The sequence below is a fragment of the Paraglaciecola aestuariivivens genome, assembly GCF_052983255.1.
Window position 1 is genome coordinate 57,292 of sequence record NZ_JBRKBA010000001.1, and the last position, 461,373, is coordinate 518,664.

The window sequence follows — 461,373 nt, forward strand, 5'->3', positions numbered from 1 at the left end:
CAATTGCGCACCTTTTTGCAGCGATGCTTTGTCGGTTAAGTCGTATTCGGCTTTATCTAAAGGCACATTGCTGCCAGCGGCAAACACACCTAAAGGCAATAACAAGGATAATACAAAAACTATCTTTTTCATTCTGTGATCCTCGCTGGTACCGGTTTAGTTTGTTCGTTTTTGCTGTAAATAAACAATAAAGCAAAGAAGCCGAAGTACATAATAGTGGCAATTTGTGAAGCAACTATTTTCCAGTTTTCTTGTGGCGTACCACCTAAATAACCTAAGAAAATAAATACCATTGCAAACACTATTAGGTTCCATCTGTGTAAGCCACAACGATAACGCCAAGATTTCACTTTACCGCGGTCTATCCAAGGCAATAGAGCCAAGAAGATAATGGCCGCAAACATAGCAATAACCCCACCTAGTTTATGCGGTACAGCTTTCAAAATGGCATAAAAAGGCGTGAAGTACCAAACAGGGAAAATATGCTCTGGCGTTTTAAGCGGGTTAGCAATTTCAAAGTTTGGATGCTCTAAGAAGTATCCACCCATTTCTGGGTTAAAGAACATGATGTAGCAGAATGCCAATAAGAACACACTAAAGCCCACTAAGTCTTTTAACACTATGTGCGGGAAGAAAGGCACTATGTCATCAACAATGTCGTACTTGCTGGTGTAGTACTCATGGATCTTATATTTGGTTTTTTCGTCTTCGCTTAGCGAGCCTTTTTTACGTTTTACATCTGTGCCATCTGGGTTGTTTGAACCCACTTCGTGTAGTGCCACAATGTGTAAAAACACTAAAATAACAATGACTAAAGGCAAGGCAATAACGTGCAAAGCAAAGAAACGGTTAAGGGTGGCGCCAGAGATAACATAGTCACCTTGGATCCAAATCACTAAGTCTGGGCCAATCACAGGGATAGCACTAAACAAAGATACAATAACTTGTGCACCCCAATAAGACATTTGCCCCCAAGGTAGTACATAACCCATAAAGGCTTCAGCCATTAGCGCAAGATAAATGAACATACCAAACAACCACAGAAGTTCACGAGGTTTTTGATAAGAGCCATAAATCATGCCTCTAAACATGTGTAAATACACAACTATAAAGAAGGCTGACGCACCTGTACTGTGCATATAACGTAGAATATAGCCATATTCTACATCACGCATAATGTACTCTACCGAAGCAAAGGCCTCTTCTGCGCTAGGTGTGTAGCTCATGGTTAACCAAATACCAGTAACTATCTGATTAACTAAAACTATGGTGGCCAAAAATCCGAACATATACCAAAAGTTCATATTTCTGGGTGCGGGATATTGAATAGCATGCATGTTTGCAACACGCATTACGGGCAGACGATACTCCACCCAATCCATGAAATTTTTCCACATATTATGCTGCCCCTTCTTCGGAACCGATCAAAATAGTATTGTCATCAACAAATCTATAAGGCGGAACCACTAGGTTTAATCCAGCAGGTACGTTTTGGAACACGCGGCCCGCCATATCAAATTTAGAGCCATGACAAGGACAGAAGAAGCCTTCTTCTACACCTTCAACATACTCTGCAAAGGCGCCATCTTTTAAATGCTGTGGAGAACAGCCTAAGTGAGTACAAATACCCACTAGCACCAAAATTTCTTCTTTTAACGAACGATGAGGATTTTTAGCAAACTCTGGCTGCTGCTCTTCGTTTGAATCTGGATCTTTTAATTGATCGTTGTGGGCAGATAAAGTTGCCAATAATTCTGGCGTTCTGCGTGCAATCCACACTGGTTTGCTTCGCCAAATTACCCGGATCAGTTGACCTGGTTCGAGTTTACTGATGTCAGCTTCCACATCCGCACCTGCAGCTTTCGCTTTAATACTAGGGTTCCAGGATGCAATAAAGGGCACTGCTGCACCGACTACACCGACACCACCAACAACAGAAGTTGCCACCGTTAAAAAACGACGTCTATTACTATTATCTGGTTGGTTTTCGGCTTCAGACGAATCATGCGCATCTATAGATACATTGCTCATCCACTAATCTCCGAGGGTTAATTTGACCGACACTTTAATTTTATTGCCGCACTTCTTATTGGAAATAAATAAAGTTTTATTATTGACCGAAAATGATAAAAGAAAACCCATATAAAAGACAAGGAAATAGTCAATAAATTGAAGAATAACCGATACTTAACAAAAATTTTCTGAATTTTAACCTGTGAAATCGCAAATCGCTCAAAAAGCAGGCAATAAAAAACCCAGCAAAAGCTGGGTTTTTGAAAAGTTGTTGTCGTCTGACAATTAACGTTTTGAGAATTGAGGACGTTTACGTGCTTTATGAAGACCAACTTTCTTACGCTCAACTTTACGTGCATCACGAGTAACAAAGCCCGCTTTACGTAATGCTGGACGAAGGGTTTCGTCAAATTCCATCAAGGCACGTGTAATGCCGTGACGAATTGCACCAGCTTGACCACTGATACCACCACCAGCAACTGTGATGTAAAGGTCAAATTTTTCAGTCATTTCAACTAATTCTAATGGTTGACGCACGATCATACGTGCAGTCTCACGACCAAAGAATACGTCAAGAGGACGTTGATTTACTACAATGTTGCCACTACCTGCACGAAGAAAAACACGAGCGGTAGAGCTTTTGCGTCGGCCAGTGCCGTAATATTGATTATCTGCCATCTGTAATGCTCCTTAAAGGTCTAAGACTTGAGGCTGCTGAGCAGCATGTTTATGCTCAGGGCCAGCGAAGACTTTCATTTTGCGGAACATATCGCGTCCAAGAGGACCTTTAGGCAACATACCTTTAACCGCTTTTTCAATGATCATCTCTGGCTTGTGGGCTTGTAACTTTTCAAAGTTAGTCTCTTTAAGACCGCCTGGGTAACCAGTGTGTGAGTAGTACATCTTGCCCTTGGCTTTGTTGCCAGTAACAGTGACTTTCTCAGCGTTGATCACAACAATGTAATCACCAGTGTCCACGTGAGGTGTGTACTCTGGCTTATGCTTACCGCGTAAGCGGATAGCAATCTCAGTCGCTAAACGACCAAGTGTTTTGTCTGCGGCGTCAACCACATACCATTCACGTTTTACCGTTTCTGGCTTTGCAACAAAAGTTTTCATTTAAAAATACCCGAAATATATAAATAATCGTTACTTAGTTTTGTGTTCGGAGTTTAACCACCGACTGCTACACAAAACCGCTAAAAATCAATGCTTTGACCCCTTCGAGTCGATTGATTTATCCGCTTTCCCAAAGCGGGGGCAACTGGGCAGGGCGCGAATTATACAGAAGTTAAGGAAAAACGCGAGGGTAATTTTTGAGCATTTGGCTAAAAATCCGCAAATTACCCTGAATTTACCTTTTTGGTACTAACAGTTCGGGATCTAACCTTTCTTTAAACCAATTAATTCGCCAGTCTAAATGCGCTCCCGTTGCACGGCCAGTGGCGCCAATCTCTGCGACTAAATCCCCTTGTTTGACTTCTGTACCCACACTGACATGGGCTTTACTTAAATGTAAAAAAGTCGAGGTCACGCCATAACCATGATCAATGATCATAGTGCCGCCTGAATAATACATATTTGCTTCAAATAAACTCACTATACCATCTGCCGGTGCGTATACAGGCGTGCCAGTAGGTGCAGCCACATCTAAGCCATAATGGGGGCGCTTTGGCACACCGTTAAATATCCTTTGGCTACCATAAACTCCGCTAATTGGGCCTTGCGCAGGCCAGATGAAGTCTTGGTAAAAAAAGGTTTTTGCGGTGAAGGTTGCTCGAGCTTGGGCAATTTGTTGATTATCTTTGGCAATTCGCTTAGAAACACTTTCTGGTGGGCTAACATACTTGCTGGCTACCCCTTCAATTTTTTGAGTTGGGTAGTCTCTGGCGGTTAGCACTATAGATTGCTGATAATTATTACCCTTTGCATCTTGCCATTTAAGGCTATGCTCAAGTTTAGCATCTCGCCCAAACCCAAAAGCAAACAAACCTTCAGGTGACACCTTGACTGGGCTATCGTTTAACCACAATTGGGAGTTAGCGGGAAGCTGCCCGCGTACCAAGCTTCCTTGAGTCAATTCGCCCTTAAGTTCAATGTTAGCCGCCAGCAAAGTGCTGGAAACACCAAAGCTAATCAAAGCCGCCCAAAGTTTAAGCAAAAGCAATGGCTCCTTTACCTACGCCTTCATAGGCATACACAGTAAACTCGCTTTGAGCCTTCATGCGTTTGTGTTCATCGGCCATAAACTGGGCCAAACATTCTACTGTAGTATCGGTATCCACCATTTCAGTTTCGGCTTTTGGAATGGCCAGCTCAAACCTTCCTTGCGACGATTCATAAGCAAACAAGTAGTGCTGAGTATAATCAGCTAGAGATGGCTCAAAAGCGGTCTCAGTCAATTCTACTAAATCTTCATTAGAGCCAATATAAATATCACACCAACGATCTGCCCAATAAGCTTGCCATTCAAGACTTGGTTGTTGGTTTTCGTAGACCACCACTTTGGATCTGTGCCCATGGGCGATACGCTGACAATTGCCATCGTGCTTTTTAAGTCCGTGGGTGTAATGGTAATAAGGGGTGTCTATTACTTCTGCGCGTAAATTAAGCTCTATACCAGCTACATTTTCTGGCAAGTGTGTGGCAATCACGTCTTTTAAGTAATCACTCACCGATGGCATAGTGACATGCTCAGAATACACAAAGGCATAAGCTTCTGCCGGGCAATTCAAATGAATAGATTGCTGATTAGGACGCATAAAATCGACCTTAACCATTTCGGTTTTATCATCACGCTGCACTTGGCTGTAAGCATGTTCTACCGGCACTAATAATTTATGGTCAATGTACTCGTCTATTAGATATTTCAGTTGTTTTTTAACTTTACCAAAATCTAATACCATGCTTTCTTCGTTTAAATCACCCTTAAGGATCACGTCTACAATCCAGCTTTCGCCCACCATGCCTCGTTCTGGGCATAAATAAGAGAAGTCCATTACGGTTAAATCGTTAACAAATAATTGCATATAAATAAGTCGTTACCTTGGCTTAGGGTGGCCTTTTGCAGGCCTCTATTAATCTGTACTAGTATAAAGAATTGCTGGCAGATGTCAGCTTTGTGATTTCAATAATTGATCTTTTAGGTTAGGCGGAATGCCTCTAATCATTAAAGTATCAGAGCCTGCATCATAACTGACACGGTCACCTAAAAGTTTTCGTTCAAAGCTTAAAGAAATCCCCCCACCTTGCCCGCTAAATTTAGCTAAGGTTTTTAAAGCGCTTCTATCTGCTTGAAACTGCTCTTCCACTGGCACTTCTGCTTGCTGGTTAAACTGTTCAAAACTCACATGTTCGCTGGGTAACTTAGCTGCAAGTTCTTGAATTTGAATATCTTCGCCAGCTTCTAGTTTTTCTTTGTAATAGTCGGATACAGTAGAACGTGCTTGATGTTTTTCTACTGGGTCGAGTTGCTCAGCAGATAAAAACGCATCCACTGTATTCAGCAGTTGTTTGTTTTGTTGTTTAATATCAACTAACTCTTCGCAACCAATAAAGTGCATGAAGAAGTCGGAGACCTTACGCCCCATACGCCCTTTAATAAAACTAATATAACGCTGTTGTTCTGGGCTCACCGCCAGTTGAGTGAGATCAATTCTGACTGCCAACTGCATTTTTGCCAGATCTAAGTGATCACTGCTAGTGAGTTCTAAGTCGCGATTAATCTCAACGTGTTGCTTAGTGTTTAATATGGCAATCATTAAATAATCTGTTGCTAAAAACTGATAATGGCTAAATAACACAAAGCCGGTTTCTAAAGTGCCGGTATCAATCAGGGATTTTTTTAATAACTCGCTAGCTTGAATACTAAAATCCACAAAGTCGATAGACTCATTCTGCATTTCGGCCAAAATAGATTTAAAGGGCACTGAGTGCGGAGTGAGTACTTGCGCTTCTTCACCTTCTTCGGTTTCTCGGCTAACACTGACTATTTCTGCATTGTCTGCCACAAAGCCACCCACGCCTTTACCTGGTTTAGTGTTAAAGGCGTGATTAACTTGTTGAGCCAAATTTTCAATTTCAGGGCTAACATCAAAACAACTATTACGTGGCACTAGGCTGAGTTCTTGTTGTTGATTAACCACTAATTGATGAACTACAAAGTGATGAATTAAAGCACTCACATTTATTCCTTAACAAAAATCTATTTAAATTCGCTACAGCTTTATGGGTTTATTCGCATTTTATTCAGACCATTGGTACTATCGCATTTATACACTGACCATTAATTTTTGAGCCACGCTAGATGCCACAACAATCTAAATATTCTGATAGTCAATTTGATGCGATTTCCCAAGACATTTTTATTGCCCTAGAAAAGCACCAAGCTACCCGCGATTTGTCGCTTATGGTGCTAGGAAATACCATTACCAATATCTTTCAACAACAAGTGCCTGAAAGTCAGCGTCAACAAATGGCCGAACAGTTTACACAAGTGCTGCTTAAAAGTATCAATGGAAAATAAAAAAGGTCGATTAGTTAAATGATCCTAGGCGAAACTCCGCGCAGAAAATTAGTCACCCGATTAGTGACATGGGGGCATTGGTTTGCTCTATTAAATATTGTTATTGCGGCCACCATAGCTGCGATTTATATTTTAAACTCCCCTGCTCCTGGTACTTTGTTAGGGACCTTTTATTTATTTGTGACTTGGATAAGCCACATTGGTTTTTTAACTTTTTTTGCCTTTGTCATCTTAATTTTACCTTTATGTTATTTGCTGGCTAACGCCAAGTTGGTCAAAGCCATTAGTTCAATTTTAGCCGCCACTGGTTTAGCGCTATTGGCCTTTGATGCTTTGCTGTATAACAAATATGGCGTGCATCTGAGCCTTAATTCTGCCGAATTAATTCGCTCTGAAGCCCAAACCGCTATGGCACAATTTGGCTGGCAACAATGGGGCTTTTTATTATTGTTATTTGTGGTGTGGTTATCATTTCAATTAACCCTAGCTAATGCCCTGTGGAAACGCATTAATCGATTACAAAAACGTAAACTGGGCTTACCTATAACCAGCTTTTTTGTGAGTTGTTTTGTGCTAAGTCACGCTTTGCATGTGTGGGCAGATGCCAATTTGTATCAGCCCATAGTGCAACAAGATAATATGTTTCCTTTGTCTTACCCGGCCACCGCCAAAACCTTAATGTCGCGTTACAGCTTATTAGATTTAGAAGACTATCAACAACGTAAAGCTTTGCAGTTTGATCAAACTATTTCTGGCATTCGTTATCCTGCTGAACCCGTATATTGCTCGGTCAATAACACCCAAAAAGTCTTAGTCTTGGCTTTAGTTAATGGCAAATTACCTAGCAGCATAGATGGACTAACCCGCTTTAATCAGCACTACTTATTGCCAGATACAGTCTCTACCGCGGCTACGACTCTATTGTATGGGCTGCCAGAACTCTATCATTCTAGTCTTACTGGCTATGCACCTGTGTTACTTCAACTACCCGCCAGTTTAGGTTTAACCGTGTCTTTGTATAGCCAAGATGGAGCGCTATTGGGTGAAACAGCGCAATATCAACAAGACTGGGCAACCTTTAAAAATCAAGTTCTACAAGGGCAAAGTAACCTAGCCTTGGGCATGGTAGATAAGGCACAATTATTTGCCTTACTCACAGATGAGGTGCTTAGCCAATATCAAGTCATAGTGACATCCTTTACTTCTCAAGACAGTAAACATGACCTACTTATGACCAACTTTGCCGTTAAAAAAGAGTTTTCTAGCTTTGAAGATATCGCGCCAACTGCTTTATCTTTATTGGGTTGCAGTGCTAATGCGAGTGCCTACAGCACTGGCTCATCATTAACCCAAAAGAATAACAGTGGTTATTTAGTGAGTACTCAAGGCAGTAAAGTAGTATTGCTTACCCCAAGCCAAAGAATTGAAATTTTCAATAATGGCAATGTGCGAGTATTTGATTTAATGACAGGTGACGAAACCTTTAATCAAGTCGACACTAATATTCTTAGTCAAGGCATTAAACACCTTAGTCATTTTTCTGCTAAACGTTCGATACGTCCTATCTAGCGTTTAGCAAATACCGCTATATCAAAGTCAGCTGTTACTTCTTGCAACTCCGCCATTAAACGATGTTTTTTGGCTTCTGTGGCGGTCCAAAAATAAGGTGTCATCATCAGTAGGTTTTCGCGCTGTTGTGGCTCTGTTAATACAAAATCAAAACTTAATTGCTGTTGTAGGATTAACTCAAAGCCTTCAGGCTGCTTTGTCGCACTTTTGTGTTCAGTGGGATTATCGTATAAACATTGTTTTAATTGCTGTAAGTGATTGGCAGCAGGGTTAACAGTGATCCAAATACCTTGTGCTTTTAAAATGCGCAAAATTTCTGTTTCACTGCTAGGTGCAAAAATTTGTAATACAGCATCTTGTTGACCATCTGGCAAAGGGATCTGATAGGTACTAGCCACCGCAAAGTGTGCTTCAGGGTATTTTTTTGCAGCTTTTTGCACAGCAAACTTTGAGATATCAACGCCGCTATAATGTACATGCTGATTATCGATACTCTGGCGAATATCATTGATATAATAGCCTTCACCACACCCTGCATCAAAAAAGTGCTTGCCACTGGACGCCTGTTGTTTTGCCAAATAGTCGGCGAATATCCCCGCTAAACCATCTGCCAGAGGTTGATAATAACCTTGCTCTAAAAACGCTCTGCGGCCATTCACCATTTGTTTGTTGTCACCAGGCTGTTTACTGTTTTTGTGTTGAGCTAATAGCAAATTTACATAGCCTTCTTTCGCCATATCAAAGCGATGCCCCTGCGCACAAGCCAACAATTTTTGCTCTAGCGACAAAGGGAGAAAACAAGCGGGACAAATCCAATTAGACATACAAATAAAAACTCAGCAAATTTTGACTTTAAATATACAAGTGTGGAATGGTAGCACTTTGACATCTATATTGAGAGTTTTGTGGTTTTCTTTAGCCCATAATACCCATAGAAACTCACTGATTTGCTCGATAATTTATTTAACCCTAAATAAAGCATTAAAAGGAATTGCCTTATGCGCTCATTATTCTTGGCCTGTTTAATTTTGTTTGTTCAACAAACCTTTGCCTCCCAAGGTTATTATCGTTTTCCCGCCTTGCACAATAACACCTTAGTTTTTACTGCTGAGGGCGACCTGTGGAAAATGGCTTTATCTGATAAATATGCCCAGCGTCTTACCAGCCAAGTGGCAGAAGAAAGCCAAGCTAGCATTTCTCCTGATGGCAATTGGATTGCTTTTGTGGCGAATTATACTGGTGCACCAGAAGTCCATGTAATGCCAATAAATGGTGGTTTAGCCAAACAACTTAGCTTTGAAAATACCCGGATTAAGTTACACGGCTGGAGCCAAAACGGGCAGGTGTTATATAGCTACAATGGTCGAGTAGGGCCTGCAGGCAACTGGACCTTAAAATTAGTCGAGCCAAAGTCTCTCACTACTACTACCCTGCCCTTAGCCGATGCGGTGGATGGTAGCCTTGCGCCAGATAACACCCTGTTTTTTAGTCAGTTTGGCCTACAAGTGTCAACCGACAACGCTAAGCATTATCAAGGTGGTGCAAAAGGCGAAATTTGGAAATTCTCATTAAATGACGATAAAGAAGCCGAGCATCTCACAGCTAAGCATCAAGGTTCGGTGCGTTCACCTATGGTAGCTGGCCAGCGTGTGTATTTTATTAGTAATCAAAGTGGCAGCGATAATATATGGTCGATGAAACTCAATGGTCGCGATCAACAACAGCATACTCGCTATACCGATTGGGAAGTCAGAAGTGCCCGTTTATTTAAAGATAAAATTGCTTATCAACTGGGCGCAGATATCAAAATTTTAGATTTAACCACTGGTCAAAGTAACAAAGTCGAGATTGCGCTAACCTCTGACTTTGCTCAGCAAAGAAAACATTGGGTGAATAACCCTATTAACTATTTAACCTCAGCAAAACAAGCCAGTGACAGTAAAAAAGTCGTGATTACCGCCAGAGGCAGAGTGGCCATAGCTACAGCCGATGGCAGCCGACTGGTTGAAGTTGCCACACCTGCCAATTCTCGTACCCGTAAAGCCATACTTAGCCATGATAATCAGTTTGTGTATGCCATTAATGACAACAGCGGCGAATTAGAAATTTGGCAATATCCTGCCGATGGTTCAGAAGGAGCAGAGCAACTCACTTTTGATGGGCAAGTATTTCGTTTTAACTTATTTTTATCACCAGATGGAAAATTCATTGCACACAATGACAAGCAGGGCAATCTTTGGATGTTAGACATTCAATCTAAACAAAATAAAAAAGTGCTAGGGGATTTAGAAATAGGCGCAGACTTTGGCGAATTAGTTTGGTCATCAAATAGCCAACTGATTGCGCTCAATTATTTCCAGAACAGTACTGAGCTAAAGCGCAGCAAAATACTGTTGATCGATATTCAAAACAACAATAAAAAAGTATTAACCAGTGATAAGTATTTTTCTTATTCACCGGCTTTTTCGGCCGATAACCAATGGCTATATTTTTTGTCTGACCGTAACTTTGATGTTCATCCCAATTCGCCTTGGGGAGACAGAAATATGGGCGCCAACTTTGATCGAAAAGCACAAATCTTCGCTATTGCCTTAAACAAAGATGCCTCATTTCCTTTTGCGTCACCTACTGAATTAGACCAACTTGCCGCCGAAAAAGGTGACAAGCAAGAAAACTCTGCAGAGCCAGAAACAAACAAAAAAGCAACGCCCAACAAAGAACCCGCAACCATAGTCGTTGATTGGCAAGGGTTAGAAAAAAGATTGTGGCAAGTCCCAGTACCTGCAGGTAATTACAGTAATTTGTTGGCCAATCAAAAATACTTATATGTGTTAGACAAAATTACCGAACCAGGCAGTCAGCCTGCACTTAAATCTATAGAGATAAAGGCCAACACTAAAGTCGAAACCTTTGCCGAAAAAGTGCAAAACGCCAGTTTATCGGATGATGGGAAAACCCTTTTCATGCAGCAAACCGGCAACAAAAAGGCCATGTTCTTAGTAGATGCCAAAGCTAAATTTAATAGCAAAGCAGCTGATATAAAAATCAACACCAGTGATTGGAAGCTATTTATCGATCCACAACAAGAATGGCAACAGATATTCCACGATGCTTGGTTAATGCACCGCGATTCTTTATTTGATAAAAACATGCGTGGCCTTGACTGGGCAGCGGTTAAACAAAAATATCAGCCACTACTTAGCCGCTTAACCGATCGTCATGAATTAAACGATATTTTTAAACAAATGATGGGCGAACTAAACACCCTGCATTCTCAAGTCTATGGTGGCGACCTACCCACAGATAACAAGCAAGCTAAACCTGCCACTCTAGGCGCCCAATACAAACAAAACCAACAAGGGGTAGAAATTGAAAAGATTTATGCCAATGATCCAGAATTAATTAGCATGCAATCACCTCTAGCTAAACCAGGTGTTAATGCCCAAGTAGGAGATGTTATCCACGCCATAAACGGTCAGCCCATCAAAGTGCTTGCCGATATTGCCAAGGCCCTACAAAATCAGGTGGGCAAACAAGTATTACTCACTTTAAAAAGACAAGGTGAAGAAATTAAAACTGTGGTTAAGCCGGGCTCAACACGAGACGACTATTATCAACGTTATTACGATTGGGTGTATCACAATCAGCAAAAAGTATTCAAAACAGACGAACAGATTGGCTATTTACATCTTCGCGCCATGGGTGCAGGAGATGTTGAAAACTTTGCGAGAGAATTTTATGCACAGAATAACAAACAAGGCTTAATTATAGATGTAAGACGCAATAACGGCGGCAATATAGATAGCTGGATTATAGAAAAGTTATTAAAACGTGCATGGTCTTTCTGGAAAGCAAGAAGTGGCCCCGCTTATAGCAATATGCAACAAGCCTTTCGCGGCCACTTAGTGGTACTGGCCGATCAATTTACTTACTCAGACGGTGAAACCTTCACCGCTGGTGTTAAAGCCTTAAAACTTGGCACAGTGATAGGCAAACAAACAGCCGGCGCTGGGGTATGGCTGTCTGGCCGTAACCGCCAAGCAGACAATGGTCTGGCAAGGGTGGCAGAGTTTCCTGTGTATGCCATGGATGGACGCTGGATAACCGAAGGGCGCGGCATTAGCCCAGATATTGAAGTAACTAATTTACCTCATGCGACCTTTAAAGGTGAAGATGCTCAGCTACAGCAAGCCATTAAATTTCTGCAAAAGAAAATCAAAAAGCAACCAGTTAAGGCTATGAAAGTTAAAGACTTTCCGGCTGTGGAACATGCCGCTGATGATATTCTTAAATGATAGATTAAACACAAAGCGATGAATGAAACAGGACAAACTTGCCACTTGCCTTTAGTCTAGGGCAAGTAGCAGCTGATGCTATTTGCCATCGCAAGTTTGTCTTGATTATTTAATTTTATAAAGCTAGTACACTTTTTATTTAGGAGTCACAGCAAAAATTAAAACGGATTAAGACTATACCCCTGCTGCTGCAAAAGAGCATGGGCCGTCATAGCCGACAATTCTATTTCACTGCCAGTTATTAATTGCTCGAGGGCAATGTCGTAAGCAGCAGCCGATTGCCCACACAAAATAACCCGCACATTATTGGCTAATAAGCTTTGTATTAAAGCTTGGTTTTTATTATCAAGTTGGTGGGCTTGTTGATAATTGTGGTTATTTAACAAGTCAAAACTGGCTTTGCCATGCACCACTAAAGCCAAGTGAATATTTTCTTTTGGCACCCCGGCTGCCGCTTGCATATTAATAAAACGCGCTGAACTGTTGAATTGTCGATTTAATTCGCCGGGTTTTGCTGCTTTACCCACATCAAAGGCCACCTTAAATTCTCGCTTGGTTAGCGGGCTTTTTGAAGCTACTGGTGCGTGTTTTCCATAACCCACAATTACCGGGCCATCTTTAAAATCGCTCATCTTTGCCTGAATTATTTGGCTAGGAATCATCAGTAAAAAGGCCAGAATGAAGTTGAACTTGAGTAATTTAGCCGACATTTTTGGCTTCCTGTTTTTATTATCTAGCTCTGCAAGTTAAAGCTGTTGTTGATTCTAATCAAGATTTTTTCGGTTATCAGTTCTGGCACATAGCGGGGTTAGTTTTACATAAACTCGCCATCACTTGTTGAGTCTGGCGTTCAACTGTACTGCTAACGATGTTTTTAAAATGCTCGCGTAACCAAATCAAACCTTGATCTGAATCTTGCCTTTTGTGCCATATGGCTGAAACTTGTTGCGGCATTAATTCTAGTGGTGGCTTAGTGGCTGATATTTCTCCTGCGATGATTTCGTTGGCTACCGCAGGAATGGGAATAACACATATTAGGTTGCTGCGTTTAATTAACTTAGCCACTGAAGAAAAATGATTCACCGACATAGCGACTCGCCTAGACAAGCCGTGTTGGAGTAGTACTTGATCTGTATAGCCAGTTGTATCACCAGATAGCGACACTAACAGGTGATCCGCCTCGGCAAACTCTTGTAAACTTAAATCGGCTTTGGCTAATGGGTGAGCATGATCCATGATACAAACATAAGTAGGGGCAAATAAATATTCAGCTCTAAAGGTCGGCGAGATAACACCTGTCACCCCTATCACCATATCTACTTCAGCGTCTTCTAACACTTGTTCGGTATTAACTATGGTATAGGGAACAGCATGAATATTGATCCCTGGCGCGTGTTTTTCGATCTTCGCGCGTAACTTTGGCCATACCATATCCACCACTATGTCGTTAACCGCCACTCTGAACGTGCGTTTTGCAGTGGCTGGATCAAAACTCTGAGGATCAACCGCTTCGGTTAATGCACTCAATGGCGCACGTACTTGATTCCATAAATTTTGGGCATGTAAAGTGGGTTGAATATTACGCCCATCTTTAACAAATAATTCGTCTTTCCAAGCAATACGCATTCTACTCACCGCATTTGATACAGCAGGTTGTGTCATGGCAAGCCGATGAGCGGCTCGAGTAATGGAACGTTCAGTCATGATGGCATCAAATACCATTAACAAATTAAGTTCTTGGGGGCGCATGGCAAATTGCTCGAGAAGAATGATAGAAGCAGGATACATCACAAAATAAAATGTGTCACATATCATAATATAATTATTTTTATGTGAATTTCTTAGCCATAATCACATCATGAAAGTTTCAGCACAAAGTAACTAAGGTTTATGAAAACACAATATTCAGCACTTTTTATCAAATTCGTTCGGTCAAGCCTGCTGGTGTTGGCCACGCTATTGGCAAACGTCAGTTTTGCCCAGCAAGCCAACCCGCAGCAATTGCTTGAACAGGCTACAAAGACGACCTTTACTAGAATAGAAGTAGAGCAACACCAGATTAATGCCAACCCCAATCACCTTAGAGACATAATTGAGCAAGAGCTCATGCCTTATGTCGATCATAAATTTGCCGCTTTTAAGGTGTTGGGCAACCAATTTCGATCTGTACCCCAAGATAAAATTCCAGAATTTATCGAGCAATTTAGGCTTTACTTAATTTCAAATTTTGCCGTGGCATTGTCTAACTACGGTGGTCAACAACTGGTATTTGCACCAGTGGCAGACTACCAAAATCAAAAAAGCATGGATATAAGAGCTGTCATACAAACCGCGGGGCGCCCAGATATACGCATTAACTTTAAGATGCGTAAAAGCGCGTCAACACAAGAATGGAAAACCTATGATTTAGAGGCCGAAGGCATTAGCTTGTTATCGAGCAAACGAAATGAATTTGCTTCTACTATTCGTCAACAAGGCATACAAGCTGTGATTGATCTCATGCAGGCTAAAAATAACCAAGAGTTGAATATCACTGCTAAGCTTAACTAATCCAATTAAGTAATAGGGATGTCACTTCAACTGACTGAAGACTTTATTAAATAAGCTTTAACCCATTAAGCCGACTTAAAGTCGGCTTTTTTGTGCTTATGGTTTTGTATAAGTGCCTTCAATCTTTTGCTTAAGTTTGATAGTACTATATTGCATTCCAGTAGCACCCTTTACATTAGGCTAGCTGTCAGCATAATCATTCGTCTGTATAATGATCACCAGTTCATTTTTTATGGAAAAATTAGTGAAACACTTTTATCTCGCCATTCTTATCTGTGCTTTAGCCTTGTACAGCCTGTCATCTTTGGCCAAGGCAGAAATAGAAGTTATCTGGCAGCAGCCCGAAAACTTCACTGATGTAAAACATGCCAGTAGTTCCAGCGAACGTTTTGAGGAAAAAACCTTTAATACCTTAGGCAATTTTTTTGCAAAGTTAGCGGCCAAACTGCCAAAGGATCAAAAGCTGATCATAACTGTTAAAGATTTGGATTTAGCGGGTAGGGTTACCTCAGCATCTTATGCGGGTTTTGGCCGTAGTGGCTCGGATGTCAGGGTAATCAATCGGGTGAATATGCCTCGAATAGACTTTAGCTATCAGTTGCTCGATAACCAAGGCGTTGTGCTTAAAGAGGCGGAAATCAACTTAAAAGATCCTAACTTTAAGCACAGGTTTAACCCCTTTCGAGAAAGCAGTAAATTGCGATACGAAAAAAACATGTTGCGATTATGGTTTAAACAAGAGTTACCAACCTTGCTTGCCAAGAATTAACTGTTTGTTTGAGGTAGTTATTATTCGAATACCATGCTTGAAAAACACAGATAGAGCGCTAGCGAAAATTAATGTCTGATCTGGCTGTTGTATAAAGATTACTTCAGATAAAAATTGTCGCTGCGCTGGGTATTTCACTTCTGTAACTTTAGACGCGAGTTCCGCCATCTAGTTCTAGAGTACGGCCGGTAAAGTAATCATTTTCAAAGATAAACTTAGCCGCATGTGCCAATTCTTCTACTTCGGCTAATCGACGCAAAGGTACTGTGCTAATAAACATCTCACGCATTTCAGGGCGCATTTGTGCCGCCATAGCCGTTTCAACTAGCCCTGGTGCAATACAACCAGTACGAATACCAAAACGCGCTAACTCTTTGCCCCAAGAGACAGTCATAGTAGCCACTGCAGCTTTTGTAGCAGAGTAGTTGGTTTGGCCGATGTTGCCCGCACGAGATACCGACGAAATGTTGATGATCACGCCTTTGCTTTTACTATTTATCATTTGCGCTGCAGCTTCACGACTACATAAAAAAGTACCAGTAACATTAACGTCTAACACCGACTGGAATTGCTCTAGCGACATTTTTTTAACTACTTGGCCATCTTTGACTTTTAACAACATGCCATCGCGCATAATGCCCGCGCTGTTAATTAAGCCATTAAGTTGACCAAAATCCGCCACTATATCAGCAAAAGCCGTTTCAACTTGTTGCTCGTCAGTAACGTTAATGGCATAACCTTTCGCTTTTACACCGAGTTTTTCAATGTCGCTGGCTGCTGCATTAACCGCTTCTGCTTGCATATCGATTAAGGCAATATGGGCGCCTTGTTTAGCAAACTCTTCAGCCATGGCTTTACCTAAACCTTGCGCTGCACCTGTGATAGCAATCACTTGATTTTGTAAATTCATTAGGATTTCTCTTGCTTAGAAAATAAGTTAAAAATACTGGAGAAGTCTAGCTGACCATTGCCTTGCTGACTGTGGATAGTATACAAGCTTTGGGCTAATGCCCCCATGGGTGTAGATGAATGGCTTTTTAGCCCAGTGTCCATGGCTAAACCTAAATCTTTTTTCATTAAATCCACCATAAACCCACCTTGATAACCATTGGATGATGGCACGTTTTCCATTACGTTAGGGCAAGGATTATAAAGTTCTAAGGTCCAGTTACGGCCAGAGCTTTGTAACATAATATCCGACATCACTTTAGGATCTAAGCCATTGTCTATGGCCATTTGTAAGGCTTCTGAGGTTCCTAACATCAAGACCGACAGCAGCATATTATTACAGATTTTTGCTACCTGACCGGCACCCACTTCTCCGGCATGAAAGATATTTTTACCCATGGCCTGCAATATAGGCAAAGCAGTGGCGTAGTTTTGTTCAGAGCCACCTACGATAAAAGTTAGGGTACCAGCGGTTGCACCGCCCACTCCACCAGACACAGGTGCATCAATAAACTCAATACCTTGCTTAGCCAAGGCGGCTGCAACATGCTTGGCGGTAGCTGTATCTATAGTGCTTGAATCAATCACTAAAGCATTGGCTTTTAAATCTTTCGCTATGCCTGTGTCTGAGGTATATAAAGCGTCAACATGTTTGCCAGCTGGCAACATTGAAATTACCACATCTGCATTTTTTACCGCTTCATTGGCAGTGGCAGCTTGAGTGGCACCTGCAGCTTCTAGTTTGTCCATGGCCTCTTGCACTAAGTCAAATACACATACGGCGTATCCAGCTTTAACCAAGTTATGAGCCATTGGCCCGCCCATGTTGCCTAAGCCAATAAAGGCTATTTGGGTAGTGTGTTGTTGCATAATATCCTCTACTGAGATTTACCTAAGTGAGCCAAAGGGTGTGCATCTGCTGGCCAAAGGGTTGCAAAAAAACTGTCTAACGCGTCTTTTGACACCTCTTGCACTGTTTTAAAACGCCAGTTGGGTTGGTAGTCTTTGTCTATCAACAAAGCTCTTACCCCTTCTTGAAATTCACCAAACTCGCCGCATTGGCAAGACATACCCAATTCCATTCTAAAACACTCGGCTAAGCTTAAGTTTTTGCCTCGCTTTAGTTGTTCAAACAACAAATTAGCTGACAAAGGTGACCCTGCCTTTAAGGATTTTTGGGCTTTTGCTAGCCATTTGTCTTGCTCGCTATCTGCAGCTAAAACAAACTCAATGGCATCTTCAAGTTGTTGTTTTTGGGCTAGTTCATTGAACCATGGCTGTTTAGCCTGCATATTGCCTGGGGGCAATTCACTGGCATGTTCAGCATCTAGATTTTGACAAATCTGAGTTAGGGTTTGGGCAAAGTTTTTAGCTTGCCAATCAGCTTTTTGTAGCTGCTCAATTAAGCTAGATTTTTGCTCTTGTGGCACAAAATAATCGGCCAGTTTTACATATAAAGCGTCTGTGGCATTAATGCTGGCGCCTGTTAGGCCTAAAAACATGCCACATCCTGCTGGCATCTTATTTAAAAAGTAACTGCCACCCACATCTGGGTACAAACCTATGCTGATTTCTGGCATAGCTAAACGTGAGCTTTGAGTGACTATTCTATGACTAGCACCACTCATTAGGCCTAAACCACCGCCCATGACTATACCGTTGCCCCACACCATAAAAGGTTTTTCAAAGGTATGAATTAAATAGTCTAATTCATATTCCTTGCTGAAAAACTCTTCTAGGGCCATGGGCTCGCCTGCTTTAGCTGGGCTTTTTTGCGCATCTTGCATTGAGTGATACATAGTGACTATGTCACCACCGGCACAAAAGGCCTTGTCGCCTTCTGAGTCTAATAACACCATGGCTATTTTAGGATCGGCTTGCCACTTTTTAAGCTGCGGGGTTAGCAACTTAATCATCTGTAAATCAAGTGCATTTAACGCGGCCGGTTTTGCTAAAGTAGCGTGACCGATTTTAAATCCTGAGTAGGTTTGCCATTCTTCAAATACCACTACTGGTTTGTCAGTTGACATATAAATCCTTACTTAACCTAATGAGATTAAAGAATGTCACCAGCATTATCAGCTAGCAAACGTCTACCCACTATTAGGCGCATGATTTCATTAGTGCCTTCTAATATTTGATGTACCCGCACATCACGTACATAACGCTCTAGTGGATATTCTTTGATATAACCGTAACCACCGTGGATCTGCAGCGCTTGGTTACACACTTCAAACCCCACATCAGTTGCAAAACGCTTGGCCATGGCACAATAAGCACTGGCTTCTGAATTTTGGCTATCTAATTTAAACGCAGCTAAACGCACCATTTGCCTAGCAGCAACAAGTTCGGTAGCCATATCAGCTAATTTAAATTGTAAAGCCTGAAACGCCGCTAAAGGTTTGCCAAATTGCGTGCGCTCTTGCATGTAGTTTTTAGCCGTATCTAAAGCCATTTGTGCTGTACCTAGCGAACAAGTCGCAATATTTATACGCCCGCCATCTAAGCCTTTCATGGCAAAAGTAAAACCTTGCCCCTCTTCGCCTAATAAATAATCGGCAGGTATACGCACATTATCAAAGGTAATCAAACGTGTTGGCTGAGCGTTCCAGCCCATTTTTTCTTCGGCTTTACCGTAGATCACACCCTCAGCATCGGCTGGTACCACAAAAGCAGAAATGCCTTTTGGCCCTGCTTCACCTGTACGTGCCATAACCACTAAAACGTCAGTTTCACCGGCACCCGAGATAAACATTTTAGAGCCGTTTAACACATATTGGTTGCCGTCTTTTTTGGCTGTACTGCGCATTGCTGCCGCATCTGAACCAGAACCAGGCTCAGTTAAACAGTAAGACGCAAGCTTTTCGCCTGTTACTAAAGTTGGACACCATTGATCTTTAGCCGCCTGAGTACCCCAAGTAGCTATCATCCATGTGGCCATATTATGAATAGTCATCATGGCCGTTGTTGCCGTACAACCCATAGACAATTGTTCAAAAATAATCGATGAATCTAAACGGCTTAAGCCCATGCCGCCTGCTTCTTCAGGGGTATATAAGCTACAAAAACCTAACTCACCGGCTTTTTGGATCACCTCTTTAGGAAAAATATGCTCTTGATCCCACTTAGCTGCATTAGGCGCTAACTCTTGCTCTGCAAATTGTTTAGCCGCGTCGGCAAAGGCAATTTGGTCTTCAGTTAAATCAAAGTTCATAGCAACTTCCCTATTTTAAAGAAATGGTCATATTAGGGCCTGAAACCACTTCGTCATCAAACCAACGGGCAGTAACGGTTTTAGTTTCAGTGTAAAAACGCACGGCTTGTTTGCCGTAAGCATGCAAATCACCGTAGAAAGAGTTTTTCCATCCAGTGAATGAGAAAAACGGCAATGGCACTGGAATAGGCACATTAATACCCACTTGACCCACTTCGATTTCATGCTGATATTTACGTGCTGCTGCACCACTTGCAGTAAAGATAGAGGTACCGTTGCCGTATGGGTTGCGGTTAACTAAAGCAATGGCTTCTTCTAAGGTGTCTACTACCATACAACATAATACTGGACCAAAAATTTCTTGCTGGTAGATCACCATATCTTCAGTCACATCACTAAATACAGTTGGGCCAACCCAGTTTCCGTCTTGGTAGCCGTCTACATCCATTTCGAAGTTAGACCCGTCAACCAAACAAGTTGCACCTTCATCTTTTCCTTGTTGGATCAAAGACAAAACTTTGCTTTTAGCTTGTGGACTAATTAGCGGACCGTACCCGGCTGCTTCGTCGTTCCAAAGACCAGGTTTTACCGCTTTTAACAGCTCGGCTAATTCAGCAATCCATTCTTTGCTTTCACCAACAAATACAGCCACAGAAATCGCCATACAACGTTGACCTGCTGCACCAACAGAGGCACCCACTAAGTTGTTTAGTACTTGCTGTTTATTTGAATCTGGCATAATTACCGAATGGTTTTTAGCCCCAGCAAAACATTGAGCGCGCTTCATATTATCTGTCGCAGTTTTGTAGATATGTTGGCCTACAGGTACAGAGCCAACAAAAGATACCGCGCGAATTTCAGGATCATTTAATAGGTTGTTAACTTGGTCTTTGCCACCATGCACAACATTTAACACACCTTTAGGCGCACCGGCTTCAATAAATAATTCAGCCAAGCGCATTGGCGTTAGCGGATCTTGTTCAGAAGGCTTAAGAATAAAGGTATTGCCGCACGCCACAGCCATAGGGAACATCCACAAAGGGATCATAGCCGGAAAGTTAAAGGGCGTAATACCTAAACAAACACCTAATGGCTGTATATAGCTGTAGGTATCTATCCCTCGGGCCACGTTTTCTGCCGTTTCGCCCATCATCATTGATGGTATATTCATGGCTTGTTCAACTACTTCTATGCCACGCCATACATCACCTTTTGCATCTGCAAAAGTTTTACCTGTTTCACTACTTAAAATGGTAGCGATTTCATCGTGATGCTCTTTTAACAAAGCCTGATAACGCATCATCACACGTGCACGCTCTGAAGCAGGCACTTCTTTCCAAGTCTCAAAGGCCGTTTTGGCACTGGCTACAGCCGCTGCTAATTCGGCATCTGAATTACAAGGTAATTCTGCTATCACTTGATTGTTAGCAGGGTTAGTGACAGCAATAGTTTGCTCTGAAGACGAAACCGTCATTTCGCCGTTAATGAGTGAAGGAACACGTTGCATAAAAAGATCCAGTTAGTTCAATTAAAGGCAGATTAACAAAAATTTACCTTTACGTTAACGTTAACCACATAAATTTCACTCATAAGGAGTGTTGCGATAGCTATACATTTAGCTTTTTCTATTCTTTAAAAGCCCCAAGTAAAAGTTAATTATTTTTTATTATTTGGGTCTGCTATGCTCTTGATATGGTAGTAAAGTTCATCTTTTTATATGTCTCTTTCTGAAATTAAAGTTGCTGTTGTTGAAGATAATGGCATGGCCCGCGCAAACATACGCAACCACTTGCTAGATATGGGCTTCACTCAAATTAGTTGTTTTAGTAATGGCCGAGAACTAAAAGCCAATATGAAAGGCAAACAAATCAATCTTTTATTGATGGATTTTCACTTAGGTCAAAACAAAAATGGGGTGGAAGTTGTACAAGATCTAATTAAAGAAAAGTTTATTAGCTACACCACCTGCGTATTGTTTATCACCTCAGATAGAATGCCACTCATTATTGGCCAAATTGTAGACGTGCACCCCGAAGCCCTAGTAATTAAGCCCTATACCATTCGCAATTTGATGAAAAACATTAAAAACTGTTTGAATTTACAACGCTTTTTAATGCCTGTTTATGAGTTGATGGATGAAGAAAATTTTCCACAAGCTTTAGTCTTAGTAAATCATTTTTTAGAACAAGACCTAAGCCCTAAAAAGCGCACGGCACTACTTAAACTTCGCGCCAGATTGCTAACTAAACTAGGTCGATACTCTGAGTCTGCCGACCACTACCGCGATATCCTTAGCCGCTCAAACAAAGTAATTTGGGCTAAATGGGGGCTGATCCAAAATTTATTTTTAGACGATAAAATAGCGGAAAGCCAAGCTTTATTAGCTGAACTTACAGGCTCAGAATTAACCAACGACAAAGCTTGCGAATGGCTCGCGCGCATTAGTGTAGATAATAATCTGTACAGTAAAGCCGAAAAATACCTGCAACAAATTCGTGATGGACAATTGTCGATTTCTGCCGCTCGATTAAAAGCTTTTATTCTGCAAGCACAAAACCGTGATAAAGAAGCCATATCTTTACTGGAGAAAAAACGCGAGTCGAATCGCTCAATCCGGGAAAATTATGAGGAAATCTCCCTCGATTTGGCACGATGTTATATGCAAAAAGCGGAGTCTAGTAGCAATAAAACTCGCAACTCAGATCTACAAGTGGCCAAGTTTCTAATTGGCGCGGCTGGCCGCAAACATGGCGACCCTAGCTTAAATGTGAAAAAAGATTATATGAATGCTTTAGTGGCATTTTTAGAAGACAACCCTGAGAGAGCTCAAGAAATTTTATCTCGCCCTGGTATGAGCCAGTTACAAAATGCCGAAGTATCCACCATAGCAGACGCGGTGCAAGCATGGCGGATTGCAGGAGACATGGACAAGGCTCAAGCGTTTTTACAATTAAGTCAGCAAAAGATTAAAGAGGTTGAAGAAGGCAACGAAAAAACCATTGCCAATATAATGATCGCACAAAGCGAATGCGCCATGGGAGAACTTCGCCCACAAGCCCTAGCTTTCAACAAAACTGGCTTAGAGAAATTTTCACAAAAAGATTTCCTTGCCGCCACCCAAGATTTTTATCGTGCTTATTGTTTATTTCCTCGGGAGATTGCATTTAGCCTAAACTTATTACAAAGCATGGTGGATGGTGAGTTACTTGAATACAAAAAGGTGCAGACTCTAGAGTTTTTAAATGAACTGCAAAACCGAGAGCTTAATCCATCAAACCAAAAGCGCTTATCCGATATAGAAGCTCGTATCTCCAAGAAAAAAGAGGTATTTTCCATGTTGAGCAGCGAGCCTAACGAGGAGAGTATGAGTGAAAATGGCTAACTCAAGCATGATTGCTTTTCCCCAAGGCATTTTTTCTCAAATGAAAGCTTTGGCTGCTTGGCTGTGGGTTTACACATTCTTTGCATTTACCCCCATGTCGCAAGCTCAACCTCCCCCTACTCCTGAGCTCTATTACGACTTAGGCGAAGATGGCGGTTGGGTGCCCTATCGCAACAGTGCCAAAACCGGTGGTGAAAGTGTGTTTAGCGATTTAACCAAAGCCATTGGTGAATTAACCGAAATAAAATTTACTGCAGTGTATATGCCACAAAAACGTGCCGAGAAAGCCTTAATTGACGGCATAGTAGATTTTGATTTTGTCTGTTTAGAGTGGTTTACAAATCGCGATCCTGGCAAGGCTTTTGTGGTCACTCAACCCATGTTCGAAATCAATGAATACTTAATCACCTTAAAACACAACACTCACTTATTCCCCACCAGTGATGCCATGTATGGCAAAGTGGTGGGAACCATAGCTGGATATTTTTATTATGATGACAATAAATTTATCCGTGCCGACTTTTTAAACGAAAATTTACTGCTGCAAGGTTTAAAGCACGATCGCTTTCAAGTGATTATTTTAGAAAGAGAAACAGCCAAATATTGGGCCAAGTTAAACAACACTGAAATAGGCTTTGCTGCCCAACATACCTCTGGAAATATTTTGATGCGCTTACGTAAACCTAATCGAGCTTTATTGCCAGCAATAGATGCGGCTATCACAACCATTAAACAAAATGGTAGATTACAACAGATTTTAGACTTCCACGACGTGGAAGCCAAAATCTATCCAAGCCTAGTTACTGCGACTAAAGCAAAGAGTGGTTCGGTTAGCAAAGCACACTAGCGATAACAACACTGGCACTTCAACGCATACCCCAACAATAGTGGCCAAGGCACAATGCCGTAGGTCTGTATCAAAAGCGGGATAGCAATTAGCACTATGGCTTAGGTCGCTGCAGAGTCACATACAGTGACCATTACGTTAGATTTAAATCGGCAAAACCATAAAGAAAGTACAAGGGCACATACATAACACATTCTAAATAAAACCTATGTGAAGTTGTGCATGCGCCTTATTGATAGTCAAAAAATTATAAAAATTAAGCTTAATTGGTTTGCTAGTATTGATTTAAATCACAATCTGCCCCATGTTTTACCTTAACGCCTTAAGCCATTCATAGGAGCAACAAATGTATTCACCCATTCATACAATTAACGCTTTATTTGAACAATTAGGTCTAGACAGTTCCGATCAGGCGATCGAGGCTTTTATTGCCAAACACTCACCTTTACCCGCGCAAACAAAGTTATATCAGGCAGAATTCTGGAATAGTTCGCAGCAAAGTTTTTTACAACAAATGAAAGAAGAAGACGCCGACTGGGCAGAGATAGTTGATCAGTTAGACGCTATGTTACGCTAAACCTTAGACTAGCGGATAGTAAATCCCCCAAGTTTAAGGTTAATCTTAACCTTTAATTTGCTTAGCTTTTTTAGCTAATAGCTTGTTATTATTAATAAATTATTAGTTTTATTGATCCTTTTTATGCGTTGAATGTATAAACACATCAGTAACGAGCTTAAAGTAACCAAATAACCGCTAAGCTAACCACTTTTGGGTGTACGCTAAGCGCATAAAATAATAATAACTTTTCGTTAAATAAGGATATCCATTGTTAAACGTTCTGCTTGTAGATGATGACGCCGAATTTACCGAGGTAGCATCAAACATTATCGACTTTCTTGGCCATCATGTATCTGTAGCAGCCAACTTAGAAGAAGCCTACCAGTGGCTAGAAAGCCAACCATTTGAGCATATTCTATTAGACTTTATGTTGCCTGATGGAAGTGGATTACATTTAGTTGATCACCTCAAAAAAACCGGTAATGATTGTAAGGTGACTTTTATTACCGGCCATCCAGCGGTAAAAGGCATACTCGCCAGTATCAGTGGACCCAAAATAGATTATTTGGTTAAGCCATTACAACGTGAAGATATAGAAAGGGTTTTATCTAATCAGCCTAAAACCAGTCAGGCAGCCCCCAGTTCTTCAATCACACGGCATTTTGGTTGCTTAATTGGCGAATCTAAAGTGATGCAAGATTTGTATTTAATGATTGAGCGAGTAGCCCAAACCCCAGCCAACGTTATGTTGATGGGCGCCAGTGGAGTAGGCAAAGAAGTGGTAGCCACAGCCATTCATAAAGCCAGTCAAGCCACTGGGCCTTTAGTGGCAACCAATTGTGGTGCACTGTCTAAAGAATTAATTAGCAGCGAATTATTTGGCCATGAAAAAGGCGCCTTTACTGGCGCTATTGCGCGTAAAGATGGGGTATTTGAACGAGCAGAAAATGGCACCTTATTTTTAGATGAAGTAACAGAAATGCCACTAGATATGCAGCCCAATTTGTTGCGCGTATTAGAAAATAAAAAAGTCATCAAGGTAGGTGGCACCAAAGAAATCCCAGTTAATTGCCGAGTGGTGTCTGCCACCAACCGCACTATGGAGTCCATTGCACAAGACAAAGTGTTACGTGAAGACATTTATTTTCGCTTAGCTGTGTTTCCTATCACTGTTCCTAGCCTGGCAGAGCGCAAAGAAGATATTCCCCTGCTAGCTCGTGCGTTTCTTGAAGAATTAAATCAAGAAAATGCTTGTCACTACCAGTGGTCAGCCGAACAATTAGACAGGTTAGCTGACTTTGACTGGCCGGGTAATGTGCGTGAATTGCGCCATGCAGTGCATAGAGCTTTTATTATGAGTTCGCCAGACACCAACAAAATTGTGCTACCAGACAACTTTGCCTCTCCTTTTTCTCGTACCGCTAAACCTAGTAACAATGTGACTGCTGGGCAAACCATAGAAGATGTTGAAAAAGAACTCATAAGAATCACCTTAGAAAAAGTAGAAGGTAATAAAACCGCCGCCGCTGAAATGTTAGGCATAAGTACCAAGACCTTGTACAACCGTTTACATGCTTATGGCGATTTTTCTGAATAAAAGCCTTTTCTTAGGTAACGTTTTAACAGGATGTGGAGAACCCTATGTCATCTACTGAAAATCAATCAATTAATCAGTTAGTGCATGATGCAAGAGCCCCATTAAATAGAATGTCGATGAATGCTGAACTGATTAAAATGATTTTAGAAAACGATCTACCAAAAGAAAAAGGACTACAGGCCCTAGATAAAATCATTCTCGCCTGCCAAGAGTGCAGTGATATTTTGCAGTCTATAAGCCAACAACATGGTAAGTCTGCCAATGGTTGAGTTAATTAGACAAAAACGCTTATTAGACAACTCTCTGCCTACCTGGCTATTAATCGCATTGATTGTGCTGTGCTTAATTGGCGGCAATGCTTATTTGGCAATTCGTACTATAGGTGAGCTATCAACTACCCAAGAGCAACTTTATAAAACCTCAGAATCCTTGTTGGCACTTAACAATTTACATTTATCAATTCTCTCTGCTGAAACAGGCCAAAGAGGCTATTTATTAACTGAAATAGACGACTACTTAAAGCCCTATCGTAGCGCCTTAGAAGCAGTAGCCGATCATATGGATAAAGTAAAAGTCTCAACTTTTCATCATGCTCAATCAAGGGATAAAATCGCCCAATTACTGACGCTTAGTGCCGACAAAATTAATGAGTTAGAAACCACTGTAGGTTTGGCCTTAGTCAATAAAGAAAAGCGAGCCTTAGGTTTAGTTATGACCGGCAGAGGTAAAAACTTATATCAAGAGATGTTAGGGTTGATTCAAGAATTAAAACAAGCAGAAATATTGTTTCGCGACAGTCAATATGACGAATTACTGGCTATTCAAAAAGAGGCCAAAATTACCTTTATTATTTCAGGTATTACCAGCGCCTTATTATTATTAGGCATGTTGGTATTAGCCCGAATTAACATAGGCAATGAAGCCAAGCTGAGAGAATCATTAGAAAAACAAAACGATAAACTCACAGAACAAGTCGCCATACGCACCCAAGAACTTACCCAATATTCAGAAGAGTTAACTCGCAGCAATCGTGAGCTAGAAGACTTTGCTTTTGTCGCTTCGCACGATTTGCAAGAACCTCTGCGAAAAATTCGCGCCTTTGGCGATCGTTTAATGTCTACCTATGGTGAAGCATTAGACGGGAAAGGAGTTGATTATATTCAGCGTATGAAATCGGCTGCCGAGAGAATGTCAAATTTAATCAATGACTTACTTGAATTCTCACGCATAACTACACGTGGTAAAGAGTTTGCAGAGGTGAATTTACAAGAACTTCTAGAAGACATTCTAGGGGATTTAGAAATTGCCATTGAAGAAAGCCACAGCCAGATAAATATTGACCCTTTACCTGTTATACAGGGAGACAAGGGGCAGATGTATCAGCTTTTTCTGAATTTATTGTCTAACGCCATTAAATTTCGAAAACAAGATAAGGCGCCAAAAATCAGTATTGTTTACCGCCAAGACAGCACTCAAGATGAAATTAGTCATTTAGCCATTAATTGGCACGTAATTGAAATTGCAGATAACGGCATTGGTTTTGACCAAGAATTCGCCGACAAGATTTTTATCCCCTTTCAACGTTTACATGGTCGCACAGAATTTAAAGGCACAGGCATTGGTTTAGCTGTATGTCGCCGAATTGTGGAGCGGCATGGCGGCACAATTTTAGCCCAAAGTGTATTAGATCAAGGAACAACTTTTACCATCCGCATTCCAGTGGATGCCGAACTTTTTACTCATAATGGATAATGACATGAATGCATTAAAGAAAAAGCCCATCACTATTCTAATGGCAGACGACGACGAAGATGACAGGTTATTAACCCGCGAAGCCTTAACTGAGAGTAAAGTTCTTAACGATCTACATTGTGTAGAAGATGGGGTAGAACTCATTAGCTACCTTAAAAGGGAAGGCAAATACGCTGATACCCAAGCCTATCCTTGGCCGGGCTTAATTTTGTTAGATTTAAATATGCCACGCAAAGATGGGCGTGAAGCATTAAAAGAGCTCAAAGCCGATCCTAAACTAAAAGCCATACCTGTGGTGATCCTTACCACCTCAAAACAAGAAGAAGATATGGTTAAAGGTTATGGCCTAGGGGCGGCTTCATTTATTACTAAGCCAGTTAACTTTGAAGGCCTAGTGGATTTAATGAAAGCCTTAGGAAAATATTGGATAGAATTTGTTGAGTTGCCCAACCCAGCCTAAACAGTAGCAAGGATAGAGTAATAATGTTGCAAAAAACCGCGCGCATTTTATTAGTTGAAGATGACGAAGACGACTTTATTATTGCCCGAGACTGTTTAGAAGAGTTAGACGAATACCAATTCACCATAGATTGGAGTACCACACCAGATGCGGCCTTAGCTCAACTCAAGCTAAATCAACATGACATTTGTTTGTTGGATAATCAGTTAGGTGCGTTAACTGGCTTAAGTGTTTTAGAAAAAGCCAAAGAGATATACTCGCGGGTGCCCATCATAATGTTAACTGGGCAATCAGATAGGGTATTAGATAAGGCAGCGCTTGACGCTGGGGCAGTTGACTTTATTGTTAAAAGTGAGCTCGACAGCCCTAGATTCGCGCGCGCCATTCGATATGCCTTAGCCCGCCAGGAAGTAGAAAAAGAACGTCTAGAAAGAATCAATGTTGAAACTCAAAGTCGCTCTAAAGATAGGTTTTTAGCTCATTTAAGTCACGAACTGCGCACCCCCTTAACCTCTATTTTAGGTTACACCGAATTATTATTAGACAGCGAAAAAGCGAAACCCCTTAGCCGAGAGCTCAACATCATTTTAAATAATGGCAAACATCTACTTAGCTTGTTAAATGATGTGCTTGATCTGTCTAAAATAGCCGCCAATAAACTCGAATTAATTAACCAAAGAATTGAGCTAAATAGTTTTTTAGTCGATCTCTATACCTTAATGCAGGTTAAAGCAGACGACAAAGGCTTGGTACTTTCACTGCAATCTACCACCCCTTTACCTCAATACATAGATACCGATCCCACGCGCCTAAGGCAAATTCTGATCAATCTTATCTATAACGCATTAAAATTTACCGAAAAAGGTAAGGTATCAGTCTCTGTCAGTGCCCAAACCCAAGGGCAAACTTGCCGCTTGAGTTTTGCGGTTACTGATACTGGTCAGGGCATTCCAGCAGCAAAAGTAGCTAAAATTTTCCAACCCTTTGAACAAGTTGAAGAAATGATTTCACGTAAAGAAGAAGGGGCAGGTTTAGGCCTGGCTATTTCGTCAGAACTAGCCAAAAAACTGGGAGGTGAGATTAAAGTTGAGTCTAAAGTGGGTCAGGGAAGTTGCTTTACTTTGGGCATCACTTGCCAACAAATCAATACTCAAGCCCCTACTCATTTATCATTAACCCAAACAGCCATGCAAAATACTAAAACTGCGCTTAAGCCCTTAACTGGCAAAATTTTAGTGGTAGATGATTTAGCCGATATTCGATTATTAGTTGGGCACTTTTTACGCGGCTTTGGGTTAACCGTAGACTTTGCTGAAAATGGCAAACAAGCACTAGAAAAAGTAAAACAACAGCTAAATTTCGCCACTCAATACCATGCGTTAATTATGGACATTCACATGCCAGAAATGAATGGTAAGCAAGCAGTCGTAGCCTTGCGCGAATTGGGCTTTCATCAACCTATTCTGGCCCTAACAGCGGCCAATATGAAAGGTGTAAAAGAAGACTTGCAAGCCTTAGGTTTTGATCAGGTTATTGCAAAGCCGGTAGAAAAAAATCAACTCTATCAAAACCTTGCTAATGCGTTAAAACTGGACAAACAACAGCATTCTATACAAACCAATGCACAAATTCAGCGTCCAAACTTTTTATTGGTAGAAGACGACCAAGACGCAGCTGAGATCACTAAATTAATGTTAGAAAATCTAGGGGCAGAAGTAACCCTAGCCAACTCAGGAGCCGAGTGCAGAAATCAGATAAATAGCCAACAACAATGGCATAAAGTTTTATTAGACTTACACCTACCAGATGCAAATGGTTGGACCCTAGCTGAGTTCATTTCCACTCATAGTCCAAACACTCAAGTGCATATAGTTAGTGGTGAACAAGTCGCTCAAAGTGAGCTAGAAAAACATAGCTGCCAATCTGCCCTATTAAAACCCCTGAATAAAGAAAAGTTACTTAGCTTATTCAATTAATCTCTGTGCTCTGGGTTAAAGTAAAGGCCCAAAATTAAACAGCGAATTGATTGCGCCCCGCTTCTTTTGCTTTATATAGTTTCTTATCAGCTTGATTTAACAGCCATGCTGAATCAAATGTTTGGCTTTTAATTTTATGCGGCGTGCAAGTTGCAATTCCTATGCTTACCGATAAATACTCATGCTCAAGATGCGCACTTGCTAGCTTTAGTGCCTGCACTTTTGCTAACACAGACTCGGCTAATTTTTTTGCTCCAGCCAAGTCGGTACAAGGCAACAAAATAACAAACTCTTCGCCTCCGTATCTTGCAACAAAGTCAGCTTCGCGATTAGCAACACTTCTAAGCGCCTTGGCCACTTTCTTTAAAGCCTCGTCGCCTTGCAAATGACCAAACTTATCGTTAAATAATTTAAAATGATCCACATCAATCATTAAAACCGAGAAAGCTTGTTGGCAGCGCTGCATCCTAAACCATTCTTTGGTTATTGTAGTATCAAGTTGCATTCGATTCGCTAGGCCAGTTAGTCCATCAGTACAAGAGATTTGCTCTATTTCCTTTACGCTCTTAATTAAATTCATCAAGTTATTAATTTTGGCTAGCAATAAAGCCGGGTGAGTGGGCATTTTTAAACAATCTAAGGCGCCTAACTCTAAGGCAACCAATTGTTCATTTAACGCATGGCTTTGTGTTAGTACCAAGAGCGGAATAAAATTAAGTAAAGAATGGCTACGAATTTTAGCTAAATCTGCTATCCATGCATTTTGTTCACTGGCTGCGTTAAATAAGATCAACTCAACATTATTTTGATTGGCTAAAGAAAACAACTCAGTAACATTTTCTACCCTAAAAACCTCATAGTGTTCGCTGAGCGCTTTAGCTTGTAAGGCACTGGGTTGCCCTTTACCTACTATAACAATGCTTTGCTCTTGCTCTGTCAATACATTGCCAAGGTATTCTGTTTCAGCAGGTAATAAAAAAGCATTGGAGTTAGCAGACATTAGACATTTTCCTTTAAACACTTGGGGCGAACCAGCTTAGTGATAACAAAGCCTAATTCGAATTATTTGCAGTTTGGTAACGAGCAAACCAATTAAAATGGCTGATTGACTTGGGCGCTGATACCTTAAGTACATCAGGCTGATAGTCAGACTTTTTGTTTTTTAAAACAGTAAAATATTTTTTCATAAAATAACGCCTTCACTTGTTAAAAAATATGCCGCGCTCAAAAGCGCGGCATGTAGATCATGCATTTTTATTAGCTTTGTAATTCAAGGCGATTTACCACCTTAGTTACATCGTCAGTATTTTCGGCGATAGCTTGAGCTAACTGACGTTCAGAATCAGAAGCCACTTCACCTTTTAAGGTCACTACGCCTTTTTCTACTTCTACGTCAATGTCTAAACCACTAACTTCAGATTCAAACAACAAACGGGTTTTAACCACAGTCTCAACTTTTGAGTCTTTTAACTGTTGCATCATTTGATTGTCTTGCTTGGGCTTATCTGTAGCCACAACAGTTAAGTTATTTTCTACGTCTTTAACTCCTTCTAAACTGCGCACTAACTCTTCGGCTAAAGCACTGTCTACTGAGGTATCAACTTTACCGGTTAAAATTACCGTGCCGTTTTTCACATCAGTATTGATGTCGAACGAATTTAAATTACCGTTAAACAACAAGGTTGATTCGGCTTTGCCATCAATCCATGCATCTTTGGCAGTATCTTTCCAAGTGTTTTGAGCACTTGCGTTAAAGCTTGCGGTACTAATAGCAGCGGCGATAAAAATTGAAAGTGTTGTACGTTTCATACTTAATCTCCTGTTAAAAGTTCACTTTCTCTAATGCTAAATCGATGCCAATACGTAACACTTTGATTTTTATTGAAAAATTAAATTCCCGGAAAAGTTGGTTAACTGAAATTTATGTAAGCTTTGCTAGCCAAAATGTAAAAAATTCACACTAGTTGGCTGAATAAAAATCAGGACTAATCTTTTTACAGTGGTTTGACCTATGACTTTGTTCTAGTTGGTAAATTAGGTTAGGGCAGAGAATAAACTGAAAGTTTATGCATAAAATAATCGTTAATAATAACAATGGGTGCGTTAATTGCGCTCTTGCTAGCAATCAAATATCAAGCCTACTTTTGGACAAAGATGTGTTGTGGGTCACGCCTGTTTCTATGTTCCTTATTTTCTAAAATTAGGTGGCATAGATGGCATCAAACGATGCGACAAAAAATCCAAAGTTTATTGCGAACTTATGCCAGCGGTTTGAGCTTGGGGTTTATCAGCTCGATAAAAGCCAGGTTTACCCACGGCCTGTTGATGTAGCTCTACTAATAACAAACCTCTTTGGGCGTAATCTTTGGCTTTTGCCGACCATTTTGCCTGATGATATCTAAGCGCGTGTTGGTAATAAAATAATGCTCGCTCTAAGCGCAATTGACTATATTTGTCTTGCTGGCTTCGATCGGCATTTTGAATGGCTTGTTTGAGCTGTTGTATGACTTTAGGTAAATTAGACTCTGTTTGCGGCCACGTGGTCTGAGCATAACCCCAAGTTGAAAATAATATAGCTAGCAACAGCATACCTAAAACACTTATTAAGCTAGATTTCATCACATCACTCCTAAATGTAAATTTACCTTACTAGCGCCTAGCTAGCAGAAAAAAACCAATAATTAATCGACCCCAATTAACTTATTCTCCTAACTTGCTAGCCCTTATTATTAAAGGCCTTATGTGACATTAAGATGAACACCACTGGAATTATTCAGCTCAACTTAGTGCTTTTTTACATAGGGATAAAAGATGACTTAGGTAAAATTTTCAGAGCTATTTGGTATTTTCTACAGCGTAAAAATAACTACAAAACCCAACAACTAAATTATAACCAGGCAAAAAAAGCACCGTGGAAGTGCTTGGGACACTTTCCACAGTGCAAGACAAAAAAGCCGAGTCAGACTCGGCTGGGAGTGTGCCTAGAACAATTTAAACAGTTCTGGCAAGACGCGAAAAAATGCATGGCTAGATTGATTTGTTCCATTCAGGGCGCCTAATACAAAGGCACTAGCAATACCTTGAGGTGAGGCTAATAGCGCCTTACTTTGGTGAGTGGCTTGAGTTAATCGCCTTGTTGTGATTTTTTGGGCTAACTCAGCATGCACTTTAGCTTGCAAAAGTTGTTGTTTTTGACTGTGTAGAAAGTCGTACATAATTGACCTCTCAAACTTTGTTTGGCGATGAAAACAAGTGTTGCCAAGTGGTTTTAAATTCTATGGCTACCAGCGCTGATTTAAGCGTGATTAACATCAACCAAGCCACTAAAATGTTGATAAAAAATAGTCCGAGTAAAGCTAAAGCCCAATGTACACCCACTAACTGTAACCCTAAGAATATGGCGTAAAGTCCCATAGCCCAGCTGATGACTAACAATCCAGTGAGTCCTAACACACAAAAAAGCGCAACAACTACAGCTTTTAAACTTAACCTAAAATCTGCCACTAACAGCTCAAGCTGAGTGCGATACTTAACTTTTAAACTAGTGAAATATTGCTCCCATGCTGAGAGCACATCAGAAAAGGCGGGATCAGCTTGCGCTGGTCCCTGCTCTTCATCTGGGTGTAAATTTGATGCTTTCATGACTATCTATCTATTTCTTTTTCAACAGTGAAGTCACTAACATACCTGCTGCAAAAGCAATGCCTGCAGTAGCGACAGGATGCGCTTTGGTATATTTACCTACAGCTGAATTGTCCCAATACTTTTTGGCTTGGTTTTGTTTCTCACCTAGGGTTTTAGCTGATTCTGCAGCTGATTGACGCAACTTGCCCTCTGCCATAGAAGCATGTTGGGCTAAGTTATCCACGGATAAATGCAAGGTTTCTGATACTTTATCTGCAATAGGGGTGGCAGATTCATTGGCATGAGTTTGGCTATTGGTTGTAGCTTGTTTAGCGTTTGACATCTTTGCTCTCCTAATCATTAAAGCGGGGAATTCCGCATTACTCTTAGTTTGAAGCAACCCTTATGCCAGCTAAAGAGTTTCCTTAAAACTTACTATTTATCAATAAGATAGATTAATTGAAAGATTGTAATCACATTCTTCTGCTGACACTATCTGTGTAATTCTTGCAATACTGCTGCAATATTTACCTGCCAACCATCACAAGCACTCAGGCAGCCTTGATTAAACTCAAATTGTCAGATGAATTAGCCATGCAAAATGATAAGCTAAGCCTTAATTAAAAACTTCAGCAGCTAGCCAAGTTGACCGACTCATTTGGAGAAAGACGGCAATAATGATAAACCTCTGCTTATTATTCGCGACTAGCTTTTTGTTATGCATAACTTTAGCGCCTTTTTTACCTTCAAATCATTGGCTTTGCAGAGTGTGGGAATTTCCTCGAGTACAAATTGCCTGTTTAGCTTTTTTATGTGCCCTTTTGGTTTTAGTGTTTGGCTCTGGATACTTAAGTAATTACTTAGTTGGCATAAACTTGGCGGTCACTATGTACCAATTAATCTGGATTTGGCCATATACAGTGTTTTACCCAATTCAAGTACCTAAAGCCAAATCCACTGCCGCTACTCAATCCATTAAAATTTTAACTAGCAATGTATTAATGCCAAATCGCAGTGCCAACAAGCTGCTTGATTTAGTTAAGCAATACCAACCCGATATATTAGTCACTTTAGAAACCGACACTTGGTGGCAAAATGCTTTGGCCGACTTAGCTAAAGATTATCCACACCGAGTTAGTCGACCTTTAGATAATTTGTACGGCATGCATTTGTATAGCAAATTTCCTTTGTTAGACGTACAAGTAAAAGATCTTATTGAAGACCATGTGCCCTCTATTCATTGTTCACTGGTGCTAGCCAATCAGCAAAAAGTGCAGTGCCATTTTTTGCATCCTGCGCCACCTAGCCCAACCGAAAACGAGCGTGCCACCCCAAGAGATAAAGAGTTAATGTTAGTCGCCAAATCATTAAAAGATGTCACTCACCCTGTGATAGTAACGGGCGATTTAAATGACGTGGCTTGGTCTCCTACTACGCGAGCATTTAGACAAGTCAGTGGCCTACAAGATCCGCGCCTAGGCCGAGGCATGTACAATACCTTCCATGCCCAAATTCCATTTTTACGCTGGCCTTTAGATCATATTTTTCATAGTTCGCATTTTGAGTTAGCCCAACTAAAGAGGCTCAGTTCAATAGATTCAGACCACTTCCCGTTATTTAGTGAGTTGGTCTTTGTTGCTGCATCTAAAGATTCATCGAATAACAAACCGCCATCCTAGGACTGAACAAAATGCCAAAAGTTTTACGATTTTTACCTATCGCCATAGTGGCAATTATTAGTGAGCTTGCTGGCTTAGCTAAACTATTGCAGGCCCCTGACGAAGTCGCCTTTTTACAAACTTTTGGATTGTCCACTTCTATGATTGTGTTTTATGGACTATTTCAAATTTTAGCCGGCGCCTTAATTACCTTACCAAGATCAAGACGGATAGGCGCAGATATGGCAATTCTGGCATTTGCCTTAGCAACAGGATTTTTAGTGGCATCGGGCAACTATACTTTTGCAGTTGTTTCGCTTTTGCCTATAGGGTTATCAGGGTGGATCAGCTATCAAACACGCCAATAAAGCCGTTATAGGCAAGAAATTAACAACTAGGCTTAACCTTTAAGGGTTGGCCATTTTGACATGCAACAAATTGATTTAACTACCAATGACAAAAACCAAAGTTAGTATGAATAAAAAATCTTTTAAACCACTTTTTAGACTGATTTTATTAACCGGCACTGTAATTTCGTTATTTTACGTGCCATGGATTTTAGTTAAAGCCTGGATATTACCACTACCCAACACCATTCAAGCACAACTTGAGCAAGCCATAGATCATGGGTTTGATGGCATGATTGTGTACGTACAACAAGCAAACCAACCTGCGCAATTTTATGCCGCGGGATACAAAGATCGTAGTAAGCTAATTCCTGCCGATCCCCATGCATTATTTAAGATTGCCAGCATAAGCAAACTTTATGTGGCAGTCGCTATCACCAAATTAGTCAGTAGTAAGAAACTATCGTTAGACGATACCCTGGCTGAGCATTTTCCTGAATATGTTGGCAAAATCCCCCATGCTGAACAGGTAACTGTTCGCATGTTAGTACAACACCGAAGCGGCATTGCAAACTTCACTGACAATCCAGACTATTGGCAAAACGAACAACAAAAAGGCCCTAAAGCGCTAGATTTTGCTTTAGCATTACCCGTTAGCTTTGAACCCAATCAGGGTTATGAATATTCTAATACTAACTATTTATTACTGCGCCAGCTCATCGAAAAAGTTCAGGGTTATAGCCATCATCAATATATAAAAGAGCAAATTTTAACCCCATTGGGACTAAACAATACCTTTAGTTCCATAAAAGAAGTCGATTTAGATAAGGTAATGAGCGGTTATTATGTTGGCATAGATGCAGATTTTAAATCCAATGAAAATGGCATGTTAGCCACGGCCGAAGATGTGGGCAAATTCTTACGGGCGTTAGTAGACGGTTCGGTATTTAATCAAGGTGAGCAACAAATATATTCGTCGATTTATGTATACGAGCATGGAGGCTTAGTGCCTGGTTACCAGAGCCTAGTTGAATACCACCAAGACATAGACACAGTGGTAGTGCAATTTATAAATACCACTGACTTTGAGGGTTACCAGTGGAATTTATCTGAAATCGTAATAAATCGAATAGTGAAAATATTAAAAAACCAACACAAGGCTAAGCAACAAAGCTTAGACGGTTAACTAACAGCTCACTCACTTTAATTAACCGCTAACCTAAGGTATTAACTATGTCATTAAAAATTTCAGCTGGATTAGTGCATGCTTTGCCTAGTGCCTTAGCTCAAGCCTTAGAAACCCATCAAGTCATTAGCCTTTGGGAATCATTAACCGCTATTGGCCGCAACGAATTTATTTGTTGGATAGAAAGTGCCAAACAAGATAAGACCAAAGCCAAACGCATTTCTCGTACCATAGAGTCTTTGCAAACTGGCAAAAAGCGCCCTTGTTGTTGGCCAGGTTGTATTCATCGCACAGATAAACAACCCAGCCAATGGCAACAGCAAGTGTTAATGGGAAAAAAGTCTGCACCTAAATAACTAGTCTGACATTTCTGCTTAGGCACCAACCACCACCAAGCAAAGTTCACATATAAGTTTGTAAGTTTTACACACTTAAGCTTTACCCTCATCCCACAAGAACTACTTTTTACATTTAAATCAACAAGTTAGAACATGGAACGAATTGTGTTAGCTAACTGATAGCAAGCTCATCAATAGTGTCTTTGATGGCGGAATAATCTGAGGTAGTTCAAACATGGAATTAATAAGAATCGAAAAGTTTTGGGATTTAATTAATGAAAAGCTCGCCACTTGGTTAGAGTCAGGCATTAAGCATTTGCCCAATTTTGTGGTGGCTATTTTAATTGCAATTGTTTTTTCCATCATAGCCAGAATAGCCGGCAGAATGATGAAAAACTTGCTGCTTAAAACCATGGACTCTCAGCAAATTGCTAACCTGTTAGCCTCTATTTTTAAAGTATGTGTGTTAATTACAGGGATATTTATATCCCTAGATTTTTTAGGGCTAACTGGAGCGGTCACTTCTTTATTAGCGGGTGCCGGTATAGTGGGCTTAGCCATTGGTTTTGCTTTTCAAGATATGACCGAAAATTTAATTGCAGGTATAGCAATGGGGATCCGTAAACCCTTTCAGATAGGTGATGTGGTCGAAGCCGATCAGGTTTTTGGTACAGTTAAAACCATTAACCTGCGCAATACATTAATTGAAACTTTTTTTGGGCAACTAGAAGTCGTTCCCAACAAAATTTTATTTAGAAATGTCTTAACTAATTACTCCACAGTGGGCATTAGACGTTTAGAGATCCCTGTGGGTATTAGTTATGCCGATGATCCAGAAAAAGCCGCTGAGGTAATAGTAGATAAAATCAATGACTACGACTTTGTGATCAAAAAAGACGAAACCTCTGTATTTGCTAAAGAGTTTGCAGACAGCAGTGTGAATTTGCTGGTTTGGTTTTGGATTGACTACCCAGGAGAAACAGGCTTTATGCAAGCCAGACACAAGGCTGTGGTGGGAATTAAACAAGCGCTAGAACAGGCAGATATATTAATACCATTCCCAATTCGTACCCTAGATTTTGGGGCTAAAGGTGGTGAGAAACTTAACAGCATGTTAAGTCATAAAATCAGTGGCGCAGACTCAAACTCTCAAGCTACCACTGAAAATAAACAAGACTCAGGTAAAGCCGGGCAACAAGATCCTGCTGCACAATCTTAATCCTAGGCTATTGTTAATAAACAAATGAAAAATAAGGAAAATACTATGTGGTTATCCAAGATGAGTACTAAGTTAAAATGTGTTTTGATGAGTGTGTTTTTAATGTTAACGCTAGGGGCTTGCGCCACTATCGAAGGGGCGGGCAAAGATTTAGAAGCTGCAGGTGAAGCAGTACAAGATGCCGCCGATGGCTAACAGTCGCTGCTTTTAATTCTGTTTTAAATCCAGTCCCATATAAAGTTGTATGGGGCTGGGTAAAGGTTATTTGTCACCGTTAAGCTGTTTTTTATACGGCTCTAAAAACTGCAAGACCATAAATCCAATCAAACTTAACACTAAAGCAATTTCATATCGGCTATAAGCCACTGAGACTCCAATCGCACCTGTTATCCATATACCTGCGGCAGTTGCAGTGCCATGCACATTCTCATGGTTTTTAATAATTGAGCCACCGCCTATAAAACCAATGCCTGTGATCACCCCATACATAACCCTAGCTTGCGCTTCAGGCTCTGGAAACACATCCATGGCCACCAACATAAATGCTGCACAGGAAATGGCAACTAATGGAAAAGTTCTAAGCCCAGCTCCCCTAGCTTTTGATTCTCTATTTAATGCAATTGGCAAGGCCAGAACAAAAGCAAAGCCTAATTGGTAAGAATGAAACCAAATAAGTCCAAAATCTAACGGGATTTGATCCAACATGTTTAAACCTTAGTAAGAGTTTAATAAGCAATAACATTAAAAAACTTGAGACACTTATAGTAAGAGCAACCACTGACTTTATACAAGTTCTTGGCCTAGTGCGTAAAATTCACTTAGCTTAATGTAATATTTTCCCAAGATATTTAACAAAGCAGATTGTAAAAACAAAAAGTTGCTAAATTACAAAGACTTAGATGTTGGCCTGAAAATTGAAATGAACTTAATGTCAATCTGACAAAAGCGTTTTAACAGGAGTATATTATGCGATATCTATCAGCAACATTTATCACCTTTTGTGTATTTTTACTTGGCTGTGCATCATCTCAGCCCACTGCCTACCAACAAGCCATGGGAGATAACGAATTTGGTTATACCGAAACTCGTTTAACCGATTCTGTTTATCGAATTGACTTTGTAGGTAATCGTCACTCTGATGAAGCTCGAATTAAAGACTATGCTATGTTACGTGCAGCAGAGTTGACCCTACAAAAAGGCCATGATTGGTTTGTTATTTTAGACAGTGATACTAAAAGAGAGGTGAAATCTCGCCCCAGCACCACAGTACAAGCCAGCACTCAAGATAGAGTAGTTCAAAAATGTGGACTATTGGGTTGTTCAACTTATGTTTCGCCAGGTTACACAGGGGTAGCAATTGAGACCCAGAAAGTAGATGGTAAAGTATCAACCAGACTACAAATTTCTATGGGCAGCGGCGAGGCACAAAATCCAAGCACGGCTTTTGACGCTAAGCAATTGGCCGAAAATATGCGTAAAAACCTAGAATAAGGAAAACTGTATGAAGCCTAACGGGCTACATTGCTTCAAGGTAACTAGTCTTTGCACCCTAGTTTTACTAGTCGGCTGCGCTAAATCGCCCGTCACAAGTCAGGCTGAACCACCGCCAAGCGCGGTGGTGCAGTCAAATTCACCCACCCCACCAGCAAAACAACCCTTAAGCATAAATACCAAACAAGGTGTGGTAACTGTGGCTCCCACAGTTGTGAGTTATCCAGAAGTTGAGTTTGACGATCCATTAGAATCCCTTAACCGCGCAATCTTTTCTTTTAATCATATTTTGTATAGCTGGCTGCTCATTCCACTGGCCCAAGGCTACCAATTTATTATGCCAGATCCCGCAGAAGCTGCAGTCACGCGTATTTTTAGTAACCTGCGCGAACCTTTAAATGCATTAAACCATTTACTGCAAGCCAAGGGCGAGCCTGCCGGTGCAAATCTAGGTCGCTTTTTAATTAACAGTACTATTGGGGTGTTAGGTATTTTTGATCCTGCGCAAAACTGGTTTGACATACAGCCTCAAAAAGCCAGCCTAAACGATACTTTAGCTCAATGGAATGTGTCACATGGGGCATTTATTGTTTTGCCTGTACTAGGCCAAAGCGATATACGTAATGGCTTGTCTACTTTTACCGAAAATACTTTTGCACCTATTACTTTTATCACAGAGTCTCCTCAAACCCAGTATATTCAGGGCTATAACGGCTTTCATCAGTTTGCTCCAAGAGCACAGAGCTATCAAAGCCTGTATCTAGAAAGTGAAGACCCTTATTTATTTTTTAGAAATATGTACATGCAAGCTTTGTTTAGGGATGACGCTTACCCAGAAAAACCTGCTGAATCAGATGCTTCTAGTGTTGATGCTGCTGAAGGAAGCCTAAATGACTGAAGCACAACCTGTTTGGCTTACTCGCCACCCACTAATCACTAGCATAGCAGTACTGATCTTAACCTTAGGCTTAGCTTGGTATGTGCAGTATTTTAAGATTGATGCATCGGCAGACACCTTGCTTGTTAAAGACAATCAACTTTATATTCAAAGCCAAATAATGAACCAAAGGTTTGCCCCAGATGAGTTTATTTTGCTGGCCTACGAACCCAAAAAACATGCACTATTTAGCCAGCAAAGCTTTGATGATATTCAGGCTTTAAGCGAAAAAATTGGCCAGTTAACTCGGGTTAACTCTGTAACCCATATTTTAAACGTGCCTTTATTATCACAAATGGGTCAGCTCGACCCTAATATCGATCCACAACAATGGACCTGGCAAAACAAAGCATTTAGTTTTGAGCAAATGCGCGAGATTTTTCAGCAGCACCCTTTATTTACTGATTTGCTGGTTAATCAAAATGTATCAGCTACTGCCATTCAAATTGTATTTAAAGCCCATCCCAAGCTTAGCCAAATAGAATCTCAAATAATTGAATTAAATAAAAAACACCTTAGCGGAGAATTTACTGAGCAAGACGCGCAACAAGTTCAAAAATTAAAAGCGCAAGCCGATCCAATAAAACAACAATTAAACCAACAACGCCAACAAGAGATTGCCAAAATTTATCAAGTGGCAGATAGCGTAAGCGATCATGCTAACGTGTATCTAGGTGGCTCCTATGTATTAGGGCATCAATTAGTCAAAATTATCAGCACAGATCTAAAACTATTTGGCAGTGCCATTGGGCTGGCTATCTGTTTAATGCTGTTAGTACTATTTAGAAGTTGGCGCTGGGTGATTATTCCAGTGACTTGTTGCGCGGCCAGCGTGTTAATGACTATGGGCTTGTTTGGTATTTTTGATTTACGCACTACTGTCATTTCATCTAATTTTATTGCTTTGCAACTCATTCTTACTTTGGCAATTTGTGTGCACCTTATAGTGCAATATCGTCAACTAGCAGAAAAACAACAAGAGTTAAGTCAAAGCCAATTGGTCAGCGCCACCTTAAAAAGTAAGCTAAAACCTTGCTTTTATGCAGGCATAACCACCTCAGTAGGCTTTGGCTCGTTGATATTTAGTGGCATACAACCTGTGGTGAGTTTTGGCTGGATGATGATCATAGCCATGTTAGTGTCTATCACCCTATCTCTGGTGTTTTTTCCTGCCTTGTTATGTTTATTTAAGCATCAAACTCAAAGTGCTAACAATAAACTAAGCCATCGCATTATTTCGTGGATTTCCGCTGTCACCTTGCAAAGATCTAATATTACCATCAGTGTTTTTATAGGGGTGGCAATTATTGCAGTGCTGGGATTATTCAGATTAAGTGTAGAAAATAGTTTTTTAAATTATTTTGCTAAAGATACACAAGTACACCAAGAACTTAGTTTTATAGATCAACAATTTGGGGGCTCTACACCTTTTGATATTATTATTAATATACCCGCAGATGAACAACACCCAGAGCTTGCCATTACAGCTAAAAGTGTTCAACGATTGCAAATAGCACAGACTATTTTGCAGCAATATCCTGCTACAGGAAATACCACTTCAGTACTCAACTTTACACAATTGGCCCAACAGCTTAATCAGGGCAAACCATTAACAGAATACGAATTAACCGCTATTTATCATTTAGTTGACGATAATCTAAGAGAGTCGCTAATTGGCAGTTACTTCTCCAATCAACACCAGCAATTACGCTTGAGCAGCAGAGTTAAAGACAGCACTCCAGAGTTTAATCGCAAGCAATATTTAGCCGATATTCGCCAAGATTTAGCTGCTAACGGTTTTACTCCTGAAGATTATCAACTGACTAATTTGTTTGTGTTGTATCAAGATATTTTAGAGCGATTATTTAACTCACAAATTTTAACTTTGGGCATAGTTTATCTAGCTCTGTTAATAGTGATGTGGATCTTGTTTAAACGATTTACTGTGGCCCTCATTGCCCTTATCCCTAACATTATCTGCACTTTGCTGATTTTAGCGGTAATGGGTTACGCTAATATTCCGTTGGATTTAATGACTATTACCATTGCGGCAATCGCTATGGGTATAGCGGTGGATGATACTATTCATTTTGTGCACCATTATTTATACGGTCACCAACAACCACAAGAAGCGGTCAAAAAAGCCTATTTTAGTGTGGGTTATGCCATGTTATTTACTACTATTATCATTTGTGTAGGCTTTGCTCTCTTGGCGTTTTCAGACTTTGTACCCAGCATGCTGTTTGGACTGCTTACGGCTCTGGCCATGTTATTTGCACTTATTACTGACCTAACCCTGTTACCTGCCTTGTTAGTTAAGTTTGTCAAACCACATGGGGCACAATAGCGCCCCTTTTTATACCTAATGGTTTTTATTCGACTTACTGCCGCTAGCACTGCCACCGGTTAGAGAAATGCGCATTGCGGTTTCAACATCTATATCTAAGGGGGTAAGTTGGTCGCTGTCTATATACAAAGTATAACCACCAATTTGATAACTTAAGGGGATATATACCCCTAGTTTTTCTTCATTTTTAAACAGTTTTTTAGCGCCTTCGTGACTGGTAACAAAACCAATTAAGTGAATGTTCTCGGTGATCTTCACTGACACCACACTTTGCATTTTTTGTTTTTTACCAATGTTAATTAAATTAACCGCGTCTTGAATGGTTCCATAAATGGTTTTAATTAAGGGTATGCGTTCAAGTAACCGCCCGCCCCACCCAATAAAACTACTTACTATGTAGGCATTAACCGCTAATCCCACTAAAAGCAAAATCACTAAACCTAAAATTAGGCCTAGTCCTGGAAAGTAGATTTGACTCGGAATATAAGGGGTAAGACTTGTTTCAATGGTGGTGACTAACCACACTAAAAAGTACAAAGTTAGGGTAATAGGCAAGAGCGCTAATAAGCCTTGAGCCATAAGTAAAGAAAGTTTTTTAACCACTGTAGCATCCAATATATTTCAGAGTAGACAACTAATATTAAACCATTGCCTAAGCCAATTAGCTAAAGCTTATTAAGTAAATAACTGAGATAAAATTTAAGGTTTTTAGGCCTTGGTTTTATTTAACCAAGCATTGATACGTTTAAATGCATCGTAACAACTTTGCATTGACACTCTCACGCGTTGTAGATATTGCTTACACACATAAGGTTGCGGTAGGTTTATGGCTAAATCTATGACATTTAAGGTTTTACTTTCTAATTCAATTAATAAGGGCCAGAAAGATTCACCCTGACAAATTTTATTTTGCCCCACCACCTCTTGGTAAGTAGCAATTAATAAAGCCGCAATATGCTCACCCTTTAGAGGTTGTTTAGATTGAGCTTGAATAAAAGGTTTTAACTCATTTATGGCGGCTTTGCGGGCTCTGTACATCACTAATAACGCACGTCTTTGATCTTCATCTGGCATATTTTGAATAGCGAATTGGTAAAAGTCAGCGCCCGCACTTAACACCTCAATCACATCTGAGACTCGGTTTATCAATGGATTCTGTGTACTCACAAGCACATCCTTGTTGATCTCATATGGTTAATTGGTGCAATGCAACCGCAAAAATTACACTTTAGGGGTAAAAAGTGACAATTTAAGTCAAGCAGTTATACGGCATTTTACAAGTGCTAGAGGCCTATTTTTAAGTATTTAGCCTTAATTAATTGTGGCTTGAGTCGCGACTTTAAGTGATTTAGGCAATACCTCAATGTTTAGCGCTTCTGCCTGACGCTCTTCTCCGTCTAACATGTAACTAATCGGGCTTGAGCTACTGATCTGAATATTTTGTGCTTGTTTAAAACAAATGTCTGGGTTGGCGGCTTCGCCAGTTATGCCACTTATTGCTAAGTCTGCCAAGTTGAATACTTGCTTGGCAACATCATGCTCTGCAGGTAACCAGGTAATATCTAAACGCCCGTCCGTCATACTTGGGCCCCCTCCTCCTTGAGCTAAAACCGTTGAAAAAGGTGCGGCATTGGCTACCACTAAACTAGTAGTCTGCACCTCAAACTTAGCTTGATTATCTAAGCTTAAGGTTAGGCAGTAAATCTGACCATTTTGCACTGCCTTAAATAAGCCTTTTAAATAAGCCATTTGCCCACTTTGATCTTTTTCTGCACGGCCGGCCGAAGCTATCATTTGTTGACCAAAACCTATGCTCGCCATCAACAACATTAGCTGGTCATTACATTTTGCGGTATCAATACTTTGTACTTGTCCGTATAAAATCGCGTCGCAGCATAATGCCACTGGGTAAACTTTAGTGCCTGTGCCATAAATCGCATGACATAAAGCATTAGTAGTGCCCATGGCTATCATGCCAAACACCACTTGGGTATCTAACAATTGGGCGGCCACTTCTGCTAAGGTCCCATCACCGCCACAAGCCACTACCACTTTAGGCTTATGCTGCAATGCTTCAAGGGTTAAACTTTTGGCTGATTGGTGTTGTTGGGTTTCAAACACTAATACCGAGTACTTAACCGATAAGCGCTGCACAATTTCATCTTTGTTGACTTGCCATTTACCTCCACCCGAAATAGGGTTAGCAATAATGGCCAAAACCGCTTGTGGCTCTTGCACTAAGCCTTGATGAACTTTTTTTAAATTGCTGAGTTGTTTACGATTCAAGCGCGCGGTACGCCTCACCCCATGGATGGTTTCTAAGGCTTTGGCCACGTTCCACTGAGGATGTTTTTTTAGTAAATAGGCTGCCATAACAAATACTGAACGACCACGACCTAAAGCACAATGAATAACCACCGCATGCTTTTTAGTTTGATTATCTAACCAATTAATAGCTAGCCGGATTTGTTTCTCAGTTGGGCTTTGATGATCAAGTACAGGCACATTTAAATAATGTAGGTTTTCTTCATAAGCAGACCAATCTAAGCCATCAAATTCAGCGGTCACGTCTAAAATAGCACGCACACCAAGGCGTTTAAGCTCTTCTATATCAGCAGGAAAGAGTCGGCAAGCTAAATAAAGGTTGTGGTCAATTTTTTGAATAGCTGGCACAGAGTCCTGCTTGCGGGCCCAGGCATTGTAAACTTGTGCGCCCAATAAAAATGGCACAAATAACCAGCGAATATAAAAAGGAATAGAGCCATCATGTTTTTTTCTAAATATCTGTGGACGTTTAAATACATAGGCAAAAGCAACCGCGCCTACTGAGGCGCCTATCCAAAACAATATCAGACTTAGAAAAATGTTTGGCGTATACCAAGCTGCAATTAAAATTAACCCTGCGCTGATTAGGTAATAATAACTAAACCTCATTTTGCCTCTCTTTTAGCTAAGTTTATGTTTTATAATAAAAACCGAGCGAGTAATCTAAAACCTTTCTATTTCGAAATTGAAGGTACCTATGTCAATACAGTTATATTTTAATAGCGAAGATGCCAGTCAGATTGCCATTGGGGCTTTTGCCATGGCTATGCCTATTGCCTTTACCCAAGAAGCTTGGAAAATGGCCGAGACATTACCTATAGCCAATTTAATTTTGCTGGCACTATTATCCTTGTTTTTTCTTACCCACTATACCTATTTCAGTTTGTTTCAAAGCGATATTAAGCATCGAGTAACCAGCTATTGTGTGCGAATCTTCTTAGCTTATTTTATTACCCTAATAGTGGTGGGGTTAATTTTGCTCGCTCTGAATAAATTTCCTATTTATGACACGCCTCTAATTGCCATAAAGCGACTTATTATCATTGCCATGCCCGCTTCTTTGGGAGCCATAATAGTGGACAGTTTTGACAAAGAATAACTTCAAATTGGCACGGTTTATTACACTAAAGCTTTGCGCATCGATCAAAAAAAGGGCCTAAGCCCTTTTTTTAATTTTGACGATAATTAGCAGTCTGTATCTTCAGCATCTGCATTTTCTTTTACTTCTTCACATGCATCTTCTACTGCGTTACCTGCATCTGTCACGACTTCGTCTAGTTTCTCGCCGGCGTTTTCAGCTTCACCTTCACAAGCAGACAAAGCAAATACCGCAACCAAAGCCAATAATGTAGTAGTCATATGTTTAAAAAATTTCATAATAATCTCCGTATAGTTAAGGGTAAAATCTAATGTGTTTGTACCTAAGCTTTTAGGCCTTAGGCGCCTTTCCACGCAATGCATTTGAAATCAGTGATAACACCAACAACACCACAAACACAAAAAATAATATTTTAGCGATACCTGTTGCAGCACCGGCTATGCCACCAAATCCAAAAACAGCAGCAATAATAGCGATAATAAAAAATGTTAATGCCCAGCCCAACATAATAAAATCCTCTTAGTTTGTTAAACAATTACTTGCGTTCAAACTAATCAATGCGACTATTGTGCCAAACCCAAATAATCAACTATGCCATTGATATTATTAGCTTTTATGATTTACATAAAGATAAAAGGTAAATTCGGCCTATGCAATTTTGCAAATTTTACATGGCCAGTAGGTAGGAGTTTCACTACTAACTATAGCTGTAACCACAGATTTAAATCATTTTAATTAAATTAAAGTGTGTACAACCAGGTCATCACTAAAATATCGCCAAACCCCCAGACTAAAGTGCCGCTGATCAAAAGTGACATTTCCAAAACCCCAACTGACAAACGTAAGTCTTGCATGGCCACACTCAACCTCTGATCGTGACTAGTATTAATTTGATCTATGCCTAGGGCAATATCAGAATCATTTAGTTTTTTAGCCGTTAGCTGTCTAAGCTCTTTGTTACGCAACCAATTGGCTCGTCTAGTGATGAGCTTTTCATGCAGTACCACACCTATACTTGACCATACCCCTAGCACCACCACCAAACAGCCAGCCCGTGTAAACCACTCTAGCCCCATCCAAGCAATATGGCTCAAATACAAACCTAAGCTAAAAATCATTATGGCAAGCGACCAATAAATCAGATGACTTAAGCTACTTTTTTTACTTAGATTGATGGCCGACAAGGGGGTTTTCCTTTTGTTAGGGAATAATAATTTCCCTTTTTTATATCAGAGACAGAATTGGGATAGTACAATGCAAACTCATCAAGTTTCCAGCCTGGTTTAAAGGACGTGTTACATGTTTAGGTTAATCTCTCATATATTAATGATTTGGGCCTTAGTTTCTGCGCCTGTTTTTGCGCAATCTGATGATCCCTATGTGTTTGTAAAATCTGTTGCCACTGCAACTTTTGCTCAAATAAAGCAAGATCAGCAACTAATACAATCTCAACCTAGCCATATACAAACAATAGTTGAACAACAACTTATGCCGCACATAGATCATGTTTATGCTGCATTAAGCGTAATAGGTACCCCAGCAAGAGATATCCCAAAAGAAAAGCTGGACGCTTATTATGAGCAATTTAGGCTGTACCTAATCACAACCTATGCTTCGGCCCTACAGCAATACACCAACCAAATCGTCGAGTTTGAGCCATCTAAAGCCCTTGATGGGCGAAAAACTGTGGCGGTAAAAGCTTATATAAAAGAGCCAGGCAAGCCCACTATTGACCTTACTTTTCAGGTAAGACGCAACAAAGAGGGTCAGTGGAAAGCCTATGACCTAATTGCCGAAGGGATCAGTATGGTGCAGTCTAAACGTTCTGAATTTGCGCCAATTTTAAGGCAAAGAGGCATAGATGCGGTGATAACATTTATGCACGAGCAAAGCCAAAAAAGCTCGATTAAAACAAAAAGTTAAATTAGCCTAGCTGGCAAAGTGAGATTGTAAAGACTCAGTTTTAATGGGCTAAGCTAAGGTTAATCAAAGAGGTAAGCAGGCATGCAAAAATTTGTCGACTTTCTTAATATTCCGGTATTTACCCTAGCGGAACAAACTTACACTTTAGGCAAAGTCATAGCCGTGCCTATTGCTCTTATTGTTGCCTCTCTGTTAATCAAGTGGTTAGCCAAATTGGTGTTTAACAAACTAATCAATAGCGGGGTAAATGCTGATGTAGTGCATTTAGTCAAACGGGTATTTTACGTTTTGGCTATCGTTATTCTTACCGTCACCTTACTCGACTTTCTTAATGTTCCTATCACTGCCTTTGCATTTTTATCTGGTGCCGTAGCCATTGGATTTGGTTTTGGTGCCCAAAATATTATCAATAACTTTATTAGCGGCTGGATCCTTATGTGGGAGCGCCCCATAAAAATTGGAGATTTTTTAGAAGTAGAAGATGCCAGAGGACGGGTTGAATCAATCAATACTCGCTCCACCCGAATTAGGCGAGTAGATGGGGTTCACATGTTAATACCTAACAGTAAATTATTAGAAAATACCGTCATTAATTGGACCTTAATTGATAGCTTAACTCGTACCTCTGTAAAAGTTGGAGTTGCCTACGGTTCGCCATGTAAAAAAGTACAAAGCTTGTTGATGCAAGCCGTTGAAGAACAAAAAGACGTGTTAGACAACCCTGCGCCTGTAGTAATTTTTGATGATTTTGCCGACAACGCATTATTATTCGAAGCTTATTTTTGGACTAATGCCACAGTAGAACGCGACTTAAGAGTGGTAAGAAGCAACATTCGTTTTAGAATCGATGAGTTATTTGCCGAACATAATGTGGTGATTGCCTTTCCACAACGGGACATTCATGTGGATGGTCAATTGCAGTTGGTTAGGGCTAAAGACCCAGGTGCAAATTCTCAAGAGATGGAATGAGCTAAGCACTAGCATTGCATGTGAGCGCAACTATAAGCGCGTCATTGAGTAGTATTATTTGCAATTTATTGACAGCTTAGGTTTAAAGCTAGGCTAGGGAGTAATAAAAATGAACCTTAAATTGATCCTGCTAGGTGCTTTTTTGGCATTTCCTATGCCTCATGGCCTAGCTCAAGTCGACAAAGTAATCGAAATTGTTAAAGCTAAAAGCATCAACAAAACCTTAGCTAAACAGTTTCCTCAGGAAAAGTCTTTTCAAGGATACAGTGCAACATTTTCCGAACCCAAAATATTAATAGATGTGCTAGATCAATCTATTAAGCTGGCCCTAACAGCCAGTTCAACCGATCAACAACAAAGTTTGGTTGTAAATTTGATTTTTACTGGTGATATGCGTTTTTACGGATTTTCTGAATCCTATTTATTTGAAAATTTAAAACTTGATAGCTTTAAAATTGCAGAAGATTCCTATTCCGACTCCAGTCAAATTATTAAAGCCATTAAACAAAGCTTAATTAATGATTTTAGAGAGTTAGTGCTGTTTGATTTAGGCCCTGTTACCCAACTTGAACGTGCCCGAGCTGCTGATCAAATTGAAATCTCTAAACAACAATTACTTTTAATTTGGCATAAGTAGCAGAGTAAGGTTTTATCAATCAAAAATTATGCTAAGTTTAGCGATAAGGTCAATTAAACAGGCTTTTTTAAAGTATGTACAATTTAGCTAACAAGTTAAAAAACAACATAAATTTTGTCATTCATTGGGCAAATCAAAGTCTCTCGGCCGCACTTAACATATTATGTTTAAGTACTGCTTTAAGTCTGCTTTACAGCACCAGTTTACGAGCTGAAACTGTACAAATAGTCGACCAAAATGGCCAACCAATAGAAAATGTAGTCATTAGCTTTAAACAAGATGCACCAGCCTCAGCTTCTTCAGAAACAGCCACTATGGATCAAGTGAATATTCAGTTTTTGCCCCAAGTGTTGGTTATTCAAAAAAATCAAATGGTCAAATTTCCAAATAGCGACAACACTCGTCACCATATTTATAGTTTTTCAAAAGCCAAACCCTTTGAAATAAAAATGTTTAGAGGGGGAGAGTCTAAGCAACTGGCCTTTGAGCAGCCCGGCATAGTGGTGTTAGGTTGTAACATTCACGACCAAATGGTGGGTTACATTTATGTTGCCGAAAATAGCAACACAGCTATGACAGATGCTCAAGGTTTAGCTGAAGTACCTAGCGGGTTAGCTATCCAGCTTTGGCACCCTAAATTATCATCAGATAAAGTGACTCGAGTAGATGCGCTACTACCCCAAGATATGCCTAATCAGCCTTACAAAATTGAATTGGCCTTATTGCCAGAGGTTAAACAGCCAGTTAACAACACTTTTAAGTCAAAAAAATTCAGCCGAGGATTTAACTAATTGTCTAAACCTACCCTTAATCAAAGTATTTTTCGATTAGTTGTTGGCTTAGTCGTTTTAACTGCCATTGCCATTTTTGCCAATGTTTGGGTAGCCACAGACGAACAAACCCGCGAGCGACTAAATCGCGATTTAGTGGTTGCAGAAAACGTACTGAGACGAGTATTACAAGGCCGAGATGACTTATTGTATAACTCTGCTTATGTGCTTACTGCTGACTTTGGTTTTAAACAAGCGGTTGCATCAAAAGACCAAAGTACAATTAGTAGTGCCTTATCGAATCATGGACAAAGAATAGAAGCCGACCTTATGGCTTTAGTTTCGTTAGAAGGTAACACTATCACTAGCGTTCCGGCAGCTTTAGAAGTGGGGCAAGCCTTTCCCTATCCACAGGCCATGCAAAGCATTTTACAAAATGGCGGCTATTCTTCGCTGATGTTACTTAATCAACAGCTTTATCAGGTGATTATGTTAACTGTTGATGCTCCAACCCCTATTGCTATAGCCTTAGTAGGTTTTAAACTGGGCAACCCAACTTTAGAGCAACTTAAAGAAATCACCCAGCTAGAAACCACACTTCAGGTTTACCACGATCAGCAAGCCCTATTTACCATTAGTACATTGCCCAAAGAGCAGGTCAATCAAGCCTTAAATAATGTGACCTCATTGCCGTCTTGGTTATCTATTACAGTAACCAAAGACATCCCTTTTGTTTCGCAACAATTTGTACTTAGCGACAGCTTAGATCACCAAACTATTATTACTCTATCCGAAAACGCCGAGTTGCTGTTCGCCGACTTTACTTCTTTGCAATTTAATATAGTGGCCATTGGAGTGATAGTGATTATTTTGGCCACCTTTTTAGCCGCATTGTTCTCGGGGAAAATATCTAGACCCCTAGGTAAGTTAGCCTATATTACCGAGCGTATTGCAGTGGGTAACTACAGTAAAGAAATGTCGGTACCCACTAATACTAAAGAAGTCAGTGTATTATTTGAAGCCTTTGATACCATGCAGAATAATATTCAGGCTCGCGAAGCAGAAATCATCTACCAAGCTCGCCACGACATTCTTACTTCATTATTCAATAGGCAACATGTAAAAAGCATTCTTGAGAAAAAAATTGCCAACCAAGAGTCATTTTTAGCCATTGGTATTAATATTTTTGGCTTTAGAGGCATCAATGACATTTTTGGCTATCACAATGGTGATTTATGCCTACAAGAATTATCTAAAAGGTTAACTAAATTTGAAGGAATAGCGGCACGACTAACAGGTGGCGAGTTATTATGGATTCCGCTAGCCCCCCCTTCTGAAGAAAGCATTAAAATTATTAAGTCAGCCTTAGAAACCCCTATTGATACAGGAAACGTCAGTATCAACTTAAAAGTCGCTTTTGGCCTAATTCGTTGCCCAGAAGACGCGCAAAATGCTGAAGAGTTATTTAAACGTTTAAATATAGTGCTAGACGAAGCACAAATCACACGTCAATTTATTCTGCCTTATAGCAGCGAGTTAGAAGCCCGCTACTCAAAACGCTTAGCCATAATCACCGAGCTAAAAAACACTCTAAGCAATGCGAGTCATGAACTGAGCCTAAATTACCAACCTAAATTAGATTTACAAAAAGGCCAAGTCACCCATGTTGAAGCATTAATTAGGTGGACCAATGCCAAACTTGGGTTTGTATCACCAGAAGACTTTATTGCTATAGCCGAACAAGCCGGTTTTATTGAAAAAATCACTCATTGGGTAGTGAATCAAGCGATTAACGATGCAGCTAAATTTAAAGCCGCTGGCATAGAGGTCAATATAGCCATAAATTTATCAGCAAAAGATATTATGAACCCCTCTTTGTTACCTCTTATTTTGGGTTTACAAACTAAACAAGGTTTAGCAACTAACAGTTTATCCTTTGAAATTACCGAAGGTGATCTGGTTAGAGATCACAACAAAGCCATCACTCATCTGCAAGCCTATCAAGACGCAGGCTTTGAAATAGCCATTGATGACTTTGGTACAGGTTACTCGTCAATGGCCTATTTACAAAATCTGCCCATCAACACCCTTAAAGTCGATAAGAGCTTTGTGCTCAAACTCAATGAACAACAAGGTGATCAAAAGATTGTTAAAACCGTAATTCATTTAGCCCATAGTTTTGCTATGAATGTAGTGGCTGAAGGCGTTGAAAACCGAGAGTCTTTGCAGCTATTAGCCGATTGGGGCTGTGAACTAGCCCAAGGCTACTATATTTGCAAACCTGCACCAGCAGATACATTAATTGAATGGTTTAAAGACAGTCAAACCACCAGCTGGCTATAAGTGAGGAGATAAAATGAGCAAATTCGCTAAGCAACTGGCCTGCATTTTACTTAGCATAAGCACACTAAATGTTTGGGCCGGTGAAGGCAAATTAATTGGTACGGCGGGGTTAAATCAAGTAGAAGGCAGTGGCGGTGGCGGCATAGTACCTTGGGCCACCTTAGCCGGATACGATAGCCGCGAAGAAATATCTGTTAATGCCTTTACCACACAAGTTAATCTTGATGATTATCGGCTAAATGTCATTGGGGTTAGCGCTTCATTTTACGATCGCCTCGAACTAAGTGTGGCCGAGCATAGATTCGATTTAAAAACCTTAGGTGGAGATATAAAACAAACCGTTTACGGAGCAAAGTATCGCTTATATGGCGATGTGGTGTATTCAACCTGGCCACAAATTAGCCTAGGTGTACAACATAAAAAGCTTGACGATGGCAGCATTGCCGGAGCAGTAGGAGCAGCGAATAGCTCTAGTGGTACCGACATCTATTTAGCTGCCACTAAGGTGCATTTAGGTGCCATTGGTGGATTTAATGCTGTATGGAACCTCACGGCTCGCGCAACCAAAGCCAACCAATTGGGCCTGTTAGGGTTTGGCGGGGCCAATAACGATAGCTATGAAATTATGGCAGAAGCCTCAGCTGGCATACTCTTTAGCCGTCACTTTGCTATGGGGGTGGAATACCGCCAAAAGCCAGATAACTTAGGACTAGGTGAAGAAGATTGGTTTGATTTTTTTGCTACCTATATTCCCAGCAAAAGACTTAGCTTTACTTTAGCTTGGGCCAACCTGGGTAGTATTGCAGGAGCAAAAGATCAACAAGGCTTATATCTTTCTCTAAACGGACAATTGTGGTGAGCAAATGAAAAACATTCTAGTTATTTTAATTTTTGGTTTGTGCCTTAGCGCTTGTGCCAATACTCAACTAAGTACCTATCAACAGTTAGGCGGTGAGCCCAAAGTGGCTGAAATTGTGGATAATTTCATTACTGAAATTGAATATGATCCAATTATGTTTGAGTTTTTTAAAGACTCAAATATTAATCGATTTAGAGAAAAGCTCATTGAACACTTGTGTCACTTAACGGGCGGACCTTGTGAATACACGGGTGATAGCATGGAACAAGTGCATGCTGGTATGGATATTAGCGAGTCGGTATTTAACCATGGGGTAGATTTATTTATTAAGGCTATGGATAAAGCTGAGGTTCCCCATCAGGTGCAAAATCAAGTGTTAGCCACCATGATCCATACCAGAGAACAAATGTTATACAAATAAAAACTCAGGAAATTACAACCAGTTTGTTAGCTTTATACCAATTCCTAAACGCTGACTATGCTGGTTGTAATAAATCAGGCTTTCTCCGTATCCGTTAAAATATTCAATGTAACCTTGAATACGCTTATTAAGCGGAAAGGTCCATCCTAGTTGAATTGCGCCTTTATTGTCACTACGAAAATTGTTTCTAAGCATAAACTCAAGGGTTTGTTTATCACCTAAATTCCACAAGCCCCCTATCTCACCGTATCCCATGTACTTTTCTATATCAGGATTGTCATCGCCTTTAGGATCTAAGGGGTTGAGCTTTTGCTGCTCTGGCAGTCGATACCAAGTACGAAAACCCCATAAAATATTATCTGTAGGAGCAAAGGCAAAACCTAAAATTAGGCGATTCCAACTGCGCGAGAGCTCTCCAGTTTGACCATTAGATTGATGATTAAAAGACAAAGAGGTTTGCTCAACAGGTAAACCAAATAACGACCAAGAATGGTGATAATTTAAAATTACTTCTGGCTCGTAATTAGACTCACGAAAAGGCGCAGAGATGTCACCATTATAGGCCTGCCACCAGCTTGTTGCAGTAAAAGCAAACTGTAAATCTAAATCGTTAAAAATCAGATCTTGCATGGCTAAATACTTTAGCGATACCTGAAATTTCACTTCAATATTATCTAATTCAGAATCTAACGGCAGGGCCGAATAAGGCTCTCTGTTAGCCTTGGCTAAACTGATCGGCAGCACAAAGTTTGGTTTATGCGGTAAAATAGCAAAGCGATTTTTCGAGGCTTGTTTTTCTAACGCCACCCTTTGTTTGAATAAAGTGGGATTATCTGGTTTACACGCAAGTTTAAGTTGAGCAACGGTTTGCTCGGGTTGGGCTTGCTTAATTGCATCCAGTAAGCAGGCATCTTGGTTTACCGTATTTTGCTCAAGCTGCTCATCGGCCATAACCCATAAAGGGCTTATATAAATCACAGCAATTAACCAGAGTTTATTCATTTTTCCCCAATAGATTTACAAACTAATTAGAATTCACAAGACGGCTAACGCCTTAGGTATTAGAATACAGTTAATTAGTGTATAGGCGCTTGCATGTTACCCAGTTTACCTTATCTTGCTCATTATCCCGAACAAATACAGCAGCAAATTCAGCATTTGATCGCATCCAACCAGCTAGCTGCTTGGCTACAAAGCCGTTATCAAGGGGTGCATAATATTGTGAGTGATGCAGAACTGCGTAATTATGTTTTGCAGATTAAACAAAACTATATGAAAAAATCACAACCTCTTAGCAAAGTTATATTTGATAATAAATTACATATAGCTCACCAAGCTTTGGGATTACATACTTATGTTTCTCGGGTACAAGGCAACAAACTTAAAAATAAAAACGAATTACGCATTAGTACGTTATTTAAAGGTACCCCAGAAGCATTCTTAAACATGATAGTGGTACACGAGCTCGCACATTTAAAAGAAAAGCATCATAACAAAGCCTTTTACCAACTCTGCGAACACATGCTTCCCAATTACCAACAAATTGAGTTTGAAGTGCGGGTCTATTTAACTGCACTAGAATTACCTAATATTCAATTAAACTTTGGCAACCGCCAGTAACTAACGGCTAATAGGATTTCCCCATGGATTATCAGTTTTCTCGCAATCTATTAGGCCAAGCGATAGCCACCTGCGAGCTCGAGTGTGAAGCTTTTGGTGATTGGCTAACCAACGATTTAGGCAGTGATAAAACCCAAATCAAGGCTTTGATAGAGATCATTAATAAGTTACAAAACCAAGAGCTCAATCATTATCAACATGTAGGTAAAGACTATCACTTAGAGTTAGATACTGACGAAGTAGAATTATCACTGAATAATACACAAATTAGTGATCCTAACTTTAACCAAGAAGAGCATCTAGGCTCAGATAACACTACAGGTTGTGGGTTAACCGATCTTTTATACTTATTAAATGCCTGGCTTGATTACCTTAGTTAATATAACAATTCGCAATCAAAGCTCTCGCTCGTGCATCACAATCCAACCATTAATATAAATATTGTTTGGTCGAGCGGCGTTATAGATTACCTTTGACGCTAGCAATTTGGGTAAATCTCTCAACGGAATCTCTATCGTGTCTTTGCGATAAAAGTTTTTTTGCATGGCACGGTCGGATTTTAGATGTTCTCTGGGTGTAGCTTTAGTGGTGTGGGCAATATTTCCTACTTTTACTACCACTGAAGTTTCTGTTACAGCGACTACTCGCATGGGTATGTAGCGATACCTTGCGTCGGAAGAGTCATTTAAGGCGAAGTAATCGACAAAATAAAAGTCGTTGCGTTGAGGTGAATCGATGATCTGCTGGGTGCGATATTTATTGTGTATAGGTGAAAGTATTAGCCACACTAACAAGAGTGCAACCAAACTCCATTCAAAGTTGTCTCCGCTAAATTTAATTCCGCGTTTTATTAAATTAAAACTCGGTAAATGAAAATAGCCTGATTGGTAAAAACTCTCCATAGTCCTGCCTTTTGTCATCTATTTTTTAATCAGTCTATTGCTAATGATTAGCTAAATCAATGAGTTAAGGTTAGAACAAAAAGTCCATTGAAAAAAGCATGGGCTGATGATGCAGGTTAACTAAGTATTACAACACCTTGCTTATAACCATAAAAAAAAAGCCGATAACCTCAGCAGTTATCGGCTTTAAATATGCACTATAAGAATTAAGCGTTATAAGTTGAAGAAGAAGTATTGCCGCCTCTGCCTGTCCAATTGGTATGGAAAAACTCACCTCTTGGTTTATCCGTACGCTCGTAGGTATGGGCACCAAAATAGTCGCGCTGCGCCTGCAATAAATTGGCTGGCAAACGAGCAGTACGATAGCCGTCAAAATAATTTAGCGCTGCAGTTAAACAAGGTACAGGTACACCATTGGTAATTGCACTAACCGCCACTCGGCGCCAGCTTTCTTGGGCAGCTTCTACGGTATTTTTAAAATAATCATCTAACAATAAGTTATTGAGCTCTGGGTTATTATCGAAGGCTTCCTTAATTTTTCCTAAAAAAGCCGAACGTATAATACAACCACCACGCCACATTAACGCAATGCCACCATAATTTAGATTCCAATTAAACTCTTTGGCTGCTTCACGCATTAAGGTATAACCTTGAGCATAAGAAACAATTTTGGCTGCCAATACGGCTTGACGTAAGTCTTCTATAAAGGCGGCTTTATCACCATCAAAACCTTTAACCGGCCCAGATAATACATTTGATGCGGCAACCCTTTCTTCTTTTAACGCAGAAATACAGCGAGCAAACACAGACTCAGCAATTAAAGTAAGCGGCACACCTAAATCAAGGGCCACTACCCCAGTCCATTTACCTGTGCCTTTTTGTCCTGCAGTATCTAGTATATTTTCAACTAGTGGGCTGCCGTCTTCATCTTTAAAGGCCAAGATATCCCGCGTAATTTCAACTAAATAGCTATCCAGTTCAGTGGTGTTCCACTCTTTAAAGACCTGATGCATTTCGTCGGCCGACAAACCCAATACTTCTTTCATAATTTGGTAGGCTTCGCACAACAACTGCATATCGCCGTATTCAATGCCGTTATGCACCATTTTAACAAAGTGACCCGCACCATTTTCACCCACATAATCACAACAAGGCGAACCGTCTTCGACTTTAGCTGAGATGTCTTGAAAGATAGGCTTAACTGCTTGCCATGCTTCGGCTGAGCCACCAGGCATAATAGATGGACCTTTTAACGCACCTTCTTCACCACCAGACACCCCTGCTCCTACAAAATGAATGCCATGCTCAGCGCAGTATTTTTCGCGGCGAATGGTATCGGGGAAATGGGTATTTCCGCCATCAATAATAATGTCACCTTTGTCTAATAAGGGCAGCAGCTGTTCAATAGTGGCATCAACTGGCGCACCCGATTTAACCATGATCATAATCTTGCGTGGACTGGCTAAAGATTGCACTAATTCTTCAATGGAATATGCGCCTCGGATAGATTCTCCTTTAGCACGACCATTAATAAAACTTTCTACTTTATCAGTAGAGCGGTTATAAGCCGTTACCGTATATCCTTTACTGGCCATATTTAAAATCAGGTTTTCACCCATGACTGCCAGACCGATCAAGCCAATATCAGATAAAGTTTTCATAACATTCCAATTTTTATTTGGTTAAAAAAATACTACCTAATTAAAGGTGCGTGCTAGCTGCTTTAGTTAAACAACTAGCTTTAGAGTAAAGTGCAGTTTTTTATAACTTTACATGGCTGGGTATTTTAACGTTAATTGCCTAAGAAAGCAGCGCAAAGTCTCAAGTTTGTTATTAACTTTTGTTAGTCTTCATAACGAACTATTAGTTAGACGACTTTTTAAAGTTATAACTGCTTCTCAGCAAATTCTGCCAAGCGACTGCGCACTACTCCATCTAAATTAAGGGTGGCACTGCCCGAAAAGTTTTTAAATTTTTCCACTAAATAAGTCAGACCAGAAGTCAAAGCACTTAAATAGTTACTGTCGATTTGCGCTAGGTTGCCACTACAAATTAATTTTGTGCCTTCACCACAACGGGTAATAATGGTTTTTAATTGCGAAGCGGTTAAGTTTTGTGATTCATCTAATATCACTATGGCATTTTGAATGCTGCGACCACGCATAAAGTTAACCGACTTAAACTGAATATTGGCTTTTTCCATTATGTAACTCATGCTGCCTTTGACGTTTTCATCGTTTTTATGCAGTACTTCTAAACTATCGGTTATGGCTGCTAACCATGGCGCCATTTTTTCTTCTTCGGTACCAGGTAAAAATCCAATAGATTCGGCAATTTCTGGGGTGCTTCGTGTCACAATAATTTTATCGTACATATTGCGCTCAACTACCATTTCTAGGGCGGCTGCTAAAGCCAGCAAAGTTTTACCACTTCCAGCTGGGCCAGTTAAAATCACCAAATCTATATGCGGGTCGAGCAAGGCATGAAAGGCCATGGCCTGACCAATATTTTTAGGACTAATGCCCCAGGCCCTGCGCCCCATTAAACGTTCATAACCTAAGTCTAAAACCTCTAATTGTTCGTCACTCGCGGTTTCGACTATGCCAGCAAAGTGCTGACTATCGTCTAATAAAAATTCATTTACATAGGCTTCTGGTAAGACTTTACGATCTATCGTATGAATAGTGTCACGCCCCTCTACCCGACTATCCACAGATTTAACTTGATCCCAAAAATTTCCAGAAAATTTATGGTAACCCTTAGTTAAATACTTAATATCTGAAACAAGTTGGTCGGTTCGGTAATCTTCAACATGGGCTAAGCCTGCGCCTTTGGCTTTTAAGCGCATATTTATGTCTTTAGTCACTAATATTACGTGTCTGGGGTGCTGAGATTTTTGTAAAAACAATGCGCTGTTGATAATACGATTATCGTTTTCGTTACTGGTAAACACTTGTTGTGATACCGGCATGCTTTGATCAACAAAAATAGATAAGTGGCCACTTGGGGCAGATTCACCTGCACCTAAACCGAGCATAGACACACCTTGCATTAACTGTTCTGGGGTGGCGTCTCTTAATAGGTCTTCCATCGCTCGAATGGACACACGGGCATCGCGAGCTACATCTTTTTTACTGTCTTTTATATGATCTAATTCTTCGAGCACTGTCATGGGGACAACAACGTCGTTTTCTTTAAAGGATAAAAAGGCGAGAGGTTCGTGAAGCAGTATATTCGTATCTAAAACGTATATTTTTGGACTTGGTGCTTTTCTTCTGGGCATCCGGCGCTCCTATAGGCCACAAGTAATTAACCTGCCAGCTAAATCATGCCTTTGCCCTGTAAACGCCTGAGCTCAAATCATATTTAACTACAGGTCTACTTAGGTTAATCAATCAAAAAAATTGCTAACCTTAGACACAACAATAAAACACTTTCTTATGACAATCATCTACTTTTAAACAGTACTGAGTAAAAATTTTGCTACAATGCGCGCCGCATTTTAGCCAAGGGCGTAAAGTATGCGGCTTACCCCCTGAATCTTTGGGCTATTATTCATAACACTTATCTCGCAGGCGGAGAAAAATCATGGCAAAACAACAATTCTTTGCACTTGGGCAACGATGGCTAAGCGACACAGAATCTGACTTAGGGTTAGGCACAATAGTGTTAATCGAGTCTCGAACTGTAACAGTGCTTTTTCCAGCAACAGGCGAAAGTCGCGTCTATGCTAGCCAAACGGCCCCCTTAACCCGCATTGAATTTGCCGTGGGAGATACAGTAAAAAGCCATGAGGGCTGGGAGCTAGAGGTTGAGCAGGTACAAGAAAAAGACAATCAACTGATTTATCTTGGTTCACGCTTAGATAACGGCCAAGCAGTCAGTTTAAAAGAAACCTTTGTTGACCATCATTTTCAACTAAATCAACCAGAAAAACGTTTATTAAACGGTCAATTTGATCACCCCAAATGGTTTGATTTACGTGAGCAATGCTTAGTCCATCAATTTGCACATAATACCTCGCCTCTTTTAGGCTTTGTTGGCGCCAGAGTAGATTTAATTCCGCACCAATTACACATTGCTTCTCAGGTTGGCAGGCGTTATGCACCGCGCGTATTGCTTGCCGATGAAGTGGGGTTAGGCAAAACCATAGAAGCTGCCTTAATCATTCACCAACAACTGCTCACAGGTAGGGCGCAACGGGTACTGATAGTCGTGCCCTCTAGTTTAGTGCATCAGTGGTTAGTGGAAATGTTACGCCGGGTTAATTTAGCTTTTTCGGTTTTTGATGAAGAACGTTGCGAAGCTATGTCAGAAGATGCCAGTAACCCATTTGAAGCTGAGCAATTAATTATCTGTAGCTTAGATTTTTTAACCCACAACAGTCGTTATTATCAACAAGCACTTGAGGCGAGTTGGGATCTTATGGTGGTAGATGAAGCCCATCATTTAATTTGGTCCCAAGGTCAACCATCTCAAGAATATCAAGTGATTGAGTCTCTTGCTGATGTGACTAAAGGGGTGCTGTTACTTACCGCTACTCCCGACCAGCTAGGCCATGAGAGTCACTTTGCCCGTTTGCGCCTGTTAGATCCGGCGCGTTTTCATGATTACCATAGCTTTGTAGAAGAAGAAAAACGTTACAGTCAATTGGCCCAAGCCATTCACCCCTTATTAAGTGGCGAAGACTTAAGCCAAGAAGACATCCAAGCCATAGCAGAATTTGCCCAGTCAGATGAGTTAACTCAAATTAACCAAGCCAGTCAAGAAAGCAAAACTAAGCTATTGCATAGCCTTTTAGATCAGCATGGCACTGGGCGTTTATTGTTTAGAAATAGTCGTGCCGGTGTCAGCGGTTTTCCTACTCGAAAATTATTTAGTTATCCGCTAATTCAGCCACTTGAATACACTCTGTTACTTTCTGAAGACCCTAGTAATTTACAATTGCAATTAACCCCAGAGCGTCATCCAGATGTGGTTAATACCTGGGTCAATATCGACCCTAGAGTGGATTGGTTTATTGAGCAATTAAAAGCTCTGAAAGGTGAAAAAGTACTTACTATTTGTGCCAATGCTGGCACAGCACTACAGCTTTCTGAGGCCCTAAGGGTTAAAGCGGGTACCCGTTCCACTGTATTTCACGAAGGCATGAGCATAGTCGACCGAGATAGAGCCGCCAATTATTTTGCCCAAACAGAAGACGGCGCCCAAGTATTAATTTGTAGTGAAATTGGCAGCGAAGGTAGAAACTTTCAATTTGCTCATCACCTTATTTTGTTCGATTTACCTTTAGTGCCTGATTTGCTTGAACAACGCATTGGACGTTTAGATCGCATAGGGCAAAAACACGATGTTTGCATTCATGTTCCATATTTTGACATGAGTGCGCAACAAGTCTTGTTAGACTGGTACCACCTTGGATTAGGGGCATTTGAACACACTTGCCCAACAGGTATGACGGTATACGAAGAAACCATGGAAACCTTGCATGCTTGCATTCAAGATCCTGAAGATATTGAGTTTTGTGAACGCCTGATCAATCAAACAGCCAGTTTGCACAAAAGTCTAAAACAAAAATTAGAGCAAGGGCGCGATAAACTGCTGGAGTTAAATTCTTCTGGTCAAGGTCGTATAGATGGGTTTTTAGCACAAATGTTAGAAGCCGAACAATCACCAACCCTAGAATTATTTATGACTCGTCTTTTTGATGCCATAGGGGTATTACAAGAAGATAATGGTGAAAGTAGCTATCTGCTGCGTCCTACCGAAACTATGATCAGCCCCTTACCTGGTTTAGATGAAGAAGGTATGACAGTTACCTACGAGCGCGAAACTGCCACATTATTAGAACATGTAACCTTTTTAAGTTGGGATCACCCTATGATCCAACATGCCATGGACATGTTAACCACAGATATGGTGGGTAAAAGCTCTATTGCCTTTTGTAATGACAAAACCCAAGCGGCCGGTGCCTATTTATTAGAATGTTTATTTGTGCTGTCTGCAAAAGCAGAAAAACAACTGCAACTTGCACGCTTTTTACCCCCTACACCAGTGAAAGTCTGTCTTGACGCAAAAGCGCAGCTAACAGATAAACACTTTATTCAGTTAGATACAGTACGCCCTAAAATGGGCAATCAATTAATTAACGCGTTAAAAACACAATTAGTTAATTGTTTAACCCAAGCGCAAGAGCACGCAGAACGTTTGGCCCAAGAGGTTAAAGCCCAGCGCAAAGAGCAAATGCATAGCCTATTGGGTGACGAGCACAGCCGTTTAGTTAACTTACAAAAAGCTAACCCTGCTATTCGCGATGAAGAAATCACCCATATAGCCGAGCAAATTGAACAATTAGATCAGGTTATGGACGGGGCTAAATTAAGCCTAGAAGCAGTGCGTTTAATAGTGAATAACCCTAAATAAATTATGGCCATTTTAAATTATCAACCGCCCACCAATCCTTACTTAGAAATTGTCTATCAAGACGAAGATTTAGTGGTGTTAAATAAACCTAGTGGCTTATTAAGTGTGCCAGGCAAAGCCAAACAACATGCAGATTCGTTACAATCTCGAGTACAACGCGTATTTCCCAGCGCAACTGTAGTTCACAGATTAGATATGGCCACCTCAGGTTTAATGGTGATGGCCTTAAATAAAGCCGCGCATAGGCATATCTCTAAACAATTTGAATTACGCCAAACCAGTAAAACTTATCAGGCCATTGTCTATGGGTTAGTAGAACAATCAACAGGCCAAGTAGATCTGCCACTAATTTGTGACTGGCCTAACAGACCCAAACAAATGGTCGATCACCAGCGCGGTAAAAAAGCCTTAACTAAATGGCAAGTGCTGGCCAAATATACCAATAGCACTAGGGTAGAATTAAGTCCGGTTACTGGGCGTTCCCATCAGCTTAGGGTACATATGTTAAGTATTAACCATCCTATAATTGGCGATCGGCTGTATGCGCACTCCGAAGCTTTGGGCATGGCTAATAGACTGAATTTACATGCGCAAAGCTTAGGCTTTGCTCACCCAACAACAGAACAGCCAATGCAATTTACTGCAACTGTGCCTTTTTAGCTCTAAGGCGAGTCATATATAAGTATTGGGTTAAAGATCGACTTAGCTAGTACCGATAACAACTTATTCTTGTAAGCTTTATTAGGTGTAAACCATTAAGATTTTGTTCTGTACCTGCCTAGCCCTCTTGTTCACTAAAGCCTCTTTAGCGGCACCTGCTCGCCAAGTACTTGAGCAAATCGACTTACAACGTGAATTTTTCACTGAACAATATCAAAGCTTCGACATAGCAAATCAGAGCTATCTGTATTTACTAAGTGAAAATACTAACGCCATAACCCGAGGTGTAGCAGTATTGGTTCCCGACTCAGGGCAATCTGTGGCGGCACAGCATGGCTTACTGCCTTTAGCTAAAGAATTAAATAAACTTGGCTGGGTCACTTTAGTGATTCCAGCGCCTGATAGTGCCTTTACCCCGCTTATAGCCGAATCAGAGACTACAGCAGAGCAAGACAACCTCGAACCATCAAGCACAAATTCCGAAACTCAAGAAGCTGACAATCCAACTGATAGTCCAGCAGCAATGCGTCAAGATGACGATTTGAATCAAACCTTTGTAAGTAGTATCGATGATCAAAGTTTTATTCTGCATGAACAACTGATGATGGCATTATTACAAGCGGCAAAGCAAAAATCCGCCGCTTACCCGGGATTTTTTCTGGTTATAAGTCAAGGCACTAGCGCCGCATGGCTAACAAAACTATACGCGCAAGATGCTCTGGAGCCACCCGATGCCTTTGTAGCTATTAGCCCTTTTTGGCCAGACCGAAGGTTTAATCCAAAACTTGCCCAATGGTTAGCCACCACCCCTATGCCAGTGCTAGATTTATACAGCCAATGGGACAATGAGTGGTCGAAAACCACAATTGAGCAACGCGCAGTAGCGGCAGTGCGAGCATTAAAATTGCACTATCGTCAAAGGCAAATACTAGGGGTAGAGTTATCTCGTCAAAATAGTCAGTATTTAAGCAAAGAAATTTATGGCTGGTTAAGTTTTATGGGTTGGTAACGCCAAGTTTTCTAACCAATTTTTATAAAACTTTATCAACAATTTGCCACTGCCACTGAAATAACTTACTTTATTGACTATACTTCTGTCACATTAATGTAATAAATTTAGTTGAACTCTATCCGTGCCCACTGTCTCTAAATTCGTCCAACGTAAATCTAAGCAATTAGCTTTTTATGTGCGTGGTTTTTTAGAACACCAACTTCCTTACTCTGAATTAGATCTGTTTTTTTGGGATACCATGGAAGAATGGGCGCAAGTACCAGATGGCAAACAATCACCTTACGAAAAAACCGAACATGTGTTTTGGCATTTATTACATCAAATTCATTACTGGCCTAAAAACACCTTAAGAGAAGACCCTTACCTAAGAGGTGAATTAGAAATGTGTTTAGATTGCCTTGAAAGCGAAGGCTCGTATCCGCTTCCATTAGATTGTATTGGCATTAGACCCTAATTAACTACCCTGCTTAAGTTTATCATTGCTGGCATGCCAAGGAGCGATTTTGGCTAACATCAGCATGCCGGGTAAGGCACACACAAAACAAATAATAAAAAATTGGGTGTAGCCCACTGACTCAATTACGTAACCAGTAGTGGCGCTAACAAAAGTGCGCGGAATAGCGGCAATACTGGAAAATAAAGCTAATTGAGTGGCAGTAAAATGTCGACTCGTCGATCTTGCCATAAAGGCTAATAAGGCCACTGAGCCTAAACCAACACCAAAATATTCAAAACCGCTGGCCAATGCTAAAACTAAGTGGTTGTAACCAACAATAGACAACAACACATAGCCTAAAATTGATACCAATTGGAAAAACCCAAACACCCATAAACTACGATTAATTCCCAGTTTTATCATGGCAATACCGCCTAACACTGTGCCTAAAGTAGCTCCTATAGTTTTGGATATTTTTGCTATTGAGCCAATTTCCACAGTAGAGAAACCCATATCTAAAAAGAATGGGGTTTCTAACGCAGTCGCCATGCTGTCGCCCAATTTATACAGCACAATAAACAACAGCACCCAAAGTGCATTTTGCCAACCATTACGTTGGAAAAATTCTCTAAAGGGATCTATCACTGCACTTTTTAAGGTTTGAGGTTCGTCACCCGGTTTAGACGATTCTTTAATTAACAAAGTGGTCACTAAACCCACTAACATAAACACCGCAATACTGAGATGGGCAATAGACCAAGGGTAAAAACCCGCTAAAATCATGGCCAAAGAACCGGGTATAAAAGATGAAATTCGATAGGCCTGAGCATAAAATGCATTACCTGCCCCTAACTCTTCATCAGGTAGGATTTCGCGCCTATAAGCATCTATGACTATGTCTTGGCTAGCACTAAAAAACGAAATAGCCGATACAATAACTATAATTTGTGTGAGTTGAGTAGCGGGATCAAATAATGCCAAAATTCCCATCAAAAAGATTAAAGTTAACTGAGTTAGTAGCATCCAACCGCGACGTCGCCCAAAAAATGGAATAACAAAACGATCCATAATGGGTGACCACAAAAACTTCCAGGTATAGGGGAATAACACTAAATTGATCAGCCCTATGGTTGCCAAGTCTATGTCGGCCGAACGTAACCAAGCAGGAACAAATTGGATCAGTAAGTAGAGAGGTAAGCCAGAAGAAAAACCAGTGGTAATACAGATAAGCATGCGCTTATTTAATAGCGCTTCTTTAATACTTTTATTCGACATCTTAAATACGCCTACAGCTAATAAAGGCGGTAAAAGCCTTATGTGATTTTATTTTAATGGCTATTGGGCAACAATAACCCGATTTCTACCCGATTTTTTTGCTTGGTATAAGGCTTTATCTGCCGATTCTAACCACTGGGTACTGTCTAGAAAATCTTGATTAAATCCTGCTATTCCAATACTAATAGTAAAAGAGATTTCTATTTCATCATGCACCACAGTAAATTTTTCAACTAAGCGCCTGAGCCTTTCAGCCACAAATTCGACGTTTTCCACCGGCGTATCCGGCAAGAGTATGGCAAACTCTTCACCACCATAACGTCCAGGTACATCGGTTTCGCGAGTCCCTTTTTGAATAATACGCCCAAGGGCTTTAATTACATCATCGCCTGCAGGGTGCCCGTAGGTATCGTTAACCTTTTTAAAATGGTCTATGTCTAACATAATTAACGAAGTGGGCCCGTCGCTACGTTTATTTCGCTTAAATTCACGGACAAACTGCTCTTCCCAATAGCGCCTATTATACAAACCTGTTAAGCCATCTACCTGACTGATTTCTTGTAACTGCGCATTAAGTGATTGCATGCCTAAGCGGCTTACTGCTTCGTCTGTCACGTCGTAGATCACCAAACAAATTTGCTCTATTTCTCCAGTGAGTGACGCCAACGGGAAAATAGTGATGTTTTGGTACATAAAACTGGCTTGTGAAGTAATAGGCCGGTTTGAGTCAAAACGAAATAAGTAAGGGCGTTGCTCCCAAATAATAAAAACTGGGCTTTTTAATGAAAATGCGGGTGCAGCCTTACGGGAAAACCAGTCTTTATCTATTTCAGGAAAAAAATCGAATAGATTTTTATTTTGGATCATACCCGGCACTATACTGCTGTGGTTTTCCATAAACTGATTCCACACTTGTACACTAAAGTCTTTATTCAACACCACTATGCCAACTTCTATTGAGCCAAGAAGATCGTGTTTCCAATGCATTTCTGCCAAGCTTTCATCTTTTGTCATCAGCAACAGGCCTTATGATTGTGAAGCAATCAGTTTATCAAAGACTAAATCTATGGATTTGTTAGGGAAAAGTAATAACAAATCAAAGTTAATATTTTGGCTTTTGATGGAATAAGCAATTTCAATAGCTAACATGTCTTTCTGATCATTGTGGGTATTTTTTAAGATGTCATCTAAATCACAATGGCGTCCCAAAATAATAGGGTGATTATGACTAAATACTGAATGCAACTGCTCAGATAAAGCGCGTAGACAGGCTCCAATTAATATATTTGATACATCCATTAAAGCTTCTAATTCTGAGGATTCAGAATTTTTTGTATCAGAATACTTTAATAACTTAATCATGTTCTCAAAATTAGAATCATTAAAAATCACTAGAGCTTCACCATTAATACCAGCGCTGATAAATCCCTGAGAAACAGCCGAGACGCTATCGTTGCGTTGAATATCGGCTATGGCCATATGTAATTCAGTATTGGTGATAAGGTTGACGTTAGGAATAGGTAAATCAATAAATTCACCTAATAACTTAGCTAAACTCTCCCCCGCTTGCCCCATGGCAACATTGGCCATTTCTCTGTAAGCATCGAGCTTATCTGTGGTTGAGGACTTTTCGACTTTAGTGACGGCTTTCGCTCGATTTGAGGCTGTGGCTTCTCCCGAATACAATCCAAACTGCGAGAGTATTTCTACTAGCTTGGCGTTATCTGTAGGCTTTCGTATAAACTCTAATGCCCCCATAGCTAACATGCGTTCACGTGCTTCGGGTTGCACATCACCAGACACCACTATGACCAAAGTAGGCAGGTCTTCTTCTTTAATCACCTGCATGGTTTGATAACCATCCATTACAGGCATGTTTAAATCTAGAAACATAACATCAGCTTTGCCTGCTCGGATTTTTTCTAAAGCTTGTTGTCCATTTTCCGCAAAGCTAATGTCAACATCCCAACCATCAGGAATGGACCTTTGCATTTGTTTACGAGCAAAACTTGAATCATCGCAAATTAGAATTGGAGTTGTCATTTTAACAAAATCACCTTAATTAATTGCTTTGGCATAAAAGTTAAATTGCCACTGGTGCTTTGATATGTTCATGAGCTTGGTATCCAACTAATTCAAAGTCATCAATACCAAAACCAAAGATATCTTTAATACTAGGGTTGATCCGCATTTTCGGCAAGGGATAGGGTTTTCTGCTGAGTTGTAACTTGGCTTGTTCAATATGATTGACATACAAGTGAGCATCGCCAAATGTATGCACAAAATCTCCCAATTCTAAATCACACACCTGAGCCAACATCATAGTTAACAAAGCATAACTTGCAATGTTAAATGGCACACCTAAAAAGATATCGCCGCTACGTTGATATAGCTGACAAGATAGTTTGCCGTCTAACACATAAAACTGAAACATAGTGTGACAAGGTGGCAAAGCTTGCTTACCTAATTTAGCGTTTTCTTTTGGTGAAATAGATGAATCAGGCAAAACCGCTGGGTTCCAAGCACTAACAATCAAGCGGCGTGAGTCTGGATTCGTTTTTATTTGCTCAACCAATTCACTGATTTGATCGATCACTTGCCCATCTGCACCTTGCCAACTGCGCCACTGCTGGCCGTAAACTGGACCTAACTCTCCCTCTTCAGTGGCCCATTCATCCCAAATTTTAACGTTGTTTTCAGATAAATAGGCAATATTGGTTTGGCCTTTTAAAAACCATAACAACTCGTGAATAATAGAGCGCAGATGACATTTTTTAGTGGTCACTAAAGGGAAGCCAGCGCTTAAATCAAAACGCATTTGATAGCCAAATACGCTAAGTGTGCCTGTGCCAGTTCGATCTTCTTTTTTGGTGCCGGTTTCTAATACATGGCGCATTAGAGATAAATACTGTTGCATGTTTATTTCTCTTAAAATCTACATCTAATTCAGCCAAGCACGCTAGCCCTAGGCTTTTAGTTAATTTTTAAAGTGATTATATTAAGCAGCCTTGAACCTTATCAATTAATCCACAAAATAACATTAAGCAGGCCATCATTCAGCCTACTTTTATAGGTTAAATTCCCGCCCTAACCAAACCACCTAAGCCTACCGACTCTAGGTAACTATTGATTTCAGCTCGTACATCTTGTGGATTATTTAAGGTTAACACTTTGGCTAAAAGCTGCTCTGCACTGCCTTTATGGATATTTCGAATGATCCATTTTACTTTAAGCAAATTATGATTGTTCATACTGAGTTTACGATAGCCCATGGCCAATAATAAAATCACTCCGCCAGGCTCACCCGCTAATTCTCCACATACGGTAATAGGCACTTGCAGCATATTTGAATGCTTAGCTATGGTATGGAGTGCACTTAATACTGCTGGGTGATAACTATCGTATAGTTCAGCCACGCGCGCATTGTTACGATCAACGGCTAACAAATATTGGGTCAGATCGTTACTACCCACTGAAAAGAAATCAACTATTTTTGCCAATTGTGGCAATTGATAAATCACCGCAGGTACTTCTAACATCACCCCAATTTTGGGCATGTTAAGCTCTTCACCTATTTCGCTGGCTTCTTCTTCAACTTCATAAAATGCTTGCCTAATTAAGCGTTTAGCTTCACTCACTTCACTCACTGAAGTGATCATAGGTAACATAATTTGCAAATTATCAAAGCCAATACTGGCGCGTAGCATGGCGCGGATCTGGACCAAAAATATTTCAGGGTGATCTAAGGTCAATCGAATTCCACGCCAACCTAAAAACGGGTTTTCTTCAGTAATGGGGAAGTAAGGTAAGGGTTTGTCTCCCCCTACATCTAAGGTTCGCATAGTAAAAGGTTTATTCGGTTCAGCGGCTAACAAGCTGCGGTATAACTCCACTTGCTCTTGTTCAGTAGGAAACCTTTCACGCATCATAAAAGGAATTTCGGTACGAAATAGTGCCACCCCATCTGAATAGGGATTATCATTTTTTTCAACATCTAAAGACAAGCCGGCATTGGTAAACAATGCTACTTTACAATCGTCTGTGGTGATCGCTGGCAAGGTGTCTTGTGAATGAATTTTCTCAGACAGTAATTGCTCTTCTAATACTAACTGATCAAATTCGCGTCTGATGATTTGGTTAGGCGACACTATAACGTCACCGGTATAACCATCTAACAGAATCTCTTGCTCTTCCAAAAACGCAATAGGTACATTATCCACCCCCATTACGGCAGGCACCCCCATTGCTCTTGCCATAATAGCGGCATGAGAATTATGCGAGCCACGCATCGAAACTATGCCTTTGAGTTTTTCCACCGGAAACTCTGCCAACATCACAGCTGTGACTTCTTCGGCAATTAAAATGGTATGCTCTGGGGGATCTCGCTTTTCGGTTTTATTACTGGTAAGGCCTAGAATGTTTGCCAGTACCCTATTGCCCATATCTTCTACATCCACAGCACGCTCGCGCATGTAGGGGTCATTCATAGATTGAAATTGGCGAATATAGGTTTCTACTACCATTTTTAATGCAGTAGGGGCATCCCAACCGAGTTTGATTTTTTCTTCGACTTCTCTGCCTAAACTATTGGCATCTAACAGATGATGGTAAAGCTGAAAAATGGCACGCACATCTTCTGGTACTTCACCCTGAATGCGTTCAGATAAAACTGCCATATCTGCTTGGGTTTGCCTAACCGCGTGTCTGTAGGTTTGCACTTCTTGGGCTAAATTAGTGGCGCGTTTAGGTGCATGGTTATGAATATTAACCATGACATTTTGTAAATAACCCACACCACTGGCTAACCCCGAAGAGCCTGGAATGCCACGTAAAGATTTTTGCCAATCAGCAGGAAGGTTTTCTTGAAGTAGGGTAATCGCCCCTCTGGCTTTGGCATTTGCCAATTCAACGGCCATTTGCATGGCTAGGGTGACTAAAAAGGCTTCTTCGTCTTCACTAAAGCGCCTTTTGTCTTTTTGTTGTAAGGTTAATACCCCTAAGACTTTGCGCTGGTGAATAATGGGGGCACCTAAAAATGCATGGTAATTTTCTTCTTTAACTTCGGGATATAATTTAAAGCGCGGATGGCTAGGCGCATCACTAATGTTTAGCGGCTCTTCTCTTTGACCTATAAGTCCAACTAACCCTTCGGAAAATCCCACCGAAACCTGCCCCACTGCAGACTTGGCTAGGCCTTCTGTGGCAACCAACAAAAAATGTTGTTGTTGGTAATCAGCCAAATAGATACTACAAGAATCGACCTTTAGTGCTTCGATTAAACGAGTCGCCAAGCAAGCTAACGCATCGTCCAGAACTGGGATCTGGTTCACTTCTTGAACAATGCGTTTGAGCGTAGTTAACATTAGGTTTTAATACCTTTAAAATTTATCTACATCTAGCTAGATTAGGCTTTTCTTCGCCGCTTTGGTTTTTGAGAAGTATGTTGATTAGGTTGTTGATTACTCGGCATAGCTGTAGACGAAAATTCTTTCATCACACGACGATACACATCACGTTTAAAAGACACCACATTACGTACAGGATACCAAAAGCTCACCCACCGCCAATCATCAAATTCAGGATGACTTGATTGCAATACGTCTACATCTTCTTCTTTACAAACAAGTTGCAACAAAAACCATTTTTGTTTTTGCCCAATACACACAGGGTTGCTGCCCTGCCTTACCAAGCGTTTAGGTAATTTATACCGCAACCAATTTTTAGTGACAGCTAAGATTTTTACCTGTTCTGGCAACAATCCCACTTCTTCATGGAGTTCGCGATACATGGTTTGTTCGGCAGTTTCACCTTCATCGATTCCGCCTTGCGGAAACTGCCATGAATGTTGCCCATAGCGCCTTGCCCAAAAAACTTGTCCTAACTCGTTGCAAATCACTATGCCAACATTAGCGCGGAATCCTTCAGCATCAATCACTTAGACTCCAGATAACTCTATTCTGTTAATGTCATGCATTCTTCCATAAACTAGGGTGTATTCAAAGCAATATCACTATCTGTAGCGCTAAAAATGAAACAATTACGCATACCTAAAGACGAACCCAACTCAATTGCTGAGTTGATGGAGCGAGCTGAATCCTTAGCGGGATTAACCTTAGGTGAAATCGCCCAAATCGCCAAGGTAAAAGTACCGGCTAACTTTAAGCGCGAAAAAGGCTGGAGTGGACAACTCCTTGAACTATGTTTAGGTGCCACTGCCGGTGCCAAAACCCAACAAGATTTTGCCCATTTAGGGGTTGAATTAAAAACCATTCCCATTGACCAAAATGCGCGACCACTAGAAACCACTTATGTATGTTATGCGCCTTTAAAACACATAGCAGGAATAGAATGGCACACCAGCAGTGTTAGAAATAAATTACAAAAAGTGCTGTGGGTCCCATTAGATGGAAGGCGAGAGGTGCCACCTAAAGACAGATGCATAGCCACCCCATTTTTATGGTCGCCCACAATAGAACAAGATCAACAACTAAAAAACGATTGGGAAGAGTTAATGGAAATGATCAGTTTAGGTAAAATCGAACAAATTACCGCCAAACATGGTCAATATCTACAATTGCGCCCCAAAGCGGCAAATGGCAGTGCCTTAACCCAAGCCATAGGGCCAGATGGGCAAGTTATTCATTCACGCCCACGGGGATTTTATTTACGCAAAGAGTTTACCCAAAAAGTATTAGAGTCGATGTTTTAACACTGACCATAGCCCAACATACTGGGCTATGGCCATTTTCTTAACCGATACTTTAGCTTGGAGTTCTTAACACCATTAACCTAATTTCGGTCATATCTTCCATAGCAAAGGTAATGCCTTCACGGCCTAAGCCAGACTCTTTGACACCTCCATAGGGCATGTTATCAACTCGCCAACTGGGCACATCACCTATTACCACGCCTCCCACATCTAAGGTATCCCAGGCTTGGTGGGCTTTGTATATATCCCGTGTGAATATCCCAGCTTGTAAACCAAACTGGCTGTCATTTACCTCAGCTAAGGCTTGCTCATAATCACTGAATGAACTTAAGGTAGATACTGGACCAAAAGCTTCTTGGGTATTGATATCCGCGTCTTTAGGCACATTTTCCAGCAGGCTAGCTTGTAACATATTGCCATCACGCTTGCCGCCACATAACAAAGTAGCGCCGGCAGATACCGCTGCTTGTATCCAAGTTTCTAACCTTTTTGCTTCAGATTCAGAAATCATAGGGCCAATAAAGGTGTCTTCATTTAATGGATCGCCATGAACTAAATTAGCCACCTTTTCTGTGTACTTTTGCTTAAACTCTTGATAAATGGATTCATGTACTATGACGCGCTGCACACTAATACAGCTCTGCCCAGACTGGTAATAGGCACCAAATACAATACGCTCAACCGCATCATTAATGTCACTATCCTGATCCACCACACAAGCTGCATTGCCACCTAACTCCAAAATCACTGGTTTTTTACCGGCTTTGGCTTTTAGCTCCCAGCCCACTTGTGGAGAGCCAGTAAAGCTTAATAATTTAAACCTTGGGTCTGTGGTAAATAAATCTGCTCCGTCTCGACTACAGGGTAAAATGGAGAAAGCCCCTTTAGGCAAATCGGTTTCGGCCAATATTTCACCTATGATTAACGCCCCTAATGGGGTGCGACTAGCAGGTTTTAAAACAAAGGCACAACCACTGGCAATGGCTGGAGCCACTTTATGTGCGGCTAAATTAAGCGGAAAATTAAAAGGTGAAATAAAGGAACAAGGACCTATAGGAACCCTTTTATACATACCAGTGTAGCCTTTGGCTCTAGGGGTAATTTCTAGGTTTAACACTTCACCATGCATACGTACCGATTCTTCCGCTGCAATTTTAAATGTATCTATTAGGCGCGTGACTTCACCACGAGAGTCTTTAATTGGCTTACCCGCCTCTATACACAAGGCATGAGCCAATTCGTCAAACCTTTGCTCAAAACGTTTTACACAATGATTTAAAATGTTTTGCCGCTCATAAGCTGCCATTTTGTTTAACTTGGGCTGGCTAGCCTCGGCTGCCGCTATGGCCTGATCTATTACTGTGGCATCGGCTAATGCCACCCGCGTAGCCACTTGATTAGTAAACTTGTTGGTGACTTCTAAATCTTGGTTGGCAAACACAGCTTGGTTTGCCAGATAATAAGGATAAGATTTTTCTAACATAGAAGGTGTCCTGTTACTGTATGAGTTTAAAGCGCTTGGCTACGTTGGCGCAGGGTTTGATTTAATGTTTTATCGTTTAGCGAATAATCCACAGGTACGTCAATTAAATGCACCCCTGGCTCGGCTAAACATTTTTTCACTAGTGGCAATAACTCACCTGCCGATTGAATGCGCCAACCTTGTCCACCATAACTTTCAACGTATTTAACAAAGTCTGGATTACCATAATCTAAACCAAAGTTTTCAAATTCCATATTGGCTTGTTTCCATTTAATCATACCGTAGGCATCGTCACGCAGAATAATGACCACTATATGCAGCTTTAATCGTACTGCGGTTTCCAGTTCCTGACTATTCATCATAAATCCACCATCACCGCATACAGAAATCACCGGCTTATCTGGATTTACCATTTTGGCCGCCATAGCAGAAGGCAATCCTGCGCCCATAGTGGCTAATGCGTTATCTAACAATAAGGTGTTGGGTAATGCAGCTGGGTAGTTACGTGCAAACCAAATTTTATACACCCCGTTGTCTAAGGTGACTATGCCATCATCTGGCATGGCTGTGCGTATATCATTAACAAAGCGTTCAGGTAAAATAGGAAAACGGTCGTCGTTTTCACTTTCTGCTTTATGCGCTAAATAGGCATTATGTGCAGTAGTAAAGAAATCAAAATTCCAATCTGTAGTTTGACTAATTTGCTCTTTAATTTGCCAGATTGTGTTGGCGATATCGCCAATGACTTCTAGTTGCGGAAAATACACTGGGTCAACTGCGGCAGGTTCAAAATTAATATGGATCACCTCTCGTCCACCTTGGTGCATAAAAAACGGCGGCTTTTCTACAACATCATGGCCAACATTAATAATTAAATCTGCAGCCTCAATCACGCGATGCACAAAGTCCCCTGAAGATAAGGCAGTATTGCCCATAAATAATTTGTCGCTTTCATTTAGCACCCCTTTGCCCATTTGGGTGGTCACATAAGGAATACCAGTTTTATCTACTAAGGCCTTTAACATTTTAGAAGTGAGCTTACGGTTTGCCGCCGCCCCAATTAACAGCAAGGGTGATTTAGCGGTTTCTATCATTTGCACCGCTTTATTAATAGCTTTGTACTCAGCTATAGGGCGACGAGTAATACTGGGCGTTAATAAATGAGCTTGGGTCTGCTCAGCGGCAATATCTTCTGGTAGCTCAATATGAGTCGCCCCTGGACGTTCATCTGACGCTAGACGAAAAGCTTCTCTGACAGCCGAAGGGATACGATCACCGCTCACCAACTGAGTGGTGTATTTTGTAATAGGACGCATCATATCTACTGCATCTATCACCTGAAAGCGCCCTTGTTTACTGGTTTTAACTGGCTTTTGTCCAGTAATCATTAACATGGGCATTGCCCCTAATTGCGCGTAAGCAGCGGGGGTGACTAAATTGGTGGCACCTGGCCCCAAAGTTGATAAACAAACGCCAACTTTACCGGTTAAGCGCCCATAAGTCGCCGCCATAAAACCTGCACCTTGTTCATGACGAGTTAAAATCAGTTTTATTTTAGAGTGACGTAATGACTCTAATAGGTCGAGGTTTTCCTCACCAGGAATGCCAAAGATATATTCCACACCTTCAGCTTCTAGGGCTTTTACAAAAAGATCAGACGCTTTCATGGACGCTCCTTTACAATTAAGAATATCTAGTTACCCGTTACACTTTAGTATGAAATTACTAAAAAGAAACAATAACTTAGCCAATTACATTAGGTTAAAGATAGTCTCTGTATCGCACTTAAGGGTAAAGCGTAAAAAAGCGATTAGTTAAATCTGATTTTTATATTGGGCTAGTCAAGCCAAGGTTTTTCTAACAAGAGTTGCAACATCTCCAATTGCCAAATTGTGGCCTTGTGGCTGCTAACTAAATCCAATAAGTCATCAGGGTGTTGAGCCTTTAGGGTGAATTGATAAGCGTCTAAAAACTGTTCTAGTTGCCCCGTTAAATTTGAATATTCAGCACCATCAAACTGACCAGAGAATTGCTGCCAAAGCGCTACTAGTTGCTTTAATTTTTGTAGAGCATCTTGGGCTAAGTTTAAGTCAAACCCTTCTCTTAGATTAATTAAACAGCGCTGCCAGCTTTGCAAACAGACTTCTAGCGATTCACCATTGGCTGGTAAATCCTGAGCTTGATTTTGCCTATCAGACTTAGCTGCATTTACAGTTTGGCTTGCTTGTAAAAGTTTATAACCTCGGGCCGCTTTGCTGTCTATGCCAATATTAGTGGGCAATAATTGGACTAATTTTTTGGCTAGTTCAAATAAGCTTTTGGTGTGGCCTTTTTTAAGCTCTAGTTCTATCTCACAAATACCTTGGGTTTGCTTGCCCGAGCGTACTTCACCTAAGTCCCAAACTAGCTCTACATGCTCTTCTTCAGACAACTCAAGTAAAAAGCTTTCACGGGTAAAATGAGTAGTAAACAACAACTCAAGTTGCGACTGAGTGGCTTGAACATCTAATGTTTGTGGCCAAGCTGAGGCTGGAAATAAATTTAATCTGGGAACAAGTGCAGCTTGTTCAGCATGGGCTGAGCCTAGGTCAACATTATATTCTGGTCTTTGATGTAAGCCCGCTACAGATTTACCGGCAGTTTTAAGGGTTTGCTCAAAAGACTGATTATGCCCTCTGATCCTTAAACCTATATCGTGCTGCCTGAGCACTCTGTCAGGGGTATCAAAATAATGATTAGTTAACACTAATCTTTGATGATGTACCTGAGCCTTTAGTTGAGGTAATAGTTGATCAGTGATGACTTGGCCAGCCTGAGCATGAGTGAGCAACTTAAGCTCGATTTCGTATTCCATAAAATGTGCAAATGTTTAATCAATTAATGCAAGTATTTTGTCACAGGGTGACCTGCAATAATACTCACAAATAAGCTATTAGACTTAGACCCAAGATCACATTTAGCTAAATAGATACTTGCCTTTCCTTACACCAACCCATACCATTTGTAGCCAGTTTAAGGCAGTAAGTTTATTAATTATGCGCAAGCCATTTATTTCAATTTTATTTTGGGTTATCAGCAGTCTTTGTTGGTTTCCAGCTATAGCTCAAGAGCCAAACGATAGCGAAGGTGAAATTCGCTATATTTCTGACGATCTTTATACCTATTTACATGCAGGACCAGGTCGAAACTTTAGAATATTAGGTTCGGTGGTTGCCGGTACTCGCGTCACTTTATTACAAGAAAACCTTGAAAAAAACTTTGTTGAAATCATAGATGACAAACAACGAACGGGTTGGGTTGATGCAGATTTTATCAACGCCACTGGCAGTGTGCGGGAACTGGTGCCTGGCTTGCAGCAACAAGTTCAAGAATTTCAGCAAACTATTGAACAACAGCGTCGCAATAATGACTTACTCAATCAACAAATTGTCGACCTAAAATCACAAAATGCCAGTCATATACGCAAGCTGCAAGAATTAGAAAATACCAATGCCCAGTTAACACAAACGTTAGCTGACTACGATCAAACTGCGCAAATGGAATGGTTTACACGAGGCGGAATTGTGGCCTTGATCAGCTTAATTTTAGGCATCATTATTACTTACCTTCCAAAGAAAAGACGCAGAAACGACAACTGGATGTAAACCATTTATTCAGTTGAGCTTTACTTAACTCTGCATTTTATTAAGAGGGGCTTTACATGGGTATGTTAGCTAAATTATTTAAAGCGCTAAATTCTGAATCTTCTGCCTGGCAATTGGCCTTTGGCATTGCCTTAGGTGCCATTATGGGTTTAACCCCGTGGTTAGGCTTACACAGCCTAATATTGTTATTTGTGGTGTTGTTTTTTCGGATAAACCTGTCGACTTTTATCGTGGCTTGGGCAGGTTTTACTTTATTGGCCCTGCCCTTAAACGCTAGCTTTTCCGAACTAGGCCATTGGCTGTTAATGCTACCTTCATTGCAGGGTTTATGGACATTTTTATACAGCACTTACCTAGGGCAACTTAGTCAGTTTTATCACACTTTGACTTTAGGCAGTTTAGTGGCCAGTTTGTTGTTATTTCCTATATTACTGCTTGGCAGTAAAAAGCTCGTTGACCAGTATCGCCAGCGCCTTATGCTGTGGGTAAATCAATGGCGCATTGTGGAATTTTTAAAAGGCAGCAATTTTTATCAACTTTATCGTTCGTTAGGAGCCTAAACATGCGCTCACTGATCCGTCTCCCAGGTGTCTTGGCCTTTATTGGGATAGTCGCCTTAATCGCCGCTGTCACTTTATTATTTTTAGACTTTTGGATAAAAATTATTGCTGAAAAAAGCCTAGGCCAAGCCCATGGGGCCGAGGTGAATATTGCCAGAGTAGAACATAGTTTTTCACCTTTTGGGGTTGAGCTTTTTGATCTTCAGCTAACTGATCCCAGTCAGCCTACCCATAACAAAGTGGCGGCACAGTCTGTGTCAGCCAATATTCAGCTGGCGCCCTTGTTGCTCAGAAAAGTTATTATTGATGAACTTAAAATACAAGGCTTAGCCTTTGCCACACTACGCGAATCTGAAGGTGAAGTTTATCAGCCCATAGAGTTATCAAAATCTTTAAGCGCACCTTTTTTAGGTGAAGACGCTAAGATCCCTAGCGTAGACGAAATTTTAGCTAATTCACCGCTCAAAACCACCAAAGCCGTGCAAGACACTCAAGCTGTGTATGAAAAACATAGCGAAATATTAAAAAAGCAATATGCTGATTTACCTAGCAAAGAACAACTAGCAGCATTTCAAGCGCGCTTTAAAGCCTTAACCGAAACCGATTATCAAGATCCTGCAAAATTGCTTGCAGCCAAGCAGGAATTCGAAAAGTTAAAACAAGAAGTACAAGAGCAACAACAAAAACTCAAAGCCTTTCAACAAGCGGTTAAGCAAGCTAAAGCTGAGTTAGGCCCGCAAATTGCGCAACTTAAAGCCGCACCAAAGCAAGACTATCAAAACTTACAAGCGCTTATTGCCGGTGATGCACAAGCCATTGAGAATGTTACAAAATTAGTTTTTGGTGAACAAATAGCCCAATGGAGTCAATATGCCTTAGCAGCGTTTGACATAGTGGGCCCAATGTTGAAAAAGCAACAACAAGATGAGCAAAGTCAAAATGCTGAACAAGGTCAATGGATAGCCTTTGACGATAGTTCAAAACTGCCAGACCTTTGGATTAAACAGGCACAATTATCGATTAATTGGCAACAAGAACAAGTAGTAAGCCATTGGCAAAACATTACACATCAACATGACAAAATTGGACAAGCCACCACTTTTACCCTGCAATCACAACAAAGTGCACTTTGGCAATCACTACAATTAGCTGGCGATTTTTGGTTGGGTGAGGCTGGCATTCAAGCTCAACAAGATTGGCAGTTACTTGGCCTTAGACTTGCTGAACTCCCCTTAATTAAGCAAGACAAACTAGCCAGTGTTTTGCACCAAGGGCAGTTGTCTAGTCGGGGCCAGCTTGGCATTCAAAAAGCACAACTGCAAGGCAGCAGTAGCATAGATTTAAGCCAACTTAGCATTTCTGCCGAAGGTAAAAACAACTTAACCAAACTCATTGCTCAGAGCTTAAATAACCTTAAGCAACTGACTATTAACACTGATATTGGCGGCACATTAGGTGCAATTGATTTATCTTTAAGCTCAGACTTAAATAAACAACTAGGCCAAGCCCTATTAAATAATCTCAGTCCAGAACAACAAAGTAAACTAACTGAGTTACAACAAAAGTTAGCAGCCAAAAGCCAAGGTCTGTTAGGTGAACAACAAGCTAATTTAACCCAATGGAACAATTGGCAAGAGCTAGCAGAAGGTGATTTGAGCCAAGTAAATAAATTGATAGAGGCTAAGTTCACTAGCCTAGTTGATAAACAAAAAGACAAACTTAAAGATAAGTTATTAAACAACCTGTTTAACTAACTTATGCCCAAAGATGCAGCTTGTGGGTTACTTGATGATACCACTAGCCCTAGTGCTAAAACCTCGGCATAATGGGCTTTTTTAGGTCGAAGGAGCAAACAATATGAAATGGGCGGTAGTAGTCTTATTTACGCTATTGTGTTTGCTTCAATATCGACTTTGGTTTGGTAAAAATAGCGTACCAGACTACCTTAAACTAAAACAAGATGTGGCCTTGCAAACCCAGCAAAACGCCAACTTACGCCAACGTAATAGTCTATTAAAAGCCGATATCCAAGATCTAAAAATAGGCCTAGAAGCAGTAGAAGAGCGGGCTAGAAACGAGCTTGGCCTAATCAAACAAGGCGAAACTTTTTACCGTATTTTACCTAGTCGCCAATAATTAGTTATGGATTTTATGCGTCAATTTACAGTAGTTGTGCCTGCCGCAGGCATTGGTAGCCGCATGCAAGCAGAATGCCCTAAGCAGTACCTAAAGATTGCCGGTAAAACCATAATTGAACATACTTTGGAAAACCTTCTTAGTCATCCGCAGATCAAACAGGCCATAGTGGTATTAAACCCGCAAGATAGCAGATTTAAACAATTAGCGATTTCTCAGCAGTCCAAGGTGAAAACCGTAATAGGTGGCGAAGAGCGATGCGATTCTGTGTTAGCCGGTTTACACAGTGTTGAGCAGAATGAAGAGTGGGTATTAGTGCATGACGCAGCTAGACCATGTCTTAGTCAGTCTGATTTAACAGCCTTGCTTGCCTTAGCCGAAACTGGGCATGTAGGGGGCATATTAGCTGCACCTGTACGCGACACCATGAAAAGAAGTGTTAAGCCTAATAATCAAAGCGCCATAAGAGTTGAAAAAACAGAGCCTAGAGAAAACTTATGGCATGCATTAACCCCACAGTTTTTTAAACTGGCCAAATTAAAATTTGCCTTACAGCAGGCCCAAGCAACCTCTACCCAAGTGACCGATGAAGCTTCGGCGATGGAAGCCATAGGTGAAGAGGTGCGTTTGGTTTTGGGCCAATCTTCGAATATTAAAGTGACTCAGCCAGAAGACTTACTTTTAGCTGAATTTTATCTTACCCATTTAACTTAGGAATCAAGTAAAACCTTATGAGTATTCGCATTGGACAAGGATATGATGTACATAAATTTGGTGGGGCTGGCCCCATCATCATTGGCGGTGTCAGCATCCCCTACGAACAAGGGTTGTTAGCTCATTCTGACGGTGATGTTGCCTTGCATGCCTTATGTGACGCTTTATTAGGTGCCTTAGCTTTAGGCGACATTGGCAAACACTTTCCTGATACTGATGCCACTTTTGCTAATGTAGATAGCCGAAATTTATTAAGGCATGTGGCTAAATTAGTTTCACAACATCAATATGAATTAGGCAACCTAGACCTAACCATAGTGGCCCAAGCCCCTAAAATGGCACCGCATATCCAACAAATGCGCGAAAACATAGCGACTGATTTAAATGCTCATATTGACCAAGTTAATGTAAAAGCTACTACTACCGAAAAACTCGGTTTTGCGGGGCGCAAAGAAGGCATTGCCACTTATGCTGTTGTCTTGCTAAACAAAAAAACTGAATCTAATTAATGCAAACTTCTCATTGGTTACATTTGTATCCCAAATTAGGCATTAGTGCCCAGCTCAAATCAAGCCCACAAGACTTCAAGGTCACTGAACAACTAGGTTACCACCCTATAGGCGAAGGTGAACATATCTACCTTTGGGTACAAAAAATCGGGCTTAATACCGCCTATTTAGCCGAGCAAATTGCCAAGTTTACCCGCTTACCTTTAAGGTCTGTAACCTATGCAGGGCGTAAAGATAAGCATGCCCAAACTCAGCAATGGTTTAGTGTGCATTGTCCCGGCAAAAAAGACTTTGATTGGTCGGCATTTAATCTGCCAGGGGCTGAGATAATTAAAGCGGTTCGGCACAATAAAAAGTTACGAACAGGGGTGCTAAAAGGCAATCGTTTTGAGATCACCTTAAGAGATCTGCAAGGAAGCCCCAAACAATTAGCTGAATTAGACCAGAGATTACAACTTATTAAACAATTAGGAGTGCCTAATTATTATGGTCAACAGCGTTTTGGTGATACTAAGTACGACACCAGAGGGGGAAATTTAGTCTTAGCCGAAAAAATGCTTATGGGTGAAGAAATACGTAATAGAAATAAACGGTCAATGGCAATTTCTGCTTTACGTTCATGGTTTTTTAACCAATGTGTGCATAGTCGCATTCAAGCAGAGTGTTTCTCTACTCCCATGCTTGGTGAAGTGTTGCAACTCGCTGGCAGTCAAAGTTTTTTCTGTATGACTGAGCAACACCCAAGTATTATGCAGCGCCTAGCTGAGCGAGATATTTTTCTCACTGCGCCTCTTTGGGGACAAGGTCAATTAGCCTCCCAGTTAGATGCCTTAAATTTTGAAAACAACTTAGCCACAAGCCATGGTCAAATTACCCAAAGCTTAGTAAAATTGGGGCTAAAGCAAGAAAGACGCGCGATACAATTATTTGCAAATGAGCTTGAATGGACTCGTACAGATGATACATTAAATCTTTGTTTCTCACTGCCAGCTGGAACTTTTGCAACTTCGGTTATTCGTGAGCTAGTTGACGTTAATACTGACCAATAAAAAACAAAAATAAACTTTATTCCTAAACCCTAAAAATAAGAAAAATAGGCACAACATGAGAGCAGCATCTCGTAAAGGCGAAAGTCTTGCACACCTTTTGCACAAAGAAGGCATTAACAACACTCAAGTTTTAAGCGCAATTGCCAACACGCCTAGAGAATTGTTTTTACCAGACGCCTTAAAACATAAAGCCTACCAGAATACCGCTCTGCCTATTGGTCAAGGACAAACCATTTCTCAGCCTTATATAGTCGCACGCATGACAGAGTTATTGCTGGAGAATCAAAATCCTACCCTATCAGTATTAGAGATAGGTACAGGCTCGGGTTATCAAACCGCTATTCTTGCGCAAATTTTTACTCAGGTATTTTCTGTTGAACGAATAAAGACTCTGCAATTTCAGGCTAAGCGCCGTATGAATCAACTAGATTTACACAATGTAAAAATGAAACATGCTGATGGCTGGTTAGGTTGGAGCAGCAAAGGTCCTTACGACGCCATAATAGTCACTGCAGCGGCCAAATTTATGCCCGAGGAACTGCGCTTACAATTAAAAGAAGGTGGACGCTTAATTATTCCTGTTGGCCAAGAAACCCAAGAGTTACATTGCATTACACGACAAGGTGATGAATTCGAAGAAAAAATAATCGAGGCAGTACGTTTTGTTCCTTTAGTGGCCGGAGATATCATTTGAAGTCAATTAGAACCCGAAAAAGCCAATATCTTGGCTTAGCAGCTAAGGGCGCACTAATGGGGGCAGCCGATGCTGTGCCAGGTGTATCTGGCGGCACCATTGCATTTATCACCGGCATTTACCAAGAGCTAATTTTTTCACTCAAACAATGTGGGTTTAGTGCTTTAAAAATGTTATTTAGCCAGGGTATTAAGGCAACTTGGCAGCATATCAATGGCGCATTTTTACTCACATTATTTAGTGGTGTCATTCTCAGTATTTTAACCCTTGCGCGTGTGGTGCTGTATCTTATGGCCCATCACCCGATCTTATTATGGTCTTTCTTTTTTGGCTTAATCCTTGCCGCAGTGTGGTCGGTGATCAGACATATAGAAAACTGGAATGTACCGCTTATGATCACATTTTTAGTAGGCGTAGTAAGTGCCTACTACATAACTTTAATTAGCCCTACTCAAATAGAGTCAACTCCTCTTGTGGTATTTTTATCTGGCATGTTAGCGATTTGCGCTATGATTTTACCCGGTATTTCTGGCAGCTTTATTTTGTTATTGCTAGGTATGTACGCCCCAATGTTGAATGCCATAAAAGACTTTCAATTATTTACCATTGCTTTATTTGCTAGCGGTTGTGTGGCTGGCTTATTGAGCTTTTCGCATGTTTTAAGCTGGATGTTCGCCCATCACAAAACCAAAACTTTGGCTCTCCTAGGAGGTTTTATGTTGGGCTCGTTAAATAAAGTTTGGCCCTGGAAAGAAACCATAGAAGTGGTGATAGATAGACATGGAAAAACCATTCCTTTGGTGCAAGACAACATTTTGCCCAGCACCTTTTCCACACTCAACAATCAACCCTCTTTAGTGCTTTATGCTATAGGTTTAATGCTATTAGGCATGCTTTTAGTTTTGGGCTTAGAGAAAGTGGGTGAAAGGCATGCTGTTACTTCATGATTGAAGTATTTAAAAGACAAAAACACATCTGGCTATTAGTCAGTAGTTTTTTTGCGTTAATTTTATTTTCAGCATGTAGCCAACGTAGCCAACCTGCTCCGGTAACAGAGCTATATCAGGGAAAAACCTTTAGAGATTTTGATGCTCAAGGCTATTCAGGCGCAAGTTACCAAGTGCAAGAAGGTGACACTCTGTACTCAATAGCTTGGTATTCGGGCAATGATTATAGGGATCTGGCTAAAATAAATCGTATACCCGCGCCTTATCATATCTATCCTGGGCAGCTTTTACAGTTAGTTCAAACCGTTGAAAACAAAGATCAAAAATCTCAAAACAAAACTGGTCAGACTTCGAAAACAATTGTAAATCAATCTGTTGACCCAGCAAAAAAGCAGGAGTATGGTGAAAGCAGGTTAAAAATTAAACAAGACTCAGTTGGGTCTTCTATCGGTTATTTTCCTGACCGAGTTAAAAGTTGGGTTTGGCCAAGTTCAGGCGCGGTAATTCAAGGATTTTCAGCAGCTGAAGCGGGCAATAAAGGCTTAGATTTTTCAGGAAAATTAGGTTCGTCAATTTTGGCGGCGGCTGATGGAAAAGTAGTATACACGGGCAATGCATTACGTGGTTTTGGAAATTTAGTCATTATTAAACATTCAGAAGCCTATTTAACGGCCTATGCGCATAACGACAAAATTTTAGTCAAAGAACAGCAGTGGGTAACGGCAAACCAGAAAATTGCCACTATGGGTAGAAGCGGAACCGACAAGGTTAAGCTTCATTTTGAAGTAAGGTACAAAGGAAAATCCGTTGATCCTTTGCGATTTCTACCTAAAAGATAATAACAATAAAGAATAATAATGAATGAGGAGATGTTGAATAAATATTACCGTTAAGGAGTCATTATTATGGGTCAAGAAAAGTCAGTTGTGGTTGAAGTGGATCCTTTCAGCGACATTGAAAACGCTGTTGAGCGAGAACTTGCCAAAGCCGAAAAACAAGCCGAAGAACAATTAGAAGATATTCTAGCTAATCAAGAAGACACGCCTAAAAACCTCGATGCTACACAACTGTATCTTGGAGAAATCGGATTTTCCCCACTCTTATCTGCCGAAGAAGAAGTTTATTTTTCACGAAGAGCACTAAAAGGCCACGAAGCCTCACGCAAACGTATGATAGTCAGTAATCTGCGTTTAGTGGTAAAAATTGCTCGACGTTATAACAATCGAGGTCTGGCTCTACTTGATCTGATTGAAGAAGGTAATTTAGGACTCATTCGTGCAGTGGAAAAATTTGATCCTGAACGAGGCTTTAGATTTTCTACCTATGCAACTTGGTGGATTAGACAAACCATTGAACGGGCGATTATGAACCAAACCCGCACCATTCGTTTGCCTATTCATGTAGTAAAAGAATTAAATGTGTATTTGCGAGCCGCTAGAGAACTCGCTCAAAAACTCGATCACGAACCCACAGCCGAAGAAATTGCCGAGTCTCTGGATAAACCCGTACAAGACGTCACTAAAATGCTACGTCTGAACGAGCGGATCACCTCAGTTGACACGCCCATTGGCGGCGAAAATGACAAAGTATTACTTGATGTGATTGCCGATGACAAAGGCCATGGTCCAGAGGAAGATCTGCAAGACTCGGATATCAAACTAAACATAGTAAAATGGTTGGAAGACCTCAATCCTAAACAACGAGAAGTATTAGCCAGACGTTTTGGGTTACTTGGATATGAACCATCTACCTTAGAAGATGTAGGGGTAGAAATTGGCTTAACACGGGAACGTGTGCGTCAAATTCAAGTAGAAGCGCTAAGACGCTTGCGCGATATGCTTGGCCACAAAGGCTTAGATTTAGAGGCCTTATTTAATAAATTAGATTAATAAATTAGATTAATAAATTTACTTAAATAATAAAAACCATTTAAAAAGCCTGATTTTATAATCAGGCTTTTTTTTACCCTATTATAAAGCAGCTAAAGCAGCTGCATAATTAGGCTCATCAGTGGTTTCTGGCACTTGTTCTGTGTATACCACTTTTCCTTGCTCATTTATTACCACTACACTGCGTGACAATAATCCAGCCAAAGGACCGTCAGCAAATTCAACACCATAATCTTGACCAAATGTACTTCTAAAACTTGATCCTGTAGCCACGTTTTCAATACCTTCAGCACCACAAAAACGCGCTGCGGCAAAAGGTAAGTCGGCCGATACACATAAGATATGGGTGTTATCTAATTCGCTGGCCTCTTTATTAAAAGTGCGAATTGAAGTGGCACACACATCTGTATCCACAGAAGGGAAAATATTCAGTACTAACTTTTTACCACTGAAGTCTTGCAAACTTATACTCGACAAATCGACTTTTACTAAACTAAAGTCTGGCGCATTGTCACCCACTTTAGGCAAGGCTCCTAAAGTGTTAAATGCATTACCTTTTAAGGTTACTGTAGCCATGTTATTTCCTTTTGAGTTTATGGTGAAAATTACGCTTTTTGTTTTTCAAGCGTAACAAATTGATAATTGTAGGGATTAGCATCGTTAGCCAGATGACTTTCACTTTGGGTTGTAGTCCATCTATATGCCTTTTCATAGTCAGGAAAATAAGTATCTCCTGCAACCTCTAAATCAATATAAGTTAGATAAAGTTTGTGACACAGACTTAAAAAATATTGGTAAATACTGCCACCACCAATAATCATTACTTCTGGACATGCCAACTCATGCTGTTGGCAATATTGCTGCGCAACTTTGAGCGCTTCTTCACAACTATTTACTACAGTTGCATCTGGCAAAGTATAGGCAGGATCTGTGGTGATCACTATATTTAATCTTTTGGGTAAGGCTTTGCCAATTGATTTGTAGGTTTTTCTGCCCATAACCACAGGTTTACCCAGTGTTGTGGCTTTAAAATGTTTTAAATCTGCCGGCAAGTGCCAGGGCATGGCATTTTTTGCCCCTATAACCCTATTGTTTGCCATAGCAGCAATCATTGAAATTTGCATATTGTGTTATCTAAATCGCCAATTAAATAATGTTAATAGTACACAATTAGATATGAGTATCACATGTAAAGCTGTGTAAAAAAGGCAGACCTAAGCAGTAAAATTTTCACACTATTTAAGCCAATGCTAAGTTTGTTAAGTCTTATATTGGCCAGCGGGCCTTTTAGAAAAAGGAATTAGTGAACTTGGCCTAATTAGTGCTAAGTTATAGGCGTCACTTTAAACAATTTGTTAAAGTGACAAACTTAATCGACTCAATTCTTGGAGATCAAAATGAAATATTTAAAAACTGTCTGTGTTGCAGCATGTTTAACCTTAGGCTTTGGCCAAATTGCTTCAGCCGGTGTGTATAGTTCTGAGCAAGTCATCCAAGCACAACAATTTAAGCTCAGCAAACAGCAGGTATTAGGTTTACTAAGCGAAGGCCAAGTGCAAGAAAAATTAGTTGCTTTAGGAGTCAGCCAAGAACAAGCGGAAAAACGAATCAATGCCATGACCCCAAGTGAACTAGCCGAATTAAATCAACAATTAACCAATGCGCCAGCGGGTGGTATTGTGGGTACAGTGGTCACTGTATTAGTAGTGGTAGCCGTATTAGATTTAATGGGCCTAACTGATGTTTACCCCTTTATTCGCCCAATTGGTGGTTAATCTTTGAGTTGGTATAACAAGTGGTGCGGCCTAGTTTTGCTCGCATCACTTTTATTGCTGCAAGCCTGCCAAAGCTTACCGCAATCACAACAGCTTAAGCAGTCGCCTTTGACTGAGTTAAGCACCACTAAAACCATTCAAGATGTACCTTTTTATCCCCAGCAAGCTTTCTATTGCGGGCCAACTACTTTATCAGAAGTTCTAAATTTTAATGGCTTTGATACTGCCCCTGAACAGATCGCACCTCAGTTATTTATTCCAGGTCGAGAAGGCAGTTTACAGCTTGAAATGGTATCGGCGGCACGGACTTTTGGCATGCTCGCATATGCAAAACCTTCCAGCCTTACTGAGTTGTTTTACTTAGTTGAGCACAATGTGCCTGTCATTGTTTTTCAAAACCTTGGCACCACTTGGATCCCTATGTGGCATTACGCTGTGGTGATTGGATTTGACCAACAGCAGCAACAAGTTATTTTACACACTGGTGTAACTCGCCAGCATAGTATGTCTTATGATTTATTTGAGCGAGTCTGGCAAAGAGCAGGTTATTGGTCACTAGCCTTACTCCCCCCCGAGCAAGACTATGAATTTCTTGAGCCTTTTACCTATATAGGCGCAGCTTACGATTTATTAAGTTTAGGATACGAAAAGCAAGGACTTGCCCATTTAGAAAACGCCACTAAGCTTTGGCCAAATCAGTGGTTAAGTTATTTTTTATTAGGAAATTATTATTTAGATAAAAGCTCAGAAGCCATAACTTGGTTCGAGAGGGGTTTTAAACTAGCCAAAAACAATACAGAGTATTTGAACAACTATAGTTATGCTTTAGCTAATCAAGGTTGCTTGATTGAAGCCAACCAACTCATCACGCAGGCGCTTAATTTAGCTCCAGATAACAACAATTTACAAGATTCAGCAAAAGACATTAGGCAGATGCAAAACAATGAGCAAACCCCAAGGTCTGCTCATTGTCCATCTATTGTCTTTTAGGCTTTTTACCTTTTGGTATAAATAACCTCAAAGTCATCATCTTCATCGTCAAAGTCATCATCATGATCGTCGTCATCATAATGATCATTACTATCTTGCTTAGGGGTATCCCATTTAAAGCCAGACTCATCTTCGTTAAGTTGCTCAGGCTCTTCTTCAGGTAAGGCTTCAATAAAGTCCATAGCTTTTAAACATAAGTCTTGAGTGCCTAATTTTTGGAAAGCAGAAATTTTATGGTACTCGCCTTGCCATTCTAGCGCTTCGGCAATCTGAGCACATAACTCGTCTACTTCTTCTTCTAACATTAGGTCGACTTTATTAAAGACTAACCATCTTGGTTTAGCCGCTAACTTAGGGCTGTATTTTTCTAGCTCTGTGATAATAGCTTTGGCATTTTCAACTGGATCTGAGCCGTCTGCAGGCATTAAATCAACTAAGTGTAGCAATACTCGGCAACGCTCTAGATGTTTTAAAAACTGAATACCCAAACCTGCACCTTCAGCCGCGCCTTCAATTAATCCAGGAATATCGGCAATTACAAAGCTACGCATGGCGTCTAATCGTACTACGCCTAAATTTGGTACTAGGGTAGTAAAAGGATAATCGGCTACTTTAGGTTTAGCCGCAGAAACACTGCGAATAAAAGTCGATTTACCAGCATTAGGCATGCCTAATAAACCTACGTCGGCCAGCAACATAAGTTCTAAGCGTAAGTTTCTAATTTCACCAGGTGTACCATCGGTTTTTTGTCTTGGGGCTCTATTGGTACTGGTTTTAAAACGCGCATTACCAAGACCATGGTAGCCACCTTGTGCCACTTTCATGCGTTGTTTATGCTTGGTTAAGTCGCCTAACACTTCGCCTGTATCTATGTCTGTTGCGCGGGTACCAACTGGGACTTTAATTTCTAAATCTACCCCACCTCGACCCGTACAATTAGCACTTTGACCTTTTTTACCATGTTCGGCGCGATGAAAGCGTTCAAATCGGTAGTCGATCAGGGTGTTAAGGTTTTCATCAGCAACTAAAAAAACGCTACCGCCATCGCCGCCGTCACCACCATCAGGTCCACCATCAGGTACATATTTTTCGCGGCGAAAACCTACTACGCCATTGCCACCATTACCCGCTTCTACCCGGATATCAGCTTCATCTACAAATTTCATTACTTACTCACACCTTAAACGTTGCGCAATTGAATCCAGTATAGCCTGTTCAAAAATGAATAGGCAGTGCCGCTGCACTTTTTGGATATCAACAAAAAGCCCCGCTTAAAGCGGGGCTTTTTAAAAATCTATTCACTTGTGCTTATTCAGCAACAATGCTCACAAATTTACGATTTTTAGGACCTTTCACTTCAAATTGTACTTTGCCGTCAGACAATGCAAATAAAGTGTGGTCTTTACCGATACCCATGTTGTTACCAGCGTGGAATTTAGTACCACGTTGACGAACAATAATGTTACCAGCTAAAACTGACTCACCACCGTAACGCTTAACACCTAGGCGTTTACTTTCTGAATCACGGCCGTTGTTAGTACTACCACCAGCTTTTTTATGTGCCATTTGTAACTACTCCTATTAAGCGCTAATGCCAGTGATTTTCACTTCTGTGAACCACTGACGGTGACCCATTTGGGTACGTGAATGCTTACGACGACGGAACTTAACGATTTTTACTTTCTCGCCACGTCCATGAGTTACTACTTCAGCAGTAACCTTTCCACCACTTACAAAGGGTGTACCAATTTTAATATCGTCACCATTGCTCACCATTAAAATATCACCGAATTCTACTGACTCACCTGGAGCCACTTCGATCTTTTCAAGGCGAACGGTCTGGCCTTCAGCCACACGGTGTTGTTTACCACCACTTTGGAAAACCGCGTACATAATTAACTCCGCTCTACGTCTCTTGACGCTATATTCAAAAACAGGGCGCGAATTGTACGTGAACAGCTAACACCAAGCAAGCTTAAATATTAATTTATTTGGTTAAATATCGCACGCCTCAGTTTTACTGAGTATTTTTTGCAAAAAGCGCCTACAGCTTGACTGGATACCCGAGCAAAATTCTGTAAAATCCACCCTCAGATTGCGTCTCCTTATTTTTGTATCGATAAACCCGAAGGTAATACAGGCAGTATGAATTTAGATACCATCAACCAACTTGCTCACCCAGACATGCAAGCCGTTAATCAGCTTATTCAGCAGCAAGTTGAGTCAGATGTGTCACTCATTAATCAATTGGGATTTTATATAGTTAATAGTGGCGGAAAGCGTTTACGCCCACTATTAACAGTGCTGGCTGCCAGAGCGGTTGATATTCAATCTAATCAGCATCACACCTTGGCTGCTATTATAGAATTTATCCACACTGCTACTTTATTACATGACGATGTGGTTGATGAGTCCACTATGCGCAGAGGCAAAGAAACCGCCAATGCTGTGTTTGGCAATCAGGCCAGCGTGTTAGTAGGTGACTTTTTGTATACCCGTTCATTTCAAATGATGGTTAGTCTTGAGCGTATGCGCGTTATGAAGATTCTGTCTGACGCCACCAACGTGATCGCTGAAGGTGAAGTATTGCAACTAATGAACTGTAATGATCCGCAAACTAGCGAAGCAAGTTATATGCAGGTGATATACAGCAAAACCGCTCGGCTTTTTGAAGCCGCCACTTTACTTGCTGCTGTATTAACTGACCAACCTCAAGAAATTGAACAAGCCATGCAAGACTATGGCAAGTATCTAGGCACTGCCTTTCAATTAGTCGATGACATCTTAGACTACGCTGCTGATCCAAATGAAATGGGCAAAAATGTAGGCGACGACTTGGCCGAAGGCAAACCCACTTTACCTTTACTCTATGCAATGTGGCATGGCAATGCTGAGCAAACACATATGATTAAAGACGCAATAGAAAATGGTAATGGTTTAGCTCACTTCGACGAGATTATGCTAGCCATGCAACAAACCGGTGCCTTAGATTACACTAAAAACCAAGCGCAAAAAGCCGCACAAAAAGCTATTGAGGCGCTAAGTCCTGTGGCAGACTCAAAATACAAACAAGCCTTAATCAGCTTGGCACATTTATCAGTTGAACGAGCTATTTAACTGCTAAGAATTAAATACTGAACATTTATTTTTTTACCCTGTTGGCTTTTAGGGTAAAGATGCCATTCAGTATAAATTTAATGCAACTCCCCCCTTCTAGGGCAACTAAATACTCTAAGACTAAAGTATATAATTTGGCTAAGTACTTCATTTTCCAATTTTAATTCAGTTTATTCCCTAACTAAGCCACAAAACCTTCATTAAAACTGGGCTTTATAGTTTATGCGCTAAAAACCAGCAAAATGCTCAACAAGTAAACAAAAGCTTCCAAAAAATTAACATTTAACCCACTAAAGTAGTCGCAATTATAAGTTGAATGCTTTAGATTAGGGGCAACCTGTCGGATTTTTATCCGCTGGATTAATAAGTGGTCACTCCACAATAAAGCTAAGATTATTTTAATAATAACTATTAGATACCAGGAAATAACACATGTTTAATAACACTAAATTAGCTAAGTCTATTCGCTTAGCGATGCTCTTTGGAGCAACCGCCCTAGTTACTCCTTATTCTATGTCTCAAGAAGCTGAAGCAGAAACCGAAGTTGGTGCTGAAGCAGAGGCAATGGAAAAAATTGAAATCACCGGTTCTCGTATCAAAAAACTTGATCTAGAAACCACTCGTCCAGTTACTTTTGTTGATTCAGATTACATTGCAGAGCGTGGTATCACTAACGCTCAGTCTGCTGTTACTGATATCCCAGGTGTATTTGCAGCCGCATCTCCAACTGTTGGTGGTAACACTGGTGCAGCGAGTCAAGGTGTTGGTCAACGTACTATTAACATCTTTGGTTTAGGTTCACAGCGTACCCTTACTCTAGTTAACGGTAACCGTTTTGTATCAAGTAACTCTCCAGTTGGCGGTGCTTCTGCCGACGGTAACCAATTAGACGTAAGTAACATCCCTGTTTCACTTATCGACCGCGTTGAAGTGGTTAAAGTAGGTGGTGCAGCCACATACGGTGCCGATGCGGTAGCCGGTGTTGTTAACTACGTATTGAAAAAAGATTATGAAGGCGCTGAAGTATCAGTAGACAATAACTTTATTGGTACTGACATTGGTAACGACTTCTCAGTTCGTGGCCTTATTGGTGGTAACTTTGACTCTGGTAAAGGTAACGCTGTTGTAGCTGTAGAATACAACAAGTTAGACAACATTCTAGCTCGTGACGTACCTACCTTAGCTAAATCTTGGAGTTCATTCACTCCTACTGCTGCTGACGCAGTATTAGATGAAAATGGCGAGCGTTTTGTTGGTCAGGTTCGTTTATACGAAGATTCACGTGCTGGTATCTTATCATTCAGTGGTCTAATCACTCCTGGTGGTCTAGCCATCACAAACTTAGGTATAGGTGCATGGTCTGACGGTAACTTCTACCAAGTTGACCCTTCTGGTTCAGGTAACCTAGTACCTTACGATACTGGTGTACCTACTGGTAACGTAGTATGGTCTTCAGGCGGTGACGGCCTTGACTTAGGTGCAACTAACACTGCAACTGAAGGTTATGAGCGTTTTAACATGACATCTATGTCTACTTACGCTTTAACAGATAACATTAACCTTAACTTCTTAGCTTTTGCTAACCATCAAGAAGCGAAAAACCCTGGTTACCAATCTGCACAGTATAACTCTGGTGTATTTGGTGGTTTAAGTGGCGCCCTTAGATTTGATACAAGCTACCCTTACTTAAATGATCAAGCACGTACACAACTTGAAGGCCTAATGGGCGGTCAAGGTGCTTTCTACATGCATAAAGGTTGGGTTGATTTAGGTCAACGTGAAGTTATCAACGAATCTAACGTATTCAGCTACAAATTTGGCCTAGACGGTGAATTTGAAATGATGGACGAGTTCTGGACTTGGGAACTTAACTATCAAAAAGGTTGGAGTTCAGTTTATTCACAATCTTCACAGGTTAATGGTTTAAGACTATTAACTGCTATGGATGTGGGTGTTAACCCAGATACTGGCGAAATCGATTGTCGTTATAACTATGAAGCTGGCTACGGCGAGCAATACAGATCAACTGGTTTTGGTCTAACTGCTGACGATAACCCACTTGGCGCTGAATGTGCTCCATTAAACCCATTTGGTCCAATTTCTGACGCTGCTAAAGACTATGTGTTATACAACTCAATGGGTAAAACCCGTATTGAGCAAGAAGTCTTCAACGGTTACTTATCAGGTACTTTGATGAGCTTACCTGCTGGTGATTTAGGTATGGCTGTAGGTTTTGAGCACCGTAAAGAATTTGCATCTTTCGCAGATGACGCTGTAGGTTCTTTCACTGGTACTTCTAGTAACTCACTTGACGGTGATTACGATACTACTGATGCTTATGTTGAATTATATGCACCAGTTGTTTCTCCAGACATGGACATTCCTTTTGTTGATTCACTTTCTGTTGAAACTTCTTTCAGAACTATGGACAACAGCCGTTCAGGTGCAGATACTGCTTGGGCATTAGGTGTTAACTTCCGTCCTCTTGAAGACGTAATGGTTCGTGGTAACGTTCAACGTACAGTTCGTGCGCCAGCGGTATCAGAATTATTCTTACCTGTAGTTGACTCTAGCCAGTTTGCAACTGACCCTTGTGATGCACGTAACCGTGAATCAGGTCCTAACCCAGAAGTAAGACAACGCAACTGTGATGCCGAAGGTATCCCAGCTGATTTTGCAAGTATCGCGCAAAATGCTTCACGTCGTGGCTTTACTGGTGGTAACTCTGAACTTGGTAACGAAGAAGCGAAAAGTAAGAACCTTGGTATTATCTACAGCCCTAGCTGGTTCGAAGGATTCCAGGTTGCTGCTGATTACGTAGAAATTGATATCAACAATGCGATTGTTAGCTTCTCACTAACCTCTATCATGGAAGCATGTTACGACGGTACTGATTACCCGAATAAATTCTGTGATTCATTCACACGATTACCGAACGGTCAATTACCTACTAACAATGCCTTTACTTCTGGTTTCGTAAACGCGGCACTAAGAAGCTTCCGCGCTATCGAATATACTGCTAGCTACAGCACTGAAGTAAAAGATATCCCATTCGTTGGTGATATGTTTGGTGAAGCAGGTTCGTTCGATATGGCTGTTAGAGCATATAACCTGAAGAAAAATGCTACTTCAAACACTGGTTTCGATTTTACTGACACTACTGGTCAGCACAACAACCCAGATTGGAGAAGCGACATCCGTTTACGTCACTCAATTGGCGACCTAACTACTTTGGTTGACATTGAATACCACGGTGAAGGTGTACGTAACGTTAACCAAGCAAATGATCTACAATACATTGATCAATTTGGTAACCCGTACAAAACCATTGAAGCTCGTACTTTAGTACACTTATCAATGAATTACTCTCTAACTGAAACAACTAACGTTAGAGCACGTGTAACTAACTTATTAGATTGGGAGCCTTCTGCTAAAGAAAACTCTGTTGGTCGTTGGACTTACGGTCAATCAATCAATGTTGGTTTCACTACTAAGTTCTAAGAACTTGATAGTTAGCATGTAAGCATGCACAACTAATATTAAAAAGCTTGGATTGTTATCCAAGCTTTTTTTTTTGCCTTAAGATTATTAAGTGAAACGGGTTAATCAGTGATTCAGTCATGCTTTAAAACCCTTTGAGTCAATCAGCAAATTAACCCCATAAAAAAACCAGCGGCTATGGCGCTGGTTTTTATTTGCTTCTAGTTAAGCCGAAGATTATTTTTTATTAAGTTTCACGCTACCACTGACTGTTGAAACATTCACTTTAGCACTGCCATCCTTTAACGAGAATTTTAACCAACGGTTAGGCCCGTACTTAGCTCTTTGCACTTTATCAGACGAAAGGTTATTGACTATAGAGCCCCCTGCATGAGATTCAATATCAAACCTAGCAGATACATCACTTTGCAAGTACAAGCGCACTGAGCCACCCACAGAAGATGCGTCAATTTCACCGTTATCTTCAAGGTTTAACTTGGCGCGGATCGAGCCATTAACGGTTTCCATATTAAGTTTATTAACCTGACCTAAAGCTAATTCTATATCACCATTTACGGTTTCAACTCTCACCTCTGCGCTTTCGCTAAACACTTCTATACTGCCATTTACCGATTCGTAAACGTCTTCTTTACCTTTAGAGCTACGCGATTCTATGCCACCGTTAACGGTTTCAATTTTCACATCACCTTCTAAGTTTTTTGCCGATATTTGACCATTTACTGATGATAATCGAATACGCCCAGCTAAGGCTTTAACCTCAACTTCTCCGTTTACGGTTTCAACTCTGGCACCGCCTTTAACATTTTCAACTTCAACATTGGCATTCACTGCACTGTAAAAAAGCTTGCTTTGGCGAGGCACAAATATTTCTAAATTGTCGCCTTCATTAGCGCCCCAACTGTTCCAAACATTGTACTTTTTCACTTTTACTTTGATGATGACTTCGTTATCGTCTTGTTCAAATATAAACCTATCGGTTTTTTCACCTAAGGTGCCCATAACTTTTACTTGGGATTTATCCCATGCAGTGACTTTGGCCGAGCCATTCACATGTTCAATCACCACATAAGGGGTGGCCGAAACGTCCATGCTCTGGTCAACTTTTTCGTTGGCTAAACTTAGCCAACTTAAACACCCTAAGCCTATGGCTAATAATACTGACTTCATTTTATTTCTCCTCAACGCAAAGCGTTTAAATTTGTGACCACTTAGGTGAATGCACACGTTCAATTAAATTAATTTGTTGCTGATGTACGTTTTGTAGCATTTTTAACAGGGCCATATTATTTGGCTCATTGCTCAAGGCTTTTTTGATAGCATCTGCTGCCTCGTCTAATTCTTCCAATTGCCCTTGCCAGTTTTTTGTAAGCGCAGGTTGATCTTCAAACCTCACCAACAAAGCCTGCTTTTGTAACTGATGCTGCTCAGTTAAAGACGCAACTAAATCGTCGCCATTAAGCACTGTTGCTTGTTGACCAACACTCATCCAGCCAAGTACCCCAAACATAGCGACAGTGGCTGCAACCAAGTAATACTTCTTAGCACTTGTTAATAATGTATTTGCTTGCGCTTCACTTTCTTGACTAATGGCAAGCTCAATGCCCGCCCATAAATCTCGTTGTGGTTGTTTTTCAGGACTTAGCTGATTAATGTGGTTGGCTAAATCTTCTTCAAAATTGGGCTTATTCATATCCCATCCACTCCTTTAATAACTGCTTAGCACGATGAAATTGAGCTTTGCTAGAGCCCACTGCCATTTGCGTCATTTTTGCAATCTCTTCATGCCTATAACCTTCAATAGCGTGCAATACAAACACCACTCTGGCGCGCTCAGGTAATTTCACTATATAAGACTCCAGGTCAATTTCACTGCTAGACACTTCCGCTACCTCATGCATAGCTGTGCTTTGCTCTAGGTTAAACATTTTCTGCAACCAACCCTTTTGTTTACGCAAATAGGAAATCGTAATGTGGGTAGTCACAGTATGCAGCCAAGTTGAAAACTTACTGTCTCCTTTAAAGTTACCTATTTTTCGCCAAAGCTGAATAAACACTTCTTGCGCCGCGTCTTCAGCCAATCCACGCTCACCTGTTAAGCGGTAACACAATCCGTAGACCTGGCCAATATGCTGGTGATACAGTGTGTTATAAGCCTGTTTGTCTCCACTTTGCACCGCTTTAATTAAGTCCCACTGAGATTTAGTGGCAAACTTATGCTGAGCTTCTACGACATTGGTTGTTTTATTCAAACTAAGGTCTTATGTTGTTTGAGTTAAAAGGTATGTCGCAGGATAAAACACAAAGGTTTAAAGCACCAAAAAATAAACCCTAAGCTTGGAAATATTTAAATGAAAATCATTGGTTTATATGCAGCCGCTAGCCCCTGCAAACTTGGCGATAAAGGTCGGCCTACAGGCATAAATAAGCAACCTATAGACTCTGCCTATATAGATAAACTTGGTATCCAGGGGGATCTGCAAATAGACACTCGTGTGCACGGCGGACCTGAAAAAGCCCTACATCAATTTTCTCATTATGCTTATCAAAAAATTATTCAAGCCTATCCTCTGCTACACAAAAAAGCCCTGCCAGGTTCAATAGGCGAAAACCTGTCTGTTAATGACATGCATGAACTTAATGTGTGTATAGGTGATGAATATCAAATAGGCGAAGTAGTGTTGCAAGTAAGCGCACCACGTGTGCCTTGCTGGAAGATAGATGCCAAGTTTGTGCAGCCCAATTTACATAAATTGATTTCAGAGCGCCGCATATCGGGTTGGTATTATAGAGTATTAAAAGCAGGCAAAATTCAATTAACAGACACCATAGAGTTACAACAGCGCCCTAATCCTGAGCTCAATATGGATACTATACTTAAAGTTTTACAGGGCAAGACAGAGCCAGAGTTGGCCCGCCAAGCTGCTTATGCAGAGGGGCTAGATCCACAATGGCAGCAACGGCTAATAAACCAATATAAGTTGAACTAAAAAGGCATTTTTATGGAACAAAACTTACTAGAAAAAACCGGTAAAACATTAGACCAGTGGAAAGCAGTGTTAGCGGAGTTGCCTTATACTAAACACAGCGAATATATGGCATTCTTAAAACAAGAAATGGGTATTACCTATGGTTATGCCAACTTTATCACCCTAAAGTTTAGAGAAGGCAACTCAGGCTCAGCAAAGCCTAGCGATCTTATTAGTCAACAATATCAAGGTAAAGAAACCCTTAAACCTATTTTTGACAAATTACATCAGGAAATAGTCAAACTTGGTGATGATGTAGAAGTGGCGCCTAAAAAAGCCTCCGTTAGCATGCGAGTCAAAAGGCAGTTTGCTTTAATCCAACCCTCCACCAAAAAGCGTATTGATCTAGGTTTAAAGTTTAACCATAAAGCCCACGGCGATAGATTAGCTACCTCTGGCCCTTTTGGCACTATGTGCACGCACAGAGTACAAATTACTGAACTTGAACAAGTAGATGCAGAATTGCTGGCTTGGATTGCTGAAGCCTATCAAGAGGCAAGGTAACTAAAGTTTACCCATAAAAAAACACCGCATAATGCGGTGTTTTTATAAAAAGTTTAATTAACCTACGCTAAGCGCTGTTAAATTAAGCTTCTTGAATGATAACTAACTTGATAGTAGTAGTAACGTCTGAGTGAACTTGCAAATCAATTTCGAATTCGCCTGTTTCACGTAAAGTACCAGTAGGTAATTTAACTTCAGATTTAGCCACTTCAACACCAGCAGCAGTAATTGCTTCAGCAATGTCGCGAGTACCAACAGAACCAAACAATTTACCTTCGTCACCAGCAGGAGAAGCGATAGTCACTTCGCCTAAGGCAGCGATTTTATCTGCACGAGCTTGTGCTTCAGCAAGTTGCTCAGCAATTTTTGCTTCCAACTCAGCACGACGCTGTTCAAATTTTTCAACGTTAACTTTAGTAGCGGGAACTGCTTTACCTTGTGGGAACAAGAAGTTACGCGCGTAACCTGATTTTACAGTGACTTTGTCACCCAAGCCGCCTAGGTTTGCGATCTTGTCTAATAGTATGATTTCCATCTTTGCTACCTACGATTACTTGTGAGAATCAGTATATGGAAGCAACGCCAAGAAGCGCGCACGCTTGATAGCAGTTGACAACTGACGCTGATATTTCGCGCTAGTTCCAGTGATACGGCTAGGTACAATTTTACCACTTTCAGTGATGTAATTTTTCAACATAGCGATGTCTTTATAATCAATCTCAGCAACACCTTCTGCAGAAAAACGACAGAACTTACGACGTCTAAAAAAACGAGCCATTATGTGTCTCCCTTATTCTTCAGAAGCTGGCGCAGCTGTTTCTTCAGCAGCAGCGGCAGGCTTGTCATATGATTTTTCTTCACGCTTTTCACGACGCTCTTCTTTAGCCATAGGCGACTGTTCAGTTACAGCAGCTTTGGTACGCATAACTAGGTTACGCAGAACAACATCATTGAAACGGAAAGCAGTTTCTAGCTCTTCAACAGCTTCAGCAGTCGCTTCAGCATTGATTAAGACATAGTGTGCTTTGTGCAATTTGTCGATAGGGTAAGCCAACTGGCGACGGCCCCAATCTTCCAAGCGGTGAATTTGACCACCCTCTTGGGTAAGAATTCCGGTATAACGCTCGATCATACCAGGAACTTGTTCACTCTGGTCAGGGTGAACCATGAATACGATTTCGTAATGACGCATCATATTGCTCCTCACGGTTGTAGTCTCGATAGCACAGTCAAACTATATAGAGACAAGGAACTAAAGTTAGTGACTGTTTTAAGCGGCGCGGATTGTATATAAACTGGGCTTTTTGTACAAGGATTATTTGGCTTTAAGCCCTTAAAAGTGCTGTTTTTTAAGGATTTACTGCTAAATCACCACTAAACAGCCTGAAATCCTAAGTTTTGCTGTTTTCAAAAGTAAAATCCGCTATGACTAAGGTAGCGCAAACCAATGCATTATTTCGCTACTTTTAATCTTCATAATTCTCATATATTCCTTCAACAACCCTGCCTTCCCCCGGCCTGTCATTCCGGCATGCTTTTAGCCGGAATCTGTTTCGGTTTATCCTTTAAATCCAATTATATGAGAGTGTCACTAATAGCCTTTAAAAATTACAATATTTACCAAAGGGTTTCTGACTAATAAACTACCGGAATGTCTTTGCTAGAGTGAAATGGTTAACTCGCTAAACTTGCTCATCTCTTTCAAACACCAATTCATTGCCTTTACTTTTTGCTTCTGAAAAACGATATCCAGCGCTATCAAAATCTTTTAGCTGGTGCACTTCGGTTAACTGATTTTGAATAATATATCTGGCCATCATTCCTCGGGCTTTTTTGGCAAAAAAGCTAATCACTTTATATTGGCCATTTTTACAATCTTGAAATACTGGTGTATAAATTTGCGCGTTAAGGGCTTTAGGTTTGACCGCTTTAAAATATTCGTTTGAAGCTAGATTAACCACTACGTTATCTGCCTGCTGATCAATCGCCTTATTTAACCTTTGGGTGATACCTTCGTCCCAAAATTGATACAAGTTTTTGTGTTTGCCTGTGTCTAATTTGGTTCCCATTTCTAAACGATAAGCCTGCATTAAATCAAGTGGACGCAACACGCCATATAATCCAGACAATATACGTAAATGGTTTTGCGCAAACTCTAGGTCTTGCTCACTTAGGGTTGCCGCGTCTAGGCCCGCATAGACATCGCCATTAAAAGCTAACAAAGCTTGCTTAGCATTGTCTTGGGTAAATGGAGTATGCCAAGCTGCAAAGCGGTCAGCATTTAAACCGGCTAATTTGTCACTGATTTTCATTAATGACCCTATCTTTGCAGGACTAAGTTTTTGGCAGTGTTTAATTAGCTTACTGGCATCATCTAACATTTCAGGTTGGGTAAAAATTGGAGTGGTAGCGGGCGTATCAAAATCTAAATTTTTGGCGGGAGAAATAACAACTAACATGCAAACACAAACCTGTATGAATAACTTAACAAAGAGAACAACCTATATGGGGTATCGCTAAATAAAAGCAAGCTTTTGTCCTGCCTTTGAGGGTGTATGGTAATCAAATGACGGCTAAAAAGCGACTGACTCAAGCTCTGAACTTTGCTCTATTTACAAATTAGCTAGACTTCAACTCACCGCCAGTTTTTTAAACAAACACTTGGCTTTGCTGGACATTTGAACAACTCAGCCATTAAAAATGGTTAATTCTTACTCAGTTAAAGTCTTTTACTGGCGATTGCTTTTTAACGGTTATATCCTGTGTCTACTCAACTTTTCAGTTGCAATTGAATAAGCAGAAAAAACATAACTTAGTCAGCTTACTTCTTTGCATTTTAAAACTAATTTGCCAAGCTATTGGCATTGCACAGCAACAATCAATCTGGTTGCTTTTACCGAGGAAACTATGTCAAACCAATTACAAGCACTACGCGAAATCACTACTGTTGTAGCAGATACAGGCGATATTGAAGCGATCAAAAAGTATCAGCCAGTGGATGCAACTACTAATCCGTCTTTGTTATTAAAAGCCGCTGAAATGCCTCAGTATGAGTCGCATTTGAAAAACGCTGTGGCTTGGGCCAAACAACAATCTACTGACGAGCAACAACAAATTATTGATGCGGGCGATAAACTAGCGGTAAGTATTGGCACCGATATAGTCAACATAGTGCCAGGCCGAATTTCAACTGAAGTCGATGCGCGTTTATCTTTTGATACCCAAGGCAGCATAGATAAAGCCCACAAATTAATCGCCCTGTATAAAGAGGCTGGCATAGACAAGAGTCGTATTCTGATCAAATTAGCTTCGACTTGGGAAGGCATTCGCGCTGCCGAAGTGTTAGAAAAAGAAGGCATAAACTGTAATCTAACCTTGTTGTTTGGTTTTGCTCAGGCACAAGCTTGTGCTGAAGCAGGGGTGTATTTAATTTCACCTTTTGTTGGGCGAATTTTAGATTGGTACAAAAAGAGCACAGGTAAAACTGACTACAGCTCAGCTGAAGATCCTGGGGTAGTGTCAGTCACTAACATTTATAATTATTATAAAGAGCATGGTTATAAAACTGTAGTGATGGGCGCAAGCTTCCGTAACACCGGCGAAATCACTGAATTAGCGGGCTGTGACCGTTTAACCATTGGCCCAAGCTTATTAGAAGAGTTATCACAATCTAATGCCCCACTACCAATTAAACTAACTGACAAAGGTGCCACTAAAACACCTGGTGCCCCTTTAACTGAAGTCCAATTCCGCTGGGAAATGAACCAAGACGCCATGGCGACCGAAAAGCTGTCTGAAGGCATACGTAACTTTGCCGCCGACCAAGCTAAGCTAGAAGCTATGCTTAAAAGCTATTTGTAAATAAACAAACCATTAAAAGCGTCCTTGGTGGCGCTTTTTGTTTTTCTAATCAACATTATTTGAGAAAAGAATATGAGTGCACTGACCTCTTTACCTGCTTGGCAGACTTTAACTAATTTAGCGCAAACCATTAAAGGTCAACACTTGCGAGATTGGTTTGACGCAGATCCTAAGCGCGCAGAGTCTTTCACTCAATCGGCCTGCGGTATCGAAATCGATTTTTCAAAAAATTTAGTCACCCAAGAGGTCATGCAAGCCTTACATGCATTGGCTGAAGAGTGCCAAGTCGCAGCTAAAAAGCAAGCTATGTTTGCTGGTGAGATTATTAACCACACCGAAAAACGCGCAGTATTACATACCGCTTTACGTAACTTTTCTGGCCAAGCTGTTATGGTTGATGGCAAAGATGTGATGCCTGAGGTAATGGCCTGCCAACAAAAAATCGAAGCATTTGTCACTAGTATTCATAATGGCGAGCGCAAAGGCTATACAGGCAAACCTCTAAGAGAAATAGTCGCCATAGGCATAGGTGGTTCATTTTTAGGGCCCAAAATTATGTCTGAAGCCCTAAAACCCTACTGGTTTAAAGGGGTGAAAGTGCATTATGTGGCAAACGTTGATGGTTGCCATATAAAAGACGTATTAAGCACAGTTGACCACGAAGAAACCTTAGTAGTGATGTCGTCTAAATCTTTTACTACTCAAGAAACCTTGCAAAACACCCTTACCGCTAAAGACTGGTTTTTACAAGCAGGGGGCACCCAACAAGCCATTGCCAAACATTTTATTGCGGTGTCATCAAATATTAAAGCTGCCACAGAATTTGGTATGGACGAAGCCAATATATTCCCAATGTGGGATTGGGTTGGCGGGCGTTATTCACTATGGTCAGCCATAGGTTTACCCATTGCCCTAACTATAGGTTATGCAAATTACCGTGAGTTATTAGAAGGTGCCTATGCCATGGACCAACACTTTGTGCAGGCACCAGCAGAACAGAATTTACCTATGATATTGGCGCTATTAGGTGTGTGGTATGTCAACTTTTTTGGCGCTCAAAGCCATGTACTTTTACCTTATTACCACTACCTGCGTGGTTTTCCAGCTTATGTGCAACAATTAGATATGGAAAGCAATGGTAAGTGTATTGCAGGCGCAGATACCCCAGTTGATTATGCAACCGGCCCAGTTATCTGGGGAAGTGAAGGTACCAATGGCCAGCATTCATTCCACCAGCTTATACATCAAGGCAAGGTACTGATCCCAGCTGACTTTATGTTGCCCTTAAACGTACCAAACCAAGATGACACCCATCACGCTATGTTGGCCTCAAATTGCTTTGGTCAAACGCAAGCATTGATGCAAGGCAAAACCTTTGCAGAATGTGAAGCTGATTTAGCTAACAAAGGCTTAGATGCTGACGAACTAAAATCGCTGGCTACCCATAAAACCATGCCAGGCAACAAACCCAGCAATACTTTGTTGTTTGAACAACTTGATCCTAAAACCTTAGGCGCACTTGTTGCCATGTACGAACATAAAGTCTTTGTGCAAGGCGCCATTTGGGGAGTCAATTCTTTTGATCAATGGGGCGTAGAGCTAGGCAAAGAATTAGGCAATCAGGTTTTAGATAAACTAGTTAATAGCCAAGAAGCACTTAACTTTGACGCTTCTACCAACCAATTAATTAGCAAATTTAGACAGGCCAATAGCAAATAAAACTAGCTAGGCTTGTGAATACTTCAAACCAAAAAGCGCTAGGGTGAATCACTCTGGCGCTTTTGTTTTTTGCCCCTTTTTAACAAGAAATTTTACTTTCCCTCCCGAGTTTTGATTAACAAAAAATTAATATTTTTGTACTATTTTGGTCAGCTGTATGGTAAATAGACTATAAGTAGAATTTTTGTTCAACCAAGAATTCTTACTTGCATGACAATTATTGTAGTAAATGCGCTATAAAAAAAATAAAGGGGATACAAATGGATAAGTCCGATTTATTGTCTAACTTAGGTTCAGAAACCAAAACATCTAAAACCAAAAACAGCAAAAGAAAATGGCGAGAAATAGAAGCCATTCACGACAGATACCGGCTAAGGCAAGAATTACGCGAATTAGGTATGTCGCCAGAAGACGAATTAGAATTTTTATAATCACAAAAGGCCCTGTTTATTCAGGGCCTTTTTGATCTGAATTTATTCACTTAGGGTTATTAGTGTCGAAAGTACTCGACGGCTAGCTTTTGTTGAGAAACGCTCAAACGTCTTGGCTAAGGCGTATGACAAGTTTACTCAGAAAGCGGTCGTTGCCCCCTCCCGTTTATCCCCCGTCATTCCTTCGGAGGAAGGAATCTCCTGCAACATCTGTGAAGTCAAAAAAGTATGTTGTTTCCAGAGTTAAAATGGATTAAAGCTCACTCCTATCATACTGATTTACAGAACTTAAATTGCTTGTACGGTAACTATTAGTGGGTTCCCTCCTCCGAGGGAATGACGTGTAATATCTTCAATATCTGCGCCGTCGGCGAGATGTAATATCTTAGATATCCTCAAAGACCGCTTACTGCTAAAAGTTCCAGTACAAATTAATACTAACTAATCTCTGCAAAGAGCGAAAACCGGACAGTCGACCGGTAAACCTGATGGGGAAGTTTTTGCCAAAAGGAGACATTTCATCAGCTCTGACAACGGCTGACTTATAGTTAACTCACCGTTCAAACATTCATAATTTAGTGGGGCTTTGTATTGGCGGACTTTGAAAATAAAGGCGAATAAACTGCATCCAATTCTTTGAGTTAATCGTTACTTCTTTATCCGATAGCTGTTGTCCAATAATGGTGCCAATCGGTTTAACCAAAGAAAACGGAGAAATATGATGTTTTTTAATAAAGCAAAATACGGTTTATTGGTAACTTCAAGCTTAATAAGTTCACTGACCTTTGCTGGTCATACAAACAACTTGCTTGAAGCTGCGCTGGATGGCAGGCAAGAAGTAGCAAGTGATCAAAGCAATAAGCGTATTTCTGGTGATCCTAATGGTCGTGGTGAAGCTTATGTTTTTGGCATTGACAATGATCCCTTTACCTTATGCTACGTGCTGACTGTTGATAAAATTCAGCTTGTTCCTGTTGGCAGTGGTATGGCTGCTCACATTCACAAGGGTAATCGAGGTGAAAATGGTCCAGTAGTGGCGGTTTTGGCTGGGCCAGAAGACGGCAATGCAGCTGATTGTTTGACCGAAGGTGAAGCAGGTAAATTTCCTAGTGGAATTAGGGTAAGCGAAATTCTCGAAAATCCGCAAGAATACTACATCAATGTGCATAACCCAGATTATCCCGCCGGTGCGATTAGAGGGCAGTTGTTTTATCAATCTGACAACTAATCCAAATTAGTACTCATCAATAAAAAAGGGCCTCTAGGCCCTTTTTTATTGATATCGAAACTTCCATTGTCGATAAGCTGTGGTTTTCACATTATCTGGGAGATAAATTATAATTGTGACAACAGACTATAAACCTGCGGGGTCACAGCCGATGAAGCGTCTGTTTTTAGGCATAAAGCAGTTGTTTAAGATCGAGTCCTAGAGAGTCTTCAATTGGCACCAAGCAGAGATTCCCAATCAAGTTGAGAATGACGTTAGTAGGCATTAAGAAGCCCCTCGCCTTTTTGAATTTGACGTACCTACAATTGGCAAAAAACACACTATTAACTAAACGATTTAAGTTGCTCGCTTATTCAGCCTCAACTTTAGACAACCCTTGGTCACTTTCGGCTACATAGTCTTTAGGCATAAAACTATCTACACAAGACTCTTGCATTTCTTGTGCTAATAATTCAGGTCTGCAATCTTCATCTAACAAGCACCCAGCGGTTAGGTTAGGGTAAATTTGGTCAAAGCGTTTGACTTCAGTCTGGCTTACCCGCCTAAAAATATGAGAACGATTTAACTGATTTGGATTAGTTAAGCCAGCAGACGAGACTAAATCAAAAGTGGCATGCACAGTTTCCTGATGATAACGAGCAACACGAGTGGCTTTATCACCTACTACTAAACCTTTGGCCAAAGATGCCTTTTGTGTGGCCACACCTGTGGGGCACTCATTGGTATGACAAATTAACGATTGTACACACCCTAACGCCACCATCATGCCTCTGGCGCTATTACATAAATCGGCGCCAAGGGCTAAGTTTTTAACCAAATGAAATCCGGTAAAGGTTTTTCCACTGGCAATAACTTTAATGTCTTTTTTTAAATCAAAACCAACCAATACATCTACCACAAAAACTATGGCATCTCTTAATGGCATACCCACAGAATTTGAATATTCCAGCGGTGCGGCACCTGTGCCACCTTCGCCACCGTCTACTGTAATAAAGTCTGGTTTGATTTTGCTTTGCACCATGGCTTTGCATAAGGCTACAAATTCACTTTTGCGTCCTATGCAAAGTTTAAAGCCAACAGGTTTGCCTTGGCTTAGTTGCCTAAGCTGCTGAATGAAATCCATCATTTCTAAAGGCGTTGAAAAAGCCGAATGTACTGGCGGAGAGTCTACTCTAGTACCCGCCTCTACTTGCCTTATTTGGGCTATTTCTATGGTATTTTTATGTGCAGGTAAAATCCCCCCATGCCCAGGTTTTGCCCCTTGAGACAATTTTAATTCAATCATTTTTACGGCACTATGCTGGGCAGTTTTAGCAAAGCTATTGGGATCAAACTGACCTTTTGAATCGCGGCAGCCAAAATAGCCTGTACCAATTTGCCAGACTAAATCTCCGCCATGCTTTAAATGCGCGGGGCTAACACTGCCCTCCCCAGTATTGTGATAAAACCCGCCAAGTTTGGCCCCTTTATTTAAGGCTTCAATGGCATTGGCGCTTAATGAGCCATAACTCATGGCAGAAATATTAAACACACTGGCGTCATAGGGTTGTTGGCAATCTGGTCCACCAATTTTTACCCGTTGAGCTGGATTTTCATCATGACTCGTAATAGCTGCTAAAGAATGGCCTATCCATTCGTAACCTACGGCTTGGGTATCGTATTTAGTACCATAAGGTACCGCATCTTCAGCACCTTTAGCTCTTTGATAGATAACATTTCTAAACATGCGGCTAATGGGTACGCCGTCGGTTTCAGATTCAAAAAAATATTGGCGTAAAAATGGCCGAAAAAATTCCATCACCCAACGCCCCCGTCCAAAAAAAGGAAAGTTACGTCTTAGCGCATGCTTTTTCTGCAGCATATCGTATGCGCCTATCAGGGTAATAGGCACTAATACTAAACTTATCCACCAAACGGCAGGCCATAACACACTTATGGCCATCACCAGCAACCATAGTGCGCAAGTAAACAAAATAAATTGTGCTCTCATATATGCCCTTATTTAGTGATACTCACTCATACAAGAGTTTTAGATGAACATAGTGCAGAATAGCTTTCAAGCTAAAAGTTGAGGGCAGCGCCTCATTGCTTTGAGTTAAGCGGCAGCTTTATATTTGCCACTGAATAGGCTGTTTACCTTGCTGTTTAAGTAGTTGATTGGTTTTAGAAAAGTGCTGACAGCCTAAAAAGCCTCTATGCGCCGAAAGCGGAGAAGGATGGGGGGCACTCAAAATATGGTGAGTAGAACGGTCTATTGCTGCGCCTTTTTTTTGAGCGTGGCTACCCCACAACAAAAACACTACCCCTTGGCAATCTTGATTAATTTTAGCTATCACCGCATCAGTAAAGGTTTCCCAGCCAAGTTTGGCATGACTGTGCGCTTTTCCCTGCTCTACGGTTAACACAGTATTGAGCAAAAATACCCCTTGCTCAGCCCATTGAGTTAAACAACCATCTTGGGGTATGACAAAGCCTTCAATATCTTGAGCCAGTTCTTTATAGATATTTTTAAGTGAAGGGGGTGTTTTGACACCAGGCAATACCGAAAAACACAAACCATGGGCCTGATTTGGACCGTGATAAGGATCTTGCCCCAAAATCACCACTTTTACTTGTTCTAAGGGGGTAATATCAAAGGCATTAAACACATCTTGCTCAGCGGGAAAAATAGACTTTCCCGCTGCTCTTTCTTGCTCAACCCGCTCGGTTAACTGTTTAAAGTAGCTTTGTTGTTGTTCGTGGGCAATAAAGCTTTGCCACGAATTTTTACCTAGCATTACTTAAGCAAGCTAAACATATGCTGTTTTAAGGCTTGATAATCGTTTGGCAACTCATGAGATAAGCTTTCGTTGCCGGCGCAATCAGCCAATGGCTGCGGCAAACTTATAGGCTGCCCCAACACGTTTTCTACTGTTTCTCTAAACTTGGCCGGATGAGCTGTACCTAAAAATATGCCAGTTTGCCCTTCTTCGAGCTTTTTCACTAAACCTTTGTAGGCAATGGCAGCATGCGGCTCACTAACATAACCTAGCTGTGCCAATTGACGCATGGCTACTTGGGTATATTCTTCGTCTACTGTTGCCCCAGATATACTGGCTTTATCTACTAAACCTTGTTCAATCATGGCTTCAATTCTGGGCCAATTATTGGGCTGACTGACATCCATAGCATTAGATAAGGTTGCGACCGTATCTTTAGGCGCCCATTCTCCGGTTTTTAAATAACGCGGCACGGTATCGTTTAAATTAGTCGCGGCCACAAAGTGTGCAATAGGTAAGCCCATGATTTTTGCGATTAAACCTGCGGTTAGATTCCCAAAGTTACCACTAGGTACAGACACCACTACCTGGCTTCGTTCTTCTTCAGGTAATTGCGCTATGGCTTCAAAGTAATAACAAACCTGTGCCGCCAAGCGACTGATATTAATTGAATTAGCTGAGTTTAAATGCAACCCATCTCGTACTTCTGGGTCGTCAAAGGCGGTTTTCACTAATTGTTGGCAGGCATCAAAATCATCTTCAATTGCCACAGTGTGAATATTGCCACCTAAAGTGGTAAACATTTTTTCTTGAAGCTGACTGATTTTTCCTTTGGGATATAAAATCACCACATTAATGTTATCAATGCCATGGAAAGCGTGAGCTACTGCAGCACCCGTGTCGCCAGAAGTAGCGGTTAATATGGTAATAGGCTTTCCAGCAGAAATTTCTGTTAGGCACTGTGCCATAAAACGCCCACCAAAGTCTTTAAAGGCTAGTGTGGGGCCATGAAACAGCTCTAAGCTATAAATATTGTCACTGACTTTGGCTAAAGGGGCTTCAAAGGTAAAAGCGCGTTCAACTATGCCAGCAATAGTAGCCTGACTTAACTCATCACCAATTAAGCGACTTAAAATTTCGGTACTACGAGCCACAAAAGGCATAGCTAACAAAGCGTCAATATTATCGAATTTAGGTAGCTGTTTGGGAAAATACAGGCCTTGGTTTTTACCTAAACCTTTTTTTACTGCCTCGGCAAAGGTAGCGAGGTCAGAAGCATCTTTTAAATTTACAAGTTCCACTATTACGTCCTTTTAACGCTTAGTTAGACTTTGGAGCCTTAGGCGTAAATTCAACCTTTGCTCCTTGGGTGTCTAATTGACAAACAAAGCTAAAGCCGTTGTCATTTTGAATATAATTGTCTGTTAACCATTGATTAATACTAATTGCATTTGCCTGATTGTTACATACCGCAAATACCGTTGGTCCCGACCCCGATATGCCAAAAGCGAGCGCGCCATTTTGGCTGGCAAAAGCTCGCGACTCATCAAATTTAGGCAACAACGACTTGCGATAAGGTTCAGCTATCACATCTTGCATCATAGCCGCCGCTAATGCCTCATCTTGACTGTATAACGCATGGGTAAATACCGCTAATTGTCGACCAAAACTAATGGTGTCGGCCATAGAAATACTTGTAGGCAATATATCTCTGGCAGCCGCTGTTGATACGCTAATGCCAGAATAACACACTACCCAATACCAATTTTCAAATATAGGTAGGCTTAATGCAACTTGCTCACTATGCTCTGCCATTAAGGTCAATCCGCCTAAAAAGCATGGGGCCACATTATCGTAATGAATACTGCCACTAATTTGCCCTTCAAGCTCGCCCATCACCAAGAGCAACTCGTTGTCTGTGCAAATCTTTGTTTCAAAATACTGGCTATAAAACGCGTTTAAGCCATGCAAAGCCGCGACTATTGAGCTGGCACTTGAGCCTAAACCACTGCCTATAGGCAAGTGTTTATATAAGGTCATTTTAAGCGTTGGAATTGCTAGTTGTTGATAACCTTTTTCTATTAATAAGCTTAAAAAGTGTTGGTAACAACGAGTGACTATATTGCTATTTGCATCTGGGGGGAGCTTATTAGCAAAACGCCCCTTCACTTCTAAGCTAAATTGCTCTGCTATTTCCAACGAAACTTGATCGCCCAACGGGCTGCCATCAACAGGCTTTAACGCGGCGCCTAATAAATCGAATCCTAGGCTAACATTACCGATTGAAGCAGGTGCATAAGCGGTTACACATTGTTTTGACATATTAATTTCTGACATTAAAGGTGATTAGTCCATGGCATTGTACGCATGACATCGGCAAATACGCCAGCAGCCGTAACAGATGCTCCTGCGCCATAACCTCTAATCACATAAGGTATAGGCTGGTAATAATGACTGTGAATAGCCAAGGCATTCTCACCATCTTTTACCATATACAAGGGATGAAATTCATCCACGGCTTCTATGCTCACCACGCATTTTCCATGCTCTATAGAGCCAACATAGCGCAATACTTTACCTTCTTCTTTGGCTCTTGCCACTTTCTCTTGGTAATAGTTGTCTAATTCAGGTAAGCGTCGCATAAACTCTTCTATGCTGCCAGATGCATCAAAAGAGGCGGGCAAAATAGGCTCTATGGTGATGTCACTTAACTCTAAAGACAGACCAGACTCACGCGCCATAATTAATAATTTACGCGCCACATCCATGCCACTTAAATCATCCCTTGGATCTGGCTCAGTAAAACCATTGGTTTTAGCAATTTCTGTGGCTTGGGATAAGCTTAATCCTTCGTCTAATTTTCCAAAAACAAAAGACAAAGACCCAGATAATATGCCTTCAAAGCGTAAAAGCTCGTCACCCGCATAAAATAGATTCTGCAAGTTATCAATGACAGGTAAACCCGCACCTACTGTGGTTTCGTATAAAAACTGACGATTAGTTTTTTGTGCGGTATCGCGCAATAGTTGATAAAACTCAGCACTGGCGGTATTGGCTTTTTTATTGGGTGTGACCACATGAAAACCGTTAAGCATCATATCTGGATACTGCTCAGCCACGGCACTGCTACTGGTGCAGTCAATGATCACTGGATTCACCAAACTATTGTCATGCACAAAGTTTTGAACCCTTTCAATGCTGAAAGCTTGTTCACTTTGATTCAACTGCTCAAGCCAATTGGCATCTAAATCAATGCCGTTTTGTTGTAATAGCAACTTTTTGCTATTGGCTATGCCATACACTTTAAGGCTGATGTTTTTTTCTAATAAGGCCGCTTGTTGACGGGCTATTTGTGCTAATAATTCTTTACCAACACTGCCACACCCTACTAAAAACGCATCAATAGCATGTAAATTTGAGAAAAAGTTCTGATGCACTACTTTGACTGCCTTTTTGGCTTTACGCGCTTCGATTACGGTAGAAATGGAACGTTCGGACGACCCTTGGGCAATGGCCACATTATTCACTCGAGCTTGCGCCAGTGAACTAAAGAACTTGGCCGCTAGCCCTTGTGAATGACGCATACCGTCACCCACTAAAGTGACTATGGCCAATTCATGGCGTACTTCAATCGGATCGAGTAATTGATTGCTTAGCTCTAGGGCAAAACAGTCTTCTAATAAATCTTGAGCGCGCGTGGCATCTTTACTGTGAATACAAAAGCTAATGCTGTATTCAGACGAAGATTGGGTAATTAAACTAATTGAAATATTGGCATTCGACATCACTTCAAACACGCGACTCGCCATGCCCACCATGCCTTTCATACCAGGGCCAGCCACGTTAAACATAGTCATATTATCTAAGTGACTAATGCCTTTTACGCTGGTCCAAGTTTCACTGGCCTGATTGCTAATTAAGGTGCCAGGGGCGGCAGGATTTAAGGTGTTACGAATTAAACAAGGAATATGATGTTGGGCAATAGGGCCGATAGTTTTAGGATGTAACACTTTGGCCCCAAAATAAGACAGCTCCATGGCTTCTTGATAGGTAAGTTTGTCTAACAACACTGCCCCATCAACTTGATTGGGATCGGCGTTATACACCCCATCTACATCTGTCCAAATTTCACAACATTCGGCGTCGATACAAGCGGCTAAAATGGCCGCAGAATAATCAGAACCATTGCGTCCTAAGGTGACTTTTTCGCCTGCTTCGTTTACCGCCACAAAACCCGGCATGATCAAAAGTTGTTTGCCTGAAACATCCACTTCACTAAAACGTTCTTTGCTGGCGGTCACATCGGCTATGCTATCTAGGTAATCCCCTTCAGCCACTATGTAGTTAACTGGGTCAATGATCAGGTTGTCGTGCCCAAAGGAGCGAATAATTTCACTAAAAATATTAACACTTATATATTCACCTAAGCTTAATACCTTAGCCACCACTTGTTCTGGTGCACAACGCAACAAAGAAAAGCCTTCTAAGTGTTGATTAAGATCATTGAGGGTATGTTGAATAAAACCTGCTAGTTTTTCTTGAGAAAAGTTATCAAGCTGTTGCTCAAGATCATCTAAAATCCCAAAAAGCACCATATTTAACTTAGCAAACAATTCGCCGTAGTCTTTGCCTGCTGCGGCTTCTTCACATAAAAGTGATAATGCATTGGTCACCCCTTTAGGAGCAGACAGCACCACAGCCGCGCCTGTGTCTAGATGGCAATCTAAACAGATATCTTTGACTCTTAAATAGCGCTGTGCGTCTGCCAACGACGACCCACCAAACTTCAACACTTTCATTTTTTTGCTCCTCGCCCTGACCATCTATAATAATGTGTTGTTAGTTAACTTTCTGCTAGTCAATTAACAAAAAAGCCCGCTTAGGTGGCGGGCTTTTAATGTGTTATGCGTTTGCACTAGCCAGCGACCACCTCATCGAGGGTGGTAATCATCATGCTGGTGGTGTTGCTTGTGCGTCTTTTCATAAATCCAATTTGCCGTATAGACGTCTATAAGTCAACAAGGTGATTCAGATGTTTTGTTATTTGATATTCCGCTCTGTCACTTTGCTGTAATATTTGCTTCTGACTTGAATAAAATGACCGGTCCTGGCCCTTGCTCAGCCAAAGTGTCGTCTGGGTTGTATATAGGACAACTTTGCAAAGATAAACACCCACACCCAATACAAGCATCGAGTGAATCTCGTAGCTTAATTAACGCAGCAATCTGTTGATCCAGTTGGCTTTGCCAACTCGCCGAAAGCGCGGCCCAGTCTTGTTTGTCTGGGGTTCTTTGATTAGGTAATTGGGCTAAGGTTTGCTGAATATCAGTTAAGCTTATGCCTAAACGCTGAGCCGCTTTAATTACCGATATTCTACGCAAAACATCACGTTTGTAACGCCTTTGGTTACCTTGATTACGCCAGCTTCTAATTAACCCTTTTTGTTCGTAAAAATGTAAGGTTGAAACTTTTACCCCAGTGCGTTTTGCTACATACCCCACAGATAGGTTGGCATCTAACATAAGATTTTCCTTAAAAATTTTCACTATACGCAAAAACTTGTTTACCTCAAGTTAACCTGAGGTTTTATTCTGCCTTTGAATTTAACCTAAAGAGGAAAATAACCATGTTAAAATTTAAAAAGATTATGCTTTTTGCCCTAGTTGCCCACCATAACCAAAGCCATCTAGCTAATTTGAGTATTTATCATGGCACTATGTATTTTAAATAAAACAATAAAATAGGCGGCCTAAGCCGCCTATTAACCCAGTTTTCTTGAATTTAAATTTAGCGTTTAGCATCAAGCGCGGCTTGGATTTTATCTAGCTCAGCTTGTGAGAACTTCCCTTTTTTAATTAGTTTAGTTATAACATCACTGTGCCCTTCAAGCGCCATCTCTTTGCCATCAGCATGAATGATATGTTTACGAATAACCTTTTTACCGTCACCTTTAATCACTTCAATATCTAAGTCGTGATCTTCTTCACCCATAAACTCAACTCTGTGACCCTCACCTTTATTCAGCACAAAAACTTTTTCTACTTCAACTTGACCATTATGTTCACCTTTATTAAGACCTTGAAGTGCTTTTAGTACCGTTTTACGCGTTTCGGGATCTAAATCGGCTAGTTTAGCTGCTAATAATTCGCTATCTGCGAGTTCTTCGGCAGTCACTACTACCGAATGCTCAATATCATCATTTTGCACCCAAACATTAACGTCTTGACCTTTTTCAGCTTTTATTTCTATGGTTTTATGCTTGACGTCTTCCTTGGCGTAAACGCTACCCAAAGTAGCTAAACTGCTCAATATGCTGCAAAGCAATACTTGCTTGATTAATGTTTTCATTATCTTTCTCCGTTAAAAATTAAAGACCCATCATTATTTTTGTCACTCACACTAACTATCAAATCTTGTACCATTATTAATTTTTTATTGTTTATCAATAGGTTGAAATATTCTACGGTTTTGCGCGCTGCAATTTACCTAACAATTTTCTGCATATGAGGATATGATTTCCCCATATGGGGATATTTATGTGGTTAGATCTCCCTACGCAGAAGAATAAGTACATATTAATCAATAAGTTAAATTTACCTTTAGCTTGGCCTAAATATTGATGTTGAAATGAATATTAATTAAACCAAGGTTCTCCAACTTAACTGGATCACACATTTAATATGTCTTTAAAGCATTACGTTTTTATGTTGATGGCTTTGCTGGTTTTAATTCTGGCATCTACTCAATTACTCTTTATTCACTATATTCAACAACAAGTAAGTCAAGAAGTAGAAGACAAAAGCCGCGCGCTTTCCAAACAAGCTTTAAAGTTGTTAGTCGATACCTTACCAGATAAACAACGGGTAGTGGACCACCCACAATACTATGGAAATCCCACAAGTAATCGCGAAAAAGCACCAGCCCAACGCTTTAAAATTAGCCTAAAATCAACGCCCAATAAATCTATTGAATTAGGTGATGGCTATCGGTTTGTCAGCGGAGAACGAACTCAGACCTTGAAGGTTTCGCCCATTTATTATTCTGCTCCTATCGAATTAAAAGAACAATTAGTCGGGCAATTACAGTCATTTGAATTTCAACCTCTTAACGACAATTACGCCTTTTCGCTTAGTCAATCAAAAGGTGGGCACATTGCCCAACACATAGTGCAATTTGGTAAACAAGATTCAGCCATACATCATTATTTTAATGGTCTAATTTTTGGCACAATAATCTTCACTTTTTGTGTTTTATTATTAGCGTATTGGCTAGCTCGGCATATTAGTCGCCCCTTGCAGGCCCTGTCACAGGGCTTTCACCAGTTACAGCTTGGGTTACTTGGTCATCAAGTTACGCCTTCTGGCGTGCAAGAAATGCAAGAGACTATGGATAGTTTTAATGCCATGAGTAATAAGTTACTCGCCTTAAGCCAAATGGAAAAACGCTTTGCACAACAGCAGCAACTGGCTGAATTAGGTGAGGTGGCTAGAGGCGTTGCCCATACTTTACGCAATCCTATCAATACTTTAGGTTTAGCTGTGGAGCAAATAAGCCAGACCAACATGCCACAAAGTGAACGCCTTGAATTAGCAAAACAAGTGCGGGATAAAATTTCACGCTTAGATACCAGCATAAAAAGTTTACTGAGTTTAACTGCTCAAGACATCCAAAGAGACCAGCCGGTCGATCTAAATCAAGTGATTCAAGATATAGTGTTAGAAATGAGCATGAGCTATCAACACACAATTCACTTTTTCCCCAAACAAAGGATACAAATATTAGGTGCTGAGGTGGAAATAAGAGCGATGATCCATACCTTAGTGGTCAATGCCATAGAAGCCAGTGATAGTAAGCAAGCAGTGAGTATTGAGGTTTGCCAAAATACAGATTGGATCAATGTGCAGGTGACGGATTACGGTCCAGGAGTCGACCCTGCTATTCACACCAATTTATTTAAGCCCCATATCACCAATAAACCCGAAGGGGCTGGGATGGGTTTGTATATTGCCCAACGTATTTGCCAACTTCATTACCAAGGCAATATTGAACTAAAAAACCAATCACCTGTTGGCTGTGTTGCCAGCTTAACTTTGGCAAATGCTGGCTGGGAGGCAAAAAAGTGAATACCGCAGCAAATATTTTAGTGGTGGAAGATGATCCTCAACAACGGCAACTCATCCAAGGTATTTTACAATCAGAGGGACACAATGTATCAGCGGCCGCAAACGTTGAAGAAGCAATATTAGTACTAAAAAAACATTCCATTGATTGTGTATTTTCTGATTGGAAATTGGCCCAATTAAGTGGTTTAGATTTACTGAATTATGTCCGTAAAAATCAAGCAGAGCTTGGGTTTGCCATTGCCACGGCTTACGGCACCATAGCGCATGCAGTTAAGGCCATCAAGGCCGGGGCAGATGATTATTTAGCCAAACCTTTTCAGCGCCAAGAGTTATTATTGTGCATTGATAAAATTACCAAAGCCAAACTGTTAAGAAGTCAGAATAAACAACTAACCCAAGCTTTAGCCGAGCAACAACAATTAGTGGATTTAGTGGGCAATGCGCCATGCATGCAACGCCTTTACGAACGTATTAAACGAGTATCTAATACTGATGTCAGTGTGTTAATTAGTGGAGAAAGTGGCACTGGCAAAGAATTGGCCGCCCGAGCATTGCATCAATTGTCTAACCGAAATCAGCAGGCATTTATCACAGTCAATTGCGGAGCGATCCCCGAATCGTTAGCTGAAGCAGAATTTTTTGGGGCTTTGAAGGGTTCGTTTACGGGTGCCTATCAAGACAAAATGGGTAAACTACAAAGCGCTGATAAAGGCACTTTATTTTTGGATGAAATTGGTGAAATGCCAATGGCCATTCAAGCCAAAATGCTCAGATTTTTACAAGAAGGAACTGTCACCCCTTTAGGTAGCCATCAAGAAGTCAAAATCGACGTTCGAGTGATAGCAGCCACTCACAGAGATTTAGCTCAAATGGTGGCTAAAGGACAATTTAGAGAAGATTTATTTTACCGACTGAATATTGTGCCCTTACACATGCCAGCGCTAAGAGAACGTCAAGAAGACATAGGCCGATTAATCTCCTTCTTTTTGGCCAAAACGAGTCAACGTCATGGCGTTGCTTTGCCAGAGATAACCAAGTCCACGTTAAAGCAGTTAATTGACTACAGTTGGCCTGGCAACGTACGAGAATTAAGCAACCGTATTGAGCGTTTTGTCTTATTGGCAGACGAACAAGAATTGTTAGTTGACTCACATGCCCTCGCATTAAGCCACGATAAAGGGTTTAACTTACCTGAAGGTGGTCTGGATTGGGAAGCCTTTGAAAAACAATGCTTAAGCCAAGCGCTAATAAAACATCATGGTAACCGTACCCAAGCTGCCAAATTTTTAAACCTGAATTACAAAGCCTTTTTATACCGACTAGATAAATACGGGCTTACCCAGTGAATGAACTACAGTTGGCTCAACTATTAGGCATTAATCAACCTTCGCCTATTCACCCACTTTGTCCTAATTGGCAAGGTATAGAGAACATCAATTTACTGGTGAAACGCGATGATTTGTTGCACCCCATCATCTCAGGCAATAAATGGCGCAAGTTAAAATTTGCTTTATTGCAAGCCGTGCAACAACAGACTCAACATATAATCAGTTTTGGTGGTGGCTTTTCTAACCACTTACATGCCTTGGGATATTGCTGCCATAAGTTAAATATTCAATTTACCGCTATTGTCAGAGGGGATTACTCCAGCAACCTGTCGCCTATGCTGCAAGACCTAGTAAAATGGAAAACCAATATTCAGTATGTCGATAGGCAAACTTATCAAGAGCGCAATAGCCCTGCTTATTTGTCGCAGCTAATTAAACATTCACCTAAGGCCTGTATTATTCCAGAAGGTGGTTCGCAACAAGCTGCATTAAAAGGTGTTGGCGAAATACTTCAAGAAATTACCCAGCCCATAGACTATTTAATATTACCTGTTGGCAGCGGTGGAACCTTGGCGGGTTTAGTAGCCAACACTAACAATCCAATGTATCAATTAATTGGCATTGGGGTGTTAAAAGGTCAAGATTATTTAGAGTCGTTAGTCCAAGCGCTTTTGCCTAATCCACACACAACAACTGCGCAATGGCATATAGAGCACGACTACCACTTTGGCGGATACGGCAAAAGCCCAGAGCCGTTAAAGCAATTTTGTTCTGACTTTACCCAAAACACTCAGGTGCCTATTGAGCCTGTTTACAGCGGTAAAATGTTCTTTGCAATTCAGGCCCTAATCGCCAACCAAAACTTTGCCCCAGGCAGCACTGTTTTAGCTTTGCATACTGGTGGATTACAAGGCGCTAGGTAATCAATGGTTGATCCCATACAAAGTTTTACAGTAAATTCTGGGTTTAGCTCCTAAAAGGAATCCTCACTTTGTTTAGTCTTTCACCATATCGCGCATTAACTGTTGCCTTAAGTTTGTTAGTTTTTAGTACATTTAGCCACAGTTCAGCACCCTATACCCCTCCTCAATTGGTAAAAAAGCCATCCAGCATAAAACTTAATACTGCGCGCTTCGGTCATGTGGCAGTGAATGATTCAAAGCGTATTTTTGTTATGGGTGGACGCTCACTAGATGGTGCTTATTTAACCGATATAGAGGTAATAGATCCAGTTGCCAATACTGTCACTACTTTAGAAGACAAGTTAATTGGAAGGCGCTATGCAACAGCGGTATTTGATGGCGATCGCTCTATTTATTTATTTGGTGGTACTACCCGTATTAAACGAGCCATGACCCTAGAGCACAGGGTTGAAAAAATTGATACCCAAACTTTTGAGGTAAGCATAGTGACCGAAATGCCTTGGCCAAGAAAATCAGCTTCAGCCAATATGCTAGCCCATTATGTGGTCATCAGTGGCGGTAGCAAGTTTGACCGTAAGCGTTCTAAAAAGATGTTAGCAACTTCTACTGTGGGTATTTATGACAGCAAAAATAACCGCTGGTTAGAAGGGGCAGATATGCCTACTGAAAAAGAAACTAAAACGGTAATGGTGAATAACTTGATTTATGCCTTAGGCGGCTACAATATGCGCCAAACTTTGCCAGCTTTAGAGCGTTTTAATTTATCCACTAACCAATGGCAAAAACTGCCTGCTTTACCACGCGAAATGAGTGCACACTCAGTTGCTTCACTGGGCAATCATATTTTTACCTTTGGTGATTATCGTCAACTCAATGTGCATTATCATTTGGATTTAAACACTGGTACTTGGCAAGAATTAGACATAGGTTTTACTCCGTCAAGACACAGCGCGGCCACCACTTTGAATGATACTATCTATGTTATTGGTGGTACTACTGGTACAGCAGGGGCAACTTTAGACGAAATTCAGCAATTCAGTTTTCAAGCAACTAAGTCAGCTCAATAGATGAACTTGTCTGACTGGCTTCAAGGCTTTGCAGGGGCATCACCGCTAGAATGGCTAGCCACAGTGTGTGGCTTTATCTGCGTTTATTTAGTGATTAAACGTAATATTTGGTGCTTCGCTTTTGGCTTTGTTCAAGTCAGCATTTACACTTGGATTTTTTATGAAGTAAAGCTCTATTCTGATGTAATTTTGCATGTTTTTTATATGGGCTTTCAAGTATATGGTTGGCTACTTTGGCGTAGCGCCCGTGATGATCAAGGCCAAGTTATCATTAACAAAGGTAGCCTCAAAGAATACGCTTTTTGCTTTTTTGTGGTGCTAATTAGTACTTGGATACTAGGCAGTGTGATGTTTCATTATACTGATGCGAGTTTTGCCTACCCAGATGCTTTTACTACTAGCGCTAGTTTAATCGCACAATTGTTACTTTCGCATAAAAGATTGTTCAATTGGTCGTTTTGGATATTGGTAGACATAGTTGCCATAGGTATATATTGGCAAAAAGGTTTGTATCCTACTTCTGCGTTATACGCATGCTTTTTAATCATGGCCTCAATTGGTCAATGGCAGTGGTATAGAGATTATAAAAACCTAGAGGTATCAAACAGTCGTGATTAAAAAAATAGTATTTCTAGGGGCACCTTCTACCGGTAAAACCACTTTATGCCAAGCATTGGCAAAAACGTTAAATACTGTGACTGTGGCCGAATATGGGCGCGAATATTGGTTAAATCATCAAGTGAATAGACGTTTAACCGCCGAGCAACTATTACACATAGCTATCACCCAAAATCAATGGGAAGATCAAGCCGAAAGCCAAGCCAACCGCTATTTGTTGTGTGACACCAATGCCTTTACTACTTGGCATTTTGCTTTGCATTACCATGGTGATGCGTTACCCGAGCTCACACAGCTGGCCAAACAAAGCTGGCAAAGGTACGACCTAGTGGTGTTATGTGATGAAGATATTCCGTACGACAATACCTGGGAGCGTTCAGGCGATGCCAATCGTCAAGAGTTTCAAGCCTTTAATCGAGCTTACCTAAAACAACATGCTATTCCTTACATAGTAGCGTCTGGCGATGTAAGCCAAAGAGTAGAGCTAGTATTAGCGGCATTGGCGATAAAATCGCCAGACCTGTGTGGTTAATTGCCTTCTGTTAAGATTCAACTTGCACCCTAAGCAATTACTGCTAGCATTCGCACTTTAAATTTTAATTTCAAATTATTGGGGATAACCTATGTCTCGTGTTCTCATCATTGGTGCTGGCGGTGTTGCTGCAGTTACCATTAAAAAATGTGCCCGTTTACCTGAGCATTTTGACGAAATTTACCTTGCTAGTCGCACAGTATCTAAGTGCGAAGCCTTACAAAAAGAAGTGGGTATTGATCGGGTAAAAGGTGTGTTTGCGGTAGATGCTGATCATGCCAGTGAAGTTGTTAAGGTAATTAACCAAGTAAAGCCAGACTTAGTGATTAACCTAGCTTTACCTTATCAAGATTTGGCCATAATGGATGCTTGTTTAGAAACAGGTGTGCATTACATGGATACCGCCAATTACGAACCCAAAGACGTAGCCAAGTTTGAATACTCTTGGCAATGGGCTTATCAGGATAAATTCGAAAAAGCCGGGTTAATGGCGTTATTAGGCAGTGGTTTTGATCCAGGTGTCACTAATGTTTATACCGCTTATGCGGCAAAACACTATTTTGACGAAATTCATTACCTAGACATAGTAGATTGTAATGGTGGCGACCATGGTCAAGCCTTTGCCACTAACTTTAATCCAGAAATTAATATTCGTGAAATCACTCAGCGTGGGCGTTTCTTTGAAAATGGCGAATGGAAAGAAACCGACCCATTAAGTGTGCGTGAAGATCTTGATTACCAAAATATTGGGGTACGTGCTTCGTATTTAATGTTCCATGAAGAACTAGAGTCTTTGGTTAAACACTTCCCAACCCTTAAGCGTGCGCGTTTTTGGATGACCTTTGGTGACGCTTACCTTACACACCTAAAAGTGCTAGAAGGCATAGGCATGACCAGTATTGAGCCTATTAACTTCCAAGGTAAAGAAATTGTACCTTTAGAGTTTTTAAAAGCTGTGTTACCTGATCCTGGCTCATTAGCCGACGGTTACACTGGGCAAACTTGTATAGGTACCTACATTACCGGGATAAAAGATGGCCAAGAAAAAACCATCTTTATTTACAATAACTGTGACCATGCCAAATGCCACGAAGAAGTGGGTGCACAAGCGGTATCCTACACCACAGGCGTACCTGCCATGATTGGTGCCGCACTTATGCTTAATGGCACATGGAAAAAACCAGGGGTATGGAATATGGAGCAATTTGATCCAGATCCTTTCATGGACATGCTGAATATTCATGGCCTACCATGGCATGTAATAGAATGCGACCAGAGTCCATTTAAAAAATAATCCACTAAGCGCCTTTATGTAAGGCGCTTTTTTTTGCCTTTTTTAATATCCCAATTAGCCCCAAGAGCATTTAACAAATAATTAAGCCTGACAATTAGTTAACCACAGCCGCCAATGCTAGATTTTTTTATTAAAGCCACTTAATCTAGCTATACTGACTCACAGTAACTTAAATTGTGTTGACTTAAATAGGATATCGTTTGAATCCACAAGGCATAAAACTACAGCATCACCAAGACTCACAAGAACTACTAAGAACAGTGGCGTATTTTTTTGCAGCCTTATATTTAATGCTTAGCTTTGCGCACTTTTTTTTATTAGAAGATTCTTTTAAGTGGATCTTAATAGTTACAGCGGGTTCAACCACTATCATTTGTTTTTTGATAGGCAAACTTACCGCCATCATTTTTAAATCAAGCCAAAGTCTGTGTATTTTATTTATGTTGATACTGGCCAGTTCCAACAGTTTGCTGCACTTATGGTATTCAGCTGCACCTGAGCAATCCACCAATATTTTTGTCTGTGTTATAGCCTCTGGCATAGTGTTATCTAGCCGTAAACATTGGTTAATCGCTGTGTTAATTAATTGGCTAGGCTGGGGCTATATTACTTGGACTTTAGAGATAGCATTAGCCCAACACTTTTTCTTTGCCATGGCTATGAGTACATTATTAAGTTGGTTTGCCCACCTAACTCGTAAAAAACTGGTAGAAAAACAAGGCGCGCTAGAAGCTGAAAGAGACTTGGCAGTTCAACACGAACTACAAGCGCAAGCCGCTACTAAAGCCAAAAGCACCTTTTTAGCCACCATGAGCCACGAAATCCGCACCCCAATGAATGGGGTGATTGGCATGATCGAACTTGTTTCCCGGACTCAACTCAATGAAAAACAAGAAAAATTTATTGCATCAGCAAGACGCAGTGCTAAGGCTTTGATGAAAATCATTAATGATGTGTTAGATTTCTCCAAAATTGAAGATGGAGAGCTCAATATAGAGCAGATTAATTTTAACCTTCCTAATTTATTTAATGAATTTACTCAAGACATGCAATTACAGGCCATGCGCAAAGGGCTTAAGCTTGAATTAGTGCAACCACAAAATGTGCCAAACATAGTAGTGGGGGATCCCTACAGGCTAATTCAGATTCTCAACAACTTAGTCAACAATGCTCTTAAATTTACCGAATCTGGTGACATCATAATTAAATACGAAATTGTTGAGTTAAATAAGCAACTTAAGCTAAATGTAATGGTGGCCGACACTGGCATAGGTATAGCTCCTGAAGCGCAATCCACGTTATTTGATTCTTTTTCTCAAGCCGATATGTCTACTACCAGAAAATTTGGAGGAACAGGATTAGGCTTAGCTATTACCAAACAGTTATGCGAATTAATGGGTGGGCAAATCTCAGTTACGAGTCAATTAGGTCAAGGTTCACGCTTTCACTTTTCGGTGATGCTTGCTCCAGCCTCTGATGACTTACCTAAAAACGAGGCCGCGACAGACAAGTCAGACTTACCACATTTTTCTAATTTGCAGGTGTTATTGGTTGAAGACAACTTAATCAATCAAGAGGTGATGCTAGCTATATTGCAAGGCATGGACATAAAAGTTGCTATTACTAACGATGGTATCGAAGCCTTAGAATGGCTCTCAGATAAACAACAAAACCATTGTGATCTTATTTTTATGGATTGCCAAATGCCTAATTTAGATGGTTATGAAACCACTCAAAGGATCCGCGCCGGTGACGCAGGAGAAAACAGAAAAAAACTGCCTATAGTGGCATTAACGGCTAATGCCATAGACACAGAACGAGATAAGTGTTTTGAGGTCGGAATGGACGAATACCTAACAAAGCCGGTCAATCTAGATGAATTAAAGCTTATTCTGGCTAAATATGCCTGTGCCTAACGCATAAATTGCTCAATCTAGCTAAGTTTCGCTTTAACTCTAAATCAGCCAACGATATTCTTAGCGCCCTAATAATTGTTGCCATTAAAATTGCTTTCTTATGACAAATCCAATGTTAAATCCAGCTATTCCTAGCCCTTGTTACGTGTGTGACGAAGCAGCCCTCGAAGCTAACTTAAAGTTAATGCAATACGTTCAGCAACAAAGTGGCGTAGAAATCATCTTAGCCTTAAAAGGCTTCTCCATGTGGTCAACCTTTGAGTTGGTCAAACAATATTTGCAAGGCTCTACCGCTAGCGCTGTATGGGAAGCAAGACTTGGCAAAGAAGAAATAGGTAAACAGGTGCATGCGTTTTCGCCGGCATTTAAACCCAGCGACATAGATCAACTAGTCGATTTAGTCGATCATATTTCTTTTAATAGTCTAGGCCAGTGGCAACGTTATAAAAGCCAAATTTTAAACTCTTCAGTTTCGCCGGGCATTCGTCTGAACGCAGAACATAGAGAAGCGGAAACAGAGCTTTATGATCCAAGTGCGCCAGGCTCACGCTTTGGCATTCTTGCCAAAGATTTAGTCGATGCTGACTTAAGCGGCATTGAAGGTTTTCATATACATAATTTATGTGAATGTGACTCTTACGCCACCGAGCGCACTATCCTTGCCGTAGAAGAGAAATTCAGCCAGTACTTTTCACAGCTTAAGTGGATCAACTTTGGTGGCGGTCACCTTATGACTAAAAAAGGTTATGATCTAGAACATCTTATCGCCACCTTAAAAGCCTTTAAAGCTCGCTACCCTCACCTCAATGTAATTTTAGAGCCTGGCTCAGCAGTAGCATGGCAAACAGGCTCATTAGTGTGTGAAGTCATAGACATAGTCGAAAACCGCGACAAAATTGCCATAGTGGATATGTCGGCTACTGCTCACATGCCTGATGTATTAGAAATGCCCTATCGACCTGAAGTCACAGGTGCAGGCAAAGCGGGTGAAAAAGCTTACACCTATAGATTTGGTGGTAACTCCTGTTTAACCGGTGATGCTATTGATTTATATAGCTTTGATCATGAATTACAAATTGGTGAGCGCATCATTTTTGAAGATATGATCCACTACACTATGGTTAAAACCACCTTTTTTAATGGGGTGGAACACCCTTCTATTGGCATTATCCGTAAAAACGGTGAATTTGAATTAGTGCGCAAATTTACCTATGAAGATTTTAAAGACAAACTTTCTTAATAGTCATGTAAACCTTTCATTTTGTAAAATACACTTGACATTAAACTCAAGGGATTTATACTCACTCAAAAGTAAAGCTTATTTTACTTTATGACTTGAGGGTTTTACATATGACTAAAACTGAAGATAGCCAAACAATTTGTAGTCAACACAACAACCATTACTTATTACCCTTAGCTTTGTGGACTTTGGCATGGCTGGCAAGTACAGCATGTTTAAGATTTGGAGCTGAATACATTTGGAATTATCAACCAGCCTATTCTGTGATGGTATTACTCACCCATATAGCCTTTGGCTTAGCCATGATTAGAGTCAACATAAAACACTTAGCTAGCCTTGACGAGTTACAACGAAAAATCACTATGGATGCCATGGGTATCACTTTAGGTATAGGCTTAATTGCTGGCATAGCCTACGAACAACTTGAAGATATAAAACTCATCACTTTCGAGCCTGAAGTTAGTCACTTAATAATGCTTATGGCTGTGACTTACATCATTAGTATTATTATTGGCAATAGGAAGTATCAATGAAAAACCGCTTAAAAGTATTGCGTGCAGAAAGAGACTGGACCCAAGCCGATTTAGCCAATGCATTGGCGGTTTCCAGACAAACGGCTAACGCCATTGAAAAGGGCAAGTTTGACCCAAGTTTACCTTTGGCTTTTAAAATTGCCCGCTTATTTAATTTACGCGTTGAAGATATATTTATTGAAGATGAATGAACTTAAAAAAATATTCTGAAACATTAAAATGCTGTAAAGGCCACTGGTTTAACACTTAAACTAGTGGCGCTTTGGCTTATCTATAAGCTGCTGGCTACAATAATCGACACCAAAGGAGATACTTTGAAACTAATTAAATTGGCAGCCGCTGCTGCTTTTATATTTTCCTCACCCACTTTTGCCAATGACACCATTATTCCCGTCGCCAAAGAAACCCAAGACACTGCCAGCAGCTTGCGTGATATTGCCAGTAAAGATGATTCGGCCTATGAAATTTTAAAATCACTCACCACAGAAGTAGGTGCACGTCACCCAGGTACACCAGGTGAAAAAGCCGGTATTGAGTGGGGTGTAAAAAAATTCAAAGAGCTTGGCTTTGATAAAGTTTATACCGAAGATGTGCAAATGAATGGTTGGATACGTGAAGTAGAAACCGCAGAAATTATCTTGCCTTCATATCAAACAATGGTGGTGACTGCCCTAGGTCGCTCTAAATCCACCCCCGAAGGTGGCTTAGAAGCGCCCATAGTGCATTTTGAAAGTTATCAAGCTTTAGAAAACGCCGCTGATGGCAGTTTAAAAGGCAAAATTGCCTTTATAAACAAACGCATGGAAAGGTTTAAAAACGGCGCGGGTTATGGCCCGGCCAATATTTCTCGCTCAAAAGGTCATGCATTAGCCGCACAAAAAGGTGCCGAGGCGTTGCTTATTCGCTCTATTGGCACAGACGATCATCGTAATCCACATACAGGCGCGACCAATGTAGCTATGGGCTATACAGAAGTGCCTGCCGTTGCTTTATCTAACCCAGATGCTGATCAATTAATGCGTTTGATGGAATATGGTCACAGCCCTAAAATTAGGTTAAATATTCAAACCAAAGATTTAGGTCCAATAGTCACTAAAAACGTAATTGGTGAAATCACTGGCCGTGAATTACCTGACCAAGTTGTAGTGATAGGCGGTCATTTAGATAGCTGGGATTTGGGCACTGGTGCAGTAGATGATGGAGCTGGTGTGGCCATTGCCATGGCAACCGCAGCCTTAATTAAAGACCATACCCAAATCCGCCCACGTCGCACTATACGTGTAATTCTATGGGGAGCAGAAGAGTTAGGATTAATTGGCGCCAGAGCTTATGCCAAAGCACGCCAAGCTGATGGCACAATTGAAAAACATATCATTGGCTCAGAATCAGACTTTGGCGCTGGCCCAGTTTATGGCTTGCAGTCTTCAGACAACATCTCACCTAAGGCCATACATGTGGTGGATACTATGGCAGGACTTATGGGTGAATTAGGCGTAACTCGTCGCAGCGGTAACACCAGTGGTGGGCCAGATATGATCCCACTTGCCAAATTAGGTGTGCCTGCGATAAACCTAATGCAAGATGGAACAGACTACTTTGACCTACACCACACCCCAGACGACACCTTTGACAAGGTCAATCCTGAGCACATGCGTCAAAACGTCACGGCTTGGGCGGTATTTACTTATATCGCCGCAGAATGGCCAGGAAAGTTTAAATAACGCATAAAATTCTGCCCTTTAGCTAATTAGTTTTAGGGCCTTTTTCTTTTCCACGTCACTAGAAAAAAAACGTTAGCACATTGATTGCGTAATCAATAGGAAAAAGTATGACAGTCTTACATCCTACATCCACTCTCTCGCGGGGAAATAATCACCCACACTAAATAGGCAAACAACGAGTTTTGATTAATGGTTTGCCAACTAATTGGTTGGCCCATAACCTTTAATAAAAGTGTCGATTTTTTTTACAACGTTTACTAGAGCCTTTTAAAAAAAACAAATAATTCAATCACCTACAAACTGGTACACTTTATGCTTAGGAGGTGAAAATATATTATCGCGGTTTTTCACGCAGTTGTCGTATTAGGAATTGATAATGAAAAAAGCTACCTCAACATTGTCGCTGGTTGCCTCTGCAACCTTAAGTCTACCTGCCATATCTGGAATTATTCATAGCAATACAGTTCTGAATATAAACCAAACAAGTGATTTTACTATTGACGTAAATTTGGATGGTGTAGATGACCTACAAGTTTCTCATAATTTCTTATTATATACAGGGCGATTAGTAAGCTCATATTATTCACCTACTTATGAACGTACTATGTATTCCGAATCCAAGGAATACAGCACCCTTAATTTGCTTGGCTTAAATTCATCTTTAGTTTCTAACGGTCTGATTGACCAGAATGCTGTTATTGACTCTGCCCTTAGTGTGTCAAGCAGCACAGAATTAACCCGTTATGATGATTATTTCAGAGGCGAATATAATTGGCGTAATAAACCGCCAAAAACATGTAGGACTGGAGGTAAATTCAGTCTCCCTTACGATTGTAGTGAATGGAGCGCTTGGTCTACAACTTCAGCCGTGAACACTCTCAATATCGCGGGTTCTGCTAACCCATCAGGTATTGTCGGTCTATTCGAAGGCTACGTCGGATTTAGCCTTAATGAATCGGATGGCGAACATTTTGGTTGGTTAAATTTAAGTGTTAACGAGCGCGGGCTAGGTCAGATTAACAGCTATGCCTATAACACAGTGGCTGATGAACAAATTTTAGCCGGCCAAACCCAATCTCAGACATCAAACAAGCAACAACTGAATTCAGTACCATTACCTTCAACTTTGTCGCTCTTTATTTTAGGGGCAGCTGGTGTGGTTGCAGGACGTCGTAAATCTTGTTAGCTTTATAATTTGCCCAGTAAGTTCAAGGACCGAGTAATAACTCGGTTTTTTTATGTCACTAATACTATCAGCTATCGATATCACGCACTCTCACAGTCAACTATTAGGTAAGTTGTTTATGGGTACGCGTGATTGTTTATCACCACCGACTTTTATCGCAATATACACTCCAAAAGACCAAAAAATTGTAGCTTACTTAATGTTATGCCGGGTTCAATCGCATGGTGATGACAGCCACCAGTTTGATATAAAACTACAAGTAGATGATTCAGATAGCCAAGTGTTTGATTTTGCGATTCAAACTTTAGAGGATATTTGTAAAAAGCACCGAATTACGCGATTATTGAAACAAGAATCGATTGATTGTTTGACCACCTTAGAGAATTTTCAACGCAATGGTTATGAAGTGCGGCACCGGAGTCGAAAGCTTGTTGTTGAAACTCATCATGCTCTGTCTGTCTTTCAAAAGGCAATGACCAAGTTAACGATTTCAAGCAAAATTTTAGCTGGCATTAATATAACTTTATATTCAGAAAATAAGCAGGCGGTCAGTGCTCTTTGCCAAAGTAGATTAGGACAATTAACTCATGAGCATTTAGCTGCAATCGGTGAATATCCGTCAAAGTTTGACTATTCATTGTCTCAGGTGATGTGGCTAAACGACCAAATCGTTGCATCGTTAGGGATTGGTACAGATGGTACAGATGGCAATATTGCTCATTTAGACCCTTTTATAATCGCCAAAGAATTTACCAGTACTTGGGTATTTCCTTACTTTATCCACCACTGCCTGAAAATTTTACACAACCACAACATTGAAAAGCTTCAACTACATATATTAGAGTCAGATAACAAAATGATGCGGTTCATTTCGAAACTCAAAAGCAATGTCCTCTCTAGGCAAGCAGCCATAGTTAAGGAATTGACTAATGAAAATAGCTGAATGTGCATGGGTTCATCTTCCTTATTTTAATTGGCGTTGGCTAATGGATGATGACACAAACGGTGCTTTTCCTACCTTAATGAGCTTAATTAATTCTGGGATATCAGGGCAATTTCCTCGAGTCGGCAACATGACTTTAACAGAAGGAATTTTAGTCAGTGGTTTTGCTCCTGAACTGTCAGGCTTAATTACCTCACAGGCCGTAAGACCAGATGGCTATGGCACTTTTGATCACTGTAGGGCGAACATCTCACGACCTTTTGTGTGGGACACTCTAGACAAACTTGGTATTAGTTGTAGTGTAACTAATATGCTCGCTACCCACTATGGGCAATTAGATAATGGCGTGCTCGTTAGCGATAGATTTTGTAAAGTAACTGACCCAAACCCATCGCGGTGGCCAGTTCCGTTAGGTAGCGTGTCACTCCTTAGTGATATAGACACATTAATTAACTTGCGTTGGCATCCTTCGATTTTAAGTAATGCAGACTTGCTCCCTTACTTTAATAATGATCAACAGGACATGGACAGGTTTGGGGCAAAACACTTTTCACGAATGTTAACGGAAACCTCTATCGCACATAGCGTCGCCACACATTATGCCGAAAAGATTAATATGGGGCTTAATATTGTCCGCTACCCTTTATTGGATGAAATCGCAATGCATTTAAGTAAAAACCATCTTAACAATGATGGCGTACTTGTGACTGCAGCCACAATTATTGATCAAATGATTGGTCGGCTAATTAGCTTGGTTAACTCGAATGCTTACATAGTTGTAACTAGTGCCGGCCCCACTCCTTTTGCCATTGTTGTAGGCAATAGTTGTCCGAAGGATACCTTATTCGACCAAAAGATGACGGTTTATGACTTTCTACCTTCGGTGGCAAACTTATTAGGCTTTCTTGATAACCAATGGTTAGGACATGTTTTCCCTTTAGCAAATCAAGCTTCCCCAATTGTAAAACTTGACTCAAGAAAACAATGCTCAGCTTCAAATTCTATCGATAATATCAGCCTTACTACACAATTAAACACTCCGCCGAGTAAAACTCAGAATAAAGACATTGCACGGTTAAAACTACAAGAAAGTGCCGCTTTGGCAATGCATTATCATTTGTTAGGTAAGCAACAAAAAGCTTTAATCTATTTGAATGACCTTAAGGATTCAGACTTAGATCCAGTTTATGTTAAACAATTAGTTAGCATCATAGATCAGGGGATAGTCAGTTAAAGTAATTTATTGCCTACAATTTTTGTCATAGTCAGTTTGTTTTTAGTACTGCCCAGTCTATGGGCTGCAGTCATCAGACAACATCTCACCTAAGGCCATACATGTGGTGGATACTATGGCAGGACTTATGGGTGAATTAGGCGTAACTCGTCGCAGCGGCAACACCAGCGGTGGACCAGATATGATTCCACTTGCCAAATTAGGTGTGCCTGCGATAAACCTGATGCAGAACGGTACAGATTATAAATACTGATTGGGCTGTTAAATTCTTCGCTTTAAAACGCTAGAGTTACATAAATCTGTTTTGCCATTAGCAAACTAGTTAAGGCCAATAATTCACTCAAATTTATAAGGAAAACTATGCAAGCTAGGTTTGAAAACTCTATTCAAGTGCCAGGTACCTTAGTAAAAGGCCATCAGGTTGCATCTGGGAAAGCCAAAGATAGCCCATTTCCTGCAGGCACCATTGCCATGCAAAAGCCCTTTTTTAAAGCGCAGGGAATAAACTTAGATGATTTTTTTACCGGCACACTAAATATTAATATTGCGCCAAAACGTTTTGAGTTACATAACCCAAGCTTCACCATGAAAAATATAAAATGGTCTGAAGAACATGCTGCCGAAACCTTTTCTTTATCGCCTTGCCAAATAATAGTGAAGGATAAAAGCTTTGCCGCATACCTATATTACCCCCACCCAGAAACAAAAATTGGGCACTTTAAAGACGACAGTTTACTCGAGATTTTATCTCACAAAATTGATGGTATTGCTTATGGTGATGAGGTGTTATTAAGATTAAATCCCAATGAAATCAACCTAATTGAAGGCAAAGGTTAATTTTGTTGTAAGGCTATTCTGCCTGCTTTTACTGCGTTTTTTTGTACTCCAATATGCGGGGCTAAAGTAAAAAGATCGCCATTTTCCCCGGTTAAACTAATAGGTACGTGACAAGCTTTAGCAATCTGCGCATTGGCTTGCATATGGCTATGCTCGCCGTGGGTAGGAATAGCAACCTGAGGTCGAACCCAGTGGTACATTTGGCTCAATTCTTCACGGCAAGGATGCCCTGAGGCATGAATGGCAAGCTCAGTTTCTTCAGCTGATAAGGTACTAATGTTTCTAGCATGGAAGGCCTTAATCAAGTTTTGAATGGCTAGCTCATTGCCTGGGATCACTATCGAACTAAAAATCACTAAATCACCTTTATCTAAACTTAGGTCACGATATGTATCTTTAGCCATTTGATTTAACGCTGCGCGCGTTTCACCTTGGCTGCCTGTGGCTACCGCCAACACCTCTTCGGGTAACAAATAGCCAGCATGAAATGCATCTAAAATAGGTAAATCATCGGGCCAATGCCCAGTAGCTTTTGCCGCCCCAACTGTGTTGAGAAGCGAACGACCCAACAACACAAAATAACGGCCAGTTTGTTGAGCTATCTTAGCTAAGCTAATAAGCCTAGCAATATTGCTGCTAAAACAGCCCACTACAACCCGCCCTGATGCCGCCTCAATCGCTTGTTTAAGGCCTAAATAACACTGCTTTTCTGATACTGAGTGTCCGGGTCTATCGGCGTTTGTTGAGTCACAAACCATGGCCAAAATATTCTGTTTAGCCAGTTGTTTAAATAGTGAGGCGTTAAAAGCCTGATCAGTTACAGGCTGTAAATCGATTTTCCAATCAGCAGTATGAAAAACGTTACCCGCCGCGGTTCTGATCACAAAGGCATGGGGCTCGGGCAACGAATGGGTAATGGCTAACCATTCCACATTAAATTCGCCAATATCTATTCGCTCAGCACTTTGTACTTCTATGATAGGAATGGCGTCTGCTTGCCCATCTCTAGCCAATTTGCGCCTTAATATTTCAGCGGTATAGGCAGTGGTATAAACCGGGCATTTAAAACGTCGCCACAGAAATGGCAAGGCCCCTATATGATCTTCATGCGCATGAGTAATCACAATGCCAACTAATCGTTCTTTACGTTGACTAATAAAAGTTGGGTCGGCAGCCACTAATTCATGCTTAAACAAATCAGAGGTTTTGGCTTCTTCTTCAGAGCACAAAGGGGCATTAAAGGTTAAACCACAATCCATCATTAACCATTGTCCGGCATGCCCATACAAATTCATGTTCATGCCTATTTCGCCTGTGCCTCCTAAAGGTAAAAACCACAAGTCTTGTTCGGTAGGGGTCATGGAAACTATTGTTAACTCCTTATATCTTTAAGCATAAAGTAAGCACTTACTGCGAAGTGGTCGCATTTATAATGCGAGTTTCACCTGGTTTAGAAAAATAGTCAGCTTTTCCTTGAGTAAGCACTTTAGGGATCTTAACTGGCACATGTACACCTATACTTTTCTCAATATTCAGTATTTCAGCCAAAATATCTCGGCCTTCGGCAGAATAAAAAAACCAATAGGGAACAAAAGCGGTGTGGCTAAGACGTTTTTGCCAATGGGCTTTATGCTTTAAGTAATGGGAATCATCTACATCAGCATCACCAAGATGCATAACAGTTAGCTGCGACTCTGGCTTAGTTAGGGTCACTCTAAATACTAGGTTTTCAACCTCTGCCCTAGCTGGCCAGCCGGCGTGTGGAATACGTAAAGCTTCAAAGGTTAAGCCCCCTTGTTCTATAGATATTGGTTTTTGCTCGAAAGCTAAATCTACAGCGGTAATTTGGTTGGCTACACTATGGCCTGATTCTAAATTGAATAATTGATCAACTGCCTGTTGTGGAGCAATAAGCTTGGTTTTAGAAAACTTTTTTAAGTAGTTGAGCACTTCATCTGCAGCAAAATGGTCATCATGTGCATGGCTAATCACTATGGCGTCTATGTCATCAAAAGGAGGGGTGCCGGCCAATATAGCTTGCTTAATATGTTCAGGGACCAATTGGTAGGTACCAAAACTTTCATGAAAAAATGGGTCAAACAACACTTTTGTATCACCAAAAGTCGCCAAAACAGCTTCGTTAGCTAAATACTTTGCCTCGCCTTGATGGGCCAATCCCTGCGAGCTTACACAAAGTAACAACACCAGTAATAGACAGTTTATTTTCATGGTTTACCTATTTTGTTAATCAATAGAGTGGTAATTGCTAGCCATTAATTTACCAGCCAGACCATTATTTTGGTTTAGGTTCATCCTATTTTTTGTGTGGATTAGCAGAAAATCATGACATTGCCTTCTATGCTTTAAACACCCAAACAATTCTTAGGGACAAGCCAATGAACATTCTCGATTTACCTACTAATACCTCAAAATGGAGTTTAGTGTTTCACAAAGTTAGCCAAAGCTCAGTAGAAATTTGGGCAGGCACACTTTTTGGTACTTTACGTAAACCCAAATTAGCCAGACTAATTTTGACTCATCAAGAGCAAATAATCAGTCAGCAAGACATCAGTTTAGACCAATGGAAGCGCCCCTTTAATCGACTCAATCAACGCTTTTACGACACCCGTTTAATTTCTGGCTTAGCAGCTGGTAGCGAGTATAAAGTCGATTTTTATCAACGTCTTGAGGGAGAAGAACACCAAGGCAAAGACCAATGGCAACTATTACGTAGCGGCTGTTTTAGTACGTTACCCAATAGTTTACCCAAGACCAAAAGCCAAGCCTTTACTGTGTCATTGAGCAGTTGTTTTTACGAACATAGAGATTGTGGGCAGGCCGCTCGTGCCTTTAAAGCGCTGTATGACAGAGGCGAAAAGGCACTAAAACCAGACATAAAGTTTATGGTAGGCGACCAAGTGTATTTAGACATAGGTTTAGATTCTTTGTCTCCACTCACCAATGAAGTGCGCCAAAGGGTAGCTGAAGACTATGCAAAGCATTGGCAGGCTCTAGGCAGTATGTTAGTTAGAGGGGGCGCATGGATGCTGCCCGACGACCACGAATACTGGAATGATTACCCCTTTTACGACAGCTTGCTGCCTACTTTGTTTATGTTAAAAATCAATAAAATTCGCCATGCTTGGACAGCCGCATCTCGCGATGGGGTAATGAAGGTACAACAATCTAGTAAAGTAGATTTATTCGATATTGGTACAGATCTAAGTTTTTGTGTGGCTGATCTACGTTCCTATCGCAGCAAAACTCAATTTATTGACAAAGACGGATTTGAGAAAATTATCAATTGGGCACAAGGTTTAACTCAGCCTGGGGTGCTAGTTATTCCTCAGGTTTTGATCACCGAGAAAAACCCTTTAGAACGCAACTTATTAAGCTTTAAAAAGCAGTATGAACAACTAATAACAGCCATGGCCAGCACTGGCCACGATATAGTGGTGATGTCGGGCGATGTACATTTTGGGCGTATTGCCCAAGTTAAAATGGGTGAACAAGGCGGTCGATTAATAGAAGTGGTATCTTCACCTATGTCAAACTTAACTGGCCTAAATAGCTTGGCTTCAGATAAAGCTAAAACAACACCAAAACAATTTCCAGATCCTAAATCTCTACAAATTAATGGGTTCACTGCGCAAACGGTAAGCTACGATAAACGCTTTCATGTTGGCACTAAAAAAGGCTTCCCTCTTTCCGCCTATTGGAAAGAGCGCACCCGCGAACACTTTATGACCGTCAGCTTCCATAAAAACAGCAATTCTATTGGAATGTCAGTACAGGCCTGGCGTATTCGCCAACAAGACAAAGACCGCTTGCCAATCAAGGACTTTACACAAGCCTTTAACATTGATTTAAAATAAAAATAGCCGCTTACTGCGGCTATTTAATTAGGTTTTTGGTTTATTAGTTTTCTAGCGGTATAACTTGTAGCTCAACCCGCCTGTTTTGTTTTCGGCCTTCTTGCGTATCATTGCTTGCAATGGGCTGACTTTCACCCATTCCTAACGTTTGTAAACGAGCTGCATTTACCTTTGCGCCTTGTAAATAGTTAGCCACACTATTAGCCCGTTGCATTGACAATTGTTGATTATACATGGCATCACCAACAGAGTCAGTATGACCGGTAATGCTCAATTTGGTTTTATCATAACGATTTAACACTTTGGCCACATCTTCCAGCACTGGATAAAAACCACTGACTACAGACGCACTGCCGGTAGCAAAGGTAATGTTGCCGGGTATAGTTAAACGTATATTGTCTCCCTCTCTATGCACTTGCACGCCACTATCGGCCAACTCATCACGAAACTCCTGTTCTTGTTTGTCCATATAACTGCCTATAGCGCCTCCAGCCAAAGCACCTAAGGCAGCGCCCCACACGTAGCGACTTTTGTCATTGTCGCCCGTGCCTTTTCCGGCAAGCGCACCAATCACTGCGCCTATACCTGCTCCCTTTTGGGTGTTACTAGTATTAGAAGCACAACCCACTACTATCAAACTTGATAAACTAATGGCAATAAAGGTCTTTTTCATTTTGTAATCCTAACTCTGATAAAGGTGGTTAAGGTAAAGCAGTATTTATTCCATTTACTCAACAAAAAATATATTCATTAAAAATCATATGGTTACGGAAATTCCTTACACTAAGTAAGGTAAAATAATGGAGTAAAGTGAAATACTAATGGACAAAAAATTCAGGGTCTTTGTAACATTTACTTAGTCCTAAAAGACCTAAGAGTTAAGCTAAGGGTGTCTTAAATTCATGCATTTAAAGCACTGTATGACAGGGGCAAAAAGCCGTTAAAGCTAAACATTGACAAGCGTAGAAATATCCTTGCCAGCCTAGTGAATTCACCTACTAGATGGAAATCGTTTATCAGCAAAAGACTTTAAACAAGCTATTAGTGTAAATTTAAAATAACTTAGCCTGAGTAAATTCTGCCTACTTTAGGATTCGCATTGCATTCATTAGAATGTAACTCTATATTACTGTTATACAAAGGGTTTACTTAACAACTAATATGTAGTGCTAGCAGCAAGGAATTGTATTAATGGCTTCAAATTTGACCGATTCTGAATACACCCAATCAGTGCAATCGCTTGTCAATCAAATTCAACAAAATTCCTCTGGGCAAAATTCTTTATTCGAATTAGCCAATTTGTTTTTCACCTCACACGACAGTGATGCCAGAGTCATTAAATCTTGCGAAGAGAACCTTAAAACCGCCAAAGAATATCAACAAACGGTTGCCGAAAGTAAAAAGCAAGACGCTTACCAACAAATGAAAAAAATGGAAAAAGCGTTAAAAGACGAAAAAAACAAGCAATTTAAGGCTCAGCAAGTTCGTTATAAATGCATGTCTGCCATTTGCTTAAATATTTTGAAACTAAGCGAAGGGGTAAACCAACAACAAACCCATACAAAAAGCGCTAAATTGCTAGCCACTTTGTTTATGTTATCAAGCACTGAAACAGACAACCGCAAGCAAATGCACCAACTTTATAAACCCTTATATAAAGCTGTATTAGCCTTACGTTTATTGGATAAAATGTTAGTAGATAATAACCTAACCAATAAATACATAGTTGATAGATTTGATCCCAAAACTCGCTTTCCAAAAACCTTAGGGCGCTTTACCCAATTTCAATTAGATGTAGCTGTACCTGTGATTATTGCGGCAATTACCCAAGATATAGGCATGCAGCATCCCGAAATTCAACGTCTATTAAAAGGGGCAGATGGCTCACTGGATGAATTCAGGGTTTTAGATAAAGGTACACGTGTGCCCTTATTAATAATGAATCATGAACAAACCCAAGACTTTGTGGTTCATGGTATAGGAACATCTGAGTATGAAGGGGGCGATGAAGATAAAAAGCTGCGTTTTGAGAAAAAACAAAATAATCGCTTAAAATTTGTATTGGGCTTATTAACAGATGCAGTTAAACCCTCTCAAGGCAGTATTGGTAATATCATAAAAATCCCACAAATTTATACCTCTTTTATTTTATCGACTAAGCCTGATTACAATTTTAGAGACTTACCAAAAGTGGTTGCAGTATTAAACAATGCCGCCAAAAATAAAGCGATATGCTCAGAAGCAGCACAAAGCTTTATTAATTTAGTTGGGCATTTTCCTATGGGGTTTGGGGTGTTATATCTAAAACCACATAAACCAGAAGATAAAATTGAAGACTATTATTACGGCATAGTGACGCAACTTAATCCCTCGCGTCCTGACGCACCAACCTGTAGACGAATTACCGATCAAGGTGAAATTTGCCCCGACACTAAAAACTTTAGTTTGCTTCCAGAAAATAATTTGTTTTATCCCGAGGTACAAAAAAACCTGTCTAATCTCTCCATTGAAAAACGCAAAACCTTACGCGAAACCCATATGCGTGATCTTAAAGATTCTAAATTACCCGAATTAGAAGCTGGGTTTTGGAACACCTATAGGTACTTCAGCATAAACAAACACCAAAACCTTTGGGCTTAAAAGCTTAAAGGTATTCCGATTTTTCAATTTCGGCTAAACGCTTTGCTGTGGGGTCAAATAAATAGTTGTAAAGCAAACCTGTAAACAAAACTACAGCGAACCCAGTAGCAACCATAAAACCATACTTCGCATCGCCACCATAGGCATCACTCACCATGCCCATAATCAGTGGTCCTGCTGCTGCACCTGCCGCAGTAAAAAATAAAATGATCCCTGCCACACTGCCGTGTTCTGATTTAGGAAAACAGCTAATGCCTTTAGAATTAAAGGTGGGATAAATAACCGACATAAAAATTCCGGTAAGTGGGAACAAATATAACGCCACATCTTTACCGCCAACCAGTCCACCGATAAAACACAATAAAATTGCGCCGCTAAATAACATCAACACTAAGGCCCAATTAAAATGCTGCATCATCCAAATACCAACAAATCTGCCTGCCGCCCGTAACGAGAAAAATACCGATACCGCATACATAGCTAACATTTGTTTACCATCTGAGGTGTAACAAGCAAAGGTGTCTTTAACGCTAACGGCGTCGCATACTAAATAACTTGGCATCCACACATAAATAGCGCTTTCAGCGGCCACATATAAAAACGCGCCTATGGAAAACCCCATTGAATAAGGATTTTTTAATAATTTTAAACTACTAGCAAAATTACTGCTTTTTTTGTCGTTATTGGTGCTGGTCTTAAATTCTGGGTAATTCACTTTGTAAGCCATGGCAATTAGCAAGGTACACAAACCACCAGCAATTACATAAAGCCATTTCCAATCAACGCCTTGCCTTACTAACCAAGCCACTAACAATGGGCCGATGATAGCGCCTACACCAAAAAAGGCTTCGGCGCCGTTCATGGTGCCAGTATGCTCTTTGGTGGAAGTAGAAATATCTCCTATCAAGGCCAGTGCTGCGGTTTTAAAAATACCAACTGCAATGCCAGACAAGGTAATTAAGCCAAGAATAAAAGAAAAACTGGTGCCGACTAAAAATAAATAACAAGAAATAGCAAATAACGACAGGCCTAAAATAATGGTGTTTTTACGCCCAAATTTGTCGGCTAAAAATCCTAAAAACAAACCTGAAAAAGCAATGCCCACCATAAACAAGGTATGCATTAAGCTGGCTTCGGTATTGCTCACTTCAAATTCGCGTTTGACCTCTTTGATGATTTCCCCTACCGAATCGGACGTCATAGCAAACATCATAAACATGAGATAGGTTAACCATCTAACCAGCGCGAGGTTTCTTTCATTGGTTTGGGGAGTTGTCATCTGATCTTCGCCTTACTAATACTTGCACAATACGTCAGCCCACTTAGTGACTAAGTGGGCCTTGGATTTTTTTAGTCAAACATATATTTAACCGATAAAGAAGAGGTGCGACCGTTTAATGGTCTTGCGCGGATGATATCTCCGGCATTGGCGCTGGTCTCTTCTGATTCGGTGATAACAAACTCATCGGTTAAATTGTTTACATTTAACGACACCGAGAATGCCTCTGAAATATACCAAGTAGCAAACAAGTTAACTAAGTTGTAGCCGTCTTGTTTTAGCTGGTTAGTGTCACCCACATAAAATTCAGTTGAACCTTGGATTGATGCCCCTATCAAATACTCATCTGCTTGATATTGTGGTGTCACTGTATAGATAAAATCAGCTTGACGACGAGGAGTTTGACCAACTAAGGCTGGATTAAACTTATCTCCACTAATTTCAGCATCTGTCCAAGTTGCGTTACCCGATAGAGTAAAGCCTGAACCAAATTCATAGTTACCTTCAAGCTCTAAACCTAAAGCTTCATATTCACGAATAAAGGTTAACCCGCTAGTCAGTTCTGCTTGAGTATCTTCTGTGACAGTATCAAACAGGGTCGCATTTAGACGCAAATCACTAGTGGCATATTTAAAGCCAATTTCTAGTTGTTTTGTTTGGTCAAAACCCGAAGTTGTGCTGGTTAATGAACCGTCTGAGTTGAGGGTGCCACCGATTTGTAAAAGTCTATCCGCAATAGCACGACCGCCTTTACTGTAACGAGCAAATACTGTTTTAGATTTGTCCATTATGTATGAACCACCAAAAGAGTATGAAGTCATACTCGCTTCATAGTTAACAATTTGGCTAGCTGCACCAGCACGATTAAGGTTAATCACGCCGCCACCAAAACCAAAACCATTGCTTGCTGAGGCATCTTCAGAATTACCCGATATAACCCCATCACCATTAAGGTCAAAGTCAGTGTTACCGCCACAACAAGCATTAATTAATTCGCCGTTGGCCTGCACTGTGTCACGTCTTACACTGGCATCAAATAACCAGTTATCACCAGCTTCGTAGCCGATGTTAAAATAAGGGGCGGTAGTGGTGTAGCGCAAATCCCATTCCCAAGATAAAAACCCTGGCGCCCACAAACCATTATTCACTAATGCTTCACCATCGGCATCTTCAATATGTAAATACTGTGAATTTTCACCGTCTACTGTTTGAATAAAAGTATTCCAACTATTCCAACTAGTGGCGATATCCTGCATTGAGTAGTAATAACCGCCTGTGATAGACAAACCGTTGTCCCACTCTTTACGTAAGTTCATATCGTTGATTAGGTTACCCAAATCATTAATAGAGGTATCAAACAATAGATTCAAAAAGGCTAAGCCGTTGTAAGCACTACCTGCATTAGGGCCATTGGCCAAAGTCACATTTGTAGATGCGCAGTTAAAGGCATTACCTTCACCATCACGTGCTGAGTCACAAATGGCCGCAGCCATATTGTTGGCAGGTTGCGGGCCGTAAGCGCCAAATGTGTCAGTGAAAGGCGAAATAAACCCACCACTGATTTCTGAAGTTCTAAACTTGTTTAAAAAGACTAGATCCTCAGCAACTTCTAAATTAGCTTCAAAACCAAATGAGGTTACATTGGACTCAATGCCGTCAGTTAAGTCACGATTTACCGGATTACCAAATGAATCAAAAGTCGACACATTAGTAGTATAAGCCGAATGCATGGTTTGGCTGCTAGCATCAAAATTATCTACTGGTCCAAAATCACCATTGCTATTTACACGAACAGGTGCAGGTAAGTAAGTGGTAACTTTGTCGTTTAGTTGTTTAAAGTGAAAGCGTAAATAACCGTTATCTAAAACTTGAGTAATATTAAATTTAACTTGGCCACCTTGGTCACCGTTGTAGCCTGTATCGCGGGTACCTTCGCCACCACGGGCAAAACCACCTATATGGAAGTACAAGTCATTGTTGATTTCGCCACCGTAGGCAAAATCTAGTCTAAATTCATCGTAATCCAAACCCAAAGATGTACCTATTGCTCCACCACTAGTCTCACCAGTATTACTAATAAGGTTAATGACACCGCCTGGAGAATTACTTGCAAAAGTAGAAGCCGAACCACCGCGCACTGCTTCCACTAATCCTACTGACCAGTCGTAACGTAAAAAGTTGTCTGCATTACCAAAGTTGATATCACCATATTCTAAAACGGGTAAACCATCTTCATGTAATTGTAAAAACTTCGAGCCACCTGTGGCCAAAGGAATGCCACGAATAGTGATATTGGCATTACCTCCACCACCCGATGATTCTGCACGGATACCTGGTAAGGCTCTAAATACTTCAGCAGTTGAACGAGGGGCTAACTTAAAGATGGTTTCTTCATCAAAAGAACTCACTGAAACACTGGTTTCTTGTTGAGTTGCACCGGTTGGGCTTGCTGTAACAACAATTTGTTCCCACGACTGTTTTTCTTCGGCTTCTTGCTCTGCTTGTGCATAAGCCAAAGGTTGCGTAGCAATTGCCAAAGCAATTGATATAGCTGATTGAGTAAATATTTTTTTCATGCGTTTCTCCAGATATGTCATTTAAATTTTAGACGGTGCACAGAACTCATCAAATAATATTTAAACTACAGAGATCGTTAGCCGGCGTAATCAAATTTATTGTTTTCTTAGTAAAATTATTTAAGCGAATCACAAGCTTGCTTAAACGATTAAGTTAAAAGTTAGCAGATGATATTATTTTTGTAAAGTTTTTGTTTAAAACTTGTCAAATAGGCGGCCATATCCTATATTACCCAACATCGAACTTCTTAAACGTTTAACTTGGCGATTTATTTATGAATGTAAAAATGGAAGGTAAACGCACATTAGAAAGAGTGTTAGCCCACACAGATCTTTCTGAATTGAGCAAAAAAGACCAACAACTATTTATCCAACGCTTAGATACAAATTTTGCAGGGTTATTTGAGTTGCTCTACCAAGTCTATGGCCAACGATATGACTTTTATTATTTTGTACAACAGCTGGTTGTCAGTATGAAAAAAGCGTTTAAACAACGCGCCAGCAAACTTAAAGTGCAAGATAAAAAACGTATTGCTCAGCCTGATTGGTTTAAACAAGAGAACCTGCTTGGTATGTCTTGCTACGTTGATTTATTTGCCGGAGATTTAGCTGGCCTTGAACAAAAAATTCCTTATTTACGTTCGTTAGGTATTACTTATTTGCATCTTATGCCTTTATATAAATCGCCTAAAGGTGACAGTGATGGTGGCTATGCGGTATCAGACTATAGGCAAACAGATGAAAAACTTGGCAGTATAAAAGATCTTAAAAAACTCTCTGATGCATTATCAGAAGCCGGGATTAACCTAGTATTAGATTTTGTTTTTAACCATACTTCTGATGAACATCAATGGGCTAAAGAGGCACAAAAAGGTCACCCTGAATATCAAGAATATTATTGGATGTTTGATGATAAAACCGTCCCCGATTTGTACGAACAAAACCTCAGAGAAATATTTCCACAGGTGCGCAAAGGTAATTTTACTTGGTGCCCCAAGGCCAATAAATGGGTTTGGACAACCTTTAATAATTTCCAATGGGATCTGAATTATTCAAACCCGGCGGTATTTAATGCCATTGCAGATGAAATGTTTTTTCTAGCTAATTTAGGCTGTGATGCATTAAGACTAGATGCACTGGCGTTTATTTGGAAAGAAATGGGCACTAGCTGTGAAAATCAGCCCAAAGCGCATTTATTGATCCAAGCCTTTAACAGCTGCCTGAAAATAGTCGCGCCCAGCGTGGTATTTAAATCAGAAGCCATAGTGCATCCAGACGAAGTGATTAAATATATTGATAAAGACGAATGCCAGCTTTCCTACAATCCGCTTTTAATGGCGTTAATTTGGAATAGTTTAGCCACCCGCAAAACTAAATTATTAACTCAGTCAATGCGTAAAAGCTTCGAGATTTCACCAGATTGTGCCTGGGTTAACTACGCCCGCTGTCACGATGACATTGGCTGGACATTTGATGATGCCGTAGCCGCTGAGTTAGGTATTAATGGCAATGATCATCGGCATTTTTTAAACCAGTTTTATACTGGCCGATTTGAAGGTTCTTTTGCGACTGGTGTGGCATTTGGCGAAAACCAAGAAACCGGTGATTGTCGTGTTTGTGGATCTTTAGCGTCTTTAGCGGGTCTAGAAAAAGCCATAAAACAAAATGATCCCGAATTAATTGACTATGCCATTGCCCGAGTTTTAATGATCCATTCGATTATATTAAGTATAGGCGGCATACCTTTACTCTACTCAGGAGACGAATTAGGTTTATTAAATAACTACGATTATCAACACGACCCTAGCAAAGCCCATGACGGCAGATGGGTACATAGGTTAAGCATAAAAGACAGCGAGTTAAAACAGGCTCAGAAGAAAGCGACACCCAGTCATCGTATTGCCAAAGGCCTTGAGCATTTAATTCTTATCCGCAAACAAAATGCTGTTTTTGGCAAAGCTGATACTGACTTTATTGAAGTGAACAATCAGCATGTGTTCGCCTATACAAGGCGCAATGTGCAAGGCCAAACTTTGTTGGCGCTGGTGAACTTTAGTGAAGATCAACAACCACTTGATCCAAGAGTATTAACTCAACTACAAGCCGACAAAGTAAAGGATTTAATTAGTCACAAAGACATAAAGTGTTCAACCAATGAGCTGACACTTTTGCCATACCAAACCATGTGGTTAATGGCCGACGCTAACTAATTTATTGGCAATATTTACGGACAACTTTGGCGAATAACTAAGCGGGTATCTAAAACGATTTTTTGTGCTGTGTTGTCACCTTGCGGGGTATTCAATAATAATTTAGCGGCAACACGGCCTTTTTCGATACTTTGCTGACAAATGGTAGTTAGCGCTGGCATTGCCCTAGACGCTTCTGGGGTATCGTCAAAACCTGTAATTCGCACTTGTTCTGGAACCTTTACTCCTAACTCGCTAGCCACTCTAAGAGCGGCTAACGCAATCACATCACTCATACAAAGTATCACTTTAGGCAATTCAGATTGGCCTAATACCTCTCTCACTGCCACTTCTGCGGTTTCGGCATTATTAATAGGCACATGCCAAATCTGATTGGCCTGCACAGTTATATTGGCTGCATCTGCAGCGCGTAAATAACCTTTTAATCTGCTGTGTGCCACGTCTTGAGACTCAGTTAATAAATCTTGAGGAGTTAATCTACACACCCTATCTGACTCAACCAATCTTAAGCCCAATATCGCCACACTTTGTTTTTGTCTTTTAAAGGCATGCTCGGCAATTATAAAAGCCGCGGCTTCGTTATCTATATTAACCGAATGAGTAGTGTCTGATTGAAAGTCAACTTTAACTATAGGTTTACCTAAGCGCTTGATATGCTCGAAAGAATTGCCTTGTAACGCACCGTACAAAATAAACCCGTCAGGTAATGATTCTGCACTGCTCTGCTCGGCTGAATCTAATGCGCTAGATAACAACAACATTTGTTTGCGATTTTCTACTAATACTTCGGCTATGCCCTGCAATAGCTGGCTGGCCACAGGATCGGAAAAAGAATAGCTTAGAGAATCCACCATCATTACACCAATCACACCTGATTCGCCTTTGCGCAACAGACGAGCAGCTAGGTTAGGACCGTGATAGCCTAATTCTGCCGCTTCAGACAAAATACGATCTCTGAGTTTAGCCGACAATTGATCTGGGCGATTGAACGCATTAGAAACAGTCGCAGTAGAAACACCCAATTGTTTGGCTACTTGGGTTAAATTTAACTTCTTACTGATAATCTGGCACTCCTAACAATGTAATCATCCCGTATTAAAGCCACATGAGTTGCTCGCTAACAACAAGTAAGCTCAAGTATAAGAAGGTCTAAGCAACAATGCATGCGTTAAATTATTGCGATTCGTAAATGTATATAAATGCAAAAGAAATCAATGGTGTTGGCCCATAAAATAAGAAATTAGAGCGTATTTCTCAATAAAATTAATGTGAAGAATAATTAATTTATCATAGATTTAGCAACGACTTAATCAAAAGCAAAATAATATACCGCTTTCACAAATCAGAGCGGCCCCTGGACATAGAAGATGGTGAAACAAATAAAAATTACTTAACAAAGAAATGCATCAGGCAAAGTCAATTTTTGCGGGGTGTACAAACTAAACGAGGCACTTTGCTCTTTCCAACTCCTTAAAAAGGTAAACATATCGTCCATAGGTAAGTGATCAAAATCAGTAAATAAATAATCCCACCAACGAATTTTTAATAATTCTTTTTGCTGATATTCTGTAAATCTATACTTCAATATCTTAGCTGGGTTTCCTCCAACTACAGCAAAAGGCGGAAATGACTTAGTGACGGTAGAATTAGCCGCTACTACCGCACCGTCTCCAATTTTTATGCCCATAGATAAAGTCACATTTTGACCTATCCACACATCATTTCCGATGACAGGATAAGCTTTGCCACCTTTTATATGAAAAACTGGCTTGTCATAGAATTTTGCCCCCCGATCAGACCTTGCAGCTTCTACAAGCGCAGCCCCTGGCTTCCAAGTAAAATGTGCTGTTGAAACCCGCTCTAATGGGTGGTAACTATCTAAAATTGTTAAACCTTCACCAATACTACAATATCGACCAATTTGCATTTTTTCTGGTAAAGCAGAATTTGAGTAACTTTGCGAGCCCATTGAACATAGACCGTGCGATGGAACCGTTCCTTTACCTCCAACATATGGAGACTTATAAACCGCACAATAAGGCTCTAATTCAATTTTTGATTTAAAGGTAATTTCGCTGCCAACTTTTAACCAACCTGCTCCATTGTTACTCAAAAAATGTGCGAACGAAGGATGATATCGGGTGAAGATTCTAAACTCACGCAAAATGTCTAAATGAGCCTGTGTTAATTTTATGACTTTGCTCACATTAGCGTCCTTTTAAATTTTTGCTTATGCTTTAAAGTTTTCAATGTTAAAAGCGTTATACTTTACAGTACTAATATTTACAGTAGGAATTGTAATATTTTGAGCTCTCTTGCTTTGAAAAAGCGAAAAATTCAATTGGTTGTTAGAATAGTGGAGTTGGCCGATAAGCCGGGTTCTGTCGTGGACAATCATTCATCTAGGCCAGCAATCGCTCACTGGCTCTAGCAACACACCCGATCTCAAGATGGGCCATCTTATATGAGATCCTATTTGGTCTTGCTCCGGGTGGAGTTTACCTTGCCGTATACTGTTACCAGCAACGCGGTGCGCTCTTACCGCACCCTTTCACCCTTACCGGCGCTTACGCGCTTAGGCGGTTTACTCTCTGCTGCACTTGTCGTCGGCTCGCGCCGCCCAGGCATTACCTGGCACCCTGCCCTATGGAGCCCGGACTTTCCTCCCTTTAGAAATTCACAAGTGAAAACTAAACGGCGATTGCCTGGCCAACTCCGCGGCGGATCTTACACAGATTAGCGCTCAGTTACAATCTTTTCCAAAACACCACTTTATCATCGCCTTCAGCGTAATAATCTGGAATTCGAGCGACTTGTTTGTAACCACATTTAGGGTAAAAAGCGCGAGTTCGAGCGTATTCTGCTAAGCCAGAGGTTTCTACTAGCAATACTCTTGCATTTTGTTGAGCTATTACCTGTTCAGCATAGGCCATAAGTGTTGCGCCGATGTTTTGCCCTTGATATTCAGTGTCTATGGCAATTAACAGCATATTCCAGGTGCCTTCTGTCATCCTTTCGGGGGCGCAATAAGCGAGGCCAATGGGTTTATCGGCTTCGACCACAAACCAAAGTTCTTCTGATTGTTGATGTAAAAAGGGGGCAATCATAGGGTCCAGCATTTCGGCAGGAAACATCTGATTTTGTTCGATAATCTGTTTAATAAAAGGTATATCGCTAACCTTTGCTAACCGAATTGCAGTGAACATAAAAAAACCTAAAGTAAAAAATCAATTTAACCTAATTAGTTTTGCCTGTCTGAAAAACTTATGGCGTTGACGCTTGTTCACTAAGCAACTGTGTTATGGCTTGGTGATATTGTTTTTGTAAACTTGGTTTGTAGCCTTTAAAAATAAAACGTTGCTTACCTTCTTTGTCTAGCAAAATAGAAGTGGGCATAACCTGCACATTAAGCTTCTGGCTAACCTTAGATTGAGGGTCAAAAAGTATAGTAAAATCTACCTCAACCTCATTTAGCCAGCTTTTCGCATCTTCACTATTTTGGTCTAAATTTATCGCCAATACAGTCAAATCTTGTGCTGCATACTCTTGCTGTAATTGCTGTAAAAATGGAAATTCTTGTAAGCATGGCGCGCACCAAGACGCCCAAAAGTTAATTAACACCACTTTGCCTTTTTGCTGATGCAAACTCACTGACTCGCCAGACTCAGTGAATAAACTAAAATCCTTCAGTGCTTTACTTTCTAGTTGTTGAGGAGCTTCGCTACACCCAACCAATAGCAATGCAACTGCAAGCCATTTAAATAGTCCACAAGTAAGTTTAGGTAGCTTTGCTTGAAGTAAATAAGCCAACATTGTTTTCACTTTTTATAGATTTCTATATGCCTTTAGCCTACCAGAATGCTAGGTAAATGGTATGCTATTTCACTGTATAGGTGACTCTGCTCAAGTGACTTTAATGGTTGAATTTAAAGGTATTTATTTGAGTATGGTTTTTTTGGTATATCACAGCTTAGGCTAGCACTGATGAATTTAACTAACATGCAAATTAGACTCGCCACAGAACAAGACTGGCCACAAATTTGGGCGTTTTTTCAACCCATAGCTCAGGCCGGCGAAACCTATGCCTATGAGGCTAGTATTAATTCAGAACAAGCTAAGTTGTTATGGTTTTCTCAACCCTTAAAAACCTATGTGGTAGAACAACAAGGGCAAATTCTGGCAAGTTATTATTTAAAAACCAATCAAGCTGGCCCTGGCAAGCATGTGTGTAATTGCGGCTATATGGTGGCCGCCCAAGCCAGTGGTCAGGGATTGGCCACAGCCATGTGTAAACACTCCCAACAAGTAGCCATAGACCTAGGCTTTAAAGCCATGCAATTTAATTTTGTGGCTAAAAGTAATGAACATGCTGTACGACTATGGTTAAAACTTGGCTACCAAATTGTTGGTACCTTACCCAAAGCATTCAATCACCAGAGCTTGGGTTTTGTAGATGCATTAGTCATGTATAAGTGGCTAGCCTCTTCAAGCTAGTCGCAGCAGATTTTAGGTGCTAAAAAGCCTTGTTAATGCAAAGCAAGTTTCAGCCTATTGCCAGTGTGTTTTTCTGATTTAGATGGCAAAGCTTTGGCTTCTGCAACCATTATGGTCATAGAATCAAGCACATCTAAAAAATCTCTTAATTGTTCAGGTGACATTTGTGCAGACAAAGATTCTATCTTAGCAATTAAACTTTTTGTAGGGAGTTTCATAAGTGTCAATTTATTGTGTTTGATGAGTTTATTTCACTAAACAATCAATTATCTTGCCAACTTGCTGTTTTGTTTGGTTTTAGTAGATAGCGGTCGTTGGCTTATTGTTCTAAAAGCATTCGCTTACGCTCACTGGCGTCCTGCCAGTTTTGTCTTGAATCCCTTCTAGCCAGTTACTTTTTCTTCAGCAGCAAAGAAAAAAGTAACCAAAAAGATGCCGCCGCCGCTTAAAGTTCTTAACCGCAAAAAATGGCTTATTTTAAGGTCGCGAAATAATGAGTCCCTCCAGATTTCGCTCAAATGGCGTCCTGCCATTTGCCCCTAAAATAAGCCATTTTTTGCTGAAACTTTAAAGGCGGGAAAGCAGTGGCGGAGTCACCAAAGCTTAAAGCAGAGCTCGCGGAGCGACTTTGCTTTTGTCTTTTGATTTACCCTCGACTCGAGGCTCGCCACTTATTTGGTGCTTTTTGCAGGGCAATCGCCGGGATGGGCGATTGAGTAATAGTTCGCCTGGAGCGATTTATTACGACCTGCAAAAAGCAGCAAATAAGTGGATGAAGAGCATTGCGTAGAGCGGCCTTTTTTCCTTAGTTTTTGTGGCTGTAGACAAAAAGTAAGTCGCACAGAAGGGATTCTGTGTGAAAAACCGACACGGAAGTCGGTAAGCGATAGCGCATGCTTATTCAAACAATGAAAAGTCTGCTTTCTCAGTACTCCTGACAATTAGATGTATTTCCTTAAAAGCTGCTAATCAGTCCATGGAAACCATCACCTTCGCGGTGGTGACTGTCTAAAATTCGCTTTTAGTTACCTATCAAGTCTTATATCAATATTTAATGATAGTGATAGTTAACGTAAGACTTATTGCAGGTAAGACTTTAAAAGCTTTTCAAAACCTTAATCATCGCGAGTTAATACTTCTAACAACTCAATTTCAAATTGTAAATTTGAATTCGCTGGGATCATCTTGCCTATTTGGCGTTCGCCATAGGCCAAATGTGCTGGTACCCAAAGTTTACGTTTTCCCCCAACACGCATTCCTTGTAAACCTAAAATCCACCCTTGGATCACGCGCTTGTTGCTTAATACAGTTTGAAATGGAGCATTGTTTTTATATGAAGAATCAAATTCACTGCCATCTTCCAACCAACCTCGGTAATGTGCAGTGATTAACGCGCCACGCTCGGCGGCTTTGCCTGTGCCTATGAGCAAATCTTCAATTTTTAGTTCTTGAGTCATCAAAATGTAAGTAATGAATGAGTTTGCATAAAATTATACCTTGCCAAGCACCTGCGCGCTAAACTAAAGCTCAAGCATTTATCAGATTGAGAAAAACATGGCTCAAACAGCGTCTACCATGCTCGAACTCGGGCACAGTGCAGCAGCATTTACTTTGCCCGACACCCAAGGCAACAATGTGTCTTTGCAAGACTTTGCTCACAGCCAAGGCTTGGTCATTGCCTTTATTTGTAACCATTGCCCTTATGTTATTCATATTGCCGAACAATTAGCTAAAGTGGCAGCTGAATATCAATCAAAAGGCATCGCCTTTGTGGCCATTAACAGCAATGATACAGAGCAATACCCGCAAGATAATTTGGCCGCCATGGTGCAAGAAAAAAAGCGCCGCAATTATAGTTTTCCGTACTTATTAGACCAAAGCCAAGACGTAGCTAAGGCCTATGCAGCTGCCTGCACACCAGATTTTTACTTGTTTAATGAAGAACGAAAGTTGGTTTATCGTGGCCAATTTGATCACACTAGACCCCACCGAATTTCTTCGGGTAACTATGACTCTTCAGCACAAATGGCAACAGGGCAAGATTTAATAGCGGCTATGGATGCACTACTTAATGGGCAAAGTATTAGTCAAAACCAAGCGCCCTCTATTGGTTGTAATATTAAGTGGAAGCCAGGTAACGAGCCTAGGTATTAATTGATAGTCCTTGCCCAGTTTAAAGCTGGGCAAGGCTAAAAAAGCAGATTTTAGAAAGAGTAGTTGTACTGAACTGCTAATAAAAAGGCGTTGCCTTGGCTGTTAAAGCCCCAGTTTGCCCCAAGATTATCAGTTTCGGTAAATTCACGAGTTTGCCCTTCAATCACACTGATCCCTAAGTCTACACTTGAGCGCTTATCTAGTATTACACTTGCACCCGAGCTTAACCAAACACGATTAGAATCAGGGATAGAAATAGACAAATGTTGCGCGTCGGCTGGTGATTCGTCATAGGCAATACCTGCACGTAATTTTAATACCTTACTCCACTGGTAGCTGCCTCCCAACGCATATCTCATGCTGTTAGAGAAGTTTTCCTTTTTATAAAATACTGGCGTTTCGCTTACTGGAACAAAGGCTTGCAAAGCATCAAAACTCTGCCATTGGGTCCATACTAGGCTGTAGTTTAGTCCCCACTTTTTGTCTAACTGGTGCCAACCCGACAACTCTGCTGTAGCTGGTAAAGTTAACTCTAAAGCACCTGGTAAAGTAGCACCTGCTAATCCGCCAAATGCTTGTGGTAATTGATTGGTATATTCACCATCAAAGTTTAGAGTGGTTTTGCTACGGTAATGTAAGCCTAGGCGCGAATCTTTATTAAATGCGTAACTAGCACCTAAATTCCAGCCATATCCATGGTCGTCGCCCGTTAGGCTAGCGGCCACAGTTTCAGCAGACAGTCCCAAAGGGTTTGCCCCAAAGTGACGCTCAATGGCTGCATCGGCATAAATGTAATTGAGTCCCAAACCAAGGCTAAATTGCGAATTGAATTTGTAAGCTAAACTGACGTTAAAATTCACTGTAGTAATTTCAGAGGTACCAGCTAATTGTCCTGCTGCATAAGTATCAGAAAATTCTGTGGCTAAACCAAAATTAGAAAACACGCCCATACCTACAGACCAAGCTTTGTTGATAGGCGTAACAAAATAGGTGGCTGGGATTAACGCTTCAGGGGCAATACTATCGTCATCTAAAGCCGAGACATTTGAATAAGCTGGGGCACTAGTGCCAGTCATGGCTACGTCTGGCTTAATATAAGTGGCGACTATAGATAATTGTGACTGCTTAAAAGTGCTCATTAATGCAGGGTTACGTGCAACTACCGCGGCAGAGTCAGCTAGGGCGGCTTCGCCCGCAAAAGCGCGACCAAGACCAGAAGCGTTGTGTTCGGCTAATTGAAAAGCAGCAGCAAAGGTTTGCATTGGCAGTGCACAAACCAATATAGATAATAAAGAAGACTTAAATTTCATATTCAAACAACTCAAATTGAAAGGCAACTGTCGGCCTAGATAAAAAACAGAGCGGCATGATATAGAACTTGCGCTAATTTGGTAGGTAAAAAGCTAAATATTGCGGGGATAATCTAATAAACGTCTATTTAACGGCCAACAATTTAACAACAATTGAAGGCCGTTAACAACTTGCTAAAATCAATCGATTTTTATTAATAGATGATTTTACTCACCCTCTATTTACTCTTAACCAATAAACCAAATAAATAAAGCACGCAGCCAAAAATGTAGCCAGCACACTAATTTTATTGGCAATAAGCGAAAATAACGCCAATTGAGGTGCGCTGTTTGAGTGCAGATCTAAGGGCATGATATCTTGGGTGAAGCTAAAATACTGCACTAGAGTTGAGAGTATAAAAAGCTTATCTAAGGCAAAATATTCAACTAAATAGGCCTCTACTAGCAATACGCCAATGACAGGCAACACAGCCCACAAAAATGGCGCTTTATTGGCAAACATTGACGCCAACATTAACCATGCAAATACAGGCAACATCCAAATTGCATAAGGCAATAGGTTTAACCAATTTGAGGCTAAATTAGAGAGAATGTCGGCGTGGCCCCAAAATGCCCATACAGAGACATCAAAGCCAAAAGACAAAATCAGGCTAAAAATAAATAGCAGTATTAAAAACACTAACACCACAGCTGTGGCTCCCAGCATAAAAATAGCGGGTACTAAAATGGCACCAGTGACTAATTTCACCGCAATAGACAGGGCATCTGAAACTGGCATAGAGCGCCAAAAGTACACCGACATATCGCGTCTTTCATCAAACATGCAAGAGGTGAAATAATATAATTGAATAATCAAAGATACCGCCACAAAAGGCGCAAATATCGCCATCACAGCCGCCATAAAAATATGCGAAATTTTTTCATAATGAGTAAAACTATCAGAGCCTTGAAACGAGGTTATGGCCTCAAATAATCGTTCTATCTGATAACTCTCCATTAAGCTTAGCTTTAGAAGTGGAGTAGCAATAATCACCAAAGCAATGATTAACGGCATCCAAAATAAGGTTTTGTTGAATTCCCACAGCTCTTTTTTAACACCACTAGTTAGTTGCGAATAGATCATGATTGTGTCTCCTGCGTCATAACACCGACAAAAATATCGGCAAGAGTGGGGGTAGAAACTTTGCCTAGTTGCCCAAGGGTTTGTGAGTCAACATTGTCAAATAACATACTAGTGATGCCCATCATGCTATTGGCAGCGATAGGGTTTAAAGCCTTTGCTTGTTCGAGGTGCTCGTTATCTACTGCGAGTAATTTAAAACGTTCGCGCATGTCATCTACACTTTGGTGCAAGGCCACCTCTCCGGCTTTGATAAAAGCCACGTCAGTCAAAATATGCTCTATTTCTTCAATCTGATGAGTGGTGACTAAAATACATTTTTCTTCGGTATAAAACTCTTCTAGAAGGTGAGTATAAAACTGTCTTCGAGTTAGAATATCTAGACCTAAAGTGGGTTCGTCCAAAATTAAAACTTTGGCATCTATGGCTAAAATAATCGCAAGATGTAATTGGGTTACCATACCCTTAGACAAAGTTTTAACTTTGGCCGAATGCTTAATATTGGTTTTAGCCAAAAATGCTTCAGCTTTGCTACGGTCAAACTTTGTATGTACACCCTCTACATAGCTGAGCAATTGATTCACCTTAATCCATTTAGGTAGTACTGCCACATCGGTAATATAGGCTACCTGGTTAAGCATTTTGTCGCGGGCTTTATTTGGGTTGTAACCCAAAACGTTAATCTCGCCCTCGTAAGGTATCAACCCTAACAAAGACTGTAAGCAAGTGGTTTTACCAGCTCCGTTGGGGCCGACTAAACCTAATATCTGCCCTTGGTAAAGGGAAAAATTGATGTCGTTTAACACCTGTTTATTTTTAAATGACTTATTCAGTGCTGTCACATTTAACATCGCTGACATTATTGATTCTCCTTTAACGAGTGCGGCAACTGTTCGATAGAAAGCTTTAGACGTTCGATTTTTTGTAAAACGGCTGGCCATTCAGTAGATAAAAACACTGCCCTTTGATTGGCTAAAATTCGTAGTACAGCCCCTGCTTTAACAAACAAACCTTTGCCTCGCTGTTTTTCAACATAGTCTTCGTCTTGCAGCATTTGATAGGCCTTAGAAATAGTTAGGGGATTTAACTGATATTCAGCCGCCACCTTTCTTACTGAAGGCAGAGCTTCGCCCTCAAGAATATGCTGCTCGAGAATGCGAGTTAACACCTGTTGGTATAACTGCACATAAATAGGGATATCAACATCCCATTGCTTGGCCATAATCATATCTCAATCAATTAGCTTTATAGTGTTATACATCACCAACACACCATAGGCAAAAAATTGTACAATCGAATATGTAACTAAAGATGAATCAAACACCTAGTGAGAACATAACCCACTAGGTGAACAATATTAGCTACGCCAGCTAAGTAGCTTGCTTGAAAACTCTGAAAGGTATTTTTTTTGTAATTGATAACCAATGAGTAGCGCTAATATCAATGCGCTGATTTGATACAGGCTATTCACCATATCTGAATGGTCACCATGAGCTAATTGCAACTGCCAGTTAAATTGCGCAAATAGCCAATTTAGCAACAGCCCTGCAAACACTGCACTGCTAATAATAGCCAGCAAATACAAAGCAAGTTCACGTTTTCCTAATTCATTTTTTATCACAATTAAGGTGGCGATATTAGTAGCTGGTCCAGTTAACATAAAGACTAAGGCTGCACCAGGACTGATCCCCGACATTAATAACCCCACAGCTATAGGAGTGGAGGCAGTAGCACACACATACATAGGAATAGAAATTAGCACCACCAACACCATAGCTAAGATCCCATTGGTATATTGTTGTAAAAAGCCATCGGGTACAAAGGTAGTAATCAGCGCCGCAAAAAAGATCCCTATTAAAAACCACAGCATAAAATCTCGTAAAAGTTGACCAAAACCAAAAGTGAAGATCCCTCTAAGTTTTTCCCAACTATCTAATTTTTTCTGAGACTTTTGACAACAACTTGTGCTGCTTTGAGTGCTTGATTGTGATGTTTGGGCTAGCTCTTTCTGCCCCCAAATGGCTACAAACAGCCCAGTGATTATGGCCGAGAATATCGCGGCTATGGGTCGCGCAATAGCCATGATAGGCCCCATCAAGGCGTAAGTAATACCTATTGAATCTACCCCTGTTTCTGGGGTTGCCACTAAAAAACTGGCTGTGCTGGCTTTGCTTGCTCCACTGCGGCGAAGGCCCATAGCCACAGGGATCACCGAACAAGAGCATAAAGGTAAAGGTGCACCAATTAAGGCCGCTTTTATAATGGAATTTTTGCCGCCTAAGGTTTTTTCAACCCAGGCTTTAGGGACAGCTTGATGGATCACACCAGCGATAAACATGCCGAGTAACAAATAGGGTGCAGATTCAGTGAAAAGTAAAATAAATTGTTCAATAAATTGCATATTAATCACCTTGCTCCAATGCGCCTATGATGCTACAGAATTCGGCACTTTCATTGCCTCCGCAACAATATTGCTCTATTTTTTGTAAGGTTTTTTGCATGTTTTGTAAGTTGGATATTTGCTGGCTAATGTGAGCAATTTTATCACTGGTAATCAACTTGGCTTCTGCACACACATGCTGACCTTTATTGTGTTTAATGGCTAAAAGCGATTTGATTTCTGACAAGCTAAAACCGCATTCTTTACTGCGTTTAATAAACTTTACTGTGGTTAAATCGTCTTGATTGTAGGTTCTATAGTTATTTTCATTGCGACCAGAAGCGCTAAGTAAACCGACTTTTTCGTAATAACGTAAGGTGTGGGTACTAACACCAGACTGGTTAGATAATGCACTTATTTTCATCTTGCCTCCTAAAATCTAGTGTTAGGATAAACCTTAGAGCATAGTCTAAGGTCAAGGCTTTTATTCTGCTATCAAAATTTGTATTTAACTAGACTAACTTAACTCGCAAAATTCTATTTGTATCTTACACTTAAGTGAATAATATTATGGACGACTTAGTATGAAACACCTTTATTCACTTTTTATAATTTTAACTACTTTTGGCCTTTTAAGCTGCCAACCTCCCCCTCCTGAACCCACTAAAACGGTTAAGCCGCCACCCGTGTCATTTGTAGACCAACAGAATGTTTTTGCAGACAGTTGTGTATTTACCTTAGGCTTTGATGCTTGGGAGCCCTACCAATACCAAGATGTGGGAGATAAAGTTTCTGGACTAGATATTGAAATAGTAGAAGCAGTAGCAAACACCATGGGATGCACCCTAGAGTTTAAATTAGGTACTTGGGTTTCTCTGTTAAATGGCTTAAAAGAAGGCGAAGTAGACATTCTTCTAGGTGCTTCTAAAACTGAAGCAAGAGAAGAGTTTGCGTACTTTAGTGACGCTTATCGCCAAGAAACCTTTTCTTTATATATCCGTAAAAACGACGCCAACTTAGCCACTTACACCAGCTTTGATGAGTTTATTCAAAATGGACATAAGATTGGCATAATTGAAGATTTTTATTATGGCCCCGAAGTAGCCGAGCTGCTTGAGGATCCAGATAAATCAAAATATTTTGTCAATGCTATTATGGGCGAATTAAACGTTGCAAGATTGTTAGATGGCGATATTGATGTATACATTGAAGACAGTTTTGTTGGAGCCTCTATGATCAGGCGTAAAGGTTTATCCTACCTTATTACAGAACAGGGTATGACAATTACCACAGGCGATGCCTTTGTGATGTTTAGCAAAGCCAGTGTGACAGAACAACAGCTTGAATTATTTAACACAGAATTAGCTAAACTGATGCAACGTCCACATTACCAAGCCATTTTTGATAAATACGATTATTAACTCTGCTTAGTTTAGGTACTTTATTTGGCTAGCTTATCTAGTGAATGGTTAAGCTAGCCAATTAAACCTAAATTTTAAATTTTTTATCTATAAAGACGTTATACAATACCAGCCACCAACTTAGCATAACGGTATGTATGTCTATGCTAAATCATTTCAAGTTTCTTAAAGGTTACACTCTTGTCTAAATTTTTCTTCAAAGGCCGCATCGACCCACGCGAACAATATCAACGCTTTGGTTACAACCCTAATCGTCAGGTTAAGCTAGGTACAGCTGCCATGCCGCTATCCTTAGTGGTTAACTCAGTGCAACGCGAACAGGAAATTCAACGCTTGCTAGAACAACACTCACTAGTGGCAAAAATTGAAATAGACTCTGAACAACCAGAAGATATTGCACAGCTACAGGCCATATTAAATACTCCTACTACCCACAATAAAACCCAGCAGCCAAATAGAAACGCACCTTGCACTTGTGGCAGCGGCCTTAAGTTTAAAAAGTGTTGCGCTAAATAACCCTACTCTCAACTGAAGGTTTAACTAAAAATTATACTAAAGGTGAATATCCAAAAGGTGTTTAATATTTATACTTAGTTCTTATAGGGATAAAGGATTGTGTTACCCCTAAATGAGTAACTGAGGATTTACTTTATGCGTTTAGCTGTATTGCTCTACTTTTTAGTTTGTGTACATTCTGCATTTGCGACACCAACGCAAGAACTTAAGCTTGCGCTGTCTATTTCTAACAGTTCGCAAAGAACCGCCTATTACACCTTAATTGAAGATTTTGAAAACACTTACCCTAGCATCAAAGTTAACCTCACCTCTTATTCTAGCGAGATATATAAAAACAAGTTTCCTTACCTGTTAGACGCTCAGCAATTTGATGTTTTATATTGGCACTCTGGCCTTCGCTTAAAAGAATTTATACAACAAGGGAAAATAGCCCCTTTACAGTCTGTCGTTCCGCATAAAAGAGTTGAAAGGCTATTTGATGATAAGTTAATTGACTCGGTTAACTTTGCTAATCAAGCCTACGCCTTACCTTTGTCTTATTATCAAATTGGCTTTTACTACAACAAGTCTTTGTTTGCTAAGTTAGAACTCGAAGAACCCAATAATTGGCAAGACTTCTTAAACTTATGCAAATCCCTAAAAAACCAAGGAATTCCGCCTATTTATATAGGAACTAAAACGCACTGGAGCGCCACTGCATGGTTTGATTACTTGAACCTACGCATTAATGGCAAAAGCTTCCACTCTGAACTTATGCAAGGAAAGGCGTCATTTTTAGATGATAGAATGCGTCAGGTATTAGAAAAATTACAGCAGTTAAGTCAAGCAGGGTATTTTATTGCCAACCACCACCAATTAAATTGGAAACAGGGATTGCCGTTGTTATATAGAGGCTTAACTGGCATGACACTGGTAGGTAACTTTGTCACCCAAGACATACCCGAATCCATTAAAGATCAAATTGGCTTTTACAAATTCCCGCTATTTTCGCCTAATCAAGGTTATTACGAAACCACTCCGTTAGACGTATTAGTGGTTGCCAATTCTTCACCACAAAAAAAGCTAGCTGCCACCTTTTTAGAGTTTGTCGCCCAACCTAATAATCAACAAAAACTTAATGATGCCTTAGGCGTGTTATCACCGCATAAAGCAGTGCAACCAAGCAGCTCATCTTTAGTTCAAGAAGCCTATGAAACCATAGCGAATGCGCAAGAAGTCGCGCACTTTTTTGACCGAAATAGTCATTCAACTTATGCAGAAAGAGTTATGCCGCTTTTTGCTAAATTCTTTCATTCTCCCAATATTACAGAAACTCAATTGGCACTTGAAGACGTTAGAGTTAGTCTATTCTCTACAAAACTTGCTGCACAGCACAGTGAAAACAATGGAGAAAGATTGAATGAATAAGTTTATGCAGGCCGCCATACAAGAAGCTCAAAAAGGCTTAGCAGAAGGCGGCATCCCAATAGGCTCTGTCATAGTCCACAAGGGTGAAATTATAGGCCGGGGACACAACCGCAGAATTCAAAGTGGTAGCCCAATTTTACATGGCGAAATGGACGCCTTTGAAAATGCAGGTCGTCAACCTGCAAAGGTCTATCAAGAGGCAGAGATTTACACCACACTTTCGCCTTGCTCTATGTGTTCGGGGGCGATTATTTTATACGGAATAAAAAAAGTCATAGTAGGTGAAAACCAAAGTTTTATGGGAGAAGAGACCCTATTACGCGCTAAAGGCATTGAAGTTGAAGTATTACAAAACCCTACTTGCATTCAACTTATGCAAGACTTTATTCAAGCTAAACCAGATTTATGGAATGAAGATATAGGCGAATAAAAGTTAAGCCTGCATTCCTTAATGTAAGAAAAACCCAACTCAAAGTTAATCATACTTTACACCAAGATAAAAATAACTTACCTTACCAAAAGTCAATAATGCTTTTTGCTAAGGTAATTTTATTTTTGATTTTAGCGATTTGCAGTAGGGCTTTTTAAAGTAAGGCTCAGTCATTGGCCTATACAAATCAGATAAAAGCTTAATATTTAGCATGCATTCATTAGCTATGTAGCTGAGTTGAAAATCTAAGTTTGGTATCTGTGTAACCATAGACAAGTTAAAAGTAAGCATTGCGGTTCGACCTCTTGAAAAATGAAATAGGAAGCTAGGGTGAGTCACACACCAATTAAAAATAAAATAAGAGAACTGCGTTTTTTTGCAGATGAAATGACGCAAAAAGAGCTAGCCGAATTGGTGGGAGTAACTCGCCAAACTATTATGGCAATTGAAAAATGTAAGCATTCACCAACTTTAGATATTGCTTTTAAAATTGCAGAAATTTTTGGTCAATCCATTGAAGAAGTGTTTCAGTATAAAGGTTAACCTAGCCCACATTTTACCTTTCAAAACTCATTAAAAATTGGCGCCGGAAATTTCATCTAGAAAAAATAGCGCCAATAATACAATCAACTTCATAAGAAGTGACTACTTACTCACCAATCCATTCTACGCGATATAAATCACGTCTGCGATCTAAGTAGTTTCTTACCGACCCTTCATTTTGCAATTGGGTTAGCTTGTCAAAGTCTAGGTCAACAATTAAGGTCATTTCGGTATTTGGGGTGGTTTCAGAAACAATGGCGTCATGAGGAAAAGCAAAGTCTGATGGAGAAAATACCGCAGTTTGCCCATACTGAATATCGACATTATCCACCTTAGGCAAATTGCCCACACTACCAGCTATGGCAACATAACATTCGTTTTCTATGGCCCTAGCTTGAGCACAGCGCCTTACTCTTAAATACCCATTTTTCGTGTCTGTCCAAAATGGAATAAATAACACTTGGATTTCTTGCTCAGCCAAAAGTCGACCAAGTTCAGGAAACTCCACGTCATAACAAATTAATATGCCAATTTTGCCAAAGTCGGTATCAAAGGCTTGTAGTTTGTTACCACCACGCATAATCCAATCTTTCTTTTCATGGGGCGTAGGATGTAACTTATATTGGCTATCAATCTGTCCATCGCGGTGGCATAAATAACTAATGTTATACAACTCATCATCTTCTACTACAGGCATAGAGCCTACTATTACGTTAATGTTGTACGACACAGCTAAGCGCGACATTTCAGTTAAAATTTCTTCACTATAAGTGGCTAAATTCCAAATCGCATCAATAGAGGTTTCGGCGGGCTTAATGCCCATCAAAGGCGCGTTAAAAAACTCAGGGAATAACGCCACATCACACTTATAATCCGACAAGGCATCAATAAAATACTCGGCCTGTTGTAATAACTCAGCCACATCATTGAAATAACGCATTTGCCACTGCACACAACCTATTCGCGCAGTGTTTCTATGCCCACCAAATAGCTTAGGCGACTCAGGGTTATAATAAATATTGTGCCACTGTAATAAAGTCGCATAACCTTTTGAGGCTTTATCTTCTGGTAAATAGGCTTTTAAAATACGTTTGACTTCAAACCCATTAGAAATTTGAAAGGTTAAAATGGGATCATATAAATCTTTTGACTTCACCAACTCTATGTATTCGTAAGGGGTCATTTTGTCGGCATGTGCGGCATAGTTAGGAATGCGTCCCCCCGCCATAATCGACTTTAGATTTAAATTCTTACACAGCTCTTTTCGCGCTTCATAAAGTCTACGACCTAACCTTAAGCCGCGATACTCAGGAGAAACAAATACATCTACCCCGTATAACACATCACCATTAGGATCATGAGTTCCAAGGTAAGCGTCACCTGTGATTTCGTCATAAGTGTGTTTATCGCCAAATTTTTCGTAATCCACTATCACTGAGATAGCCGCAGCCACCACTTTACCTTTATCTTCAATGCAAATTTGCCCTTCAGGAAAGGTATTAAGTTGGGCCTGATAATTCTTTAATGGCCATGCGCCCCCTACTTGCGCATAAACAATATCCATTAACTCTTTAACATCAGCATAATCATCTAAGGTCAAATAACGCAATTCAAAAATATGTTCCGGATCGTCTATGGCCGGAGCGGGATTTGTTTCTCTGTCTTGCATAAAAGGCTCTCTTAAAAAGTTACAACGAAAATTCGTTAATCATTAGTTCCTTTTAAACCTATTTTGTCCTAAGTTGCAAACATTTAATGCACATCACCTAGGCAAATAATCTAGGCGTGAATGGGTTTTATCGCTACCATATAGGGTAAGTAGCAAGGGAGAGGTAAAATGGTCAGTCAAGAACAAAGAGAAAGTGCGTTTTTATGGTTATTAGACGGACTAAAAGAAGGCCAAATTGCCGTTCCAATTACCGCCCGAGACTTCACAGCTGAAGATTGGGCATTTGTATTTGAAGGCTTGCCTAAAGATCTAAGGTTTGAATTATGGCAAACCTTAGCCGAAGACAAAAAATCGCCTATTTTGGCGGCCATGCGCGATGACTCGCGCGAACAACTCATCTCCTTATTATCTAACCAAAATCTTGAAGACGTTGCCCTTTCAAGTAGCGCTGAACATTTAGTTGAAATCTTAGATGTACTGCCAAATAGGGTAGCCAAAGGCTTAATTAAAAAGCTTAATGCCCAAGACTCTGGGTTTATTGAAGAAGCCTTAACTTATTCAGACGACCAATTAGGTCGATACGTTAACCACGAGCTTTACACTGTGCATAAAAACGTCACAGTTGCAGCGCTATTAAATGAATTAAAAAATGAACCACTACCTGCCTACACAGATAGCATTTTAGTGGTAGATGAAACCGATCACTATCTAGGTCAAGTAGACATTAATCAGTTATTTAGTAGTTCTGGTGAGGTCACTGTTATTCAAATAGCCGAGTTTTCTGATCGAGTACTCACCGCAGATCTAGATCTATATGATGCATCCGAAGCCGTAAAAAGCAGTGGCCGCTCTATGTTGCCAGTAATTAGTAAAGAAGGACGCTTATTAGGGCGATTTTCGGTAAAAGATGCCATAGATGTGTATCAAGAGTACTACGAAGAACAACTCTCACACATGGGCCGGGTAAGCGACGAAGATTTATTTGCCCCAGTGTTTACCAGTTCGCGTCGTCGAGCAGTATGGCTAGGCATTAACCTATTAACCGCTTTTGCTGCATCTATTGTCATAGGTATTTTTGATCAAGTGGTTGCACAGGTAGTGGCCTTAGCTGTACTTATGCCCATAGTAGCAAGTATGGGTGGCATTACCGGTAGCCAAACCCTTACCTTAACCATCAGAGGCTTAGCCACAGGCCAATTGGCCGCCTCAAACTTACGGGCCTTAGGCAACAAAGAAGTGTTAGTGGCATTTTTTAACGGTTTATTGTGGGCATTGGTGGTGTCGGCTATTACCTCTTTGTGGTTCGATAACCCATGGTTGTCGGGGATCATAGCGGTTGCGCTAATTATCAATATGCTAATTGCCGCCCTATCGGGCATTATTATCCCAGTACTACTAGATAAAATGGGCATAGATCCGGCTTTAGCAGGCTCTGTAATACTCACCACAGTAACCGATGTTGTTGGATTTTTTGTATTTTTAGGATCTGCGTCATTATTACTGATTTAACCGATAATAATCACTATCCAGTGGGTCAGTTAGTCTTTATAATCCGCTGTTTTTATTCCTTTGAAAAGTTGTAAAAAGCCATGCCAAGAACCAAAAAGTGGACCATAGAAGATTCTGAAAACCTGTACCGCGTAAAACGCTGGGGTGCAGGCTATTTCGAAATAGGCCAAAACGGCAATCTTCATGTTACCCCCGATCCTGCTAATACCGAGATGCGGATTGATTTTAATGCGGTCATAGAAGAGATCAAACAAGAAGGGATCCAATTTCCTTTAGTTGTGCGTTTCCATGATATTTTGCGTTCGCAAGTGGCCATGCTGAATCAAACCTTCCGCGATACGGTAAAAGAAGCCGACTACCAAGCCAACTATATGGGTGTATATCCCATAAAAGTTAACCAAATGCGCGAAGTGGTTGAAGAAATTGTAGACGCAGGTGCGCCTTTTAATTACGGGCTAGAAGCCGGCTCTAAAGCCGAGTTATTAGCTGTAATGGCCATGAATACCAATACCGATTCATTGACCATTTTAAACGGCTACAAAGACCAAGAATTTATGCGCTTAGCTCTGTTAAGTCGCAAACTAGGGCGTAAAACCTTAGTGGTAATCGAAAAATTCTCTGAATTAATCTTGTTGGTCAAAATTGCCAAAGAGCTGGACATCAAGCCTTTAGTGGGCGTGCGCTCTAAAATGACAGTCAAAGGACGCGGCAAGTGGGAAAGCTCAGGAGGCGATAGAGCCAAATTTGGATTAACTATAAGTGAAATCATCAATGCCGCTCGCTACCTTGAAGAGCATGGAATGGCCGACAGCTTAAAGCTATTACATTTTCATATTGGCAGTCAGCTTACCGATATTCGCGCAGTAAAAGAATCTATTGCCGAAGGTGCCATGATTTACTCAGAACTTTACCGTATGGGCTTTAAGCTTGAGTATGTAGACGTAGGTGGTGGTTTAGGCATTGATTATGACGGAAGTCAGTCTACCAACGACTCATCACGTAACTACAGCATGCAAGAATATGTATCAGACATAGTCTACGGCATGAAACAAGTCTGTGATCTTGAGTCTGTTCCTCACCCCATTTTAGTCAGTGAAAGTGGCCGTGCCATTACTGCCCATCACAGCTGCGTAGTCACCCAAGTGGTAGGCGAAATTAAAGCCCATGGCAAAGGGGTAGCAACAGACCGCGAAGAAGATGAGCATGTTTTGGTTTCGGATATGCGTGAATTGTGCGACATAATTGACGAGCACAATAATATTCAAGAAATCTTTAACGATGCCTCACAATTTAAAGAGCAAGCTCTTAACGCCTTTAAATTACGCGTTATATCTCTTGAAGAATTAGCCAAAATTGAAACCATGTATTGGCAACTTATGGAAAAAGTACAACTGCGCTTAAAAGACGCCAGTTTTATTCCTGAAGAAATGCAAGAGCTAGACTTTGCATTATCCTCGCAGTATTTGTGTAATTTCTCGGTATTCCAATCGGCAGCCGATACTTGGGCAATAGATCAAGTATTACCCGTAATTCCACTTACTCGCATGGATGAAAAACCTTCAATCAATTGTTCTTTAGTTGATATCACCTGCGACAGCGATGGCAAATTAGATCAGTTTGTTAACGAGCATGGCTTGTCAGACATTATCCCTATGCACCAACTTAAACCAGGTGAAGACTATTATTTAGGCTTGTTTTTAACTGGTGCCTATCAAGATGTTATGGGCGATATGCACAATTTATTTGGTCGTCTTAACGAAGTGCATATTTTTAGCTACGATGACGATCCACAAGACTTTTATATAGAAGAAGTGGTCAACGGTTCTTCAGTAGAAGACGTGCTATCTATCATGCAATATCACCCAAGCTCTATGGCCTTGAGTGTCAAGAAAACCATAGACAACCACGTAGCCCAAGGACAAATGAAACCACGTGAAGGGGTTAAGTGGACAGACTTTTACGAAGACTGTTTAAAAGGCTATACCTACTTAAAAACCTAAGTTTTAGTGGAAGGTTGGCCAGCCTCAGCGCTGGCCTGTTTTAGCTGCTCAAAACACCTTGCCCAAAACTCTGGGGTAAATTCATTAATTAAGTTCGACTCAGCATTCATTAACATCACATAACCCACACCAAACTCTGGCGAAAAAGCCACATCAGAACGATAACCTTGTACCCAACCTCCATGGTAATTCAGAGTATGCCCTGCAAACTCATACACTCGCCAACCTAAACCATAATGGGCATCGGTTAAATATTGGCGCCATTGGCGGCGGTAGGTTTCTTTTTTACTTTTGGTTAAGGGCTGAGTCACTTGTTTAACTAACTCTGTTGGCACTACTTCTGGCATTTCACCCAATAAGGCGCGCATCCAAATCACCATATCCCGCATACTGGCATTCACTCCTGCAGCGGGCGCATACCGATAATAATCATCTCGTACTCGCACTGTACGCCAACGATTTTTTGAAATTGCCACATGGGGTTTAGCCCACTTTTTAGACCCCATCAGCGCTGCTTTGCCAACACTAGCATGTGGCATTTTTAGTGGTTCGATAATCGCTTGGTTTAAAGCTTGTGAATAAGACGAATGGTGCTGCTTAAAATAACTATCTACCACAGCAAATAACGCATTTTGATAAGTATAACACTGACCAGGCTGACAAAGCGGCTCAAGCTCAGACAGCATAGTAAGTACTCGCTCTACTGAATAATTGGCTTCAATGAGGTTGTCGTACGCATTGGGAATATAACCACTGCTTTGGCCAATTATATGACTTAAAACTAATTGATTACTCACGGGTTTAGCAGAAAATTCAGGCACTAATTGGCCAACAGGTACTTGCCAATCGAGCTGCTTTTGCGCCACATATTTGGCCATTAACATAGAGGTAAAAGTTTTAGATACTGACGCCAGTCTAAATACTGTATCTAGATCTATAGGCGCGCCCTTAGCGCTATCTTTGCCATACACCACAACTTGGGCAGGCTTACCTTTTTGAATATAAGCAAAGGCATAACCTGGTAAGTTTTTACGTTGGGCTTTTTGTTGTACATCTTTAGCAAACTCTTGTAACCAAGGATCGGCGGCTAAGCTCGGCCCCAAGACACAAACAAACAACAACACACTACTGGCAAAACTTAGCAATAGACGCAAACTAACCTACTTTTTCAAACAACAAAGTTACAAAATTCTGACTATTGTAGCATTGTCATAGCAGGCCATTCACACAAATGTTTTTGAAGCCTCAAAACGGGCTTTTAAGATTTATCTTTGACCGCCGTTTTTGTCGCACCTAAAGCACCATTATTGGTTAAACTAGCCACATCTAAATTTAATTGGCGTATTAAATGTCGATTCATTATCAACAAGCTAGGCTAAGCAAAGATCCGCGTTTTGATGGACGATTTTTTACTGCGGTAAAAACCACCCAAATCTTTTGCCGTTCAATTTGCCCGGCCAATCCGCCATTAGAAAAAAATGTAGAATATTTTGAATTAGCGCAACAGGCTATGGCCGCCGGGTATCGCCCCTGCTTACGCTGTCGTCCAGACAGTGCCCCCCACTCTTTTGCCTGGCAAGGTGTTGATACCACAGTGCAAAGAGGTATGCGTTTATTAAGTGAAAACAAAAGCAGCGCAGTTCAAGCAATAGCCGTTAAGTTAGGCATATCAGAAAGATACTTTAGGCAGTTATTCCAGCAAAAATTAGGCTTAAGCCCAAAACAATATCAATTGTTTGATAAAGTGCTTTTTGCTAAAAAACTATTGCATCAAAGTTCACTAAAAATTGAAGACATCGCCCAAGCCAGTGGCTTTGGCAGCGCCAGACGGTTACAACAAAATTTTAAAAAGGTAACAGGATTGACCCCCAATCAAATTCGCCAAGGTAAAGCCCAGCAACAAAATATGCAGTTTAAACTGGCCTTTAACCCGCCTTATCATTGGCAGCACTTACATAGCTTTTTTTCAGTTAGGGCAATAGCAGGCATTGAAGATGTGAGCGGCAATGCCTACGCACGCACTTTTCAGCTAAATAATGCCAAAGGCTGGTTTAAAATTGAGCCACAAAAAAATAAAGATTATTTGCTTCTTACTCTTAAATTAGACGAGATTGCTGTTCTAAACCAAGTCATAACCAATATCGAAAGGGTGTTTGATCTGAATGCCGATATACATGGCATTCAAACACAGTTAGGAAAGGCCGGCCTTGCAAGTGAGCATTTACTTCAAGGGTTACGTTTGCCCGGCGTATGGGATACTTTTGAAGCAGGTTGTCGAGCCATACTAGGTCAACAAATATCGGTTAAAGCTGCTATCAAGCTAGTTACTTTACTGGTCCATAACTTAGGCGAGAAACAAGCTGAAGCTTGGTATTTCCCTACCCATGAAGCCATTGCCAATAGTGATCTAAGCTTTTTATCTATTCCACAAAGCCGTAAACAATCGCTGATCAACTTTGCTCAAAGTCAGAGTGAACAGACAACTCCAGAACAATGGCTAAGCATAAAAGGCATTGGCCCATGGACAGTCGCCTATGCCAAAATGCGTGGGCAGTCAGACCCAGACATATGGTTAAATACCGATTTAGTCATTAAAAAACAATTAGCTAAGCATCAAATCGATAGCGACCTAGCTCGCCCTTGGCGGAGTTATCTTACTTTTCAACTATGGAGCATGGCATGACCACAATCAATCAGGCCATTGAGTATATGCAGTGCCAATTTGGCCAGTTAGAAATTTGCGCAGACAATCTAGGCATTTATGCCATTCGTTTTGTCAAACAAGCTACTCAACCAACTCTGCCTAATCAACATACCCAGTTAGCCAAAACTCAGCTAAAGGAATATTTTAGCGGTGATAGAAGCCAATTTGATTTAGCCTTAAATCCTCAAGGCACCAAATTTCAGCATCAAGTTTGGGAGCAATTATGTAATATCCCTTTTGCCCAAACCTGTAGTTATGCAGACATTGCCAAACAAATTAATAACCCTAAAGCAGTACGTGCAGTAGGCGCAGCAAATGGACGTAATCCTATTACCATAGTCGTGCCTTGCCACCGCGTGATTGGCAGCAATGGCAAGTTGACTGGCTATGCTTGGGGAACACAAATAAAAGCTGGGTTACTGGCATTAGAACAATCAAACACTAAGTGAATATATGCCAATTAAATACTTTTTCGAACTGGTCATTTTGTCCGCTCTTTGGGGCGCGTCATTTTTATTTATGCGCACCACCACAGGCGAATTTGGGCCTGTTATGCTCATTACTTTGCGCACAGGTATTGCAGCATTAGCCTTGTTACCCTTTTTTATCTACGCCAAATTAATGCCTCAAGTGTTAACTCATTGGCGAGCAATATTTTTTGTGGGCTTAACCAACACCGCTATTCCGTTTTGTTTACTTAGCTACAGTGCTTTTTCGTTAGGCGCCGGCTATGCCTCTATTTTAAATGCCACTGCCCCCATGTTTGGTGCCATAGTGGGATACTTTTGGCTAAAAGATAATCTGCCGCATATTGGTATTTTTGGTTTAATAATCGGCTTTATAGGGGTAGTGGTTTTAAGCCTAGCTAAAAACAGCGGCACCATAGAGGCGGTCAATGCTTGGCTGCCCATAGTGGCAGCTTTATGTGCCACCTTTTTGTATGGCTTAGCCGCCTGTTATACCAAAAAATATTTAAAAGGGGTCAACGCCTTGGCTATAGCTACAGGCAGCCAGGTATTTTCGGTGCTGAGTTTATTTCCATTAAGTTTATTCTTTTGGCCGCAATCTAACCCTAGTTTAGAAAGTTGGGGGCAAGTGCTAGTTTTAGGTTTATTGTGCACAGCTGTAGCCTACATTTTGTATTTTAGGCTAATTGCCAATATAGGCGCTGAAAAAGCCATCACTGTGGCTTATTTGATCCCAGTATTTGGGGTGTTATGGGGAATAGTGTTTTTACAAGAAAGTTTAACTGTATTGATGTGGCTTGGCGCCAGCTTTATTTTGCTAGGGGTAGCCTTAACCACTGGCCTGATTAAATCCAAAAGGTGGCAAAAGTCAGTGGTTTAAGGGCTATCAATCTGACTCAATTAATTGCATTTTAACTAAATTGCGACCATCGCGTTTGGCCGCAAATAAAGCGTCATCTGCGGCAGCCATAACCTCAGACATAGTGCGCGGGGTAGCAGTAAAAGACACCCCAAAACTTGCAGTAATTTGAATTGAAATAGTGCCTGTGGTGATAGTCATAGCCGACACTTTAGTGCACAACTCTTGGCATATCTCTACCGCTTCGTGGGGGCCTGTATTAGGCAATAACAATAAAAACTCTTCGCCTCCCCAGCGACCTAAAATATCATCTGGGCGAATATGGCTTTGCAACATGTTAGCCACTTGCCTAAGCACTATGTCACCGGCTTTGCGCCCATGGGTTTCGTTTATGGCTTTAAAGTTATCAAGGTCGATTAACACTAGGCTTACAGAGTGCTTTTCGTACATCAGCTCTTCAAATTTAAGCGAAATATTATTGCGGTTTGCTAACTCTGTGAGTATGTCTATTTCCTTCACTTTTTGAATGTCTTTTTTGAAGTAATACAACAAGTTATAAATCAATAAAAACAGCCCAAAAATCACCACTAACAAGGTGACTATACTAATGATAAAGGCACGGCTAATTTCGGTTTGGCGTAAGTGCAAGGGGGTAATGATGTATAGGGTCCAGTCAAATGGCTGAATATTCAATTCAGCGATCAGCGCTTCTTGACCATTTACCTGTAATAATAGGTTGTTTAACGAAGCCGCCTGTTGTTCTTCGCTTAAGGCTTGAAACCAAGCTAGGTCGGCTAAATTTTTAAAGGTCACACCTTGAATTAATAACTCAGGATCAGAGGTTAAGGTAATGTCTTTATTTTGATCAACAAAAATAAAATCGTAACCATAGGTCTTTTTATATTCGCTAAATACTTCAGTAAACTCTTGCAGACTTTTGCCTACCCCAAACACCCCTAAAAATTGGCCTTGTTGGTCGTAAATTTTTAAATCTATATAAAACTGAGGGTTTTGCCACTGTCCAATATCTGCCATGGCCGTTGTGTCTTGGGCTTTATACCTAAAATACCAATCAACCTTTCCTTCGATTAGTTCAAGACTTTTACCGGTTGAATCGTATTGAATTCGACTTAATTCGCTGGCGATAAAAAAATTGAGAGAAAACTCGCGGTTAAGCCGCTTTAACATGCTAAAGATTTGCGTTTCGTTATTGTGCGGCGCACGCATTAAATCGATTAATTCTTGAGATTTAGCTAGGGTTTGCGAAATATGCAAAGGTTGCATGAGTTGTTCAACCACCAACTTATGCGCAGGTGAATAAGATTCTTGTTGAGCTCGGCTTTGTTCGGCCACCATTTTAGACACACTGAAATGTACTAAAGTGACGATTGACACCACAACTACAGTAAACAGAATTAAAATACTTCTATGTAATGTACGAAAAATATTCACTGGCTGCCCTGCTCTTAATTTTGTTTATTTACTGAAAAATCACTAACTAACAAATATTTATCCCTCTTCATCATAACCAAGAATTCGTGAATCGCGTAATCTATGATAAGTTTATTTTTTATTCTAAGGGTAAAATACAGTAAATTTTCACTATTAGAACCGCTATTCTAGTATTTTATATAACAAACAATAGGCCAGTGATGCTGACGCTAGATCACAAAAAACCTAGAATATCGCAAACCTGTAAACTCATTTTTTAAGGACTCACTCCATGCCATTTTCCGTCGTCATTCTTGCTGCAGGCAAAGGAACTCGAATGAAATCAGCTTTGCCAAAAGTATTGCACCCCATAGGTGGCAAACCTATGGTGCAACACATAATTGACACAGTGAATACCTTAGGCGCTAACAATATTCACCTTGTTTATGGCCATGGACGCGAACAATTACAACAAAGCCTTAAACAAAACAGCTTGTCTTGGTGTCTACAAGATCAACAATTAGGTACTGGCCATGCAGTGCAACAAGCCGCCCCGCATATTCAAGACGATGAAGATGTATTAATTTTAGTGGGAGACGCCCCGCTTATTAAGCCTGCTACTTTGCAGCAATTAATTAGCGTAAAACAACAAGCCGATTTAGCTTTACTAACGGTTGAACTAGAAGACCCAACTGGCTTGGGCCGTATTATCCGCCAAGGCGAGCAAGTTGTGGCCATAGTTGAGCACAAAGATGCCAGCGAAGAACAAAGACGCATTAAAGAAATTAACACCGGCATGATGATGATGGGCGGCAAAGATTTAAAGCGCTGGTTATCAGCCCTGAATAACAACAATGCCCAAGGCGAATTTTATTTAACCGATGTAATCGAAATGGCCGCCAAAGAAGGTAAAACCATTCAAGCTGCCCAGCCTGCTACCCCCATTGAAGTAGAAGGCATAAATAATCGCATTCAGTTGGCGGCTATTGAACGCGCCTACCAATTAGAGCAAGCCCAAGAATTAATGACCCAAGGGGTAGCTTTGTTAGATCCCGCGCGCTTTGACCTAAGAGGCGAAGTAACAGTAGGTCAAGATACCAGCATAGATGTAAATGTGGTGATCCAAGGCAAGGTTAAAATTGGTTCGAATGTGAGCATAGGGGCAAATTGCATATTAATTGACTGTAGCATTGCTGATAATGCCACTATTCATGCTAACTCTATTATTGAGCAAGCCATAGTAGGCGAACATTGCAACGTAGGGCCTTTTGCTAGACTGCGCCCTGGCAGCGAATTAAAAGAACAAGCCAGAGTGGGCAACTTTGTAGAAATGAAAAAAACCACCTTAGGTAAAGGCTCTAAAGCTAACCACCTAACCTATTTAGGCGACACCGAAGTAGGCGAAGGGGCCAATATTGGTGCCGGCACTATTACCTGTAACTACGATGGGGTGAATAAGTTTAAAACTGTTATAGGCGATGGCGCCTTTATTGGCTCAAACAGTGCTTTAGTTGCCCCAGCTAAAATAGGGGTAAACGCCACTGTGGGTGCAGGCTCTGTGGTTACCAAAGATGTAGAAGATCACGAATTGGCCATAGCCCGCGGCAGACAAAAGAACCTAAGCAACTGGCAACGCCCAGAAAAAAAGTAATTTTTTAATGCTAAAGGGTGCATAGATTAGCTATGCACCCTACCACCAGCTCATATAAGTTTAGTTATTCATACACCTAAATTACATTTCATAACATAAAAACTTGAATTTCTTTCGTTTCGAAATTAATATCCAGCCATGCAAAAACGTAACACTCAACATCGGCGCCGTGCCATTATCGAAAGACTCAACCAAACAGGTGAAGTGTCGGTAGATGATTTGGCTAAACGCTTTGAAACCTCTGAAGTCACTATACGTAAAGACTTAGCAGAGTTAGAAAACAATGGTTTGCTGCTTAGAAAGTTTGGTGGCGCCATATTGTTGCCTGTGAGTGCGTCTGAATTATCTAGCGAAAAAGTTTCGATTCGAAAGAAATCTATTGCAGCTACCGCCTCTTCGTTAATAAAAGATCACAACCGCATCATAATAGACAGCGGCAGCACTACCTCAGCCTTGTTAGACGAATTAAAAAACAAAACCGGCTTATTGGTAATGACCAACTCATTGCAAGTGGCTAACTTTTTACTTGAACAAGAAAACCAGCATAGAGTGCTAATGACAGGCGGCGCTTGGGATACCCAATCTCATTCGTTTCAGGGCAAAATGGCCGAATTAGTGTTAAAAGAATACAACTTTGACCAAGCCTTTATTGGCGCAGCGGGCTTAGATCCGCAAAAAGGCACCACTACCTTTAACGAATTAACTCAATTAAGCCAAGTCATGGCCCAAGTGTCGAACCAAGTGGTGATTATGGCTGAGTCAGAAAAATTTCAACGAAAAATACCAAATGTAGAGTTGCCATGGAGCGCGATATCGGTTTTAGTAACAGACGATCAGATTCCAAACAACGTAAAACAACAAATTGAACAACAGGGTGTAGAGGTTCTCTGCGCGCCATTAGCATAAGTGAGAGCATAATATGTGTGGGATAGTTGGGGCAATTGCCGAACGTAATGTAGTAGAAATCTTATTAGAAGGACTTAAACGCCTAGAATATCGTGGATACGATTCAGCAGGCGTGGCATTAGTCGATAACCAAGGCAATCTCACCCGCACTCGCCGTATTGGCAAAGTTAAAGAACTTGCCGACGCTTTGCATGCCAACCCAGTTAAAGGTTCAACTGGTATTGCTCATACGCGCTGGGCAACCCATGGCGGCGTTACCGAAGCCAATGCGCACCCACATTTTTCAACCGAAAGAATTGCAGTTGTGCACAATGGCATAATTGAAAACTATCAAGCCTTACGCGAATCTCTTGCTCAAAAAGGTTACGGCTTTACCTCAGACACAGACACCGAAACCATAGCGCACCAAGTTCACTTAGAGCTCGACGCCTGTGGCGACTTATTACAAGCCGTTAAAAATGCCGTGGCTAAATTTCATGGCGCTTACGGCACTGTCATACTCGACAAAGAAGACCCAAATCGCATGATAGTGGCGCGCTCGGGCAGCCCACTGGTTATAGGTTTAGGCATAGGCGAAAACTTTATTGCCTCAGACCAAATGGCATTATTACCTGTTACCCGCCGCTTTATGTTTTTAGAAGAAGGGGATGTAGCCGAAATCACCCGCACCTCTATAACTATTTACGACCTTAACGGCAACAAAGTTGAGCGCGAAATAATAGACTCAGAAGTAGAGCACGATGCGGGCGACAAAGCTGGGTATCGCCACTACATGTTAAAAGAAATTCACGAGCAACCTGCGGTTATTCGCAATACCCTGCAAGGTCGCTTGGGCGAAACTGGCATCAGTGCCAATATTTTTGGGCAAGATGCCGACAAAATTCTAGCCGACATTAAGCATATTCAAATTATTGCCTGTGGTACCAGTTATCACTCAGGCATGACCGCACGTTACTGGTTAGAGCAATATGCCAATGTATCTTGTAATGTAGAAATTGCCTCTGAGTTTAGATACCGCAAGTCTTATGTTCACCCAAACAGCCTAATAGTCACTATTTCGCAATCTGGTGAAACCGCCGACACCTTAGCCGCCTTACGATTAGCCAAACAACAAGGTTATGCTGCCAGCTTAACCATTTGTAATGTGCCTGGCTCGTCTTTGGTACGCGAATCTGATCTAGCCTTTATGACCTTAGCTGGAGCCGAAATTGGGGTAGCCTCAACCAAAGCCTTTACTACTCAGCTAACCGGCTTTTTAATGCTGACCCTAGCCTTAGGTCAACATAACAACATGAGCCAAAGCGACCACGACGACATAGTTAGCGCGCTACACAGCTTACCTGCCAAGTTAGAAGAAACCCTTAACCTAACCGCAGGCATTAAAGACTTAGCCGAAGAGTTTGCCGATAAACAGCACAGCTTATTTTTAGGCCGAGGCGACCAATACCCCATAGCAATGGAAGGCGCCTTAAAACTAAAAGAAATCTCCTACATTCACGCCGAAGCCTACGCCTCGGGCGAACTTAAACACGGCCCACTAGCGCTAATCGACGACGAAATGCCAGTAATAGTAGTGGCACCAAACAACGAATTATTAGAAAAACTTAAATCAAACGTAGAAGAAGTACGCGCCCGTGGCGGCATTATGTACGTGTTTGCCGACAAACAAGCCAACTTTAAAGGCGACGACACTATGCGAGTGATCAACGTACCCCACTGCCAAGCACCAGTTGCCCCTATTGTTTACACCTTACCGCTGCAATTATTGTCATACTATGTGGCCGTAATAAAAGGCACAGATGTAGACCAGCCACGTAACTTGGCAAAAAGTGTAACTGTTGAATAAAGATAGTGATGGAAAGTGGTTAGGTGCCCCAGTAAATTAGGTTTACTGAGAAACCAACCACTAATCCTTTAGGTTTATACCCCGTTATCCGTCAGTCGCCATTCGTCATTCTCGCGAAGGCGAGAACCTACTGCAAACAGCTGAGAAATCACATTAGACAATGTCAATGCTGTTGTTTTTTAAAGCACGCTTCGCGCCATCGTCCCTGATGTTTTTCACACAGAATCCCGCGCGGCGGCCGCCTTCTGTGCGACTCACTTCTTTTCAACAGCCAAAAGAAGTAAGCAAGAAAGGCCGCTCGCCGCTTAAAGTTTTTAACCGCAAAAAATAGCTTATTTTAAGGTCGCGAAATATCGTTCCATTCGGATTTCGCTCAAATGGCGTCCTTGCCATTTGCCCTTAAAATAAGCTATTTTTTGCTGAAACTTTAAAGGCGGGAAAGAAGTGGCGGAGCCACTAAAAACAAGCGGATATCGGCAAAGCCGATGCTCTTTTTGACTACATTAAAGGTTTTGAATTAATCACCTTTCTACTGTAGAACCAAAAACAACTGCTCTTAAAAACTTTACACCAATCCAATTTTTTCTTTGCTGGACGAATACGGATATTAAATTACCCTTTCCAAATCATTAAGTTTATGAAATGCTGTAAAAAAAATTATCGGAATTTCGATCTGAGTATAAACGCACTGTTTGTATTTTACCCGACTTCCGCGTAATAAACTGTTAGCCAACCAAGGAGAATTCAGTGCCAGCCGAACTAGATGAAGCACATTTTCAACATGTAACAGAACACTTTGAAAAGTGTGGTGATTGGTCAAAAGAACGAAATCATTTTTTTGAATGGATGTGCGCTGCTGAGTTTCATTGGTTCTTCGTACAAGGCTTAGATGCAATTAAATCTGGTTTTTATGTTCCTGGAATATCTTCGTTATTAAATGGCTTTGAAGCCAGCTTAAGAGTAACTATTTCACAAGTAAGTACTGAGGGGACAGCACCGCCAGAGCTATCGCCATATAAAGTATTAAGTAATAACTTAATTAAACAAGCACATGAACTTGGTATTCCAGTTGGCTTTTTGGCTTTACCAAGTGAATCTGGCTTTATGGAAAAACTTGATAGTGTAAAACCCAATAGAGTTGATGTTGAATTAGTACGTTTACGCAATAATATTTGTCACGGCAATATTTTAGAGTTTATAAATACGGATCTTGGTCCTGAGAATTCTTTTTTCACACCAGAGTGCATGAGAGAGTTAGCCGAAAATTTATTAGTAGTTGCTTACGCTTGGGCGCAAGAACTTGGTAAATTTAGACGAAGTGATGGTCTATTACATCATGATAACCTAAAAACTCCGACGCAAATGGATGGCTAACAAGTCATTCCAAAGGACAAAAAACAGTTGGTTTTTGCTCCTTCGTCGCTAATTTTAACCAACTATTTTTTACCTCTGAATGAGGCGTTAGCTTACATGGAAAGATATGTACGAATTCGATCAAAAACCAGCAACACACTTTAGTGATGACGCTGAAAAATCTCTTAAAGCTATTCGAGAATCAGAGTACGCAGTGTTGGTTGGACGTAATAACTGTGGTAAGTCCTTCCTACTCAAAACGTTGACACAAAGATGGGGGAAAAATGCTTCTTATCTTGGGCCTGCTCGCTATCACAACTTCCATGTACTTGGTCACTACACTCCTAATAGGAATAAAAAGGATGACAAGTGGCGGAATTTCATAAATCAATGGAATCAACAACAACAGAATATTGATAACTCTCCGATCAATCTTCAGCAAGCAATCGCTGAACTAACAGATAAAAAACGTGAAACGCTTTCGGAGATTATAGAGTTACTTCTCGGTAGTAAATTAGAAATTAGATACACCGTTCCTGATAATGATATGTCCCAAAAATTTATATCAGTTGAAGGGCATAACATATCTTATACAAGCTCAGGGTTTCGACTGATAACTACATTAGTTACAAGTCTTTTAGACGATGACTATGATACCTATTTGATTGACGAACCCGAGCTAGGGATAAGTCCTGAGGCACAGGGTGTGTTAGCTGATTTTTTATTTGATAAAGAGCACAGAAAAAATTACTTTCCACATATCAAGACATTAGTTTTAGCCACGCATTCGACGGTATTTCTTGATAGAAAGCGTATAAGTAATAACTACACTATTGAAAAAGCAGGTGATGAAATTTCTGTTGGCAAGGTGGCTACGCAGCAAGAATTTAACAAAATTCATTTCTTTCTCCTCGGAAATAGATTCGAAACTCTCTATCTCCCTTCTCTAATTGTTTTGGTCGAAGGAAAATCAGATCATGCATTTATTAGAGAAATTCTCACAAAAAAATATCCTAATGTTCAATTTAGTGTAGTAAGTGCAAATTCTGATAGCAGAATCAAAGAGGTACTTAACACTGCCAAAAATCTATTGACGGATATTCAAAAAAGTCCATATCGAGATCGGATAGTCGTTGTACTTGATTCTGTGCATGGATCCGGACTTCGCGGGACTCTTGAAGCTATGGGTGTATTGCCACAAAATATCGTTATCTGGAGCAAAAACGGAATCGAGTATTTTTATCCAGAATCAATAATGGCTAAGATTTTTGGTGAAGGAGGAGAATTATTAATTTCTGGAGATGATATAGCCAGGAATGGTATCTCCTACAAAAAAGCTGAGTTAGCAGATAAGGTGTGTAAACTTATCACAGCAGATACTCCCATGGATGGTGAGTTTTCCGAGAAGTTTATGGCCATAGTTGATGGGCATGTCAGCTAACCAAAGCATTTTATTACCCATTGCAGGTTTTTCTGATATGTAAATACTTGAGTAGGTTACAACAAAACCCAAATAACAGGCTATTCAATACAAGACTGGTTAGCATAACTCGAACAATCCAATCATCAGCAAGTACTTACTCATATAAAATTACACTAACAAAAAGCGCAGTTGTGCTAGCAAACAGGTGTATATTTGTTGCAAATAAGCCGTGTGAGTTTAAGGGCCTGAGTTTATGAACATTCTGATTTTATCTAACAAGGATTTAGCCAGTAATTATGCGTTGAATTTATTGGTGCCCCAACTGGCAGAGCAACACCAGTTGCATCTTTGGTTATCGGCTAAGGTGGGGGGTAAAAAGGCTTTAGCTGCGCCTTTGTCGCGCTTGAAGTTTTTCGAACAAAATATGTTTAACCAATTACTTAGTCCTTTGTTGTCGAATACCCCACAAGCTAAGTTTACTGGCTTTGAAGGTTTACAGGGTTATTTAAGCTCAACACTGTTAGAAGAAAACGCCATTAATTCGCCCGAAGCCATGGCGCGTTTAGAAAACATCGCCCCAGATCTTATTATTTGTATTCGGTTTGGCGGCATTTTAAAACAGCCTTGTATTGATATTCCGCCACTTGGGGTACTTAATTTACATTCGGGCATTTTGCCTGATTACCGTGGGGTAATGGCAACATTTTGGGCCTTGTTAAATGGCGAAAAACAAATTGGCACCACTTTACATACTATTGATGATGCCAGTATAGATACGGGCAAAGTCGTAAAAATTTCGCGCATGAAGGTTAGCCCAAATCAGTCGTATTTATGCCATGTGTTAGCCTTGTATAACCAAGGAGTACAAGACTTAATAGATGCTGTTTGTACCCTTAATGCTAACCAAGCTCTACCATTAAACACCCAACCAAAAACCGACAAGTATTATAGTTTTCCTAACGAACAAGACTTAGCTAAGTTTGCACAAAACGGCCTAAGCTTAGTGGATGAGTCGGCCTATTTGGCCTTTTTAGTACAACATTATGGGTTAGTGGAGTCAGGCTAACCTAACTGCTTCTTTTAGTATTTGCGCAATAAGCGGCGGGTTATTCATCGGATTTAATCATCGACTTAACCCATACCCTAGATAAGTTTTACAAACCAATAGATACTGCTAAGTAACACCACCTCATAAGAGTAAAAATTATGCTTAAATGTTTTGTTGGTTTTACCCTAGTTTTATTATTGGTTTTGAATACGGCAGCGGCCAAAGAGCCAGCAGTAGCTTGGGATAAACTCTATGGTTTGGGGCAGGTAGAATATTTTACCCTTAGCAAAACCAAAGCTGATGATACTAAGCAGCTATACCATATGTTTGTGCGTGTACCAGTGCAGCATGCTAATAGCCCTAAGTCTTACCCTACTCTGTATTTACTCGACGGTGGCACCAACTTTCCACTTTTTTCGGCTTATTACCAATATTTAGCCTTTGCTCAAGATGTGCCCGAAATGATCATTGTGGGTATAAGTTATGGTAGTCAGGTGGTTTCTCATGGTAATAACCGCAGCACCGACTTTACCGCGCCCAGTGAGCTAAAACCTAGTTGGGGCGGTGCAAAAGCCTTTGATGAATTTTTTACTGATCAGATTATGCCAGCTGTTCAGTCTCGTTATGCGGTTGATCAATCTAAACAGGTTTTATTTGGGCAATCACTGGGCGGGCAATTTGCCTTATACACCAGCATGTATGGCAGCGCGCCGTTTTATGCGGTCATAGCCAGTAATCCTGCCATTCATCGTAACCTAGACTTTTTTAAACAGCCTTTAGCCCCTCGAACACAGCGCCCTCTTGCTTATATCAGCAGTGCTGAATTTGACGCCCCTATATTTCGCCAACCTACTTTAGATTGGCAAAGCTATTGGCAAGACAAAGCCCCCGAATGGCCAAGACAATTTGTGCACCTGGCTAAACATAATCATTTGTCGGCAAATCCAGAGGTGTTCAGAGATGGGTTAATTTGGGTGTTTAAACAAAACTAAGGTGCTTCATCTTGCCCTATACAACTTTAGTCTAAGTGTTGTTTTAGCTAAATTGCTGTAGCGTTGAGCTAACTTTATATTAAGTGCCTTTAGGTTAGGCCAAGCATACCAGGTAGCTGATTAGTTTAATGCTTTACTCTGTTAGTAAATTCATCACTGTATTAACTGTACTATTAACCAGTATGGCCGTGATATTTGTGCAAGCCCAAAATAGCAAAGCTTACTTATTTGCAGTCAATGCCCCGGGTTTTGTTCCTTATTTGTACTTTGATTATGCTAACCAAACTTACGTAGGCCTGATCCCCGACTTTTTTGCCGATAGTGCTCAACAATCTGAGTTTAAGGTCAATTTTGTTGACTCTAATCAATTGCGCAGCGAACAATTTGTGATAGATGGCAAATTAGATTTTTATCTGGCTCATAAGGGCTGGTTAATTAATCCAGATAAGCTCATTGCCACTCGCCCCTTAGTGCAACATTTAACTTATTTGTATAGCTTAAGCCCCTTTCCCGCAGATTTTTCGGTAGACAAGTTAAAAGATGCACGTATTTGCACCCAACAAAAGTTTGTTTATACCGGCTTAACGCAAGCCCTAGCAAGAGCTGATGTAAAACGTGTTGACTCAACCAGCATCCAAACTATTGGCTCAATGTTGGCTAAAGGCCGTTGTGATTATGCGGTTTTAAACAACTACAATGCCACTAAGGTGTTTTCAGATAACGAATTTTGCCACCTAGCTATTCATCAATCGCCACAAGCCACCAGCAAAATTGAGTTAGTGATAGTAATGCGCCCTGCCCTGGAAGAGGTTAAACAGCAATTAGACAAACACTTGTTAGCTTTTGAGCAAATTGGCGCAGCCCAGCAGTCGTTATTAGCTCACTCACCCAAACCTGAATTTCCTAAATTAGTGAGTTGTGACTAGCCTTTTTCGCCATAGAGGTTTGCGTTATTAAGGATTAAAAATAGCCACAAAAGGCGCGTGATCTGACTCGGGATATTTTACATCTGAGGCAAAGGGCAAACTTTCATCGTGTAAGCTTTCGTTAAATATCATGGCTTGAGTAAAGCTGTAATACATAGTTTGCGACACTAAAATATGATCTAACAAATTACCTTTACCATGGTGTAAATGACTAAAACGCATTGAGTCGGCTATGGCCAAACTGCAAGGCAATAATACTTGGCCGCGCAATTCTGGGTTGCCGGTATTTTCTACTCTGCCACATATTGCTTCTATGGGTACTTCGCCAGGGGCTGCATTAAAGTCGCCACATACTACTATTTTGGCCTGAGGATCTAGGGCAAATAGGCTATCAACTAACATTCTGGTTTCTAATGCTTGGCCAACCCGTTTTATCGAAGATAAAAAGTAACCTTCTGCCCAACCCGCTGCGCTTTTCCATGTGTAGTGGTTGTGTTTTTGGCCGTTAACATTTGAGGCAATGCGCGATTTTAAATGCACATTAATTAGGTGCACTAAACCTAAGTTAGGCACGTTAATCTCTACATGCAAAATGGGTCTTTCCCAACTAATGTCTTTGCTCTGTTCTTCGGGCTCTGCGGTTATTTTGCGGTACTCGGGCTTACCTAATAAATCGTGTTTTTTTTGATGAACAGCTTGAATGGGCCACTTAGATAACACCACTAGGTTACGTTTATCGTATGCTTCGCCATCAGATGTGACTGTATGGGCAACATGATAATGCGCATAAGGCGTGTCTATTATTAAGGTTTCGAGGGCACTTAACTCTCGTTTGGGATCACTAGACGTATGACCTTCTAACTCTTGGCCATGCACTTCTTGCAAACATAAAATATCGGCATTCATTCGGTTTATCATGCCTCTAAGCACCGGAATACGCTGAGCTAAAGAAGGGGTTGAGCGGCTACTTTTATCGTCGAGGTTTTCAACATTGTAGGTGGCTATGGTTAACATAACAGAAGCTCTTTAGTTAATAAGATAAATTAACCATAGAACAAATAAGCAAAATACAAATGAAATATCAGGCAGATAACACCAATTACGGCAATGCCTTGGATTTTATTGTTAACTAAAGCTGTGATGCCCTTAGCCTAAAAGTGCAAAGGGCATAAATTAATTAGTGAGCGCTTGCTTTGCCAGCGCCCGATGGATAACGTATATCTTCTACCATTTGTTGAATATCTTGTGGCGCATCTTGGGTAAACTTAAACACCAACATAGCCACCAAAAAGTTCACACACATGCCAAGCGTGCCTATACCCTCGGGCGAAATACCAAACCACCAATTTTCTGCCACATTCGCTTGTGGCTGAATAAATTTAAAATACAAAATATAACTGGCGGTAAAGCCTATTCCTGCCAACATGCCAGCTATGGCTCCTTGGCTATTCATGCGTTTATAAAATATGCCCATAATAATGGCGGGGAAAAACGACGAGGCAGCTAAGCCAAAGGCAAAAGCCACCACTTGCGCCACAAAACCGGGCGGATTAATCCCAAACCAACCCGCCACACAAATGGCCAGTGCCGCGGCTAATCGGGCGTAAAAAAGCTCAGCGCGATCGGTAATATTTGGGGCTAAATTACGTTTTAATAAATCGTGAGAAACCGAAGTCGAAATCACCAATAACAAACCCGCCGAAGTAGACAACGCCGCCGCTACTCCGCCCGCTGCCACTAAAGCAATTACCCAAGCTGGCAGTTGCGCAATTTCTGGATTAGCTAACACCATAATATCGCGGTCGATTTGCATTTCGTTACGCTCGTCGCCCGAATAAAACATTTTTCCATCACCATTGTGATCTTGCCAACTAATCAGGCCTGTTTGTTGCCAATTGGTAATCCAGCTGGGAGCCTCGGCATAAGCTGTACCTGTAGCGGGTTGGCTTTGTGTACTTGGGCCATTGATGGTTTCGATCATATTCACTCTGGCAAAAGCCGCGATTGAAGGGGCTGTGGTGTATAGAATGGCAATAAATAACAATGCCCACCCTGCACTTTTGCGAGCATCGCGCACCTTAGGCACAGTGAAAAATCGAACAATTACATGGGGTAAGCCAGCCGTACCCACCATTAGGGCCGCGGTTATACAAAATACATCCAATACACTTTTACTGCCCGAGGTGTATTGAGTAAAGCCTAATTCGGCAGACAAACCATCGAGCTTTTCCAACAAATACATGCCCGAGCCATCCACTAAGGTGCCACCAAATCCAGTTTGTGGCAGTACATGGCCAGTGACCATAATTGAAATAAATACAGCAGGCACTAGATAAGCAAAAATCAGCACACAGTATTGCGCCACTTGGGTATAGGTAATGCCTTTCATGCCACCTAATACCGTGTAGAAAAACACAACTGCCATACCAATTAACACGCCAGAGGTAATATCAACTTCTAAAAAGCGGCTAAATACCACCCCAACACCACGCATTTGCCCAGCTACGTAAGTAAAACAAATAAAGATGGCGCAGAGCACAGCCACAGTGCGTGCGGTTTGAGAATAATAACGGTCGCCGATAAAGTCGGGTACGGTGAACTTACCAAATTTACGTAAGTAAGGTGCCAAACATAAAGCTAATAACACATAGCCCCCTGTCCAACCTAATAAATACACGGCACCGTCGTAGCCCATAAAAGAAATAAGCCCAGCCATTGAAATAAAAGATGCGGCCGACATCCAATCTGCTGCTGTTGCCATGCCATTGGCAATAGGGTTTACCCCGCCACCCGCAATATAAAAGTCTTGAGTGGAGCCAGCTTTGGCCCAAATGGCTATGCCTAGGTATAAAACAAAAGACGCACCAACAATTAAAAAGGTTAAGGTTTTAATATCCATTTAGTTTTACTCCTCGTGCACGCCAAACTTTTTATCTAGTTGATTCATTTTGTGCATGTAAATAAAGATCAATAAAACAAACACATAGATGGCCCCTTGCTGGGCAAACCAAAAGCCTAATTTAAAACCAAAAAACTGAATAGTATTGAGTTGTTCAACCAGCAAAATGCCACATCCAAAAGACACTAAAAACCAAATGCTCAACAAAGTGAGTAATAAACGTAGGTTAGCTCGCCAATAGGCTTTTTTATCGGCTTCTGATGCAAATGCCATGCTCTACTCCTAGATTAGTTGTTGGCAGCTTTGCCCATAAAAGTGCTAGGCATGCTGAGTTTGAATCAATAAATTCGCTTTTGTTAACATAAAGTTAACTTATGCACTTTGCAATCATCAAACTCAGTTAGCATAAATAAATTAGCCAGCATCTAGCACTAGCCTCTTTTACGTATCACTAAGCGTCGGAATTTCTTTTTGGCGGGAGTAAAAATAGTGATGGGGTACTTAGGCGCGCGTTTTAATAGCTGAGTGTAGTCATCTTCATCAAAGCTTACTTCGCCGCCATGAGCCAAAATCACACTGGCCGGCTTTAGCTGCATAACCTTAGTTAAAGACTGTTTATATTGTTCAGGATAATTAACCGAAATAGGGGCAATAAAACGATTTTTTACCTTAACTAAAAGATCGCCAACATAAATCCTCATTGAAGCATTGTGTAACAAAGACAAATCTCTGTCGGTATGCCCAGGCGTAGTAAGCACTTGCCAATCTTCAAAATCTGGCAAATAACTTTGATCTTCTAACGCATAGTCAATACGTAAATAAGGTGAATACCAAAGGTTGCGCCTTGGTTTACCTAAACGACCGGCCACCCAAGCTGCCAATGTAATATCTAATAGATGTAAGGCTCTGCCTTTAAACCCCGTATACCATTGCTTGGGCTTATTGGCAGAGGCAATTTTACAGCCGGTAATGGTTCGTAACTTGTGCGCAGCACCCGCATGATCTGGATGCATATGAGTCACAACTATCAGTTTTAAATCACTTAGTGGGCGGTTTAAGCTGTGCTTAATAAATCGGGTGATTGTGCCTATATCAGCTCGGCAGCAGCCGTCTAATAATAAAAGTTTATCGGTATATTCAACTAAATAGATAGATTGAATATAACCGCCAATCTCATGAATTTTCATTTAGCTGCATAAAGCTTAAGCTTTATCATCTAAATCTACTTGTTTTTCAATATATTGAATGGCGTTTTGCAAACTACCAAAGGCGTTAATGAGGTTTTGACGGCCTTTGTTCATTAATTCTGGATCTTTGTTTTCTGACATCATCCATACCCAGGTACGGATCAATGATTCTGGCGGTGCATTTTTCATAGGACTATTAACACTCTTGTTCTAAACAGGGTACTTCTTTGGCTAGTATATCTTTCAGCATTTAATCGATCGAGTCTATTGTTAATTTAAGCAAAATCTTAGTCTTATAAATAAATGACTGGTAAAATCTGCTGAAGGCTCAAAAGTGGTGTTTATTAAAACAAATCAATGATTAAAATTGTGGTGGGTTCGCGTAATCCAGTAAAAATAAATGCAATTAAGCAGGCCTTTAGTCAGCTTTTTACTGATGAGCAGATTGAATGTGTTGGGGTAGACGCCCCTTCTGGGGTAGCAGATCAACCCATGACACAAACAGAAACACGCCAAGGTGCGCTAAATAGGGTTGATTATTGTAAAGCTCAAAATCAAGCTGATTATTATGCTGCCATAGAAGGTGGCGTTCACAATTTTACCGATGGTCCAGCAACTTTTGCCTACATTGCCATTGCCAATGAGCACAAAGTGTCGGTTGGGCGAAGTACGCAATTACCTTTACCCCAAAGGGTTTATCAGGCCTTAGTAAATGGCCAAGAATTGGGTAAGGTAATGGATGACTTATTTAACACCCAAAACGTTAAACAAAAACAAGGGGCAATTGGGTTATTAACTCAAGGCCAAGCAAGCAGAGAAAGTGTGTATACTCAAGCCGCAATATTAACCTTAGCGCCTTTTATTCATACTCAGCTTTATACATAATTTTTTATGTGCTGTTACAAAGACTAACTAAAACGGAGTGACAAAATGTCAGATCCCAAAGCCAATAAGCGCTTTTTTTTATTTAAATATTTAAGCAATGTCGAAGTGTTTGGCTGGGCATTGTGTATCTTTTCTATGCTAACTATTATTTTTAGCAAAGAAATAGCCCCACATGTATTACCTTTTGCTTGGATAGGCGCTATAGCAGGTGCAGCCATTTTAGGCTGGGGCATGGGGCGTAACCGTAAACCTAAATAGTCGCTTTAAACAATAAGGTGACAACTACCCCAGATTTATCTTTAAGATTATCTATTCTGATATCGCCATTGTGGTAAGTGGCAATGATTTTAGCTATGTACAAGCCCAGGCCTAAATGCGGCTGACTTGAGTGATGTTGCTTTCTAACAGACACCATAGAATCAAATAATTGGTTTTGCATGTTGTCGGGCAACACCTCGCCTTGATTCGCTACTGTAATTAAGAATCCTTGTTCACTGTTAACCATTTGAACCTGTATACAAGAGTCAACGGCGCTAAACTCCACTGCATTGGCAATGATTTTATCTAACATTTGCGCGAACAATTCTGGCGCGCCAAAAAACTTAGAATTAGATACCGCAATTTGCACCTCAAACTGCCGATTAGCATAAGCCATGCGATAGCCCGCAACGCATCCTAGTAATAACTCTTCTAGATCAAAACTTTCTCTTTCGTTGCTTTGCATAGCTTGCTCTAACCGCGTGGCTTCGCTCATGTTAGACAGTATTTTACTTAGGCGAGTAATACCTTGTTTGGCTCGGTCGACATAAGCTTGACTATCTGGCGTTTGATTTTCTAACAGTAAATTATCTAAAGACGAATTCACTATTGCCACTGGGGTTCGCAATTCATGAGACAAACGAGAAGCCATATTCTCAAGGTAGGCATTGTATTGGCTTAATTTGTTTAACACTTGAGTAAAGGTGCGAGATAAGTCGCCTATTTCATCATTAGTGCTAGAAGGGGTAATGCTGCCTATGATTTTACCTTGTTGATCTATCGCCCCTTCGGTTTCATCTCTTAATTTCCTGATACGCCATGAAATGCGGGTCGCTATTAAAAACAGCGCCAAAGTGCTTAACCCTATGACTAACAAAATATAATGAAATTGCTGCTCTAGGGCTTTGTTTCTTAAACTGCGAATGCCATGGGTTGTTTGCTCAACTACCACAGCACCCATGACTTTTTCATCAATATAAATAGGATGGGCTGCCGACATAATCACCGCTTTATTATCTGAACTTAAACGCCATAAAGAACTGGGGCTACCAGCCAATGCTTGTTGAATATCTTGTCCTTGTAGCGCATAGGCATCGCGTAGATCATCCACAAACTCGGCTGGGGGTTTAGTTAATACTTGATAATAAAGCGGCAATAGCCAATTTTTTTCAATATAGTCCCAACTTCCCTTAGTTTGCTGATTGTCTAAGTCGCTGCTAACTCCTGTAGCCCGCTGAATATCTCCAGAACGTGCTAAAACCCGCATATGTTTATCTACCACCCACACTCGTGCGTGAGAATATTGTAGGCCCTTTAGAATTTTTTCAATCTCTGGAGAAGGCACCAACACTGTGCCCAATGAATCTACTTTGGCCGGATTAGCTGTACCTATAATTTGTTCGACTTTGCGGCTTTGTGGATCATCTACATCAACAATAGCAAAGGCAATTTTGCTCGACAGCATAGCCAAAGGAAAACGCAATTCTAGTTGGTAACCTTGATTAGTATTACGCCAATGACCTTGAATTTTTGTGGCCAACACATCAGCTTGTAAGGACTCACTATCTGGCTTTAACTTATAAGCATTAACCCAGCCAGATTCGGTAGCCGCTACTATATAACGCTGAAACTCACCTTCGACGTTGGTCATAGCAATTTGCAAATGATCATTACGATCGATACGTAAACTGTTTTTTGGGCGCAGAACCACTGAGTCATCTACAACATCAAACATGGCATATAAGTAGTTATCAAACTGCCCCACCATATGCGAAAAGGTTAAACTCTCGGCCTGATAATTTTGCCTAGCATCGATCAGGTTTTGTTGGCCATAGGTAATAGCCAAGTGTTGATAATCTTGCCAATCGGCTAACTTTCCATCCAGCTGAATGGGATAGGCAATTTTATGTGCGTACAGGTCTGTACCTGGCCTCACATCAGTTAAATACGCAGACTGACTATCAAACAAAGCAGGACGTTCATGTAAGGCAGTCGCCACCGCCCTAGCTGTACCTACCATGGTTTGTTCTTGCCCAATTCGTAAATAGGTTTCCATTTCCCAAACGTATTGATAACCGAGCCAAGGAATGGCCAGTAAAAACGAAGAAAAGAACAGCAGTTTAAGGCGCAACCCTATACGCAAGCGGCTCATACCTTACCTTTATTAATCAACGGTTTTTCCACCTGTAGCCCATACCATAGACGGTTTCAATACAATCAAAGTTAGGGTCGATTTGCATAAACTTCTTACGTATTCGTTTAATATGAGAAGTAATAGTGGTGTCGTCTACCACCATTTTAGATTCATCCATTAGTTGTTGGCGGCTTTTAACATGCCCAGAAAATTTAGCAATGGCATGTAACATCCAAAACTCGGTCACGGTTAGCTCTATGCTTTGCTGCTGCCAGCTAACCGTCATACGGTTGCTGTCCATACTAAGCTCGCCGGTTTGAATTAAGTCAGATTGTTGCTGCGGCTGATTTAATAACTCTGTTCGTCTAAATAAAGCGGCAATACGCGCTAAGAGGTGCGGCAAGCTGATGTCTTTGGTTAAGTAATCGTCTGCCCCCATGCGTAATCCACATATAGTGTCGAAATCATTATCCCTTGCGGTAAAAAAGATAATAGGCAAGGTTTTAGACAAGCTGCGCAATAATTGGCAAACCGCAAAGCCCCCATCAATTTCGTCTTCTAAGCCAATATCTATTATGGCTAAGTCGGGTAATCTTTTTAAGAATGCTTGTTCACAACTATTTCTATTGCCATAGGCTTGCACTTCGTAACCTTGCTTAGTTAAGGCTGCGGTGTAGTTTTCTCTTAGAGCTGGGTCATCTTCTACCAGCGCGATGCGTTTTGACATAAGCCCTGCTTATTTTATTGGTTGATAACAACTAAACTTGGTCAAGCTGATCTAGCCTTTGATTGGCACTATATCTTAAATTTTGCCTAGGGTAAGGGCCTATCTTAGCTGAAACTTAAATTTCCATTTTTTCGCCACAATTCATCGGCAGATTGCCATTTTCTCTCCCTTTATCAGCCACATAGCCTGTGTTTAATAGAGTGGAATCACAAACACCCCTTAGGAGAGACTTATGAAATTAACAAAAACAAACCTTACCTTGGCCCTAACTTTTGCCGGTTTATTGTCTGGCAGCGCATTAGCCGATACACGCACTAAAGATGAGCAAACTAACGAAGTGATTGGTTTAAGTTCTGGCGTGATCATTGGCTCTGCTATTGCAGGTCCACTGGGCGGCGTGGTGGCCGGTATTTTTGGCGTTATGCTAGCCGACGACATTAATTCTGATAAACGTTTAGCCGACGCTAAAGTGTCGTTAAAGCAAAAAGAGCAAGACCTTTATGCTCTGCAGCAGAACTTCGAACAATCTAAACAACGAGCCATGCAACAAATTGCATCTATGAGCCAAGCATTAGAGCTAAATGTTGTAGACACCGAATCTAATATTCAATTTAAAACTGGCTCCTACAAATTGCAGGATCACTATAAGTCTCAGTTAGATTTAATTATTCAAAAGCTTAGAAAAAATCCCAGCCTGAGTGTTTCTTTGTCGGGTTTTGCAGACCAAAGAGGTGATAGTAGCTTTAACCAAGCCTTGTCTGAACAACGAGCTCTAAGCGTAAAAGCTTACTTGCTTAACCAAGGTGTTGAGGAGCAACAAATTTTGACCCAATCTTATGGTGAATCCAGCTTAGTAAGCGCAGGCAATGATTTTGAAGATGATTTCTTTGACCGCCGGGTATTATTAAAAGTGACTGAAGGCAATGCTGCTATGACCGCAGCGCGCTCACCTCAAACTAAATAAGCTTGGCAAAATTAGTCCTTTGTTATTTTGTAGACATAGGGCTAGTGAGTGTTTTTGTGGCGGCACCTAATTTAAGGTGCCGTTTTTTTATTGCCTAGCTTGTTAATGCGCCAACACTGCGAATAAATCAATCAAAAGCTAATTTACCTCACCCTTTACCGCCTTTTATAACATGATCAACTTGATAAATAACTAAATTGCCACATTTAAAAGGCATAATTTGGTACTATCTTGGAGCTAAATAATGCTTCGCTAAACACTGGCTAAAAGGATAGTTTTTATCATTTTTCTGTGTCTCTCAATTAATTCATCAATCTGGCAAATAAAACATAATGAAAGCACTGAGTATCAAAGGGTTAACTAAAACTTATCAAGGCGGCACTCAAGCCTTAAAAGGCATTGACCTAGAAGTCGAACAGGGTGACTTTTTTGCATTACTTGGACCTAACGGTGCGGGTAAATCTACCACTATTGGCATAGTCAGTTCCTTGGTTAATAAAACCGAGGGCGAGGTACGAGTATTTGATTATTCGTTAACCGAGCAACCGGTAGCAGCTAAATCTTGTATAGGCTTAGTGCCTCAAGAGTTTAACTTTAATATGTTCGAACCCTTGATGCAGATCATGCTGAATCAAGCGGGTTATTATGGGGTACCCAGAAGCGTAGCCAGACCCAGAGCCGAAAAATATTTAAAACAATTGGATTTATGGGAAAAGCGCCATTCACCTGCTAGGCAGTTATCTGGCGGTATGAAAAGACGCTTAATGATTGCCCGCGCCTTAATGCATGAACCCAGAATACTTATTCTTGACGAGCCCACCGCTGGTGTAGATATCGAAATTCGCCGTTCTATGTGGACTTTCTTACAAGAAATAAACCAACAAGGGGTGACCATTATATTAACCACTCATTACCTTGAAGAAGCCGAAATGTTATGTAGAAACATTGCCATTATTGATAAAGGCAAAATTGTACAAAACACTAGCATGAAAGCTTTATTAGCCACTTTGAATATCGAAACCTTTGTTTTAGATCTGTCTAAGAATATTGATTCTTTAAATTTAGATGGTTTTGAAAGCCGCTTATTAGACCCGCACACCCTAGAAGTAGATGTGCCTAAAGAATCAGGGCTAAACCCTGTATTTGAACAATTAACAACTAAGGGCATTCAAGTATTAAGCATGCGTAACAAGTCCAACCGATTAGAAGAGTTGTTTGTCAGAATGGTGGAGTCGGGTAAATCGAACGCAACTGCCACCGACAGCCAAAACAATACAGGAGACAAACAATGAACAACCTAAGCATGGTGGCTTTAACCACCATTTGGATAAAAGAGTGCAAACGTTTTTTACGCATTTGGATCCAAACTCTACTGCCACCTGCCATTACTATGTCTTTGTATTTTGTGATTTTTGGCAACCTTATTGGCAGCAGAATAGGCAATATGGGTGGCTTTAGTTACATGGAGTTTATTGTACCTGGCTTAATTATGATGGCGGTGATCACTAATGCTTATGCCAATGTGTCTAGTTCGTTTTATAGTGCTAAATACCAACGCAACCTAGAAGAACTGTTAGTGGCCCCAGTATCTACCTGGATTATTATTGGGGGGTACGTAGGAGGAGGTGTAGCAAGAGGCGTGTTAGTAGGCTTTATTGTTACCCTTGTTTCGTTATTTTTTGTGGATATTCAAATCTACAATTTGGCCATGATCCTTATCACTTTATTGTTAACCGCTATTTTGTTTGCCACAGCAGGCTTAATTAATGGCATTTTTGCCAACTCTTTTGATGATGTCAGCATAGTACCCACTTTTGTATTAACCCCATTAACCTATCTTGGCGGAGTGTTTTATTCACTGAGTTTGTTGCCAGAGTTTTGGCAGTGGGTAAGCAAAATCAACCCTATAGTGTATATGGTTAGCGGTTTTAGATATGGCTTTTTAGGTGTGTCAGAAATTAATTTTTGGTTGTCTTTGGCTATTTTAGTTGGCTTTAACCTGATCTTATTAGCTTTTGCCTACTCTTTGATTAAACGTGGTGTAGGTATTCGTAGTTAATGCAACATACCACACGTTTTATCTCCACTAATCAGTTAGGCATTCATCCTAACCTAGAAAAAGTCGTTAAAAAGCAGTTGACCCATGCCAGTCAAAAACCTATTTCTGCGCATACGCAACAAGCCTTTGAACAAGCCATGGCCTGGTTAGGTGATTGGCAAGGTGAGATAATTTTAGATAGTTGTTGTGGCGTTGGAGAAAGCACAGTGAATATTGCTGTAGCCCACCCGCAAGCCAAGGTAATTGGCGTAGATAAGTCTGCGCTACGTACCCATAAGCACCGTGCTTATGCTAAAGATGTTGATAATTATCTGATGATTAGGGCTGATTTAAACGACTTTTTACCCTTGTTAGTGCAAGCCAAAATTAAGCTCAGTAAACATTACCTTTTGTATCCTAACCCTTATCCTAAATCGGCGCATTTACAAAGACGTTGGTATGCGACCTCGGTCTTAGCCGATATGCTTAAACTAGGTGGCAGGTTAGAAGTAAGAAGTAACTGGCAACTTTATGTTCAAGAATTTTGCCAAGCTTTGCAAATGGCGAATATTAGCTGCCAAGCACAAGAGTATAAAACCAACCAGCCCATCACCCCCTTTGAGCGAAAATATTGGCAGAGCGGTCAGTCAAGTTGGCGATTGATAGTCGATCTAAATAGCTAATCATTTAGCTAGTCGGTGCTGGCTTTAGGTTGGCTAAAATAAAAGCCTTGGGCATAACGAATGCCTAGCTCTTTGGCTTTTTGTAAGCTGCTGCCTCGTTCGATTCGCTCAGCAATCAAATCAACACTTTTGTGGTTGGCTTCTTGGATTAGTTGCTGCATAAAATCGCTTAGCTCTTGGTTTTCATCGAGTTGTTCAAGCAGCTTAGCCGAAACTTTCACCCCAGAAATGGGCAAACTTAATAAGGTTTTTAAATCGGCACTGTGCTGATTAACGTTGTCTATCACTATTTTAAGTTTAAGTTGACGACATAACTCGGCAAAACGTAAAAACACTAAAGTGTCTGACAAAGCATTTTGTGCGGTGATTTCGATAGAAATACGTTGAGGGTTAGGATAATCCAACAACTGTGAACGTAAAAAAGTGATAGTGTCGGCGTCGGTTAAATCAGCCAAACTTAAGTTGATATTCCAGGCTAGGTTTAAGTCTCTAAAATAACTGGCACTGCGACTAAACACAGTTTGGGTAAGTTGCGAGACCGATTGCTGGCGTTCAACCAGAAACAAAAACTCTGTGGGTAAAAAACTGTGTTGATCTAAGGTCAGTAGCCTTGCTAGGCATTCATAACTGCACACTGTGTTGTTTTCCAAGTCCATAATAGGTTGGAAAAATGGCACAATATTATCTAAATCAAAACTGTCTTTAACTTCAGTTACCTGCATTTGCCATCAATTCTTTAACATCCTGTATTTTCAAGATATACCATGATTTTAATAATTGCTAGGTCAATACTTGGCTGTGCAATATCATGCCTATTGGTCTATTTGAGTATTTAAGGTAAAGTGCGCGACTTTCCTGTTGAATTTAAGGTTGTATTGTGGGTGAAGCTGAAGTCAGTTTAGAATTTTTGTATAAGGTGTTTACTAAGCCTGAAGGCAAAGACTCTACACTTGCACAGATTGAAAATCATCTTTCAGATAATCTCTCTGACTTTTTGTCGCAGCATGTAGTGGCCAAAGTTAATTCATTAGAGCAAATCGAACAAAGTTTTGCTGACTTTGTGGTGCCAGAATCTCCCGAATTTGTGTCTAAACACGCAGCGGATTTGTTAGACAAACTGGTAGCTAACTCGGTTAATACCTATTCACCTACTTTTATTGGGCATATGACCTCCGCCTTGCCTTATTTCCACCTGCCATTAGCCAAGTTGCTGGTTGGTCTTAACCAAAACCTAGTAAAAATAGAAACCTCTAAAGCCTTTACGCCTTTAGAGCGTCAAGTTTTAGGTATGCTGCACCAGATGGTGTATAACCAGCCCAGTGACTTTTATCAAAACTATTTACACAGTGCTAGCCATGCACTTGGCGCGTTTTGTTCGGGTGGCACCATTGCCAATATAACCGCTTTGTGGGTAGCCAGAAACAATGCTTTGGCCGCCGATGGCGACTTTAAAGGGGTAAGTCATGATGGGCTTGCTGCTGGCATGCAACACTATGGATATAAGAAACTAGGTATTCTCTCATCAAAACGCGGCCACTATTCGCTGTCTAAAGCAGTAGACGTACTGGGCTTAGGCAGACAACAAATGTTAACCGTTGATTGCCCTACCCAAAGATTGTCGGCTGAACAGGCCCTAGCTGTGGGTAAGCAATATCAGCAACAAGGCAATAAGTTATTAGCCATAGTTGGCATAGCAGGCACCACAGAAACAGGTGATGTGGACCCCTTAGACGAATTAGCCGATGTAGCCAAAGAGCTAGGCTGTCATTTTCATGTAGATGCCGCTTGGGGTGGCGCTACCTTGTTTTCAGAGCAGCATAAAGGTCTGCTTAAAGGAATTGAGAAGGCTGATTCTGTTACCTTAGATGCACATAAACAAATGTATGTGCCTATGGGTGCTGGCATGGTGTTGTTTAAAAACCCTAACGACAGCAATGCAGTGCGCCATCATGCTCAATATATTTTACGAGCTGGCTCTAAAGACTTAGGGGCTACCACTTTAGAAGGTTCACGTAATGGTATGGCCATGATGGTCTATGCTTCATTACATATTTTTGGTCGTAAAGGTTACCAATTATTAATTGATCAAAGCATAGCTAAAGCTAAACGCTTTGCCGCTATGATAGAGGCGCACCCTGACTTTGAATTAGTAACTACCCCCACTTTGTCTTTGCTCACCTATAGAGTGTGCCCACATGCATTACAACAACAATCCAGTAAGTTGCTACAAGCCAATGAATTATTAGATAGGCTAACAGTTGAAGTGCAAAAGAATCAACGTGAAGCAGGGCGCTCTTTTGTGTCTCGTACCCGCTTAACAACCCATGCTTACCCTAAACAAGCCATTACTGTATTTAGAGTGGTGTTAGCCAATCCACTAACCACAGAAGCGGATCTAACCAATATATTAAATGAGCAATTAGTACATGCTAAGCAAAGTAGCATATGGCAGCAGCTTGGCTGTTAGCCCAGAATCACAAACGTCTGGGCTAGCTTAGTTTTATAAGCTGATTTGAAGGTTGTCGATTAGGCGGGTTTTACCTAAAAACGCGGCAGCTAACAACACTATCTCTGAGTCTTCGTGGCTAGGTTGTAACAATGAATGGGCATTACGCACTTCTAAATAATCAGGTTTAAAACCTAATTCTGCCAACTTTGCTTTATAACTTTGCGCCAAGCGCGAAAAGTCTCGTCTACCTGCTTTAATTTCTTCTGCCATGGCTAGCATATTTTTATATAAAGTAGGTGCTAACTTACGCTCTTCGTCACGCAAATAGTGATTTCTTGAGCTCATTGCTAAACCATCTGATTCTCGAGTGGTTGGCACACCTATGACCTGAAGGTTCATAGATAAGTCAGTTACCATGGCTTTAATCACTTGCAATTGTTGAAAGTCTTTTTCGCCAAACAGTGCCACATTAGGTTGCACCATATTAAATAATTTACACACTATGGTGGCAACACCGCGAAAATGCCCAGGTCGACTGGCACCACAGATCATATAAGACAAGCCAGGCACTTCAACAAAGGTCTGTTGTTCTAAACCTCTGGCATAAATGTCCGCTACTTTAGGTAAAAACAAAGCGTCCACCCCAAGAGATTTTAACGCTTCGCAGTCGTTGTCTAAGGTGCGCGGATAGGCATCTAAATCTTCATCTGGGCCAAACTGCATAGGGTTTACAAAAATTGATACTACTACTATGTCGGCGTGCTTTTTGGCTTCTCTAACTAAGTTAAGGTGGCCTTGGTGTAAATTGCCCATGGTTGGCACAAAGGCAATAACTTTAGTTTCAGCTTGCCAACGACGGCGAGTCTCACGCAAGTCTGAAATATCACTAATTAATTGCATAACACTAATGGCCTTAAAAACTTATGAGTTAAAACTATGTTGCTCAGAAGGAAACTGCCCTTCTTGCACATCTTGAATATATAAATTCACGGCTTCGCGAATATCGTTGGTGAGGGTCAAATAATTTTTAGAAAACTTAGGCATGTAATTGGCACTAATGCCTAACATATCGTGCATCACCAAAATTTGCCCATCGGTTTCGGCTCCCGCACCAATGCCTATCACAGGTATGCTTAAAGCTTGGGTAATTTTTGCGGCTAAATCGACTGGGATACACTCTAGTACTAATAGCTGAATGCCAGCTTGCTCTAACAATTTTGCCTGCTCTAAAATGCTTTCGGCCTGTAAATCGTCTCGGCCTTGGACTTTAAAACCACCAAATACATGTACAGACTGAGGGGTTAAACCTAAATGTCCACACACAGGTACGCTGCGCTCATGTAAACCTTTAATGGTGTCTAACAGCCATGCTCCGCCTTCTAATTTAACCATGCTGGCGCCAGCTTTCATTAGCTCTGCGGCATTTAAATAAGCTTGCTCTGGAGTGGAGTAAGACATAAAGGGCATGTCGGCCACTACAAATGCTCGCTCTACGCCTTTTCTTACTGCTGCAGTATGATAAGCCACCTCTTCAACCGTTACGTTTAGGGTGTCATCTTCACCTTTTAATACCATGCCTAACGAGTCACCAATCAATAAGAGATCTACCCCTTGTTGATCAAATAACTTAGCAAAACTTGCATCGTAAGCAGTTAGCGCAGTAATTTTTTTGCTCTCTTGCTTCATTTTTAGCAAGCTTGAGGTTGTGACTTTTTTCATTCTGATTTCACCCACTATTGCTAATCTTTAATAGGTTTTTGGTTTATTAACCCTGCACTATAAAGTATTTCTATAAAATAATTAACTTTGCATACCTGGCTTTAATTTTTGCAAGCCGTTTAACGGACAGCGCTTAACTAACTCAGCAAGCTTTTCACCACAAGGTAAGATTAACTCTGGCGCTATTTCGAATAAGGGATATAACACAAACTCGCGTTCTTTCATGCCGTAATGTGGGATGGTTAAACTGTCTGTGTGCATGCTTAGGTTTGCATAGAGCAAAATATCTAGGTCTAAGGTTCGAGGTCCCCAACGGTTAGCTTTTCTTACTCGCCCTTGCTGTAGCTCAATGGCTTGAGTTTTAGCTAACATCTCTACAGGCGAGAGTTGGCTATTAATTAATGCTACTGCGTTTACATAATTGGGTTGATCTGTTGGCCCCATAGGCAAGCTAGAATACAAACTCGAATGACAAACCAAGTGTGTATTAGGCAGGCTGTCTAAACACTTAATTGCAGTCGCAAGTTGTTGTTCAGGATCAGCTAAATTGCTGCCTAATCCTATATAGACCGGATTCATGCTTTAGGTTTTGGCTTTCTGCGCGGACGCCTTGGACGTCGAGTAGGCCCGCCATTTTGTTCACGTAGCTTTTGCAACATGTTCTTTCGTTGGTCTTCGCTAGCTTCTTGAAAATCAGTCCACCACTCGGCCAACTCAAATAATTCACCACCTTCTATTTGCCCGCGCAACAATAAAAAGTCGTAAGCGGCCCTAAATTTAGGATGTTCCAATAATTGATAGGCACGACGACCATAACGTTTAGGTAAACGATTTTGCAGTTGCCAGATTTCACGTATAGGTGCGGTAAAACGCTTAGGGATCATTATGCGTTGAATCTGACGGTGCAATACATCGTTCAAGGCTAAGTTAAAGGCATCAAAGTAATTTAACCCACCTTCAACCATAAGTTGCTGGCAACGCTCTTCTAATGGATACCACATAAATGCCGCAAATATAAAGGCTGGCGTGACCCTTTGCCCAGTATTAATGCGGTTATCTGTATTAGTAAGCACTTGCTCTACAAAGCGCGATTCGCGACTGTCTGGTTGCTGTAACAAAGGCGCAAGTTGAGGAAATAAGGGTTCAAATAAATGGTATTCAGCTAACAACTTATAGGTTACTAGGCCTTGCCCAGACAAGAATAATTTTAATACTTCTTCAAACAGTCTAGCTGGGGGAATATTGGCCAATAGTGGCGCTAAGGCTTTAATGGGTTCAGCACTCTTTGGTGCAATCTGCATATTTAATTTAGCCGCAAACCTTACGGCTCTTAACATGCGTACAGGATCTTCCCGGTAACGAGTTTCAGGGTCACCTATTAGGGCAATTTCTTTGTTTTTAATGGCTTGCATGCCACCAGCAAAATCACTAATTGAATAGTCGGCTATGTTGTAATACATGGCGTTAATAGTGAAGTCGCGACGTTGTGCGTCTTCTTCTATGCTGCCAAATACGTTATCTCGTAATAGTTGGCCTTTATCACTTTGTTTACTGACTTTAGATTGTTCATCTTGGTTATTTTCGTGATGCCCTCTAAAGGTAGCAACTTCAATAATTTCTCGACCAAAAACAATATGTGCCAACCGAAAGCGTCGACCTATTAAACGGCAATTACGAAACAAGGCTTTAACTTGTTCTGGCGTAGCATCGGTAGTGACATCAAAATCTTTGGGCTCTTTACCTAAAAGTGCGTCGCGCACACAACCGCCAACTAAATAAGCTTGATAACCACTATTGTGCAGTCGATAAAGCACTTTGAGCGCATTTTCACTCATTGAGGAACGAGAGACAGAGTGTTCAGAACGCGGGATCACTTTTGCCACCAGCTCAGTCGTTTGAGGGGCTGGTTTACTGCGCAATGCGCCTTTCACTTTATCGATTACACGAGAAATAATAACGTTTGCTCCTTGGCCAAAGTTAGTCTCAAAAATTCGGCGCTAATCATATACTGTCTGCCCGTCCAATTCTATTGTCAATACACGCTCTTTGCTTAGTTAATTGACGCACGTCCCATGCTTGAATAGCCCATAGTAAAATCAATTCAGGTTCACTGCTTTTTAACTCCACAGGGGGAGCCAAGCCTAAAAACTCTAACGCGTAAAATAAATTGCTAGACACAGAGTTAATACTTACTTCAGATGCATGATTTTGTTTACTGAGTTTTTTACCTTCAGCATTAGTGACCAAAGGAAAATGCAAAAAATCTGGGGGCTTAGCATTAAAAGCTTGATAAAGAGCCAACTGGTAGAAAGTTGCATCGAGTAAATCTGCGCCGCGCGCCACTTCTGTAATGCCTTGTTCAATATCATCTACTACTACAGCTAACTGGTAGGCAAATAGTCCATCTTTTCTTTGAATAGCAAATTGTTTTACCAGTTGCTCTGGTTTAAAGCTCACTTGGCCTAACAATTGGTCGGTAAATTCTAGGGAAGGCCTATGATAGATAAATCTAATGGCTGCTGGTTGCTTAACCTTAGTAGCATTAACACAAGAGCATAATTGATTAGCCGGCAACTCAGCGAGTTGAGCGCGCGTGCATTGGCAATAAAAAGTGCAGCCCTGTTGTTTTAAATATTGAATTTTTTCTTGATACAAAGCTGTGCGTTGGCTTTGATACAAGACAGTATCATCCCAAAACAGATGATGGGCTTCTAAACAAGTTAAAATCGACTCTGTGGCACCTGCCACTTCTCTTGGAGGATCTATATCTTCAATTCTTACTAACCATTTACCTTGATGTTTTTTAGCTTGCAAAAAACTACCTAAGGCAGTGACTAGTGAGCCAAAATGCAAAGGACCAGAAGGTGAAGGAGCAAAACGCCCAATATAATGAGAGGTAAAAGAAGAGTGAGTCATGTCGAGATCACTGCAGGCAATGCTCAAGTGTTTTTCATTGACTACCAAGCAATGTTATACACATAACATTGCTTAGTATAAGGAGTAACCAAGGATTAGCCTTGAAGTTGCTTCTCTTTAATTTCTGCCATGGTTTTGCAGTCAATGCATAAATCAGCTGTAGGTCTTGCTTCTAAACGACGTACGCCAATTTCGATGCCGCAAGTATCACAAAAACCAAAATCGTCTTCATCTATACGCTTCAACGTTTTTTCGATTTTTTTGATAAGTTTGCGTTCTCTATCACGGGTACGTAACTCTAAGCTAAACTCTTCTTCTTGAGCTGCACGATCGACAGGATCAGGAAAGTTCGCCGCTTCATCTTGCATATGATGAACTGTACGATCGACTTCTTGACGAAGCTGATCACGCCACGCTTTCAATAATAAACTGAAGTGCTTCATCTGCGCTTCGTTCATATATTCCTCGCCTTTTTTCTCCTGGTAAGGAGTCAATCCGGCTAAGGCTAATAAACCAAGTGTTTTATTCGTATTTGCTGTTGGCATCTGCCAATTCTCCTAAACTACGGCATGAGCTGTTTTGCGCAAGGCGGCTATGTATATCAGAAAGCCAATGCACTGGCAATTAATTGCGCGATTTGTCTACCGTTAGAGTGAAAACAATTTAAGCAAGGCAATATGGAGTCCTAATTAAAAAAATCAACTTTTATTTTACAATAAAACCGGCAACGCTTGATTTATAACGATTTTTTCAGGGCTAATGGCACATCCATAACAAACGACTTCCACCCCACTAAGTATAGCTTGCTTGAGGATTTCGGCGTAATCTGGGTCTATATGTTGTGCGACTTTTACTGAATCAATGCCCGTATGTTGCACACAAAATAATAATATTGCGCGTTTGCCTTGCTCAGCAATAGCAGACAGTTCTCTTAAGTGCTTTTGCCCTCTTAGGGTTTTGGCATCGGGGAAAAAGCCTTGGCCGTTTTCTAGCAAAGTCACAGATTTCACTTCCACATAACAATCGGCTTGGTCAGGGTGAGTAAGCAAAAAATCGATGCGACTATTTTCTTCGCCAAACTTTACTTCGCTTTGTAGGTTTTGATAGTGCTGTAGTTCTTGTATCTGTTTGTTTTCTAGGGCTTCTTTTACTAACTGGTTGGCTTTAAGGGTATTCACCCCTATCCAATGTTGCTGGTCTGTTTTAACCAGTTCCCAAGAATAAGCTAATTTTCGCTTGGGGTTGTCACTCTTAGACAAGTAAACCGTCCAACCAGGCTCAGCACAACCAGTCATGGCCCCGGTGTTGGCACAATGGGCTGTAATTATGCTGCCATCATTTAGTTCTACGTCGGCTAAAAACCTTTTGTATCGCTTTATTAATTGGCCTTGTATGAGCAAAGGTGAAAACTGCATCTTGAATCACTTATAATTATGTGGGCTTTATTGCACCGTGTTATTGTATTTAGGATTATTTATTTGGAGAACTTATGTCTCAGTTATCGGTTTTTATTACCACCCAACCACCAGCCAATTATTACAGTGCAAAATCTGTAGTAACCATGGATGGCCAAAACGCACAAATCCATTTAAACAATAATGAACATGAACTCAATGTTATCAAAAAAGCGGCTCGCTCATTAGATAATTTAGGTATTGAGCAAGTTGCATTAAGCGGTGAATGGTCGATTGAACAACAATGGGCTTTTGCTCAAAGTTTTACTACCACAAAAAAACAGCATCATATTCAATGGTGTGATGACAGTCATGCCACTGAGTTATCGCATCGCTATCAAGCCATGGTGTTTACTCGCAACCTAACCAATGCTACACCAGAAGATTTATCCCCAGAAATGTTAGCGGATAAATGTGAACAATGGTTAGCGTCTTTAGATGGCGCCAGTATTAGTGCCAAACGTTGGGTAGGCGAAGCATTGAAGGAAGCGGGTTGGATGGGGGTCTACCATGTAGGTAGAGGCAGTAACCGTCCTCCGGTTTTATTAGAAATTGACTATAACCCTAGCCAAGATCCTAATGCACCAGTTGCCGCTTCTTTGGTGGGTAAAGGCATTACCTTTGACAGTGGCGGCTACAGCATTAAAAGTAGCGAAGGCATGTTGCATATGAAATGCGATATGGGTGGTGCTGCCACAGTAACAGGTGGACTTGGGCTGGCAATTCTACGAGGCCTAAAAAAGCGGGTTAAACTGTACTTATGCTGTGCTGAAAACCTAATTAGCGGCCATGCGTACAAGCTAGGGGATATTATTACCTATAAAAATGGCACCACAGTTGAAATAGTCAATACCGATGCCGAAGGTCGTTTGGTATTAGCAGATGGTTTAATGGCGGCTACTGAAACTGGCGCACCTCTAATTATTGATGCCGCAACCTTAACGGGTGCAGCCCCAGTAGCTTTAGGTGAAGAATACAATGCCTTTTTTGCCCTAGATAAAGCTCTTCAAACTAGAGTATTAGATTACTCTGCCAAAGAGTTTGAACCTTCATGGAGTCTACCTTTAGAAACTTGGCATAGAGACAAATGTCCTTCTCCCTATGCAGATACGGCTAATAGTCGTGCGCAAAAAGGAGGGGGAACAGGTGGCGCCTCTAATGCCGCAGGTTTTCTATCACGTTTTGTAAACCCTGAGGGCAAAGGTTGGTTGCACATAGATTTAGCAGCGGCCTACCACGCTAATGGCACACCTTTAATGCCAGCAGGTGCGACAGCCCAAGGAATACGAACCATAGCCAGAGCGCTGTTTGAAGAATCGTAATTTAAACCAGAGGGTGAGAGTGATCTTGCCCTCTTAATTTTTCTAGTTGGATTAGAGTCCACCTAGCCTTTCAGCTAATACTTTATACTTTTCAACCGCTTCTTTTTCGAACAAAGGATTGCCAGCAGCATCTTTTTCAGCAGCGGGTAGCAAGCTTTCTCTTTCGAGTCTTTCCACTCTTACTTCTTGTACACCTAGAAACTCAGCCACTTGTGCAACACTCATCAGACTCATGGGTCAATCCTCATTGATTTGTTTTTTTAAGAAATGCTAATTAGTAAAGCGCAAAGTGAAATTATTGCTAACTCTGTTCGCCACCTAGGGTATAATTTTGCAGTTCGTATATTAATATTCGCACTTACATTAAATCATCAAGCTATTGAAAATAAAACCGTTTTAAAGCTTAAATTTAATTTGCGATAGAGTATTTAATTAGCCCTTATAAGTAAGAGAAATGATATGGATACTTGGTCGGCCGCAGTGACCTTATTTTTAATTATGGATCCGCTAGGTAATCTTCCGGTTTTTATGTCGGTGTTAAAAACCATAGAGCCCAAACGCAGAAAATGGGTATTGGCACGTGAGCTAATTTTTTCACTCATTATCATGTTCACTTTTTTATTTAGTGGGCAAGTCGTATTAGATTTTCTAAATGTTCGCCAAGAAAGCGTTAGCATAGCTGGCGGTATTATTTTGTTTCTTATTGGGATAAAAATGATTTTCCCGCAACCTGGTGGCGTGTCGGGTTTGGCCCCAGGTGAAGAACCTTTTATTGTGCCTTTAGCTATCCCTATGGTGGCAGGCCCTTCAATTTTGGCGGCACTCATTTTATTAGCCAATCAAGACCATAACCGCATGTTAGACTGGTCTTTGGCATTAGGCGCAGCATGGTTAGCCTCGGCCATCATTTTAATGCTGTCGGGTAACTTACATAGGTTACTTGGCGAGCGTGGACTCACTGCTATTGAAAGGTTAATGGGCATGGTGTTAATTATGATTTCAATCCAAATGTTATTAGATGGCATTGGGCAATATTACTCGCTTTAACAAACACAGAATTGGAGCCATCTTGAATAAAAAATTAACTATTTTTCAGCAAGTTAGAGAATTAGAAGGCTGGCAGGCCGTGGCCTTTTCTGCCACTTTGCTTGAACGCATGTTACCTAACTACCAGCTATTTTGTGAGGTCACTGAATTTGCCGACCCAGCTCAGTACCGCAATAGCTTAAATGCGATTTGGGAATGGCTAGCCGTACCTAAGGCAAAAATTAACTTTAGTGCGCAACTAGAAAAAGTTGAAGAAGCTGTACCTGATGCCAAAGATTTTGACAATTATGGGGTCTACCCTGCCATAGACGTGGCCATGTCTTTATCTGCCACTATTCTGCTCATTCAAGGTGAAGATCCCCAAGGGGCGGTAGTAGTATCTAAGTTATCCCAAGGTGGAGTTGAAGCCTTTATTGAAGCCAGCGCTGAACAAGAGTTAAGTCCACAAGAAATTAAACAACATGCACTTATGCAATGGGAAATAGACACTCAGCAAGAGCTATTGGCACTGTTGGCTAGCCTGCCTAAATCAGCCGATACCTGTAAGCGTTTAAAACAGCTGGCGACTGCAGAAGGCATGAGTAATATAGGCATCGAGATCTCAACTTAGCCAGTAAACTGCCCTGGCTAATCATATCTTGTGGCTAGTATTAGCGAGTTCGTTGGTACAACCTAGACAAAATTTGGCTATGCTGCTTTTCTTTGATTAATTGCCAATTATCGGGCACCGCATAGTTTGCGCCTTGCCCTTCACATTCTATATATATCACCCCGTCTTCAGCCAAAAGCTGCTGCTGGGCAATAATATCGATAATTTCTGGCAGCATATTTTGATGAAAAGGTGGATCCAAAAAAATCAAATCAAATGCGTCTGTCAGTTGCCTTAACTTTACTTGCGCCTTGCCAACTTGCAGGCTGACTTGATCTGCAGTTAAGCTTAAAAGTTGAATGTTGTCTTGTAGTTTAACCGCGGCTTTTGGCTCAAACTCGATAAAAGTACAATGTTTGGCATACCTAGATAAGGCTTCAAACCCTAAGCCCCCGCTGCCAGCAAAGGCATCTAAGCAAATTGCATCTTGAGTAAAAGGTAATAACCAATTAAACAACATTTCTTTGTTTTTATCGGTAGTGGGTCTTAGCCCCTGTACATCTAGAACCGGCAATTTACGCCCACGAAAACGGCCGCTAATAATTCTGACACTACCGGATTTTTGTGAACGGTTAGACACAGGCTGATGTGATCGCCGTTTTACGCCTCGCTTCATTTGGTATAGAAATGCTAATATAGTGAACTTATACGAACAGTTTACCCAATTACCTAGGATTTCTCACCGGAATGTCAAAGTTTTTCAAGTGGCTTAAAAAAGATCCACAACCAGAAAAGTCGTCAGACACTACAGCAGCCCCCTCAAATAAAGCCGAGCTAGAGGAAAATGTCAGCCAACAAGCTTCTACTGACCAACCTAAATCTAGTGTGGTAGAGGAAGCTGAATCTGTTACTTCAGCGCAAGCAAATGAATTAGAGGTTGAACAGCCAAGCGAAGTAGCTAGTGTAGAAAAAACTCCAGATACGGTCCTTGAGCCAAACATCAGCACTGACAGCCAAGCTGAAATTGAGTCCACTTCCACTGCTGAAGCTAATATAGCTGAAACTCCTGAAGAATTACCTTCTCCCCAATCTGAAGAGACTGAACGTTTAGGTTTTTTTAATAAATTAAAACGCAGTTTATCTCGCACTAAAGAAAGCATAGGTAGCGGCATTGTTAGCCTGTTTCGTGGCAAAAGCATTGACGATGAGTTATTCGAAGAATTAGAAACTCAGCTATTAGTGGCTGATGTGGGAATGAACACTACCTTAAAAATCATTCAGCAACTAACCGAAAGCTCAAGCCGCCAACAACTTAAAGATGGCGATGCTTTATACCAATTATTAAAACAACAAATGGCCGATATATTACATAAAGTCGAAGCGCCATTAGACTTTTCAACCCAAGAAGGGCCTTTTGTTATTTTAATGGTAGGGGTTAATGGTGTGGGTAAAACCACTACTATAGGAAAAATGGCCAAGCAATTTCAGCAACAAGGTAAAAAAGTGATGTTAGCGGCCGGCGATACCTTTAGAGCAGCCGCAGTAGAACAACTACAAGTTTGGGGCGAAAGAAACGATATTCCTGTTGTGGCACAACAAACAGGATCAGACAGTGCCTCAGTTATTTTTGATGCCTTTCAGTCGGCCAAGGCGCGCAATATAGACGTATTAATTGCCGACACAGCAGGACGTTTACAAAACAAAGACCACTTAATGGAAGAGCTCAAAAAAGTGGTACGTGTGATGAAAAAAATCAGCCCCCAAGCTCCTCATGAAATCATGTTAACCTTAGATGCAGGAACCGGCCAAAATGCCGTCAGCCAAACTAAGTTATTTCACGAAGCCGTTGGATTAACAGGTATCAGTTTAACCAAACTAGATGGTACCGCTAAAGGTGGGGTAATATTTGCTATAGCCGACCAATTCGATATACCTATTCGCTATGTGGGTATAGGTGAAGGCATAGACGATTTGCGACCTTTTAACAGCCATGATTTTGTTGACGCCCTGTTTGCTGAACCCACAAATCAATCGCCAGGATCAGATTAACCTAAAGTTATGATTAAGTTTGAACAAGTCAGTAAAACCTACCCAGGCGGCCAACAAGCCCTTAGAAAAGTAGATTTTCATATTGAGCCAGGGGAAATGGCATTTTTAACTGGCCATTCTGGGGCGGGTAAAAGTACCTTACTTAAACTTATATCCATTATGGAAAGGCCAACAGTGGGCAAGGTGCTAATTAATGGCCATGATTTAAGCCTGATCGGTCGTAAACAAATTGCCTATATACGTCGTGATATAGGAATGATTTTCCAAAGTCATCAATTATTAATGGATAAAAGTGTGTTCGACAATGTGGCCCTGCCATTGGTGATTGAGGGTTATTCCCACAAAGAAATTGCCAAACGAGTGCATGCTGCATTAGAGATGGTTGGGCTAAGCGACAAAGTAAAAAGTTTACCCATAATGTTATCTGGCGGCGAACAACAACGCGTAGGTATTGCCCGCGCTGTAGTAAATAAGCCCCCCTTATTATTAGCCGACGAGCCTACTGGCAACCTAGATCCTAAACTGTCCATGGAAATCATTCGCTTATTCGAAGACTTTAACCAAGCTGGGGTGTCGGTATTTATTGCAACCCATGACTTAGGCTTGATTGCCAGAATGAAGTATCGCACCTTGACCCTTAAGCAAGGCAAAATGATTACCGATGGACTGAGTGAAGACCTACAGGATCCTGCGGATGATTTATATGTTTAAAGTGTTAATACTTTTCTCTTTGGCACTTTGTCCCATTTTAGGAGTAGTACTGTGAGCTTGCTGTTTAAGGGCCGTGTGCAAGGCGCGCAAATATCTAAAGTGTCGTTAATACAACGAGTTATGATGTTTTTTGTCAATCACTTTAGGCAAGCATTAGGCAGCTTAGGAGAGTTATGGCGAGCTAAAGCCGCTTCGTTAATGACAATAGGCGTACTTGGATTAAGTATTACCTTGCCCAGTACTTTATACGTCATGGTTAAAAATGCCGAAAACATTAGTTCAGGTTGGGAGCAAGCCTCACAAATTTCACTTTTTCTAAAAGACGATCTTAGCCAAGGTGACATAGACCAATTATTAAAACGTCTACAACTTTGGCCAGAAGTAGACAGCATTCAATACATTTCCGCCGACCAGGCTTTAGACGAGTTTAAACAATTATCGGGTTTTGGAGATGCTATTGCCTATTTAGATAAAAACCCTCTGCCCAATGTTATTTTAGTCACTCCCACCAGCTTACATGCCACTCCTGTGGCAGCACGTATATTATTAAACAAACTCAACGATGAAAGAGAAGTGGATTTTGGCAAACTCGACATTGAGTGGTTAGAGCGTTTACACGCCTTACTCGCAGTAGTGAAAGATTTAGTCACTGTCATTGCCCTATTGTTGTTTTTGGCTGTGGTACTCATTATTGGTAACACCATTAGATTAAATATTCTCAGTAAAAAAGACGAAATTTTAGTGATGAAACTGGTGGGGGCCACAGATGCTTTCATTCAAAGACCCTTTATGTATACAGGTTTTTGGTATGGCTTTTTAGGCGGCATGCTTGCTTGGTTTGCCGTAGTATTATTGTTGTGGTGGATGAGTAGCAGTGTTGAGTCGGTCAGCGAAGTTTACCAAAAAAGCATCAATCTAACCGGCGCAGACTTTAGTACCTTTATATGGATGTTAGCGGTATCTGTATTTTTAGGTTTAAGCGGCTCATTATTATCAGTAAGACGACATGTACGTGAAATTGAGCCTAAGTAGTAGGTTCGCAGTCTTTCACTAATAGCTTTTCTATACTCGACACACTAGCTTCATTCTTAGCAGGTTTAAGCTCTAAAAGACACGCTACTAAGCCGTATACAGCAAGGTTTTTAATGGGTGGAGTTTGTTCTAGCGACTTAAAAGCTGGACCAGCAGCAATAAAGATAGCCTGCATTAATGGGTGTTGATTGTCATAGCCGTGGGTTGCTCTAGCTCGCCCTGTTACGCTAATGGGTTGAGGTTTAGCAGCAGTATTGCTCAAATAAATAGACCATCCCGGATCGGCTAAAAGCATTAGGTCTGGACCTCTTTGAGGGTGATCTAACCGATAATGTTTTGGCATCTCCCCACGTTTGTAAGCCTTTAAGTTTGGATGTAGGTTTTTCACCTTAGCATAAACATTTTCTACCTGTTGTGGCTCTGCGTATACATACACAAAGGGCTCATAAATCGCTTTATTTCGATTCGACCAGGCTGGCACTATTAACTGCGAAAAATCCACTTTTTCAGTTAAGTTGATCACCTTTTCGTCGGCTAAATTAACCATGCCATGATCAGACACAACAATGAAGTTCACCTGCTCAGCTAAGCCTAAATCAGCTATGCCTTGGCGCAGGGTTGCAATATGCTGGTCTAAGTCTAAAAGTGCCTGATATTCTTGCTTAGAGCCTACTCCATAATCGTGGCTAGCTGAGTCAACACTGGAAAAATACAAAGTGACTAATTGCGGACGTTGTTCACTAGGCAGAGACATCCAGTGCAAAACTTCTGATACCCTTTGTGCATAATCTTTATTTTGATCATAGGGTTTTACAAAACTTGGGGATACTCCATCAATTTTCACTTCTGACCCCACCCAAAAGTAGGTGGCCGCTTTTACCCCTTGTTTTTCTGCGGTGATCCAAATGGGCTCCCCTGCCCACCAGCGCGGATCCGTATCATCTAGCCTATTGTTAAAAGTGCGTTGAAGTTTTCTGTCGTATGGTTTGTTTGAGGTCATACCATGCTGCTCTGGATATAAACCAGTGGCAATGGAATAAAAATTCACAAAGGTTTTACTTGGCATAACAGGCTGCATAGAAGTGGCTATGCCAGTATCAGCCAGCGCTTGTAAGTTAGCTAAGTGGTAGCGCTCAAGGGTATCGGCTCGCATGCCATCAATACCAATTAAAATCACAATAGGCGGTTTATCTTGCCCATAGGCGGGTTTACTTATAAAACCTATTAAACAGCCTACCAAGGCTAAATAACTAAACAACTTCATATTTAACACTGCTCATTATTAGCATTTTATTGTACGGCTTTGGTTACAACACCCTTAAGCTTAGCTTACTACTCTGCTTCGTTGTTAACTGTTGAGTCTGAAGTTTCTGCTGGTGTCACACCAACATGTTCAACTTCTACTCCATCAACCCGTTGCAAGCCTCGGGGTAACTTATTGCCTCTACGGCCTCTTTCACCTTGGTAATGTGTGAGGTCGGCAGCGGTTAAAGTCATGCCTCTTTTGCCTGCCAGAATTTTAACATTGGCGCCTTCTGGCACCACAGCTAAACATTTAACATACTCTTCTCTAGATTGAGCTTTGGCCGACGGAATACTGATCAATTTATTGCCTTTGCCCTTACCTAAACTCGGTAAGTCTCGTAGCGGAAACATCAACATCCGACCTTCATTCGAAATCGCTAAGCACCAATCAGATTTCACATCATGTACAGCTTGAGGTTGGATAATCTTGGCATTTTTGGAAAGCGACAAATAAGCTTTACCGGCTTTATTTTTGCTCACCATATCGCTGAATTTGCCAACAAAACCGTAACCTGCATCGCTGGCCATTAAATATTGTTGTTGATCTTGGCCCATTAAAATATGTTCGAGCTTTTCGCCTCCAACAATATTAAATCGCCCTGTGAGAGGTTCCCCCTGACTACGTGCTGAAGGTAAACCATGAGCATCACAAGAAAAGGCTCTGCCTGAGGAATCTAAGAACACCACTTGCTGATTACTGCGCCCTTTAGCGCTGGCCTGATAATTATCGCCAGCTTTGTAACTTAAACCTTGTACATCAACATCATGGCCTTTGGCACAACGCGCCCAGCCTTTTTCGGATAACACTACTGTCACCGGCTCAGATGGAATTAACTCTTTTTCGGATAGAGCTTTCGCCTCGCCTCTGGCCACTATAGGAGAACGCCTGTCATCACCGTATAGCTCAGCTGCAGCCAATATTTCTTTTTTGATTAAGGTTTTTAAACGTTGATCTGAGCCTAACAAAAGCTGCAATGCATCACGCTCTTTGGCTAATTCTTCTTGTTCGCCAGTGATTTTCATTTCTTCTAGCTTGGCAAGATGGCGTAGCTTTAATTCTAAAATAGCTTCGGCTTGGATCTCAGATAAATTAAAGGCATCAATTAAAGCTTGTTTGGGTTTGTCTTCATATCGAATAATACGAATGACTTCGTCTATATTCAAAAAGGCGATCATTAAGCCTTCTAAAATATGCAACCTAGCCAGCACTTTATCTAGTCTAAATTGCAGCCTGCGCACCACAGTATCTTTTCTAAACTTCAACCACTCAGTTAATATCATGTGCAAGTTTTTAACTTGTGGTCGGCCATCAAGGCCAATCATATTAATATTAACTCTATAGCTTTTTTCTAAGTCTGTGGTAGCAAATAAATGCTGCATTAACTGCTCAATATCTACCCTATTTGAGCGCGGAGTAATTAATAAACGGGTAGGATTTTCGTGATCTGATTCGTCACGTAAATCACTGACCATAGGCAGTTTTTTAGCCTGCATCTGGGCCGCAATTTGTTCTAATATTTTACCGCCCGAAGCTTGGTGTGGCAGAGCAGTAATAATGATATCGCCGCTTTCTTCGGTATAAACCGCACGCATTTTAATCGAGCCACGGCCGCTTTCATAAATTTTGGCAATGTCTGCCTTAGGGGTAATAATTTCAGCATCTGTGGGGTAATCAGGCCCCTGCACAAATTCTAAGAGTTCGTGTAACTCGGCTTTACTATTGTCTAATAAATGCGCACAAGCATTGGCAACTTCACGAACATTATGCGGAGGGATATCGGTCGCCATACCTACAGCAATACCGGTAATGCCGTTTAATAATATGTGCGGTAATCGAGCCGGTAGCACTTTGGGCTCGTCTAGGGTGCCATCAAAGTTGGGTTGCCAATCGACTGTACCTTGTCCTAGTTCAGTTAATAATACTTCACTAAATTTAGACAACCTAGATTCGGTATAACGCATAGCAGCGAAAGATTTAGGATCGTCTGGTGCCCCCCAGTTACCCTGGCCGTCAACTAGAGGATATCGATAAGAAAAAGGCTGAGCCATTAACACCATAGCTTCGTAACAGGCTGAGTCACCATGAGGGTGAAATTTACCTAATACGTCACCTACTGTACGGGCTGATTTTTTATATTTAGCCGCATTATTTAAACCCAATTCCGACATTGCATAAACAATACGTCTTTGTACGGGTTTTAAACCATCACCAATATGCGGTAATGCTCTGTCCATAATCACGTACATGGAATAGTTTAAATAAGATTCTTCGGTGAATCGACGCATGGTTAATTGTTCGATACCGTCTTTATTGATAACTGTGTCTTGGCTCATGTTGGGATTTTTACCACTTATTCTTGTTTTAAGTTACAGCCCGATAATCGGGTAAATTTATCAAATGCTTAGCTGATGAATAGATTACCTCATAAATAGGCTTGATTACATCATGCAAATTCAATTCTCTTGGTAACTTTAACCTTTGATGATTGCCTTTAGTAATAGTCGAATGGTTTAATGCGGGTATTCATATCATTTTTAATGGGTAGTAGTGTTGATTGTTGCAAATAGATTTATCATTTTGTGTTGCTTAATATTTTCTACATTAAGTTTGGCACAAAGCAATGTGCAACTCATTAGCACTGAAGAATCCGTTCGCTTAACCCCTCAACTCAATGTTTTTCACGAGTTAACCACTGCCCTCTCACTAGATGAGATAAAACATCATTTAGGCGAGTTCACTTGGCAGCCCAGCTCAAACCCCAATTACGGTTTTTCGCAACAAGGTGTTTGGTTGCATGCTTCTGTCAGCAATATTACTGAGCATAACCAATGGGTAATAGAAGTGGCCTATGCTCAACTTGAAAAAGTCGATATTTACTTGTTAGTTGACCAAGAACTAGTGGCACAGTCCTCGCAAGGCAAGTATAACTCAACCCCTTTATATCGTTTTCCCACCTTAGAAGTCACTTTGCCTTATGGGCAAGTCATGGACATTTTTATTCGGGTAGAAAATCAACAATCTGCTTTGATTGCACCAGTTAATATTTTACCCGGCGCTTTATATGCCAAAGTGAACTTGTATGACAACCTAATGTGGGGGCTATTTTATGGCGGCCTGATCATGTTGGCCTTGTATAACTTTTTACTGTTTAAAGAAAATCAAGAACACAGTGTTTGGCTGTATTTAGGCTATGTTTGTGCCGCAGTGTTGTGGCTATTTATCTGGGAAGGACACTTTCAATTAGTGATGCCAGACAGTGTTAGCCATTGGATTGCCAAACATACAGATTTAGCATTTGTAATGATGGGGATATTCGCTGGTTTATTTACCTTACTGTTTTTAGAAACCAGCCTGTCTGCATCTATATCAGGGTTTTACATTAGAATAGCTATTGCCAGTTTGACTGTGCTGGGCATTCTGTCGGTATTAAATGTGCTGCCGCCTATTTGGCAAAGCAGCTTAGTGTACTTTTTTGGCATGTTTGCCATTACTACCTATAGCTACGCAGGCTATGAAAGCAGCAAAAGTAATTTTCATGCCGCGCGCTATTTTACCCTCGCATGGATGCTTTTTGGGTTTTGTGCCTTTGTGGCCTTATTGGCTGTGTTAGCGATATTTCCCACTAATTTTATTACCACTTATTGTTTTCATTTTGGGGTATTTATCCAAGTGGTGTTGTTTTCTGTGGCCTTGATGGACAAAAGCCGCCACCAACTCGAACTCGAAGTTGAGCAAACCACAGAAGACTTACGTAACAATATTGAACTAGTAGAAGAACAAAACGTGCGGCTCGACATTGCCCGTAAAGATGCAATTGCCGCCAGTAATGTTAAATCACAGTTTTTGGCCAATATGAGTCATGAAATTCGTACTCCATTAAATGCCATTTTAGGCTTTAGTAAGGAGCTTCGCTCTGATGCTTTGCCACCAGAAAAACAAGAACAAGTGAGCATTATTAATGCCGCAGCCGATAATTTGCTAAATATTGTGAACGATGTTTTAGATTTTTCTAAAATAGAAGCGGGCAAATTAAAAATTAATAACCATCCTTTTTCACCCAATGACATGCTTGAAGACTTAGTCAGCATCATGGCCAAATCTGCCCATCTCAAGCATTTAGAGTTTATTTATAATGTTGAACCTTTACCGGAAAAACTCATAGGTGATAGTTATCGTATAAAACAAATACTAAATAACCTGCTCGGCAATGCCTTAAAGTTTACTGATCATGGTTTTATTAGTTTATCTGCCTCGGGTAAAACTCTTGAGCACGGCATATACGAAATTGAATTAAAAGTTGAAGACTCTGGTATAGGTATAAGCCGCCAAGACCAACGCAAGTTATTCGCTGCTTTTTCGCAAGTAGATGACGCTTTAAACCGTTCTTATCAAGGAACAGGCTTAGGCTTAGTGATCTGCCAAGAATTGGTCAAACTCATGCGCGGTGAACTTAGTTTGTCTAGTACACCTAATATTGGCAGTGTATTTACTGTGACCATTCGCGCCAACTTGTTAAATACCAACCTTTCGTTAAAACCAGACAGCGAATGGTGCGATAAAAATGTCATTTATTTTGATCCCAACCCCATGTCTCGCCAATGTGGCAGCAAAATATTAAGGCATTTAGGGGCCAATATTATTGGGGTGGAATCTTTGGCCTATTTAAAATCCATAGAACAACACTCAGATATAGTATTTGTCAGTGTACCGGCCAGTAGAGAAATTATGCTACCCAGTATTCTCGAAGCCACCAGACACCTAAATGCAGATAACTTTGTGTTGCTTTACTCTGGATTAGAATCTTTTTCTATGCGCAGTGATTTGTCGCAATATTTTTCACATAAAATTCGGATGCCTTTAACCTTAAATAAACTAACCAATATTAATCGTACCCCAGAAGACAGCACCAGCGACAAACTGCATAAAAGGTTAATGTCTTTACCTACTGCCAAAGTACTAGCAGTAGATGATATGGAAATAAACTTAAGACTACTAACCACTTGGTTAAAAAACACACGACTGCAACTTACCTTAGCCTACAGTGGCCACGATGCAGTAGCCCAGTGCCAAGAAAATGAGTTTGATTTGATCCTTATGGATGTACAAATGCCTAATATGGATGGGTTAGAGGCAAGTAAATTAATTAGACAAACCGAGTTAAACTTAGGTACGCCTATCATAGCGGTAACCGCTCATGCCTTTAAAGAAGAACAAGACAGACTATTGGCATCAGGCATGGATGATTATTTGCCTAAACCTATAAACTTATCTGATCTGATCGACTTAATAAAACGTTGGTGCCAAGTAACAGAGCCAGTTGAAGATAATAAACCTGCATTTGATTGGACCTTGGCCCTTAAACGCGCCAACCAAAATCAAGAAGCGGCTAAAGATATTTTACAAGAATTTGTTAAACAACTGCCTAGCTTAGTGGATAAAATTGTTAGTGCAGGCCAACAAAACCAAGATCAATTAATGCAAGAAAAAGTGCATCAACTACATGGGGCTTGTTGTTATACAGGTGTGCCTAAACTTCATGCATTGTGTAATGAAATGGAAACTGCGTTAAAAAATAATCAAGCTGCCATTGCTAAACTTAGAGTAGAGAAATTAAAAACCGCGTCTTTAGACATATTATCCGAAGTTAGTCAGGCCAAGATCTTTGACTAACCACTTGCTGCTGGCATTGTTTAAGAAGCTCGATAAAATCTTGCTCGGGGCGGTCTAATTCAGCACTGGCAACAAAAATATCATAACCTAATCGCTGCCTAAGCTTTAACATGCGATTGGCAAACATAGCTTGGATCCCAGAATAGGTTTTACCATGTTGGTCTTTATACTGGTCATCTTCAAGTAAATCATCACCATAACATTGACCTGTTTGGCATTGGGAGTTATTGCCTTGTAACAATAATGGTCTTTGCTCCATTAAAATATTACTCATTAAACGTGGCGAAATGTGCTCTAAAAACGCCGAATAATCTTTAAGTTTAATGCCTACCATATCCAAATTTTGCAAGCTACCGGCTTGATATATAGTGGGTCGATCAATGCGCTGAATGTTGTGCCAGTCTAATTGCCACTGTCCAAACCTATGCTGATAGGTCAAAGCTGAGCGGGTAAGACAAAAGCTAAATTCTGGTTCACGGTATTTAACCCAGGCCAAAATAAACGCCACTATCGACAAACTAATCAAGAATATGCCTATTAGATAATAGTCATTTGGCAATACCAACAAAGATAGCTTGCCTAAAGCCAAGATAATGATTCCAAACATCGCACTAACTATCACATTGCGTTTAGCTTGGCTTTTAATTTGAATGATATCTTGCATTATCCCCACAACCATAAATACAGCAAACAAACAAAAATAGCCCAAATGAGCATGGCTCTATACCTTTTGCATTTAATACAATCTGTGTGCCACCAGTTAAACTTTGATTGTTTTGCCACTTAGCTGTGCTCTTAAAGGATTTTTCGCTTGGGCTTGATCCTAGCGCGGCAAAAGTCGTATTTCTAGTTAATAAGCCGCTTGTCTTTAAAAGATAAAAGCTTTCCCTAAAAAAACCTATAGATTAAAAATCTACTTGAACAATCATCCCCTAAGGTTAACACTGAGAGCCAGTATTAAGAGACATCTAGATGACGTGCCTGCCCAATATGAATAAAGTTTGTATCACATTTTTATTAGTTTGTTTGACCTGCATAAGCCTGCCTGGCTTGGCGAACAGTCAAGCAGCTTTATGGCAAACTAGCTTACCCAAACAAGCCTTCTCGCCGCATCTAGAAAAGCGTACTGCAGCAAAAAATATTAGACGCATTCAGGTCAATACTAAGGTGCTTGAAAACACTTTTAGAGAAGTCAATCAGTCTATTAACCTTAGGCTACCTTTGCCAAATGGAGAGGATATAACGATCCGTTTAACTCCCTCAGCTATTTTATCTGCAGATTTAGCCCAAAAATTTCCGCATTTTATGACCTATAAATCGGTACAAATTGGCGCAGAACATAACTTTGGTCGCTTTAGCATTAGTCATTTAGGCTTATTTGGGATGTTTAAATATCAAGATCAATGGATGTTGTTGTCGCCTGAGTTTACCCATAACACTGAGCAATACGCTAGTTATTGGTATAAAGACCAGACAGCTAGCCAACCCAAAGCAAACTTTAAAGATGCGATCTTAACGCCACCCCAAAGCCCGTTTTTACCTCAGACTGCGCAAAAGTCGGCAAATACAACTGGAGATAGCATACGGACTTTTAGATTAGCCATTAGCACCACCGCAGAATATACCCAACAATTAGGCGGCACAGTAGATTCGGTGGTGGCTGAATTGATGAATTTGGTCAACAGAATAAACCAAATTTTAGAGATTGATTTAGCTATCAAATTTGAGTTGGTGGATAACCAAGACATTATATTTTTTGATGCAGAAACTGACCCTTTTACCAATTCAGACGCATCCAGTGATATAGAAAGCAATCAGCAAGCCATAGACAATGCAGTTGGCAGTCAAAATTATGATATTGGGCATTTATTAAGTACCAATGGTGGGGGCTTAGCTTATGTGGGAGTTATGTGTAACCCTCAATTTAAAGCCCAAGGTTATACTGGCTTAAGTCGGCCTAAAGGAGAAAGATTTTACATTGATTTAGTGGCGCACGAACTGGGGCACCAGTTAGGAGCTAAACATAGCTTTAACGCCGAAGACTCTGGGAGTTGCCAAGACTCAAGGAGTGACCAAGCCGCGTATGAACCAGGTAGTGGTTCCACTATCATGGCTTATGCGGGGATTTGTGACGAACAAGATCTGCAGGAATTTAGTGATCCTTATTTTCACGCTAGTTCTATTCAAGCTATTCATCAACATATAGCTGGGCTTTCTAGTCAAAATTGTGGCGTACAACAAAGTACAGGTAATCAAGCCCCCGAAATCCAACTTGCCCAACAAAGCTATAGCATTCCCGCCCACAGCCCATTTGTTTTACAAGGCGCGGCAACAGATGCAGACAATGACCCATTAACTTATAGCTGGGAGCAATACAATAATGGTGGAAATACTGGCGCCACTCACAATGCCAGTGAGCTCAATGCTGATAATGGTAGTAATCCACTATTTCGTTCATTTAGCCCAATAAATACCCCTGAGCGCTATTTCCCTAAACTAGAAGATGTAATCAAGCAAAGCACCAGTATTGGTGAAACCTATGCCACAACCGAGCGTAATCTGCTATTTAGATTAACCGTGCGCGATGGCCATGGTGGGGTAAGCCATCAGGATACCAGTGTGGCAATTAAAGCTAATTTGACATCTTTTAATATTGATTCGCCTGTTGCTTGGCAGGGTTCAAATACAGAAAGCATTCATTGGCAAATTGGCGATACTCAACTTAGTCCAATCAACTGTGCCAAAGTTGACTTGTTATTAGATACCAATAACCAACAAAAATTTGCTATTAGCTTAGCCTCAGCCATAGATAACGACGGGCAACACTCCATTACTGTGCCAAATATTAACAGCGACATATCTAGGCTAATGTTGAAATGTTCTGACAACATATTTTATGCCATTAGCCCTACTGCTTTTCCCATCATTGCAGTTGAACCTAGTGCTCCAAAAATTGTAGGTCAGCAGCCAGTTCAATTCGCCGAAGACAGTGAGCGAGAAATTGTCTTGCAAGACCTAATAGTGGAAGACCCCGACTCTAGCTACCCAGAAGACTTTAGTTTGAGAGTGATGGCAGGGGAAAACTATCGGGTTGCACTGCAAACTGTGATACCTGATGAGAATTTTAACGGCAGTTTATCGGTGAATGTGCTGGTTAATGATGGTGATAAAGACAGCAATGAGTTTGCTTTACAAGTGCAAGTCACCCCAATAAATGATGCGCCGCAAGCGCTAGACGATAGCTTAACTGTGCAGCAAGACAGTTCACAGGTGAGTATAGATGTATTGGCAAACGATTCTGATATTGATCAAGATGAATTAACACTGATGTCTTTTTCCTATGCCGGACAAGGCACAGTGAGCATCAGTCAAGGCTTGTTGCTGTATACCCCAGCGGCAGGTTTTTCTGGCAGTGAAACTATCACTTATACCGTTAGCGACGCCGAGTTAACGGCGCAAGCTAACTTGACTATTAACGTGCGAGCGACAGTTGTCAGCGGGACTGATAGTAGCAGTAGCTCAGGTGGCAGCTTAATTTGGCTGACTCTATTAGCCGCCTTAACCTTAGTCGCCAAGTCCTTAACTAAAGTGCGTATAAAATACATAATCTTAATTGTTAGTACTAGCCTGTTAACGGCCTGCGCTGAGTCTAACAAGCAAGTTAACTTGCCTTATTCAGATGCCAAAAGCGATGCCCAAGTTGCAATTAAAAATCGCCAATTTGCCTTGTTAACTTTTGCAGGCAGAGGACAGACCCCTCCCGGAATAGAGGCCAAACATGCAGAGTTAAAAGCACTATGTGGTTACCAAATATTACCTAATAGCAGCGATGCCTTAACCTCTCAAAAGCAGCATGAGCAGCGCAAGGCGCTGTATCAATATGCCGTCACCTATAATACTTTGGTAGCCGCAGCTTGCTTAGCAGCCCAATAGACTAAAATGCTAGAACTTTTGTGACGAAATTATTGCTAGAAAACAAGACGCGCAGATAACAACACTTTATAATCCACCCAAATTACCACCACTTACTTATTATGACTACAGAGCTTCGACTTTTACCCGAGTGGGCGCCACAAGAGGCGGTTTTACTTGCTTGGCCAGATAAAAATACAGATTGGCAACCTTGGTTAGAACAGGTTCAAGCTGTGTACTTAGAGATCATTGCCCAGTTAAATGCGGCTAATACTCCGGTTATTTTATTAATCGCTAGCGAAGAGATAGCAGTGTGTAAAGCTAAGCTTAAGCAAAGTGCCCGTGTGCTTTTGCTTGAAGCTGATTATAACGATACTTGGATACGAGATTACGGCTTTTTAAGTTGCGCGGCTGGACAACAGATTCACCCAATCGAATTTATTTTTAATGGTTGGGGTGACAAGTTTAACGCACACAAAGACAACTTAATTAATCAAAGTGTACTTAGTCAGTTATGTCAGCATCCGTTGCAGTCAATAGATCTTGTCTTAGAGGGTGGGGCCTTAGAAATTGATGGCTCAGGGCACCTATTGTCAACCGACCTTTGTTTAACTAATCCTAAGCGCAATGGCAACAAAACCTTAAGTTCGTATCAGCAAGATTTTGCAAAATACCTTGGGGCTAGCCAAAGCACTATTTTTACGCAAGGGCATCTAGAAGGTGACGATACAGATGGGCATATCGATACCCTAGTACGCTTTACACCAACCCAAGGATTAGTGGTACAAGCGGCATTTAATCGACCGCAAGACAGCCATTTTGCCGGCTTAAGTGCCTTAGTTGAAGAATGTAAGCAGGCTTTCCCAAGCCATCAAATATTTAGCTTGCCTTTGCCTTTAATTATGAATCAACAAGGCCAACGTTTGCCTGCTTCTTATGCTAATTATTTGATTGTTAATCAACATATTTTATGCCCCATTTATCAACAGCCAGAAGACGAGTTAGCCATGCAAGTTATGGCACAAGCCTACCCAGACTATAAAATAGTGCCGATTAACTGCCTACCTTTAGTACAACAGTTTGGCAGTTTGCATTGTATTAGTATGCAAGTGGCAAAGGGTATGTTTAAACCTGAAGTAGTGAGCCAATTACAAGGCGGAGTGCAAACTTATGCAAAATAAAACCTTAAAAGTTGGCGTAGTTCAACAAGCTGTTGCCAACAATAATAAAGATGAAAACTGGGCCAAAAGTGCCGAACAAATTCGCTTGCTTGCCGAACAAGGTTGCGAATTAGTGTTGTTGCAAGAGTTACACAGCACCTTGTACTTTTGCCAACAAGAAGACACCACAAACTTTGATTTAGCCGAGCCTATTCCCGGCCCTGCCACCCATTACTTTGCCGATGTAGCGGCTAAATACAATATTGTTTTAGTCACTTCTTTATTCGAAAAACGGGGCTCAGGTTTATATCACAACACAGCTGTAGTCTTTGATCGTCAGGCTGGGTTAGTAGGCAAATATCGCAAAATGCATATTCCCGACGATCCGGGTTTTTATGAAAAATTTTATTTCACCCCTGGCGACTTAGGCTTTGAACCTATACAAACCAGTGTGGGTAAATTAGGTGTGTTAGTGTGTTGGGATCAATGGTACCCAGAAGCCGCACGTTTAATGGCCATGGCTGGGGCTGATATGTTGTTCTACCCTACCGCCATTGGCTGGGATAAAACCGACACTCCCGAAGAGCAAAGCCGCCAACATGATGCCTGGCAAACCATACAGCGCTCGCATGCTGTGGCCAACTCTGTTCCTGTAATAGTAGCAAATCGAACTGGCTTTGAAGCTTCTCCTGTTGAGGGAGATCCGGGTATAGAATTTTGGGGACAAAGTTTTGTTGCTGGTCCACAAGGTGAAATTTTGGCCAAAGCGGCCAGCGACCAAGAACAAAACTTAGTCGTTGATATTGATTTAACTCGAACCGAACAAATCAAACGCATTTGGCCGTATTTTAGGGATCGTAGAATCGACGCCTATCAAGACTTAAGCAAACGTTGGCGAGATTAATCACGCCAAGGTCTAAGTTAAGCTTTAGCGCTTGGGCGACTGCTTACTGCAGCATACCAGCGTTGTAAATTAGGATATTGCTCGGTTAGTTTAATGTTGACGACCCGGGCAAAGTCTATGGCACACAAGGCTGTAATATCCGCTATGGTGAATCTGTCGGTAGCAATAAACTCAGATTCCCCTAACCGTTTTTCTAATAAACGTAAAAATCCCACTGCATTTTTACCTGCTACTTCACCGTATTCTTTTACCGGGATCATACGGTCTTTAAAATAACCTGTTGTATGTTGGAAGCACATACCAACTTGCCCAAAAAAGTACATTTCCACTTGTCTGTGCCACATGTCTATTTGGGCTTTTTCTAATGCACCTTGGCCTAATAAGTTGACCTCTGGATACATTTCTTCGAAATACAAACAAATGGCTGCGGCTTCGCTAATACAAGTGCCATCGTCTAACTCAAGAATGGGGATTTTACCCACTGGATTTTTGACGCGCATTTCAGGTGAAATATTTTCACCTTTTTGTAGATCCACTTGCACATATTCCATGGGAATGTTTTTTTCCGCCAAAAACATTCTTACACGTCTAGGAGAGGGGGCGGTATGAGTGTCGTATATCTTCATGCTTACCTGCTTTTGTAGTAGTTGAGTCGGGCTAAAGAGAATCTACTTTAGACAAGTTTGACTCTAAGCAAGATGCTCAATTTTAGCAAATAGTTTGAGGATCTTGGTGTTACTGCTTATCTAGCCAAGCTTTTAGTGCTTGCTGACCTGAAGATTGAATATCGGCATGATTTTGACTGACCCACCATTTTTCCATGATGCGTACATTTTTTTGATTAGCCTTATAAAATAAATCAAATAGGTCGCCAACCACGGGCAAACTACCTAACACAAAGTCAATAATGATGTGCCTTAACATTATCACTCTTAATGCTTTTGGTACCTCTATGGCTTTTGCATAAGCAAGAATACGTAAAGACACCAATAGCATAATAAAATCACCCACCACTGGCAGCAAACCCAGCCAAAAGTCTAATCCTAGCTGTATTCCAACAATAGGAATACGAATTTGACTATCTGCTAAGTTGGCTAATTTTTGCGCCCTAAGCAAAGCCTTGGGCGCTTTAATTGAATGGGGAGTGTGGCTCATCTAGCCTATGCTTTGCAGAATTTGTCCACAGAACCAAGCCATATAAGTTCCTACTGTATAACCTAGTACTGCCAACATAACCGCAACTGGCGCTAATGAAGGATGGAATGCCGAGGCGACTATAGGTGCAGAGGCCGCCCCACCCACATTGGCTTGACTGCCCACAGCCATATAAAACAAGGGTGCTTTAATTAATTTAGCTACACCCAACATTAAGGCTGCGTGAATGATCATCCAAATCGCTCCAATCAAGAAAAACAAAGGTTGATCGGCAATCATAGTGACGTCCATTTTCATACCTATAGTGGCAATTAAGATATACAAGAAGGCCGAGCCTACTTTAGAGGCACCTGCCCCTTCTAATTCGCGCACTTTAGTAAAAGACAAAGCCACCCCAACTGTACTGGCAAAAATGATCATCCAGAAAAACTTGCTATGGAAACTTAGCTTTTCTAATTCAGGGAAGTTTTCTACAAAATATGGGGTAATGTTATCGGCAAACAAATGCGCTAGGCCTGTTACCCCTAAGCCTACAGCCACAATTAACATAAGATCATTTAGGCTTGGAATACGTGCATGCTGCTCGTGAAAACTTTTAACCTTGTCTTTTAATGCATCAATGGCAGAGGTATCGGCGCCAGTTTTTGCATCTATGGCTTTAGCATTGGCGGCCATCACTAATAAAACAGCCATCCATAAATTCGCCACAATAATATCTACAGTGACCATAGCCGAAAACATTTGATCACCTGCACCATAGATTTCTTTCATGGCAGCCTGATTGGCACTTCCGCCTATCCAGCTTCCTGCTACTGTGGTCATACCGCGCCATACTGCATCTGGACCATTATTGTTTAATAATTCGGGCACTATTGCAGACACAATTAACAACGCAATTGGCCCACCAATGACAATACCTAAGGTACCAGTAAAAAATAAGATCAGTGCTTTACTGCCTAAGCGCGCTATGGCTTTTAGGTCAACACTTATAGTAAGCAGTACTAAACAAGCGGGTAATAAATAACGCGAAGCCACGTAATATAAATTAGATTGTTCGCCATCAATTAAACCAAAAGTATTTAATAAAGAAGGCAAAAAGTAACAAAGCAACACTGAAGGCACAAACATATAAAACTTGCGCCAAAAAGGAGTGTTAAGCTTTGCTGTATAAAATACCAAGCCAAGTAACATGGCTAAGATCCCCATAATGGTGGCATCGTTGGTAAATAGTGGTGAGTGGACCACAGCTTGATCCGCTAAAGTTTGTGTCGACATAAATTTTCCTGCGTAGCTTCCCTATAACAGCATGTCCTGTTGGGATTATTATTTTTACCTTTTATTATTAGATTGAATAACAATGACTCAATCAGAGATAGGCTTTTTTTTGTAAATTAAATGTTACCACACTCCCATTAAAGGGTCTTGTGCTTGTAATAAGGTTACTTGCTTGCTCCTAATTGTTTAGCTAATTCTTGTCTTTGCTCTGGGTTTTGAACGTCTAGCTCCTCTAACCAACATTGGCTGTGCTGCTCAACCAATTGGCTCAACATAGCTATATGTTGTTTATCGGCATTGAGTGCCGCAATATACTCATAACGCTCACCGCCCGCTTGTATAAAGTATTCACGGTTTTCTTCGCCAATTTCTTCTATGGTCTCTAAACAATCGGCAGAAAATCCTGGGCAAACTACCTGTACAGATTTAACCCCTTGATTGGCCATGTTTTTTAAAGAATGGTCGGTATAGGGCTTAAGCCATTCTTCTCGACCAAAACGTGATTGAAAACAGGTTAAATATTCATTGCTTTGTAAGCCTAATTCTTCGGCCACTAAGCGCGTGGTTTTATAACATTGACAGTGATAAGGGTCGCCATTTAGCAAGTAACGTTTAGGTATGCCATGATAACTAAAAACCAGTTTCTCAGCTCGCCCATGTTGTTGCCAGTGCGCCTTAATTTTTGCGGCTAGCGCTTTAATGTAATCTGTATTGTCGTGGTATTGGGTAATAAACCTCAACTCGGGGATCCAGCGAGTTTGCTGAAACTTTTTTGCCACTGCATCGAAGGTTGAAGCCGTAGTAGAGGCACAATACTGAGGGTACAAAGGCACGACTAAAAGTTTACGAACGCCTTGTTGCAGCATTTTGTCTAATACACTGTCGATAGAAGGCGAGCCATAACGCATAGCAAATTCTACCACTAGGTTTTCACCGTATTTGGCTTGTAATGAACCTCTTAATGCTTCAGTTTGATCTTGAGTATGAAATAACAAGGGCGAACCGCGCTCGGTCCAAACTGTGCTGTAAGCCTTAGCTGAACGCCTTGGACGAATATTTAAAATCACTAAATTCAATACCAGCCACCAAATCAAGCGTGGCACTTCCACTACTCTAGGGTCAGACAAAAACTCTTTTAAATAACGCTTTAACGCGCCTTTTTTAGGCGCATCAGGGGTGCCTAAATTAGTGACCAATACACCCACTCTATCTTGCTGTTGGTGGGTAAAATTCGGGCTACCTAGATATTTCATGACACACTCGTAAATAAAAGGGGACGGATTGAAAAATAAAGCGATAAAGCTTGTAAGTCAGAGCGCTATTTTGAACGACTTACTTTAAAAATCAATGAATTAAGCCACATATTCTAGGTAAAAACACAAAAACTGACTTATATTTGAATGAGGCCAAATAAAAGACAATTTGAAAAGTAACCAAGACCTAACTAGGCATGCATTAATAAAAATATCAGTTAGGTTATGTGTTAGTTCAGATAATGTGTATAAATTTTATGCAAAGATGTGCATGATGTGATTGTCTAGATATTAGGTTTAGCAAACTAAGATCTCGTTGTAACTATAAGGATTCCAGGATGGCGAACAAAAGCAAACAAGACAATTCTGTGCAAAACTCTCCTTCTAAAACCGAATCTAATGAATTAAGCGAATTAGCTAAACTTCGAAAAATAGTATTTGGTGAGGCAGAACTAAGCCTGATTGAGAGAATTAATGAGCTAAAACAAGATACCCATAAACAACTATCTGAATTACAACAAAATCTTGATAAACAAGCTGTTAGTCTACAAACCCAAATGAATGAAGGCTTTGCCAAACTTGAGCAGCATCTAGCGGCTTCAGAGCAAAGCCAAGAGCAAAAAAATTCAGATCTAAATGCCTATGCTGAACGCTTATCTTCAGAATTAGAAATGGCCGACACCGCCAATAAACAAGACAACGATGCACTGCATGAACGCCTTGACCAAGAAATTGCTAAATTAACTAAACAATTTACTCAACAGCTTGAACAAGCATTAGATAAGTTAAATCAAGTTTCAGGCGAACTAAACTCCTCTAAAACCGATAGAAAAACCTTGGCTAAATTGTTGGCAACTGTGGCTAGCAACCTTGAAACTGACGAAGGTGAGTAGCCTGAAACATGGCACAGTCACCTAACCCAGATGCGAAAAATCACGACCAAGCACAGATGCATAAACTCCGTGAGTTAGTGCTAGGGGTTGACGGATTTTACGTAAAACAAATTTTTCAGCATCACTCACGCGAATTACTTGCCGACAAGATCAGCGAGGCGTTAAAAGATCGTGAGTCTCAAGATGGCACAGTAAACAAAGTTTTAGTGCCCATAGTCGAAAAATCAGTAGAGCATTCTATCACTGTGCATAGCGAACAATTTGTTAGTTCTATGTACCCCATTATGGGTAAGTTAGTTAGAAAATCTGTGTCTGCTTTTATTGCCGAGCTTTTAGAAAAAACCAATACTCTTTTAGAAAACAGCTTAACTATTAAAGGTTTATCTTGGCGTATTAAAGCAAAACAATCTGGGGTGAGCTTTTCGCAATATGCTGCAAGCCAAACCTTTGATTATCGGGTTGAGCAAGTATTTTTAATCCATAGTGAAACTGGCTTGCTGCTTAATTCTGTTTCTTTAGGGATAGACACTCAAGCAGATGCAGACCTGATATCTTCGATGTTAGTAGCGATCAACGACTTCGTTTCTGATTCTTTTAGACAAAACCAAACTAACGATGACCAAACCTTAGATGTAGTTCAAACCGATAATTTCACCCTACTGTTAAAACAAGGGCCTAAAGCCTTTGTAGTGGCTGCTATTACCGGCAATATGCCACAAAAAGTCGGTAATAAATTACAAAAAACAGTTGAAGACATACATAAAATTTACGAACAAGAACTTAAAGATTTTAACGGTGATATCACGCCTTTTGCCGATAGTGAAGATCAATTAAGAGACTGCCTTATGGCAGAGCTTAAACAAGAAGCACAGAAAAAAAAGCGCCGCCCTTGGTTAGCCTATCTACTGCTAAGCAGCTTTTTAATTGGCATAAGCTATATAGCCGTAAAAAAATGGCAAACCCATGAGTTGTTGCAAAAACTAGCTTTGATCGAGCAAACCCCTGGTATTTTAATTACTCAATTAGATTCGCAGGGTTTAGATAAAGTTTTTCTGGGAGTGATGCGAGATCCTAATGCGCCGACCGTACAAAGCTGGTTAACTGCGCGCAATTTAGATAGCAACAAAATAACCATAAAAGAAACCGCTTTTTTATCACTAGACCCAAGTTTGATACAACAAAAAACCACCGAGATAGTCGCTACTTATGATGACCTTGAGGTGTTATGGTCTGAAGGTAAACCTTTGTTTTATGGTAATTTAAGTCGAACTGAAAAATGGCAATTAGAACAACAATTAAGCAATCTTTTAGGATTAAACTTTAGCCTCCAATGGTTAGATAACATTAAGATAAAAGAGCCTGAGAATGCCCAAGCAAAAAATCCACAGATTCTTAAGTCACTAATGAATATGCATATTGCCGAGCTTGAACAAATAAACCTTGGTTTTGAACCAAACAACAGTGACTTATCTCCTAGTGCTTTAGAACAACTTATCAGGGTAAAGACCCTATTTGAGCAAATAGTCGCCCTAGCCGACCAACAAAACTTATCTATTGGTTTAATTATTATTGGTGCAAGCGATGCGTTAGGCTCAACATCACATAACAAGACTTTGAGTCAAAAGCGCGCAGACAATGCAAAACTTAAATTGCAACAATTAGGGCTACAAGCTAATCGACTTAATTCCGTGGGGTTAGGGGCAATTACTTTAGCCAAACGCACTGAAGGAGTACGTAAAGTGTTATTTAATGTGGTTTACTTTGAAAACGAATAATAAAACTTATTAAACATGGTTTATTTCATCAATCTAAAATTATAAGAAATTCTATGATCCATAAAAAAGTATGCATTTTGGGCGCCACTGGAGTGGGTAAAACCAGTTTAGTTAAACAGTTTGTAGAAGGGTTATTTTCTGAAAAATACCTAACCTCAATTGGTGTAAAAATAGATAAAAAACAAGTGTACACCAATAAAGGCGAGGTGCAATTAATGTTATGGGACATAGAAGGCATTGACAGATACTGCGGCTTTCAACCTAAATACCTAAGAGGCGCTTCTGCTTTTATAATTGTTGTAGATCATACCCGTTCACAATCGTTAGTCGAAGGTGCAGAAATCCAAAGTATGGTGTCTGAAGTGGCAGACATCCCAGGGGTTTTGGTCATTAATAAAACCGATTTACCAGCGAGTTGGCATTGGAGTGAAGAAGAAATTCATGAGAAAAAGTCAGGCTTTAAGCAGACTTTTTTAACCAGTGCCAAAACCGGTGAAGGTGTTGAAGATATGTTTACTTACGTCGCTCAGTTGCTATTGGATTAACCTTACTTATGGATACTGCATTACTTTCATCTTTAGGCCTATTAAATTGTTTAGTATTCAAACGCCTCGGCGCGGGGGAGTTTGAATTAATTTACAACCAAGCTGCATGGAAAGATGAGTGGTTACCCAGCAATGCCCAGATAGTGAAATTCGAAAATGAAGCGGGTTACCTTGAAGATTTTTTAATTGATGCAGAAAATTTATGGCGTAACCAAGCATTCGGAAAAATTAAGTCGGGAATTTGGTCAGAACAAACCTCTAAACAAACCCTTAGATTGGAAGCGTCGGCCATTGCTACCGAGCTCGACAATTATTTAGTCATAGACAATGTCAGCGCTAAATACATGGACAAGCAAGAAACCTTGCAAATTGCCCGAGAACTGGCCTTTTCACAAGAACAAATCACCAGTCAACATCAATACATTAATGCGCGTTTAGATCAAATTCTGTGTGATAGCCATGACCTCACAAGATCACAGAATCCGGTTAATCTACTGCTAAATCAAACAGAATTAGGGGTACTCATTTTAGATCAGCATTTAGCTAAAGTGGGCTGTAATTCGGTACTTATTGAATTATTTAGCGAGCTAAATAACGCATCAAATAACCACATAGAACAACAAATTCTAACTTTATTTAGCAGCCAATACCCTGAATGCGAAAGAATATTATCCACTCAAACCGCCTGGACAGGTGAGTTGTTTTTTCTAAACGCACAAAATGAAAACAAATGGATTAAGTTATCTCTACATCCCATCAAAAACCAAAGTATGGAATTGCAAAATTGGATTGTAGTGGTCAGTGATGTCACGCAAATTAAATACCTGCAGAAAAGAAACGAAAAACTCACGCATTTTGATGACTTAACCGGCTTACCAAATAGACAACATTTTTGGCACAAACTCAGTCATAGCATTCAAATAGGCCTGCCATTTTATTTACTGTATATCGACATTAAACAGTTTCAGCGAATTAACGAAATTCATGGTTACCAAGAAGGCGATAGCCTAATAAAAGAATTATCCAAACGGCTAAAATCGACTTTATCAGAACAAGATATTCTCGCCAGAATTGGCGGTACTGAGTTTGCGCTGATAAAAACCATTTCGCCCGCAGCAAGCCAAACGGCTGACAAACACCAAGCTGAGTGCACTGAGTTAGCTCAATCCTTAATCGATATCACAAGCATTCCCGTTTATATGCCATCTGGAAAAAGTTGTGAGTTAGCGCTAAATATTGGAGCCGCCGCTTTTCCTGATGATGGTCAGTCCGCTGAGGAGTTGATGAAGTTTGCTGATCTGGCGGTTTTTTCTGCCAAAAAAGTTAATCACAGCAATATACAATTTTATTCAAAAGCGCTAGTTGAAGCCTCGCGAAAACGCATTGAAATGGAAGAGGCTTTACAAGAAGCCATTATAAACAACGAATTTGAACTGCATTTACAACCCATAATGTATTTAGACACAGATCAAGTACATAAAGCAGAAGTGTTAATTCGCTGGCGACAAGCCGATGGAAAGCTGATCAGTCCGGATGAGTTTATTCCTTTAGCTGAACAAACTGGACTCATTATTCCTATTGGAAAATGGGTGATAGCTCAAGCCTGTTATATATTTACTCAATTAAATCAATTAGGTAACCCTATTACACTGTCGATTAATTTGTCGCCTCGACAGGTTAAAGATCGTGGATTATTTGAGTTTATTAAGAAGCATTTACAAGAACAAAATATCGACCCTAAATATATCGAATTTGAATTAACTGAAGGGGTACTAATAGACGATTATCAAAAAGTATATGAGCTTTTAGATGAACTAAGAAAACTAGGGATCAGTGTTTCTATTGATGATTTTGGTACAGGTTTTAGTTCTTTGTCTTATTTGCAAAAATTACCCATAGACAGATTAAAAATCGATCGCGCATTTATTTCTCAGTTGTCTGAGTCTTCACAAAGCAGCGCTAGTGCATTAATTGTTGCCATAATCTCTATGGCACAAAGCCTTAATATGGAAGTGATTGCTGAAGGGGTTGAAACCCAAGTGCAAAAAGAGTTTTTACAAAACAATCAATGCAATATTGCCCAAGGTTATTTGTTTAGTCGCCCTTTACCTGTGCAAGACTTCTACCAATTAATTCAGCAAAACCCAAAAAACTAAGATTTCGACTGATTTTTTAACTCTGTTAACTGTAAGTGCAACAAGCTAATTTGAGCGGAAATCTCTTTTAAACTCGGCTCCCCTTCTGCCTCTTCTTTTTCTGCTCTGGCTTTAGCATTTTCTTGCTCCATCACATTCACAACTATGCCAATTACCATGTTTAAAAATGCAAAAGCCGTAAAGAATATAAAGCTTAAATAAAATACCCAACTCATGGGATACACTTCCATGGTTTCGTACATTACATCTGTCCAGTCTTCAAAGGTCATCACTCTAAATAGCGTTAACAGAGAAATGGTAATATCGCCCCAAAGTACTGGGTTAATGGCTTCAAAGAGCGTGCTACCAATGGCCGCATAAATATAAAAGATGATAAACATCAGTAACATCACGTAACCTAATTGGGGCAAAGCTTTAAGCAAAGAAACTAATAAAATTCGTAACTCAGGGATAATAGAGATCATCCGTAAAACTCTAAATACCCTAACTAAACGCGCGATAACGGCCAACTCAGCGTCATCGGCTGGCAATAAACTAACAAACACTATTAGGCTGTCGAAGATGTTCCAAAAACTCTTAAAAAAGTCTCGTTTTCTATGCTCGGCCAAAAACCTTATGGTTAGTTCAGTTAAGAAAAATGCACTAATAAACCAATCTAAAAACTTTGCCACCACCAACATAGTGTGTGACATTTCATAGGTTTTAGCGCCAACCAATAAAGCAGAAAATATGATCACTGTGACCACAAATATTTCAAATATTTTGTTACTGCGAATACGGATAAATTTATTTTGAAGAGTAGAGGCTTGCATAAAAGTGCTAACTATTTTCTAAGGGTTTGCTTGAATGGCCAATAGGGTAAATTGTTTAACATGGCTGTCAATCAGTAATAGGTTGACTAGGGCTTAAAACATAAAAAAGGGCAGTAAATACTGCCCTAGTTAATTAAACTTGTGATTAACTAGCTTGTGCAGCAACCAATCCGCGGTTTATGTCCATCAAATCTTGTTCAGTTAAATTACCCGAAGCGCGTTTTAAGCCTAAAATGGCACGAATAAAATCGTAGCGAGCACTTGCTAGATTGCGTCTGGCATCAAATAAGTTTCGGGTACTATTCAGTACATCTACTATGGTTCGAGTACCTACATCAAAGCCTGCTTCGGTAGCTTTTAAGGCGCTATCGGCAGAAACAACCGCTTGCTCTAAGGCACGAATAGTTGAAGTTGTGGCCAGCACATCATTGTAGGCAGCGCGCACCGAGCGTACGGTTGAGCGATAAGTTAATTCTAGGTTTTCACTGGCCGCAACATAACGATACCTTGCCTGTGCAGTTTGTGCGCTTACCGAACCGCCTGAATAAATAGGCACACTTAAATTAAGTGAAATAGAGCTGCTATCGCGAGCAGGGAAATTTGAATTGCCATTTATTTCAGTATCGTCACGTCCGTAACTGCCACGTAAAGACAAAGTAGGCAGATGCCCAGATTTTGCTAACGCTATATCTTCTTTCGCAATCTCTTTAGCTAAACTTCTTACCATCAAGTCGAGGTTTTTTTGTTCCGCTATTTTTAACCAATTTTCTACCCCTTCAGGAGTAGGACGAGACGCACTAAAGTTTTCGGTATTTAACACTGAAATATTTGTGTGGTACTTGCCAGTGATTTCGCGCATTTCTTCTAAACGCAACTCAACCACATTTTCAGCAATGATTTCTTGTGCCACAGTGTTGTCAAAGTTGGCCTGTGCTTCATGTACATCTGTTATAGCAGTTAGACCTACGTTGAACCTTTGTTTAGTTTGTTCCAGTTGACGCTCAATGGCACGTTTTTCGGCTTGTACAAAAGTTAAGCTGTCTTTAGCACGTAAAATCGCTAAATACGCATCTGTAGTTCTTACGATTAAGTCTTGCTTAGACAAGGCATAGCTAGTGTCGCTTTGTTGGGCAATTTTCTCTGCACGAGATAAGGCTAACCAATTACTTCTGTCGTACAAAGATAAGCTTAAACTTAAGTCTAACCCCAAGTTAGTTGAATCACTGTCGACTATACCAACAGTAGGGGCACCATTGCTGTCGGTTTCAAAATTAAATGATTCTGAGGTGCTATCTGAATAGCTAACTGAACCAGAAATTTGCGGTAACAATGCGGCTCTACTAAGAGGAATACCTTCAAAAGCTGCATCACGGTCTGCTTTGGCTCTATTGATAGTAGGATCTTTCTCTACTGCCATTTGATAAACTTGATAAAGGTCGTCAGCAAAAACAGAGGTCGATAGCCCCATGCTGATCAAGAGCGACAAAAATGTTTTTTTCATTGGTAATCCTATGTGTTTGCTAATCCGATCTTAGCCAGTAGCATTTAGCCGAATCCTATTTATTTGGGTAAAGTCTATGCAAATCAAGCGTTAACTAACATTCTTTAGTCGTAACACTTAGGCCTCAAGTGTAACAGAATATTTTATGTTATTAGTTGCTAAACTTGCTTACATGCCATGTGATAGGCTTGAAGCTGCAGTCATGCTTTTTTTGCAGCCTAATTTTTAGACCTAGCCGCAAAATTTTTTATGTTAATCGGAGAGTGTTTTGCCAGACCCTACACCAGCTAATCAACAATTTTCTTCACAAGATGTGCAAATTTTAGATAAAACGCCGCTTTATCAAGGCTTTTTTAACATGGTCAAATACCGTTTTAAACACAAGCTATTTGCAGGAGGCTGGAGCCAACCCGTTGAGCGCGAAATTTTTGAACGCGGACATGCTGTGGCGGTATTGCCCTACGACCCTGTGTTGGATGAAATTGTGCTCATTGAGCAAATTCGCATAGGGGCATTAGACACCTCTTGTAGCCCTTGGTTATTTGAAGTAGTAGCCGGCATGATAGATAAGGGCGAATCCCCTGAACAAGTATGTTGCCGAGAAGCAAAAGAAGAAGCGGGGTTAACCATTAAATCACTTACCAAAGCACTGAGTTATTTATCTAGCCCAGGTGGAACCACAGAGCGAATTCATATTTATATTGGACAGGTCGATGCTAGCCAAGCGCAAGGAGTGCATGGTTTAGACAATGAACAAGAAGACATTTTAGTTCGTCGAGTGTCTACTCAAACTGCAATACAGTGGATGGAGCAAGGCAAAATTGATAATGCTGCGAGCTTGATTGCGCTACAATGGTTTGTATTAAACAAAGCTAAACTCATTGCCAACTGGGAACAAAAATAACGTGTTAAAAAAGAAGTATGTGCCTCAATTAGCCAATATGCACCAAGTGTGTGAGGTTAATTACGGGCGTTTGTTACGCTTGCTTCCTGATTGTGATACCGAAAATCTCACCTTTCATTTTGATATTAATAATAACCTGCAATACACCATTACTATTGTTGAATGCAGTCGCTTTACTAGCACCATAGAAATGTCGCAAAAAAATCAAAGTGGCTATGCTTTTATGCGCCCTATAGTAAAAGTTAGGTTATACCATGATGCTAAAATGGCTGAAGTAATCAGCGCGCAAAATATTGGAGCGTTAGAGCCAAGTTACCGCTATCCAAATAGTCAAATGTACCAAAAAAATGAAAAAGAAATGGTGAATTTATTTTTAGCTGAGTGGTTACACTTTTGCCTAAGCGAAAAACAGCAACAACAAATTTTAACCAATTAGTTAGGCGTTAGTTGTGATAAAAATCGCCCAAATATCTGACTGCCATATTTTTTCTGATTCTGATAAATGTGGTTATCTGCAGATTAATCCTTATCAAAGTTTGCGCTTGGTATTGCAACACATTAAGCAACAACAACCCGACCTTTTAATAGTAACAGGGGATATTAGTGGTGACGCCAGCGGTGAGAGTTATCAGCATTTCCAGACTTTATTAAAACAAGCTAATCTCAGTTGTGAGCTGTATTTACTGCCAGGCAACCATGATGACCCAAGCCTGATGCAAGCGTGCTTTCCTGCGCATCAACTATGGATTAACTTACCCCATATTGCCCTTGGCTCAAGATGGCATTTACATTTATTAAGTACCCATGATGAAATAACCAAAGGCCAGCTTGAGAAAAGTAGTTTGATAAATCTGAATACTTATTTAACTGAGCATGCTGAGGGTTTTCATCTAATGGCAGCCCATCACCACCCTATTGCTACTGGGGGATGGATGGACCAACATGAATGGAAAAATCGAGATGAATTTAATGCCCTGATCAATCAACATGCCAATGTAAAAGGCGTGATTTATGGGCATATTCATCAGGCTAACCAAAAGCAAGTAAATGAGTGTTTATATATGTCTTGCCCAGCGACTTGTTGGCAATTCGATAGTCAGCCAGAGTTTAGCTTAGGCCAGCCCATTGCAGGTTATAGAATGCTAACACTGCTGGATTCAGGAAAGATCGAGAGTTCGACATATTATTTATAAGGAGTTTTAATATTTTGCCCTACCTAGTTATTTACCTGCATGGTTTTTTAAGTTCACCACAATCGGTTAAAGCGCAACAAACATTAAACTTTGTGCAACGCCATTATCCAGACTTATCCCTAGAGATCCCTTATTTAGGAAACTTTCCAGAGCAAGCAATCAACACCATTGAGCAACTAATTGAAAAGCATAAAGGCAAAAAGTTGCGTTTTATTGGCAGTTCATTAGGCGGCTATTTATCTACTTATATGGTCAACAAATATGCTGGAAAAGCCGTATTGATAAATCCTGCAGTGAAACCTTATGAACTCTTGTTAGACTTTATGGGCGAGCATAAAAATCCCTACACCCATGAAAGCTTTATCATAGAAGCAAAACACATTACTGAATTAAAACAGTATGATACGCCTAATTTATCCAGCAATTCGGAATTTTGGGTGTTATTACAAACCGCTGACGAAACCCTTGATTATCGCCAAGCTGAAAATAAATATCAGGCCCATAAACTGACTATTGAACAAGGTGGAGATCATAGTTTCCAAAATTTTCAGCGATTCTTACCAGAAATTTTTAGGTTTCTACTGCAAGACTAATTGAAGCTTGGTATAACATGTCTATATAAGAATAAATTGCGCTTGGTGGACTTTGCTACTAAGCATACTCTCGAATAAAAGAGCTCTGATTAACCACTATGTCAAATCAATATAACGCTGATGCTATTGAAGTTTTAAACGGTCTTGAGCCGGTACAACGTCGTCCTGGTATGTATACCGATACCACCCGCCCTAATCACTTAAGCCAAGAAGTGATTGATAACAGTGTAGATGAAGCCTTAGGTGGCTTTGCCAGTTCAATTCGTGTGGTGTTACATCCTGATCAATCATTAGAAGTAACAGACGACGGCCGCGGCATGCCAGTGGATATTCACCCAGAAGAAGGTATTTCTGGGGTTGAGTTAATTATGACTAAGCTGCATGCAGGGGGTAAATTTTCGAATAAAAACTATCAGTTTTCGGGTGGTTTGCATGGTGTAGGTATATCTGTAGTAAATGCCTTATCTAAACGAGTAGAAGTGACTATTAAACGCGATGGCAAAGTGCATCAAATTGCCTTTGAAAATGGCGATAAAGTTCAAGAGTTAGCCATAGTCGATACCTGTGGAAAACGTAATACAGGGACCAAAGTACATTTTTGGCCTGATCCACAATATTTTGATTCAGCTAAGTTTTCGGTCACTAAGTTGTTACATGTTTTACGCGCAAAAGCAGTTTTATGCCCAGGTTTACGTATTCGTTTTGATGACAAAGTTAGTAACGAAACCACAGAGTGGTATTTTGAAGACGGCTTACGAGACTACCTTTACCAATCGGTTAAAGACTATGTGACCTTGCCAGAGGATAGCCCTTTTGTAGGCTCTTTTTCTGGCAACAATGAAGCAGCAGATTGGGCAGTAATGTGGCTACCTGAAGGTGGCGAAATGGTCACTGAAAGTTATGTAAACCTGATCCCAACTGCTCAAGGCGGTACCCATGTAAATGGCCTGCGTCAGGGATTATTAGAATCCATGCGTGAGTTTTGTGAGTTTAGAAATTTACTGCCTAGAGGGGTAAAGCTGACTCCTGAAGATATATGGGATCGCTGTAGCTATATTTTATCTACCAAAATGCAAGATCCGCAGTTTGCAGGTCAAATTAAAGAGCGACTATCTTCGCGTCAAGCGGCCGCTTTTGTATCTGGTGTGGTGAAAGATGCCTTTAGTTTATGGTTAAACCAACACACAGATGTTGCCGAACTTTTAGCAGAAATGTGCATTAACAATGCGCAAAGTCGACTACGTCAAAGTAAAAAAGTGGCACGTAAAAAAATTACCCAAGGCCCAGCTTTACCAGGAAAACTAACCGATTGTTCAACTCAAGATTCAAGTCGTTCTGAATTATTTTTAGTTGAGGGTGACTCGGCAGGCGGCAGTGCTAAACAAGCTCGCGACCGAGAGTTTCAAGCCATCATGCCGTTACGCGGTAAAATTTTAAACAGTTGGGAAGTAGACTCTTCGCAAGTGCTTGCGTCACAAGAAATTCATGATATTTCTGTAGCGCTAGGCATAGATCCTGATTCAGAAGATTTATCTGGTTTACGTTACGACAAAATATGCATCTTAGCCGATGCAGACTCGGATGGACTGCACATTGCAACTTTGTTGTGTGCGTTATTTGTTAAACACTTTAGAACCTTAGTAAATACTGGACACGTTTATGTGGCCATGCCGCCTTTATTTAGAATAGATGTTGGCAAGGATGTTTATTACGCCTTAGACGAAGGTGAAAAAGAAGGAGTATTAGATCGCATAGTTGCCGAGAAAAAACGTGGCAAAGTCAATGTACAACGTTTTAAAGGCTTAGGTGAAATGAATCCTATGCAATTGCGCGAAACGACTATGGATCCCAATACTCGTAGGTTGGTTCAACTGACAGTTGAAGATGCTGATTTAATGTTAGAAACCATGGACATGTTACTAGCGAAAAAACGCGCACCTGACCGCAAAGAATGGCTAGAATCCAAAGGTAATATGGCGATAGTTTAGTTGCAAAAACTTATTAAATTTATACTGATTTTTTTACTGCTCGGCATGTTTTTAGTGCTTGGCCCCTTAGCAATAGTCGTTGAATCACAGCCTTTAGTGGTGGCCAATAGCGGCCAGCAAGTCGATCATGCTGAATCGGTAAAGCATTTAATGCAACAACTTAGTGCTGGTGCCAAAAATCGAACCCGTAAACAGCAATTAGTTATGAGTCAAAATCAACTCAATAGTCTTGTGGGTTTTGCCCAACGTGCAAACGGAAAAATTCAAGGTGAAGTAAAGATAACTGCAAATCAGGCAGAACTTTTTGCAAGCTATGCCCTACCTTCTAATCCTTTGGGCAACTACCTCAATTTACATGTGATTTTATTACCTGGTCCTGGGGTCAATATAAGTCAAGTGCAAGTTGGCCCTATTACAATAGCTGGTGACTATGCTTTAGCCACCTTAGTGAAAATTGCCAATTGGTATACTCAAAGTCAAATTGCTAGCCAATTTATTCAACAAGTAGAATACGTGGCAATGAACGATAAGATCATGCGTCTCACTGTGCTGCCATTGGGTAAATTTTTGCAAGATTTGAATGAATTGAAAGCTGGGGTAGCAGGGGTAACAGATCAAGAAAAGCGTCTAAGAACCGCCTTTTATCTAAAAAAGCTGTCTGAATTAAGCATTAGCCAAATGCCTATTCGTCAGTCGTTAGCGGCCTATATAGGCCCGTTATTTTCCCTAGCCTATGAACGTTCTACCTATAAAAGCGCCGCATTAGAAAATGAAGCGGCAATTATGGCCCTTGCTGTTTACGCAGGGCACCATAGATTTGCGAACTTACTGGGAGATGTACAACCTATTCCAGGCAAAATTTTGTTACCCAAAGCTAAACCGACCTTAAATAATAGGGTTGATCTTAATCAACATTTTATATTATCCGCGGCCCTCAAGATCCTCTCTGAGCAAGGATTAAGCATTGCTATTGGAGAATTTAAAGAACTAATGGACAGAGGCAATAATGGCAGTGGCTATAGTTTTGTAGACTTAGCCGCAGATATTGCCGGCGTTGAGTTTGCAATCTCGGCCACCCAATTAAGCAGTGCCCGAACCTTGCAACAAACACTCGCCAATAGCCAAGATGAAAGTTTGTTTTTTCCTGAGGTTAAGGATTTACCAGAAGGGCTATCAAAGACTGACTTTCAACAACAATTTGCACAGGTCGACAGCCCACAATATCTAGACATGATTGCCAATATCAAACAGCGCGTGGCACAACTGCCCATTCACACCACTAACTAAGTTTTTGCTTAGCGCGCGTTTTTCTGAAATTGAGACAAGGTGGTTAACATCAATTCAATTTTTTTAACCAACTCAGGCAAGGCTTGTTTTATTTGTTGTTCAGATTGCTTTTCTAAATCCAAGATGTCTGCAGCTAGCTCTTCTACATAAGGTTTAAATAAGCGGCTATTGGCTTTAAACCCAGCGTCTTGGGCAAAAATAGCACTAAACTTGCCTTTTCCATCTTGTTGTAACTGCGCAATAATATTGTCTGCGTCAATAGATTTGCGGTAAATAACTTGAACATTTTCGGCTAGCGATTGAATAATGGTTTGCATAACTAAAGTTTTACTTAATATGGTCGATATATCTCTGATGCGGGCGATTTTGCCTGTTTTTATACTTTGCTACAAGCGATAAGGAGCACAGTATGGATATTTCTACGGCAGGGACGGCTAGCTCTGGTAATTCTACCCTTGAAATTAAATCTTTACAGTTGGCTAAGTCTCAACAAAAGATTGAAGGTCAAGCTACCATAGAATTAATAGAAGCTGCCGCAGCACCCAAAGTAACCTCTGCTAATCCAGCAATAGGATCAAATATTGATACTTATGCTTGAGGGGTTAACGTTAAGCTAGGGATGAAGCTGTAAATCAAGTGGCGTTTTGCCAGGCTGGCCACCTATTTCTCGCACGAGTTTAGGCACCAGATAACCTGGCTGGCGTTTTATTAATTCTTTGATTAATTCTATTGCCTGCACCTCTGGCAGGTCAAAGTGTGCCGCCCCCTGAACTTTATCTAACACATGCAAATAATAAGGCATCACCCCAACCTCAAATAAGCCCTCATTTAACGCTATTTGCTGCTCCACATCATCATTGATACCTTTCAACAGCACAGCTTGGTTTAGCAAAGTCACCCCTGCTTGTTTTAGTTTATCCATGGCTGAAGCAAAGTGTTTATCGATTTCGTTGGCATGATTAATGTGCAATACCATAACCGGCTTCAAACGTGACTTAGTAAACCATTTGAGCAATTCTGGAGTAATTCTAGAGGGTATCACCACAGGTAAACGCGTGTGTATACGTAAGCGTTTTACATGACCAATAGCTGCTATTTGTTCAGTTAACCAAAGCAAGAAGTCGTCTTTAGCCATTAACGGGTCGCCCCCCGAATAAATCACTTCGTCAATATTTGGATTATTTGCAATATAGGTTAAGGCCTGTTGCCACTGATGTTTGTTTAAGTGATTGTCTGCATAAGGAAAATGCCGCCTAAAACAATATCGGCAATTTATCGCACAGCCGCCTCGTACTAACAATAACAAACGGTTTTTATACTTATGTAAAATGCCGGGTTGCTGATTGTCTTGCTCTAAAAGTGGATCGGCAGAATATCCCGCCGGGCTGTCAAATTCACTTTTTTGGGTAAACACTTGTAAAAATAAAGGGTCTTTAGGATCGGCTTTTTTCATTCGTTCAGCAAAGGGTCTAGGTACGCGCATAGGGAATAACTTGCGTGCAGCTAAGTCCTCAGAAAATCCTTCTGGGTCTAAATTAAGGAAATTAAGTAAAGAAACTGGGTCAGAAAAGGCCATTGCCAGTTCTTTTTGCCAGTTACTCTCTACAGTCATGAGTTTTTTAGGTATTATTTGTGTCAATTACAGACTCAGCATAGTTAATTTACGAGGACACATGGCTAATTTCAGCACAAATGAGTTTAAAGCGGGCCTTAAGATAATGCTCGACGGCGAACCTTGCAACATTCTTGAGAATGAATTTGTTAAACCAGGTAAAGGCCAAGCCTTTAATAGAGTTAAAATTCGTAAACTTATATCAGGTAAAGTCATCGAAAAAACCTTTAAGTCGGGTGATTCGGTTGAAGGTGCAGATGTAATGGATACTGACTTGGCATACTTGTATGCCGACGGTGAGTTTTGGCACTTTATGAATAACGAAACCTTTGAACAAATCGCCGCTGACGAAAAAGCTGTAGGTGATAGCGTTAAATGGTTAGTTGAAAACGACACTTGCACTATTACCTTATGGAATGGCGCCCCTATTGCTGTGCAACCTGCCAACTTTGTTGAGCTAGAAATCACTGAAACTGACCCAGGTTTGAAAGGCGATACGGCAGGCACAGGTGGTAAACCAGCCACTCTATCTACTGGTGCTGTGGTACGTGTACCTTTATTTGTACAAACTGGTGAAGTGGTTAGAGTTGATACTCGTAGCGGCGAATACGTTTCACGCGCTCAAAAATAATACTCCTATTTAAAGTGATGGGTAACTAAGCTTAATTAGCTTACCCATCGCCTATTCTTTCCCCTAAAGGGCGTCACTCCTAGTATCAAACCTACAATTTATAAAGCATCATATTTAAGAGAATAAGCGTGTTTCTCCTGCCTGACGGCGTTTAGCTTTTACCACAAACAATAGAGCCAACAATCCAGGTAAGGCTTGCACATAAACAATATTAAGATTGACTGTTAAGCCACCAAATACCCCTGCTACAGCTACACAAATTAACAAAAATACCTTTAAACTTTGATTGCCTGAGAGTAAAGCCCATAACAAGCCAAAACCTAAAAAGCCATTATATAAGCCTTGATTCATGGCTAATAATTCAGTGGCCGCGGCCATTTCTGGGGTAAGTGAAAATATACTGTGGCCTAAAGGATGATCCCAATAAAACATTTCTAGCACCATAAACCCCATGTGCAATGCAGCCACTAAAAATGTCATAAAACCGGCCCAAAACTTCATAAATACTACCTTAGCGTGCTGCGAATAGTGCTCATAGTGTGGCAATTCGTATCTAGTTGCAAGAGAACTGGTCGATCACTTGGAGATAACAGCAAATTGCCCGCTAAAACACAAAAAGCGCCCTAAGGCGCTTTTTGACTATTAAAACTAAGGCTATTTCTGGCCTTTTCGACCTTTCATATATCTGAAGAAGTCGCTGTCAGGCTCTACCACTAACACATCTTGTTTATTGCTAAAGCTCTTTTTATAAGCATCCATACTACGTAAGAAACTATAAAATTCAGGATCTTTGGTATAGGTATCGGCATAGATTTTTGCCGCTAGTGCATCACCTTCACCTTTTAACTTACGTAAATTACGCTCAGCATCAGCCAACATAACTGTTACTTTGGCATCGATATCAGCTTTGATAAACTCAGCTTTCTCTTTACCTTCTGAACGGTGCTCTCTAGCTACAGCTTCACGTTCGGTGCGCATTCTTTGGAATATAAAATTACGAACTTCAAGAGGTAAATTAATTTGTTTTACCCTTACATCTACAATTTTAATACCTAGCTCATCTGAACTAGCTGATGCTTGTTCCATGGCACCATCCATTAATTCTGCACGCTCACCAGAGACTATTTGCTGAATGGTTCGGGTACCAAACTCTGAACGTAAACCGTTGTTTACTTTTTGTTGTAGTAGAACTTCTGCACTACTTTTAATGCCACCAGTGGCTAGGTAGTACTTAGCAAAGTCTTCTATTCTCCATTTAACATAGAGATCAACAATTAAGTCTTTTTTCTCTGAAGTCACAAATCTATCTGGAACTTCATCAAGGGTTTGAATACGCGAATCTAGTTTCACCACTCGATCAAAAAAGGGTAATTTAAGATGTAAGCCAGGCTCAAATACTGTAGTTTTCCCTGTTTCACTATCCCGTTGCACTTTACCAAATTGAATGACAATGGCTTTGCTGCCTTCTTCAACAACAAACAAAGCACCCGACGCTAAAATCGCTACAACGACAATTAATAATCCAATAAAATTTTTCATGCCTTAGTTTCTCCCACTACGTAAGCCACTACTGCGACTGCTTCTAGAATTGCTGACCGGTTGATCATCGTTGTCTTGATTACGTAATCCTTCTAAGGTACTGCGAATATTGGCAGGAACTGTAGGACCAGACTGGGTGCCTAAGATTTTATCTAAAGGCAAATACATCATGTTGCCTGTCCCTTGGGTGTCTATCAATATCTTGCTGGTATTGCCATAAACCTCTTCTAAGGTTTCGATATAGATACGGCTACGTGTAACTTCAGGAGCAGCAATATACTGAGGTAATAACTCTTCAAAACGTGCAATTTCACCTTGAGCTTCTAAAATTACTCGCTCTTTATAAGCTTGTGCTTCTTGCGCCATACGGTTTACTTGACCACGAGCTCTTGGTTCAATTTCACGTGAATAAGCTTGAGCTTCGTTGATAAAACGTTGCTCATCTTCTTGTGCAGCAATAGCATCATCAAAAGCTTCTTTTACTTCTTCTGGAGGTCTAGCATCCCTAAAGTTCATATCAACAATGGAAATCCCCATGTCGTAAGACTCTATAATGCCCGTTAATTCGTCGCGTACGCTTTGGCGCGCCGTTTCACGACCGCTGGTTAAGATATCATCCATTTTTGAATGGCCAACCACGTAACGAATAGCGCTATCAAAGGCTTGGCTTAAGCTTTCTTCTGGGCTAGTTACTGCAAAGCTGTATTTATAAGGTTCTAAAATACGGTATTGCACTTCCATTTCTACTCGTACCACGTTTTCATCTTCAGTTAACATTGAACCAGATGAAGGCATAGAGCGAACTGTTTGCACATCAACAGGGAGCACCTTGTCTATAAAGGTAGGTTTCCATTGCAAACCAGGCTCAACAAAATGGCTGAATTCGCCAAAACGCAAAACCACACCGCGCTCAGCTTCTCTTATGGTATAAATACCGCTTAAAAACCAGCCTACAACCACAATACCTAGAATAACCAGTATGCCAAATCCACCTAAGCTGCTACCACCAGACGAACCGCCTTTGTTGCCGCCAAACTTGCCAAACTTATTCATTAAATTTTTGAACACTTCGTCTAAATCAGGCGGGCCTTGATCTCGCCCCCCTTTATTTTTCCAAGGATCATTATTATTTCCACCGGGCTCATTCCAAGCCATCATTTTTCTCCAACTAGTTAATTCAAAAAGAAGGGGCTAGCCCCTTTATTATTTATATTTAAAACTTGTTACTTGATTGCTCGAAAGTTAACTCTTTACGATATAAGACTCTAAATCGCCATCAACTCGCTTTAACAATCTCGACCAATCACTTTTTTCCATTTTAACTTGTACTTGCCAGTGCCCATCGTCTGTATAACTTTGTGACGATATACAATTTAAATCAAAAAACACACCTCTTAGGCTGCTTTTTTCAGGCGGAATAGACAGGGTATATTGCACCATGTTTTTAGACAAACATTCTGTAATGGCAGTTAATAATAAATCAATGCCTATACCTTGTTGCGCCGACAACCAAACCCTGATTGGCACACCGTTTTCGTCACGGTCGATCTTGGCTTCTACACTTGGCATTTTATCTATTTTATTACATACCACCAGCTGCTGAATTTCATCTGCTTCGATTTCTTCCAAGACTTCGTTAACTTGGTCAATATTCTCTCGGAACTGTTCATCAGCATAATCCACCACATGCAATAACAAGTCTGCTTGTTGCGTTTCTAAAAGAGTGGCTTTAAATGCCGCAATTAGATCATGGGGTAGGTGACGAATAAAACCAACCGTATCAGCCAGAATCGCTGAACCAATATCTTGTAACTGAATCTTTCTAAGTGTGGGATCGAGTGTAGCAAACAATTGGTCAGCCGCATAAACATCTGAAGCCGTCATAGTATTAAACAAGGTTGATTTACCCGCATTGGTGTATCCCACTAAAGAGACTGTGGGGATCTCGGCACGTACTCTTGCTCTTCGGCCTTGCTCTCGTTGCTTTTGGACTTTTTCTAAACGACGCAGTATCGCTTTAATTCTAGCTCTAAGTAAACGCCTATCGGTTTCAAGTTGGGTTTCACCTGGCCCTCGTAAACCAATGCCGCCTTTTTGCCTTTCTAAATGAGTCCAGCCTCGGATAAGACGCGTACTTATATGCCTTAATTGCGCTAACTCAACTTGTAATTTACCTTCATGAGTTCTAGCTCTTTGCGCAAAGATATCCAAGATCAAACCGGTTCGGTCTAACACCCTGCATTTGCACAATTGCTCTAAATTTCTTTCTTGAGATGGGGATAAACTATGATTAAAGATAACCACATCGGCCTGATTAGCCTGCACTGCGTTGGCAATCTCTTGGGCCTTACCCGAGCCGACAAAATACCTAGCCTGGGGTGCTTGTCGCGAACCCGTCACTACATCAATGGCATTTACACCTGCCGACGACACCAGCAATTGCAACTCTAACAAGTCTTCTTTGCTGTTTTCATCAGAAAAATCTACATGTACTAAAACAGCTTGTTCGCCTGCTTCGTAACGATCAAACAAGCCGTTCTCCTAAAACCATATTTTAACTTTCGTCTGAATCCGCTTGACCAGCAGTAGGCATAGGAATAGCGCGTGATGGAACCACAGTAGAAATTGCATGCTTATATACCATTTGACTTACGGTATTTTTTAGTAAAATTACAAACTGGTCAAATGATTCAACTTGACCTTGTAACTTAATACCATTAACAAGGTAAATGGATACAGGAATGCGTTCTTTACGAAGCGCATTTAGGAATGGGTCTTGTAGTGATTGCCCTTTTGCCATGATCTGTCCTTTTTCTTTTTATTATGAAAATTTTACCCTACACCAAAGATTATACAGTAAAACCTATAGCTGTATAGACTTGAGCATTCTATGTTAGCGCTGAAATTCACTCAGCTTTATAACTTTTGACAAATTGTCAGAGCTAAAGGTATCAAGCGAGTAAATATTTTCCCACCCCCTAAGCCAAGTTAATTGTCTTTTTGCTAATTGTCTAGTGGCAGCAATTGATTTATCACGCATATCACTAAAACTAGACTCTCCGTCTAAATATTGCCACATCTGACGATAACCCACGCACCTTATAGAGGGTAAATCTAAATGCAGATCACCTCTGGCGCGCAATTTTTCTACTTCTTGCTGAAACCCTGCTTCAATCATCAAGTCAAAACGCTGTTCAATACGTTGATGTAATACCTTTCTATCCTCAGGCGCAATACAAAATTGTTTCACTTTGTAACCTATGGGGTCAGATTTAGTTGCCATCAAGTCTGTCATCGACCGATTTGTTAAAAAATAAACCTCTAATGCTCTAATTAACCTTTGTGGATCATTTGGATGAATACGTTGTGCCGATACAGGATCAACCTCTGCAAGTTGTTGATGTAATTTTTCCCAACCAAATTCTTGCGCCTGTTGCTGAATTTGTTGACGTACTTTTTGATCAGATTCAGGCAAAGGCGACAATCCATCAATTAAGGCTTTGTAGTACATCATGGTGCCGCCCACCAAAAGTGGGATCTTGCCTTTATTGGTTATTTCTTGCATGGCATCTAAAGCGTCTCGACGAAACTCGGCCACCGAATAACTTTGTGCAGGGTCGAGTATGTCTATTAACCTGTGCGGAGCTTGCTCAAGCTCTTCTAAAGTAGGTTTGGCTGTGCCTATATCCATACCTCGATAAATCAGTGCTGAATCAACACTAATAATTTCGCAAGGTAATGCCGCGCAAAGTTCTATGGCTAAAGCGGTTTTACCTGAAGCAGTGGGGCCCATTAAAAAAATAGCAGGTGGCAGCTGGCTGCTGTCTTGTTGATTAGCCTTAGTCATAGTTTGCTATCCATTCACTTAAAGCTACAGGTCGACCAATAGATGCAAGCAACTTGCCTAGCTCTTTGTCTTGATTTAGCCACATTTGAATTTGTTGATTGTCAACTTGCATAGAAGCAACCATACAAGCTAGTAAATGCTTACGTACTGTTAAACTATCGGTTTTAGGGCATTGTAGAATATCAGTAAAACATTCAGCCCAGTTTAACTGCCTAAAGCCGGCTGGCACTTTTCTGATCATTAAACGTGTTAGTGTCCAGCCAATTTCAACTGAATTTTCTAATAACCCCTGATATAAGTCCTTCGCTTGACTTAATAAAGCAGGCTCGGCGGCAATAGAAATAGGCATTAACAAAGGCTGGCTCACTGGCAAGGCAACATCAAACTGAGCCTTTAACTTAGCTAAATGTAAGGCTTGAATACTAATTAAATAAAACTGTTGTTCAACCTGAGCAATCAACTGCTCATTATTCACTTTTAACCACTGCCCTACCCCTAAGGAAGTTGGCTCTGATTCGACTGGGCTTTGCTGCTCTTGATTGAAAGCAGAAGCATTTGGTGTCATTAGCTGCTGATAGTTTTCGCTACTTTGCCGAGCAATAGGTGCAGAACTTAGCGCATGATGAGCATGGGCTTTTTTACCTAGATCTTGAGCTGATACACTAGCGCCGCTAGGTGTTTGGCTATAAGAATGACTATGTTCTGCTAACTGCGGTTTATCACTCACATATTGTAACGGCTGAATATAATCGTGTTTAGGCGCGGCTTCTGGCAGTTGTTGGTTAATAGCAGTGTGATTACCCTCTGCAAAAAACTGTTGCATTGCATCTGTTAATGCACGAAAAATAAAATCATGTACCAGTCGCGCTTTATGAAATCTCACCTCGTGTTTAGCTGGATGTACATTCACATCCACTTGGTCGGGCGGTAGGTTTAAATAAAGCACATAATCAAGGGCAATGCTTTTTCCCATGTTTTCTTCAAATGCTTGTCGAATAGCATGATTAATGAGTTTATCCCGCATCATGCGGCCATTCACATAAAAATATTGGCACTCAGCCGCAGCTTTATTTGCATTGGGTTGGGTCATCCAGCCTTTAAGCTCAAATTCTTGATAGCTGCTATTTAGCTCAATACAATTTTGTGCAAAATCTTGCCCACAAATTGCGGCAATACGTTTAAGCTGATTGCTTTGCTGAGTCACAGCAGGATATTTACGCAACAACTTATTATTGTGTTTTAAACTAAAACTCACATCAAAGCGGCTAAGGGCAATACGCCTAAGCAACTCATCTATGTGGCTAAATTCCGTTTTTTCAGTACGTAAAAACTTACGTCTTGCTGGAGTATTAAAAAACAAATCTAACACTTCTACACTGCTGCCATTTGGATGAGCTATGGGGTTAACTTTCACTTCCATATCTCGCCCTTCACAACTTGCTTGCCAGGCTTGTGTTTGCTCACTGGGCTTAGAGTTTAACGCCAATCGAGATACCGAACTGATACTGGCTAAGGCCTCACCTCTAAAGCCTAAGCTACAAATGGCTTCTAAATCATCTAATTTAGAAATTTTACTAGTAGCATGTCGACTTAAGGCTAAAGCTAGTTCTTGTTTAGGAATACCTTTGCCATTATCTCGAATTAAAATGCGCTTGTGCCCGCCTTTATCTATCTCGATTTCAATAGAGTTTGCTTGAGCATCTAAGCTATTTTCTAAAAGTTCTTTCACCACAGAAGCAGGACGTTCTACTACTTCTCCAGCAGCAATTTGGTTAGCTAACCTAGCGGGTAGAATTTGAATGGGCAAATGACAAACCTTGGTTGTAAAGCGATAAAAATTTAGGTGCGAGGAATGGTTAATACCTGACCGATACGCACCACGTCAGAATGAAGATTATTGGCTTTTTTAAGTGAGCTAACTCGTACATTATAGCGCTGAGCTAACAGCGATAAAGATTCGCCGCTACGCACCTTATGAGTGCGATTTTCTCGCTTCCACTTAGCCCATAAAGAGCCATCTGGAGGCGAGTCCTTAAAATGGCTTTTTAATCCGGCAAAAATCGATTGGGCTAACTTTTTACGATAGGCCGACCAATTTAAATTCTTTTCTTCTCGTGGATTAGAAATAAAGCCCGTCTCCACCAAAATAGAAGGGATATCTGGCGCAGTTAACACAGCTAAGCTAGCCGCTTGTGGCGTTTTTTTATGTAGCTTAGTGACTTTGCCAAGTTGTTTAATCATATCGCGACTTAGGTCATAACTTGTGGTTAACGAATGATCCATAGACATATCTAATAAGGCTTGGGCTAAATATCTTTCATTGGCAGTATCTTGAATAATTTCAGCTGCCCCACCTAATAATTCTGAGTGACGTTCGGTTCTTTCCATCCAACGACCCAGCTCGGTATTGGCCCTTTTCATCGACAATACCCACACTGAGGCACCGCTTGGCTGAGGCGTAGTAAAGGCATCGGCGTGGATAGACACTAACATATCGGCTTTATGTTTCCGGGCAATTTGTGGACGAGCATTAGGCGAAATATAATAGTCACCGGTGCGGGTCATCACGGATGTCATGCCTTTTTCATCATTGATCAGCTTCTGCAACATTTTAGCAATGCCCAAGGTCACATTTTTTTCATAACTGCCAGCGCGACCAATGGAGCCAGGATCTTCACCGCCGTGGCCTGCATCTATTACCACTATGATATCTCTGTCGGTGGCTGATTTAGCATCTAAAACAATTTGTGGGGTGGCGGGGCTATCGTCATTTAAATCCACCACTAACCTATTGCCATAAGGAGCTGTAGGTGGCAAAGCAAAAATATTGTTGTCTAGTTTTTTACTGAGCTCTATTACCACACGCACAGACTTTGCATCTTTGGCGGTGCTATAACGAATTTTTTTAATTAGCTGACTGTCGTTGGTGATCTTAGAAAAATCAAAATTACGTGGCGTATTGGCAATATCAATCACCAAACGTTGTGGATTGTCTAAGGTAAAATAACTAAATTTAGGAGTGTCGGATAAATCAAAAACTAAACGCGTACTGCTCGGTGAAGGCCAAATACGTAGGCCTTCTATGCTATTTTGGGCCAAACTAGCAAAACTCAAAAACATCAGCATTAAGCTGATGCAAAACCCATTAAATTTTATCGAACAAAACTGCGGCATTATTGAGCTTTTGAGTTCATAAGATTAAGCAAGTCCATACCTTTTTGCGATGCTGCCTGCATGGTTAGATGTCTTCCAGTTTCAGTGTATTCCATACTAATCTGTAAATCAGCCGGTGCCAAGAGCCCCGCCCCTTTGTCTGGCCATTCAATTAAACAGATACAATCTGTTTCAAAATAATCGCGGATCCCCATAAACTCCAGCTCTTCAGGATCGGCAAGTCGATATAGATCAAAATGAAACACCCGCCAATTAGCCAATTCATAAGGCTCAACCAAAGTGTAAGTGGGGCTTTTTACATTACCCTGATGCCCTAAGGCTTGAATAAATCCTCGACTAAAAGTGGTTTTGCCTGCACCTAAATCACCACTAAGGTAAATCACTATTCCTTGTTGACACAAGCTAGCCAGCTGCTTGGCAAAGTCTACAGTAGCTTGTTCGTTAGCCAGTGCTATGGAAAATGCCGATTTTTCAGCTGCTGGAGAATCTAAAGACATGGTTATCGTCCATTAACAATAGCGCGTAAGGCGCAAAACAAATCTGACGCTATCATACCACGTTGACCATATTGGTTGGCAACTCTATCGCCTGCTTCTGCGTGCATACAAACCGCATATAAGGCGGCGTTTTGTGCACTAAAGTTTTGTCCGAGCAATGCCGCTGCCACGCCAGTTAACAGATCGCCCATGCCTGCTGTAGCCATACCAGGATTGCCCCCAGTGCATACCAAGCTTACTGGCCAATCACTAGTTTTAGGGGCGCAAATAATACTGCCCGCGCCTTTTAATACACACACTGCATTTAAGCGTTGGCTAAGACTGTGACTTGCTGCATACCTATCACTTTCGATATCAGCAATAGTGCAATTTAACAATCGACTGGCTTCACCAGGGTGGGGAGTGATAATACAAGCAGGTAAGTTTGCCAAAATCGCCAGCACTCTATTATCTGTTAAGCGTTTTGCCAGTAAATTTAAACCATCAGCGTCAATCACAACAGGTTTAGGCTGCTCAGATAAATAATCGATTAAGCGTGAGAGTTGTTGTTCGGCCCAATCATCTTGGCCTAGTCCAGGTCCAATTAAAATACAACTACTCCATTGCAAAGCCTGTTCTAACGAAGCTTCAGCTAGCATGATTTCAGGTCTAGTAGTTGAAACACTTAACGCACTTTTAGCATGGCAATATACCTTTACTAGCCCAGCCCCCGCTCTTAGCGCAGCTTGAGCACTAAGACTAATGGCCCCAGCCATACCAGCATTGCCTCCAATGCATAATACTCGACCAAAAGCTCCTTTGTGGGCGTGGGTAGGCCTTGCTGGCAAAGGTAATAAGCTTGAATAATTGACTAATTGGGCGCTTTGGCAATGAGCTTGTACTGCCAAAGGAAAAAAGCTTGGGCCTATATCAAGATCAGCAAAAGTAAGCTGGCCACAATAAAATTTGCCTTGGCCTGTTACGAGTCCAGGTTTCATTGCCACAAAAGTAATAGTGACACTGGCTTGTACACAAATGGGCATAGGCTGGCCTGTATTGGCATGCATACCAGAGGGCAAATCTAAACTTAAAATTGGGCAATGACTTTGGTTAATGCTTTGAATTAAGCTAGATAAAGATTCTGATATTAGACCTTTTAAACCTGTACCCAGCAAGGCATCCACCAGCAGATCATAATGCTTAAAATCAGGCTCATTGAAGGTTAAAGTTGTGCCATTCGCTTGCTGCCATATAACTTTTGCTTGTCTGGCATCTCCCGACAACTGATGCTGCGGATCATCACAACAAACAGTCACCTCTAAACCTTGTTGTTTAGCTAAAGTGGCTAATACATAACCATCACCGGCATTGTTGCCATGCCCAGCTAACACCAAAATACGCTTGGCCATTGGCCATTTTTTTTGCAGTAAATTAAAGGCCGCGGCACCAGCTCGTTGCATTAATTCAAACATAGTGCAACCAGCCAGCTCTGCAGCCTTAGGCTCTAGCGTTTTAACATGCTCTGCAGGCACAATTTTATGTGCTAGACTCGCAGCCGCTTGCTCGGTTAACAGGTTGCTCAATGTCATCACTTAACACTTCTGATTTATCGCTCTTAGCTAAAAATATCAAGGCTTGGGGAAAAGCGCTAGGTTTTCAACAAGTTGGTATTAGTGATGTAGATCTACAGCAACATCAAGCTTATTTAGCTCGCTGGCTTGAACAAGGTTACGCAGGGCAGATGAGCTATATGCATGAGCATGGAATGAAGCGGGCTAAACCTGCCGAATTATTACCCGGTACAGTGCGCGTTATTAGCGTCAGAATGAATTATTTACCCCCAGATGCTAGCTTTGCCAAAAACCTTAAAAACAAACAGCAGGCCTATATTAGTCGGTACGCCTTAGGTCGTGATTATCACAAGTTAATGCGTGCCCGTTTAAAAAAACTTGGGGAAAAAATTCAAACTGAATGTGCCTCCTTAAATTTTCGGCCTTTTGTTGACTCTGCCCCAGTACTAGAACATGCCATTGCCGAAAAAGCCGGCATAGGCTGGACAGGTAAACATTCATTAACCATTAACCAAGAAGCAGGATCTTGGTTTTTTCTGGGTGAACTATTTGTTGATATTGCCTTACCTGTCGACCAAGCGGTTGCAGAAAAATGTGGCAGTTGCACGGCTTGTTTAACCATTTGTCCTACTCAAGCCATAGTAGAGCCTTACGTGGTGGATGCTAGGCGCTGTATTTCTTATCTAACAATTGAACAAAAAGGGCCTATTCCTGAGCCTTATCGGAAACTACTAGGTAACCGTATTTATGGCTGTGACGATTGCCAGTTGATTTGTCCATGGAATCGTTACGCCAAGATCACAGATGAGGCCGACTTTCACCCAAGAAAAGATCTACATGGTCAACAATTAATTGATTTATTTGAATGGGATGAACACACCTTTTTAACCCTTACTCAAGGTTCGGCAATTCGGCGAATAGGACATCAGCGCTGGCAACGCAATATAGCCGTTGCCTTAGGTAATGCCGATTATAGCCAAGCCATAATTGACTGCCTTGAAAAAGCCTTACCTGTAGCCACTGAGTTAGTGCAAGAACACATAGAGTGGGCGTTAGATCAGCAGCAACAAAAAAAGCCCCCGCAAAAGCAAAGTATTAATCGACAAACCGATAGATTAATCCGCAGTATTGAAAAAGGTTTAAGCCGCGACGCTTAACCACAAAAATTCTATAGATAATCTCGAACAATACGATTTACTGATGGGTGATCACTGTCGATACAAATATCGGTTTCAATATGATCTGCGGGATAACCATATAAGCCAAATTGATCACCTCGGCTGTGGCTCATAATCAGTGCATAATTTGGGCTAAAGTCTTGCTCCGAATAAAAAGGGTCAATCACTGGAATGTTGTAACGCTGAAATTTTAGCAGCCCCACTTTACGGTTTTCTTTGTGTAAGACTTTTTTAAATAACGGCTGATGAATAATGGCATACACAGCAAAATGAGGAATTTGCACTGGCACGCCTTGCCAAACCATTTCAACTAGGTGTAATTCATTAACCAAACAAGCAATAGATTTAGGCAATTCAAAGGTTTTCATGCTGTCCCTCAGGCTACCATAAATAGAAAGGGTACCTAGAGTATAAGCGAAATTTCAGTATTCTGTGGCTTGCTTAAACGCAGCTTAAAAGTTGAGATAAAAATCTTTACACAGGGCTTGGTATTCAGGTGAGTAATTTTGCGCTTGGGTATAAATTGTTATTTGTTGTTCAATGGGCTTAATAGATTGCCAACTAAAAGCTAATAACATTCTTATTATTGCTGTATCTGGCCTAGCTTGAATGGCTAAACTTTTGATTAGGTACAAACCACATTGCTCGGCCAAAGTACAAAAAGCGGCGGCGCTATCGGCTGGCAACACACAATAAAATGTTCCAGTTGGTGACAGCCCCTGACTCACAAATTTAAGTAAATCACCATGCTTTAGGGCTGAGGTTTGCCGGGCATGCTCCCGCTTGTTGTTGCGACTTAGCTGGTTGGCACTGTGGTTTACTGCAAAATAAGGCGGGTTACTAATCACTAAATCATATTGCTGATTAAGGGGCCAGGTTTGCACGTCACTTTGGTAAAAGGTTATTTTTTGTGACCAAGGGCAGTTCGCAGCATTGGTTTTTGCCTGTGTTATGGCGTGTTTGTCGATATCTATGCCAGTAATTTGAGCATGACTTGGCGCTTTTTGCGCAAGCATAATGGCCAATAACCCACTGCCTGTGCCTATATCAAGTATTTTGCTTGCCTCTTTTGGCTCCACCCAACTGCCTAACATTAGGCTGTCTGTTCCCACTTTCATGGCACATTGGCTGTCGTCTATGGCAAATTGTTTACAACGAAAGCCCATCTAAAATACCTGCAACTGAATCATTTTTGCTGCTACATCTTGAGCTTTTACTGGTTTGTATTTCGCCATTTTACCCACTAACAAGGGGGAAACCAGTTGCCCTAAGATGCTGCCCAAATATTCTGCCAAACGAAATTCACTTCGTTGCCCTAACAACAAAGAAGGCCTAACCGCCGATGCATGCTTGAGTCCTGATAATTGCAAAATGGCATTTTCTAGTTCACCTTTTACCCTAAGATAAAAACTACGACTTTTTGCATTGGCCCCAACTGAGGAAATCCATACAAAACTTGTGGCTCTTTGCGCGCTAGCTAGTTGAGCGGCAATATGCACATATTCAAAATCCACTTTTCGAAAGGCTTGCTTGCTACCAGCAGACTTAATAGTTGTGCCTAAACACACATAAATATGCTCGGCTGTAAAATAACCTTGATAGTCTTGTAGCTGATTAAAATCTATCACTAAAGGTTGCAATTTGGCGCTAGCAAAACTTAAAAACGACTGACTCAAAGGTTTGCGCACTAAACACCTTACACTGTGGTAGCGGCTATCTTGGCATAACTGTTTTACTAAGGCTTGGCCTACCAAGCCAGTTGCCCCTAATACCAACGCAGATTTAGTCATTCTTTACTCTTAGGTTTTACCATTGCGTAACAAACCCATACAATGGGGCATAGGGTGACGCCCTCAAACACATGAATGTTGGCATTTTATCGCAATTATGCGGCAAAACGACAGCACAGCAACAGGAAAGATCAAACATGAAAAAGCTTACCTACTTATTATTATGTAGCTTAGGTATCTGGGCACCAAGTGCCAGTAGTGAAACACAACAAAATAACAGCCTGACCATAGAACGCATTTTTCAATCTCCCGCGTTACAAGGCAGCACTCAACGTAACCTAAAAGTGTCGCCCGATGGAAAGCGTGTAACCTTTTTACAAGGCAAACAATCAGATTACGAACGTTTAGATCTGTGGGAGTACAATATTCGCACTGGCAAAACTCAACTGCTTTTTGACTCTGACGACTTAAGTTCTGGCCCTGAAATTCTATCAGACGAAGAAAAAGCTCGTCGCGAGCGTATGCGCTTAAGTGGCTCTGGCATAGTGAGCTATCAATGGTCAGCAGACGGTAAAGCCTTGCTTTTCCCTTTAGCTGGTGATGCTTATTATTTCCGTTTAGGCGATAAAAAAGCCCAACAAGTGTTAGACACAGAAGCCTTTGAAACAGATCTAAAGTTGTCACCTAAGGGTAACTATTTATCTTATGTGCGTGATCAAGATTTATATATCAAGCACATCAAAACTGGCCAAGAAACGCGTTTAACTCATGACGGACAAGGGCCAATAAAAAATGCTATGGCCGAATTTGTCGCCCAAGAAGAAATGAAACGCATGACAGGCTACTGGTGGTCGCCAGATGAATCACACATAGCCTTCACCCAAATTGACGAGTCGCCGGTAGAACTTATTACTCGCAGCGAAATTTATGCAGATTCAATTAAAATGATTACTCAGCGTTACCCTAGTGCTGGCACAAACAATGTGTTGATTAAATTAGCTGTAGTAAATATTAAAAACCAACAAAAACAATGGGTGGATCTTGGCCAAGAGCAAGACATTTATTTAGCTAGGGTAAACTGGATGAAAGACAGCCACACCCTTACTTATCAAGTTCAAGACCGCAGTCAACAAAACTTATCCCTAAAAGCCTTTAATATTAAAGACAAGAGTCAAAGTACTTTGCTTAACGAAAGCAGTAAAACCTGGGTAAATTTAAATGAAGATTTACGCTTTCTAAATGATAAAAAACACTTTATTTGGGCTTCTGAAAAAAGTGGATTTAAACATTTATATTTACACAAGAATAACGGAGAAGAGGTTCGCCAGCTTACTAAGGGTAAGTGGGTAGTTGATAAAATCGAAGCGGTAGACGACAAACGCGGTCTAGTTTATTTCACTGGCCGTGCCGATACACCTATTGAAAAACACTTGTACAAAGTCGCCTTAGCCGGAGGCCAGATCAGCAAAGTAACGCAGCGCGATGGCTTCCACAACATAGCCTTTAGCAAAGATGCCAGTGTGTATGTGGATAGCTTTAGTACCACCAATACCCCACAACAAGTGAGTTTACATAAGGCTAATGGCCAACAACTCACTTGGCTAAACGAAAACAAAATTGATGAGAATCATCCGCTTAAACCTTATCAACAAAATTGGGTTACCCCTAAACTGAGTAGCTTTAACACCCAAGATGGCACAGAGATATTTTATCGTTTATATGAGCCTAAAAACAAAGCCAAAAAACACCCTGTAATAGTGTACTTATACGGTGGACCTGGTGCACAAGTGGTTAAAGATAGCTGGGGCGGAAACCGTGGACTATTGATGCAATATTGGGCCAATAAAGGTTATGTGGTGTTTAGTATTGATAACCGTGGCTCTGAAGCCAGAGGCAAAGCCTTTGAAGATCCTTTATACAAAAAAATGGGCAGTGTTGAATTAGCCGACCAAGTAGAAGGTGTGAAGTTTTTGCATACTCTGCCCTATGTAGATAAAAATCGCATAGGCGTTTATGGTCATAGCTACGGTGGCTATATGACTCTTATGGCCATGTTTAAAGCAGGTGAATATTTCCAAGCTGGAGTATCTGGCGCACCAGTAACAGACTGGGGATTATACGATACCCATTACACCGAAAGATTTATGGGGCACCCCAAAACCGATGCACAAGCTTACCAAGCTTCATCTGTGTTCCCTTATGCTAAAAATTTAAAAGGTAACTTGTTAATTTATCACGGCATGGCCGATGACAATGTGTTGTTCACTAACAGCACTAAGTTATACAAGCACTTACAAGACTTAGCTATTCCATTTGAAAGCATGGATTACCCAGGCAAAAAACACAGTATTCGTGGTAAAAACACCGGCATACACCTATATAAAACCATCACTAACTTTTTTGATAAGCATTTAGGGATGTAAGTAAAGCTTGTGACCAGTGGCTGATAGATAGCCACTGGTCTCAGAACAAATCATTTTAAGCGGAACTCAACAGGTAAGCCTTACCTCGACTTTGTTCTTTTGAGATACGCTGGAATCGATTGGTATTAGTATTTTTAGCAGATAGCGGTCGTTGGCTTATTGTTCTAAAAGTATTCGCTTACGCTCACTGGCGTCCTGCCAGTTTTGTCTCGAATCCTTTCGAGCCAATTACTGTTTTTTATGTACTACACCTGCTTGCATTACAAATGGAATATCTAGAAAAGCACTCATATCTTCAAGCGGGTTGTGCTTTACTGCAATAATATCAGCGCGTAATCCCACACTGATATTACCTCTGTCAGACAGCCCAAATAACTCTGCATTGTTAATAGTTGCACTGCGTATGACTTCAATGGGTTTTTGCCCATGCTTTACTCGTGAAATCATTTCGTTGGCATTATCGCCATGAGGAAATATCGAAGCATCGGTGCCAAAGGCAATCTTTAAATTATGTTTAAGGGCCAAAACAAAACTGTCTACTACTAAGCCATCAATATAGCGGGATTTTTTAGCATTGAGCGGCGGCATACTGTCGTAATCAAGGGTTTCAATTAAATATAAATTTGGCACTATCCAAGTGCCATTTTCAGCCAATACCTTAGCTGCCTTATCGGTTAAAATAGAAGCATGCTCAATAGAATCAACCCCTGCGTTAGAAGCGGCAATAATGCCTTCTGTGCCATGGGCATGAGCCGCCACTTTAAGTCCATGCCTATGCGCTTCTTCCACTACAGCGCGAATTTCTGCATCAGACATCTGTTGATTACCCACGTTTTCGGTCATTGACATCACGCCAGCTGTGGCACAAATTTTAATGACTTTGGCGCCATGTTTGATTTGATAACGCACTGCCTTAACTAATTCATCTTGTCCGTCACCTATCCCAGTTTTATAACTTGCTTCAAGAATGCCCGGGGCAAAGCCTGTGATATCACAGTGTCCACCTGTGATGCCTATGGAATACCCGCTTCCAATAATATCAGGCCCTATTATGTCTCCCCGTTTAACTCCGCGTGCTACCGCTATGTCAGCGTGATACATGCTAAATAGATCGCGAATAGTGGTGAAGCCCGACAACAAAGTAGTACGCGCATGAGAAACAGCACGTACCGCAAAATCAGTTTGTTTAAGCACCGCTGCTTCAGTATCCCAACCATCTTCGGGACTTAAAGAAATATGCGTATGAGCATCCATCAAACCTGGCACTAAGGTTTTTCCGGGCAAGTTTAGCTGTTTACCTTTTGGTATAGTTGTGGGATTAATCTCGGCAATCATACCGTTTCTAATGACCAAAACAGCTGGCGATATTAATCGACCTTTTTCAACATCTAGGTAGTTTTTTGCGTTCAGGATAATGGTGTCTGACTGAGCCTGAGCGTTAACACTGCAGCAAAAGCTTACACTGACTATTAACACAAAAACTTTTTCTAACAGACTAATATGTTGTTTTAAAGTATGCATAATCGTCCTTATAAATTGTCAAAAAACAAAAGGTATCAAGCACCATTAACGGCTATTTAAGTATTTATTAACAAGGGAGTACTTAGCTTGTTTCTAATCAAACTTAACAGCTTGCCTGCCATTCTTTTTTGACCTTAGTAGTTAAAGTATTCATCCAATATTAGGATTCTGACCTTGGCTAAACTACAGCTGTCAATAATAGTAGTCATTAAAGTTAAACAGTGAAAACTTACGAGGTAACACGCAATCACCATGAATACCAATCAATCGCTTGTTACTTGCCGAAAGCAGTGCAGGCAAACCTTCTAATACTGTGTCATCAACAAAAACATCCATACTCTCAATGGCAGTCGCTATCTGTTGGGATATCACTTCTAGCAAAAAACTTTTATCATCTAATTCAGCTACAATTTCGTAATAACGCAAGCGGTCACTAACGCTTAATTTTAGGTTTTGACTGAGCACCTTTAAGCGTGACTGCAAAGTCCAGATTTCACTTTGCAATTGATTGGCCTTTTCGCCTTGATTTAACAAAGTGTCTAACTTATTTCTCTTAGCTTTTGGCATAAGATTAAAGGTGCCACGTGCAAGCTCAGCTTGCCATAAGCGAGATCCCCAGCCACGACTAGGCGAAATTAACACGCCTTCAAGGGCCGGATTAAAGTCTTCTGAGGCTTTCTTAACAAAGCTAACCCCTTGCCACTCCTCCTCAGGTTTAAGAAGTTGCTCGGCTAACTTACCCAAATTTGCAATTCGGCAATGACTTAAAGCCATTCGCTCTTTTGAAAAAAAATAATTTGCCAATAAATCGAGTTGCAATGCACTTTCAGCAATAGCTAATTCATTTTGTTTTTGCTGTTTTTCACTCCAGTTGGTGATTTGAAACGCAATTAAAATACCAATTACTACGATTAAAAAATCAATCCACACTGCAAACCAGTTTTGATTTTTAATATGAAACATCACACGACTTAGCAGCATAATTGGCAAATTTTAAGAATGAGGGTACTAGCAAAATAGACCATCAGCTTGCTTTGGGCAATTTACCTAGGAGGTGAAGATTTTTAGATTTCAAGCTGAGTATTGGTGTGTTTATGCATTTTTAGCTGACTTAATTTAGACCTAATATTATCATTTCAGGCTTTGCTTTATGACAGCTGTTATCTTTTAAAAATCTACGACAAAGTGAAAAAACTTATTAAAAATCATAAACTAATAATACATGACGGCAATACTGTCATATGCCAAAATACTATCTGTCGTACTGCTGACGGCGTAAAAAACACATTTAAAAAGTAAATTAGCATCATCAACACAACAAGGAAAACGATGATGAAAAACGACATACTAAATACTAAAAAGTTAGGCTACAAATTTTACTTTCAGGATGGTGACAATCAAATCGCCTGTTTTGGCAATTACTTTACAGGTAAAGAAGAGGTCTATTTCAATGATGAATTAGTCAGCAGCAAGCGTAACCAATCAGTAATAAGTAAACATTCATTTGAAATTGCAGGAGAGAAATATCAAATAGTATATGAGATGCAAAATATTCTATCTGGCAGACTTGAGTGTAGCTTTTATAAGAATAAACACCTGATAGAACAACAGCAGCAATCATCTATCGCTTTACTTAAAGATCCCAAAAAAGCCCTTGTGTTTGTAGGTGCTTGTTTTTTAGTTGGTTCTCTAACGGGATATATCTTAATATTTTTGCTTTCAGCAATTTGGGGAGTTTAAAAAGTGCAGTTAAATCCCCAAACAGTAAAAGCTCTTAGACTACAACAAAATTGGACTCAACAAGTATTAGCCGACGCCTGTGATGTAAGCTTACGTACTATTCAACGCGTCGAAAAAGAAGGGCTTGCTTCAAAAGAAACCACTATGAGTTTATGTGCTGTTTTTGAAGTTCGACAAGGTGAATTAATCAAACTTGATAGTCATCAAAAAAATGAATTCTCAGACCTACAAAAAACAAACAAGTGGTACTTGCTCATATGTCTAAGTTCACTAATTAGTTTTGGGCTGGGTGTAAGTAGCGTGTTGTTTTTTATAAAATAAAGAGGAGTTTTAATGTCTAAACTTAAAAAAGTGCTTATTGCCGCCCTAGTATTGATAGGTCTTGGGGCAATAGCCAAAGAATACAATCAAAGAAATCATATGAAAATGGCACTAAATAAATGTGGCTCTAAAGAAAACATCGCTAGTGTTGACTCTTCAGGTTTCGCCTGTAAATAAAACAATTATGAGCATCATTTCATTTAAAAATCAGTGGTGATAAGCCACTGATTTTTATGTCTAGTTTTTCTTTTTAACGTTTTTTATTCCTCATCTTCTATCTATAACAAAAGCCATCAAATCAACTTTAATAAAACACTTTTTTAAAGCGCCTAGCTTTAGCAGATCTTAAATTTGTTAGTTATTCAATTTGGCACTTGTTCAAAAGTAAACTAGCCCATAATTTTATGCATTCGTATTCAAATCCAATATGGCTGGGATAAAAACAGTGATAGGGTAATATTTGCCTATAAAACATGCATTACCAATGACTCTAAGCATTTTGGCCACTGTCCATAGAACTCTTGAAGCGCCAAGAATAGCTTTGAACTTGAGTTGGCAAAATACCTTTAAGGTTCGATCAGAAAACTATGAAAAATCTATTACCAATATTTGCTGCCTGGCTTCTACTTGTAAGCTGTGATTCAGACACCAAGGCAAAAAATCAAATCGAGCAATCAACTAACCAAGTGGATGAATCGAATCTGTTACTGCATGTGCCTTCCCCTGAATGGCAAGACCAAATTATTTATTTTTTGATGACAGACCGCTTTAATGATGGCGACCCCAGCAACAACGACCAAGGTGCTGGTGAATATAACCCGAGTAAAGAAAGTCATTACAGTGGCGGAGACTTGCAAGGGGTTATTGAACAATTAGATTATATTCAAAACCTAGGTGCCACAGCTGTGTGGACCACTCCAGTGGTGGCTAATCAATGGTGGAGCACTATGGGTAATTATGGTGGCTATCATGGCTATTGGGCCACCGACTTTAGCGCAGTGGACGCTCACTTAGGGACGATAGACACCTACAAAAAATTATCAGATCAATTACACCGAAGAGGCATGTATTTGATCCAAGATATAGTGGTGAATCATACCGGTAACTTTTTTAATTATAAAAATGGGGTTGAGGGTTACGACCCCAAAGATAGTGCAAAAAACTTTTTCCTAATGGAGCAGCCCGACTCCAGACAACCCGCACCTGTACAAGCCCCTTTTGATTTAATCGACCGACATAACCCAGCGCATGTGGCGGCTAATATCTACAACTGGACGCCCTCGATTCAAGATTATAAAAATATTCCACAACAATACACTTATCAACTGTCTACCCTTGCCGACATCAACACTAAAAACCCGCTAGTTATTGATAAATTTAAACAAATCTATGGCGATTGGATCAAAGAAGTAGGAGTAGACGCATTCAGAATAGATACAGTGAAATACGTTGAGCATGAGTTTTTTCATCAGTTTATGCACGATCCTGATGGTATCCATGCTGTGGCAAAATCCACAGGTCGCGAGCACTTTTTAGCTTTTGGCGAAGTATTTGATACCTCTAAACCTTACCAAAATGATGCCGAACATAGAGTGGCCAGCTATTTAGGTAGTCAGCAACAACCAGAATTAAACTCGCTTATTTCATTTCCGCTGCATCACGAGCTCAAAACTGTGTTTGCCCAAGGTTTCCCAACCGATCACCTAGCCTATCGAATTGAACAGCACATGCAGGTGTACGACAATCCATACCTTATCCCTACTTTTATTGATAACCATGATATGGGGCGCTTTTTAGCTAGTGGCGATCTGGCAGGTTTTAAACAAGCTTTGGCCACCATATTAACCATCCCTGGGATCCCAACTATTTATCAAGGCTCTGCGCAAGCCATGCATGAGTCGCGTCAGGCCATGTTTAAAGGCGGATTCATGGCAGAACAAGATTATTTTAATCAAGACGCCGAACTGTATAAATTTATCGCCAAGCTCGCCAAAATCCGCACCAGCGATAAACTTTTTACCCGAGGTACACTAAAAATCGTAGCCGCCGATAAAAACGGCGCGGGTCTTTTGGCCTATAAACGTGAGTACCAAGGCCGCACTGTGTTAGTGATGTTCAACACCTCTGGTCACCCAATTTTGGTGAATAACATCAAGTTGGCCGAGCAAGCACTTAATCTGCGAGCCATTTATGGCGATACTTCAGGCATGGTTTTAGATCCAACAGGTTACCTCACCACCGAGTTGCCAGCTCGCAGTATTATTATTGCCGAGCTCGAAAACCAGCCAACAGAAACGCCATTAAAATCTGGGAGCATCAGCATAACCACGGCCAAACCCAATACCACCATGACTCAAGACTTTATGCTTAGTGGGCGCGCCAGTTTTGCTAATAGTCATCTATTGCTAGTCAAAAATAGTCGTTTAGATACGGCAATAAAACTAACAACCGATTCTGAAGGCAACTGGCAAATACCCTACCCTGTTAATAACTTAGGCCAAGAGCAAGTGTCGCTAGTGGCTTATCATCCTGCAACAGGCACCACCAGCCAGGCCTTTAGCTTTACAACCTTTACCAAACAGCCTGAACACACTTTTACCTTTACCGATGCAATAGGCGATGACACGGGATTAAATGGTAAGCTTAGCGCGCCCACACATAGCCAAAGCATAGGCCAGCAAGACATTCTGGCGGTAAAAGCAGAAATTGGCGGAGAAGTACTAAAACTCACCTTCACCATGAAAGAGCTCACTAACGACTGGCTGCCAGCAAACGGCTTTGACAATGTTGCTTTTACAGTGTTTTTTGACCTAGCTAATCAAGCTGGGGCAAAAGCCCTGCCTATGTTAAACGCAAACATGCCTAACAACTGGAATTGGGACTTAGGCCATGTGGCCTATGGATGGGGTAATAGTACCTTTTCAACCCAAGGTGCAAATGCACAACATCAAGGAAAAAAGTTTGGGGTAGCCCCTGTAGTAACAGTAGATAAAGCGGCGAAAACCCTGAGTTTCTCTTACAGAGCCAGTGATTTTAATGTGCAGACTTGGCTTGATAGCAATATTTACCTCACCACTTGGGACATTACTGGCGAAGGTGCCTATCGAGATTTAGCGTTGCAACCAAGCCCCTGGAGCTTTGGTGGCGGCCAGCCTGATGACGCTAAAATTCTCGACTTTATCGAAATGACATTAAAGAGTAAGGAGTAACAGGTGAAAACATTTTTGATCAGCGCCTTTATTGGGCTAACGGCAGCTTGTACAACCAATGCTGCTGAATACCATACTTTCTTTTTAGCTGGCCAATCGAATATGGATGGTTATGGATATAATCAGGCCTTGCCAGCAGAATTACTTAAGCCCCAAGATGTAATGATTTTCCATGGTAATGGGGTATTTGACAATCAACCAAACGCAGGGCTAGGCAAGTGGAGTAAGCTGCGCCCAGGGCACGGCACTGGATTTAGCTCTGACAGTAAACAGAATCAATATTCAGACCGATTTGGAGCAGAGCTCAGCTTTGCCTACACCCTAAAACAAAAAATGCCGAATAAAAAAATTGCCATTATTAAATATGCGGTAGGGGGGACAGGCTTAGCGCTAAACAGTGGGTATGGCAACTGGTCACCAGATTTTGTAGAAGGCCAAGGCAAAAGCCAATACGACTTTGCCCTACAAACTATAGCTAACGCCACTGCCAGCCAAGATATTGATGGCGATCAAGAGCCAGATACCCTAATCCCAGCTGGTATTATTTGGATGCAAGGAGAGGCAGATGCCCATACCAGCCCGCATACTGCCAATGCTTACTTATCTAATCTTACCCGCCTAATGGCATTATTGCGGGCATCCTTAAGAAAAGACGATATTCCCATAGTCATAGGTAAAATTACTCATTCGAGGTTAGAAGAAGGCATTATGCCTTACATTCAACGCGTGCAAACTGCCCAACGTCTGTTTACCGAACAAGATGTCTGTGCCAGCTACATGACCCAAACCAGTACCTACCCTTATTCAAAAGACGATGCATGGCACTACCTTAGTCAAGGGTATATCAGCATGGGTAATGACTTTGCAGAGGCATATATTGAGCTGGCTAACACCTGTAAAGCCAAGTAACTCTTTATTGAATTTTTCTAGCCCCAGTCACCAAAAAACCAACTTTGGACTGGCTGCCAAATAACCTTAACTTGTCGCCGGATTGCAAGCTTTCCCAGGTCCTCCTAGATAAGACTGAGCAAACATAATCCACTTGAGCATGTTTAAATTCTTCAATGTAAACCTTGCCGTTACAGTGTTTGCGCCTGTATCGCTTGCGTTTATCGGCAACTGTAACCACTATTGACTGCCTAGCGTTGTCTAAAAAATAGTTGTGAGCCAATACAGGCAGAGTTCGAATGGCAATAAAATATCCCAGCAAAGCAGTGATTAACACAAAAGCACATTTTATTATGGCCGCAAAGTTATGTTCGTCTTGTTTGGTTTTTATGCCAAACCAAGCACGTTGCTTATCGGTAATTTTCACTTCTGATAGGTGCATCACATGATAGGCGCTAGCCACCATAATAATGACGGCACTCACCCAGGCCAAAATAGTAAAAAGCGAATAAAACTGCTGACCTAAAAGAAAAGAATGAAAATAGGCAGGCAAACTAAAAACGCCCAAAAACACCAGCAGTGCTGCATAGCCTAAAGTGCGCGTGACCTTTTTCTGATCGCATTTAGCTTGATTAACATTCCAATAATTTTTGCTAAAGGCTTTTTCATCTAATCTATCTGCGGTACTAGATTCTGAATTTGTTTGGTTTTTGCTGAGTTCTAAAGCAATTTTTTTTCTACGTCGATTAAGTTCGTTTATCAGGTTGTTATAATTTTCTGGATACACTTGAGCATCGATTGAACCAAGTGCTTGGTTTAATTCTTTGTCGGTGTATTTCTGATAGTCAATGTTAGCCAAAGTAAAACAACTTCTAAAACCATTAAAAATGAGGGAGTATTTATACCCAACTTAGGGTTTGCAAGTATGGCCAGCGAGATGAGCTGGCCAGTACTACCTTAAGCAAACATATGGGTGGCTAAGGTTTGTTGAATGCCAACTACCGTATCTTTTTTAAGATCCTTTTCTATAGGCTCTGACTGCCCCGACACCCAAATTTTAAACTCGGCATCTAAATCAAAGTGCCCTGCTGTTTCAATTTTAAATTGGGTAATAGCACGATAAGGAATAGAGTGATAATCCACTTTTCTGCCTGTCATACCTTGTTTATCTATTAGTATGAGTCGTTTGTTAGTAAACACATACATATCTCTAATCACTTTAAATACTTGTTCTACGCTTTCGGTTGCACCAATAATTGGTGCTAACTCTTCGGCTACTTCTTGAACGTCAACTTCAGATGCATTGCCTAACAGCCCGTCTAACAAACCCATAAATAATCCTCGAAAGTAAAATGTTCAATTGAGCATAAATGTTGATGCGAAAATAGCAACTACAAGCTACCATCTGCAACCAAATATAATGCCATGTGAATTTTACTTTATGACGACTGTGACCCTTACCCATATTCAAGCTGCTGAACAAAGGATCGCCCCCTTTATCCATCGCACACCTATTTTACAATCGCGTTTATTAGATCAATGGTTAGGCCATGAAGTGGTGTTTAAAGCCGAGTGTTTACAAAAAACCGGCGCCTTTAAACTGCGCGGCGCGTTAAATATGTTATTAAAAGCCCAGCAAGAAGGTCGTTTAGGTGAGCAGGTCGTTGCCAATAGTTCAGGCAATCATGCTCAGGCAGTGGCCTATGCAGCACATCTTTTAGGGGTGCAAGCGACTATCTATAGTGCGCAAAATGTTTCAAAGGTCAAAGCCGCGGCTACGCAATATTACGGTGCCAACTTAAAGCTTAGCCCTACACGCAAAGAAGCCGATGAACAGGTCGCTGTTGCTGCACAGCAAGCACAAAGCATGTTAATTCCACCTTTTAATCATGAAGATATTATTGCCGGTCAGGGTACTGCAGCGCTAGAAGCCTTAAACCAAACACAGGATATCAATGCAGTATTTGCCCCGGTAGGAGGCGGAGGGTTAGTTTCGGGCACCTTAATTAGCGCTAAGTCACTGCAACCTAAAATTAAGGTAATGGGCGCCGAACCACTGATTGCCAATGATGCTGCCAATTCACTGCGAAGTGGCAAAATTGAATCGCTTAATCAACAACCAATGACCTTAGCCGATGGTGCCGCTACATTGCAGGTTGGCGAGAAAACCTTTCCTTACTTACAGCAGTTAGATGGGTTTTACGAGGTAAGTGAATCTAAGATTGCCTATTGGACCCAGTGGTTACAACACTTATTGAAAGTCCACGTAGAGCCAACTAGTGCTATGAGCATGGCAGCTGTAATTGAGTGGCTAAAGACCCAAAACAGCAAGCAAAAAGTTTTGGTGATTTTATCTGGCGGTAATATAGATCAAACTAAAATGCAGCAAATTTGGCAAAACGACCATTTGAGCACTTTACCTTCTTTATAAGCTAAACCTATTTTTCCAATATAAAAAAAGGCTGATCAGCAAATTGTTGACCAGCCTTACCCAAGTCGGGCGACTTAACTATAAAAACTGTCGACACTCTTGGTTTTTAGTAAACCAATCGGGCTCATTGTCGCCAGAAGCAAACTGGCCTAATTCACTCACTTCACCAGACGCGCTTACGTTAAATCCAGCGTAGTGCCAAAAAATACAACCAGCCGGACAATCGCCATCTCCTTGCTTGAAAATATACATACGGCTGTCATCAGCAAAGTTTTCTAAACAAATATCTTGGCTAGCACCAATAATAAAGTTTGGCTCTGCATAGGCCATGCCTTGCATTTTTTCGTCCATATAAACTTGGGCCACAGCAGGAATGTTATAGCCACGCTCAAAGCGCATGATGACCACATTGTCGTTAAGTTTATCAATACTGGTCACCCCAAACTTTTGGTTTAGTTCTGTCCAAGGTGAATAATTGCCACTATCAAACAATTCCATGGCTTCTTTGTTTAGGCCTATTAACATTTCTGTTAATACATAACCTGTGGTGGCATTGGCATTCACTATTGGTTTGTCGGCATGCAGGGTTCTGATGCTCAACAAATCTTCTTCGGTGCGGTTGTATAACTCTATGGGTGCCACTAATTGATTGGCACTTTCCATCGCCAAAATTTCTGCATCTTTATTCTCTAAGGCAGGCGTTTCAGACCAGTGATTAAATTCAACGGTAAAAGTTTTCCCAGAAGGACTATCTTTTATCGCCTCTTCAACTGATTCTGAATTACAAGCGGCCAGTGAAATACACAGGCTACCAACCAAAAACATTTGGCTAATGGTTCTAAATAAATTTGTAAATTTATGCATAATTGCTCTCCCTTAGTGACCAATTTCAAAACTAATATTGAACCTCTAAATATCAAAAATCTGTTTCAATTTGCTAGCTAAATGTAATTCTTTGTAATCAAGATAAGGACATGGGTAAAAACTTCAAGCCTAGTTGCAACCTAAGCCAAACTCAGGCAAGTTAACAGCAAATAATAAATAGGATAAAAGTGTGAAACGACTGATTATTTTTAGTTTTGTTTTTTTTAGTGCCGTATGCCTCTCAGCCCCTAGCCACATTAGTGGAGTAAAAGGTTATACGCTAGATAATTCTGGGAAATTGATTAGCTTTACTGATCTGGTTTTTGATGGTGGAAAAGTAATAGCTATTGGTGGCAGCGAGTTAGCCAAAAAATACCCTAATGCCACCCAAATAGCCGGTAAAAACAGGGTGTTATTGCCAGGTTTAATCGACGCACACGGTCATGTAATCGGCCTAGGTCAAAGTATTTTACAAGTAGATTTACGTGAAAGTCGTTCGGCTTTAGAAGCCGCAAAACAGGTACAAGCTTATGCACAGAGCCAACCTGAGTTAGCTTGGATTACAGGGCGAGGTTGGAATCAAGTATTGTGGCCAGGCAAAGCTTTTCCTAACGCTAGTTTGTTAGATGAATATGTCAAAGACCGCCCAGTCGTGCTTTCCAGAGTAGATGCTCACGCCAGTTGGGTGAACAGCAAAGCCCTTGAAATTGCAGGTATTACTAAAGACACTTTAGATCCGCCAGGTGGAAAAATAGTCAGAGATGAAAATGGAGAGCCTACCGGAATTTTAATCGATAACGCCGAAAGTTTATTAACCCCTTTCTTGCCTAAAAGCTCAGACCAGCTTCTTGCAGCACAACTTAATGCTGCAGGTGAACATTTACTGACTAATGGCATTACCAGTGTGCACGACGCTGGCATAGATAAAGACGTGTACCAGTATTACAAAAAGCGAGTGCAACAGCATAATTTGCCCATTCGTATTTACCCTATGTTAGCCGCCACTTCGCCAGATTTAGAGCAGTTGTTAAATCAAGGTTATGTTCAGGATCAATATGATTGGTTATCGATTCGTAGTGTAAAAGCTTACGGCGATGGTGCGTTAGGCAGTCGCGGAGCAGCCTTGTTAGCGCCTTACTCAGATGCGCCAGATACTGCTGGTTTATTAGTTACTCGCGAAAGTGATTTACAGCCTTTGTTTGATTTAGTCTTAAGTAAAGGCTTCCAACTTAATTTTCATGCTATAGGCGACAAAGCCAACCGCTTGGCCTTAGACCAATTTGCCCATACCTTTAAGCGCATTGGCGGCCAACAACTTCGCAATCGCATTGAACATGCTCAGGTTGTGAACATTGACGATATTCCGCGCTTTAAAACATTAGGTATTATTCCCTCTATGCAACCTACCCATGCCACTAGCGACATGAATATGGCCGAAGACAGAGTTGGCGCAGACAGATTAAAAGGCGCCTATGCTTGGCAAACCTTTTTACAACAAGGTTCACCTATTGCGTTTGGCTCTGATTTTCCAGTGGAGTTAGCCAACCCTTTTTATGGCCTACATGCAGCTATTACCCGTCAAGATCGAGATAACACCCCAAGATCAGGCTGGATCCCTAACCAATCGGTTAGCGTAGAGCAAGCCTTTAGAGGATTTACCTTAGATGCTGCTTACGCCGCCCACCAAGAAGATATTTTAGGTGGTTTAACGGTAGGAAAATGGGCAGATTTTATTTTAGTAGACCAAGATATTTTTACTATCGCGCCACAGCAAATCTGGAAAACCCAAGTGTTAGAAACCTGGATTGCTGGCGAGCAACGTTTTAAAAAAGCTCACTAACATTAGTAAGTAAGCTAGGTTAGGGATAAGCCCTAACCTAGTTTGGTTTGTCTTTGTACAGTTATTGGCCTTTATACAAAGTGCTTATCCATTTTTCTTCGTTGATAAAACTCCAAGACCAATCTTTGTAGGTTGCACCTAAGCCTTTTTCTATAGCTTGCTCTAAGCTCAGGCCTTGGGTTTTCATATTTTTTACCATTTTAGCGGTATCCACTATCATGGCTAAAGTGGCTTGATAATCAGCTTTAGTTGCTAGTTCACCATGTCCTGGAATAATTTTGGTGTTGTCATCAAGCATACTAATTATCTGAGTGACATTGTTAATATAGCCAGACACAGTGCCGCCCCCAGCTAAATCAATATAGGGAAAGCGCTGGTTAAAGAATAAGTCACCTGGGTGCAATACATTGGCTTGTTCAAACCAAATCACACTATCACTATCTGTGTGTCCATGGGGTAAATGCATGACTTTAATGGTGTCATCATTAAAGTGAAAAGTTATGCCATCTTGATAAGTCACCACTGGTAGTTCAGCGTGGCTGTGTTGCTCTTTAGCAGCTAAACGCTTACGAACATTATGATGAGCAAATACCGTGCTGCCTTGAATTTCAGAAAAATACGCGTTCGAGCCAGTATGGTCGCCATGATAGTGAGTATTAATTACGTACTTAGTAGGCTTTTTGCTGATATCACCTAAAGCTGCAGCGATTTTTTCTGCTAAGGGTGCAAACTGGTCGTCTATGATTAAAATCCCATCTTTACCTGCCGACACCCCAATATTGCCTCCCATACCTTTTAGCATATGCACTGAACCATTCACTGCTTGATGGGTAATTTCAACATTAGCCCACCGATCTTGAGCGGATATTTGAGTACTGATGCACAACAAAGATAGAGAAAGACTGAATAAAATTTTTAAACGCATTGACTTAGTTCCTTATTGAATGAAAAGTAACGCTAGACGTTTTTCACAACTCACTACACACTAGACTGTAATTTAGATCTAAAAGATAACCTGCATGCAGCAATTTACCAAAACCTTTAGCTTAGTGTTTTTTGTCATCTCTTTGGTTGGCGCACTATTTATAAACTTTAATCTGCAACCCACTTGGGTAGAAACCCAGTTGCAGTACCAAACCTACCAAAATGCTCAAAACCAATTGGCTTACCGCATAAATGATCAAGAAAAAGTCATTACCCAAGTACAGCCATACAGCAGCTCACCTCTTAGACAAGAAGCATTAAACCACCTTACCACCACCCCCTCTATAAAAGAGCAGTGGGTTTACAAAAATAGTCCAGAAGATGTGGTTTTGCTTAAAGCCGATTTTCACTTTGGGCTATGGTCTTTATTACCTGCTTTTGTAGCTGTAGCCCTTTGCCTGTTAACCCGCGAGCCTTTAGTAGCCTTACTTGGTGGTATAGTAGTTGGAGCAGTAATGCTCGGGCGTTTTGATATTACCCATGAAGTATTTATTCCCAACATAGGTACGTCTAGCGCCGCCTCCATTTTAATTTTATACCTGTGGTTGTTAGGCGGGTTAATGGGTATGTGGGCCAAAACTGGGGCAGCACAAGCCTTTGCCGACCATATGAGCCAGCACTATGTAAAAGGCCCACGTTCAGCAAAATTAATCACTTGGTTTTTAGGTTTAGTGTTTTTTCAGGGCGGTACCATGAGCACGGTTTTAGTGGGTACTACAGTTAAGCCTATTGCCGATAAAGCCAAGGTCAGTCACGAAGAATTAAGTTATGTAGTAGATTCAACCGCCTCGCCTATTGCCTCGCTTATTGCCTTTAACGCTTGGCCCGCTTACGTACAGGCATTTTTGTTTATTCCAGGGGTGGCGTTTTTAGCCACAGAAAGCGACAGAATTGCGTTTTTCTTTGCTAGTGTACCTTTTAGTTTTTACGCGATTTTTGCCGTTTTAGGAACCCTATTACTTAGCTTGAATGTCACCACCTTTAGCGGCGCACCGCTCAAAAAAGCTATGCAAAGGGTGGCTGAAACTGGCCAATTAGATGCGCCTAACGCCTCGCCAATCAGCGCCAAAGAATTGCATCAGAATCAAGTACCAGAGGGCTACCAAGGGCATAGAATGGAATTCATTTTGCCTTTGATAAGCCTAATTATTATTGCGGTTTTATCTTACGTTTTTTTGGGCTCTCCACAAATTCATTGGGCTTTTTCGGGTGCGCTATTTTTGTCTATTATGATGGCGCTCGCAAAAGGCATGAGCCTAAAACAAGTATTAGATGGCTTTGGTAATGGCTTAAAAGGGGTAGTAGTAGCGTCGGTGATCCTAATGTTTGCTTTAACCATAGGCGTGCTTAGCAAACAGCTGGGTGGCGGGATTTATTTAGTTGAATCTTTGGGCGAACATATTCCGTTTTGGTGTTTGCCAATTTTACTGCAACTTATGACCATGCTGATTGCATTTTCTACTGGCACCAGCTGGGGAACTTATGCCATAGCCTTTCCCCTTGGCTTACCTTTAGCTTGGACACTTGCACAAAGCCAAGGATTAGCCAATCCCGAATTATTTATGATGGTTTGTTTTGCTACTATCTTAAACGGCAGTGTGTACGGCGACCAATGCTCACCTATTTCTGACACCACCATTTTAAGTTCGATGACCACAGGTTGCGATCTAATGGATCATGTAAAAAGCCAAATTATTCCGGCGACTTATGCCGCCTTGTTAGCTGCCACACTGTGGACCTTAACCGTATTGTTATTCGCCTAAATATTTAAACCTAGGGATCCACTGATTATCTATTTGTACTTCTTCTACAAACATAGTCAGTGGTCTTACCCATAAATCGCCAGCCCCGTATAAGGGTCGATACACAACTAACTCTGACTCATCTTCGGAGTGTTTTGCCACACCTATCACTTGGTATTCGTTGCCCTTGTAATGTTGATATTTACCCACCTTTACACTCATCATATGCTCCTTTAGCGTTAAATGGCTAAGTGTTGGCTGCGCTTACGCTGCCAAATAATCATAAAAATTTGCAGTAATATGATGACAAAACTGCCTATCACTAATCCTTGCCAAGCAAAGATATTTAAAAACATACCAGCACTTAACGCAGCGGTTGCCTGACTACCAAAAACTAAAAATTCATTTAGTCCCTGCACTTTATATTTTTCACTAGGTTGATAACTTTGTGACAACAACACAGTGCCGCCAACAAACAAGAAATTCCAACCTAAACCTAAAAACACTAAGGCCGCCCAATAGTTAATCCACTGGTTATTGCTTAGCGCTAAGGCCAAAGTTAATAGATAACACACTAGGCCTAAATAAATGATTTTTGTGGTGCCTAATCGACTAATTAACCAGCCACTAAATAAAGAAGGAAAAAACATCGCAAATATGTGGCTTTGGATCACCCATTTAATTTCTTCGAGTGCAAAGGCACCATGCACATGCATACTCACTGGCGTGGCTGTCATGATAAAACTCATTAGTGCATAACCTACTACTGAGGCCGACACCGCCAAAATAAACACAGGTTGTTTGGCTATGGTATAGAGGTCTCTACCTGTGCTGCTATTTGGCTTTGTTTTTACATGCAGATTGTCAATTTGACTAAACAACAAGCTGCATAAAATAAAGATGCCAGCCATGATATAAAACGCCCCAACAAAATCCTGACTCGACACCTTTAATCCTAAGCTAACTAATTCAGGACCTAAAATAGCGGCAACTAGGCCACCTAATAACACTGTTGATGCAGCTTTTGGCATCAAGGCTAACTCAACCGACTCCATCGCCGCAAAACGAATTTGTTGAATAGCAGACATCACCATTCCTAAAGCAAAGGCAGATCCAACTAATCCCCAAAAACTACCTTTAACAATACTTAGCGCTGCTAATAGGGTAATCACCGCCCCTAAAAAGGTGGCCAGAATAAATACGGGTTTACGCCCAAAGTGTTGCATAAAACGAGTGACAGGCACCACACCGCAAGCCGTACCCACTATACTCATAGCAAAGGGCAAAGTAGACCAAGCAGGGTTGGGCGCTAATTGTGCGCCTAATACGCCACCGGCCAAAACCAACATAGTACCGGCGCTCATAGCTAAAGCTTGAATGAGGGTGAGCAACCACACATTAGCTGGCATATTTTTCAAAGCTAAATCCTTGAATTAAGGCAATATTTAACACTAAGGCAGTGTAACCTTTTGTGGCTAATTAGTCTTTGCTGGATGAAAAACTAAAAGCCAGTTGCTGGTGAGTGGATGGTTCGGCCAACCCTACATGTAATCCAACCAATCTAATGCCTCTATTAGCTTGGCGTGCTAAACCTTGCTCGAGTAATTGATAAAAATATGCGGGATCTAAATGTTGGCATTTATGCTCTACTGTGGTTTGTTGAAAGTCGCTAAATTTTAACTTTATGCCTTGGCTGCTAATGGGCGATTTGGCTTTCTGTACACGTTTTTCAAGAGTAGGAATAAGCTTTTCAATCATGTTCATACATTGCTCTTTTGTATAGATATCTTGCGCCATAGTGCGTTCAACCCCCACAGATTTACGTTGCCTTTGAATTGATAGCTCTCGATTATCTATACCATGGCTACGATCCCAAATAACTTTGCCAAATTTACCAAATTTTTTAATTAACTCTTCAAACGCATATTGACGAATATCAGCGCAAGTAAATAAGCCTAAATCATGTAATTTAGCTAAGGTGACTTTGCCCACTCCAGGAATTTTACCTAGCGGTAAACTCACAACAAAATCATCTAATTTGTCGGGCGTCACCACACAGATCCCATTTGGTTTATTTTCGTCACTAGCTATTTTGGCGATGAATTTACAAGGTGCCACGCCAGCAGAGGCTGTTAATTGAGTTTCTTTGAATATAGCGCGCCTAATGTCTTCGGCAATAAGGGTGGCACTGCCAGCAAACATGGGGCAATGGGTGACATCTAGGTAAGCTTCGTCTAATGAAAGGGGTTCAATTTTATCTGTATATCGGCTAAATATTTCGCGAATTTGCTGTGAGATCTCACTGTACAACTCCATACGTCCCGGCGCTAACACTAATTCAGGGCAAAGTTTTAAGGCATGAGCCGTAGCCATGGCCGAGCGTACCCCAAATTGCCGCGCTTGATAATTGCAGGTAGAGATAACCCCACGCCTATCGGTACTGCCACCAATGGCAAGAGGCACATTGCGATACTCAGGGTTATCACGCATTTCTACCGCTGCGTAATAACAGTCCATATCGATATGTATGATCTTGCGCAAATGCCTACCCACAACACTGTATATAAAGTCAGTATTGTGCCTAATTTTTGCTTTTATTCAACAAAAAAAACGCCAACTAAGTTGACGTTTTTTTATTAAGCAATTAAAAGCAAATTATAGAATTTGATTTTTCTTCCATTGGTCGAGCTTTTCTTGACGCGCTTGTTCTTTTTCCATGCGCATTTTTTTTCGATCGCAAGGTTCAGGGCAATCACAGGCTTTATCAACCCCAAGCGCGCCCAAACCACCACAGCTACCAGAAATGGTTTTTTGCTGCACTATATAACCCACAGACATGGCCACAACTACTACTAAAAAAAATACAAATGCAAGAATGAAGGTGCTCAAAAATCTAACTCCGAAATATCAATCAATAAAACAATACTAATGCACAGTGACAAGCTGCTGAAACTTACTACTAGTATACTCGGTAAAGCCTTGAGTTTCTTTAGTTATCAGCATTACAGCTAAATTGTGTTGTTCGGAAAGGGCTAATGCTCGCTCTTTTCCCATCACATTTAGTGCAGTGGCTAGTCCATCTGCTGTCATAGACGATGGGTGGATCACTGTCACAGACACTAAATTATGCGAGATGGGGTAACCACTCACAGGGTCGATTAAGTGCGAATAACGCTCCCCATCAAATTCGTAATAATTTCGATAATCGCCTGAGGTAGCGACGGCATTGTTGCCTATGCTAATAATTTTTTGCACCGCACGACCCGAAGCTTGGGGTTTTTCGATGGCAATTTTCCAATCCATGCCCGAGGCTTTTTTGCCGGCTAAACGCATTTCTCCGCCAATCTCCACTAAGAAGTTCTTTATATTGTGTGCCAGTAATATGTCGGCCAGTTGATCCACTGCATAGCCCTTAGCAATAGTAGATAAATCAACGTATAAATCGGGCTGAGTTTTGTAGGCCGCGTGCTCAGCCAATTGCAATTTATCTAAGCCAGTTTTTTGTTTGGTTTGTTGTATAAGTTGAGGTGACGGAATTTTTTCTGGCCGACTTTGCGGACCAAATCCCCATAGATTGACTAATGGCCCTACAGTGACGTCTAAAACCCCTTGGCTTAATTCGCCTAAACGTTTTGCTTCGTGCAGTACAACCAAGGTTTTATCAGATAAAGTAAAAGGTTCTGTACTATTCCATTGATTAAATTGGCTTAATTCTGAATCACTAATATAGGTAGACATAAGCTGGTTAATTTCGGCCAACTCCTGCTCTATTTCACTTTGCAGCTGGTCTTTATCTACCTTCACGTCATTAACGACTTTAACGTTAAAGTGAGTCCCCATAGTTGGCCCAGTTAGGTGAATTTCTGGACTCTCAGGTTGGTTACAAGCCAGCAAAGTAAGTAGCATGACTAAGCTAAATAGGCTTAATTTGAAAGATAGTTGCATAAAAATCTGTGACCTAATAAATTGATAATAAAAAAGGGGCCTAAGCCCCTTTTAATCTGATGTTAATGAAGCTGGTTAACCACCAAAATCATCCAACATGATGTTTTCGTCTTCTACACCTAACTCTTTGAGCATGTTAATAACAGCGGCGTTCATCATAGGTGGACCACACATGTAGAACTCACAGTCCTCAGGTGCTGGGTGATCTTTTAGATAGTTCTCTAAAAGTACATTATGGATAAATCCAGTATCGCCTTCCCAGTTATCTTCAGGTTGTGGATCAGACAAGGCTACATGCCAAGTAAAGTTGTCGTTCTCTTTTTGAAGCATGTCGAAATCTTCTACGTAGAACATTTCACGTAGAGAACGGGCACCGTACCAGAATGTCATCTTACGTTTTGATTTTAAGCGACGAAGTTGGTCGAAAATGTGTGAACGCATAGGCGCCATTCCAGCACCACCACCAACAAAGACCATTTCTGCGTCTGTATCTTTGGCAAAGAACTCACCAAATGGACCAGAAATTGTAGCCTTATCACCTGGCTTAAGGCTCCAGATATAAGATGACATCTTACCTGCTGGCAAGGATAAATTGTTAGGCGGCGGAGAAGCAATACGTACGTTTAGCATAATAATGCCTTCTTCTTCCGGGTAGTTAGCCATGGAGTAAGCACGTATAGTTTCTTCGTCTACTTTAGATTCGATATTAAAGAAGCCAAAACGCTCCCAATCACCACGATATTCTTCTGGAATATCGAAGTCTGAATATTTCACATGATGAGGTGGCGCCTCAATTTGAATATAACCACCGGCACGGAAAGGAACACTTTCACCGTTAGGAATTTTAAGTACTAACTCTTTAATAAAGGTGGCTTTGTTGTCATTAGAAATAACTTCACAATCCCACTTTTTAATACCAAAAATTTCTTCTTCAAGTTCGATATCCATGTCTTGTTTGATAGATACCTGACAAGATAAACGGCAACCCTGCTTGGCTTCTTTTTTGCTGATATGGTCAAGCTCGGTAGGTAATATTTCGCCACCACCCGCTTTAATGTCAACACGACATTGGCCACACGAACCACCGCCACCACAAGCAGAAGAAACAAAGATACCGGCATTAGCTAAGGCACCTAGTAACTTGTCGCCAGGCTGAGCGGTAATAGGTTCTTCAGCACCACCGTTAATACGAATGGTGACTTCGCCACTGGGTACCAGCTTAGATTTTGCAAACATGATGATAAACACTAGCGCCAAAACAATAGCGATAAACATGCCTACACCAAGGTAAATTTCATTTAAATTCATTTAACTATTCCTCTTGGAGTTGACTACAGCGCTACGCCAGTAAAAGATTGGAAACCAAGCGCCATTAGCCCGGCAATCATAAATACCGACCCTAAGCCTCTCACACCTTCTGGCATATCAGCATATTTAAGCTTTTCGCGCACAGCCGCTAACAAGGTAATGGCAATTGCCCAACCTAAACCGCTGCCTATGCCATATACTATGCTTTCGCTAAAGTTGTATTCACGTTGTACGGCAAAAGCCACACCACCAAAAATTGCACAGTTTACGGTAATAAGAGGTAAGAAAATCCCCAAAGCGTTGTATAACGCAGGGAAGAACTTATCTAGACTCATTTCCAAGATTTGCACTAAGGCTGCAATGACCCCGATAAAGGTAAGAAAGCTCAAAAAGCTTAAGTCAGCATTAGGGAAACCAGCCCAACCTAGTGCGCCTGGCGCCAAAATGTTTACGTAAATAACTTGGTTAACAGGAACTGAAATCCCCAATACCACAATTACTGCAACACCAAGACCCATTGAGGTTTTTACTTTTTTAGATACTGCTAAAAAGGTACACATACCAAGGAACAAAGATAAGGCCATGTTTTCAATGAAAACAGATTTAACAAAAATACTTAGATAATGTTCCATGAATTACTCCTTCGGCTCGACTTGTGCTGGACGAATAGTACGAATTGCCCAAATCAGTCCACCTATCAAAAAGAACGAACTAAAAGGTAAAATCAATAGGCCATTACCTTGATACCAGCCACCATTTTGAATCAAAGGTAAAACCTCAAATCCTAAAATAGTACCAAAGCCAAATAACTCTTTGACTGTACCAATAACCACTAACACCATTGAATAACCTAAACCATTACCTAATCCATCTAAGAAAGACATAAAAGGCGGGCTCTTCATGGCATAAGCTTCAGCGCGGCCCATTACAATACAGTTTGTAATGATCAGGCCAACAAACACCGACAGCTGTTTGGATATCTCGTATGAGTACGCCTTAAGCACTTGGTCTACCACTATTACCAATGAAGCAATAATGGTCATTTGAATGATAATACGTACGCTTGAAGGAATTTGTGTACGTATTAACGATATAAATAAGTTAGAAAACGCACAAACTGTGGTTAATGCTAACGACATAACCAATGCCGTTTCTAGCTTAGTGGTAATTGCTAGTGCCGAGCACACGCCCAGTACTTGCAAGGCAATTGGGTTATTGTCCAGAATGGGTCCCAACAATACCTTTTTCATTTCTTTAGTTTCAGCCATTGTATGAACCCCTTACGATTTCCAAGTCTGATTTTTAAGGTATGGCCCAAAGCCATTCTCACCCAGCCAATATGTCAGGGTATTTTCTACCCCATTACTGGTAAGTGTTGCACCAGATAGCGCATCAACTGCATATTGATCATTGCTGTTGTCGCCTTTTTTGACTTCGATAGCTACTTCACCATTGTTGTAAAGTTTTTTGCCACCCCATTTTGCTTTCCAGCTGGGGTTTTGAATTTCACCACCTAGTCCAGGAGTTTCTTTGTGCTGGTAATACACCAGTTCACGAACTGTATTGCCATCAGCATCTATAGCTAAGAAGCCATACATTAAGTCCCATAAACCACTACCATGCACGGGTAATACGATACGGGTAATTTCACCTGCATCGTTTTTCACCAAATACACACTGGCGATACTAGCGCGACGCTGAAAACCTACATTGCTGTTTTCAACTTTCACTGAGTATTTTTCAGACTTGGCTTCTTTATACATGTTGTAGCCTTCAGGCACGTCAACATATTCACCTGTAGCTAAATCAACAAAGCGTTCCTCAATGTATTTATTGTAAGTAGCAGCAATGTCGCCTTTAGCTTGTGCCGATAAACCGGCAGCTTCAACAATGTTTGATTGTTTATCAATGGCGGCATTGGTTTCTTGCAGTGAACGCAGACCTACTGCGGCGCTAGAAACAACAATTGAACACACCAAACAGACTGCGACAACTACGCCAACAGTTTTACCTAGAGTTTCTTTTTTAGCCGACACGTGCCATCCTCCGTTTAATATTACTTTGGGCAACAAAGAAGTCGAACAAAGGCGCCCATAAATTAGCAAATAAAATGGCCAACATTATGCCTTCAGGGAAAGCTGGATTGAGCACCCTAATCATCACTGCCATAAACCCAATTAAAATACCGTAAGCCCACTTACCTTGGTCGGTGAATGAGGCCGATACTGGATCTGTTGCCATAAAAAACATACCAAAGGCCATGCCACCTATCACCATGTGCCAGTACCAAGGCATAGCAAACATTGGGTTAGTATCACTACCTATAAAGTTTAATAAGCTAGAGAACAAGAAGATACCAATAGCCACACCCGCTACAATTCGCCATGAGGCTATACGCATGTAAATAATGAACAATCCACCTATCAATATTGCTAAGGCAGATACTTCACCCATTGAACCTTGCAAGTTACCAAAGAACGCATCCCACCACTGGGCATTAATGCTCCAGTCGGTTACTGAACCATTGGCCGCTTTACTTAACCAAGTTGCTCCAGAGAACCCATCAGCGGCTGTCCAGATTGCATCTCCCGAAATTTGCGCTGGGTAGGCAAAGTATAAAAATGCACGACCCGACAAAGCTGGGTTTAAGAAGTTACGTCCGGTACCACCAAATATTTCTTTGGCTACTACTACACCAAAAGTAATACCTAAGGCCGCTTGCCATAAAGGAATAGTGGCAGGTAAGGTAAGGGCAAAAAGTACCGAAGTAACAAAGAAGCCTTCGTTAATTTCGTGCTTACGTACCGAAGCAAATAAGACTTCCCAAAATCCACCTACTATAAATACCGTGGCGTATACAGGCACAAAGAAACATGCACCATATAAGAACAATGCTAGACCACCAGTAGACTCAAGGCCTATTTGTCCGCCTAAGGCAGTAAACAAGGCTGCTTGCCAAACATCGGGTAATGCACCTGCGCCCGACATAATAGCGTTATGCGCTTGGTTACCAATGTTATACATACCGTAAAACATGGCTGGAAAGGTCGCCATCCACACCATAATCATGATGCGTTTTAGATCAACGCTATCTTTTACGTGTGTAGTGGATTTTGTCACTGTACCTGGCGTATAAAAAATGGTGGCTGCCGCTTCGTACAAGGCATACCATTTTTCGTATTTACCACCTGCTTCGAAATCAGGTTCAATTTTTTCTAAAAATGCTTTTAAACCCATGATTAACCCTCTTTCTCAATCTTGTCTAAACAATCACGCAAGATAGGACCGTAGTTATATTTGCCTGGGCACACATAAGTACACAAAGCCAAATCTTCTTCGTCTAGCTCCAAACAACCTAGTGTTTGAGCACCATCGGTATCACCAGAGATCATGTCTCTTAGCAACAAAGTAGGCAAAATATCTAGCGGCATAATGCGTTCGTAGTTACCAATTGGCACCATTGAACGATCTGAACCGTTGGTTGTAGTGGTCATGTTAAATAGCTTTTTAGGGTTTAAGTGACCCATAAAAGCACGCGTAATTGAATGTTGGTTAACCCCAGGCTTAATCCAGCCAAACAACTCTTTTTCACGCCCTTCGCGTAAAATAGTCACTTGGTTATGGAAGCGACCTAAGAAACCATGTACGCCATGGGCATGATTACCTTGCAATACTGAGCCTGAGATCATACGCATTTCGCCTTCGTTGGCTTCACCTGCAGTAAGCTCGGTAATATCAGCACCAAGTAAAGTGCGCACTAAGCGAGGGTTCTTAGCTTCTGGGCCGGCTAAAGACACAACTTTTTGGTTGTCTAGCTCACCAGTAGTGAACAAATGCCCAATTGCCATAACGTCTTGATAGCCTATGTGCCAAACTTTTTTGTTGGCGCCCACAGGATCAAGATAATGAATATGAGTGCCAACTAAACCAGCAGGATGCACACCAGCAAATTCATTAACTTCAACTTTTGCGTCACCGGTATTCACATCGCTACCTGCGGCTTTACTGACAAACACTTTGCCGTCTGTTAAACAGCTAATGACATTTAAGCCATTGATAAAGTCTTGGTTACGTTCAGCAATAATGACCAAAGGATCAGCAGCCAATGGATTAGTATCCATGACACTGACAAAAATTGAGTTTGGTTTAGAATCTAAAGCGGGAGACTTGCTATACGGGCGAGTTCTAATGGCTGTCCACATACCAGAGTCTACTAAGTTTTGTTGAACCTTAGCAGCATCTAATGAAGCCAGCTCAGAACTGCTATATTTAGCAAACTCTTCGCTTTCGTTGCCTTCTATTTCAATTACCACAGATTGCAAAACACGTTTTGCACCACGGTTGATGGCAACAACATTACCGGCGGCAGGCGCAGTGAATTTTACTCCAGGGTTCTTTTTATCTTCAAAAAGAACCTGGCCTTTTTTCACTTTGTCCCCTTCTTGAACATGCATAGTTGGACGCATGCCAATGTACTCTTCACCCAAAATGGCCACCTTAGTGACAGCGTTGCCTTCTTGGATTGTTTGTTGTGGCGATCCCTTTATAGGGAGATCTAACCCTTTCGTGATTTTTATCATACGCAATAGCACTACTCTAAATTAATACACAGCACCATTAGATTCTGTTTTGCCTAACAACAACTTTTGCTTTAGCTAAATAAAAACCTAATGGTGATGAGTATTATTAATGAACAATTAATTAATTCGCAGCCACCTAGTGTAAATAAAATGAAATTGAGTAAATTGCTCGCTGCAATTTCAAATTAAAGGTTTTGCGTTAAGTTAAACCATATCCACGGAATTTTAGCATTAACCCAACCCCATCTTCCATGCAAATTATTGTTTAAACTCTAATTTTGTCACTTTTTAATGGCTTTTTTTTAAAATAACCCTAACAAAGGTAGACCAATTTTCGGAAATAAAAAAACCGCCACAAATGACGGTTAGTTTATTAACATTTTTGTAACTTATTTTAGTCGCTAAAATTTACCAATCGGCTAGCGGATCAACATCGGCATCATAATCAACACCAGTCACATCAAAACCAAAGAGTTGCAAAAAGTCATGATGATAACCTTGGTAGTCACTTAACTCATGGAAGTTGTCTTGATTTACCTGATCCCAAAGGGCTTTTATCTTCGCCTGAGTAGCATCATTGGTTTCTTTGCCATTCATGTACAAACGGCCAAATTCATCCACTTCTGGTTGCGATTGGGTTAATTTTTCTGCAAACAAATCATAAATTTGCTCAATACAACCTTGATGCGTACCTTCTTCTTTCATTACTTTGTAGATCAAAGAAATATACAAAGGCATCACTGGGATGGCCGAGCTAGCTTGAGTCACTAAAGCTTTTAATGATGACACATAAGCCTGAACCTTTTTATCCGCTTGGCTTTTTACTATAGCCGCAGCAGCACGATCTAAGTCTTCTTTAGCTTTACCTATAGTTGCTTGCCCATAGATTGGCCAAGTCAGCTCTTTACCAACATAAGTGTAAGCTGTAGTTTTACAGTTATCGGCTAACAGGTCTGCCTCAGCCAATGCAGCTAACCATAATTCCCAATCTTCTCCCCCCATTACTTTAATGGTTTGATCGATTTCATCCTGATTAGCTGGCTCTAGGGCAATTTCATGCACTAGATCTTTGTCGGTATCATAGGTTTTAGTTTTATAGGCCTGTCCTACCGGCTTTAAGGTAGATTTATAGACTTCACCTGTTTCAGGATCGGTACGTCTAGGCGAAGCTAAGCTATAAACCACTAAGTCGACTTTACCCATATCGGCTTTAAGGGTGTCTATAGTTTGCTGTTTTAACTCGTTCGAAAAGGCATCACCATTTAAGGTTTTAGCATACAGTCCTTGAGCTTGGGCTTTTTGATGAAAAGCAGCGGTATTGTACCAACCTGCAGTGCCCGTTTTGCGCTCAGTGGGTGGTTTTTCAAAACAAACACCTAGAGTGTTAGCATTTGCCCCAAAGGCAGCAGTGATTCTAGACGCTAAACCGTAACCTGTAGAACAACCAATTACCAACACGTTTTTGGGGCCGTTAGTTAATTCACCTTGGCTTTTAACATAGTCAATTTGTTGTTGCACACTGGCTGCACAACCAACTGGATGGGCATTGGTACAAATAAAGCCACGGATCTTAGGCTTAATAATCATAAAAGAGTCCTATTAAAAATTTGAGCGCATTGTAATGCCAGACGCCGATTTAACACATCAGAGCAGCTGAATTAATTTTGCATCAAGCTAACCCATATATAGATATGGCTTAGTCTAACCAAGCCATAATCTTACTTTGCTTATTCTACTGCGCGATTTTTATAATATTCGAGTTCAGAAATTTGATGGTACTTTTGTACTTTCGCTTGAAAATCTGAATAAGACTGATAAATCTTTTTAAACATAGGATCTGCGTCTGATTGCTCTTGCATAACCTGTTTAGATGCCGCTTTTAACGCTCGCATAACATCTTCCGGTAGCGGACGCATATCCACTCCATGGGTTTCCACTAGGGCTTGCATGGCATTGTTGTTTGCAGCGGTGTATTCATCCCACATGTCTTGATTAACTGCACGAGTAGCGACTTCTATTATGGCTTGTAAATCAGCGGGCAAAGCTTCATAGGCTTGTTTGTTAACCATAAATTCTAAGGTGGCATTAGGTTCATGCCAGCCTGAATAATAGTAGTAGTTGGCGGCTTTATATAAACCAAATGACAAATCATTGTAAGGGCCAACCCATTCAGAAGCATCAATGGCTCCAGACTGCAAAGCGGTAAATAACTCACCACCCGTTAAGGCCACAGGAATACCACCTAGCTTTTTAAGCACTTCGCCACCTAAACCAGGAATGCGCATTTTAAGACCTTTTAAATCTTCAACACTGTTGATTTCTTTTTTAAACCACCCAGCCATTTGCACACCAGAATTGCCACCAGCAAAAGGAATTAAGTTAAAGGGCGCATATAACTCACGCCATAATTCCATGCCGCCGCCATAATGCAACCAAGCATTCATTTCAGTGGCATTCATACCAAAAGGAATGGCTGTAAAAATTTGCGCTGCGGGTGCTTTACCTTTCCAATAATAAGCCCCTGCATGCCCCATTTCTGCGGCTCCACTAGACACAGTATCAAACACCTCAAAGCCTGGCACCATCTGCCCAGCGCCAAATACTTTGACTTTAAGGCGACCACCAGACATACGTTCAACATATTTAGCAAAGGTTTCTGGTCCTTTTCCTAAGCCCGGAAAGTTTTTAGGCCAAGAAGTGACTAACTTCCACTCATACACCTGTTGCGCTTTAGCGCTTGCCGAACTGTCTTCCGCCTGTTTGTTACAGGCCGATAAGGCCCCAATAAATACAAATAAAACAACACATTGCAGCAATTTCATAAATTAGCTCTCACATTTTCACTAAAGCAAAGAAGGCAACCAAGTTACCAGATTTGGCCAAATAGCCAAGCAAGCAAGTAACACAATTTGAATCATAATAAATGGTGCCACACCTTTATATATATCCACAGTTTTAACTTCAGCTGGTGCTACACCTCGTAAGTAAAATAATGCAAAGCCAAAAGGTGGGGTTAAAAACGAGGTTTGTAAATTCACCGCTATCATTATGCCTAGCCAAATAGGATCGACTCCCATGGCTAATAAAACCGGCGCCACTAAAGGCACTACTACAAAGGTGATTTCGATAAAATCTAAAATAAAACCTAATAAAAAAATCACCAGCATAACTAACAGCACTGCGGCAAATTTGCCACCGGGTAAGCTATGAAATAACTGTTCAATTAACTCTTCGCCACCAAACCCACGAAACACCAGAGAAAAAATTGATGCACCAATTAATATTAAAAACACCATGCTAGTCACTTTAGTAGTAGACATCATGACGTCTTTTAATTTAGGCATAGTTAACTGACCATTAAGCAAAGCCAATAACATGGCACCCATTGCCCCTACACCCGCGGCTTCGGTTGGCGTTGCAAAACCAGCCAAAATAGAGCCCAGCACAATAAAAATTAACACTAAGGGCGGCACCAAAGCTTTAACTAACAACCCAAGAGACACATGGGTATCAGTATTTTGTTCAGCGGTGTGTTTAATATTGCGCGAGGCAAAAATCAACACATAGAGTAAGTACATACTTACTAATATCAATCCGGGTACTAAGGCACCAACAAATAAGTCACCAATAGATACTGATTGTGGCGAAAAAATCCCCATATTTAGTTGTGCCTGCTGAAAGGCACTAGACATAACGTCACCGAGTAACACTAACGCAATAGAAGGAGGAATAATTTGGCCTAAGGTACCTGTTGCACAAATGGCGCCACAGGCAAAAGAAGGGGCATAACCTTTTTTCAGCATAGTAGGCAAAGACAACAACCCCATGGTTACCACAGTCGCCCCTACAATGCCGGTACTTGCGGCCAACAACATGCCCACTAACACCACAGACACAGCCAAGCCAGAACGTAATTTGCCAAACAATTGCTCCATGGCCAAGAGTAGATTTTCGGCCACTTGAGACTTTTCTAACATAACCCCCATAAACACAAACAGAGGCACAGCTATAAGGGTTTGATTCGACACTATCCCAAACAAGCGACTCGGCACAGCTTGTAAAAATGCCATATCAAACACACCAAAAAGCGCACCTATACCAGCAAATAACAATGCAGTTCCAGCTAAGGTATAAGCAACGGGATAGCCAAATAATAACACTAGGCATACCACCAAAAACATCACCAGAGATAAATATTCCATTAGTTATCTCCTGTTTCGGACGTGGATTTTGATGATTTTAAATAGGTCCACTCTCTTACAATTTCTGCTAGGCCTTGCAGAGTCATAGTCAGGGCAAACACTAAAATTAAGCTTTTTAACAAAAATAGCGCTGGGATCCCGCCCGCGTCTTGCGAGTCTTCCAATATTAACCAAGCTCTGCTGACATAATCGTAACTAATAAAAAACACAAACAAGTTAACCGGCAACAACAAAAATAGCCCACCAAAGATATTTACTTTTGCTTGTTTAGCGCGCGAAAAACGCCGATAAAAAATGTCTACCCTAACGTGCTCGTTAGCCCTCAAGGTGTGTGCCGCCCCAAGCAAAAATACCATGCCATGCAAATACATGACTGACTCTTGCATAGCAATCCAGCCCAAATTAAAGCCATAGCGTAAAACCACAATTAAAAAGCTTAGCAATACCATTAATAAGGTAAACCAGCTGACTAATTGACATAAATAAAGATGCAGCGAATCGATTTTTTTCTGCCAATGCGTGGCGTGGTTTAACAACATGATCACTTCTTATGTTTTTGTTAGATTGTTTGCCAAAGGTGGCCAGTGAGAACTCGTCCCCCCAGCTAGGGGGAAGTTTTTAACAAAATTAAAACATAATTGGAAGTAACGAAAGGCAGTAAGTGGGTTAAAGCTTAAATTACTTTTTTCCTCCACCTAAACAATTTGGTGACTTAGGAAATTCACCAAACAAATGTTTCCATTCGTCTTCAGTGTAAGTGTGAAGCGCTAAAGCATGAATATCATTAGCCAATTCATCTTTTAGTACCGAGTTAACTGCTCTATGGCGTTTAATTAAGCGCTCGCCCGAAAAAGCTGGTGTAACTATCACCACTTTAAAATGGCTTTCTGATCCCGCTGGCACATTGTGCATAAAACTTTCGTTAATCACTTCTAGGTGCTCTGGGTTAAAATGATTAAGTAATTTAGTTTCTATACTGGTTTGAATATTCATAAGGCTAGGCATCCAACTCATTGCAGCTTTGTTTTGTTCAATTTTAGCTTGAATAAACAATTTGGTTACTTTCGTAGGGTTAAATTTTACTCGGCCAATGATAACGTATTGATTGGCCTTGATATATTAATTTTGCAGAAAATAACGCTAATTAATAACTTTACTCTATATTCAAAAGTCAACTATGCGCCTAAAGGTGAGATTGATCCTAGGACCTAATGCCTTAGTGCTTTTAGGCACTTCATGTTTCCAATAATTTTGAGTATTCCCTTGCATGATTAACAAGCTTCCACTGTTTAACGTTATTTTGTGGCGATATTTTTTTGTTTGATGAACAAAACGCAAGGTGCGAGCTTGGCCCAAACTCACTGAGGCAATAACTGGTTGCTTGCCAAGTTCAGCTTCATTGTCGGCGTGCAGACCCATTCCATCCTGACCATCACGGTATAAATTGGCTAAAACTGAATTAAATTGACTCGCGCTGGCTATTTCACATTGGTGTTTAATCTCTACTAAGCTTGGTGTCCAAGACATAGGCTCTAGCTGCAAATTTGAATATTGATAGGTACACCCTTTATCGCCATACCAAGCTTGTAGCCTAGGTACAGCCACAGATTTACCATATATTTGGATCTGCTCTTGACGCCAGGCTAGTTCATTGAGCAACACAGAAAAATACTGCTCGGCTAATTTAGCTTGAATAAAATTAGGCCAATAGAGTAAGTCGGCATCAGGCAGTTGTATTGCTATGGGCGTGTTATCATATTCAGAATCAAACAATGAAGGTTGCATAAAACCTTTAGTACGGAAAAACCAATTAAATGAACACCAGTTTAGCTCTATTAGATAAAAACTTGCAGCTAATTCGCTACCCACAGGCTCTACAACACCCTAGTTGGCAGGCTTGGGATGCGGCAGATGAATATCTAATTGAATATGTTGAACAAAATTTTCAACTAAATTCACTTCAATCTTTATATATTTTTAACGATGATTTTGGCGCTTTGGCCTGCTGGTTTAATGCCGTTAAACCACATTGGGTTAACGACTCTTATGTGGCACGTCAGTCCTGTTTATTAAACCTAAGTGCTAATCAACTCGATCAACAACAGCTTAACTTTATAAGCTCAACCGAGCCATTAACAGGCAATTGTGATTTAGTGCTTATGAAAGTGCCTAAAACCACGGCTTTATTAGAGCAACAACTTATTGATCTACAAAAAGTGGTAAGCCCGAATACTCAAATAATAGCGGCAGGCAAAGCGGTATTGATTCAAAAATCGACTTTGGCTTTGTTCGAAAAATACTTAGGGCCAACTAAAACCAGCTTGGCCAAAAAGAAATCCCGTTTAATTTTTTGTCAGCCCACCGGCGACAAACAACATGCCAGTCCCTATCCCACTGTATGGCAAACCGAACAACCGGTTTTTAGCATTAGTAATTTAGCCAACGTATTTGCGCGCCAACAACTCGATATAGGTGCTAGGTTTATGTTGCAACACTTAGCTGCTATTCCAAACTCTGGCAATCAAACCATAGTAGATTTAGGCTGCGGAAATGGGGTGTTAGGTTTGCACTTATTAGAAAAAAATAAGCAGGCCAAAGTCATTTTTGTGGACGAATCGTACATGGCAGTGGCCTCGGCCAAACACAATATACTAAACAACCTACCCGAACAACTTCACCAATGTGAGTTTATCGTTAACAATTGCCTAGACGGCTTTTCACAAAAGTCCGAAGCACAAGGCATAGACACTATAGTGTGCAACCCGCCTTTTCATCAACAAAATACCATTACCGATCATATTGCTTGGCAAATGTTCAAAGACGCTAAGCAGAGGTTAAAAAAAGGCGGCAAACTCTTTATCATAGGCAACAAACATTTAGACTATGCAAGCAAATTAAAACGCTTGTTTGGCCAAGTACAGCATGTGGCCAGTAATAAAAAATTCAGCATTTTGTCTGCCACTCAAACCAATTAAAAATAAAGGTAAAATTTTATGTTTAAAGCTTTATGTATGATCTTAGCCTTATTAGTTAGCCAACCAGCTTTAGCTAAAGTTAAACGCGATGGCTCGCATATTCAGCCGGATAATTATTATCCTAGAGTCAAAATGGTGACTAGCATGGGCGATGTTATAGTGGAGTTAGATAGATCGCGCGCGCCCATAACAGTGAATAACTTTTTACGTTATGTTGAAAAGCGCAGTTACGAAGACACCATATTTCACCGCATAGTGGCCGATTTTGTGATCCAAGGCGGCGGTTACGATACCAACTTTATAGAAAAGCCCTCTTTTGGCACCATTTTTAATGAATCAGGTAATGGCCTTAAAAATGACAGATACACTATTACTATGGCCAGACAAAACGATCCACATACCGCAAACCGCCAGTTTTTCTTTAATATGAATGATAACGAAAGTTTAAATCCAGGCCGAGGCTGGGGATATGCGGTGTTTGGCACTGTAGTAGAAGGGTACGAAGTATTAGATAAAATGATCCAGGTTAAAACCGACTTCGACCCTAAATACGGTTGGAACGACGTACCTGTAGAACAAGTGATCTTAAAAAAGGTGTTAATTTTACCTCAGGTTTAGACCTAAACAGGCTCAACTACCAATTAACACCATGCCAATTAACGCCACATAAGGGTAAGCCACAGTTGGTTTAAGACTTTGTTTGGCGTATTCAACGACTAAGCCAAAGGCTGAGGGCCTTGATTGCTGCCAAGTTAAATTAAATTGCATACCTTGGACCTGCGGCTTATCACTAGCTTGTTGTAAGCCTTGCTCTACCATCTCTAAGCGTAGGCCTATTCGACTTTGAAAGGTTTTCCAAATAGCATCTTGTAACCACAAAATTAACAGCACAATTACCGACACCAATCCTGCTTGCCATTGATAAATCAACAAACAACTTAGCACTATACTTATCAGCTTAATCAACAACGAATAACTTTCGTAACTATCGTATTGAGTTTGCAATACAGTCCATTCAGTGTGTAACTCAGTGTTTTGCATAACCTAGCTCATCCATTTTTTGTTTTAGGCGCGAGCATTATCAAAAGCAATGACTTGCTCAATAGCCTCACTTTGTAATGCCAGCATAATCAGCCTATCTATGCCCAAAGCCACACCAGAGCACTGGGGTAACCCATGGGTTAATGCTGCCAAAAAGGCGTGATCTATAGGCATAGCCTCTAAGCCGTTTGCTACTCGTATTTGGTTATCTTGCTCAAACCGCATAAGTTGTTCTTTTGCATCTGTTAGTTCATTAAAGCCGTTAGCTAACTCTATGCCCTTAAAATACAATTCAAACCTGTCCGCCACCAAAGGGTTGTTGGCATTAATTTTAGCCAAGGCCGCTTGGCTGGCAGGAAAGTCGGTGACAAAACACGGGCGCTGTTGCCCTATGTGCGGCTCTACCTGTTGACTAAATAACAACATTAATAAGGTATCTTTATTGTCTTCCTGCTCGGCTAACTCTTGATAACCACATTTAACTGCAAGGCTTTTTAACTCAACTAAACTAGCAGTTAACGGGTCACAATCTAAGTGTTTGATAAAGGCCTGTTGATAACTTATGCGCTCTGCCGTTTGAGTCTGCAACACGATTTTAAGTAAGTCATCGATTTCAGACATGAGCTGATGATGTTCAAAGTCAGGTCGGTACCATTCAAGCATGGTAAATTCTGGGTTGTGAAATCGACCAGCTTCTTCATTACGAAACACTTTAGCAATTTGATAAATTGCCCCGCTCCCCGCACAAAGTAGCCTTTTCATGGCAAATTCAGGAGAGGTTTGCAAATACAAAGTAGCAGTTGTGGTTGCCATAGGGTGCTGAAATTCAGTGGCAAAAGAATGCAGATGTTGATCTGTCACTGTGGCATGGCTAAGGGCAGGTGTATCGACTTCAAGTACCTTGCGCTCAGCAAAAAAGTGCCGAATTTTGTGTAAAATGTCGGCACGTTTTTTAAGGTTTTCGATTGTGGCACTAGGGTGCCATTGTTCTGCCCGCATTGGCTCCCTTTAAGTTTGTTTACTAGCAGCTACACAAAGTAGCGAATTAGCTTATTGTATTTGATATTCAGCTTTAAGTTTTTCAACACGACTGATGCTTTTATCTTCAAGCATTTCACGTTGGGTTAGCTTGCGCTGCGCTAAAGTTTTGTCGCCAACTTTAAATAATAAATCTACGTAATTTAAATAGATTTCTTCGTTTTTCATACTAGGGGTCACCGCACGCTCATACAACGACAGAGCCTTTTGCAACTCACCTTCGGCGATATAGATTTGCGCTAGAGTGTCTAGGGTAGCGGGATTATTAGGCTGTAATTCCACCGCTTTTTCACCAAACTCTTTGGCCTGTAATACATTGCCTTGTTGAAGATATAAATAAGCAAGGTTATTACTGGCAATATAATTGTTAGGGTTTTGCTCTAGTGCAGCTATGTAGGTTTTGATTGCGTCAATGCTGTTGGCTGAAATTTGTCTCTCTGCCAATAACATTTTTGCGGTTAGCGCATTGGGCTGCTGTTTAAGGTGCTGGGTCAACAACTCTATAGCTTTATCTGACTGCTTAAGCTTGTCATAAATAAAGGTTAATAAAATCAAGTTACGGTTATTTTGCGAGTCGGCATAAGCAATTTTGGCGTTCTCTAGGGCTTGTTGTAATTCACCATTGTTTAGTTGAAAACGTGCCAAAAAGCCTTTAACTATTGGTTTATCAAGCACCTGCTCTGGTAATTTATCGTATTCAACTTGCGCTTCCTGATACTTATTCTGCATCAATAAAAAGTACACATTTAATATTTGCACTTGTAAATCGTCGCGGTTTTTCAAAAAGCCCTGAGTTAATTTAGCGGCTTCGGCAAACTTATTTTGGCTATCTAACAATAACAATTTACCGGTTAAGGCTTCTTTATTGTTAGGCTCTCTGGCTAACCAAGCATCATAGTGCACTGTGGCTTCACGTCTTTTATTCGCCTTAATTAAACTTTGCCCTAAGGTTTTCCAATAACCTACAGGTAGGTCTTTTTGATTTTCAATCGCGGTTAATAAATCTATGGCTGCTTGATAGTCGTTTTCCACCATCTTAATTCTGGCTAACAACACTCTTAAGCCTAAGTTAGTTGGCTCTTGGTTAAAGGCCTGTTGAATTTTGTTTAATCCTGCTTGGCTGTTACCCTGCTCTTTGGCGAGTAAGTAATGACTAGCAAGCACATAAATATTATTAGGAAACTTCTGTAATGCTTCAGTTAGCATTTGATTGGCCAAGCTCATGTTTTTCTCTAAGGCCGCGATATTGGCTAAAGCAAGCATGGCTGAGGGGCTTTCTTTATCTAAGGCCATGGCCTGTTGAAATTCTTTTTTAGCCGCGGCAAAGTTTTGCTCTTTGGTATACACATCACCGGCCACAAGATAAGGTCTAGGATCTTGCTGGCTCGATTGTTTCCAACTCTTACTTAAGGCTAAGGCTTTGTCATATTGTCGGGTGGCAATATAGGCCTTGGCTAAAGTAATTTGTGCACTTTCTAATTCTGGTGATTGGCTTACCGCTTCTTCTAAATTGACTATGCCATCTAAATTATTCAGAGATAATTTTAATAATCCTAAGCGGGTTAAATCTTCTGCAGTGCGACTAATATCCGCAGACTTTTCAACCAATTTTTTGGCTTCTTTTTCAAATCCATCACGCAACAATTCATAACTCGCTTTAGAAAATAACGGCGCATCGTCTTCAGATAATTGATCTAACCTATCTAACACTTCACCTACTTCTGATGTCAGTCCAAGTTGCAACTGACTGGCCGCTAGCATTCTTAAACCTGGGTGATTACTAGGCAATACACTGGCAATAAAAGATAAATGCCGATTAGCACTTTCAAAGTCTTGTAATTGATAGGCCGAATAACCTGCAATCAAACGTAAAGACGGATCTTCTATACCGCCTAAAATAGCGGTTTCGGCTCGTTTTAATGCTTCAGAAAAGTCTTGTTTGTGGGCGCTACTGGCCGCTTTAAGTTGATTTAACAGTGGGTTTTCTTGATTTATCTTAAGTAATTTATCGATATAAGGGTCTGCATCTTTCAGTTTACCTGTATCCACTAACAACTTTGCCAACACAAAAGTGGTTTGATTATCTTCTGGATAAAAGCTGACATAATCTTTATAAATCTCGGCCGCTTCTTCAGGCTGTTTTAACGAAAGTTTAAGTTGCGCCAAGAGTTTTAATACTTCTGCATTTTGTGGCGATTTTTCGCGAATTTTAACTAAAGCCTCATTGGCTTTTTCAAACTCATTGTCTAGCAGTAGCGGATAAGCCTCGATTAAATCGCGGTAAGCCGAACTAGTCTCAAGATCCACTAATTCTTCGATTAATTCACGCGCTTCATCTAGCTTATTAAGTCTGACTAAAGACACTACTTTAAAATAGCCAATTTCAATGCGCTCTACTGTAGTTAAGCCTGCTTGTTCATGCTCTATTTTACTTAAAGCCGCATATGCGCCTGTGCGCTGGTACGCTTCGGTTAGCATAGGCAAGACTTTATCTGGTGCATAGCCATATTCCATCGCACGATTAAGCTCTTTTTCAGCGCTTTCAAATTGTTTTTGTTGTAAATACAGCTGACCTAACTCAAACCTTGCTTGTGCCGACCTAGGCTCTGCTTGCACTGCATTTTTTAACGCTACTATTGCAGCTGCGGGATTGTTGTCTTGAATATATTGTTTAGCTTCTTGGATGTACTCTTCGCTTGTTTGCTTACCACAACCTGCTAGACCGCCTATAAATAAGGCCACACATAAAATCTTGAATAAAGCACTATCGACTACTTTCATGCAGAGGGTTCCTTGAGTAAATCATTTTGAATTATAATGACATGGGTTAAGTTGTTATGCGACTCAGATAGTTATCTTTGTTAAATTCTTGCCATAAACTTAAGTTTGAATATTGAGCTTAATAGCTAAAATTGTTTTATTTAGGTAAGTAATATGCCCACTTCTGGCTTTTTACTGCCTAAACTTTCAAAGTTAACCAATTAGCACTTATCAAAAAAGATAAGCAATTGAGAGTTTTGTTCGCCACTTGTTAATTAACCGATCCTTTTAGGCGACATTTCTGCAACAACTTTGACAGCATATTTTCATCTCCACCGATTAAAATGCCATATTTGAAAAATATTGCAATTAAACAAGACATTACATGGAGTAAATGCTGAAAATCGAATATAATTTAACCTTTGAAACCGTGCCGGCTTCGCCTTAAATAATTGTATTACCGATTTTAGAAATTGTATTACCGATTCAAATAATGCTGTGCCTGCCTCTATCCCCTGGGAAAACTTGATGACCACCACATCTGATATAACATTTAGAGATTTAAACCTACCCGAACCACTGCTGCAAGCATTAGAAAAAGTCGGCTATGAAAAACCTACTCCTATCCAAGAGCAGTGTATTCCTTTAATTATTGACGGCCATGACCTATTAGGTACAGCCCAAACCGGTACGGGTAAAACCGCTGCTTTTGCGTTGCCAATGTTAGCTAACGTTGATCCTGACGACAAAAACACCCAATTATTGGTACTAGCACCAACTCGTGAATTGGCAATACAAGTTGCCGAAGCTTTCCAAGTGTACGCAAGCTTTTCGAAAAAAATTAATGTACTGCCAATTTACGGCGGTTCAGCATACGACAACCAAATCCGTCAATTAAGACGTGGCGCTCAAGTGGTTGTAGGGACTCCTGGTCGAGTCATTGACCATATTAAAAAGAATACCTTAAAGCTAGATAAGCTTAAGTTCTTAGTATTAGACGAAGCTGACGAAATGTTACGTATGGGCTTCATCGACGATGTTGAATGGATTTTAAGCCACGCGCCAAAAGAGCGTCAAACAGCACTTTTCTCGGCCACTATGCCAGATCCAATTCGCAAAATTACTAAGCGTTACTTAAACGATCCTAAGCAAGTTAAGATCGAATCTAAAGTCACTACAGCCAGCACTATTCGTCAGCGTTATTGCCAAGTAGCAGGCCATCATAAGATGGAAGCTCTGACGCGCATCATGGAAGTAGAAGAGTTTGATGGCGCAATTATCTTTGTGCGTACTAAAACCGCAACCATGGAATTAGCCGAAAAGCTTTCTGCCCGTGGCTACGCTGTTGAGCCGTTAAATGGTGATATTCCGCAAAACTCTCGTGAACGTACAGTTGACCGCTTGAAAAAAGGTAAAATCGATATCTTAGTGGCAACTGATGTTGTAGCTCGTGGTCTTGATGTTGAACGTGTATCTCACGTTATTAACTACGATGTACCTTACGATACTGAATCTTATGTTCACCGTATTGGTCGTACCGGTCGTGCAGGTCGTCAAGGTGATGCAATCTTGTTTATTTCACACCGTGAAAAGCGCATGTTGTTCTCAATAGAACGCGCCACCAGACAATCAATCGATGCTATGAGCATTCCATCAATTTCGCAACTTAACGAAACGCGTTTATCACGTTTTAAAAGCAGCGTAATCGAAGCAATGAGTGATTCATCAATCGAAACCTTAATCCCTATTGTTGAGTCAATTCAAGAAGAAACTGAAGCGGCACCAGAAGTGATTATGGCGGCGCTAGCTAAGATTGCTCAAGGTGATGAGCCACTTATCTTAAAAGAAAGTGACCGACCTGACCTTACCGCTCGCCCACCAAGAAACGATCGTAACGACAGAAACGACCGTGGTGGTCGCAACGACAGAGGCGGCCGTAATGAGCGTGGCGGTAGACGTGAACGCAAGTCTGGTCCACCTAGTGAAGGCATGCAAAGATACCGTATCGAAGTTGGTCACACTCATGGTGCTAAGCCTGGCAACATTGTTGGAGCCATTGCTAACGAAGCAAACATAAGCAGCAAAAATATTGGCTCTATTGAAATTTATGACAATTTCAGCACAGTAGATTTGCCAAAAGATATGCCTAAAGCAACCCAAGAAACCTTGCAAAAAACTCGTGTTGCGGGTCGTAGCTTAGGCATGCGCGCTTGGTCTGATCAACCACCTAAAAAACGTGGTAACCCAGCTAATCGCGACTAAGCCATTAGTACAGTAAAAAAATAAAAAAGGGGCTTTGGCCCCTTTTTTAATGACTAAAAATCTATATTTACTACTTTTAATAACCTAAAAGAATATCAATGTAATTTAAAATGGTTTGCTCAGTGCTCAACTCAAGGCAAACTAAACTTTGATTTTATAGAGATAAATAAGATGCAATATTTCCCGATTTTTTTAGACAGTTCAGACTTAACCAGTTTAGTGGTAGGCGCTGGAGAAGTGGCTGCACGTAAAGTGGAATTATTGTTAAAAACCTCAGCCACTATCACAGTTGTAGCACCTTGGGTGTGTGACACTGTGCAAAAATTTGCAGACGACAACAAAATCACCCTAATAAACCGAGCTTACCAAGAGCAAGACTTAGCCGATAAAAACTTAGTCTTCGTGGCCACAGATGATTCTAAATTAAATCAACAAATACATGCTCAAGCAAAAGCCCACAAGGTATTAGTTAACGTAGTGGATAACACTCCGCTATGTCAGTTTATTACTCCTTCTATCGTTGACCGCTCGCCCATTCTTATTGCTATTAGCAGTGGAGGGGTTGCACCGGTATTGCTTAGATACCTAAGGCAAAAACTAGAATCCGTTATTCCGCAAAAAATCAGCTTATTAGGGCAGTTTTCAGAAAAGTTTAGACAAGCAGTAAAACAGCGTTTTCAATCAGTTACCCAAAGGCGATATTTTTGGGAAGAGGTGCTAGATGGTGATATTGCCGAAAACGTTTTACAAGGCAACCAAGCTTTAGCTGAAAGCAAAATGCAGCAAAAGTTAGCGCTAGACTCGCAACAAACAAGCCAAGGCCAAGTTTACTTAGTGGGGGCAGGTCCAGGAGATCCAGACCTACTGACCTTTAGAGCCTTAAGGTTAATGCAAAAAGCCGATGTAGTGGTATACGACCGTTTAGTATCGCCAGAGATATTAGAGTTAGTACGCCGCGATGCAGAAAAAATCTATGTGGGTAAAGCTAAAAGTAAACATACAGTACCTCAGTCAGAGATTAACCAACTATTAGCCAAATTAGCTCTAGAAGGCCAAAGAGTGGTACGTTTAAAAGGCGGCGATCCCTTTATTTTTGGGCGGGGCGGCGAAGAGCTCGAAACCTTAGTGGCACAAAATATTCAGTTTGAAGTAGTACCCGGCATTACCGCTGCTAGCGGAGCAGCCAGTTACGCAGGCATTCCCCTCACGCATAGAGATCACGCAAAATCAGTGGTCTTTGCCACCGGCCATTTGCAAGACAATAGCATTAACTTAAATTGGCCGGCTTTAGCTCAGCAAGATCAAACCGCAGTGTTTTACATGGGGTTAACTGGCTTAACTATTATTTGTGAGCAATTAATCAAACATGGCTTAGCCGCCTCTACTCCCATTGCTATGGTGCAATCTGCGACCACAGATGAGCAAAAAGTAGTAGTCGGCACTTTAGCCGATATGCCGCAACAAGCCGAAGCGGCAAACATCCAACCTCCTGCCTTAATTATTGTTGGCTCTGTGGTAAGTTTGCACTCACAGTTGAATTGGTTTAAGCAATCAGTCTCAGTTTGAAAATAAAGCAAAAGTGTTTTTACAGAGTTCAACCTAAAGATTTATGCTATGGTTTTGCCTTGTTCAAGTCGTTAGGCTTGTTGGGGCTAAAGTCTACTTAAAATAATAAAAATCCTTTAGGAAACCACACTATGTACATGCTCATTAAACACACTCACATAAGCATTATTATGCTTACCTTTATCTTTTTTATGATTAATTTTGTACTGACAGTTAAAGGCTCAGACAAGGTCAATAATAAACTGTTAAAAATTGGCCCGCATATTTTGTACACCCTCTTTGTTGCCACTTTTATATATTTAGTTTTGGCTAACCCCTTAAACTTATATCCATTTGTTAATGGTTGGGCGTCATCTAAACTAGGCGGTTTTGTGTTGTATGTATTGTCTATTACCTTTGCACTTAAATGGGCTAAAACCCAGTTATGGCGTTTTGTAGGTTTAATTAGTGCCATAGTCTGTTTAGCCATGACCGCTAAATTGGGCTTTGCCGACCATCTAAAAATAAAAGGTATGGAACAAGACTCACAAACCTACCTTGAGCTAGGCCAAACTCTGCTAACTAGCTTTGCCTAAGCGGTTTACCCCACACCCATGAGCTTGGCTCAATGGCTTAATTTTATTTTTGTATTTGCACTAGGGGTGACCCTAGTGCAAATATCCCATGGCAAAATACTAAACATAACAAGGCTAAAATTTAGCCCTGTTTTTTTGAAAATCCTGCGTTATCTTGGCTTATTAATCCTTGTGTATAGTGGCTATGGCTTAATGCTTAACTACATAATCACCTAATAAAAAAAAGAGAGAACAAGATGAAATTCGTATTATTTAATACTTTAGCTGTTATCAGTGGTTTGATTTTTGGCAGTGTAGTGAATATGAGTTTGATTTCATTAGGCACTAAGATCATAGCTGCTCCAGCTGGAGTAGATGTGTCTACAATGGAATCCCTTGCGCAAAGCATGCACTTATTTGAACCTAAGCACTTTATTTTTCCATTTCTGGCACATGCCTTAGGCACCTTAGCCGGTGCTATGTTGGCCGCCAAAATAGCCGCTTCATATAAACTAATCTTTGCCATGCTAATAGGTTTGGCCTTTTTTGCTGGCGGTACATCTATGGTGCTTAGCTTACCTTCACCTTTATGGTTTAATGTATTGGACTTAACTTTAGCTTATTTACCCATGGCCTACCTGGGTTATAAAGTCGCCAAAAAAAACCAGCCGAAGCTTAACTTGGGCTGGTTCGATTTTTTTAAACAAAGCTTTAGTCAACTTACCAATATCTCTCCATAGAAATTTGCCCCGGCTTGCGGCGTAAGTGTTTAGATAGGCCAAAGCCGGTTAATACTTCAGTGCTGTCTTCAATCATTTCTGGGTTACCACACAACATCACTTGGCTGTTATCTGGATGCAGATCTAAACCCACTTGTTGCTGAATCATTCCAGTAGTTAATAAAGGCGGAATGCGCCCTGTTAGCAGATTGTCTTGTTCTTCGCGGCTAACCACAGGCACATAATGAAACCTGCCTGCATATTCACTCGCCCAACCGGCAATTAGCTCTGCGTAAGCAAGATCTTGTGCATAACGTGCGCCATACACCAACACAATATTTTCATAGGTTTGCCACACCTGTTGGGTGGCTAATATCGATAAAAATGGCCCTACCCCTGTGCCAGTTGCAATTAACCATAAGTCTCGACTTTTAGGCACTTCATCTAACACTAAAAAGCCCGTAGCCGGCGCCATAATTTTTACCACGTCACCCAATTCAAGCTCATGCAATTTAGGCGACAACAAGCCATCTTCTACCGGCACCGCAATAATTTCTAACTCATCATTATCTGGGCTATTCACTAAAGAATAAGGGCGAGACAATACTTTACCGTCTTCTTGCTCTATCCCCACTTTAGTAAACTGCCCAGCTTTAAACCGAGGGAAGTTATTGCAACTAAAACCTAAACTAAATAGGTGATCGTTCCAATTCGTTTTATTCACCACCTTTGCATCTAACCAAGAAGCCATAGATCCACATCCCTAAGTTGAAGGTAAAGTTCTAAAAATTCGATTATTTACTGTATAAAAGTCTCTAAATAGATACAAATTTGTTTCAAATAGGTATATTAACCATTCGAACTAAGCGCCAACTAAAAAAATAAAAATGAAAAATAATAATAACAACAATAACTCGACTTTATCTGATCAGGTTTCCGATCCAACTAAACGCATGACCTCAACCTATATTGTGTCTTTAGGCGTTATCGCGTTTTTATCAATAGTTGTGCATTTTATGTTAGACAGAATCATTGAAGAGCAAGGTGATTCTGCGGTGGTGATCAGCATTAGTGGTGAGCAACGCTTGTTATCACAACGCATTAGTTTATTAACCTTAGACTATTTAGCCAGTGGCGACCTAACCACAAAACAAATGGCTCAAGATGCGCTAGTTTTGATGAAAAAAAATCATGAGCTTTTATTAAAAGAACATCACCAAGCGTCACAAAACAATGTTAGCTCTCCCCTTTCAGCCCAAATGAATAGCTTATATTTTGACAATGAAAAAGGCCTTAGCCCACAAATAGAACAATTTACTTTTTTAATTAACCAAGCTTTACGTCAAGATCCCTCACAGTTTGCACAAATGCCTATGCCCAGTGAATTTAGGTTTTGGCATCAAGCCAAACATGACCTCTACAGCACCTTAGATAAAATCGTAAAACAATACGAACTAGAAGGCTTACAAAAAGTAAAAGATCTTAAAAGCGCACAAAGGTTGGTATTGCTGATCATTATTTTGACCTTGTTAATTGAAGCCTTATTTATTTTTAGGCCTATGGTTAACCGCGTAGCTAAATTTGCCGAGCGATTGCAAAAAGAAGCCAATCACGACCATCTAACAGGTTTATTAAATCGCCGTTCTTTTAGCATTTTTGTGAATAAATCTTGGGCATTGAGCAAAAGATACGGCCATCAAATGAGTATTATTACTTACGATATTGATAATTTTAAATTAGTTAACGATGACTATGGTCATGATGTGGGAGATAAAGCTTTACGACACGTTAGCCAACTTATTCAAGAAAACACCCGCGAGTCAGACTGCGTAGCACGATTAGGCGGAGAAGAGTTTGTTGTAATGTTGCCACAAACCAATAAGCACGATGCCAAAAGCCTAGCCGATAAAATACGCTTATTAATCGAAAAATCCCCATTAGATTTAGAAGCTGGCACACTAGCCTTAACCGTAAGCGCAGGTATCAGCGAGTTTGTTAAAACCGACGATTCCATAGACGATATTTTAAAGCGTTCAGATCAAGCCTTGTACTCAGCTAAAAAACAAGGGCGCAACAAAGTAAGCCTTGCTTAGTACTAGGAGGTGAATAACAAGTGAAAACCAATAAGGGGCACACAATGTCAAATATCTTAACTCACTCTGTCATCACCTGCCCTAATTGTGGTTTTAGCCAAGAAGAAGTTATGCCCACTAATGCCTGTTGAGTTTGGCTGCCAAACTCGCCTATTCAGCACTAAAGATTCAAAGCTGCAAATGCTTAGCTAGGCATTTGATTTAAAAATACTTATGATGGATTTTTGCAATTTGTTAGAAGGCAGACATGCAAGACTCTCCAGCAACACATCAAGGTCAGTGGCAGTTTTGGATTGATCGAGGCGGCACTTTTACTGACATCATTGCCAGACCACCCAATGGTCAATTGCTCACCAGAAAATTTTTATCAAATAACCCCGAAATTTACCGCGATGCCGCAGTTTATGGCATTAAACACATTTTAGGGATAAACCAAAATGAGCCTGTACCTAACGGCTTAATCGATAAAATTAAAATGGGTACCACAGTTGCCACCAATGCCTTATTAGAAAGAAAAGGTGAACAAGTAGCATTGGCCATTACCCACGGCTTTAAAGATGCCATCGAAATTGGCTACCAAGCACGTCCTGATACTTTTGCTCTAAAAATAGAAAAACCAGATATTCTGTACCAACAAGTACTAGAAATTAACGAAAGAGTTTTGGCCAATGGCGAAATAATCCAAGCCATAGATTTAGACGCCAGCGAACAGGCTTTGCAAGCTGCCTACAACAGTGGCATACGTGCACTTGCCATAGTATTAATGCATGGCTACCAATACCCAGAGCACGAAAAACAATTAATTAAACTGGCCGAAAAAATTGGCTTTAGTCAAATCTCGGCCAGCCACGAAGTCAGCCCCCTGCAAAAAATTGTATCGCGCGGCGAAACCACTTTAGTGGATGCCTACCTAACGCCCATTTTAATGCGCTACATTCAAAATATTAGCCAAGGGTTAAATCAACAACAGCCAGCACAATTATTATTTATGCAGTCTTCTGGCGGCTTAACCCGTGCAGATATGTTTCGCGGTCGTGATGCTATTTTATCTGGTCCTGCGGGGGGAATAGTTGGCTGTGTTGCCACAGCCAAGCAAGCTGGCTTTAGTAAAATTATTGGTTTTGATATGGGCGGCACGTCTACCGACGTTTCGCACTATGCGGGTGAATTTGAAAAAGCTTACGAAACCCAAGTGGCAGGGGTACGCATGCGTGTACCTATGTTGCATATTCATACTGTGGCAGCAGGCGGTGGTTCTATCTTAAATTATCAAGATGGGCGCTTTCGCGTGGGGCCAGAATCGGCAGGTGCGGTACCCGGCCCTAGATGTTACCGACGCAAAGGCCCCTTAGCTGTCACCGATATCAACCTGTGTTTAGGCAAAATTCAACCCGACTTTTTCCCGAGCATTTTTGGTCCTGAGCAAGATCAACCACTAGATTTAGCGGCCACTCAACAGGCCTTTGAAGCAATCGCCCAACAAATAAATGATGGGCGTAGTGCTGAAGATGTAGCAGAAGGCTTTTTAGCTATTGCCATAGAACATATGGCCCAAGCCATTAAAAAGATATCTGTGGCGCGCGGCTACGATGTATCTCACTATGTTTTAAATTGTTTTGGCGGCGCGGGGGGCCAACATGCCTGTTTAGTAGCAGAAAAACTCGGCATAAAAACTGTGTTTTTACATCGCCATTCGGGCATTTTATCGGCCTATGGTATGGGGCTAGCCGAAAGCAAAGTTGAAAGACAAAAAGTTGCAACTGAGCTTATTCAACAAGGGGATCCCGAGGCCATCAACCAAGCCATAACCCAACTTAAACAACTCAATACCCAAGATTTGCTTAGCCAAGGTTTGCAAGCGGCACAGATAACCCATCAAGCTAGGGCTTTAGTTAAATACCAAAATACTGATACCAGCTTAAATGTGGCACTCGACTCTTTTACGGCCATGCAACACAGTTTTATAGAACAACACCAACAGCAATTTGGCTTTAGCACCACAGATATTCCAATAGTGATAGATACCTTAATTGTAGAATCTTATGGTGGCGCAGAGCCGCAAGTTGAAAATACTCTCACTCTGGCAGAAAACCCATCGGTAAACTTACTAACTAAGCGCAAAATATACACTCAAGGCCAATGGTTAGAGGCGCCTGTGATTGACATAGCAAGTTTATCTTATGGTCATAAAATAGACGGTCCTGCCATTATCATTGAACCAACAGGCACTATTATTGTTGAGAAAAACTGGCAAGCCAAAGTTAATCAAAATGGCCATTTAGTGCTGCACTTTAGCCCAGCAATGCAAGCCTTAGACAGCGCCCCTAACCAACAAAACACAACATTAAACCAAGCAGATCCTGTTACTTTGGAATTGTTTAACAGTGCTTTTATGAGCATTGCTCAGCAAATGGGCATAGTGCTACGCAACACCTCGCAGTCGGTGAATGTAAAAGAGCGCTTAGACTTTTCGTGCGCCATTTTTGATCATCTAGGCAATTTAATTGCCAATGCCCCCCATGTACCTGTGCATTTGGGCTCTATGGATGCCAGTGTAAAAGTCATTATTAATGGACCGCAGTCGATAGATGCTGGCGATGTGTTTGTACAAAACAATCCGTACAACGGCGGCTCGCATTTACCCGACATTACAGTGATCACCCCAGTGTTTGATGCGAGTCAAACTCGGGTGTTATTTTATGTGGCAAGCCGTGCCCATCACGAAGACGTGGGGGGTATTGCTCCTGGTTCTATGTCTACCTTGGCCACCAATATTCATCAAGAAGGCATTTTATTAGACAGCGTAAAACTGGTAGAAAAAGGCCAGTTTCAAACCGAGCGAATTAAAGCACTGTTTAGCCATGGCCAATATCCAGCGCGCAACGTTAAGCAAAATATGGCCGATTTAATGGCGCAAACCGCGGCCAATAAAACTGGGGTTAACGAGTTATTAAAACTGGTTGAACAACACGGACTAGACACTGTGCATGCCTACATGCAACACATACAAGACAGCGCCAAAACCTCAGTGCAAAAAGTGCTGGCTAACTTAGACGACGGCGATTTTAGCTACCCGCTAGAATCAGGCTCAACCATTAAGGTAAAAATCAGCATAGATAAAACCAAGCTACGCGCCTGTATAGATTTTAGCGGCACCAGTGCCCAGCAAGACAACAACCTAAATGCCCCTAAAGCCATTACTCAAGCGGCAGTTATGTATGTGTTTAGATGTTTAGTAAACGATGATGTACCCCTTAACGCCGGTTGCATGCAAGCACTGGATATTATCGTGCCCGAAGGTTCGTTACTGAATCCGCGTTTTCCGGCAGCTGTGGTAGCGGGCAATGTTGAAACCAGCCAAGCGGTTACTAATGCCCTATTTGCAGCATTAGGGGTTTTAGGTTCAAGCCAAGGTACTATGAATAATTTAACCTTTGGAAATGCCAACTACCAATATTACGAAACCATTTGTTCTGGCAGCCCAGCAGGTGAGGGGTTTAACGGCGTAGCGGCAGTGCACACCCACATGACCAATACCCGTATGACCGACCCCGAAGTATTAGAACAACGTTACCCCGTTATGTTGAAAGAATTTGTAATAGATCGCCATTCTGGCGGTAAAGGCAAATGGTCGGCAGGTGATGGCATTACCCGAAAAATCACCTTTTTAGAAGATATGCAGTGTTCAATTTTATCTGGCCACAGACAGATTCCGCCTTTTGGTTTACATGGTGGCGAACCTGGCCGCGTTGGCCGCAACTGGATTGAAAGCGCCTTGGGTGATATTCGCCCACTTGAAGCTTGTGATCATGCACAGGTTAATGCCGGCGACACCATTTGCATACAGTCACCTACAGGTGGTGGATTTGGTAAAGCAGATAACTCAACGGATTAACCCCAAGCTTAAGGAACACGATATGTTTAAGCGCTTAAAAAATAGTGGCCCAGGGGCCTTAATAGCTGCGGCTTTTATTGGCCCTGGCACAGTTACCGCTTGTACCTTAGCAGGGGCAAATTTTGGCTACACATTATTATGGGCCTTACTGTTTGCCACTATTGCCACAATTATTTTGCAAGAAATGTCGGCGCGCTTAGGCTTAGTTACCCAACAAGGCTTGGGTGAAACTCTGCGAAACATGCTTAATCAGTCTGTCTGGAAATGGCCATTGTTTGGCTTAATTATGGTGGCTTTATACTTAGGCAATGCCGCGTACGAGGCAGGAAATTTATCGGGCGCTGCGTTAGGCATAGACGCCCTCACCGACACCAATCAATCTTTATACCAAAGCTCAGTAGTGATTATTTCAGTTTTGGCTGGGCTGTTATTATGGCGCGGCTCGTATAAACATATAGAGCGTATGTTACTAAGCTTAGTGGCACTAATGGCGCTGGCCTTTATTGCGACATTTTTATCGGTTGGCCCTGACTTAGCTTTACTCTTTAAAGGCCTAGCCACCCCAAATATTCCCGAAGGCAGTTTATTAACGGTCATCGCACTAATAGGCACTACAGTGGTGCCTTACAACCTGTTTTTACATGCCTCAGCGGTGAAAGCAAAATGGAAGTCTGTGGCAGATTTAAACCACGCCAGAGCCGACACCGCCACCGCCATTGGCCTAGGCGGCATAATTACAATACTTATAGCCTCTACAGCGGCAGCCAGCATTTTTGGCAGCGGCCTACAAATAACCGGAGCCGGCGACATGGCCGTACAACTCGAACCACTCTTTGGCTCGTTTTCTAAAACCATGTTAGGCCTCGGCTTTTTTGCCGCAGGCTTAAGCAGCTCTATCACCGCGCCACTGGCCACCGCCTACGCCATGACCGAAATTATGGGAATAAAAGGCGGCACATCCTCTAAAGTATTTAAACTTATTGCCCTAAGCGTAATAGTCACAGGTGTAGCTTTAGCCCTAACCGGCATTAAACCCATAAGCATTATCCTAGCCGCGCAATTTGCCAATGGCTTGTTGTTACCCATAATGGCGATTTTTCTGTTGGTCGTTATGAATCAAAAAACTCAGTTAGGTCAATACACCAATACATGGATAGGCAATACCCTAGGCGGCATAGTGGTGTTAGTTACTATGGGGCTTGGAATAAGAATGGTGATCAGAGCAATGGACTTTCTATAAACATGGTATTTACAAATAGATTAAACATCGAACTAATGAATTTTTCCTTTAACAATTGATTTTTAACTGATAAGTTTCCAAAACTAAAATTAAAAAAATAATAAATATTAGTAACATAGAAGGATGCTATGCAAATTTCACAGTTCCAGATAAATAGTCATTTGGTTGTTCTTAGTTGTTTTTTATTGTCTGGTTGTATTGCTAGTCCAGAAATATCTCACAAGAAAATAAACGCCATTGCACTTCAACAAGCCGCACCACCACTACAAAAGTCCGCTGATAACTCTAATCATCAAAAGGTAGTCGACCGTTGCAGCACTGCAAAACCTGAAGATGAATATTTTGCTCTGTGTCAAGACAGAGAACGTAATGCAAACACTAAATTAGAAAGCAAGGCTGTAATTTTCGAATGGAAGAAAAAATAAAACCAACTGGTTTAGGGTTTCATGTAAAAGTTATTTTCCTTTTTATAGCCTTTGCTAGTTATATAGCCTTAGAGTTATCCCTAAATTTGTTGTTAATCGAGCTTTATGCTCAACCAGCACACAACATTTTTGTTGAAAACGTAGAGTCTATTTTAAGACTAGACCTTTTTGGTCGTACTTTATCAAGTTTTGGCATTGCTTTAGCCATCATTACTTTTTTACCTATAAACAGACTTATTCCCAATTTAAATCGTAATGACATAAAAAATAATACAACCAGAAAAATTGCTCTCAAGCGCAAAAAGAAGCACCTACACATCGCATCTTATATCACCCACCCATTGATATTTTTATTGCTTTGGCTGATGCTTATTCCAAGTTTAAGGATACTGGTAGAAACAGTCGTGCATAGTAGAAGTAATGATAACAAGCTGAACGCAGTGCGAGCCGTAATATACAAAGAAGGTTATTTGTCTGGTGTAATAAAAATCCAAAATTTTGACCAATTTAATGTGCTTATAAACGACTCAGACAGAAGAGATCTTGTTGTCGCGCTAATTCCTTCACTTGCCTATTTTTCGACCCACTTCAATCGCCTAATTGAGCAAAACATGGAAAAGCTGGCTGATAACTTTTTAAGTAGTCATCAATCAAAACGCTTTATTGAAAAAGGCTTGCCTAAATTAAGGGCATTTGATGATTTATATTTGCAAGAGCGTCAATTATATCTGCAAACGGACAACCGTTATCAAATAGCCGTTCAACGCTTAACCAACCATCAATCTATCAATGAAGAACAAAGACAAATCATCAGCCGTGTTAACGACCTATTACATGCTCTTTGGAATAACTATGTAAGGCAGCATGATAATGCTCGGAATGAATTTAGAGAATTATCGAAGAATCAAAGCTTACGCGATGATCACCATAGGTTTAAAAAACGCTATAGAGCAAAAAGGTGCGACACCCGATGTAAAGATCAAATTAATATTGAGCATGCCAATTATTTTAATAATTTAACCTATAAAAACGGTAAAAGCTTAGGTATTAGAGTTCTTCCAGAGCATATTTTCTTTGGCGCATTAGGCACTGAAGCCCGTATCCTGGCAATGTTAACTAGAGGGAGAGAACATTGGCTGCGCTTAGTTTACGCCGTAGGCGAATATGAAGAATATGAAGAATTCGTCAAATCCGAAGAAGCGCGCAAATTACTAATAAAAAAATTCGAAGAAAATGGGTTATCGCTTGGAAGTGATTGGCAAATAAATAATACTCAGGCAATTTACCATGTGCTTCTGAATAAATACCAACAACAAGCCGCCAATATTTGGCAAGAATACCAGCAAAAGTCACAGTTTAAGATTACAGAGAAAGGTTTAGATCGTATAGCCTTTGCTACTCATGACATAATTCAGCAACAAGCTAAACTCGCCTTAGACGACTTTTACATTGATGATTTTTCGCCGAGTATGGCGGAGAGGACTATTCAAGAAAAATGGCTTGCACAACAAAACAATATCTCTTTTATTCGAATGTTATCGTCTACTGCGGCTGTCGGCGCATTTGCGCCTGGTGGCATTTTATTTGACATAGGTAACAATGCTGTAAAGCTAGCACTGATATTGCCTATTAGTGTGCTGCTAAGTTTTATAGCTATATTTATGCTATTTATGAAGTTTGCTGTCTATTTATGGAAAACCAGCTTACCTTATTTTGTTGTTTTAGTGATAGCTATGTCTCTCGTGCTGGTAGTGCCCGTTTTTCAATCTGTCACCCAGGATGACACCTACGGCGATATGATGAGTGCCTTTGCTAAAGACTTTAACCAAAATGATGTTTGGGAGTCAGTTAAAACGTCGTCTTTCGGCTTCCTACTTGATATCGAAAACGGGCTTTACCAGAATTACCGTAATATACCTTTTGTTAAGTCAGTTTCAGAGGTGATTTTCAAACAACCTAAAACACAACACGAACCAAACTCTATCGATGAACAACTCTTTCACTTTATCGGTGGATACGATGATATTTTTAATTCACAATTATCTTGGTTGGGTAGCGCCTTGCTGCCTAGCTTTATTGGTGCGCAGGATATCCATCAGTTTGATGCCAATATCACCCTGTTAAAACGAAATCACAACATCGGTGCATTTATGGGGGTTAATCTTAAAAATCAAAATGTGGATAAAATAACTTTGCCAAATTTTTTAGGCCACACCGATTTAGGACTATTAGCAGAGCAACGTTTTTTCTATCAGCCCGATCTTTCACAGTTAGCCTCAACCTTTGTTAGCAGCTATGAGGATGGAGATTATTTATTATCGCTAGCTAATGGTACGTTTCTACGAGAATCTGCTATTCAAAAGGTCGAGCGTGCTTTGGTAGAAGTGCTAAATCAGCAACCTAAGCTGCTAAATACACTAAATAACTTAGTTAGCAAAGGCTTTAAGAACTTAGTATTAATTCAAATGAATAATACTGAAAAATACCAATGTTATTATTCACCTACGATTAACTCTATCACACTAGCAGAAGCGATTAATAACAGTAGCTTCAACCTAAAAACCATAAAAAATTGCCAAGGAACCTTCTAATAATGAAAAAAATACTGGCAAATGTTTGGAAACTACTAGCAGAACACTTAGTAATTATAGTGATATTTGTTGGAGTAATTACAGCATTCAAGATAATGCAACAACAACAAGAAGACGAAATGTTAAAAGCACTTCAAAGCGTAGAACGAATCAAACTAAAATGGGCAATGATTAAGGAGTAACTGCAATGCCAAATTCCACAGCTAAAAAATCTATTATCTCATTTGAAATCAATATTCCTATTGTATTTGCAATTTTAGGCTTATCAATTCTTGGTTACAAAGGGCATCACGAAAACCTTAAAAATAGTCAAAAAATCAATGCCCTGTTAGTTAAGTACGAAAAAACCTTAGATGCGGCGATAGCAAACGATAAAACCTCACTTAATACCTATAGAAAGAATGTTGAAAAAGCATTAAGCCAGTTGTCTCCACAAGAAAAAGCCTTATTAGAAGCTGCCCTCAGTTTATCTACACCCAATAGTTAATAAGGGGAATTAACATATTCAATGTCGAGTTTAGAATCGCACAATAAAATTACGCTATAAATTTCGATCTACACTTCTGTGCTAAGACTTCCGCAGGCGCTTAGGGTAAAAATTAAAACTAATAGATTAAATAAAAATACAGGGTTGAAGGTTTTCATAGTGGCTCCTAAGTTTAGGTTGCTCAGCTACTGCCACAATTCGATACTGAGTACTACATAGTGTAATGGTACTCAGCCAGTTTAAAAACTTTCTATGCCTTATTCTGGCAGACTAACCCAAGCTAATCCGCCAACTTCGGATCTTTAATAAACAAAATATCCATAAGAATAGAGGGGTTCCATTCACGCATGGCGGCTTCGCAACTTTTACGAATGTCATCGAGTTCACTAATAGTGGCAACAGAGAATGACTCTGCCACTATGATATGCACCAATAAATACAGATCTCTTCCACTTTTACTGATACGTACTTCAACATGCTCGTAGGGTACATCTACCAGCGTTTGTTTAAGTTTTTTCTCAATGACCAAAGTCACAGCTTCGGGTGGGGCTTTATGGATAACTTCGTTGAGACTTTCGAGCATAATTTTAGCGGGTATAGGTAAAATAGCCGTGCCTAATACAATCAAAAGTAATGGGTCGATATAGGGCGCATAACCAGCAAAACTGGTTTGCTCAATAAAATAGGCCAAAGCAAAACCTAATAATATTGACGCACTTAACACCCCGTCTACCAACCAAGTATGGGCATCAACGCCTACTAAATCTGAACGTAGGCTTTTACCTTGGTACTTCATATAACCAGACACGGCAAAACAGCCGATTGTGGCTATAGCACCATAAATAACTGCCAGTCCAAATTCTGCAGAGTTGCCACCAGTCATTAAGCTGTCTATGGATCCAACAATGGCGTACAAACAAGTGGCAATGATAATAATTGATTTAAATAAATTAAGCGTAGGTTCGATGGCGGTATAACCAAAGTGAAACCTATCGTCGTCAGGTTTTTGTACTAGGTTTGCCACTTTTAAGGTTAACAACGCCATAAAAAATGCAATCAGTGAGTAGATACCGTCAAATAAAATCGCCCCAGAATGGGTAAAAAAAGCAAAACCCAAAGCCACAAATACAAATAGCCCAGCCACATAAAAAGACAGGGTTAATAAGCGTTTTTCTTTTTGTTCGTGAAAGCCAACGGCCATGTAAAATACACTAACAGCTACTGAATTCGCGGATAGTACTCCACTTTTTAAAATAAGATAGTAGCTGATGAAAAAATATTTTAAGGGTATTTTTGAGTAATCAGTTTCACTTTACTAAAGGGCGTAAAACTAAGCATCTCATCATTCTTCCTCAAACAAATAAGCACTCAAACACTTTGCAAAAACGCATCTACAAATCGCTGGGGTGATTCGGGATCCATATTAAAATACAAAGAGGGTTCAATTAGCTCCACTTCCATCACAACAAACTGGCGGGCATAGCTTACTAAATCGATTCGTGCATATAACACGTCTTCTGGTAGCGCGGCTAAACATTGGCTGGCTGCGGTTAACATTTCGCTGGTAGCGGGTACTTGTTTTAGTTGTCCACCATGTTCTTCTTGTACTCTAAAATCCCCTGCTTTGGGTTGTTTTAAAATGGCATGACTATATTGCCCTGCAAAATAAAACAGTGAGTACTCACCTTCTTTTACAATACTCGATAAGAAAGGTTGAACCAAAAACTCTCGATTAGAAAATACGGTTTCTAATTCGTCAGCTTTTTGGGTTAACTGCTCTCGGGTTAATCTGTAGGTAAAATCTGCGTTGGCACTGATCAGCGGCTTAATCACAATTTCGGTGGTATTAAAGTGCACAAAAGCGGCGCTGAGTTCATGCAATGAAAATACTTCAAACCATTGGCTAGGTATTATGCTTACCCCTTGGTTTTGTAGGTCTTGCAAATACCCTTTATTAATATTCCAACGTACTATATTTAAACTGTTAAATAATTTTGCGCCCGAAGCTTCAATAGTTTCTAAACAGTGTAGAAATTTTGCTGCGTCTTGTTGATAGTCCCAAGTGGTTCGAATGATCACTGCATCAAATTGTTGCCAGTCTACATTTGTTTGATGCCACGACACTTCTTCGGCTTGCCAACCAACAGCTTTTAACGGTTCAAATAACATAGTGTCGTAGGCAAAATAGCCGTCTAGGCTGTCCATAGATAAAAAAGCGCAGCGTTTCATACGGTCTCCCCAAAAAAGTATTCGCTTATCAGCTTACTCTTAATCGACCAAATTTCGAACTCAAAGCGCAATTTTTATTCGGAATTTAGGTAAACAAATCACACATTTTTACAAATCTTCTTATTTTTATTCACAACGGTGCGTTATCATCGAGGCAATAGAATTTGCAGTTAGGTATATATTGTGAAAAAAGTGTGGCTTAAAGGAATTGTTCCATTAGTAGTTTTGGCTTTAGGATTTGGCGGAATGTCAGCCATTAAAGCCTCTGGTAACAAAGAAGAAGAAAAAGAACCAGTAGACACTCGTCCTACGGTCAAAGTAGAAACGGCTATGGCCCAAGACTATCAAGTTCAGATCACTAGTTACGGTGAAGTAAAGCCTCTTGAGCGCACAAAAATAGCTGCACAGGTGTCGGGTGAAGTGATTCAATGGAATCCAAATTTTGTGCCTGGTGGATTAGTGAAGCGAGGCGAAACCTTATTTAGCATCGAAAAAGACACTTACCAAGCCGCGCTTTTGCAAGCAGAAGCCGATTTAAATCTAGCCCAAAGCAACTTAATTGAAGAACAAGCTCGTGCCGACGTAGCCAAGCGCGAAGCGGGTAATAACACAGTATCAGATTTATATCTGCGCAAGCCACAATTATTAAGTGCCCAAGCCAAAGTAAAATCTGCGCAAGCACGAGTTAAAATTGCTCAGCGAGACTTAGCTAACTGCGAAGTGAAAGCCCCATACGATGCATTAATCGTTAGCCGCGATTTAGGCTTAGGCCAATTTATTAGCCAAGGCGCAGGCGTAGGCGAGCTGTACAACATAGAAAGTGCTGAAATTTCTTTCCCCATTGCTGGGTTTGACCGCGAATTTTTACCTACTAATCTGGCAAACCTACCGGCTACTGTAAGTACCAAAGGTATTCACAGCATTAAACGCAATGCCACACTAGTTCGCGATTTAGGCATAATTGACCAAGCTACTCGAATGAGCCAATTGGTAGTCAGAGTCGCCGACCCTTATGGCCTAAAATCAGACGTTTCGCCATTAAAATTTGGTAATTTTGTAGAGGTAAACTTTGCTGGAAAGACTTTAAGTCAGGTTTATCGTTTGCCCCAAGAGTTGGTTAACAACAGAATTATATGGGTGCTAGATGAAGAACAAAAATTACAACCTCAACGAGTAGAAGTATTACGCGAAGAGGGTGCCTACTTTTTGATAAGTGAAGGGCTTAAAAATCAAGATAAATTAGTCACTACATTACCTGAATATCCGCAAAAAGGTATGAAAGTTAAAATTGCTCAGCCGAAAGATGAACTAGCTGCACAGCAAGTACTATAAGGCCAATCGCATGACAAATAGTAATCAACAACCTCCTCTACCAGATCCTAATTTAGGAGAAGCGAAACAAACCGGACTTATTGCATTTTTTGCCAATAATGCTGTGGCTGCCAACTTAATGATGGCTTTTATTATTGTTATGGGTTTATTTAGTTATAAAACTATACAGCGCCAAATGTTTCCAAATATTGAAATTAACTACATCACTGTAAGTGCGGTGTATAGAGGTGCCTCGCCGCAAGAAATTGAAGAAAGTATTCTCATAAAAATTGAAGAAGCTATAAAAGACATAACCGAAATTAAAAAGTCTACCTCACGGGCATTTAGAGGTAGTGGCAGGATTACTTTAGAGATCCAAAAGGATCAGAAACTAACTGATGTGTTAGACAAAGTAAAAGCTCGAATTGACAGCATAGCAACTTTCCCGGCTGACATGGAACCTCCCAATATTTCACAAATTGAGTTTAGGCAAGAAGTAGTTGAAATGTCTTTAGTCGGCAACGTACCACTAGAAGAACTTAAGCCCATTGCCAAACAAATTGAAACAGAGTTATTGCAATTAGATAACGTTTCTTTAGTTGATTTAAGTGCTCCAGAAGACGAAATTGCCATAGAAATCGACCCTAATACCTTGCGTAAATACAACTTAACCATTACCGATATTACTCAAGCCATTCGCCGTTATTCAGCCAATATTTCGGCCGGTCAACTGCGTACTGAATCGGGTATTGTGTCGGTAAGAGTAGAAAATCAGTTATATGATGGTGAAGAATTTAGACGTATTCCAGTAAAAATTGGTACTAATGGTGCAAAGGTATTACTTGAAGACGTAGCACAAATAAAAGATGCCTTTACTGAAGGCGAACGTTATTTTAAATATTCAGGTGAAAATGCCATATTTTTAGCGGTGCGTGCCTCAAAAGAGCAAAATACTGTAGCAGTAGCTGAGTCGGTTAACACTTATATTGCGCAGCGCAATGAAACGCTACCACCTGGAATGAAAATCAAAACCACGGTCGATACCACATTTTATCTGAATAGCCGACTTAACATGATGTTAAGTAATCTGTTTCAAGGTGCCCTGTTAGTGGCCATACTGTTAACTATATTCTTGCGCTTCAGAGTGGCGTTCTGGGTGATGGTAGGCTTGCCAGTGTGCTTTTTAGGCGCCATGATGATGATGCCTGTATTTGGTGTCACCATTAATGTTTTGTCTCTGTTTGCCTTTATCATGGTGCTGGGAATTGTTGTTGATGACGCCATAGTTATAGGTGAAAGTGCCTACAGCGAAATTGAACAAAAAGGTCCTGGTGTAGAAAGCGTTGTACGCGGTGCAAAGCGCGTGGCCACTCCGGCTACTTTTGGGGTTTTAACCACAATAGCAGTGTTCGCACCTACCCTATTTTCTACTGGTCCTGAAGGATCTTTCATAGTTAACATTTCTATTGTCATTATTTTATGTTTGGTGTTCAGTTTAATTGAATCAAAACTTATCTTGCCTGCTCATTTAGCCAACATTAAATTTACCCCAATTAAAAAAGCAAGTTGGCGCGCTAAGTTTAATGCCCGCTTTTTTGGTTTTGTAAATGGCCCTTACAAACGTTTTATAGAACGATGCATTGAATGGCGTTGGTTAGCGTTAACTACCTTTATCGCCTTACTATTAATTAGTATTGGCTTAATTCAAGGTAACCACGTGCGTATGGTGCCTATGCCTAAAGTGCCGCATGACTATCCGGCAATTAATATATCCATGAATGAAAACTCTTCTGATATGGCAACTATAGACGCGCTTAAAACTATTGAACGCACCATATTAGATGTAGACCAAAAAATTGTGGAAGAGTACGGCAGCAGCATGATGAAAGACATTATGGTGTTTAATAACGGTCGTACTGATGGCCGTATAGTAGTACCGCTAGTTGATGAAGAAAACCGCCACTTTACTGCATTCGAATTAGCCAGAAGATGGCGTGAAGCCATGCCTGTTATTCCGGGCCTTAAATCTATCACAATTCGTGACGACGCTATGGGCGGTGGCAACGGAGGGGGCGAATTTGGTTATATGCTGTTTGGAGCAGATATTAATATGCTTAATGCCGCAGGCCGAGAGTTTATTAGCATGTTACAACAGCAAGATGGGCTATTTGATATCAGCTCTAGTATCGATCCAGCTAGCAAAGAAATTCAGCTTGAATTATTACCCGTGGCTTATGATTTGGGCCTAAACTTGTCGTCAATTGCTAGTCAGGTGGGCGCAAGTTTCTTTGGTGGCGAAGCCCAAAGAGTGATACGAAACGGCGAAGAAGTACGTGTAATGGTGCGTTATCCTCAGCTTACTAGAGAACGCTTTGCTGAGTTAAAGTACGCTGTTATTACTACTCCTAATGGTAAAGAAGTAATGTTAGGCGATGTAGTAACACTTACCGAAAGTCCAGGAATCAACTTTATTCGACGTGAACAAGGCTACCGCAGTGTTTATGTATACGGTTCAATTGATGAAGAGTTAGTAGAACCAAACGAAGTTATCGAACAGGTAGACGAAAAGTTATTGCCCCAATTAAAAGCTAGTTTCCCAGGGGTTAAAACCGAGCTAGGGGGCAGTATAGAAGAACAGCAAGCACAGCAAGATCAACAAATTACCTTTTTTATTGCTGGTATGTTGATTGTGTTTATTTTGTTAGCCGTTCCACTAAAAAGTTATGGCCAACCGCTTATTATTATGTCGGTTATCCCCTTTAGTTTTACAGGAGCAGTGTGGGGGCATTATATATTTGGTGCAGATATAAGCATTATGTCTTTCTTTGGACTGATCGCAGCAGCAGGGGTAGTAATCAACGACAGCCTTGTAATGACCGACTTTGTTAACCAAAGACGTAAAGAAGGCCATGCACTTAGAGCATCAGTAATAGAAGCAGGTTGCGCCAGATTTAGGACGATTACTCTTACCTCTATCACAACCTTTGCTGGGGTTTTACCCATTATGTTTGAAACCAGTATGCAAGCACGCATGATTGTCCCCATGGCCATAGGTTTGGGCTTTGCCGTTATGTATGCCACCTTAGTCACACTAATTTTAGTGCCTTGCTTGTATATGATATTAGAAGACTTAAAAGCCAGATTTGGTTGGTTAGGTAGTTTACCTAGAAAGTTAGTTAACTTGGTAAAAGGCACCAGAAAAACACCAGTTGATGGCAAACCATCGCAAGCCTAATACTTTAATGTTTAAGCGAGCAAAACTATTTAAAGCGCCTTAGGGCGCTTTTTTATTGCCGGCTTAAGCGTAGTGGCGCTGCACCCTTTGACTTACACCTGTTAACAGCTGATAACCTATAGTGTCGGCGTGTTTAGCTACTTGGTTGGCGTTAATTTGTTGCCCCCATAACTCTACTGGGTCACCAATTTTTATGTCTTTACAGTGACTAATATCGGCCGTGATCATATCCATAGATACCCTCCCGGCTAAATAAGCCATTTGCCCATTGATCAACAAGGGCGTACCGTTTTTGGCATGCCTAGGATAACCATCGGCATAACCCACAGCTATAGTGGCTATGGTTGAGGTTTTAGGTGCCTGCCATGTTTCGCCATATCCCACATATTCCCCTTGCTTAACTTGGCGAATAGACATAACACTAGAAGTAAAGCTCATAGCTGGCTTGAGGTATTGGTCTTGCGGGTGACTATGCTCAAAAGGCGACAAACCATACAACATTATACCTGGGCGGTTCCATTGCCTATGTGCTTGTTCAAAACCTAACAAAGCCGCTGAGTTAGCTAGGCTAGTGGGCAAGGCGTAATCTTGAGTCACCTGAGAAAAATAAGCTAACTGCCTAAGACTTGCCTGACTAGAGAGATTAGACGCACAAGCCAAATGCGAGCTTAATACCAGCGGGCCTTTTACCCATGGACATTGGGCTAATTTATCTAGCACCTTAGGTAAACCCTGAGCATCTAACCCCAAACGATGCATGCCAGTGTCTACCTTTAACCATAAATGAATAGGCTGGCTTAAGGGGTGCTCAACTATTAAGGCAAGTTGCTGCTCATTTTCGAGCATAGACCAAATGTTATTTTGGCTCGCAAAAATCAGTTCTTCGGCGCTATTGATCCCTTGTAAAACCAATATGGGTTGAGTAATGCCAGCCTCTTTTAAGCTTACCGCCTCTTCAAATATAGCAACCGCAAAGGCTGGCACATAGGGAGCTAAAGCTTTAGCCACCTTAATGCTGCCATGTCCGTAAGCATCGGCCTTTATCACAGCAATATTTTGCGAAAGCGGAGCCTGCTTATTGGCCAACTTATAGTTGTGGATAATGGCATCAAGAAAAATGGTCGCGCGCGTTTGTCTGGGCATAATGCAACTACTGCTGGCTTATTACACGTCTGAACTGGCTTGCCAGCTAGGCATGCAATCTAGGGCAATTAAGTCATCAACACTTTGTGGTGCGCGAATGGTGGCAAACTGCTGGCCTTTTACTAAAACTTCGCGAATGAGTGGCCTAGTGTTATAGGTTGACGACATCACCGCCCCATAAGCGCCGGTATCTTTGATGATTAAGGTATCGCCTTGGGCTACTTTAGGCATGACTCTGCCTTTGGCAAAAGTATCGCCAGTTTCACATACAGGCCCAACTATGTCGTAACTTGTGGCTTCGCCCTGGCTTTGTACTATGGGCAAAATTTGGTGATAAGCATCGTACAAACTAGGTCGAGCAAAATCATTCATACCCGCATCTAAAATTAAAAAGGCTTTACTAGCACTTTGTTTTAAGTAGGTCACTTTAGTTACTAGCACTCCAGCACTGGCCATAATTGACCGACCTGGCTCAACTATCACTTTGCAATCTAACGGACTGAGATACTGCTTGATTAGCTTGGCATAATCTTGAATGTTGTAAGCTTTATCTTGCTCGGGATGATAAGTCACGCCCATTCCCCCGCCTACATCTATCACCTTAATATTATGTCCAGCTTGTTTTAATTGACTGACTAAATCTGCCAGTTTTTTAAAAGACGCTTCAAAAGGAGTGAGATCATTAATTTGCGAGCCAATATGTACATCAATACCCTGCACCTCAATGCCGGGTAAACTGGCTGCATAGTCGTAAATGGCCAAAGTTTTTAAATGATCTATGCCAAATTTATTTTCGGCCTTGCCAGTGGAGATTTTTTCGTGAGTGTCGGCGCTAATATCTGGATTAATTCTTATCGCTACCTTGGCAGTTAAACCAAGCTCTACACAAATTTGACTAATATGGGCAAGCTCAGGCTCAGACTCAACATTAAACTGAAAAATGCCTTGTTGAAGAGCATAGCTAATCTCTTGGGTGCTTTTACCTACCCCAGAAAACACAATTTTGTTGGCTTGAATGCCTGCTTTTAAGGCGCGTTTTAATTCTCCTGCACTAACAACATCTGCCCCTGAACCTAAATTAGCCAATAAAGATAATACCGCTTGATTAGAACTGGCCTTTACCGCATAACAAATTTGACTGTTCAGCCCCTCTAGCGCACCACTTAACGCCATATAGTTATTGGTAATTTGTTGCGCTGAGTACAAATAAAAAGGTGTCTCAAAAGACTGAGTTAAGGTTTGAATGGGCAAAGCTTCAACGTGAAGCTGATCGTCAATGTAGCTAAATTGGTTCATCTTTTCTCTCTAAAATAAGGCTAATGCCAAGGCCATTGGCAGCAGCTAAGTTATTGCAACAAACCGCTAAATAGGCAGCTGCAATAACAGATAATAATGCTCAGAATTTTGGACTAAATGGCTGGCAGTCCCCATGCTTGCTGTTTAGCTTTATACTCAGCTTCTGGCAATGCCACATAAGTAGGGGAATATTTAGGGTTTAGCCAAGCTAATAAGGCGTCCATATTAGGCTCGGCCATAGCCGTACAACCTGCAGTAGCGACGCCTGGACCAAACCAAATATGCAAAAAGATACAGCTACCTTGGCCACTTTGGTTAGCCATGTTGTGATCCACCACTATGCCTTTTTTGTAAATATCTTGATTGTCTTTGTGGATATCACGGCGCATAGGCTCGGTGGAATCTTTTACCACTTCTTGACCCACCTCTGTGGCATCGACAATTTGGTTGTAATAGTCTGAGCCATTCACATCAATACAATAATGGTTTTGGTTCATAGCCTGATAAGGCATGGCAGAATTAATTTGCTCTAAATAACCAAAAGTATGAGTCAAATCAAAGACCCCAGCCGTGGCCTTACCGTCACCTTCTTGTTTGTAATAACCAGGTTGTTTGTCGTGCAAGCCTAAGCCCCAAGCTAAACCCGTGCGACCAATATTAACTGGAAAGGCTTGGCCAACTGCTTGCCATTGATTATTTTGCCATTCAAATCGATGCAACTTAGCTGTATCTGCTCCCCAATTGTCAGAGATCACTAAAACTAGTTGTTGGCTGTTTAGCTCTTGTAATAAAGCTGGCTGACTAGGTGAGTCTTGGCTACATGCATTTAGCAAACTTGCCAAGCTCAATGCGCAAATGAAAGTAAAAACACGTGACAGATTAACCATTATAACTCCTGTAACCCTTTGATGGTTTGTATGCCCAAACCTGGGCATTGGCTTAGTGATATTGTGGCATGGGTAAAATCAGCCCCGCCTGTAACGGGATCAAATTGCCCTAAAGTTGGCCCATCTAAGTCAATTAAACTGATACTCGATGCCTTGGCACAAGCCAAATGCGCCGCAGCAGCAACACTAATGCTGCCTTCTAACATACAACCAATCATGCAAGGAATATCGTGAAGTTCGGCTAAGTCAGCAATTTTAATGGCTTGGCTAATGCCAGCACATTTCATTAATTTAATATTAATAATATCTGCTGCGCCGGTTCGAATAAGGTCGATAACCTGACGTGGTGAAAAGGCACTTTCGTCAGCCATAATAGGAGTAGTAACGCGTTCGCTGATATAGCGTAAGCCGTCTATGTCATGACTTTTAACGGGTTGCTCAACTAATTCTAATTCCACCCCAAGATCTGCCAGTTTTTGCAAGGCATACACACTTTGTTTAGCTGTCCAACCTTGGTTGACATCGAGTCTTAGGGCCGCGCTGTGGCCAATTTCTTGATAAATGGCGTTAACCCGCGCTATGTCGTTTTCTAATTCAGTGCCAATTTTAATTTTTAAAATATCAAAACCGCGACTGATAGCTAGGTGTGCGTCTTGCAGCATTTTATCTAAGTGATCAACACTGATAGTTACATCGGTGCGCAACTCAGATTGGCCGCCCCCTAATAATTTATACAATGGGGCTTTAAAAGCCTTGGCCCATAAATCGTAAATGGCAATTTCGGTGGCGGCTTTGGCGCTGTTATTTGCCACTAAAGCATGCTGAATTTTGTGGCAAATGCCATTTAGATTTTCAACATCCATACCAATAATTTGCGGCCCAATGATCTTGTCTATGGCATAACTCATAGATGCATGGGTATCACCCGTTATCACTGGGGTCGCTGGCGCAGAGCCATACCCTAAAATGCCATGGTCAGTTTCAACTATTACCACTAGATCAGTAATGTTTTCTACTGTGCGCACTGCAGTTTTAAAAGGCGTTTTTAACGGAACCTGCAACTTAGCAAAGCGAATATGGGTAATTTTCATGCTCTATTGGTTCTCAGTATGGTTAATAGGAGTGAGGCGCTTAATGTTATAAATTCTGTCGAGGTAGCTGGTTTTTTTGTTTAGTTGTAATGGCAGCAAAGGGGTAACTGACACAGCATTTAAGGTGCCATTATAAAACTCACCTTGAGGTGTCCAGTAAGCTAAGCCTTTTACATCATGGATAACATAAGGCTGATTATTTTCTTCACCCAAATAGATCATTACATGCCCTGGGATATAAATAAGATCACCAATCTCTAACTGCTTAATCACCTCAAGCTTTGCTTGATTATCGGTATTGGCGGCAAAGCGAAAGTTAGTACCATAAGTGCCTTTGCCTTGTTGCCCAGAATTACGCGGCATCAGCAGTCCAAAGGTTTTATAAATTTCACCCACAAAACCTGTGCAGTCACGGCCATTATAATCATGCCCCCAGCCATAGCGCTCACCTAAAAACTTAAAGCCCTGGGCAACAATATTGTCAGTGGTAAAAGGCAAATAGCCCTGACGTACATCTTGGGTACGTCCAATCAAAGCCGTTTGAAACCCTAAACTGCCATCATCATGGCGTATAGGTAAACGCACTTGATAGTTGCTGGCGGTGCTTTGATCGTAGATTTCAAAACCTTGCTGTGCGGGCGCCACTAATGGCAGCTTAACCCCCATATCCAGTTGCACTTCAGATACTTGAGCTTGGTTTGGTACGTAAGTGGTAAAGACTTTGGCCCCAGTTACTAACAAAAAGTCAGATGATTCTAGATAGTCTTGGATCTGATCAGCTTGGCCTAGAGCTACTGCATCTTGTTTAACCCAGGCTAAATAATGGTAATTTTGCGCTAAGTACCACTGGCCATCGGCACTAGTATGCAAAATGGCCACGGCTTCACCAGGGAAAACGGCGGTTTCTTGAAATCTATCTAAATCTGCATCCATGCCCTTGTTTAGTACTCTGTCTAATGTAGGGAAAGTACGCATAGCTGCACGTTTGACTACTAAGCCAAACTGCACTTTATTGCTGTCTTGCACGCCTTGTTGGTTAGTATTGGCCATATAGGCGGCAAAATCTTGGGGGCTAAGCGCTTGCCCATCAGGATAAAAACGCGCACTTTTTGGCACGCTACTAATACTGGAAATTTTATTTAACAAAGCTTTTTTATTTAAGCTTTTAGCCATATCTAAAGGGCGAACCATGTATTTATTAGTGGCAAATAGGTGTTGATTAAAGGCTGTGATTTCACTTTCTGTCATACGTACCTCATTATCACTGGCTGGTTTGGCTTGCCAAAATTCGGCGTTTAGCTGTTGGTTGCGCACATTAGGCACATTGTTTTTTGCATTAGCCTGACTGGCCATAAATAAACAGCACAGCAGTGCCCAACTCAGTTGAGGTTTAAAGCAGGATGAATTGAAATTAAGGCTAAACATGTTAAATACTCGTGAAAAATTGACTAAACACTAACTGGCACTAAGGGAAAATCAGATTGAAGTAAGCGCACAGCCCCCCACTCTGGTCCACCTTTAGGGCTAACAATACGCTCGCGGGTTGCTTGGCTAAATTCTGGTATCAGCAAAGGCGCCACTCCCCCCATCACCACAATAGATAAATCTGTGTGGTTTAAACATTGCTGACAAAGTTTATCTAAATAGGCTACCGCTTCTGCAACTAAGGCCAAGGCACTAGGTTGTTGTTGCTTAGCCAAAGCTAAAACCAAAGGGGCTAAAGTGGCAAAGTCGCTAGGACTTGCATTGATCATGCGTTGCACTATGGCAGAAGTGGTATTTAGCCCTAGGCTTTCTTGCACTTGTTTATGTAATTGAGTGGTTGCAATGATGCCATCTAAGGCTTCAAGGGTGGCGCTAACTGCCATACGACCCAGCCAAGCGCCGCTGCCTTTGTCGCCAAGTAAAAATCCGTGACCACCTAATTGAGTTAACTGACCATTTTGATAACGCGCGGCCGATGAGCCCGTACCTACAATTAATAATGCCCCATCTTGTCCTGCATGGGCGCCTAAACAGGCAGTGGTTAAATCACTTTCTACTTTAAACTCAGTAAAAGGATGTGCCCAAGCCTGTAATTTGCTCTTCACTTCTGGCACACAGGCTCCCGCTAACCCCGCACCTACTTTCACCTGAGAAATTAAATCTGCAGGCAGCTTCGCATCTTCTAGTGCTTGTTTAATACAATCCACTATTGAGATGAGGCTAGTAGGCAGATCTCTGGCAACATTGGCCGCCCCTGCCCTACCTCTCCCAAGCACTTGTCCTTGATGATCAAATAACATGGCGCTGCACTTAGTGCCGCCGCCATCTATCCCAGCATAAAGTGTGGGGGGGTTACGCATTCTTTCGCCTTTTACAATATTGTATTCCAAATAAAAGACTATCATAGGAATATTTATTTCAACAAGTAAATCCTTAGCCTTTAGTAAAATAGTTAAATTGTTCTCGTTATTGCTCACTATTAGTGGATCTAAGACCGTTGCTTTTGGCCCAAATAGATAATAAATTATTCTTTTTAATACCTTAAAAGTGGAATAGGAAATAAAATGGCAACTAGACTTATACTGGTAATCAGCTTTTTATTTATTTCACTCAGCCAGCAGGCTTTGGCGCAAACTAATCCACAACCAGCATTAGTAAATGCAACCCAAGCTACTCTCGACTTTTATGCACAAGTCATGAACGCGCCGGCTGTACAACCTGCCGACCTTAGCTTTAGCACGGTAAACACTCACTTGCCTGTGCGCAATCAACAGGGGCGAGATTATTTAAGCGCCGCGCAAGTTGACTATGCTCGCCCCTATTGGGAAAAGCGTATAGCCAGAGACTGGCAGTTTTTTAGTGCTCCTCAGCAACAAGGTAAAATTTTAGTCATAAATTTTGCTGCCCTATCCAAAAACCAACCTAACACTCTGAGTTATCGATATTTAGCTAATGACGCTAGCCAAGATAGTTTATTCGAGCCTTGGAGCGCGTCTAAAGTTATGGCCTATACCGCTGCAGTGGCAAAAGTCAGGCAATTAAGCCAAGGTAAAATTGGCGCAATGAGTTTGGCTGGCACTACCCCAATTGCCGACATGCTCACTAGCATTCACAGTTATGAAGCTTTTGGCCAAGCAAATGGTGATTCCAACGCTTTGGCCAGTTATTTTGTTAACCTTGCAGGCCGCGACCGTCTCACCGCTTTGTTTCACGACCAATGGTTAATGCTGTCGAATTCTGCGGTGCGTTTTCGAGGGGGCTATGCAAATCAAGTTTTTACTCCACAGACTGCCTACTGGCAAAAAGACCAGCATAAAATTAAACTGGATTACCCTACAACCAATGCTGAAGCTTTAGATTATCAAACTTATCGATGCCAACATTGTGGCTTAACCGGTAACAAACCCATGACCACTTTAGCATTAGCTGAATGGTTAAAACGCTTAGCCGCCCACGACCGTGAATCCCAAACCCGCCACCCTTTTTTGCATAGTGAAGATATAGAGGTGTTGTTTTATGGCAAAGGCCATTCAGACTCTCAGCATACTTATGGCGGTATGATGCAAGGTATAAGCTTAATGTTACACAACGCCTTAGCTGCAGCCATTTCAGGCAAGCATACCCATGACACCAAGCAGGTGTTAGACCAAGCGACTAAAGGTCAGTGGCGAATTTGGCAAAAAATTGGCTGGGGCCCAAGCGAAACACGTGGAACAGGTGAAAATGTGGTGTTGGCCCATGTGAGTTTGCCGCATTTTCAAGGAGGAATGGAATTTACTTTAGCCGCGCAAACTGCCGAACTAGGCAATTCTGAGATATCGGTTTCCCGAGCAGGTCAAAAGATGCAAGCCTTATTAACTCAGAGTATAAAAGAGCTATTTAAAGCTAATTAACCCAAAGTTAGCTTAATTCATACCTACAAAATAAGCTGCCAAGTTTTAGGTGATAAAACTGGCAGCTAAATTAAGCTAGACAATTAAATCCGCGTCTTGGTTTTTGTGACGATTCAGCCCAATAAAAAACATAACCAAGCCTAGCAGCCATATTAAACTAGGCTCAGATACTGCTGTAGCCGGCGCTAAACTGGCGCTTAACAAGTTAGTATTTCCTGACGTAAAATTAGCACTTAAAGTATGCAGCGCATCTATTTTGCCAGAGATTATATCTTTGGTTGTGTTACCGTTACCAAATTGATTGCCCGCTTGCACTCGCATGCTCATATCAACATAAAACACATCGTTGGGGTTAAGCGTAAAGGTAAAACTAAATGGCGAGTTGACTTCCTTTACCTCTTCATCAGCATCTAAATCTTTGCCGTTAAAAAAGGCGCTATCACCGCCAATTTCTCCAATAGGGCCCAATTCACCACCAAAATGTGGATCGTAGTCGCTATTACCAATTGTTATGTAAGTTGAAATGGTATCTCTATACCCACCTAGCATGTTGAAATGTAGGTTAAAATCAAGGGTATACTCTTCACTCTCTGCACCTGTAAAGGTGTACTTTTGAATTGCAGAAGTTGTGACCCAAGTGTTGTAGTAATGATTTCCTTCAAGGCCAATTGGGCTGTCCCCTGGCTCAGGAACGAACTCAAAGTTCGACCAGGCTAAGGCACCTAATTCTGGCAATGCATCTGAATTGGATATATTAGCGTAAGCTTCATAAGCCCAATGAAAGCCAAACGAGTCTTGTAACGAAGCACTACTTTGCCCTTGCGCTGAACTTTGCTGCTTTAGCTGTCCATTTTTTGTTGTTGCCGTGGAAGTTGAGTTAAATCGATAATCGAGATACCCCTCTCCATTCACACTTGCACCGATAAAACTGGCACTTACAGGCGCTGCAGAGCATGCAACTCCCGCAACTAATATTAATTTTACGATCTTGGATTTCATGTTTTTTCCCTAAAAAGTAAGGTCAAATTGATGACAAAGGCCAATTGATAAAATGACTTATCAAAACGGCCTTGTAAGCCTTGGCTAAGCGCCCTCTGTTAAACACTAAATTGTTCAAGTCTCCATTCGATATGGTTACAACTGATCCCAAAAGACTGACGTTTTCAATCAAAAAACTACCCACTTGCTCGCTTAAATAGTTTTTAAATTGCTTAAAAAATCTAGTTAATGTCATTCATTATGTCAAGACGCCTTTTCATTGACACAATGACCCGAAAGGTGACATTGTTACTATTGAATGATTAAAGTAAATTAGAAGTTGTTCACAACACTTAAAAAACACGCCAAATAAATTAGCTAGCGTGTTGATATTAAAGAGTTTTTGTTAGTAAGGCGGTAAAAGGAAAGGAGTAAGGCTAGTGGCTAGCCTTAGATTGATTATTGTTCGGCTAAATTACTTATCTTCAACTTTAGTAAAGTTTAGATCTTGAAAGTCATAGCTAAAGTCTATGTCGCTTGATTCGGGGCTAAGTGTCATGCCGTTAACTTGGCCTTGTGCATTGCGTTTAAATTGAATAATGGCATCTGCTTCTAAACTGCGGTCGTGCCAGCGGATCAATAGTTGGTCTTTGCCAAATACAAATAGATCGCCCACAAACTTCTGCACTCTTAATGCCCTGATTTGTAACTGCTCTTGTTTGGCTTCGATAATAAATCGGCCCAACCAAGGATCGTCATAAGCACCAAGATAGGCATGGTGCTGTTGGTCACTCAAGCTAGCTCTTGGGTATGCTTTCTCTGGCAAGCTTTGACTGGCCTTAGCTGGTGTTTTTTTAGGGGAAAACTCGGCTAACCAATCAGTTTTGTGATCCCCTAAAAAAGGTTTCATAACTGTGTACATTAAGGCGCTACGGGCGGCACTTGATTGCTGATTGGTAAGCACCACAAAACCTAAATCTAACTCTGGGAACAAGCTAACAAAAGAGTACATGCCGGCTAAACTACCTGTGTGATGCACTTGCAGGGTGCCATTCATGTCGTTAACCCGCCACCCTAAGGCATAGGCACTAAAATGGCTGTTATTACGCCTTTTTTGACTGGCATACAAAGGCATTAAGGTTTGCGGTTGCCACATTTTTTTATGTTGCTGCTGGCTAAACAAGGTCTTGTCTGCAGAGATTCGACCTTGGTTTAATTGCACTTTGACCCATTTAAGCATGTCGTTTAGGCTGCACTGAATACCACCAGCTGGCCCTGACACACTAGGTTTGTCAGAAGTAGGGCGAATAATTTTTTGTAGCTTACCATCCACTATGCCGTGTGGGGTTGCCACATAAGATTGTTTATCTGCACTGACCTTACCTGCAAAACAGTGCTGCATATCTAAAGGCTGCATAATGCGTTGCTCAACAAAGCTTTCCCAACTTTGCCCAGTAACGGCAGGTACAACTTCGCCTGCCACTATATACAGTAAATTATCGTAGGCGTAGTCGGCGCGAAACTCTCCAGTGGGCTTTAAGTATCTGAGGTTATGTAGCACTTCTTGACGACTAAAGCTTGAAGGTTCGGGCCACAACATTAAGTCCCCCGCCCCTAGCCCTAAACCACTTCTGTGGGTGAGTAGGTCAATTAAATTAAACGCTTGGCTTACCCAAGGATCGTAAAGTTTAAAGTTAGGCAAATACTCTTGAACTTTGCCTTCCCAACTAACTTTACCTTCATCGACTAATATGGCTAAGGCGGCTGATGTAAAAGCTTTAGTATTAGAGGCAATTTTGAAGATACTGCTGGCATCTACTGGCTCTGGCTCACCTAAAGTTTTCACGCCAAATCCTTTAGCCGCTAGCACTTGGCCATCTTTGACTATGCCTATTGCTGCCCCAGGTACCTGCAAGCTGTGCATGATTTTGTTGATTTTTTTTTGGTTAATGGGCGCAGCCTGTAAAGACCCAACCGAGTGGGTGATACCCAGCAATACCACTAACCAAGCCAGCCTGAGTTTTGCCATACAATGACTCCTAAGAATTTTCTAACAGCGCTTCGTACACCAAACTCACTATGCTGCCATACTTGCCGGTTTCGAATAATTTACCTTCAAACTCAGGGCTTTGGCCTTCATCACGCTCAACAATTTTACTGTGGCGAGCATTGGTGAGTAAAATGATGGCTAAGTCAAAGGCAGGGTCGATCACTGTTACTGTGCCTGTCCAGCCAGTATGGCCATAAGCGTAAGCACTAGCATAAGGGCCAAAATGCCATTTTCTTTGACCTTGGTCGGCACGACGCCAACCTAATCCATAACTACTGTCGCCCTCTTCAGGCTTAGTGAACTTGCCTAACACGCCGCGTTCGAATACTTTTTTGTTTCCGTATCCGCCGCCATTTAATAAGGTTTGCGCCAATACTGCTAAGTCATCAACAGTTGAAAATAATCCTGCATGCCCAGCTACTCCTTCAAACGAATGATAGGCTTTTTCGTCATGCACTTCGCCTTGCAGCACATAAGTACGCACATTTTCAAACTCTATGCGTCCATCGCGGGTATTACCTTCAATTTCGGTGGCGGCAAACTGTTGTTTAGCAAAACCTTTTTGCAAAGGATTAAACAGCGTATGGGTTAAACCTAGTGGTCGATAAATTTCTTGCTCAACATAACGGTCGAGGGGCATTTGTGTGACTCTTTCTATTAATAACCCCAACAACATATAAGCAGTGTCGCTGTAGACCGCTTTATTTTGACGACCAGTGACAAAAGGCACCTGGTTTAACAATAAATGTTCGGTTTGTTTTTTGTTTTGTGAGAAAAAGCGTGGGCCTAAGGCGTTGTCTTCAGTGAAAAATCTTACTTGTGGTGAATAGCCTGCGGTATGCGTTAATAAATCGCGTACCAAGCGGCTTTCGCGACCTTGGCCTTGATACTCAGGTAAGTAATTTTTAAGTGGCAATCTAACATCGATTTTGCCTTCTGATACTAGCTTCATTAAAGCAAAGTTAGTGGCAAACATCTTAGTGTTTGAGGCTAGGTCAAACATATGGTCGCTTTGCATTTTTACCGCTGGCTCTAGCGGTGCGCCGCCATCGGCATATTTGCGAGCATAACCATAGGCGCTACGTTTAATAATTTTTCCATCTTTTAGCACTAATAAAACTGCCCCCGGAAACCCTGCTTCCACATCACTGTTAATCAGAGCATCGACTTTGGCAAAACGCCGCTGATATTTATCTGTGGCATCGCTTAACTTGGGGTAAGGGATCATTACTTTTAGACTGCTACCTTCGGGCAGCACATTTTCTACCCTAAGGGTGTTGTCACCATTTTTAGTGCGCTTAGATAAGCTGTATTGATACCTTTGATAGGGCTGTAACGGGTCTTGTATATTGAGCTTTTGGCCATTGACAAAAATATCGGCATTTTGGGCGTCTAGGTTATCAATGATGATTTGGCCTTCGCCTTGATACGATTTAAAGCTAGCGCGATCATTCACCCACTCTCGACTACTGCGCTCGATAGTAGGAAAGCTTTCTTCTACTTGATAAAAGCCTAAATTCATTGGCGCTGGGCTAGGTTGTTTTTCGGCTTCGTAGCGGGCTAATAAGGCCTCAATTTTTTTAGGGAAATATTTTTCGATTAAGGCAAATAGGGCAGCTGCAGTTTGGCTATCGATTTTTCCATTCACCGACCAAGGCAAAAAATGCATTTGAAAGGCCGACACTGTATCTATAGTGGCATTGTCTAATATTCCTGTTTCGGTAATACCATAGCCGTAACGATTTAATGCATCTTGCATCAGCCCAACGCTTATTGGCACTTGGTTAAACATTTGCCAATATTTTTTAAGGGTTGGGTTGTCGTACCATGCGCCTATGCCAGCTAAGTACAATTGGTACCAGGGAAACCTAGGACCCGGATCGTTTTTGCGCGAGGGCGCTATATCTGAATGCCCTACTACTGCAGTAGGCGAAATATCCGGGTTACGGGCTAAGATATCTTTAGATAAAGCTATTAATAATTCGATTTGTTTAGGGTCGTAATCAGGAAAGACGCAGAGTCTGTCTTGGCTGTTTTCTCTATGAAGGGCATTGGCAAAATTCTCATCGCGCATACATTTAGGCACATTTACAATTTCTATGCCTATGCTTTGATCATTTAAGTCTTTGCGCCCTTGCCAATAACTATTACCTGCGTGCCATGCTCTGCCCGCTTCGTCTACTAGTTGAATGACTTTAAGATCTTCATCCGGGTAACTAGGATCATTACGTTCGGGAATAAGATAATGCGAACTTAAGCCCCCTTCATCGACTAATGCCCTCACCGACTTTTGATAATCTATGGCAGTGTAATGCATCACTAAAAACTTAATTCGCTGGCTGTAGTTTTTAGATTGCATATAAGACAGCGGCAGATTGGCACAACTGACCAACAACAAAATTAAGCTAATCACCAGCACAGCTTGTTTTGTTGCAGTGAGTCTCAGACTGTTTAAAAAGCGAAATATTGTGCGCAACGACATGCAAAAACCACCCAAAGAATAAATAATTATAAAAACAACGAAGCTAGTGAATAAATATTCTACACACAATTTTTACGAGATTGTAAGTCATTATTCTAATTTATCTGGGTTTTACCAATTCGTTACAGCCTATAGCTGTGGCACGATCAGGCTCTTAAGCTAACAGAAACCCTTGTTATACTTGGATTTTCTTACAGTATAATTTATTACACATAATAATTATAAATGGAAAATATTATTCTTGACCTTATACTTTATTATTTGTTAAATGAAGCAGATCCTAAGTAAAAATAGAGTCAGCAAAGGGAAGGCGGAAGCATCAAAAATAAATACCGCTCGAAGTATAATTAAAAAAATATCAGGTGGAACACATGTCAACACAACATACACATTTTATAAAAGGACGCCTACATCAGGCTGTTCGTAAAGCATGGTGCGCACCAGCCGCATCTATTTCGGCCATGCTTTTAACTGGTGCATTAATGAGTACACCAGCTATGGCTCAACAGTCTGGTAGCATTAAAGGTAAAGTAAGCACTGAAGTATCGGGCCTATTAGTTGAAGGCGTCACAGTAACAGCTTCTAGTGATGTTATGCCTAAGCCGCGCATGGCAACCACTAAAGCAGATGGTAGCTATACCTTGCCAGCACTTTTGCCAGGCACTTATACCGTAACTTTTACCTCGCCAGATGGCACAGTTCGCCAATCGCAAATAGAAGTCTATTTAGATCAAACCTCTAATTTAAGTATTGCCCTTGATGCTGCACCTGCTGAGCCAACTGAAATTATTTATGTAACTGGTTCTAAGATTATTCGTGATGGTAATTCTTCGTTAACTAACTCTTTAGGTAAAGACGTCATCGAAAACGTGCCTTCGGGTCACAACTATCGTGACTTGTTAGCCATTATTCCTGGGGTGCAATACTCAGAATATGGCACATTAGGCCCAACTGCGGGTGGTTCTGGTCGTGATAACCAATATGGCTTTGACGGCGTAGATATTTCATTGCCTATGTTTGGTAACTTGGCTTCTGAGCCTTCTACTCATGATATGGGTAGTGTGACTATTGACCGTGGGGGCGCAAAAGCCATTGGTTTTAACCGTGCAGGTGGTTTAGCCATTAATACTCTGTCTAAGTCAGGTACCAACGAATTTCATGGTAAAGTGAAATATCAATTCCAACCTAAAAGCTTAGTGGCCGACCGCGACAATGCTGATGGAACTAAGTATTCGTTAGACAAAACTTGGATCACCACAAGCATTAGTGGCCCACTTATTAAAGACGAATTGTTTTTCTATGGCTCTTACTATCGTCCAGAAACGTCACAGCCAAACAAAGAAAATGGCCGTGGACCAGTTAAAGACTTCGAAAGTACCCGTAACGAGTACTATGGTAAGTTAACTTGGGCGCCAACAGATGAGTTATTGCTAAATGCTAGCTTGCGTACATCTGAAAGAATTAATAAAGGGGCGTCGGTTGGTTCATTTGATGCCGATTCAACCTCTGTAGGTAGCCGCACTAATCAAGATATTGTGACTTTTGATGGTTCATACCTAATCTCTGACGATACTGTATTAACCTTTCAATACAATACCTTTGATTTTGAATCAGCTGGTGCGCCAGATAATCTAATCCCAGAAGTATCTCCTCGCATTGGTGATTCGTTAGATCTATCGCGTTTAGATTCTTTGGGTTTATTTAACGTACCTAAGTTTGGCACTGAAAACCCAGACTATGATAGTGATGCAGCTTTGCCACTAATTGAACAATACGGTTATTACAATGATGCCGGTGAATTAGTTGATGGAGGCTCTGTTGGTGTAGGTTCAACCATAAACAACCAAGATTTTTATCGTAAGAGTTTTGAAATCAAACTTGATCACGATATGGAAATTGGCGACACCAGCCATAAAATTCATGTTGGCTTCCAGTGGAAAGAAAACAAAGAAGTCTTATCTCGCTTATCTAATGGTTGGGGTAGCATCAGCTTCTTAGGCGGTGAGCGTCCTGATGATTACGATGGTGATATTCCAGTTTATTATCAAGCCACAGTACAGCAAATGAGCTTACAAACAGCCTCTGGTGATGTGGTACCTCCTATTATTTCATCTTCTGAAAACTTTAACTTTGAGTTTAATGATGAAATAACCGACGGTGACTTTACTTACAATATTGGTTTCTTGTTAAGTAACGATATTTTGTATGGACAAGGCCTAAAAGAGAATAAAAACAATGTCTCTGGTTATGAGTTAGCACCTGGGCATAAGTACAAAATGTACGAAGTGGATTTCTTGGATATGATCCAACCGCGTTTAGCCATTAACTGGGATTATTCAGAAGACACTACTTTATTTGCTAACTTCTCTAGCTACAACCCAGAAGCGACCTCTCTTGCTCGCGCAGCCTCTTGGGCGCGTAATACGCAAAAAACTATGAAGGTATTTTTTGATATAGACGGTAACTACATTGGCGACCAACCAGCTAGTGGTTCATCAGGTAAGTTCTTCGAAGAAGACCTAAAACCTCGCCGTACAGATGAAATTACTATTGGTATGACTAAAGCCATGTCGAATGAGTTTTTAATTCGTACTCACTTACGTCAACGTAAAGCTTTCCATGCTTGGGAAGATACTTGGAATGGTTCACGTTTATACGGAAATTACCAAAGCCCATTTGGTGGTGTACCAGACCATATTGCGGCACTAGGTTTGTATATTCCTGAGTTAGATTCTTATCGTGCAGAAGTAGGTGGCTCGTCTTATGTTATTGCAGAACTAGACGGTTCAGAAAACACCTATTACGAGTGGAGCATTGAAGGTGAATATGTTGGCGACAACACTTACCTAAATGTGTCTTATGTATGGAGCCACTACTATGGTAACTACGACCAAGACATCACTAGTGGCGCATCTGATGGTAACTTGTTTATTGGTTCATCTAACTTAGCTGATGGTAAAGGTCGTCAGTTATGGGATGGCAAATACGGTAAGCTAAATGGTGATAAGCCTCATGTATTAAAAGCCTTAGGTTATTACACTACTGATTGGAACGCTGATATTGGCTTTAACTTTGTATTCCAGTCTGGTGATGTATGGGAAGCATGGGATGGTTCATTATATGGATACTCTAGCTCTACTATTCGTTACGCAGAGCCTGCAGGTAGCCGTCGTGAGCCAAGCCATTGGCAACTTGACTTAAACTACAGCCAAGATTTTGCTATTACCGATACCTTAACCGCTGAGTTTACCGCCAAAATGTATAACGTATTTGATAGACAAACGGGTTACAACTTTGACCCTTATGTATCAAATTCATCATTTGGTAAGCCTAGAAGTTTAATTAGCCCACGTAGAATTCAGTTCTCTGTGAGCGTTGGCTTCTAATAGCTAAACCAGCACTACCCTGTATAAATCCCCGCCTTTGCGGGGATTTTTTTGAGTCGAACCCCACTCGCCTCTTAATATTTAATTCCTAAATAAACAATTAAAATATAATAATTTATTTTACAGATTAAGCCTGTTACATTAGGCCATATAAACACCTAGTACCTCATTACTAAGACCCAAAACATGAAGATTACAAAAGCTACCTCTATTTTTAATATTGCCTTGTTAACCGGATTTCTCATGATCACAGCTTGCGCAGTGAAGCCTACTCACGACCCAGAATTAAAAAAGTTAATCGCACAAAAGTTAATGTTAGATATTCGATACTTTTGTGAAAATGGGCCAACCGGCAATGCTTGTAGAACCCCTGTTACCCAGTTACCTAAGGCCTTATCTTCTATGGTAGCCAATACCGGCATTGGGGGAGTGATTATGTTTGCTGAAAACTTGCAAGACAGTGAACAAATTCTAAAACTCAATTATGCCCTGCAACAGGCCGCACAAGATGCGGGTCATCCACCTTTATTTATAGCAATAGATCAAGAAGGTGGGCGGGTGGTACGCATTCCACAAAATTTGGGTACTTCTTTTTCTGGCAATATGGCAATAGGTGCAACCTACGCTAAATTTGGCCACCACTTTGCCAGCGAAACCGGCAAAGTAATGGCAACTGAGCTTATGTCTTTAGGTTTTAATCTAAACTTTGCCCCCACAGTGGATGTTAATGTTAACCCTTTAAATCCTGTGATTAATGTACGCTCTTATGGTGAAAACCCTCAAGTTGTAGCAGAGCTTGGCACGGCACAAATGGCTGCTATGCAAAGCCAAGGCATGATGGCCACCCTTAAACATTTTCCTGGGCATGGCGATACCAGCGTAGATAGCCATACTGGTTTGCCTAGAGTAGATCACAGCTTAGAAAAAATTCTTACTACCGACTTATTGCCTTTTAACTATGCAATTGAACATGATAATCCGGCTTTTATCATGACCGCGCATATTCAATACCCACAATTAGATAGTACCGAATTTACTAATACTAAAGGCGAAAGCAGTATTCTGCCGGCCACTATGTCGCGTAAAATCTTAACTGACTTATTACGAGAGCAAATGGGTTTTAAAGGTTTAATAGTGACAGACGCATTAGATATGGCTGGCATTGCCCATTATTTTGATCAAACCGAAGCGGTCATCCAAACCTTTGCCGCGGGGGCAGACATTGCCTTAATGCCACTAACCATTCGCAGCCCTAAAGATATAAAGTTATTGGATAACCTACTTAATCAAGTAGTGGCAGCCGTACAGTCAGGACGTTTAGATAGACAAGAAATTGAACAGTCGGCGGCGCGCATTTCCCAAACAAAAACCCAATATCAACTGGCCACTGGTTTTGCTTTACCCTTAGACAAAGCCATTAAAAAAGCTGGCTTTACCTTAGGTAAAAAACCACACCGTATACTTGAGCAAGAATTAGCCAATAGCGCTATAGTCATGTTAAAAAATCAGGCAAAAACTAAGATAGATCAGCAGGTTAAACACTTGCACTTAAGCATGCCAGATACCACTAAATGTATGGCCTTAACCCTAGCGTTAAAAACCCGCTTAGCCAATACTCAGATAAGTTGCTCTAGTTTAGCCAATCAGCAAACTCAAACTGATAACAGCGACCTAGCAAAAGCAGAAGTTGTGATAGTGGCTGATATTACCCCTAACCAAAGCTTAGCTGAGCTAGGTGGCATGGATGACATTCAACATTGGCGTCAAAGGTTGCCCAAAAAACAACAAATCAACCAACAACTAAAGTTACTAAAAACTGCTAAGGCACAGGGTAAAACCACAGTCTTTATTAGTTTGCGTACCCCTTATAATGTGGGCATTTTTGCTGACTATGCTGATATTATATTGGCGAGTTTTTCTTACAATTTAAATCAACAGCAATATATAGACTCACACGGTCGATTAGTGACCCAGTACCAAGGCCCAATTTTTGAAGCCTTAGCCGAGGTCATTACAGCAAAACGCCAGGCCACTGGGCAATTACCAGTGACAGTTGAAATCTAATAACGTCACCGCCATAAGTAGCCCTAAATTATGCAAGCCTTAAAAGCCCATTGCCTGGCTATTTTAAAACAATGCCCTAGCAATAGGCTGTTGGCCTTAGATGTGTTTAGAGGGATCACTATTACTGCCATGATTTTGGTGAATAATCCTGGCAGTTGGCAACACATTTATGCCCCAATGCGGCATGCAGAATGGCACGGTTGGACACTAACCGATCTGATCTTTCCATTTTTTATCTTTATTGTTGGGGTATCCATTCACCTGTCTGGGCAAGTAGCACGCAAGGCCGCTACTGCAACCAGTACTATCCTAAAATCAGCTTTAATTCGAATGTGTAAGCTGTTGTTATTAGGTTGGTTTTTAGCGCTATTTTATTACAACTTTAGCCTCGAAAGTTACGACTGGGTTGAACAACGCCTGTTAAACATACGCATTATGGGTGTGTTACAACGCATTGCCTTGGTGTATATGTTTTGTGTGTTGTGCTGGTTATATTTATCTAAAAAAGCCTTAGTCGCCTGCTTGGTTGGGATCTTAATTGGCTATTGGTACTTGCTCACCCAAGTTAGTTACCATGATCACTTAGGTAATGAGTATGTAGGGCAATTAAGCTTTGGTAATAGCTTAAGTGCTTGGTTAGACGCAAAACTGCTAACAGCTAAACATGTCTATTATGCTCAAGCCCAACCCTTTGTTTTTGATCCAGAAGGCTTATTAAGCACCTTGCCAGCCATAGCCAGTGGGTTGTCGGGCATATTAGTGGGTTACCTGTTATCTAACCCTAAAGTTAATCAACTGGGTAAAATAGCTTGGTTAGTTGGTTTAGGCTTAATTGGGGTGTTAGTAGGTGAGCTCTGGCATCTAACTTTTCCCATCAATAAAGCGTTATGGACCTCGAGTTATGTACTCTTAACTAGCGGTTACGCATGCTTAAGCCTGGCGTTATTGCTTTGGAGCTTAGAATCGCAATGGGTCAGACTCATTTGTGCACCTTTTATTGTGTTTGGGGCCAATAGCATTGCCTTTTTTATGTTTGCTGGGGTATTGGCGCGCTTAATCATTATGCTGCCAGTGGGCGAACTCACAATGAAGTCTTGGCTATATCAACACCTGTTTGCCCCCTACTTGGGCGCATTAAATGGCTCGCTTGCTTTTGCTTTGTGTTTTTTAGCTGTGTCTTACTTAACTATGTACGGCCTGTACAAAAAAGGCATTTTTTGGAAAGTATAAATTTGTGCAAGCTTTACAGCTAACAAACATTTACGAATAATGCGCAAATCTAATTCAACTAAATAATTCTTAAAAATTGGCATAAATGTAATAGTAGCAAAAGCATTTACGCCAAAATAATCTAAAAAAAGTCCGTAAACACAGTATTTTAATGCATATTTTTACTGATTTAGCATTTCCCCTTGAGGTACACTTAAGCCTAGAATTTAATCAAAATATTTTATGAGTTTTTATGTCAACATTTACTAAAATAAAAGCTTTAAAGGACTCCTTCTCAAGCAGCGAACTTAAACTGGCTAAGTTTGCTTTGGACTCCTCTAATGCTATACGCGAATTGTCATCGCAAGAGTTAGCCAATGTAGTAGGCGTGAGTCAATCCAGCGTAGTAAAGTTTGCACAAAAACTTGGATACAAAGGTTATCCGGCATTCAAACTAGGCATAATCGATGCCTTAAATACCGCCCCTAGCAACAATACCTTGCACGGTAAAATCACCATAAACGACAGTTTTAATCAAATGTCAGATAAGTTGCTAAGCAGTAAAGTTTCGGTGTTAAACGAAACCCAAAAATTAAATGATGAAAGCGCCTTTTTAGCCGCTGTAGAAATCCTAAAATCAGCAAAACGTATTTTAATTTGTGGCTTAGGTGGCTCGGCTTTAGTGGGCAAAGATTTCGCCTATAAGTTGCAAAAGCTTGGCATTTTAGCCATAGAAGAGCCTGATGCTCACGTGCAACTGGCCTTTGCCACTACCTTAACTGAACATGATTTAGTTTTTGCTATTAGTGAATCTGGCTGCACCAAAGAAATTGTTAATGTGGTTAAACAAGCTAAAAAGAATGGTTGTAAAGCTATCTCTATTACTCGTTACGGCAGCAACCCTATCTCTGACATGGCCGATGTTAAGTTGTACTCTATAGCCGATGAAGAATCCGCTCGCCTATCGTCAATCTTAGCCCGTACCGCTCAAGAGTTTATTATCGACATCCTGTTTATTGCCATCACTCAATCTTCGCGTCAAGGTCGTCAAACCTTAGAAAAAACCAATGCAGTAGTGGCTGAGTACAGACGTAATTCTTAAGACTTAGCAGCTAAAAAAAAGCCACCCAAAATGGGTGGCTAAAAGGCAATCAGACTAAGGAAAGTCTGGATACAACAAATAAGCTTTACGTAACTGTTTAAACGCCTGTAAATCGGCTTGCCAGCTTGCTTTGATTTGTTTGGCGCTTTGCCCTTGCTCTATCGCTAAACGTAATTGGTCGGTACCGGCTAACTTATCCATAAAACTTGCACGGGTAAAAAACTCTTGGCCAGCTTGCTCAAACTGCTGATAAGCCTGGATTAACAAAGTTAAATCTAAGCCCTGTATTGCGCTTTGGCGTAAATCTAAGCCTTTAGCTAATTGGTCTTGTAACTTAGGGTGCAAAGCCGCACCTGGGGTTGAAACAGGGGTAAATTCAAATGGCCCAAGCGGCACACTATTATGCCCTATCACTTGAAACGGAAAGTCGGTACCACGACCAACGCTAACTGGTGTGGCTTCAAAAAAACACAAAGAAGGATACAGTTGAATAGCCTGACTATTAGGCAAATTGGGGCTAGGTGCCACAGGTAAATCATAAGCAAGATCACGGCTGTAGTGCTGGTTGCTTATAGTGATTAACTCCAAGTTACTGGCTTGATTTATCCAAGCTTCACCTTTAATCATCTTGGCGATTTCGGCTATGGTCATGCCATGCAGCACAGGAATAGCGTGCATACCCACAAAAGAGCGAAATTCGCTGTCTAAGATTGGCCCATCTACAAATTTTCCATTTGGATTGGGGCGATCAAATACCATAAAAGCAGTATTAGATTCGGCTGCTGCTTCCATCATGTAGTGCATCGAACTAATAAAAGTATAAAACCTTACGCCTACATCTTGGATATCAAAAATCACAATATCCACATCTTCCAAAAGTGCTAACTTAGGTTTTTTGTTTTTACCGTAAATCGAAGTAATGGGAATACCGGTTACCGGATCGATACTACTTTTAACATGAGCACCAGCATCATAGTCGCCTCTAAAACCGTGTTCTGGGGCAAAAATACGTACCACATTCACTTGCTGAGACAGCAGATAATCGAGTAAATGTTGATCTTTTACTCGGGAAGACTGATTCACTACCAGTGCCACTTTTTTACCGCTTAATAAAGGCAAGTACAGCTCTGAACGTTCCGCCCCTACTTGGATAGGCTGTGTATGGCTAGCTAAGTTTGCACACCCCACAGTACTTAACACCAGCACTAGCAGTAAGCTTTTGATTTTAATCCAATGACGCATAATTACTGGCTCTGACTTTGTACAGCTTTACGTAAATAACCTTGATGCTGCTGCAACAATTCACTGGCTTGGCTGGCTGTGCTATTGGTTAAAATCATTAAGATTGCCAACTTAGCTTCATTGTTGGCTTGTTTTAACGCTAGGCTGGCGGTTTGTTCATCACAGTCTGTGGCTTGCATGACTATTAGCAGCGCACGTGCATGTAACTTTTGGTTACTGGCATTCACGTCAACCATTAGGTTTTGATAGGTTTTACCAATTCTTATCATGCTAGCTGTGCTTAACATATTCAGAATTAACTTTTGAGCGGTGCCTGATTTCATACGGGTAGAGCCGGTTAATATTTCTGGCCCCACAGCCGCACAAATTTCAATATTGGCAACTTTACCAATAGCAGAATTGGGGTTACAGCTAACAGATACAGTTTTAGCTCCCACTTGATTGGCGTATTTTAATGCCGAAACCACATAAGGGGTGCGCCCACTTGCTGCAATGCCCACTACTACGTCTTTGGCTGTTAGCTGTACCGCTTTTAAATCGTCTATGCCCGCTTGTTCGTTATCTTCAGCGCCTTCTACTGCGCGTTTTATGGCTTTTTCACCACCAGCAATAATACCTATCACCATATTCTCTGGCACACTAAAGGTTGGCATACACTCAACCGCGTCTAAAATGCCTAAACGACCACTGGTACCAGCACCTATATAGATTAAACGCCCTTGTTGTTGAAAGGCTGCAACTATTAAATCAACGGCTTTAGCAATTTCACTTAGGGCAGGTTGAATAGCCAGTGCCACTTTTTGATCTTCTTCATTAATCTTTTGCAAGATAGCTTCTGAAGACAACACATCAATATCTAAGGTATTGGCATTTCGCGTTTCAGATAAAATGTTATTCAGCTCGTTTAAAAGAGGATTTGCTGTCATTTTAGTATTCACATTCATTTATTAATTTTGAAAGTTAGTTGGCCTGCTAGGCCAGCACTTCTTTGTTATCTTCTGTTTGATAGTCTTTAGCTGCACCGCTACAACAAACTAAAAATGCGACTGTGCTGCCAACACAAAGTTGCCAGGTAAAACCAAGATCAAATAACCATGCTTGCGGTAACACCAGAGCCATCACATAAGGCTGGAAAAACAAGGTTAATAAAAAGCCCACCACCAAGGCAGCCAATACCGACTGCTGATTGCCGCGCTTAGTAAATAACACAGTAAAATACACGCCTAATAATCCACTATAAGAAAACACCATGACACTTAAGGCAAATTGCAACAAAGGCATGTCGGTATGTTGTTGCCAAAAATAGCATAAACTGGCCATGGCACTGAGCGCTAGCGCCACCACAAACATACCTATGCGACCTGCCTTCACATAATGATGAGGCTCTACATTTGACTTACGACGAGTAAGCCATGGACGATACAAATCTTGCACTATTACCGAAGACATAGAGTTTAACCCCGAGTTTAGGGTAGACAAGGCGGCAGCAATAATGCCAATGGTAACTAGGGCTTTAATTCCGGCGGGAATTTCGTTCAGCACATAATACATGAAGATAGTGACAGATTCGCCTTTAAAGCTAGGTACCACAGCATTAGTCGCGCCATTGTTCATAATGTCGGGGCGATCGTAGAAAATAAATAATAACAAACCAATAGAGATAAAAATCAGCATGACAGGGATCACCATCACCACTGAATACAACATGGCTTTGCTGCCTTCACGGGCATTTTTACAGGTTAACACCCTTTGGGTCATGTCTTGATCTAGGCCAAAGGCGGCAATATTGAGTAGCACAAAACCAGTAATAACTGACCAAAAGTTAAACACTCCAGCCGAACTAAAATCCAGTTCAAATTTAAAGAAGGTCAGTTTTGATGCCGCCCCTGGGCTAGGCTCAGATAACGCGCGCGCTATGGTCGAAAAGTCTGCCGGAATAGCCGTATACAAAAAATACACCACAGCTAAAGCCGCGCCTATATAGATAGAGCACTGTAAAACATCACTGTAAATCACTGAGCGAATGCCGCCATACACTGTATATAACAAGCCACAAGCAGAAATAATTAACACTGCAATGATCACGTGTGAGGCATCAATATCGCCAAACAAAATCATAGATATAGCAATGGCCGCCATATATAACCTAGCCCCACTGGCAAACACCCGACCAAACAAATACATCAAGCCCGTTTGCCTTTTAGCCTTGGCCCCAAAGCGTTGTTCTAACAACTCGTATACGGTAAAAACTTTAAATTGATAAAAGCGCGGGATCAGAAAATACGCCACAAAAAGTGCGGCAATAAAGGCACCAATATTAGAGGTTAAATACGAAAAATCACCTCTATAACCTTGATCGGGTCCACCTAAAAAGGTCGCGGCTGATTGTGAGGTGGCTAACACTGAAATGGCCACTACCCACACAGACATAGTGTTGCCACCTAAAAAATAATCTTGGCTGTTAGCCGACTTGCGATTAAAAAACCAGCCAGAACCCAATAGCACTAAACCATAGACAGCAAAGGCTAGCCAATCTAAAGCAGTATAGTGTTCTAACATAGGGCACTCTTGTTATTTTGTACGATGAATAATCAAAGAATATATTATTCTAATAATCTTGTACACAAAGAAATAATAATTTATTTCAAACCCTATTCTGGTGCTTTAGTTTGATCCACTGTTACCCATCACTTGCTTGGCTTACTTCATCAAGCAAATAAAGAATAGATTGATAAGGCACCTCACTGTGACGGCTTAAGCCAATTTCGCAACTTCTGTTGTTGCTGTAACCTTGATCACAATTGCTTGGGCGTTGTGCTTTTAAATGCCTAAGGGCATGTTGATTAAGCTCAGGCTGATAAAAGCCTTTGTCTCCGGCAAAACCACAACAACTTACATCTGCAGGAATAACCACTTCTTGCGCGCAGTATTGGGCAATATTCACCAGTTGTTGATCAACCTTAGCTCTTTTACTGCTACAAGTAACATGCAAGATCACTTGTGACTTTTTCTCTGCCACTTTTAGATTAGGTAACACCCATTCACTGACAAATTCAGCCGACTCGTAAATAGTGATCCCAGACTCATTGCCTTTTAACGCTAAGGCACAAGAGCTGGCATCGGTGATAATGGGGTATTGGCCATTTTGACTGTGCTCTTGCAACACTTGCAAAGTCTGTGTGGATTGTTGCTCAGCATGGGCTGGGTCACCTTTACTAGAAAACGCCATACCACAGCACAGGCCAGCACTTGGCTTTGGAATAATCACCTCAAAGCCAGCTTTGTTTAAAACCGAGACTACAGTTTGGGCTAAAGACTGCTGTTTTGAAGGCGAGTTAGCAGCAAATATGCGCCCCGCACAAGCAGGAAAATACACCACTTTTTTAACTGATTGCTTAGCCGCAGACTGAGCCGAGCCTAAGCCAAACTCACCGGTTTTAAGTTTGGCCTCGCCTTTTGGCCACTGGGAAAAATACAAAGGCACAAAACCCGCGCTTAAGATGTTTAGACCTTTAAACCCCAGCTCAAGGGGCTTATCTCCAACTAACGTTTTAGTGGCATGTACCGCAGATAACCCCATGCTGGCAAGGCGGCTCACCCCTGCAAAATGCTTGGCGCTAACCTTAGCCAACTGCTGTTTTACCGCAGATTGTTGAAATTGTTCAGTACGCAAGGCCTTAATGTATTCGCCAGTATTAATACCCACAGGACAATGCATTTCACAAAGACCAGTTGCGGCACAGCTATCTATTCCCAGATATTGATAGTCGGCCTGCATCTGCGCTAGTTGCTCTGAGTATTGCTGCTGCTTGACATGCTCTTGGGATAAGGCAGCTTGCTCAAGCTGTTGTTGTAGCTGAGTCATACGCCTGCTTACACTTATCCTTTGCCTGGGAGTAAAGGTTAAACCTTGCGACGGACACACAGATTCGCAAAATCCACATTCAATGCATTTGTCTATGATGGAATGGCTACTAGGTAAAGCTTTAAGGTTTTTGATATGTACTTTGTCATCGTCGTTGATGATCACCCCAGGGTTAAGCAAGTTGCTGGGGTCAAACAAGCGCTTTAACGACTTCATAATTTGATAGGCTTCGCTACCCCACTCTAGCTCAACAAAGGGAGCCATATTGCGCCCCGTACCATGTTCGGCTTTTAACGACCCCTTTAATTCTGTAGCAACCAGCTTGGCCACCGCCGCCATAAAGTCGTCGTACTTCTGTACTTTTTCTGGAGTATCAAAAGCTTGGGTAAACACAAAATGTAAATTTCCAGCCAGTGCATGGCCAAAGATAATGGCTTGCTCATAAGCATACTCTCGAAAAAGCTTGTGCAGCTCACTAATGCCTTTCGCTAAAAGTGGCAAAGGAAAGGCCACATCTTCGATGATGACAGTGGTGCCGGCTTCACGCACCGCGCCCACAGCCGGAAAAGTGCCCTTACGAATATTCCACAAAGCTTGGTTGCGTGCCGAGTCAGTAGCAAATTCAATTTGGGCTAATATTCCAGCCTGATAACCAGCTATGACCTGCTCTACTGCTTGCACTCTTTGTGCTAGCTGCTGGGCATCGGCGGCTTGAATATCAATTAATAAGGCCACTGAATCATCAGCAAAATCAGCTACGCCTTTTGGCATAATTTCATGCTCAGATACCGACATTAAGGCGCGTTTATCTAATAGCTCCACTGCGTTTACATCTAACTCGGCCAATGCTTGCACTAACTCGCAGGCCATTGCACTTTGGTCAAAAATAAAAAAGCCGGTGCTTTTAAATGGATGGTCGGGCACTGTGTGATAGGTAATATCGGCAATAAAACCTAAGGTGCCTTCTGAGCCAATCATTAAATGTTTAAGCATGTCTATGGGATCAGAAAAATCAATCAAGGCATTAATACCGTAACCAGTGGTATTTTTTAAGCGGTACTTTTGTTGTACTTTTTGTTTTAGCTCGGGGTTAGTGTGTAGCTGCTGGCTAAGCGCTGTTAGCCCTTCAATCAACTCTTTATGACTATTTAAAAAGTTAGCCCGACTTTGTTTGCATGCGGTATTTACTTGGCTGCCATCGGCCAATACCAAGGTCATATCAGCTAAAGTATGATAACTGTTTTGTTCGACCCCACAGCACATACCCGAGGCATTATTAGCTGCAATACCACCAATTTTACAACTGTTAATAGAGGCAGGATCTGGGCCTATTTTGCGCCCATAAGGCTGTAAAATTTGGTTAGCTTTGGTCCCAATAATCCCAGTTTGCAAAGTGATTTTTTGCCCTTGCTGATGAATTTTGTAATCTACCCAGTGTTCAGACAAAACCACTAACACAGAGTCGGTCACAGCTTGTCCCGACAAACTTGTACCTGCTGCGCGAAAAGTAATGGCAACCTTAAATTGGTTAGCAATTTTAATAATGGTGATTATTTGGGTTAGATTGTCCACCATAAGCACGCGCTCTGGCGTCAATTGATAAAAACTTGCATCTGTTCCGTAGGCATAACGTTTACTGTACTGGCTGATGATGTTTTTTGCGGGCAAATGTTTAGCAACTGCCTGAGTAAACTGTGCAATGTTTTGGCTCATAATCTATCATTAATTCCATATAAATTAAGGTCTTACACTAAAATGTTGACCAACAAAAATCGGCATAAAAACCCACTACTATGCCTGCGCGCCGCTAAAGCCTACCTTATTTTAAGCTGAGAAAAAGCCTAAAAATAAAAAATCCAAGTGTCACCATTGAATTAGCACTAGGCCAATGGCAACATATAAAACCTGTCTATGAATACTGATCCATAACAGCAGCGGCAGCGTGAATTACGCTTCAATCTACCCCCAAAAAAGTAGCCCTAGAGTTTGCACATGGAAAAATTATTAATCAAAACCAGTCAGCCGTTAGCTGGCTCCGTTAATATTTCGGGGGCTAAAAACGCCGCCTTGCCAATACTAATGACCAGCTTGCTGGCAAACGGCAGTTGCACTTTTGAAAATGTGCCGGAATTACGCGATATTCAAACCACTTTAGCCTTGTTGTCTGAGCTAGGTGCAAAAGCCTCTCGCCTTAGCAATAAACACATAGAAATAGACGCCAGCAATTTAACTAATACCACTGCGTCTTATGAGTTGGTCAAAACCATGCGCGCCTCTATTTTGGTGCTTGGGCCTTTGTTGGCCAAATACGGTAAAGCTAATGTGTCTTTACCTGGTGGCTGTGCAATTGGCGCCAGACCTGTGAATATTCACTTAACTGGATTAGAGCAAATGGGCGCCCAAATTAAGGTCGACCAAGGTTATATTCACGCTCACGTTGATGGCCGCTTGCAAGGTGCCAAAATAGTCATGGAGATGATCAGTGTAGGGGCCACAGAGAATTTAATGATGGCTGCCACATTAGCCCAAGGCCAAACCATTTTAGACAATGCCGCACGCGAGCCCGAAATTGTAGATCTAGCCAATTGTTTAAATGCCATGGGCGCCAAAGTAAGTGGTGCAGGTACTAACACTATTGTGATTGAAGGGGTAGAGCAACTCAATGCTAGCCACTACAAAGTGTTGCCCGACCGAATTGAAACTGGCACCTTTTTAGTAGCCGCAGCCATGACAGGGGGCAAAATTCGCTGTGTAAATGCTGCCCCACATACGATGGAAGCAGTGTTAGACAAACTCACTCAAGCTGGGGCAACAATCACCACAGGTCAAGACTGGATTGAACTTGATATGCAAGGCGCCAGAGCCAAAAGTGTGGATATAGTCACAGCTCCACACCCTGGGTTTCCAACCGATATGCAAGCCCAGTTTGTGGCATTAAATTGTGTGGCAGAAGGAACCGCGGTGATAACCGAAAACATCTTTGAAAACCGCTTTATGCATGTTCCTGAATTACAACGTATGGGAGCCAATATACAACTTGAAGGCAACCATGCTATTTGCAAAGGCCACCAACAATTAACAGGTGCGCAAGTAATGGCGACTGACTTACGCGCCTCTGCCAGTTTAGTGATTGCCGGCTTAGTCGCCCAAGGCGAGACTATAGTGGATCGTATTTATCATCTAGATAGAGGCTACGAGCACATAGAACAAAAATTAAATGGCTTAGGTGCCAATATTCAACGTATTCGTTAATTGCCTGTTATTAACCAAGGGAAGCTCACCATGCAACATTTTCACGCTAAAGGAATAACCAAGCTAGTTAGTTTTGCGAGTATTTTAGTGCTTTTAATTGCCTGCTCGCCTGCCAAGCAAACCAGCCAAGAGCCAAGCAAAGCTAGCCCAGTTAAATTGCAACAAGCTGCAGTAGCAGCGCCAGATAGCTTTAGTGCTGACGCGGCCAAAACCATTCTAGAACAAGGTGGCAATGCGGTAGATGCAGCCATTACTGCACAATTTGTGTTGGCGGTTACGCTACCCGAAGCAGGTAATATTGGTGGCGGTGGTTTTATGTTGATCCACAAAGACGGCCAACAAGATTTTATTGATTACCGTGAAAAAGCCCCCTTTGCGGCCCACCGCGATATGTACTTAGATGAAAACGGTGAAGTGATCCCCAATCAATCAGTGATAGGCATTTTAGCCTCAGGCGTACCAGGTACAGTGGCTGGTATGTGGTTAGCTCACCAAAAACATGGCTCTTTGCCTTGGGCAACCTTAGTTCAACCTGCGGTAGACTTAGCCGAACAAGGCTTTATTGTGCCAGCAAAATTAGGCAGCTACATAGAAAGACACATTGCTAGATTAGCTAAACGTGGTTTTGACGTGAACTTTAAAGACTACTTCGCTCAGGCTAAAACTGGCGAATTGTTTAAGCAAGCTGAACTAGCGGCTACCTTAAAACGTATTCGCGATCAGGGTAAAGACGGATTTTATCATGGCGAAACCGCCAAAATTATTGCCGACTTTATGCGTGCGCAAAATGGCTTAATAGATCAAGAAGATTTAGCCGCTTACCATGCAGTGCAAAGACAGCCATTAGTAGCCAACTGGAAGGGTTATCAAATACTAACCTCTCCCCCACCTAGCTCTGGTGGGATTGCCATTATTCAATGGCTAAAAATGTACCAAAACCTTACAGCAAATAAGTCTCAATTGGCCCACAACTCTGCTGAATATATGCATTTATTGGCAGAAATTGGTAAACAAGTATTTGCCGACCGAGCTGAGTATTTAGGTGATCCAGATTTTGTGGATGTGGCAGTGGATCAACTTACCTCAGACCAATATATTGCAAAACGCAGCCAAGATATAAGTGCAGATAAAATTTCTGTTACAGAACTGATCCAGCCAGGCTTAAAAGAAAGTGAAGAAACCACCCATTTTTCTATTATTGATAAATGGGGCAATGGGGTGTCGAATACCACTACTATCAACTTAGGTTTTGGTAGCTCTGTGGTAGTAGAAGGCGCAGGCTTTATTCTTAATAACGAAATGGATGACTTTAGTGCTAAGCCAGGCGTCGCCAATGTATTTGGCGCAGTAGGTGGCAGTGCCAACGAAATTCAACCACAAAAACGTATGTTGTCGTCTATGACTCCCTCTATGGTGTTAAAAGACGGTGAAATAAGCTTAATTACTGGCTCGCCAGGCGGCACCACTATTATAAGTTCGGTGTATCAATCCATATTAAACGTATTTGAATTTAATATGGACGCGCAAAGTGCGGTGGATACACCACGTTTTCATCATCAGTTATTACCTAAAGATGTGATCCGCCATCACCCTGGCATAGCTCCAGAGGTGATTAACCAACTACAAGCTTTGGGCTACACCACAGACCAAAGACGCTTTGGAGATATGCATATTATTATTGATAAATACGGCCAAGTTTCGGCTGGCTCTGAGTCTAATGGTCGCGGTAAAGCTATAGTTTTTGATTCAGATTTAGCCCGTAAAAACCAACCACTATAAATCAAACCAATAAAAGCCTGAGCTAAGTGCTCGGGCTTTTATTGGTCCGCATAGGAATAAATTATTTCTATTTTTGTTGCAACAAGGCAAGTTTTAGTATTAAATTTATCCGCATCCTGGATGGGCGGTCACAAAGTAGGGTCTAAACCAAGGCTAGTTTTAGCGTTGATTCTAAAGCCAGGCTAAGGTAAGTGTTAACCCACTTTGTGTACCTCCCATATTTTTTTGCACTAACAATCAATTCTTTATCCCATATCAGGTGCAGCGGTCTATTGGGTATACGTAAAGGCAGGTTAATGACTCAAACCATAATGGAACAAGAAGCGCGGCAAACACCGCAAATTATCGCTAAGCAAATTCAAGCCAATGCCCAAGTAGTTGAAAAAATTGGACAAGATCTTCGCGCGCTACAGCCAAAAATGGTGATGATTATTGGGCGCGGTTCGTCTGACCATGCAGGGGTATTTGCCAAATATTTAATCGAAGTGGAAGCCAATATTCCCACTATGTCTGCAGCACCTTCGGTTTCTAGCATTTATAAAAAACAATTAAAGCTAGACGCGGCTTTGGTAATAGTGATTTCGCAATCGGGCAGAAGCCCAGACATTCTTGCTCAGGCCGAAATGGCCAAAGCGGGCGGAGCCTATTGTATTGCCATAGTAAATGATGAAAGCTCGCCTTTAGCTAAGATGGTAGACACAGTCTTGCCTATACGCGCGGGTAAAGAAGTATCGGTTGCAGCCACCAAAAGTTACTTAGCTACTCTGTCGGCGTTAATTCATTTAACCTCGGCTTGGACTCAAAATGCTTCGTTGTTTGCGGCCTTAGAACAACTGCCAGAAGCCTTAGATAAAGTCTTGCAAGCAGACATCCAATTGCAGCCTAGCACTTTTGCAAAAATCAATAACATGGTGGTTTTAAGCCGTGGTTTAGGCTTTGCAGTAGCCAAAGAAATGGCCTTAAAACTAAAAGAAGTTTGTTGTATTCATGCTGAAGCTTTTAGTAGCGCCGAATTTTTACATGGCCCCATTACCCTAATCGAAAAAGGCTTAGCAATTTTAAATTGTGTAGTTGTAGATGAAAGTGAATACTCACATAATGCCCAAATAGACGAAGTGAAAAAACGAGGGGCTGAGGCAATACAGCTTGACCAAGCGGGTCTTAGTGTTCACCCAAGACTTGCTCCGCTTTTAGTTTTACAACGTTTTTATATTGATATTGCCAAAGTTTCTATTGCCCTTGGATTAAACCCAGATGTGCCAAAAGGATTAAATAAAGTCACCCAAACCTTATGAATACACAAACTCACAGTACACGCATTCTTGCCACCCGCCTTTTTGACGGTGTAAACGAACAACAAAATGTAGTGCTATGCATAGAGCAAGGACGCATAGTGGCAATAGATAATAACCTTGAGCAAGTTGACCAACGCTTAGATGGGTTAGTTGTACCTGGTTATGTTGACTTACAAGTAAATGGTGGCGGTGGGCATTTATTTAATGACCAACCAAGCCTTGACGCTTTACAAGAAATGATGGCGGCCCATGCCCAGTTTGGTACTACTGGAATGATGCCTACTGTGATTACCGACAATATCGACACTATGCAGCAAGCAGCTGATGTGGTGAGTCAGGCGTTACAAGCTAAGATGCCAGGCATATTAGGCATTCATTTTGAAGGCCCGCATATTTCAAGTGCTAAAAAAGGCGCCCATTGCGAAAGCTTTATTCGCCCTATTTCTGAGGCCGAATGGCAATTATTTGCGCGTAAAGATTTGGGGCATATTATGCTCACCCTAGCCCCAGAAATGGTATCAACCACAGACATTAAAAAGTTGGTGGCTTTGGGTGTAATGGTTTGCATTGGCCATAGCAACGCAGATTTTGAAACCAGCAATCAAGCGGTAAAAGCTGGGGCAAGAGGTTTTACACATTTATACAATGCTATGTCACCCTTAACTGGCCGCGCGCCCGGAGTTACTGGCAGTGCTTTGTTAAACGACCAAACCCAATGTGGGCTAATAGTAGACGGCTACCATGTTAGTGCCGCAAGTTGCCAAGTGGCACTAAGAGCCAAACCCACAGGTGGAATATTTTTAGTCACAGATGCCATGCCACTGGTGGGCACTCAAGCCACAGAGTTTGCTTTTTTTGACCGTAAAGTCACTAATCACCAAGGTAAACTCACCTCAACTACAGGTGAATTAGCCGGCTCTAATTTAGATATGGCCAGTGCAGTTAAAAATACCCATAAATGGTTAAAGGTTTCTTTGCCAGAAGCCATTCGAATGGCCAGTTTATATCCTTTAAGTTTTTTACAAAATGCGCCCTTACCTATTGCCCCAAGCAAGCTAATTGATGTGAATAAAGCAGCCAATTTTGTGCTGTTAGACGCAGATTTACAGGTATGTTCCACTTGGATCCAAGGCCAACAGGTGTATAGCAAACAATAAATAATAACAATACAAGGTACCCACAATGACACAACCCTCAGCTAAGCAAGGCAACAGCTTTATGCCCATGATCATCATAGGCATTTTGTTTTTTATCTTTGGTTTTGTGACTTGGTTAAATGGCTCGCTTATTCCATTTTTGCAGGTTATTTGTCGTTTAAATGAATTTCAGGCGCTATTTGTTACTTTTGCCTTTTATATTGCCTATACAGTTATGGCCTTGCCCATGTCTATGTTGCTTAAACGCACAGGTTACCGTGGTGGTATGGCCTTAGGTTTAGGCATTATGGCAGTAGGGGCGCTACTGCATATTCCCGCCGCCATGACCGCAAACTTTGCAGTGTTTCTAGCCGCGTTATTTATATTGGGTACCGGCTTAACCATTCTACAAACTGCCTCTAATCCTTATATTGTTTATTTAGGCCCAGTGGAAAGCGCCGCTATGCGAATTAGCATAATGGGGCTGATTAACAAAGGCGCTGGGGTAATAGTGCCTATGGTGTTTACTGCTGTTATTTTGTCTGGCATGGGCGATATTTCACAAAATCACTTGGCCACACTAGCACCAGCTGAGCTAGAACAACGCCTTAGTGATTTGTCGATGAGCTTAATTACCCCTTATTTTATTATGGCCATTGCCCTTGCAGGACTGATTTTAATAGTTAAATACAGCGCCCTTCCCGATATCGACTTTGAACAACAAAGTGAAACCAGCGACACCGCCAAATCTTCTATAGTTCAATACCCACAAATTATATTAGGGGCCATTGCTTTGTTTGCCTACGTAGGCGTTGAGGTAATTGCTGGAGATACCATAGGGCTTTACGGTGCTGATTTAAATGTGGCTAATTTTGCTGGCCTTACCTCGTACACTATGGTGTTTATGGTAATTGGTTACCTAATAGGGGTAACTTGTATTCCTAAGTATTTTTCCCAAGAAAAAGCCTTAATTGGCTCGGCCATAGCAGGCAGCTTGTGTATTTTGGGGATAGTACTGTCGTCAGAACAGTCCACCAGCATTGCCGATATTTTATGGGGCTGGACAGGCATTCAAGTGTTACCCAACCCTATTACATTTGTCGCACTAATGGGCTTAGCCCACGCCCTAGTTTGGCCATCCATTTGGCCACTCGCCCTACAAGGCTTAGGCAAATTCACCGCACAAGGCTCGGCGTTATTGATTATGGGCATATCTGGCGGAGCCATTTTACCCTTAGTGTTTGGCCAAATATCTCACCAAAGCGGCGACCTGCAACTGGCTTACTTAGTTGGCCTACCATGCTACTTATTTATTTTATTTTATGCCTTAAAAGGCCATAAAATGCGAAAGTGGTAGTTAAGGAAAAACTAACGCTAAGTCATTTGAGCTTTCTCGTTTTTAAATAAATACATCTATACAAAACGAGAAAGCGTTCTAAACCTTAACCAACCTAATGAGTGGTCAGGCTCAACACTCTTTAACTTTCCAAGTTGTAAAAAAGCATTGAGGGTAAAATGATCTATCTGATAATCACTTCATTTTTCTGTTTGTTGGTGCCTTACCTATTGAGCATAACAAAATGCAGGTTTGGAAAGTTTATATCTATCGTTTTACCCTTTGTATTAATATTCCTCATAGACCTATTTGAAAGTGGCAGTGACCCTTTCATACTCGTTATATATATTTTGTATGGCATACCTTTGGCAATATTAGCGAACTTCATATTTGAGCGTTTTAGACCCAAAGCCTAGGTTACTGAATAGCGTTTAGACTTAGGCTCTTGTGACTATTTCAAAAGAAAAAAGCTCAAAACTTCAACAACCAATAAATGGTTATAAATTTAAGTTACTCTCTTTATTGAGCCATATCTAGGTCAACAGTCCAGTTTAGACTGTTTTTTAAACCTTCTATAACCTACCCCAACTAGGCCCAATGCAAACAGTGCAATAGCTGCAGGCTCAGGTGCTGGGATTGGTGCGTTGCCTTGGGTACCTAAAAAAGTAATGCCATTAAAGTTGGCAAAAATGTTACCTATGCCTGTAGCACTGCTTGTTTGAACAGAGAAATTGCCAAATGCACTGCCAGAGCTAAATAACGCAGCTTCAAAACCTATGGCCTCTTCACTAAAGTTCATGATTTGGCCACCATTGCTGTATGCTGAGCGATGACTGTAATGCTGTGAGCGAATGTCACGCAATGTTAAATTATTATTCACAAGGTAATTTTCTACTCCACTAAAAACGCCCGATAAGTCAAAGGTGGCATCGGCCATAAGGCTATATCGCCCACAACCAGGTGAGCTTGGGCATCTATAGTCGCTTACAAAGTCTACATAATCATCGCTAGTGTGAGCTATATCGTCTGCCCCGTCGTGGAAATAGGTTGCTAACAAAGAGGTGTCGTCGAAAGTGACCGACCACTGGATAATATCACCTACCTCATAAAGTGCAGGTGTGTTACTAGAGCTGATAGTTGCCTGCCAGTTTTCTGTAATCAATGCTGCTTTTGTTGATAGTGAAACAAGCGCAATAAAAACTGTGATGATTGATTTATTAAACATATATAACTCCAATTATGATGAATAAATTTGTTAGGTTTAAATTAGCCAAGTCGGCTTTTATTATGCTGTGCGCGAACTCACTAATTTTGCGCAGGAAAATGGCTCAATGTTGAACATAGGGTATTAAAAGCTAGGAATTGCGCTAGATACGTATTTTGAAATCAAAAATGCAAGCCACTGAAATAAAAATAAATAGCAACCAGCTATTGATTATTATTACCTGAAATATGACTATATGGTGCAGGGTTGATAAGGAAAACATGCTGGCTATTTTAGGTAATACATGACGTTTGATGTAGAAGAACAAGCACCCATAACAGAGCTAATAGTAGAGTGGAAAAAGGGTGACACTATCGCCTTTAATGAGCTTTTCACAATTTGCTATCAGCAATTTAAACATCAAGTGCGCAAGCAAAAACTCAAACAACTCAGCGCTGCTAAGCAATTAGATGTATGTATACAAACCACCACGTCAATTGTGCACGACGCATACCTAAAATTAGCCGTTCACAGAGAGCAATTAATCTGCAATCGTAAAGACTTGTATATGCTTATATCGCAAGTGGTGAAGTCGGTTATTTATGATCAATACCGCAAATTAACCAGCCAAAAACGGCAGGCGTTTACTGATATAACTAACTCTGCGCAAGAAAATCAAACATCAGAATTACTGGCTAAATTATTGTTAGCAGATAAAAGTTTATCAACGGTAAAAGCCCGTTGTACCGAGGTATTGCACCTAAGTGTGTTTGCCGGCCTTGCGCCCGAAAAAATTGCTGAACTACTGAATATTTCAACACGCACAGTACATAATGATTTAAATTTTGCCAAAGCTTGGTATTTAGCCGAGTTAAGTACGTAGTTTTCATGAGTGATGTATATCAATGGTTTCAAAAACTTGCTGCAATGGAAAACCCCTTAGCGTCGACTGAGTATATTCAGCTAACATCAAACTCGCCTGACTTAGCCAAACAATTAGCGACATTATTAAGCTTTAGCCAAACCCCGAGCAAAACCTTACTCGAAACAATATTTCAACCTTTAACCACACTTGACCAACCCGAAACCAGAATTGGGCGAATAATTGATAATAAATACAAAATTATCGAGCTAATTGGCCAAGGGGGGATGAGCGATGTGTACAAAGCCAAAAGAGTCGATGGGCTAATTGAGCACACAGTTGCAGTAAAGTATTTTTCGCTGGCCGATAGCTTTAATACCGCTCTTGAGATGATAAAAAAAGAAGCGCAAGTTTTAGCCCAGCTTGACCACCATTTTATCGCTAGCTTTATCGACATAGGCCACGACAACCATCACGAACCCAACATTATGATGGAATATATCCAAGGCCACACCCTATTCGCATTTTTAAAAACCAACCCCCACCCTAATGCTTTATCACAGGTGTATAGCACCCTAAATGAGGCAAAAAATTATGCCGAACAACAAGGCATAATTCATGGCGATATCAGTTTAAATAACGTGTTGGTGGATGAAAATGGCAATGCCAATATTGTGGATTTTGATTTGGCTAGATATCAAATCAAAAAACAGTGTTAACTTTAAACTATAAGAAAAATAAGCCTAACAAGGACAACCATGCCCCAATCTTACCCCTTATCCCATAGCTTTTTTGGCGGCGCGAAAGTCATTTGCCGTGACATGCCTATCGACGCAGAGATTTTAGAGCATGAAGATGTGTTGTTGCCGTTTTATTGCCTGTTAATTGAAAATCAGGTTTCCGGTACTGAGCTAGAAAATAACATTGTTAAATGCCAATACTTAAAAACAGACGATGGGTTGTTGCATGTTCAGGCTAAAAACTTTGAGCTAATAGATAGTAAAGTAGCTGATAAAATATTAAGTGAGTTTACCGAACTTGCCTTAAGCAAAAATTTGATTGAACGCAAGCCTACTGGTGAATTTGATATTACCAATATTGTTGTTCACTTTAGAAAAAGGTTAAAAAGCACCCCAGACAATACCTATGTTGATGCAGCTGATATTTTTGAGTTGGTGACTGAGCGAATTCCTAGCTTTGAGTCAGACTATTATCAGGATGTTGATCATAACCAACCCATAAAAGTGGGTGAAGAAGAGCGCCTACCGCCATTTTCTTTATCGGGCATATTTAGCCAACAAAATGCAGATGTAACGGCATTTTTTGAAGAAGTAGCCATTTTGCAAGCGGCACTGCATTTAAACGATTTTCCCGAAAAACACATCAGCAATCTTACCGCTAAAGACTTACCTAAAGTCACAGTAGACAGTATATTTCATGCAAGTTTAGGCGTGCCCGAGGCGCTAGCCTGTTTAGCTAACTTTTGCCAGATATTGCCCTACCAAGTAAAAATGTTACCTAGCACCTTACAGGTGCGTTCAATATTAAATGAGGTAGTAGATAAACGGACTTCTCAAATAAGTGAACAAGGCTCTAAGTCATGGTATTGCTACGCCAGAAAAAAAGCCTCGCAGTTGACTTTCGATCACAAGCTTAGCCAGTTGCTGAGTAAGTCCTGCTTGAATGGGCAGATAGATTTATCGCTGTTTTTTATGCGGCTATTAAATTCCTTCCACCCTAGAGTTGAAGAGTTTTGTAATGCCAATGCAAACCCCGTTAAGGCCCTGCAACTTGCTAGAGCTAGCAAAACACTAAAAAAACAGCTTTCAACTAAAGTAGTGGGGCAAGACTGTGCAATTAACAGTGTGGCTAAAGGTTTTTTGGCATCAACCCTAAAAGCAGGCCAGGGGCCACGTTTAATCTACACCTTTGTTGGTCCATCTGGGGTAGGTAAAACTTATTTGGCTTCGTTATTTGCAAATTATCTAAATGAGATAGAGGGCACCGACTACCAATTTTCAAGTTATAACATGGAAAGTTATGTGGATGAAAAAGATGCCATGCGCTTATTTGGCAGTGGTAACCAATATGTCGATTCTGCATTAGGTACCTTAACCACCTCGGTGCGTAACTACCCCAGACAAGTGATTTTGTTTGATGAAATTGAAAAAGCGCATACCAGCGTTGTGAGCTCTTTGCTGAGCTTGTTGGACTCTGGTGTAGTAAAAGACAACACCCTGCAATCGCCGGTAGACTTTTCGCAATGCATAGTGGTGTTTACCAGTAACCTTGGGCAAGAAACCTTTTTAAAAAACAAAACCCAACAAACATTAAACGTATTTGAAGTTTTAAAAACCGCTAAAAACCCAGATACAGGGGTGGGCTTTTCGCCAGAGTTGGTTAATCGCTTGGCCAAGGGGTTTCCGATAATCTTTAATTCGCTAAAGATAAATCATTTGATCCGCTTAGCCGAAAAAGAGGTGTTAGCTCCGGCCAATTTAAACGGGGTTAACTTTACCCTAGCACCCGAATTTAGTGCCTTTTTATTACAATCTATATCGCCCGATATTAGTGTTAGGCGTTTACAGAGTGCCATTGCCAAGTTTCAAGCAGAAGCATTATTAAAGGCCGAAGAGTATCTAGAGGATGAAATCAGCGATATTTGTATTAAGGTAAAACTAGCCGATGAATTTCAAAGCAAAGACAATCACATAAAGGTGTTGTTTTTAGATGATGATCATAAGCTAATTGATACGAAAAAGCGTTTTAATTTAGGCCAGTCAGCCACCGAGTTTGCAGGTGTTAGCGTTAGTCATTGCCATAATATTAAAGAGTTTGAATCGCACCTAACACAGCAAAATCCTGATGCGGTTTTGCTTGATTTAGAGGTAATTAATTCAGCTGCTAGCCTGCAAAATACCATTCAGCGCATTATTGACTGTAACCCAGGTATTGCAATTTTTACTTATGTGGTTGATGAACAAAAAAATGTCAGCGATATATGTAGTATAAATAACGAGCTACGAGAGCATTTTGTTTTGAGCCCGCAAAATGAAGCTAAACCACAACTAGAGAACTTGGTTGAGCGCGTACGTTATTATTTAGTCACAGAGCGCCAAGTACGAAAACTATCTAAGCGTCATCAAGCGTTAACCTACTCTTTAGATGCGCATAAATCAGATAGCGGGTTGGTGCTGACAATCAATAACTTTAATCACCAACAAATGGTTTTTTCTGAAGATTTAACCAACACCGATTTTTTTGATTTTTCGTTGCCAGATATTGGTTTGCAAGATGTAATTGGCTTAAGCCGCGCTAAAAAACGCCTAACCGAAGTGATTGGCTGGATGAATCAACCCAGTAAACTGGCTGCGATGCAAGTAGATATGCCTACCGGTTTTTTATTTGCAGGCCCACCTGGTACAGGTAAAACCTTATTAGCAAAAGCCTTGGCGGGCGAATGCCAACTACCCTTTTTTAACGTAAGCGCGGCTGACCTATCAAGCCAATACAAAGGTGGTACTACGCAAAATATTCGCCAGCTTTTTAGCACCGCCCGAAAATACGCACCGGCCATTATTTTTATCGACGAAATTGATGCCATAGGGCGCAAGCGCAGTCAAAAAGATCAAGGTGACGGTAACTTAGTGGTTAATACCTTATTAACCGAAATGGATGGCTTTAATCAATCTGACGAGCCTGTTTTTGTTTTGGCTGCCACCAACTACCCAGAAGCTCTCGATTCAGCATTAACTCGCCCAGGGCGCTTTGATGAAACCATAGTGTGCGACCTGCCAAACAAAGCCGCGCGTCAGCAATTTTTTGACCTATTTATTAACAAACAAAACATTACTTGGCCAAAGTCCGACATTGCCAAGTTAGTAAGCCGCACACAAGGTTTATCGTCTGCCGAGATTGAACAAATTTTACGAGAAAGTGTATATCAGGCAGTTAGTGACAATCAGTCAATTAGCGTTGAGCATGTGAATGAAAGCATCAATCGAATTAGTTACGGCTTGCCTTCAGACAAAGTAATAATGAGTGATGAAGAGAAGAAACGTACCGCCTACCACGAAACGGGGCACTTGTTAGCGTACAAGCTGTTATTTCCTAATTTACCGGTGGACTTTATTACCATTATCCCTCGCGATCAGTCGTTAGGCTTTGTGGCCACGGGCCGACCTGACAAATACAATGGTAATACACGCGTGACTATAGGTCATCATCTGCAGGTATTATTAGCTGGCCGAGTCGCCGAAAAAATCTTAACCGGTGGTGACGACTTTGTAAGCACAGGAGCAAGCAGCGATATCGAAAAAGCCACCTACATGGCAATGAGCGCCATTTACGAAGGCGGGCTAAGCGATGATATTGGTGCAGTCAATTTAAGCTTATTAACCAAATTTGAAGAAAGCGACTTACTGCATACTGCCCAGCAAAACGTAAGAAAATGGATTTTTGAAAGCGAAAAACTAGCCGAAAAGTTATTGCTGGATAATTTCGAATTGTTTGAGCATTTTGCCCAAGTCTTGCTGCAAAAAGAGTCTATGCACGGAGAGCAAATTGATGAGGTGATTAAGAACTTTGAACAACCAAGCAACATTCAATCATGCTAGTTTTTAAAGCTTTTTGGAAATGGGGGCAGCGGTCAAAATTTACAAAAATGGCGCACCCGACAGGATTGTAAAGCACGTCCTGTACTTTATCGCTTCGCGACCGTGCTGCGCACGTCCAAATTTGTTCCAGACAAATTTGTCGAACCACACAGGCTCTCACCTATCGGGTGCGCTACATGCAATTTGGGGTTCTGTGTAATTTTTTAAAAGTGAAGATATATTTTACTAAATGATGGCGCACCCCTTCGCCTCCGGAGGGACTAGCCCCACGAAGTTGAAAATCGCACTTTAATCGGTGTTAAACGTTCAGGCATCATATATAAAGGAGCTTGGAAGTAATATGCACAATACCAATTAACACCAAATAAGAACTATTTTTTTAGTCACCAGTCACGGATGGTCACGGAAAGCTGCTTTTTGTGATGGTTAACTTTAGCCCATAGCATACCCCCACGAAACGAAAAAATTAACTAAAACGAACGGAAATATGGTACAAATTGCGGTGCAATTTTTAATCAGAGTGAAATAGAGAAGCCTCGTTACCGATGTGTTAAGAATTAATGTTATTAGTTGTAGTGGCTCAGACAAAATCAAACACATTGCTATAGAAATTCTGACCTTTCCTCACAGGCAGATATGAGGGGCTTCCTCAATTGTTAGAATCACTCTTATTTGAGGCGACACCCGAAGAACGAAAAGGCTTGATTCTAACCCTCCGGCGTGTTTTTTGTGAGGCTGTAAATATGCTGGGATGAAGCGTCTAGCTCAGCATCAACAGTTGTTGCATATCTATTAATTACAACTACCACTTGATCTTTTTCTCACACCCCAGGCTTCTTTAGGTTCTTTTCAAAAGAAAGTGTAATTTCGAATTTCATTTCCCTAGTTGCGGATATTCTGCCTGCCTTAAATGTTTAAAACTTAATTTATCATATTGAAAGTCTCCCTCATTATCAGAATGAACAAACGCACCTCCAGGCCTTTATAAACAAGCCGTCCGCCTGCACAAACAACACAATCTCATTCAATATCCCCTCAATTTTTAGGGGCTTTGTGGAATAGATGAAATCGAGTGATAAAATGTAAGCAAGTCTACATAGGGAGCTTGTTATGAAAGCAATTCAGTTACTAAGGGTAAAAGCCGACGATTTGAGAATTTCGGGAAAAGTTCAAACGGAGAAGATCGCGCTCAGTTCATTACAAACTGTTTTGCATGACGATGTCGTAGCGAATATCGACGTATTGAGTAACGTACCATTTGTCTATCGAAAAGATAACGAACTATATGCATTCACACAGATGCTTATATTGCTTGATGATAAGAAAAGGCCCTACCAGCTTCCTGAGTACTTTTACGTAATTGAAATGCAAGGAACGACCAAAGAGATTGTCAATGCTGCACAAAACTATTGTTTAGGAATCCTAGCCATTCAGTGTACTCGATCAAGTCTTTACCCGTTTGCTTACGCAACGTTTGCATTTTATCCATGGAATCCTGAAATAATAACTTGGCACACAGGTATAAAAAGCGAAGCCGGAATGGCAAAAGCAATGCGATGTTGTCGAAGTACGATAAGAACGATGAAGGCTAACTGGAGGGCATCCAAGTGCGTGACACTATTCGTAAATTGAGCAAGCTAATTAAACCTCTCAGCAAGCGGAAAGAGAGCTTAATTAAGCAACATAAACTTAAGAATGAGATGAGCTTATATTCAAGTCGCGCAGCGCTAACAAGAGATTCTGTGTATTTCCTATCTCATTTTTGCCTCCAGGGTATTGCTAAAGAACCATTGCTGTTAATCGTACTGCTCATGCTTTACTCAGGACGCGCTCACGACAACGTTGTGAAAAACTTACGGTTAGTGAGATTAGTAACTGGTGAATGGCAACTTCGACTTTATACACCCTGGAATATGCCCAGTGGCTCTGATTCTGATTGTGATAGCACCAGCAATATGTTCATCTCTTTACCCAGCGAATTTACTGAAACCTTTTTTCAATTGAAGGCTAAGCTATGCGAAACCTATATCACCATCCAAACAGAAAATAAGTTATTAACAAATGAAATCGGATTGGATAGTGAACAAACATCAGAGGAACTAAATTCATCTTTGCTGGGTATTTTACCAAAAAATGATGTGATCAGAGCGGAACAAATTACATTGTCGAGAGTGAAAAACTCTTTTTCATTGTATGCACATTTGAGTGAGTTATCTGATTACGAAGTCTCTTTTATTAGTGCTGATGAATTGGAATCAAACGCTAACCTTTATTACGGTTTAATAAATAGAAACCATGTTCAATCAAAGTTTGACAATGTAATCAAGCTTATAGAAAAGGGGAAGCTAAAGCCTACTAAAGTTCCGCGTCCAGATGAGTATTGTGCAGTTGGCAGCAATTTTTCAATCTGTACTAATGAGTTGCAAAATTTCTTTAAAGAGTTGGAGCTACAATATCTAGCAAATGCAGGTATTGATATGGATGTGTATAAAAAATTTAATGCCATCACCGAGTTTTGTGTTGCTTACTTAAGCCTTTGTACGTTACATCGTCCCACTTATACACCATTTGGCAGTATTGATTCCTTTGCTCTTGATGCGGGCACAGTCTGCATATTGGACAAAGGCGCATCTTCTTTTAGGGTCCTTCCACTGAGCTCCGTTGCCAGACACCTTGTCGCTTCATATATCGAATACTTGAGTGAATTTCGAGGCTTAGTAGGTCGTGACAATCCTTCGTTAAAAATAGAGATAGACTCTATTTTGCACGGGAAGTCTGCATTATTTTCTTCTGTAAGCGTCAAACAAAAACGCTTATTAAAGTTTAATTATACTTTTACTAAACAAACTAACAGTGCTTCCCAAGTAAAAAATAACTTTGCACGTCATTACATCCCGACCATTCTATACAACGGAGGCTTTTCTAGAGACGACATAAAAATGTTGCTGGGCCACACATCTGCTTATTCTAAATTACATGAATTCTCTAGCTCACCTTCTAATACAGTGCAGAAAATGACAGATTTTATCGACAGACATCTGTTGCTCCCAAGTGAAAGCGGGGGGCTGGGTATTAGGGTACCTAGAGAGTTAAATGCCAATCATTAGAGTAGAAGTTGGACCTTGTGACTTTGATCATCTAGACCAGTTAGCACAGTCAGTGGCTGATGGTTTACAGACAGCAATGCCATCACCTTTCGACTGGTGCATTTTCGGTCTTGAGCCTGAATTCATGCCTCTAAGAGAAGCTTTTGATAACTTGGATATAAAGCAAAAATCTAAATTTGTGGAAAACCTAAAGTCGGTCAGCAATCACATTGCCGATTGTTTTTCTACTGATAAAAAGGTTGGTAAATATTTCGAAAAATGGATTGCGGATTGTTTTGCTTTATCAGACGACACTAATCAAATAACAAAGCCTACCGAAACTAGAAATAATTACGCCCATGATAAGGTTTCAAAATACTTGGAATCTTATCAGCAAGCTTTTGCGCAGAAGGGATCTTTAACAAATAATAATGCGAAGTCAGAAATTGACTTGCTGTTGAAGCAAGTGCTTGTAAGCGCGTGCTCCTTTGGTGGTTTGGCATCAATAAAGCCTTTAGAGGCTTTATATGAAGAATTAACACTTTCAACCGCACCAATGAGATTATTTAATGACCGACTGTACTTTGATCTATATTACAAAGAAGCAGGTCATCCATCTAATATTGCATACAGTGACAAAGATAATACTTCCTTGAAACGCTGGTATGTAGATCGAATATCCAAACTAGCGTTGACCCAATTTTATGCGGTGAAGAATCGACTAAAAAAAGAGCACAGTTTCTCTAGTTTAAATCAAATTATTTATATGATTTATCGGGACATTGGGCTCAATCAAAGGGAATTTTCAATTCCTACTTTATTGAAGCAAATGTTTGATGTTGGGTTAAAAGTTAATAATGTTGCTGTTCCTGAGTTTTTGCGAACTTATGCTTTTGGAGAGGTGTTTTGTGGTTCAACGGAAGCCGAGTCCTTAGCTCTGTACGAAAAAACATTTGATAAGCCCGCCAAAATTTTTGTCGACAAAGTTGCACCTAGCAATTCAAACGAGTCTAAATCGAGATCGTTTAAATCAATTTTAGTAAATCTACCACAGCAAACGAGCAAGAAAAACGACCTAAAATTCATAAGGAGACTCCTTTTATCATGTGAGTCTGAACGCGACAATGTAAAAAGATATGGTGCATTGATTGCCCGAAAGAAATTAATAGGAGTGGCTAAATCTCTATTAGAAAATCGATGTGAAATGAGCATTCAAGCTGAGATTTTAATAGCTTGGATTCTCGATGGTCTAACGGAGACTAATCGTTGGCAAACTGGAAAAAATACGGCTCATCGTTACCTTAATTTAGTTTATCAAGATTGGTTAGATCTTTGGGACGAGGTCAATATCACTGAAGTCGACGAAAGTGATGCAGACTATTTTTATGAACTTATTCTTGTTTCCATCTCAAAAAAACAGCAACTCATATATACAGTTTTACCTCTACTTTACGAATTTATATCGAAACGTTTCGCTACTATAATAGCCTTACCTGAACGAATGCTGGAAGACGACAAACTAAGCCATGTAAGAAGTAAACTCGTACCGCCGGCTTTGTTCCATAGAGTCAGAGAAGACATTTATGCAAACAGTTCCGAAATGACAGATATATACCGAACGAGTGTCGATTTAATGATGGTTTTGATATATCGCTGCGGATTCAGGCCAAGTGAAATATATAAAATGAGTATTTCTCAAATCTCTATTACAGCTAATGACTGCATAATATTAAGCGGCAAAACCGCCAGTGCAGCTAGAAATATACCGCTATCGCTATTTTTACTTCCTGATGAGTTAAAAGCTCTGAAAAGCTATGTTTCAGAGCGTCTTTCCCAAAAAAACAGTACGCCAAATTCACTTCTTTTTTCACAAGAGTCGGCTCTCAATGTCCCCTTTGATTTTAGCAGTGTAAATCGAAAGATTATCAAGCAGCTTTTTGCATCTTCGAATCAAGAAATCGTGTTTTATCAATTTAGACATACTTGTATAAGTACTCTTATATTAATCTGTTTTGCCGAAGTCGACACAGCCATTAAGTTTACTGATTATAGTAAACAGCAGATAGAGGCGATAAAAGCATTCTTAACATCGGATCCTCGAAAAACGTTGATGCAAATCTCTGCTATTGTTGGCCATCTATCGTCACGAACCACATTAACATCATATGCCCACCTGTGCGATTTGTGCCTTATTGATTGTCTTGATAAAGCCGAACTTAAACTCACGTTAAGCCATGCTGCTAAACTCTTAAACACAACTAAGAAAAAAGCGGCTATAAAGCTTAACTTAACAGATACCAGCGATATCGAAATTACATCGATGACACCTCTAATTAACCAAAAGTTGCAAAAATATACACTTGCCCAAATGAATATCTGTAGTCAATCAAATAGCAGTTCGTTTTCACCAAGCTACATGCAAGAACATGAGCCTACATTTAAGGATTTTCTGTCTGTCGTGCGGTTTGCTAATGATGAATGTTCAAGTAATGAGATTGCTAACAATCTAAGAATACCGATAACACGCGTTAAGCAAATTATTAAACATGTTGAGTTAATACAGAACGACACTGAATTCAAAACTTCTAAAAGTTATTCGACTATTTTTCGGGAGGTTCAGGGATCTAAACAGTACCGTGACTATTACCGAACTCCTTTTTTAGAGGACGCCAAGTTTGGGGACGCGGAAGCATTATTTAGTTTACTTACTCAGCGAACCAAAGTTTCGGATCGAGCTTATCATCTATTGTCTGACTTCCTAATCACTCCTCTAGACCACAACTATCTAATATTCAATTCTTTTCAGGAAGTGAAAAAGTTTGTTAACCAATTACAGGGGACAATCCCCCTCGAGCGTTGGCATGTAGAGTTTAAAGCGCAACAGATAAATGGCAAGACCAAGGAACGGGTTAACAAAGCGATTCAAGAGATAGAATCAAAGTTAAAACTACTTGGAAAATCCTCTAGCAGCCAAATCAACTTTTCAGTGTCTCGACTAAAAAAGCCTGTGTTTAGGATTACAGAGAACCTGCGAAATAAAATGATCAAAGAACGTTTTGAGCTCAGGTTTATAGATCTTTTTCCTAATCCCAAATTTGAAAGCACCAACACACTCAAGGTTGCGGTCTACTGGGCAAAGATTTGGAGAGAGATACGAGACAAAAAAGTCTTTGTCCAACATCAATATGCGTTTGAATTTAATGACGTATAAGTGATCAAAGTTATCTCATGGTGTTCTAAAAAAACCGAACTACAAGTTCGGCTCTGTGATACATATTAGAAATACGCCAACTACTTCAGCCGCACTCTAAAACAAGCCGAATGCACAAAAGCATGCTTGTTTTGTATGACAGTCATCCCACCATCGAAAAAGCTAGTTTCCCTAATTGAGATGGGTTCACAGCTTGTTAACGCTAGTCGATGCATTAGGCCTAATTCAAATAGTTTATCCAAGTTTGATTCAACTCTGGTGCCTTCATGTATAGCCGTTTTAACGTTGGATAAATGCAAGAAGCCGCGCTTGGTCACTGACCAATACAGCTTACCTGCTAGTGCCCAGTTACATAATTGATCATAAACTGGGACATCCTTGGTCTGCAAAATAAAGACAAAATTCGCTAAGCTTTTAAGTTCTGCTGATCCTGTTGAAGGATTACATGAGATGATGTCCAGGATGTTTTTGCATCGCTCTAAGTACTCTGAGCGTTTTAACTCATCCCAGTCGAGAGGGATAGAACACATGTTACTAATCAGGTCCGAGATTTTTATATTCACAACATTAGCATCGGCCATTGCCATCTTGTGCAAGGTAATAGCGTGGCGTGCGTCTATGGTTAGGCTTTTATCGTCACTCAACCAGGTGACCATATTTTCCACTTTTTGCCCAAATATGTCTTTTATCTGCTGCTTCGTGATCTTAGTATCCTCAAGGGCATCGTGCAGAAGACCTGCTACCAAAGTCTCCTCATCTGACTTAGCCATTGTTAGCAATGAGCTAACTTCCATCAAGTGCAATATATAAGGCGTTCCATCATATTTGCGTTTTTGCAATGCATGACCTTTGCTTGCCATATCCAGTGCCTTAGCGATTAGTGTATTCATCTTAATCCTTTTAGTTTATTGGTTTAAAGTAGATGCAAAATGTATGCGGTGATGCATCAACTAACACCACTGCTGCAAACTCATGAAGTGAAGGTAGCCGATTCTGGCTTTACTTTTGGGAGTGCTTTTTCAAACACCAGAAGCTGACCGGACATCTTGGCGTTGCTGATAAGCAAAGTGGCGTTTTGGTCAGCTAGCCCTTTTAACTCGACTTGCATTTCTTTTAACTCTGCCTCTAATTTGCTGATTGACTCATCTGCGTTTAATTCGTAATCGCGATAGAACTCAATATCGAGATCATGCTTGACCACGCATTCGTCTAATCGTCGCTCAAATAAGATTTGGCTACGCTGATAGCTGGCTATAGCGATTTGTTCGAGTTGTTCCTTCTGCTGAAGAATCAGCGCAGTTATGGCATCCGCAATCTCACTTGGTAAGTCTCCCAAGGAGAGTTTAGCGTCATCACCACAACCACCAACGCCGCCAACTTGTTTCGCCTGATGCTTTGCCCAAACATCACGAATGCGAACTAATCCCCCTCTGAACCCTAGTTTTGCTCTTATTGCACCTGGGTTTGGTATTTTACCTTTGTTCTGCAGAGCCAATGCCGCCTCAATAATCTCTTTCTCTTTCACTTCTGGATGTCTTGCCATTTTTTTCACTCCTTAAATAGCGTTAATTACTTTAATTTAATTAGTTGCATTAATGGCGCTGACAGCACTTTGACGATCAAAGCGCTTTAACAATCTAGCGGTTAGTGTTTTTGCTTTGTAGCCGTAACGGCTGCCTTCGGATGCACAGGTCCATGCATGTCTTAATTTGTTGGCAAGAACGGCATGCTTAGTATTTAGAATTTTTAACGCAGGGGCACAAATCTCAAGAGTGAGATCATTATGATCAACTACATAACCTATCGCTGTTCGTTGCCCGCAAGGAGTAAAAGTCTGCGTCTTACCAATATCATGAAAAAGAGCTGCTACTATCGCCAGATCACGCTCTTGATGGTTATTTTCTAATTCAACAGATAACTTAGATGCAACCTCAACTGAATGGTCTAAAAGTCCACTAACATAGTTGTGATGATGGTTAGCGCTGGCAGGACATCGAATAAACTGCAGTCCAATATGTGGCTGAGTTAGCACGTTTGTAACGAACTCAACTAATAGTGGCTGACTAATTGAGTCTATTAGCTGAAGTAAGGCAATTAATGCTTCAGGCTTTTCGCACAGGGTCATCGGTAACTGAGAGATTGCCCTTGGTCTACTCAAGTCCAGTGTGCTTGCTTGAATAAATTTACAGCGGAAATAAGGAACCTTACCTCGGTTGTCTGCGCATGCCTCAACATCGACTAAAGATTGAGGTTTTATTTTTTCGACTATGCATGATTGATCACGGCAGTAAATCTTTAGTAACCCAGTAGCGTCAGAAAGGGTTATCTCCCAAAACTGCTGACCATTTTTATCTATTTTGGCAACAAACCCAATCAGGTAATAACTCCCCTTAAAGCGGTGATGATTGAATGTGTCAGCTAAAAGAGGCTGCGAATAATGTGCATAGTTATTAACTATCATTCTTAGCGCCTCCAACAACTTTTGAAAACAAACGGTTGGCTTCTGAACCGTCACGACGAGTTAAATTAGGCACATAACGGGAATAGACACGAAACAACATTTCGGTGTTTGAGTGCCCCATTTGATTTGCTATCCATTCAACGTTTTCGCCCGCCCCCAACCACAATGTTGCGGCTGTGTGTCTGAGTTGGTATGGATTTCGTTGCTCAAGTCCCACTAACTTTAGTAGTGGATACCATACCCTCTTTGTAACATTGTCATGCTTTAAAGGTTGGCCGGCATTATTCACAAAGACATATTCATAGCTACCAGTGCGAGCTTTCATTGCGACAAAGGCATCAAAGACAGGTTGGCTCATTTGAATTTCACGTTGGCTGAAATCATTTTTAGTGTAGCTAATTTCTCCTTTTACTATCGTTTCACGAATTAATAACCGCCGATTTTCGAAATCGACATATTTCCACTTCAGACCGTCAACTTCGCTTGTCCGCATTCCTGTAAATACACGAATTAGGAAGTATTCGTAAAAGTCTTCGCGGCAGTTATCTAGAAATAGAGCTATCTCGTCTGGCGTGAATGGCTTGATATCAGTCTTTGGTACCTTGAGTGGCTTGATGTTTCCGAAAGGTGAAGTGAAACTATATCGGTCAGAGGCCTCAAGCAAAATTGCCCGTAGTATCTTCATATGTCGATTAACCGTTGAAGGTGATAAAGGAGCACCATTCTTTTTCTTAATCTCACACACTGAAGTTCGAAACGCTAAGATTTGCTGCTTCTTAATTTGGTCGACCTGAATCCCCTTAAAGAACGGGATAATGCGTTCCTGTACGATATGAAACACAGCGATTGAATACGTTTCACGCCATTGCACTTTGCTTTCATTTAACCAAAGCTTAGCAAGCTCTTCGAAGCTAGGCACGCAACCTTCAGCGCTCACTAGCGCCTTTTGCGTAGCATTGATTTTTTTCAACATTGAACTAGTTGGAAACGTTTCCGCATAATCAAATTGCCCCAACAAAATGGATGCTTGAATTCGTTCTAGAGCTGCTAGCATACGTTTACGGTTTACCGGAGTGTCCTTTAAATCAGTCTGCTCGCGACAGCGCATATTTCGATAATTAAAATCAAAATAGAGTTTTCCGGTATCTTTACGAACATTGACACTAGCCATGACTAACACCTCCACTGGTCATTGGAATGGCCATGGCGTGGCGAGAAAACTTTCGCATATCGCGTTTTATAATCTCCCAATCATAAAGAATCTTTCTACCGCCAAATGGGCGAATGTAATGCACCCCTTCTAATAAAACAGAATCTTTCAACCGCTCACGAATAGTGCGGCAGTCGTACTTAATCATTTTGGAAAGTTCGGCCGTAGTTAAATATTCTTGTGACATAGTTGTTCGCCTCTTGTAGAATGAAAAACTCGGAGCGCGTTATTATGCTCTCCTGCAGAACATAATACGCACAAAAAGGCTTTTTGCAAGCCTTTTTAACCTCCTGTAGATTATTTGGTGTTATTAGAGATGATTAGATGTCATGTATCCCGGTTGATGGGAGAAAGAAAATTAAAAATTGCTGATGTTGCTAGAGATACTGGAATTAATCGTGGAACTATTGCGAGACTGTATCAAGAAACAGCAATTAGACTTGATTTTGAAGTGATTGATAAACTGTGTGAATATTTTGATTGTTCGGTTGGTGAGCTTCTTGAGAAGATTTAATCCAATAGGTTTATATTATGGATCTGAATTACTTTAAAAGTGTATAAATCCAATCAATATGATTAGAGCTTTTATTGAGTAAAAAGGAATTTATATTGATGTTAAAGCCACTACCAAATCTAGAAAGTTTAGGTATGACTTTCGCAAAGGTAGATAACGAAAAAATTATAGAAGTGCCTTTAAAAGAGCTGAGAATTGAAGAGGCGAGTTATTGCGTTTTATATTACTGGCATCGTAATAGAGCTGCATGGAACTCTACCAAGGTGAGTCACTTTTATCATGGAAGTGTTCAAACCACTTTAAGTGATGTTAAGAATGTAGTCGAAAGTCACAGAGCTAACGGTAATGTCTTTTTTATACACACCCAACCCACTCTGAAGCTAACTTTAGAAAGCAACATTCAGGTATTGATCACAGAAATTAATACCAACTGCCCATTAGTGGGGTTTAGATTGAAATACTCAAAAGGCCCTAACAATTCATTCAATATAAAGAAAGGAACTCGTCTCCTGGAGTTTTATGAATCATTAAAGGCCCAAAATAAATTACCTTCTAGCTCTACCTCTGCATTACTTTTTTTAAAAAGAAATTCACATTCACCAGACCAAATAAAATCAATCCGTTACCAGTCTCTAAAGTCCTACTCAAAGGGAAGCGGATATTTCCTTAGTTGGACACTAACAAAGAACAAAAAAAGCAACAGCAGTGTTATGAGATTGGTGAAATAAATTAACCAATCTTGAAAAATTTTAAAAGAATCTAGCAACCACTTTACAACCGTTTTAAAATAAACCATATTATGCAGCCGCATTAAATATAAAAGAGCAAGGATGACCCTAGAAACAATCAGTTATTCTCAAAAACAACGCCTTGCTTATATAGACTTTTGCTTATTGTTCAAAGGTGAAATTTATCGAAATGATGTTATCAATCGATTTGAAGTTGGTTTGTCTGCGGGTAGCCGAGATTTCGCCTTATACAAAGAATTAGCCCCTAAGAATTTAACCTATAGCCCAATTGAAAAACGTTATCTGCAAACATCTGTCTTTAAGCCACTGTTTGAACACGACACTCGAAAAACGTTAACCAAATTAGCCAATGATATTAGCGATGGGTTCGATGGAATTGGCGATATTCAGTTTCCGGTAGAATCTCTTTGCCAACTTAATGTGCCTGATATTTTAATTGTAGCTCGCCTGGTTCAGGCAATACTTAAGAAAAAGCCGGTCAGTGTAATTTATACCTCTTTAAGCAATGGATCAGCTAGTAGAATACTTGTTCCCCATAATATTGTGGATAATGGACAGCGATGGCATTTAAGAGCTTATGATCGTAAAACAAAGTCATTCAGAGATTTCGTTTTAACTCGCATTGCCAAAGTTACAATTCTTGAGCAGCAGCCCGCGCCAAAAGAGCTACAACAAGAGGACTACGAATGGATGCGTAATACACACCTGCAAATAGTCCCTCATCCTAAAAACGTGCAATTCCCAACTGCAATTGAAATGGATTACGGAATGTGTGATGGCGTTTTAAATTTGGAAGTTAGAGTGGCACTAGTAGGTTATTTGTTAAGACGTTGGAATGTTGACTGTACTCAAAATGCAAGCCTTAAAAGCGGCGAATATCTGTTGTGGTTGAAAAACCACCACTCTTTATTAGGTGTTGCAAATATGGCGATAGCCCCAGGTTTTCAGGAAACAAATAAGTGATTACAGAACAACAATTAACGTCATATGGTTTTAAATTTGGCAGAAATGGGGCGCATTCTGCCAGAAGCATGATGATAAAAGAGCTCAAAGAATTGCTTTTTGCTTGTGATGAAAATGCGACTAAGCAAGGTTATGAAGATGATATTGTTAATTTCAATATATTACATAAGCCTACTGAAAAATCACGCACTTTAACCTTTAGGCATTTGGTCGATTTATATGGAATGTCTATGGATATTCCGTTGTTTAATATATTCCGTCAATGGTGGGAGTTATCTGAAGAAGCACAGCCTATTTTGGCATTACAATTAGCCGTAGCTCGTGATCCCATTCTTAGAAATTCTGCTAACGTCATTTTGCCTTTACAGCTTGGTGAACATTTACCTCGTGAGATAGTTGAGCAACACTTAGCACATGATGATCCAGACCGTTTCAGCCCAGCTTCACTCAAATCATTCGCACAGAATATTAACGGCACCTGGACGCAAGCTAATTACCTTGAAGGTAAAGTTAAAAAGTACCGGACTCAGCCTAAAGCTACTTATGTGAATATTGCCTATGCGTTATTTTTAGCTCATTGTCATGGTTTATCTGGGCAACGCATGTTCGATAGTTTTTGGTGCCAAATGTTATCTCAAGATAAAGAACACTTGTTTGAGTTAGCACATAGAGCTTCGTTGCGCGGGTTGATCAATTTCAAGCAAATAAGTGAAGTCATTGAAGTCACCTTCCCAAATATAGAATTGCCTAAAATGAACTCGTCAAAGGAGCAAGGCTAAATGTCAGACCGATTATCTAAATTATTACAAAGCTTTGACAGCCATATTAGTATTCCCTGGCCTAAAGCCGTATCTGCGGACGAACGCACTATTTTTGTTGTTTACAATAAAGAAGACGAATTAAAGCTTAGGGCGAGAATTGGTGAGTTTGAGGCAAGTGCTACTCAAAGTGGCCACCCATGGCTGCAACTTGATCTCACCGATGGTTTTGAACATTGGATGAATGATCAAGACTATAAAGAAACTTATTTTGAAGACCCTGAATACTTAAAAGGGCTTTACGAAGACTTTTCAGATGAACTTATCGAAAACTTAAAATCACAGTTTTTAGAAAACCATGATGAAAATGGTGTGGTTGCTTTACTAGGTTGCGGAGCATTATTTGGATTTGCGTCTGTATCTGGTTTGGTAGAAGAAATTGCCAAAGAAGTAAAAGGGCGTGTTGTCGTTTTCTTTCCTGGTGAACACCAAAACAATAATTACAAACTTTTAGATGCCAAGGATGGGTGGGGATACCACGCCACTGCCATCACCGCAATGTCATAAGGAATAGCAATAAATGTTAAATCGTGAAGTTTATTTAAATGATCCAATCACTAGCCGCTTAGCCAACAATGGTGTTGCCCAAGTTAAAGATGACTTATCTAAGGCCGCACTTGAAACCCTTGAGTACGAATTACGAACCTTCGTTTGTGATGGCGCTTATGCCGCCGGTATGGAAAAAATACTAAATGCTTATCTTCAGAATGTAAAATGCGATGGTGAGCAACCTGGTGTGTGGATAAGTGGCTTCTTTGGATCAGGTAAATCACATTTAGCTAAAATGTTACGCGCTCTATGGACTAATCAAACCTTAAATGACGGCAATACTGCACGCAGTCTAGTGGAATTACCTAGTAACATTTCAGCTCAGCTAGATGAGCTATCTAGACTTGCTGAACAGCACCAAGGCGTGCATGCAGCATCTGGAACTTTAGGTTCTGGTGCAGATGAACAAGTCCGATTAGCATTCTTAGGAATTATCTTTAAATCAGCAGGTTTACCCGAACAATATTATTTAGCTCGTTTTGTTATGTGGCTAAAAGAAGAGGGAATTTTAGAGCAAGTACAAGGGTATATTACTGAGAATTCCAAGGCCAAAGAAGGACGCGATCCATGGATCCATGAATTAATGCGCCTACATGTTTCTCCTATCATGGGCAATGCCATATTAAAAGCTTTACCTGACCTTGCTCGTGATGCAAAAGAAGTGCGCGATATGTTGCGCGCTCAATTCAAAATAGTTGATGACGTAACTAATGATGAAATGGTGACAGCAATCATGGATACGCTGGCCGTAAACGGTGAACTCCCGCTAACACTTGTTATTTTGGATGAGGTCCAACAGTACATAGGTGATGATGTTAAAAAAGCCTTTGACGTACAAGAAGTGGTTGAAACCTGCAGTAGTAATGGCCGTTTAAATTCAAAATTACTCTTTGTTGCCACAGGCCAAAGTGCACTTTCAGGTATGGCCAATTTACACCGCTTAATGGGGCGTTTTCAAGTACCTGTGCAGCTTGAAGATACCGATGTTGACTCAGTTATTCGTAAAGTTATTCTTCAAAAGAAGGAGTCGGCACGTCCTCAAATTCAAAATGTAATTGATAGTGAGTTGGGTGAAATATCTAAGCATCTACGCGGTAGCATTATTGAACATAATAAAGATGATGAAAAATGGATGGTTGCTGATTATCCACTTCTGCCAGTTAGGCGGCGCTTCTGGGAGCGAGTACTACCAGCATTAGATAAAACTGGTACGGGGTCGCAATTAAGAAACCAACTACGAGTAGTACATGAAGCAACCAAAGTGACGGCCGAATATCCACTTGGTTATGTGGTGCCAGCCGATTACATTTATGATCAAATCTCCACTAAGTTACTAAATAGTGGAGCAATTGGTAAGGATATTTACGAAACCATTAGTCACTTAAAAGGTGGTGATGCCGACCAAAAACTGCAAGCACGTATTCTGGCACTTATTTTACTTATTAGTAAATTGCCAACAGATATTGAATACGGCATAGCCGCCACTGCAGATACCTTGTCTGATTTGTTACTTGAAAACTTACTTGAAGGTAAACATGAACTTCGCGCTAAGGTACCTAAATTGCTATCTAAGCTAGTCGCTGTTGGTCATATTATGACTATGCAAACTAAAATAGGTGAAGAGTATCGTTTACAAACAATTGAAAGCCAGCAATGGTACGACATGTACCGTCAACAAATAAGCGAGTTAAAAAGTAATCCACAAAATATTGAGTACTATCGTTCAAAAGAAATTGAACAACATATTCGTAAACAAATAGCACGATGTAGAGTTATTCAAGGTGTTTCTGCAGTCCCTCGTACTGTGAATATCGAGTTTAATGGAGAATTACCAAATGATGCTGATAAGAAATTATATGCTTGGGCACCTGGTGTCCCAGAAAAGCAATTTAATGACCTTGCTCGCGGTGCTGATCCTGACTCAGCTACAATTTATATATATGTGCCAACATCACACCAAGACGAGCTACGTAAATCGATCATCGAGTTAAAAGCTGCTGAAAGCACAATAGATGTTCGTCCAACGCCTAAAACAGAAGCTGGTAAAGAAGCTCATGCAGCGATGGAATATCGATATAAGGAAGCTGATAGGGCTAAAAAGGCGATACTTAAGGATATATTTGACCAAATCCAAGTTAAGCTTGCTGGCGGCCAAGAAATTGAAGGTGAATCCCTAGCCGAACAAATTCAAAATGCGGGTGAATTAGCCTGTCAGCGTTTATTTAGCAAATTCAAAATGGCCGATAACAAAGGTTGGGCAAAAGTATTTCAACGTGCCAGTACACAGGCAGATGCTAACGCCCTCGAAGCTATTGACCACAATGATGACGCTGACAAGCACCCAGTGTGTGCTGAAGTTAAACGTTATATAGGCGTTATGAAAACGGGTCGTGAAATAATCGACAACTTTAAAGATGCACCTTACGGCTGGGGCAAAGACACTATCGAAGGTGCGTTATTTGCCATGCTAGCCGCAGGTGTATTAAAAGCCTCAGATGGACAAGAAAAAGCAGTAGACGCTAAAAGCTTGGACAGATCGTCAGTCACACAAACCAAATTCCGACCCGAAAACGTGACACTATCAAAAGTACAAATCATTAAAGTGCGCAGTTTAATTAACACTTTGTTACCCGAAGGACAAAATTGTGGAACAGGTGAAGAACACAGCAAATTACCTTTAGCCATAACTAACGCAAAACAGGTCGCTAGAAGTGCAGGTGGTGAAGCACCATTACCACTAGCCCCTAATACCAATATTCTAACTAACCTTGAAATGTATTCGGGTAACGATCAGTTACAACAAGCCTTTGATTCAAAGGATGACATTCAAAACCAATTTACATTATGGCAAGACCAAGCTGACCTAGTTAAAGCTAGAATGAGTCAATGGCATGAGCTAAACAGCGCTATAAATTATTGCAAAGATTTAGCTGTTTACGACAAGCTAAAACAGCAAATCGACCCCATAGTTCAAAACCGTAGTTTATTAGCTCAACCTAACCCGGTTACTCCCCTTCTTCAACAGGCTGAATCGGCACTACGTGATGCTATTACCGCCAAACTATCAGAATATGAAGCGGAATTTAACGCTTGTCAGCGCGACTTAATTGACGACTCAAACTGGGCGAAATTAGACGAAGCAAAAAAACAGGCCTTATTAGAAAAGCGCAGCCTTTCTCATATTCCTGTTGTCGATTTATCCTCAGCCGCCGCGGTTTACGATGCGCTTGAAGAAACCAGCTTTGAACAATGGAGCGATCGTATTTCTGCATTACCTGGCCGTTTTGACGCAGCCTTAAAAGACGCGATTAGCGAGCTAACGCCTAAGGCCAAATATTGTCGCTTGAATAAGCCTGTTATTAACACAGAACAAGAACTACAAAGCTGGCTATCCATAATAGAAGCACAAATTAGAGCTGAACTGGCCAATGGTCCCGTAGTGCCTAGCTAAAAAGTTTTAGGGAATAAAAATAAATGAGAGCAGCATTAGAAAAGTCATTACGCAGCAAGCTAGAGAAAACGGTAGAGAAAGCCCGTGACATTGTTGAAGTCGCCGTAGCAGAAGCATTAACTCGTTTAGGTGTTGCTGAGGCAAGCGCCCCAGGTTATTTAAGTGAAACAGAGCGTAAATTAAGAACGCGTTTGCGTGCTCATGGTCGCCAGTTAGGTGATGTGTTGTCTAAAGAATCAGGCAAACAAGAAACCGAATTACTCATTAACGAAATGGCATACGAACATTGGCATCGAATGCTATTTGCCCGATTCTTAGAGCAAAGTGATTTACTAATGTACGAACCTGGTACACACGTCACTTTGGACGAGTGTTTTGAACTGGCTGAGGAGGAAGAAGATTGTAAAGATGGCTGGGAATTGGCAGGCCGTTTGGCTGAAAAAATGCTACCGCAAATATTCCGCGCCGACTCACCTGTATTTGAAGTAAAGCTTTCCATTAACCATGTGAATGACTTAGAAGAGCTCATTGCGGCACTACACCTCGATACATTTCAAGCCTCAGACGCTCTTGGTTGGTGTTATCAGTTTTGGCAAAACAAAAAGAAAAAACAGGTAAATGATTCTGGTGTAAAAATTGGTGCTAACGAGCTAAGCGCTGTTACTCAGCTATTTACCGAACCTTATATGGTGAGCTTTTTGCTCGACAATGCCTTAGGCGCTTGGTGGGCAAAACGTCGTTTAACACAAGATGATTTACAAACAGCAACTAGCGAACAAGAACTAAGAGAACTAGCTGCTATTCCCGGTGTACCATTAGAGTACCTTCGTTTTGTTCAAGATGAAGAGTCAAAAACTTGGTCCAATGCTGCTGGTGATTTTGACAAATGGCCAGAAGATTTAAGTGAACTGAAGACACTAGATCCTTGTTGCGGTTCGGGTCACTTTTTAGTGGCCAAATTCCTAATGTTAGTTCCTATACGTATGGAGCTAGAGGGATTAAGCGCTAAACAAGCGATTGATAAAGTCATATCAGAAAATATTCATGGTTTAGAGCTAGACCAACGATGTGTTGAATTGGCTGCTTTTGCCTTAGCGCTTGAGGCGTGGCGTTATCCTGATGCTGGTGGCTATCGAAATTTACCTAGCTTGAACATAGCCTGTGTGAGTCAAACTGCGCAGTTATTGCGGGAAATGAATAGTGAAAAAGTAAAAGTTAGTAATGCTCTAATGAGTTTTATAGACTCTACTAGATTACTAGGCTCTCTTTCTAATCCAAAAACTATTTTAAGCCGAGCTGACCTTGAAGATTTTCTCCCATTTGTAGATGAAGAAAATCAAACTGAATATCGAGCACTTGCAAAAGGATTGACTAAAGCTTTAAGCATACTAATGAAAAAGTTTGAGTTTGTTGTAACAAATGTTCCATACAGAACTCGAAATACCTTGTGTCCTGAATTAGTTTCATATATCGATACTAACTATCCAAAATCCAAAAATGAATTGGCTAATGTTTTTCTTGATAGGTGTATTGAGCTAACCGCACCTAATGGATATACACAGGTTGTAATGCCGCAAAACTGGCTATATTTAAAGGGTTATATATACCAACGTGAAGAACTTTTAAAAACAACAACATGGATGAATTTGGCAAGACTAGGAACTAGGGCGTTTGAAACAATAACAGGTGAAGTCGTAAACGTAATATTGCTAACGCTATATAAAGATTCATTCAGGAATAATTACAACCTAAGCATTATAGATGCAAACGAAGGAAAAGGCATTGCTGAAAAAGCTAAGCTTCTTCGTGAAGATACAGTAAAAAACACTAATCAGAATACTTATTACGAAAACCCTGACCACATCATCTCTATCGGAAACGTAAATTTTAGTGAAACATTAAATTCACACTCTGGTTGTTTTCAGGGCCTCTCTTCAGGTGATAACCCTCGATTCCTATTTAATTTCTTTGAGATGAATTCATTTAGTCAGTACGAATTTTTCCAATCTACACCGAGAAATACCATGCATTTTGGAGGAAAGGACTTCATTGTCTCTAAATATGTAACTTCGGGAAAAATCACTTTAGGTGCTTTAAGGGGGAAAGACGCTTGGAAGAAGCAAGGCATTGGAATAGCAAGAGTAAGCAGCTTAAACTCCTGTATTTATAGTGGTCATTTCTATGCCAATACTTGCCCTGTTGTTATTCCAGATCATAAATCTAATCATGAAGCTATTTGGTGCTATATATCATCAGCAGAATTTAAAGAAACTGCAAAAAACCTAAATCAATCTTTAAGTATTGATAATGGCTACTTAGGTAAAATTCCATTTGATAAAAGCAGATGGGAAAAGATAGCTAAGAATAGATACCCGAATGGTTTACCAAAGGCATATTCTGATGACCCAACTCAATGGATCTTCCATGGTCACCCTTGTTCCTCAGTTATCTGGAATGAAGAAACTAAAACAACGGCTATTGGCGCATTACGTTTAGACGATACTGTATTACAAGTCGCCATTGCCCGTTTATTAGGTTATCGCTGGCCAGCAGAGCTTGATGCTGCAATGGAATTAGCGCCAGAAATGCGTGAAGTATTGGCGAACTGCAAAGACTTTGATGGTTTAGCTGATGATGATGGTATTGTTTGTATTCCTGCGATTCGTGGTGAAAAACCCGCTGTTGACAGGTTAGAGGCAATTTTACATACAGCCTATGGTGATGAGTGGTCTGCAACGGTATTAAACAACCTACTCAAATCAGTAAAATCCACGAATCTAAACACTTGGCTACGTGATAAATTCTTTGAACAACATTGCAAGTTATTCCAACATCGCCCCTTCATTTGGCATATTTGGGATGGTTTGGCTGACGGATTCTCAGCATTAGTTAATTATCATACGCTTGATTACAAAGGGTTAGAGCGCTTAATTTACACCTACCTTGATGATTGGATCAGTACCCAAATACAACTTGAAAAAGATGGCGTTGAAGGCGCTGAACTACGTTTATCCGCCGCCCGTAATTTGAAAGAGTCACTAGAAGCGATTCTTGTTGGTGAAAAGGGGCTTGATATCTTTGTTCGTTGGAAGTCATTAGCAGAACAACCCATAGGTTGGAACCCCGACTTAAACGATGGTGTTCGCTTAAACATTCGTCCATTTATGCAAGCCAAAGACGTTGGTAAAAAAGAAGCAGGTGTACTGCGTTTTAAACCCAACATCCACTGGAAAAAAGACCGGGGCACCGATGTTGCCTCAGCCCCATGGTTTGACCTTGGTCTAGAACACGGCGGCAAACAAGGCGATCGCATCAACGACCATCACCTAACTTTAGCTGAGAAAAAAGCGGCAAGGGATGCAAGCTAATATGAGAACAGCATTAGAAAAGACATTACGCGGCAAACTTGAAAAGACAGTCGAAAAAGCCCGGGACATTGTTGAAGTAGCTGTAGCAGAAGCATTAACTCGTTTAGGGGTTTCTGAGGCAAGTGCGCCAAGTTATTTAAGTGAAACTGAGCGTAAACTAAGAACACGTTTACGTGCGCATGGTCGCCAGCTAGGTGATGCGTTGTCAAAAGAATCAGGCAAACAAGAAACCGAATTACTCATTAACGAAATGGCATACGAACATTGGCATCGAATGCTATTTGCTCGCTTTTTAGAGCAAAGCGACTTGTTGATGTACGAACCTGGTACACACGTCACTTTGGACGAGTGTTTTGAACTGGCTGAGGAGGAAGAAGATTGTAAAGATGGCTGGGAATTGGCAGGCCGTTTGGCTGAAAAAATGCTACCGCAAATATTCCGCGCCGACTCACCTGTATTTGAAGTAAAGCTTTCCATTAACCATGTGAATGACTTAGAAGAGCTCATTGCGGCACTACACCTCGATACATTTCAAGCCTCAGACGCTCTTGGTTGGTGTTATCAGTTTTGGCAAAACAAAAAGAAAAAACAGGTAAATGATTCTGGTGTAAAAATTGGTGCTAACGAGCTAAGCGCTGTTACTCAGCTATTTACCGAACCTTATATGGTGAGCTTTTTGCTCGACAATGCCTTAGGCGCTTGGTGGGCAAAACGACGTTTAACACAAGATGATTTACAAACAGCAAGCAGTGAGCAGGAACTAAGAGACTTAGCTGCAATCCCTGGTGTGCCACTAGAATATTTACGTTTTGTTCAAGATGAGGAAACTAAGGCTTGGTCTTCAGCCGCAGGAGATTTTGATAAATGGCCTGAAAGCCTAAGTGAATTTAAAACACTCGACCCATGTTGTGGCTCGGGTCACTTCTTAGTGGCAAAGTTCTTAATGCTAGTACCAATGCGTATTCAGCTTGAAGCATTAACTGCTAAACAAGCCATTGATAAAGTGCTAACTGAAAATATCCATGGATTAGAGCTAGATCAGCGCTGTGTAGAACTCGCTGCATTTGCATTAGCATTAGAAGCCTGGCGTTATCCTGATGCAGGTGGTTACCGCACTTTGCCAGAGTTGCAACTCGCTTGTTCAGGCTTATCGATCGGTGAAGCCCAAAAGGAATGGAAAGATTTAGCGAAAGATGATGTAGAGCTACAAAATGCGGTTAAATGGATGCAAAAAACATTCAAAGATGCACCAACCTTAGGTAGTTTGATAAACCCGTCTAAAAATATTGCTGAAACACAAAAAACACCTTGGTCTGTCTTAAACGATACTCTTGATAAGAGCTCAATTGATTCTGAATCAAGGGTCAATGCAAAAGGATTAGTAAAAAGTGCTGAGTTATTATCTAGCAAATTTAGCTGGATCGTGACCAATGTTCCATACCTTGTTAGGAATAAAATGTCTGATGTACTAGGCAAGTTCTGTGACGAGTGCTTTCCTGCTGGAAAAGGGGACCTTGCAAATGTATTTTTAGATAGAGCACTTCAGATGTTATCGTCGGGAGGAGTATCCCAGCTAGTTATGACTCAAAATTGGATGTTCTTAAATAATTATAAACACCAAAGGAAACGCTTACTGGAAGAGCAAACCGTTAATATGATTGTAAAGTTGGGTGGTGGTGCAGAGTGCTTCCAGGATGGTCCTGGCAATATTGTAAATATTGCTTGTGTAACTTTAAGTAATGAAGAAAATTGTAATAATGAAATTATCGGATTTGACCTTCAACAAGTAAACAAACCAGAAAAGAAAGCTTATTCTCTAAAAGAAATTCAAATTAAGAAATGCTCTCAAGTTAGCCAATTAAATAATCCTGACTCTACAATCACACTCGAAGATTCAGAAAATAACTTACTATTAAACCAATATTCTAATGCTTATTGGGGGCAAGGGACAGGTGATTTCAACCGCTTCGGAAAGTATTGGTGGGAAGTTCCGTGCCATTTGGATTCATGGGAATACGGTCAATCTACAGTTAAGGATACATGTCATTACTCCGGCAGAATTCACGCTGTATTTTGGGAGAATGGAAAAGGCCAATTAGTAGAGATGGCAGAAGCTCAAAAGCTTAGATTGAAAAATATTCACTACAGAGGTGCTGAAGCTTGGAATAAGAAGGGTGTCTCTATAACTCAAATGGGGGAGTTACGAGGGACCCTTTATACAGGTAATATATTTGATGGTAATTGCTCCTCTGTTATACCAAAAAATGAAAATGAACTTATGGCTATCTGGGCTTTTTGCTCATCTGATGTATACAATTCAGAAGTTAGAAAAGTGGATCAAAGTCTGAAGGTGACGAATAAGAACTTGATCAAAGTTGCTTTTGACATAGAGTACTGGAGCAATATTGCAAAGAAAAATTACCCGCATGGCCTTCCTCAACCATACTCAAATGACACAACCCAGTGGGTTTTCCACGGTCATCCTTGTTCATCGGTGATTTGGGATGAAAAATTAAAAGCTACCGCTCGTAGTGAATTCCGCCAAGACGAAACCGTTTTACAAGTTGCCGTCGCACGCTTATTAGGTTATCGCTGGCCAGCAGAGCTTGATGCTGAAATGGAACTAGCTCCTGAAATGCGTGAAGTATTAGCTAAATGCAAAGACTTTGATGGCTTAGTGGATGATGATGGCATTGTTTGTATTCCGGCTATTCGTGGCGAAAAGCCAGCCGTAGATAGATTAGAAGCCATTTTACATGCCGCTTACGGTGATGAATGGTCTGCAACAGTATTAAACAATCTACTTAAATCAGTAAAATCCACGAATCTAAGCACTTGGCTACGTGATAAGTTCTTCGAGCAACATTGTAAACTATTCCAACATCGGCCCTTCATATGGCATATTTGGGATGGTTTGGCTGACGGGTTCTCAGCATTAGTGAATTACCACATGCTAGATTGCAAAGGGTTAGAGCGCTTAATTTACACCTACCTAGATGATTGGATAAGTACCCAAGTTCAACTTGAGAAAGATAATGTTGAAGGTGCAGAACTACGTTTATCCGCCGCCCGTAATTTAAAAGAATCACTAGAAGCGATACTTGTTGGTGAGAAGGGGCTCGATATCTTTGTACGTTGGAAGCCATTAGCTGAACAACCCATCGGTTGGAATCCTGACTTAAACGACGGTGTTCGCTTAAACATCCGTCCATTCATGAAAGCGAAAGATATGGGCAAAAAAGAAGCAGGTGTACTGCGCTTTAAACCCAACATCCACTGGAAAAAAGACCGAGGCACCGATGTGGCATCCGCCCCTTGGTTTGAGCTAGGCCTAGAATACGGCGGCAAACAAGGCGACCGCATCAACGACCATCATTTAACGCTAACTGAAAAGAAAGCGGCAAGGGATGCACAATAAATGTTTATTGATGAAGTTAAGCTTAAAAACTTTCGTGGTTTAGGTAAAGTTGAACTTAAGTTTGATGAGCATATTAATTTACTTGTTGGCGTTAATGGAGTTGGCAAGTCTTCTGTGCTTGAAGCAATGGGGATTATGCTTTCAACCTTTACCAATCGTATTAAAGGTACCCCTGGGGCAAGCAAAAAACTGACTAATGATGATATTAAAACTGGTAGTGATGTTTTGAACGCTAGCCTGCACATGCAATTTGAGGGAGAGCCTCTTACTTGGTCTATTACCCGCTTTTCAAAAGATCATGGTTCAGGTAAGAATCAATCTTCTGAACTTGCATCATTAAACACAGTATTAAAGCCTTTAAGCATAAAGTTGAATAATGAGGCAAAAAAAGAAGATTACCAATCGAGTGTTCCGTTAGTTGCTTATTACAGTGTAAATAGGCTATTCAGAGGGAAATCGAAGTCAGACGAGAAGAGTATTCAAAAAATAAATTATGCACCGTTAGAAGCTTATGAAAAATCGGTATCTATCGACGGCGTATATTTCAATTCATTGTCTAATTGGTTTGGCTATCGCCAGCGTTTTTTAGACAGGAAATACAACGAAGATTCTATTTCAAATGACTCACAGTTAAACGCTATTGAAAAAGCTATAACCGTATTTTTACCCGAATTTAGCCAATTCAAATATGACGAAAAATTAGAAGAGCTTGTCATTCATAAAAACCATGAGGTCTTAAAGTTAAAACAACTTTCTGATGGAGAATTGTGCTTGATCGCTTTAATTGCAGACATTGCGCGCAGGCTTGCTATTGCAAATCCAAAATTAAAAAATCCACTTGAAGGTAAAGCGATAGTTCTTGTTGATGAAATTGATCTTCATTTACACCCAGGATGGCAACGCAAATTAATTGGAAACTTTCGTCGTACGTTTCCAAAAACTCAGTTTATTTTCTCAACTCATAGCCCCCAGATGATTGGCCACGTAGAGCCACGGAATATGTGGCTATTTAGACGAGTAGATAACGAAGTCGTTGCTTACCGCCCTGAAAAGTCATTGGGTATGGATAGTAATAGTATTCTGGAACAACACTTAGGTGTAGATGAAAGAGAGCCAGAGACAAAACAAGAATTAGAAAAATTAGCTGAATACATTGAAAACGATATTTTAGCTGAGGCTAAAGTGCTGTTAAATCGCCTTACGGCAAAATGCGGTGATATAGATGAATTAAGGCGAGCAAAAGCAATTATTCAGCGTAAAACCTTGTTGGGGCTGGATAATTGAAACAGATAACTAAAAGGAATGAGCCACAAGAACTGCTGGATTGGAAAGCGCTTGAAAATGATGATTGGAAGCCATCTTTTGACAATCTACAAGGTAACGAGAAGCGGGCAGTTAGGAACAGTTTGTTAGCTGAGCAAGGCTATATTTGCTGTTACTGCAACAAAGACATAGGTGACGACGACTTTCATATTGAGCATTTTAGGCCACAAGAAACGTTTGAAGCATTGGAGCTAGATTACAATAACCTACATGCATCTTGTTTAAAAAATCAGGAAGCTAGAGGCCCTTTTCATTGCGGAATGGCCAAGGGAAACTGGTTTGATAACGCTCTTACATTATCTCCGCTTGCTAATCATGAAAGTAGCTTTAATTTTCTATATAACGGTTTAGTCGAACCTACGGTTCAAAATGCTGCGCAGATGGTTGAACGACTAAAACTAAATGATGCTAGTTTGGCGGCTAAACGTAAAGCTGAAATTGCGGGTATACTTGATGCGTATTTTATTGAGACAGCTACTGAAGAACAGTTAATTAATCTATTTCGCAAAATTGGGCGACTTGTCAATGGTCGTTATCAGCCTTTTGTCCTGGCAATCCAACAACAAATTAAACAGCTATTGCCCCAAAATATCGTCGCGAACTTATGACCAAACAAGCTAACAGAAAAAACTTATGCAATTAATAGATTACTTATCCGAACAATTACGTAACTCAGCTAATTACAATTCAGCGGTGCAAATAGCACCTGCGGCTATTTTGTGGACAGATATTGAATGTCAGTGGCAGTCTGCTATGCCGTCAATCAAGCAATACCTACCTGAATTAGTGGAGCTAGGCGAATATAAGCCTGAAGAAAGGACGGGCCCTGCAATTTGGATTAAGTGTGCAATAGCTGGCGTATTAGAAGAATGCGAATTACCTAAAGGGCGAACACCAATCATATATTTGCCTGGGGTAGGGCGTAAAGATTTGCGAGCAATAGAGCAATGCCCTGATAAATTGAGACCGCTTGCTGAGCTTCAATATCGTGGTTGTTGGTGGGCTTATAACACCGCAGGGAGAGATTGGTCGGTTGGCTCCTTTTTAACGAACCCACGTGTTGGTTTAGAGCTTGATGTAGCGAAAGACAAAAAGACCCAAGCCGCCATTTTAAAGATATTACCAGATTTATTAGAAACGCCTGATGAAGCCTTGAAAGGTAAAAAACTAGAAGCCCAAGATTTCATTAATATTGTAATGGATGACCCTGCAAAAGATATTTTGGGTTGGTTAAATAACCCAGAAGATAAACAGACTTTATGGAAGGACAGTAAATGGCCTATTTTTCAGCAAGCCTGTTTGGATAACTTTGGTTTTGACCCTGAAAAGGCGCAAATCGATTCAGTATTACTTAGATTATGTGAAGCAGAAGGTGAATGGCAAACGGTATGGCAACGCTTTAAAGATACAGCACACAACCTACCTTTGTTAGTCGAAAAGTTAAAACTAGTTCAACCGGATGGTTTGGCGTTTAACGCAAGCCACTATTTAGCTGAAAATATCAAAGATGAATATGAAGTTGCTGATAAGTTAAAAGGCTTCGCGAAGCAAGACGTGGCTGTTATTAAAAAGCAGTTGTCAGAACTATTTGAACAACAATCAGGTAGAAAGTCATGGTTGTGGTTTGGCTTAGGTCTGTCCCCTTGGTTAACTATTCTAGAACAATTAGCCGCAGTGATTGAACATACTGAAATAGCTTTTACTGGCCCTTCAGTTGAGGTCATGGCAAATACTTATAAAGAACGGTTTTGGCAGGCTGACGCAGCTGCAATTAACGCTATGGCAGTTGCAAAAGATATCAATCAACAACAAGTCGTTGCGGATATTCTAGCGGTTATCTATACACCTTGGTTAGAGCAAGTAACGTTAAACTTTCAGGACTTGGTTCGAGCTGAGGGTTACCCAGGCAAATCAGGTATACCTGGTGAGGTTAATGAGTCAACAGCTCAATATAGTGTTAACAGCCAAGTCGTATTCTTTGTTGATGGCCTTCGTTTTGATACAGGTAAAACATTACAACAAAAGTTAGATAAACTCTCAGCTACTACTATATTCAAAACTAATTGGTGTGCTCTACCTTCACTAACTGCCACAGCTAAAGCAGCAGTGACGCCTATCGCCGACTTACTGTCTGGTGCACAGGAAAATGATAACTTTACACCAATGCTTTCTGCTTCAGGCTCTGAATTGAGTTCTTACCATTTGAAAAAATCACTAGCTGATAAGGGCTGGCAATACCTGGATGGACTAGAAACAGGGGAGCCTACTGGAAACGCTTGGGTACAAACTGGTGATTTAGATAACATGGGGCATAAACAACAAATGAAGATGCCGCTTAACATTGATGCGGTATTAGAAGATGTTGTAGCTAGAGTTGATGGCCTGTTAAAAGCTGGCTGGCAGAACATTCGGATAGTTACGGATCACGGTTGGTTGTGGGTACCTAATAAATTATCTGAGGCTAATATTTCTAAAACCATCGTTAAAAAACGTTTAGCTCGCTGTGCCATTTTAAAAGACAATATTGAGACTGCCGAATTGAAGGTACCTTGGCATTGGAACAAAAATGTATCCGTTGCTATGGCACCTGGTATTGCAGGTTATGTGGCCGGGGATTATTACAACCATGGTGGCTTGAGTTTGCAGGAGTGCTTAACGCCGGTGATAAACATTACAACTCAACATAAATGATCAACTAATAATTGGTAATATTGAATGGATTTAATACTTTCTTCTTTTTGCTTTCAAAATAGTACGGTGGGACTTAGTGGTGCGCGTTTTTATGAGCGACTTCCACCTGTTTGTTTTAATACCGGCAAGGGTTTTATCCCTGATTATTCATCATTATTTATGGCTGACACCTTTATAATTGATGAATCTACTTATAGAAGAATAACGCATGATGCACACTTTCAATTGTATTCAGACGTTCTGAGTGCTTTAAAAGACTCCGGTCGATTAAAAGTTCGCTCATTTAAAGATGAGATATCTAGTTACTCCGGCAGAATTGATAGTGAAGTGGAAAAGGAGCTTTTACGAGTAGAACAGTGGTACGAACCATTTAGGAAGCTTTTAAACATTTGGAACGAATTTCAAGAAAAACTGCGAATTGAATACTCTTGGTTTCCAGATGAATTGAAGGACCTAAAGGTAGGTACAGCACAATTTTGGGATTTCATAGAGTCAGATGAATTTTGGGCATTCAAAGAAAAGCTGCCTCATGAGAGAGAGTTTTTATACGATCTAACTGAAATATTAGAAGGTGGGATGTACGAAGGTCTAAGCGAGTACACTATCGATATGATGAAGAACCCAGCCTTATATGAATCTGACCCAAATAAAAGGAATATGGAGGAGGTTGTTAGGGGTTACTTAACACATTTATATTCGAACATTGTCTTAAGCCAGAAACTTAAAGCACACCTTCATGATTGGGCAGATATTAAGCCTCTTTATGATAAAACCAGTAATCTCCACGCTTTGGGAACACAAGAGCATAGTCAGAACGAAAATAAATCAAAGGAAATTATTAACGCAGTATTTCCTTCGTTCAGACCTAGAAACCAAAAATCTCTTTGTAAAATTCTAGATGATAAACGTATAGAAGACTTTCGAAAGGAGGTGCATTCAGCGGTAATGGGACAAACAGAAATTGATCTCAAATATATCTCAACTTTATACAAAGCTATATCTGAGGAAAGAGGCGACATGCTTAAAGGAAGAAAATTAATTGGTTCTGTATCGTTTCTAAATTCAATCGCTGGCTTGTTTACTCCTATCGCGAGTGGATTAAGTTTAGGAGTTCCTATCGCTGAAAAGTTAATGGACTCAAATGTTGAACAAGCATTCCCTTGGTTTTACTTAATGAGCGAACATATTGAAAAGTAATAAAATTAAAATACTGAATTGCCTTTAACTCTTGTAGAGGTGATTTGTGCTAGTTCACCTTGCTTATAAGAAGTAAGTTCACTGGAGAATTCGCCACGCAAGTAAAGCAAAATCACGGTGTTATCTTGTTCAACATTAAGTAATTGACACACTTCTTCCATATCGTCTTCATCCATAGAACGTTTGAACGCATCCATTTGGCGTGAGAGGTTATATACACTAAATATACTGGCCATAACCTTCTTATCTTCTGTTGCTTCGCCACCACCAGGATTTACAATTTTGTTAAACTCTATGGCTTGGTTTTGGTTTAATAATGAAGTGAAGTGAATTGCTCTATTCTTCGCGCAGCTTGGCGTGTGATCATCGTAAGTGACACCGTTGACCCATTGCGCTTTGATCCAGTTTTGATGCTCACCTTTTAAGGCTCGGCCTTGTTTTCGATGAGGGCCATCATCTTTAAGCAATTCCGCTCTGATATGGTTAATTGCATCAAGTAATATTGGATTTTGAGTATATTGACTATAATCGTACTCTGGGTGTGTTAATTTTCCTGGGACTACTAAAAAGCTATCCGTTAAATATGTTTGGCTATCATCTTTTTTCTTCGACACTCTATATTCAACCTGGGGAGCTATATTTGTCCCTCGGTCAAACCCTCTGACGTCATACTTAACGCAAATATCTTCAAAAAGTTGATGTAGGCCATCAAAATTGTTTGCACCTGAATTATTTTCAAGATGGTTTAGTAAGTCGCTATAAGCTTTTATCGCATCGAGGTTGGTGTAATGTTTAGCTGTTGTATTGGTATGATAACCACAGGCTCGCCCAATGTTTGCTTGAACAATTGCCGCAATATTAGCTATGGTGCTATCCCAAGTATTAATTAGTGTGTTTTTCATTTCATAGCCAAAATTAATACCAGCTCTAAAACCAGCTACTGTAATAACAATTAATTTGTCTTCAAACATAGCTGCTGTTTCGTACTCTCGTTTAAAGTCATCAATACTAGATAATTGAGTATCATCAACACCGACTAATTTCTGACCAATAATTATTATTTGTTCTTCTGGGATCCCATTATTTAAAAGTATTTCTTTAGCTAACTGTGCTTGGCTGCTTGGCACTCTAATTAAGGACCAACCCGCTAAATCGTGTTCTTGAAATTGTCGAATGAACCGCCTTCTCATTAATGAATCATCGCAAAAACTTCGTTGGTCTTCAGCTAATTTGACTATTTGGTTATTGCGGTGCATTTCTCTAATGCCATGGTATTCGTTATTGGTTTTATGAAATACAAGACTAGTTTTAAAGTTATGTCGCAATATTGAATCAGCACCTGCTGAATATAATGCGCTAAAAGGAGTGGCAGAGATGAAAGCAACCTTGCAGTTGATATTGTCTTTCTCTAAATACTCAAAGATCTTAGAGTAGCGAACAGCTTCGTTGCCTGCGCCGTAATGGCATTCGTCAATGATAATGAGTTTTGGCTGCTGAGTTTTAAATTGGTTAATAAGTGCAGATTCGTAATTAGTGAAGTTACTAACGACAACATTATTAGAGGGGGCTAAGTCTCGTTTAGCTTGCTCTAACAGTGATAAATCTGCCATTGTGACTAGGTAAAGAGTGTCTTTTAGTTGTTTACGGTCGCATATATCAGCATCATTTAGCTTTTGTCTTTGTATGCACGATAAGGCTAGGGCAATACCAGACTTACCTGATTGCATTTCTGCAGCTATTACAACGGCTCTATTGCTATTGTCGAAATGCAGAAAAGCTTTTTGCGCGGCATTACGCTGATGTTCAAAGGTGTTTTGTGAAAGTACCTTTTCAATAACTTTACGATGAATATTTGCAGTGTTAGTCATATACGATCACTCTGCTGAAAATTGTGATTCGTCACTTAGACTTCCAGACATTTCAGGTAGCTTGTTGTGTTCTTTTTTAGCCAAACTTCTTTCGATGTCATACTCACCTCGTTTGTATAAAACAAACATTGTGTCATCTCGAGGAATATTAAAGTGATCACACATATCCCAAACATCTTGTTCAGTCATAATCGTTTTTATTACTTTACGACGAGAAATATTGAAAATACTAAAAACTGTAGCAGTAATTAACTTATCTTCTGTTAGCTCTCCAGAACCAGGAGCTACAACACGGTTAAACTCAACATAATCACCATTATCTAACATATTGGTAAGCATTTTTGTTCGAACTTTTTGCGGGCCATCGGCACCAGCTTTTTCCGGGTTATCATAACTATCGCCATTAACCCATTGCGCTTTAATCCAGTTTTTCTTTTTGCCACGCATGGCCCGATTCCCCTTAACTGATGGTGCACCATTTTTAGTGAATTCATCACGGAGTATATCAATTGCAGCAAGCATGCTTTTATCTGAAGTAAAGTTGCTAAAGTCGTATCTGTTATCCAGCAACTTTGCTGGTACGGCTATATAGCTATCAGTTGAATAAGTCTCAACATCCCCAATAGGTCTTCGTTTTTTATATTTTATTGTTAAGCCCACGTCTAAGCCATTCACATGGAATTCCTGACATATATCTTCAAAAAATTCTTTAAGCCCAGCGAAATCCGAAGCGGCATGATCTGAACAGGTTCGCTCAAGGTAATCTAAAATAGCACCGTAGGCTTCGGCTGCATTACCGTTTGTGTAGTGCATTGAGGTATTATTGCCATGGTACCCACAAGCTCGCCCTACATTAGCCTGCACTACAGCTGCAACGCTTGCTACTGTGCTGTCCCATGTTGAAATCAAGTTATTTTTCATCATGGCTCCAAAGTTTATACCCGCTCGGCAGCCGGCTACTGTGATTGCCACTAATTTATCGTCAAACAATTGCGCATCTTCAAAATCTTTTTTGAAACGCTCGATAGTAGAAAGTTGATCTTCTGGGACACCTGAAAGTGAATTGCCTAATATAAATATATTATGTTCATCAATATCCTGAGAGATAAAAAATTGCTTTGCATCCATGGCACTGCCGGCAGGCACCCGGACTAACGACCATCCCATGCCTTCGTGCTCTTTGAATTGCTTCATAAAGTTTGAACGATGTTGAGAGTCGACCAAAAAACTCCTACAGTCGTCATCAAGATTAATCAAACGTCCATTACTCAGCATCTCTCTTACGCCATAATATTCATCACTCGTTTTATGAAAAACCAACCGAGTACTGAAATTTCGCCTTAAAATTGATTCTTTTAACGCATTATTTGCCGCTAAACGAGACTCTTGAAGTAATTGTTCGTTGTGCTCCTCTTCTGCTTCTGAAGTTAACTCTAATGCTTCTTCATATTCGGTTTCGGCACCATAAAGTGCACCAAAAGGAGTGGCAGAAATGAATACCACCTTACAGCTATCATTTTCAAGTTCGAGATAATCAAAAATACGGCTATAACGGATCCCAGTAACATTTGAACCATAATGACACTCGTCAATAATAATCAACTTTGGAGGGTTGCCTTTAAAGTCATTTTCAAGGGCTTTTTCAAAATTGACAAAATTACTTACTACAACATTCTTTGCAAGAACCAAATCCTTTTCGGCCTGCTCTATCAATGCAATGTCGGGCATAGTAACTAAATAAAGAGTGTCCTTTAGCCTTGCTCGACTTGATATTTCTTCATCTGATAATGACAGCCTTTGATGACAGGCAAGCGCTAAAGCAATACCAGACTTTCCAGCTTGCATTTCAGCGGCAGTTACAACTGCTCTGACGTTATCATTTAATGCAGAAAACGTTTTTTCTGCCGCCTTTCTTTGATGCTCATGCAGATCTGCACTAGCTAAAACCAACTCGACCTTGTGACGCAGTTTTTCAGCTTTTTCGTTCATTCAGTTTTCCTATTACTATATAAATGGCATATCTTTTAAACTTAGATATACAAATTATTCCCACTTAAAGCTTATCCATTTTCTCTTAATAGTTTTGTGAACCAAGATTCGAAAAATGATACCCGTATATGATTTCATCGAAGCTAATGTGGTGAATGTTTTTTTCTTGGTTATTTAAGCTGTCAGCAATGGTTACAACATTCTGTAGCACACTTTCTAAGCTGCTTAGGTAATTTGCTTCGTGTTTGAGACCCTTGTCTGCTGGATATTGCAACAAGGCATCGGGTTTATCTTTTAAGGATTTGGTTTGAGGCTGCACTATGCTTAAACGCTCGATCCAAGTCGAGAAGGGAGATTGCATATAGAGGACTAGATCTGAGGGACTAAAAAGTAGCTCGTCATTTTCCCTTTTCATACTGCTTCCTTAAATTTAGCCGTACTTTTAATCTTAACCAAGCTGAGTTTTTCAGCACCAATGTAGTGAAGAAGTTGCCGTAATTCAACCATTTATCACCTCATACCTAATAAAGTCCTCCTCGCTTAACTCTGACTTTGAACTTAAGATTTTTGAAAAGTCGTTATCCAATTTTAATTGTTCGATGTCGGCGGCGATGCAGTTATTTAGCTGACTGTGGTGCTTAAACGCTCTTAACGATGATATGTGATAAACGTTTTGCTTACACTTTTCGCAGCGTCTTTGTTTTAGGCTCTCTGGTACGCGGGTTAGGTTGTTCCAGTGGTTTGGGCAGTGTATTTGGCTGTCGCTGTTGCAGTACACTTTGTTTTCGGGTGGGGCGACTGGGCCGAATTTATCGACGTAGTGTTGTTCTTTTGATCTGATCACCATTAGTCGGGTTATCTTTTTGTTGGTCTATGCCACGCCTTGTTCGACTATGTATTGCAGCCTTTTCTCGCCTACTTTGGCATAACAATCTAGCGCTTTTTCGAACTGGCCTCTTAGGCGGTAGATGTCGGCGCATAGTAGGTCGTATTCGGGCAGGTCACTTTTGGATGGGTTGGACAAAATGAATTCTGCGGCAGCGTGATATTGTGCCAGCGCTTCTTGGCTTGGCTGTATGGTTTTGGCTTCTAGATAATGGGTTTGCTTAAACTTGCGATAGGCTTTTAGCGCGTAATACATTTTTTTGTCGTCGCTGCAGTGCTCGAATAATTCTAGGTACACGTCTGATGTGGGTTTGGCTAAGTGTTGATATTCGACCTTTTTGCTAAACCAGCGTTTCCAAAATGGGACTGTGGGCAATAAGTCCAATGATGCCAGGTTTTGTACGTCTAAGATGATTTGCTGGCAGTTGGTACAGCGTGTTTCGTTAAACATAGTAAATTCTAAATCGTAGGTGGTGCCACCATCAGAATATATGACTTGCCACTTATTATTGAACGAGCACAGTATTTGGCGGGTAAAGTGCTGCTGGCAGTGTGGGCAGGCAACAATTTCGGGTGTTGAAAACATGGTCATAGTGTCATCCTTAATAATTTGACTAAGTGGTGATTTTGCTTTGCGTTGGCGGCTTAATGTTTATGGGCGGCGGTGATGACTTGGTCATCGTCAGAAATCACCACAAACACATTGCGCTGAATTTGCATCAACAAGCGTTTCAACTGTTTGCTTAAGGTCTTTTGCATCTGTCTGTCTAACGACAACACATAGGTATTACCTTTTTGCTGGGTTTCGACGCCCAGTGTGTTTAGCAATAAAACAAGGTCGGGTGAAATTCCACGTTGCTGACAACGCTTTTGGGCATGTTGCGAAATGGTCATGGCGACTTCCTTTAGTTGAAACGTGCAGCAAGCATATGTCGCTTTTGACGACACTAAAATCACTGTGCGGATACACATGATTATTTTTCAGGCAGATATTTGGTTATTCCAGTAAGTTTGCGCACCTAAACTCAGGTTAATGCCAGATAACATAAGGATCATTTGTTTTAAACGTTGAGCAACCTGTCGATTAAATGTACACATGTTGCTAAAAAAAGTTTTGCTACCGTCAAGACAATATGGTTTTATTAACTTAAATATGTAGCCAAAGACGACTGTTATGACCCCAAAAGCACACTGGCCTTTTCGTTATGATTTATTACAACGTTATCGATTAATAGAAATTGTTGCCCTGTGGGAAGGGCGGCTTAACGCCAGTCACTTAATCGACTACTTTGGCATTGGCCGCCAGCAAGCCTCTAAAGACATCAACGAATATTTGCAATCGGTTGGGCCAAACAACCTTGTGTATAACAGCTCGTTAAAAGGTTACGAGCCCTCACCCACTTATAGCGCTAAAGTCACCACAGGTGAAGCAGACGAATACCTGCAACTCATTCACCGAAATAGCGATTTAACCAATACCTTTGCCGACATGACCTTGGGCTTTAACTACACCCACATGATGCCACTGCCAAAATACACAGTGCAGCCACAAGTGTTGCGCGAAATAGTCAAAGCCTGTCGTAACAACGAACGTATTGAAGTGGACTATCGCTCGGTGAACGCGCCCAACAAAGATGGCCGTATTATTATCCCGCACGCCATTGTGCATTCGGGTACGCGTTGGCACGTCAGAGCGTATTGTGAAAGTAATAAAGACTTTCGTGATTTTGTACTCACACGCTTTTACGATACGCCACAAAGCTTGGGCAAAAGCGATATCAACGCCCAAGATGACATAGCCTGGCATACCCAAGTCAATGTGTGTTTTACCCCCGACCAACGCTTATCAAAAGACCAACAAGCGGTCGTCGCCAACGACTACGGCATGACCAACAATCGCCTACTTATCCAAGTACGCGGTGCGTTAGTGCAATACCTACTACAAAAAATGCGCATAGACGCCAACGTGATCAGCGCCGACCCGCGCGCTCAGCAAATAGTGATTGAAAATATGGATGGGATTAAGGAGTGGTTGTTCAGCTGAACAAAAAAACTAATCGAACTAAATGTGTTTTAATAATACATAGCCCTTCTAACAATAAATAACTACTTCTCTGCTATCCTTTTGGAAGATTTGGGGAGCTAAGATGAATAGACAAGTGTTGTGTTTATCGGTCTTTAGAAGAAATATGCCTTCGGATACTAACGAAATGCAATGGCTATACCCAACGCCAAAATTTGCATTTCGGATAGTGACTGAGTCACTTATTAAGCAAATTGAAATACTCCGCAATATATTAGTTGAGCAACAATTAGTTAATGTAGCTTGCTTAGATACGGAAATATCATGGTTTGAATCTGTTGAGCAATCATCCCGCTTGCAAGTTCAAGCGGTTATGTATGTTGCTGTAGATAAGGTCTGGTTTTCTGGCCGAGTCGAACCTCATTCGGAAGACTATTTCGAGACTCAAACGATTCTGCTTGCTGATGTATTTGACAATAAAAGTTCAATTAAAACGATAGATTTTAATCAGTTCAATTCCCCTCTAGCCATGCCACTGATTAGAGAGATAAGAAAAAAATCGACTGAATGTGATTCACTCTTTAGACGCTATGATGCCTTCGAAGAACTGTCGGATTCACTGAGTAAGATTACAAATATTGAAACCGACTATCTTAATACCAATTTAGACAGCATGTGTCATGAAATGGCGCAGCAAATAGATAAACTAAAATCAGCTGATGAAAAAGCGGAAAAAGATCTGGATATATTGGGCCTCAAGTTACTTGAGGTCGTCTTTGGCATTACAGTAGGTGACCGAATTGACTATTTGTCGTCAAATTCAGATAACCCTATCAGCTTGGTTATCAGAAGAGTTTCTTTTCACGATGGAACTTTAATCGTCTCGGGCCCCAAGATCCTCAAATCAGGCGACGTAGGTAAACGAGATGAGTCAATCTTCGTTCCACTTCAGCAAACTGAATGAATGTCGCTAAAGTATTGGCCGCCCTTAAGCGGGCCAAAAAATATAAAGTACTTTTGCCTTACCACGCATGGGACAGTGGTGGAATTAATGTTCCGTCTGATGACGTCATAAATGTTGAACAATTCTTGGCGTTATTTCTTAAATTAATCAAAGAGCACAAAGTTGAAGCAATCGTTTCAAGATATGGTCACTTGACCTTGTTTTGTCCGCCTTTCGGTGAGCCAGTATCTATCAATATTAGCCGTCATTGGCCTCAAACTCTGTTGGAGAATATCAATACCTGTGGAGTGTTCAAAAGCAACGACTCTGCGGATTTACATATGCCATTGGTGTTGCAGTTTAGGGTAATGAGAAACCGCACTAAATCACACAATTTCTCACTTAATAATATTGAAAAAAATGCACCGTATTTGGCTAATCAGTTGGTTCAAAAAATTATCGAACACACCCACAAGTATCCTCAGCCATCAACTCGCCTTTTACCAATTCAGGGGTATTGTTTAAGCATAAATGATGTTTTGGCCGTGAGTCGTTATGGGCATGCGAAGTTTAAAACGAATAGCGCATTTGTTGGGATAAACCATTTCGTTGATAAGCATTATGCACTTGATAGTATAAAGTTTAGTGGAAACGAGGTTGTCATGAAAACCAGCTTTTTTTACCAGAAAGCTGAGCAGGCCGTTTACCTACGTAAAAGGGATTTTGCGATGCTTAGAAAGTTTCTACCTGACTTACCCTTGGGAAATAACATTACTCACGAGATATTCAAACTTGGTAAAAATGAACGGTAATTATGAAGATAAGTTTTCACTTTGGTCACGGTGAGGTCACGGGCTGTATTTGAAGGACATTTTAGTCACGGGGAGCAACGGTCAATTTTGAAGTAAATGGCGCACCCGACAGGATTCGAACCTGTGACCTCGGCCTCCGGAGGGCCGCGCTCTATCCAGCTGAGCTACGGGTGCATCGCAATTTTTACTCTTTTTCTTTACGGTCAAAATTTGCGTCTTTGACCTTTACCCCCAACGTCCATATTGCCGTATGACCTTTGCCTCCGGAGGGCGACGCTCTATCCAGCTGAGCTACGGGTGCATTGGCATATTGCTTAAATTATTAGGCTAATGTTAAGCGAGCGGTGATTCTAATGAATTATGTTAGCTTTTCCACTGTTATTTAGTTTTATTACACCTTGGGCTATAGCGATTGTCGCTAAGTATTTTTTACTTATTTCTCTTAATGTGAGCAGTGACTAGCCTTAGTGTTTTAAGTTACTACATTGCTTTTAACCATTCTGTTTTTACTGAGTTTTTTTCAACTTGTTTGTGTATTGCATTTTCCGCAAGCTGACTATTTTAGCTTTGCAGGCTTGCCGCCCATTGAGAGTTACGACTCTTTTTTAAACTTAAACCCGTCTTTAGCCTAATGCTTATTCTAGAGGCAAGATATCGTCTAACTGAGATGCGTTTAAGGAACGCTTAAAGTCCAGAGTAAAGGGTATCTGCAGTATTAGCATTATCCACTACCAAGACTGTGACATTATCTCTGGCTTGTCTGTCTAACGCTGTGTTAATTAACAAAGGCGCCACCGATTCTAAAGGTGTAGTTAACAACTTACTTTCGATTTCAATATCAGACATAACTTTGTTTAAACCATCACTACATAAAAAATACTTGTCTCCAGGCATTCTTTTATTTGATAAAACGTCTAAATCTAAATCTTCGTTTGCCCCTACGGCGCGAGTAATTACATTCGCATTAGGATGCCGCTCAGCTTCTTCTGGTGTTAATAATCCTTGCTGTACCATTTCCTCTACTTGGCTATGGTCTTGGGTTAAACGCGTAAGTTTTTGATTGCGTAATCGATATATACGGCTGTCGCCCGCCCAGATGCAATGCGCATGTTCTTGATCAAATAATAAAACCACCACAGTACTGCCAATTATTGCTTGTTTTGCATTGGCCATGGTCACTAACTGGTCGTTGACTTCGAGAAGTTGATGAGTGATTGTTTGCACGCTTAAAGGAAATTCGTTGGTGTTAGCAATCGACTGCAGCCCATCTATTATCATTTTACTTGCCACATCACCTTTAGCATGTCCCCCCATGCCATCAGCCACGCACCACATACCCACTTGCGGTGAATCGAGAAAGTCATCTTCGTTCACTTTACGAATAGTGCCAATATGAGTTTTTGCTACTGATTTCCAAGGATTGTTAAGCATAGCTATGGTTCCAAAATGGGAAGCAGAAAATGACTTTGCATTCTTTTGATGGAATGATTAAGTGGTAGAAAAAGGTGAAGTACTACTAAAAAGTATCACCATACCACTAAACAAACTCCCATTATTGCCCTTCAACTTCCAAAAGCATTAGATTATCCACACAAAGCAGCTTAAAAGTATCAGCTTGTAAAAAGTCTATTTTGTTGGTTGCATGCTTTGTTTGTACAAAGACAAAGCTTGGTCGAGCTTGGATTGAGACTCTTTAATCTTAGCTAATAACAACAAGTCTTCTGATCTATTGGCTAATTTTATGGCTTTGGCTAACGCTTTTTCTGCCAGTGGAATGTCTTTAGCTCGGTAGGCGATATGCCCTAAAGTAGACAGCAAGGCCACATTGGCGTCGTCTTTTTTCAACCAACTTTCTAGCTTTTTAATGGCGCTGGCAGGATTGGGCAAAGTAATCTGCTTAAACAAAGGCAACAGCAAAGGTTCAGGACCAGCAGACTGATATTCTACCAATGCATGTTCGGCATCAGCGTGCATACCTTGTTCAATTAGCTGTTGAATGTAAGCCGCTTGTTGAGCCGGATCTTTACGCGTACTACGAGGTAAGCTTTGCCATACTTGCTTAAGTTGACTTGCCCCTTGTTTGCTGGCTATTTCCGCAAAGTCACCTTTTGAAGCCTGCACCATAAGAGGTTGATAACTGTCTCCCAAGGCTTTTTTCCAGCCATTGAGTTTGCTTTTTAACTCGCCCCATTTTTTGGCTTGCACTAAAGCTTGCGCCCAAAGTTTAATCACTTCAGTTTGTTTTTGCTGTTTGTCATCTAATTGCACTATCTGTGTTATTGCTTGATCTGGCTGATGTTGTGTTAAAGCGTCTCGCACTAAACACAAAGTGGCAGCATAAGCAGATTTATCGTAGGTGCTAGCTAAAGCCCATAAGCGTCTTGCTTCTTCATTTTGCTGCAAACATACTGCCGCTTCTGCTTCGGCAAGTAAGTTAATACCATCAAAATCATCATGTTCAATTTTACTTAGTTGGTCTTTGGCAGCCTTATAGTCATTTTCCGCTAAAGCAATAAGACCACGCGTAAAAGCTTTTTGCTTTTTTCTTCTGCCCCAATTACCCAACCAGTTTTTAGAGCCAGAGGCCATGGCAATAAGGGTTTTAATTAACAGGTTTAGACACAACAAAATTACAAAAATAAAAATTAATGATAGGCCCAAAGACCATACATTCATTTCTAAAATCCAACCATTAAACTCTACAAACACATAGCCGTTGTCATCAAACAACATCGCAGCCACAACTAGGGCAATTAATAAAGTAACGGCAACCAGACAAATTCTTATTAGTTGACCCATAATCAGTAACTTCCGTTAACAAATCGATTTGATAAACGTTGCTCAATCACATCCCTAAGTAATGCCATTGATTGCAATTTTTCTGGATACTGACGTTTAAGTTTAATTTCTTGAAGTTCTTGTAGTTGCTGTTCAACTAGTTTGACTTGTGGAGAAGCTTGGTCGAAGTAGTCAGCCAACAAGGCTAAGGCACTGCTAATTTTTTGTTGATACAAAGTCGGTGACTCATGCAATACTGCGGTTTGCGCTTGTAACAACACAAACTTAAGTTGTTGCTTCGACAGCCACTGTTGTTGCTCAGACATAAAAGGCTTAATTTCGGTGGTCACTTTTTTAACGCTAAAGAAATTCGCTTTAAATTCGTTCCAATTTCTGGATAAGTTTGATTGCCAGTCGTCAACAGACTCACTCAACTGGGTTTCGGTTTGAACCGTCTCTGGTACTTTAAAAAAACTTAAAGGTAAGTCGTCTACTTGATTAGCTAAAGCACCAAGATTAAGTGCTAATTCGCTCACCGAAAATGCAGTAATTTGTTTTAAGCTTTGCATATCTTGTGCTAACAGAGCCCGCAACGGCAATAAACTAGGATCGGCTAAATCTTGAATGCGGCTATCAGCCGATTCCAACATCATAATGGCAGTATTAACGTCATGCTCTAACCATAACTTTCTCCCCGCCATGCGCACTAAATAGTCGGCTTCGGCGAGTAACCAATCTGCGGGTCGGCGCCCAGATACATCGGCCAGATTACGTTGATTGCTTTGCACTTGTGCTGAGGTGAGCTCAAGCTGGCTGTGCATAGCTTGCAACGCCTTTTGTAAATTAAGGTTTTGTTCGACTAACTCATTTTTAGCCAATTGATTAGCGGCGATTGATTGGTTAATTTCAGCCTGCTGTTCACTTACTTGATTCGACTGTTGCTCGAATAAAGATTGCTGTTGCTGCTCAAAAGCTTGCCATTGCAACCAGCCCCAATATCCAGCTGCAGCCAAGCCTAGAATTAAAATAAATTGTAAAACCACAACAAACCAAAGCCCGGCTGTTTTTGCCGGTTTGGCCGAAGATTCAGCTACTTTATTAGCTTTTTTTACATGAGAGGCCGGCGACTTAGCGCTGGCAGTGCTGTTTTTATCTAATGCGGAATCTGTACTAGTAGGTTTTTTGGTCTCAGCATTTTGTGGATTACCCTTAGCCGTTTTTTCTTCAGCTAATTTCTGCTCGAGAGCGTCTAGCGCTTTTTGATCAGAGGGGGTTAATTTATCCTGATTATCTGCCATTTATTGCTCCGAAAAAGGTGTAGTACCAGTCAAATATTGTTGTGCACATTGAATAAGTGCGTGATCACTTGCATCACGACTCACCCAGATATGTTTTACCCCTAAAGTAGTGGCAATGGAAGCGGTTCGTTCGCTCACTACTATCCAGTCTAAGGTTTTTAACCAAGTGGGTTCAAAAAAATCAAATGCAGCGTGGATAATCTCCCCACTACTAGCAATGATGCAACGAATTTGCTCAGCTTGCCAGTTTTGTGTTGAGATGGGTTTAGACACTTTAGTACGTTTGTATACTTCCCATTCTAGTACTTGCGCCCCTCGAGCCACTAAAGATTGATACAAAAGCTCGCGGCCGCCAAACCCTTTGACTATGACTAGGGTTTTATTAGCGACCTGCTGCAATTCAGGCAAGGCTAACAAGCCTTCACTTTTAGGCTCTTGAGGTACCACAACAGGCCAGCCAGCTTGTTGCAAAATCGCCGCAGTACTGGCACCCACGGCAAAAAACTTAATATTTTGCGGCCAATCTTTGTGCATCAATATACATTGTTGAGCGGCTACTGTACTAGTCACTATCACATAAATGTCTTGCAGCTGTACGGCTTTTAACGCTGCTATTTTAGTAGCTAGACTGCTAATTTGCTGTTGGTCAATCTCAGTAGTAATTAAACCGCAAGCCACTGAGTCTAGGCCTTGCTTTTGAAAAGCCAGGTTACTAGAAGCACATTTTTCTTGTGGTCGCAGCAATAAAAACATGCGATTAACCTAAGTGCAAAGCACGCAATATGTCTCCCGCGCCTTGCTCTAGTAACTGATTAGCCACTGCTGTACCTATCTGCTCAGCCTCGGCTGCTGGGCCTGTGTGTGTGGCGAATAACATTTGTTGGCCATCAACCGATCCCACTAAGCCCCTTAAGCTTAATTGTTCACCCTCAAGTTGAGCAAAACTGCCAATTGGCACCTGACAGCCACCATTTAATTTGGCATTCATGGCTCGCTCTGCTCTTACTCGTATCGCAGTTTCAGTATGATTTAATGGCGCTAATAATTTTATTAACTCGGCGTCTTGATTACGGCATTCAATGCCTACCGCGCCCTGCCCTACAGCTGGTAAACACAGTTCACTAGAAATTTGTTGCTTGATCCTGTCGGCCATACCTAATCGGATCAGACCTGCCGCAGCTAAAATAATGGCATCATATTCGCCTGCATCGAGTTTGGCTAAACGAGTATTTACATTACCCCTTAGGTCTTTAATAACTAAGTCTGGTCTGGCTTTTCTAATTTGACATTGGCGTCTTAAACTAGAGGTGCCCACTACCGCATTTTGCGGTAAATCGTCTAGTCTAAGATACTGATTTGAAACAAAAGCATCATAAGGGTTTTCTCGTTCACATATGGCATGTAGACCAAAACCTTGCGGAAATTCAACTGGCACATCTTTCATTGAGTGCACAGCTATATCTGCCCTTCCTTCATTCATGGCGACTTCTAATTCTTTGATAAACAGTCCTTTTCCGCCAATTTTAGCTAAAGGTGTGTCCAGAATTTTGTCTCCTTGCGTATTCATAGGCACCAGCTCAACCGTTAATTGAGGATGAGCGGCAAGCAAGGCCGCTTGCACAAACTTTGCTTGCCATAAAGCTAAGGCACTCTTTCGAGTCGCAATACGGATAATGTTGGAGGTCATAGAGTTTCCTTTGCCAAGATGATGGCCTTAAAAATATCAGAAGTTGGGTAAGATAAAAAACACAGAGATAAAATTTAACGTTGGATGATGCTGGCCTGATTCGAACTTTGAGTAGCAATACCAAATTCGCGCCTTAATTCATTTACAAAACGCTGGTTTTGTTTTTGCCATTGATTAAATTCTGCTATCACTTGCGGATACTTAATAGTCGATAACTTATACGAATAAGAATTTTGCGATAATTTATCGCTATACACTAAGCGTTCAGTCACATTTAAATTTTCTAATTCTTTATTTGCCACTGCAATATCAATAACTAACCCATCGATTAAACCATTAACTAAGTATTGCACTAAAATTCTTGGGCTAGGATCTTCAAACAGGGTGACTTCACCTTGGTCAATTTTTTCACGCCAAAAAGTAGTATGAAAGCCAGTAATAGTGCCAACACTTTTAATAAAAGTATGAGGTACATTCTGATGCTTATTTAGCACTAGTGTACCGGCCACCATAGGCACCACTTCATCACTATAAGATATAGGGAGTTCGACCACGTTAAATTTTTTGGGCCACATTTCGTTGTCGGGAAATTTGAAATCGATATTTTCTTCTGCTAACCAACGAGGAAATTGTTTGATGGGCAATGGCAGATAAGTCAATTTATGCCCGCTATCTAAGGCAAACTGATCTAATAATTCTTTAGTAAAACTGCGGCTACTGGGGTTGGTAAAATCAAAGTAAGGCAAGTAATGCAGGTCTTCAACACCCACCACAAACTCACCAGCGTGGGACACACTGTTAACAAAAACACTTAAACAAAAACCACAATAGAAGACTAATGCGGTTTTTGTAGATTTAAACGAAAATGCCAAGTTAACCCACAAACACCAGAGAAAGACATAAGTCAGTATAAACTGAGCGGCTCTATATTTACATGACTATTTACTGGCCTTTTAGAGCGTTTTTCCACAAACACTGAGGCTTTAATACTCTTTGGTCTTAATACAACAAACAAAAGCGCCAAATTATTTAGCCGTCAAGTTAAAGCGCAAAGGTTACTTGAGTCTTAGTTGCAACCAGTTAGAAATATCAGCAATTTGCTCCGCACAGACATTATGTTGCATCGGATATTCATGCCAAGTCACTGGGTAACCGTTGCTTTCTAGCACCTTAAAAGCTGCATTGCCCAAAAATACCGGAACAACATCATCATGCGTGCCGTGTGCCACTAAGATAGGGGTGTTTTTATTTGCTATATGAGCCTGCTCGCTAAGTGTTTGTGACTCACTCATATAACTCGATAAAGACATAATACCCGCTAAGCTATGTTCAAATCTTGTGCCTAAATGTAAGGCAATCACTCCACCTTGGGAAAAGCCCGCCAATACAATTTTATTAGCAGGAATGCCTTTATCCATTTCGCTTTGAATTAAATCGGCCACCAATTGCGATGACTCATGTACACCTTGGCTATCCGCTCTATTGTCAAAATCCAAACTGGTAATATCGTACCAAGCACGCATTGACATACCATTATTAATGGTCACTGGACGTATTGGCGCATGAGGGAATACAAAGCGCACCGCCAACTCTTCTGGCAATTTTAATTCAGGTACTATGGGCGCAAACCCATTTCCCGAATCACCTAAACCATGTAGCCATATCACTACGGCCTTTGCTGGGGTTTTAGGGTTTATTTCTACAAAAGGTAATGCCTCTTTACTCATTGCCAAATTCTCAGATTAATTAAAGGTTATTTTCGTAAGGATACAGTTTGTTCAGCTTGTTTAGACGCAGCCTCGTCTAAAAATGACCAAAACTCCACGCCAGTACGTTCATCTATCCATTGTCCATCTTGCAAATTAAAATGATGGCCATTGTATTTGGTTGCCATCCACAACTGGTGCAAGGGAGGTTGTTTGTTAATAATGATTTTCGAACCATTTTCAAAGGTCATGGTTAAAATGCTACCTGCTGATTCGTAATCAATGTCCACTTCACACTGATCTAACATTTCTTCAATGTCGAGCAACAAATCATCAGTGATTTGATGATATTGGCTATCGTTCATATTTTTCACCTATAAGTTTACTGAGGAAGCGACGGCTCATGTGTGTGAGCTAAGTTGCTATGAGATATTTCATCCGCTAAGAATATGCTAACATTGCCAGCAGCAACACAACAATTAATTATCGACAGACCAACATGCCACAAACTCTTGGAAATTTATTTATTTTAGCCGCTCCATCTGGTGCCGGAAAATCAAGCTTAATTAAAGCCTTATTAGACAAACATCAATCTAGTGATACTCATAACAATGCCATGCAGGTATCCATATCACACACAACCCGTGCGCCAAGACCCGGTGAGATAGATGGGGTACATTATCATTTTGTGGATCGTGCCAGCTTTGAAGCCCTGATAAAAGAAGACGCTTTTTTTGAATGGGCAGAGGTATTTGGAAATTATTACGGCACCTCAAAAACCGTGATAGAACAAACTCTGCGTCAAGGTATTGATGTATTTTTAGATATAGATTGGCAAGGTGCCAGACAAGTTAAAGCACAAATTCCCGACACAGCCACCATATTTGTTGCTCCGCCTTCAAAACAAGAATTACAAAGACGCCTGACAGAACGTGGGCAAGACTCAGCTGAAGTGATTGCTCAGCGTATGGCTAAAGCTGTGTCTGAAATTTCTCACTATCATGAGTTTGATTTTATTGTAATAAACGATGATTTTGATGCAGCTTTAGCTGAGCTTGATGCCATTGTTAGCACCAGACGCTTGCGCAAAGAAAAACAAATTATTCGCCACCAGCAATTATTTGATAATTTATTAGGATCTTAATCGATCAAAAGCTTTTAAAGCGTGGCATTAGCCAGTACACTATGCGACCTTTTTTTAAATTAACATTCGACGGAGATCATCATGGCCCGCGTAACAGTTGAAGATGCTGTAGATAAAATTGGCAACCGATTTGATTTGGTTTTAGTGGCTGCTCGTCGTGCTCGCCAAATTGCGATTGAAGGCAAAGAGCCTATGGTCACACGTGGCACAGATAAACCTACAGTGGTTGCTCTAAGAGAAATCGAAGAAGGTTTAGTGACCCTTGATACACTTGAAGCAGAAAGCTTACGTGATCAGCAGGAACAAGACCAAGCTGAATTTGCTTCTGTAGCCAACATCCTACAAGAGCAATAATTTCACGCTTTATTTACCCGGCTTTGCAGTATTCTATTGTAAAGCCGTTGGTTTCCTGCCAAATTCACCTTATTGTTACTAAATTATCGAACATATAAGTATTTGCAGTGTATCTTTTTGAGGGTTTAAAAGAAAAACTAGAAGCCTATTTGCCAGCTGATAAAGTGGCGGATAGTCAGCGTGCTTTTGTGGTAGCCCGCGAAGCCCACAGTGGCCAAATGCGTTCTAGTGGCGACCCCTACATCACCCACCCCGTTGCGGTTGCCGGAATTTTAGCCGACATGCGCCTCGATCACGAAACCATCATGGCTGCCTTGCTACATGATGTGATTGAAGACACCCATCATAGTAAACAAGATCTAAGTGAACAATTTGGTGAAACCGTTGGCGAATTAGTCGAAGGGGTCAGTAAATTAGAAAAAATTCACTTTAGCAGCACCCAAGAAGCCCAAGCTGAAAATTTCCGTAAAATGATGATGGCTATGGTGCAAGATATTCGGGTGATACTGATAAAATTAGCTGATCGCACCCACAATATGCGCACCCTTGGCGCGCTACGCCCTGATAAAAGACGCCGCATTGCCCGCGAAACCCTTGAAATTTATGCCCCCATTGCTCACCGTTTAGGTATACACGATATAAAAAATGAACTAGAAGACCTAGGTTTTCTAGCCATGTACCCTATGCGTTATCGCGCTCTTAAAAGTGCAGTTAAGCAAGCGCGAGGCAATCGAAAAGAGGTGATCGAAAACACCCGCAACGAAGTGGAAACACGTTTAGCCGAAGTAAAAATTGAGGCACAAGTTTCGGGGCGCGAAAAACACTTGTATTCCATTTATCGCAAAATGAAAAACAAGGAGTTGTTATTTAATGAAGTCATGGACATTTATGCGTTTAGGGTCATAGTAGAATCGGTCGATCATTGTTACCGCGCCTTAGGTGCTATGCACGGTTTATACAAACCCATTGAAAGTCGATTTAAAGACTACATCGCTATCCCACGCACTAATGGTTATCAGTCTTTACACACCTCACTTATTGGCCCTCATGGCATACCAGTAGAAATTCAAATTCGTACCCACGAAATGAACCATATGGCCGATAAAGGGGTCGCAGCTCATTGGTTGTATAAAGATTCTAGCGACAACAGCGATACAACAGCACAAGTGCGAGCACGTAAATGGATGCAATCTCTCATCGAATTGCAACAAAGTGCCAGTTCCTCTTTTGAATTTATCGAAAACGTAAAAACCGATTTATTCCCAGATGAAATTTATGTGTTTACCCCAGATGGTCGCATTATTGAGCTACCCATGGGCGCCACAGCGGTAGACTTTGCTTACGCTGTACATACAGATGTGGGTAATTCATGTGTTGGGGTAAAAGTTGAACGTCGAACCTTTTCGTTAAGTAAACCGTTAGAAAACGGCCAAACGGTTGAAATTATTACCTCACCCAGAGCCAAGCCTAATGCTAATTGGTTGAATTTTGTGGTTAGTGCCAAAGCCAGAGCCCGCATTCGTCACTACTTAAAAAATCAACGCTCAGAAGAAGCGGTGATCATGGGCAACAGATTGCTCAGACATGCCTTAGGAACAGTTAAGCTTGATAGTATCCCTCAACAAGATATAGACAGAGTGGTACTAGAAACCAAACATCAAAACTTTAATGAATTATTGGCCGACATAGGCTTAGGCAACGAACTCAGTGCCATAGTTGCTAGACGTTTATTAGGTGAAAATACCGAACTCACAGATAAACAGGGTAAAGTGGCTATTCGTGGCACAGATGGTTTATTGGTATCTTATTCAAGATGTTGTCACCCCATACCCGATGACGAAATTGTGGCGGTATTAAGCCCAGGCCGTGGCATGACAATTCACCAAAATGGCTGTAGCAACATCCGCAAGTTAAGCAAAGAAGAACCGCACAGAGTGTTGGTTATGCAATGGGGTGAAGATGTGTCGGGTGATTTCCATGCCGCCATTCGTATTGAGCTTATTAATCATCAAGGTACGCTTGCCACCTTAACCAATATGGTAGCCAGCTGTGGTTCCAACATTGTAGGTTTGCAAACAGAAGAAAAAGAAAGCAACATCTACTATATCAATCTAGAAGTCACGATTAAAAATCGATTGCAACTGGCCAACGTAATGCGCAAAATCCGCACTATGCCTGAGGTACAAAGAGTATCAAGGCACAGCCAAGCAAAACAATTCTAGGGCGTTAATTCTACTCTATACAAATAAATTAAAGGTAACCTTATGTCTAAGTCTGTTATCCATACCGACAAGGCGCCAAAAGCCATTGGCACTTATAGTCAAGCCATTAAAAGTGGTACTACTGTGTATTTATCTGGGCAAATTCCCTTAGTACCAGAAACCATGGAAGTGATTTCCCAAGATTTTTCTGAACAAGCCCAACAGGTTTTTAAAAATGTTAAAGCGGTTTGCGAAGCGGCTGGCGGTTCAACCAACCACTTAGCCAAAGTAAATATCTATTTAACCGACTTAAGCAACTTTGCTACTGTTAACGAGATCATGAGCCAGTTTTTCTCTCAGCCTTATCCTGCCAGAGCTGCAATACAAGTAAGTGCATTACCAAAAGATGTGCAGATTGAGATAGATGGGGTGATGGAACTACCAGAGTAGGGCCTTGCTTAGGTTATTATTATGTCGATTGAAGCAAGCATGTCTATCGAAAGGTATACACGTATTCGCGAGCTACTCAAGTTACGCCAACCTAGTCTTACCCTATGCCTTGAGCAGGTACACAAGCCTCACAATGTATCGGCCATAGTGCGCAGTTGTGATGCAGTAGGCGTGCACCAAGTCCATGCCGTGTGGGAGCAAAAAGCCAAAATGCGTAAAGGCACGGCTATGGGCAGTCAAAACTGGGTAGGCATACAAGAACACAGCAGCATTGAACAGGCTGTAGGCCATCTTAAGTCTCAAAATATGCAAGTGTTAGTCACTAACTTGTCGGAAAAATCTATCGATTTTCGAGAAATTGACTATACCCGCCCCACTGCCATTATTTTAGGTCAAGAAAAACACGGTGCTACGCAAGAGGCCATTGAGTTAGCCGACCAAGATATAATAGTGCCTATGGTAGGCATGGTTCAGTCATTAAACGTATCAGTTGCCGCTGCCCTTATTTTGTATGAAGCTCAACGGCAAAGACAAATAGCTGGTATGTACGACAGTCAGCAACTCTCAGAGCAAGCCTGCCAAAAGGTGTTATTTGAAGGGGGTTTCCCCAAACTCAAAGACCTTTGCCAACGTAAAGGCCTAGCTTATCCTCATATAGATGAAAATGGCCAAATCCAAGCCGATGAGCAATGGTGGCAACAAATGCAATTGTCGAAAAAAGGCTACAAAGAGCAACAACAAAACATTTAACGCTGAAAGTATTATGCGGTTACTTAGGTCTTAACAAGCAAACCCACCCTAGATAGAGATCACAATGAAAGCATCAATACTTATATTTGCCTTAGTTTTTAGCTTAGGAATAATGCCTAATCAGGCGAATGCACTAGATAGAACTCAAATTGCCGATTCGGCCGACAATGTTACTCCACTCTTAATTGGTCAAAATGCGCCAAACTCAACTTTAAAAACTGTAGATGGCGACCCAGTTAGTTTAAAAGCCTTAACTATGGCTAAACCCACAGTATTAATTTTCTATCGCGGTGGCTGGTGCCCTTACTGCAATCGCCAGTTAGCTGGATTAAAAGACATAGAAACCCCGCTTAATGAGTTAGGCTATCAAATCATTGCCATATCCCCCGAAACACCCGCGCAATTACAACAACAAAAATTACAAACTAAGTTTAGTGTGAGGTTATTAGCCGATCCCGAATTAGACACCATCAAAGGCTTTGGCATAGGTTTTTATGTGCCTAACGATACTCGCACTAAATATAAAACCAATTGGGATATAGACTTAAACAGTGAAAAAAGTTCTGGAATGGCAGTATTACCGGCGCCTGCAGTATTTATTTTAGATACCCAAGGCAAAGTAGTTTTTAGTCATGTAAATCCAGACTATAAAACTCGTATTTCTCCTGAATTGTTATATCAAAGCGCAAAATTAGTCCTGTAATTTTGCCTACCTTAACCCAGTAAAATGTAATTAAGGTTGTTGGCTAAGTTGTTTAATTTGTTGCACAAATGACTTAGCCAAAGCATTGGGAATAGGAATAGTTAAATGATATTGGCTGATTTTCCAGCCGTCTTTGGTTAATTCAAGTACGCCTGTGCCTCGACACTCACCGTAACTTTGGTTATCTAACATTTCGTCAAACCAAGCAAATTGACCATTTTTAGCCACGAATACATGCCTATTACGTGGGCTATACAACCAGCCTTTACCCGCATCAAAATAGGGTTTAGCAAAAGCTTTAAATTCTGATTTAGTCCAACGTTCACTGCCATCTGTGCCAATAAACACTGAATTTTCTGTCATTAGTTCAAAGTATTGCTGGGCATTAGCATTTGCCGCGGCTTGGTGAAATCTATCTAATGCTTTATGAATGGGCTGCAGCTTGTCACTGGCAATACTCGAAAAATGCATAAGTACAGAAATTACACAGATTAGGCTTGTTCTAAACATTTTGTTTCCACCAACATAAATAGAATGGCTAGCTTTACTGAAATTAGTAGTGAATACAACAGCAATGGCTTGATTCATTTGGGTATTTCTTCGATTATAGGCGCAGACTATAAGAGCCTTAAAACCCTCAGGTAAGGATAGATAATTGTTGGGAAAACGTGATTTATGCAAGGCTTAGCTCAACTGCCAGTTACCCAATTAAAAGGGGTGGGCAGCAAAGCCGCAGAAAAACTCGCAAAATTGGCCATAGTGTCGGTGCAAGATGTGCTTTTTCATTTACCGCACAGGTACGAAGATCGTACCCGCATTTATCCCATAGGCGAGCTGCAACCCCATTTACACACTAGCATTCAAGGTGAAGTGATGTCGTGCGACATTCAATTTGGTCGCAAGCGCATGTTACTAGTTCGAGTCAGTGATAATACCGGCACAGTTACCCTGAGGTTTTTTCATTTTAGTGCCGCGCAAAAAAACCACCTAGCGGTAGGCACAACCATTCGTTGTTTTGGTGAAGTAAAAGCCGGTAAATATGGCTTTGAAATCATGCACCCTGAATATAAAACCATTGATTTAACCAATCCGCAGGCACTGCAAGAATCCCTCACCCCAGTATACCCAGCGACCGAAGGCATTAAACAAATCACGTTACGCAATCTAACCGAGCAAGCTTTAAAGCTATTAAATAAAGGCGGCTTAGCAGAATTGCTGCCAGAAGGCTTATACCAACAACAAATTAGCTTAGTAGATGCCTTACATTTAGTGCATCGTCCGCCACCAGATGTGACCTTGTCTTTATTAGAAGAAGGCAAACATCCCGCACAGCAAAGGCTAGTGATAGAAGAGTTATTGGCGCACCATTTAAGTGTGTTAAAAGTTCGCCAACAAAGCCAACAACAAGCCACTTACCCTATTCAGCCACACGCTGAGCTGTTAAATCAGTTTCTTAAAAACTTGCCCTTTAAACCCACTAAGGCGCAACTGCGGGTAGTGGCAGATATTCAACAAGACATGCAAAAACCGCAGCCCATGATGCGTTTAGTTCAAGGCGATGTAGGATCGGGTAAAACCCTAGTGGCAGCCATGGCAGCCTTATCGGCTATAGCTGCGGGTTATCAAGTTGCGCTTATGGCTCCAACAGAATTATTAGCCGAACAACACGCAAATAACTTTCAGCAATGGTTAAGCCCACTAGGTATAGAAGTGGGTTGGCTAGCAGGCAAACTTAAAGGCAAAGCTCGAGAAAAAGTGTTAGCAGAATTAGCTAATAATCACATTAAAATGTTAGTGGGTACGCATGCGATCTTTCAGGAAACTGTGCATTTTTCCTGCCTAGCATTAGTAATAGTGGATGAACAACACCGGTTTGGCGTGCATCAAAGATTAGCCCTGCGCGAAAAGGGCGAAGTACAAGGCGCCTTTCCTCATCAATTGATTATGACTGCCACCCCCATTCCTAGAACGCTAGCTATGACGGCCTACGCAGATTTAGATACCTCGGTTATTGACGAATTACCCCCTGGGCGAACCCCAGTAAAAACCGTGGTATTGCCTGATACTCGCCGTGATGAAATCATCGAAAGAGTCCGCCATGCTAGCCTCCAACAAGGCAGACAAACTTACTGGGTATGTACACTAATAGATGAGTCGGAGTTTTTACAAAGCCAAGCGGCCGAAGATACCGCCATTTTATTAAGAACTGCCTTACCTGAGCTTAAAATAGGTTTAGTTCATGGGCGCTTAAAATCAGACGAAAAACAGCAGATTATGGCCGACTTTAAAGCTGGAAGCTTAGATCTATTGGTGGCCACTACTGTGATAGAAGTGGGGGTTGATGTACCTAACGCCAGTTTAATGATCATAGAAAACCCAGAACGCTTAGGCCTAGCTCAATTACACCAATTGCGTGGCCGAGTTGGGCGCGGCTCAGTAGAAAGTCACTGTGTGTTGATGTATCAAAACCCTCTATCTAAAACCGCCAATAAACGCTTAGCCGTGCTGAGAGAATCAAACGATGGCTTTTACATAGCCCAGCAAGACCTAGAAATTCGCGGCCCAGGTGAATTACTTGGCACGAAACAAACTGGCCTAGCTGATCTTAAAATTGCCGACTTAATCCGCGACGCCGAACTTATTCCTCAAGTTCAAAATATCGCTAGCCACTTATGGCAACATTATCCAGCCAATGCCCAAGCTATAGTAAATCGCTGGTTGGACAACAAAGAGCACTTTGGCCATGCCTGATAATTCATTTTCTTATCCCACTCCCATTACTGTGCCCCAAGCAGCCAGCGCTGAGCTTATTGAATTGGCTCAACATACAGCGCAAAAGTGGGGGTTATCCTTTAAGCCGCACCTCGACTCAGGTTTAGCCTTAATCCAACACCCCAGTCATTTAGGCTTACGCCAGCTAGACGAGCCAAAAGTAGGCGAAGTGTTAGTAGATTTTGCTTCTGACGCACTGACTTTTAGGCGCTTACACGGTGGAGGAAAAAAACAAGCCATTGCTAAGGCTGTGGGGTTAAAAGGCCAAACCAGCTTGCATGTATTAGATGCCACAGCAGGCTTAGGCCGAGATGCATTTGTGCTGGCTAGCCTAGGTTGCAAAGTAGACATGATAGAGCGCTCACCTGTGGTAGCGGCACTTTTAAGCGATGGCTTAAGCCGTGCCCATAAGGATCTACAACTCGCTACTTGGATACCTCAACGTATGCAGTTAGTACATGGAATTGCGTTAGATTTACTCAATCAGTGGCAAGGCCAACAACCAGAAGTTGTATATTTAGACCCTATGTTTCCCCATCGTAAAAAAAGCGCGGCAGTGAAAAAAGAAATGCGTTTGTTTCAACAATTATTAGGGCCAGACGAAGACGCAGATTTACTTTTAGATCCTGCACTAGCCATAGCCACCAAACGCGTTGTGGTGAAACGCCCAGCTGGGGCACCCTATTTAGCGAATCAAAAACCACAAATAGAAATGACCGGCAAAGCTAACCGTTTTGACATCTATTTATGTAATCTATAAGAATAAAAGGGGTTAAATCTAAGAGGTTAGGTGTTTTACTTCCCATCGTTTTAAAGCAGCCAGAATGGCTTCTTTGTTTAGGGGTTTAGTCACGTAATCATCCATACCCGCTGCTAAACACTTTTCTTTGTCGCCTTTCATCGCATTGGCAGTCATAGCGATGATTGTCAAAGCCTTACTTAGATTGCCAGCCTCGCCAGCTCGAATTTTTTTAGTTGTTTGATATCCATCTAAAACAGGCATTTGGCAATCCATAAACACTAACTCATAGGGCTCTTGTGACATCTCGGCTTGCCGTAATTGAGTTAAGGCTTCCTCTCCATTAAACGCAGTGTCGCAACTCATATTAAATTGTTTCAACATTTCTATGGCCACCACTTGATTAATTTCGTTGTCTTCTACTAAAAGAATTTTTAATTCTGACCAAGTTGAGTGCACCGCTTTAGGTTTAGCCGCAATAAATTCAGATACATTTTGATGCGTTAAGTTTTTTATTACACTAAGTAATTCAGAAGAAAGAGCTGGTTTCACCAGAAAACGTTCAAAACAGCCATTGATAACTCTTTTGTTTAAACTAGGATCTGAAACAGACGACAACATTACGAGTTTCATTTGTTGGCATTTATCTATGTCTTTTATTTGTTGCCCCAGATCCTCGCCATCAGTTATTGGCATTTGATAGTCAATAATGGCCAAGTCAAACATGTTTTTTTGTTGTTCGATTATGGCCAAGGCTGATTTTGCCGAATCAACTGCCACTACCTCTATATCCCAAATCGATAATTGCTTTGTTAATATTTCCCTATTGTTGGGGTTATCATCCACCACCAAAACCCTTAGCCCTGCAAAGTTTTCCAGGGTAAGTTCTTCCCAAGGTTTATCGCTTTGGGTCACAGGAATAGCAAATTTAAAACAACTGCCTTTGCCTAATTCACTTTCTACCTCTATATCTCCTCCCATCAACTGGCATAAATTTTTTGCAATGGTTAAGCCTAAACCCGTTCCGCCGTAGTTACGTGTAGTCGATGTGTCAGCTTGATGGAAAGACGAAAAAATGCCTTCCAGTTTACTTTCTTCTATGCCAATTCCGGTATCTTCTATAGAACACATAAAAGTCAATCTATCATCCTCTGGTATTAATTTAGTGACGATTAACACTTGACCTTTAAAGGTAAATTTCACCGCGTTATTTAAAATATTAATCAGGATTTGACGTATTCTGGTGGGGTCAGTTTGCACTAATGTTGGCTGCATAGCTGTGGTATCTAACAAAAGTTCTATGCCTTTGTTTATTGCCAAATGCCGCATAACACTGGTGACTTCTTCAATCACTTCGTGTAAATCACAGTCTATCATTTCAACATCTAGCTTTCCGGCTTCTATTTTGGAAAAGTCCAAAATGTCATTAATGATGGCGAGCAAGCTTTTAGCAGAATTAGAGGCAATGCCAACTTTGTCGCTTTGTTCTTTGGTTAATTGAGACTGCTTTAAAATATCTAACATGCCTAATACGCCATTCATAGGTGTACGTATTTCATGGCTCATATTGGCCAAAAAATCACTTTTCGCTTGATTGGCTGCGGTGGCGTTTTTAGCTAGAGCAATAGCCGCCTGTTCAGATTCAATTATACGAGATTGGAAACGGTTCAACACCATTAACCCCAAGAACGAATACAAAATAATATTTAAAACGTTGCCAATAAAATAGCCCAAAGGCAGGTACCATGGATTTTGCAATGCAAACGGAAAAGACAACCAATGCACAACATAAATTGATAGAAAAACCGTTAAATACCCCAACGAACGATTAAACCATTGACTTTTATATTGCAAAAATAAATAAACAATAAAACCAAGAAAAGCCGCTTGTGTAACAGCAAACCACATTGCGTAAGCATGCTCAATTGAAACAACATGATTAAAAAAGATAATGCCTAAGGCGGCGATTAAACTAGCAACAAGAATTATTCGAACTCTGCTAAATTCAACTTTTTGATTAAAAAAGTACAATAACCCCAGCACCAAACACACTTTTTCTGCTGTTAATAATAATGCATATATTGATTGCACATAGTTGGCTGGCAGCCAGCTAGGTAAAAAATATAAATCTAGGCGTCCAAGTAAAATAGCAGCTGTTGCCAGCAACCAAAAAATCGCACGAAACCTAAGATTAGGGAGTTGGGTTACCCATAAAAAAAAGCCAAACAGCATGACATACACTGTTATACCAATAACATTGATTAGATCTGTTAATTCCATACTTATTGGATCTTAATCGAATTGATAGCTAAGTGTTACGCCTATAGTTCTAGGCGCCCCCCATGTACCTATAATGCCAGGACCAATCACATAAGCATGAGAAATATATTCTTCTTGTAGTAAATTTTTAGCCCATAAGGCTAGCTCTATTGCGCCATCGTTAGACACCCAAGCTAAACGTGCATTCACTAATTCATGGGCTTCTAAGATCACATTTTGATTAATGTAATCACTGATTTGCTGGTCGGTAAATTGGTAATTTAAATTAAACTCAATGACGCCATTTTTTTGTCCTAAAGGATAATACACATCAGCAGCCAAATAACTTTTGTGTTTGGGTGCCTGCCTTAATTTGGAGCCACTCAAGTCAATCTCACCAGCAAAGGTGGTTAATAAAAAGTTGTTCACTTGGGTGTCTAAATAGGCGTAGTTACCACTAAAATTAATATATTCGTGGGCTAACCACTGAAATTCCAGCTCCAACCCTTTAATGTCAGAATCATCAATATTAGTAGTAACAAAGCTGCCAAAACTGGGATTTACAGCGGTTGGCCCAAACCAACCTACCTGCAGATCTTGGTAGTCGGTATAAAATACACTGCCGTTGAGCCTTACTTTATTGTCAGCTAAATCTGACTTAAAGCCCAATTCATAATTTAACGCTTTTTCGGGACTTATAGCTTGTTGTGCCACTTCAATAATACCTGGTGAACCCGGAAAACCACCAGACTTAAAGCCTTTAGCGAGACTTGCGTAAAGCATCCAGTTCTTTTCTGGCGTATATTGCACTGCCAATTTAGGTGAAAAATCTTGCCAATCTTGTTCTACATCAGTATCAAAGGACTGCTGCAAAATACCTAAGCTACCACTGCCTGATTCACACCTTGGGTCAGTTACCACCCAGGATAGCTCCCCATGACCGCAGTTGAGGGTCACAAAGCGAGCTGCTTTATTATCTTTGGTTAACCGAGCGCCTAAAGTCAGCAACCAGTTTGACGCAAACTGCCACTGAGTTTGCCCATAGAGTGCCAAACTTTTAGTTTGGTTATATTGCTCACTTATTTCATTGCCTACAGTGATTTGCCCTGTATTTTGACTATTGAAATCTAATTTGTATTGTTCGATTCTTGTTGTTGTTTCTTGTAAATAAAAGGCACCTAAGGTGTATTGAAGCTCATCACTTAGATCTTGATTCCAACGAAATTCGACAGACTTTTGCTGAATATCCTCAGTAATATCGTCGTTTACATCTGCCCCAAATACCCCATTCGCTAAATCATAATTGCCTCCAAGAGGTGCCCCAACGCTGGCCATCTCCCAGTCGGTGGTACTGTCTCGCCAGCCTAAAATAGTAGTTAATTCGCCATCACTAAAAGTATTAACCCCGTGAATTCCTAAACCTTGCAAACGACGTTTAGAAAAGCCCGATATAGGTGCAGTAGATTTATATGGCTTTCCACCTAAGGCTTGCCACACTGAAATATAATCAAAGTTACCATTCTCTATTGGCGTTCTACCCATGTCCTTTCTATCATCTGAAGAACGATCAACACTCACATTCCAGTTGCCAAACTCTGTTTCAGCACTTAACTGAGCCCGGATAAAATTGGTATTTTCGTCTTGGTTGTGTTGGTTTAATAGCACATTTTCTGTATAGCCCTGATGCGAACGATGACTGACACTTAATTTTCCAGCAAGCTGTTCTGTCAAAGCCCCACTGACAGTGGTATTTACACGTGAAATATCGTAGTTGCCTTTGGTAAGGGCAACTTTTGCAGTTAACTCTGATTCGGGCTGACGAGTAATAATATTAATAGAACCAGCAATAGCATTTCGTCCAGATAACGTACCTTGTGGACCGCGCAACACTTCGATGCGTTCAATTTCAAATAAATCAAAATTAATATTGGCTAAGCGCCCCATGTAAATGCCATCAAGAAACACCACAATCGAATTGTCCATGCCCGCCCCATCATCGGCTGACACTATGCCTCGCAACGACAATAAGGCTTGGCCAGGGGCAAATTCTGCGTAAGTCATACCTGGTACCATATGGGCTAAATCTGTAGCATCTTTAATATCTAACTTAGTCAACAAATCACTATTGAGTATCGACATGGAGATAGGCACTTTTTGCACGTTTTCAGTGCGGTATTGTGCCGTGACTTCTATGGTTTCCAGCTCTGTATTTTGAGCAAATATAGGATAGGAAGGAGCAAGTAATAGACTAACCAAAATTATGTTTTTTAACATTAATAATCAACAACCATTATCTGTTACACCAATATGAATAAAACACACAATCAATTTATTGATTTATGCAATTAATATAAAACCGTTAAAGCCACTTGCAATAAAACCCTTTATGCAACCATGAGATTAGACTGAATGAGCGAGATAATCAAAAATTCACTGGCCTAAATGTATCAACTAAGATTAACAACATTAGATGTTAGCTTATGATTTTTAAAGGCTTTCACCGTGACAGACTAAGGCGAGGCGGGTCTGTTGGGGATTAACAGCCATTCTACTTGCGCCTCCTGGACACACGGCCTGAATGTTAGCGAAAGGTGTAAGTTTGCTATCGGCTTTTTGGCTATCCCAAAACCATAGTTTGTTTTGACTTGCTAAAAGTACCTTGCCATCTGGAGTCCACGCATAATAGCTTGTGTCTTTGGGTAGCTCGACTAATTGATGCTTATTGCCAGTTTCAATGTTTAATTGCATTAACCAATGCTGTTCATTAATTTGAGTATTAAAACTAAAGTTTTGGCTACTAGGTATGTTAAACACGCTGGCACCAGTTTTGGGGTGTAACGTTGTGGTTTGCTGCGTTTGTATATTAGACACCTGCAGATTCATAAAGCCCTCTTGTAACACAGTAATCAGCACTTGGTTTTTATCTATCCAGGCGTGATAACCAATTTTAAAGTTTTGTTGAATTAACGGACGTTTGGTTTTTCCTGTTAAATCATAGGCCCACAAGTGTTGATTATTATCTGTAGCATATATCACCGAGAACTCTTTACCATTACGCAGCGGGGTTGGCGAATACTCACTTACTTTACTATTAGTCAAATTAACCGTTTTTTGAGATGCTAAATTAAAATGCATAATGTCGGTTTGCTCGCCTATTTGCGATGTATATAACAAAGTTTTGCCGTCTGCTAAAAAATAGGGTTGGTTGTCGTACCCTTTGCGTTTAGTAATGTTTTTTAGCTGACCTATTTGTAATCGCCCGTCTTTGCTTTCTAGCTCGGCGATAAAAATATCAGAGCCTGGGGCAGTTTGCGCTAAAACGAAAGGTGCAAATATTACCAGTGAAATGAATTGAACTATGCGCTTCATGATTTGGCCTTGTATTCTTGTTGTTAATGCTAACTTAAGTTAACTATTGGTGTTTCCCATCATTCTGATTTATTACCTTTGTACCTTAGCTAATAATTAAATAGGGTACCAACACCCAAAACATCATCAAAAGTGAGAAAATTCCCACACCTAAGGACACATAACCAAGTTGCCGAGATCTTAACCAGCCTGACAACGAAATTGAGGCTAACAGTGACAAAATACCTGCTAAAAATAATAATGACACCTTTTGATGCATCCACTGCAAATCAATCTCATAGCCATATTTAGCCGCCAGTGATGTAAGTACAGAGCCTAAAGCAGCAGCCATTAAACTGGTAGCCGCAAACATAGACAAGCCAAACACCCAATTAAACGCTGGCGACTTGGATTCTGTAGCTAATAAAGCACCTACAAAAGTAAATGCAAAGCCACCAATAATGGCGCTGACCAAACCAATAGAACTAAACATTTCATCCATTGTTTTTCCCTATCAACCCCTCAATTTTGTATGAGTTTGATAATAAGCCTATTTACTCAATGGGCACAACCCTAGGCACTTAAACAAGCAAATAACTCAGTCCGCTTGGATTTACTTATTCATCAATAATTTTGCTCTTTAAGAACAATTTATTTCGTTTTTCATTTTGCTCAATCACCACAATACTAATCCAGCACTTTGTGCATAGATGTTATTTACCACTTTTGGATAAGGTCATGAGCAAACATTTTCATTTTAAAAAAGATGATTACGAGCAATTAACCGGTGCCACTAAACACCGTTTTAACGCTGAATACAGCGACGAATTAGAGTTCAACTCTAAAAAAGGCAAAAAAGCCACCCAGCGAAGAGCCAACCAAAGACGGCGCCAATTTGCTGACTTACATTAACAAGAGTTTCACTATTAGAGAAAATGATGAAAAAAGTATTGTTAACCTTAGGTTTGTTATTAACTAGCTCAGTTATGGCCGAAGAGCGTCCAGTCGCTAGCGCTAAACTGATTGCAGAGTTAAAACAATATTGTACTGAAGTCGCTGAAGAAGACGGCACTGAAGGCAAAAAGTTAGAAGTGTTTATGCTTGATTGTGTAAACGAAGAGCTTGAATCAGAAGGTTACCAACCTTTAGTGAAACTTCCTTAGGTCACTTCAGGTTAATCAAACAAGGGCATACTAATGCCCTTGTTGTTTTATATTTTGTTTAAAAATTTTTATAAAGTCTGCCAACTTGGCATTTTTACTTTCTTTTAAATAGATTAAATAGCTACTAACGCTAGCCCCATCAATCTGCTCCAAAAACTTTAATTGATTAGACTGCACTAAAGGTTGGGCAATGACTTTTGGTAATACAATAGCACTAGCCCGTTGAGATAAATAATTCAGGGCCACTTGAATAGAGCCGGTGCGCAAACTGGCTTTTTTCAACTCAGGGTAACACTTATCTAGATAGTCGTTAGTTTTGCGCCCCCAGTCTATCGCCAAAGCAAATTCTAAGGGGTTGCTTGTGGATAAATCTGCAGAGCAATATAAACCCAAAGGCGACTGACTTAACTCTAGGGTTTCTACATCATCCGATTTAAACGGCACAGTGGTAATAGCTAAATCAATACTATGTTCGTGAACCATTCGGCTAAGTTGCTCGTTACTGGTAATTTCGGCTCTTAACGACACCCCATCTAACTGATGATTTAGGCTCGCTAACTGCGCTTGTAAATAGGTATCCCAAGCATTAGGCGAACAGGCTAGCGTTAAAAACTCAATACTTTGCTCATTCATGGTTTGCCTGGCTTGCTCTAAGGTATCAGCCAGAGTTTGGGCAAAAGGTAAAAGTTTTTCACCCGCAGGGGTCAACTGTAAACTGTTACGGTTGCGCACAAATAAGGCCGAATTAAAGTACTCTTCGAGTTGCTTAATTCGCGCGCTGACCGCCGACTGAGTTAAATATAAATTCTCTGCCGCCTTGCCAAAATGCCGAGTTTTCGCCACTTCCATAAAGGTTACAAGAAATCGAATATCCATAAGGTACAACTGTTTATTTAAGATATGTTTTCATACCCTGAACTCGCCACGGATACAAGTAAAAACCACAAAATCAGGGTTAAGCAAAGATTTTAAAAGATACAAAGTTAGCTTCAAAATAATTGTTCTTCAGGATGAAAATATTTTACTTGGTAAACTATTCACAAAAGCTACAAAAGAAGTAGGATGCGCGAAATTTCACCGTTAACAAACGGTATTTATCCTTTATCTTTGGAACTTAAATGCGTAAAAACTTAATTGTATTAAACGACACTAGCGACATGACTTGTGCTAATGCCACTTTGCTTGATTTTAAGCAATATTTGTCTGAGTTCCCTAAAAAGGGCAACCACAGTACACGTTTAATAAATTTATGTGATGCCACCCAATACCTAAGCGAAGGCTACTATTGTTCGTTATTAGCCGAAGCGCGGCAGCACCAAGTTTTACCTAGTGTTAGTACCATTAACGATCTTACCTGTCAGCCTGACGGGCTAATTATGGCGATCCCAAAACAGGTATCCCGTGGATTAACCCCGCAGATACAAGTTGATGACTTAGTGTATTTTGGTTGGCATCAGAACGAACACTTAAACAAAGTAGCCCAATATATTTTTGAGCAATACCCTGCGCCTATTTTAAGTTTGCGTTTTTCATGGCGCGAACAGCAACTTTTTGTCACTGTTAGTTTATTTGCTATTCATGCTTTAACCAGCGAGCAACACACTATTTTGCAACAACGTTTAGCTCACTTTACTAGCAATGTTTGGCGTAGCAATAAAAACCGCAAACGTTTTCGTTGGGATATGGCGATCTTGGTTAATCACCAAGAAGACACCCCTCCTAGTGACAAAAAGGCCTTAAAACATTTTGTAAAAGCGGCCAACAAATTTGGTATCAATGCTGAGCTAGTGACAGCCGACGAAATTGGTTTACTTGACCGATACGATGCCTTGTTTATCCGCGAAACCACCACCATTCGTCACCATACTTATCAACTTGCTCGCCAGGCTGAAAAAGAAGGTTTAGTGGTAATAGACGACGCCACCTCAATTTTACGTTGTTGCAACAAGGTATTTTTACACGATGCATTTAGTTACAACTCTGTGCCCTCACCTAAAACTCGCTTTGTTTCAGATGCTTCAGCGGCCACAGTGGCGCAGCTAGAGCAAGAGTTTAGCTACCCTATGGTATTAAAACTGCCAGAAAGCTCGTTTTCTAAAGGGGTATTTAAAGTGGCCGACCGTGCGGCGTTAACCAACAAGTTGCAGGCTGTGTTAGCCGATTCGGCCATTATCTTAGTGCAAGAATATCTGTATACCCAATTTGATTGGCGTATAGGGGTATTAAATGGTCGCGCAATTTATGCTTGCCGTTACCACATGGCCCGCAATCATTGGCAAATATACAACCATGGCGCTAAACGTTTTTCGTCGGGAGATTTCGAAACCATGGCCACCTTTGAAGTGCCCAGACAAGTGTTAGAAACAGCCATAAAAGCCTGCTCTTTTATTGGTAGTAGTTTGTATGGCGTAGATTTAAAACAAGTAGACGACAAGGTTTATGTCATTGAAGTAAACGACAACCCTAGCATTGAGCAAGGGGTAGAAGACAAATATTTGGGTTATGAGCTATATATGCAAATCATGCAAGAATTTGCTAATCGTCTTGAACAAAGAGGCCGCTAACTATGCCTAACCTAGCGTCAAACTTAGCCCTTACCCAGCCACAAAGCTTGGCACAGATCCGTGCCTGTAAAGCAAGCGATTTAGCTGCCTTAGTGGCATTAGAGCAACGTTGTTTTGCCACAGACAGACTGAGTAAACGTAGTTTTAACTATTGGGTTAAAGCTAAAAATCGCGTGTTTTTGGTGATCCAGCACAATGAATTGGTGATTGGCTATGGCTTAGTCATTATGCGTAAAGGCACCAGACTGGCGCGACTTTACTCCATTGCTATTGATCAGGGCTACACTGGCCAAGGTTTAGGTCGTCAATTGTTGCTTGCCCTAGAACAAGCTACGGTTGAGGCCGGTAAACTGTTTTTAAGATTGGAAGTTGAGAAAACCAATCACACTGCCATTGCCTTGTATCAATCATTAGGCTACAAAATTTTTGGCGACTATCCGCACTATTACGAAAACGACGCTGACGCCTTTAGAATGCAAAAATCCATTCGCCAAGCTGCCAAAGCCAAAAAGTTACCGGCTTATCCTTGGTATGCACAGTCCACCGACTTTACTTGTGGACCTGCAGCTTTGATGATGGCTATGGCCAGTTTGTCGAAACAATCTCCTATAGATCAAGCCTTAGAGTTTGACCTATGGCGTGAAGCCACCACCATTTTTATGATGGCAGGACATGGCGGCTGTCACCCATTGGGCTTAGCCTTAGCCGCCCAAAAACGCGGGTTTAATGCAAAGGTTTATATTAACCAATCTATACCTTTGTTTACCGCTGGGGTACGTCAAGCAGTAAAAAAACAAACGGTCGAGCTAGTCGAACAACAATTTTTGCAACAAGCACAGCAGCAAAATATGCCTATTCATTACGCCGACTTTGATTTAGCCGCGCTAAAAGCAGCCTTAGATAAAGGTGAAAAAGTGCTGAGCTTAATTAGCACTTATCAAATGGACGGTTACAAAGTCCCGCACTGGGTGGCCATTACCGCCATAGACGAAGACTGCCTGTATTTACACGACCCTAGCGTGCCAGAGCAGCATGCTTCTGGTTTTGATTGCCAACATATTCCGGTGGCATTAGACGACTTTTACAAACTGTCTAGCTACGGCAGCAATAAATTACGTACGGCTTTGGTGTTGTCCCAAGGCAACTAACAGGAGCGCCAAAATGACCACCCAGTTTGCTAACAATAAAGTCGATATTTGTATATTCGGCCAGCAGCTCGATCTGCAACGCCTAAGTGAAAGCGTTAGCAAAACTTATTTTGTCAAAAAATATCGAGAAGCTTTAGGTATTAGCACCCCTAAAGGTCAGGTGTTTGTGTTTAGCTATGGGGTCAGTGTTGCTTGGGGCATTAGTGAAAATAAAAAAACTCAGCTAGACGGCATGCTTAAACCCCACATTAGTCAGGCATATGAAAAAACGCATGAGCAAGAATTCGATTTTGAAATAAAAGATCAGGCTGATTTTTCTATACTTGATGGATTAATTGTTTTACCTGATGCTAAAACCACCACCCTATTGGCTGTAAGTCATGGATTAGCGCAATCGACCAAACTCGCTAAATTTGAACAACAAGCGCAGCGCTGCATTAAAGACCATGCCTATTTGCCCTTAACCTTAGCGAAAACCGGTACAGTTCCGTTAAATCGAAAACGCTTAGCTAAGTTGCGTGGCAGCTTATTTAACATTAATAGTGACATTGCTTTGCACTATAAGATATTGCATACCCCGGAATTTTTTTATGGCTCTTCTCAGCAACAACAAACCTATTTGGTTATCAGTGGGTTGTTAGATTTAGCCCCAAGGATTAACAACCTAAGCTTAAAACTCGAAACCATCCATGACCTACAGGCTTTGTTAACCACAGAGCAAAATCACCAACAATGGGGATATTTTAAGTGGTTGTTCACTTTACTTATTGCCTTAGAGATGATGCGTTTTTTTATTGATTAAGACTAAAACTTGCCACACTACTGGTGGCAAGCTTTGGGTAAGCAAAATTAGCTCATAAGCCATAATCAGCAATACTCTAAGAAACTGATTTTATTATATTAATTGATATTAAAATGCTTAAATTAGTTGAGCAAAAGCTCTAACAGGAAAAGTACCCACACCTGTTATTTTAGGTGGCACAGCAAAAAATCTAAAATTGTGATTAGGCAATTGAGCAAGGTTAGTGAGGTGCTCACAAATTAACACTTTGTTGGCCAGTAAATGTTGATGCACAGGACGAGTTTTACCCTGAGTATTATCAATATTATGTGAATCTATGCCGACTAACTTAGCCCCTTTGGCAACCAATAATTTGGCCGCATCTTCGGTTAAGTAAGGGTGGTGCTCAAAATACCTTGGGGTATTCCAATGCCGGCTCCAGTTGGTATGAACTAACACCGCTTTACCTTTAAGCTCTAAGTTGGCAAACAACTCCTCGTTAATTTGATTTTGCTGAGTAGCGTCTACCACTATGCCGGGCAAATCAGCTAAAGATTCAAGGGCTAAGTCGGCTAAATCTTCACCTTGCTCAGAAAAATGAAAAGGGGTGTCAATATAAGTGCCTGTATTGCTGACCATCTCAATTTTACCAATTTGTACTTGGTAGTCTTGGCCATAAAGTTGTTTAGATTGCTGGCGCGATAAATAGTCACAAATTACCGGTGCTGGTAATCCTTTGTAGGTAACTAACCCATCAAATATAGTGTGACTTAAGTCAATCAGTTTAGCGCCAGATACTTGGCTCATAAGGCGTTACTCAAACCTAAGTTAAATGGCTGTTAAACACAGCCACTCAACTATGCTAGCCGGTTAACTAAAAGCAGGAATGCCAGTAATGGCACGGCCTAAGATTAAGGCATGTACATCATGAGTACCTTCGTAGGTATTAACCGCTTCTAAGTTCATTACGTGGCGTATAACCCCAAACTCGTCACTTATGCCATTGCCGCCATGCATATCACGCGAGACTCGGGCAATATCTAAAGCTTTGCCACAGTTATTACGTTTAAGTAGCGAAATTAACTCTACTGGGCATTGATTGTTGTCCATTAAGCGGCCCATCTGTAGGGCTCCCTGAAGGCCAAGGGCAATCTCTGTTTGCATGTCGGCAAGTTTCTTTTGTACTAATTGGTTGGCGGCTAAAGGACGGGCAAATTGCTCACGATCTAATGTATAAGTTTGGGCAGCATGAAAACAATACTCAGCTGCGCCCATTGCTCCCCACGCTATGCCATATCGTGCTTTGTTTAAACATCCAAAGGGGCCAGCCAAACCCACAATTTCAGGGAATATGTGGTCTTCAGACACCAGCACGTTATCCATAACAATTTCGCCAGTAATTGAGGCTCTGAGTGAAAACTTGCCTTCAATTTTAGGCGCAGATAAACCCTGCATGCCTTTTTCAAGCACAAAGCCACGAATTTTTCCTTCAAGCTTAGCCCACACCACAAACACATCGGCTATTGGTGAGTTGGTGATCCACATTTTAGTGCCGGTTAAACGATAACCGCCATCTACCTTAGTGGCTCGCGTGCTCATAGAAGCGGGATCGCTACCCGAATTAGGCTCAGTTAAACCAAAACAGCCTACCCATTCGCCCGATGCCAATTTGGGCAAATATTTAGTTCGCTGGGCTTCGGTTCCGTAGGTATAAATAGGGTGCATAACCAAAGACGATTGCACACTCATGGCGCTACGGTAGCCACTGTCTACCCTTTCTACTTCGCGGGCAATTAAGCCATAACTCACATAATTAACTTCGCTGCCACCATATTGCGCAGGCAATGTGGCACCTAATAAACCTAGTTCACCTAACTCAAGCATAATGCTACGGTCGAAAAACTCATTGCGGTTAGCCTCAAGGACACGAGGTAACAACTTTTGCTGGCAATAGTCGTGGGCAGTATCTCGGATCATCCGTTCTTCTTCGGTTAATTGACCATCAAGAAACATAGGATCTTGCCAGTTAAAAGCAGGTTGCTTAGGGCTCATAGGTTTACTCCGCTTAGTATTACAAATAGTCTTATTTTAATGGGTGAGCATAATCAGCTTTATGCCGCATAATTAAACTACGTTAACCTGTTTAGTGTTAATTTTCTACTCGTTCTAAAACCACAGCGATCCCCTGCCCCATACCTATACACATAGTCACTAAGGCATAACGTTTTGCAGTATGTTCGAGCTGATTTAAGGCAGTTAACAAAATACGGGCACCACTGGCACCAAGCGGGTGACCTAAGGCAATCGCGCCACCATTAGGGTTAACTCTTTGGTCATCAAAATCTAGCCCAAGTTGCTGCAAACACCCTAACACTTGCACGGCAAAGGCTTCGTTAATTTCGATTACGTCCATATCCGCTAAGCTCAATTCAGCTCTAGCTAATGCTTTATGAATAGCCGGTACTGGCCCTAGCCCCATTAGGCTAGGTTGCACCCCTGCAATGGCTCCTGCAATGATCTTACCGCGCGCTGCTATACCCGCTGCTTGGCCTACTCGTTGATTACCAATAATCACAGCAGCCGCCCCATCGTTAATGCCCGACACATTGCCTGGAGTTACCACCCCATCAAATAAAGGCGAGAGCTTTGCTAGGCTAGCTAGGGTGGTAGAAGGCCGAGGTTGTTCGTCTTCTGTCACTAAAATACTGCTGTGTTTTTTACTAGGGGCGACTGCAATGGGCGAAATTTCATCTTTAAAAAAGCCTGCTTGCAGAGCCTTGGCGTAACGCGATTGTGAGGCTAGTGCAAAGTGATCGCAGTCTTGTCTGGCAATACCTAAGTGCTTGGCTATGTTATCGGCCGTTTCAGGCATGCTGTGCGCGCCAAACTGCTGATTGATTCGGGGGTGAGGAAATCTTGTACCTAAGGTGCTGTCTACTAATTGTTGATTACGGGCAAAGGCATGAGTGGCTTTAGGTAAAATATAGGGGGAGCGGCTCATAGACTCTACTCCACCAGCAATAAACAGCTGACCTTCGTTTGCTTTAATGCAGCGTGATGCATCTAATACCGCTGCCAAACTTGAGCCACACAAACGATTAAGCGTAATGCCCCCGGTGTCTATAGGAAGGCCAGCCAATAACCCCGCAGTACGCGCAATATTGCGGCTGTCTTCGCCCGATTGATTGGTGTTGCCTATTATTACATCTTCGTACAATGCCAAATCAAAAGCATTACGCTCTACTAGCGTTTTAATCACATGCGCAAGCAGATCATCGGGGCGCACACTAGATAACACCCCAGCATGGCGGCCAAAGGCGGTGCGGGTAGCATCGTATATGTAGGCGTGTTGCATGGCTTGTCCTTTTTATTAAGTAGCGGTTTTACCTTACAAATTACACAAGAGTGTAGGCGCGATTAAGCTCATGCTATCATTTAGGCATATTCTTAAAAGTAAATTTTTTTGCCATGTACCTGCGTTACCCTAATGTTTAAATGCCCTGTTTGGCTGTCTCCCCTGCTATTAGTTTGTGTGTTTTTTGCCACGCTCTTTAGCCAAGTTGGTGGCTATTTAATGCCTGCCCAAATGGCTGTGTTATTCATAGCGATTTTTACTCTTATTGAATGGCCACAACTAGAAACTGCCAGCAAGATACTGGCCCTGATTGCGGCGAGCTTAGTGGCGCTGTTGTTACCTTTAGGTTTTATCAGTAGCGAACAGCTGTTATTCATGTGTAGCAGTGTGGCATTTTTTGCTTTTTTTCTCATGGCGCTCCATCTGTTAAAAGAAGCGGCCTTAACCTCAAAGTCTGTGTATTTAACTGGTCAAGCGCTGTTACAACAACAACCCACTAGGCGCTACACTTTGTTAACTGTGGCCAGTCATTTGTTGGGAATATTAATGAGCATGGGTGCAATTAGTTTATTCGCCACTATGATACAACGCAGTTTACAAGAGCAATCAACAGAGCTAGATGCCAATATTCGCCAGATTAGGCAAAAGCGTATGATGCAGGCAGTGTTAAGAGGGTTTTGTAGTATTCCTCTGTGGGCACCTACTACTGTGACTATTACCCTTTTGGTCACCACTATGCCTAATTTGCAATGGCTAGACATTTTGCCCTATGGCTTAATTTTAACTTTTGCCGCGCTGATATTTGGCATTGCCCTAGACCATATTCAAGCTCCCACACACCTAAATCACTTAGTGCCTCAACTATCCAATAAACTCAGTGACTTGCGAGTGTGCAAATCTATTTTTGTGGTGGTGATAAACCTAGTGGTGCTGTCAGCAATATTACTTTACAGCACTCAGCTAAGTGTTATTTCTGCGGTATTAGTTAGTGCCAGCTTAACCAGTTGTGGCTGGATATTTTTTCAATATAAACATCAGGCCAGTATTTCGCAGGCGTTAGTTTTAACTAAAACCCGCTTTAGCCAGAAACTGTTTACTCAGTTACCTTCGCAGCGCTCAGAATTAGTCTTTTTTACTAGTTCAGTGTTAATTGGGCAGCTATTAATTAGCCAGTTAAACATTGCTTGGTTTAGCCAGCATTTAGTAGCCATGGAACTTTCAGCGCCACTTATTTTAATCATGGCGTCATGGCTAATAGTAATCAGCTCTATGCTGTATATTAACCCAATTATTTCAGTGACTTTTGTTGCAGGCACCCTGTGGCAAACCCCTATGTTAACCACTATGCCAATCACCTTAGCTTTGGTATTAATGGTAACCTGGGCGGCGGTTATAGGCAGTTCTCCTACTTCCTCATCGGTGCGTATAGGGGCCAAAATCGCCAATGTTTCGCCCATTCAATTAGGGCTTAAGTGGAATGGCCTGTATAGCTTGGTACTGTTAATTTTGTTGGATGCATACTTATTAATGTTTTTATAAAATTACCGGCTTTTATCCACAAAAACTCAGCAATTTGCCTTATAATTCGCCGCGAATTCATTAGCTAGAACCAAACGAGCAAAAATTGAAAAACCCAGATGTAATAGTTATTGGCGCAGGTGCTGCCGGATTGTTTTGTGCCGCACAGGCCGGCAAGCGTGGCCGTAACGTATTAGTGCTTGATCATGCCAAACGATTAGGCGGAAAAATTTTAATGTCTGGGGGTGGGCGCTGTAACTTTACCAATATGTATGCAGGCCCAGAAAACTTTTTATCTGACAACCCACATTTTTGTAAATCGGCCTTAAGCCGCTACACCCAATGGGACTTTATTGGCTTAGTGGCCGAATACGGCATTGCCTACCACGAAAAAACCTTAGGCCAATTGTTTTGCGACAACAGTGCCAAAGACATTTTGAATATGCTGTTAGCAGAATGCCAAAAAGCTAATGTCACAGTGACCAATCAATGTGAAATTTTATCTATAGAGAAAACCGACTCGGGTTATCTGTTAGATACCGCTAAAGGCCAATTTCAATGTGAGTCTTTGGTTATTGCCACAGGTGGATTGTCTATGCCCAAATTAGGTGCCAGCCCCTTTGGTTATAAAGTAGCTGAGCAATTTGGTTTAAATGTTAAACCCACGCGCGCAGGTTTAGTGCCTTTTACTTTGCACGAACAAGATAAAAAGGTACTTGCCGATCTAAGCGGCATATCACTTGATGCCAGCGCCAGTTGCAACCACACCAGTTTTAATGAAAATATATTGTTCACCCATAGGGGTTTAAGTGGCCCAGCGGTATTACAAATATCTTCATTTTGGCAACCAGGCCAAGCAGTTGAGTTTGATTTATTTCCGAACGGAGACTTACTAGCTGAATTACAAAAAGCGCAACAAAATCAACCTGATGCGCAACTAAGCACAGCTTTAGCTGCGCACTATCCAAAACGTTATGTACAAGCTGCGCTGCCTTATTTAGGCATAGACAATAAACCGTTAAAACAATACCAAGGCAAACAACTAGAACAAGCAGCCCAAGCCTTTCACCAATGGCAACTTAAACCCAATGGCACCGAAGGCTACCGCACCGCAGAGGTCACCCTAGGCGGGGTAGACACTAACCAACTCTCATCCAAAACCATGATGGCCAAAGATGTAGAAGGTTTATATTTTATTGGCGAAGTGGTAGATGTAACCGGCTGGCTAGGCGGCTTCAACTTTCAATGGGCTTGGAGCAGCGGTTGGGTAGCTGGGCAAGTTGTTTAATTAATGGGAAAAATTATGTTGGCTAAAATGTGAAGCGGAGCGAAACCAAGCCAACGTCATTTTGTCCACTTTAAACAGTTTGTTAGGTTTTCTTTTCTTTGATATTCACTGAGTAAACCTTGTTTAGGATGTTTATATCTTCAGTATGAAGTTCAAACGGATCTCTAAAGCAAAAGCCTGATTCAGCACACTCAATATTGATCTCTGAGTTGTTATCATGTTGGCCACGTAAGAAGAATAAACTACTGCACGAACTTGGATCATTTCCTGAGCTTGCGACACACAAAAAGACAACATTCGGCTCCCAATTACATTCAGTACTAGGATCTAGCTCCTTTAAAGGTATATGTAGCTTGTGACGGTCACCATCAATAGTTGGACGATATGCAAACTCAGTTGACTGCGACACATGTAATCCAGCTAACCAGTTGTAGTTTTTGCAGGCTTTGGATTCACTTCTAGCTACATATTGAACTTTAATTTTGTAGGTTAAAGAGTCAACAATGCGCCCCTCGATATCAATGTACTTTTCACTAGGTGTTGGATAGTCAACTTTTGCTCTCATAGAGCTACAAGCCGTTAAAACCAAAATCGAAATTATTAGCACCAATCTACTCATAGAAAACCTAACGCCCAAATCAGCGGCTAGCCTTGGCTAGTCCACTGGATTTGCTTGTTAGCTGCTCATCTTTACTAACTGAATAATCAGTTACATGAATATCTTCACGAGCTTTCTTTAAGGAAGTTGCAAAGTGGATGACGTATTCTCGATCATTTTTTAACTCTAATTCCTTGTTTGATACCTCATTACTAAAAGCCTTTATAAAGAAACTTATGACTTGGTTCATGCCACACTCCTAGATTTGTTTGTGTGAAACTCATACTGCCATCTTTTAATTGAGTTTAGTGTAAGTTCTAAATCTATTCTTCGGCAAATATCTGAAAAAATTTCTGATATTGCGTCTGCTTGCTGTTCATCTAGAGGATCACATAGCCTTCGCCCATATGTGACTATCGAAATGATGTAGTTATCTCTATAGTCATTATTGACAGTGAATGCTGGGTAGCAAAATACGCTCCCATTCCCAGTTCTATTATCTCGTTCGGATAAAAAGTAATTACCCTTTTTATGAGCTTGCCTTTTACAAGCGTGAAAAATTGGTTCACCAATTTTAAGGCACTCAGCAGCAGTTGATTTACCTTCTATGAGCTTAATAGCTTTCGTATGTTTCCAACTTCGATTAGTTTCGTATTCGTAATACCAATTATTGTTCTTCGGGTCATTGTGCATAATTGTTATACAAACTTGGTTACGTTTTAAAGAAAAGTTATTAAGTAGTAACGCCTCTATTTCACCTAAGATCAAATTTATTTGCTCTTTTGGCTGAGTAATCTGCATGAATGTATTTCCATTTGGCTTCAACTTGCCAGATTCATCTTTAAAACGATCAAGCTTCTTTTGGACTACTCTTGCAGTTAGTAATGCAAAGCCTTCCAAAAACTTTTTGTAAGCATCCCCTGATTTTTCCTCGTACCAATCTGCAATCCCTCGAATTAACAAAGCAGTTAAAGATACAAATATTAGTATCGAAAAAGCAATTTCATGCTTCTCTATGTGGTTCTTTATTATAGCCCACTGTTCACCCCAGACATCCAATGTAATGAAGTAAGCGCCTGTTAATCCAGGTAGGAAGACTTGTAGAAATCTATTTCTAATGGTTCGTACTATTGTGTTTTCATATAATACTTTTCTAAATAGCTTCCTATGAAGATACCTAGACCTTTCAAATAAAAAGCTAAATGCCCAAATAGCTATTACCGCTATCAATATGAAATTTTGATAGTCCTTCGATGCATCTTCCAATCTAGCTTCATCCTTTTTAAAAATTTAATGCACAAGCTTAAAGCTTATGGCAGCTAACGCCTACAATAACGGGAAAAGCTAAGCGGCAGCGAGGCTTTTTCCCAATGAGCGAAGCGAATGTTGTTTATTGTTTTGTTAGGTGTTTTCATCGTAAATATCGATTACATGGCAAGATTGAAAAGTAACAAGTTGTCCGCAAAGCACACAATCACTGCCACCTGGATCATTATCTAACTTGCCTTCATAGTAATTAGGATGTTCGGCTGTAATTTCTACCCACATACGTTCAACTGAAATTTCTTCTGAACCAACAGTTTCTTCCATACTGAAGATTAATTTTACCAAATTACCTACTTTAAGAGATTCCCTAGCCTCTTTTTCAGGAATCCAGAATGAGTCAGGATATTCCTTATTTAATTCTTCTCCATTATCCAATTGATAATGATCTTTGTCATAGGTTGGTAGAATCATCAAAATCCTCAAAACACCTAACAGGTTATTAGTGAGACCTTGCAAGGTAGGAGATAGCCATGTATCGACGCACTAATAAATATCAAAAAACAATTTGTAAATCATACACTAACAGAAAACAAACTGAACAACATCTGGCTGGAACAGGAGAAGCTTTACCTGTGCAGAAAATTTTCTCGCTACACCGAGTACTGATTACGACTCAAGTGAGCCTGTTGTGCACAAAGTAGAATTGTTCAAAACTGACCGAATCGACTGGCCGTTAACACCTTGTTTTAGTGGCTCCGCCACTTCCTTGCCGCCTTTCTTGCTTACTTCTTTTGGCTGTTGAAAAGAAGTGAGTCGCACAGAAGGGATTCTGTGTGAAAAACAATCATGTGGACGCCACGCGGAATGATTGCGCGAAGCGTGCTTTTTAAATTACCCCAGTGCAACGTCCGATATCTGTTACGAGATCCAGTACACCGTCATTGGCGCGCAAGCGGGAACCTTTTACAAGCGACTGTAGTGCTAATATAAACGTTATTTCACTGGTGTTGAAGCGGGTTACCGCCTGCGCGGTAATGACTAAGTTACAAGTAAGGGTCTAAGCGACCGCAATTGACACCAAGCAGAGATTCCCAATCGAGTTTGGAATGACGCTTCTGGCACCTTTGCGACTGTCAGATTTGATTGAATTCTGTTGATAGTATTCAGACTTATTCAAGTGATCAGCAGATTGAATCAAGTTTGAGACAATTCAATTTGTTGTATAGCCTATGTAAACCGGTACACCAGCTAAAGCAGGGGTCAAAAGGCTTGCTGCACCTAGCTTAGTTGATGGGCCGCATGGTGTTTTTTAATCACCAAATCGAAAGCGCAACCCTGCATTAACGGTAAAGCCATCGTTACGTGACCAAATATCTGTTGTCCAACGTCCGCTTGGTGTTTGGTTAGGTAGCAGCAGAGAGTCGATTTTGGTTTGGCGCACATTGAGTAGGTTTTCGGCATTCACAAAATAACTGATCTTACCTAGGGTGATTTGGCCTAATAAGCCAAGATGCCAATAGGCTTGGCTGCGCTGGCGATAAGGATTATTTTCTAATGCTTGAGTGCCAGTATAATAGGCTTCAAAGCCGAGTAAGTGACTACCGTGCTCTTCCCACATAATCACTAATCCAGCAGAATGTTCTGGCGTAAGTGCTAGGGGTTTACGACCCAAATCATTTGAAGACTCTTTAGTGGCGTCTGTATATAAATAGCTACCAGTGAACTTAATGTCTTGCCAACGATAACGTAGCAACAACTCGGCGCCACGTATTTCGCTTTGCCCAGCTAGATTCACTAGGCGTACTTGTTTATCTGCAGATAAGTTGGGGTTGTTTATGTTTTCTAATTCGGTGACATTTTTAATATTAGAAGCAAACAAGGTCACGCTGGATTCTAGATTGCCAATAGCATAACTCGCATCTATTGAAGCAGTAGAGGCTTGCTCTTCTTTTAGGTTTTCTAACGGAGCCAGTCGAGATAAGCCTACTTCATCAATCTCTTCAATAAAGGGGCTCGGCGCAAAATATCCTTGGCCATAGGCTGCTCTAATGGTCCAATTTTCTGGGCTGTATAACAACGAAATACGCGGGCTAACTTGGGTTCCGTACTCGCTATGCCAGTCTGTTCGGGCCGACATAGACAGTGAAATTTGTTCACTGGCATCGTAGTCAATCTGCGAAAACACCCCAGGCACTTTATAAGCATAATTAAATTCTGCGAAGGTTTCTGAATCAAACTTTTCTGTTTGCAATGCCGCTCCTATTAGCCAAGCGGTTTTATTGGAGTAACCAGATAAACTCGACTCTATTAAAAAGCTTTGATGACTATCTTTTTCGAACAGGCTACCAAATTGATGTTGGTGATCTTGATCCATAGCCGAGCCACGCACATTGATGTTCATCACCTCACCTAATGCTTGATCGTAAATAAATCCTATGTCATTTCTTTTGGTGTCTTGATTTAAGCTAAACTCACTGCCATCAGTTAAGCTTGCCCCCGCCACAGTGCCGCCATTTCTTTGTTCTGACATAGCGCCCAAAGTGACATAAAGATTGGCTCCCTCATTGCCTTGCCAATAAAAGCGAGGACGCAGGCTTTGCCTTTGGTAACCGGCCATATCCAACCAAGCATCGTTATCTAAATCTTGTTGCGCTTGATGATGTAGGCCGGCTGTTACTGATGCACTTAACTTATTGGTCAAGGGCGAGGCAAAATACGAGGTGACATCTTGGCCGTCTTTAGAGGTAAAATTAAGCAACACTTCACCTTGGTATTCGTCTGAAGGCGTGCGTGAAATCAAGTTAATCACCCCGCCCAACGCCGAACCTCCATACAATGAAGATGCCGAACCTTTAATAATTTCAACATTGGCTAAATCAGTAGGAGGTATTTGTAACAAGCCAATTGAAGCTGTTTGCCCGCCGTATAAAGGCAACCCATCACTTAATAGCTGTGTATATCGCCCATACAATCCTTGCAATCTGATGTTGGCACTGCCTAAGGCTGGTGAGGTTGTTTGCACTCTAACCCCGCCTGTTTCTGCTACTAACATCGAAATATTTCCAGGTCGCATTAGGGCTTTTTCTTGGATTTCTTCACCGTTGATAATTTCGGTTCGCGTGGCCGACTTAGTAACAATTCGACCTAAGCGTGAGGCTCTAACTTGTATGGTTTCGATTGGCTTTTTGTCATGCTCATGCTCATGCTCATGCTCATGCTCATGCTCATGCTCATGCTCATGCTCTTCATGGTGTTTTTGTTCTAGATTATTTTCTTGCTGCTGATTTTTGTCAGTGGCATAACCAACTATAGGGAAAAGCAGCATGGCAAGCGCCACGATTAAAGACCTATTCAACATTTTCATCCCTATTATGCATAAAGCGGCATAGTTTAGGGGTTAACGCTGGTTAAGTGAATACGCTTAAATATTTTTATGTTGCCAACTATTTAACTCGCCATATGCTTTACCCGCTTAAATGATTGGCTTTTTGTAATCTGAGCTTGGCATTAAGACGTTCGAATAACAGCACTTCTCATTCAAAACCCGTCAAGCTAGATGAGTGTTTTTATAAGCAAAAATGACTTAGACTAAATTTTCAGCTGATTTATATTTGATAAACACTTAAATAAAAAGGAAGCCAAAATGAATCCACTTCATGCCGACGCTAAGTTTATGTTTAGAATGGGCATAGCTTTGTTTGTTATGAGTATTTTGGCTTTTTCCCCTCGCTATTTTTTGCCACTGTTTACAGCAGAATTAAACATACCAAGCATGTGGCTGCATGCGCATGCGAGTTTTTCTATGCTGTGGTTGGCAATATTTATTTTTCAGTCTTGGCTAATTACCCAAAACAACAGAGCTTGGCATCGTAAACTTGGCCTATTTGCCTTGTTAATTGCTATAGGCAATGTGTTAAGTGGTTTGTTTTTACAGTTAGATACTTTGCCTGCTGCGTCAGAACAGGCGGCAGTGGGGCCAGCTTTTAGATTATTTCAAAGCATTCCAACTTTTGTGTTGTTTTTGGTTTTAGCTTTAGCCTACCGCCGCAGAGCAGATTTTCATCTACGTTTTATGTATCAAACTGCCTTTGCTGGAATCACTTCTATTGCAGATAGGTTGTTGACCTTTTATAGCCCACTAGAGCAACAAATTGTTGGGCCTATGGCCGGCTTAACAGGGTTGTTATGTATGTTGGCCTTGCCTATTTACGACAAATTAGTCCATAAAAACGTACATAAAGCCAGTTGGATAGGGTTGCTAGTCTATTTTATATTTCAATTTAGCATTGCCGGCTTTGTGTTCCAGGCTGATTGGTGGTTAACCTTTGCGGTTTTAAATTACGGCTAAACTAGCAGCAGGATTAACCTTTTACTTACTGGTTTTAATCAATAGTTATGTATTGTTTAAGAATGGCGTTTTTATCTACTTGCTGAAATGACTGCTTAAGCTTAACTACAATTTTTTTGTCCATGCTAATATTGCAGGCCAGCTGAAAACTTTGATCGAGCTGCTTTAGATCCATGACTTTTTCAACCGCCAAATCATCTTGATTTAACTGTTGTCGGTAACCTATGGCTAAATCGTTGGTGATGATTAAGTCCATATCTCTTTTTGAAGATTTTAATACTTTCCACTGGGCATTTGTGTCGTCTGCGGCGTAATAGTGCAAATTCGATTCAAAGCCATTCTCTATTAAAAAATCATGCGCCACATCATTTTTTACTATCACTGTTTTATATTGTTTGGCGTCTTGCAAACTATTTAGATTCACTCGGTCTTTTTTAAAGGAGTAAAAGGCCGGTGATACTTTGTGGATCTCGCCCACCCAATTAAATAATGGCGCTCTTTTGTGAGTTTTTACTATGGAATACAGGCAGGCATTGGGGTTTCGTAAGGCACTATAATAGGCCATGGTCCAAGTATCGACTTTAATTTGATAGTCTAGCCCTGCCCCTTTAAAGGTGTCTCGCACTACATCTGTGGCGTACCCAGTAACCTGATTGTCTTTTACAATCTGAAAAGGCGCTAAATGCTCTGTTAAAATGAGAATTTTCCCGCTTACAATGGGCAAATACACTAAGCCTGTTGCTGCGATTAAAATTCTACTTAATATTTTCATTAAACCTCTAATGCTTGATGCCCTTTTTAACAATAACAATGCTGAGTTAAATTCCTACTATTATTTTTAAAAATATTGGTTATAAGCTTTTCCTTTAAGGCTTTAGGTTTGGCTTAAGGTATGATCAACCCATCTAGATTTTTTGGTTGCTGTCATGAGTTGGGTGTTTTTTACTTTAGGTGCCGTGGTGATGCAAACACTGCGTAATGCTCTGCAGAGCCAACTGAGCAGCCATGTGAGCACAGCAGGGGTAACTTTAGCACGTTTTTTGTTTGCGCCGCCTATTGCCCTGCTTTACTTAGGTATTTTATATGCTGTGTCTGCGCAAATTATTCCTTTATTCAGCGTTAAATTCATTCTGTATGTAAGCTTGGCCGGCATCTCTCAAATTGCGGCAACCGCCTTAATGGTTCAGTTGTTTAAACAAAAAAACTTTGCCGTAGGCGCTGGATTAGCCAAAAGTGAGGCTTTAGTGGCAGGGGTATTTGGCACCATATTTTTTGGTAGTCATTTAAGCTTGTTAGGCTGGTTAGGAATACTAGTGGGTGGTGTTGCAGTCTTTGTACTGTCTGGCAGCAGCAGGCGCGGCCAGCTTAATCTCAAAACCGTACTATTAGGATTAGCCTGTGGCAGCTGTTTTGCCTTAACTTCTTTGTTAGTGCGAGAGGCTAGTTTGTTATTAGCTGTGCCTTTTCCACACAGTGCAGCTTGGGTTTTGCTATGGGTGTTGTGTATTCAAACCTGTTTGTTGGTGATTTATATTGCTCTAAAGGATCGCGCCACCTTTAGCAAACTCAAAATCCATGCTAAAGCCACCTTAGCAACCAGTGCCACCAGCTGCTTAGGCTCTATTTGTTGGTTTAGCGCCATGGCCTTGCAACATGTAGCCTATGTAAAAACTGTAGGCCAGTTAGAGGTACTTTTCACTTTGCTTATGGCCAAGTTTTGGTTAAAAAATTCGGTACAAAAACATGAAGTACTAGGGTTATGCTTTATTGCCGTTGCCGCCATTTTAGTGATGTGGGCCTAATCCAATGATTGATAAAAGTTACTATTTACCCAAACAGCATTGGCAAGCAGAGCTAGAAATAAAGCGCAGTAAATTTTTGGCTTTTGTTGCGCCAGTCACTACCCGCCAGCAAGCCGACGACTTTATTAAATCTTTGCGGGCCAAGCACCCTCAAGCAAACCATGTGTGTTGGGCTTATATTGCAGGCGCCCCAGATACCACACTGCGCTCTATGAGTGACGATGGTGAGCCTAGCGGCACGGCCGGAATGCCTATGTTAAAAGTGTTAAGTCATAGTGGCTTGGGCAATATAGTTGTGGCAGTAGTACGATATTTTGGTGGCACAAAATTAGGCACTGGAGGATTACAACGCGCCTATTCAGACGCCGTTAGTTTAGTATTAAGCGATTTACCTACTGTAATTAAAGTAGTGCGAACTCAGTTAGTATTAACTTACGACTATCAATTTGAAGGCGTGATCAGTCGCCTACTTGCTAGCTTTGATGCAGATAATATTGTTTGTGACTATGCCCAGCAAATTAAACTCACCCTAGATATAGCGCGCGCCGAGAAACCTAACTTTATTAATCAAGTCACTAATGCTACATCTGGGCAAATTCAAATTGTTGAGCCTAATAAGGCGATTGTTTCGCCCTAGTTGGCCATATAATCTTTGGGTAATTGGGGTATGGCAGCCACACCTGAGTCTATCGCCGCTTGCGCCACTGCCTTAGCCACACGTTGCAACAATCTATGATCCATAGGTTTAGGGATAATATATTTTTTACCAAAACTTAGCTGCTGGCACCCGCTAGCCACTAACACTTCTTTGGGTACTGGCTCTTTGGCAATGCCTCGAATGGCATCTACAGCTGCGATTTTCATTTCATCATTAATTTGCGAGGCTCTTACGTCTAATGCGCCTCGAAAAATAAAGGGGAAGCACAATACATTATTAACCTGATTAGGATAATCAGAGCGGCCAGTGGCCATAATTAAATCGTCTCGCACTTGATGAGCTAATTCAGGTTTAATTTCGGGATCTGGATTAGAGCATGCAAAAATAATTGGCTTGTCGGCCATTAGCTTTAATGATTCGGGGGCCAATAAATTGGGGCCAGATACACCAACAAACACATCAGCCTGATCTAGTGCATCTTCTAGCGTGCGTTTATCTGTATTATTGGCAAATAAGGCTTTATGCGGAGTAAGATCATCTCGGCGGGTGTGTATCACCCCTTTACGATCAAGCATGTAAATGCGTTCGCGTTTGGCTCCACATTTAACTAATAACTCCATACAAGCTGTGGCGGCGGCACCTGCCCCCATGCACACTATAGTGGCATCTGAAATTTGTTTTCCTTGAATTTCTAAGGCGTTTAGCATACCTGCGGCTGTGACTATGGCAGTGCCGTGTTGATCATCATGAAAAACCGGTACTTTGCAGCGCTTGATCAAGGCTTGTTCAATTTCAAAACATTCTGGTGCTTTAATGTCTTCAAGATTGATGCCACCAAAAGTATCAGCAATATTGGCCACTGTGTTGATAAAGTCTTCGGTGCTTTGGTGGTTGACTTCAATGTCGATAGAATCAATATTGGCAAAACGTTTAAATAGCAACGCCTTACCTTCCATTACAGGTTTTGAAGCAAGGGGGCCTAAGTTGCCTAGTCCTAAAATAGCGGTGCCGTTTGAAATCACCGCAACTAAATTTCCTTTACCCGTGTATTGATAAGCGGCATCGGGATCCAGTGCGATTTCGCGTACTGGCTCTGCTACACCTGGGCTATAGGCTAAAGCTAAATCAGTCACGCTTTCAGCTGGTTTAGTTAATTCTATACTGATTTTTCCAGGTACAGGTTTAGCGTGGTAATCTAGCGCTTGTTGGCGAAAGTCAGACATGATGTAGTCAGTCCTTGTAAAAAGAAGCAATCTGCAAGTTTGCTCGTTATTGGACTAGGTTAGCAAAACCGTAAAGCACAACGAACAAACACATTTGTTGCAAAAATGTAACACACAAGTACCAGTTCAACATATCAGATCAGGCGGGAATTTTTGTATAACAAGTATCACCTCAATTTATACCGCTATGGTCTGGTTATTTTTTAGCTGCTTTTTTTTACACTTGTGGCTAAAATAGCTTCCAGTCCAACCTTAACAAGTGCTTGATCATTATCTTTTTCAAATCTGTTATTTCAGCTTTTTTAGCCACTTGTTGTGTTTGGTTAATTTCAGCACCTCAAAACCTTGCCCACGCAAATGATGACCTGCAGTTTTCAGGCTTTGCGCGAGTAGTGCTGGGCTACTTAGATGATGAAAATGCTCAGTATCTTGGCTATCAAGATAAACTAAGCATCGACAATCAAAGCTTAATTGGCTTACAAGCAGATTATCAATTTTCGGATAAACTCGCTTTAACTGGCCAGTTTATTGGCCATACCGGCAAACAAAAAAAATCTGGGCTAGAGTGGCTTTATCTTACTTATCAAGCGCACCGCTCATTTCAACTAAAAATTGGAAAACAACGCACTCCATTTTTTAATTACAGTGACTCCATAGACGTTGGTTTTGCTTACCCTTGGGTGACGTTGCCGCAACAGGTTTACAACTCAATTTTCTTTTCTACTTTTGATGGTGTTTTAGCCAACTATCAATGGTCGAATCAATCCTTAGTATTAGATATTGAAGGTTATTGGGGAAACTTTAACGATAAAATTTATGCGGGAAATATGAGTGTTGGCTCTAATGTAGAAGACCTACATGGAGCCATTCTAAAATTAAATGTCGATAATTGGGAGTTTCGCAGCGCTTATCACACTGCCGATGCCGATATAATAGTGGATGAACTACGCAATTTTAGCCAAATATTAACTCAGTACGGCTATGTGAAAAGTGCGGCAGCGTTAAATACTAAAGGCTGGGCAAAGTTTTATCAGGCTTCGGCCAATTACGAAAATTTACACTATTTTTTTCGCAGTGAATTTACCCGCACTCGCACACAAGCCCCTTCTATTCCTGCTATTGATAGTTTTTACCTAGCGCTAGGTTACAACCATGCACCATTTTCTAGCTACCTTTCATTTGCTAAAAGTGAAGGGGAATTTGTCATGCCACCTAATGAAATTCCAACTGGCTTTGACCCGCAATTAGACGCTTTAGCTGATGCTTATCAAAATTTAAGCCAATTCCCCTATGAAAGCTCTGAGAGCATCACTTTGGGCACTAGGTATGACTGGCGCGCGAATGTGGCACTTAAAGCCGAGGTAACTTTTACTCAACAACAACCAGATAATCGAACGGTTGCACCTAATGCTTCCTTTAAAACCATAGCGCTCTATCAGTTTGCCTTAGAGTGGGTGTTTTGATGAAAAGCATGTGGTTTTGTTTAATGTTAATAATTGGTGCGGCTCCAGCCCTGGCATCAGATGAAGTATGGGTTATCGCAAACCTTGAAAACAAAGCAACTAACCTAAGCCGCCAAGAAATTCGTAATTTATTTATGGGTGATGCCCTAACTTATAATTTAACTGCCGTAGCTTTGCCGCCACAACACCTTACCCGGGTACTATTTAATACTAAAGTGATTGGCTTAACCGAATCTAGGATCCAATCATATTGGGCGCAAATGCGCTTTTCGGGAAGAAAAAAACCACCTTTAGAATTAGCCAATGAAGTATCAATCTTAGAATACATACAAGCCAATCCTGGCACTGTAGGTTATGTGTCGGCGCAAACACCTATTCCCGAGCAGTTAACTGTTTTGTTTCGAAGCCAGTAATCGAGTTTTATCTTTAATTAAGTCGGGCAAACTTTGTGGTTTAGAGTACAAATAGCCTTGTAGTTGATGACAACCATTTTGAATTAAAAACTCGGCCTGCTCACGGGTTTCAACCCCTTCAGCACAAATTTGTAAATTGAGTTGCTTAGCCATTTCAATGATGGTTTTGGTGATTAAGGTACTGCGTTTAGATAGATTTAAATTATCTACAAACTGCTTGTCTATCTTTAAGGTGTTTAAGTTAATTTGTGTGAGATAACTTAAAGAAGAGTAACCCGTACCAAAATCATCTAAGGCCACAGTAGAGCCCATGGTTCTTAATTGACTTAAAAACTTGTTGGCTGTTTCAAAGTTTTCCAGATAAGCCGACTCTGTCACCTCAAACTCTACCTTAGTCGGGTCGATTTTATACTCAATAAACAAAGACTTAATAAAACTAACAAGGGTTGGGCTTTTAATATCATGGGCTGATAAATTAACTGATACAGAAATAGTATTGTTGTGCAGCTCGCTTATAGAGGCAAAGTCTCTGCACACTGATTGTAAAACCCATTTTGTGACATCAAGAATTTTACCGCTTTGTTCAGCAATAGGGATAAATTCTGCCGGTGACACAAAACCTAAAGCTTGGCTATTCCACCTGATTAAGGCTTCGTAACTCACTACTTTTTCATTTGGGCAAACCTTAGCTTGATAAAACAAACTAAATTCATCTTGCTTAATGGCGTTGATAATAGAGTTAGCAATACTGAGTTTGCGTTTGTTGTCTTCCATCATTTCAGGAATAAACACAGTATGTGTACTGTTCTCTATCATTTTTGAACGGTACATAGCTAAGTCGGCGTTACTTATAAACTCACTTAAATTAAAGTTAGAGTCATCTGCCTTGGCGATACCAATACTTATGCCTACTTGTACTTCCCAGCTATTAATTTCAAAAGGCTTGCTTAGGCCTTTTACTAAACGTTCGGCAATTTCGTAAAGCATTAATTCGTTAGGTTCGTTGTGCAATAAAATCAAAAATTCATCACCACCTAGGCGCGAAATCAAGTCACCTTCTCGTAAAAAGGTTTTGGCTCTTTGACACACTTTAATTAACAGTTGATCGCCTGCCTCATGCCCAAAAGAATCGTTAACACTCTTAAACCCATCTAGGTCAAAATACATTAACACTAAGTTTTGGCCATTTCGTTCAGCTTTAGCTAGCTCCACCCTAAGGGTTTCCATAAAAAACTGGCGATTAGGTAAGCCGGTTAACGCATCAAAATTGGCCAGCCTTTCCATAGTGGTTTGTTGCGCTTTTAACTGCTGGGTATAAGCCCGATTTTTTTCTGTTTCTTGGCTGATGGTGTCCATCATAAGGTTAATATTCTGGCTCAGATCGGCGACTTCTTTTTTCCCTTTAATATCAATTCGTAATGAATAATCTTGGGTATTCCTAATTTTTTGCGCCAACTTAGACAGTTGATCTAAGGGCATAAACAAACGTTGCTGAATTAACACCGACAAAGCTATCACCAATAACACTACCAAAATGGCAAAGGGTAATACCTGGCGTAACAAACTCGCTTTACTTTGCTCAAGCGGGCCTTGAGAGTCGTTGACAATTAATAAATAGCCCAAAGGTAAACGTAGGTCGCCAATGAGTTTAAGGGCAATTAATTCTTGTTGATCGATGAATACCCCAGGCGGGTACTTTTTATACGAGGCTATTTTTTGAGTGATTTTGGTCATATCTGCGGCAAAGGTATTGCCGTAATAGATTTCTATTGGATGCCAATTTTGGTTAAACACCACAGAAAATTTAACGTTTTCGTAATTATCTAAGCGCAGCAACAAGGTAGAAATTTCAAAGGAATCGGGGGTAGAGGCTAAAAATGGCACTAAGTCACTGGCCATGTTCTCTGACAGACCATCTAAATCACTTTTGGCAGATTCTCGATAAAGATTTTCATGCTCTTGGATAGAAAAATACAACACTGCACTACAGACTAGTAGAATACTAAAAGCCGTTAGAGAGGTAATGGTATTTTTGATGGTTTTAAATAGCATGTTTGTAGCCTAACACATATTTATCGAGTAATAACTTGGACTTAAGTCTACAGTCTAGGCTTAAATGCCAAGGAGTATAGATTTATTTTAGGCACAAAAAAAGGCGCTAATATAGCGCCCTTTTTAAGTCTGTTTAGACCAACAAAAGTTTTACTTTTTCTTAAGACCAGCAAAACGTTTGTTGAATTTATCAACACGACCACCAGTATCAACGTTACGTTGCTTACCAGTATAGAAAGGGTGACAAGCTGAACATACGTCTAGGTTGATGTCTTTTTTCAAAGTAGAACGTACTTTGATAACATTACCGCAAGAACAGTTTGCAGTCATTTCTTGATAATCAGGATGGATATCTTGTTTCATGGGTCACCTTATTCGTCAGGCCGCATCGCTATTCAACCCGAAGTTGAACACCATACGAAAATTAATTAAAAAGTTTTGTGGTTCGGCTCTAAGAGCTTGCCGCAAAGTGGCGCGCATATTAATGTAACAGGCTTAGGCGATCAAGGCTTTTGTTGCTTTTATCGCCATAAATCACATTTTATTCTTAATTCATGCTTTAAGTGCATGGGGAGCTACCAGACAATTTAATGAGCATACTTCGCATTGCCCTGCCCGTACCTAAACGCCAGCTATTCGACTATTTATACGACGGCCCTGCTATTCAACCTGGAGTTAGGGTAGTGGTACCTTTTGGTCCACGTAAAGTCATAGGTATAGTGTGGGAAGTCAGCGAACACTCGGTTTGGGAAAAGGCCAAACTTAAAAAAGTTGAATCTATAGTTGATGAACAGCCAATATTTGACGCGGTTCTACTCAAGCTCTGTGCTTGGCTAGCCCAATATTACAAACATCCTATAGGGGATGTGGTGCAAACCGCCTTGCCTGTAGCACTAAGAAAGGGGCAATCTGCCGAGCCAAAGCCTATAGCCTATTGGGTTATCTCGCCTCAAGGAGAAGCTGTTGACCTAGCTAGTTTTAAGCGTGCTCCTAAACAACTTGCCTTACTAAAAGCCTTGGCTCAGCAACCTTTAAGCAAAACCCAAGTTAACTCGGAATTTGGTGCAGCTACAGTTAAAGCTTTAGTCAATAAAGGCTTAATTGAACAACTTGATAAAGCACCAGCTAACCAAACAGATTGGCATCAACAATTAAATATACAAAACAAACCGCAAGCCAATGTAGAACAAGCTCTGGCCATTAGTAGTATTGAAGCCAAGCTCGAACAATACAGTTGTTTTTTATTAGATGGCATTACCGGCAGTGGTAAAACCGAAGTGTATTTACAAGCCATAGAGACGGTTTTAAAGCAGGGCAAACAAGTGCTTATTTTGGTGCCCGAAATTGGTTTAACCCCGCAAACAGTTAACCGCTTTAAGCTACGCTTTGGCATTGATGTGGGGGTGTTACATTCAGCCCTAAACGACCACGAACGCTTACAGGTTTGGCAACAAAGTCGCGCTGGTCAGTTAGGCATTATCATAGGTACCCGTTCAGCCATTTTTAGCCCTATGTTAAAACCAGGCTTGTTGATAGTGGATGAAGAGCACGATTCATCGTACAAACAACAAGATGGACTGCGCTACCACGCACGTGACCTTGCCGCAGTACGCGCCCAACAAGAAAACATTCCATTGGTGTTAGGCTCGGCCACACCTGCCCTAGAGTCGGTGAACAATGCCGTGTCTGGCAAATATCAACAACTCAAATTATCGCAACGAGCGGGTAATGCTGCTGTGGCAAGCCAGCATGTGTTTGATATTCGCCAACAAAGCCTAAAATTTGGTTTAGCCCAAGGCATGTTAGATAGAATTAAAATGCACCTAGAGCAAGGTAGCCAAGTCATGCTTTTTATTAACAGACGAGGTTATGCACCGGCTTTAGTTTGTCATCAGTGTGGGCATGTAGAGCAATGTAAGCGCTGTGAAAAGCCCTACACTTTGCACAAACAATTGTACAAATTACAATGCCATTTTTGTAGCTCAGCCAAAGCCATTCCTAAATCTTGCCAGCAATGCCATGCGCAAGAACTTACCTCTATGGGAGTCGGCACTGAGCAACTTGAACAAGGATTAGCCGAGTATTTCCCTAACTACAGCAGCATTCGCATCGACAGTGACAGTGCCCGAGGCAAAAACAAGCTAAATAAAATGCTCGATAGCATTAACAATAACGAACACCAAATATTAATTGGCACTCAAATTTTATCTAAAGGCCATCATTTTCCTAATGTGACCCTGGTATTAATTTTAGATGTAGATGGCGCACTGTTTAGCGCAGATTTTCGAGCCGCAGAACATTTGGCACAATTAATTACCCAACTTGCTGGACGCGCAGGACGTGCCGAAAAACCCGGCGAAATGTGGTTACAAACTCATGATCCAGGTCACCCCTTGTTACAAGACCTAATTAACAATGGCTATGGGCATTTTGCTCAATATGCTCTGTTAGAAAGGCAATATGCTTCGTTGCCTCCTTTTAGCCATCAGGCGTTATTTAAAGCTCAATCTATCAGTGCTAAAAGTGCCCATGAGTTTTTACAGCAAGTAGCAGAGTTGTTTAACCACCAACAATGTGTCAGCCTGATTGGGCCTATCCCAGCACTCATGGAAAAACGCCAAGGACAGTTTCGCATGCAGTTAATTTTGCAAAGTAATCAGCGCAGTCGTTTGCAACATTTGCTGGCACAGCAGATTGCTCAAATCGAAGCATTACCTTTAGCTACTAAGGTGCGTTGGTCGTTAGATATTGATCCGCAAGATTTTAGTTGAGGAAAACTCTCACGCAGGTAAAATCAGCTGCCCTTGTTAAAAGCAGTTGACCGGACAATAACACCAATATGGCTCAAAAAGATTATGTGGCCCGAGGCCGCAGTAAAAAAACCGCCCCTCCTCCACCTAAACCTAAATTACCCTGGGTGCGTATTGTCATAACTTTGGCATTGCTAGCAGGCTTCGCTTATTTTTTATGGTCTATTAGTGGTCAGGCGAGCGACCCTGCAACCGATGAGCCCATAGTTAAATCCGAGGCAAGCACACAAAAGACCCCACAAAATCCTTTGCCAGAGATCCCAGAAGAAGAATGGGAATTCATCAAAACCTTGCCAGAATACACAGTAGAAATTGAGCAAAAACAACAAGATGCCCCCACTGTTAGGCGATTAATGCAGTGCGGTTCGTTTAGAACAGAAAACCAAGCCTTAGAGTTAAAAGCCAAAATAGCCTTCCAAGGCTTAGAAGCCCAAGTACGTTCAAGCCAAGGTTCGAGTGGGCTATGGTATCGGGTTATTTTAGGCCCGTACGACAGTATTCGCGTGGCAGAAAAAGATCGCCACACACTACAACGCGCCCGTATTAACGGTTGTAAAATTTGGAATTGGAACCTGTAACACAAACTAAAATACTGGTTTAACACAAGACTTTTGCTTGAAAAAGTCTTAATGCTCCCCACATATTATCCATCCAGCGGTGATTGTCTTTTTTATGAAGATAATCACCCACTACTAGCCCCGACAACTATGCTTATTTGTTAAATTAGTTGTCTTAGCAGATTGAAGGAATTTTCGTGACTACTATTGTATCTGTGCGCCGCAATAATCAAGTGGTAATAGCCGGTGATGGCCAAGTATCACTTGGCAATACGGTAATGAAAGGCAATGCCAAAAAAGTCAGACGCCTATACAACAACAAAGTATTGGCTGGCTTTGCAGGGGGCACCGCCGACGCCTTCACTTTATTTGAACGTTTTGAATCTAAACTTGAGATCCATCAAGGCAATTTAACTCGTGCCGCAGTAGAGCTAGCCAAAGACTGGCGTACAGACCGTATGCTACGCAAGCTTGAAGCGCTGTTAGCGGTAGCCGATGAAACCGCGTCATTTATTATTACTGGTAACGGCGACGTGGTGCAGCCAGAAAATGATCTAATTGCGATTGGATCTGGCGGTAACTTTGCACAAGCAGCAGCTATGGCACTGTTAGACAATACAGAGTTAACGGCCAAAGAAATTGCCGAAAAAAGCTTAACTATTGCGGCTGATATTTGTGTATTTAGTAACCACAATCAAACCATTGAAACTATCGATTATTAGTTCACCCAAGATACACCAAGCCAAATTGCTATTGCTTGGTTAATTGACCCAATTTAAAAGGTTTTTACTATGTCAGAAATGACCCCAAGAGAAATTGTCCACGAATTGGATAGACATATTATTGGCCAGCAAGACGCCAAACGCGCAGTATCTATTGCGTTACGAAATCGCTGGCGCAGAATGCAACTTGTGCCAGAGTTGCGCCAAGAAGTCACACCCAAAAATATTTTAATGATAGGCCCAACAGGTGTAGGTAAAACCGAAATTGCCCGCCGTTTAGCCAAACTTGCCAATGCACCTTTTATTAAGGTAGAGGCCACTAAATTTACCGAGGTGGGTTATGTGGGTAAAGAAGTGGAAACTATTATTCGTGACTTGGCCGACATCGCAGTAAAAATGACCAAAGAACAAGCCACTAATAAGGTTAAATTCCGCGCCGAAGAAGCCGCCGAAGAACGTATTTTAGATGCCTTGTTGCCGCCGCCAGAAAACGCCTTTGGTGAAAAAGAAGAACATCAAGACAAAGGTACAAGACAAGTTTTCCGTAAAAAATTACGTGAAGGCCAACTAGACGATAAAGAAATCGAGCTAGATGTTGCTGCCCCACAAGTAGGGGTAGAAATTATGGCACCTCCAGGTATGGAAGAAATGACCAACCAATTGCAGGGCATGTTTCAAAACTTATCTGGCAAAGAAAAGAAAAAGAAAAAGTTAAAAGTCAAAGAAGCCATGAAATTACTGACTGAAGAAGAAGCCAGTAAGTTGGTGAATCAAGAAGATCTCAAACAAACTGCCATAGAATCGTTAGAGCAAAACGGCATAGTCTTTATTGATGAAATTGATAAAATTTGTAAACGTGAAGGAACCACCAGCGGCGGTGATGTGTCTCGCGAAGGGGTACAACGCGATTTATTACCTTTAGTCGAAGGCTCAACGGTTTCTACTAAGCATGGCATGGTGAAAACCGATCATATTTTGTTTATTGCCTCGGGCGCGTTTCAGATGAGCAAACCTTCAGATCTAATTCCAGAACTACAAGGCCGCTTGCCCATACGCGTTGAATTAAATGCCTTAAGCGCTCACGACTTTGTACGCATTTTAACAGAGCCTAATGCCTCGTTAACCGAGCAATACATAGCTTTGTTAAACACTGAAGGGGTAACAGTTAAGTTTACCGATGATGGAATAGAACGCATAGCGCAAGCCGCATGGCAGGTAAACGAACGCACTGAAAACATTGGTGCAAGGCGTTTACATACTGTGATGGAAAAACTAATGGAAGAGATATCCTACGACGCTTCTGAGAAAAACGGCGAATCATTAACTGTAGATGCCAAATACGTTAACGATCATCTAGAAATGTTAGTAGATGACGAAGACCTAAGCCGCTTTATTCTTTAACACCAGCAAATGGTTACGCCCATACCAAAGCAATTTGTATGGGCACAATCTAAGTATCTACCAAGCTAAATACAAACACTGACTTAAAAAAGGGCGCTAAATGGCGCCCTTTTTATATCTCTGTTTTAACTAATAAATGTAAATATTCGTCATTGTATAGGGCTTAATTAAACTTTAAGACTCGGCTTATTCCTGTGCTTGATTAGCTCGACACCTAAAATTAATCAAATACACAATAAAGGCATCGGCACTTAAATGAATAACGGCTGCAATTAAAGGTCCCAAGCCAGTATCACTTGCCAACCTAGATAAAAATGGGTCTTGGTTTTTTGCAATATAAGAAAGCTGCTCTGTGGCCGCTTGAAGCAAACTGTACTCTTGATAAATGGCCGATAAATTTGTCACCACAAAAGCACTAAACAAACCAATAATGACTTTACGTTTAGTTTCGTTCCACACTGTTTTTGACGAAAAAACCCAGCCAATTAAAAACACACAAGCGGTGACATAAAAATTCCATAAAAAGCCAACTTGCTGCCTAATAGTTAAAATAGCTGTCACTAAGTCTGCTTCGTTCATCATTCTTCCTTGTTGGTTAAGCCAAGCACAATTAAAAAACCAAAACTAACCATACGCCTAAACAATTAAGTGTCAATTATTGGGCTAGCTTTGCAGTGAGTGAAAAAAATAATACCGCCCCCTCCTGTAACTAACATGGTTAACAAATATCTGAATTTTTGTTTAGCTGGCGCCAAGCTTAAAAATGTCAGCTTTCTTTACAGTTTGATAAATATATGATTTGTACTTTTATGTAGTTTATTGATTTAGTTAAAAATTAACGCACTGGAATGAATTTTGCTTGAATTAACTAATCAAACCAAATATATAGCTGTGCCTTATACATTTAGTCTTGGTTTTTAGGCGCACTTTGTTGTTATTAGGGGAAATCAATTGAAATTTAATTCAGTCTTTAAGTTAATTACTGTTACCGCCACGCTAAGTTTTAGCACACCTTTATTTGCCAACCTTGTTGGTCTAACTGGTGAAGGTTTAGGGTTTTCAACGGTGCAGCCTTCGGTAGCATTAACCCCCATTATTCGCGTAGCAGGTGATATTGAGCACCTTGGAGAAGTAAAATGGTTTGCCGGTGTTTACGCCCCTGCTGGGTTTGCTATTGCAGATGGTCAAGAGCAATCAATTGCAAGTAATGCAGAGTTATTTTCGAAGCTTGGTACCACTTATGGTGGTGATGGCCAAACCACTTTCGCTTTACCAAACTTGCAAGGTAGAAGTATTGTAGGAGTCAGCGACTCAATTGAACTTGGTCAGCAATTAGGCAGTGAAACCGTTAGCTTAGACCAAAGCAATCTTCCCTCACACAACCATACAACTGCTTCAGGCCCCACTACAGAAACCGGCGAAAATGCTGCCTATAACAATATGCAACCAGGGTTAGGGTTAAATGTTAGCATTCACACTCAAGGTCGTTATCCACACCCAACAAGTCCTTTCACTACCAACACTGTAGATGAACCCGTTATTGGTTTTGTTTCTATGCAAGCTTCAGACAATAACAATAGAGGTGGTGAAATGCCTGCAGACGGGACAACTTTGCCGATAGATCAAAACACAGCTTTATATTCTATTACGCTAGATAGCTTTGGTGGCGATGGTCGAACAAACTTTGAACTACCAGATATTCGTGATTCTATAGTGGTGGGCAGTGGGACTGGTACTGATTTAACCAATCGAGAGCTTGGCCAAACCAGTGGCAACAACCAAGAAATCTTATCTGAAAATGAAATGCCTAGCCACACTCATGAAAATCCCCCGAATGGCGAGACTGGGGCAACAGGTAGTGGCGTATTTGAAAATAATTTACAACAAGAAGTGACGCTTAATTATTTAATTGCTGTAGAAGGGAATTACCCTGCTACACCCGGTTCTTCATATAGTTCATTCTTGGGTGAAATAAGTTTATTTGCTGGCAATTATGCACCTCATGGATTTATGCAAGCACATGGTCAGTTATTAAATATTTCGGGCAATCACGCTTTATTTAGCCTTTTAGGTACAAACTTTGGTGGCGATGGGCGATACACTTTTGCTTTACCTGACCTAAGAGGTCGTACTGCAATTGGAGCTGGCTCAGGTACTGGACTAACTTCTTACTCTGTAGGGCAAAAAACTGGAACCGAATTGATTCAGTTAAATGTGAACAATTTACCGGCACATTCTCATCAGGTTCAAGTAGTAACAGCAAACCCCGTTTCTGCACCTAACGCACTTTGGTTAATGCTTATAGCAACAGCTGGACTAGTGCTGCTAAGTAGACGGGCTAACTAAATATATTTTAAGCGTCCAATAGGTGATTTAACTTTGGTTTAAAGCATGCCGCTTATATTAAGCGGCATTTTTATATGAGTGATAGCAACTAGGATTACCATAAATTTAGGCCCGCTTATTGAGACAAAAACAATTTAATTCTGTACTAAAGCCCAACCATTAAGAATAAAAATTACTTCACCCTTTAAGTTAAAAACTAAGATAAATTTGATTTTTGTTTAAATTTGCCGCTAAGTAGATTGTAATTAAAATTAAGGTGCATTAATAATTCCCTTAGTTTCAGCAATTTAAGTAGAGAATACCTATGAATATGCGCGCCAAACTTATCATTGCCTTCGCTTTAACCGTGATTTTGCCGGTTTTGGTCATTTCTATTATTAGTGTCACTCAGACACATTCGCGCTCAACCGAAAATTTTATCTATAAAACCCAACAAGAAATTCGCCAAATAGATAACGGCTTTCAATTGTTTTTCAAACAAGTAAAAAACAACGCTTTGTTTTTGTCGAACAATAAATTAGTCAAACAAATGCCAGCCAACACGCAAAATTACCTTGGCCCCGAAAAAATGATCGACCCACATAATGATTCGCCAGCTGAAGGGGCAATATTCGATTTATACACTGAGTTTGGTAAAGCTCACGAAGAGCTGCTGTATGTGTATATGGGCACCGAAAATGGCGGCTTTATTCAATACCCAGCCGAACCATTAGGCGGCTATGATCCTCGCGAACGCCCATGGTACAAACTTGCTAAAAACAATCCCAATAGCCCAATGATAACCAGTGCTTATCAAGGGGTAACAGGCGGCCCTATGGTGTCGGCAGTATCTGTGATAAAAAACCATGCAGACCAACTTATTGGCGTACAGTCAATGGACGTGACCTTAACCACACTCACTAACATTTTATCTGGCATTCGTTTAGGTAAAACTGGGTATTTAATGCTCATAGACGAAACCAATACAATTTTGGCCGATGCCAAAAACAGCAAAAATAACTTTAAAAAAGTTAATCAACTTGCATCACCTTTATTTGCAGAATTAGCCAAACACCAGCAAGACACTAACTTTCATACCAACCATCAAGGCCGAGAAATTGTGGTTACCACCTACACCTCAAAAGAGTTAGGCTGGCGTTTTGTAGGCATTATTGATAAAAGCGAAATATTGGCCCCTGTATACAACATGGCCGTCACTATTATTATTATTGCCTTATTAATGATGGCAATATTTGTGGCGGTAAGTATTTTATTAGCTAATCGTATAGTGTTGCCCATCAGTAAAGTGGCCGATGGATTAAGAGACATAGCCAAAGGCAAAGGCGACTTAACTCGCCGTTTAGACGTAACAGGCAAAGACGAAATAAGCCAATTGGCTCAATGGTTTAATCAGTTTTTAGATTCGATTGAACACTTAGTGGTAGATATTAAAACCCGGGCCATCACCTTAAACGAATCGGCTTCGTACTCTAGTCAACTTATTGGTGAAATTAAATCTGCCAGTCATAAACAAGAAGTTTCCATAACCAAAGCCAGTGACATAACCGGCAAATTAACACTTACCTCTAAAGATGTGACTGAAGATTGCCAATCTACTTTAGACTCTGTGTTAGTAACAGATGACCACACTGAACAGGGTAATCAAATCATTAGCACCACGGTAAACGAAGTAACCGAGCTTAGCCAAAGTTTGACCGAGTCGGCAAAAGACATGCATTTGCTCGAACAAGAAAGTGAAAATATCACCAAAATTCTTGATGTGATAAGAGCGATTGCCGAACAAACTAATTTGTTGGCATTAAATGCCGCAATAGAAGCAGCCAGAGCGGGTGAACAAGGCCGTGGATTTGCCGTGGTTGCAGATGAAGTAAGAAGCTTAGCGCAAAGATCTCGCGAGTCTACCGAAGAAATCGATAGTGTGCTTAATAACCTGATTCAACAAAACCGTCAGGTATCACAAAAAATGCATGCCTGTGCTGAGCGCTCTAAACAAACTCTTGAACAAACCGAACGCGCCCATTTGTCTTTTGACCAAATACGCATGTCGATAGAACAAATTAAAGCCAAAGTAGCCCATATAGCCGCTGCAGCCGATCAACAAAATAGCTCTGCCGATGAGCTAAATAGTAATATTTCGGGTATTAACGATTCGGCAAAAGGCATTGCCTCCTCTTCTGATTCATTAGCAGCAGGCTCAGATGATTTATTGATTTTATCAGCCGAACTGAATGACTTAGTCGGCCGCTTTAAAGTAGATAAAAATATTAGCTAAAAGCTTGGGATAGGACACAGTTTAAATTAGCTTAAGCGGCTCACATATGAGCTTACAGTTTCGATTAATAGGTTTGGGGTTCATCTGGTAGGCAGCTAAAAATGAGAAGAGGTCAAACGCCTTGGCTAAGGCGTATGATAAGTTCACTAAGAAAGCGGTCGTTGCCCCCTCCCGTTTATCCCCCGTCATTCCTTCGGAGGAAGGAATCTCCTGCAACATCTGTGAAGTCAAAAATGTATGTTATTTCCAGAGTTAAAATGGATTAAAGCTCACACCTATCATACTGATTTACAGAACTTAAATTGCCTGTACGGTAATTATTAGTGGGTTCCCTCCTCCGAGGGAATGACGTGTAATATCTTCAATATCTGCGCCATCGGCGAGATGTAATATCTTAGATATCCTCACCGTCAGCTATCTGCTAGCTAGAACCATTATTTAAACAATCAGGAGATGCCCCTAAAAACACCTAGCCGAGATTCCCAATCGAGCTGGGAATGACGGTTGACCTCACTGCACATTTGCGATTGTCAGATTTGATTAAATTCTGTTGTTCGAGTTAAGACTTATTCAGCTCAAGCGTTCTAACTGGCCCTTACGCTTTACTATGTTTTTGTAATCCCACTGAATATTACGTGACTCGGCTAACCACTGGCCTAGTTGCTCAATGTTGACCTGTTCAATTGAGGTATACCTAAGCTCTGCCGCTTTAAAACGTCCGGTTTTTTCTAACCCTGGCGTTAAAAAAGACTGGCCGCTCCAAAACAGTATTCGCACACAGTTTTTAAGTTTTCCATAACCCACAATGGGGTTGCCGGCAATAAACCACACTGGGTGGGCATGCCAAAATTTACTTTCTGCCTCTGGCAAATGGGTTTCTATGGTTTGAGCAAGTAAATCACAAATTTTGCGCTCAAGCTCGGCTTGCTTTTGGTTATAGGCTTTTGAGTCACTGTGCATATGTTATTTATCCTTAAGTGTTCAAAACCTTTGACCATACTGCCGACCAACGCTGCGTTTTTTCTGTGGGCGATAAGGTTTTAGGGCTTACTTCTACTGCGGGAAGCAAGTTGTGTTGGCTTAAAAAAAGTTGCTGAGACAAAGCCCCTCTTACCTCATGAGCATTTTGATAGGTTACCCCTATTATGTCTTTGCAACCTTTACACTGCCAAAAAATTGCTTGGTTTGAGCCTTGCTTGAGTTGCTCCATCTTGGCTTTGGGGCCAAAAGAAAAGCTGCCATTTGCATCAGATAAGTAAGCCAGTTTAAGCGGCAAGCAAAAACTACAATCGCAGGCTCGAGCCTGGTAGTTTTCAATATCTGTAGGGAAAAAAGCCGCGACTTCTATCTGTTTACAGCTGCAATACAGCTTATAGTTCATAGGTTTATTCCTAAGCAGCCAAAGGTTAAATTAACAGCCAAGACTTACACCCAAACATCATCTTGAGCAAGTAGCTGACTATGGGTGTCGCCAGTGTTCACTACCCCTTTGGGCTCTATAATCATGATTTGGCATTCTTTTTCAGCCACAGGTTTATGTTCTACTCCTTTTGGCACCACAAACATTTCACCACTAGTTAAACTCACTAGTCCGTCACGAAACTCAATAGTTAAGTTACCCTCAAGCACAATAAAAACTTCGTCTGTATCTGGGTGGTTGTGCCAAACAAACTCACCTGCCACTTTAACTAGTTTAAATTGATAGTTGTTCATTTCAGCCACAACTTTAGGTGACCAGTGGTCGCTAAATTTAGACAACTTTTGTTTAAGGTTAATGGGGCTATGTGTCATTTTATATTTGCACCTTATGGCAATAAATACTTGCTCTAAGACATACTCTATCTAAAGGCTGAGTTGACTAAGTACAGGTAATTTTGTGCAGAGTGACATTCACTCTTATGTCGTTAAACATAGGATCTTCAATGTGATTTAAAAGCAGCCGATATTCCGCATTTTGGTATTTAATGATCTCTGTTCTACCCGCTCGCATGGTAAATGTTTTGATCACATCTCCTGTATTGGTTCGAACCGACAGGTCTGCTTCGGTTAGACTTAATGCCAGTATATGCAGCCTTAGTTCACCCTGAATAGATATCCACTTATTTACCTCACCTATAAAGTTTGTAAATACGATTTGAATATCACCGGTACAAGGCGTTAACTCATTATTAGTGGTATTGGCTAATGGCTGATCTAATTCGGCTTCAGCCAATTGCGCTTTTGTGTCTGGCTCAAAATTAGTGATATCAGCATTTTTACAAGAAAACAAAAAGTACTTATCTCCTCCTAGGCTAACATCATAATTTCCATTACAAGGCGGGGTAATTAACACAAACCACAGAGTTAAAATGATCACTGACAATGCGATGGCCCAAGCTATATATTTCATTGCATATTCTCCCTTTTTTAACTCTTTGCATTTAGGCTATGTTTTTGTCGAACTTATTGTGGGTGTTCAATTAAATTTAAAACTGCTTCAGAACGCTCTATTGCGCCTTCTAAGATCTCTAAACCCCGGTCTTTTATCCAATAATGCAGTGCAGCATGGCGGATCAATAAATCTTTATTGTCGCGAACTTGTTGTGCCAATTCTGCAGTTGAACGCTGAGAAAAAAGCTCAGAAGTACGCGAGTCAAACCTTAGTGCGTCAAAGTTCATATACAATACGTCTTCAGCCTGCAATATCCATTCGATGTTTGACGTAATAACCTGAGTGCCATGTTCGTAATAGGCATGCAATTCAACTAAAGCCTCTCTAAGCTTTTTATTTTGAATTATGTCGAGATTACCCGTTGATTTAAGCTCGTCGAAAGTCGATTGGCTAGGTCTAAACTTTGCAAAAAACACCCCACCCGATAGGTAATCTCTCGTGTGGCCAACCAGCTCAATATCTGTTGCAGACTGACTATCTATCGAAGCAATGAATTGGCTAAGCAAAGCACGCGTTTCTTTAGAAAAATTAGCTTCAGTGTCAAAGGTTTTAATATTCGAGCGCAATTCATCAGCAACACGCGCAAGGTAAGAGGTTTCGAGTGATTGCACACGTAAAGCATCGTTCCAATTTGAAACCTGAATACCTATGTAAACTCCAATCACAACTATGACAAAATCAATACCAACCGCAAACCAATTTTGCGCTTTAACGTGCTGGGTAAGACGGCGTAATAACATTGCTTTAAAGTCCAATTTATTCACGTTCAACCAACAGAACGCGAAATTAAAGTCGCTAAGAGTCTAGCCTTTAATTGCCAATTTGCATGCTTAAACCAGCTATCAATCAGATTGGCTGTTATTAAACCCTGCAATAAAAAACTCTACTTTTCCACAAGACTTGCAGGCGTACATGTTTAAGTCTTGTTTATTCACAAAAAACTCACCTAGTTCGCCTAACACGCCCCAACGTGTTCCTTCGTGAAAGTTTTTAGTACCAATAAAAGTGAGGGCAGATTGACATCGAATACACTCATGCACTGAATTTTTAGGCGATGGCTCTGGCTCTGATGCGCCTTTTACACAATTGCAATGCCAACATATCTCAAACGCATCATCGTCAATGGTTGTTTGACAGTTTTGACATTTCCACGACATAGCTTCTCTCCTTGATTGTTTTTTATAAGCTTGTTAGCTCTTTATTATTTTTACCTACAGGCGCTGTCAAAACAGCCTAGCTAAATTTACTTTTAGCAATATAAAAACATGGCAATGGCAAAAAACTAATAAAAACCAACAACCCCACAAAAACTAGGTAGCCAATAATTTGCAAATAAAGAAAAATAGCGCACAGCAAAATAAGCAAACCGGTAATGCTGATGCTGTTACCTATAAACTGGCAAAAGCCATTGGGATCTTTGAGTTTTGAGTGGTCTACGCCGTTTATCCAATGCAGTTTGTTTTTAACTGAAATAATCAGGCCAAAAATAAGCAACGGCAAAGCGCCGGTAAACACAGTAGCAATAAACACAATTTGCAATTCGTTCATGTAAAAACCTGATAAGGGCCTAACCCTTTGCTAATAGGCAAAAGCAAAGCTGGTTAGCAGCCAAATTAGTAAAAAGTTAGATGAATTACTCTGTAGAACTGTATTTGGAAAATGGCAACCATTGTTTATACACACCTACTACAGACACAATAGCAGCCAATAAAATTGACAATAAAGCCGCATCCTTGTTTTCGATAATAGTGTTGCCAGAAAGCCCACCTATTAGCCCCAATACAAAACCAAAGGTTAGTGACAACACCACAAACCAAATTAAAACCTTAATGGCATTATTCATTTATATTCTCCTTAATATTATGAGTAGGCGATTAATCTAACGCCATATGAATTAAAGGAAAGGGATTCCCTGTCCATCTAAAGGCGACCGTCCTACGGGCTTAAATCCGCATTTTTCATAAAAGCCAATTGCACTTGGGTTTTGTTCATTAACATCAACTTTAACAGCAGATTGATTAGCCACCGCATGCTGAATAAGCAACTTTCCAATACCTAGGCCACGCAATTCTGGCTCAATAAAAAGCATTTCAATGTTGCCGCCAGAAACACCAATAAATCCAACAATACTATTGTTTGGCTTTTTCGCAACGCTTAAATCCACAGCGTCAAAGTAGTGTTCTAAAATCAAAGGTTTGAGCTCGTTAATATTTTCTTCGGGCAGAAAGTTATGGGTAGCCCTAACAGAACGTTCCCATATTTCTATTAATACCGAATAGTCATTTTTTGAAGCTTTGCTGATTTTCACATTCAGTCCAATACTCTAATTTTAAATTCATTTAGTTTGAGGGGCATCTAGCACACCGATAGCCAGCTTTACTGGAAAACCTTAATGATTTAATTAGGTATTAATAAGCCACTTTAGCTTTATTTTTGAGTTTATCTTTAAATACGGGGTAAAGGTTATAGGTTGGATAAAACTCAACAGTAAATGCTTTCCATGCTGTTTTTTCTACAGCTAGATTAACTTCACGCAACTTATTAGCCGGAACTTCCAAAGTAACCACTTGCCCAATTCCCATCATTACGTACCAACTTACAACTTTCACGCCTTTAGGAGGGAAAGTTTCAAAAAATTTTTGTTC

At 40.9% G+C, this 461,373-nt stretch carries 419 protein-coding genes, 1 tRNA gene, 1 other RNA gene and 1 pseudogene (2 of these 422 cut by a window edge); 208 read left to right on the forward strand and 214 right to left on the reverse strand.

What is annotated here, in order from left to right; all coding sequences use genetic code 11:
- The 8 genes from ACVCDT_RS00310 to yejK all read right to left on the reverse strand — a co-directional run.
- Positions 1-132, reverse strand: the beginning of a protein-coding gene (locus ACVCDT_RS00310) for a cytochrome c1 (RefSeq protein WP_447130744.1). 603 nt of this gene lie to the left of the window's left edge; only the first 132 of its 735 coding nucleotides appear in the window; the start codon lies at positions 130-132; its stop codon lies off the left edge, out of view.
- Entirely contained in the window at positions 129-1,397 is a 1,269-nt protein-coding gene (locus ACVCDT_RS00315; RefSeq protein WP_447130745.1) for a cytochrome b, read from the reverse strand. The genes ACVCDT_RS00310 and ACVCDT_RS00315 overlap by 4 nt, the downstream gene beginning before the upstream one ends.
- 1 nt (position 1,398) lies before the next feature.
- The gene (gene petA / locus ACVCDT_RS00320; protein WP_447130746.1) at positions 1,399-2,031 is read right to left on the reverse strand and encodes a ubiquinol-cytochrome c reductase iron-sulfur subunit; all 633 of its coding nucleotides are present in this window, start codon (positions 2,029-2,031) and stop codon (positions 1,399-1,401) included.
- A 267-nt stretch (positions 2,032-2,298) separates the two neighbouring features.
- On the reverse strand, positions 2,299-2,691 hold the full coding sequence (gene rpsI, locus ACVCDT_RS00325) for a 30S ribosomal protein S9 (protein WP_215927513.1): 393 nt from the start codon (positions 2,689-2,691) through the stop codon (positions 2,299-2,301).
- A 12-nt stretch (positions 2,692-2,703) separates the two neighbouring features.
- Positions 2,704-3,132, reverse strand: a complete 429-nt coding sequence (rplM, locus tag ACVCDT_RS00330; protein ID WP_447130747.1) for a 50S ribosomal protein L13 — start codon at positions 3,130-3,132, stop codon at positions 2,704-2,706.
- A 235-nt stretch (positions 3,133-3,367) separates the two neighbouring features.
- Positions 3,368-4,180 carry a M23 family metallopeptidase gene (locus ACVCDT_RS00335; protein ID WP_447130748.1) on the reverse strand — a complete coding sequence of 271 codons (813 nt, stop codon included), beginning with the start codon at positions 4,178-4,180 and terminating at the stop codon, positions 3,368-3,370.
- The gene (locus tag ACVCDT_RS00340) at positions 4,167-5,042 is read right to left on the reverse strand and encodes a 6-pyruvoyl trahydropterin synthase family protein (RefSeq protein ID WP_447130749.1); all 876 of its coding nucleotides are present in this window, start codon (positions 5,040-5,042) and stop codon (positions 4,167-4,169) included. Before ACVCDT_RS00340 ends, ACVCDT_RS00335 begins: the two co-directional genes overlap by 14 nt.
- Positions 5,043-5,126: 84 nt before the next feature.
- Positions 5,127-6,197, reverse strand: coding sequence for a nucleoid-associated protein YejK (yejK, locus tag ACVCDT_RS00345; RefSeq protein ID WP_447130750.1), 1,071 nt, complete (start codon positions 6,195-6,197; stop codon positions 5,127-5,129).
- Positions 6,198-6,319: 122 nt separating this feature from the next.
- Between yejK and ACVCDT_RS00350 the strand changes: the two genes are divergently transcribed.
- Both ACVCDT_RS00350 and ACVCDT_RS00355 read left to right on the forward strand, forming a co-directional pair.
- On the forward strand, positions 6,320-6,538 hold the full coding sequence (locus ACVCDT_RS00350; RefSeq protein WP_447130751.1) for a YejL family protein: 219 nt from the start codon (positions 6,320-6,322) through the stop codon (positions 6,536-6,538).
- 18 nt (positions 6,539-6,556) lie between these two features.
- Positions 6,557-8,107 (forward strand): DUF3413 domain-containing protein, encoded by a 1,551-nt coding sequence (locus tag ACVCDT_RS00355; RefSeq protein ID WP_447130752.1) that lies wholly within the window; start codon positions 6,557-6,559, stop codon positions 8,105-8,107.
- On the opposite strand, the gene ACVCDT_RS00360 is transcribed toward ACVCDT_RS00355, so the two are convergent.
- Positions 8,104-8,931, reverse strand: a complete 828-nt coding sequence (locus ACVCDT_RS00360; protein ID WP_447130753.1) for a putative RNA methyltransferase — start codon at positions 8,929-8,931, stop codon at positions 8,104-8,106. The two genes, ACVCDT_RS00355 and ACVCDT_RS00360, sit on opposite strands and share 4 nt — an antisense overlap.
- Positions 8,932-9,105: 174 nt before the next feature.
- On the opposite strand from ACVCDT_RS00360, the gene ACVCDT_RS00365 reads away from it, so the two are divergent.
- Positions 9,106-12,402 carry a S41 family peptidase gene (locus ACVCDT_RS00365; RefSeq protein WP_447130754.1) on the forward strand — a complete coding sequence of 1,099 codons (3,297 nt, stop codon included), beginning with the start codon at positions 9,106-9,108 and terminating at the stop codon, positions 12,400-12,402.
- 158 nt (positions 12,403-12,560) lie between these two features.
- On the opposite strand, the gene ACVCDT_RS00370 is transcribed toward ACVCDT_RS00365, so the two are convergent.
- On the reverse strand, positions 12,561-13,112 hold the full coding sequence (locus tag ACVCDT_RS00370) for a DsrE family protein (protein ID WP_447130755.1): 552 nt from the start codon (positions 13,110-13,112) through the stop codon (positions 12,561-12,563).
- Positions 13,113-13,188: 76 nt separating this feature from the next.
- Positions 13,189-14,217, reverse strand: a complete 1,029-nt coding sequence (locus ACVCDT_RS00375) for a LysR family transcriptional regulator (RefSeq protein WP_447130756.1) — start codon at positions 14,215-14,217, stop codon at positions 13,189-13,191.
- 75 nt (positions 14,218-14,292) lie between these two features.
- Here ACVCDT_RS00375 and ACVCDT_RS00380 point away from each other — a divergent pair, with 75 nt between their 5' ends.
- Entirely contained in the window at positions 14,293-14,952 is a 660-nt protein-coding gene (locus tag ACVCDT_RS00380) for an MlaC/ttg2D family ABC transporter substrate-binding protein (protein WP_447130757.1), read from the forward strand.
- A gap of 244 nt (positions 14,953-15,196) precedes the next feature.
- Complete coding sequence (locus ACVCDT_RS00385; RefSeq protein WP_447130758.1) at positions 15,197-15,721, forward strand: DUF3016 domain-containing protein; 525 nt, start codon at positions 15,197-15,199, stop codon at positions 15,719-15,721.
- A 148-nt stretch (positions 15,722-15,869) separates the two neighbouring features.
- Here the strand turns inward: ACVCDT_RS00385 and ACVCDT_RS00390 are convergent, their stop codons facing one another.
- Genes ACVCDT_RS00390 through ACVCDT_RS00410 form a run of 5 tightly spaced genes read right to left on the reverse strand, consistent with a single transcriptional unit; the run spans position 15,870 to position 21,390 of the window.
- Positions 15,870-16,631 carry an SDR family oxidoreductase gene (locus ACVCDT_RS00390; protein ID WP_447130759.1) on the reverse strand — a complete coding sequence of 254 codons (762 nt, stop codon included), beginning with the start codon at positions 16,629-16,631 and terminating at the stop codon, positions 15,870-15,872.
- A complete protein-coding gene (mmsB, locus tag ACVCDT_RS00395; protein WP_447130760.1) occupies positions 16,631-17,539 on the reverse strand; it encodes a 3-hydroxyisobutyrate dehydrogenase in 909 nt (302 codons plus the stop codon). Before mmsB ends, ACVCDT_RS00390 begins: the two co-directional genes overlap by 1 nt.
- Positions 17,540-17,547: 8 nt before the next feature.
- Complete coding sequence (locus tag ACVCDT_RS00400; protein ID WP_447130761.1) at positions 17,548-18,699, reverse strand: enoyl-CoA hydratase/isomerase family protein; 1,152 nt, start codon at positions 18,697-18,699, stop codon at positions 17,548-17,550.
- A 26-nt stretch (positions 18,700-18,725) separates the two neighbouring features.
- The gene (locus ACVCDT_RS00405) at positions 18,726-19,883 is read right to left on the reverse strand and encodes an acyl-CoA dehydrogenase family protein (protein WP_447130762.1); all 1,158 of its coding nucleotides are present in this window, start codon (positions 19,881-19,883) and stop codon (positions 18,726-18,728) included.
- 10 nt (positions 19,884-19,893) lie between these two features.
- Positions 19,894-21,390, reverse strand: coding sequence for a CoA-acylating methylmalonate-semialdehyde dehydrogenase (locus tag ACVCDT_RS00410; protein ID WP_447130763.1), 1,497 nt, complete (start codon positions 21,388-21,390; stop codon positions 19,894-19,896).
- A gap of 210 nt (positions 21,391-21,600) precedes the next feature.
- Here ACVCDT_RS00410 and ACVCDT_RS00415 point away from each other — a divergent pair, with 210 nt between their 5' ends.
- The 8 genes from ACVCDT_RS00415 to ACVCDT_RS00450 all read left to right on the forward strand — a co-directional run bounded on the left by ACVCDT_RS00415 (position 21,601) and on the right by ACVCDT_RS00450 (position 30,456).
- A complete protein-coding gene (locus ACVCDT_RS00415) occupies positions 21,601-23,265 on the forward strand; it encodes a response regulator (RefSeq protein ID WP_447130764.1) in 1,665 nt (554 codons plus the stop codon).
- Positions 23,258-24,112 (forward strand): substrate-binding periplasmic protein, encoded by an 855-nt coding sequence (locus ACVCDT_RS00420; protein ID WP_447130765.1) that lies wholly within the window; start codon positions 23,258-23,260, stop codon positions 24,110-24,112. The genes ACVCDT_RS00415 and ACVCDT_RS00420 overlap by 8 nt, the downstream gene beginning before the upstream one ends.
- A gap of 346 nt (positions 24,113-24,458) precedes the next feature.
- The gene (locus ACVCDT_RS00425) at positions 24,459-24,689 is read left to right on the forward strand and encodes a DUF2789 domain-containing protein (protein ID WP_447130766.1); all 231 of its coding nucleotides are present in this window, start codon (positions 24,459-24,461) and stop codon (positions 24,687-24,689) included.
- Positions 24,690-24,939: 250 nt separating this feature from the next.
- Entirely contained in the window at positions 24,940-26,268 is a 1,329-nt protein-coding gene (locus ACVCDT_RS00430; RefSeq protein WP_447130767.1) for a sigma-54-dependent transcriptional regulator, read from the forward strand.
- Between the two features lie 44 nt (positions 26,269-26,312).
- Complete coding sequence (locus ACVCDT_RS00435; RefSeq protein ID WP_447130768.1) at positions 26,313-26,537, forward strand: histidine kinase; 225 nt, start codon at positions 26,313-26,315, stop codon at positions 26,535-26,537.
- The gene (locus ACVCDT_RS00440; RefSeq protein ID WP_447130769.1) at positions 26,530-28,020 is read left to right on the forward strand and encodes a sensor histidine kinase; all 1,491 of its coding nucleotides are present in this window, start codon (positions 26,530-26,532) and stop codon (positions 28,018-28,020) included. Before ACVCDT_RS00435 ends, ACVCDT_RS00440 begins: the two co-directional genes overlap by 8 nt.
- A gap of 4 nt (positions 28,021-28,024) precedes the next feature.
- Complete coding sequence (locus ACVCDT_RS00445) at positions 28,025-28,480, forward strand: response regulator (RefSeq protein WP_447130770.1); 456 nt, start codon at positions 28,025-28,027, stop codon at positions 28,478-28,480.
- A 23-nt stretch (positions 28,481-28,503) separates the two neighbouring features.
- Positions 28,504-30,456 carry a response regulator gene (locus ACVCDT_RS00450; protein WP_447130771.1) on the forward strand — a complete coding sequence of 651 codons (1,953 nt, stop codon included), beginning with the start codon at positions 28,504-28,506 and terminating at the stop codon, positions 30,454-30,456.
- 34 nt (positions 30,457-30,490) lie between these two features.
- On the opposite strand, the gene ACVCDT_RS00455 is transcribed toward ACVCDT_RS00450, so the two are convergent.
- The 6 genes from ACVCDT_RS00455 to ACVCDT_RS00480 all read right to left on the reverse strand — a co-directional run bounded on the left by ACVCDT_RS00455 (position 30,491) and on the right by ACVCDT_RS00480 (position 34,423).
- Positions 30,491-31,456 carry a GGDEF domain-containing protein gene (locus tag ACVCDT_RS00455; RefSeq protein WP_447130772.1) on the reverse strand — a complete coding sequence of 322 codons (966 nt, stop codon included), beginning with the start codon at positions 31,454-31,456 and terminating at the stop codon, positions 30,491-30,493.
- Positions 31,457-31,713: 257 nt separating this feature from the next.
- Complete coding sequence (locus tag ACVCDT_RS00460) at positions 31,714-32,265, reverse strand: BON domain-containing protein (protein ID WP_447130773.1); 552 nt, start codon at positions 32,263-32,265, stop codon at positions 31,714-31,716.
- Between the two features lie 438 nt (positions 32,266-32,703).
- On the reverse strand, positions 32,704-33,075 hold the full coding sequence (locus tag ACVCDT_RS00465; RefSeq protein ID WP_447130774.1) for a hypothetical protein: 372 nt from the start codon (positions 33,073-33,075) through the stop codon (positions 32,704-32,706).
- A 362-nt stretch (positions 33,076-33,437) separates the two neighbouring features.
- Positions 33,438-33,671, reverse strand: coding sequence for a hypothetical protein (locus tag ACVCDT_RS00470; protein WP_447130775.1), 234 nt, complete (start codon positions 33,669-33,671; stop codon positions 33,438-33,440).
- 10 nt (positions 33,672-33,681) lie between these two features.
- The gene (locus ACVCDT_RS00475) at positions 33,682-34,098 is read right to left on the reverse strand and encodes a hypothetical protein (protein ID WP_447130776.1); all 417 of its coding nucleotides are present in this window, start codon (positions 34,096-34,098) and stop codon (positions 33,682-33,684) included.
- Positions 34,099-34,108: 10 nt separating this feature from the next.
- Positions 34,109-34,423: a DUF883 domain-containing protein gene (locus ACVCDT_RS00480; RefSeq protein ID WP_447130777.1), complete on the reverse strand. Its 315-nt coding sequence runs from the start codon at positions 34,421-34,423 to the stop codon at positions 34,109-34,111.
- Positions 34,424-34,847: 424 nt separating this feature from the next.
- On the opposite strand from ACVCDT_RS00480, the gene ACVCDT_RS00485 reads away from it, so the two are divergent.
- The 6 genes from ACVCDT_RS00485 to ACVCDT_RS00510 all read left to right on the forward strand — a co-directional run bounded on the left by ACVCDT_RS00485 (position 34,848) and on the right by ACVCDT_RS00510 (position 39,023).
- Positions 34,848-35,759 carry an endonuclease/exonuclease/phosphatase family protein gene (locus ACVCDT_RS00485; RefSeq protein WP_447130778.1) on the forward strand — a complete coding sequence of 304 codons (912 nt, stop codon included), beginning with the start codon at positions 34,848-34,850 and terminating at the stop codon, positions 35,757-35,759.
- An 11-nt stretch (positions 35,760-35,770) separates the two neighbouring features.
- Positions 35,771-36,106, forward strand: coding sequence for a hypothetical protein (locus ACVCDT_RS00490; protein WP_447130779.1), 336 nt, complete (start codon positions 35,771-35,773; stop codon positions 36,104-36,106).
- Between the two features lie 106 nt (positions 36,107-36,212).
- On the forward strand, positions 36,213-37,271 hold the full coding sequence (locus ACVCDT_RS00495; RefSeq protein WP_447130780.1) for a serine hydrolase domain-containing protein: 1,059 nt from the start codon (positions 36,213-36,215) through the stop codon (positions 37,269-37,271).
- Between the two features lie 47 nt (positions 37,272-37,318).
- Positions 37,319-37,627: a YdeI/OmpD-associated family protein gene (locus ACVCDT_RS00500; protein ID WP_447130781.1), complete on the forward strand. Its 309-nt coding sequence runs from the start codon at positions 37,319-37,321 to the stop codon at positions 37,625-37,627.
- A gap of 217 nt (positions 37,628-37,844) precedes the next feature.
- Positions 37,845-38,828, forward strand: a complete 984-nt coding sequence (locus tag ACVCDT_RS00505; RefSeq protein WP_447130782.1) for a mechanosensitive ion channel family protein — start codon at positions 37,845-37,847, stop codon at positions 38,826-38,828.
- Positions 38,829-38,873: 45 nt separating this feature from the next.
- A complete protein-coding gene (locus ACVCDT_RS00510) occupies positions 38,874-39,023 on the forward strand; it encodes an entericidin A/B family lipoprotein (RefSeq protein ID WP_447130783.1) in 150 nt (49 codons plus the stop codon).
- A 66-nt stretch (positions 39,024-39,089) separates the two neighbouring features.
- On the opposite strand, the gene ACVCDT_RS00515 is transcribed toward ACVCDT_RS00510, so the two are convergent.
- Positions 39,090-39,533, reverse strand: a complete 444-nt coding sequence (locus tag ACVCDT_RS00515; RefSeq protein ID WP_447130784.1) for an MgtC/SapB family protein — start codon at positions 39,531-39,533, stop codon at positions 39,090-39,092.
- A 261-nt stretch (positions 39,534-39,794) separates the two neighbouring features.
- Here ACVCDT_RS00515 and ACVCDT_RS00520 point away from each other — a divergent pair, with 261 nt between their 5' ends.
- From ACVCDT_RS00520 to ACVCDT_RS00530, 3 genes are all read left to right on the forward strand, one after another.
- A complete protein-coding gene (locus ACVCDT_RS00520) occupies positions 39,795-40,319 on the forward strand; it encodes a CC0125/CC1285 family lipoprotein (protein ID WP_447130785.1) in 525 nt (174 codons plus the stop codon).
- A gap of 127 nt (positions 40,320-40,446) precedes the next feature.
- A complete protein-coding gene (locus tag ACVCDT_RS00525) occupies positions 40,447-41,217 on the forward strand; it encodes an MlaA family lipoprotein (protein WP_447130786.1) in 771 nt (256 codons plus the stop codon).
- Positions 41,210-43,603 (forward strand): efflux RND transporter permease subunit, encoded by a 2,394-nt coding sequence (locus ACVCDT_RS00530; protein ID WP_447130787.1) that lies wholly within the window; start codon positions 41,210-41,212, stop codon positions 43,601-43,603. Before ACVCDT_RS00525 ends, ACVCDT_RS00530 begins: the two co-directional genes overlap by 8 nt.
- Positions 43,604-43,618: 15 nt before the next feature.
- Here the strand turns inward: ACVCDT_RS00530 and ACVCDT_RS00535 are convergent, their stop codons facing one another.
- The 3 genes from ACVCDT_RS00535 to ACVCDT_RS00545 form a co-directional block, all read right to left on the reverse strand.
- The gene (locus tag ACVCDT_RS00535) at positions 43,619-44,206 is read right to left on the reverse strand and encodes a DUF502 domain-containing protein (RefSeq protein ID WP_447130788.1); all 588 of its coding nucleotides are present in this window, start codon (positions 44,204-44,206) and stop codon (positions 43,619-43,621) included.
- A 105-nt stretch (positions 44,207-44,311) separates the two neighbouring features.
- Positions 44,312-44,770 carry a hypothetical protein gene (locus ACVCDT_RS00540; protein WP_447130789.1) on the reverse strand — a complete coding sequence of 153 codons (459 nt, stop codon included), beginning with the start codon at positions 44,768-44,770 and terminating at the stop codon, positions 44,312-44,314.
- A gap of 144 nt (positions 44,771-44,914) precedes the next feature.
- Positions 44,915-46,537: a diacylglycerol kinase family protein gene (locus ACVCDT_RS00545; protein WP_447130790.1), complete on the reverse strand. Its 1,623-nt coding sequence runs from the start codon at positions 46,535-46,537 to the stop codon at positions 44,915-44,917.
- 94 nt (positions 46,538-46,631) lie between these two features.
- Here ACVCDT_RS00545 and ACVCDT_RS00550 point away from each other — a divergent pair, with 94 nt between their 5' ends.
- The gene (locus tag ACVCDT_RS00550) at positions 46,632-47,027 is read left to right on the forward strand and encodes a DUF2391 family protein (protein ID WP_447131261.1); all 396 of its coding nucleotides are present in this window, start codon (positions 46,632-46,634) and stop codon (positions 47,025-47,027) included.
- 86 nt (positions 47,028-47,113) lie between these two features.
- Here ACVCDT_RS00550 and ACVCDT_RS00555 read toward each other — a convergent pair whose 3' ends face one another.
- The 3 genes from ACVCDT_RS00555 to ACVCDT_RS00565 all read right to left on the reverse strand — a co-directional run bounded on the left by ACVCDT_RS00555 (position 47,114) and on the right by ACVCDT_RS00565 (position 48,211).
- A complete protein-coding gene (locus ACVCDT_RS00555; protein WP_447130791.1) occupies positions 47,114-47,305 on the reverse strand; it encodes a hypothetical protein in 192 nt (63 codons plus the stop codon).
- Between the two features lie 52 nt (positions 47,306-47,357).
- Positions 47,358-47,534 carry a DUF1328 domain-containing protein gene (locus ACVCDT_RS00560; RefSeq protein ID WP_447130792.1) on the reverse strand — a complete coding sequence of 59 codons (177 nt, stop codon included), beginning with the start codon at positions 47,532-47,534 and terminating at the stop codon, positions 47,358-47,360.
- A gap of 233 nt (positions 47,535-47,767) precedes the next feature.
- Complete coding sequence (locus ACVCDT_RS00565; RefSeq protein ID WP_447130793.1) at positions 47,768-48,211, reverse strand: hypothetical protein; 444 nt, start codon at positions 48,209-48,211, stop codon at positions 47,768-47,770.
- Between the two features lie 115 nt (positions 48,212-48,326).
- Between ACVCDT_RS00565 and ACVCDT_RS00570 the strand changes: the two genes are divergently transcribed.
- The 7 genes from ACVCDT_RS00570 (at position 48,327) to ACVCDT_RS00600 (ending at position 54,949) form a co-directional block, all read left to right on the forward strand.
- The gene (locus tag ACVCDT_RS00570; protein WP_447130794.1) at positions 48,327-48,950 is read left to right on the forward strand and encodes an MlaC/ttg2D family ABC transporter substrate-binding protein; all 624 of its coding nucleotides are present in this window, start codon (positions 48,327-48,329) and stop codon (positions 48,948-48,950) included.
- A gap of 81 nt (positions 48,951-49,031) precedes the next feature.
- Positions 49,032-49,919, forward strand: coding sequence for a mechanosensitive ion channel family protein (locus ACVCDT_RS00575; RefSeq protein WP_447130795.1), 888 nt, complete (start codon positions 49,032-49,034; stop codon positions 49,917-49,919).
- A gap of 109 nt (positions 49,920-50,028) precedes the next feature.
- The gene (locus tag ACVCDT_RS00580) at positions 50,029-50,556 is read left to right on the forward strand and encodes a hypothetical protein (protein WP_447130796.1); all 528 of its coding nucleotides are present in this window, start codon (positions 50,029-50,031) and stop codon (positions 50,554-50,556) included.
- Positions 50,557-50,630: 74 nt separating this feature from the next.
- The gene (locus ACVCDT_RS00585; protein WP_447130797.1) at positions 50,631-51,347 is read left to right on the forward strand and encodes a methylamine utilization protein; all 717 of its coding nucleotides are present in this window, start codon (positions 50,631-50,633) and stop codon (positions 51,345-51,347) included.
- A complete protein-coding gene (locus ACVCDT_RS00590; RefSeq protein ID WP_447130798.1) occupies positions 51,348-53,669 on the forward strand; it encodes an EAL domain-containing protein in 2,322 nt (773 codons plus the stop codon).
- Between the two features lie 13 nt (positions 53,670-53,682).
- On the forward strand, positions 53,683-54,528 hold the full coding sequence (locus ACVCDT_RS00595) for a DUF3034 family protein (protein ID WP_447130799.1): 846 nt from the start codon (positions 53,683-53,685) through the stop codon (positions 54,526-54,528).
- Between the two features lie 4 nt (positions 54,529-54,532).
- Positions 54,533-54,949, forward strand: coding sequence for a group I truncated hemoglobin (locus ACVCDT_RS00600; protein WP_447130800.1), 417 nt, complete (start codon positions 54,533-54,535; stop codon positions 54,947-54,949).
- A gap of 12 nt (positions 54,950-54,961) precedes the next feature.
- On the opposite strand, the gene ACVCDT_RS00605 is transcribed toward ACVCDT_RS00600, so the two are convergent.
- The gene (locus ACVCDT_RS00605) at positions 54,962-55,951 is read right to left on the reverse strand and encodes a phospholipase A (protein WP_447130801.1); all 990 of its coding nucleotides are present in this window, start codon (positions 55,949-55,951) and stop codon (positions 54,962-54,964) included.
- A gap of 93 nt (positions 55,952-56,044) precedes the next feature.
- Between ACVCDT_RS00605 and ACVCDT_RS00610 the strand changes: the two genes are divergently transcribed.
- Together ACVCDT_RS00610 and ACVCDT_RS00615 are read left to right on the forward strand one after the other, a co-directional pair.
- On the forward strand, positions 56,045-56,569 hold the full coding sequence (locus tag ACVCDT_RS00610) for a YgjP-like metallopeptidase domain-containing protein (RefSeq protein WP_447130802.1): 525 nt from the start codon (positions 56,045-56,047) through the stop codon (positions 56,567-56,569).
- 23 nt (positions 56,570-56,592) lie between these two features.
- On the forward strand, positions 56,593-56,949 hold the full coding sequence (locus ACVCDT_RS00615; RefSeq protein ID WP_447130803.1) for a YacL family protein: 357 nt from the start codon (positions 56,593-56,595) through the stop codon (positions 56,947-56,949).
- 15 nt (positions 56,950-56,964) lie between these two features.
- Here ACVCDT_RS00615 and ACVCDT_RS00620 read toward each other — a convergent pair whose 3' ends face one another.
- The 3 genes from ACVCDT_RS00620 to ACVCDT_RS00630 all read right to left on the reverse strand — a co-directional run bounded on the left by ACVCDT_RS00620 (position 56,965) and on the right by ACVCDT_RS00630 (position 60,754).
- Entirely contained in the window at positions 56,965-57,471 is a 507-nt protein-coding gene (locus ACVCDT_RS00620; protein WP_447130804.1) for a hypothetical protein, read from the reverse strand.
- A 206-nt stretch (positions 57,472-57,677) separates the two neighbouring features.
- Entirely contained in the window at positions 57,678-59,132 is a 1,455-nt protein-coding gene (gene gnd / locus ACVCDT_RS00625) for a decarboxylating NADP(+)-dependent phosphogluconate dehydrogenase (RefSeq protein WP_447130805.1), read from the reverse strand.
- Positions 59,133-59,356: 224 nt separating this feature from the next.
- Positions 59,357-60,754: a PhoH family protein gene (locus tag ACVCDT_RS00630; RefSeq protein WP_447130806.1), complete on the reverse strand. Its 1,398-nt coding sequence runs from the start codon at positions 60,752-60,754 to the stop codon at positions 59,357-59,359.
- Between the two features lie 305 nt (positions 60,755-61,059).
- Between ACVCDT_RS00630 and rapA the strand changes: the two genes are divergently transcribed.
- The 4 genes from rapA (at position 61,060) to ACVCDT_RS00650 (ending at position 66,020) form a co-directional block, all read left to right on the forward strand.
- Positions 61,060-63,894: an RNA polymerase-associated protein RapA gene (gene rapA, locus ACVCDT_RS00635; protein ID WP_447130807.1), complete on the forward strand. Its 2,835-nt coding sequence runs from the start codon at positions 61,060-61,062 to the stop codon at positions 63,892-63,894.
- A gap of 3 nt (positions 63,895-63,897) precedes the next feature.
- Complete coding sequence (locus tag ACVCDT_RS00640; protein ID WP_447130808.1) at positions 63,898-64,554, forward strand: RluA family pseudouridine synthase; 657 nt, start codon at positions 63,898-63,900, stop codon at positions 64,552-64,554.
- Between the two features lie 127 nt (positions 64,555-64,681).
- Positions 64,682-65,563 carry a DUF3530 family protein gene (locus ACVCDT_RS00645; protein ID WP_447130809.1) on the forward strand — a complete coding sequence of 294 codons (882 nt, stop codon included), beginning with the start codon at positions 64,682-64,684 and terminating at the stop codon, positions 65,561-65,563.
- A 124-nt stretch (positions 65,564-65,687) separates the two neighbouring features.
- Positions 65,688-66,020: a hypothetical protein gene (locus ACVCDT_RS00650; protein WP_447130810.1), complete on the forward strand. Its 333-nt coding sequence runs from the start codon at positions 65,688-65,690 to the stop codon at positions 66,018-66,020.
- Here the strand turns inward: ACVCDT_RS00650 and ACVCDT_RS00655 are convergent, their stop codons facing one another.
- The 6 genes from ACVCDT_RS00655 to rppH form a co-directional block, all read right to left on the reverse strand.
- Positions 66,021-67,277 (reverse strand): AmpG family muropeptide MFS transporter, encoded by a 1,257-nt coding sequence (locus ACVCDT_RS00655; RefSeq protein ID WP_447130811.1) that lies wholly within the window; start codon positions 67,275-67,277, stop codon positions 66,021-66,023.
- A gap of 60 nt (positions 67,278-67,337) precedes the next feature.
- A complete protein-coding gene (locus ACVCDT_RS00660; protein ID WP_447130812.1) occupies positions 67,338-68,291 on the reverse strand; it encodes a GGDEF domain-containing protein in 954 nt (317 codons plus the stop codon).
- 12 nt (positions 68,292-68,303) lie between these two features.
- On the reverse strand, positions 68,304-69,320 hold the full coding sequence (locus tag ACVCDT_RS00665) for a response regulator (protein ID WP_447130813.1): 1,017 nt from the start codon (positions 69,318-69,320) through the stop codon (positions 68,304-68,306).
- Positions 69,321-69,360: 40 nt separating this feature from the next.
- Positions 69,361-70,194, reverse strand: coding sequence for a thymidylate synthase (locus tag ACVCDT_RS00670; protein ID WP_447130814.1), 834 nt, complete (start codon positions 70,192-70,194; stop codon positions 69,361-69,363).
- Positions 70,195-70,351: 157 nt separating this feature from the next.
- Positions 70,352-72,640, reverse strand: coding sequence for a phosphoenolpyruvate--protein phosphotransferase (gene ptsP / locus ACVCDT_RS00675; protein ID WP_447130815.1), 2,289 nt, complete (start codon positions 72,638-72,640; stop codon positions 70,352-70,354).
- Between the two features lie 41 nt (positions 72,641-72,681).
- Entirely contained in the window at positions 72,682-73,212 is a 531-nt protein-coding gene (gene rppH, locus ACVCDT_RS00680) for an RNA pyrophosphohydrolase (protein ID WP_447130816.1), read from the reverse strand.
- A 93-nt stretch (positions 73,213-73,305) separates the two neighbouring features.
- Here rppH and mutH point away from each other — a divergent pair, with 93 nt between their 5' ends.
- Positions 73,306-73,986, forward strand: coding sequence for a DNA mismatch repair endonuclease MutH (mutH, locus tag ACVCDT_RS00685; protein WP_447130817.1), 681 nt, complete (start codon positions 73,306-73,308; stop codon positions 73,984-73,986).
- Positions 73,987-74,038: 52 nt separating this feature from the next.
- Here the strand turns inward: mutH and ACVCDT_RS00690 are convergent, their stop codons facing one another.
- From ACVCDT_RS00690 to ACVCDT_RS00700, 3 genes are all read right to left on the reverse strand, one after another.
- Positions 74,039-75,469, reverse strand: a complete 1,431-nt coding sequence (locus tag ACVCDT_RS00690) for an aldehyde dehydrogenase family protein (protein ID WP_447130818.1) — start codon at positions 75,467-75,469, stop codon at positions 74,039-74,041.
- Between the two features lie 26 nt (positions 75,470-75,495).
- Positions 75,496-77,136 (reverse strand): acetolactate synthase large subunit, encoded by a 1,641-nt coding sequence (locus ACVCDT_RS00695; protein ID WP_447130819.1) that lies wholly within the window; start codon positions 77,134-77,136, stop codon positions 75,496-75,498.
- A 170-nt stretch (positions 77,137-77,306) separates the two neighbouring features.
- Positions 77,307-78,323 (reverse strand): CYTH domain-containing protein, encoded by a 1,017-nt coding sequence (locus tag ACVCDT_RS00700; protein ID WP_447130820.1) that lies wholly within the window; start codon positions 78,321-78,323, stop codon positions 77,307-77,309.
- Positions 78,324-78,504: 181 nt separating this feature from the next.
- On the opposite strand from ACVCDT_RS00700, the gene ACVCDT_RS00705 reads away from it, so the two are divergent.
- The 11 genes from ACVCDT_RS00705 to rpoS all read left to right on the forward strand — a co-directional run bounded on the left by ACVCDT_RS00705 (position 78,505) and on the right by rpoS (position 87,611).
- Positions 78,505-79,113: a TIGR04211 family SH3 domain-containing protein gene (locus tag ACVCDT_RS00705; protein ID WP_447130821.1), complete on the forward strand. Its 609-nt coding sequence runs from the start codon at positions 78,505-78,507 to the stop codon at positions 79,111-79,113.
- 56 nt (positions 79,114-79,169) lie between these two features.
- Positions 79,170-79,673 (forward strand): TIGR03546 family protein, encoded by a 504-nt coding sequence (locus ACVCDT_RS00710; protein WP_447130822.1) that lies wholly within the window; start codon positions 79,170-79,172, stop codon positions 79,671-79,673.
- 2 nt (positions 79,674-79,675) lie between these two features.
- On the forward strand, positions 79,676-81,427 hold the full coding sequence (locus ACVCDT_RS00715) for a TIGR03545 family protein (protein ID WP_447130823.1): 1,752 nt from the start codon (positions 79,676-79,678) through the stop codon (positions 81,425-81,427).
- 103 nt (positions 81,428-81,530) lie between these two features.
- Positions 81,531-81,809 (forward strand): cell division protein FtsB, encoded by a 279-nt coding sequence (gene ftsB, locus ACVCDT_RS00720; RefSeq protein WP_447130824.1) that lies wholly within the window; start codon positions 81,531-81,533, stop codon positions 81,807-81,809.
- 6 nt (positions 81,810-81,815) lie between these two features.
- A complete protein-coding gene (gene ispD / locus ACVCDT_RS00725) occupies positions 81,816-82,523 on the forward strand; it encodes a 2-C-methyl-D-erythritol 4-phosphate cytidylyltransferase (protein ID WP_447130825.1) in 708 nt (235 codons plus the stop codon).
- Between the two features lie 17 nt (positions 82,524-82,540).
- Entirely contained in the window at positions 82,541-83,032 is a 492-nt protein-coding gene (gene ispF / locus ACVCDT_RS00730; RefSeq protein ID WP_447130826.1) for a 2-C-methyl-D-erythritol 2,4-cyclodiphosphate synthase, read from the forward strand.
- Positions 83,032-84,081: a tRNA pseudouridine(13) synthase TruD gene (gene truD / locus ACVCDT_RS00735; protein ID WP_447130827.1), complete on the forward strand. Its 1,050-nt coding sequence runs from the start codon at positions 83,032-83,034 to the stop codon at positions 84,079-84,081. Before ispF ends, truD begins: the two co-directional genes overlap by 1 nt.
- A 55-nt stretch (positions 84,082-84,136) precedes the next feature.
- Positions 84,137-84,775 carry a protein-L-isoaspartate(D-aspartate) O-methyltransferase gene (locus ACVCDT_RS00740; RefSeq protein WP_447130828.1) on the forward strand — a complete coding sequence of 213 codons (639 nt, stop codon included), beginning with the start codon at positions 84,137-84,139 and terminating at the stop codon, positions 84,773-84,775.
- On the forward strand, positions 84,772-85,722 hold the full coding sequence (locus ACVCDT_RS00745; RefSeq protein WP_447130829.1) for a polyprenyl-phosphate transporter: 951 nt from the start codon (positions 84,772-84,774) through the stop codon (positions 85,720-85,722). Before ACVCDT_RS00740 ends, ACVCDT_RS00745 begins: the two co-directional genes overlap by 4 nt.
- Positions 85,719-86,561 carry a peptidoglycan DD-metalloendopeptidase family protein gene (locus ACVCDT_RS00750; protein WP_447130830.1) on the forward strand — a complete coding sequence of 281 codons (843 nt, stop codon included), beginning with the start codon at positions 85,719-85,721 and terminating at the stop codon, positions 86,559-86,561. The genes ACVCDT_RS00745 and ACVCDT_RS00750 overlap by 4 nt, the downstream gene beginning before the upstream one ends.
- A 66-nt stretch (positions 86,562-86,627) precedes the next feature.
- The gene (gene rpoS / locus ACVCDT_RS00755) at positions 86,628-87,611 is read left to right on the forward strand and encodes an RNA polymerase sigma factor RpoS (protein WP_447130831.1); all 984 of its coding nucleotides are present in this window, start codon (positions 86,628-86,630) and stop codon (positions 87,609-87,611) included.
- Positions 87,612-87,692: 81 nt separating this feature from the next.
- On the opposite strand, the gene tpx is transcribed toward rpoS, so the two are convergent.
- Positions 87,693-88,187 (reverse strand): thiol peroxidase, encoded by a 495-nt coding sequence (tpx, locus tag ACVCDT_RS00760; RefSeq protein WP_447130832.1) that lies wholly within the window; start codon positions 88,185-88,187, stop codon positions 87,693-87,695.
- A gap of 29 nt (positions 88,188-88,216) precedes the next feature.
- Positions 88,217-88,735, reverse strand: a complete 519-nt coding sequence (gene folA / locus ACVCDT_RS00765; protein ID WP_447130833.1) for a type 3 dihydrofolate reductase — start codon at positions 88,733-88,735, stop codon at positions 88,217-88,219.
- A gap of 273 nt (positions 88,736-89,008) precedes the next feature.
- Between folA and ACVCDT_RS00770 the strand changes: the two genes are divergently transcribed.
- Both ACVCDT_RS00770 and ACVCDT_RS00775 read left to right on the forward strand, forming a co-directional pair.
- Positions 89,009-89,386 (forward strand): PA2779 family protein, encoded by a 378-nt coding sequence (locus tag ACVCDT_RS00770; RefSeq protein WP_447130834.1) that lies wholly within the window; start codon positions 89,009-89,011, stop codon positions 89,384-89,386.
- Positions 89,387-89,389: 3 nt separating this feature from the next.
- Positions 89,390-90,376: a PA2778 family cysteine peptidase gene (locus tag ACVCDT_RS00775; protein WP_447130835.1), complete on the forward strand. Its 987-nt coding sequence runs from the start codon at positions 89,390-89,392 to the stop codon at positions 90,374-90,376.
- 5 nt (positions 90,377-90,381) lie between these two features.
- On the opposite strand, the gene cgtA is transcribed toward ACVCDT_RS00775, so the two are convergent.
- From cgtA to rplU, 3 genes are all read right to left on the reverse strand, one after another.
- The gene (gene cgtA / locus ACVCDT_RS00780) at positions 90,382-91,542 is read right to left on the reverse strand and encodes an Obg family GTPase CgtA (protein WP_447130836.1); all 1,161 of its coding nucleotides are present in this window, start codon (positions 91,540-91,542) and stop codon (positions 90,382-90,384) included.
- Between the two features lie 142 nt (positions 91,543-91,684).
- Positions 91,685-91,942 (reverse strand): 50S ribosomal protein L27, encoded by a 258-nt coding sequence (rpmA, locus tag ACVCDT_RS00785; protein ID WP_133471404.1) that lies wholly within the window; start codon positions 91,940-91,942, stop codon positions 91,685-91,687.
- 15 nt (positions 91,943-91,957) lie between these two features.
- Positions 91,958-92,269: a 50S ribosomal protein L21 gene (rplU, locus tag ACVCDT_RS00790; RefSeq protein ID WP_447130837.1), complete on the reverse strand. Its 312-nt coding sequence runs from the start codon at positions 92,267-92,269 to the stop codon at positions 91,958-91,960.
- A gap of 252 nt (positions 92,270-92,521) precedes the next feature.
- Between rplU and ispB the strand changes: the two genes are divergently transcribed.
- The gene (gene ispB / locus ACVCDT_RS00795; protein WP_447130838.1) at positions 92,522-93,493 is read left to right on the forward strand and encodes an octaprenyl diphosphate synthase; all 972 of its coding nucleotides are present in this window, start codon (positions 92,522-92,524) and stop codon (positions 93,491-93,493) included.
- 432 nt (positions 93,494-93,925) lie between these two features.
- A complete protein-coding gene (locus tag ACVCDT_RS00800; protein WP_447130839.1) occupies positions 93,926-96,994 on the forward strand; it encodes a TonB-dependent receptor domain-containing protein in 3,069 nt (1,022 codons plus the stop codon).
- 216 nt (positions 96,995-97,210) lie between these two features.
- On the opposite strand, the gene ACVCDT_RS00805 is transcribed toward ACVCDT_RS00800, so the two are convergent.
- The 3 genes from ACVCDT_RS00805 to ACVCDT_RS00815 are packed head-to-tail and all read right to left on the reverse strand — an operon-like array spanning position 97,211 to position 99,243.
- Entirely contained in the window at positions 97,211-98,161 is a 951-nt protein-coding gene (locus tag ACVCDT_RS00805; protein ID WP_447130840.1) for a DUF4097 family beta strand repeat-containing protein, read from the reverse strand.
- A gap of 25 nt (positions 98,162-98,186) precedes the next feature.
- Positions 98,187-98,684 (reverse strand): hypothetical protein, encoded by a 498-nt coding sequence (locus tag ACVCDT_RS00810; protein ID WP_447130841.1) that lies wholly within the window; start codon positions 98,682-98,684, stop codon positions 98,187-98,189.
- Positions 98,677-99,243 carry an RNA polymerase sigma factor gene (locus ACVCDT_RS00815; protein WP_447130842.1) on the reverse strand — a complete coding sequence of 189 codons (567 nt, stop codon included), beginning with the start codon at positions 99,241-99,243 and terminating at the stop codon, positions 98,677-98,679. Before ACVCDT_RS00815 ends, ACVCDT_RS00810 begins: the two co-directional genes overlap by 8 nt.
- 99 nt (positions 99,244-99,342) lie before the next feature.
- Between ACVCDT_RS00815 and ACVCDT_RS00820 the strand changes: the two genes are divergently transcribed.
- Positions 99,343-99,981: an MOSC domain-containing protein gene (locus ACVCDT_RS00820; protein WP_447130843.1), complete on the forward strand. Its 639-nt coding sequence runs from the start codon at positions 99,343-99,345 to the stop codon at positions 99,979-99,981.
- 12 nt (positions 99,982-99,993) lie between these two features.
- Entirely contained in the window at positions 99,994-100,524 is a 531-nt protein-coding gene (locus ACVCDT_RS00825; protein ID WP_447130844.1) for a DUF5655 domain-containing protein, read from the forward strand.
- Between the two features lie 82 nt (positions 100,525-100,606).
- Here ACVCDT_RS00825 and rplI read toward each other — a convergent pair whose 3' ends face one another.
- From rplI to yaaA, 4 genes are all read right to left on the reverse strand, one after another.
- Positions 100,607-101,059 (reverse strand): 50S ribosomal protein L9, encoded by a 453-nt coding sequence (rplI, locus tag ACVCDT_RS00830; RefSeq protein ID WP_447130845.1) that lies wholly within the window; start codon positions 101,057-101,059, stop codon positions 100,607-100,609.
- Between the two features lie 15 nt (positions 101,060-101,074).
- The gene (gene rpsR, locus ACVCDT_RS00835; protein WP_215927140.1) at positions 101,075-101,302 is read right to left on the reverse strand and encodes a 30S ribosomal protein S18; all 228 of its coding nucleotides are present in this window, start codon (positions 101,300-101,302) and stop codon (positions 101,075-101,077) included.
- Between the two features lie 12 nt (positions 101,303-101,314).
- Positions 101,315-101,716, reverse strand: coding sequence for a 30S ribosomal protein S6 (gene rpsF, locus ACVCDT_RS00840; protein WP_447130846.1), 402 nt, complete (start codon positions 101,714-101,716; stop codon positions 101,315-101,317).
- Positions 101,717-102,206: 490 nt separating this feature from the next.
- Complete coding sequence (gene yaaA / locus ACVCDT_RS00845; RefSeq protein ID WP_447130847.1) at positions 102,207-102,983, reverse strand: peroxide stress protein YaaA; 777 nt, start codon at positions 102,981-102,983, stop codon at positions 102,207-102,209.
- A gap of 448 nt (positions 102,984-103,431) precedes the next feature.
- Between yaaA and tal the strand changes: the two genes are divergently transcribed.
- The 4 genes from tal (at position 103,432) to ACVCDT_RS00865 (ending at position 107,763) form a co-directional block, all read left to right on the forward strand.
- A complete protein-coding gene (tal, locus tag ACVCDT_RS00850; protein WP_447130848.1) occupies positions 103,432-104,385 on the forward strand; it encodes a transaldolase in 954 nt (317 codons plus the stop codon).
- A gap of 72 nt (positions 104,386-104,457) precedes the next feature.
- Positions 104,458-106,104: a glucose-6-phosphate isomerase gene (pgi, locus tag ACVCDT_RS00855; protein ID WP_447130849.1), complete on the forward strand. Its 1,647-nt coding sequence runs from the start codon at positions 104,458-104,460 to the stop codon at positions 106,102-106,104.
- Between the two features lie 260 nt (positions 106,105-106,364).
- On the forward strand, positions 106,365-106,535 hold the full coding sequence (locus ACVCDT_RS00860) for a DUF3545 family protein (protein WP_447130850.1): 171 nt from the start codon (positions 106,365-106,367) through the stop codon (positions 106,533-106,535).
- A gap of 718 nt (positions 106,536-107,253) precedes the next feature.
- On the forward strand, positions 107,254-107,763 hold the full coding sequence (locus ACVCDT_RS00865) for a CHRD domain-containing protein (RefSeq protein WP_447130851.1): 510 nt from the start codon (positions 107,254-107,256) through the stop codon (positions 107,761-107,763).
- Positions 107,764-108,112: 349 nt separating this feature from the next.
- Here ACVCDT_RS00865 and ACVCDT_RS00870 read toward each other — a convergent pair whose 3' ends face one another.
- The 7 genes from ACVCDT_RS00870 to ACVCDT_RS00900 form a co-directional block, all read right to left on the reverse strand.
- Entirely contained in the window at positions 108,113-109,753 is a 1,641-nt protein-coding gene (locus ACVCDT_RS00870; RefSeq protein WP_447130852.1) for an FMN-binding glutamate synthase family protein, read from the reverse strand.
- A 118-nt stretch (positions 109,754-109,871) separates the two neighbouring features.
- Positions 109,872-110,540 carry a uracil-DNA glycosylase gene (ung, locus tag ACVCDT_RS00875; protein ID WP_447130853.1) on the reverse strand — a complete coding sequence of 223 codons (669 nt, stop codon included), beginning with the start codon at positions 110,538-110,540 and terminating at the stop codon, positions 109,872-109,874.
- A complete protein-coding gene (gene thrC / locus ACVCDT_RS00880; RefSeq protein WP_447130854.1) occupies positions 110,540-111,823 on the reverse strand; it encodes a threonine synthase in 1,284 nt (427 codons plus the stop codon). Before thrC ends, ung begins: the two co-directional genes overlap by 1 nt.
- A 19-nt stretch (positions 111,824-111,842) precedes the next feature.
- Complete coding sequence (gene thrB, locus ACVCDT_RS00885) at positions 111,843-112,859, reverse strand: homoserine kinase (RefSeq protein ID WP_447130855.1); 1,017 nt, start codon at positions 112,857-112,859, stop codon at positions 111,843-111,845.
- On the reverse strand, positions 112,859-115,321 hold the full coding sequence (thrA, locus tag ACVCDT_RS00890; RefSeq protein WP_447130856.1) for a bifunctional aspartate kinase/homoserine dehydrogenase I: 2,463 nt from the start codon (positions 115,319-115,321) through the stop codon (positions 112,859-112,861). The genes thrB and thrA overlap by 1 nt, the downstream gene beginning before the upstream one ends.
- Positions 115,322-115,582: 261 nt before the next feature.
- The gene (gene soxR / locus ACVCDT_RS00895) at positions 115,583-116,044 is read right to left on the reverse strand and encodes a redox-sensitive transcriptional activator SoxR (protein ID WP_447130857.1); all 462 of its coding nucleotides are present in this window, start codon (positions 116,042-116,044) and stop codon (positions 115,583-115,585) included.
- Between the two features lie 265 nt (positions 116,045-116,309).
- The gene (locus ACVCDT_RS00900; RefSeq protein WP_447130858.1) at positions 116,310-116,870 is read right to left on the reverse strand and encodes a hypothetical protein; all 561 of its coding nucleotides are present in this window, start codon (positions 116,868-116,870) and stop codon (positions 116,310-116,312) included.
- 332 nt (positions 116,871-117,202) lie between these two features.
- Between ACVCDT_RS00900 and ACVCDT_RS00905 the strand changes: the two genes are divergently transcribed.
- The 16 genes from ACVCDT_RS00905 to ACVCDT_RS00980 all read left to right on the forward strand — a co-directional run bounded on the left by ACVCDT_RS00905 (position 117,203) and on the right by ACVCDT_RS00980 (position 134,017).
- Complete coding sequence (locus tag ACVCDT_RS00905) at positions 117,203-118,645, forward strand: sensor histidine kinase (RefSeq protein WP_447130859.1); 1,443 nt, start codon at positions 117,203-117,205, stop codon at positions 118,643-118,645.
- On the forward strand, positions 118,642-119,991 hold the full coding sequence (locus ACVCDT_RS00910) for a sigma-54-dependent transcriptional regulator (RefSeq protein ID WP_447130860.1): 1,350 nt from the start codon (positions 118,642-118,644) through the stop codon (positions 119,989-119,991). The genes ACVCDT_RS00905 and ACVCDT_RS00910 overlap by 4 nt, the downstream gene beginning before the upstream one ends.
- Positions 119,988-120,896: a 1-aminocyclopropane-1-carboxylate deaminase/D-cysteine desulfhydrase gene (locus ACVCDT_RS00915; protein ID WP_447130861.1), complete on the forward strand. Its 909-nt coding sequence runs from the start codon at positions 119,988-119,990 to the stop codon at positions 120,894-120,896. Before ACVCDT_RS00910 ends, ACVCDT_RS00915 begins: the two co-directional genes overlap by 4 nt.
- Before the next feature lie 68 nt (positions 120,897-120,964).
- A complete protein-coding gene (locus ACVCDT_RS00920; RefSeq protein WP_447130862.1) occupies positions 120,965-121,963 on the forward strand; it encodes a Kelch repeat-containing protein in 999 nt (332 codons plus the stop codon).
- Positions 121,964-122,581, forward strand: coding sequence for a nicotinamide riboside transporter PnuC (gene pnuC / locus ACVCDT_RS00925; RefSeq protein ID WP_447130863.1), 618 nt, complete (start codon positions 121,964-121,966; stop codon positions 122,579-122,581).
- Positions 122,574-123,113, forward strand: a complete 540-nt coding sequence (locus ACVCDT_RS00930; RefSeq protein WP_447130864.1) for an ATP/GTP-binding protein — start codon at positions 122,574-122,576, stop codon at positions 123,111-123,113. The genes pnuC and ACVCDT_RS00930 overlap by 8 nt, the downstream gene beginning before the upstream one ends.
- A gap of 91 nt (positions 123,114-123,204) precedes the next feature.
- Complete coding sequence (locus ACVCDT_RS00935; RefSeq protein ID WP_447130865.1) at positions 123,205-124,407, forward strand: saccharopine dehydrogenase family protein; 1,203 nt, start codon at positions 123,205-123,207, stop codon at positions 124,405-124,407.
- Positions 124,408-124,607: 200 nt separating this feature from the next.
- Positions 124,608-126,323 carry an ATP-binding protein gene (locus tag ACVCDT_RS00940; protein ID WP_447130866.1) on the forward strand — a complete coding sequence of 572 codons (1,716 nt, stop codon included), beginning with the start codon at positions 124,608-124,610 and terminating at the stop codon, positions 126,321-126,323.
- 100 nt (positions 126,324-126,423) lie between these two features.
- Positions 126,424-127,563: a carboxynorspermidine decarboxylase gene (gene nspC, locus ACVCDT_RS00945; RefSeq protein WP_447130867.1), complete on the forward strand. Its 1,140-nt coding sequence runs from the start codon at positions 126,424-126,426 to the stop codon at positions 127,561-127,563.
- Positions 127,564-127,673: 110 nt separating this feature from the next.
- Entirely contained in the window at positions 127,674-128,096 is a 423-nt protein-coding gene (locus tag ACVCDT_RS00950; protein WP_447130868.1) for a hypothetical protein, read from the forward strand.
- Entirely contained in the window at positions 128,093-128,287 is a 195-nt protein-coding gene (locus ACVCDT_RS00955) for a helix-turn-helix transcriptional regulator (RefSeq protein WP_447130869.1), read from the forward strand. Before ACVCDT_RS00950 ends, ACVCDT_RS00955 begins: the two co-directional genes overlap by 4 nt.
- Before the next feature lie 123 nt (positions 128,288-128,410).
- The gene (locus ACVCDT_RS00960) at positions 128,411-129,817 is read left to right on the forward strand and encodes a M20/M25/M40 family metallo-hydrolase (RefSeq protein WP_447130870.1); all 1,407 of its coding nucleotides are present in this window, start codon (positions 128,411-128,413) and stop codon (positions 129,815-129,817) included.
- Between the two features lie 376 nt (positions 129,818-130,193).
- The gene (locus ACVCDT_RS00965; RefSeq protein WP_447130871.1) at positions 130,194-131,003 is read left to right on the forward strand and encodes a PEP-CTERM sorting domain-containing protein; all 810 of its coding nucleotides are present in this window, start codon (positions 130,194-130,196) and stop codon (positions 131,001-131,003) included.
- 118 nt (positions 131,004-131,121) lie between these two features.
- On the forward strand, positions 131,122-131,946 hold the full coding sequence (locus ACVCDT_RS00970) for a hypothetical protein (protein WP_447130872.1): 825 nt from the start codon (positions 131,122-131,124) through the stop codon (positions 131,944-131,946).
- A complete protein-coding gene (locus ACVCDT_RS00975; RefSeq protein WP_447130873.1) occupies positions 131,933-133,180 on the forward strand; it encodes a hypothetical protein in 1,248 nt (415 codons plus the stop codon). The genes ACVCDT_RS00970 and ACVCDT_RS00975 overlap by 14 nt, the downstream gene beginning before the upstream one ends.
- Before the next feature lie 360 nt (positions 133,181-133,540).
- Positions 133,541-134,017: a hypothetical protein gene (locus ACVCDT_RS00980; RefSeq protein ID WP_447130874.1), complete on the forward strand. Its 477-nt coding sequence runs from the start codon at positions 133,541-133,543 to the stop codon at positions 134,015-134,017.
- On the opposite strand, the gene ACVCDT_RS00985 is transcribed toward ACVCDT_RS00980, so the two are convergent.
- Together ACVCDT_RS00985 and ACVCDT_RS00990 are read right to left on the reverse strand one after the other, a co-directional pair.
- Positions 134,014-135,312, reverse strand: a complete 1,299-nt coding sequence (locus ACVCDT_RS00985) for a ribonuclease J (RefSeq protein WP_447131262.1) — start codon at positions 135,310-135,312, stop codon at positions 134,014-134,016. The two genes, ACVCDT_RS00980 and ACVCDT_RS00985, sit on opposite strands and share 4 nt — an antisense overlap.
- A 112-nt stretch (positions 135,313-135,424) precedes the next feature.
- Positions 135,425-136,246 (reverse strand): MBL fold metallo-hydrolase, encoded by an 822-nt coding sequence (locus ACVCDT_RS00990; RefSeq protein WP_447130875.1) that lies wholly within the window; start codon positions 136,244-136,246, stop codon positions 135,425-135,427.
- A gap of 167 nt (positions 136,247-136,413) precedes the next feature.
- On the opposite strand from ACVCDT_RS00990, the gene ACVCDT_RS00995 reads away from it, so the two are divergent.
- Entirely contained in the window at positions 136,414-137,892 is a 1,479-nt protein-coding gene (locus ACVCDT_RS00995; protein ID WP_447130876.1) for a metallophosphoesterase family protein, read from the forward strand.
- Between the two features lie 43 nt (positions 137,893-137,935).
- Here ACVCDT_RS00995 and ACVCDT_RS01000 read toward each other — a convergent pair whose 3' ends face one another.
- Positions 137,936-138,565, reverse strand: a complete 630-nt coding sequence (locus ACVCDT_RS01000; RefSeq protein WP_447130877.1) for a YiaD family glycine zipper/OmpA-like lipoprotein — start codon at positions 138,563-138,565, stop codon at positions 137,936-137,938.
- A gap of 518 nt (positions 138,566-139,083) precedes the next feature.
- On the opposite strand from ACVCDT_RS01000, the gene ACVCDT_RS01005 reads away from it, so the two are divergent.
- Positions 139,084-140,532: a hypothetical protein gene (locus ACVCDT_RS01005; RefSeq protein WP_447130878.1), complete on the forward strand. Its 1,449-nt coding sequence runs from the start codon at positions 139,084-139,086 to the stop codon at positions 140,530-140,532.
- A 4-nt stretch (positions 140,533-140,536) separates the two neighbouring features.
- Here the strand turns inward: ACVCDT_RS01005 and ACVCDT_RS01010 are convergent, their stop codons facing one another.
- Together ACVCDT_RS01010 and ACVCDT_RS01015 are read right to left on the reverse strand one after the other, a co-directional pair.
- On the reverse strand, positions 140,537-141,751 hold the full coding sequence (locus ACVCDT_RS01010) for an MFS transporter (protein ID WP_447131263.1): 1,215 nt from the start codon (positions 141,749-141,751) through the stop codon (positions 140,537-140,539).
- 131 nt (positions 141,752-141,882) lie between these two features.
- The gene (locus ACVCDT_RS01015) at positions 141,883-144,387 is read right to left on the reverse strand and encodes a TonB-dependent receptor (protein ID WP_447130879.1); all 2,505 of its coding nucleotides are present in this window, start codon (positions 144,385-144,387) and stop codon (positions 141,883-141,885) included.
- 275 nt (positions 144,388-144,662) lie between these two features.
- Here ACVCDT_RS01015 and ACVCDT_RS01020 point away from each other — a divergent pair, with 275 nt between their 5' ends.
- Positions 144,663-146,597, forward strand: coding sequence for an amylosucrase (locus ACVCDT_RS01020; protein ID WP_447130880.1), 1,935 nt, complete (start codon positions 144,663-144,665; stop codon positions 146,595-146,597).
- 14 nt (positions 146,598-146,611) lie between these two features.
- On the opposite strand, the gene ACVCDT_RS01025 is transcribed toward ACVCDT_RS01020, so the two are convergent.
- The 5 genes from ACVCDT_RS01025 to ACVCDT_RS01045 form a co-directional block, all read right to left on the reverse strand.
- A complete protein-coding gene (locus ACVCDT_RS01025) occupies positions 146,612-147,658 on the reverse strand; it encodes a LacI family DNA-binding transcriptional regulator (RefSeq protein ID WP_447131264.1) in 1,047 nt (348 codons plus the stop codon).
- Positions 147,659-147,987: 329 nt separating this feature from the next.
- Positions 147,988-148,803 carry a CatB-related O-acetyltransferase gene (locus ACVCDT_RS01030; protein ID WP_447130881.1) on the reverse strand — a complete coding sequence of 272 codons (816 nt, stop codon included), beginning with the start codon at positions 148,801-148,803 and terminating at the stop codon, positions 147,988-147,990.
- 148 nt (positions 148,804-148,951) lie between these two features.
- Positions 148,952-149,314, reverse strand: an RNA gene (gene rnpB, locus ACVCDT_RS01035) — RNase P RNA component class A.
- A 30-nt stretch (positions 149,315-149,344) separates the two neighbouring features.
- Complete coding sequence (locus ACVCDT_RS01040) at positions 149,345-149,803, reverse strand: GNAT family N-acetyltransferase (protein ID WP_447130882.1); 459 nt, start codon at positions 149,801-149,803, stop codon at positions 149,345-149,347.
- Positions 149,804-149,861: 58 nt separating this feature from the next.
- On the reverse strand, positions 149,862-150,410 hold the full coding sequence (locus ACVCDT_RS01045) for a TlpA disulfide reductase family protein (protein WP_447130883.1): 549 nt from the start codon (positions 150,408-150,410) through the stop codon (positions 149,862-149,864).
- 171 nt (positions 150,411-150,581) lie between these two features.
- Between ACVCDT_RS01045 and ACVCDT_RS01050 the strand changes: the two genes are divergently transcribed.
- Complete coding sequence (locus tag ACVCDT_RS01050; protein ID WP_447130884.1) at positions 150,582-151,091, forward strand: GNAT family N-acetyltransferase; 510 nt, start codon at positions 150,582-150,584, stop codon at positions 151,089-151,091.
- 32 nt (positions 151,092-151,123) lie between these two features.
- Here ACVCDT_RS01050 and ACVCDT_RS01055 read toward each other — a convergent pair whose 3' ends face one another.
- Together ACVCDT_RS01055 and ACVCDT_RS01060 are read right to left on the reverse strand one after the other, a co-directional pair.
- On the reverse strand, positions 151,124-151,309 hold the full coding sequence (locus ACVCDT_RS01055) for a hypothetical protein (RefSeq protein ID WP_447130885.1): 186 nt from the start codon (positions 151,307-151,309) through the stop codon (positions 151,124-151,126).
- 897 nt (positions 151,310-152,206) lie between these two features.
- Entirely contained in the window at positions 152,207-152,548 is a 342-nt protein-coding gene (locus tag ACVCDT_RS01060) for an FKBP-type peptidyl-prolyl cis-trans isomerase (protein ID WP_447130886.1), read from the reverse strand.
- A gap of 97 nt (positions 152,549-152,645) precedes the next feature.
- Here ACVCDT_RS01060 and ACVCDT_RS01065 point away from each other — a divergent pair, with 97 nt between their 5' ends.
- Complete coding sequence (locus tag ACVCDT_RS01065; protein WP_447130887.1) at positions 152,646-153,245, forward strand: thioredoxin family protein; 600 nt, start codon at positions 152,646-152,648, stop codon at positions 153,243-153,245.
- 50 nt (positions 153,246-153,295) lie between these two features.
- Here ACVCDT_RS01065 and ACVCDT_RS01070 read toward each other — a convergent pair whose 3' ends face one another.
- The 6 genes from ACVCDT_RS01070 to zntR all read right to left on the reverse strand — a co-directional run bounded on the left by ACVCDT_RS01070 (position 153,296) and on the right by zntR (position 158,479).
- Positions 153,296-154,555 (reverse strand): outer membrane protein transport protein, encoded by a 1,260-nt coding sequence (locus ACVCDT_RS01070; protein WP_447130888.1) that lies wholly within the window; start codon positions 154,553-154,555, stop codon positions 153,296-153,298.
- 211 nt (positions 154,556-154,766) lie between these two features.
- The gene (locus tag ACVCDT_RS01075) at positions 154,767-155,678 is read right to left on the reverse strand and encodes a hypothetical protein (protein WP_447130889.1); all 912 of its coding nucleotides are present in this window, start codon (positions 155,676-155,678) and stop codon (positions 154,767-154,769) included.
- Positions 155,675-156,535 carry an ABC transporter ATP-binding protein gene (locus ACVCDT_RS01080; RefSeq protein WP_447130890.1) on the reverse strand — a complete coding sequence of 287 codons (861 nt, stop codon included), beginning with the start codon at positions 156,533-156,535 and terminating at the stop codon, positions 155,675-155,677. Before ACVCDT_RS01080 ends, ACVCDT_RS01075 begins: the two co-directional genes overlap by 4 nt.
- Positions 156,535-156,897 carry a GntR family transcriptional regulator gene (locus tag ACVCDT_RS01085; RefSeq protein WP_447130891.1) on the reverse strand — a complete coding sequence of 121 codons (363 nt, stop codon included), beginning with the start codon at positions 156,895-156,897 and terminating at the stop codon, positions 156,535-156,537. The genes ACVCDT_RS01080 and ACVCDT_RS01085 overlap by 1 nt, the downstream gene beginning before the upstream one ends.
- A gap of 135 nt (positions 156,898-157,032) precedes the next feature.
- Complete coding sequence (locus ACVCDT_RS01090) at positions 157,033-158,076, reverse strand: SO_0444 family Cu/Zn efflux transporter (protein ID WP_447130892.1); 1,044 nt, start codon at positions 158,074-158,076, stop codon at positions 157,033-157,035.
- 1 nt (position 158,077) lies between these two features.
- A complete protein-coding gene (zntR, locus tag ACVCDT_RS01095; RefSeq protein WP_447130893.1) occupies positions 158,078-158,479 on the reverse strand; it encodes a Zn(2+)-responsive transcriptional regulator in 402 nt (133 codons plus the stop codon).
- Positions 158,480-158,741: 262 nt separating this feature from the next.
- Between zntR and ACVCDT_RS01100 the strand changes: the two genes are divergently transcribed.
- The 5 genes from ACVCDT_RS01100 (at position 158,742) to ACVCDT_RS01120 (ending at position 162,372) form a co-directional block, all read left to right on the forward strand.
- A complete protein-coding gene (locus ACVCDT_RS01100) occupies positions 158,742-159,476 on the forward strand; it encodes a substrate-binding periplasmic protein (protein WP_447130894.1) in 735 nt (244 codons plus the stop codon).
- Between the two features lie 180 nt (positions 159,477-159,656).
- Complete coding sequence (locus ACVCDT_RS01105; protein WP_447130895.1) at positions 159,657-159,992, forward strand: PBPRA1643 family SWIM/SEC-C metal-binding motif protein; 336 nt, start codon at positions 159,657-159,659, stop codon at positions 159,990-159,992.
- A 135-nt stretch (positions 159,993-160,127) separates the two neighbouring features.
- Positions 160,128-161,399, forward strand: a complete 1,272-nt coding sequence (locus ACVCDT_RS01110) for an ABC transporter substrate-binding protein (RefSeq protein ID WP_447130896.1) — start codon at positions 160,128-160,130, stop codon at positions 161,397-161,399.
- Positions 161,392-161,829 carry a nucleoside deaminase gene (locus ACVCDT_RS01115; protein WP_447130897.1) on the forward strand — a complete coding sequence of 146 codons (438 nt, stop codon included), beginning with the start codon at positions 161,392-161,394 and terminating at the stop codon, positions 161,827-161,829. Before ACVCDT_RS01110 ends, ACVCDT_RS01115 begins: the two co-directional genes overlap by 8 nt.
- Positions 161,830-162,159: 330 nt before the next feature.
- On the forward strand, positions 162,160-162,372 hold the full coding sequence (locus tag ACVCDT_RS01120) for a helix-turn-helix transcriptional regulator (protein ID WP_447130898.1): 213 nt from the start codon (positions 162,160-162,162) through the stop codon (positions 162,370-162,372).
- A gap of 106 nt (positions 162,373-162,478) precedes the next feature.
- Here the strand turns inward: ACVCDT_RS01120 and ACVCDT_RS01125 are convergent, their stop codons facing one another.
- Positions 162,479-164,041, reverse strand: coding sequence for a bifunctional GNAT family N-acetyltransferase/carbon-nitrogen hydrolase family protein (locus ACVCDT_RS01125; protein WP_447130899.1), 1,563 nt, complete (start codon positions 164,039-164,041; stop codon positions 162,479-162,481).
- Positions 164,042-164,209: 168 nt separating this feature from the next.
- On the opposite strand from ACVCDT_RS01125, the gene ACVCDT_RS01130 reads away from it, so the two are divergent.
- Positions 164,210-165,550, forward strand: coding sequence for a magnesium transporter (locus ACVCDT_RS01130; RefSeq protein WP_447130900.1), 1,341 nt, complete (start codon positions 164,210-164,212; stop codon positions 165,548-165,550).
- An 80-nt stretch (positions 165,551-165,630) separates the two neighbouring features.
- Positions 165,631-167,550: a biosynthetic arginine decarboxylase gene (gene speA / locus ACVCDT_RS01135; RefSeq protein ID WP_447130901.1), complete on the forward strand. Its 1,920-nt coding sequence runs from the start codon at positions 165,631-165,633 to the stop codon at positions 167,548-167,550.
- Here the strand turns inward: speA and ACVCDT_RS01140 are convergent.
- Complete coding sequence (locus ACVCDT_RS01140) at positions 167,547-168,704, reverse strand: serine hydrolase domain-containing protein (protein WP_514360615.1); 1,158 nt, start codon at positions 168,702-168,704, stop codon at positions 167,547-167,549. The genes speA and ACVCDT_RS01140 overlap by 4 nt on opposite strands.
- Before the next feature lie 194 nt (positions 168,705-168,898).
- Here ACVCDT_RS01140 and ACVCDT_RS01145 point away from each other — a divergent pair, with 194 nt between their 5' ends.
- The 3 genes from ACVCDT_RS01145 to ACVCDT_RS01155 are packed head-to-tail and all read left to right on the forward strand — an operon-like array spanning position 168,899 to position 171,601.
- A complete protein-coding gene (locus ACVCDT_RS01145; RefSeq protein WP_447130902.1) occupies positions 168,899-170,233 on the forward strand; it encodes an AlkA N-terminal domain-containing protein in 1,335 nt (444 codons plus the stop codon).
- Positions 170,230-170,703 (forward strand): methylated-DNA--[protein]-cysteine S-methyltransferase, encoded by a 474-nt coding sequence (locus tag ACVCDT_RS01150; RefSeq protein ID WP_447130903.1) that lies wholly within the window; start codon positions 170,230-170,232, stop codon positions 170,701-170,703. The genes ACVCDT_RS01145 and ACVCDT_RS01150 overlap by 4 nt, the downstream gene beginning before the upstream one ends.
- 4 nt (positions 170,704-170,707) lie before the next feature.
- On the forward strand, positions 170,708-171,601 hold the full coding sequence (locus ACVCDT_RS01155; RefSeq protein WP_447130904.1) for a DMT family transporter: 894 nt from the start codon (positions 170,708-170,710) through the stop codon (positions 171,599-171,601).
- Positions 171,602-171,607: 6 nt separating this feature from the next.
- Here ACVCDT_RS01155 and ACVCDT_RS01160 read toward each other — a convergent pair whose 3' ends face one another.
- On the reverse strand, positions 171,608-173,032 hold the full coding sequence (locus tag ACVCDT_RS01160; protein ID WP_447130905.1) for a sensor domain-containing diguanylate cyclase: 1,425 nt from the start codon (positions 173,030-173,032) through the stop codon (positions 171,608-171,610).
- A gap of 271 nt (positions 173,033-173,303) precedes the next feature.
- Between ACVCDT_RS01160 and glmU the strand changes: the two genes are divergently transcribed.
- The 8 genes from glmU to ACVCDT_RS01200 all read left to right on the forward strand — a co-directional run bounded on the left by glmU (position 173,304) and on the right by ACVCDT_RS01200 (position 183,156).
- A complete protein-coding gene (gene glmU, locus ACVCDT_RS01165) occupies positions 173,304-174,662 on the forward strand; it encodes a bifunctional UDP-N-acetylglucosamine diphosphorylase/glucosamine-1-phosphate N-acetyltransferase GlmU (protein WP_447130906.1) in 1,359 nt (452 codons plus the stop codon).
- A gap of 138 nt (positions 174,663-174,800) precedes the next feature.
- Positions 174,801-175,568, forward strand: a complete 768-nt coding sequence (locus ACVCDT_RS01170) for a DeoR/GlpR family DNA-binding transcription regulator (RefSeq protein WP_447130907.1) — start codon at positions 174,801-174,803, stop codon at positions 175,566-175,568.
- Positions 175,569-175,581: 13 nt separating this feature from the next.
- Positions 175,582-177,414 carry a glutamine--fructose-6-phosphate transaminase (isomerizing) gene (gene glmS, locus ACVCDT_RS01175; protein ID WP_447130908.1) on the forward strand — a complete coding sequence of 611 codons (1,833 nt, stop codon included), beginning with the start codon at positions 175,582-175,584 and terminating at the stop codon, positions 177,412-177,414.
- Between the two features lie 747 nt (positions 177,415-178,161).
- Positions 178,162-178,788: a hypothetical protein gene (locus tag ACVCDT_RS01180; protein ID WP_447130909.1), complete on the forward strand. Its 627-nt coding sequence runs from the start codon at positions 178,162-178,164 to the stop codon at positions 178,786-178,788.
- 106 nt (positions 178,789-178,894) lie between these two features.
- Positions 178,895-180,208, forward strand: a complete 1,314-nt coding sequence (locus ACVCDT_RS01185; RefSeq protein ID WP_447130910.1) for an ATP-dependent nuclease — start codon at positions 178,895-178,897, stop codon at positions 180,206-180,208.
- 235 nt (positions 180,209-180,443) lie between these two features.
- On the forward strand, positions 180,444-181,256 hold the full coding sequence (locus ACVCDT_RS01190; protein ID WP_447130911.1) for a formyl transferase: 813 nt from the start codon (positions 180,444-180,446) through the stop codon (positions 181,254-181,256).
- Positions 181,257-181,396: 140 nt separating this feature from the next.
- Positions 181,397-182,230 carry an alpha/beta hydrolase gene (locus ACVCDT_RS01195; RefSeq protein WP_447130912.1) on the forward strand — a complete coding sequence of 278 codons (834 nt, stop codon included), beginning with the start codon at positions 181,397-181,399 and terminating at the stop codon, positions 182,228-182,230.
- Positions 182,231-182,358: 128 nt separating this feature from the next.
- Positions 182,359-183,156, forward strand: a complete 798-nt coding sequence (locus ACVCDT_RS01200; RefSeq protein WP_447130913.1) for a substrate-binding periplasmic protein — start codon at positions 182,359-182,361, stop codon at positions 183,154-183,156.
- A gap of 27 nt (positions 183,157-183,183) precedes the next feature.
- Here the strand turns inward: ACVCDT_RS01200 and ACVCDT_RS01205 are convergent, their stop codons facing one another.
- From ACVCDT_RS01205 to ACVCDT_RS01225, 5 genes are all read right to left on the reverse strand, one after another.
- Complete coding sequence (locus ACVCDT_RS01205) at positions 183,184-184,170, reverse strand: endonuclease/exonuclease/phosphatase family protein (RefSeq protein ID WP_447130914.1); 987 nt, start codon at positions 184,168-184,170, stop codon at positions 183,184-183,186.
- Between the two features lie 163 nt (positions 184,171-184,333).
- Entirely contained in the window at positions 184,334-186,055 is a 1,722-nt protein-coding gene (locus tag ACVCDT_RS01210) for a sodium:solute symporter family protein (RefSeq protein ID WP_447130915.1), read from the reverse strand.
- 6 nt (positions 186,056-186,061) lie between these two features.
- On the reverse strand, positions 186,062-186,328 hold the full coding sequence (locus ACVCDT_RS01215; protein WP_447130916.1) for a DUF4212 domain-containing protein: 267 nt from the start codon (positions 186,326-186,328) through the stop codon (positions 186,062-186,064).
- A gap of 158 nt (positions 186,329-186,486) precedes the next feature.
- Positions 186,487-187,242 (reverse strand): MBL fold metallo-hydrolase, encoded by a 756-nt coding sequence (locus ACVCDT_RS01220; RefSeq protein WP_447130917.1) that lies wholly within the window; start codon positions 187,240-187,242, stop codon positions 186,487-186,489.
- A gap of 15 nt (positions 187,243-187,257) precedes the next feature.
- Complete coding sequence (locus ACVCDT_RS01225) at positions 187,258-187,431, reverse strand: hypothetical protein (protein ID WP_447130918.1); 174 nt, start codon at positions 187,429-187,431, stop codon at positions 187,258-187,260.
- A 168-nt stretch (positions 187,432-187,599) separates the two neighbouring features.
- On the opposite strand from ACVCDT_RS01225, the gene yjjX reads away from it, so the two are divergent.
- Positions 187,600-188,127, forward strand: a complete 528-nt coding sequence (gene yjjX, locus ACVCDT_RS01230; protein ID WP_447130919.1) for an inosine/xanthosine triphosphatase — start codon at positions 187,600-187,602, stop codon at positions 188,125-188,127.
- 45 nt (positions 188,128-188,172) lie between these two features.
- Entirely contained in the window at positions 188,173-188,385 is a 213-nt protein-coding gene (locus ACVCDT_RS01235; RefSeq protein WP_447130920.1) for a hypothetical protein, read from the forward strand.
- Here the strand turns inward: ACVCDT_RS01235 and pdsS are convergent.
- Both pdsS and pdsR read right to left on the reverse strand, forming a co-directional pair.
- Positions 188,378-190,537, reverse strand: a complete 2,160-nt coding sequence (gene pdsS / locus ACVCDT_RS01240) for a proteobacterial dedicated sortase system histidine kinase (RefSeq protein ID WP_447130921.1) — start codon at positions 190,535-190,537, stop codon at positions 188,378-188,380. The two genes, ACVCDT_RS01235 and pdsS, sit on opposite strands and share 8 nt — an antisense overlap.
- Before the next feature lie 16 nt (positions 190,538-190,553).
- The gene (gene pdsR / locus ACVCDT_RS01245) at positions 190,554-191,246 is read right to left on the reverse strand and encodes a proteobacterial dedicated sortase system response regulator (RefSeq protein WP_447130922.1); all 693 of its coding nucleotides are present in this window, start codon (positions 191,244-191,246) and stop codon (positions 190,554-190,556) included.
- 232 nt (positions 191,247-191,478) lie between these two features.
- Between pdsR and pdsO the strand changes: the two genes are divergently transcribed.
- From pdsO to trmB, 4 genes are all read left to right on the forward strand, one after another.
- Positions 191,479-192,210 carry a sortase-associated OmpA-like protein PdsO gene (gene pdsO / locus ACVCDT_RS01250; RefSeq protein WP_447130923.1) on the forward strand — a complete coding sequence of 244 codons (732 nt, stop codon included), beginning with the start codon at positions 191,479-191,481 and terminating at the stop codon, positions 192,208-192,210.
- A 332-nt stretch (positions 192,211-192,542) separates the two neighbouring features.
- Positions 192,543-193,502 (forward strand): ABC transporter ATP-binding protein, encoded by a 960-nt coding sequence (locus ACVCDT_RS01255; protein WP_447130924.1) that lies wholly within the window; start codon positions 192,543-192,545, stop codon positions 193,500-193,502.
- A complete protein-coding gene (locus ACVCDT_RS01260; protein WP_447130925.1) occupies positions 193,499-194,269 on the forward strand; it encodes an ABC transporter permease in 771 nt (256 codons plus the stop codon). The genes ACVCDT_RS01255 and ACVCDT_RS01260 overlap by 4 nt, the downstream gene beginning before the upstream one ends.
- Positions 194,269-194,931 carry a tRNA (guanine(46)-N(7))-methyltransferase TrmB gene (gene trmB / locus ACVCDT_RS01265; protein WP_447130926.1) on the forward strand — a complete coding sequence of 221 codons (663 nt, stop codon included), beginning with the start codon at positions 194,269-194,271 and terminating at the stop codon, positions 194,929-194,931. The genes ACVCDT_RS01260 and trmB overlap by 1 nt, the downstream gene beginning before the upstream one ends.
- 8 nt (positions 194,932-194,939) lie before the next feature.
- Here trmB and ACVCDT_RS01270 read toward each other — a convergent pair whose 3' ends face one another.
- Positions 194,940-195,653 (reverse strand): EAL domain-containing protein, encoded by a 714-nt coding sequence (locus tag ACVCDT_RS01270; protein WP_447130927.1) that lies wholly within the window; start codon positions 195,651-195,653, stop codon positions 194,940-194,942.
- 155 nt (positions 195,654-195,808) lie between these two features.
- Here ACVCDT_RS01270 and panP point away from each other — a divergent pair, with 155 nt between their 5' ends.
- Entirely contained in the window at positions 195,809-197,398 is a 1,590-nt protein-coding gene (gene panP / locus ACVCDT_RS01275; protein ID WP_447130928.1) for a pyridoxal-dependent aspartate 1-decarboxylase PanP, read from the forward strand.
- 33 nt (positions 197,399-197,431) lie between these two features.
- Here the strand turns inward: panP and panC are convergent, their stop codons facing one another.
- From panC to sfsA, 7 genes are all read right to left on the reverse strand, one after another.
- Positions 197,432-198,280 (reverse strand): pantoate--beta-alanine ligase, encoded by an 849-nt coding sequence (gene panC / locus ACVCDT_RS01280; protein ID WP_447130929.1) that lies wholly within the window; start codon positions 198,278-198,280, stop codon positions 197,432-197,434.
- 21 nt (positions 198,281-198,301) lie between these two features.
- On the reverse strand, positions 198,302-199,099 hold the full coding sequence (gene panB / locus ACVCDT_RS01285; RefSeq protein WP_447130930.1) for a 3-methyl-2-oxobutanoate hydroxymethyltransferase: 798 nt from the start codon (positions 199,097-199,099) through the stop codon (positions 198,302-198,304).
- An 81-nt stretch (positions 199,100-199,180) separates the two neighbouring features.
- Positions 199,181-199,678 (reverse strand): 2-amino-4-hydroxy-6-hydroxymethyldihydropteridine diphosphokinase, encoded by a 498-nt coding sequence (gene folK, locus ACVCDT_RS01290; RefSeq protein WP_447130931.1) that lies wholly within the window; start codon positions 199,676-199,678, stop codon positions 199,181-199,183.
- Complete coding sequence (pcnB, locus tag ACVCDT_RS01295) at positions 199,675-200,970, reverse strand: polynucleotide adenylyltransferase PcnB (protein ID WP_447131266.1); 1,296 nt, start codon at positions 200,968-200,970, stop codon at positions 199,675-199,677. Before pcnB ends, folK begins: the two co-directional genes overlap by 4 nt.
- Positions 200,971-201,100: 130 nt before the next feature.
- Positions 201,101-202,042: a tRNA glutamyl-Q(34) synthetase GluQRS gene (gene gluQRS, locus ACVCDT_RS01300; RefSeq protein ID WP_447130932.1), complete on the reverse strand. Its 942-nt coding sequence runs from the start codon at positions 202,040-202,042 to the stop codon at positions 201,101-201,103.
- 68 nt (positions 202,043-202,110) lie between these two features.
- Positions 202,111-202,560 (reverse strand): RNA polymerase-binding protein DksA, encoded by a 450-nt coding sequence (gene dksA, locus ACVCDT_RS01305; RefSeq protein WP_447130933.1) that lies wholly within the window; start codon positions 202,558-202,560, stop codon positions 202,111-202,113.
- Positions 202,561-202,725: 165 nt separating this feature from the next.
- On the reverse strand, positions 202,726-203,430 hold the full coding sequence (gene sfsA, locus ACVCDT_RS01310) for a DNA/RNA nuclease SfsA (protein WP_447130934.1): 705 nt from the start codon (positions 203,428-203,430) through the stop codon (positions 202,726-202,728).
- Between the two features lie 74 nt (positions 203,431-203,504).
- Here sfsA and pepB point away from each other — a divergent pair, with 74 nt between their 5' ends.
- Positions 203,505-204,791 carry an aminopeptidase PepB gene (pepB, locus tag ACVCDT_RS01315; protein ID WP_447130935.1) on the forward strand — a complete coding sequence of 429 codons (1,287 nt, stop codon included), beginning with the start codon at positions 203,505-203,507 and terminating at the stop codon, positions 204,789-204,791.
- A 51-nt stretch (positions 204,792-204,842) separates the two neighbouring features.
- Here the strand turns inward: pepB and ACVCDT_RS01320 are convergent, their stop codons facing one another.
- A complete protein-coding gene (locus ACVCDT_RS01320; RefSeq protein WP_447130936.1) occupies positions 204,843-205,025 on the reverse strand; it encodes a helix-turn-helix domain-containing protein in 183 nt (60 codons plus the stop codon).
- A gap of 225 nt (positions 205,026-205,250) precedes the next feature.
- Here ACVCDT_RS01320 and ACVCDT_RS01325 point away from each other — a divergent pair, with 225 nt between their 5' ends.
- Both ACVCDT_RS01325 and ACVCDT_RS01330 read left to right on the forward strand, forming a co-directional pair.
- A complete protein-coding gene (locus ACVCDT_RS01325; RefSeq protein WP_447130937.1) occupies positions 205,251-205,838 on the forward strand; it encodes a YhgN family NAAT transporter in 588 nt (195 codons plus the stop codon).
- Between the two features lie 19 nt (positions 205,839-205,857).
- Positions 205,858-206,448 carry a YjaG family protein gene (locus tag ACVCDT_RS01330; protein WP_447131267.1) on the forward strand — a complete coding sequence of 197 codons (591 nt, stop codon included), beginning with the start codon at positions 205,858-205,860 and terminating at the stop codon, positions 206,446-206,448.
- Positions 206,449-206,488: 40 nt separating this feature from the next.
- Here ACVCDT_RS01330 and rsmD read toward each other — a convergent pair whose 3' ends face one another.
- Entirely contained in the window at positions 206,489-207,103 is a 615-nt protein-coding gene (gene rsmD, locus ACVCDT_RS01335) for a 16S rRNA (guanine(966)-N(2))-methyltransferase RsmD (protein ID WP_447130938.1), read from the reverse strand.
- 71 nt (positions 207,104-207,174) lie between these two features.
- On the opposite strand from rsmD, the gene ftsY reads away from it, so the two are divergent.
- From ftsY to ftsX, 3 genes are read left to right on the forward strand one after another with little or no spacing between them, the layout of a single operon-like run.
- Positions 207,175-208,476: a signal recognition particle-docking protein FtsY gene (ftsY, locus tag ACVCDT_RS01340; RefSeq protein ID WP_447130939.1), complete on the forward strand. Its 1,302-nt coding sequence runs from the start codon at positions 207,175-207,177 to the stop codon at positions 208,474-208,476.
- Positions 208,477-208,485: 9 nt separating this feature from the next.
- Complete coding sequence (gene ftsE, locus ACVCDT_RS01345) at positions 208,486-209,187, forward strand: cell division ATP-binding protein FtsE (RefSeq protein ID WP_447130940.1); 702 nt, start codon at positions 208,486-208,488, stop codon at positions 209,185-209,187.
- A 51-nt stretch (positions 209,188-209,238) separates the two neighbouring features.
- Positions 209,239-210,219 (forward strand): permease-like cell division protein FtsX, encoded by a 981-nt coding sequence (gene ftsX / locus ACVCDT_RS01350; RefSeq protein WP_447130941.1) that lies wholly within the window; start codon positions 209,239-209,241, stop codon positions 210,217-210,219.
- Here ftsX and ACVCDT_RS01355 read toward each other — a convergent pair.
- Positions 210,212-211,483 carry an alkaline phosphatase family protein gene (locus tag ACVCDT_RS01355; RefSeq protein ID WP_447130942.1) on the reverse strand — a complete coding sequence of 424 codons (1,272 nt, stop codon included), beginning with the start codon at positions 211,481-211,483 and terminating at the stop codon, positions 210,212-210,214. The genes ftsX and ACVCDT_RS01355 overlap by 8 nt on opposite strands.
- 68 nt (positions 211,484-211,551) lie before the next feature.
- Positions 211,552-213,858, reverse strand: a complete 2,307-nt coding sequence (gene parC / locus ACVCDT_RS01360) for a DNA topoisomerase IV subunit A (protein WP_447130943.1) — start codon at positions 213,856-213,858, stop codon at positions 211,552-211,554.
- A 289-nt stretch (positions 213,859-214,147) separates the two neighbouring features.
- On the opposite strand from parC, the gene ACVCDT_RS01365 reads away from it, so the two are divergent.
- Positions 214,148-217,195 (forward strand): hybrid sensor histidine kinase/response regulator, encoded by a 3,048-nt coding sequence (locus ACVCDT_RS01365; protein WP_447130944.1) that lies wholly within the window; start codon positions 214,148-214,150, stop codon positions 217,193-217,195.
- On the opposite strand, the gene ACVCDT_RS01370 is transcribed toward ACVCDT_RS01365, so the two are convergent.
- Positions 217,170-217,859, reverse strand: a complete 690-nt coding sequence (locus ACVCDT_RS01370; RefSeq protein WP_447130945.1) for a DUF2982 domain-containing protein — start codon at positions 217,857-217,859, stop codon at positions 217,170-217,172. The genes ACVCDT_RS01365 and ACVCDT_RS01370 overlap by 26 nt on opposite strands.
- Before the next feature lie 308 nt (positions 217,860-218,167).
- Between ACVCDT_RS01370 and ACVCDT_RS01375 the strand changes: the two genes are divergently transcribed.
- From ACVCDT_RS01375 to ACVCDT_RS01385, 3 genes are all read left to right on the forward strand, one after another.
- Positions 218,168-221,128, forward strand: coding sequence for a reprolysin-like metallopeptidase (locus tag ACVCDT_RS01375; RefSeq protein WP_447130946.1), 2,961 nt, complete (start codon positions 218,168-218,170; stop codon positions 221,126-221,128).
- 101 nt (positions 221,129-221,229) lie between these two features.
- Complete coding sequence (locus tag ACVCDT_RS01380; protein WP_447130947.1) at positions 221,230-222,288, forward strand: agmatine deiminase family protein; 1,059 nt, start codon at positions 221,230-221,232, stop codon at positions 222,286-222,288.
- The gene (locus ACVCDT_RS01385) at positions 222,278-223,171 is read left to right on the forward strand and encodes a carbon-nitrogen hydrolase (RefSeq protein ID WP_447130948.1); all 894 of its coding nucleotides are present in this window, start codon (positions 222,278-222,280) and stop codon (positions 223,169-223,171) included. The genes ACVCDT_RS01380 and ACVCDT_RS01385 overlap by 11 nt, the downstream gene beginning before the upstream one ends.
- Positions 223,172-223,188: 17 nt before the next feature.
- Here the strand turns inward: ACVCDT_RS01385 and ACVCDT_RS01390 are convergent, their stop codons facing one another.
- The 4 genes from ACVCDT_RS01390 to hemH all read right to left on the reverse strand — a co-directional run bounded on the left by ACVCDT_RS01390 (position 223,189) and on the right by hemH (position 226,854).
- Complete coding sequence (locus ACVCDT_RS01390; protein WP_447130949.1) at positions 223,189-223,797, reverse strand: glutathione S-transferase family protein; 609 nt, start codon at positions 223,795-223,797, stop codon at positions 223,189-223,191.
- Positions 223,798-223,906: 109 nt separating this feature from the next.
- Positions 223,907-224,326 carry a DUF4112 domain-containing protein gene (locus tag ACVCDT_RS01395; protein WP_447130950.1) on the reverse strand — a complete coding sequence of 140 codons (420 nt, stop codon included), beginning with the start codon at positions 224,324-224,326 and terminating at the stop codon, positions 223,907-223,909.
- The gene (locus ACVCDT_RS01400) at positions 224,327-225,601 is read right to left on the reverse strand and encodes a DUF819 family protein (protein WP_447130951.1); all 1,275 of its coding nucleotides are present in this window, start codon (positions 225,599-225,601) and stop codon (positions 224,327-224,329) included.
- Positions 225,602-225,765: 164 nt separating this feature from the next.
- Positions 225,766-226,854 (reverse strand): ferrochelatase, encoded by a 1,089-nt coding sequence (gene hemH, locus ACVCDT_RS01405; RefSeq protein ID WP_447130952.1) that lies wholly within the window; start codon positions 226,852-226,854, stop codon positions 225,766-225,768.
- A gap of 338 nt (positions 226,855-227,192) precedes the next feature.
- On the opposite strand from hemH, the gene ACVCDT_RS01410 reads away from it, so the two are divergent.
- From ACVCDT_RS01410 to ACVCDT_RS01425, 4 genes are read left to right on the forward strand one after another with little or no spacing between them, the layout of a single operon-like run.
- Complete coding sequence (locus tag ACVCDT_RS01410; RefSeq protein ID WP_447130953.1) at positions 227,193-227,747, forward strand: hypothetical protein; 555 nt, start codon at positions 227,193-227,195, stop codon at positions 227,745-227,747.
- An 8-nt stretch (positions 227,748-227,755) separates the two neighbouring features.
- On the forward strand, positions 227,756-229,522 hold the full coding sequence (locus tag ACVCDT_RS01415; RefSeq protein ID WP_447130954.1) for an OmpA family protein: 1,767 nt from the start codon (positions 227,756-227,758) through the stop codon (positions 229,520-229,522).
- A 53-nt stretch (positions 229,523-229,575) separates the two neighbouring features.
- Positions 229,576-230,067: a Rab family GTPase gene (locus ACVCDT_RS01420; RefSeq protein WP_447130955.1), complete on the forward strand. Its 492-nt coding sequence runs from the start codon at positions 229,576-229,578 to the stop codon at positions 230,065-230,067.
- Positions 230,068-230,075: 8 nt separating this feature from the next.
- On the forward strand, positions 230,076-232,223 hold the full coding sequence (locus tag ACVCDT_RS01425; RefSeq protein WP_447130956.1) for a putative bifunctional diguanylate cyclase/phosphodiesterase: 2,148 nt from the start codon (positions 230,076-230,078) through the stop codon (positions 232,221-232,223).
- Here the strand turns inward: ACVCDT_RS01425 and ACVCDT_RS01430 are convergent.
- Together ACVCDT_RS01430 and tolC are read right to left on the reverse strand one after the other, a co-directional pair.
- Entirely contained in the window at positions 232,220-233,035 is an 816-nt protein-coding gene (locus tag ACVCDT_RS01430) for an ion transporter (protein ID WP_447130957.1), read from the reverse strand. The two genes, ACVCDT_RS01425 and ACVCDT_RS01430, sit on opposite strands and share 4 nt — an antisense overlap.
- Positions 233,036-233,180: 145 nt before the next feature.
- Positions 233,181-234,536 carry an outer membrane channel protein TolC gene (gene tolC, locus ACVCDT_RS01435; RefSeq protein ID WP_447130958.1) on the reverse strand — a complete coding sequence of 452 codons (1,356 nt, stop codon included), beginning with the start codon at positions 234,534-234,536 and terminating at the stop codon, positions 233,181-233,183.
- A gap of 268 nt (positions 234,537-234,804) precedes the next feature.
- Between tolC and nudF the strand changes: the two genes are divergently transcribed.
- The 6 genes from nudF (at position 234,805) to ACVCDT_RS01465 (ending at position 240,501) form a co-directional block, all read left to right on the forward strand.
- Positions 234,805-235,440, forward strand: coding sequence for an ADP-ribose diphosphatase (nudF, locus tag ACVCDT_RS01440; protein ID WP_447130959.1), 636 nt, complete (start codon positions 234,805-234,807; stop codon positions 235,438-235,440).
- Positions 235,441-235,477: 37 nt separating this feature from the next.
- A complete protein-coding gene (locus ACVCDT_RS01445) occupies positions 235,478-235,876 on the forward strand; it encodes a DUF1249 domain-containing protein (RefSeq protein ID WP_447131268.1) in 399 nt (132 codons plus the stop codon).
- Between the two features lie 13 nt (positions 235,877-235,889).
- Positions 235,890-236,633: a metallophosphoesterase gene (locus tag ACVCDT_RS01450; RefSeq protein ID WP_447130960.1), complete on the forward strand. Its 744-nt coding sequence runs from the start codon at positions 235,890-235,892 to the stop codon at positions 236,631-236,633.
- 14 nt (positions 236,634-236,647) lie between these two features.
- Positions 236,648-237,226 carry a YqiA/YcfP family alpha/beta fold hydrolase gene (locus tag ACVCDT_RS01455; protein ID WP_447130961.1) on the forward strand — a complete coding sequence of 193 codons (579 nt, stop codon included), beginning with the start codon at positions 236,648-236,650 and terminating at the stop codon, positions 237,224-237,226.
- 98 nt (positions 237,227-237,324) lie between these two features.
- The gene (gene parE / locus ACVCDT_RS01460) at positions 237,325-239,214 is read left to right on the forward strand and encodes a DNA topoisomerase IV subunit B (protein ID WP_447130962.1); all 1,890 of its coding nucleotides are present in this window, start codon (positions 237,325-237,327) and stop codon (positions 239,212-239,214) included.
- Entirely contained in the window at positions 239,215-240,501 is a 1,287-nt protein-coding gene (locus ACVCDT_RS01465) for a hypothetical protein (RefSeq protein WP_447130963.1), read from the forward strand. It abuts the gene before it with no gap.
- 8 nt (positions 240,502-240,509) lie between these two features.
- On the opposite strand, the gene ACVCDT_RS01470 is transcribed toward ACVCDT_RS01465, so the two are convergent.
- The gene (locus ACVCDT_RS01470) at positions 240,510-240,818 is read right to left on the reverse strand and encodes a hypothetical protein (RefSeq protein WP_447130964.1); all 309 of its coding nucleotides are present in this window, start codon (positions 240,816-240,818) and stop codon (positions 240,510-240,512) included.
- A gap of 92 nt (positions 240,819-240,910) precedes the next feature.
- Here ACVCDT_RS01470 and ACVCDT_RS01475 point away from each other — a divergent pair, with 92 nt between their 5' ends.
- Entirely contained in the window at positions 240,911-241,099 is a 189-nt protein-coding gene (locus ACVCDT_RS01475) for a hypothetical protein (protein WP_447130965.1), read from the forward strand.
- Positions 241,100-241,114: 15 nt separating this feature from the next.
- Here the strand turns inward: ACVCDT_RS01475 and epmB are convergent, their stop codons facing one another.
- Positions 241,115-242,140, reverse strand: a complete 1,026-nt coding sequence (gene epmB, locus ACVCDT_RS01480) for an EF-P beta-lysylation protein EpmB (RefSeq protein ID WP_447130966.1) — start codon at positions 242,138-242,140, stop codon at positions 241,115-241,117.
- 34 nt (positions 242,141-242,174) lie between these two features.
- Here epmB and efp point away from each other — a divergent pair, with 34 nt between their 5' ends.
- The gene (gene efp / locus ACVCDT_RS01485) at positions 242,175-242,744 is read left to right on the forward strand and encodes an elongation factor P (RefSeq protein ID WP_447130967.1); all 570 of its coding nucleotides are present in this window, start codon (positions 242,175-242,177) and stop codon (positions 242,742-242,744) included.
- Positions 242,745-242,858: 114 nt separating this feature from the next.
- Here the strand turns inward: efp and ACVCDT_RS01490 are convergent, their stop codons facing one another.
- The 10 genes from ACVCDT_RS01490 to ACVCDT_RS01535 form a co-directional block, all read right to left on the reverse strand.
- The gene (locus tag ACVCDT_RS01490) at positions 242,859-243,245 is read right to left on the reverse strand and encodes a DUF1304 domain-containing protein (RefSeq protein WP_447130968.1); all 387 of its coding nucleotides are present in this window, start codon (positions 243,243-243,245) and stop codon (positions 242,859-242,861) included.
- A gap of 153 nt (positions 243,246-243,398) precedes the next feature.
- Positions 243,399-244,283 carry a protease modulator HflC gene (gene hflC, locus ACVCDT_RS01495; RefSeq protein WP_447130969.1) on the reverse strand — a complete coding sequence of 295 codons (885 nt, stop codon included), beginning with the start codon at positions 244,281-244,283 and terminating at the stop codon, positions 243,399-243,401.
- A 3-nt stretch (positions 244,284-244,286) separates the two neighbouring features.
- Positions 244,287-245,438 carry an FtsH protease activity modulator HflK gene (hflK, locus tag ACVCDT_RS01500; RefSeq protein ID WP_447131269.1) on the reverse strand — a complete coding sequence of 384 codons (1,152 nt, stop codon included), beginning with the start codon at positions 245,436-245,438 and terminating at the stop codon, positions 244,287-244,289.
- Positions 245,439-245,525: 87 nt separating this feature from the next.
- Positions 245,526-246,815, reverse strand: a complete 1,290-nt coding sequence (gene hflX / locus ACVCDT_RS01505; RefSeq protein WP_447130970.1) for a ribosome rescue GTPase HflX — start codon at positions 246,813-246,815, stop codon at positions 245,526-245,528.
- Between the two features lie 22 nt (positions 246,816-246,837).
- The gene (hfq, locus tag ACVCDT_RS01510; protein WP_447130971.1) at positions 246,838-247,083 is read right to left on the reverse strand and encodes an RNA chaperone Hfq; all 246 of its coding nucleotides are present in this window, start codon (positions 247,081-247,083) and stop codon (positions 246,838-246,840) included.
- Between the two features lie 93 nt (positions 247,084-247,176).
- The gene (gene miaA / locus ACVCDT_RS01515) at positions 247,177-248,130 is read right to left on the reverse strand and encodes a tRNA (adenosine(37)-N6)-dimethylallyltransferase MiaA (RefSeq protein WP_447130972.1); all 954 of its coding nucleotides are present in this window, start codon (positions 248,128-248,130) and stop codon (positions 247,177-247,179) included.
- Complete coding sequence (mutL, locus tag ACVCDT_RS01520) at positions 248,123-249,937, reverse strand: DNA mismatch repair endonuclease MutL (protein WP_447130973.1); 1,815 nt, start codon at positions 249,935-249,937, stop codon at positions 248,123-248,125. Before mutL ends, miaA begins: the two co-directional genes overlap by 8 nt.
- A gap of 32 nt (positions 249,938-249,969) precedes the next feature.
- On the reverse strand, positions 249,970-251,304 hold the full coding sequence (locus ACVCDT_RS01525) for an N-acetylmuramoyl-L-alanine amidase (protein ID WP_447130974.1): 1,335 nt from the start codon (positions 251,302-251,304) through the stop codon (positions 249,970-249,972).
- A complete protein-coding gene (tsaE, locus tag ACVCDT_RS01530) occupies positions 251,304-251,801 on the reverse strand; it encodes a tRNA (adenosine(37)-N6)-threonylcarbamoyltransferase complex ATPase subunit type 1 TsaE (protein ID WP_447130975.1) in 498 nt (165 codons plus the stop codon). The genes ACVCDT_RS01525 and tsaE overlap by 1 nt, the downstream gene beginning before the upstream one ends.
- 2 nt (positions 251,802-251,803) lie before the next feature.
- A complete protein-coding gene (locus tag ACVCDT_RS01535) occupies positions 251,804-253,369 on the reverse strand; it encodes an NAD(P)H-hydrate dehydratase (protein WP_447130976.1) in 1,566 nt (521 codons plus the stop codon).
- Here ACVCDT_RS01535 and queG point away from each other — a divergent pair.
- Positions 253,363-254,508 carry a tRNA epoxyqueuosine(34) reductase QueG gene (gene queG / locus ACVCDT_RS01540; protein ID WP_447130977.1) on the forward strand — a complete coding sequence of 382 codons (1,146 nt, stop codon included), beginning with the start codon at positions 253,363-253,365 and terminating at the stop codon, positions 254,506-254,508. The genes ACVCDT_RS01535 and queG overlap by 7 nt on opposite strands.
- 11 nt (positions 254,509-254,519) lie before the next feature.
- Here the strand turns inward: queG and ACVCDT_RS01545 are convergent, their stop codons facing one another.
- The 3 genes from ACVCDT_RS01545 to ACVCDT_RS01555 form a co-directional block, all read right to left on the reverse strand.
- On the reverse strand, positions 254,520-254,897 hold the full coding sequence (locus ACVCDT_RS01545; RefSeq protein WP_447130978.1) for a hypothetical protein: 378 nt from the start codon (positions 254,895-254,897) through the stop codon (positions 254,520-254,522).
- Between the two features lie 84 nt (positions 254,898-254,981).
- Positions 254,982-255,695, reverse strand: coding sequence for a tRNA1(Val) (adenine(37)-N6)-methyltransferase (locus ACVCDT_RS01550; RefSeq protein ID WP_447130979.1), 714 nt, complete (start codon positions 255,693-255,695; stop codon positions 254,982-254,984).
- Positions 255,696-256,319, reverse strand: a complete 624-nt coding sequence (locus tag ACVCDT_RS01555; protein WP_447130980.1) for an NAD(P)H-binding protein — start codon at positions 256,317-256,319, stop codon at positions 255,696-255,698.
- A gap of 137 nt (positions 256,320-256,456) precedes the next feature.
- Here ACVCDT_RS01555 and ACVCDT_RS01560 point away from each other — a divergent pair, with 137 nt between their 5' ends.
- Entirely contained in the window at positions 256,457-258,682 is a 2,226-nt protein-coding gene (locus ACVCDT_RS01560) for a S9 family peptidase (RefSeq protein ID WP_447130981.1), read from the forward strand.
- A gap of 228 nt (positions 258,683-258,910) precedes the next feature.
- Here the strand turns inward: ACVCDT_RS01560 and ACVCDT_RS01565 are convergent, their stop codons facing one another.
- Both ACVCDT_RS01565 and ACVCDT_RS01570 read right to left on the reverse strand, forming a co-directional pair.
- Positions 258,911-260,203 carry a metal-dependent hydrolase family protein gene (locus tag ACVCDT_RS01565; protein ID WP_447130982.1) on the reverse strand — a complete coding sequence of 431 codons (1,293 nt, stop codon included), beginning with the start codon at positions 260,201-260,203 and terminating at the stop codon, positions 258,911-258,913.
- Between the two features lie 192 nt (positions 260,204-260,395).
- Positions 260,396-261,166: a hypothetical protein gene (locus tag ACVCDT_RS01570; RefSeq protein ID WP_447130983.1), complete on the reverse strand. Its 771-nt coding sequence runs from the start codon at positions 261,164-261,166 to the stop codon at positions 260,396-260,398.
- A 369-nt stretch (positions 261,167-261,535) separates the two neighbouring features.
- Between ACVCDT_RS01570 and ACVCDT_RS01575 the strand changes: the two genes are divergently transcribed.
- The 5 genes from ACVCDT_RS01575 (at position 261,536) to ACVCDT_RS01595 (ending at position 266,382) form a co-directional block, all read left to right on the forward strand.
- Positions 261,536-261,943 (forward strand): hypothetical protein, encoded by a 408-nt coding sequence (locus ACVCDT_RS01575; protein WP_447130984.1) that lies wholly within the window; start codon positions 261,536-261,538, stop codon positions 261,941-261,943.
- Between the two features lie 3 nt (positions 261,944-261,946).
- Positions 261,947-262,264 carry a helix-turn-helix transcriptional regulator gene (locus ACVCDT_RS01580; RefSeq protein WP_447130985.1) on the forward strand — a complete coding sequence of 106 codons (318 nt, stop codon included), beginning with the start codon at positions 261,947-261,949 and terminating at the stop codon, positions 262,262-262,264.
- Positions 262,265-262,276: 12 nt separating this feature from the next.
- Positions 262,277-262,441, forward strand: coding sequence for a hypothetical protein (locus ACVCDT_RS01585; protein ID WP_447130986.1), 165 nt, complete (start codon positions 262,277-262,279; stop codon positions 262,439-262,441).
- Between the two features lie 410 nt (positions 262,442-262,851).
- Complete coding sequence (locus ACVCDT_RS01590) at positions 262,852-265,473, forward strand: alpha-amylase family glycosyl hydrolase (RefSeq protein WP_447130987.1); 2,622 nt, start codon at positions 262,852-262,854, stop codon at positions 265,471-265,473.
- A gap of 3 nt (positions 265,474-265,476) precedes the next feature.
- Positions 265,477-266,382 carry a sialate O-acetylesterase gene (locus ACVCDT_RS01595; RefSeq protein WP_447130988.1) on the forward strand — a complete coding sequence of 302 codons (906 nt, stop codon included), beginning with the start codon at positions 265,477-265,479 and terminating at the stop codon, positions 266,380-266,382.
- A gap of 4 nt (positions 266,383-266,386) precedes the next feature.
- On the opposite strand, the gene ACVCDT_RS01600 is transcribed toward ACVCDT_RS01595, so the two are convergent.
- Together ACVCDT_RS01600 and ACVCDT_RS01605 are read right to left on the reverse strand one after the other, a co-directional pair.
- Positions 266,387-267,220 carry a hypothetical protein gene (locus ACVCDT_RS01600; protein WP_447130989.1) on the reverse strand — a complete coding sequence of 278 codons (834 nt, stop codon included), beginning with the start codon at positions 267,218-267,220 and terminating at the stop codon, positions 266,387-266,389.
- A 98-nt stretch (positions 267,221-267,318) separates the two neighbouring features.
- The gene (locus ACVCDT_RS01605; RefSeq protein WP_447130990.1) at positions 267,319-267,693 is read right to left on the reverse strand and encodes a PH domain-containing protein; all 375 of its coding nucleotides are present in this window, start codon (positions 267,691-267,693) and stop codon (positions 267,319-267,321) included.
- Positions 267,694-267,802: 109 nt separating this feature from the next.
- Here ACVCDT_RS01605 and ACVCDT_RS01610 point away from each other — a divergent pair, with 109 nt between their 5' ends.
- Positions 267,803-268,792 (forward strand): serine/threonine dehydratase, encoded by a 990-nt coding sequence (locus ACVCDT_RS01610; protein ID WP_447131270.1) that lies wholly within the window; start codon positions 267,803-267,805, stop codon positions 268,790-268,792.
- A gap of 78 nt (positions 268,793-268,870) precedes the next feature.
- Here the strand turns inward: ACVCDT_RS01610 and ACVCDT_RS01615 are convergent, their stop codons facing one another.
- Positions 268,871-269,656: a hypothetical protein gene (locus tag ACVCDT_RS01615; RefSeq protein WP_447130991.1), complete on the reverse strand. Its 786-nt coding sequence runs from the start codon at positions 269,654-269,656 to the stop codon at positions 268,871-268,873.
- 190 nt (positions 269,657-269,846) lie between these two features.
- On the opposite strand from ACVCDT_RS01615, the gene ACVCDT_RS01620 reads away from it, so the two are divergent.
- Positions 269,847-271,496, forward strand: a complete 1,650-nt coding sequence (locus ACVCDT_RS01620; protein ID WP_447130992.1) for an amidohydrolase — start codon at positions 269,847-269,849, stop codon at positions 271,494-271,496.
- Between the two features lie 61 nt (positions 271,497-271,557).
- Here the strand turns inward: ACVCDT_RS01620 and ACVCDT_RS01625 are convergent, their stop codons facing one another.
- Positions 271,558-272,421 (reverse strand): MBL fold metallo-hydrolase, encoded by an 864-nt coding sequence (locus tag ACVCDT_RS01625; protein ID WP_447130993.1) that lies wholly within the window; start codon positions 272,419-272,421, stop codon positions 271,558-271,560.
- A 94-nt stretch (positions 272,422-272,515) separates the two neighbouring features.
- On the opposite strand from ACVCDT_RS01625, the gene ACVCDT_RS01630 reads away from it, so the two are divergent.
- Positions 272,516-274,243 carry a Na+/H+ antiporter NhaC family protein gene (locus ACVCDT_RS01630; protein WP_447130994.1) on the forward strand — a complete coding sequence of 576 codons (1,728 nt, stop codon included), beginning with the start codon at positions 272,516-272,518 and terminating at the stop codon, positions 274,241-274,243.
- Here ACVCDT_RS01630 and ACVCDT_RS01635 read toward each other — a convergent pair.
- The 17 genes from ACVCDT_RS01635 to ACVCDT_RS01715 form a co-directional block, all read right to left on the reverse strand.
- Entirely contained in the window at positions 274,232-274,444 is a 213-nt protein-coding gene (locus ACVCDT_RS01635; RefSeq protein WP_447130995.1) for a DUF1653 domain-containing protein, read from the reverse strand. The two genes, ACVCDT_RS01630 and ACVCDT_RS01635, sit on opposite strands and share 12 nt — an antisense overlap.
- A gap of 17 nt (positions 274,445-274,461) precedes the next feature.
- Positions 274,462-275,631, reverse strand: a complete 1,170-nt coding sequence (locus ACVCDT_RS01640; RefSeq protein WP_447131271.1) for an MFS transporter — start codon at positions 275,629-275,631, stop codon at positions 274,462-274,464.
- A gap of 70 nt (positions 275,632-275,701) precedes the next feature.
- Positions 275,702-276,763 (reverse strand): DNA polymerase IV, encoded by a 1,062-nt coding sequence (gene dinB, locus ACVCDT_RS01645; protein ID WP_447130996.1) that lies wholly within the window; start codon positions 276,761-276,763, stop codon positions 275,702-275,704.
- 114 nt (positions 276,764-276,877) lie between these two features.
- The gene (nqrM, locus tag ACVCDT_RS01650) at positions 276,878-277,111 is read right to left on the reverse strand and encodes a (Na+)-NQR maturation NqrM (RefSeq protein WP_447130997.1); all 234 of its coding nucleotides are present in this window, start codon (positions 277,109-277,111) and stop codon (positions 276,878-276,880) included.
- 36 nt (positions 277,112-277,147) lie between these two features.
- On the reverse strand, positions 277,148-278,167 hold the full coding sequence (locus ACVCDT_RS01655) for an FAD:protein FMN transferase (protein ID WP_447130998.1): 1,020 nt from the start codon (positions 278,165-278,167) through the stop codon (positions 277,148-277,150).
- A 75-nt stretch (positions 278,168-278,242) separates the two neighbouring features.
- On the reverse strand, positions 278,243-279,475 hold the full coding sequence (gene nqrF, locus ACVCDT_RS01660) for an NADH:ubiquinone reductase (Na(+)-transporting) subunit F (protein WP_447130999.1): 1,233 nt from the start codon (positions 279,473-279,475) through the stop codon (positions 278,243-278,245).
- A 23-nt stretch (positions 279,476-279,498) separates the two neighbouring features.
- Positions 279,499-280,107 (reverse strand): NADH:ubiquinone reductase (Na(+)-transporting) subunit E, encoded by a 609-nt coding sequence (nqrE, locus tag ACVCDT_RS01665; RefSeq protein WP_447131000.1) that lies wholly within the window; start codon positions 280,105-280,107, stop codon positions 279,499-279,501.
- 3 nt (positions 280,108-280,110) lie between these two features.
- Positions 280,111-280,743 (reverse strand): NADH:ubiquinone reductase (Na(+)-transporting) subunit D, encoded by a 633-nt coding sequence (locus ACVCDT_RS01670; protein WP_447131001.1) that lies wholly within the window; start codon positions 280,741-280,743, stop codon positions 280,111-280,113.
- Positions 280,744-280,755: 12 nt separating this feature from the next.
- Positions 280,756-281,511, reverse strand: a complete 756-nt coding sequence (locus ACVCDT_RS01675; RefSeq protein WP_447131002.1) for a Na(+)-translocating NADH-quinone reductase subunit C — start codon at positions 281,509-281,511, stop codon at positions 280,756-280,758.
- Positions 281,501-282,712, reverse strand: a complete 1,212-nt coding sequence (locus tag ACVCDT_RS01680) for an NADH:ubiquinone reductase (Na(+)-transporting) subunit B (protein WP_447131003.1) — start codon at positions 282,710-282,712, stop codon at positions 281,501-281,503. Before ACVCDT_RS01680 ends, ACVCDT_RS01675 begins: the two co-directional genes overlap by 11 nt.
- Positions 282,713-282,714: 2 nt before the next feature.
- Positions 282,715-284,055, reverse strand: a complete 1,341-nt coding sequence (locus ACVCDT_RS01685) for a Na(+)-translocating NADH-quinone reductase subunit A (RefSeq protein WP_447131004.1) — start codon at positions 284,053-284,055, stop codon at positions 282,715-282,717.
- A 408-nt stretch (positions 284,056-284,463) separates the two neighbouring features.
- Positions 284,464-285,642: an enoyl-ACP reductase FabV gene (fabV, locus tag ACVCDT_RS01690; protein WP_447131005.1), complete on the reverse strand. Its 1,179-nt coding sequence runs from the start codon at positions 285,640-285,642 to the stop codon at positions 284,464-284,466.
- 140 nt (positions 285,643-285,782) lie between these two features.
- Positions 285,783-286,877, reverse strand: a complete 1,095-nt coding sequence (locus tag ACVCDT_RS01695; RefSeq protein WP_447131006.1) for a TRAP transporter substrate-binding protein — start codon at positions 286,875-286,877, stop codon at positions 285,783-285,785.
- 21 nt (positions 286,878-286,898) lie between these two features.
- Positions 286,899-288,257 carry a TRAP transporter large permease gene (locus ACVCDT_RS01700; RefSeq protein WP_447131007.1) on the reverse strand — a complete coding sequence of 453 codons (1,359 nt, stop codon included), beginning with the start codon at positions 288,255-288,257 and terminating at the stop codon, positions 286,899-286,901.
- On the reverse strand, positions 288,257-288,796 hold the full coding sequence (locus ACVCDT_RS01705; RefSeq protein WP_447131008.1) for a TRAP transporter small permease subunit: 540 nt from the start codon (positions 288,794-288,796) through the stop codon (positions 288,257-288,259). Before ACVCDT_RS01705 ends, ACVCDT_RS01700 begins: the two co-directional genes overlap by 1 nt.
- Before the next feature lie 139 nt (positions 288,797-288,935).
- Complete coding sequence (gene bolA / locus ACVCDT_RS01710) at positions 288,936-289,250, reverse strand: transcriptional regulator BolA (RefSeq protein ID WP_447131272.1); 315 nt, start codon at positions 289,248-289,250, stop codon at positions 288,936-288,938.
- Between the two features lie 171 nt (positions 289,251-289,421).
- Positions 289,422-290,042 (reverse strand): alpha-ketoglutarate-dependent dioxygenase AlkB family protein, encoded by a 621-nt coding sequence (locus ACVCDT_RS01715; RefSeq protein WP_447131009.1) that lies wholly within the window; start codon positions 290,040-290,042, stop codon positions 289,422-289,424.
- Between the two features lie 29 nt (positions 290,043-290,071).
- Here ACVCDT_RS01715 and ACVCDT_RS01720 point away from each other — a divergent pair, with 29 nt between their 5' ends.
- Complete coding sequence (locus ACVCDT_RS01720; protein WP_447131010.1) at positions 290,072-291,232, forward strand: methyltransferase; 1,161 nt, start codon at positions 290,072-290,074, stop codon at positions 291,230-291,232.
- Between the two features lie 18 nt (positions 291,233-291,250).
- Positions 291,251-291,850 carry a peptidylprolyl isomerase gene (locus ACVCDT_RS01725; RefSeq protein ID WP_447131011.1) on the forward strand — a complete coding sequence of 200 codons (600 nt, stop codon included), beginning with the start codon at positions 291,251-291,253 and terminating at the stop codon, positions 291,848-291,850.
- Positions 291,851-291,862: 12 nt separating this feature from the next.
- On the opposite strand, the gene ACVCDT_RS01730 is transcribed toward ACVCDT_RS01725, so the two are convergent.
- The 3 genes from ACVCDT_RS01730 to prsT are packed head-to-tail and all read right to left on the reverse strand — an operon-like array spanning position 291,863 to position 296,092.
- Entirely contained in the window at positions 291,863-292,273 is a 411-nt protein-coding gene (locus ACVCDT_RS01730; protein WP_447131012.1) for a hypothetical protein, read from the reverse strand.
- A 24-nt stretch (positions 292,274-292,297) separates the two neighbouring features.
- A complete protein-coding gene (epmA, locus tag ACVCDT_RS01735) occupies positions 292,298-293,272 on the reverse strand; it encodes an elongation factor P--(R)-beta-lysine ligase (RefSeq protein ID WP_447131013.1) in 975 nt (324 codons plus the stop codon).
- Between the two features lie 51 nt (positions 293,273-293,323).
- Positions 293,324-296,092, reverse strand: coding sequence for an XrtA/PEP-CTERM system TPR-repeat protein PrsT (gene prsT / locus ACVCDT_RS01740; protein ID WP_447131014.1), 2,769 nt, complete (start codon positions 296,090-296,092; stop codon positions 293,324-293,326).
- Between the two features lie 507 nt (positions 296,093-296,599).
- On the opposite strand from prsT, the gene ACVCDT_RS01745 reads away from it, so the two are divergent.
- From ACVCDT_RS01745 to ACVCDT_RS01760, 4 genes are all read left to right on the forward strand, one after another.
- Complete coding sequence (locus ACVCDT_RS01745; RefSeq protein WP_447131015.1) at positions 296,600-298,333, forward strand: DEAD/DEAH box helicase; 1,734 nt, start codon at positions 296,600-296,602, stop codon at positions 298,331-298,333.
- Positions 298,334-298,504: 171 nt separating this feature from the next.
- Positions 298,505-299,899, forward strand: a complete 1,395-nt coding sequence (gene cysG, locus ACVCDT_RS01750; protein WP_447131016.1) for a siroheme synthase CysG — start codon at positions 298,505-298,507, stop codon at positions 299,897-299,899.
- Positions 299,900-300,030: 131 nt separating this feature from the next.
- Positions 300,031-300,474 carry a SirB2 family protein gene (locus ACVCDT_RS01755; RefSeq protein WP_447131017.1) on the forward strand — a complete coding sequence of 148 codons (444 nt, stop codon included), beginning with the start codon at positions 300,031-300,033 and terminating at the stop codon, positions 300,472-300,474.
- A gap of 236 nt (positions 300,475-300,710) precedes the next feature.
- On the forward strand, positions 300,711-301,193 hold the full coding sequence (locus ACVCDT_RS01760) for a hypothetical protein (RefSeq protein WP_447131018.1): 483 nt from the start codon (positions 300,711-300,713) through the stop codon (positions 301,191-301,193).
- On the opposite strand, the gene ACVCDT_RS01765 is transcribed toward ACVCDT_RS01760, so the two are convergent.
- Entirely contained in the window at positions 301,174-301,923 is a 750-nt protein-coding gene (locus ACVCDT_RS01765; RefSeq protein WP_447131019.1) for a ferredoxin--NADP reductase, read from the reverse strand. The two genes, ACVCDT_RS01760 and ACVCDT_RS01765, sit on opposite strands and share 20 nt — an antisense overlap.
- Before the next feature lie 136 nt (positions 301,924-302,059).
- On the opposite strand from ACVCDT_RS01765, the gene ACVCDT_RS01770 reads away from it, so the two are divergent.
- The 7 genes from ACVCDT_RS01770 to ACVCDT_RS01800 all read left to right on the forward strand — a co-directional run bounded on the left by ACVCDT_RS01770 (position 302,060) and on the right by ACVCDT_RS01800 (position 311,903).
- Positions 302,060-303,265 carry a GGDEF domain-containing protein gene (locus tag ACVCDT_RS01770; protein WP_447131020.1) on the forward strand — a complete coding sequence of 402 codons (1,206 nt, stop codon included), beginning with the start codon at positions 302,060-302,062 and terminating at the stop codon, positions 303,263-303,265.
- 247 nt (positions 303,266-303,512) lie between these two features.
- Complete coding sequence (locus ACVCDT_RS01775; protein ID WP_447131021.1) at positions 303,513-307,160, forward strand: hydantoinase B/oxoprolinase family protein; 3,648 nt, start codon at positions 303,513-303,515, stop codon at positions 307,158-307,160.
- A 22-nt stretch (positions 307,161-307,182) separates the two neighbouring features.
- Complete coding sequence (locus tag ACVCDT_RS01780) at positions 307,183-308,400, forward strand: Nramp family divalent metal transporter (protein ID WP_447131022.1); 1,218 nt, start codon at positions 307,183-307,185, stop codon at positions 308,398-308,400.
- A gap of 128 nt (positions 308,401-308,528) precedes the next feature.
- The gene (locus tag ACVCDT_RS01785; RefSeq protein ID WP_447131023.1) at positions 308,529-308,825 is read left to right on the forward strand and encodes a hypothetical protein; all 297 of its coding nucleotides are present in this window, start codon (positions 308,529-308,531) and stop codon (positions 308,823-308,825) included.
- Complete coding sequence (locus tag ACVCDT_RS01790; protein WP_447131024.1) at positions 308,810-311,416, forward strand: hypothetical protein; 2,607 nt, start codon at positions 308,810-308,812, stop codon at positions 311,414-311,416. Before ACVCDT_RS01785 ends, ACVCDT_RS01790 begins: the two co-directional genes overlap by 16 nt.
- Positions 311,417-311,418: 2 nt before the next feature.
- Complete coding sequence (locus ACVCDT_RS01795; protein WP_447131025.1) at positions 311,419-311,598, forward strand: hypothetical protein; 180 nt, start codon at positions 311,419-311,421, stop codon at positions 311,596-311,598.
- A gap of 5 nt (positions 311,599-311,603) precedes the next feature.
- The gene (locus ACVCDT_RS01800; protein ID WP_447131026.1) at positions 311,604-311,903 is read left to right on the forward strand and encodes a hypothetical protein; all 300 of its coding nucleotides are present in this window, start codon (positions 311,604-311,606) and stop codon (positions 311,901-311,903) included.
- A 280-nt stretch (positions 311,904-312,183) separates the two neighbouring features.
- Here ACVCDT_RS01800 and ACVCDT_RS01805 read toward each other — a convergent pair whose 3' ends face one another.
- Positions 312,184-313,104 (reverse strand): cation diffusion facilitator family transporter, encoded by a 921-nt coding sequence (locus tag ACVCDT_RS01805; RefSeq protein WP_447131027.1) that lies wholly within the window; start codon positions 313,102-313,104, stop codon positions 312,184-312,186.
- A gap of 167 nt (positions 313,105-313,271) precedes the next feature.
- Positions 313,272-314,132, reverse strand: a complete 861-nt coding sequence (locus ACVCDT_RS01810; RefSeq protein ID WP_447131028.1) for an ATP-grasp domain-containing protein — start codon at positions 314,130-314,132, stop codon at positions 313,272-313,274.
- Positions 314,133-314,315: 183 nt separating this feature from the next.
- On the opposite strand from ACVCDT_RS01810, the gene ACVCDT_RS01815 reads away from it, so the two are divergent.
- Complete coding sequence (locus tag ACVCDT_RS01815; RefSeq protein ID WP_447131029.1) at positions 314,316-315,464, forward strand: efflux RND transporter periplasmic adaptor subunit; 1,149 nt, start codon at positions 314,316-314,318, stop codon at positions 315,462-315,464.
- Between the two features lie 10 nt (positions 315,465-315,474).
- Complete coding sequence (locus ACVCDT_RS01820; protein ID WP_447131030.1) at positions 315,475-318,678, forward strand: efflux RND transporter permease subunit; 3,204 nt, start codon at positions 315,475-315,477, stop codon at positions 318,676-318,678.
- A 63-nt stretch (positions 318,679-318,741) separates the two neighbouring features.
- Here the strand turns inward: ACVCDT_RS01820 and alr are convergent, their stop codons facing one another.
- The 6 genes from alr to ACVCDT_RS01850 all read right to left on the reverse strand — a co-directional run bounded on the left by alr (position 318,742) and on the right by ACVCDT_RS01850 (position 325,440).
- Positions 318,742-319,821, reverse strand: a complete 1,080-nt coding sequence (gene alr / locus ACVCDT_RS01825; protein ID WP_447131031.1) for an alanine racemase — start codon at positions 319,819-319,821, stop codon at positions 318,742-318,744.
- Between the two features lie 21 nt (positions 319,822-319,842).
- Positions 319,843-321,117 (reverse strand): diaminopimelate decarboxylase, encoded by a 1,275-nt coding sequence (gene lysA, locus ACVCDT_RS01830; RefSeq protein WP_447131032.1) that lies wholly within the window; start codon positions 321,115-321,117, stop codon positions 319,843-319,845.
- 113 nt (positions 321,118-321,230) lie between these two features.
- Complete coding sequence (locus tag ACVCDT_RS01835) at positions 321,231-322,004, reverse strand: L,D-transpeptidase family protein (RefSeq protein WP_447131033.1); 774 nt, start codon at positions 322,002-322,004, stop codon at positions 321,231-321,233.
- Positions 322,004-323,095 (reverse strand): dipeptide epimerase, encoded by a 1,092-nt coding sequence (locus tag ACVCDT_RS01840; protein ID WP_447131034.1) that lies wholly within the window; start codon positions 323,093-323,095, stop codon positions 322,004-322,006. Before ACVCDT_RS01840 ends, ACVCDT_RS01835 begins: the two co-directional genes overlap by 1 nt.
- A gap of 3 nt (positions 323,096-323,098) precedes the next feature.
- Complete coding sequence (locus ACVCDT_RS01845) at positions 323,099-324,520, reverse strand: C40 family peptidase (protein WP_447131035.1); 1,422 nt, start codon at positions 324,518-324,520, stop codon at positions 323,099-323,101.
- Positions 324,521-324,543: 23 nt separating this feature from the next.
- A complete protein-coding gene (locus ACVCDT_RS01850; protein WP_447131036.1) occupies positions 324,544-325,440 on the reverse strand; it encodes a glucosamine kinase nucleotide-binding domain-containing protein in 897 nt (298 codons plus the stop codon).
- Between the two features lie 204 nt (positions 325,441-325,644).
- Here ACVCDT_RS01850 and ACVCDT_RS01855 point away from each other — a divergent pair, with 204 nt between their 5' ends.
- A complete protein-coding gene (locus tag ACVCDT_RS01855) occupies positions 325,645-326,973 on the forward strand; it encodes a hypothetical protein (protein WP_447131037.1) in 1,329 nt (442 codons plus the stop codon).
- Between the two features lie 75 nt (positions 326,974-327,048).
- Here ACVCDT_RS01855 and ACVCDT_RS01860 read toward each other — a convergent pair whose 3' ends face one another.
- From ACVCDT_RS01860 to pbp4b, 3 genes are all read right to left on the reverse strand, one after another.
- Positions 327,049-327,972 (reverse strand): hypothetical protein, encoded by a 924-nt coding sequence (locus tag ACVCDT_RS01860; protein WP_447131038.1) that lies wholly within the window; start codon positions 327,970-327,972, stop codon positions 327,049-327,051.
- Between the two features lie 454 nt (positions 327,973-328,426).
- Entirely contained in the window at positions 328,427-329,980 is a 1,554-nt protein-coding gene (locus ACVCDT_RS01865) for a serine hydrolase (RefSeq protein ID WP_447131039.1), read from the reverse strand.
- Positions 329,981-329,990: 10 nt separating this feature from the next.
- On the reverse strand, positions 329,991-332,483 hold the full coding sequence (pbp4b, locus tag ACVCDT_RS01870; protein WP_447131040.1) for a penicillin binding protein PBP4B: 2,493 nt from the start codon (positions 332,481-332,483) through the stop codon (positions 329,991-329,993).
- Positions 332,484-332,854: 371 nt separating this feature from the next.
- Between pbp4b and ACVCDT_RS01875 the strand changes: the two genes are divergently transcribed.
- The 4 genes from ACVCDT_RS01875 to ACVCDT_RS01890 all read left to right on the forward strand — a co-directional run bounded on the left by ACVCDT_RS01875 (position 332,855) and on the right by ACVCDT_RS01890 (position 340,244).
- A complete protein-coding gene (locus tag ACVCDT_RS01875; RefSeq protein WP_447131041.1) occupies positions 332,855-335,869 on the forward strand; it encodes a carboxypeptidase regulatory-like domain-containing protein in 3,015 nt (1,004 codons plus the stop codon).
- A gap of 186 nt (positions 335,870-336,055) precedes the next feature.
- Positions 336,056-337,933 carry a beta-N-acetylhexosaminidase gene (gene nagZ, locus ACVCDT_RS01880; protein ID WP_447131042.1) on the forward strand — a complete coding sequence of 626 codons (1,878 nt, stop codon included), beginning with the start codon at positions 336,056-336,058 and terminating at the stop codon, positions 337,931-337,933.
- 30 nt (positions 337,934-337,963) lie between these two features.
- A complete protein-coding gene (locus tag ACVCDT_RS01885) occupies positions 337,964-339,163 on the forward strand; it encodes an acyltransferase family protein (RefSeq protein ID WP_447131043.1) in 1,200 nt (399 codons plus the stop codon).
- A gap of 232 nt (positions 339,164-339,395) precedes the next feature.
- Positions 339,396-340,244: a MurR/RpiR family transcriptional regulator gene (locus tag ACVCDT_RS01890; RefSeq protein WP_447131044.1), complete on the forward strand. Its 849-nt coding sequence runs from the start codon at positions 339,396-339,398 to the stop codon at positions 340,242-340,244.
- A 54-nt stretch (positions 340,245-340,298) separates the two neighbouring features.
- Here the strand turns inward: ACVCDT_RS01890 and ACVCDT_RS01895 are convergent, their stop codons facing one another.
- The 4 genes from ACVCDT_RS01895 to ACVCDT_RS01910 form a co-directional block, all read right to left on the reverse strand.
- Entirely contained in the window at positions 340,299-341,486 is a 1,188-nt protein-coding gene (locus ACVCDT_RS01895; protein WP_447131045.1) for an exo-beta-N-acetylmuramidase NamZ family protein, read from the reverse strand.
- Between the two features lie 2 nt (positions 341,487-341,488).
- Positions 341,489-342,412 carry an N-acetylmuramic acid 6-phosphate etherase gene (murQ, locus tag ACVCDT_RS01900; protein WP_447131046.1) on the reverse strand — a complete coding sequence of 308 codons (924 nt, stop codon included), beginning with the start codon at positions 342,410-342,412 and terminating at the stop codon, positions 341,489-341,491.
- Positions 342,413-342,458: 46 nt separating this feature from the next.
- Positions 342,459-344,045 (reverse strand): sodium:solute symporter, encoded by a 1,587-nt coding sequence (locus tag ACVCDT_RS01905; protein ID WP_447131047.1) that lies wholly within the window; start codon positions 344,043-344,045, stop codon positions 342,459-342,461.
- Between the two features lie 121 nt (positions 344,046-344,166).
- The gene (locus tag ACVCDT_RS01910; protein ID WP_447131048.1) at positions 344,167-347,064 is read right to left on the reverse strand and encodes an FAD-binding and (Fe-S)-binding domain-containing protein; all 2,898 of its coding nucleotides are present in this window, start codon (positions 347,062-347,064) and stop codon (positions 344,167-344,169) included.
- Between the two features lie 279 nt (positions 347,065-347,343).
- Here ACVCDT_RS01910 and murA point away from each other — a divergent pair, with 279 nt between their 5' ends.
- From murA to ACVCDT_RS01935, 5 genes are all read left to right on the forward strand, one after another.
- Entirely contained in the window at positions 347,344-348,603 is a 1,260-nt protein-coding gene (gene murA / locus ACVCDT_RS01915; protein ID WP_447131049.1) for a UDP-N-acetylglucosamine 1-carboxyvinyltransferase, read from the forward strand.
- A 30-nt stretch (positions 348,604-348,633) separates the two neighbouring features.
- Positions 348,634-350,382 (forward strand): gamma-glutamyltransferase, encoded by a 1,749-nt coding sequence (gene ggt, locus ACVCDT_RS01920; RefSeq protein ID WP_447131050.1) that lies wholly within the window; start codon positions 348,634-348,636, stop codon positions 350,380-350,382.
- 296 nt (positions 350,383-350,678) lie between these two features.
- Positions 350,679-351,677 carry a glucosamine-6-phosphate deaminase NagB-II gene (gene nagB-II / locus ACVCDT_RS01925; RefSeq protein ID WP_447131051.1) on the forward strand — a complete coding sequence of 333 codons (999 nt, stop codon included), beginning with the start codon at positions 350,679-350,681 and terminating at the stop codon, positions 351,675-351,677.
- On the forward strand, positions 351,674-352,834 hold the full coding sequence (gene nagA, locus ACVCDT_RS01930; RefSeq protein WP_447131052.1) for an N-acetylglucosamine-6-phosphate deacetylase: 1,161 nt from the start codon (positions 351,674-351,676) through the stop codon (positions 352,832-352,834). The genes nagB-II and nagA overlap by 4 nt, the downstream gene beginning before the upstream one ends.
- A 25-nt stretch (positions 352,835-352,859) precedes the next feature.
- Entirely contained in the window at positions 352,860-354,170 is a 1,311-nt protein-coding gene (locus tag ACVCDT_RS01935; protein WP_447131053.1) for a sugar MFS transporter, read from the forward strand.
- Positions 354,171-354,687: 517 nt separating this feature from the next.
- Here the strand turns inward: ACVCDT_RS01935 and ACVCDT_RS01940 are convergent.
- The gene (locus ACVCDT_RS01940) at positions 354,688-355,374 is read right to left on the reverse strand and encodes a PEP-CTERM sorting domain-containing protein (protein WP_447131054.1); all 687 of its coding nucleotides are present in this window, start codon (positions 355,372-355,374) and stop codon (positions 354,688-354,690) included.
- A 283-nt stretch (positions 355,375-355,657) separates the two neighbouring features.
- Between ACVCDT_RS01940 and ACVCDT_RS01945 the strand changes: the two genes are divergently transcribed.
- The 6 genes from ACVCDT_RS01945 to ACVCDT_RS01970 all read left to right on the forward strand — a co-directional run bounded on the left by ACVCDT_RS01945 (position 355,658) and on the right by ACVCDT_RS01970 (position 367,128).
- Positions 355,658-356,236, forward strand: a complete 579-nt coding sequence (locus ACVCDT_RS01945) for an ECF-type sigma factor (protein ID WP_447131055.1) — start codon at positions 355,658-355,660, stop codon at positions 356,234-356,236.
- Positions 356,237-356,241: 5 nt separating this feature from the next.
- Entirely contained in the window at positions 356,242-356,934 is a 693-nt protein-coding gene (locus ACVCDT_RS01950; protein WP_447131056.1) for a protein kinase domain-containing protein, read from the forward strand.
- Positions 356,935-356,973: 39 nt separating this feature from the next.
- Positions 356,974-360,831: an AAA family ATPase gene (locus tag ACVCDT_RS01955; RefSeq protein ID WP_447131057.1), complete on the forward strand. Its 3,858-nt coding sequence runs from the start codon at positions 356,974-356,976 to the stop codon at positions 360,829-360,831.
- Positions 360,832-361,941: 1,110 nt separating this feature from the next.
- Positions 361,942-362,463: a hypothetical protein gene (locus tag ACVCDT_RS01960; protein WP_447131058.1), complete on the forward strand. Its 522-nt coding sequence runs from the start codon at positions 361,942-361,944 to the stop codon at positions 362,461-362,463.
- On the forward strand, positions 362,439-363,938 hold the full coding sequence (locus tag ACVCDT_RS01965; RefSeq protein WP_447131059.1) for a hypothetical protein: 1,500 nt from the start codon (positions 362,439-362,441) through the stop codon (positions 363,936-363,938). The genes ACVCDT_RS01960 and ACVCDT_RS01965 overlap by 25 nt, the downstream gene beginning before the upstream one ends.
- A complete protein-coding gene (locus tag ACVCDT_RS01970) occupies positions 363,925-367,128 on the forward strand; it encodes a tyrosine-type recombinase/integrase (protein ID WP_447131060.1) in 3,204 nt (1,067 codons plus the stop codon). Before ACVCDT_RS01965 ends, ACVCDT_RS01970 begins: the two co-directional genes overlap by 14 nt.
- 80 nt (positions 367,129-367,208) lie before the next feature.
- Here the strand turns inward: ACVCDT_RS01970 and ACVCDT_RS01975 are convergent, their stop codons facing one another.
- The 5 genes from ACVCDT_RS01975 to ACVCDT_RS01995 all read right to left on the reverse strand — a co-directional run bounded on the left by ACVCDT_RS01975 (position 367,209) and on the right by ACVCDT_RS01995 (position 370,986).
- Complete coding sequence (locus tag ACVCDT_RS01975; protein WP_447131061.1) at positions 367,209-368,018, reverse strand: HD domain-containing protein; 810 nt, start codon at positions 368,016-368,018, stop codon at positions 367,209-367,211.
- Between the two features lie 80 nt (positions 368,019-368,098).
- Positions 368,099-368,671, reverse strand: coding sequence for a DNA-binding protein (locus ACVCDT_RS01980; protein ID WP_447131062.1), 573 nt, complete (start codon positions 368,669-368,671; stop codon positions 368,099-368,101).
- 36 nt (positions 368,672-368,707) lie between these two features.
- On the reverse strand, positions 368,708-369,589 hold the full coding sequence (locus ACVCDT_RS01985) for an HD domain-containing protein (protein ID WP_447131063.1): 882 nt from the start codon (positions 369,587-369,589) through the stop codon (positions 368,708-368,710).
- The gene (locus tag ACVCDT_RS01990; protein ID WP_447131064.1) at positions 369,579-370,760 is read right to left on the reverse strand and encodes an Arm DNA-binding domain-containing protein; all 1,182 of its coding nucleotides are present in this window, start codon (positions 370,758-370,760) and stop codon (positions 369,579-369,581) included. The genes ACVCDT_RS01985 and ACVCDT_RS01990 overlap by 11 nt, the downstream gene beginning before the upstream one ends.
- The gene (locus ACVCDT_RS01995; RefSeq protein WP_447131065.1) at positions 370,753-370,986 is read right to left on the reverse strand and encodes a hypothetical protein; all 234 of its coding nucleotides are present in this window, start codon (positions 370,984-370,986) and stop codon (positions 370,753-370,755) included. Before ACVCDT_RS01995 ends, ACVCDT_RS01990 begins: the two co-directional genes overlap by 8 nt.
- Before the next feature lie 156 nt (positions 370,987-371,142).
- Between ACVCDT_RS01995 and ACVCDT_RS02000 the strand changes: the two genes are divergently transcribed.
- The 12 genes from ACVCDT_RS02000 to ACVCDT_RS02055 all read left to right on the forward strand — a co-directional run bounded on the left by ACVCDT_RS02000 (position 371,143) and on the right by ACVCDT_RS02055 (position 389,840).
- Complete coding sequence (locus ACVCDT_RS02000; protein ID WP_447131066.1) at positions 371,143-371,313, forward strand: helix-turn-helix domain-containing protein; 171 nt, start codon at positions 371,143-371,145, stop codon at positions 371,311-371,313.
- Positions 371,314-371,387: 74 nt separating this feature from the next.
- Entirely contained in the window at positions 371,388-372,041 is a 654-nt protein-coding gene (locus ACVCDT_RS02005; protein ID WP_447131067.1) for a hypothetical protein, read from the forward strand.
- 102 nt (positions 372,042-372,143) lie between these two features.
- Positions 372,144-373,025, forward strand: coding sequence for a WYL domain-containing protein (locus ACVCDT_RS02010; protein ID WP_447131068.1), 882 nt, complete (start codon positions 372,144-372,146; stop codon positions 373,023-373,025).
- Complete coding sequence (locus tag ACVCDT_RS02015; protein ID WP_447131069.1) at positions 373,022-373,804, forward strand: hypothetical protein; 783 nt, start codon at positions 373,022-373,024, stop codon at positions 373,802-373,804. The genes ACVCDT_RS02010 and ACVCDT_RS02015 overlap by 4 nt, the downstream gene beginning before the upstream one ends.
- Complete coding sequence (locus ACVCDT_RS02020; protein WP_447131070.1) at positions 373,805-374,350, forward strand: BREX protein BrxB domain-containing protein; 546 nt, start codon at positions 373,805-373,807, stop codon at positions 374,348-374,350.
- Between the two features lie 13 nt (positions 374,351-374,363).
- Entirely contained in the window at positions 374,364-377,843 is a 3,480-nt protein-coding gene (gene brxC, locus ACVCDT_RS02025) for a BREX system P-loop protein BrxC (RefSeq protein ID WP_447131071.1), read from the forward strand.
- Positions 377,844-377,866: 23 nt separating this feature from the next.
- Positions 377,867-381,211 carry an Eco57I restriction-modification methylase domain-containing protein gene (locus tag ACVCDT_RS02030; protein WP_447131072.1) on the forward strand — a complete coding sequence of 1,115 codons (3,345 nt, stop codon included), beginning with the start codon at positions 377,867-377,869 and terminating at the stop codon, positions 381,209-381,211.
- Between the two features lies 1 nt (position 381,212).
- Positions 381,213-384,629, forward strand: a complete 3,417-nt coding sequence (locus ACVCDT_RS02035; RefSeq protein ID WP_447131073.1) for an Eco57I restriction-modification methylase domain-containing protein — start codon at positions 381,213-381,215, stop codon at positions 384,627-384,629.
- Entirely contained in the window at positions 384,630-385,913 is a 1,284-nt protein-coding gene (locus tag ACVCDT_RS02040) for an AAA family ATPase (RefSeq protein ID WP_447131074.1), read from the forward strand.
- Complete coding sequence (locus ACVCDT_RS02045; protein ID WP_447131075.1) at positions 385,910-386,560, forward strand: retron system putative HNH endonuclease; 651 nt, start codon at positions 385,910-385,912, stop codon at positions 386,558-386,560. Before ACVCDT_RS02040 ends, ACVCDT_RS02045 begins: the two co-directional genes overlap by 4 nt.
- Positions 386,561-386,585: 25 nt before the next feature.
- Positions 386,586-388,643 (forward strand): BREX-1 system phosphatase PglZ type B, encoded by a 2,058-nt coding sequence (pglZ, locus tag ACVCDT_RS02050; protein WP_447131076.1) that lies wholly within the window; start codon positions 386,586-386,588, stop codon positions 388,641-388,643.
- A 24-nt stretch (positions 388,644-388,667) separates the two neighbouring features.
- Positions 388,668-389,840, forward strand: coding sequence for a hypothetical protein (locus ACVCDT_RS02055; RefSeq protein ID WP_447131077.1), 1,173 nt, complete (start codon positions 388,668-388,670; stop codon positions 389,838-389,840).
- 5 nt (positions 389,841-389,845) lie between these two features.
- On the opposite strand, the gene ACVCDT_RS02060 is transcribed toward ACVCDT_RS02055, so the two are convergent.
- The 5 genes from ACVCDT_RS02060 to ACVCDT_RS02080 all read right to left on the reverse strand — a co-directional run bounded on the left by ACVCDT_RS02060 (position 389,846) and on the right by ACVCDT_RS02080 (position 395,476).
- Positions 389,846-391,708, reverse strand: coding sequence for a DEAD/DEAH box helicase family protein (locus tag ACVCDT_RS02060; RefSeq protein WP_447131078.1), 1,863 nt, complete (start codon positions 391,706-391,708; stop codon positions 389,846-389,848).
- 6 nt (positions 391,709-391,714) lie between these two features.
- Positions 391,715-393,697 (reverse strand): DEAD/DEAH box helicase, encoded by a 1,983-nt coding sequence (locus tag ACVCDT_RS02065; protein ID WP_447131079.1) that lies wholly within the window; start codon positions 393,695-393,697, stop codon positions 391,715-391,717.
- A gap of 85 nt (positions 393,698-393,782) precedes the next feature.
- Entirely contained in the window at positions 393,783-394,112 is a 330-nt protein-coding gene (locus tag ACVCDT_RS02070; protein WP_447131080.1) for a hypothetical protein, read from the reverse strand.
- Positions 394,113-394,568: 456 nt separating this feature from the next.
- Complete coding sequence (locus ACVCDT_RS02075) at positions 394,569-395,174, reverse strand: hypothetical protein (RefSeq protein WP_447131081.1); 606 nt, start codon at positions 395,172-395,174, stop codon at positions 394,569-394,571.
- Between the two features lie 53 nt (positions 395,175-395,227).
- The gene (locus ACVCDT_RS02080; RefSeq protein ID WP_447131082.1) at positions 395,228-395,476 is read right to left on the reverse strand and encodes a hypothetical protein; all 249 of its coding nucleotides are present in this window, start codon (positions 395,474-395,476) and stop codon (positions 395,228-395,230) included.
- Positions 395,477-395,756: 280 nt separating this feature from the next.
- Here ACVCDT_RS02080 and ACVCDT_RS02085 point away from each other — a divergent pair, with 280 nt between their 5' ends.
- The 3 genes from ACVCDT_RS02085 to ACVCDT_RS02095 all read left to right on the forward strand — a co-directional run bounded on the left by ACVCDT_RS02085 (position 395,757) and on the right by ACVCDT_RS02095 (position 398,360).
- Positions 395,757-396,626 (forward strand): WYL domain-containing transcriptional regulator, encoded by an 870-nt coding sequence (locus tag ACVCDT_RS02085; RefSeq protein ID WP_447131083.1) that lies wholly within the window; start codon positions 395,757-395,759, stop codon positions 396,624-396,626.
- 103 nt (positions 396,627-396,729) lie between these two features.
- Positions 396,730-397,569, forward strand: coding sequence for a hypothetical protein (locus tag ACVCDT_RS02090; protein ID WP_447131084.1), 840 nt, complete (start codon positions 396,730-396,732; stop codon positions 397,567-397,569).
- Entirely contained in the window at positions 397,566-398,360 is a 795-nt protein-coding gene (locus ACVCDT_RS02095) for a hypothetical protein (protein WP_447131085.1), read from the forward strand. The genes ACVCDT_RS02090 and ACVCDT_RS02095 overlap by 4 nt, the downstream gene beginning before the upstream one ends.
- A 97-nt stretch (positions 398,361-398,457) precedes the next feature.
- Here ACVCDT_RS02095 and ACVCDT_RS02100 read toward each other — a convergent pair.
- The 9 genes from ACVCDT_RS02100 to cyaY all read right to left on the reverse strand — a co-directional run bounded on the left by ACVCDT_RS02100 (position 398,458) and on the right by cyaY (position 406,194).
- Positions 398,458-398,534 (reverse strand) — tRNA-Arg (locus ACVCDT_RS02100).
- A gap of 510 nt (positions 398,535-399,044) precedes the next feature.
- Complete coding sequence (locus ACVCDT_RS02105; protein WP_447131086.1) at positions 399,045-399,791, reverse strand: PP2C family protein-serine/threonine phosphatase; 747 nt, start codon at positions 399,789-399,791, stop codon at positions 399,045-399,047.
- Between the two features lie 195 nt (positions 399,792-399,986).
- The gene (locus tag ACVCDT_RS02110; protein WP_447131087.1) at positions 399,987-401,159 is read right to left on the reverse strand and encodes a heme biosynthesis HemY N-terminal domain-containing protein; all 1,173 of its coding nucleotides are present in this window, start codon (positions 401,157-401,159) and stop codon (positions 399,987-399,989) included.
- 2 nt (positions 401,160-401,161) lie between these two features.
- Complete coding sequence (locus ACVCDT_RS02115; RefSeq protein WP_447131088.1) at positions 401,162-402,436, reverse strand: uroporphyrinogen-III C-methyltransferase; 1,275 nt, start codon at positions 402,434-402,436, stop codon at positions 401,162-401,164.
- Positions 402,437-403,189 carry a uroporphyrinogen-III synthase gene (locus ACVCDT_RS02120; RefSeq protein WP_447131089.1) on the reverse strand — a complete coding sequence of 251 codons (753 nt, stop codon included), beginning with the start codon at positions 403,187-403,189 and terminating at the stop codon, positions 402,437-402,439.
- A gap of 4 nt (positions 403,190-403,193) precedes the next feature.
- On the reverse strand, positions 403,194-404,123 hold the full coding sequence (hemC, locus tag ACVCDT_RS02125) for a hydroxymethylbilane synthase (RefSeq protein WP_447131090.1): 930 nt from the start codon (positions 404,121-404,123) through the stop codon (positions 403,194-403,196).
- A 74-nt stretch (positions 404,124-404,197) separates the two neighbouring features.
- Positions 404,198-404,995 carry a hypothetical protein gene (locus tag ACVCDT_RS02130; protein ID WP_447131091.1) on the reverse strand — a complete coding sequence of 266 codons (798 nt, stop codon included), beginning with the start codon at positions 404,993-404,995 and terminating at the stop codon, positions 404,198-404,200.
- 183 nt (positions 404,996-405,178) lie between these two features.
- Positions 405,179-405,850, reverse strand: coding sequence for an alpha/beta hydrolase (locus ACVCDT_RS02135; protein WP_447131092.1), 672 nt, complete (start codon positions 405,848-405,850; stop codon positions 405,179-405,181).
- Between the two features lie 26 nt (positions 405,851-405,876).
- Positions 405,877-406,194 carry an iron donor protein CyaY gene (cyaY, locus tag ACVCDT_RS02140; RefSeq protein ID WP_447131093.1) on the reverse strand — a complete coding sequence of 106 codons (318 nt, stop codon included), beginning with the start codon at positions 406,192-406,194 and terminating at the stop codon, positions 405,877-405,879.
- A 134-nt stretch (positions 406,195-406,328) separates the two neighbouring features.
- On the opposite strand from cyaY, the gene gmk reads away from it, so the two are divergent.
- The 6 genes from gmk (at position 406,329) to ACVCDT_RS02170 (ending at position 411,431) form a co-directional block, all read left to right on the forward strand.
- The gene (gene gmk / locus ACVCDT_RS02145; protein WP_447131094.1) at positions 406,329-406,973 is read left to right on the forward strand and encodes a guanylate kinase; all 645 of its coding nucleotides are present in this window, start codon (positions 406,329-406,331) and stop codon (positions 406,971-406,973) included.
- A gap of 81 nt (positions 406,974-407,054) precedes the next feature.
- Positions 407,055-407,327 (forward strand): DNA-directed RNA polymerase subunit omega, encoded by a 273-nt coding sequence (gene rpoZ / locus ACVCDT_RS02150; RefSeq protein WP_447131095.1) that lies wholly within the window; start codon positions 407,055-407,057, stop codon positions 407,325-407,327.
- 107 nt (positions 407,328-407,434) lie between these two features.
- A complete protein-coding gene (gene spoT, locus ACVCDT_RS02155; protein WP_447131096.1) occupies positions 407,435-409,549 on the forward strand; it encodes a bifunctional GTP diphosphokinase/guanosine-3',5'-bis pyrophosphate 3'-pyrophosphohydrolase in 2,115 nt (704 codons plus the stop codon).
- A gap of 42 nt (positions 409,550-409,591) precedes the next feature.
- Positions 409,592-409,978, forward strand: coding sequence for a deaminase RidA (ridA, locus tag ACVCDT_RS02160; RefSeq protein ID WP_447131097.1), 387 nt, complete (start codon positions 409,592-409,594; stop codon positions 409,976-409,978).
- A 39-nt stretch (positions 409,979-410,017) separates the two neighbouring features.
- Positions 410,018-410,728, forward strand: a complete 711-nt coding sequence (trmH, locus tag ACVCDT_RS02165; protein ID WP_447131273.1) for a tRNA (guanosine(18)-2'-O)-methyltransferase TrmH — start codon at positions 410,018-410,020, stop codon at positions 410,726-410,728.
- Positions 410,729-410,792: 64 nt separating this feature from the next.
- Positions 410,793-411,431, forward strand: coding sequence for a peroxiredoxin-like family protein (locus ACVCDT_RS02170; protein WP_447131098.1), 639 nt, complete (start codon positions 410,793-410,795; stop codon positions 411,429-411,431).
- Between the two features lie 30 nt (positions 411,432-411,461).
- Here the strand turns inward: ACVCDT_RS02170 and ACVCDT_RS02175 are convergent, their stop codons facing one another.
- Complete coding sequence (locus tag ACVCDT_RS02175; RefSeq protein WP_447131099.1) at positions 411,462-412,019, reverse strand: nuclear transport factor 2 family protein; 558 nt, start codon at positions 412,017-412,019, stop codon at positions 411,462-411,464.
- A gap of 87 nt (positions 412,020-412,106) precedes the next feature.
- Between ACVCDT_RS02175 and recG the strand changes: the two genes are divergently transcribed.
- Complete coding sequence (gene recG / locus ACVCDT_RS02180; protein WP_447131100.1) at positions 412,107-414,182, forward strand: ATP-dependent DNA helicase RecG; 2,076 nt, start codon at positions 412,107-412,109, stop codon at positions 414,180-414,182.
- Entirely contained in the window at positions 414,175-414,963 is a 789-nt protein-coding gene (locus ACVCDT_RS02185; protein WP_447131101.1) for a class I SAM-dependent methyltransferase, read from the forward strand. The genes recG and ACVCDT_RS02185 overlap by 8 nt, the downstream gene beginning before the upstream one ends.
- 18 nt (positions 414,964-414,981) lie before the next feature.
- Here ACVCDT_RS02185 and ACVCDT_RS02190 read toward each other — a convergent pair whose 3' ends face one another.
- The 4 genes from ACVCDT_RS02190 to ACVCDT_RS02205 all read right to left on the reverse strand — a co-directional run bounded on the left by ACVCDT_RS02190 (position 414,982) and on the right by ACVCDT_RS02205 (position 421,051).
- Positions 414,982-417,222 (reverse strand): response regulator, encoded by a 2,241-nt coding sequence (locus tag ACVCDT_RS02190; RefSeq protein ID WP_447131102.1) that lies wholly within the window; start codon positions 417,220-417,222, stop codon positions 414,982-414,984.
- A gap of 12 nt (positions 417,223-417,234) precedes the next feature.
- Positions 417,235-419,475 (reverse strand): TonB-dependent receptor, encoded by a 2,241-nt coding sequence (locus ACVCDT_RS02195; protein WP_447131103.1) that lies wholly within the window; start codon positions 419,473-419,475, stop codon positions 417,235-417,237.
- Positions 419,476-419,688: 213 nt separating this feature from the next.
- On the reverse strand, positions 419,689-420,570 hold the full coding sequence (locus ACVCDT_RS02200) for a TolB family protein (protein WP_447131104.1): 882 nt from the start codon (positions 420,568-420,570) through the stop codon (positions 419,689-419,691).
- 85 nt (positions 420,571-420,655) lie between these two features.
- Positions 420,656-421,051, reverse strand: a complete 396-nt coding sequence (locus tag ACVCDT_RS02205; RefSeq protein WP_447131105.1) for a hypothetical protein — start codon at positions 421,049-421,051, stop codon at positions 420,656-420,658.
- A 236-nt stretch (positions 421,052-421,287) separates the two neighbouring features.
- Between ACVCDT_RS02205 and ACVCDT_RS02210 the strand changes: the two genes are divergently transcribed.
- Positions 421,288-421,461: a hypothetical protein gene (locus ACVCDT_RS02210; RefSeq protein ID WP_447131106.1), complete on the forward strand. Its 174-nt coding sequence runs from the start codon at positions 421,288-421,290 to the stop codon at positions 421,459-421,461.
- A gap of 26 nt (positions 421,462-421,487) precedes the next feature.
- Positions 421,488-421,712, forward strand: a complete 225-nt coding sequence (locus ACVCDT_RS02215; RefSeq protein ID WP_447131107.1) for a hypothetical protein — start codon at positions 421,488-421,490, stop codon at positions 421,710-421,712.
- A 30-nt stretch (positions 421,713-421,742) separates the two neighbouring features.
- Here the strand turns inward: ACVCDT_RS02215 and ACVCDT_RS02220 are convergent, their stop codons facing one another.
- A complete protein-coding gene (locus tag ACVCDT_RS02220; RefSeq protein ID WP_447131108.1) occupies positions 421,743-422,588 on the reverse strand; it encodes a LysR family transcriptional regulator in 846 nt (281 codons plus the stop codon).
- 242 nt (positions 422,589-422,830) lie between these two features.
- Here ACVCDT_RS02220 and ACVCDT_RS02225 point away from each other — a divergent pair, with 242 nt between their 5' ends.
- Genes ACVCDT_RS02225 through ACVCDT_RS02235 form a run of 3 tightly spaced genes read left to right on the forward strand, consistent with a single transcriptional unit; the run spans position 422,831 to position 426,226 of the window.
- A complete protein-coding gene (locus ACVCDT_RS02225; RefSeq protein WP_447131109.1) occupies positions 422,831-424,276 on the forward strand; it encodes a RimK family ATP-grasp domain-containing protein in 1,446 nt (481 codons plus the stop codon).
- 2 nt (positions 424,277-424,278) lie between these two features.
- Entirely contained in the window at positions 424,279-425,424 is a 1,146-nt protein-coding gene (locus ACVCDT_RS02230) for a peptidase C39 family protein (protein WP_447131110.1), read from the forward strand.
- Between the two features lie 13 nt (positions 425,425-425,437).
- Positions 425,438-426,226, forward strand: coding sequence for an RMD1 family protein (locus ACVCDT_RS02235; protein ID WP_447131111.1), 789 nt, complete (start codon positions 425,438-425,440; stop codon positions 426,224-426,226).
- Between the two features lie 117 nt (positions 426,227-426,343).
- Here the strand turns inward: ACVCDT_RS02235 and ACVCDT_RS02240 are convergent, their stop codons facing one another.
- The 3 genes from ACVCDT_RS02240 to ACVCDT_RS02250 form a co-directional block, all read right to left on the reverse strand.
- Positions 426,344-427,012, reverse strand: a complete 669-nt coding sequence (locus tag ACVCDT_RS02240) for a cyclase family protein (RefSeq protein ID WP_447131112.1) — start codon at positions 427,010-427,012, stop codon at positions 426,344-426,346.
- Between the two features lie 63 nt (positions 427,013-427,075).
- A complete protein-coding gene (locus ACVCDT_RS02245; protein WP_447131113.1) occupies positions 427,076-428,257 on the reverse strand; it encodes an acyl-CoA dehydrogenase in 1,182 nt (393 codons plus the stop codon).
- A gap of 97 nt (positions 428,258-428,354) precedes the next feature.
- Positions 428,355-429,560, reverse strand: a complete 1,206-nt coding sequence (locus ACVCDT_RS02250; protein WP_447131114.1) for an acetyl-CoA C-acyltransferase — start codon at positions 429,558-429,560, stop codon at positions 428,355-428,357.
- A gap of 219 nt (positions 429,561-429,779) precedes the next feature.
- Between ACVCDT_RS02250 and ACVCDT_RS02255 the strand changes: the two genes are divergently transcribed.
- Both ACVCDT_RS02255 and ACVCDT_RS02260 read left to right on the forward strand, forming a co-directional pair.
- Positions 429,780-431,099, forward strand: a complete 1,320-nt coding sequence (locus tag ACVCDT_RS02255; RefSeq protein ID WP_447131115.1) for a hypothetical protein — start codon at positions 429,780-429,782, stop codon at positions 431,097-431,099.
- A gap of 85 nt (positions 431,100-431,184) precedes the next feature.
- Positions 431,185-432,366, forward strand: a complete 1,182-nt coding sequence (locus ACVCDT_RS02260; RefSeq protein WP_447131116.1) for a BaiN/RdsA family NAD(P)/FAD-dependent oxidoreductase — start codon at positions 431,185-431,187, stop codon at positions 432,364-432,366.
- 82 nt (positions 432,367-432,448) lie between these two features.
- On the opposite strand, the gene ACVCDT_RS02265 is transcribed toward ACVCDT_RS02260, so the two are convergent.
- The 5 genes from ACVCDT_RS02265 to ACVCDT_RS02285 form a co-directional block, all read right to left on the reverse strand.
- Positions 432,449-432,985 carry a hypothetical protein gene (locus ACVCDT_RS02265; protein ID WP_447131117.1) on the reverse strand — a complete coding sequence of 179 codons (537 nt, stop codon included), beginning with the start codon at positions 432,983-432,985 and terminating at the stop codon, positions 432,449-432,451.
- Positions 432,986-433,004: 19 nt separating this feature from the next.
- Positions 433,005-433,214, reverse strand: a complete 210-nt coding sequence (locus tag ACVCDT_RS02270) for a hypothetical protein (protein ID WP_447131118.1) — start codon at positions 433,212-433,214, stop codon at positions 433,005-433,007.
- Positions 433,211-434,230, reverse strand: coding sequence for a hypothetical protein (locus ACVCDT_RS02275; RefSeq protein WP_447131119.1), 1,020 nt, complete (start codon positions 434,228-434,230; stop codon positions 433,211-433,213). The genes ACVCDT_RS02270 and ACVCDT_RS02275 overlap by 4 nt, the downstream gene beginning before the upstream one ends.
- 135 nt (positions 434,231-434,365) lie before the next feature.
- Positions 434,366-434,701, reverse strand: a complete 336-nt coding sequence (locus ACVCDT_RS02280) for a DUF2314 domain-containing protein (protein ID WP_447131120.1) — start codon at positions 434,699-434,701, stop codon at positions 434,366-434,368.
- An 838-nt stretch (positions 434,702-435,539) separates the two neighbouring features.
- Positions 435,540-437,588, reverse strand: coding sequence for a TonB-dependent receptor plug domain-containing protein (locus ACVCDT_RS02285; protein WP_447131121.1), 2,049 nt, complete (start codon positions 437,586-437,588; stop codon positions 435,540-435,542).
- 285 nt (positions 437,589-437,873) lie between these two features.
- Here ACVCDT_RS02285 and ACVCDT_RS02290 point away from each other — a divergent pair, with 285 nt between their 5' ends.
- Positions 437,874-438,578, forward strand: a complete 705-nt coding sequence (locus tag ACVCDT_RS02290) for a hypothetical protein (protein ID WP_447131122.1) — start codon at positions 437,874-437,876, stop codon at positions 438,576-438,578.
- Positions 438,579-438,612: 34 nt separating this feature from the next.
- On the opposite strand, the gene ACVCDT_RS02295 is transcribed toward ACVCDT_RS02290, so the two are convergent.
- The gene (locus ACVCDT_RS02295) at positions 438,613-439,350 is read right to left on the reverse strand and encodes a substrate-binding periplasmic protein (protein ID WP_447131123.1); all 738 of its coding nucleotides are present in this window, start codon (positions 439,348-439,350) and stop codon (positions 438,613-438,615) included.
- Positions 439,351-439,504: 154 nt separating this feature from the next.
- Between ACVCDT_RS02295 and ACVCDT_RS02300 the strand changes: the two genes are divergently transcribed.
- Positions 439,505-440,380, forward strand: a complete 876-nt coding sequence (locus ACVCDT_RS02300; protein WP_447131124.1) for an EamA family transporter — start codon at positions 439,505-439,507, stop codon at positions 440,378-440,380.
- 4 nt (positions 440,381-440,384) lie between these two features.
- Entirely contained in the window at positions 440,385-441,017 is a 633-nt protein-coding gene (locus ACVCDT_RS02305) for a YigZ family protein (protein ID WP_447131125.1), read from the forward strand.
- Here ACVCDT_RS02305 and ACVCDT_RS02310 read toward each other — a convergent pair.
- A complete protein-coding gene (locus ACVCDT_RS02310) occupies positions 441,014-442,261 on the reverse strand; it encodes a malic enzyme-like NAD(P)-binding protein (protein ID WP_447131126.1) in 1,248 nt (415 codons plus the stop codon). The two genes, ACVCDT_RS02305 and ACVCDT_RS02310, sit on opposite strands and share 4 nt — an antisense overlap.
- A 263-nt stretch (positions 442,262-442,524) precedes the next feature.
- On the opposite strand from ACVCDT_RS02310, the gene ACVCDT_RS02315 reads away from it, so the two are divergent.
- Entirely contained in the window at positions 442,525-443,724 is a 1,200-nt protein-coding gene (locus ACVCDT_RS02315; RefSeq protein ID WP_447131127.1) for a TonB-dependent receptor, read from the forward strand.
- Positions 443,724-444,137 (forward strand): hypothetical protein, encoded by a 414-nt coding sequence (locus tag ACVCDT_RS02320; protein WP_447131128.1) that lies wholly within the window; start codon positions 443,724-443,726, stop codon positions 444,135-444,137. The genes ACVCDT_RS02315 and ACVCDT_RS02320 overlap by 1 nt, the downstream gene beginning before the upstream one ends.
- Here ACVCDT_RS02320 and ACVCDT_RS02325 read toward each other — a convergent pair.
- Both ACVCDT_RS02325 and rpmE read right to left on the reverse strand, forming a co-directional pair.
- Complete coding sequence (locus tag ACVCDT_RS02325; protein ID WP_447131129.1) at positions 444,111-446,189, reverse strand: putative bifunctional diguanylate cyclase/phosphodiesterase; 2,079 nt, start codon at positions 446,187-446,189, stop codon at positions 444,111-444,113. The two genes, ACVCDT_RS02320 and ACVCDT_RS02325, sit on opposite strands and share 27 nt — an antisense overlap.
- A gap of 150 nt (positions 446,190-446,339) precedes the next feature.
- Entirely contained in the window at positions 446,340-446,552 is a 213-nt protein-coding gene (gene rpmE / locus ACVCDT_RS02330; RefSeq protein WP_447131130.1) for a 50S ribosomal protein L31, read from the reverse strand.
- 227 nt (positions 446,553-446,779) lie between these two features.
- Between rpmE and priA the strand changes: the two genes are divergently transcribed.
- From priA to hslU, 4 genes are all read left to right on the forward strand, one after another.
- Complete coding sequence (gene priA, locus ACVCDT_RS02335) at positions 446,780-448,960, forward strand: primosomal protein N' (RefSeq protein WP_447131131.1); 2,181 nt, start codon at positions 446,780-446,782, stop codon at positions 448,958-448,960.
- Positions 448,961-449,028: 68 nt separating this feature from the next.
- Positions 449,029-449,577 carry an SPOR domain-containing protein gene (locus ACVCDT_RS02340; RefSeq protein WP_447131132.1) on the forward strand — a complete coding sequence of 183 codons (549 nt, stop codon included), beginning with the start codon at positions 449,029-449,031 and terminating at the stop codon, positions 449,575-449,577.
- Positions 449,578-449,753: 176 nt separating this feature from the next.
- Positions 449,754-450,278 (forward strand): ATP-dependent protease subunit HslV, encoded by a 525-nt coding sequence (hslV, locus tag ACVCDT_RS02345; RefSeq protein ID WP_447131133.1) that lies wholly within the window; start codon positions 449,754-449,756, stop codon positions 450,276-450,278.
- A gap of 69 nt (positions 450,279-450,347) precedes the next feature.
- A complete protein-coding gene (hslU, locus tag ACVCDT_RS02350) occupies positions 450,348-451,679 on the forward strand; it encodes an ATP-dependent protease ATPase subunit HslU (protein WP_447131134.1) in 1,332 nt (443 codons plus the stop codon).
- Between the two features lie 186 nt (positions 451,680-451,865).
- On the opposite strand, the gene ACVCDT_RS02355 is transcribed toward hslU, so the two are convergent.
- Complete coding sequence (locus ACVCDT_RS02355) at positions 451,866-452,258, reverse strand: hypothetical protein (RefSeq protein WP_447131135.1); 393 nt, start codon at positions 452,256-452,258, stop codon at positions 451,866-451,868.
- Between the two features lie 372 nt (positions 452,259-452,630).
- On the opposite strand from ACVCDT_RS02355, the gene ACVCDT_RS02360 reads away from it, so the two are divergent.
- A complete protein-coding gene (locus tag ACVCDT_RS02360) occupies positions 452,631-454,025 on the forward strand; it encodes a phage tail protein (protein WP_447131136.1) in 1,395 nt (464 codons plus the stop codon).
- Between the two features lie 304 nt (positions 454,026-454,329).
- A complete protein-coding gene (locus ACVCDT_RS02365; protein ID WP_447131137.1) occupies positions 454,330-456,297 on the forward strand; it encodes a methyl-accepting chemotaxis protein in 1,968 nt (655 codons plus the stop codon).
- Between the two features lie 570 nt (positions 456,298-456,867).
- Here ACVCDT_RS02365 and ACVCDT_RS02370 read toward each other — a convergent pair.
- The 10 genes and pseudogenes from ACVCDT_RS02370 to ACVCDT_RS02415 form a co-directional block, all read right to left on the reverse strand.
- A complete protein-coding gene (locus ACVCDT_RS02370) occupies positions 456,868-457,257 on the reverse strand; it encodes a DUF1801 domain-containing protein (protein ID WP_447131138.1) in 390 nt (129 codons plus the stop codon).
- Positions 457,258-457,270: 13 nt separating this feature from the next.
- Positions 457,271-457,678 (reverse strand): hypothetical protein, encoded by a 408-nt coding sequence (locus ACVCDT_RS02375; RefSeq protein WP_447131139.1) that lies wholly within the window; start codon positions 457,676-457,678, stop codon positions 457,271-457,273.
- Positions 457,679-457,722: 44 nt separating this feature from the next.
- The gene (locus ACVCDT_RS02380) at positions 457,723-458,088 is read right to left on the reverse strand and encodes a cupin domain-containing protein (protein ID WP_447131140.1); all 366 of its coding nucleotides are present in this window, start codon (positions 458,086-458,088) and stop codon (positions 457,723-457,725) included.
- 67 nt (positions 458,089-458,155) lie between these two features.
- The gene (locus tag ACVCDT_RS02385; protein WP_447131141.1) at positions 458,156-458,686 is read right to left on the reverse strand and encodes a hypothetical protein; all 531 of its coding nucleotides are present in this window, start codon (positions 458,684-458,686) and stop codon (positions 458,156-458,158) included.
- A gap of 53 nt (positions 458,687-458,739) precedes the next feature.
- The gene (locus ACVCDT_RS02390; protein WP_447131142.1) at positions 458,740-459,492 is read right to left on the reverse strand and encodes a hypothetical protein; all 753 of its coding nucleotides are present in this window, start codon (positions 459,490-459,492) and stop codon (positions 458,740-458,742) included.
- A gap of 78 nt (positions 459,493-459,570) precedes the next feature.
- Positions 459,571-459,885: a hypothetical protein gene (locus tag ACVCDT_RS02395; RefSeq protein WP_447131143.1), complete on the reverse strand. Its 315-nt coding sequence runs from the start codon at positions 459,883-459,885 to the stop codon at positions 459,571-459,573.
- A gap of 76 nt (positions 459,886-459,961) precedes the next feature.
- Positions 459,962-460,276 carry a hypothetical protein gene (locus ACVCDT_RS02400; RefSeq protein ID WP_447131144.1) on the reverse strand — a complete coding sequence of 105 codons (315 nt, stop codon included), beginning with the start codon at positions 460,274-460,276 and terminating at the stop codon, positions 459,962-459,964.
- 85 nt (positions 460,277-460,361) lie between these two features.
- Positions 460,362-460,571, reverse strand: coding sequence for a hypothetical protein (locus tag ACVCDT_RS02405; protein WP_447131145.1), 210 nt, complete (start codon positions 460,569-460,571; stop codon positions 460,362-460,364).
- 31 nt (positions 460,572-460,602) lie between these two features.
- Positions 460,603-461,036: pseudogene (locus ACVCDT_RS02410) on the reverse strand (acetyltransferase).
- A gap of 100 nt (positions 461,037-461,136) precedes the next feature.
- Positions 461,137-461,373: the 3' portion of a hypothetical protein gene (locus tag ACVCDT_RS02415; RefSeq protein ID WP_447131146.1), read on the reverse strand. Its footprint extends 51 nt past the window's final position; 237 of the gene's 288 nt are visible here — the last part of the coding sequence; its start codon lies beyond the right edge, outside the window — the gene reads right to left on this strand; its stop codon occupies positions 461,137-461,139.

Excerpts from the sequence above, each read along its gene's own strand:
- ACVCDT_RS00315 (WP_447130745.1), bottom strand. The coding sequence starts at position 1,397 with ATGTGGAAAAATTTCATGGATTGGGTGGAGTATCGTCTGCCCGTAATG.
- petA (WP_447130746.1), bottom strand. The coding sequence starts at position 2,031 with ATGAGCAATGTATCTATAGATGCGCATGATTCGTCTGAAGCCGAAAAC.
- rpsI (WP_215927513.1), bottom strand. The coding sequence starts at position 2,691 with ATGGCAGATAATCAATATTACGGCACTGGCCGACGCAAAAGCTCTACC.
- rplM (WP_447130747.1), bottom strand. The coding sequence starts at position 3,132 with ATGAAAACTTTTGTTGCAAAGCCAGAAACGGTAAAACGTGAATGGTAT.
- ACVCDT_RS00340 (WP_447130749.1), bottom strand. The coding sequence starts at position 5,042 with ATGCAATTATTTGTTAACGATTTAACCGTAATGGACTTCTCTTATTTA.
- ACVCDT_RS00350 (WP_447130751.1), top strand. The coding sequence starts at position 6,320 with ATGCCACAACAATCTAAATATTCTGATAGTCAATTTGATGCGATTTCC.
- ACVCDT_RS00355 (WP_447130752.1), top strand. The coding sequence starts at position 6,557 with ATGATCCTAGGCGAAACTCCGCGCAGAAAATTAGTCACCCGATTAGTG.
- ACVCDT_RS00360 (WP_447130753.1), bottom strand. The coding sequence starts at position 8,931 with ATGTCTAATTGGATTTGTCCCGCTTGTTTTCTCCCTTTGTCGCTAGAG.
- ACVCDT_RS00365 (WP_447130754.1), top strand. The coding sequence starts at position 9,106 with ATGCGCTCATTATTCTTGGCCTGTTTAATTTTGTTTGTTCAACAAACC.
- ACVCDT_RS00370 (WP_447130755.1), bottom strand. The coding sequence starts at position 13,112 with ATGTCGGCTAAATTACTCAAGTTCAACTTCATTCTGGCCTTTTTACTG.
- ACVCDT_RS00375 (WP_447130756.1), bottom strand. The coding sequence starts at position 14,217 with ATGATATGTGACACATTTTATTTTGTGATGTATCCTGCTTCTATCATT.
- ACVCDT_RS00380 (WP_447130757.1), top strand. The coding sequence starts at position 14,293 with ATGAAAACACAATATTCAGCACTTTTTATCAAATTCGTTCGGTCAAGC.
- ACVCDT_RS00390 (WP_447130759.1), bottom strand. The coding sequence starts at position 16,631 with ATGAATTTACAAAATCAAGTGATTGCTATCACAGGTGCAGCGCAAGGT.
- mmsB (WP_447130760.1), bottom strand. The coding sequence starts at position 17,539 with ATGCAACAACACACTACCCAAATAGCCTTTATTGGCTTAGGCAACATG.
- ACVCDT_RS00400 (WP_447130761.1), bottom strand. The coding sequence starts at position 18,699 with ATGTCAACTGACAAACCAGTAGTGGTATTTGAAGAATGGCAAACCTAC.
- ACVCDT_RS00405 (WP_447130762.1), bottom strand. The coding sequence starts at position 19,883 with ATGAACTTTGATTTAACTGAAGACCAAATTGCCTTTGCCGACGCGGCT.
- ACVCDT_RS00410 (WP_447130763.1), bottom strand. The coding sequence starts at position 21,390 with ATGCAACGTGTTCCTTCACTCATTAACGGCGAAATGACGGTTTCGTCT.
- ACVCDT_RS00415 (WP_447130764.1), top strand. The coding sequence starts at position 21,601 with ATGTCTCTTTCTGAAATTAAAGTTGCTGTTGTTGAAGATAATGGCATG.
- ACVCDT_RS00420 (WP_447130765.1), top strand. The coding sequence starts at position 23,258 with ATGGCTAACTCAAGCATGATTGCTTTTCCCCAAGGCATTTTTTCTCAA.
- ACVCDT_RS00425 (WP_447130766.1), top strand. The coding sequence starts at position 24,459 with ATGTATTCACCCATTCATACAATTAACGCTTTATTTGAACAATTAGGT.
- ACVCDT_RS00435 (WP_447130768.1), top strand. The coding sequence starts at position 26,313 with ATGTCATCTACTGAAAATCAATCAATTAATCAGTTAGTGCATGATGCA.
- ACVCDT_RS00440 (WP_447130769.1), top strand. The coding sequence starts at position 26,530 with ATGGTTGAGTTAATTAGACAAAAACGCTTATTAGACAACTCTCTGCCT.
- ACVCDT_RS00445 (WP_447130770.1), top strand. The coding sequence starts at position 28,025 with ATGAATGCATTAAAGAAAAAGCCCATCACTATTCTAATGGCAGACGAC.
- ACVCDT_RS00450 (WP_447130771.1), top strand. The coding sequence starts at position 28,504 with ATGTTGCAAAAAACCGCGCGCATTTTATTAGTTGAAGATGACGAAGAC.
- ACVCDT_RS00455 (WP_447130772.1), bottom strand. The coding sequence starts at position 31,456 with ATGTCTGCTAACTCCAATGCTTTTTTATTACCTGCTGAAACAGAATAC.
- ACVCDT_RS00460 (WP_447130773.1), bottom strand. The coding sequence starts at position 32,265 with ATGAAACGTACAACACTTTCAATTTTTATCGCCGCTGCTATTAGTACC.
- ACVCDT_RS00465 (WP_447130774.1), bottom strand. The coding sequence starts at position 33,075 with ATGAAATCTAGCTTAATAAGTGTTTTAGGTATGCTGTTGCTAGCTATA.
- ACVCDT_RS00470 (WP_447130775.1), bottom strand. The coding sequence starts at position 33,671 with ATGTACGACTTTCTACACAGTCAAAAACAACAACTTTTGCAAGCTAAA.
- ACVCDT_RS00475 (WP_447130776.1), bottom strand. The coding sequence starts at position 34,098 with ATGAAAGCATCAAATTTACACCCAGATGAAGAGCAGGGACCAGCGCAA.
- ACVCDT_RS00480 (WP_447130777.1), bottom strand. The coding sequence starts at position 34,423 with ATGTCAAACGCTAAACAAGCTACAACCAATAGCCAAACTCATGCCAAT.
- ACVCDT_RS00490 (WP_447130779.1), top strand. The coding sequence starts at position 35,771 with ATGCCAAAAGTTTTACGATTTTTACCTATCGCCATAGTGGCAATTATT.
- ACVCDT_RS00495 (WP_447130780.1), top strand. The coding sequence starts at position 36,213 with ATGAATAAAAAATCTTTTAAACCACTTTTTAGACTGATTTTATTAACC.
- ACVCDT_RS00500 (WP_447130781.1), top strand. The coding sequence starts at position 37,319 with ATGTCATTAAAAATTTCAGCTGGATTAGTGCATGCTTTGCCTAGTGCC.
- ACVCDT_RS00505 (WP_447130782.1), top strand. The coding sequence starts at position 37,845 with ATGGAATTAATAAGAATCGAAAAGTTTTGGGATTTAATTAATGAAAAG.
- ACVCDT_RS00510 (WP_447130783.1), top strand. The coding sequence starts at position 38,874 with ATGTGGTTATCCAAGATGAGTACTAAGTTAAAATGTGTTTTGATGAGT.
- ACVCDT_RS00515 (WP_447130784.1), bottom strand. The coding sequence starts at position 39,533 with ATGTTGGATCAAATCCCGTTAGATTTTGGACTTATTTGGTTTCATTCT.
- ACVCDT_RS00520 (WP_447130785.1), top strand. The coding sequence starts at position 39,795 with ATGCGATATCTATCAGCAACATTTATCACCTTTTGTGTATTTTTACTT.
- ACVCDT_RS00530 (WP_447130787.1), top strand. The coding sequence starts at position 41,210 with ATGACTGAAGCACAACCTGTTTGGCTTACTCGCCACCCACTAATCACT.
- ACVCDT_RS00545 (WP_447130790.1), bottom strand. The coding sequence starts at position 46,537 with ATGAGGTTTAGTTATTATTACCTAATCAGCGCAGGGTTAATTTTAATT.
- ACVCDT_RS00555 (WP_447130791.1), bottom strand. The coding sequence starts at position 47,305 with ATGAAATTTTTTAAACATATGACTACTACATTATTGGCTTTGGTTGCG.
- ACVCDT_RS00560 (WP_447130792.1), bottom strand. The coding sequence starts at position 47,534 with ATGTTGGGCTGGGCATTAACATTTTTTATTATCGCTATTATTGCTGCT.
- ACVCDT_RS00570 (WP_447130794.1), top strand. The coding sequence starts at position 48,327 with ATGTTTAGGTTAATCTCTCATATATTAATGATTTGGGCCTTAGTTTCT.
- ACVCDT_RS00575 (WP_447130795.1), top strand. The coding sequence starts at position 49,032 with ATGCAAAAATTTGTCGACTTTCTTAATATTCCGGTATTTACCCTAGCG.
- ACVCDT_RS00580 (WP_447130796.1), top strand. The coding sequence starts at position 50,029 with ATGAACCTTAAATTGATCCTGCTAGGTGCTTTTTTGGCATTTCCTATG.
- ACVCDT_RS00585 (WP_447130797.1), top strand. The coding sequence starts at position 50,631 with ATGTACAATTTAGCTAACAAGTTAAAAAACAACATAAATTTTGTCATT.
- ACVCDT_RS00595 (WP_447130799.1), top strand. The coding sequence starts at position 53,683 with ATGAGCAAATTCGCTAAGCAACTGGCCTGCATTTTACTTAGCATAAGC.
- ACVCDT_RS00600 (WP_447130800.1), top strand. The coding sequence starts at position 54,533 with ATGAAAAACATTCTAGTTATTTTAATTTTTGGTTTGTGCCTTAGCGCT.
- ACVCDT_RS00605 (WP_447130801.1), bottom strand. The coding sequence starts at position 55,951 with ATGAATAAACTCTGGTTAATTGCTGTGATTTATATAAGCCCTTTATGG.
- ACVCDT_RS00610 (WP_447130802.1), top strand. The coding sequence starts at position 56,045 with ATGTTACCCAGTTTACCTTATCTTGCTCATTATCCCGAACAAATACAG.
- ACVCDT_RS00615 (WP_447130803.1), top strand. The coding sequence starts at position 56,593 with ATGGATTATCAGTTTTCTCGCAATCTATTAGGCCAAGCGATAGCCACC.
- ACVCDT_RS00620 (WP_447130804.1), bottom strand. The coding sequence starts at position 57,471 with ATGGAGAGTTTTTACCAATCAGGCTATTTTCATTTACCGAGTTTTAAT.
- gnd (WP_447130805.1), bottom strand. The coding sequence starts at position 59,132 with ATGAAAACTTTATCTGATATTGGCTTGATCGGTCTGGCAGTCATGGGT.
- ACVCDT_RS00630 (WP_447130806.1), bottom strand. The coding sequence starts at position 60,754 with ATGCCCAGAAGAAAAGCACCAAGTCCAAAAATATACGTTTTAGATACG.
- rapA (WP_447130807.1), top strand. The coding sequence starts at position 61,060 with ATGGCAAAACAACAATTCTTTGCACTTGGGCAACGATGGCTAAGCGAC.
- ACVCDT_RS00640 (WP_447130808.1), top strand. The coding sequence starts at position 63,898 with ATGGCCATTTTAAATTATCAACCGCCCACCAATCCTTACTTAGAAATT.
- ACVCDT_RS00655 (WP_447130811.1), bottom strand. The coding sequence starts at position 67,277 with ATGTCGAATAAAAGTATTAAAGAAGCGCTATTAAATAAGCGCATGCTT.
- ACVCDT_RS00660 (WP_447130812.1), bottom strand. The coding sequence starts at position 68,291 with ATGACAAAAGATGAAAGCTTGGCAGAAATGCATTGGAAACACGATCTT.
- ACVCDT_RS00665 (WP_447130813.1), bottom strand. The coding sequence starts at position 69,320 with ATGACAACTCCAATTCTAATTTGCGATGATTCAAGTTTTGCTCGTAAA.
- ACVCDT_RS00670 (WP_447130814.1), bottom strand. The coding sequence starts at position 70,194 with ATGCAACAGTATTTATCTCTAATGCGCCATGTATTAGAAACCGGCACC.
- ptsP (WP_447130815.1), bottom strand. The coding sequence starts at position 72,640 with ATGTTAACTACGCTCAAACGCATTGTTCAAGAAGTGAACCAGATCCCA.
- mutH (WP_447130817.1), top strand. The coding sequence starts at position 73,306 with ATGAAACAATTACGCATACCTAAAGACGAACCCAACTCAATTGCTGAG.
- ACVCDT_RS00690 (WP_447130818.1), bottom strand. The coding sequence starts at position 75,469 with ATGTTAGAAAAATCTTATCCTTATTATCTGGCAAACCAAGCTGTGTTT.
- ACVCDT_RS00695 (WP_447130819.1), bottom strand. The coding sequence starts at position 77,136 with ATGAAAGCGTCTGATCTTTTTGTAAAAGCCCTAGAAGCTGAAGGTGTG.
- ACVCDT_RS00700 (WP_447130820.1), bottom strand. The coding sequence starts at position 78,323 with ATGGAATACGAAATCGAGCTTAAGTTGCTCACTCATGCTCAGGCTGGC.
- ACVCDT_RS00705 (WP_447130821.1), top strand. The coding sequence starts at position 78,505 with ATGCGCAAGCCATTTATTTCAATTTTATTTTGGGTTATCAGCAGTCTT.
- ACVCDT_RS00710 (WP_447130822.1), top strand. The coding sequence starts at position 79,170 with ATGGGTATGTTAGCTAAATTATTTAAAGCGCTAAATTCTGAATCTTCT.
- ACVCDT_RS00715 (WP_447130823.1), top strand. The coding sequence starts at position 79,676 with ATGCGCTCACTGATCCGTCTCCCAGGTGTCTTGGCCTTTATTGGGATA.
- ftsB (WP_447130824.1), top strand. The coding sequence starts at position 81,531 with ATGAAATGGGCGGTAGTAGTCTTATTTACGCTATTGTGTTTGCTTCAA.
- ispD (WP_447130825.1), top strand. The coding sequence starts at position 81,816 with ATGGATTTTATGCGTCAATTTACAGTAGTTGTGCCTGCCGCAGGCATT.
- ispF (WP_447130826.1), top strand. The coding sequence starts at position 82,541 with ATGAGTATTCGCATTGGACAAGGATATGATGTACATAAATTTGGTGGG.
- truD (WP_447130827.1), top strand. The coding sequence starts at position 83,032 with ATGCAAACTTCTCATTGGTTACATTTGTATCCCAAATTAGGCATTAGT.
- ACVCDT_RS00740 (WP_447130828.1), top strand. The coding sequence starts at position 84,137 with ATGAGAGCAGCATCTCGTAAAGGCGAAAGTCTTGCACACCTTTTGCAC.
- ACVCDT_RS00750 (WP_447130830.1), top strand. The coding sequence starts at position 85,719 with ATGATTGAAGTATTTAAAAGACAAAAACACATCTGGCTATTAGTCAGT.
- rpoS (WP_447130831.1), top strand. The coding sequence starts at position 86,628 with ATGGGTCAAGAAAAGTCAGTTGTGGTTGAAGTGGATCCTTTCAGCGAC.
- tpx (WP_447130832.1), bottom strand. The coding sequence starts at position 88,187 with ATGGCTACAGTAACCTTAAAAGGTAATGCATTTAACACTTTAGGAGCC.
- folA (WP_447130833.1), bottom strand. The coding sequence starts at position 88,735 with ATGCAAATTTCAATGATTGCTGCTATGGCAAACAATAGGGTTATAGGG.
- ACVCDT_RS00770 (WP_447130834.1), top strand. The coding sequence starts at position 89,009 with ATGAAATATTTAAAAACTGTCTGTGTTGCAGCATGTTTAACCTTAGGC.
- cgtA (WP_447130836.1), bottom strand. The coding sequence starts at position 91,542 with ATGAAATTTGTAGATGAAGCTGATATCCGGGTAGAAGCGGGTAATGGT.
- rpmA (WP_133471404.1), bottom strand. The coding sequence starts at position 91,942 with ATGGCACATAAAAAAGCTGGTGGTAGTACTAACAACGGCCGTGATTCA.
- rplU (WP_447130837.1), bottom strand. The coding sequence starts at position 92,269 with ATGTACGCGGTTTTCCAAAGTGGTGGTAAACAACACCGTGTGGCTGAA.
- ispB (WP_447130838.1), top strand. The coding sequence starts at position 92,522 with ATGAATTTAGATACCATCAACCAACTTGCTCACCCAGACATGCAAGCC.
- ACVCDT_RS00800 (WP_447130839.1), top strand. The coding sequence starts at position 93,926 with ATGTTTAATAACACTAAATTAGCTAAGTCTATTCGCTTAGCGATGCTC.
- ACVCDT_RS00805 (WP_447130840.1), bottom strand. The coding sequence starts at position 98,161 with ATGAAGTCAGTATTATTAGCCATAGGCTTAGGGTGTTTAAGTTGGCTA.
- ACVCDT_RS00810 (WP_447130841.1), bottom strand. The coding sequence starts at position 98,684 with ATGAATAAGCCCAATTTTGAAGAAGATTTAGCCAACCACATTAATCAG.
- ACVCDT_RS00820 (WP_447130843.1), top strand. The coding sequence starts at position 99,343 with ATGAAAATCATTGGTTTATATGCAGCCGCTAGCCCCTGCAAACTTGGC.
- ACVCDT_RS00825 (WP_447130844.1), top strand. The coding sequence starts at position 99,994 with ATGGAACAAAACTTACTAGAAAAAACCGGTAAAACATTAGACCAGTGG.
- rplI (WP_447130845.1), bottom strand. The coding sequence starts at position 101,059 with ATGGAAATCATACTATTAGACAAGATCGCAAACCTAGGCGGCTTGGGT.
- rpsR (WP_215927140.1), bottom strand. The coding sequence starts at position 101,302 with ATGGCTCGTTTTTTTAGACGTCGTAAGTTCTGTCGTTTTTCTGCAGAA.
- rpsF (WP_447130846.1), bottom strand. The coding sequence starts at position 101,716 with ATGCGTCATTACGAAATCGTATTCATGGTTCACCCTGACCAGAGTGAA.
- yaaA (WP_447130847.1), bottom strand. The coding sequence starts at position 102,983 with ATGTTAGTTGTTATTTCTCCCGCCAAAAATTTAGATTTTGATACGCCC.
- tal (WP_447130848.1), top strand. The coding sequence starts at position 103,432 with ATGTCAAACCAATTACAAGCACTACGCGAAATCACTACTGTTGTAGCA.
- pgi (WP_447130849.1), top strand. The coding sequence starts at position 104,458 with ATGAGTGCACTGACCTCTTTACCTGCTTGGCAGACTTTAACTAATTTA.
- ACVCDT_RS00860 (WP_447130850.1), top strand. The coding sequence starts at position 106,365 with ATGGATAAGTCCGATTTATTGTCTAACTTAGGTTCAGAAACCAAAACA.
- ACVCDT_RS00865 (WP_447130851.1), top strand. The coding sequence starts at position 107,254 with ATGATGTTTTTTAATAAAGCAAAATACGGTTTATTGGTAACTTCAAGC.
- ACVCDT_RS00870 (WP_447130852.1), bottom strand. The coding sequence starts at position 109,753 with ATGAGAGCACAATTTATTTTGTTTACTTGCGCACTATGGTTGCTGGTG.
- ung (WP_447130853.1), bottom strand. The coding sequence starts at position 110,540 with ATGCTAGGTAAAAATTCGTGGCAAAGCTTTATTGCCCACGAACAACAA.
- thrB (WP_447130855.1), bottom strand. The coding sequence starts at position 112,859 with ATGTCAGAAATTAATATGTCAAAACAATGTGTAACCGCTTATGCACCT.
- thrA (WP_447130856.1), bottom strand. The coding sequence starts at position 115,321 with ATGAAAGTGTTGAAGTTTGGTGGGTCGTCGTTGGCAGACGCACAGCGC.
- soxR (WP_447130857.1), bottom strand. The coding sequence starts at position 116,044 with ATGTTAGATGCCAACCTATCTGTGGGGTATGTAGCAAAACGCACTGGG.
- ACVCDT_RS00900 (WP_447130858.1), bottom strand. The coding sequence starts at position 116,870 with ATGAAAACATTAATCAAGCAAGTATTGCTTTGCAGCATATTGAGCAGT.
- ACVCDT_RS00905 (WP_447130859.1), top strand. The coding sequence starts at position 117,203 with ATGTCTTTAAAGCATTACGTTTTTATGTTGATGGCTTTGCTGGTTTTA.
- pnuC (WP_447130863.1), top strand. The coding sequence starts at position 121,964 with ATGAACTTGTCTGACTGGCTTCAAGGCTTTGCAGGGGCATCACCGCTA.
- ACVCDT_RS00935 (WP_447130865.1), top strand. The coding sequence starts at position 123,205 with ATGTCTCGTGTTCTCATCATTGGTGCTGGCGGTGTTGCTGCAGTTACC.
- nspC (WP_447130867.1), top strand. The coding sequence starts at position 126,424 with ATGACAAATCCAATGTTAAATCCAGCTATTCCTAGCCCTTGTTACGTG.
- ACVCDT_RS00950 (WP_447130868.1), top strand. The coding sequence starts at position 127,674 with ATGACTAAAACTGAAGATAGCCAAACAATTTGTAGTCAACACAACAAC.
- ACVCDT_RS00955 (WP_447130869.1), top strand. The coding sequence starts at position 128,093 with ATGAAAAACCGCTTAAAAGTATTGCGTGCAGAAAGAGACTGGACCCAA.
- ACVCDT_RS00965 (WP_447130871.1), top strand. The coding sequence starts at position 130,194 with ATGAAAAAAGCTACCTCAACATTGTCGCTGGTTGCCTCTGCAACCTTA.
- ACVCDT_RS00970 (WP_447130872.1), top strand. The coding sequence starts at position 131,122 with ATGGGTACGCGTGATTGTTTATCACCACCGACTTTTATCGCAATATAC.
- ACVCDT_RS00975 (WP_447130873.1), top strand. The coding sequence starts at position 131,933 with ATGAAAATAGCTGAATGTGCATGGGTTCATCTTCCTTATTTTAATTGG.
- ACVCDT_RS00980 (WP_447130874.1), top strand. The coding sequence starts at position 133,541 with ATGCAAGCTAGGTTTGAAAACTCTATTCAAGTGCCAGGTACCTTAGTA.
- ACVCDT_RS00985 (WP_447131262.1), bottom strand. The coding sequence starts at position 135,312 with ATGAATTTGTATGGGCATGCCGGACAATGGTTAATGATGGATTGTGGT.
- ACVCDT_RS00990 (WP_447130875.1), bottom strand. The coding sequence starts at position 136,246 with ATGAAAATAAACTGTCTATTACTGGTGTTGTTACTTTGTGTAAGCTCG.
- ACVCDT_RS00995 (WP_447130876.1), top strand. The coding sequence starts at position 136,414 with ATGAACATTCTCGATTTACCTACTAATACCTCAAAATGGAGTTTAGTG.
- ACVCDT_RS01000 (WP_447130877.1), bottom strand. The coding sequence starts at position 138,565 with ATGAAAAAGACCTTTATTGCCATTAGTTTATCAAGTTTGATAGTAGTG.
- ACVCDT_RS01005 (WP_447130878.1), top strand. The coding sequence starts at position 139,084 with ATGGCTTCAAATTTGACCGATTCTGAATACACCCAATCAGTGCAATCG.
- ACVCDT_RS01010 (WP_447131263.1), bottom strand. The coding sequence starts at position 141,751 with ATGTTTATGATGTTTGCTATGACGTCCGATTCGGTAGGGGAAATCATC.
- ACVCDT_RS01015 (WP_447130879.1), bottom strand. The coding sequence starts at position 144,387 with ATGAAAAAAATATTTACTCAATCAGCTATATCAATTGCTTTGGCAATT.
- ACVCDT_RS01020 (WP_447130880.1), top strand. The coding sequence starts at position 144,663 with ATGAATGTAAAAATGGAAGGTAAACGCACATTAGAAAGAGTGTTAGCC.
- ACVCDT_RS01040 (WP_447130882.1), bottom strand. The coding sequence starts at position 149,803 with ATGTTCACTGCAATTCGGTTAGCAAAGGTTAGCGATATACCTTTTATT.
- ACVCDT_RS01045 (WP_447130883.1), bottom strand. The coding sequence starts at position 150,410 with ATGTTGGCTTATTTACTTCAAGCAAAGCTACCTAAACTTACTTGTGGA.
- ACVCDT_RS01050 (WP_447130884.1), top strand. The coding sequence starts at position 150,582 with ATGAATTTAACTAACATGCAAATTAGACTCGCCACAGAACAAGACTGG.
- ACVCDT_RS01055 (WP_447130885.1), bottom strand. The coding sequence starts at position 151,309 with ATGAAACTCCCTACAAAAAGTTTAATTGCTAAGATAGAATCTTTGTCT.
- ACVCDT_RS01060 (WP_447130886.1), bottom strand. The coding sequence starts at position 152,548 with ATGACTCAAGAACTAAAAATTGAAGATTTGCTCATAGGCACAGGCAAA.
- ACVCDT_RS01065 (WP_447130887.1), top strand. The coding sequence starts at position 152,646 with ATGGCTCAAACAGCGTCTACCATGCTCGAACTCGGGCACAGTGCAGCA.
- ACVCDT_RS01070 (WP_447130888.1), bottom strand. The coding sequence starts at position 154,555 with ATGAAATTTAAGTCTTCTTTATTATCTATATTGGTTTGTGCACTGCCA.
- ACVCDT_RS01075 (WP_447130889.1), bottom strand. The coding sequence starts at position 155,678 with ATGATCTATTCGCAACTAACTAGTGGTGTTAAAAAAGAGCTGTGGGAA.
- ACVCDT_RS01080 (WP_447130890.1), bottom strand. The coding sequence starts at position 156,535 with ATGTCAGCGATGTTAAATGTGACAGCACTGAATAAGTCATTTAAAAAT.
- ACVCDT_RS01085 (WP_447130891.1), bottom strand. The coding sequence starts at position 156,897 with ATGGCCAAGCAATGGGATGTTGATATCCCTATTTATGTGCAGTTATAC.
- ACVCDT_RS01090 (WP_447130892.1), bottom strand. The coding sequence starts at position 158,076 with ATGCAATTTATTGAACAATTTATTTTACTTTTCACTGAATCTGCACCC.
- zntR (WP_447130893.1), bottom strand. The coding sequence starts at position 158,479 with ATGAAAATAAGTGCATTATCTAACCAGTCTGGTGTTAGTACCCACACC.
- ACVCDT_RS01110 (WP_447130896.1), top strand. The coding sequence starts at position 160,128 with ATGCGTTTAGCTGTATTGCTCTACTTTTTAGTTTGTGTACATTCTGCA.
- ACVCDT_RS01115 (WP_447130897.1), top strand. The coding sequence starts at position 161,392 with ATGAATAAGTTTATGCAGGCCGCCATACAAGAAGCTCAAAAAGGCTTA.
- ACVCDT_RS01125 (WP_447130899.1), bottom strand. The coding sequence starts at position 164,041 with ATGCAAGACAGAGAAACAAATCCCGCTCCGGCCATAGACGATCCGGAA.
- ACVCDT_RS01130 (WP_447130900.1), top strand. The coding sequence starts at position 164,210 with ATGGTCAGTCAAGAACAAAGAGAAAGTGCGTTTTTATGGTTATTAGAC.
- speA (WP_447130901.1), top strand. The coding sequence starts at position 165,631 with ATGCCAAGAACCAAAAAGTGGACCATAGAAGATTCTGAAAACCTGTAC.
- ACVCDT_RS01145 (WP_447130902.1), top strand. The coding sequence starts at position 168,899 with ATGTCGATTCATTATCAACAAGCTAGGCTAAGCAAAGATCCGCGTTTT.
- ACVCDT_RS01150 (WP_447130903.1), top strand. The coding sequence starts at position 170,230 with ATGACCACAATCAATCAGGCCATTGAGTATATGCAGTGCCAATTTGGC.
- ACVCDT_RS01155 (WP_447130904.1), top strand. The coding sequence starts at position 170,708 with ATGCCAATTAAATACTTTTTCGAACTGGTCATTTTGTCCGCTCTTTGG.
- glmU (WP_447130906.1), top strand. The coding sequence starts at position 173,304 with ATGCCATTTTCCGTCGTCATTCTTGCTGCAGGCAAAGGAACTCGAATG.
- ACVCDT_RS01170 (WP_447130907.1), top strand. The coding sequence starts at position 174,801 with ATGCAAAAACGTAACACTCAACATCGGCGCCGTGCCATTATCGAAAGA.
- glmS (WP_447130908.1), top strand. The coding sequence starts at position 175,582 with ATGTGTGGGATAGTTGGGGCAATTGCCGAACGTAATGTAGTAGAAATC.
- ACVCDT_RS01185 (WP_447130910.1), top strand. The coding sequence starts at position 178,895 with ATGTACGAATTCGATCAAAAACCAGCAACACACTTTAGTGATGACGCT.
- ACVCDT_RS01190 (WP_447130911.1), top strand. The coding sequence starts at position 180,444 with ATGAACATTCTGATTTTATCTAACAAGGATTTAGCCAGTAATTATGCG.
- ACVCDT_RS01195 (WP_447130912.1), top strand. The coding sequence starts at position 181,397 with ATGCTTAAATGTTTTGTTGGTTTTACCCTAGTTTTATTATTGGTTTTG.
- ACVCDT_RS01200 (WP_447130913.1), top strand. The coding sequence starts at position 182,359 with ATGCTTTACTCTGTTAGTAAATTCATCACTGTATTAACTGTACTATTA.
- ACVCDT_RS01205 (WP_447130914.1), bottom strand. The coding sequence starts at position 184,170 with ATGTTAACCATAGCCACCTACAATGTTGAAAACCTCGACGATAAAAGT.
- ACVCDT_RS01210 (WP_447130915.1), bottom strand. The coding sequence starts at position 186,055 with ATGGATATTAAAACCTTAACCTTTTTAATTGTTGGTGCGTCTTTTGTT.
- ACVCDT_RS01215 (WP_447130916.1), bottom strand. The coding sequence starts at position 186,328 with ATGGCATTTGCATCAGAAGCCGATAAAAAAGCCTATTGGCGAGCTAAC.
- ACVCDT_RS01220 (WP_447130917.1), bottom strand. The coding sequence starts at position 187,242 with ATGAAAATTCATGAGATTGGCGGTTATATTCAATCTATCTATTTAGTT.
- ACVCDT_RS01225 (WP_447130918.1), bottom strand. The coding sequence starts at position 187,431 with ATGAAAAATGCACCGCCAGAATCATTGATCCGTACCTGGGTATGGATG.
- yjjX (WP_447130919.1), top strand. The coding sequence starts at position 187,600 with ATGATTAAAATTGTGGTGGGTTCGCGTAATCCAGTAAAAATAAATGCA.
- ACVCDT_RS01235 (WP_447130920.1), top strand. The coding sequence starts at position 188,173 with ATGTCAGATCCCAAAGCCAATAAGCGCTTTTTTTTATTTAAATATTTA.
- pdsS (WP_447130921.1), bottom strand. The coding sequence starts at position 190,537 with ATGAGCCGCTTGCGTATAGGGTTGCGCCTTAAACTGCTGTTCTTTTCT.
- pdsR (WP_447130922.1), bottom strand. The coding sequence starts at position 191,246 with ATGTCAAAACGCATCGCGCTGGTAGAAGATGACCCAGCTCTAAGAGAA.
- pdsO (WP_447130923.1), top strand. The coding sequence starts at position 191,479 with ATGAAATTAACAAAAACAAACCTTACCTTGGCCCTAACTTTTGCCGGT.
- ACVCDT_RS01255 (WP_447130924.1), top strand. The coding sequence starts at position 192,543 with ATGAAAGCACTGAGTATCAAAGGGTTAACTAAAACTTATCAAGGCGGC.
- ACVCDT_RS01260 (WP_447130925.1), top strand. The coding sequence starts at position 193,499 with ATGAACAACCTAAGCATGGTGGCTTTAACCACCATTTGGATAAAAGAG.
- trmB (WP_447130926.1), top strand. The coding sequence starts at position 194,269 with ATGCAACATACCACACGTTTTATCTCCACTAATCAGTTAGGCATTCAT.
- ACVCDT_RS01270 (WP_447130927.1), bottom strand. The coding sequence starts at position 195,653 with ATGCAGGTAACTGAAGTTAAAGACAGTTTTGATTTAGATAATATTGTG.
- panC (WP_447130929.1), bottom strand. The coding sequence starts at position 198,280 with ATGCAATTAATTAGTGATATTTCAGACTTGCGTGAGACTCGCCGTCGT.
- panB (WP_447130930.1), bottom strand. The coding sequence starts at position 199,099 with ATGAAAAAAGTCACAACCTCAAGCTTGCTAAAAATGAAGCAAGAGAGC.
- folK (WP_447130931.1), bottom strand. The coding sequence starts at position 199,678 with ATGAATCCGGTCTATATAGGATTAGGCAGCAATTTAGCTGATCCTGAA.
- dksA (WP_447130933.1), bottom strand. The coding sequence starts at position 202,560 with ATGCCAACAGCAAATACGAATAAAACACTTGGTTTATTAGCCTTAGCC.
- sfsA (WP_447130934.1), bottom strand. The coding sequence starts at position 203,430 with ATGCAGTTTTCACCTTTGCTCATACAAGGCCAATTAATAAAGCGATAC.
- pepB (WP_447130935.1), top strand. The coding sequence starts at position 203,505 with ATGTCTCAGTTATCGGTTTTTATTACCACCCAACCACCAGCCAATTAT.
- ACVCDT_RS01320 (WP_447130936.1), bottom strand. The coding sequence starts at position 205,025 with ATGAGTCTGATGAGTGTTGCACAAGTGGCTGAGTTTCTAGGTGTACAA.
- ACVCDT_RS01325 (WP_447130937.1), top strand. The coding sequence starts at position 205,251 with ATGGATACTTGGTCGGCCGCAGTGACCTTATTTTTAATTATGGATCCG.
- rsmD (WP_447130938.1), bottom strand. The coding sequence starts at position 207,103 with ATGAAGCGAGGCGTAAAACGGCGATCACATCAGCCTGTGTCTAACCGT.
- ftsY (WP_447130939.1), top strand. The coding sequence starts at position 207,175 with ATGTCAAAGTTTTTCAAGTGGCTTAAAAAAGATCCACAACCAGAAAAG.
- ftsE (WP_447130940.1), top strand. The coding sequence starts at position 208,486 with ATGATTAAGTTTGAACAAGTCAGTAAAACCTACCCAGGCGGCCAACAA.
- ACVCDT_RS01355 (WP_447130942.1), bottom strand. The coding sequence starts at position 211,483 with ATGAAGTTGTTTAGTTATTTAGCCTTGGTAGGCTGTTTAATAGGTTTT.
- parC (WP_447130943.1), bottom strand. The coding sequence starts at position 213,858 with ATGAGCCAAGACACAGTTATCAATAAAGACGGTATCGAACAATTAACC.
- ACVCDT_RS01370 (WP_447130945.1), bottom strand. The coding sequence starts at position 217,859 with ATGCAAGATATCATTCAAATTAAAAGCCAAGCTAAACGCAATGTGATA.
- ACVCDT_RS01375 (WP_447130946.1), top strand. The coding sequence starts at position 218,168 with ATGACGTGCCTGCCCAATATGAATAAAGTTTGTATCACATTTTTATTA.
- ACVCDT_RS01380 (WP_447130947.1), top strand. The coding sequence starts at position 221,230 with ATGACTACAGAGCTTCGACTTTTACCCGAGTGGGCGCCACAAGAGGCG.
- ACVCDT_RS01385 (WP_447130948.1), top strand. The coding sequence starts at position 222,278 with ATGCAAAATAAAACCTTAAAAGTTGGCGTAGTTCAACAAGCTGTTGCC.
- ACVCDT_RS01390 (WP_447130949.1), bottom strand. The coding sequence starts at position 223,797 with ATGAAGATATACGACACTCATACCGCCCCCTCTCCTAGACGTGTAAGA.
- ACVCDT_RS01395 (WP_447130950.1), bottom strand. The coding sequence starts at position 224,326 with ATGAGCCACACTCCCCATTCAATTAAAGCGCCCAAGGCTTTGCTTAGG.
- ACVCDT_RS01400 (WP_447130951.1), bottom strand. The coding sequence starts at position 225,601 with ATGTCGACACAAACTTTAGCGGATCAAGCTGTGGTCCACTCACCACTA.
- hemH (WP_447130952.1), bottom strand. The coding sequence starts at position 226,854 with ATGAAATATCTAGGTAGCCCGAATTTTACCCACCAACAGCAAGATAGA.
- ACVCDT_RS01410 (WP_447130953.1), top strand. The coding sequence starts at position 227,193 with ATGGCGAACAAAAGCAAACAAGACAATTCTGTGCAAAACTCTCCTTCT.
- ACVCDT_RS01415 (WP_447130954.1), top strand. The coding sequence starts at position 227,756 with ATGGCACAGTCACCTAACCCAGATGCGAAAAATCACGACCAAGCACAG.
- ACVCDT_RS01420 (WP_447130955.1), top strand. The coding sequence starts at position 229,576 with ATGATCCATAAAAAAGTATGCATTTTGGGCGCCACTGGAGTGGGTAAA.
- ACVCDT_RS01425 (WP_447130956.1), top strand. The coding sequence starts at position 230,076 with ATGGATACTGCATTACTTTCATCTTTAGGCCTATTAAATTGTTTAGTA.
- ACVCDT_RS01430 (WP_447130957.1), bottom strand. The coding sequence starts at position 233,035 with ATGCAAGCCTCTACTCTTCAAAATAAATTTATCCGTATTCGCAGTAAC.
- tolC (WP_447130958.1), bottom strand. The coding sequence starts at position 234,536 with ATGAAAAAAACATTTTTGTCGCTCTTGATCAGCATGGGGCTATCGACC.
- ACVCDT_RS01445 (WP_447131268.1), top strand. The coding sequence starts at position 235,478 with ATGCACCAAGTGTGTGAGGTTAATTACGGGCGTTTGTTACGCTTGCTT.
- parE (WP_447130962.1), top strand. The coding sequence starts at position 237,325 with ATGTCAAATCAATATAACGCTGATGCTATTGAAGTTTTAAACGGTCTT.
- ACVCDT_RS01470 (WP_447130964.1), bottom strand. The coding sequence starts at position 240,818 with ATGCAAACCATTATTCAATCGCTAGCCGAAAATGTTCAAGTTATTTAC.
- ACVCDT_RS01475 (WP_447130965.1), top strand. The coding sequence starts at position 240,911 with ATGGATATTTCTACGGCAGGGACGGCTAGCTCTGGTAATTCTACCCTT.
- efp (WP_447130967.1), top strand. The coding sequence starts at position 242,175 with ATGGCTAATTTCAGCACAAATGAGTTTAAAGCGGGCCTTAAGATAATG.
- ACVCDT_RS01490 (WP_447130968.1), bottom strand. The coding sequence starts at position 243,245 with ATGAAGTTTTGGGCCGGTTTTATGACATTTTTAGTGGCTGCATTGCAC.
- hflC (WP_447130969.1), bottom strand. The coding sequence starts at position 244,283 with ATGAAAAATTTTATTGGATTATTAATTGTCGTTGTAGCGATTTTAGCG.
- hflK (WP_447131269.1), bottom strand. The coding sequence starts at position 245,438 with ATGGCTTGGAATGAGCCCGGTGGAAATAATAATGATCCTTGGAAAAAT.
- hfq (WP_447130971.1), bottom strand. The coding sequence starts at position 247,083 with ATGGCAAAAGGGCAATCACTACAAGACCCATTCCTAAATGCGCTTCGT.
- miaA (WP_447130972.1), bottom strand. The coding sequence starts at position 248,130 with ATGACTAAGGCTAATCAACAAGACAGCAGCCAGCTGCCACCTGCTATT.
- ACVCDT_RS01525 (WP_447130974.1), bottom strand. The coding sequence starts at position 251,304 with ATGCCGCAGTTTTGTTCGATAAAATTTAATGGGTTTTGCATCAGCTTA.
- tsaE (WP_447130975.1), bottom strand. The coding sequence starts at position 251,801 with ATGTCTTTAGATTCTCCAGCAGCTGAAAAATCGGCATTTTCCATAGCA.
- queG (WP_447130977.1), top strand. The coding sequence starts at position 253,363 with ATGTCATCACTTAACACTTCTGATTTATCGCTCTTAGCTAAAAATATC.
- ACVCDT_RS01535 (WP_447130976.1), bottom strand. The coding sequence starts at position 253,369 with ATGACATTGAGCAACCTGTTAACCGAGCAAGCGGCTGCGAGTCTAGCA.
- ACVCDT_RS01545 (WP_447130978.1), bottom strand. The coding sequence starts at position 254,897 with ATGAAAACCTTTGAATTGCCTAAATCTATTGCTTGTTTGGTTAATGAA.
- ACVCDT_RS01550 (WP_447130979.1), bottom strand. The coding sequence starts at position 255,695 with ATGGGCTTTCGTTGTAAACAATTTGCCATAGACGACAGCCAATGTGCC.
- ACVCDT_RS01555 (WP_447130980.1), bottom strand. The coding sequence starts at position 256,319 with ATGACTAAATCTGCGTTGGTATTAGGGGCAACTGGCTTGGTAGGCCAA.
- ACVCDT_RS01560 (WP_447130981.1), top strand. The coding sequence starts at position 256,457 with ATGAAAAAGCTTACCTACTTATTATTATGTAGCTTAGGTATCTGGGCA.
- ACVCDT_RS01565 (WP_447130982.1), bottom strand. The coding sequence starts at position 260,203 with ATGCATACTTTAAAACAACATATTAGTCTGTTAGAAAAAGTTTTTGTG.
- ACVCDT_RS01570 (WP_447130983.1), bottom strand. The coding sequence starts at position 261,166 with ATGTTTCATATTAAAAATCAAAACTGGTTTGCAGTGTGGATTGATTTT.
- ACVCDT_RS01575 (WP_447130984.1), top strand. The coding sequence starts at position 261,536 with ATGAAAAACGACATACTAAATACTAAAAAGTTAGGCTACAAATTTTAC.
- ACVCDT_RS01585 (WP_447130986.1), top strand. The coding sequence starts at position 262,277 with ATGTCTAAACTTAAAAAAGTGCTTATTGCCGCCCTAGTATTGATAGGT.
- ACVCDT_RS01590 (WP_447130987.1), top strand. The coding sequence starts at position 262,852 with ATGAAAAATCTATTACCAATATTTGCTGCCTGGCTTCTACTTGTAAGC.
- ACVCDT_RS01605 (WP_447130990.1), bottom strand. The coding sequence starts at position 267,693 with ATGGGTTTGTTAGACGGGCTGTTAGGCAATGCATCTGAAGTTGACGTT.
- ACVCDT_RS01610 (WP_447131270.1), top strand. The coding sequence starts at position 267,803 with ATGACGACTGTGACCCTTACCCATATTCAAGCTGCTGAACAAAGGATC.
- ACVCDT_RS01615 (WP_447130991.1), bottom strand. The coding sequence starts at position 269,656 with ATGCATAAATTTACAAATTTATTTAGAACCATTAGCCAAATGTTTTTG.
- ACVCDT_RS01625 (WP_447130993.1), bottom strand. The coding sequence starts at position 272,421 with ATGCGTTTAAAAATTTTATTCAGTCTTTCTCTATCTTTGTTGTGCATC.
- ACVCDT_RS01630 (WP_447130994.1), top strand. The coding sequence starts at position 272,516 with ATGCAGCAATTTACCAAAACCTTTAGCTTAGTGTTTTTTGTCATCTCT.
- ACVCDT_RS01635 (WP_447130995.1), bottom strand. The coding sequence starts at position 274,444 with ATGAGTGTAAAGGTGGGTAAATATCAACATTACAAGGGCAACGAATAC.
- ACVCDT_RS01640 (WP_447131271.1), bottom strand. The coding sequence starts at position 275,631 with ATGCCAGCTAATGTGTGGTTGCTCACCCTCATTCAAGCTTTAGCTATG.
- ACVCDT_RS01655 (WP_447130998.1), bottom strand. The coding sequence starts at position 278,167 with ATGCAACTATCTTTCAAATTAAGCCTATTTAGCTTAGTCATGCTACTT.
- nqrF (WP_447130999.1), bottom strand. The coding sequence starts at position 279,475 with ATGAATTTAAATGAAATTTACCTTGGTGTAGGCATGTTTATCGCTATT.
- nqrE (WP_447131000.1), bottom strand. The coding sequence starts at position 280,107 with ATGGAACATTATCTAAGTATTTTTGTTAAATCTGTTTTCATTGAAAAC.
- ACVCDT_RS01670 (WP_447131001.1), bottom strand. The coding sequence starts at position 280,743 with ATGGCTGAAACTAAAGAAATGAAAAAGGTATTGTTGGGACCCATTCTG.
- ACVCDT_RS01680 (WP_447131003.1), bottom strand. The coding sequence starts at position 282,712 with ATGGGTTTAAAAGCATTTTTAGAAAAAATTGAACCTGATTTCGAAGCA.
- ACVCDT_RS01685 (WP_447131004.1), bottom strand. The coding sequence starts at position 284,055 with ATGATAAAAATCACGAAAGGGTTAGATCTCCCTATAAAGGGATCGCCA.
- fabV (WP_447131005.1), bottom strand. The coding sequence starts at position 285,642 with ATGATTATTAAGCCTAAGATCCGTGGCTTTATTTGTACCAATGCCCAT.
- ACVCDT_RS01695 (WP_447131006.1), bottom strand. The coding sequence starts at position 286,877 with ATGAAATTGCTGCAATGTGTTGTTTTATTTGTATTTATTGGGGCCTTA.
- ACVCDT_RS01700 (WP_447131007.1), bottom strand. The coding sequence starts at position 288,257 with ATGGAATATTTATCTCTGGTGATGTTTTTGGTGGTATGCCTAGTGTTA.
- ACVCDT_RS01705 (WP_447131008.1), bottom strand. The coding sequence starts at position 288,796 with ATGTTGTTAAACCACGCCACGCATTGGCAGAAAAAAATCGATTCGCTG.
- bolA (WP_447131272.1), bottom strand. The coding sequence starts at position 289,250 with ATGAATATTCAAACCAGTATAGAAACTAAATTACTTAATCATTTTAAC.
- ACVCDT_RS01715 (WP_447131009.1), bottom strand. The coding sequence starts at position 290,042 with ATGCAACCTTCATTGTTTGATTCTGAATATGATAACACGCCCATAGCA.
- ACVCDT_RS01720 (WP_447131010.1), top strand. The coding sequence starts at position 290,072 with ATGAACACCAGTTTAGCTCTATTAGATAAAAACTTGCAGCTAATTCGC.
- ACVCDT_RS01725 (WP_447131011.1), top strand. The coding sequence starts at position 291,251 with ATGTTTAAAGCTTTATGTATGATCTTAGCCTTATTAGTTAGCCAACCA.
- ACVCDT_RS01730 (WP_447131012.1), bottom strand. The coding sequence starts at position 292,273 with ATGCAAAACACTGAGTTACACACTGAATGGACTGTATTGCAAACTCAA.
- epmA (WP_447131013.1), bottom strand. The coding sequence starts at position 293,272 with ATGCGGGCAGAACAATGGCACCCTAGTGCCACAATCGAAAACCTTAAA.
- prsT (WP_447131014.1), bottom strand. The coding sequence starts at position 296,092 with ATGAAAGTAGTCGATAGTGCTTTATTCAAGATTTTATGTGTGGCCTTA.
- ACVCDT_RS01745 (WP_447131015.1), top strand. The coding sequence starts at position 296,600 with ATGACCACCACATCTGATATAACATTTAGAGATTTAAACCTACCCGAA.
- cysG (WP_447131016.1), top strand. The coding sequence starts at position 298,505 with ATGCAATATTTCCCGATTTTTTTAGACAGTTCAGACTTAACCAGTTTA.
- ACVCDT_RS01755 (WP_447131017.1), top strand. The coding sequence starts at position 300,031 with ATGTACATGCTCATTAAACACACTCACATAAGCATTATTATGCTTACC.
- ACVCDT_RS01760 (WP_447131018.1), top strand. The coding sequence starts at position 300,711 with ATGAAATTCGTATTATTTAATACTTTAGCTGTTATCAGTGGTTTGATT.
- ACVCDT_RS01765 (WP_447131019.1), bottom strand. The coding sequence starts at position 301,923 with ATGGCTTCTTGGTTAGATGCAAAGGTGGTGAATAAAACGAATTGGAAC.
- ACVCDT_RS01770 (WP_447131020.1), top strand. The coding sequence starts at position 302,060 with ATGAAAAATAATAATAACAACAATAACTCGACTTTATCTGATCAGGTT.
- ACVCDT_RS01775 (WP_447131021.1), top strand. The coding sequence starts at position 303,513 with ATGCAAGACTCTCCAGCAACACATCAAGGTCAGTGGCAGTTTTGGATT.
- ACVCDT_RS01780 (WP_447131022.1), top strand. The coding sequence starts at position 307,183 with ATGTTTAAGCGCTTAAAAAATAGTGGCCCAGGGGCCTTAATAGCTGCG.
- ACVCDT_RS01785 (WP_447131023.1), top strand. The coding sequence starts at position 308,529 with ATGCAAATTTCACAGTTCCAGATAAATAGTCATTTGGTTGTTCTTAGT.
- ACVCDT_RS01790 (WP_447131024.1), top strand. The coding sequence starts at position 308,810 with ATGGAAGAAAAAATAAAACCAACTGGTTTAGGGTTTCATGTAAAAGTT.
- ACVCDT_RS01795 (WP_447131025.1), top strand. The coding sequence starts at position 311,419 with ATGAAAAAAATACTGGCAAATGTTTGGAAACTACTAGCAGAACACTTA.
- ACVCDT_RS01800 (WP_447131026.1), top strand. The coding sequence starts at position 311,604 with ATGCCAAATTCCACAGCTAAAAAATCTATTATCTCATTTGAAATCAAT.
- ACVCDT_RS01805 (WP_447131027.1), bottom strand. The coding sequence starts at position 313,104 with ATGGCCGTTGGCTTTCACGAACAAAAAGAAAAACGCTTATTAACCCTG.
- ACVCDT_RS01810 (WP_447131028.1), bottom strand. The coding sequence starts at position 314,132 with ATGAAACGCTGCGCTTTTTTATCTATGGACAGCCTAGACGGCTATTTT.
- ACVCDT_RS01820 (WP_447131030.1), top strand. The coding sequence starts at position 315,475 with ATGACAAATAGTAATCAACAACCTCCTCTACCAGATCCTAATTTAGGA.
- alr (WP_447131031.1), bottom strand. The coding sequence starts at position 319,821 with ATGCCCAGACAAACGCGCGCGACCATTTTTCTTGATGCCATTATCCAC.
- lysA (WP_447131032.1), bottom strand. The coding sequence starts at position 321,117 with ATGAACCAATTTAGCTACATTGACGATCAGCTTCACGTTGAAGCTTTG.
- ACVCDT_RS01835 (WP_447131033.1), bottom strand. The coding sequence starts at position 322,004 with ATGGTTAATCTGTCACGTGTTTTTACTTTCATTTGCGCATTGAGCTTG.
- ACVCDT_RS01840 (WP_447131034.1), bottom strand. The coding sequence starts at position 323,095 with ATGAAAATTACCCATATTCGCTTTGCTAAGTTGCAGGTTCCGTTAAAA.
- ACVCDT_RS01845 (WP_447131035.1), bottom strand. The coding sequence starts at position 324,520 with ATGTTTAGCCTTAATTTCAATTCATCCTGCTTTAAACCTCAACTGAGT.
- ACVCDT_RS01850 (WP_447131036.1), bottom strand. The coding sequence starts at position 325,440 with ATGCGTAACCCCCCCACACTTTATGCTGGGATAGATGGCGGCGGCACT.
- ACVCDT_RS01855 (WP_447131037.1), top strand. The coding sequence starts at position 325,645 with ATGGCAACTAGACTTATACTGGTAATCAGCTTTTTATTTATTTCACTC.
- ACVCDT_RS01860 (WP_447131038.1), bottom strand. The coding sequence starts at position 327,972 with ATGAAATCCAAGATCGTAAAATTAATATTAGTTGCGGGAGTTGCATGC.
- ACVCDT_RS01865 (WP_447131039.1), bottom strand. The coding sequence starts at position 329,980 with ATGGCAAAACTCAGGCTGGCTTGGTTAGTGGTATTGCTGGGTATCACC.
- pbp4b (WP_447131040.1), bottom strand. The coding sequence starts at position 332,483 with ATGTCGTTGCGCACAATATTTCGCTTTTTAAACAGTCTGAGACTCACT.
- ACVCDT_RS01875 (WP_447131041.1), top strand. The coding sequence starts at position 332,855 with ATGTCAACACAACATACACATTTTATAAAAGGACGCCTACATCAGGCT.
- nagZ (WP_447131042.1), top strand. The coding sequence starts at position 336,056 with ATGAAGATTACAAAAGCTACCTCTATTTTTAATATTGCCTTGTTAACC.
- ACVCDT_RS01885 (WP_447131043.1), top strand. The coding sequence starts at position 337,964 with ATGCAAGCCTTAAAAGCCCATTGCCTGGCTATTTTAAAACAATGCCCT.
- ACVCDT_RS01890 (WP_447131044.1), top strand. The coding sequence starts at position 339,396 with ATGTCAACATTTACTAAAATAAAAGCTTTAAAGGACTCCTTCTCAAGC.
- ACVCDT_RS01895 (WP_447131045.1), bottom strand. The coding sequence starts at position 341,486 with ATGCGTCATTGGATTAAAATCAAAAGCTTACTGCTAGTGCTGGTGTTA.
- murQ (WP_447131046.1), bottom strand. The coding sequence starts at position 342,412 with ATGACAGCAAATCCTCTTTTAAACGAGCTGAATAACATTTTATCTGAA.
- ACVCDT_RS01905 (WP_447131047.1), bottom strand. The coding sequence starts at position 344,045 with ATGTTAGAACACTATACTGCTTTAGATTGGCTAGCCTTTGCTGTCTAT.
- ACVCDT_RS01910 (WP_447131048.1), bottom strand. The coding sequence starts at position 347,064 with ATGAGCCAAAACATTGCACAGTTTACTCAGGCAGTTGCTAAACATTTG.
- murA (WP_447131049.1), top strand. The coding sequence starts at position 347,344 with ATGGAAAAATTATTAATCAAAACCAGTCAGCCGTTAGCTGGCTCCGTT.
- ggt (WP_447131050.1), top strand. The coding sequence starts at position 348,634 with ATGCAACATTTTCACGCTAAAGGAATAACCAAGCTAGTTAGTTTTGCG.
- nagB-II (WP_447131051.1), top strand. The coding sequence starts at position 350,679 with ATGACTCAAACCATAATGGAACAAGAAGCGCGGCAAACACCGCAAATT.
- nagA (WP_447131052.1), top strand. The coding sequence starts at position 351,674 with ATGAATACACAAACTCACAGTACACGCATTCTTGCCACCCGCCTTTTT.
- ACVCDT_RS01935 (WP_447131053.1), top strand. The coding sequence starts at position 352,860 with ATGACACAACCCTCAGCTAAGCAAGGCAACAGCTTTATGCCCATGATC.
- ACVCDT_RS01940 (WP_447131054.1), bottom strand. The coding sequence starts at position 355,374 with ATGTTTAATAAATCAATCATCACAGTTTTTATTGCGCTTGTTTCACTA.
- ACVCDT_RS01945 (WP_447131055.1), top strand. The coding sequence starts at position 355,658 with ATGACGTTTGATGTAGAAGAACAAGCACCCATAACAGAGCTAATAGTA.
- ACVCDT_RS01950 (WP_447131056.1), top strand. The coding sequence starts at position 356,242 with ATGAGTGATGTATATCAATGGTTTCAAAAACTTGCTGCAATGGAAAAC.
- ACVCDT_RS01955 (WP_447131057.1), top strand. The coding sequence starts at position 356,974 with ATGCCCCAATCTTACCCCTTATCCCATAGCTTTTTTGGCGGCGCGAAA.
- ACVCDT_RS01960 (WP_447131058.1), top strand. The coding sequence starts at position 361,942 with ATGAAAGCAATTCAGTTACTAAGGGTAAAAGCCGACGATTTGAGAATT.
- ACVCDT_RS01970 (WP_447131060.1), top strand. The coding sequence starts at position 363,925 with ATGCCAATCATTAGAGTAGAAGTTGGACCTTGTGACTTTGATCATCTA.
- ACVCDT_RS01975 (WP_447131061.1), bottom strand. The coding sequence starts at position 368,018 with ATGAATACACTAATCGCTAAGGCACTGGATATGGCAAGCAAAGGTCAT.
- ACVCDT_RS01980 (WP_447131062.1), bottom strand. The coding sequence starts at position 368,671 with ATGGCAAGACATCCAGAAGTGAAAGAGAAAGAGATTATTGAGGCGGCA.
- ACVCDT_RS01985 (WP_447131063.1), bottom strand. The coding sequence starts at position 369,589 with ATGATAGTTAATAACTATGCACATTATTCGCAGCCTCTTTTAGCTGAC.
- ACVCDT_RS01990 (WP_447131064.1), bottom strand. The coding sequence starts at position 370,760 with ATGGCTAGTGTCAATGTTCGTAAAGATACCGGAAAACTCTATTTTGAT.
- ACVCDT_RS01995 (WP_447131065.1), bottom strand. The coding sequence starts at position 370,986 with ATGTCACAAGAATATTTAACTACGGCCGAACTTTCCAAAATGATTAAG.
- ACVCDT_RS02000 (WP_447131066.1), top strand. The coding sequence starts at position 371,143 with ATGGGAGAAAGAAAATTAAAAATTGCTGATGTTGCTAGAGATACTGGA.
- ACVCDT_RS02010 (WP_447131068.1), top strand. The coding sequence starts at position 372,144 with ATGACCCTAGAAACAATCAGTTATTCTCAAAAACAACGCCTTGCTTAT.
- ACVCDT_RS02020 (WP_447131070.1), top strand. The coding sequence starts at position 373,805 with ATGTCAGACCGATTATCTAAATTATTACAAAGCTTTGACAGCCATATT.
- brxC (WP_447131071.1), top strand. The coding sequence starts at position 374,364 with ATGTTAAATCGTGAAGTTTATTTAAATGATCCAATCACTAGCCGCTTA.
- ACVCDT_RS02030 (WP_447131072.1), top strand. The coding sequence starts at position 377,867 with ATGAGAGCAGCATTAGAAAAGTCATTACGCAGCAAGCTAGAGAAAACG.
- ACVCDT_RS02035 (WP_447131073.1), top strand. The coding sequence starts at position 381,213 with ATGAGAACAGCATTAGAAAAGACATTACGCGGCAAACTTGAAAAGACA.
- ACVCDT_RS02040 (WP_447131074.1), top strand. The coding sequence starts at position 384,630 with ATGTTTATTGATGAAGTTAAGCTTAAAAACTTTCGTGGTTTAGGTAAA.
- pglZ (WP_447131076.1), top strand. The coding sequence starts at position 386,586 with ATGCAATTAATAGATTACTTATCCGAACAATTACGTAACTCAGCTAAT.
- ACVCDT_RS02055 (WP_447131077.1), top strand. The coding sequence starts at position 388,668 with ATGGATTTAATACTTTCTTCTTTTTGCTTTCAAAATAGTACGGTGGGA.
- ACVCDT_RS02060 (WP_447131078.1), bottom strand. The coding sequence starts at position 391,708 with ATGACTAACACTGCAAATATTCATCGTAAAGTTATTGAAAAGGTACTT.
- ACVCDT_RS02065 (WP_447131079.1), bottom strand. The coding sequence starts at position 393,697 with ATGAACGAAAAAGCTGAAAAACTGCGTCACAAGGTCGAGTTGGTTTTA.
- ACVCDT_RS02070 (WP_447131080.1), bottom strand. The coding sequence starts at position 394,112 with ATGAAAAGGGAAAATGACGAGCTACTTTTTAGTCCCTCAGATCTAGTC.
- ACVCDT_RS02075 (WP_447131081.1), bottom strand. The coding sequence starts at position 395,174 with ATGACCATGTTTTCAACACCCGAAATTGTTGCCTGCCCACACTGCCAG.
- ACVCDT_RS02080 (WP_447131082.1), bottom strand. The coding sequence starts at position 395,476 with ATGACCATTTCGCAACATGCCCAAAAGCGTTGTCAGCAACGTGGAATT.
- ACVCDT_RS02085 (WP_447131083.1), top strand. The coding sequence starts at position 395,757 with ATGACCCCAAAAGCACACTGGCCTTTTCGTTATGATTTATTACAACGT.
- ACVCDT_RS02090 (WP_447131084.1), top strand. The coding sequence starts at position 396,730 with ATGAATAGACAAGTGTTGTGTTTATCGGTCTTTAGAAGAAATATGCCT.
- ACVCDT_RS02095 (WP_447131085.1), top strand. The coding sequence starts at position 397,566 with ATGAATGTCGCTAAAGTATTGGCCGCCCTTAAGCGGGCCAAAAAATAT.
- ACVCDT_RS02105 (WP_447131086.1), bottom strand. The coding sequence starts at position 399,791 with ATGCTTAACAATCCTTGGAAATCAGTAGCAAAAACTCATATTGGCACT.
- ACVCDT_RS02110 (WP_447131087.1), bottom strand. The coding sequence starts at position 401,159 with ATGGGTCAACTAATAAGAATTTGTCTGGTTGCCGTTACTTTATTAATT.
- ACVCDT_RS02115 (WP_447131088.1), bottom strand. The coding sequence starts at position 402,436 with ATGGCAGATAATCAGGATAAATTAACCCCCTCTGATCAAAAAGCGCTA.
- ACVCDT_RS02120 (WP_447131089.1), bottom strand. The coding sequence starts at position 403,189 with ATGTTTTTATTGCTGCGACCACAAGAAAAATGTGCTTCTAGTAACCTG.
- hemC (WP_447131090.1), bottom strand. The coding sequence starts at position 404,123 with ATGACCTCCAACATTATCCGTATTGCGACTCGAAAGAGTGCCTTAGCT.
- ACVCDT_RS02135 (WP_447131092.1), bottom strand. The coding sequence starts at position 405,850 with ATGAGTAAAGAGGCATTACCTTTTGTAGAAATAAACCCTAAAACCCCA.
- cyaY (WP_447131093.1), bottom strand. The coding sequence starts at position 406,194 with ATGAACGATAGCCAATATCATCAAATCACTGATGATTTGTTGCTCGAC.
- gmk (WP_447131094.1), top strand. The coding sequence starts at position 406,329 with ATGCCACAAACTCTTGGAAATTTATTTATTTTAGCCGCTCCATCTGGT.
- rpoZ (WP_447131095.1), top strand. The coding sequence starts at position 407,055 with ATGGCCCGCGTAACAGTTGAAGATGCTGTAGATAAAATTGGCAACCGA.
- ridA (WP_447131097.1), top strand. The coding sequence starts at position 409,592 with ATGTCTAAGTCTGTTATCCATACCGACAAGGCGCCAAAAGCCATTGGC.
- trmH (WP_447131273.1), top strand. The coding sequence starts at position 410,018 with ATGTCTATCGAAAGGTATACACGTATTCGCGAGCTACTCAAGTTACGC.
- ACVCDT_RS02170 (WP_447131098.1), top strand. The coding sequence starts at position 410,793 with ATGAAAGCATCAATACTTATATTTGCCTTAGTTTTTAGCTTAGGAATA.
- ACVCDT_RS02175 (WP_447131099.1), bottom strand. The coding sequence starts at position 412,019 with ATGAATCAAGCCATTGCTGTTGTATTCACTACTAATTTCAGTAAAGCT.
- recG (WP_447131100.1), top strand. The coding sequence starts at position 412,107 with ATGCAAGGCTTAGCTCAACTGCCAGTTACCCAATTAAAAGGGGTGGGC.
- ACVCDT_RS02185 (WP_447131101.1), top strand. The coding sequence starts at position 414,175 with ATGCCTGATAATTCATTTTCTTATCCCACTCCCATTACTGTGCCCCAA.
- ACVCDT_RS02190 (WP_447131102.1), bottom strand. The coding sequence starts at position 417,222 with ATGGAATTAACAGATCTAATCAATGTTATTGGTATAACAGTGTATGTC.
- ACVCDT_RS02195 (WP_447131103.1), bottom strand. The coding sequence starts at position 419,475 with ATGTTAAAAAACATAATTTTGGTTAGTCTATTACTTGCTCCTTCCTAT.
- ACVCDT_RS02200 (WP_447131104.1), bottom strand. The coding sequence starts at position 420,570 with ATGAAGCGCATAGTTCAATTCATTTCACTGGTAATATTTGCACCTTTC.
- ACVCDT_RS02205 (WP_447131105.1), bottom strand. The coding sequence starts at position 421,051 with ATGGATGAAATGTTTAGTTCTATTGGTTTGGTCAGCGCCATTATTGGT.
- ACVCDT_RS02210 (WP_447131106.1), top strand. The coding sequence starts at position 421,288 with ATGAGCAAACATTTTCATTTTAAAAAAGATGATTACGAGCAATTAACC.
- ACVCDT_RS02215 (WP_447131107.1), top strand. The coding sequence starts at position 421,488 with ATGAAAAAAGTATTGTTAACCTTAGGTTTGTTATTAACTAGCTCAGTT.
- ACVCDT_RS02220 (WP_447131108.1), bottom strand. The coding sequence starts at position 422,588 with ATGGATATTCGATTTCTTGTAACCTTTATGGAAGTGGCGAAAACTCGG.
- ACVCDT_RS02225 (WP_447131109.1), top strand. The coding sequence starts at position 422,831 with ATGCGTAAAAACTTAATTGTATTAAACGACACTAGCGACATGACTTGT.
- ACVCDT_RS02230 (WP_447131110.1), top strand. The coding sequence starts at position 424,279 with ATGCCTAACCTAGCGTCAAACTTAGCCCTTACCCAGCCACAAAGCTTG.
- ACVCDT_RS02235 (WP_447131111.1), top strand. The coding sequence starts at position 425,438 with ATGACCACCCAGTTTGCTAACAATAAAGTCGATATTTGTATATTCGGC.
- ACVCDT_RS02240 (WP_447131112.1), bottom strand. The coding sequence starts at position 427,012 with ATGAGCCAAGTATCTGGCGCTAAACTGATTGACTTAAGTCACACTATA.
- ACVCDT_RS02245 (WP_447131113.1), bottom strand. The coding sequence starts at position 428,257 with ATGAGCCCTAAGCAACCTGCTTTTAACTGGCAAGATCCTATGTTTCTT.
- ACVCDT_RS02250 (WP_447131114.1), bottom strand. The coding sequence starts at position 429,560 with ATGCAACACGCCTACATATACGATGCTACCCGCACCGCCTTTGGCCGC.
- ACVCDT_RS02255 (WP_447131115.1), top strand. The coding sequence starts at position 429,780 with ATGCCTGCCCAAATGGCTGTGTTATTCATAGCGATTTTTACTCTTATT.
- ACVCDT_RS02265 (WP_447131117.1), bottom strand. The coding sequence starts at position 432,985 with ATGAGTAGATTGGTGCTAATAATTTCGATTTTGGTTTTAACGGCTTGT.
- ACVCDT_RS02270 (WP_447131118.1), bottom strand. The coding sequence starts at position 433,214 with ATGAACCAAGTCATAAGTTTCTTTATAAAGGCTTTTAGTAATGAGGTA.
- ACVCDT_RS02280 (WP_447131120.1), bottom strand. The coding sequence starts at position 434,701 with ATGATTCTACCAACCTATGACAAAGATCATTATCAATTGGATAATGGA.
- ACVCDT_RS02285 (WP_447131121.1), bottom strand. The coding sequence starts at position 437,588 with ATGTTGAATAGGTCTTTAATCGTGGCGCTTGCCATGCTGCTTTTCCCT.
- ACVCDT_RS02290 (WP_447131122.1), top strand. The coding sequence starts at position 437,874 with ATGAATCCACTTCATGCCGACGCTAAGTTTATGTTTAGAATGGGCATA.
- ACVCDT_RS02295 (WP_447131123.1), bottom strand. The coding sequence starts at position 439,350 with ATGAAAATATTAAGTAGAATTTTAATCGCAGCAACAGGCTTAGTGTAT.
- ACVCDT_RS02300 (WP_447131124.1), top strand. The coding sequence starts at position 439,505 with ATGAGTTGGGTGTTTTTTACTTTAGGTGCCGTGGTGATGCAAACACTG.
- ACVCDT_RS02305 (WP_447131125.1), top strand. The coding sequence starts at position 440,385 with ATGATTGATAAAAGTTACTATTTACCCAAACAGCATTGGCAAGCAGAG.
- ACVCDT_RS02310 (WP_447131126.1), bottom strand. The coding sequence starts at position 442,261 with ATGTCTGACTTTCGCCAACAAGCGCTAGATTACCACGCTAAACCTGTA.
- ACVCDT_RS02320 (WP_447131128.1), top strand. The coding sequence starts at position 443,724 with ATGAAAAGCATGTGGTTTTGTTTAATGTTAATAATTGGTGCGGCTCCA.
- ACVCDT_RS02325 (WP_447131129.1), bottom strand. The coding sequence starts at position 446,189 with ATGCTATTTAAAACCATCAAAAATACCATTACCTCTCTAACGGCTTTT.
- rpmE (WP_447131130.1), bottom strand. The coding sequence starts at position 446,552 with ATGAAACAAGATATCCATCCTGATTATCAAGAAATGACTGCAAACTGT.
- priA (WP_447131131.1), top strand. The coding sequence starts at position 446,780 with ATGAGCATACTTCGCATTGCCCTGCCCGTACCTAAACGCCAGCTATTC.
- ACVCDT_RS02340 (WP_447131132.1), top strand. The coding sequence starts at position 449,029 with ATGGCTCAAAAAGATTATGTGGCCCGAGGCCGCAGTAAAAAAACCGCC.
- hslU (WP_447131134.1), top strand. The coding sequence starts at position 450,348 with ATGTCAGAAATGACCCCAAGAGAAATTGTCCACGAATTGGATAGACAT.
- ACVCDT_RS02355 (WP_447131135.1), bottom strand. The coding sequence starts at position 452,258 with ATGAACGAAGCAGACTTAGTGACAGCTATTTTAACTATTAGGCAGCAA.
- ACVCDT_RS02365 (WP_447131137.1), top strand. The coding sequence starts at position 454,330 with ATGAATATGCGCGCCAAACTTATCATTGCCTTCGCTTTAACCGTGATT.
- ACVCDT_RS02370 (WP_447131138.1), bottom strand. The coding sequence starts at position 457,257 with ATGCACAGTGACTCAAAAGCCTATAACCAAAAGCAAGCCGAGCTTGAG.
- ACVCDT_RS02375 (WP_447131139.1), bottom strand. The coding sequence starts at position 457,678 with ATGAACTATAAGCTGTATTGCAGCTGTAAACAGATAGAAGTCGCGGCT.
- ACVCDT_RS02380 (WP_447131140.1), bottom strand. The coding sequence starts at position 458,088 with ATGACACATAGCCCCATTAACCTTAAACAAAAGTTGTCTAAATTTAGC.
- ACVCDT_RS02385 (WP_447131141.1), bottom strand. The coding sequence starts at position 458,686 with ATGAAATATATAGCTTGGGCCATCGCATTGTCAGTGATCATTTTAACT.
- ACVCDT_RS02395 (WP_447131143.1), bottom strand. The coding sequence starts at position 459,885 with ATGTCGTGGAAATGTCAAAACTGTCAAACAACCATTGACGATGATGCG.
- ACVCDT_RS02400 (WP_447131144.1), bottom strand. The coding sequence starts at position 460,276 with ATGAACGAATTGCAAATTGTGTTTATTGCTACTGTGTTTACCGGCGCT.
- ACVCDT_RS02405 (WP_447131145.1), bottom strand. The coding sequence starts at position 460,571 with ATGAATAATGCCATTAAGGTTTTAATTTGGTTTGTGGTGTTGTCACTA.